Origin of the sequence: Enterobacter ludwigii (genome assembly GCF_001750725.1) — a bacterium.
Taxonomy (GTDB): domain Bacteria; phylum Pseudomonadota; class Gammaproteobacteria; order Enterobacterales; family Enterobacteriaceae; genus Enterobacter; species Enterobacter ludwigii.
In genome coordinates this window covers 2347643-2809015 of record NZ_CP017279.1, presented here as the reverse complement: position 1 = coordinate 2809015, position 461373 = coordinate 2347643, and the positions used below count along the sequence as shown (strand labels likewise).

Here is a 461373-nt window from a genome sequence, read left to right as displayed (position 1 = left end):
CGTCACCGCATCGTCGGTATCCACACGGAAGGCGCCTATCAGGCGATCTACGTTGATACCCCGGGCCTGCACATGGAAGAGAAGCGCGCCATCAACCGCCTGATGAACAAGGCGGCGAGCAGCTCGATTGGCGACGTAGAGCTGGTGATTTTCGTGGTGGAAGGCACCCGCTGGACGCCTGACGACGAAATGGTGTTGAACAAACTGCGCGACGGTAAAACGCCGGTGATCCTTGCGGTCAACAAAGTGGACAACGTGCAGGAAAAAGCCGATCTGCTGCCGCACCTGCAGTGGCTGGGAAGCCAGATGAACTTCCTTGATATCGTCCCGCTGTCTGCCGAGACCGGTCTGAACGTCGATACCATCGCAGGCATCGTGCGCAAACATCTGCCGGAAGCGATTCATCACTTCCCGGAAGATTACATCACCGATCGTTCTCAGCGCTTTATGGCCTCTGAGATCATCCGTGAAAAACTGATGCGTTTCCTTGGCGCGGAACTGCCGTACTCCGTAACGGTTGAGATTGAACGTTTTCAGACCAACGAACGCGGCGGCTATGACATCAACGGCCTGATCCTCGTTGAGCGCGAAGGGCAGAAGAAGATGGTGATCGGCAACAAAGGTGCCAAGATCAAAACCATCGGCATTGAAGCGCGCAGAGACATGCAGGACATGTTTGAAGCCCCGGTTCACCTTGAACTGTGGGTGAAGGTGAAATCAGGCTGGGCCGATGATGAGCGTGCATTGCGCAGCCTCGGTTACGGCGACGACGTCTAAGACTGAACATCGTGGATGGATGGCAGCGTGCCTTTGTCCTCCATAGCCGTCCGTGGAGCGAGACCAGCCTTATGCTGGACGTTTTCACGGAAGAGTCGGGCCGTGTGCGCCTTGTTGCTAAAGGCGCACGTTCCAAACGCTCCGGCCTGAAGGGCGCCTTACAGCCTTTCACTCCGCTGCTGGTACGCTTCGGCGGGCGTGGGGAAGTCAAAACCCTGCGCAGTGCCGAAGCCGTCTCTCTGGCGCTCCCCCTTTCTGGTATCACGCTGTACAGCGGTCTCTATGTCAACGAACTCATCTCACGTGTTCTGGAGCATGAGACTCGCTTCTCTGAACTTTTCTTTGATTACCTGCACTGTATCCAGACGCTGGCCGGCGCTACCGGTACGCCCGAACCTGCCCTGCGTCGTTTTGAACTGGCGCTGCTCGGACACCTGGGCTACGGGGTCGATTTTTTGCATTGTGCAGGGAGCGGAGACGAGGTAGAGGATGCGATGACCTATCGCTACCGTGAAGAAAAAGGCTTTATCGCCAGCGTCGTGATAGATAACAGCACCTTTACCGGGCGACAGCTTAGAGCGCTGTATGCGCGCGAGTTTCCCGATCAGGATACCCTTCGCGCAGCAAAACGCTTTACCCGAATTGCGCTCAAGCCGTATCTTGGCGGCAAGCCCTTAAAGAGCCGCGAATTGTTCAGGCAGTTTATGCCGAAACGTTAACGTATCAGACCCTCGCCCCAGCCCTCTCACTGAGGGAGAGGGAGGCAGGGACACGAACTAAAATACCGAGGATTGTCATGGCTGAATTACTGTTAGGCGTCAACATTGATCACATCGCCACGCTGCGTAATGCACGCGGCACGGCTTATCCCGATCCGGTTCAGGCGGCGTTCATCGCTGAGCAGGCTGGCGCCGATGGCATTACCGTTCACCTGCGTGAAGACCGCCGTCATATTACCGACCGCGATGTGCGCATTTTGCGTCAGACGCTGGATACCCGCATGAACCTGGAGATGGCGGTCACGGAAGAGATGCTGACGATTGCCTGCGAGACGAAGCCGCATTTCTGCTGCCTGGTACCGGAAAAACGTCAGGAAGTGACCACCGAAGGGGGCCTGGACGTGGCGGGTCAACGCGACAAAATGCGTGATGCCTGCAAGCGTCTGGCTGAGGCGGGTATCCTGGTCTCTCTGTTCATCGACGCCGATGTAGCACAGATCAAAGCGGCTGCCGAAGTGGGCGCGCCCTATATTGAAATTCATACCGGCTGTTACGCTGATGCGAAAGACGAAACTACGCAGGCCAAAGAGCTGGAGCGTATCGCCAATGCGGCCACCTATGCCGCGAGCCTGGGGCTGAAAGTTAACGCCGGGCATGGCCTGACCTACCATAACGTCAAGGCTATTGCAGCCCTGCCAGAAATGCATGAGCTGAATATCGGCCACGCTATTATTGGCCGTGCGGTAATGAGTGGCCTGAAAGAGGCGGTCTCAGAAATGAAACGCCTGATGCTGGAAGCGCGTCAGTAATGGCTATTCTGGGCTTAGGCACCGATATCGTTGAAATAGCCCGCATTGAAGCGGTGATCGCCCGTAGTGGCGATCGCCTGGCACGACGCATGCTGAGCGATAACGAATGGGCCATCTGGGAGACGCATCAGCAGCCGGTACGTTTTCTGGCCAAGCGCTTTGCCGTCAAAGAGGCGGCAGCCAAAGCCTTCGGCACCGGTATTCGTAACGGTCTGGCGTTTAACCAGTTTGAAGTGTTTAACGATGAGCTGGGTAAACCACGCCTGCGTTTATGGGGTGAGGCGCAAACGCTGGCAGAGAAACTCGGCGTAAATCACATGCATGTGACGCTCGCCGATGAACGCCACTACGCCTGCGCGACGGTGATTATCGAAAGTTAAAGTTTGTCCGCGTGATGCAGCAGGACAAACTTATCCCAAAGCTGCTCTTCGCTCTCAACGTGTGCCGGATCCTTCAGGATGGTATTGGGGATTGGGCACACTTTCTGACAGGTCGGCGTTTCGTAGTGGCCGATGCATTCAGTGCAGCGGTCGCTGTTAATCTCATAAATGCTCTCGCCCATCGAAATCGCCTGGTTCGGGCATTCCGGTTCGCACATATCGCAATTGATGCATTTTTTGGTGATTAACAGCGCCATCAGGAAATTCTCAGAAACAACACAAACAGGGCGGGCATTATACGCTCATTACCTGTTCAAACCAGTTTTTTTACCAGCTCTTCACTGTGCCGGATACGCTCTGGCGCGTGCTCCAGATCCTGTTGCACCAGGGCCATAAACAGCAGGTCGGTCAACATCATTTGCGCACTTGTCGAGGAGATCGCCGCGCTGCGCGTAGCCTGCTCTTCCGCGATAGTATATAAACAGCGCGTAGCCCGCTGCTGCAGCGCGTTGGGAGTAAACCCGGTGATGGCCAGAATCTTACCGCCTACGCGTAAGGCTTCATCGGTAGCCATATTGATCTCGCGGCGTTCGCCGGAATAGGAGATCGCCAGCAGCAGATCGTTAGCATCCATCGCCTGCACGGTCGCCAGCAGGGCGTGCATATCCTGCTCGACAATGGCGTTGTAACCTATTTTTGTCAGCTTCCAGCCAAAGTTACGTGCCACCAGTCCGGACGCGCCTATCCCGGTCAAAATAATACGTCGCGCTGCACGCAGCATCGCCACGCTTTCCAGTAATTTTTCTTCGGTATTCACATCAAGGGTGGCATGCATGGCCGCGACATTCTCTTTGATGAGCTTCTCTCCCACCAGACGCATCGGGTCATCGCCACGAATCTGATTATGCACCGGCATCGACTGCGGATTGGGGTTACTCACCAGCGCTTCGCTAATCGCCAGCTTGAGAGCCGGGAAGCCTTTAAAGCCAATCTTCTGGGCAAATTTCACCACGCTCGACTGACTCACTCCGGCCTCACTCGCCAGCTGCTGCGAGCTGAGATGGCGGGCATGGTCGGGCTGAGAGAGCAGAAAATCCGCCAGCTTTTTATCGCTTTGAGCAAAGCCTGCATAACGCTGGCGAATGCGAATTAAACAGTTCATAGGTTCTCCTGGCGAAATTGTGATTGTCTGCGCAAATACGAATTTTGCTCGCCTGAATGAATTTTATATTCCATTATAGTGAGATTATTATGAATTAAAAATTCTTGAGGTACAAAAGATGAATCTTGGCTCACTTGTTTCTGAAACGCGTAACCCACAAACCATGGATCTGGATGCGCTCAGCACCCTGGAGCTGGTTAACCGTTTTAATCAACAGGATACGCTGGTCGCGCAGGCAGTGAAAGAGACATTACCGGAGGTGGCGAAAGCCGTCGATGCGGCGGCGGAAGCATTGAAGGCCGGTGGTCGCATTATCTACATGGGCGCCGGAACCAGCGGGCGTCTTGGTGTGCTGGATGCCTCTGAATGCCCGCCAACGTTTGGTGTGCCGCACGGTCTGGTCGTCGGATTGATTGCTGGCGGCCCTGGCGCGCTGCTGAAAGCCGTGGAAGGGGCGGAAGACAACAAACAGCTCGGCGAGGATGACCTGAAGGGGCTAAATCTGACCGCTCAGGATCTGGTTGTTGGGCTGGCGGCCTCCGGGCGTACGCCGTACGTTATCGGCGGTCTGGAGTATGCCAACAAGACGGGCTGTACCACGGTGGCGATTTCCTGTAATCCTGGCTCGCCGATTGCGCAGGTTGCTGCTATCGCTATCTCTCCGGTTGTCGGCCCGGAAGCGTTAACCGGCTCTACGCGCCTGAAATCCGGCACCGCGCAAAAGCTGGTGCTCAACATGATCTCCACTGGCGCGATGGTGAAGTTTGGCAAGGTTTATCAGAACCTGATGGTGGATATGCAAGCGACCAACGTCAAGCTGGTGGACAGAGCCTGCCGTATGGTCATGGAGGCGACAGGAGCAAGCCGCGAAGAGGCGGAAGCGGTACTGAAACAAACCGATCACGATGTTAAACCGGCCATTCTGATGATCCTGAGCGGACTGGACGCTGCGGCCGCCAGAGCAAGGCTCAATGCCCATAACGGGTTCTTACGGGCGGCATTAGAAAACTAACAGAGGCGTGTATGGACAAAACAGCAGCGCTCGCCAGCGATATCCTGCAGGGGATCGGTGGGGAAAAAAATATTCAGCGTCTGGAAAACTGCATGACGCGCGTGCGCGTCGAGGTGCATAACGACGAGCAGCTTGATGTGCCGCGTCTGAAGCAGCTTTCCGGCGTGAGTGGTTACGTTAAACAGGGGCAACAGCACCAGCTGATTGTCGGGCCGGGAAAGGCGGCGCAGGTTGTGGATGCCATGCGTGCGCTAATGGTCGGCGGCGAGAGCGTGGCGATCGATGACGTCGAACGTACGAAGGCGCAGGCAAAGGCCCGATACAAAGCCCCCATGAGCGATGCGCTGCGACAACTGGCCAACGTCTTTATTCCGCTGATCCCGGCGTTTATTGCCTCTGGCTTAATCACCGGGATCATCAATATTCTTAAGCGTCCGGATATCGTAGGGGACTTCGCGACCCACTACCCTAATTTATTAGGCATTCTCGGGATTTTCGGCAGCGCCGTGTTTGCCATCATGAACATTCTGGTGGGTGTCAACACCGCGAAGGTCTTTGGCGGCTCGCTGGCCATGGGCGGGGTGATGGCAGGTATTCTGTCCAGCCCACAACTGGCGCAGATAACCCTGTTTGGTGAGGCGCTCCAGCCTGGCCGCGGCGGGGTGATTGCCGTGCTGCTGGTGGTCATCCTGATGTGCTGGATCGAGAAGAAACTGCGCACCCTCCTGCCTGGATCAATTGAGCTGATCCTCAATCCACTGTTAACGACGTTGATCACCGGCAGCGTGGCTATTGTGGCGTTGCAACCGCTGGGGGGCTGGATCTCTGAGGCCATCGCCCATGGCGCATCGCTGGCTATCGATCGCGGCGGTCTGTTAGTGGGTGCCGTGCTGTCAGGCACCTTCTTGCCGCTGGTACTGACCGGTCTGCATCAGGGGCTGGTGCCGATCCACGTCGAGCTGGTGCAGGCGCACGGTTACAACGCGCTGCTGCCCATCCTGTCGATGGCTGGCGTGGGGCAGGTCGGGGCGGCGATTGCCGTACTGATGAAAACCCGCAACGCGCGGCTGAAAAAAGTGATCAAAGGTGCGCTGCCGGTCGGATTACTCGGAATTGGCGAGCCGCTGATTTTCGGCGTCACGCTGCCGCTGGGGAAACCGTTCCTCGGTGCCTGCCTGGGAGGGGCGGTAGGCGGAGCGCTGATCAGCTACTGGAAAGTGGCAACGGTGATCACCTTCGGGATCTCCGGGCTGCCGCTGGCGCTCACCATCGTGACCGGAAAAGTTATGCTCTATCTGTTAGGCTATCTGGTAGCGGTGATCGCCGGGTTCCTGTTTACCTGGCTGTTAGGATTCAACGATCCAGAGGAGTAAGGTTTGGCAAATCACGAGCGTCGCGTTGTTTTTTTCGACCTGGACGGTACGCTGCATCAGCAGGATATGTTTGGTACGTTTATGCGCTACCTGCTGCGGCGTCAGCCTTTGAATGCGCTGCTCGTATTACCTCTCTTACCCGTAATTGGCATTGCGTTGCTGCTAAAAGGTCGGGCAGCGCGCTGGCCAATGAGCCTGTTGCTCTGGGGCTGTACCTTTGGACGCAGCGAAGCGCGGCTTAAACAGCTTCAGCAGGACTTTGTGCACTGGTTTCGCGGGCATGTGACCGCGTTTCCGGTTGTTCAGGCAAGGCTCACCAGCTATCTCGACGCGAACGATGCCGACATCTGGTTGATTACCGGATCCCCGCAAGCGCTGGTGGAACAGGTCTATTATGATACCCCGTGGCTGCCGCGGGTGAATCTTATCGCCACGCAAATTACCCGCGGGTACGGTGGATGGGTACTGACCATGCGCTGCCTGGGACATGAAAAGGTGGTGCAACTGGAGAAGCGAATCGGTACGCCACTGCGTCTTTACAGCGGCTACAGCGACAGCAAGCAGGACAACCCGCTGCTCTATTTTTGCCAGCATCGCTGGCGCGTCACGCCCGCAGGCGAACTTCAGCAACTCGAATAGTCTTATCTATAGCGGGTGTGTATAATGCCGCCCGCTTTTAGACTGGAGTATCAACCGTTGTGCAACCCTGAATGCGATCATGAATACTGGATGCGCCATGCGCTTACGCTTGCCCAGCGCGCCTGGGACGAGGGGGAAGTGCCCGTGGGTGCTGTGCTTGTCCACAATAACCAGGTGATAGGGGAAGGGTGGAACCGCCCGATTGGCCGTCACGATCCGACTGCGCACGCTGAAATCATGGCCCTTCGTCAGGGCGGAATGGTGCTGCAAAACTATCGTCTGCTTGATACCACGCTGTATGTCACGCTTGAGCCGTGCGTTATGTGTTCCGGCGCGATGGTGCATAGCCGTATCGGCACGCTGGTCTTTGGCGCGCGGGATGAAAAAACCGGAGCGGCCGGTTCGCTGATGGACGTACTGGGACACCCGGGAATGAACCACCAGGTGCAGACTATCGGTGGGGTACTTGCACCAGAGTGTGCGGGGCTATTAAGTGATTTCTTTCGAATGCGCCGTCAGCAGAAAAAGCAACAAAAGGCAGAATTGAAGTTGTCGGGCGAGTAAGTTCGTCCGGTGCCACCACCGGATAACTTTGAGCCAGCTGGTTTGCCTCTGCCGCCTCTTTTTCCTTCTCCAGCAGATAACCCACCAGGCTAATCTGATATTTACGGATATTTTCCACGTAGGCGTAGGCTTCATGCCCGCGGGCGTAACCGTAGGTCAGCTTGTTGTACCACGGCTTCTGGCTCAGCAGCGGCAGGCGCTGTTTTACGTCTGACCAGCTGTCCGGGTTACCTTTCGTTTTCGCCGTCAGCGCGCGCGCGTCAAGCATGTGCGCGTAACCCATGTTGTAGGCTGCCAGCGCAAACCAGATCCGTTCCTCTTCAGGCACCGTCTCCGGCACTTTGCCCATCATATCCTGCAGATACCGTGCGCCGCCGCTGATGCTCTGTTCTGCATCGGTACGGTCAGTCAGCCCAAGGCTCTGAGCGGTATTTTTAGTGAGCATCATTAAGCCGCGAACGCCAGTAGGCGAGGTGGCCTGAGTATCCCAGTGGGATTCCTGATAAGAGATCGCTGCCAGTAATCGCCAGTCGATCTCCTGGGCATACTTCTCAAATAACGGCTGCAGGTCTGGCAGCACACTATCGACTGCGCGCAAGAAGCTTCGGGTGTCGACGTAATCAAAATCGTCACCGTGGCCGAGGTATTTCTCTTCCAGACGCGCCAGCGTACCGTCTTCATTGATGGTGTTGAAGAAATCGAGCATCGCCGCAGAGAGGGTCTGATCGTCATCAAGCTGGCTAAACCAGGTCACCGGCTGTTCGTCTGTCACGTCCAGCGCCACCGCGATTTCGGGGTGCACGCGCTGGAAAAGGCTGATCGCGACCGAATCAGCGATGGTGTAGGGCAGTTTTTTATCTTTTACCTGGTCCAGTAGCTCAGTCGTACCGAGCTTAGGATCAACGGTCCAGCTCAGGTCCGGGAATTTCTTCTCCTTGAGCTCACGCAGATCGTCAATCACGACGTGACCCGGGGCGATGGTCAACTGTTGTGCATTAATCGCCGCCAGCGTTCGCGGGCGCAGGCTCCCGACCCGGTAGACCAGCTGTTGCGAAACGGAGTAGTAGGTTGGGCCTGGCTGATAGTTCTTGCTGCGCTCGCTGTTGTACACCAGCCCGGCCGCAAGGATATCGGCATCGTTGTTATCCAGGTCATCAAACAGCTGGCTGATATTCTGACGGACGGTAATTTTGAGCTTCACGCCAAGATAGTCGGCAAACTGCTGCGCCAGTTCATAATCCAGGCCAATCGTTTTGCCGTTAATGTCGCTGTAAATCAGCGGCGAGTTGAGGGTACTGACGCGCAATTCCCCCCGCTCCTGTATGGCGGCGATACGGTTTTCGGCTTTACCGAACCAGGGGATGGAAGGCCAGAGGGCCACTGCCAGCAGCAACGTTACAATGCCGATGAGCAGATAATTAATCTTTAATTTTTTCAATTAGTTAATTCTCTGCGACGCCGGGTGCCTCAGTATGCTGTAGCCATGTTAAGAATAAGGTTTGCCATTGAATGAGCGGCATTTTGCGTAAAGTTACGCCACTTGGCAACAAATTAGAGAGAGAGGTCACATCTATTGTTAAACGTAAACGTTGATTTTATTTCGACGCAAACGGTTTCGTCGACGCTCAGGATTCTCTATAATGACGCCCGTTTTCCCCCCTTGCGCACACTGTAAGCGCCCCGGCGCTTCGAAGACGAGAGACTTATGATGGAAATTCTGCGTGGTTCGCCTGCACTGTCTGCCTTCCGTATCAATAAACTGCTGGCACGTTTTCAGGCAGCCGACCTTCCGGTAAGCAATATTTACGCTGAGTATGTCCATTTTGCTGACCTGAATGCACCCCTGAATGCAGAGGAGCGAGTACAGCTGGAACGCCTGCTCAAATATGGTCCAAGCCTGAGCAGCCATACGCCAACCGGCAAACTGATCCTTGCGACGCCTCGTCCAGGCACCATCTCCCCCTGGTCTTCCAAAGCCACCGACATCGCCCACAACTGTGGTCTGAACCAGATTAACCGTCTGGAGCGCGGCGTGGCGTACTACGTTGAAGCCTCTACCCTGACCGATGCGCAGTGGCAAACCGTTGCCGCTGAGCTGCACGACCGCATGATGGAGAGTGTCTTTGCCTCTCTGGACGATGCGCAGAAACTCTTCTCCCACCATCAGCCTGCGCCGGTACAGAGCGTCGATTTGCTAGGGCAGGGCCGTCAGGCGCTGATTGACGCCAACCTGCGTCTCGGTCTGGCACTGGCAGAAGACGAAATTGACTACCTGCAGGATGCGTTTGTTAAGCTGAACCGCAACCCGAACGACATCGAACTTTACATGTTCGCTCAGGCAAACTCTGAGCACTGCCGTCACAAGATTTTCAACGCCGACTGGATTATCGACGGTGAAGAGCAGCCGAAGTCGCTGTTCAAAATGATCAAAAACACCATGGAAAAAACGCCTGACCACGTGCTGTCTGCCTACAAAGACAACGCCGCGGTGATGGAAGGTTCTGACGTGGGCCGCTTCTTCGCCGATCGCGAAGCAGGGCGCTATGATTTCCATCAGGAGCCGGCGCATATCCTGATGAAAGTCGAAACGCATAACCACCCGACGGCGATCTCGCCGTGGCCGGGTGCGGCGACCGGGTCTGGCGGGGAAATCCGCGACGAAGGCGCAACCGGACGGGGTGCTAAACCAAAAGCCGGTCTGGTCGGTTTCTCCGTCTCCAACCTGCGCATCCCGGGCTTTGAACAGCCGTGGGAAGAAGATTTCGGCAAGCCGGAACGTATTGTGACCGCGCTGGATATCATGACCGAAGGCCCACTGGGCGGGGCGGCGTTCAACAATGAATTTGGACGTCCTGCGCTAAACGGTTACTTCCGTACCTACGAAGAGAAAGTGGAGAGCCACAACGGCGAAGAGCTGCGCGGCTATCACAAACCGATCATGCTGGCTGGCGGGATCGGTAACATTCGCGCCGATCACGTGCAAAAAGGCGAGATCGTAGTCGGTGCGAAGCTGATCGTTCTGGGTGGCCCGGCAATGAACATCGGCCTGGGCGGCGGGGCTGCCTCCTCTATGACCTCCGGTCAGTCTGATGCAGATCTCGATTTTGCATCCGTACAGCGTGATAACCCGGAGATGGAACGCCGTTGCCAGGAGGTCATTGACCGCTGCTGGCAGTTGGGTGATGCCAACCCCATCCTCTTTATTCACGACGTAGGCGCGGGCGGTCTGTCCAACGCCATGCCGGAGCTGGTCAGTGACGGTGGTCGTGGCGGTCGTTTCAACCTGCGCGACATCCTGAGTGATGAGCCAGGCATGAGCCCGCTGGAAATCTGGTGTAACGAATCCCAGGAACGTTATGTTCTGGCCGTCGCTGCCGATCAGTTGCCGCTGTTTGACGAGCTGTGCCGCCGCGAGCGTGCCCCGTATGCCGTCATCGGTGAAGCGACCGAAGCGCTGCACCTGTCCCTGAGCGACACCCATTTCGACAACCAGCCGATCGATCTGCCGCTGGACGTGCTGCTCGGCAAAACGCCGAAGATGACCCGCGACGTTGAGACCCGTAAAGCGGCTGGCAAAGCGCTGGATCGTCAGGGCATTACCGTGGCTGACGCGGTCAATCGTGTTCTGCACCTGCCGGCCGTGGCGGAGAAAACCTTCCTGGTCACCATCGGCGACCGTACCGTGACCGGTATGGTGTCGCGCGATCAGATGGTTGGCCCGTGGCAGATCCCGGTGGCTAACTGTGCCGTCACCACCGCGAGTCTCGACAGCTACTACGGTGAAGCGATGGCGCTGGGCGAACGTACCCCGGTTGCTCTGCTGGACTTCGCCGCGTCTGCTCGCCTGGCCGTTGGTGAAGCGCTGACTAACATTGCCGCAACGCAGATTGGTGACATTAAACGTATCAAACTTTCCGCGAACTGGATGGCCGCAGCGGGCCACCCGGGCGAAGATGCGGGCCTGTATGAAGCCGTGAAGGCGGTGGGTGAAGAGCTCTGCCCGGCACTTGGCCTGACCATTCCGGTGGGTAAAGACTCCATGTCGATGAAGACCCGCTGGCAGGAGGGTAACGAGCAGCGCGAGATGACCTCTCCGCTGTCGCTGATCATCTCCGCGTTTGCCCGCGTAGAAGACGTGCGCCATACCGTGACGCCACAGCTGGTGACTGAAGATAACGCCCTGCTGCTGATTGACCTGGGTAAAGGCCATAACGCACTAGGAGCGACCGCGCTGGCGCAGGTTTATCGTCAGCTGGGTGATAAGCCGGCAGATGTGCGTGATGTGGCGCAGTTAAAAGGTTTCTACGACGCCATCCAGGCCCTGGTGGCACAGCGTAAACTGCTGGCCTACCACGACCGTTCCGACGGCGGCCTGCTGGTTACTCTGGCTGAGATGGCCTTCACCGGCCACTGCGGTGTCGAAGCGAACATCGCGACGCTGGGCGAGGATCGTCTGGCGGCGCTGTTTAACGAAGAACTGGGCGCGGTGATTCAGGTGCGTGCCGCAGATCGTGACGTGGTTGAAAGCGTACTGGCTCAGCACGGCCTGGCAGATTGCGTGCATTATCTGGGTAAAGCCGTGCAGGGCGACCGCTTTGTCATTGAAGCGGATGGCCACGCGGTGTTCAGCGAGAGCCGTTCTACCCTGCGTATGTGGTGGGCTGAAACCACCTGGCAGATGCAGCGCCTGCGTGACAACCCGGAGTGTGCCGATCAGGAACACAACGCGAAGGCTAACGACAACGATCCTGGCCTGAACGTGAAGCTCTCCTTCGACATCAACGAAGATATCGCCGCGCCGTACATTGCGACCGGCGCGCGTCCGAAAGTGGCCGTACTGCGTGAGCAGGGCGTCAACTCCCACGTTGAGATGGCTGCTGCCTTCTACCGTGCGGGCTTTGATGCCATCGACGTTCACATGAGCGACCTGCTGGCCGGGCGTACCGGTCTGGAAGATTTCCAGGCGCTGGTGGCCTGCGGTGGTTTCTCTTACGGCGATGTGCTGGGGGCAGGTGAGGGTTGGGCGAAGTCCATCCTCTTCAACAGCCGTGTCCGCGACGAGTTTGAAACCTTCTTCCACCGTCCGCAAACGCTGGCGCTGGGCGTATGTAATGGTTGCCAGATGATGTCCAACCTGCGCGAGCTGATCCCCGGTAGCGAAGCCTGGCCGCGCTTTGTGCGTAACCAGTCTGACCGCTTTGAAGCGCGTTTCAGCCTCGTGGAAGTGACCCAAAGCCCGTCTCTGCTGCTGCAGGGCATGGTAGGGTCGCAGATGCCAATCGCCGTTTCCCATGGCGAAGGCCAGGTTGAAGTGCGCGATGCAGCTCATCTGGCTCAGCTTGAAAGCAAAGGTCTGGTGGCGCTGCGCTTTGTCGATAACTTCGGCAAGGTGACAGAATCCTACCCGGCTAACCCGAACGGTTCGGTGAACGGTATCACTGCGGTGACCAGCGAAAGCGGTCGTGCGACCATTATGATGCCGCACCCGGAACGAGTGTTCCGTACCGTGAGCAACTCCTGGCACCCGGAAAACTGGGGCGAGGACAGCCCGTGGATGCGTATCTTCCGAAATGCGCGTAAACAGCTAGGTTAAGCGTACCGCTACTCCCACAGCAGGCCCGGTGCGCGAAAACGCCACCGGGTTTTTTTGTGCCTGTCGCAAAACCGCGACAATCCGCTATTCGTGGTGTCTCCAAAAGGAGACATTTAACTCATTGAATTATATAGGGTGTGGTGGGTTGTCGTTAAGGTGTTGCTTTTTAGCGACACTTAGCCTGGAAATCATTCAGCGGGCAATTAACGGCATAATTGCATAAAATACATAAATATCAACAAGATAATTTATTGTTTTGCATTATGGCACGAGTGTTGCATAATATTAATCAGTGGCTCATTCACCTTCTTATGTCAGCCCCTTCGGGACGTGCTACATAAACTTCGAATGACGCACAAAAAGGTGCCTGCCGTCCAACTACTGATCATAGCGTTGCTTTATCAGGCCAGGGCGAAACGTCGAGTTAGGCACCGCCTCATTCCATGACAAAGCCGGGTTTTTACCCGGCTTTGTTGTATCTGAAGGGCAGACTCAGTTACGCTCTCCTCAAAACCCTGATAAAGAGAGTAATGCGTTGAAACGCTGGCCCGTTTTTCCTCGTTCCCTGCGACAGCTTGTCATGATGGCCTTTCTGCTAATCCTGCTGCCTTTGCTGATCCTGGCATGGCAGGCGTGGCAGAGTCTCAACGCGCTGAGTGCGCAGGCGGCACTGACTAACCGCACGACGCTGATCGACGCCCGACGCAGTGAAGCGATGACTAACGCCGCGCTGGAGATGGAACGCAGCTATCGCCAGTACTGCGTGCTCGACGATCCTACTCTGGAAAAGGTCTATCAGAATCAACGTAAACGCTACAGTGAAATGCTGGATGCCCATGCAGGGGTGCTGCCGGACGATAAGCTTTATCAGGCGTTACGTCAGGATTTGAACGATCTGGCGCAACTGCAGTGTAAGAACAGCGGTCCGGATGCCGCAGCGGCTGCCCGTCTGGAAGCCTTTGCGAATGCCAATACCGAGATGGTGCAGTCTACCCGCACGGTTATCTTCTCTCGCGGGCAACAGCTGCAGCAGGAGATTGCGGAACGTGGCCAGTTCTTTGGCTGGCAGGCGCTGGTGCTGTTCCTCGTCAGCCTCGGTCTGGTTCTGCTCTTTACCCGCATGATCATCGGCCCGGTGAAGGGTATCCAGCGCATGATTAACCGCCTGGGCGAGGGGAAGTCTCTCGGGGATACGGTCGCCTTTAAAGGCCCGCGCGAGTTGCGCTCTGTTGGCCAGCGCATTATCTGGCTTTCTGAACGTCTGGCATGGCTGGAATCCCAGCGCCATCAGTTCTTGCGCCATATTTCCCATGAGCTTAAAACGCCGCTTGCCAGCATGCGCGAAGGAACGGAACTGCTGGCGGATGAAGTGGCGGGGCCGCTTACGCCCGAACAGAAAGAGATTGTCGACATCCTGGATGCCAGCAGCCGCAATCTGCAAAAGCTGATTGAGCAATTGCTGGACTATAACCGCAAGCTGGCGGATGGCGCGGTGGTGCTGGAAAACGTCGATATTGCGCCGCTGGTGGATATGGTGATCTCCGCCCATAGCTTGCCAGCAAGAGCTAAAATGATGCATACCGGGGTGGAGCTCAGTGAGCCAACCTGCCTCGCGGAACCGATGCTGTTGATGAGCGTTCTGGATAATCTTTACTCCAATGCGGTGCACTATGGTACTGAATCCGGTAACATTTATATCCGAAGTTATACGAATGGTTCACGGGTGTTTATTGACGTCGCTAACACCGGCACTCCAATCCCTGATGACGAAAAAACCATGATCTTTGAACCCTTTTTCCAGGGAAGTCATCAGCGGAAAGGGGCGGTAAAAGGAAGTGGGCTGGGCCTGAGTATTGCCCGGGACTGCATACGACGCATGCAGGGTGAGCTGAAAATTGCCACGGACGAACGGTCAGATGTTTGCTTCCGTATTGAACTGCCCCTGAGCCGGAAAAATCAATGAAATGAATCTATGCCTGGTGAGTATGTCACACGTCTTTTCCCGCGCCGTGCGCGCGGTGTTTTCCAGCAATATGTTTCGCCTGAGCCTGCCCTGTTTATTTCTGGCGGGCTGTGTTTCCCATGTGCCGCAAAGTGCGATTAGCGATAAACAACAAGATAAATGGCCAGATAATCAGCTGGCAGATTTTCTGTCGACCCGCTGTGACGACATCTGGAACCTGTCGGGGCATGACGTCGAGAGCAATCCGCTGTTCTGGCTACGTGGAATAGATTGCGCTCAGCGTCTGGCGCCGGTTGAGGCGCGCTCGCAAGCGGCGATGCTCAGTGACGATACCTGGCAGGACGCGTTCAAGCGTGGAATTTTACTCGCGGATGCGAAAATCACCCCCGTTGAGCGTCGCACCAACGTCACGCGGCTGGACACGTTTGTCGGAAATCTTCCGGCGCAGGTGCGCCCGGTGTATCAGCTCTGGCGTGATGGTCAGGCGTTGCAACTGCAGTTGTCTGAAGAGCGTTTTCGCTACAGCAAATTACAGCAATCCACCGACAGCGAGCTTGATACGCTGCGCCAGCAGGAGCAGCACTTGCGTGCTCAACTGGATACCACGACGCGCAAGCTTGAAAACCTGACCGACATCGAAAGACAGCTCTCGACGCGTAAACCGGCCGGAAATTATCTGCCTGATGCGCCAAAAGGGTCAGCCGCGACGCCAGACGGTGATGCGCAGAAACAAGAGGATGTGAAGCCATGACAAGCCGAAAACCTGCCCATCTCTTACTGGTGGATGACGATCCGGGGCTGTTAAAGCTGCTGGGGATGCGTCTGGTCAGTGAAGGCTACAGCGTGGTGACGGCTGAAAGCGGGCAGGAGGGGCTGAAAGTCCTGAGCCGCGAGAAGGTTGATCTGGTGATTAGCGACCTGCGAATGGATGAAATGGATGGCCTGCAGCTGTTCGCGGAGATCCAGAAGCAGCAGCCTGGCATGCCGGTGATCATCCTGACGGCGCATGGATCGATTCCGGATGCCGTTGCCGCGACGCAGCAGGGGGTATTCAGCTTCCTGACCAAGCCGGTAGATAAAGATGCCCTCTATAAGGCTATCGACAGCGCGCTTGAGCACGCGGCTCCGTCGAATGATGAAGCGTGGCGGGAGTCTATCGTCACCCGCAGCCCGATTATGCTGCGTCTGCTCGAACAGGCCCGTATGGTGGCGCAGTCAGACGTTAGCGTGCTGATTAACGGCCAGAGCGGTACCGGGAAAGAGATCCTTGCCCAGGCTATCCATAACGCCAGCCCGCGCAGCAAAAACGCCTTTATCGCGATTAACTGTGGTGCGCTTCCTGAACAACTGCTTGAGTCTGAACTGTTTGGTCATGCCCGCGGGGCGTTCACCGGGGCGGTGAGCAGCCGGGAAGGGCTTTTCCAGGCGGCAGAAGGCGGCACACTTTTCCTGGACGAGATTGGCGATATGCCGGCACCGCTGCAGGTCAAATTGCTGCGTGTTTTGCAGGAGCGAAAAGTGCGCCCCCTCGGCAGTAACCGCGATATCGATATTAACGTGCGTATCATTTCGGCCACGCACCGCGATTTACCAAAGGTCATGGCGCGCAACGAGTTTCGTGAAGATCTCTACTACCGTCTGAACGTGGTGAATCTGAAAATTCCGGCACTGGCCGAGCGGGCGGAAGATATTCCGCTGCTGGCAAACCATCTTTTGCGTCAGGCGGCCGATCGGCATAAGCCTTTTGTCCGGGCGTTTTCCACCGATGCGATGAAACGGCTGATGGCTGCAAGCTGGCCGGGCAACGTGCGCCAGCTGGTGAACGTTATTGAACAGTGCGTGGCGCTGACTTCGTCACCCGTCATTAGCGACGCGCTGGTGGAGCAGGCGCTGGAAGGGGAAAACACCGCGCTGCCGACGTTTGCAGAGGCGCGTAATCAGTTCGAGCTGAACTATCTGCGCAAGCTCCTGCAGATAACCAAAGGCAACGTAACCCATGCGGCGCGTATGGCCGGGCGCAACCGTACCGAGTTCTACAAGCTGCTTTCCCGCCATGAGCTGGAAGCAAACGATTTTAAAGAGTAGTACCGCAAAATCTGAATGAGTATGATACTGTGAGCAACCGATTACGAAGCAGCTTACAGGCAAGAGTTTAAGGACCCACCATGAAAAAGATTGATGCGATTATTAAACCTTTCAAACTGGATGATGTGCGTGAAGCGCTGGCGGAAGTGGGCATCACCGGGATGACAGTGACGGAAGTGAAAGGTTTTGGTCGCCAGAAGGGCCACACCGAACTTTACCGTGGCGCAGAGTACATGGTGGACTTTCTGCCAAAAGTGAAAATTGAAATCGTGGTGAGCGACGATATCGTGGATACCTGTGTGGATACCATTATCCGTACGGCGCAGACCGGCAAAATTGGCGACGGTAAAATCTTCGTCTTTGATGTGGCACGCGTGATCCGTATCCGTACCGGTGAAGAAGACGACGCCGCGATTTAATCGTCAGTACCTGATTCCTGATTCAGCCGGGTGGCGCTATGCTTACCCGGCCTGCAAAACCTCACCGGCCGGGAAAGTGTAGCGCCATCGGGCGATTACAGTACTTTATGCGGCCCGAAACATTCGTAATGAATGTTGTCTTTATTCACACCCAACTCCACCAACTGCTTCGCGGCATACTGCATAAACGCTACCGGTCCGCAGACGTAAAACTGCATCTCCGGCGCGCTGAATGCCCCCTCGTGCTGACTCAAATTCATCAGACCTTCGCTGTCAAAGCGTGCGGCTGCACGGTCGGCATCCGTCGGCAGACGATACCAGGTATGGGCGGTAAAGCGTGGCAGACTGGAAGCCAGCGCATTCACTTCATCGGCAAACGCGTGCACTTCACCGTTCTCGGCGGCGTGGAACCAGTTTACCTGCGCGCTGTGGTTTGATTTAGCGAGGGTGTCGAGCATCGCCAGCATTGGCGTCTGGCCCACCCCGGCTGAGATCAAGGTGACCGGCGTATTCGCCTCAACCGCCATAAAGAAATCGCCCGCAGGCGCGGCCAGATGAACCACATCACCCACGTTAGCCTCGTTATGCAGCCAGTTTGATACCTGGCCGCCATTTTCGCGTTTTACGGCAATGCGATAACGTTTACCGTCTGGTTTGCGGGTCAGGGAGTACTGCCGAATCTCCTGGTGCGGGAAACCTTCAGGCTTCAGCCACACGCCCAGATACTGCCCCGGCTGATAATCAGCGACCGGCTTGCCATCCACCGGCTCGAACTCAAAACTGGTGATGAGCTGGCTGCGCGGCGTTTTCTCGACGATGCGGAAAGCGCGGGTACCTTCCCAGCCGCCAGCCTTACTGGCGTTTTCGCTGTAGATCTGTGCTTCACGGTTAATGAACACGTTTGCCAGCACGCCGTAGGCTTTTCCCCACGCGTCCAGCACCTCCTGACCCGGGCTAAACATCTCATCCAGTGTGGCCAGCAGATGGCCGCCGACGATGTTGTACTGCTCGGGTTTGATCTGGAAGCTGGTGTGCTTCTGCGCAATTTTTTCCACGGCAGGCAGCAACGCCGCCAGATTTTCGATATTACTGGCGTAGGCTGCGATGGCGTTGAACAGAGCTTCGCGCTGATCGCCGTTACGCTGGTTGCTCATGTTGAAAATCTCTTTCAACTCCGGGTTATGCGTAAACATACGATCGTAGAAATGGGCGGTGAGTTTCGGGCCGGTTTCGACCAGCAGGGGAATAGTGGCTTTAACTGTGGCGATGGTTTGAGCGTCGAGCATAGCAGCGTCCTTCAGTGGTGTTTTTAATGATGTATTTTAAATGCATCTTATAAAAAATACCCCTGCGTTGTAAATGGTTCTTTGCAACGTGAAAAATATGCATCACAAACCTGAAAAGAAATCCGTTGAAAATGATGAGGGCTTTATTCCTCAAACCCTTGCGTGGCGGGTAGGAAAACGTTTGCGTAAAATCGTTTGTCAAGACCTGTTATCACAGAACTAATCAGTTATACTGTTGCCCGTCGTCCAACAGGACTGCCTTTTCAGGCCAAAATTTTATTGTTAGCTGAGTCAGGAGATGCGGATGTTAAAGCGTGAAATGAACATTGCCGATTATGATGCCGAACTGTGGCAGGCTATGGAGCAGGAAAAAGTACGTCAGGAAGAGCACATCGAACTGATCGCCTCCGAAAACTACACCAGCCCGCGCGTAATGCAGGCGCAGGGTTCTCAGCTGACCAACAAATACGCTGAAGGTTACCCGGGCAAACGCTACTACGGCGGTTGCGAGTACGTTGATATCGTTGAGCAACTGGCCATCGATCGCGCTAAAGAACTGTTTGGCGCCGACTACGCTAACGTACAGCCGCACTCTGGCTCTCAGGCTAACTTCGCGGTCTACACCGCGCTGCTGCAACCGGGCGATACCGTTCTGGGTATGAACCTGGCGCAAGGCGGCCACCTGACTCACGGCTCTCCGGTTAACTTCTCTGGCAAACTGTACAACATCATTCCTTACGGCATTGATGAGTCCGGTAAAATTGACTACGAAGACATGGCGAAGCAGGCGCAGACCCACAAACCGAAGATGATTATCGGCGGTTTCTCTGCTTACTCCGGTATCGTTGACTGGGCAAAAATGCGTGAAATCGCAGACAGCATCGGTGCTTACCTGTTCGTTGACATGGCGCACGTTGCCGGCCTGATTGCTGCAGGCGTTTATCCGAACCCGGTTCCGCATGCTCACGTTGTGACCACCACCACGCACAAAACCCTGGCGGGCCCACGCGGTGGCTTGATCCTGGCGAAAGGTGGCGACGAAGAGCTGTACAAAAAGCTGAACTCTGCCGTATTCCCAAGCGCGCAGGGCGGCCCACTGATGCACGTTATCGCGGCGAAAGCGGTGGCGCTGAAAGAAGCGATGGAGCCAGAGTTTAAAGTTTACCAGCAGCAGGTTGCTAAAAACGCCAAAGCGATGGTGGACGTCTTCCTGAACCGCGGTTACAAAGTGGTTTCCGGTGGTACTGAGAACCACCTGTTCCTGCTGGACCTGGTTGATAAAAACCTGACCGGTAAAGAAGCTGACGCTGCCCTTGGCCGTGCCAACATCACCGTGAACAAAAACAGCGTGCCAAACGATCCGAAGAGCCCGTTCGTGACCTCCGGTATCCGTATCGGTTCTCCGGCTGTTACTCGCCGCGGCTTTAAAGAAGCGGAAGTGAAAGAGCTGGCAGGCTGGATGTGTGACGTTCTGGACAATATCAATGACGAAGCGGTTATCGAGCGCGTTAAAGGTAAAGTTCTGGAAATCTGCGCACGTTTCCCTGTATACGCTTAATCTTTCTGTTTGCAGAAATAAAAAAGGCCGCGATTGCGGCCTTTTTTTATGGGTTAACGCCGGTCAAGGGAGAGGGCTCCCGGTCCCACTATCGCCAGTAAAATAAACGCTCCGGCAATACTGATATTCTTGTAGAAGTTAATCATATTCGGCATGACGGCATCACCGGTCATATCCCAGTAGTGGTGGCCGATAATCGCGGTACCCAGCGTGTAAAATACAAAGAGTACGGCAACAGGGCGGGTGAAAAAGCCCAGCACGATCAGGATGGCGGCAGGCACCTCCATTACCACCGCAATAATGGCCGCCAGCATGGGCATGGGTGTACCCAGCGACGTCATATATTGTACGGTCCCGCTAAACCCCGTCAGTTTTGGATAGCCGAAGATAATAAACAGTACGACAAGCGCGATACGACCTATTAACAGCAACAGGTGACGTGCCTGGCCGAAATCTAAATAGCGAAGTGAGTTCATGGCAGAAATACCTCTGCAAGTGGAGTAATTTAAACGTAATACACATTTTCATTCCCTGCCATAAGTCAGATGACTGCACAATATGTTAAATTTTCGTTAATTTATAGCAGGCTATCGACTTGCTTAATTTTTGTATTCTCGCCAGACTATGGCCTCCATTTCGGGAGGGATTCATGGTCTTGCATTCCACGCGCTGGCTGGCGCTCAGTTATTTCACCTATTTCTTTAGCTACGGTATTTTTCTGCCTTTCTGGAGCGTCTGGCTCAAGGGGATCGGCCTGACGCCCGAGACCATAGGTATCCTGCTTGGCGCTGGTCTGGTGGCACGTTTCCTGGGAAGCCTGCTGATCGCACCGCGCGTCAGCGATCCCTCCTTGCTGATTAAGGCGGTACGCATTCTGGCGCTGTTGACGCTGGTCTTTGTCGCCTGTTTCTGGGTGAGCCACCAGTTTGCATGGCTGATGGTGGTGATGGTCGGTTTTAACCTCTTTTTCTCGCCGCTGGTTCCGCTGACGGATGCACTGGCAAACACCTGGCAAAAACAGATAACGATGGATTATGGCCGCGTGCGGCTGTGGGGCTCAATTGCCTTTGTCATCGGCTCTGCACTGGTGGGTAAACTGGTTAGCCTTTACGATTACCGTGCGATCCTTGCGCTGCTGAGTATCGGTATTGCCTCCATGCTGCTGGGGATGCTGTTGCGTCCATCGGTAATGCCGCAAGGTGAGAGCCGTCATCAGGAAAGCGCCGGCTGGCCGGCCTGGCGAAGCCTGGTGGCACAAAGCTGGCGTTTCCTGGCCTGCGTCTGTCTGCTGCAGGGCGCGCACGCGGCGTACTATGGTTTCAGCGCCATCTACTGGCAGGGGGCAGGATACTCCGCATCTGCAGTGGGTTACCTGTGGTCGCTCGGTGTGGTCGCTGAAGTGATTATCTTCGCGCTGAGCAAAAAGCTGTTCCGGCGCTTCGGCGCGCGCGATCTGCTCCTGCTTTCTGCAGTCTGTGGCGTCGTACGGTGGGGCATTATGGGCTGGACGACGGAACTGCCGTGGCTGATCGTGGCGCAAATTCTGCACTGCGGCACCTTCACGGTATGTCACCTGGCGGCCATGCGCTATATCGCCGCGCGTGAAGGCGGGGATGTCATTCGGTTGCAGTCGGTTTATTCGGCAGTGGCGATGGGCGGCAGCATTGCGGTGATGACGGTCTTTGCGGGCTTCCTTTACCAGCATCTGGGACACGGGGTCTTCTGGGTCATGGCGCTTGTCGCCCTACCGGCGATGTTCGTTCGTCCTAAAGTCGCCGCGCGCGTCTAGCTACGATTCCAGCATGGCGCGAATATGTTCTTGCTGCTGCGTGTTCAGCGTCTCAACGGCGTGGATCAGCGGTGGTGAGAACAGGGGCAGGGCGGTCGGATAAGGGGTGATGACCAGCGCCGCTTCGCGCGGTGCCCCCTCTTTCTGATAGGCCTGCAGCGTCTGATATCGAATGTTGAGCGGCAGCAACGTCAATTCGCGCAGTTGCTGCTCTATCACGTCCTCACAGGATTTATCCTCTCCCGTCAATAACACCACCTGCTTCTCATGCAGATCGGTCTCCTGCATCAGCCAGGCGCCGAAAATGACCGCCACCAGGCTCATCTCTTCATCAGAAAAACGCAGCCCGAATTCCGCTTCCAGCTCAAACAACGCCTCTTTGGTGGTGCGTAACAGGCGGGGGTAGAGACGATGGATCTCTTCCGGCAGGCTATTGTCGATGCCTATCTCAAACAGCGAACGGTCCAGCGCCTGGGCCAGATGAATATAAAGCTGGTCGGTCAGCCCCTGTTCATCGCTGAAGTTCATCCCGGTTTGCGCCCGAAAACGGGCGACCATGCGCACAATCGCCCGACGCAGGCGCTGATCCTGCTGATGCTTATCAAGCACAGGGTCAGGGGTGCGCAGCATCATAAACAGCAGTGCAAGAAACAGTTGTTCATCGCTGTGGGTCCCTTGTGGCACACGGCGTTTCCAGTGACGAACAATCTCCTGAGCGGTGAAATATTCCCCTCTTGATTGCGTCCAGTTACGCTGCACCGATGAAAACTGCGGGGTATTCCCCAGATGATGCTGCATCAGGCAATACTGCAGATAGAGCTGCAAAAACTGTACGTCCCGGCAATCAAACGGGCGCTGAAGCTTACGCGAGCAGAAGCTGATCAACGCCCGCAGGTTGGTATCGTCATAGAGAGGCCGGGCAATACCCTGCTGTTTAAGCGCGGTTTTCAGCGCGGGGGTAAACTGATGCGAAACGAATTGCGGACACAGCCGCATAGCCCTGCGCAGCCAGTGCAGCAGGCATAAACGTTGATTCAGGGCTGAGCCTTCAATCCGGTAGCTGCCGTCATGGTACGTGACGATGTCGAGCCGGTGATAGCGCTGGATTTCATCGCGCGTCTCGGCTATATCTTGCCGTGCCATAGCGTCGTCCACGCCATTGGCAGCGATAATGCTCTGTGCGGTAACGGCAGCATCGGGCAGGTAAAGCATTAAAAGCACCTGGCAGCGGCGCTGCGAACTGGAAAGCACAGATGGAATTTCAAGCGTCGTCATCATCTGTCGGGTATCCAGTGGGAATGTTTGATAAGAATAGCTAAAGGATGGGCGCTGAAAAGCGCGCCGGCAGGCCTTTCACTCAGGATTGCTGGCGAACATCACAGAATTTATGACGTGAGGAATTGATGCAAACAGTTAAACAAAGCGCAATGGCGTTATTTTTGACGGTGATCCCCTTTGCTGTCGTCGCGCATCCTCACAGTTTTATCAGCCTGAAAACCGAGCTGGTAACGGACGGAACGCAGCTCAATGGCCTGAAAATGCGCTGGACGATGGATGAAATCACCTCGGCTGACCTGCTGTACGATGCCGGGAATGCAAAACCCGGGGATGAAATCTGGAAAAAGCTGGCGGCGGAAGTGATGGCCAACGTGCTTGGTCAGCACTATTTCACCGAGTTCTGGCACAACGGACAAAAAGTGAAATTTATGAATCGGCCGACGGAATATGGCATGACCCGCGACGGACATCAGGCGGTACTGACGTTTGTCCTGCCGCTGGCGCATCCGCAGCCGCTGGCTGGGCAGACCTATACGTTTTCCACCTTTGATCCCACTTACTATGTCGATATGCATTACGCAGAGGAGAGTGATGTGACGCTACCGGCAGCCCTGCAAAAAACCTGCACGATGGCAATGCACACGCCAAAACCGAGCGAAGAGACGCTCAATTTTGCGGTCTCTCTCGATAAAGAAGATGCACCACCCGAAGACATGGAGTTGGGTAAACAGTTCGCACAGCAGGTGACGTTGCAATGTCAGTGATCGCATCTCCGGCACGAAAATCACGCCGCTGGCTTCATCTCTGGCCGCTGGCGCTCTTTTTGCTGCTGGCCGTGTGCGGCGCGTTGTGGCTATGGCACGCCTGGCCGCAGGTGATGATGAAAAGCATTGTCTGGCAGCGCGAGGTCAACCAGCAGATGAGTGGCTTACTGAAGGCGGTGGCGGAGAACCCGACGAAAGCAGGCGGTTCTCTTCTGGCCTTCAGCTTTCTCTACGGTGTCCTGCATGCGCTGGGGCCGGGACACGGCAAAATTGTGATCGCGACCTGGCTTGCGACCCATCCGTCCAGGCTCAAATCAAGCATTGGGTTGACCCTCGCATCTTCGCTGCTTCAGGGCGGCGTGGCGATTGCGCTGGTGGTGGTCGTCCTGTCGTTATTACGCCTTCCTGCTCGTCAGCTGCATATCAGCAGTTTCTGGCTGGAGAAGGGGAGTTATGCGCTGGTCGGTGTGCTGGGTCTGCTCTTGTGCTGGCGGGCACTGAAAAAACTGCGGGCTTTGCTGCACAAATCCCAGTTCAGAGCTTTTACGCCGCACCATGAACACACTGCGAACTGCGGCTGTGGGCATCAGCATCTGCCGACGCAGGCGCAGCTGCAGAACGGTGATGACTGGCGAGCGCGGCTGATGGTTGTGCTCTCAATGGGTATGCGTCCGTGTTCAGGGGCAATCATGGTGCTGTTGTTCAGTAAGGTGATGGGTGTATTTGGCTGGGGAATGCTCTCGGCATTGGCCATGGCGGCCGGGACGTCACTCACGATTTCGTCACTGGCACTGCTGGTGCACAGTTTCCGTCAACTGGCGGTCAAACTCAGCGGCAATAAAACGCCGGTGCTGTGGCGGCAGGTCGGATGGACAACGCTCGCGCTGGCGGGCGGGATGATTCTGCTGGTGGCTGCGGTAACGATGTGGATGAGCGCGTTGCCGGTGGGAAGGGGATTAAGGCCGTTTTAGTCAGGTACAGCATGGTGCCCTTTCCCGGCGGGAGAGGGCACCGCAGGCTGGATTAACGCTTCAGCGCGTCGCTCAGCTCATCACGCATGTTTGCCAGCATGGCTTTAACAACACGTGGGTTACCTGCAACGATGTTGCCAGTCGTCAGATGGTTGTGGCCGCCGGTGAAATCGCAAACGATGGCGCCTGATTCACGCGCGATCAGCTCACCCGCTGCAAAATCCCACGGCTTCAGTGACAGCTCAAAGTAACCGTCAACGCGACCGGTAGCCACATAGGCCAGGTCCAGCGCGGCAGAACCGGTGCGACGGAAGTCCGCGCATTCGGTGAACAGTTTGCCCAGGATATTCATGTAAGTGGTTGCGTGCTGCTTCGCCTTGAACGGGAAGCCGGTTGCCAGAATGGTACCGTCGAGGTCGCGTGCATTGCTGCAGCGCAGACGGTAGCCGTTCAGCTGCGCGCCCTGACCGCGGGTTGCGGTGAACAGTTCGTTACGCATTGGATCGTAAACCACGGCGACTTCTGTACGGCCTTTAATGCGTACTGCGATAGACACGGAGAAGTGTGGCAGACGTTTGACGAAGTTGGTGGTGCCATCCAGTGGATCGATAACCCATTGAACATCCTGATCGGTACCTTCAAGTTCACCGCTTTCTTCGGTGATGATGGTGTGCTGCGGGTAAGATTTGCGGATGGTATCGATAATAATCGCTTCAGCGGCTTTATCGACGTTGGTTACGAAATCATTGCTGCCTTTCTGGCTGGTTTCAACAGAATCTGGCGTTTCGTAGTGTTTGGCAATTACATTACCCGCCTTGCGCGCTGCGCGCACGGCGATGGTCAGCATCGGATGCATCGGTCTCTCTCACTGGATGTTAAAGAACGGGAAAATCGGCGCAGAGTATAGCAGCGAGATCGGAATATGTCTCTCGTTTATGATAATATGGCCGAATATTCTTCAGACACAGAATCCAGACATTAAAACTATGCTGCAAAACATTCGAATCGTGCTGGTTGAAACATCGCACACTGGCAATATGGGCTCCGTAGCCCGCGCTATGAAAACCATGGGCTTAACGAACCTGTGGCTGGTTAACCCACTGGTGAAACCCGACTCACAGGCTATCGCTCTGGCTGCGGGCGCCAGCGATGTCATTGGTAACGCGCAGATCGTGGATACTCTGGACGAAGCCCTGGCAGGGTGCAGTCTGGTGGTCGGGACCAGCGCCCGCTCCCGTACACTGCCGTGGCCGATGTTGGATCCGCGTGAATGCGGTCTGAAAAGCGTCTCTGAAGCCGAACAGGCCCCTGTAGCGCTGGTGTTTGGCCGTGAACGCGTGGGCCTGACCAACGATGAACTGCAGAAGTGCCATTACCACGTGGCCATTGCCGCTAACCCGGAATACAGCTCCCTGAACCTGGCAATGGCCGTTCAGGTGATTGCCTATGAAGTGCGTATGGCGTGGCTGGCGACGCAGGAAAAAGCAACGGCAGAGCCGCAGGAAGAGGCCGTCTACCCGCTGGTGGACGATCTGGAGCGCTTCTATGGTCACCTGGAGCAGACCCTGCTCTCTACCGGTTTCATCCGTGAAGGTCACCCGGGGCAGGTAATGAACAAGCTGCGCCGCCTGTTTACCCGTGCGCGTCCGGAAAGCCAGGAATTGAACATTCTGCGCGGGATCCTGGCGTCGATTGAGCAAAAGAATAAAGAGTAGTGCCCATCCTGGTGATACGGCACGGAAGGTTAAATACCTGACTAAAACAGTCAAGTAAATAGTTGACCATTTTAGTCAGGAATGTCAGACTTGGCCCTGCTATGCAATACCCCCATTTTACTATAAAAAACCCCGGGCAGGGGCGAGTTTGAGGTTAAGTAAGACATGAGACTGACATCTAAAGGGCGTTATGCCGTGACCGCGATGCTGGACGTTGCGCTCAACTCCGAAGCGGGCCCGGTTCCGTTGGCTGATATTTCTGAACGACAAGGGATCTCCCTCTCCTATCTGGAGCAGCTGTTCTCCAGACTGCGTAAAAATGGACTGGTTTCCAGCGTTCGTGGCCCAGGCGGCGGTTATCTGCTGGGTAAAGACGCGGGCAGTATTGCAGTTGGCGAAGTGATCAGTGCCGTTGACGAATCCGTTGATGCGACCCGTTGCCAGGGTAAAGGCGGCTGCCAGGGCGGCGATAAGTGCCTGACCCACGCGCTGTGGCGCGACCTGAGCGATCGTCTGACCGGCTTCCTGAACAACATCACCTTAGGTGAACTGGTAAATAACCAGGAAGTTCTGGATGTCTCTGGCCGTCAGCACAGCCAGGACTCCCAACGCAGCACCCGCGGGCAGGACGCGATCGACGTCAAATTACGCGCGTAATAAAAAGATAAGTATTTCAGAATCAGGCCGGAGCGTTCGCTCGCTCCGTGTACTCGGTCGTACATCCAGCCGGTTGCCTGATTCCTTGCATTGAAGCGATGTACGGAGTTTATAGAGCAATGAAATTACCGATTTATCTCGACTACTCCGCAACCACGCCGGTGGACCCGCGTGTTGCCGAGAAAATGATGCAGTGTCTGACCCTGGACGGAAACTTTGGTAACCCAGCTTCCCGTTCACACCGTTTTGGCTGGCATGCTGAAGAGGCGGTAGATATCGCCCGTAATCAGATTGCTGACCTGGTGGGTGCCGACCCGCGTGAGATTGTATTCACCTCCGGTGCGACCGAATCCGATAACCTGGCGATCAAAGGTGCGGCCAACTTTTATCAGAAAAAAGGCAAGCACATCATCACCAGCAAAACCGAACACAAAGCCGTGCTGGACACCTGCCGTCAGCTCGAGCGTGAAGGTTTCGACGTGACTTACCTGGCACCACAGAGCAACGGTATCATCGACCTGAAAGAGCTCGAAGCGGCCATGCGTGATGACACCATCCTGGTCTCCATCATGCACGTAAACAACGAAATCGGCGTTGTGCAAGATATCGCGACCATCGGCGAAATGTGCCGTGCGCGCGGCATCATCTACCACGTAGACGCCACCCAGAGCGTGGGCAAACTGCCTATCGATCTGAGCCAGCTGAAAGTGGACCTGATGTCCTTCTCCGGCCACAAAATCTATGGCCCGAAAGGTATTGGTGCACTGTACGTTCGTCGTAAACCGCGTATCCGCATCGAAGCACAGATGCACGGTGGCGGTCACGAGCGCGGTATGCGTTCCGGTACGCTGCCTGTTCACCAGATCGTGGGTATGGGCGAAGCTTACCGTATTGCGAAAGAAGAGATGGAAACCGAGATGGCGCGCCTGCGCACGCTGCGTAACCGTCTGTGGGATGGCGTGAAAGATATGGAAGAAGTGTATCTGAACGGCGATCTCGAACAGGGCGCACCAAACATTCTCAACGTCAGCTTCAACTATGTTGAAGGTGAATCGCTGATTATGGCGCTGAAAGACCTGGCGGTTTCTTCCGGTTCTGCCTGTACGTCTGCAAGCCTGGAGCCATCCTATGTGCTGCGCGCACTGGGCATGACTGACGAGCTGGCACACAGCTCTATCCGTTTCTCTTTAGGTCGTTTCACTACCGAAGAAGAGATTGACTACACCATCAAGCTGGTTCGCAACTCCATCGGTCGTCTGCGTGACCTTTCTCCACTGTGGGAAATGTTCAAGCAGGGCGTGGATCTGAACAGCATTGAATGGTCACATCACTAATCGGTACATAAGGAGAATTCAACATGGCATACAGCGAAAAAGTTATTGATCATTATGAGAACCCGCGCAACGTTGGCTCTTTTGACAACAGCGACGAAAGCGTAGGTAGCGGTATGGTCGGTGCGCCAGCGTGTGGCGACGTGATGAAGCTGCAGATTAAAGTCAACAATGAAGGTATCATTGAAGATGCGCGCTTCAAGACCTACGGCTGCGGTTCTGCTATCGCCTCCAGCTCCCTGGTCACCGAATGGGTGAAGGGCAAGTCTCTGGACGAAGCACAGGCAATCAAGAACACGGATATTGCTGAAGAACTCGAACTGCCACCCGTGAAAATTCACTGTTCTATCCTGGCAGAAGACGCGATCAAAGCCGCCATTGCGGATTACAAAAGCAAACGTGAAGCAAAATAATTGAGGTTTGAGTATGTCGATTACCCTTAGCGACAGCGCTGCCGCGCGAGTAAGCTCTTTTCTGGCGAACCGTGGTAAAGGCTTTGGCCTGCGACTGGGCGTACGTACCTCCGGCTGTTCTGGTATGGCTTACGTACTGGAGTTTGTTGACGAACCGGCGTCTGATGACACCGTGTTTGAAGACAAGGGCGTGAAGGTGGTGGTCGATGGCAAAAGCCTGCAATTCCTCAATGGCACTCAGCTGGACTTTGTAAAAGAAGGCCTGAACGAAGGGTTCAAATTCACGAACCCGAACGTCAAAGACGAGTGTGGTTGCGGCGAAAGCTTCCACGTTTAACCGCGCGTCATCCGAAACCCCACCGCAGGACTCCTGTGCGTGGGGTTTGTTCTAACAGGCTACCCCTGAGATTGTTATGGATTACTTCACTCTCTTCGGACTACCCGCTCAATACCCGATTGATCTGCAGGCGCTGACGATCCGCTTCCAGGATCTGCAGCGTCAGTATCATCCGGATAAATTCGCCAGTGGTACTCAGTCAGAGCAATTGGCTGCGGTATCGCAATCTGCGACCATCAATCAGGCCTGGCAGACGCTGCGCCATCCACTGTCTCGCGCTGAGTATCTGCTCTCGCTTCATGGCTTTGATCTGGCGAGTGAACAGCACACCGTGCGTGATACGGCGTTTTTGATGGAACAGCTGGAACTGCGTGAAGAGCTGGATGAGATTGAACAGGCCAAAGATGAAGCGCGTCTGGAAAGCTTCATCAAGCGCGTAAAAGGCATGTTCGATACCCGCCATCAACTGATGGTGGAGCAACTGAACAACGAGACCTGGGATGTGGCGGCAGACACTGTGCGCAAACTCCGTTTTCTCGATAAACTGCGAAGCAGTGCTGAACAACTCGAAGAAAAGCTGCTCGATTTTTAATTTCGGAAGCAATTATGGCCTTATTACAAATTAGTGAGCCTGGCTTAAGTGCCGCACCGCACCAGCGTCGTCTGGCGGTAGGTATTGATCTGGGCACCACCAATTCTCTCGTGGCGACCGTGCGAAGCGGCCAGGCGGAAACGCTGGCTGACGAGCAGGGCCGTCATCTGCTGCCTTCCGTGGTCCACTACCAACAGCAGGGCCACGCGGTTGGCTACGACGCACGCGCGAACGCCGCGCGCGATCCGGCAAACACCATCAGTTCCGTAAAACGCATGATGGGCCGCTCCCTCGCCGATATTCAGACCCGTTATCCGCATCTGCCGTATCAGCTGCAGGCCAGTGAAAACGGCCTGCCAATGATTGCCACGACAGCGGGGCTGCTGAACCCTATCCGCGTTTCTGCTGATATCCTCAAAGCGCTGGCGGCGCGTGCTACGGCAACGCTCGGCGGCGATCTCGATGGCGTGGTCATTACCGTTCCGGCCTACTTTGATGATGCACAGCGTCAGGGCACCAAAGACGCGGCGCGTCTGGCGGGACTGCACGTTCTGCGACTGTTGAACGAACCGACGGCGGCCGCCATTGCCTACGGCCTGGACTCCGGTCAGGAAGGGGTGATTGCGGTTTACGATCTGGGTGGCGGGACCTTTGATATTTCTATCCTGCGCTTAAGCCGTGGGGTGTTTGAAGTGCTGGCTACCGGCGGTGATTCTGCGCTGGGTGGCGATGACTTCGACCATCTGCTGGCCGATTTCATTCGTGAACAGGCGGGTATTCCCGATCGCAGCGATGCACGCGTGCAGCGTGAACTGCTGGACGTGGCCATCGACGCGAAAATCGCGCTGAGCGATGCGCAGTCTGTCACCGTCAACGTGGCGGGCTGGCAGGGGGAAATCACCCGGGAACAGTTTAACGACCTGATCGCGCCTTTGGTGAAACGCACTCTGCTGGCCTGCCGTCGCGCACTGAAAGATGCGGGCGTTGAGGCTGACGAGGTGCTGGAAGTGGTCATGGTTGGCGGCTCCACGCGCGTACCGCTGGTGCGTGAACGGGTGGGTGAATTCTTTGGCCGCACGCCGCTGACGTCCATCGACCCGGATAAAGTGGTTGCCGTGGGCGCGGCTATCCAGGCGGATATTCTGGTCGGCAACAAGCCGGACAGCGAGATGTTGCTGCTGGATGTTATTCCGCTCTCCCTGGGTTTAGAAACCATGGGGGGACTGGTGGAGAAAGTCATTCCGCGTAACACCACCATTCCGGTGGCGCGCGCGCAGGAATTCACCACCTTCAAAGACGGCCAGACCGCGATGTCCATCCATGTGATGCAGGGCGAGCGCGAGCTGGTGCAGGACTGTCGTTCACTGGCGCGCTTTGCGCTGCGCGGTATTCCTGCGCTCCCTGCGGGCGGTGCGCATATTCGCGTTACCTTCCAGGTGGATGCGGACGGCCTGCTGAGCGTCACGGCGATGGAGAAATCCACCGGCGTTGAGTCGTCTATCCAGGTGAAGCCGTCCTACGGCCTGACCGATGGTGAGATCGCCTCCATGATTCAGGATTCAATGAGCTACGCCGAACAGGATGTGAAGGCGCGTATGCTGGCAGAACAGAAAGTTGAAGCCGCACGCGTGCTGGAAAGTCTGAACGGTGCGCTCGCTGCCGACGCCGCGCTGTTAAGCGCCGCTGAGCGTCAGGTGATTGACGAGGCTGCCGCGCGCTTAAGCGCAGTGGCCGAAGGCAATGATGCTGATGCAATAGAAGAAGCCATTAAAAACGTTGATAAACAAACCCAGGACTTTGCTGCTCGCCGCATGGACAAATCTGTCCGCGTCGCGCTGAAAGGCCAGTCCGTGGACGAGGTTTAATATGCCAAAGATTGTTATTTTGCCTCATGCGGACCTCTGTCCGGATGGTGCTGTTCTGGAAGCGAAGACCGGTGAGACCATTCTCGATGTTGCCCTGCGTAACGGTATCGAAGTGGAACACGCCTGTGAAAAATCCTGTGCCTGCACAACCTGCCACTGCATCGTGCGTGAAGGTTTTGACTCTCTGGCCGAGAGCACCGAAGATGAAGACGACATGCTGGATAAAGCATGGGGTCTGGAGCCAGACAGCCGTTTGAGCTGCCAGGCTCTGGTGACCGATGAAGATCTGGTCGTGGAATTCCCACGCTACACCATCAACCATGCACGCGAGCACTGATATGGGACTGAAGTGGACTGACAGCCGTGAAATCGGCGAAGCGCTCTACGACGCTAACCCGGATCTCGATCCTAAAACCGTACGCTTCACCGATATGCATCAGTGGATCTGCGATTTAGACGATTTTGACGACGATCCAAACGCATCCAATGAAAAAATTCTGGAGGCGATTCTGTTAGTCTGGTTAGATGAAGCAGAATAAATCACCTTACGGGCTGCCTTCAGGCGGCCCGTTTGCTAATAAGGATAAATAAAATGACCGAAGCGATGAAGATTACGATCTCGAATCAGCCTGCTGACGCGCGCTGGGGCGAGAAAGCCACCTACAGTATCAACAACGACGGTATTACCCTGCACCTGACTGGCAACGATGATTTGGGTCTGATCCAGCGCGCGGCGCGCAAAATTGATGGTCTGGGCATTAAACATGTCACCCTGGACGGCGAAGGCTGGGATATCGACCGCAGCTGGGCATTCTGGGCGGGTTACAAAGGACCGAAAGGCAGCCGTAAAATCGAGTGGGCGACGCTCGACGAAGCGGGTCAGAAAGAGCTGGAAAGCCGTCTGACCATTATCGACTGGGTGCGCGATACCATTAACGCCCCGGCAGAAGAGCTGGGTCCTGAACAACTTGCGCAGCGCGCCGTTGACCTGCTGTGCGGCGTGGCGGGCGACAAAATGTCTTACCGCATCACCAAAGGTGAAGACCTGCGCGAGCAGAACTATATGGGGATCCACACCGTGGGTCGCGGTTCCGAGCGTCCTCCGGTATTGCTGGCGCTGGATTACAACCCAACCGGTGATAAAGCAGCACCGGTATTTGCCTGCCTGGTCGGGAAAGGCATCACGTTCGATACCGGCGGTTACAGCCTGAAGCAGAGCGCGTTCATGGACTCCATGAAGTCCGATATGGGCGGTGCGGCAACCATCACCGGCGCGCTGGCGTTTGCCATTACGCGCGGTCTGAACAAGCGCGTGAAGCTTTACCTGTGCTGTGCGGACAACATGGTGAGCGGTAATGCCTTTAAGCTCGGCGACATTATTCGCTACCGTAACGGTAAAAACGTGGAAGTGATGAACACCGATGCAGAAGGTCGTCTGGTGCTGGCCGATGGTCTCATCGACGCGTCTGCGCAGAAGCCAGAGCTGATTATCGACATGGCGACCCTGACCGGTGCGGCGAAAACCGCGCTGGGCAACGACTACCATGCGCTGTTCAGCTTTGACGACAAACTGGCAGCTCGCCTGCTGGCAAGCGCGGCCGCGGAGAACGAACCGTTCTGGCGTCTGCCGCTGGCCGAATTCCACCGCAGCCAGCTGCCGTCTAACTTCGCCGAACTGAACAACACCGCGAGCGCAGCCTATCCGGCGGGTGCGAGCACGGCGGCCGGCTTCCTGTCTCACTTCGTTGAGAACTATCACGAAGGCTGGCTGCACATCGACTGCTCCGCAACCTACCGTAAAGCGGCCGTTGAGCAGTGGTCTGCAGGGGCAACGGGACTGGGCGTGCGTACTATCGCAAACCTGTTGACTGCCGAGTAATTGTCTTTGTCCGGTGGCGCTGTGTTTGTCCGGGCCTACGGTTTTGTAGGCCTGTTAGCCTTGCGCCAGCCGACATTATGTTGAAGTAGCCAAACTATGTCTGAAACGAAAAACGAATTAGAAACTCTGCTGGAACAGGCGGCGACCGAACCTGCCCACCGTCCGGCATTTTTCCGCACGTTGCTGGAGTCCACCGTCTGGGTTCCGGGTACCGCAGCGGAAGGCGAACAGGTTGTTGAAGACAGCGCGCTGGACCTGCTCCACTGGGAGAAAGACGACGGCACGTCGGTGATCCCGTTCTTCACCTCGCTGGAAGCGCTGCAGCAGGCCGTTGAAGACGAGCAGGCGTTCGTGGTGATGCCGGTGCGCACTCTGTTCGAAATGACGCTGGGCCAGACCTTGTTCCTCAACGCCAAACTGCCAACCGGGAAAGAGTTCACCCCGCGTGAAATCAACCATCTGATTGGCGAGGAGGGCAACCCGCTCAGTACGCAGGAAGTGCTGGAAGGGGGCGAAACGCTGCTGTTGTCTGAAGTAGCCGAACCCCCTGCGCAGATGATTGATTCGCTGACCACGCTGTTCAAAACCCTCAAACCCGTGAGGCGCGCGTTCCTCTGCTCTATTAAAGAGAGCACGGATGAACAGCCGGTACTGCTGATTGGCATTGAAGCAGACGGCGATATCGAGGAGATTATTCAGGCTGCGGGCAGTGTTGCCACCGATACGCTGCCGGGTGATGAGCCGATCGATATCTGTCAGGTGAAGAAGGATGAGAAGGGCATCAGCCACTTTATTACCGAGCACATCACGCCGTTTTACGAGCGTCGCTGGGGCGGATTCCTGCGCGATCTCAAAACCACCCGCATTATCTGATTACGCGGGGTGATTTTTCACCCCGTCGCTTCCAGCAGCAGTAAATCCATCAGCAGGACCAGATTCGACTCAAACGACGTCACGCCAGCGGCTTCTGCGGCGTAATGTACCGCCTCGTCATATAAGGCAAAGTGTAAATCTGCCATTCCCGCCAGCGTATTGGCCGAAGCGCGCGTAAAAGCCACGACCGTCATACCCACGTTTTTAGCGATCCGCGCTTTATCCAGCACCTGTTCGGTTTCACCGCTGCGTGAGACGGCGATAAACACCTGATACCGCGCAGCGTTGCTGAGGAAAATGTTCCGGCTATCCCCCGGCCCGGAAATAAACGCCGTTTTGCCCAACACCTGCAATTTCTTGGTGAGGTACTCGGCGAAGAGATAAGAGAAGCCGGCGCCATAAAGAAAGAAACTCTCTTTCTGGCGCAGTAACGTCGAAAATTGCGCGCGCTTCTCCTGCGTTACCCACTGAAAGGTTTGTTGATAGTTCGCGATAAATTGACTGAAAAGCGCCGGCAGTTCCGGGCGCTGTTGTGCCTGCGCGGCGATATACGGCGTCTCGGTTAACAGCTGTTTGCAGTGCCAGATAAATTCACTGAAACCGCTGAAGCCTAATTTCTGACACAAACGCATAATGGTAGCGGTTGAGACGAACGTCGCCTGCGCCAGTTCGCGCACCGTAATATTGCCCACCAGCAGAGGATGCTCTGTGAGGTGGGCCAGCACGCGATATTCCGCGCGGGTCAGTGACGCCCCGCGCGTTAACAGCGTGGCCAGACGGTTATCCATTATTTGGCCGGTTCAACGGGCAAATCGTCTCGTGCACCCCATTCACTCCAGGCGCCATCATAGAGCGTCACGTCATTTACACCGAGTGTGGCGAGCGCCAGAATCACCACGCAGGCCGTGACGCCGGACCCGCAGCTGGCAATAACGGGACGATGCAAATCCACGCCCTGACGATCAAAAATGGCGCGCAGCTCATCGGTCGTTTTTAATTCACCTTCAAACACCAGATCGCCCCACGGCACATTCAACGCGCCGGGAATATGGCCGCGCTTCAGCCCCGGACGCGGTTCATCCGCCTGGGCGTTAAAGCGCGCTGCAGGGCGGGCATCGACAATTTGCGCCGTTTTTTCATGGCTGACCACCAGCACGTCGGTCAGACGTTTTACCTGATGCGCATCAAACGTCGCGTCGAACTCGCCTTCCGGCAGCGTCACGTCGCCTTGCTGCAATGGCAGTTCATCACGCTTCCAGCCCGCGAGGCCGCCTGCAAGAATTGAGACTTTCTCCACGCCAAAGTTTTTCAGCATCCACCAGGCGCGCGGTGCGGAGAAGAGGTTACCTTCATCGTAAACCACGAGGTGCTTGTCACGATTGACGCCAAGTTCGCGCATCGCCACGGAGAATGCTTCCGGACGAGGCAGCATGTGCGGGAGAGGGGAGTTATGGTCGGACAGGGCTTCAATATCAAAAAATACCGCGCCCGGCAAATGCCCTGCGCGGTATTCTGCGACCATATCGCGAAGGTGTTCCTGCCCGGCAGGTGCCATACGCGCGTCAATAATCTGTACTTCCGGATCGTCACCGTGCTCAATCAGCCAGTCGGCGGCGACAAAATATGAGGTGGACATGGGTTGCCTCCATTCTTTTCCGTAAAAAAGGATTGTCGGTGTTTTTTCTGACACCGACAAGCAAACCACGTTCAACTCGCGAGCACGACCCTATTTTTTCACCGCTTCACCGTTCTGCCAGGCTTTTTGCAGCGCAGGCCAGTAGTCACGGTTGGCGTCAATCATGTCATCAAGAATCGCTTTTGCGTGCTCCATGGTGGGCACGGTGCGGTTCAGGGTGAACGCCTGCAGTGCTTTTTCGTAGCTGCCTTCAATGGTCGCTTCCACCAGCAGCTGTTCAGAGGCGAGCTGCTGCTGTAGCAGCGTCTGATGGAACAGCGGGACCCGACCCACGCGGATAGGCTCTGGCCCTTCAGAGGTGATGTAGGCCGGGACTTCCACCACCGCGTCGTACGGCAGATTGGTTATCGCCCCGCGGTTTTCCACCATTACCAGATGGCGCTGACGCAGGTTAAATGCCAGCGAGCAGGCGACATCGACAATAAACTCGCCGTGGACGCCCACGTGGAAGGCATCCGGTAAAATCCCGGTACGCTTATACTCTTCTGCGGCGGCAAACAGCTTTTTCTCACGCCCGTTCATCACTTCGTTCGCGCGGGTATAGTCCGGGTTCTGATGCTCCACAATCTGGTTTGGCATCAGGTAATACTGCAGATAGGGGTTTGGCAGATATTCCGGGAAGTTATCCATGATGGGCTTGATGTTGCGCCAGGTTTTCACCCACGACGGATCCGAGTGCTGCGGGTCGGTTTTGGCCGCATCTTCCGTCAGCAGGCCGAACCTCGCGATATGCCGACGCAGTTCCGGCAGCTTGTCCTCGCCGTCCACCCGCACGCGGGTAAACCAGCCGAAGTGGTTCAGACCAAAGTAGTCCACCTCCAGCTTGTGGCGGTCCACACCCAAAATGGCCCCCATGTTACGCATCGCCGCCACTGGCATATCGCAGATATTAAGCACGCGGGCGTCCGGTCGCAGGCGGCGCACCCCTTCCGCAACGATCGCTGCCGGGTTGGAATAGTTCACGATCCAGGCTTTTTCATGCGCGTAGCGATCCACCAGATCGATCAGCTCGACCATCGGCAGGATCGTGCGCAGGCCGTATGCCAGCCCGCCAGGACCGCAGGTTTCCTGGCCCACCACGCCGTGGCGCAGCGGGATCTTCTCATCCTGCTCACGCATCCTGTATTGGCCGACACGCATCTGGGCGAAGACAAAGTGCGCCCCGCTGAACGCGACTTCCGGGTCTGTGGTCACGGTGAAGGTAATGCTCTGGCTATGGTCGCGAATGACCTTCTCCACCACGGGTGCAATGGTGTTCTGGCGTGCTTCGTCGATATCGTAGAGGCGAATCTCGGCCAGCGGGAAGTCCTGCAGGCGTACCATCAGGCTTTTCACGATACCTGGCGTATAGGTGCTGCCGCCACCGGCAATCGACAGAATAAAAGGGGGTGTAAACATCTTTAGCTCCTCTCAGAGAAACGTCTCAACGGCTTCTCGCATTTTTTTGACATGCAGCCCGTAGACCACCTGAACGTTGTTACCTTGTTTGATAATCCCTTTCGCGCCGGTCGCTTTCAGGCGCGGCTCGTCGATGATGGAGACATCCTTCACCGTGACGCGTAAGCGGGTGTAGCAGTTATCCACTACCTCAATGTTTTCCCGGCCTCCCAGTCCCACCACGATGGATTCACCCAGCCCGTCATTGTTCCCCTTCGCCTGATACTCCTGTTTGCTGTACAGGCGCGTCTCCTGATCGTCATCCTCGCGTCCTGGCGTCTTCATGTTGAAGCGCAGGATCAGGAAGCGGAACACCACAAAATAGAGCGCGAACATGATGAGCCCGACCACGATGTACATCGGCCAGTTGGACTTCTCCGTGCCGAGCGGCAGGTTATAAAGAATAAAATCGATAATTCCGTTAGCGCCGATGGCATGAACACCGAACAGGGAGAAAAGCATCATGCCGATGCCGGTCAGCACCGCATGTACCACAAACAGCAGCGGAGCGACGAACAGGAATGAAAACTCAATCGGCTCGGTAACGCCCACCAGCAAAGAGGTTAACGCTGCCGGGATCAGGATGGCTTTGGCTGCCGCTTTGCGCTCCGGCCTGGCGGTCATGTACATCGCCAGCGCCGCCGCGGGCAGGCCAAACATTTTGCTGATGCCGCGCGCGTCCCACACTACCGTGCTGCTCAACTGCTTCACTTCCGGACAAGCCATTTCGGCGAAATAGATATTGCGTGCGCCCTGATAAACCGTGCCGCATACCTCTTGCGTCCCCCCAAGTTCGGTATACAGGAAGGGGGTATAGACCAGATGATGCAGGCCGGTCGGCACCAGAATGCGTTCCAGGAAGCCGTAAATGGCCACCCCAAAAGGCCCGGAACCTTTGATCGCCAGCGCCAGTGCGCTGATGCCATGCTGGGCAAATGGCCACAGTTCGCTCATCACGACGCCGAGCAGCATTGAGACAGGAAGCATGACGATGGCGACGAAACAGTGGCCGGAATAGATGGCCATCGCGCCGTTAAACTGTACGCCGGAGTATTTGTTGTACAAGTATCCGGACAGCGCCCCGGTCAGGATCCCGGCGAAAACGCCCATCTCCAGCACCTGCACGCCCAGCACCATACTTTGCCCGGCGGCTTTCATCTGGTCAGCGGGGGCCAGTTCGCCCTGGAGCTGCAGCGTAACGTTCATCGCGTTAATGAAAACAACAAAGGTCACCAGGCCGATCAGGGCCGCATAGCCTTTATCACGCGTGGCCAGGCCAATCGGTATCCCGACGGCAAACACCAGTGCCAGGTTAACCAGTACTGACACGGCCGATTTCGCGATAAGCTGACCAACATGCTGAATCAGCGGATGGCCGAGAAACGGCACATACTCTGCGAGGTTACCGTTCCCCAGGACGTTACCGAATGCGATAAACAGACCGACGATCGGTAAGATAAGTACCGGTCCGTACAACGATTTTCCGAAATTTTGTAGGGCGTTCACGGCTCGTTTCATGACTGTCTCTCTTAGTGAACCGCGCACTCGGGGTGCGTCTTGAGCTTAAAGCTAGCAGGCTAAAGGCGAGATAATCCAGCTATCTTCTTGTTTTAAAAACAAATGACGTAAAAGGTAACATGTGACGTTTGCGACTGTGATCGGCATAGCAGTGCCTGAGTAAAGGCGTCGTCGCTCTGCGAGGTGCTTTCCAGATTCTAAAATTAGACTTTTTGTATTAATGAAACTTGCGGATAATACTTATCCGGAAGACGACCAACAGGCTCCATGGGCCAGGGACAAAGGATGACACCGTTTCGCTTAGCCGCGATTTCTCTCGCGCTGCTTACCACATTTTCGCTTGTCGGCTGTGATAACAGCGACGATAACTCTCAGGCTGCGGCTCCCGCAGCATCCACAGCAACGACACCGAAAGCACCGGAAAAGCCGGACGCTGAAAAGCTGGCAACGCTGGCGGCACAGAGTCAGGGCAAAGCGCTCACCCTGCTGGATACTTCAGAGGTGCAGCTTGATGGCGCGGCCACGCTGGTGCTGACCTTCTCTGTTCCGCTTAATCCCGATCAGGATTTCGCCAAAACAGTGCATGTGGTGGATAAAAAAAGCGGCAAGGTTGACGGGGCGTGGGAACTCGCACCTAACCTGAAAGAGCTACGCCTGCGCCATCTGGAACCCAACCGCAATCTGGTTGTCACCGTTGAACGTGATCTGCAGGCGCTGAACAAAGCGACATTTGGTATCGATTACGAAAAAGCCCTGACCACCCGGGATGTTGAACCGACGGTCGGTTTTGCCAGCCGTGGCTCGCTGCTGCCGGGCAAGGTGGTGGAAGGTCTGCCGGTAATGGCGCTCAACGTCAACAATGTTGACGTGAATTTCTACCGCGTGAAGCCTGAATCCCTGGCCTCCTTTGTCAGCCAGTGGGAGTACCGTAACTCCCTGACCAACTGGGAGTCCGATAATCTGCTCAAAATGGCGGACCTGGTGTATACCGGCCGGTTTGACCTCAATCCGGCACGCAACACCCGTGAAAAACTGCTGTTGCCGCTGCGGGATATTAAGCCGCTCCAGCAGTCAGGCGTGTACATCGCGGTCATGAATCAGGCCGGGCACTATAACTACAGCAATGCCGCGACGCTCTTTACCTTAAGTGATATTGGGTTGTCCGCTCACCGTTATCATAACCGTCTGGATATTTTCACCCAGAGCCTGGAAGATGGCGCGGCGCAATCCGGCGTTACCGTCACCCTGTTGAATGATAAAGGGCAGACGCTTGCCGAAGCGAACAGCGATGCTGACGGCCACGCAAAACTTGAGACTGACAAAGAAGCCGCACTGATTCTGGCCAGTAAAGACGGGCAGACCACGCTGCTTGACCTCAAGCTTCCGGCCCTCGATCTGGCGGAGTTTGATATCGCAGGTAGCCCAGGCTACAGCAAGCAATTCTTTATGTTTGGCCCGCGCGATCTCTATCGCCCTGGCGAAACGGTGATCCTCAATGGTTTGCTGCGCGACAGCGACGGTAAACCGCTTCCTGCCCAGCCGGTTAAACTCGACGTACTGCGCCCGGACGGACAGGTGGCACGCACGGTTGTCGTCCAGCCTGAGAACGGCCTCTATCGCTTCAATTATTCCCTGGACGGCGGGGCGCAGACCGGTATGTGGCATATCCGCGCCAATACCGGCGATAACCAACAGCGCCTGTGGGATTTCCACGTTGAAGATTTTATGCCGGAGCGTATGGCGCTTAATCTGACGGGACAAAAAGCGCCGGTTTCCACCGAGGATAACGTCGACTTTAACATTGCGGGTTATTACCTGTATGGCGCACCTGCCAACGGAAATTCCCTGCAAGGCCAGCTATTCTTGCGACCGCTGCGCGAAGCCGTCGCTGCACTGCCGGGCTTCCAGTTCGGTGATATCGCCGAAGAGAACCTGAGCCGCAGCCTGGATGAAGTTCAGCTAACCCTTGATGAACAGGGGCGCGGACAGGTCTCGACCGAAAGCCAGTGGAAAGAGGCGCATTCACCGCTTCAGCTGATCCTGCAGGCCAGCCTTCTGGAATCGGGCGGCCGCCCGGTTACGCGCCGTGCTGAGCAGGCCATCTGGCCGGCGGCCGATCTGCCGGGTATCCGTCCTCAGTTTGCCAGTAAGGCCGTTTATGACTACCGCACTGACACTACCGTCAACCAGCCGATCGTGGATGAAAACGGCAATGCCAGCTTTGATATCGTCTATGCCGATGCCAGCGGGGCAAAAAAGGCGGTTTCCGGGTTACAGGTTCGCCTGATCCGTGAGCGCCGTGACTACTACTGGAACTGGTCAGAGAGCGATGGCTGGCAGTCACAGTTTGATCAGAAAGACCTGGTTGAGGGCGAGCAGGAGCTGACCCTTAAGGCCGATGAAACCGGTAAAGTGACCTTCCCGGTGGAGTGGGGCTCGTACCGTCTGGAGGTCAAAGCGCCGGACGATATGGTCAGCAGCGTGCGCTTCTGGGCCGGCTACAGCTGGCAGGATAATAGTGACGGCACCGGTGCTGCTCGCCCTGACCGTGTGACCATGAAACTGGACAAGCCTTCCTATCAGCCGGGAGATACCATCCAGCTGCATATCGCTGCTCCGGCGGCGGGTAAAGGCTATGCGATGATCGAGTCCAGCGAAGGGCCGCTGTGGTGGAAAGAGATCGACGTACCGGCCAACGGGCTCGATCTCTCAATCCCGGTGGATAAGGCCTGGAAACGTCACGATCTCTATCTCAGCACGCTGGTGGTACGCCCTGGCGATAAATCCAAATCAGCAACGCCGAAACGTGCCGTCGGGTTACTGCATCTGCCGATGGGCGATGAGAATCGCCGCCTGAATGTCGCGCTGGAAAATCCGCAGAAAATTCGGCCAAACCAGACGCTGTCCGTGAAGGTGAAGGCCAGCGTCAAAGAAGGCGCCGTTCCGCAGAAAGTGAATGTGCTGATCTCGGCAGTGGACAGCGGCGTGTTGAACATCACCGATTACGTTACCCCGGATCCGTGGGAAGCGTTCTTCGGTCAGAAGCGCTACGGCGCGGATATCTACGATATTTACGGTCAGGTTATTGAAGGGCAGGGCCGCATGGCTGCACTGCGCTTTGGTGGTGACGGCGATGAGCTTAAGCGCGGCGGTAAACCACCGGTGAACCACGTGACTATCATTGCCCAGCAGGCGCAGCCGGTCGAGCTCGATGCTAACGGTGAAGGGACCGTGACGCTGCCCATTGGAGACTTCAACGGCGAGCTGCGTCTGATGGCGCAGGCCTGGACGGAAGATGATTTCGGCAGCAGCGAAGGTAAAGTGATTGTCGCCGCCCCAATCATTACCGAACTGAACACGCCGCGCTTCCTGGCAAGTGGCGATACCTCACGCCTGACGCTGGATGTGACCAACCTGACGGACCAGCCGCAAACGCTGAACGTTGCCTTTACCGCTACCGGCAAGCTGTCGCTTGAGGGCGCACAGCCGCAGCCCGTGAAGTTACCTCCGGGCGCGCGCAGCACCCTGTTTATCCCGGTACGTGCGCTGGATGGCTACGGTGATGGTGAAGTGACCGCTCAGGTGACCGGCCTGCAGCTGCCGGGCGAGACTTTCGCTGCACAACAGAAGAGCTGGAAAATCGGCGTTCGTCCGGCATTCCCGGCGCAGACCGTTAACACCGGTGCCATGCTGAATCCTGGTGAGTCGTGGAGTGCACCGGCGCAGCACCTTAATGGCTTCTCTCCTGCCACGCTACAGGGACAATTGCTGCTGAGCGGGAAACCGCCTCTGAATCTGGCGCGCTATATTCGTGAGCTGCAGGCATACCCGTATGGCTGTCTGGAGCAAACCACCAGTGGTCTGTTCCCGTCGCTCTACACCAACGCGGCGCAGTTGACCGCGCTTGGCATCAAAGGGGATACGGATGACAAGCGCCGTGCGGCCATTGATATCGGAATCTCCCGTCTGCTGCAGATGCAGCGTGATGACGGAGGTTTCGCGCTTTGGGATAAAAACGGTCCGGAGGAGTACTGGCTCACCGCCTATGTCACTGACTTCCTGGTTCGTGCAGGCGAGCAGGGCTACAGCGTGCCTGCTGAGGCGGTTAACAACGCCAACAGCCGCTTGCTGCGTTACCTGCAGGACCCGGGCATGATGTCCATCCGCTACAGCGATGATACCCAGGCCAGTAAATTTGCGGTGCAGGCCTATGCCGCGCTGGTGCTGGCTCGCCAGCAAAAAGCCCCGCTTGGTGCGTTGCGTGAAATCTGGGAACGTCACGGACAGGCCGCTTCCGGGCTGCCGCTGATGCAGTTGGGGATGGCGCTTAAATTGATGGGTGACGCACCGCGCAGCCAGCAGGCGCTGGGTCTGGCCATCAAAACGCCGCGTAACGACAGCAAGAACTGGATGGCCGATTATGGCAGTGCGCTTCGTGATAATGCGCTGATGCTTTCTCTGCTTGAGGAGTACAAGCTTCTGCCGGATGCGCAAAATACGCTGCTGAACGCCTTGTCGGAACAAGCTTTCAGCCAGCGCTGGCTCTCGACACAGGAGAGTAACGCCCTGTTCCTGGCCGGACGCTCGCTGCAAACTTTGTCCGGCACATGGCAGGCCCAAACGTCTCTGGCGGATACCGCATCAGGCGGTGATAAAGCACTGGTACAGAACGTGAACGGCGACCAGCTTGGCGCGCTGCAGGTGACCAATACCGGTAGCACACCGCTGTGGGTACGCCTTGATAGCACCGGTTATCCGGCATCTGCACCTCAGCCATCGTCTAACGTGCTGCAGATTGAACGCCATATTCTGGCAACCGACGGCAGTACAAAGTCGCTCACATCACTGAAGAGCGGCGAGCTGGTGCTGGTATGGCTTGAAGTGAAGGCCAGCCAGAACGTGCCGGATGCGCTGGTTGTCGATCTCCTCCCGGCGGGGCTGGAACTGGAAAACCAGAACCTGGCGAGCAGCAGCGCCAGCCTGCAGGACAGCGGCAGCGAAGTGCAGAACCTGCTCAGTCAGATGCAGCAGGCGGATATTCAGCATATGGAATTCCGCGACGATCGCTTTGTGGCGGCGGTGCCGGTTAACGAAGGGCAGCCGGTCACGCTGGTTTATCTGGCGCGCGCCGTGACGCCGGGAACCTATGAGGTGCCGGTCCCGATGGTAGAGTCCATGTATGTTCCGCAGTGGCGGGCAACAGGTGCGGCCAGTGGCCCGCTGATTGTTGTACCGTAATATGCGGCTTGTACGTCTGATACGCTCCCGCTGGCTGTGGCTGGCGGGAGCGCTTCTCGTTTTATGGGGGCTGATTCTGGCCGCTGATCGCCTGTGGCCGTTGCCTCTGAAAGAGGTCAACCCCGCACGGGTGGTGGTGGACGAAAAGGGCACACCGCTCTGGCGTTTTGCCGACAGCGAAGGGATCTGGCGCTATCCGGTCACTCTCGAAGAGGTTTCTCCCCGCTATCTTGAAGCCTTGATCCAGTATGAAGATCGCTGGTTCTGGGACCATCCAGGCGTGAATCCGTTCTCTGTGCTGCGCGCCGCCTGGCAGGATCTTACCTCCGGGAGGGTTGTCTCAGGCGGCAGCACGCTCACTATGCAGGTGGCGCGCCTGCTGGATCCGCATCCGCGCACTTTTGGTGGCAAAATTCGTCAGCTCTGGCGAGCCATGCAGCTTGAGTGGCACCTCTCTAAGCGCGACATCCTCACGCTTTATCTTAACCGCGCCCCGTTTGGCGGTACGCTGCAGGGGATTGGTGCGGCAAGCTGGACCTACCTCGGCAAACCACCTTCGCAGCTCAGCTATTCCGAAGCGGCGCTGCTCGCCGTATTGCCGCAGGCGCCAAGCCGGTTGCGTCCTGACCGCTGGCCGGAACGTGCAGAAGCGGCACGCAACAAAGTGCTCGACCGGATGGTGACGCAGGGCGTCTGGTCGGCAAGCCAGGTTAAGGAGTCCCGTGAAGAAGCGGTATGGCTGGCGCCCCGGCAAATGCCGCAGCTGGCACCGCTCTTTTCGCGCATGATGCTCAGCAAAAGTCGCGATACTAAAATTGTGACTACCTTAGATGCGTCCCTGCAGCGGCAGCTTGAAGAACTGGCGATGAACTGGAAATCCCGCCTGCCAGCACGCAGTTCGCTGGCAATGATCGTCGTCGATCACACGGATATGAAAGTGCGTGGCTGGGTGGGATCGGTCGACATTAACGATGACACCCGGTTTAGCCATGTGGATATGGTGAATGCGATCCGATCGCCGGGATCGGTGCTCAAGCCCTTTATCTACGGTATGGCGCTGGACGACGGTTTGATCCACCCGGCATCGCTGCTCCAGGATGTTCCAAGAAAAACGGGGGATTATCGCCCGGGTAATTTCGACAGTGGATTCCATGGGCCGGTGAGTATGAGTGAAGCGCTGGTACGCTCTCTTAATCTGCCCGCCGTGCAGGTGCTCGAGGCATACGGACCAAAACGTTTTGCTGCGATGTTGAGTAATGCAGGTTTGCCGCTGATTTTACCTGCTGGCGCACAGCCGAATTTATCGCTGATCCTGGGCGGGGCAGGGGCGCGGTTGGCCGATATCACTGCGGCCTATAGCGCGTTCGCCCGACACGGTAAAGCGGGCCGGCTGCGCTTACAGCCAGGCGATCCCTTGTCAGAGCGGCCGTTGTTATCCCAGGGGGCGGCGTGGATCATTCGCCGTATTCTGGCCAATGAGGCGCAGCCGCTGCCGGACAATGCGCTGCCGCAGGTGGTACCTCTGGCATGGAAAACGGGAACCAGCTATGGCTACCGTGACGCATGGGCGGTAGGGCTGAATGCCCGTTACGTTATTGGGATCTGGACCGGACGACCGGACGGCACGCCTGTGGCGGGTCAGTTTGGGTTTGCGAGCGCGGTACCTCTGCTTAACCAGGTGAATAATGTACTGCAGTCTGGTTCAACGCTCGATCAGGCGCGTCTGCCACGCGACCCGCGTCCTGACGGTGTGGGACGCGGCGTCATCTGTTGGCCGGGCGGCCAGTCGCTGCCGGAAGGGAGCGAAAATTGCCGTCGTCGCCTGGCGACCTGGCTGCTGGACGGCAGCGAGCCGCCGACGTTGCTCTTACCGGAACAGGAAGGTATTCGCGGGATCCGCTTCCCGGTCTGGCTGGATAAAGAGAGCAAACGCGTGGCGGCAGACTGCCCGGATGCGACCGAGAAAGTTCTGGATGTCTGGCCGCTGCCGCTGGAACCCTGGCTGCCTGCAGCCGAGCGGCGCTCAGCACGGATCCCTTCGCCATCGGCTACCTGTCCGCCCTTGTCGCAGGACTCACCTGCACCGCTGATGTTGACTGGCGTGCGTGAAGGCGCGGTTATCAAGCGTCTGCCGGGGGAATCCCGCGTCTCGTTACCGCTACAGGCAACCGGCAATAGCGGTGAACGCTGGTGGTTTTTGAATGGCGAACCGCTGGCGGTGAAGAGCCGGGTTTACACCTTGCAGCTTGATAAATCAGGCGATTATCAGGTGCTGGTAATGGATGAAGCGGGGCAGGTGGCGACGGTGAATTTCACGCTGCAGTAGCGTTAAACGTCTCTTCTGCTATGAGCTGTTGCTAATCTTCGTCTCATTTTAAAAAAATGTTACCTGAATCCATAGGCAATGGCGCTATTGCTCATTATAATCCGCGCCACACCATACTCAGGTATGAAAAACAACAGAACATTTACAGAGGTTATCATGGCTATTGAACGTACTTTTTCCATCATCAAACCAAACGCGGTGGCAAAAAACGTTATTGGCAGCATCTTTGCTCGCTTTGAATCAGCAGGGTTCAAAATCGTTGGCACCAAAATGCTGCACCTGACCGTTGAGCAGGCTCGCGGTTTCTACGCTGAGCACGAAGGTCGTCCATTCTTCGACGGTCTGGTTGAGTTCATGACTTCTGGCCCGATCGTTGTATCCGTACTGGAAGGCGAAAACGCAGTACAGCGTCACCGTGACCTGCTGGGTGCGACCAACCCGGATAACGCACTGGCTGGTACCCTGCGCGCTGACTATGCAGACAGCTTCACCGAGAACGGCACCCACGGTTCCGATTCTGTTGAATCTGCCGCTCGTGAAATCGCGTTCTTCTTCGCTGAAGGCGAAGTGTGTCCACGTACCCGTTAATTTAACGGTTTCGTTTACACATTATTTTCGTAAATGCCGCGTGCAGACGTGGCATCCCTGCGCCAGACTTTGTACAATGCAACGCCCCGGACGAGCAGACTGCTTTCCGGGGCGTTTCTTTTCAACCCTCCATGGGCCATAACGTGTAACAACGAGGCCGGAAAAAATTATGTCTGAATTAGTGAATACCTCCGAAGTCGCCATTCCTGCGGTTCCAAATAAAAATGGAAAAATTAACCTGCTGGATCTGAACCGTCAGCAGATGCGCGAGTTCTTTAAAGAGATGGGCGAGAAGCCGTTTCGTGCCGATCAGGTCATGAAATGGATGTACCACTATTGCAGCGACAACTTTGATGACATGACTGACATCAACAAAGTGCTGCGCAATAAGCTCAAAGAAGTGGCTGAAATCCGTGCACCAGAAGTGGTGGAGGAGCAGCGCTCTGCCGATGGCACCATCAAATGGGCGATTGCCGTTGGCGATCAGCGCGTTGAAACCGTCTACATCCCGGAAGAAGACCGCGCCACGCTGTGCGTCTCCTCTCAGGTGGGCTGTGCGCTGGAGTGCAAGTTCTGCTCAACCGCTCAACAGGGATTCAACCGTAACCTGCGCGTGTCTGAAATTATCGGCCAGGTGTGGCGTGCGGCGAAAATCGTCGGTGCGGCGAAAGTGACCGGGACCCGTCCAATCACCAACGTAGTGATGATGGGCATGGGCGAGCCACTGCTGAACCTGACCAACGTCGTTCCGGCGATGGAAATCATGCTGGATGACTTCGGCTTTGGTCTGTCCAAGCGTCGCGTAACGCTGTCGACGTCAGGCGTAGTGCCTGCACTGGACAAGCTGGGCGACATGATTGACGTTGCGCTGGCGATCTCCCTGCATGCACCAAACGACGAAATCCGTGACGAAATTGTACCCATCAACAAAAAGTACAATATCGAAACTTTCCTCGCCGCCGTGCGTCGCTACCTGGAGAAATCCAACGCGAACCAGGGCCGCGTGACGATCGAGTATGTCATGCTCGATCACGTAAACGACGGTACCGAGCATGCGCATCAGCTGGCTGAACTGCTGAAAGATACGCCGTGCAAAATCAACCTGATCCCATGGAACCCGTTCCCGGGCGCGCCTTATGGCCGTAGCTCGAACAGCCGTATCGACCGTTTCTCCAAGGTGCTGATGGAGTATGGTTTCACCACTATCGTGCGTAAAACCCGTGGTGATGATATCGATGCTGCATGCGGACAGCTGGCAGGTGATGTGATTGACCGTACCAAACGTACCCTGCGTAAACGCATGCAGGGCGAGACGATTGCGGTCAAAGCTGTTTGATTCTTATGCACTCACGGCGCATTATTTGCGCCGTGAAGCATAATCTTACTGAATAATCAGTCAGATTCGTGATGACTGATCAATAATTACGGTGCGTTTCATCCGACTTTCGGGCAGTATGTAACGACGTAACAACAGTTTATCCTGACGGGCAGGGCTGTGCTGTCATCTCCGGGCTGACAGTCTTATACTGTCTGTTCAAGGTTAACTGATCAGAACTTTCGCGGTGCGGGTGGCATTGTGACTTACCGGCACCTGAACCCTTTTTTTTCACGTACCAGTAGTTGTAGCGAATGAATACTGAAGCCACTCACGACCAACATGAAGCACTCTCCACTGGCGTTCGTCTTCGCAACGCCCGTGAACAACTCGGACTCAGCCAGCAAGCCGTTGCAGAACGCTTATGTCTGAAGGTTTCCACGGTTCGCGATATTGAAGAAGATAAGGCTCCGGCCGATCTGGCTTCAACATTTCTGCGTGGTTACATCCGCTCTTATGCAAAACTGGTGCATATCCCTGAAGAAGAATTACTGCCAATGATGGAGAAGCAGGCACCGGTCCGCGCAGCAAAAGTTGCGCCGATGCAGACCTTCTCCCTGGGAAAACGTCGTAAAAAACGTGATGGCTGGCTGATGAGCTTTACCTGGCTGGTGCTGTTTGTGGTGATCGGCCTGACGGGCGCATGGTGGTGGCAAAACCACAAGGCGCAGCAGGAAGAGATCACCACCATGGCCGATCAATCCTCCGCCGAGCTCAATCAGTCCGGCAATGACAACGCTCAGAGCGTGCCGCTGAATACCGAAGGTGCTGCCACCTCCAGCGAGCCGCAGACTGCCGCGACCGATGCGCCTGCAACCGATGCCGGGCAGGCACCCGCCGCAACGGCTAATACCCCTGCGCCTCAGGCTCAGGATCCAAACGCGGTGGTTGCCCCTTCTCAGGCAAACGTGGATACCGCGACCAACGCGCCAGCGGCCACTCAGCCTGCGGACAACGGTGCTGCGTCACTGCCAACCAACCCGGCCGGAACGGCTGCGCCGGCGGCGGACCCAAATGCGCTGGTGATGAACTTCTCTGCTGACTGCTGGCTGGAAGTGACCGATGCAACAGGTAAAAAACTGTTCAGTGGTCTGCAGCGTAAAGATGGCACGTTAAACCTAACTGGCCAGGCACCGTATAAACTTAAAATCGGCGCTCCGGCAGCAGTACAGATCCAGTATCAAGGAAAACCTGTCGACCTGAGCCGCTTTATCAGAACTAACCAGGTTGCGCGTCTTACCGTTAATGCCGAACAATCAGCAGCACAGTAACAGACGGGCAACGCGGGAGATTTTTCATGCATAACCAGGCTCCGATTCAACGTAGAAAATCGAAACGGATTTACGTTGGTAATGTGCCAATCGGCGATGGGGCTCCTATCGCCGTCCAGTCGATGACCAACACGCGTACCACAGACGTGGAAGCGACGGTCAATCAGATCAAAGCGTTAGAACGTGTAGGCGCGGACATTGTTCGCGTCTCCGTGCCGACAATGGATGCCGCTGAGGCGTTCAAACTGATCAAACAGCAGGTCAGCGTTCCGCTGGTTGCTGATATCCACTTCGATTACCGCATTGCGCTGAAAGTTGCTGAATATGGCGTCGACTGCCTGCGTATTAACCCGGGCAACATCGGTAACGAAGAGCGTATCCGCATGGTGGTGGATTGCGCCCGCGATAAAAATATTCCTATCCGTATCGGCGTCAACGCCGGTTCCCTGGAAAAAGATCTGCAGGAAAAATACGGTGAGCCAACGCCGCAGGCGCTGCTTGAATCCGCGATGCGTCACGTCGATCATCTTGATCGTCTGAACTTCGATCAGTTCAAAGTCAGCGTAAAAGCCTCAGATGTGTTCCTGGCAGTAGAGTCTTATCGCCTGCTGGCAAAACAGATCGATCAGCCTTTGCACCTCGGGATTACGGAAGCCGGTGGCCTTCGTAGTGGTTCCGTTAAATCGGCGATCGGTCTGGGGCTACTGCTCTCGGAAGGGATCGGTGACACCCTGCGCGTTTCGCTGGCGGCCGATCCGGTAGAAGAGATCAAAGTCGGTTTCGATATCCTCAAATCACTGCGTATCCGCGCACGTGGGATCAACTTCATTGCCTGCCCAACCTGTTCACGTCAGGAATTTGACGTGATTGGCACGGTGAATGCGCTTGAGCAACGTCTGGAAGATATCATCACCCCGATGGACGTCTCCATCATCGGGTGCGTGGTGAACGGTCCGGGTGAAGCCCTGGTGTCAACGCTCGGCGTCACCGGCGGTAACAAGAAAAGTGGTCTCTATGAAGATGGCGTGCGTAAAGATCGTCTGGATAATAGTGATATGATCGACCAGCTTGAAGCCCGCATCCGTGCCAAAGCAACAATGATGGATGAAGCGCAGCGCATCAGCATTCAGCAGGTTGAAAAATAACGTGATGGGAAGCGTGGCGCTTCCCATGTATGATTGAACCCATTCTTTGGGTTCTTTTTTGTATATAGAAAGAGAATAAACGTGGCAAAAAACATTCAAGCCATCCGCGGCATGAACGATTATCTGCCTGGCGAAACCGCCATCTGGCAGCGCATTGAAGGCATACTCAAACAGGTGCTCGGCAGCTACGGTTACAGCGAAATCCGTTTGCCGATTGTAGAGCAGACCCCGTTATTCAAACGCGCGATCGGCGAAGTGACCGACGTGGTTGAAAAAGAGATGTACACCTTTGAGGACCGCAACGGCGACAGCCTGACACTGCGTCCGGAAGGTACGGCGGGCTGCGTACGCGCCGGCATCGAACATGGTCTCCTGTACAATCAGGAGCAGCGCCTGTGGTATATCGGCCCGATGTTCCGCCACGAACGTCCACAGAAAGGTCGTTATCGCCAGTTCAACCAGCTGGGTGTGGAAGTCTTTGGCCTGCAGGGCCCGGACATTGACGCCGAACTGATTATGTTGACTGCCCGCTGGTGGCGTGCGCTCGGCATTGCTGAGCATGTCTCACTGGAACTGAACTCCATCGGTTCTCTGGAAGCACGCGCGAACTACCGTGACGCACTGGTTGCGTTCCTGGAGCAGCACAAAGAGAAGCTGGACGAAGACTGCAAACGTCGTATGTACAGCAACCCACTGCGTGTGCTGGATTCCAAAAACCCTGACGTACAGGCGCTGTTGAACGATGCACCTGCATTGGGCGACTACCTGGACGAAGCGTCACGTGAGCACTTTGCGGGTCTGTGCAAACTGCTGGAAGCCGCGGGCATTGCTTATACCGTGAACCAGCGTCTGGTGCGCGGTCTGGACTACTACAACCGCACCGTGTTCGAGTGGGTGACATCCAGCCTCGGTTCCCAGGGCACCGTGTGTGCCGGCGGTCGTTATGACGGTCTGGTTGAGCAGCTTGGTGGTCGTCCAGCCCCTGGCGTTGGCTTCGCCATGGGTCTTGAGCGACTTGTTTTGCTGGTTCAGGCAGTTAATCCGGAATTTAAAGCAGATTCCGTTGTCGATATATACCTGGTAGCCTCAGGCGCGGAAACGCAGCCTGCGGCAATGCAGCTTGCGGAACGTGTGCGTGATGCACTGCCGGACGTGAAGCTGATGACCAACCATGGCGGCGGCAACTTCAAAAAACAGTTTGCTCGAGCCGATAAATGGGGCGCAAGTATTGCACTGGTGCTGGGCGAGTCCGAAGTGGCTAACGGCGAAGTGGTTGTGAAAGACCTGCGCTCTGGTGAGCAGACAACGGTAACGCAGGACGGCGTTGCGGCGCACTTGCGCACTCTATTGGGCTAAGGAGAAGGACTGCGTGGAAATTTACGAGAACGAACACGATCAGGTCGACGCGATTAAACGCTTCTTTGTCGAAAACGGCAAGGCGCTGGTTGTTGGGGTTATTTTAGGTGTCGGTGCGCTGGTAGGCTGGCGTTACTGGAACAGTCATCAGGCGGACTCCGCGCGTGACGCGTCGCTGTCATATGAAAATACCGTTAGCGCAATCCGTGCCGATCAGCCGCAAACGCTGACGGCGGCAGAGAAATTTGCCGCTGACAACAAAAACACCTACGGTGCGCTGGCCGCACTGGAAGTGGCGCAGCAGTACGTTGATAAGAACGAACTGGATAAAGCCGCTAGCCTGCTGTCACAAGGGCTAACCGCCGCCAGTGATGAAAATCTGAAAGCGGTAATCAATCTGCGCCTGGCTCGTATTCAGGTTCAGCAGAAAAAAGCTGACGATGCGCTGAAAACGCTCGATACCATCAAAGGCGAAGGTTTTGCTGCCATTGTTGCCGATCTGCGCGGTGAAGCACTGCTGAGTAAAGGTGACAAAGCGGGCGCGCGTAAAGCGTGGCAAGCTGGCGTAGAGAGCAAAGCTTCACCTGCGCTGAGCGAAATGATGCAGATGAAAATAAATAATTTGTCCGTCTGAGAGGGACCCGATGCAATTGCGTAAATTACTTCTGCCAGGACTGCTTTCTGTTACGTTATTGAGTGGCTGTTCACTGTTCAGTGGCGAAGAAGACGTTGTGAAAATGTCCCCACTGCCGACTGTTGAAAACCAGTTTACCCCGTCCACCGCGTGGAGCACCTCCGTGGGCGATGGTATTGGTGATTTTTATTCCAACCTGCACCCGGCTTTTGCCGACAGCGTTATCTATGCGGCTGACCGCAAAGGTACCGTGAAGGCGGTTAATGCCGATGACGGGAAAGAAGTGTGGTCGGTTAACCTGGCGGAAAAAGACGGCTGGTTCTCTCGTAAACCGGCACTGCTTTCTGGCGGTCTGACCGTTGCCGGTGGGCATGTGTACGTGGGTAGCGAAAAAGCCCAGGTCTATGCTCTCAGCACCAGCGATGGTTCTGTTGCATGGCAAACCTCCGTGGCCGGTGAGTCTCTATCTCGTCCGGTCGTGAGCGACGGCATGGTACTGATCCACACCAGCAACGGCCAGCTGCAGGCGCTGAACGAAGCCGATGGTCTGGTGAAATGGACCGTGAACCTGGATATGCCTTCCTTGTCCCTGCGCGGTGAATCTGCGCCGGCTACCGCCTTTGGTGCCGCCATTGTTGGCGGTGACAACGGTCGTGTAAGCGCGGTACTGATGCAGCAAGGCCAGATGATCTGGCAGCAGCGTATTTCTCAGGCGACAGGCTCAACGGAAATCGATCGTCTGAGCGATGTCGACACGACCCCGGTTATCGTTGACGGTGTGGTTTACGCACTGGCCTATAACGGTAACCTGACCGCGCTGGATCTGCGCAGCGGCCAGGTCATGTGGAAACGTGAACTGGGTTCGGTAAATGATTTCGTGGTTGATGGCAACCGTATCTATATGGTCGATCAGAACGACCGTCTGCTGGCGCTCAGCACCGAAGGTGGTGTTACGCTGTGGACGCAAAGCGATCTGCTGCACCGTCTGCTGACCGCACCAGCACTGTATAACGGTAGCCTGGTGGTGGGTGATAGCGAAGGGTATATGCACTGGATTGACCCGGACAACGGTCGTTTTGTTGCTCAGCAAAAAGTCGACAGCTCAGGTTTCCTGACGGAACCGGTCGTGGCTGACGGCAAACTGCTGATTCAGGCAAAAGACGGCACGCTGTACGCGATCACGCGTTAATTACCCAGCGGTTGTAGTATACTAAACGGCTCCTGTTCACTCAGGAGCCGTTTTGACATTTTTAAAAACGCCGCAAATGCGACGTTTATTTGAATTTTATGAGGCTTCAAACATGGTACCTGTGGTCGCGCTTGTCGGGCGCCCTAACGTTGGAAAATCCACTCTTTTTAACCGTTTAACACGCACCCGTGATGCGCTGGTTGCGGATTTCCCGGGGCTGACGCGTGACCGTAAGTACGGTCGTGCAGAAGTAGAAGGACGCGAGTTCATCTGTATTGATACCGGTGGTATTGACGGGACAGAAGATGGTGTTGAAACCCGCATGGCGGAACAGTCGCTGCTGGCGATTGAAGAAGCTGACGTGGTTCTGTTTATGGTGGACGCTCGCGCAGGCCTGATGCCGGCGGACTCCGCTATTGCGAAACATCTGCGCTCGCGTGAAAAACCCACTTTCCTGGTGGCGAACAAAACTGACGGTATTGATGCAGACCAGGCGGTTGCGGATTTCTGGTCCTTAGGTCTGGGCGAAATCTACCCGATTGCGGCATCTCATGGCCGTGGCGTGACCAGCCTGCTGGAAACCGTTCTGCTGCCGTGGGTTGATGAAGTTAACCCGCCGGAAGAGATCGATGAAGACGCCGAATATTGGGCGCAGTTCGAAGACGGCGAAGCGGGCGAGGAAGAGCCTGAAGACGACTTCAACCCGCAGGATCTGCCGATCAAACTGGCTATCGTGGGCCGTCCAAACGTAGGTAAGTCTACACTTACTAACCGTATCCTCGGCGAAGAGCGTGTGGTCGTTTACGACATGCCGGGCACCACCCGCGACAGTATTTATATCCCGATGCAGCGCGATGAGCGTGAGTATGTGCTCATTGATACCGCAGGCGTACGTAAGCGAGGGAAAATCACCGATGTGGTGGAAAAATTCTCCGTTATCAAAACCCTGCAGGCGATTGAAGATGCCAACGTGGTCATGCTGGTCATCGATGCACGCGAAGGTATCTCCGATCAGGACCTTTCTCTGCTCGGCTTCATTCTGAATAGTGGGCGCTCACTCGTTATCGTGGTCAACAAATGGGATGGCCTGAGTAATGAGGTGAGAGAGCAGGTGAAAGAGACGCTCGACTTCCGTCTGGGCTTTATCGACTTTGCTCGCGTGCACTTTATCTCTGCGTTACACGGCAGCGGTGTAGGTAATCTGTTTGAGTCCGTGCGTGAAGCGTACGACAGCTCCACCCGTCGTCAGAGCACCGCCATGCTGACCCGTATCATGAACATGGCAGCAGAAGACCATCAGCCGCCGCTGGTGCGTGGTCGTCGCGTGAAGCTGAAATATGCTCACGCCGGGGGTTATAACCCACCAATCGTGGTGATTCACGGCAACCAGGTTAAAGACCTGCCGGATTCCTACAAGCGCTATCTGATGAACTACTTCCGTAAATCACTGGACGTAATGGGCACGCCAATCCGTATCCAGTTCAAGGAAGGGGAGAACCCGTTCGCCAACAAGCGCAATACCCTGACGCCAAACCAGATGCGTAAGCGTAAGCGTTTAATTAAACACATTAAGAAAAGCAAATAAGCTTTGCCGTTCTTTCTGAAGCCCGCGTTGATCGCGGGCTTTTTTTCGCCCGCTCATACCGCCAGTCCTCTCTGTGTGATGTCAATCACTATTCACTTTTAACCAAGTTTAAATCTAAGAAAGTAGACAATCATCGAATTTTCATCTTAAAGTCCAGGGTCCGGTACTAGACAAAACTAGCGACTGGTTATCAAATGGTTAACTAACTTTTCGCCGCATGTAAAAAATCGGTCAGATACGTAACTGGCCGGCGTACATGCTGGTGTTTACAAGCACGACACATACCTTCCTGGGAGAATTATGCAATCCTCTGTTAATCAAAAAGAAAGCCGAACGTTCTTCGGCCACCCTTATCCGCTCGGTTCGCTGTTCTTTACCGAGATGTGGGAACGTTTCTCGTTTTACGGCATTCGCCCATTACTGATCCTGTTTATGGCCGCCACCGTGTATGACGGCGGGATGGGGCTGGCACGTGAAAACGCGTCGGCAATTGTGGGCATCTTTGCCGGCACCATGTACCTGGCCGCACTGCCGGGTGGCTGGCTGGCGGATAACTGGCTCGGCCAGCAGAAAGCCGTCTGGTACGGATCCATCCTGATTGCGCTCGGCCACCTGTCGATTGCGCTCTCGGCCATCATGGGCGATAACCTGTTCTTTATCGGCCTGATGTTCATCGTGCTCGGTTCTGGTCTGTTTAAGACCTGTATCTCGGTCATGGTGGGGACGCTGTACAAAAAAGGCGATGCGCGTCGTGACGGCGGTTTCTCGCTGTTCTACATGGGCATCAACATGGGCTCGTTTATCGCGCCGCTGATTTCCGGCTGGCTGATTAAATCTCACGGCTGGCACTGGGGCTTCGGCATTGGTGGCATCGGGATGCTGGTTGCCCTGATCATCTTCCGCGTGTTTGCCGTTCCGGCAATGAAACGCTATGACAGCGAAGTGGGGCTGGACTCGACCTGGAACAGCCCGGTGGTGAAAAGAAACGGCGTAGGCGCATGGTTGCTGGCGCTGGCTGTGGGTGTGGCGGTTATCGTTACGCTGATCGCGCAGGGTGTGATTGTGATTAACCCGGTTGCGGTAGCCAGCGTGCTGGTTTACGTGATTGCGGCGTCCGTTGCCCTCTACTTTATCTACCTGTTCCTTTTTGCGGGCCTGAATCGTAAAGAGCGTGCCAGACTTCTGGTCTGTTTTATTCTGCTGGTCTCCGCTGCGTTCTTCTGGTCCGCCTTCGAGCAGAAGCCAACGTCATTCAACCTCTTTGCCAACGACTACACTAACCGCATGATCGGTGGTTTCGAAATCCCGGCGGTATGGTTCCAGTCGATTAACGCCCTGTTCATCATCCTGCTGGCACCGGTATTCAGCTGGGCCTGGCCGAAACTTGCCAGCATGAACATTCGTCCGAGCAGTATCACCAAGTTTGTTATTGGTATTTTGTGTGCCGCCGCAGGCTTTGGTCTGATGATGCTGGCTGCGCAGAACGTACTGAATAACGGTGGCGCGGGCGTGTCGCCATTCTGGCTGGTGGGGAGCATTTTGATGCTGACGCTGGGGGAACTGTGCCTGAGCCCGATTGGTCTGGCGACCATGACGCTGCTGGCACCGGAAAGAATGCGTGGGCAGATGATGGGCCTGTGGTTCTGCGCAAGTGCGCTGGGCAACCTGGCGGCAGGTCTGATTGGCGGTCACGTGAAGGCCGACCAGCTAGATATGCTGCCGGATCTCTTCGCACGTTGCTCCATCGCGCTGCTGATTTGTGCCGCGGTGCTGATCGTCCTCATTGTTCCGGTACGTCGCATGCTGGAAAATGCGCAGACTAAACCGGCCGCTAACGCCTGATAACGCCTCGCTCGTCGATACCGGGGCAGGCGTTTGCCCCGGTAATTTACTCGACGAGGTAGAAGATGCTGTTAGGGTTTGTTGGGCTTGGCGCGGTGGTGGAAACCGCTTATTTACCCGCACTACACAATCTGTATGGCGATTCACTGCACTGCCTGGGTTTTGATGTTCAGCCTGGCAGGCACCCTGAAGGCGTAACGCGCTGCGCCTCTCTCACCGAACTTCTCTCGCATCCTCTTGATACCCTGTTTATTACCACGGTTTCTCTGCAGCATCTTGAGGTGCTGGAGTACGCCCTGGCGTCTCCTGTGGCGCGGATCGTGGTTGAAAAACCCATCGTCGCCACGCTCTCGCAGCTCGAAAAACTGAACAGACTGCTGGCGTTGCCCGGTGCGGCGTCCCGTGTGCTCGCACTTGACCACTGGATGGCGCGCCTCGCAACGGTTCAGCTTGGGCTGATCGGGACTTTTGCTGATATCGCCAGAATTGACGGTTTTTTGCAGGAACCGAGCGGGTTTAACGCAAAAGGAGAACCTGTCGCGCTTAACTTCGCGACGGGTGAAGTGGACACCCGCACGCTTCGCCATCCTGACGGCGTTATCCTGGACATCGGCACGCATGTGCTGGCGATGCTGCGTGAAACGGTGCGTTATCTGGGGGGCGGGGATGATATGACGCTGCAGGTGGTGGCCGCTACTGACCGGCTTGGGCGTGAGATCAAACAGGGCGATCTCACCACGGCAGAGGGCAGCGCTCATCTTCGCGGGCAGCTTAGTGGCATTCCGGTGGAGATTTGGCTCAACAAATATGCGGGACCGTCAGGCGGGCAAAAAGGGTTACGGCTGTATCTGCATGACGGGCGCGTCATAAGCCACGATCGTCACGGAGCAGAAGATGTGCTCGTGCTGACGGACGGCGATCGGGTTCAGCGCTGGCATATTCCAGGCACGATTTATACGCACTGCCTGGCAGAGCGCATTCTGGGGCAGAAAAGTCTGTTCGAATGTGACCCGGAAGAAGTGAGCCGGACGACACGCCGTCGAATGGCGGAAGTAGAACTGCTGCTGACCTTACAGCAACAGCTGCGTGGCCCGCACTGAGTGCTGCGTGTTAATATCAACGTATTACAGAATGCCCAGCAAAGGAGTCATCATGTCGATTACCTGCCCGGATTGCCACGCAGAGCTTGAAGTGCAAAATGGCGTCGCCCACTGTGAGCACTGCGATAAGGATATCGCGCTCGAAGCCCGCTGCCCGGAGTGTCATCAGCCACTCCAGGTCTTAAAAGCCTGCGGTGCGGTGGATTATTTCTGCCAGAACGGCCACGGCCTGATTTCGAAAAAGCGCGTGGAGTTTGTCCCGGCTGAGGCTTAATCACACACGCAGCCTTCGCCTTTCTGCCACAGCTCGACCAGCGACTCAGGGGCTTCCTGCTCAGGCACCAGCACAATCATATCGGTGTACTGGGCCTGATTGTGCTGAGTCCAGATTATCTGGATGCGAAAATAACGCTGATCGCCACTCCCTGGCGAGGTGGGTTCACCCGGCGGCTGGCCGCGTGGAAATGCCTGCTCCAGGATGTTTACCACGCGCTGACGCTGGGCCTCGTTGAGTGACGAAAGCGTAATGGTGCGTTGGCCGCTTAGCTTAGGAATAAAAGCGACGCCGCCTTCCCGGGCCAGCTCAACGACGGCGTCATCTGTGAGTTCCGGAACCTGCATTTACAGCACTCCCACCTGTTCCCAGGCTTGTTTTATCGCAGCCGCCACGTCGCCACCGGACCGTTTCTCGCCGTGGGCAACCGTCAGTTTTGCGAAGGCCTCAAAATCGGCATCTTGCGCCAGGTGACGGTCGCAAACTGTGTCGTACCAGGCATATCCCGCTTTTTCCCAGGCATGACCCCCAATCGCCTTCGCGGCCAGATAAAACGCCCGGTTGGGAATACCTGAATTCAGGTGTACGCCGCCGTTGTCTTCGCGCGTTTTGATAAAGTCTTTCATGTGCCCAGGCTGCGGGTCTTTACCGAGCAGAGGATCGTCATAGGCGGTGCCGGGCGCTGACATGGAGCGCAGCCCTTTGCCGTTAATACCGTCTGCCAGCAGCCCCTCACCAATCAGCCAGTCGGCTTCATCGGCGGTCTGTTTGAGGTGGTACTGTTTGACCAGCGAGCCAAATACATCTGACAATGATTCATTTAGCGCGCCAGACTGCTCAAAATAGATAAGCCCGGCTTCGGTCTCGGTGACACCGTGGCTTAGCTCGTGGGCCACGACGTCAATGGCAATAGTAAAGCGGTTAAATATTTCGCCGTCGCCATCACCAAAGACCATCTGCTGACCATTCCAGAAGGCGTTCTGATATTCCCGGCCATAGTGCACGGTACCGGTCAGGATCAGGCCTTTATTATCAAGCGAATCGCGCTGATACATTTTCCAGAAGAAATCATGGGTGACCCCCAAATAATTGTAGGCTTCATCAACGGCCACATCGCCATTTGACGGCTGGCCCTCATAACGCACCTGGGTACCCGGCAGCTCCTGCGTCTGTCTGGCATCGTAAATATCACGCTCCAGTTGACCGGCTTTATTGACGTGCGGCGCGGCGGGTTTGCCCGGCATATGCGCCATGAGCGTTTGCACATGCGTTAATGTCTGACGGGCGCAGCGCTGCTGCGGCTCAGAGCCACTTTCGATAATGCGACGAAGAATATAGGGGGGAATGACGCTGTGAAGATAAGACATGCTGCTCTCCTTAGTTCGGGCAAGGCCAGATAAAAGGGAATAGCAGCAGTATAGTTTGTAACCGACGAAGAATTATCCGGTTTTTCGCTGGCGCGTTTTTTTCACCGGTTTAATCTCTTTCACTTCGCTCTCCACCCAGCCGTCTGACAGACGGGTGGTGAGAACATCTCCGGCTTTCACCTGCTTCGTTTGCTTCAGCACTTTACCGTCGGTGGCGGTCGTTACGCTATAGCCTCGTGCCAGCGTCGAGAGCGGGCTGACCGCCTCGAGGTGGGTCACGGCGTTGCCAAAGCGTTCACGTGTGGTGCTAAGACGTGCGCGGATAGTGTCTGCCAGTCGATACTCAAGCTGTTGGATACGCGTTTGCGCGCGATAAATCTTTGGCTGTGGGTTCTGCTGGTTCAGGCGCTGAGTAATACGCTGCTGGCGCGAGACCGCGCGCTTGAGCTGAATATCCAGTGCGACGTTCATTCGCTGACGCAGACGCTCCAGCACGGTTTGCTGACGGGCCAGCCGCAATTGCGGGTGCTGCTGTTGCAGGCGATGATGAAGCTGGGTAAACCGGCGCGACCGGTTGGCCAGGAAATAGTCCATCGCCATTTCCAGACGTTGCCGACCATTCTGCAGCTGACGCAGCAGCTCCAGCTGATTGCGGCTCACCACTTCCGCGGCTGCGGAGGGCGTTGGCGCGCGTAAATCCGCCACAAAATCAGCTATCGTCACGTCCGTTTCGTGGCCGACGGCGCTGACGACCGGGATCTGGCTTGCGAAAATGGCCCGTGCCACGCGTTCGTCGTTAAAGCTCCACAGGTCTTCCAGCGAACCGCCGCCACGCCCGACAATCAGCACGTCGCATTCCTGACGTGCGTTTGCAAGTTCAATGGCGCGGACAATCTGACCCGGTGCGTCATCACCCTGAACAGCGGTCGGGTAGATGATAACGGGCAGGGACGGGTCGCGGCGTTTGAGGACATGAAGTATGTCGTGCAGTGCCGCCCCGGTTTTTGACGTAATCACCCCAACGCAGTGGGCAGGTGAAGGGAGCGGTTTTTTGAACTGCTGATCGAACAGACCCTCTTGCGAGAGTTTGTCTTTTAGCTGCTCGTACTTCTGCTGCAACACACCTTCGCCCGCAGGCTGCATACTTTCGACGATGATTTGGTAATCGCCGCGCGGCTCATACAGGGTGATATTGGCACGAACCAGAACCTGCTGACCATGCTGAGGGCGAAACGTCACGCGGCGGTTGCTGTTGCGGAACATTGCACAGCGCACCTGAGCGGTGTCGTCTTTTAACGTGAAGTACCAGTGACCAGATGAAGGCTGCGTGAAGTTAGAGATTTCACCGCTGATCCAGACCTGCCCCATTTCCTGCTCAAGCAGCAAACGAACCGTCTGATTAAGGCGGCTGACAGTAAAAATTGAGGGGGATTGAGTGGATAACATGTGAGCGGGATCAAATTCTAAATCAGCAAGTTATTCAGTCGATAGTAACCTGCTGAGAGGGGAGTGCAAGGTTTTTTTATAAAAAAGTGTGGATGCAATCGGTTACGCTCTGTATAATGCCACGGCAATATTTAACCACCCACCAGGTCAGAGATATTGCCCATGCTACGTATCGCTAAAGAAGCACTGACGTTTGACGACGTCCTCCTCGTTCCCGCTCATTCCACCGTTCTGCCGAATACTGCCGATCTCAGCACGCAGTTGACGAAAACGATTCGCCTGAACATTCCTATGCTCTCTGCGGCAATGGACACCGTGACTGAAGCGCGCCTGGCTATCGCCCTGGCACAGGAAGGTGGCATCGGCTTTATTCATAAAAACATGTCTATCGAGCGTCAGGCTGAAGAAGTTCGCCGCGTGAAGAAACATGAATCCGGCATCGTGTCTGACCCACAGACCGTTCTGCCAACCACCACCCTGCACGAAGTGAAAGCCCTGACCGAACGTAACGGTTTCGCCGGTTACCCGGTTGTCACCGAAGATAACGAACTGGTGGGCATCATCACCGGCCGTGACGTGCGTTTCGTGACTGACCTGAACCAGCCTGTCAGCGTATACATGACCCCGAAAGAGCGTCTGGTAACCGTCCGTGAAGGCGAAACCCGTGACGTCGTGCTGGCTAAAATGCACGAGAAGCGCGTTGAGAAAGCACTGGTTGTGGACGCGAACTTCCACCTGCTGGGCATGATCACCGTTAAAGATTTCCAGAAAGCAGAACGTAAGCCTAACGCCTGTAAAGACGAGCATGGCCGTCTGCGCGTAGGTGCTGCCGTTGGTGCAGGTGCAGGTAACGAAGAGCGTGTTGACGCGCTGGTGGCTGCGGGCGTTGACGTACTGCTGATTGACTCCTCTCACGGCCACTCCGAAGGCGTTCTGCAACGTATTCGTGAAACCCGTGCGAAATACCCAGACCTGCAGATCATCGGCGGTAACGTTGCAACGGGCGCAGGCGCTCGCGCACTGGCTGAAGCAGGCTGCAGCGCGGTGAAAGTCGGTATCGGTCCTGGCTCTATTTGTACCACCCGTATCGTGACTGGCGTAGGCGTTCCGCAGATCACCGCGGTATCCGACGCGGTTGAAGCGCTGGAAGGTACCGGTATTCCGGTTATCGCTGACGGCGGTATCCGCTTCTCTGGCGACATCGCGAAAGCGATCGCTGCAGGTGCTGCAGCCGTCATGGTTGGCTCCATGCTGGCCGGTACTGAAGAATCCCCGGGCGAAATCGAACTCTACCAGGGCCGTTCTTACAAATCATACCGTGGTATGGGCTCCCTGGGCGCGATGTCCAAAGGCTCTTCCGACCGTTACTTCCAGAGCGATAACGCCGCTGACAAACTGGTGCCGGAAGGTATCGAAGGCCGCGTTGCCTATAAAGGCCGCCTGAAAGAGATCATTCACCAGCAGATGGGCGGCCTGCGCTCCTGTATGGGTCTGACCGGCTGTGGTACCATCGACCTGCTGCGTACTAAAGCGGAATTCGTACGCATCAGCGGTGCGGGTATCCAGGAGAGCCACGTTCACGACGTGACGATCACCAAAGAGTCCCCGAACTACCGTCTGGGCTCCTGATAAATTTCCGTGCCCGGCTCATGCCGGGCGCTCTGTATTTGTTTCACTTGCCTCGGAATTAGCGTCAATGACGGAAAACATTCATAAACATCGCATTCTCATCCTGGACTTTGGTTCTCAGTACACTCAACTGGTGGCGCGTCGCGTACGTGAACTGGGCGTTTACTGTGAACTGTGGGCATGGGATGTCACGGAAGCACAGATTCGCGAATTCAATCCAAGCGGCATCATCCTGTCCGGCGGCCCGGAAAGCACCACCGAAGAGAACAGCCCACGCGCACCGCAGTACGTGTTTGAAGCGGGCGTGCCGGTATTCGGCGTTTGCTACGGTATGCAGACCATGGCCATGCAGCTGGGCGGCCACGTAGAAGGGTCTAACGAGCGTGAGTTTGGCTACGCGCAGGTTGAAGTCGTCACCGACAGCGCGCTGGTTCGCGGTATCGAAGACTCCCTGACCGCAGACGGCAAACCGCTGCTGGACGTGTGGATGAGCCACGGCGACAAAGTTACCGCCATCCCGTCTGACTTTGTGACCGTTGCCAGCACCGATAACTGCCCGTTTGCGATTATGGCGAACGAAGAAAAACGCTTCTACGGTGTGCAGTTCCACCCGGAAGTGACCCACACCCGTCAGGGTATGCGCATGCTGGAACGCTTCGTGCGTGATATCTGCCAGTGTGAAGCACTGTGGACGCCAGCAAAAATCATCGACGACGCCGTTGAGCGTATCCGCCAGCAGGTTGGCAATGACAAAGTGATCCTTGGCCTGTCCGGCGGTGTTGACTCCTCTGTCACCGCGATGCTGCTGCACCGCGCAATCGGCAAAAACCTGACCTGTGTATTCGTGGACAACGGTCTGCTGCGTCTGAACGAAGCGCAGCAGGTTATGGATATGTTCGGCGACCACTTCGGTCTGAACATCATTCACGTGGAAGGCGAGAAGCGCTTCCTCGACGCGCTGGCCGGCGAGAACGATCCGGAAGCGAAACGTAAAATCATCGGTCGCGTCTTCGTTGAAGTGTTCGATGAAGAAGCGCTGAAGCTGGAAGACGTTAAATGGCTGGCGCAGGGCACCATCTACCCTGACGTGATTGAATCTGCGGCTTCCGCAACCGGTAAAGCACACGTTATCAAATCTCACCACAACGTGGGCGGCCTGCCGAAAGAGATGAAGATGGGCCTGGTTGAACCGCTGCGTGAGCTGTTCAAAGATGAAGTACGTAAGATCGGCCTGGAACTGGGTCTGCCATACGACATGCTCTACCGTCACCCGTTCCCGGGTCCAGGTCTGGGCGTGCGTGTGCTGGGCGAAGTGAAGAAAGAGTACTGCGACCTGCTGCGTCGTGCGGACGCTATCTTCATTGAAGAGCTGCACAAAGCTGACCTGTACAATAAAGTGAGCCAGGCGTTCACCGTGTTCCTGCCGGTGCGCTCTGTCGGCGTGATGGGCGATGGCCGTAAGTACGACTGGGTTGTTTCCCTGCGTGCGGTAGAAACCATCGACTTCATGACCGCGCACTGGGCGCACCTGCCGTACGACTTCCTGGGCCGCGTCTCTAACCGCATTATCAACGAAGTGAACGGTATCTCCCGTGTGGTGTATGACATCAGCGGTAAGCCACCGGCTACGATTGAGTGGGAATGATTTCACGTCTGGCAACAGCCTGCACGTAAAAGCAGTAAACTACCTCTAAGCCCGCGTAACTGCGGGCTTTTTTGTTTTTGTGTCTGGCACTTTCTGGCAGCTGTTAGCAACGGGAAGCACGGTTTTTTCAATGGAATTTTTGATGGTACTCTCTGGTTTCGAATTCAGGTTTGAAAAAGTACCATGTGATAAATTTCGGTTGAGTTATGGTATTTGTTTTTTATAACTCAATTAAAAACAGAGAGTTAAACAACTTTTCTGAATTTTTTACAACATGGTATTTTTGATAAAGGAAAACAATAAACCATGTTGACTGACACCAGGCTGCGTCACCTTAAGCCGAAGGAGAAACTCTATAAAGTTAATGACCGTGATGGTCTGTATGTTGCGGTCACTCCGGCTGGAACTATTTCATTTCGTTATAACTATTCGATAAACGGAAGACAGGAGACCGTTACTTTTGGCCGCTATGGTGTTGGAGGGATCACGCTTGCAGAAGCGCGTGAACGGCTCAATGAAGCCAAAAAAATGGTTGCCAGTGGAATATCGCCTGCGAGGGAAAAAGCCAGAGATAAAGCGCGTATTAAAGATGCGGAGACTTTTGGTGCGTGGACTGAGAAATGGTTACGCGGTTATCAAATGGCTGAATCGACGCGTGATATGCGGCGTTCGGTATATCAAAGGGAGTTGAAGTCAAAATTTGCCCAGCAGAAACTTAGTGAGATTACACATGAAGACTTACGCGCATTAACCGATAACATTGTCGAGAGAGGGGCACCGGCGACAGCTGTACACGCCAGAGAGATTGTATTGCAAGTCTATCGCTGGGCTATTGAGCGCGGTCAGAAGGTGGAGAATCCAGCTGATCTGGTACGGCCTGCAAGCATAGCGAAATTTGAGCCTCGAGACAGGGCATTGACGCCAATTGAAATTGGTCTGATGTATCGGTACATGGAACGGGTAGGAACGACGCCATCAATCAGAGCAGCGGTTAAACTTTTGCTGTTAACGATGGTACGTAAAAGTGAGCTTACTAACGCAACCTGGAACGAGATCAATTTTAGTGAGGCATTATGGACGATACCAAAGGAAAGGATGAAACGACGTAATCCACATTTGGTTTTTCTTTCCAGACAGGCAATGGATATTATGATTGCTCTCAAAACCTTTGCCAGTAGCTCTGATTTTATCCTTCCTTCGCGGTACGATTCCGATGCGCCAATGAGTAGCGCTACTTTAAACCGGGTTTTGACACTGACGTATCGCCTGGCTCAGAAAGAAGGGGAGTTGTTGCCTAAGTTTGGTCCCCATGACTTACGGCGTACAGCCAGCACCTTGCTACATGAGGCCGGGTACAATACTGACTGGATTGAGAAGAGCCTTGCCCATGAACAAAAAGGGGTACGAGCTGTTTATAACAAGGCAGAATATCGTGAGCAGAGGGCTGAGATGCTACAAGATTGGGCGAATATGATTGATGAATGGACTAGTAAGTAGTTAATAATCAGTAAATTAAGTGGATATGCTTCTTTTATCTACGCTAGGAGAGCAATTTTAGCCGCTAAAATTTACTGAATCTTTACTGGTTTTATCTGGATTGCATAAAAAGGAAAAATAAAAGTGCCTGAGTTGTCTGTAATTATACAATGGATGAATCAATACCCTAAGACCGGCTGGCTATTGCTGTGTATCTATATTGCACTCGGTGTAGTTCGTCACAGAGTAATTAATGCTGAATCTGGAAGTGTATTTCGTGGACTACTCAATCTTAGGAAGCGCCGGCTAGAGCAAATGCTGACACAGCCATATTTGAATAAAAATGCGGTCCGTCTGGCAAAGCGTGAGCTTCGTCAGCGCAGCCTTTATCGGCTCACAGGATTGTATAATTATCGGCTGCAGGATTTGGCTGTAATAATGTGTGATCGTTATGGGTTGCGGGCTGGTTATCTCAAGCCGTGGCGTAACTGGCTCGAAGAACGGGATGGACGGATTGTGTTCAACAGGAAATGGCATTGTTTTCGCTGGCGTCTTTTTCTGGTAGGTCAGATTGTAAACACAGTTCTACTAATATTATTCATTTTGTATATAGTTTCTCATTCTTCGGCCGAAATGATCGCACCGCTTATGTTACTCTTCATGCTTGTATGGTGGTTTCCTTGGCTAATGATCACCTCGGTACCTACCCATAGGTGGACTCGCGAAATGGAAGTCTATCTTGAGAAATTTAACGCTGAACAGACCATGGTCTAAACTGTTCTTTGTTACCATGCATTCAGAGTGAATTGTCAGAGTTTTGGAAGATTCCATCCTACGAGTAATACTCACAAGGTAATTCACATAATCAATAGGTTAAGTCATAAGCTTCTTGACCCTACATGAGAAGACGAATTTCAGCTGCTAAAATTTTTGGCATATTTGGACCTAAATGCCACCGACATGATTCTAATAATTAAGCCAGTACCTAATGAGCCAAGATAAGACAACTGTAAACGCCCCTTGGCTTAGACTTGCTTTCAAGGAAAGCGAATGCTTTTTATGGTCAGGGACAAGTAAGGGGATGAGCCATTGCATAACCATAAAACCAATTCGTTCTATGTCATTACAGATCGGCTTCAGTGATTTACTGGTGAGGTAGTATCACTGTGATCCGTTTTGCATAACGCTTACAGTTGCGCTACAAAGAATAAACTATAATACTGTATTTTCAAAATCATCAATTTGAAGCAGGGTAATCGCGAAAAACCCTCGTAAGTGGCTGGTTATAATTCAATAAAGTGGATGATATTAAGACTTAAACTGCCACCATAATAGCTCGTGGATATACTATTTTAAATATAAAATTCTTTCCTCACAGACGCTAAGGCCTTGGACACAGCCTGCTTTGTCATAGTTGTGTAGTGATTTTTTTCTAAAACCTGTGCGGTTTCAAACTGGTTAAAACCTTGGTGTTTTAATATGATTATTTTTTTCTTAGTATCAGTGAATTTGGAGTCAACCATTCGTCTGGCGATATTCCTAAGTTTATCTAGATCTGCTGGGGTTAAAGTTTGACCCTGCATCCACTCATGAAAATATGTATCAATCAATATATCCCCTGTGTTTGCGTTAGCTTTATGCGGTTTAGCGCATTGCCGTCTAAGCCTTATTAATTCCTTATTGAACTGTTCGAGAGACCGCTTTCCTTGTCTGTATTTGGGATTCCATAGACCATTGGTGAGTTTGGGCCTATGGTCAGAACAATATCGATGACTAAGGACCTGTTTTTCATGAACGGGGAACTCATTATCGTTAGCAACAAATTCTGATATCTCACTGATCAACTTGGAAAATTCGGTTAGATTACCGCAGAACTCGCAATAACCGAGCTTACGCTGTGAATTTATAGTTACTCCTTTTGCAGGAGAGGACTTCTTCGGCCGCTTGGATGCGCACTCACTGACTAATTCAATAAGAGACTCAATCGTAGCGGTAAAGCATTTATCAAGAGAAGTTTGTTGATCTAAAGTCAGAACGAAATTACGCAAAAGAAGTCTTTGTGCCTGTACTACGACGTTTAAGCCCACTTTTTTAAGTTCATCACTAAATCCTAGATTTACTCCAGAAATGTAGTCTTTATGACTTGGTGGCAGGGAATTTACATAAGCAGCTACTGCTGGATCAATAACTTCCTGTATGAGACGCAGTATTGGATACCTCCGTGAAAATATGGAGTACGGAGAACTACGCTCTACAAATAATTTAATTGCAGCTGCAACTGTGAGGTCACAGCCTTCCCAGATAGTAATTTTCATGTCAACCATTTTAGCCAATGAATAGGTTTTAGCAAGTGGTAACGCTTGGCATTGTATAGGCCTGATTGGAAACAGGAGGAAGGCAGATGCAAACAAAGGCACATAGCACGCTCATTAACAGAAAAACACTTCTGGAAATGATCCCATTGTCAGCCCGCACTATTTATAACCTTGAACAGCGAGGCGAGTTTCCTCGCCGTATAGCACTTACTAGCCGAAATGTTGCATGGCAGTTATCCGAAGTAGAACAGTGGATTGCGGATCGTAAATCAGCAATGTTTAAAGCGGCCAGACCCGGTGTTGTTTTAGGTAGGTAACAGCAATGTCATTGAACATAATGGAAGCATTTGAAGCTAAGCCGCAACCAATTGATTACGTTTTGCCTAATTTGGCTATTGGTACTATCGGAGCGATTGTTTCTCCGGGAGGCGTTGGAAAGTCAATGCTGGCATTACAATTGGCTGTGCAGATTACTTGTGGTGTAGATCTTATAAACTTTGGTGAATATCCGACTGGGTTGGTGGCATATTTACCTGTGGAGGACTCTGAAACCATCGTTCACCATCGTTTATATGCTTTGGGAAAATATCTAACAGCACGTCAGCAGCAGATTGTAGCTGATAAGCTACTGGTCGAACCTTTGGTAGGGAAATGTCCAAATATTTTCTTGCCGGATTGGAGCAACTTGATCAATGAAATTTCAAAAGGTAGACGTTTAATAATTTTGGATACTCTTCGCCGTTTCCACCAGGAGGATGAGAATAATAGCGCAGCAATGTCCAAAGTCATTGGAAAACTAGAAGGTATTGCTGCTGATACTGGATGTTCGATTATATTACTACACCATTCAAACAAAGGTGCTGCCACGATGGGGGTTGGTGATATACAGCAAGCAAGCAGGGGTAGTAGCGTCCTGGTTGATAATATACGGTGGCAATCTTATCTGGCGGCCATGACCGCCTTAGAAGCGAAGACGTATGGTATTTCTGATGATGTTCGAGGTCAATTTGTTAAATTTGGAATAAATAAAGCAAATTATGGAGAACGTGCGCCAGATCGTTGGTTACAGAGACATGAGGGGGGGAGTATTAAGGATAACGCAACTCAAATCGAAGAATAAAAAACAAATAGCAAAAGAATGTATGTCTTCATGGAGTGGTGCAGAAAATGATAACTGGTAATAAAGTTACACCTACTAGTACAGCTCTGCAGGCTAGAGTCATTCTGTACCAACCAAGTCAACGTCCCTTGGCGCTGAAGGGGCAGTGGATGGAGACTAGTTTTGGTCGTTGTCGAGTTACCGGAAGACTAGGACAACGTCATGCGGATATTGTGGAAACAATGCTTTATGTGGCCGAGAAACGTCGAGAAATTTCTGATGGAGGAATCGAGTTATTAGTAGATCCAGCGAAAGTACGCCGAACTCTATCCGATGCACAATACAGTTATGATCGAATTAAAAAACTACTCGTTGATCTACGAGTGGCAACTGTTGAAATAGTAACACCAGATTTAGAAAAAAACGGTTATTGCATTCTAGGTGGTTTAATTGACCATGTCGTACCCTCACCAATGACCAGGCGTAATCCTCTAACTGGAGGTGAACGTAACCTATGGAGAGTGCGCTTAGGTGTTGCATTAGTAATGTTGTTGAAGCGAGATTTGCATTTTCATCATGATCCAGGACCCATTGCTCGTTTCCAGCATGGTATTAGCCAAGCAGTTGCACGCCATATATTAACACATAAACACGATCCTAAAGGCGGCTGGCATATTGATACATTAATTTTAGCTGTAAGTGGGGAAGGTACTAATAATATGACATTGCGTAACTATCGGAGGAGATTAAAAGAAGATAGCAAAAAATTTCTAACAATTGGTATTGAGATACAAAATTCTAGGATAAAACGAGCTACAACGGCCCGGTAGTGTGTCGTTACGGCCCGGCGATGTGCTGTAACGGCCCGCTAGTGTGCTACAGAGGCCTGATTTTTTAACTGGTGTGCAGGTTATTCAGGATCAATCAGTATATTCAGGCTTTGAAATCACCTGCCTGAGCAGGCGCTTTCAAATCTAGAATCGGCCAAAGGCCGATGGTTGTACGCCAGAAGAAGAGATTACTTACACCCTTGGTATATTGACACTTGAGGTAGATTTTATGACATATGAGGTACGCCCCTAGCTTTAGGCATAGGGAGGCAGATTTTAGCCGCTAAAATCTGCAATGCACATGCTCAGACAAGGTAATTAAAAATTCATGAGAAAATAAAAACTTCTTACATTATATCGAAACATAAAAACAGTTGGTGGACGTCCATATATAACTACTAAAGGTCATTTTCAAAATGGAGAAATATATTTTCCTTGCAAAAAACACATTTGCTGCAGATCTTTACTCGAGTAATCCTACATTAATACGCTAAGAAAACACACCCTGTACACTGAAATACACATTGTCGTGCACAGATATACAACGGAAATTGTAGGGCAGGACATGTAAAGTAGGCCCACCGCTACGGTGTTCCAACTTTACCACTCCCTATTCGCCGCATCGCGGCTCAAGGGCGTCCTGCTCTGCGAGGCTGCCAGGCTACCGCCTGTATGGAGAGCTATATGAAAGTTACTCAGACTAGAAAAAATAGTACGCCAATAAAAGTTTATTGTTTACCCGAAGAAAAAATTCTCATCCAAGAAAATGCAGAAGCATCTGGATTAAGTGTTGCCTGTTTTGTTCGTAGAGTTGCAATGGGTTATCAGGTTGATTCTATCGTAGATATAAAACAGGTTAATGAACTTAGCCGAGTAAACGCTGATCTTGGAAGACTTGGAGGATTACTTAAATTATGGCTCGCAAATGATCCTCGAACAGTTGATTTTTCACCCGCACTGATAAGAACCTTGCTTGCGAAAATAGAATCAACTCGGCAAGAACTAAGGAACATTATGGATAAAATCTTGGATAAATAAATGTGTGGTTTCCTATATACCTGCGTCTGTTAACAGACAGAGTGTTAAAGATTACTAATCTGTTGAATAAGAGGTGAGAAAATGAATTCAATGTTCCGATTGGTTTCATCACAAAGAGGGATTTTAGCCGCTAAAAAATCTTTAATAGTTCCTTTCGTGGCGTCCGTCATGGCATTACCGGTGAAGGCCGGAATTCCCGTTATTGATGGCACTAATGTGGTACAGACCACAATCAGCGCAGTTAACAACGTTCAGGCTGTGGCTAAACAAATCCAGCAGTACCAGACGCAGCTGCAGCAGTATGAAAACATGCTGCAGAACACCGTAGCTCCTGCGGCCTATATCTGGGACCAGGCAAATTCAACAATTAATAAATTGTTGCAGGTGCAGGATACCCTTAATTACTACAAGAATCAGGCCGGGAGTCTCGATGCGTACCTGAAACGATATCAGGATGTTAACTACTACAGGACATCACCTTGCTTTAACAGCAATGTTGAATGTACCGCGTCTGAAATTAGTGCACTGCGTGAAGCTGAACAGAACAGCTCAGGGGCGCGTAAAAAGGCCAATGACGCAGTATTTAAGGTAATTGACGAACAGCAGAACACCCTGCAGAGCGATGCTGATAATCTTGCCGAATTACAAACTCAGGCAAGCGGCGCACAAGGGCAAATGGAAGCTATTCAGGCGGCAAACCAGCTTGCCAGTGCACAGACAAATCAGTTACTGCAAATCCGCTCACTTCTGGTAGCCCAGCAAAGCGCTGCAGCAACACTGGCACAGGCTCAGGCAGATAAAGAATCACAACAGATAGCCGCTGATGAAAAAGCGTTAGCCGGAGAGAATACACCAAGCCCGAAGCGAATTTGGTGAGGAAATGCAGAATGAAAGATAATCTTTTGATTGTATTTATTCTGATCAGTTTATTGGCTATATGTTCTTGCGATAAAAATGATAAAGATTGTTTATCGACGCCAGATAATAAATTTGATGAACATAAATACGATAAATGTGCTCTACGGAGTAATAATAAACCAAGCCCTAAACGAGAATGGTAATCATGAAAATAGTAAGTAAGCTCACCTTTTTAGGTATCATCCTTTTCTTTTCTATAAATGCCTATGCTGGTCAATTAGATAGTAGCGGGCTACTTGATACTTTATTAGACAAGTTTCAACAAGTAGCCAGTACATGGACAACAGTAATTGCTGACTATGCAAATTGGCTCTTCTGGGGGCTGGTATTAATAAGTATGGTTTGGACATTTGGTATGATGGCGATGCAAGGGGAAGGGTTGACAGGGGTACTTGCTGAAATAGTTCGCTTTTTTGCCGTCATTGGTTTTTTTTATTATCTTTTAATCAACGGCCCATCCATATCGCAATCCATAATTAATTCAATGAGACAACTTGCAGCAAACGCTTTAGGAATAAGTACTGGTATTTCTCCATCAAGCATAGTTGATATGGCGTTTGCGATATTAACAAAGGTCAGTTCAGCCGCATCAATTTGGTCGCCAATGATATCCACCATTATGATAACAGTCGCGATAATCGTTTTGGTAGTGATGTCCCTTATAGCGATAAATATGCTAATCATGTTGGTTTCTGCATGGGTGTTATGTTATGCCGGAGTTATATTACTCGGGTTTGGTGGTTCGAAATGGACCTCTGATATAGCAATTAATTACTTACGAACTGTTTTATCGATTGGCATTCAATTATTCACGATGACATTAATTATTGGGGTTGGACAATCATTTATAGATCAATATTTTTCTCTTATTAAAGATGATGTTCCTGATCTTAATAGTCTTATCGTTTTGCTTCTGGCGTCAATTATCCTGTTAGTATTAACGAATAAGCTACCACTGTTGTTATCAGGTGTTGTAGGAGGGGCTTCTTTACAAGGGATTGGTGGATTTGGGGCGGGTATGATTACCGGCGCAGCCGCTACTGCCATCAGCGGTGCTGGAGCAATGGCAATGGGGGCATCAGCTCAAGTCAGCGGCGGAGCCTCTGCATTAAAGGCAGCGTTCGAGTCTGCGCAAGCTGCCATGGCCGAAGAATCTGGTTCAGGCGGTGGAGGTGGTTCCGGTGGCGGATTTGGCGGCGGGGAAGATACCGGTTCCGTAGATACTTCTGGCGGCCAACCCTCAGGCGGTTCCGGTGGTTCGTCTGCTGGGAGCAGTTCAGGTAGCGCCAGAGGAGGAAGTCAGGGGTTTGCTTCATTCTCACGAGCTGGCCGCATGGCAAGCCATATGGGAAGCAGTATGGCTAACGGAGCTGCTGAATACCAGACAATGAAGCGAAGTAGCGATTCTTCTCGTGTCCAACGGACAATTGGAGGGGAGCTGGCGACTCAGATACGTAAACAAACAGCTACTCGTCGGGATAACCTCGACCATGATGATTTTGCCGGAGATAGCTTATCCGGCAATAATAATTATTGAATCAAGCGCATCAGTTTACGGGGGAGCGCGAGCTGACGCTTCCACTGAGCGAACTTTACTTCTGCAACTCAAAGGAAAAACTATGTCCAGGACTTCCGATTCACGGTTACGCAATGAGGGCTTTCGTAAAGCAGAGGCTTCCCTGAGACTTGAAGGAATGGACCCCAGTGGTACGCCACTGTACGAGTCCATTAAGGCACGTATTATTTCAGGTGAACTGACGTATGAGCAGGGGCGTTCAGAGATTCTTGCATACTACACAAAAGCAGATACTGACGGGCCTGTGACAGTGGGAGAGATGCTGGTAGAGGAATTTTTAAAACCGCTGAACATGTCTCATGATGAACTGGCGGAAGCTATGGGTATCTGCAAGCAGTATATTGACGATATTATCTGCGGTTTGCGTCGTCTTACGGATGATGAGGCTCGCGTTCTTGCTGTCATATTTGGTACTGATGAGGATTTTTGGAGCAATCTGCAGATGTTGCAAGATCATAGGGAACAACGACGTAAGTAATTAATCTGCGTTCACCTCATGTTGCATTATGCATACCGCTCCTCAAGGGGCATAAAAGTAAGAATATTTGTTCAAAGTCATTTCTGGAACAAACTTCTCAGCAAGGGCTGAAAAAAATGTAAAAAATGTCCTCAAAATAAACGAAGCGAGTAGCATCAGTTTTCGGATTGCTATCTTGAAGTGTCAAGGAGGGATTAAATGAAAGTAAGTCGTGTAGCGATTCGGAACTTCCGTCGATTGGAAAATGTGCAGATTGACATTGAAGAGAAGGAGTCCATTTTTGTTGGTCCCAACAACAGTGGCAAAACTTCTGCCACTGCGGTTTTTCGTTGCTTTCTGGGGGGACGAGATTTCAAGATCTACGACTTTTCTGTCGCCCGGATAGCAGATTTAGACACATTTGGATTGACCGGAGATGAGACGCTCCTTCCCAAAATTAGTCTTGACCTTTGGTTCGCTATCGATCCCGAAAGCATCGGTTTTGGTAGAGTTTTCACATTATTGCCAAATCTTTCGGATTTCACGAATGTAGGGATTAGGCTGTCGTATGAGGTCTCTGAAGTAAGGAAGTTATACGAGAATTACAACGCTGCCTATCCTCCCAAGGAAGATGGAACGAGCTCTAAGTCGCTTTCGCAATATCTATCTATCGACGGAAATCTTGGCCGACATTTTACGGTTTGTTACTACTCACTAGACGAGAAGATTCAGGAGGGAGCACCGTCTGAGATCTTGTCGAGTTATCTTGATCCTGACGAAGGCAAGCGTCTTCTTAAGCAGCTCATACGTGTTGAGTTCGTGGACGCGCAGCGCAACATTAACGATGACAACAGCAGTCGCAGTAATAGGCTCTCTTCGGCATTTGCTACCTTCTACCAAAAGAACCTTGAGCAGGTTGACCATGCCGCTGATGCTCACAGCGTAATCGATGCGAATAACAAACAGCTGACTGATCACTATGCAAAGCAATTTGCCCCACTGATCAATCTCATCAAGCGCCTTGGTGTGCCGTCAATTAATGATCGCGAATTGCAGATTATATCATCGCTTAGCCCCGAGACTGCTCTTCGGGGGAATACCGAATTGCTTTATATTGACCCTAGCCGGAAGCATGAACTACCTGAGCTCTATAACGGGCTTGGATTCAAAAATCTAATTTATATGGCCATTCAGGCGCGTCACTTCCATTCTCAATGGGTAATGACCACCGAGAACAGACCTCTGTGCCTGATGATTTTCATTGAAGAACCTGAAGTTCATCTCCATGCTCAGGTACAACAAACTTTTATATCCAACATTTGGCAGGTAATTAATCAATCCGCTGAGGTGGCTGGAGAACCGAATCTCGTACCGCAACTTGTTATAACCACGCATTCCTCGCATATCATGGAGGCTGTGGATTTTGAGAAAGTTCGCTATTTCCAGCGCTGCCATTGTGAGGGTGAAACAGAAGCTGCTAGCATTCGCAATGCGTCAATGGTTCGAAGCCTCCGCGCTTTCCAGCCGAATGTGGAGACAATTGATGGTAAGGTTATCCCACCATCAGAATCGCTAGCCTTCCTTAAACGTTATTTACGTCTAACACACTGTGACCTATTTTTCGCCGATGCTGGCATCCTTGTTGAAGGCGCTGTTGAGAAGTTGTTAATGCCGACCATGATTGAGCGTGCTGCAGAGCGATTACGGACTGTGTATCTCACAGTTTTGGAGGTAGGGGGAGCGTATGCTCACCGTTTCGAGGGTTTGCTTAGCTTCCTTCATATTCCCTATCTTGTTATCACAGACATTGATTCAGTTTCACCTACCGGTTATCCCAAAGCCTGTCGAGCGGATGTTGCTGGAGCAAAAACGTCCAACGCGTCCCTAAAGAAACTTTGTGGGCTGACAACAATTGACCAACTGATCGCATTGACTTGCGCGCAGAAGCAACACAACGATAAGGATCGTTGCATCGCTTTTCAGACAGATGTTTTGGTCGAGGAAAATGATGCCAGCGAGATGTTACGTCCGCGCACGTTGGAAGAAGCAATTGTATATGAGAATTTTGGGCTCCTTCGATCTGGTGCTTTATCTATTGGCATTACTGTCCGAGCGTCTCTCAGCGACGCTTACCAAGATGTTTACGATATGGTTCGGTCGGATAATTTCAAAAAAACTGATTTTGCTATGGACATCTTGGCTTGCGCTGAGCAATGGATTGTCCCTGGATATATTGCCGAAGGGTTGAAATGGCTTGAGTCGCGCCTATTACCCCCGCTACCAGTTGTGGTGGATACAAAAGCCTCTATCGCGGCGGGAGAATAGCATGAGGACATGGATAGAAAGCGAAGCGGATATTCAAGTCCGTGCATGCATCGATGGCCATCGTAGTTTTGCGATGATAGCCGGCGCAGGCGCGGGCAAGACTAGTTCACTGGTAGATGCTCTTGGCAGGGTCCGGGATAATGAAGGGAATATCCTTAGAAAGCATGGTCAACGCATTGCTTGTATTACCTTTACCAAGCGTGCGGTTGAGGTCATCAAGAAAAGATTGGGGTTTGATGAGTTGTACCTAGTTTCGACTCTTCATGGATTTCTGTGGGGCTTAATTAGCCATTTCCACGAAAATATTCGTCAAGCGTTATATGAAAGCCGTATTCCAAATCTTATAGACAAGGCTATGGAAGATGATAACGGCGGTAACAGTAAAAAGGCACTTAAAGCCCGCGCAAAAATAGAACGACTGACAGAACAGCTTGCCCTTCTCGAAGCAGTCAATCATTTTGACTATTCTGACACTAGCTTCAGTGATTACGAAAAAGGACAGATTGGGCATGATGATGTCATAGAAATTGCAACCTACTTGCTTGGAAATAATCAAACACTTAGACGGATCATTGGCCTACGTTTTCCTTACATCTTCGTCGACGAAGCACAGGACACATTTGAGGGAATCGTCTCAGGACTCAATCTCGTCTGTGCGGGTGATGAACTTCCTATGATTGGCTATTTTGGTGACCCCTGGCAGCAGATTTATGACCGAAGTGCCGGTGATTTTGCGCCACCAGACAAAGGTAAAGTCATCAAGAAAGCTGAAAACTTTCGCTGTTCTAAAAGCGTTATCCGACTTCTCAATGCTTATCGTGGAGATGTTGAGCAGTATGCTGCTGGCGAAAATGCTGAATGTGAAGGTAGTGTTGAATTTTTGCTAATTAAAGCAGAAGAGCCAACAGAACCACGCAGGCGCTATTCAGAAGAACAGATTGAGCGGGCGCTAGCTCGTATGGATGCTGCTGTCGAAAACTGGGGTTGGGCAGGTCGCGACGATGTCATGAAGCTCTTCCTGGCACGTCAAATGATCGCGCGACGGCTTGGCTTCGCTGATCTCAATCGCCTCTTCACTGGAGACTATGCCTCATCACGGGCTCAAGATGCTTTTGAGGAAGGGACGCATTTCCTTCTTAAACCATTTCTTTCGACGATTTGCCCTCTCATAACAGCTCAAAGCCAAGGTGACGATCGAAAAATTATTAATCTACTTCGTAGAGATAGTCCTGCTTTCGCGAGCGATGGATTAAATGCGGAAAAGTCACTGAAAGTGATGATTGATACTTCGAGGTCTTTGGTTGAGCAGTTGCATGCTTTGTGGGATACCGAGACGATTGGAACGCTCCTTCACTTTTGCGTCGAGATGCAGATAATCCAGCCCTCAGAAAGGTTGAGTGAGCATCTTGATCGACCTCCACGTACTGAGCCTTTCAATGAGGAGCTTCACAGTTTCGACAAAGGAGACTGGCTCGCAGACTCATTTTTTAAAATGGCCACAGGGGGAGTCTCCCGCTATTTCGAATATCTTAACAACAATACCGCCTATAGCACTCAACATGGAGTGAAGGGCGAGGAATATCCAAAGGTATTGGTCGTTTATGATGATGTCGAAGCAGCATGGAACCAATACAGCTTTAGTAAAACCCTAACTCCTCTCACCGCTGGGGAGCCCTCTGATCGGCAACGCTCTGTAACTCAGAAGCTCGTGTATGTCTCGTTTTCCCGTGCTGAGGAGGATCTACGTATAGTACTTTTCACAGCTAATCCAGAGGGCGCTCAAGCTGAGCTAATTGGAAGTAAACTATTGTCGCCTGATCAAATACGAATTATGGCCTGAGGATTGTTATTGCCTTTTGATATTACTAAATAGGCTCTAAGGAACCGTAGCTCTCAAAAAGTGCGTGGAACTAAAATGGGTGTGACTACACAGCAGAATGAACGGCTCAGTCTTTCTATTAAGATAGATGTGGTTGGATTTCCCATCTGCCTAGCGTTGTTGAAATAAATATCGATTTTAGATACTGAGAGTTTACTTGTTTATATCTAAGTAAACTCTGCTCATATCATGGGGGGATAGGAACCAACACAAGTTGGTGTCAGTGGATATTAAATTTCGCTGTTATCCTCTAACTCGTCTGGTGAAAGTTCTACTTTAGGAGCGAGTTCTGGAGCTCTACCAGGATTATACCTCATGATTTTGAAATCGACTAGCCACTGGAGAACGGCCTCATCGCCATCGAGGTAAGCCCGTATTTTTGCAGCGACTTCATCGACTTGATTAATTGGAATCACGTAATCAAATATACGAGACATTATTTTGATGGTCACTTCTGTCCAAGGGCCATCAATAATTAATACCCCTAAACACTTAGGGTGCTTGCCTTTCCAATTGATTGCAGAAAACATTTTATCTTTGGCGTAGAGACTCGCATGCCGAGACGAGCTTTTACGCACCTCAAGAAAGGCCATTGGTTCCTGTTCATTGGGAACCACGAAGTCCGCACGAAAATCGTAAACCACGCCTTCAAGATTTCGATATTCATTCTCTCGCTTAAAGGGGACTTTGTGCCGACTCAATGCACTTGCAACGAATTGCTCGAGAAGTAATCTACCCACGAGGTCGCGAACTATCCCTTCTACCGTCGCTTTTATACGTTCCTTTACTCGATCTTGATCAATTACGCTTGCTCGAGCGGCCGCAGTGAGCATGGCTGCTATTTTTTCGGAGGCCGGCTTTGAAATGGAGTTATCGGACGCCGACCCAATACGTTTACGTAGTTCTTGTTTACTAAATGAACCCGCTACATGCATATAAACAGGTAAGAATTGCGGGTTTTCTTTAATCCACACCGGTTGGATATTCTGAAAATTGTTGGACTCCTGATATGCAGTCGAAATCAGGTCATCGGTAAACGACTCGATCCTCCTGTAAAGTGAGCCTGTTGCTGCTGTCTCAATACTAAAGGGGAAAGCCAAGCGTGCCACCCATGCGTTTTCAAAGGAAGGAAGCTCAGCTATGTCGTCGATATGGTAGCCCTTACCACACAGCAGCATCTCTGTGCTAACGTGGTCGCTCCATATCTCAGTGGGTGGATTAATGAAATTTCCGGTCCTCTCGGCAAGTTCCAGCATCGCATTGACAAGCAGATTCATCTCTGCTTGTGCGAACTCGTAGATCGTAACTTTCTTGGTCACGTTTTCAATTCCTTTTGGGGGACGGGGATAGTTTTACTCTTTCTTTTTTTTGGTTTGGCTGGAGTATAAGGAATACCTGCTATAAGCTCATCGGTACGATAACGAACCTCGGAAAATCGTGGGATAACTAAATTCTTCCAAAAAAAGCCAGAATCGCGTTCCTCAACATTCCTTTCATACCATTGTCGACATTCTGCCTGGCTGGCTCTACGTGATTTTGTCCAGAACCGGCAATAATTTGGGTAGCGAACGCAGTAATCTATCTCTAAGATAAATCCTTGCTCTGAAGCCTGCTGTGCAACCCAGCCATAGAAGAAAGCCGGAATTATTTCAAGATAATCACTATTTGAAAGTGTATCATTCCAAAAGCCATATCTTCGTGCGATGGCTTTACGATTGGTTCCTATAAAACTCCTTCGATATTCGCCTCCGAAGGTAATAAATAAAGCTGCATTATCCTCCAGTAACTTCCATGTCAAGTCCATTTGCTCTCGACAACTAACAAATGGGTCTAGGTCAATAAGATCGTATTTTGTATCGGCCTCATTTAGATGACGGAGGACGTTCATGTTGTCATCATGTATCCAGTTCACATTTTCCGGCCATAGGATATCGCCAGTTGCACGGGAAAAGGTCGCGCCATCTTTCTCGATACACTTCACATCAGCTGTGGGATGGAGCTCATTTACGATCTGACTAAAACGCCCCTCCCCTGCGAAAGCGTCAATAACTCTGGATAAGGGGGGCAATCTTCCTAAAATTGCACGATTGACTATTTGCTTATGATCAGTACAGATAGCAAATGGATTTTTCTTAACATGCCCGTAGTCGTCTCTCCCTTGGTAAAGCAGTTTTTCTGCAACTTCAAAGTCGATGCCAAAAAAAGCGGCTATTCGCCAAGCTGTGAGCCCAGCCTCGAATAGTTGTCGAGCAGCTGCAAGGTTCTTATCTTCCAACTTACGAACTGTTTTTACACTGATCTCTCGAAAGTTCTGCTTTTTATCGCTATAAACATCTAACAGCCGGAAGATAATGTCCTGTGGATTACGATTTAAGGCGGCTGACATCAATCCAATTGGAATACCTCTATCATGAGCTTCGATACATGCTTCGAGCTCTTCAGAGGACCATCGGCGCGACTTGCTATACCTGCCCACTAATGGTACTGGGCTTAATACGGGAATGCGATGTGCATGTAGGATTTCTACAAAAACATTCTCATGCGAGTCTAAAGGGACAGGCAGTAAATCTTCCCATCTGCTTGGGATTAAGACATCCATACCACTCGACGTAAGTTTCCGTGAGAATCGCTTTTTCCTTCCGTCTAGGGGCTTCAAAGGGGTCTGTTCAGATAGCACGAAAAAATCCAGTCAACGAAAATGAGCGGGTTCATCTCTCCGCGAGATAACCATTTTCCCCTATGGTACCTGATTCAGTCACACTGATCTATTGATGTTCGGCAAAGCGTAAAAAATGTACCGTGTGTATTGCGGACGAAACTCGTAGGAGCGCGCCTTATGAACCATGCTTACACGTACTTGGCTGATCTGCGTCTATCCCGAAGGATCACAACAGGTTCTACGAGACTTACCTCAAGCACCAGTCATGTCTCTTTAAAAGCTCAGAAACTCAGTCTGTCTCATTCTGTTCGTGTATTAAGCCACTCTTCTATGTCCCGACACAACTTTCAAGCATCACTTGATCCAAACCTTGGTTTTAGACGCCTCTTCGCGGGACGCTGAAATGCTCGGCTGTGACGCAATAAAACGCAGCTGATCTTGTAGCTTTGGCTCCATACGTGCAGAACTGTAAGAGATACGCAAAGATAGTCTTTACGACCCGTTATTTGAAGCTGCCTACAGATACCACAAAGACTTTGTGAAAAGACGAATTATGTAATGCAGTAGGTGGTGGCGAGATTCTACCGTTGCCGACGACTACAACGTATGAGTAATGCCGTGACCGCGCAAAGAATTTTCGTAAAATGGTATTTTTTGTGGTGCTAAGTGAATTGATAATCCTATCCCAATGATTTTTAATTTTTTTTTGTTATCGTTTATATTAGAGTGGGAATGATTTTCCCCTGATATCACCCCAAACCCTCTGCTTGCGCAGGGGGTTTTTTATTCTCCGTTACTTCCCACTGCCCAGCCGATATGCCAGCGCTACCACCAGCGACTGTACGAGGCACAGCGTCGCCGACTGCGAGCGAAACGCGTCAACCTGCGCCTCTTTCACCACAAAACAGAGATCGCTGAAGGTGGCCAGCGGGCTTATCTGGCTGTCGGTGATCACAATCTGCCGCGCGCCGACGCTGGCGGCGGTTTCGCTGACCATCACCGTCTCTTCCGCATACGGCGAGAAGCTGATCGATACCACGATGTCCTGCGCCTTGATGCGGTTGATCTGCTCACGCAGCATCCCCCCCATTCCGTCGAGCAGAATAGGGCGGCACTCCAGGTGGCTCAGGGCGTAGGTCAGATAGGCGGCGACGCTAAACGAGCGGCGTAACCCGGCGATATAGATTGTGTCGGCGTCGGCCAACAGTTGTACGGCGCGCTCCAGCATCTCCGGCTCGGCGCGGGCGGCCAGCTGCTGGAGGGCCTGCGCATTTGAACGGGCGAACTCCTGCAGAATATCGAGCGGGGTTTCCGGGACGGCCTGGCTTTCCATTTCGCGAAACAGCCGGGCGCGGTCACTGTAGCTGGCGGTCTCTTCCACCAGGTTCATGCGAAACAGCTGTTTCATCTCGTTGAAACCGGTGAAGTCAAAAGCATTGGCAAAACGGATCAGCGTTGACGGCGGCACATCGGCACGCTCGGCAATGACGGCGACCGTATCAAAGGCCACGCTGTTGGTATTATCCAGCACATAGCGGGAGACCTGCTGCAGCCTCTTGCTCAGGCTATCGTAGCGATCGCGGATTTGCTGCTGCAGCTCATTCAGGCTGGTTGCTGTGGTCATTTTACCCCCTATGCATAGTTTTATGATTCTAAACGCAAAACCGCGTCTTTTAAATGCCGGCCGTCCATCTGGCCTCAAAAATGAAACAGAAGCTTCACGCATTTCAACGCCTGAAATGCCTTAATAGCGCAGGCTGCACCGGTGATGGTGGCTGTTAACATAAAAATCCATCCTTGATCACAATAATCATCATTTATTTTATTTCAACTTAAAATGGAATATTTGTTTCATATATAGTGTTCAGGTAACAGTCACGTATCAACAGCGAGAGGTTAAGGATGGAGACGGTAGCGAATTTTATTCACGGCGAGTGTGTCACCGGTTCAGGCCAGCGCGTTCAGGCAATCTTCAACCCGGCCACCGGAGAGCAGATCCGCCAGGTGGTGATGAGTACGGCACAGGAAACCGAACAGGCGATTGCCGCAGCACAGCAGGCTTTTCCTGGCTGGGCGCGTCATTCTCCACTTAAACGCGCACGCGTGATGTTCCGCTTCAAAGCGCTGCTGGAAGAGAACATGGAGCGCCTGGCCCGCATCATCAGCGAAGAGCATGGCAAAGTCTTCTCCGACGCGGTGGGCGAGCTGACCCGCGGCCTGGAAGTGGTGGAGTTTGCCTGCGGCATCCCGCATCTGCAAAAAGGTGAGCACTCCGCTAACGTCGGCACCGGTGTCGACAGCCACTCGTTGATGCAGCCGCTCGGCGTATGTGCCGGGATCACGCCGTTTAATTTCCCGGCAATGGTACCGATGTGGATGTTCCCGATTGCGCTGGCCACCGGCAACACGTTCGTGCTGAAACCGTCGGAAAAAGATCCCTCTCTGGCGCTCGCGCTGGCAAAACTGCTGAAAGACGCCGGCCTGCCTGACGGCGTGTTTAACGTGGTGCAGGGTGATAAAGAGTCGGTTGACGTGCTGCTGACTGACCCACGCGTGCAGGCTGTGAGCTTTGTCGGTTCAACGCCGATCGCCCAATACATTTACGAGACCGCCTCCGCCCACGGTAAACGCTGTCAGGCAATGGGCGGGGCAAAAAACCACTGCATCTTAATGCCGGATGCCGATATGGATATGGCGACGAACGCGATTATGGGCGCTGCCTTCGGCGCGGCGGGAGAACGTTGCATGGCGCTGTCGGTGGTGCTGGCAGTGGGGGATAACACTGCTGATGAACTCTGTTCCCGGCTGGAAAAACAGATTGCCGCGCTGCGCGTCGGACCGGGTCTGGACCAGACGCCAGAGAACGAAATGGGGCCGCTTATCTCCTCGGCACACCGTAACAAAGTGCTGGGCTATATCGACAGCGGGGAAACTCAGGGAGCCCGCCTGCGCGTGGATGGCCGTGGGTTCAGCGTGAAAGGCCACGAGCAGGGCTATTTTGTTGGACCAACGCTGTTCGATGACGTCACGCCGGAGATGACCATTTATAAAGAAGAGATTTTCGGGCCGGTACTTTCTGTGGTGCGTGTTGCAGATTACAGCAGCGCGGTGGACCTGATTAACCGGCATGAATATGGTAATGGCTCGGCAATATTTACCCGTGACGGTGGCTGCGCGCGCCGCTTCTGCGAAGAGGTGCAGGCGGGGATGGTTGGGGTGAACGTGCCGATCCCGGTGCCGATGGCGTTCCACAGTTTTGGTGGCTGGAAGCGTTCGATCTTTGGTGCGCTGAATGTCCACGGCAACGACGGCGTGCGTTTCTACACCCGAATGAAAACCATCACCGCACGCTGGCCGGAAATGCAGCAGGAGACTGGCGCTGCGTTCTCCATGCCGACGCTGGGCTGACAGGAGGTTTTATGCAAACCGAACGTATGACCATGGCTCAGGCCCTGGTCAGATTCCTTAATCAACAGTATGTCTCCATTGATGGACACGAAACGCCCTTCGTGGAGGGCGTGGCGACCATTTTTGGTCACGGCAACGTGCTGGGTATCGGCCAGGCACTGGAGCAGGATCCTGGCCACCTGCAGGTGATGCAGGGGTGTAACGAACAGGGCATCGCCCATATGGCGACCGGATTCGCCAAACAGCATCGCCGTCGGCGCATTTTTGCCGTCACCTCATCCGTCGGGCCCGGCGCGGCTAATATGGTGACGGCCGCGGCGACCGCCACCGCGAACCGCATTCCGCTCCTGCTGTTACCAGGGGATATCTATGCCAGCCGCCAGCCCGATCCGGTTTTGCAGCAAATCGAGCAGTACCACGATCTCAGTATCAGCACCAACGACTGCTTCCGTCCCGTTTCACGCTACTGGGACCGCATTAACCGTCCGGAACAGTTAATGAGCGCGATGTTAAATGCGATGCGTACGCTTACTGACCCCGCAGCGACGGGGGCAGTGACCATTTGCCTGCCGCAGGACGTACAGGGCGAAGCCTGGGATTATCCCTTGAGCTTCTTTGCGCGTCGCGTGCATCACATTGAACGCCGTCCGCCTGACCCCCAGCGTCTGGCCCAGGCACAGGCGTTGATTGCCCGTAAACGCCGTCCGCTGGTGGTGTGTGGCGGGGGCGTGCGTTATTCCGGCGCGCATGAGGCATTTCGGGAATTTGTCGAGACGCTGCAGCTGCCGTTTGCCGAAACCCAGGCCGGAAAGGGGGCGCTGGTAAGCGATCACCCCCTTAATCTGGGGGGGATCGGTGTGACGGGCGGAATGGCCGCTAACCAGCTTGCACCCAGGGCGGATTTGGTGATTGGCATCGGCACGCGCCTGACGGACTTTACCACTGGCTCTAAAGCGCTCTTTTCCCATCCGGACGTCGAGTTCCTGCTTTTGAACGTCGCCGAGTTTGATGCTCTGAAACTGGATGCCACGGCGCTGATTGCCGATGCGCAAACCGGGCTGCACGCGTTAACGCAGGCGCTCCCGGCGTACCGAAGCCACTGGGGAGAGGAGATCGCTCAGGCGAAATCTGCCTGGCATGCGGAGTGCCAGCGCTTATGGGGCCGTCAGTGGCATCCCGACGATGCGCCTGAAGTGGCAGGGCACCTTGATGTGCAGCTGGCGGAATACGGTGAGGCGCTCAACACCCGCCTGACCCAGACGCGGGTGCTGGGGCTTATCAATCAACATATCGAAGATAACGCCATCGTCGTGGGCGCGGCCGGATCGCTGCCCGGGGATTTACAGCGCCTCTGGCAGGTGAAGACGCCGGACAGTTACCACCTGGAGTACGGCTACTCCTGCATGGGGTATGAGATTGCGGCGGCGATAGGCGCGAAGCTTGCCAGCCCGCATCAGCCGGTTTACGCCATGGTGGGGGATGGCTCCTACATGATGCTGCACTCCGAGCTACAAACCGCGGTGCAGGAGGGGATCAACGTCACCGTCCTGCTGTTTGATAATGCCAGCTTCGGCTGCATTAATAACCTGCAGATGGGGCACGGGATGGGGAGCTTCGGTACGGAAAACCGTCATCGAAATCCAGATTCAGGCCGGCTTGACGGGCCGCTGGTAAAAGTCGATTTCGCCCAGAACGCGGAAAGCTACGGCTGTCGCGCGTGGCGGGTCCATGACGAGCAGAGTCTGCTGGCGGCGCTGGAGGCGTCGCGGGCGCATCCTGGCCCAACGCTGCTGGATATCAAAGTGCTGCCAAAAACCATGACCCATGATTACGCGTCATGGTGGCGAACCGGTGATGCGCAGGTCGCGGGATCGTCTGCGGTGCGCAAAGCCGCCGAGCAAACCCAGGCGCAGGTGAAAAAAGCTCGCCAGTATTAAGTATTTCCCGCCATAACGAAATTTTCATTTCATTTTTCACTGCCTTCATTCTCACCCTCTCCCGCCACGGGAGAGGGCACACCTGTCGCCATTTTGTCTCCTGTGTTCCTGTGGCAAGTGCATCACGGAGCGGCTGCAATGTTGTGATATTGATAACAAAATTTATCTCAATCATCTCAAAAGTGTTAACCCGCACTCAAAAATATAATTTTCACTATTTATAAAAATGAAATAAATGTTTTATTTAAGGGGTCGTTAGTTCACAGCATTCACCAACACCGGGAGCCGTTATGTTTAACATTGCTTTACTGGGCGCTGGCCGAATTGGCCAGGTACATGCAGCTAACATCGCCAGCCACAGTGAGACCACGCTCTGGTCTGTGGTCGACCCGAATCAGGAATTTGCCACCCGCCTCGCCACGCAATATCAGGCTCGTCTGCAGAGCCTGGAGGACGCGATGAGCGACCCAAACGTTCATGCCGTGCTGATCGCGTCTGCGACGGACACCCACGCGGATCTGATTGAGATGGCCGCCCGCCACGGCAAAGCGATCTTCTGTGAAAAGCCGGTACACCTGGATCTTGCCCGCGTGCGCGACTGCCTGAAAGTGGTTAACGAGTACAACGTACCGCTGTTTATCGGTTTTAACCGCCGCTTTGACCCGCAGTTTCGCCGGGTCAAAACCGAGGTGCAGGCCGGGCGGATCGGTAAGCCCGAATCGCTGCTGATTATCTCCCGCGACCCGTCCCCGCCACCGGCGCAATATGTGCGCGTTTCCGGCGGTATGTTCCGCGACATGACCATTCACGATTTTGATATGGCGCGCTTCATCATGGGCGAAGAGCCGGTGTCGGTGTATGCCCAGGGCAGCAATCTGGTTGATCCGGCGATTGGCGAGGCGGGGGATATCGATACCGCGTTTATCGTACTGAAGTATGCCTCCGGCGCGATGGCGACCATCGTCAACAGCCGCCGCTCTTCTTACGGCTACGACCAGCGCCTGGAGCTGCACGGCTCAGAGGGCCTGCTGTGCGCGGGCAATATTCTTGAAAATCAGGTGCAGCACTACGGCAAACAGGGCTGCACCGGCGCGCTGCCGGAACACTTCTTCCTGCAGCGCTACAAATCCGCTTACGCCGCGGAATGGGAACACTTTGTTGCGGTGCTGCGCGGCGAAGCGACGCCTGACTGTAGCGGCGATGATGGTGAACGTGCGCTGTACCTGGCGGATAAAGCGCTGGAATCCCTGCGTAGCCAGCGTGAGATCGTCCTCTAAACACAACAACCCTACACAGAGAGACATAATAATGAAAAAATTGATCTTAGCCGCCCTCATCGCCATGACCGCCGGGGCAGCAATGGCCGAAAACGAGCAAATTGTTTTCAGTACACCAAACCTGGCGATGCCGTTTGAAGTTCACATGCAGCGTACTGCGGTAAAAGCCGCAAAAGAGATGGGCGTAAAGCTTCAGGTACTGGACGGGCAGGGCAGCTCGCCGAAACAGGTCGCTGACCTGGAAAACGCCATCACCCGTGGTGCGCAGGGGTTCATCGTCTCCCCGAATGACGTCAATGCCGTCTCCAGCGCGGTGGATGAAATTCAGGATGCGAATCTGCCCGTTGTGACGCTTGACCGCTCCGTCGACAGCCAGAAGAAGGTGCCGCATTTTGGTGCTAACAACTACAAAGGCGGCCAGGCGATTGGCGACTTCGTTAAAAGCAAATTCCCCAACGGGGCAGACATTATTCTGCTCACCGGCCAGCCAGGTTCCTCCTCCAACATTGAACGTACCAAAGGGATCCGCGACAGCCTGAAGGCGGGCGGGGACAAGTACAAGATCGTTGCCGATCAGACCGGCAACTGGATGCGTTCTGAAGGGATGCGCATTGTGGAAAGCGTTCTGCCGTCACTGCCGAAACGCCCACAGGTGATCCTCTCCGCCAATGACGACATGGCACTGGGCGCAATTGAAGCGCTGCAGGGCCAGGGCGTGAAGCCTGGCGAAATTCTGGTGACCGGCTTTGATGCGGTCCCTGAGGCGCTGGCGCGCGTGCGCGACGGCTGGCTGGCGGTCACGGCGGATCAGCGCCCGGGCTTCGCGGTACAAACGGCGATGAGCCAGCTGGTGGCCAACGTGCGTGAGAAGAAAGCCATCACCGGCGCGGACTACCCGCCAACGCTTATCACCAAAGAAAATCTGCAGCAGGCTGAGCGCATCAGTGAGGCCGGTAACTGATTTATCCGGAGCCGCCGCGCAGGTGGCGGCTCACTATTAAGGAGGAGCAGACCGATGTCGCAACCCTTACTGAAAGTGACCGACCTGGCAAAAAGCTTTTCTGGCGTCTGGGCGCTGAGCAGCGCACAGCTCACCGTCGGTGCCGGGGAGATCCACGCGCTGCTGGGTGAGAACGGAGCGGGGAAATCCACGCTGCTGAAAGCCCTGGCGGGCGCACAGCCGCAAACGCGCGGGGATATCTGGTTCAACGGCGACACGCTGCCGGTGGACGATTCACCGGTTGAGCGGCAGAACAAGGGCATTATCACTATCTATCAGGAATTTAACCTGCTGCCCAATATGACCGTCGCGGAAAACATGTTTCTCGGGCGCGAGCCGCGTAAACGTAACCTGATTGTCGACGAAAAAGCGGTGAACCAGGAGGCGCAGGTGATCCTCGATTATCTGCAGTTGAACGTTGCGCCAACCACGCCTGTCGCCCGTCTGAGCGTAGCCCAGCAGCAGATGGTCGAGATTGCCCGGGCGCTGACGCTGAACGCCAGGCTGATCATCATGGATGAACCCTCCGCGGCGCTGAGCGACAGCGAGGTGGAAAGCCTGCACCGCGTGGTGCGCGAGCTGAAAAACCGGGGGGTGAGCATTATTTACGTTACCCACCGACTGCACGAAGTTTTCCAGCTTTGCGATCGCTTTACCGTTTTCCAGGACGGCCGTTTCACCGGCAGTGGCGCCGTGGCGCAAACCAATGTCGAGCAGCTGATCCGTCTGATGGTAGGGCGTGACGTGGCCTTTAATCGTCGTCCCGCCAGCGAAACCCATCATGAAAACAAGCCGGTTCGTCTGGCAGTAAAAGGGCTGAGCCGCGAAAAACCGCCGCTGGATCCGCACGGCATTGCCCTGCATGACATTAGCTTCCATGTCCACGCCGGAGAAGTACTGGGCATTGCCGGCCTGGTGGGTGCAGGGCGCACCGAAGTGGCGCGCTGCCTGTTCGGGGCGGATGCCTTTACCTCGGGCAGCTTTGAACTGGACGGCGTCCCGTATCAACCGCGCGACCCGATGTACGCCCTTGAGCAGGGCATCGCGCTGGTCCCGGAAGATCGCAAGAAAGAGGGGGCGGTGCTGGGGTTATCGATTCGCGACAACCTTTCGCTCTCCAGTCTCTCTTCTCTGATGCAGTGGCGCTGGTTTGTGAATACCCGCAAAGAGGACGATCTGATTGAGTCCTACCGCAAGGCGCTGCAGATCAAAATGGTCAACAGCGCGCAGGAGGTGCGCAAGCTCTCCGGCGGTAACCAGCAGAAAGTTATCCTGGCGCGCTGCATGGCGCTGAACCCTCGGGTGCTGATTGTCGATGAGCCGACGCGCGGTATCGACGTGGGCACCAAGTCGGAAGTACACCAGGTGCTGTTTGATATGGCCAAACAGGGCGTGGCGGTGATCGTGATCTCCTCCGATCTGCCTGAAGTGATGGCGGTATCCGATCGGATCATCACGCTCAGTGAAGGCCGGGTGACCGGTGAGATCCACGGCGACGACGCTAACGAAGAGCGGCTGATGACGATGATGGCCATCAACCACAACGCCCTCAACGCGGCATAACGGAGTTTTCCATGACGCAGATGATTTCTAAAACGCAGGTTCCGGTGAAACGCAGCGGACGCCTCGATCCCATCGCCTTCTTCGAGCGCTTCGGGGTACTGATTTTCATGATCCTGCTGCTGATTTTCTTTCAGTCGCAGAACAGCAATTTTTTCTCTGAACGCAATATTTTCAACATCCTGACCGAGGTGTCCATCTACGGGATCATGGCCGTGGGGATGACCTTCGTCATTCTGACTGCCGGTATCGATCTTTCAGTCGGCTCCATCCTGGCGGTCTGCGCCATGACCGCTGCATACGTGATTAAGGGCGACAACTTCACCACCGTTGATCCGAACGCCTGGGGCGGCATGAGCTGGCTGATTGGGCTGGGGATTTGTCTGGCGATGGGCACGGCGATTGGCTTCCTGCACGGCCTGGGCGTAACCCGCCTGCGCCTGCCGCCGTTTATCGTCACGCTCGGCGGGATGACCATCTGGCGTGGCCTGACGCTGGTGATCAACGACGGCGCGCCCATTGCAGGTTTCGACCCGGGTTACCGCTGGTGGGGACGCGGGGAGCTGCTTGGCATCTCCATTCCAATCTGGATTTTCGCCATCGTGGCGCTTGGCGGGTATCTGGCGCTGCATAAAACCCGCTGGGGACGCTTCGTCTATGCCATCGGCGGTAACCCGGAGGCAGCGCGCCTGGCGGGGGTCAACGTGAAGCGCGTGCTGGTGAGTGTCTATGTGCTGATTGGTTGTCTGGCGGGACTGGCGGGCTTTATTCTCAGCGCTCGTCTTGGCAGTGCGGAAGCGGTCGCCGGGATCTCCTTTGAACTGCGCGTTATCGCCTCGGTGGTCATCGGCGGCACTTCGCTGATGGGCGGCTATGGACGCATCGGCGGCACCATCATTGGTTCCATCATTATGGGGATCCTGATTAACGGTCTGGTGCTGATGAACGTCTCGGCCTATTACCAGCAAATAATCACCGGATTAATTATCGTTCTGGCGGTGGCATTCGACACCTATGCCAAGAGCCGTCGCGGCGCATTGTGAGGATCAGGATGAAAGAGGTTCGTATTGGATTGATTGGCACCGGGTATATCGGCAAGGCACATGCCATCGCCTATGCCCAAGCGCCGACGGTATTTACCCTGCGCGGCAAACTGGTGCGCGAGATGGTGGCGGAAGTGACGCCCGCGCTGGCGGCAGAGCGGGCGCAGGCCTTTGGCTTCAACCGCTCAACCGGCGACTGGCGGGCACTGGTGGCTGACCCGGCGATTGATGTCGTGGATATATGCTCCCCCAACCATCTGCATAAAGAGATGGCGCTGGAGGCCATTCGCCACGGTAAGCATGTCTACTCGGAAAAGCCGCTGGCGCTGAATGCCCATGACGCACGTGAAATGGTGGACGCCGCGAAGCGGGCAGGGGTGAAAACGCTGGTGGGTTTTAACTACATGAAAAACCCGACGGCACAGCTGGCGAAAGAGATCATCGCCCGCGGCGAGATTGGCGAGGTGATCCACTTCTACGGTACCCACAACGAAGATTATATGGCCGACCCGCTTTCTCCCATTCACTGGCACTGTTTTAAAGAGACCGCCGGGCTGGGTGCACTGGGGGACCTGGCGGCGCATATCGTCAACATGGCGCAGTATCTGGTCGGGGACATTCAGCAGGTCTGCGGTGATTTAAAAATTGTTGTGCCTGAACGCCCGGCGCAGGCCGGTTCGTCGCAAAACGTTGCGGTTGAAAACGAAGATCAGGCGCACGCGATGGTCCGTTTCGCCGGCGGAGCACAAGGGGTGATTGAAACGTCCCGCGTCGCCTGCGGGCGCAAGATGGGACTGTCATATGTGATAACCGGCACCAAAGGGGCCATCAGTTTTACCCAGGAGCGGATGGCGGAACTGAAGCTCTATCTGCATGACGACCCGGTAAACCGCCAGGGATTCCGCACGCTGCTTGTGGGTCCGTCACATCCGGACTATGGCGCGTTTTGCATGGGAGCGGGCCATGGTATCGGTTTTAACGATCAAAAAACGGTGGAAGTACGCGACCTGGTCGACGGTATTGCCGCTGATGTGCCGATGTGGCCGGACTTTGAAGAGGGCTGGAAGGTTTCGCGGGTGCTGGACGCCATCGCACTCTCGCACCAGGAAGGCCGCTGGTTGAACGTGAACGACATTGTCTGATGAGGTATCAACGTGGAAAAGCAGTTTGATGTGATATGCATGGGCCGCGTGGCGGTAGACCTCTACAGTCAGCAAATTGGTGCCCGTCTTGAAGATGTGTCGAGCTTCGCGAAATATCTCGGCGGCTCGTCTGGCAACGTAGCCTACGGGACGGCGCGTCAGGGGCTGCGCTCATCGATGCTGGCACGCGTCGGTGATGAACATATGGGACGCTTCCTGCGAGAAGAATTACACCAGGTGGGCTGCGATACCAGCCATCTGATCACCGACAAAGAACGCCTGACGGCGCTGGTGCTCCTCGGCATTAAAGACCGGGACACCTTTCCACTGATTTTTTATCGCGATAACTGCGCGGATATGGCCATCACGGCCAGCGATGTGGATGAACGCTACATTGCCTCCGCACGGTGCCTTGCCATCACCGGGACCCATCTCTCGCACCCTCAGACCCGTGACGCGGTGTTGACGGCGCTTAACTATGCCCGCCGTCACGGTGTTCGCACGGTGCTGGATATCGACTACCGGCCGGTACTGTGGGGGCTGACCTCATTAGGGGACGGGGAGACGCGCTTTATTGCCGCAGAAAACGTGACCCGTGAACTGCAGGAGGTGCTGCACCTTTTCGACGTCATTGTCGGCACCGAAGAAGAGTTCCACATTGCAGGTGGCAGTACCGATACCCTGCAGGCGCTGGGTCGCGTGCGCGCCGTGAGTAACGCTACGCTGGTTTGCAAGCGTGGAGCGCTTGGCTGTTCGGTGTATACCGACGCTATACCGCCCCGGCTGGATGAGGGGCTGACGGTGACCGGCGTGCGCGTTGAGGTGCTAAACGTGCTCGGTGCGGGCGACGCGTTTATGTCCGGCCTGCTGCGCGGCTACCTTAACGACGAAGGCTGGGAGCAGGCCTGCCGCTATGCCAACGCGTGTGGTGCGCTGGTGGTGTCCCGCCACGGCTGTGCCCCGGCGATGCCGAGCAAGGCTGAGCTGGACGACTACCTGTCGCGTGCGGCGTCGGTGCCGCGTCCCGATCTTGATGCGCGCCTGAACCATCTGCACCGCGTCACCACCCGCCGCCGTGAGTGGCCGGAGCTGTGCGTGATGGCCTTCGATCATCGCAGCCAGCTGGAAGATATGGCGTTGCAGTGCGGGGCATCCCTGAAGCGCATCCCAGCGCTGAAGCAGCTTATTCTGCAGGCCAGCCGTGAGGCGGCCAGCAGCGCAGGGCTTGAGGGCAAAGCCGGTCTGCTGTGTGACGGCACTTTTGGTCAGGACGCCCTGAACGCGATTACCGGTGAAGGGTGGTGGATAGGCCGCCCTATTGAGCTGCCGGGCTCCCGGCCGCTGGAGATGGAGCACGGTAACATCGGCACGCAGCTCATCAGCTGGCCGCAGGAGCATGTGGTGAAATGCCTGGTCTTTTTCCATCCGGAAGATGCGCACGGCCTGCGTCTGGAGCAGGAGCAGAAAATCGCAGAGGTCTACCACGCCTGCTGCCAGTCCGGTCATGAACTGCTGCTGGAGGTGATCCTGCCAGCCAGCATGCCGCGCAGCGATGAGCTTTACCTGCGCGCCATCTCGCGTTTTTACAACCTGGGGATTTATCCCGACTGGTGGAAACTGCCGCCGCTCTCTGCCGAGGGCTGGACGGCGCTGAGCGAGATTATTGAACGTCGGGATCCACACTGTCGTGGCGTGGTGATCCTCGGGCTGGACGCCCCGGCTGAGCAGCTTCGTGCTGATTTTAAAGCCGCCTCGGGACACGCGCTGGTGAAGGGCTTTGCCGTAGGACGCACGCTGTTTGGCGATGCGTCCCGTGCATGGCTGAAACACGATATTGACGATGCGCAGCTGGTGGCACGCATCCGGGACAATTACCTGCAGCTTATCGCCTGGTGGCGCGAGCGCGGACACGCATAATTCAGGAGACGACAATGAGTGTGCAATTAGGCATTAACCCGCTGACATGGACGAACGACGATCTGCCTTCACTCGGCGCGGAGACGCCGCTGGATACCTGTCTGAGCGAAGGGAAAGAGGCCGGTTTTGCCGGTTTCGAACTGGGCAATAAATTCCCGCGTGAGGCGCGCCTGCTTGGCCCCATTTTGCAGCGCCACGATCTGCAGCTGGTCTCCGGCTGGTATTCAGGGCGTCTGCTGGAGCGTAGCGTGGAGGAGGAGATTGCCGCCGTGCAGTCCCACCTGACGCTGCTGCGCGAACTGGGGGCAAAGGTGCTGGTATTCGCCGAAGTGAGCGGCTGTATTCACGGCGAGCAACAGACGCCGGTTCATCTTCGCCCGCGCTTCCCGCACGGGCGCTGGAAAGAGTACGGTGAGAAGCTGACCGCTTTTGCCCGCTACACGCAGCAGCAGGGGGTGCAGATTGCCTACCATCACCATATGGGAACGGTCATTGAGTCCGCTGAAGATGTCGATAACCTGATGACCCATACCGGTGAAGAGGTGGGCCTGCTGCTGGACACGGGCCATCTGACCTTTGCCGGGGCTGATCCGCTGGCGGTGGCCCAGCGCTGGGCATCGCGCATTAACCATGTTCACTGTAAAGACGTGCGCGCCGACGTGCTGGCGGACGTCAAAAACCGCAAAACCAGCTTCCTTGATGCGGTGCTGAGTGGGGTCTTCACCGTACCGGGTGACGGCTGCGTGGACTATCCGCCCATCATGCGACTGCTGAAGGCGCAGGATTATCACGGCTGGCTGGTGGTGGAGGCGGAGCAGGATCCTGCTATCGCTCACCCGCTGACCTACGCCCGTCTGGGGTATAACAACCTGAGCCGTCTGGCGCGCGACGCCGGGCTTATCTGAGGAGGTGACATGTCACGTCTGTTATCACGCTGGCAACCGCCGAGTGCGGAGGGCCGTACCCAGTCCGTCACGCCGGAACGCGCGGGCTGGGGATACGTTGGCTTTGAAGCGTATGAACTGCAGGAAGGGCAGACGCTGACGCTGCCCGCCGTCAGCGAAGAGCGCTGTCTGGTGCTGGTGGCCGGACGGGCCTCTATCAGCACACCTACCGCGCAGTTTACTGACATCGGCGAGCGGATGAGCCCGTTTGAGCGCATAAAGCCCTGGGCGGTCTACGTCACGCCGCAGGAGACGGTGCAGATTAAGGCGCTGACGACGCTGGAGCTGGCGGTCTGTGCCGCACCCGGCAAAGGATCCTTCCCGACACGGCTTATCGCTCCGCAGGATATCGACGCGCAGGCGCGTGGCAAAGGCCATAACCAGCGCTACGTGCACAACATTCTGCCGGAAGATCAACCCGCCGACAGCCTGCTGGTGGTTGAGGTCTGGACCCACGAAGGCTGCACCAGTTCATACCCGAGCCATAAGCACGATACGGATAATCCACCGCAGGAAACCTACCTGGAGGAGACCTACTATCATCGCCTCAACCCCGGGCAGGGGTTCTGCATGCAGCGGGTCTATACCGACGACAGGTCGCTGGATGAGTGTATGGCCGTTTATAACCGCGACGTGGTGATGGTGCCGAAGGGGTACCATCCGGTGGCGACGCTGGCTGGTTATGACAGCTACTATCTCAACGTGATGGCCGGTCCGGTGCGAAAATGGATGTTCACCTGGGAAGACGATCACGCGTGGATCAACCGCGACTATCCACGTTGACGTTGCAGAAGCCCGCACCCCGCGGGCTTTTTTTATCACCCTTATCCTGTTTTGCGCGTTACCCACCAGAACACCAGCGCCACCAGGCTCACCGCTGCGCCAGTCAGGCAGACGCCCTGCCAGCCCGCGATGGCATACGTCATCGTGGTGCTCAGCGCGCCCAGACCGCTGCCGACGGCATAAAACAGCATATAAAGCCCGACCAGCCGGCTATGCGCCTCGGGGCGGGCGCGAAAGATCAGGCTCTGGTTGGTGACATGCAGCGCCTGCCCGCCCAAATCGAGCAGCACGATGCCAATGAGCAAAATGCCGAGCGAACGATCCATCAGTGAAATCGGCCACCACGCCAGGAGTAACAAGACTAGTGCAGCCGCGCTGGTGCGCCGGGCATATCCTCGATCGGCCCACTCTCCGGCCCGGGTTGCCGCTAACGCGCCTGCCATTCCGGCCAGGCCAAAAGCACCAATGGCGGTATGCGATAAGTTATAGGGTGGGGCACTTAACGGCAGCACCAGAGCGCTCCAGAAAATATTGAACGCAGCGAACATCAGTAAAGCCAGTACGCCGCGCACCTGCAGGACTTTTTCTTCCCGCAGCAGGGTCAGCATTGAGTGAATCAGGCGCGGGTAACTCATCGTTTCAGGCACCGCAGGCAAGCGGGGCAGCCTCCACCACAGCGGAAACGCAATAATGACCATCAGCCCGGCGGCAGAGAGATACACGCCACGCCAGCCCGCGATATCACTGATGCCTCCGGAGACGACGCGGGCCACTAACAGGCCCATAAATACCCCGCCTTGTGCCGCACCAATAACGCGGCCTTGCTCATGCGGCGACGCGGCGTTGGCGGCATAGGCGATAAGCCCTTGCGTCATGGCCGTTCCTGCCATGCCGGTGGCGAGCATACCCACCAGCAGCATCGTTGACGTCTGCGCCATGCCGACCGCGACCAGAGCGGCGACCAGTACGACAAGCTGTAGAGCCATCAGGCGCCGGCGATCCACTTTATCCCCCAGAGGAACCACGAACAGCAGAGCCAGAGCACAGCCAATCTGCGTGGCGGTGACCACGCCGCCAATGGCACCATGGCTGATGCCAAAGTCTCTGGACAACGCGTCAAGCAACGGCTGTGCGTAATAGACGTTGGCCACGCTTAAGCCGCTGGCGAGGGCGAACAGCCACACCAGGCTACGCGGCATGTCGCCTGAGCGGACGTGCCCGGTTTTTCGATCTGACGGTAGTGGTGACGCGTGTGACATGTTCAAATCCTCGCCCTGGGTAAAGTGGTTTTAAAAAGAAACCAGTTGAAGGCTAGGCTATGCAGTTTTAAAATGCAACCAGTTATTGTTGACTGACCTGCCGGGGTAACGCTGTGCCGTCTCGTAAACCGATTGAACAGGAATTCTGTCCCGTTGCCCGCAGCGTCGATCTGATTGGCGATCGCTGGTCGCTTCTGATTGTGCGTAATGCTTTTGACGGCATGCGCCGTTTCGGGGATTTTCAGCGGGATCTCGGGGTTGCGCGTAACATTCTGGCTGACCGGCTGCGCAAGCTGGTCGACGCGGGCATTCTCGCGATGCAGGGGGCGTCAGACGGTACGTCGTATCAGGAATACGTCCTGACGGACAAAGGCGAAAGCCTGTTTCCCATCGTCGTTGCGCTTCGCCAGTGGGGAGAGCAGCATCTGTTTGAACGCGGGGAGCGCCACTCGCTGTTGATCGACAGGCGTACCGGCAAGCCGGTTCCCCTGATGGCGCCAGCAGCGCAGGATGGAACGGCGCTGAAGGCGCAAGATACTGACGTGCAGAAAGTGACGTAACCCGACGCTCTGCAAGCCCGCGCTACGCGGGCTGTTGTGTCATTCTTAATGGTTTGTGATTGCCTGCTCAATCGTGCGGGCAATATCACCCGGCTGACTCACCATCGACACGTGGCTTGCTGCCACTTCCGTGGTTTTCGCGTGGATCGTTTTCGCCATCGCACGTTCAAGCTCCGGGTTAATCATCCGGTCATTTTTGCTGACCACAAACCAGCTTGGCTTTTCATGCCAGGCCGCATGGCTCACTTTTTCCGCAAACGCGTCGGCCTTGATCGGCCCCTGAGTGGCTGCAATCGTCTGCTGCTCAACGGCGTCTGCATCCGGTGCGAAGTCTTTCATCACGGCTTCTGGCGGGAGATACAAATACCCGTCTGCCGTTTTTGCGATATCCGCACTCCCCGCTGGCGGTGGGTAACTTCCCGCCAGGTCCGCCGTCGACTGGCCGGAATCAGGCGCAAAGGCCGCTACGTACACCAGGGATTTTACCCTTGCATCGTTGCCCGCTTCGCTGATCACCGTTCCGCCCCAGGAATGACCTACCAGCACCACATCGCCCTGCGCCCGTGCAATGGCGCGCCGGGTGGCGGCAACGTCATCTTTAAGCGACGTGAGCGGCAGCTGGACGGCAATCACCTCGGTATGCTGTTTTTGCAGCCGGGTAATGACCTTGTTCCAGCTGCTGCCATCGGCAAACGCGCCATGGACCAGCACCACGCTGGTTTTGCTCTCAGCAAAGGCGCTGGCGGAAAGCGCCAGCAGACCCGCCGTCAGTACAGAGCGTGCTTTCATTGTCTGGCTCCTTAAAAATGATGGACCGTTGCGTGAGGCGGTACGGTGAATTCAATGGTTTTATGGTCGATGGGTTTATGCGTGGGGTCGGCCAGAATTATGGTCACTTTATGCTTCCCGGCGGGTAACCCAACCAGAATGATTGGCTCTCCGCTGGTATCGGCCCAGTGCCAGGGGGCGTCATCCACCACGACATGGATATGGCCGATACGTGGCGTGACCTTCAGCGCATCGGGCCCGAATACCGGCTCGATGCGCAGGTTTTCAGCCCGGTATTGAATAAAGACCGCCCCCTTGCTCAGCGGGCCGGCAAGCGGTGGATCGACAATCAGCTTAGCGGCCGGCTGTGGACGTTCCAGCGGGGCAACAGCGGCAGGGCCGTTGACATCGGCAGCGCTGAGGTTATCCAGCGGTGCGGCCCAGGAGCAGGTTGCTGACGCCAGAACAAGTGCAGGGAGCAGTAAATAACGACGGATCATCTGAGTCTCTCCTCAATCGGTTTCAAATTCGGTTTCAAACAATGACAGACACAGAAAACCATTTTTATGTATCCGGGATGTTTGCGGGGAACGGCGTTTTGTACCGGCTTGTCAGCGTGGCGCTCCGGATACAGTGGGATACATTTCATCATTCCGCGCGGGGTCGGCACTGCGCACAATCGCTATCGCCAGCCCGGCAATCACCAGCGTCAGCGCGGTGGAAACCCACATTGCGCCGGCGATCCCCAGCGTTTTGTTTAGCCACGCATAGGCAAACGGCGATGCCGCGGCCATAAGCTGTGCGGGAATGAGCAGCATGCCGGTGCGGCGGGCATAGCTTTCGGCGCTGAAAAGCGTCAGTGGCAGGGTGGCTTTTACTATCGTCATCAGCCCGTTGATGGCGCCGTAGCCCAGCACAAAACCGGCGGCACACCCGACAAACAGCGAGCTGCTTAACCCGATAACAAAGCAGAGCGGCATGGCGAGGGCGGTCAGGAGCGTGAGGTTGAGTGGGGTTAAGCGTGCACCCGCCAGCACCTCCGTGGCGCGTGCGCCCGTCTGGCCAACGCCCCACAACATGCCGATGGCGACCGGCAGGCCAAAACTGGCAATAAACTCTGGCAGATGGGTGGACGTGCCGTTAGAGACAAAGGTCATGAGGGCAATAAACGTGGCATACCGCCAGCCGTTACGCCGTTCCTGGCGCACGGGCGGCGCGGTAACGTGCGGGGGGGCCGCCAGCCGCTGGTGGGGAAGCGTGCGAATCAGTACCGTACTCAGCAGGCCAAAGAGGGCGTAGATCTGCAATGCGTGTTGCCAGCTCATCACTTTCAGCAGCCCATCACCCAGCGGCCAAAAAACCGCTGAGGCCAGCCCGCCTGCGAGCGTGATGCGCGAGATCGTTCTGCGTGCCTGCTGGCCGTACAGGTTCACCAGCGCGGCGAACAGCGCATCATACAGCGACAGCCGCATCCCGATACCGGCAACCAGCCAGGCACCGTACCAGCCGAACAGCGTCTGCGTATATGCCATGCCCGCGCAGCTTGCGGCAATCAGTAACGTTCCGCTCATCACCACGTTCTGCCCGCCAGCGTACGCCAGCAGTCGGGCGACAAAAGGGGAGACCATCGCCATTACCAGCATCGCCAGCGTCAGGCCGAGGTAGAGCTGCGGTGATGACCACCCCCGGTCGGCCACAATCGCCTGGGCAAAGGTCCCGGGCATATAAAACGAGATCCCCCAGTTGATAAGCTGATGACAACCTGCCCGGAGGGCGAGGTGACGGGGAAGGGCAGGTGTTTTCATTGTTTTTCATTCCGTTATGCAGTTGTCCTGAGCATAGCGAGCGCGCTATTGTGCTGGCAGGTCAGTCACCTTATGCGCTGTATAAGAGAAACTTTGAATGACAACGCTCAACCTGGGCTATCTCGCGACGTTCCGTCTGGTTATCCAGCGCGGCAGTTTTTCCGCGGCGGCGGACCTGCTGGGCATTTCCCAGCCGGCCGTCAGCCTGCAAATCCGCCAGCTGGAGCAGTTTCTGCAAACCCGGCTGGTAGAGCGTACCGGGCGGGGTATCAAACCCACGGCTGCCGGGCAGGCGTTGCTGGTGCACGGGGAGCGTATTCAGCAGGCGGTGGATGAAGCCATTCGGTCCGTGAGTGAGTTCAGCCACGACGTGAGTGGCACCATTACGCTTGGTACGGGCGCAACGGCCTGCATTCATCTTCTGCCGCCGCTGTTACAGCAGCTCGGACGTGACTATCCGCTTCTCAGAGTGGGCGTGACGACCGGCAATACGCTCGACATCGTCCGGGCAATTGAAGAAAACCGTCTTGATATGGGGCTGGTGACGTTACCGGTGAGCGGAAGAGCGCTCGACGTTACGCCGGTGATGGACGAAGAGTTTGTTTTTATCGCGTCGCTGGACCAGCAGGACGGTTTTCAGCCGTTGACGCCCGCTGCGTTGCACGCGCAGCCATTCATTGCTTTTGAATCAGGCAGCGGCACCCGGGCGCTGATCGACGGCTGGTTTGCGGCCGAGGGGCGAATCCTCACGCCGGTGATGCAGCTGGGCAGCATCGAGGCGATCAAGCGGATGGTACGTGCGGGGCTTGGCTACAGTATCGTGCCGCGTATGGCCGTAGACCTGGCGGCTGACCGCGAAGGGCTATGCGTGATGTCGCTCACCCCCGTGCTGCAGCGACAGCTGGCTGTGGTGATGCGCCAGGATAAAATCCTGAGCAAAGGAATAGCAGGGATAATTCGGATATTACAAAATCCTTCGACGCGTTAGCGATCGGCTGAATCAACGGTCAGGCTGGATTGCTGTGACTGGGCCTTGTCCTGATGGTGATACCAGGCGCCAATAGAGGAGTAAACGAAGCGGCCGAAGAAAAACAGGAAGCTGATAAGCAGTATGATGCGGGTCATCCGGGTGTTGAACTGATGTCGTTTTCGCATACGCGTGGCCTGACTCACTGTGTTTTTCCTGGGCATGCCCTTTTGGGCGACAGGGATATTAAGGCACAGCGGGAAGAGAGGGTCAATTCGCAAATGTGTAAATAACCGTCAATAGTTACATTAATTAATGTTATTGAAATTAATAATTGCATTTACCATATTGATAATATGAAGAAAACTATTTCAAAAAAAATGTAAGAAAGGATCGTTTGAGTAAATTAGTTTGATTTAAGTCAACGGTTTCCCTGGCCTGGTATTTAAAATCCCACCTCCATACTGTTCGCCCCGCACGTTGTCGGGCGGCAGGTACGTCAGGTTGGATGCCTGTCTTCATTTCCCTCTGGAGCGAAAGGGGTTTAAACGGGCATCTATGAACATTATTTCTTTCCTGAAAAACAATAAAGACCGCTGGTGGGCTTTACCGCTTATTTTACCGGTGGGTTTACTGCCTGTATTAAGCGTTGCCAATACCTTTACCCGATTGGGCGATGGTCTGGTGGCACTCTATTATTTACCTCTCTCCTTTCTGCTTTCGGTGATGATGTTTTTTGGTCTGGAAGCGCTTCCCGGCATCGTATTGTCACTGTTCATCCGCTACTACCCGTCGGTTGGGTTGTTCGAAACCATCGCCGGCATTTTTCATTTTATTGTCCCTGTTGTGCTCAGCTGGGGAGGGTATCGGGTGTTTGCGCCCAGACGCAGCATGACGGCTTACGGGGATGTCAGACTGATGGCGCAGCGTATCTTCTGGCAGGCCTTTTGCCCCGCGACGCTGTTTCTGGTGCTGTTCCAGTTTGCCCTCTATCTGGGGGTGTATGAGAGCCGTCAGAGCCTGGAGGGGTTGACCCCGCTTAATATTCGCACGCTGATTAACTATCAGGCGCTGCTGGTCAGTGGGCTGACGGGCGTGCCGTTAAGCTATTTACTGATCCGTCTGATTCGCCATCCGCGGTATATCAGAAGTCTTGTCTCGCAGGTGCGAATGCAGATAGACAAAAAGGTGACGGTCATTGAATTTCTGCTGTGGGCCATTGCGCTTGGCGGACTGCTTACCCTCCTGCTGCTCCCGATGAATGAAAACAGCTCGATTTTCACCACCAACTACACCCTGTCGTTGCTGATGCCGGTGATGCTCTGGGGAGCGATGCGGTTTGGCTATAAGCTGATGTCGCTCATCTGGACCCCGGTGCTGCTGGTGTCTATTCACTATTTTTACCGCTATATCCCTCAACAGTCCGGGTATGACATTCAGCTGGCAATTACCTCTTCCAGCTATCTGGTCTTTTCGTTTGTGGTGATTTACATGTCGATGCTGGCCACCTGCCAGCGCGCCGCGAATAAACGTTCCCGCAGGCTGGCGCTACTCGACCCGGTTGTCCATATGCCGAACCTGCGGGCCTTGTCGCGCGATCTTGCTAAAAACCCGTGGTCGGCGCTCTGTTTGCTGCGCATTCCGGAGCTGGAGGTGCTGGGCCGAAATTACGGGGTGTTGTTGCGGATCCTGTATAAACAGCAGCTGGCGCAGTGGGTAAATGGCACCTTGCAGCCCAGTGAGCGGGTCTATCACCTCACCGGCTGTGACCTGGCGGTTCGCCTTAACGCGGAATCGCACCAGCAACGCATTGAGGCGCTGGACGAGCATATTAAACAGTTCCGCTTTGTCTGGGATGGGATGCCGCTGCAGCCTCAGGTGGGCGTGAGCTACTGCTATGTGCGCTCACCGGTGACCCATCTCTATCTGGTCCTCGGTGAACTGGGGGTAATTGCCGATCTGTCGATTTCTACCAACCATCCGGAAAATCTGCAGCAGCGCGGTGCTGTCCATCTCCAGCGTAGCCTGAAGGACAAGGTTGCGATGATGAGCCGTCTGCAAAGTGCGCTCGACAGTAACGCGTTTACTCTGCTGGTCCAGCCGGTTTGCGGCGTGCGGGGCGATTGCTACCACGAGGTGTTGCTGCGGATGTCGGATGCAAACGGGGCGTTGCTCTCTCCCTTGCAATTCCTGCCCGTCGCCCAGGAGTTTGGCCTGTCGTCGCGGGTTGATTTGTGGGTACTGGAGAACACGCTACGCTTCCTGGCAGAGCATCGGGTACATCTGCCCGGCCAGCGTTTTGCCATTAATCTGGGCCCTTCCACCGTGTGCCGTGCGCAGTTCCCGGCTGAGGTGAGTCGTCTGCTGGCGAAATACGCCGTGGAACCCTGGCAGCTGATATTTGAAGTGACCGAGTGCAGCACCTTCGGCAGTGGTGAGCAGGCGTTACATACCCTCAGGCAGTTGCAAAAAATGGGGGTACGCATTGCGATTGATGATTTCGGTACCGGCTATGCGAGCTACGCGCGGCTAAAAAGCGTGGACGCCGATATCCTTAAGATAGACGGAAGCTTTATCCGCAATATCGTCAACAACAGTCTGGACTATCAGATAGTGGCCTCGATTTGCCATCTGGCGCGAATGAAGAAAATGCTGGTGGTCGCGGAGTATGTCGAAACAGAAGAGATACGTAGCGCGGTTCACGCGCTAGGTATCGATTATGTGCAGGGTTATCTGATTGGCAGACCGGTGGCGCTTGAGTCACTGCTGGAAGCAGAGGCGTCGCCGGTCGAGACCTGAGCCGTTACGCCGCGACGTCTGAGCTCTCTTCTTCGATTTTGAGTAGCCAGCCGGTGACCGCTTCCCAGTACTGCTGCTCTTTTTCCAGATCCAGCAGCACCAGCGCATTCTGGCTAAACCAGTCTGGCGGGAAGCTCAGGGTCCAGTGGTTGTCATCCGTTTTGAGCTTCAGCGTGGGCGGGGTGGTGGTGGCCTGACGCTGGTTATTGAGCAGCACGCCGAGACGCAGCAGCTGGATAAGCGGCAGGAATTGCTTCTTCTTAAACAGCGTGAAGCGCGGCAGATCGTCAAGCTTGATGGCTTTACGATGGTAGCGCACCAGGGTCGCCATCATGGTTTGCTGCTCCTGGTTGAAGCCAGGCAGATCGCTGTTTTGCAGGATATAGGCTGAGTGGCGATGCATTCCGCTGTGGTTAATATTCAGTCCCACTTCGTGCAGCATCGCTGCCCATTTCAGCAGGGCGGCAAGCTGCGGATGCGCCAGCTTAGGGTTCTGCTCCTGCCACTGGTCGTATATCTGAACGGTTGTTTCCAGCACGCGCTTCGCCTGTTCACGGTCGATATTGTACTGGTTTGCCAGGCTTTGCGCGGTGCGGCTACGAATATCCTGGTGGCGGAAACGGCCTTCCATTTCATACAGCACACCTTCACGCAGCGCGCCGTCGGAAAGACGCAGCTCTTTAATTGCCAGCGCATCAAATACGCCGCACAGGATAGCCAGCCCCGGTACGAATACCGCTTTGCGCTCGTCGGAAAGACCCGGCAGGCTTAAGGCGTCAAAGCTTTTATGTTTCAGCACCTCTTCGGTCAGCAAGGTCAGGCGCTCAGGGGTGATAAACCCATCTTTTTCACCCATCGCCAACAGCACTTCATGTGCCGCTTTGATGGTGCCCGATGCGCCCAGCGCTACGTTCCAGCCCTGAATACGGTACTGCCAGGCCAGGTTCTCCAGTTTCTGGATAGCGGCCATGCGCGCGCGCTGGAAGTTTTCGCGGCTGATTGCGCCACCCGGGAAATACATCTGCGCAAAGCTGACGCAGCCCATACGACGGCTTTCGACCAGACGCGGCTCAAAATCTTCGCCGATCACCAGTTCCGTAGAGCCGCCACCGATGTCGATGACCAGCTTGCGTCCTTTTTCCGGTTGAGTGTGTTCAACACCCATGAAAATCAGACGGGCTTCCTCGTTACCGGAGATGATCTCAATGGGGTAGGGGATCACTTTTTCGGCCCGCTTGAGGAATTCAGGCGCGTTCAACGCCTGGCGCAACGTGTGGGTGCCCACAATGCATACGCTGGAAGGCGAGAAGCCCTGCAGGCGTTCAGCAAACAGCGACAGGCAATTTAAGCCTCGCTCCATTGCCTCTTCGCTGAGCATGCTGCGCTCATCAAGACCATCCGCCAGGTGTACACGCTGCTTCAGACGACCGATGATCTGCAACGCGCCATCCACCTCACGGGCGATGACCATGTGGAAACTGTTAGAACCAAGATCGACCGCGGCGAATTCCTGCGGGCGTGGGGTCTTATCATTTATCGGCATAGGTTAATCGGGTTGCTCGAGTGATTTGATATAGTCGTAAATCGCCAGTTGCGACCGCACTTTACGGCGATTGCCGCGCGGTACATAGCGGTTACTGAGTTCTTTGTCGATATAGCGTGCTTTCACCGTATCGCTGAACAGAATCTCGATGATATCGAGGATCTGCTGCTTCAGCCGCGGATCCAGGAGCGGTGTCGCGACTTCAATTCGGTAGTCAATATTGCGCGTCATCCAGTCTGCAGAAGAGAGATAGACCTGTTTATCACCCGCATTATCGAAAATATAGACCCGATCGTGTTCCAGGTAGCGGTCAACAATGCTGATCACGCGAATATTGTCGCTGATGCCGTCGAGTTCAGGGATCAGCGAGCACATACCGCGTATCAGCAGATTGACCGGAACGCCGGAGCTGGACGCCGCATACAGACGATCCACCAGCCCTTTGTCGACCAGGTTGTTGAGTTTCAGCGTAATGCCCGACGACAGCCCTTTCTGGGCATTGGCGATCTCTTTATCGATCATGTCGTACAGCAGGCGGCGTGAGTTCTGCGGCGAGACCAGCAGATAATCGAAGCTGACCGGGCGGTACGGGTTCTCAATAAAGTTGAACACCCGGCGAACCTCGTTAGTGATGCGTGCATCGGCAGTCAGCAGCGAGTAGTCGGTATAAATTCGCGCGGTTTTTTCGTTAAAGTTCCCGGTACCGATGTGGGCATAACGCACCACGTCCTCCCCCTCTTTACGGGAGATGAGGAACAGCTTGGCGTGAATTTTCAGCCCAGGTGCTGAGAAGATAACGTGGACACCGGCTTCCGTCAGACGGCGCGCCCAGTGAATGTTTGCCTCTTCGTCGAAGCGTGCCTGTAGCTCAACCACCACGGTCACTTTTTTGCCGTTGTGCGCCGCATGGATCATCGCGTCGATGATGCGGGAATCTTTTGCCACACGGTAGATATTGATTTTGATCGCCAGTACGTTCGGGTCGAACGAAGCCTGACGCAGCAGTTCCAGCACGTGTTCAAACGTATGATACGGATAGTAGAGCAGGACATCGCGCTCGCGAATGGCGTCGAAACCGTTACGGAATTTATCGAACCAGAGATGGCGCAGACGCGGCAGCGGTTTGTTCACCAGATTGGCCTTGCCGACGTTCGGGAAGCCAATAAAGTCTTTAAAGTTATGGTAACGACCGCCCGGCACGATGGAGTCATAGCGAGAAATGGTCAGCTTGTCGCGCAGCATTTCCACCATGGCATCTGGCATATCGCGCTGATAAACAAAGCGCACCGGCTCCGCCGTCAGGCGCTGTTTCAGGCTGGATGACATCAGCTCCATCAGGCTGGCTTCCATCTCGTGCACCAGATCGTATTCGGCGTCACGGGTCATCTTCATGGAGTAGGCGTTTAACGCGTCGTAATCGAAGAAGCCCTTAAAGATGTCGTCCAGGCAGTAACGCAGGATGTTATCGAGCAGGATCATTGGCTTGCGTCTGCGCGGAGTTTCCGGCGGCAGGTTCACAAAGCGCGGCACCTTATCGGACGGGATCTCAAGCAATGCGTAACGAATCGTGTCGCCACGAATAATTTCCACCGCGAGGTAGGTGTAGTCATCTTTCAGGAACTGCACCAGATCGGTTTCGCGGTTGATCAGAATAGGGGTAATGTGCTGGCGCAGGTAATGTTTGAAATAGTGACGCAGCCAGGTTTGTTGGTTAACAGAAAGCTGACGCTCGTTAATCAGGAAGATTTGATTGCGTGCCATTTCCAGCAGCAGTTCGTTATACAGGCCGTCAAACTCCTGATCGGCTTTCAATACGCGCGACTGAATTTTGCCCAGCAGATGGCGCGAGTGAGAGTTTAAGCCCTGTTCTTCGCTGATGATGATTCGCCGTTTCAGTTCGGCAAAGCGAACCTTGTAGAACTCATCCAGGTTGTTGGAATAAATCCCCAGAAAACGCATACGCTCGATAAGCGGGTTACTTTTGTCTGCCGCTTCCTGGAGTACACGTTCGTTGAATGCTAACCAGCTTAGCTCTTTCTCGATATATAACTTTTCCTGACCCATTACAGCTCACACTCCAGTTCAATCACAGGACGTGGTAAATCCGTCTCGTCCTTATTATGGCGAGCATTTCCACGATATGTCCAACAGTGCCAGAAAAGTATGACAGTTATTTTTTTTCTGGGGGATTTTAGAGGGTTGGGGGAAGGGCATGTCGGGAAGCGCGGTGCTCACCCGACAGTGAAGACCACAGGCCCGTGCAGGCGTCGCGCCGCCGGGCACATCAAACAAACTACTCGTCAGCGGCATAACCCTGTGCAGGGAGCCTGACGCCGTCCAGCCAGGCGGCACCGTCGCGCATCTGAAGACGCCCGTCAACAAACCAGCTTACCACCAGAGGATAAATGGCGTGTTCCTGCGTCTGCACGCGTTCGGTAACGTCGTCTTCGCTGTCACCTTCAAAGACCGGCACCTTTGCCTGCAGGATCACCGGCCCGCCATCCAGCTCGTCGGTAACGAAATGCACGGAGGTACCGTGCTCTTCATCGCCGTTTTCCAGAACCTGACGATGGGTGTGCAGGCCGGGATACTTCGGCAGGAGGGAAGGGTGGATATTCAGCAGACGACCAGCGTAGTGCCCGACAAAGGCCGGGCTCAGGATACGCATATACCCCGCCAGCACGACAACGTCAGGCGCGTAGGCATCAATCTCCTGAACCAGTTCCCGGTCAAACGCTTCACGTCCGGAAAACTGGCTGGCTTCCAGCGCGTGCGCGGGAATGTTCTCTTCCCGGGCACGTTCAAGGCCGAACGCGTCGGCCTTATTGCTGAATACTGCCCGAATGGTGCCGTTGATTTTCTTCTGTTTGCAGGCGTCAATTATCGCCTGCAAATTGCTTCCGTTACCGGAAATGAGCACCACAATGTTTTTCATTCAATGACCACACGCTGTTCGGAATCGGATGCTTTGATAATACCGATTTTCCACGCGTTTTCACCTTTGTCGGTCAGCAGTTTAATCGCCTTATCCGCTTCGCTTGCTGGCAGCGCGATAACCATGCCCACGCCACAGTTAAAGGTGCGGTACATCTCGTGTGAGCTCACGTTGCCCGCAGTCTGCAGCCAGTTAAAGACGGACGGCCACTGCCAGGAAGATTCGTCAATCACCGCCTGGGTGTTGTCCGGCAGTACGCGCGGAATGTTTTCCCAGAAGCCGCCACCGGTCAGGTGGGCAATGGCGTGAACGTCAACCTTCTCAATCAGCTCCAGCACGTTTTTCACGTAGATGCGGGTCGGCGCCAGCAGATGGTCAGCCAGTGGCTTGCCATCAAGCTCGGTGGTCAGTGGATCGCTGCCGCTCACGTCGAGGATTTTACGCACCAGAGAGTAGCCGTTCGAGTGCGGGCCGCTGGAGGCCAACGCGATCAGCACATCACCATCAGCCACTTTACTGCCGTCGATAATTTCTGATTTTTCTACTACGCCAACGCAGAAGCCTGCGACGTCATAATCTTCGCCGTGATACATACCGGGCATTTCGGCGGTTTCACCACCGACCAGCGCACAGCCAGACTGCAGACACCCTTCGGCAATGCCGTTAATGACGCTTGCTGCGGTATCCACGTCCAGTTTTCCGGTCGCGTAGTAATCCAGGAAGAACAGCGGCTCTGCGCCCTGAACCACCAGGTCGTTAACACACATCGCGACCAGATCGATACCGATCGTGTCGTGACGTTTTAAATCCATCGCCAGGCGCAGTTTCGTCCCTACACCATCAGTACCCGAGACCAGAACAGGTTCACGATATTTTTGCGGCAGTGCGCACAGTGCGCCGAATCCACCCAGACCACCCATCACTTCCGGGCGGCGGGTCTTTTTCACCACACCTTTGATTCGGTCAACCAGCGCATTACCTGCGTCAATATCAACACCGGCATCTTTGTAGCTGAGAGAAGTTTTGTTGGTCACGGCTCAAGTCCCCACGCGATTGCATAGCTAGTAAGAAAAATCGGCGCAATTCTAACAGTCCAGGCAAACGTTTGCGAGCCTATTCTCGGCGAGAGGATTTTTTTTTCAGCAGGCCCTGCGAATGCGCCTAAAGTTGAGTCTGTTCACGAAAATGAAACCGGTTTCGGTTTTCTCCTTGCAACAGAAAGCCCCTTTGCACATCATCAGAATGAAACCGGTTTCTGTAATTGTTTTTGCAGAAAATAACGCAGAATGAGGGAAAGTGTATGTCTGGATTCAAAGCAGATTTTCTGTGGGGCGGTGCGGTCGCAGCGCATCAGCTAGAAGGGGGCTGGAACGAGGGCGGTAAGGGGATCAGCGTTGCCGATGTGATGACCGCCGGCGCGCACGGCGTGCCGCGTGAAATCACCAACGGCGTGCTGCCAGGGAAAAATTACCCTAACCATGAAGCCATCGATTTCTACCATCGCTATAAAGAAGACATCAAACTCTTTGCCGAGATGGGCTTCAAATGCTTCCGTACCTCCATCGCCTGGACGCGTATCTTCCCGAAAGGGGACGAGCTGGAGCCTAACGAAGCTGGCCTGAAATTCTATGACGACCTGTTTGACGAGTGCCTGAAGTATGGCATCGAGCCGGTTATTACCCTTTCCCATTTCGAGATGCCGTTCCACCTTGTCACCGAATACGGTGGCTGGCGTAACCGTAAGCTGATCGACTTCTTTGTTCGCTTTGCGGAGGTTGTGTTCAGACGTTACCAGCATAAAGTGAAGTACTGGATGACCTTTAACGAGATCAATAACCAGGCCAACTTCCACGAAGACTTTGCACCGTTTACCAACTCCGGCCTGAAGTACGAGCCGGGCGAAGACCGCGAACCGGTAATGTTCCAGGCGGCACACTATGAGCTGGTGGCCAGCGCCCTGGCGGTGAAGGCCGGGCGCGACATTAACCCGTCGCTGCGGATCGGCTGCATGATTGCCATGTGTCCAATCTATCCGCTAACCTGTGCCCCGGACGATATGATGATGGCGATGAATGCCATGCACCGTCGCTACTGGTTCACCGATGTCCACGTGCGCGGCAAGTATCCACAGCATCTGCTTAACTACTTTGCTCGTCGCGGTTTCACGCTGGATATCACAGAAGAAGATAACGCGGCGCTGACGCAGGGGTGTGTCGATTACATTGGCTTTAGCTATTACATGTCTTTCGCCACCAAAGCGACGGCGGATAACCCGGAGCTGGATTACGACGAAAGCAAGAGCCTGGTCTCCAACCCGTACGTGCAGAAATCTGACTGGGGCTGGCAGATTGATCCGGTGGGCCTGCGTTACTCCCTGAACTGGTTCTGGGATCACTATCAGCTGCCCCTGTTCATCGTGGAGAACGGCTTTGGCGCCATCGACGTGCAGGAGAGCGACGGTTCGGTAAATGACCAGTACCGTATTGATTACCTTGCCGCGCACATCCGCGAAATGAAAAAAGCGGTGGTCGAAGATGGTGTTGATCTGATGGGGTATACCCCGTGGGGCTGTATCGACCTGGTGTCTGCCGGAACGGGTGAAATGAAAAAACGCTACGGCTTTATTTTTGTCGACAAAGACAATGAAGGTAACGGCACCCTGAACCGCAGTAAGAAGAAGTCGTTTGACTGGTATAAGCAGGTGATAGCCAGCAACGGCGACACTCTTTAATTCCAGCAGAGTAAAAACGCAAAAAGCCGGAGCTTGCCCTCCGGCTTTTTTGCCTCTAAAACACTTTGCTTGATGTACGTCAAGCAAGTTGGGTATGGTGCAATCCGAAAAAAGCGGTATAATCCCGCGATTTTTTTGCGGTTGCCCCCTCAGAGGAGAAAGAGAATGAAGATTGTGGAAGTGAAGCACCCACTCGTTAAACACAAGCTGGGCCTGATGCGTGAGCATGACATCAGCACGAAGCGTTTTCGCGAACTGGCTTCTGAAGTCGGCAGCCTGCTGACCTATGAAGCGACCTCTGACCTGGAAACGGAAAAAGTGACCATCGAGGGCTGGAACGGCCCGGTTCAGGTTGAGCAGATCAAAGGTAAGAAAATTACCGTTGTGCCCATCCTGCGTGCCGGCCTCGGCATGATGGAAGGCGTGCTGGAGCACGTGCCAAGCGCGCGCATCAGCGTGGTCGGGGTCTACCGCGACGAAGAGACCCTGGAGCCGGTACCGTACTTCCAGAAGCTGGTGTCTAACATCGACGAGCGTATGGCCCTGGTGGTTGACCCGATGCTGGCGACCGGCGGTTCAATGATTGCCACCATCGACCTGCTGAAAAAAGCCGGTTGCAGCAGCATCAAAGTGCTGGTGCTGGTTGCTGCACCAGAAGGTATCGCGGCGCTGGAAAAAGCGCACCCGGACATCGAACTCTATACCGCGTCTATCGACCAGGGGCTGAATGAGCACGGGTACATCATCCCGGGGCTTGGCGATGCCGGCGATAAGATTTTTGGTACTAAATAATCGAATAACGATAATGAAGCCGACTTTGATAGTCGGCTTTTTTTTGAATAAAACGCCAACAACAATACTACTCAGAGGAAAACACTATGACGCGCCGTGCTATCGGGGTGAGTGAAAGACCGCCGCTTTTACAGACAATCCCGCTTAGTCTGCAGCACCTGTTCGCCATGTTTGGCGCAACCGTGCTGGTGCCAATCCTGTTTCACATTAACCCGGCTACCGTGCTGTTGTTCAACGGTGTGGGTACGCTGCTTTACCTCTTTATCTGTAAAGGCAAAATCCCTGCCTATCTCGGCTCAAGCTTCGCCTTTATTTCACCGGTTCTGCTGTTGCTGCCGCTGGGGTATGAAGTGGCGCTGGGCGGCTTCATTATGTGTGGCGTCCTCTTCTGCCTGGTCTCTTTCATTGTGAAGAAGGCCGGTACCGGCTGGCTGGACGTTATGTTCCCGCCTGCTGCAATGGGGGCCATTGTCGCCGTCATCGGTCTGGAGCTGGCGGGCGTGGCGGCTAATATGGCCGGCCTGCTGCCTGCTGACGGGCAGTCACCGGATTCCAAAACCATCATCATCTCGATGGTGACACTGGGCGTAACGGTATTTGGTTCCGTGCTGTTCCGCGGTTTTATGGCGATTATCCCGATCCTGATCGGTGTGCTGGCGGGGTATGCGCTCTCCTTCGTGATGGGCGTTGTTGATACCACGCCCATTGCTGAAGCGCACTGGTTCGCACTGCCAACCTTCTATACCCCGCGCTTTGAATGGTTTGCCATTTTCACGATCCTGCCCGCGGCGCTGGTGGTTATTGCTGAGCACGTAGGTCACCTGGTGGTGACGGCAAACATCGTTAAACGTGACCTGATCCGCGACCCGGGTCTGCACCGCTCGATGTTCGCTAACGGCCTCTCTACCATTATCTCCGGTTTCTTTGGTTCTACGCCTAACACCACCTACGGTGAGAACATCGGCGTGATGGCGATTACCCGTGTCTACAGTACCTGGGTTATTGGCGGCGCGGCAATCATCGCCATCCTGCTCTCCTGCGTGGGCAAACTGGCGGCGGCTATCCAGATCATTCCGGTACCGGTAATGGGAGGCGTCTCTCTGCTGCTGTACGGTGTGATCGGCGCGTCCGGTATTCGCGTGCTGATTGAATCTAAAGTGGACTACAGCAAAGCGCAAAACCTGATCCTCACCTCCGTGATCCTGATCATCGGCGTGAGCGGCGCGAAGGTGCACATCGGTGCGGCTGAACTGAAAGGCATGGCACTGGCGACCATCGTGGGTGTGGGCCTGAGCCTGATCTTCAAACTGATCTCCGTCCTGCGCCCGGAAGAAGTGGTGCTGGATGCCGAAGACAGCGAAAAAGCGTCACATTGATCGTAAAACCGGGCGGACGATCCGCCCGGTTCTCTCCTTGCACGTTCCGTGCTAAACTCACCGCCGATTTTATGTAAGATCTGGTTGAGGTACTTCTGAACGGACCGGCACAGCTCTCTCTGCCACTCTATCTCCCTGACGACGAAACTTTTGCGAGTTTCTGGCCGGGTGATAACCCCTCTTTACTGGCTGCACTGCAAAACGTGCTGCGTCAGGAACACAGCGGATACATCTATATCTGGTCACGCGAAGGCGCGGGGCGCAGCCACCTGTTGCATGCCGCCTGTGCGGAGCTTTCCGCGCGGGGTGATGCGGTAGGCTATGTGCCGCTGGATAAACGTACCTGGTTTGTGCCTGAAGTCATGGAGGGAATGGAACATCTCTCACTGGTCTGCATCGATAATATCGAATGTGTGGCGGGGGATGAGCCATGGGAAATGGCGATCTTTAACCTCTATAACCGCATTCTGGAGTCGGGGAAAACCCGGCTGCTGATCACCGGCGATCGTCCGCCGCGCCAGTTGAATCTGGGGCTGCCGGATCTGGCTTCCCGTCTGGACTGGGGGCAAATCTACAAGCTGCAGCCGCTGTCGGATGAAGACAAACTTCAGGCGTTACAGCTGCGCGCAAGATTGCGCGGCTTTGAACTCCCGGAAGACGTGGGGCGTTTCCTGCTCAAGCGCCTGGACCGGGAAATGCGCACGCTCTTTGATACGCTCGATCAGCTCGATCGCGCTTCGATTACCGCGCAGCGCAAGCTGACCATTCCTTTTGTGAAAGATATTCTGAAGCTGTGATGCGCTTTTCTCCCTCTGCCTGGCGCAGAGGGAGAACCAGCGCCGCCGGCTAAAAATCACCTGTCTTCCAGCAAATGCTCAACCAGAAGTGGAATGGGTCTGCCCGAGGCCACGCTTTTTCCGTTCTCACGCCACAGCGCCGTGCCGCTAATATCCAGATGGGCCCATGGAATGGTCGGCGGGCAAAAATGGTGTAACAGCCAGGCCGCCGATGCGCTGATCGCCGCATTATTGGGTGGGGTATTGCACAGGTCGGCAATGGCGCTGTCGGTCTGTTTTTTTAACCGTGCATCCAGCGGCAGGGACCACACCTCATCACCGCTCCGTTTCCCCGCGCGGGTGAGCGCCTGACGCAGCGCTTCGTCCTGCGTCATTAACCCACTCAGCTCGTACCCCAGCGCTTTCACGACGGCACCGGTTAAGGTCGCCATATCAATAATATAGCGAGCCTGCGGATGACGCTGGCTGGCCCAGGCGATCGCATCCGCCAGTACCAGCCGGCCTTCGGCATCGGTATTGTTGATTTCAACCGTGATACCGTTGCAGGCGTTGGCCACCGTGCCCGGCTGCATTGCATCCGGTCCTATGGCGTTTTCCGCCAGCGCCAGTACGCCCATAATACGAACCGGCAGGCCGAGTTCTGCCACGCTCAGCATTAACCCGAGCACGTTCGCTGCCCCGCACATGTCATATTTCATGGTGTACATGCCCGCGCCTTCCTTCAGCCACAGGCCACCGGTATCAAACGTTATGCCTTTGCCCACGTAACAGCATACCGGGCCATCAGCGATGCCGTTATAGTGAATGGCCAGCAGCCGCGGTGGACAGGTCGCGCCTTTACCGACGGCATGCAGAAGCCCCAGTCCCTGTTCAATAATTTGCTTCTCATCAAGCACTTCACACCGCAGGGCGGGGAAGGCGGCGCACAGCTTTTGCGCTTCGTCGACGACATACTGCGGCGTACAGCGATCGGACGGCATATCCGCCAGACGTCGCGCGGCGACCATTCCTCGGGCAATGGCCTGCTGTTGCTGGAAGAGAGCGTCCAGCCTTTCACGCTGTTGCGGATGACACAGGGCGGTGACATGGCGAAGGCGAACGCTTTTGCCATCGGTTTTCTTAAGCTGCAGATCGCGAAGGTCATACGCCTGGTTAAAGAGAAAACGCAGAACCTGCGTCAGCACCACCTCGTCAATATCCGTGACATCCAGTACCACATCGGCGCTGACCGGGGCTGCCAGCAGTGGACGGAGGGCGGCGAGTAACCCTTCTGTCAGACTGTCCTGCCAGAGCGCATCCGGCAGCAGCGTGATTCTGGCAAACGGAGCACAGCCAAAGCGGGTATCCGCGACGGCGTTTTGTTCACGCATTTCAGCGATGAGTGCGGTGTCCGGCAGTAACGCGCAGGCAGCCCGGGCAATAAGATGACTCTGGGGCTTTGCGTCTGCAAGGGCGGTGATAAGCGTAAAGGTAATCATTGTGACTCCTCAACTGGCGCGCGGATCCGCGCGGCATAGGCCTGCATCCATTCCTCATCCACGGGCTGATAGTGCGTTTTTTCCCGCAGGCGCTCGGCGCGAAATACGGTGAGAGGCTGGCGGGCCGTTGCCACCACAAATGAGAAGGTTTTGATGTTGGTTGCGGCGCCGAATTCGCCTTTATTATTCATGCACACCACCGAGAGATCGCCCGCGCGGCCAAAGCGCGACATCAGTTTGTCTTCCAGTTCGAAGACCACCGAGTCCGCCGCCTGCTGCGGTGACATGCCCTGTGCCATGCGGCGAACAATTTCGTAGCTGGTGCAGCCTTTCATCAGGTCTTCCCCCACGCCGGTGGCGGTGGCGGCACCGGTTTCACTGTCGCAGTAAAAGCCGGAGCCGATAATCGGCGAGTCGCCAATACGGCCGCGCTTTTTCATAAACAGACCGCTGGTGGAGGTCGCCACGCTCATCGACCCCCTTTTGTCGAGGCCAATAATCCCGACGGTGTCATGCCCATCGTACGGGCTTAAGCCTTTGTCCAGCGTCTCCCGGCAGCGCTTACGATAATGCTGCATCGCGCGGTCGGTAAGCATGGTTTTGTCGGCAAACCCCTGACTCAGCGCCCATTCGCGCGCGCCCTGGCCGACCAGCAGGCTGTTATAGCGCTGGCGGCTTAGCGCATGGGCGACACGCACCGGGTTCGCAATATCAATCAGATCTCCCACGGCTCCAAACGCAAGCGTATCGCCATCCATATACGCCGCATCCAGTTCGACCTCGCCATTTTCGGTTGGCAGCCCGCCGTAGCCGACGGATTTATACAACGGGAAGTCCTCGACGGCAGCAACGGCATCGACCACCGCTTCTGCTACCGGTTTCCCCGCAGCCAGCGCAGACGCAGACTCCGTGACCCCTTCAAGCGCCATTCGCCAGGTTGCGATAATTCCCCACATGCTTTACTCCTGTTTTGCAAGGGTTGGGTCGGTTTGCGTCACGGTGGCAATCTCCGCGGCGCGGTATTGTTTATCCACGATACGCATGAAAGGCAGATACAGCATGGCGCCAATCAGCAGGTTGATAAGCTGCATCACGCTGCCGCTGAGATGCCCCGTGACGATAAACCCGCTGATCACCGGCGGTAACGTCCAGGGGATAAACACCCCGGTGGTCACAGCGACGGCACCCATTTTCATCGCGGCATATTGCACGGTAACCAGGACCAGCGGCACCAGATTGAACGGGATCAGCATGATGGGGTTCATGATAACCGGCAGGCCAAACAGAATCGGCTCGTTGATGTTAAACACCGAGGCCCCCGCGCCGAGACGCGCCACCTCGCGCATGTTTTTGCTGCGGGCAAAAATCAGCATCGCAATCACCAGCGAGAGCGTTGCCCCTGCGCCACCCATCCAGATCATGTCAAAAAACTGTTCGGTGATAATGTGCGGTGGCGTCGTACCCGCCTGAATGGCGGCGATGTTATCGGTCTGGTTCTCCATCCACAGCGGGCGAATGATGCCGTTGATCATTGAGCCGGAGTTAATGCCCACAGACCACAGAATGGTGATGCTGAACACCGTCATCAGCGCGCCGAAATAGGAGGTCCCGTAGTGGCGAACCGGCGTGGCGACCACCTCGTAAATAAACTGGTGAATGGTGTTGTAGTGGGTGTTTTCGAAAATGATGCGGATAATAAGCACCAGAATCATTACCAGCAGGGCCGGGATCAGCGCGGCGAACGACTCCTGCACCGCCGGCGGCACGCCATCAGGCATTCTGATGACCAGCTTTTTGCGCTTCAGCCAGCAGAACAGCTCCGTCCACAGCAGAGAGCCAATCATCGCCACGAACAACCCTTTGCTGCCAATCCACTCCACCGGCATGACCGTGATACCGCCGTTTTCGGCCACTTTGATAAAAGGTGTCAGGATTAAAAAGGCGACCAGAGCCAGAATGCCGCAGGAGATGCGATCTTCGCCGTAGTGTTCAGCCAGGCGAAACGCCACCAGGAAGCTGATAAACAGCGACATGGTTGAGAACACCGCGTTGAACGGAATTTCAATGATGGCACTCCAGCTTTCACCAAATGCCTGAGACATAAACTGCTGATAGGTTTGGTTCGGAAAAGAGGAGATGACCAGCAGAATCGAGCCGACGATGATAAACGGCATGAAGGAAACATAGGCCCCGCGTATGGCGCCCAGATGCCGCTGTTGCGCGGTTTTGGCCGCCAGCGGCATCAGTTTTGCTTCAAGAAATCCCAGAACATTGTTCATTGTGAACTCCGTACAAGATTGAGGGGTGTTGTTATGTTATGTCTGTGGATTATCAGTGAAGCGCGGTGGCTGAAAGGTGAAACAGGTCACAAAGCACTCGCTAAGATATTATGAATCTCATGAGATTGGTTATGGAGTTACAGCGATGGAAATCAAATTGCACGCCAATGCCACCACCACACCGCGGGTCCGTCGCTATCTGCAACAATCCGACAAAAGCGACAGAGAGCTGGCTGCGGAGCTGGGTATTTCCGTGACGACCGTGCGGCGATGGCGCAATCGCGATCGGGTTTCTGACAACCATACGACCCCAAAAGTGATACACAAAGCGATGAGACAAGAGCAGGTTGACCTTGTTAATGCGCTGCGTGATATCACGGGCGCACCGCTGGATGAACTGCTGCTGCTGGTTAACGGGGTGCTGGGGATTTCCGTTTCGCGGGCGACGCTGAACCGTTATCTCCGTCCCGCTTCTGCGAAACGCAAAGGCGTTGAACTTCAGGGGAAAAAAGCGCTAAAGGCAGGCGTTTTACCCACAAAACTGCTGGTGCATCACCAGCCTTTATCGCTGCATATGGATGATGGCGGGGAGCAGCATCTGCTGTGGGGGCGCGAACCGGTGAGCGGCTGGTGTTATGCCCGGCTCTATGCGGGAATTTCATCACAGCTGCTGAACAACTGGATGCGTGAGTTGCTGAACGCCTGTCCGGCTGATATCCAATCTGTTGAGACTTTCGGTTTTGAACCCGACTTACCCGCGGGTGAACCTGTCGTAAAAGTACAGCCGACCAGGCACAAGGCCGTGCAGGTTGCGGTACCGCTCGGCGACATCATTCCACGAGTGAATGCTGTTCCGTTAGGGCAGGTGTTGTTCGAGATGTGCGAGTTTTACAATCGGGGCAAAGCGCAGAAAAAGCTGGGAGAGAGCACGCCGCAGGCCTTTCTGGAAGCGCTGCGGCGTAAGGATTAGAGTATCTCGAGCACCTCTTCCGGCGGGCGTCCAATACGCGCCTGACCGTTTGCGACCACAATGGGGCGCTCAATCAGTTTCGGATTTTCAACCATCGCCTGAATCAGCTCAGCCTCGGTTAGACGACTGTCATTCAGATTGAGCGACGTATACAGGTCCTCTTTCTGGCGCATTAGCTCTCTGGCACTGCCCATTCCCAGCATGTGCAGCAGCTGACGAAGCGTCTGTGCATCTGGCGGTGTCTCCAGATACAACACCACTTCCGGGTCAATGCCGTTCGACTTCAGCAGGCTAAGGGTGTCGCGGCTCTTCGAGCAGCGTGGGTTGTGGTAGATTTTTACCGCGTCTGTCATGACCTGAATTCTCCTTTATTACATCTTCTCGTACGGCTTAAAGCGCTGCTGCAGACCGCGAAGCTGATCGATACGCGCATCGTAACGAGCCTGCTGCAGACTGCCGAGCTTAACCTGTGAACTGGCACTGCTCAGGAGGGAAATCGCCTGGTCAAGACGTCCCACCAGGGCAAAGCCTTCGGCGCGTGCCGCAAGCTCCTGATCGCGGTTGCCCAGCTGCGCTTCTGCCTGGGCAAGCAGATCCCAGCCGTTCTGATCGTCTTTATTGTTAAAGGTGTAGCGGTTCAGAATATTCGCCGCTTCAGCAGGCTGACCACCCTGTAAGTAAGCATTCGCCAGGTTAAGCTGCAGCACCGGGTTTGTCCGCACCTCTTTTGCCCCTTTCAGGCGATTAATCGCATCGGTGGCTTTTTTCTGCCCCAGATCGATATCCGTGGCGAGATCGAGATACCACGGGTTATTCGGGTCGGCGGCGAGAAGTGGCTGCAGCGTTTTACGCGCTTCGTCATATTTGCTCGCTTCCATCGCCTGTAACGCCTGGCCATACTGAGCCGCGTTTTTCTCACGCACGTTGCCTTTCGCCAGCGCATCCAGCAGGTCGCTGGTCAGCTGGTTACGCCCGGAATTGTACATTCCAAGCGTTCGCACTTTTGCCATGTAGAAATCCTGCGACGACTGAACTACGACCGGGCGCATCTGGTTGGCACGGTTACGCGCATCCGACAGACGGCTTTCCGGTAAGGGGTGCGTCAGCAAAATTTCCGGCGGACGGGAGGAGTAGCGCGCCTGGTCGAGCAGTTTTTCGAGGAAGCTCGGCATGGCCTGCGGGTCAAAGCCCGAACGTTGCAGCACCTGAATGCCAATACGATCCGCTTCCTGTTCGTTTTGCTGGGTGAAACTGATCATTCCCTGACGTGTTCCCGCCAGCGTACCGGTTAACGCCGCCATCCCGGCCTGCGGGCTGGCCATTGCCAGCAGAATGGAACCCAATGCGCCAACCCAGGTCAGCGGAGCGTTACGCTTCTGGTCTTCCATTGCCCGGGCAAGGTGGCGCTGGGTGACGTGAGAGATTTCGTGCGCCATGACCGAGGCCAGCTGACTTTCGTTATCAGAGTAGCGGAATAACGCCGAATGCAGCACCACGTTGCCGCCAAAGAAGGCGAAGGCGTTGATTTCGTCATTATTGATTAAATAGAAGTGGAAGGGGGTTTTTACCGAGTTGGCGTGCGCGACCAGGCGCATGCCCAGCCCGTTAATGTACTGAACCAGCAACGGGTCGTTAATCAGCGGCGCGCTGCCACGCAGCTGACGAACGTAATAATCCCCCATCTGCATTTCCTGCCCAATGGAGAGCGTGCTTCCTGCTGTAGTGCCCATGTCCGGCAATGAATCGGACGAGTCAGCGAAAGCTGGCAACACCTGACCGACCGTCAGTGCGGCAATCAGTGTCGCAACCAGTGTTTTTCTCAACTGCCTGAACATAACCACTGTCCTGTATTTGCGATGTGCTAATTTGACCGATGAACCGGCATATCGTTCATCTCCACTGCCCTGCGAGTGTAGCCGTGTTGAGGCATGAAGAAAATCCCATTCATCAGGGTTTTGCGGATCGTGGCAGGGAGACAAAAAGCGAAAGTCTTTTTTGTGACAGTTAGATACAATTCACGTTCTCACTCCCGCCATCCGATTCAGGGAAGGGTTGTATGCTCGAAATGTTAATGCAGTGGTACCGCCGTCGGTTTAGCGACCCGGAAGCCATTGCTTTGTTGGTTATTCTCGTCGCCGGATTCGGCATTCTGTTCTTCTTCAGCGGTCTTCTCGCCCCCCTGCTGGTCGCGATTGTGCTGGCGTACCTGCTGGAGTGGCCAACGGCGCGTCTGGAAAATATAGGCTGTTCCCGTCGCTGGGCGACCAGTATCGTCCTGGTGCTGTTTGTCGGCATTCTGCTGTTAATGTCGTTTGTCGTTATGCCTGTCGCCTGGCAACAGGGGATTTACCTTATCCGAGATATGCCCGGCATGCTGAATAAGCTTTCTGATTTTGCCGCCACGTTGCCGCGCCGATATCCCGCCCTGATGGATGCCGGGATCATTGATGCGATGGCCGAAAACATGCGCGCCCGCATCATGACAATGGGCGATTCCGTGGTGAAATATTCCCTGGCGTCGCTGGTAGGGTTGCTCACGCTGGCCGTCTACCTTGTCCTCGTTCCGTTAATGGTTTTCTTCCTCGTCAAAGATAAAGAGCAGATGCTGAACGCGGTGCGGCGCATTCTGCCGCGTAATCGCGGGCTGGCCGGGCAGGTGTGGGAAGAGATGAACCAGCAGATCACCAACTACATTCGCGGCAAAGTGCTGGAGATGATTGTGGTGGGTGTGGCTACCTGGATTGGTTTTTTAATTTTCGGGCTTAACTACTCGCTGCTGCTGGCGGTGCTGGTGGGGCTGTCGGTGCTCATTCCCTACATCGGTGCCTTTGTGGTGACCATTCCGGTTGTCGGCGTTGCGCTGTTCCAGTTTGGTCTGGGGACCGAGTTCTGGAGCTGCTTCGCGGTGTACCTGATCATTCAGGGACTGGATGGCAACCTGCTGGTGCCGGTGCTGTTCTCAGAAGCGGTGAACCTGCATCCGCTGGTGATTATCTTATCCGTGGTGATTTTCGGCGGGCTGTGGGGATTCTGGGGCGTGTTCTTTGCCATTCCGCTGGCAACGTTGATCAAAGCAGTGGTTCACGCGTGGCCGGATGTGCCTGCGGTTGAGGATAAGTAGATAGTTGTGCGGCCTGATACCCTCTCCCGTGGGGAGAGGGGCAAATATCAAAAACGGTAACCTGCGTTACCGTATTGCATTTACCGCGTAGGTCGGGTCAGGCGAAGCCGCGGCCCAACGATCAGGCGCTTTGTTTGAGCCAGTTCAGCACCACGTCGTGGTGGTTGCTGGTTTTGAAGTCATCAAACACATGTTCAACTTTACCGTCAGCGTCAATCAGGAAGCTGATACGGTGAATGCCGTCGTAGGTTTTGCCCATAAAGGTCTTCTCGCCCCAGACGCCAAACTGCTCGCATACCTGGTGGTCTTCGTCAGAAAGCAGCGTGAAGTTAAGCAGCTCCTTTTCAGCAAATCGTGACAGCTTTTCTGGCTTATCGGTGCTGATACCCAGCACTTCCACGCCGACTTTTTTCAACTCGTCCATGTTGTCGCGTAAGCCGCAGGCCTGTACGGTGCAGCCCGGGGTCATGGCTTTCGGGTAAAAATAGACCAGAACACGCTGTCCCTGGAAGTCGGTCAAATTTACTTGCTCACCATCCTGGTCAGGTAAGCTAAATTTCGGTGCGATGTCACCGGCTTTCAGTGGGTTCATTACTCAACTCCATCCTGTTCATGCTGCGAATAATTGACGACGCTTATACTGCCTTGCGCGTTTAATTCTGTACAGAGGGCTTTGAACGCTTGCTCGATATTTGACGCATCCTGCGAGGCAGGGCTGTGCGCGGTAATCTGAATAAAAAGGGTGGGAATGGCGCTGCCGTCACCCGGCTGCGTTCGGGAAACGAGTTCGGCAATATTCATCTGATGGCTGTCAAATAACGCGGTGAAGCGCTCAATCAGATGGGGTGAATCGGGGACTTCAACCTGCACCCAGACGGTCGCGGGCAGGGCCGGACGTGGGCGAGCAGTGGTGCGTTTCATCACGATCAGCAAATCCAGCTCCGCACCTTTGAGCGGCAGGGTCGATTCGATAAGGGTAATGGCATTCCATGTCCCGGACAGCAGCATAATAAACGTGAACTCTTCGCCCAGCATAGCCAGACGGCTGTCCTCGATATTACAGCCGCAGCTGCTCACATGGCGGGTGATGGTGTTCACAATACCCGGCCTGTCAGCACCCAGCGCAGTGATAACCAGGTAATGTTGTGATGAGGTTGTCAAACCTGTTCTTCCTTTGCATGGTTAAGTCTTCCTAAGGAAAGCATAAAAAAAACATGCATACAACCGCCTGAGGGCCTCAGGTCGCTTGCTTTTATTACAGTTCCAAACGTACCATTGAGGCTCTTGTTCGCACAGAGGATGGCTCATGTTCACGGGAAGTATTGTCGCGCTTGTTACGCCGATGGATGAAAAAGGTAATGTCTGCCGGTCAAGCATGAAGAAGCTGATTGATTACCATGTCGCCAATGGAACCTCGGCGATCGTTTCGGTAGGGACTACCGGTGAATCTGCAACGCTAAGCCACGAAGAGCACGGCGATGTGGTGATGCTGACCCTGGAACTGGCTGACGGGCGTATCCCGGTCATCGCAGGGACAGGCGCTAACGCCACGGCAGAAGCTATCAGTTTGACCAAACGTTTTAACGACAGCGGCATCGTGGGCTGTCTGACGGTGACCCCTTATTACAACCGTCCTACTCAGGAAGGTCTGTTCCAGCATTTCAAAGCCATCGCAGAACATACTGACTTGCCACAAATTCTGTATAATGTGCCGTCCCGTACTGGCTGCGATATGCTGCCGGAAACCGTTGGTCGTCTCTCGAAAGTAAAAAATATTATCGGGATTAAAGAGGCGACAGGGAACTTAAGCCGCGTTCATCAGATCAAAGAGCTGGTTTCAGACGACTTTATCCTGTTGAGCGGCGATGATGCGACCGCACTGGACTTTATGCAGCTCGGTGGCCATGGCGTGATCTCCGTAACGGCGAACGTTGCGGCCCGCGATATGGCTGAAATGTGCAAACTGGCGGCTGCCGGTCACTTTGATGAAGCTCGCGTGATTAATCAGCGTCTGATGCCGTTGCATAATAAATTATTTGTCGAACCCAATCCGATCCCCGTGAAATGGGCGTGTAAGGAGTTGGGACTTGTAGCAACCGATACGCTGCGTCTGCCAATGACACCGATTACCGACCACGGTCGTGAAATTGTCACAGCAGCGCTGAAGCATGCCGGTTTGCTGTAGAGTTTAGGGAGATTTGATGGCTTATTCAGTACAGAAGTCGCGCCTGGCGAAGGTTGCGAGTGTTTCGCTTGTTATGCTGCTCGCTGCCTGTAGTTCAGACTCGCGCTACAAGCGCCAGGTGAGCGGTGATGAATCCTATCTGGATGCGACCCCGCTTGCTGAACTTCACGCACCGGCTGGTATGATCCTGCCGATTCAGAACGGCGATTACAATATTCCCGTGACCAACGGCAGCGGCCTGGTCGGTAAAGCGCTCGATATTCGTCCGCCAGCACAGCCTCTGGCGCTGGTGAGCGGGGCGCGTACCCAGTTCACCGGTGATACGGCGTCGCTGCTGGTTGAAAGCGCCCGCGGTACCACCCTGTGGCCGCAGGTTGTGAGCGTCATTCAGGCGAAGAACTACACCATCGATAAACGCGATGATGCCAGCCAGACCTTAACCACCGACTGGATCGAGTGGAACCGTCTGGACGAAGATCAGCAGTACCGTGGGCGTTATCAAGTCTCCGTTAAACCTCAGGGTTATCAGCAGGCGGTTACCGTTAAGCTGTTGAACCTGGAGCAGGCGGGTAAACCGGTTGCGGATGCCGCATCAATGCAGCGTTACAGCACTGAAATGCTGAACGTGATTGCCGCGGGTCTGGATAAGAACGCCAGCGACGCCGCTAACGCAGCGCAGAGCCGCAACGGCGCGACGTTTGACGTTCAGAGCGGTGCGGATGACACCGGTCTGCCAATGCTGGTTGTGCGTGCACCGTTTAACCAGACCTGGCAGCGCCTGCCAGCGACGCTGGAAAAAGTGGGCATGAAAGTGACCGACAGCACCCGTTCAACCGGGAGCATGACGGCAACCTATAAGCCGCTGTCTGACAGTGCATGGCAGGAATTGGGCGCCACCGATCCACAGCTGGCTTCCGGCGACTACAAGATTCAGGTAGGTGACCTCGATAACCGCAGCAGTCTGCAGTTTATCGATCCGAAAGGCCACACGCTGACCCAGTCGCAGAACGATGCGCTGGTGGCCGTCTTCCAGGCAGCATTCAGCAAATAAATACGAGGGCTGGTTAATCCAGCCCTTTTTATTTTCGTGCTACGCAAACGTGTGCGTGGCATAATATCCCCAGTTTTGAACACCAATCATCACACCAGGAGTAATGAAGATGCAGAAGCAAGCTGAGTTGTATCGTGGCAAAGCGAAGACCGTATACAGCACGGAAAACCCGGATCTGTTGGTGCTCGAGTTCCGCAATGATACGTCAGCAGGGGATGGCGCACGCATTGAGCAGTTCGATCGTAAAGGCATGGTGAACAACAAGTTCAACCACTTCATTATGACCAAACTGGCCGAAGCGGGTATCCCGACCCAAATGGAAGCGCTGTTGTCCGATACGGAATGTCTGGTGAAAAAACTGGATATGGTTCCGGTTGAGTGCGTCATTCGTAACCGCGCAGCAGGCTCCCTGGTGAAGCGTCTTGGTATTGAAGAAGGTATTGAGCTGAATCCACCGCTTTTTGACCTGTTCCTGAAAAACGATGCCATGCACGATCCGATGGTCAATGACTCTTATTGCGAAACCTTCGGCTGGGTGAATAAAGAGAACCTGGCGCGCATGAAAGAACTGACCTACAAAGCCAACGACGTGCTGAAAAAACTGTTTGATGACGCGGGTCTGATCCTCGTCGACTTCAAACTGGAGTTCGGCCTGTTCAAAGGCGAAGTGGTTCTGGGTGATGAGTTCTCTCCGGACGGCAGCCGTCTGTGGGATAAAGAAACGCTGGATAAAATGGACAAAGACCGTTTCCGTCAGAGCCTGGGTGGCCTGATTGAAGCGTACGAAGCGGTTGCTCACCGTTTAGGCGTTAAGCTCGACTAACTCCCTCATCGCCAAAGGATATGTATATCCTTTGGCGTCTTACCCTTGTTTCCTATGGTAATCTTGCCGTTAACCGCCTACGATCATAGCTATTATTAATGGAATAGTTCGAGGTGGTTATGCGCTGGCAAGGGCGTCGTGAAAGTGACAATGTAGAAGACAGGCGCAGCGATAGCGGCGGCGGTCCTTCAATGGGTGGGCCTGGCTTCCGGTTACCCAGCGGAAAGGGCGGTATTATTCTGCTGATTGTGGTGCTGGTCGCGGGGTACTACGGTGTCGATCTGACCGGTTTAATGACCGGCCAGCCTCTGCAGCAACAGCAGCATTCTGAGCGCTCAATCAGCCCTAACGAGGATGAAGCGGCCAAATTTACCTCCGTTATTCTCGCCACCACAGAAGAAACCTGGGGTCAGCTGTTCGAGAAAATGGGGCGTACCTATCAGCAACCCAAGCTGGTGATGTACCGTGGTGCCACCCGTACCGGATGCGGCACCGGACAATCGGTTATGGGGCCGTTCTACTGTCCGGCAGACAGCACCGTCTATATCGATCTCTCTTTCTATGATGACATGAAACGCAAGCTTGGCGCTGACGGCGATTTTGCCCAGGGCTACGTCATTGCGCATGAAGTCGGGCACCATGTGCAAAAACTGCTGGGGATAGAACCCAAAGTACGTCAGCTTCAGCAAAACGCCTCTCAGGCTGAGGTAAACCGTCTTTCCGTACGCATGGAACTGCAGGCGGACTGCTTCGCGGGCGTCTGGGGGCACAACATGCAGCAGCAGGGCGTGCTGGAATCCGGCGACCTGGAAGAGGCGCTCAATGCCGCGCAGGCTATCGGTGACGATCGTCTTCAGCAGCAGAGCCAGGGCCGCGTCGTCCCCGACAGCTTTACTCACGGCACATCACAACAACGATACAGCTGGTTCAAACGCGGTTTCGACAGCGGTGACCCGGCGCAGTGTAATACCTTCGGCAAAGCCATGTAATGGTGGCGTTTGAACATCTGATTCGCGAGCTTGAGCACAAAGGTCATCGTCGGCTGGTGGTGCTCAGCGGCGATGAGCAGTGGACATTCACGCAGGCATCAGCCCTGCGTGATGCCTTGCCCGGAGACTGGCTGTGGCTGGCGGATAACGCGTCCAGAGCCATCAGCGGGCTGCTGGGACGCGAGTTCCGGCACGCAATTTTTGATGCCCGCGCCGGGTTTGACGTCTCAGCCTTTGCGGCCCTGAGCGGGACGCTGCGTGCCGGTAGCCTTCTGGTGCTGCTGGTACCGTCCCCTGACGTGTGGGCGGAACAACCTGACAGCGATTCCCTGCGCTGGAGTGACAGCGCCGAACCCATCGCCACGCCAAATTTTATTCACCACTTTTGCCGGACGATTGCCGAGGATCCTGAGGCGATAGTCTGGCTTCAGCACCAGCCTTTATCGCTTCCTGCACGATCCGACGCCCCTGACTGGCAGCCCGCCAGCGGTGCGCCGCAGCGCGAGCAGGCTGAGATACTGGCAGCACTCCTGGCCATGAAACGCGGCGTTGTGGCCGTTACGGCCCCGCGCGGACGCGGGAAGTCTGCGCTGGCGGGAATGCTGTTGAGCCGCACGCAGGGCAGTGCCATTGTCACCGCGCCATCAAAAGGGGCGACGGAGGTTATCGCCCGTTTTGCCGGCGAACGTTTTCACTTTATGGCCCCGGACGCGCTGCTGGCCTCTGAAGAGCAGGCCGACTGGCTGATTGTCGACGAAGCCGCTGCCATCCCCGGACCGCTGCTTGAAAAGCTGGTCGACCGTTTCCCGCGCGTCCTGCTGACCACAACGGTGCAGGGTTACGAAGGAACAGGAAGAGGCTTTCTGCTTAAGTTCTGTAGCCGGTTCAGCGGGTTGCAGCGGTATACCTTATCAACCCCGGTACGCTGGGCTGCAGGATGCCCTCTTGAGCGGGTCGTCGCCAGCGCACTGCTGTTTGACGATACGCTTATCGATCGCAGCCCAACAGGCGCCTTACAGTTGACCTCTCTGACCCCGGAAGCATGGGCGAGCAACCCGGCGCTGGCGGCGAGTGTGTATGAGCTGCTTTGTGCGGCACATTACCGCACCTCACCGCTGGATTTACGCCGCATGATGGACGCGCCCGGCCAGCACTTTTCCGTCGCCCAAACGGACTCTGTCATTGCCGGGGCGCTCTGGCTGGTGGAAGAGGGGGGATTAACGGCGCAGCTCAGCCGTGCCGTCTGGGCGGGGTTCCGCCGTCCTCGCGGGAACCTGGTGGCGCAGTCCCTTGCCGCGCATGGCGGCTCCCCGCTGGCGGCAATGCTCAAAGGCCGACGGGTGACCCGAATAGCGGTACATCCTCGTCGTCAACGGGAAGGCATCGGACAGGCACTGATCCGCAGCGCAAGCGGCGAGGATTACCTGTCGGTGAGCTTTGGCTATACCGATGAACTGTGGCGTTTCTGGCAGCGATGCGGCTTTGTGCTGGTGCGCATGGGCAGCCATCGCGAAGCCAGCAGCGGCTGTTATACCGCAATGGCCTTGCTGCCGCTCAGCGACGCGGGGCGACAGCTGTGTGAGCAGGCGCATCAGCGACTGCGCCGCGATGCGCGCGTGTTATCGGCCCTGAACGGTGAAAAGATCCCGGTGGACGATGGCTGGGAGGCTACCCTTAATAGTGACGACTGGCTGGAGCTGGCGGGGTTTGCCTTTGCCCATCGCGCATTTTCTACCTCCGTCGCGGCGTTAACGCGGTTGCTGCTAAGCGTGGACATGCCGCTGCCCGCCCTGCGCGGGAAAGTGGAGGCGAGAAGTGATGACGCCCGGCTCAGCGCTGAACTGCTTCTTTCGGGGCGAAAAGCGTTACTGGCCAGGCTTCGCAGTGAAACGGCGCAAGCGCTTGAAAGCCTTGAACCTGCACGCTGTCAGCAGCTGAAAGACGACATTTTGCAATGGCAATTTTTTCAATGACTTCTTCAGTAAAGTGGCATGGTCATTCCTCCTGAGAGGCGTAGAATCCAGGCCATCAAATAAGGAGACCGCCATGAAACACGATCATTTTGTTGTTCAAAGCCCTGATAAACCGGCTAAACAGTTACTGCTTCTGTTTCATGGTGTTGGCGATAACGCCGTCAATATGGGCCAGATTGGCAGCTGGTTTGCCCCGGTATTTCCGCAGGCGCTGATTGTCAGTATTGGCGGAGTGGAGCCGTGTGGTCCGAACGGACGGCAGTGGTTCTCCGTTCAGGGCGTAACGGAAGAGAACCGTCAGGCACGTATTGACGCCGTCATGCCTGTCTTTATCGACACCGTGCGTTACTGGCAGCAGCAGAGCGGCGTTGGTGCCGATGCGACCGCGCTGATTGGCTTTTCGCAGGGGTCTATCATGTCCCTGGAGAGCGTAAAAGCGCAGCCAGGCCTGGTGTCGCGTGTGATTGCTTTTAACGGGCGCTTTGCGACGTTACCGCAACGCGCGACGACGCAGACCACGATCCATCTGATCCACGGTGGTGAAGACCGCGTGATTGAACTTTCGCATGCGGTTGCCGCGCAGGAAGCGCTGATCCGCGAAGGCGGGGATGTGACGCTGGATATTGTAGACGATCTGGGGCACGCGATTGATGACCGCAGCATGCAGTTTGCGCTCGATCATCTGCGTTATACCGTACCGAAGCACTACTTTGATGAAGCGCTCAGCGGTGGCAAGCCAAATGACGATGATATCGTCGAGTTTATGTGATGTAGCCCCCTCTCCCACAGGAGAGGGGACAGAGAATCACTTCTTCTGGTCTTTCTTCGGCCAGTCGTCATCATCGTCCCACTTATCGTTAAAATCACGATGCGGTGGAAGATCCGGTTTGTTGGCGAGAAACTTTTTGTGATCAACGCGCTTAAGATCTTTAATGACGTTAAGTAACACGCCGACCAGAAACACTAACACCAGAATCCACCAGTACTTTGAAAGCCAGTCCATTCGCTATTCCTCTCAGAGCGTTCGTCAGGCGACGAGTTGCTCCATAATTCGTTGATACATACGGGCCAGCAGCTGCAAATCAGCAGCATTCACACATTCATTGATTTTATGAATGGTTGCGTTCACCGGCCCCAGTTCGACAACCTGGGCCCCCATCCGGGCAATAAAGCGTCCGTCTGAGGTGCCACCTGTCGTCAGCAGTTGTGGCTTAATTTCATTATAGTGCTCGATGGCGTTCACTACCGCATCCACCAGTTTGCCGCGCTGGGTCAGGAACGGCTGGCCAGAAAGCCACCAGTCCACGGTGTAACGCAGATTATATTTTTCCAGCAGCGCGATAACGCGCGCTTTGATCATCTCATCGGTCAGTTCAGTGCTGAAGCGGAAGTTAAACTGGACAAAGAAATCACCCGGGATCACGTTGTTGCTGCCGGTACCGGCCTTCAGGTTTGCAATCTGCATGCTGGTCGGCGGGAAGAACTCATTGCCTTTATCCCACTCGATGGTCACCAGTTCGTTCAGCATCGGTGCCGCGCGATGGACCGGGTTATCGGCCAGGTGTGGATAGGCAACGTGCCCCTGAACGCCATGAAGGGTCAAATTGCAGGTCAGCGAACCACGGCGACCATTTTTGACGACGTCTCCCACCACTTCCGTACTGGACGGCTCGCCGACCAGGCAGTAGTCGAGACGCTCATTGCGGGCCATCAGCGCCTCAACGACCTTCACGGTGCCGTTGTGGGCGCTGGCTTCTTCGTCAGAGGTGATCAGAAACGCGAGGCGGTTTCTGTGGTTCGGATGTTGGGCAACGAAACGCTCTGCCGCCACGACCATCGCCGCCAGCGAGCCTTTCATGTCTGCCGCACCGCGCCCGAACAACATGCCATCGCGGATGGTCGGTTCAAACGGCGGGTTGATCCAGCGATCCGCATCACCTGCGGGAACGACGTCGGTATGTCCGGCAAAGGCCAGCGTTTCGCCCTGACCGCGCCACGCCCAGAAGTTCTGGGTATCGCCAACGTCCATGCGTTCAACGGTGAAACCGATGGCACGCAGGCGCTCAATCATTAATGCCTGACAACCTGCGTCGTCCGGGCTAAGGGAGGGACGGCGAATAAGCTGCTGAGTCAGCTCAATGACCGGGCATGACATAAACTACACCTCAACGAAAAAAGTCGGAATAAAGGGTTTCACTGAAACCCAGCAGCATAGGCTGCCCGGGCGCGCAGAGCAATGGGCGTTTGATGATTGCCGGCATTTCGAGCATCAGTTTGGCGGCACTGTCGGCGTCGTAGATGCCAGCCCGGACGGCTTCATCCAGTTTACGCCAGGTGGTACCACGGGTATTCAGCAGCGCCTCCCAACCCAGTTCCGTGATAGCGGTATGCAGAAATTCTGCATCAAGCCCGTCAACGCGATAGTCATGGAAACGGTACTCCACGTTGTTCGCTTCCAGCCAGCGGCGTGCTTTTTTGATGGTGTCGCAATTTTTAATGCCGTACATCACAACCATGGTGAATCCTTTTGTTCTTATGATGATTAAATGTTCAGTAATTTCGAAGATATATCCTTAAGTGGAATATAACACATTCAGGAATTGTCTTGATTTACACTTCTTCTTAATTCAACTCACAACTGTACGCTGAATATTCTTTCATCATTTAAGCATAGATGTCCATAAGACCGAAAATGCTAATGAACTCAGGCGGTAATTTAAATCTCACCTGCCTGTATGGTTATTTCAAAATATTGCTGAGCGTCACACAAAATTTAAGGCCCTGCGTTCATATTTATCATAAATCCCTGACAGTAGCGGGGTACAATCACAGCGATAGGTTAGACGGTCTTCACAATGATGATACGTTTTCGTAGAATGCGCATAATAATAAGAGAGGTAGTTATGATTGAACGTGAACTGGGGAACTGGAAAGATTTTATCGAAGGCATGCTTCGTAAATGACATTCAGTAAGAATTGCAAGAGCACTTAAATAAGTAAAATAACCATAGTGTGAATTAATCACACACCCTAAAAGGCGGCCCTGAGAGCCGCCTTTTTTATTACGCACTGTTATTCAGGACGTTCCTTCAGCGGGAAGCGGCGACGCACCAGCACAAAGAACAGGGGCACAAAATAAATGGCCAGGACGGTTGCCGAAATCATGCCCCCCATCACCCCTGTACCTACCGCATGCTGGCTGCTGGAGCCCGCACCGGTGCTGGTTGCCATCGGTAATACCCCAAAGACAAATGCCAGCGACGTCATCAGGATCGGACGCAAGCGCTGACGGCAGGCGTGCAGTGTGGCCGCCATCAGCTCGTGGCCTTTGGCATTCATCTCGTTGGCAAACTCAACAATCAGGATCGCGTTTTTCGCCGACAGGCCGATCACGGTGAGCAGCCCTACCTGGAAGTACACATCATTCTCCAGACCGCGCATCCAGGTCGCCAGCAGCGCACCGATGACGCCAAGCGGCACCACCAGCATGACCGAGAACGGAACGGACCAGCTTTCATACAGCGCGGCAAGACAGAGGAAGACCACCAGCAGGGAAAGCGCGTAAAGCGCAGGCGCCTGTGCCCCGGAGAGCCGCTCCTGATAAGACATCGCCGTCCACTCCAGCCCAAACCCGGCAGGCAGCTGTTGCACCAGTTTCTCCATGGTGTCCATGGCGGTACCGGTACTGACGCCCGGCGCGGCTTCACCGACGATTTCTACCGCCGAATAGCCGTTATAGCGTTCCAGACGCGGCGAACCACTCTCCCAGTGCGACGAGGCGAACGCCGAGAACGGCACCATCCCGCCTGCGTTATTACGAACAAACCAGCGGTTAATATCATTCGGCAACATACGGAACGGCGCGGCGGACTGGACATACACTTTTTTCACACGCCCACGATCCATAAAGTCATTCACATAGCTTGAGCCCCAGGCCGTCTGCAGGGTGTCGTTAATGTCGTCGATGGAAACACCCAGAGCCTGCGCCTTACGCTGATCAATATCCACCTGCAGCTGCGGGCTGTCATCCAGGCCGTTATGACGAACGCGTGTCAGGTCAGCGTCTTTGCCCGCCAGCGCTAACAGCTTATCGCGCGCCGCCATCAGCGCCGTGTGACCTGCACCGGCGTGATCCTGCAGCTCCATGTCAAACCCGGCAGAACTGCCCAGCCCGCTAATGGCCGGTGGGCTGCTGGCAAAGACGCGCGCTTCGTTGATCTTCGTAAAAGCGTGGGTGGCGCGTTCAATGATGGCCGACGCGGTCCCCGTTTTTGTGTCGCGCTCGTCCCAGTCCTTCAGGCGTACAAACATACGGGCAACGTTCTGCCCGTTACCGCCCGGGCCAGAGCCCACGGTGGAGAAGACCGACACCACATTATCTTTCTCCTGGGTGAAGAAGTACTGTTCGACTTTTTCGACCACTTTCAGCGTCTGCTGCTGCGTCGCGCCGCTCGGAAGTTGCACGGAGGTGGTGAACATTCCCCGGTCCTCCATTGGCAGGAACGAGGTAGGCAGATGCAGGAACAACCAGACCATTCCACCCAGCAGCACTACGTAAATCAGCATCCAGCGCAGGCTGCGGTGCAGCACTTTACCGACGGCGGATTCATAACGCGCGGCATTGCGGTTAAACATGCGGTTAAACCAGCCGAAGAACCCTTTCTGACCATGCTGCTCGCCTTTGTGCAAAGGCTTAAGAAGGGTAGAGCAGAGCGCAGGGGTCAGGATCAGCGCCACCAGTACCGAAAGCACCATTGCCGAGACGATGGTTATCGAGAACTGGCGGTAAATGGCGCCGGTTGTGCCGCCAAAGAAGGCCATCGGGATAAAGACCGCCGAAAGCACCATGGCGATGCCGACTAACGCGCCCTGTATTTGCCCCATCGATTTACGCGTGGCCTGGCGCGGGGAAAGGCCTTCCTCGCTCATGATGCGCTCGACGTTTTCAACCACCACGATGGCGTCATCCACCAGAAGGCCAATTGCCAGCACCATTGCAAACATCGTCAGCGTGTTGATGCTGTAGCCAAACGCGTAAAGCACCGCGAAGGTGCCCAGCAGGACCACGGGGACGGCTATGGTCGGGATCAGCGTCGCCCGGAAGTTTTGCAGGAACAGGTACATGACCAGGAAGACCAGCGCGATGGCTTCCAGCAGGGTCTTCACCACATCCTCAATCGACGCTTTAACGAAGGAGGTGGTTTCGTAGGCGACTTTGTATTCAAGGCCGTGAGGGAAATAGTTCGACAGCTCGTCCAGGCGGTCTAACACCAGTTTCGCCGTCGCCATTTCATTTGCGCCGGAGGCCAGTTTAATCCCCAGGCCGGAGGCGGGATTACCGTTAAAGCGGCTCAGGTAGTCGTACTTTTCCGCGCCCATTTCCACCGTGGCGACATCGCCCAGCCGCACTTCTGAACCGTCCTGATTCACGCGCAGGGTGATGTTGCGGAACTGCTCCGGAGTCTGAAGCAGCGATTGCGAGTTAATGGTGGCATTCAGGGCTTGTTTTTCGACGGAAGGCGTTCCTCCCAACTGCCCTACGGCAATCTGGGCGTTCTGCGATTTAATGGCGTCCGTCACGTCAGTCGCCGTCATCTGGAAGCTGTTCAGCTTGTCAGGATCGAGCCAGATGCGCATTGAATATTGTGACCCGTAGGCGTCGATATCCCCTACGCCGTTAATACGGCTGAGCGGGTCCTGAATGTTACTGGCAACGTAGTCCGCAATATCCTGCTTATCCATGGAACCATCGGTGGAGACAAACGCGATGGTCAAAATATTGGTATCCCCCGTTTTACGTACGGTAACACCCTGATTTTGCACTGCCTGCGGCAGTTTTCGCATGGCTGACTGCAGCTGGTTTTGTACCTGCTGCACCGCTTCGTCCGGGTCAGTCCCGGCCGTAAAGCTCAGGGTCACCGTCGCCTGGCCCGTGGCGCTGCTTTGTGAGGACATGTACATCAGGTTATCCAGACCCGTCATGTTCTGCTCGATAACCTGCGTCACGGTATTTTCCAGCGTCTGTGCCGAGGCGCCGGGATAGTTTGCTGTGACACGCACGTTAGGGGGTGCCAGATCGGGGTATTGCTCAACGGGAAGTGAAGTAATGGCCAGGACACCTGTCAGACACAACAGAATGGCAAGTACCCAGGCAAAAATGGGGCGATCGATGAAAAAATTCGCCATGAAAAATTGACCTCGTTTTGCTGCACGTCATTATTGTTTATTGCCCGCACCACTTTAGCGGCAAGACGAAGACCAAACGTGGAGAAATAAAGGAGATAATGTAAATTATCATGCGCGTTTCTCTGCGCTGCCCCCTTTACGGTTATTTACCTGTTAACGCCAGCGACGAAGGGAATGTCACGCTCACCTGCGTTCCCCCATTTTGTGGCTGCGAAAAGTGCAGGATACCGCCGAGCCGTTCCGCGCGTTCACGCATAATATTCAGCCCGTAATGTCCCGGCGGCTCGCTGGCTTCGCCAATCCCGATGCCATTGTCGCGAATGCTCACGCTGTGCGTGCCGTCCACGGCGGTGATACAGCTTACGGTGATCTCGCTGGCCTGCGCGTGCTTGATTGCGTTCAACACCGCTTCACGCACGATCTGCAGCAGATGCACCTGCTTTTGTGCGTCAAGGGCCAGCGAGGAGAGGCGACAGTCAAGATGCAGCTTTGCCTGCGTCTGGCTCTGCAGACCGTCGAGTGACTCCTGAAGGGCCGCCGGCAGGTTAGCGTGGTTGAGCGTCAGGCGGAAGGTGGTGAGCAGCTCGCGAAGCTGATGCCAGGCATTGTTAAGCTCGCGGGAGAAGTCGGTGATGATGGTCTGCGCGGGGGCATTCTCTTGCGGTACGGCACGCTTAAGCAGCGCAAGCTGGATCCGCAGATACGACAACACCTGCGCGAGGGAATCATGCAGTTCGCGGGCAATCGTCGCGCGCTCTTCCATCAGCAGCAACTGCTGGTAATGCTTTTGCGCCTGGTTGAAGTAAAGCCCGCGCCCGAGCATTGTCGCCACGCTTCTCATCAGCGGAAGCGGGACGCTGTCCGTCTCGCTCTGCCAGCGCAGCTCGCCGTAGAGCGTGTCCTGCATCAGCACCGGCAGGTTTTGCAGCGGCATGTCGGCTGCCTCACTCCCTTCACACAGACGCCAGTCGTCGCTGGTCCGTAACTCCAGATAATTCATCCGGGTGTATTCATGGACGATTTGCAATATATGGCGGAAACAGTGGCTGTCTATCTGTCCGGTGTTGAGCGCCTGCGAACATTTGAACAGCATTTCGAGCTGCTGGTGCGCCTCGTTCAGGTGCCGGGTCTTTTCCGCAACCGAATCTTCAAGCGAGCGATAGAGGGTGTGTAACTCCGCCGACATATGGTTAAAGGCGCGGGACAGCTGACCGAGTTCATTCGGCAAAGCGGTATCCGGTGCCGGGGTATCAAATTGTCCCCGTTCAACGCGTTCGCTTGCGGCGACCAGATTGTTGAGCGGCAAGACCACCTGACGACGGATGCCTCGCAGGGTAAACACCGTCAGCAGCAGGATCCCCAGCGCACCGGCCAGAGAGAGCAGGGTCACCGTCTGAATTTTATGTTCGGTATAGTGCTGAAGGGCGAGCACAAAGGCATCAATGCGGCCAACAAAATCTTCGATATGGGTTTGATACCACACGAGATCGCCGTGGGCGATGTGCGTATCCATCTCCTGCCAGGCCAGATGCAGCTGCTGGTAGCGCTGTTTGACATCGTCCGGCACGTACCAGCGGTTCAGCTTTTGGAGTGCAGGTGCGCTCAGGGTGTGTTGCCAGTGTTGGCGATGCTGTGTCAGGGAAGGGCTGTTGCGCTGCATCTCATAGCCCAGCCGGTAACTCTGCATACGCAGTGAACCCGCAATATTGATGGCTTCGGCGTCACGCTGGCTGCTGGCAAGCGTGAGCAGCGCGACGGTGCTGGTCAGAACGGATAACACAATCATCGAAAAGAAAGCCCAGGCCAGGCTTGCGGAAACAGGGCGTTTAACGGTCACAGAACGGCTTCCTGAATAAAATTGATCTGCCACAGGTTCACTGGAAATAGTTTGGCATTCCGGGCAATTGAACATTGCCTGACGACGCTGTGATGAGTAAATACCATATTCATACAAAGAATAAGGTTATTGAACCAAAAACAGGTGTCGTTATGAATCGTTTTATTATGGCTAACAGCCAGCAATGTATTAGGTGCCACGCCTGCGAAGTTGCCTGCGTAATGGCGCATAATGATGAGCAACATGTCCTGAGCAAGCGCCATTTCCATCCCCGTATTACGGTCCTTAACTCTGGCGCGCATAACAGCCCCGTCACCTGTCACCACTGTGAAAATGCCCCGTGTGCACTCAGTTGCCCGAACGGCGCCATCAGCAAACGCGATGACAGCGTACAGGTGAATCAACAAAAATGCATCGGTTGTAAAGCCTGCGTGGTTGCCTGTCCCTTCGGCACGATGGAGATTATCGTTACGCCACTCGACAACGGCAGTGCAAAAGCCTCGGCGTATAAATGCGATCTCTGCCTGACCCGCCCGCAGGGCCCGGCCTGTATCGAAAATTGCCCGGCAGATGTGCTGACGCTGGCGACGCCAGACGTGCTGGATAACCTGGCAAAATCGCGCCGTCAGCGCACCGCCAGGCTGGAGGCGCAGCCCTGGCACAGTGAGGCAGTCAGCGAGGAGACGGCACCCACCAAACTGCAGCAGATGCACAACACACCACCACGCGGCGAGCCCGACAAACTGGCTGCCGAAGAGCGGGTTGGCCATTTCAATGAAATATACCTGCCGTTTCGGACCGAACAGGCCAGACGCGAGGCATCGCGCTGCCTGAAATGCGGGGAGCACAGCATATGTGAATGGACCTGCCCGCTGCACAACCACATTCCGCAGTGGATTGAACGGATTAACGCCGGTGACATCCTCGGCGCGGTCGAACTTTCTCATCAGACCAACTGTTTACCTGAAATTACCGGCCGGGTCTGCCCGCAGGACAGGTTATGTGAAGGTGCCTGCACCGCGCGCGATGCGTCAGGGTCGGTGACCATTGGCAACCTCGAGCGCTACATCTCTGACCAGGCGCTGGCGTTGGGCTGGCGACCGGATATGTCTGGCGTTTCTTCGGTGGGAAAACGCGTCGCGATTATCGGCGCGGGGCCTGCCGGGCTGGCATGCGCGGATGTGCTGGTGCGCAGCGGGGTGAGCGTGACGGTCTATGACAGGCATCCCGAAATCGGCGGCTTGCTGACATTCGGCATTCCGGCCTTTAAGCTGGATAAATCCCTGCTCGCACGACGCAGAGAGATTTTTACTGCGATGGGGGTTCACTTCGAGCTGAACTGCGACGTGGGCAGCGATGTGTCGTTGTCTCAGTTGCAAACAGATTACGACGCCCTGTTTATTGGCGTGGGAACCTATCGTTCGATGAAAGCGGGCATCCCCCATGAAGATGCGCCGGGTGTCTACGATGCGTTGCCGTTCCTGGTGGGGAACACGCGCCACGTCATGGGGCTGGACGCGACGGCCAACGAACCGTTTATCGACACCCGTGGGCTCAACGTGGTGGTGCTGGGCGGGGGGGATACCGCAATGGACTGCGTGCGCACCGCGTTACGTCACGGCGCGGCAAAAGTCACCTGCGCCTATCGCCGGGATGAAGCCAATATGCCGGGCTCGAAAAAAGAGGTGAAGAATGCGAAAGAAGAGGGAGCCGCATTTGAATTTAACGTCCAGCCCGTTGAATTGACCCTTGCTGCTGACGGCAAGGTTAACGGCATCCGGATGCTGCGCACCCGGATGGGAGAGCCGGATGCGCAGGGGCGTCGTCGACCCGTCCCGGTGGAGGGCAGCGAGTTTGTCATGCCGGCCGATGCGGTGATTATGGCTTTTGGCTTTAACCCACATGCCATGCCCTGGCTGGAGAGTCAGGGCGTCAACACCGATGACTGGGGGCGAATCATTGCCTCGGTGGAAAGCCGCTATCGTTACCAGACGTCTAACCCGCAAATTTTCGCCGGCGGTGATGCGGTGCGCGGCGCTGATCTGGTGGTGACGGCGATGGCGGAAGGGCGTCATGCGGCGCGGGGGATCCTCGACTGGCTTGAGGTCAGTGTGCCGAAAATGCACTAAACCAGGCGGGCGACAAAGCGGGTTTCACGGCGTACTATAGGAAGACTCATTGTGTCGTGGAGCCCGTATGACCCTGAAAATTGACGTTATCAAAGACAAAATCCTTTCTGAAAACTACTTTGTCCTGCGTAACATCACTTACGATTTAACCCGTAATAACGGTGAAGTGATCCGCCATAAACGCGAGGTCTATGACCGCGGCAATGGCGCCACCATTTTGCTCTATAACCGTGAAAAGCAGAGTGTGGTGCTGATCCGTCAGTTCAGGGTAGCAACATGGGTCAATGGCAACCCTGACGGCAGGTTGATTGAAACCTGTGCGGGCCTGCTTGATGACGACGAGCCGGAAGTGTGCATCCGCAAAGAGGCCGTCGAAGAGACTGGCTTTGAAGTGGGAGAGGTCAAAAAGGTCTTCGAGCTGTTTATGTCTCCTGGCGGCGTGACGGAAATCGTCCACTTCTTCATCGCGGAATACAGCGATGCGCAGCGTACTCACCGCGGCGGTGGCGTGGAAGATGAAGATATTGAAGTGCTGGAGTTGCCGTTTTCCCGGGCGCTGGAGATGATGCATGCCGGGGAAATCAGGGATGGTAAAGCTGTGATATTACTACAGTATCTTCAAACGACCGGGCTGATGAACGCCTCTCTCGAACGGTGATAGAATGTATTTCGGATAAATCTATCCGATAAATCCGATTGAGCAACCCGGGCGGGAACACGAAGATACAGCCCAGTTAAGCGTTTTCGTTCCGGGATTGTGCCATTCATGCGCTATTGCGTCTCTCTTCTCTGCCTGTTTTGCGTGCTCACCTCCTCGCAGGTGTGGGCTGCGCCTGCCCAGCAATTATTTTCTGACTGGCAGGTGACCTGCAATAACCAGAATTTTTGCCTCGCACGCAATACCGGTGAACACCGGGGGCTGGTCATGACGCTCAGCCGCAGTGCCGGCGCGAAAACCGACGCTACGCTGCGTATCGATCTCGGCGGCCTTGCTGACCCTGCCGTGAAAGAAGCGGATATTGCGCCGCGGTTGTTGCTGGATAAGGTTCCTCTCAAGCTGGATCGGCAGCACTGGCAGTTAACCCCGTGGCATCTGAAAAGTGATGATGCCGCCACCATCACGGCGTTTCTGAAAAATATCCAGGAAGGAAAAGCCCTGACCTTGCGCGGCGGTGACCAGGTTATCTCTCTGAACGGCCTGAAAGCCGCGCTGTTGTTTATTGACGCGCAGCAGAAACGTGTCGGGAGTGAAACGGCCTGGATTAAAAAAGGTGACGATCCGCCGTTAAGCGTGCCGCCTGCACCCGCCTTAAAAAAGGTGGCGGTAGTCAATCCGACGCCGACGCCGCTCTCCCACGCCGAATTGAACGACCTGCTGGATTATGGCACCTGGCGGATGAACAACAGCCAGTGCTCGCTCGATCCTAACCGCCGGGAAGTGCGTGTTACCGCGTTAACCGATGAAAAAGCATTGCTGATTATTAGCTGTGAGGCGGGGGCGTATAACACGGTCGATCTGGCCTGGCTGGTATCGCGCAAAAAGCCGTTTTCTTCCCGCAGAGTAAGGCTGCGTCTGCCTTTCACCCCTGCAGACGATAGCAGTGAAATCGAAGTGATGAATGCCCGCTTTGATGAGAAAACGCGCGAGCTGACTACGCTCGCGCTGGGGCGCGGTATTGGCGATTGTGGGGTCCAGACGCGCTGGCGTTTTGACGGCCAGCGTTTCCGCCTGGTGCGTTATGCAGAAGAGCCCAGCTGCGATAACTGGAATGGGCCAGATGCCTGGCCCACGTTGTGGATCACGCGCTAAATTACGCTCAGAGCCTTCTCAACCACATTCTCAACGGTAAAGCCAAAATACGGGAACAGCTTGTCGGCAGGCGCCGACTCGCCGTACCCACGCATCCCGACGATAGCGCCTTTCAGCCCGACATATTTGTACCAGTAGTCGGCGATACCCGCCTCGACGGCCACACGGGCTGCGACGTTAGAGGGCAGGACCGATTCACGGTAGGCCTCATCCTGTGCATCAAAAATGTCGGTGGACGGCAGGGATACCACGCGTACCGCATGACCTTCGGCGGTCAGTTTTTCCGCGGCCTTCACGGTAATTTCCACCTCAGAACCGGTAGCAATCAGGATGACATCCGGTTTGCCGCCGCTGTCTTTCAGGATGTACCCGCCGCGGGCGATATTTTTTACCTGCTCCGGCGTGCGTTCAATCTGGGCCAGGTTTTGCCGCGACAGAATTAATGCCGTTGGCCCCGTGTGGCGCTCAACCGCCAGCTTCCAGCCAACCGCCGCTTCGACCTGATCGCACGGACGCCAGGTGCTGAAGTTAGGCGTCAAACGCAGGCTCGCCAGCTGCTCAACGGCCTGGTGCGTGGGACCGTCTTCACCCAGACCAATCGAATCGTGGGTGTAGACCATGATCTGCCGCGCTTTCATTAATGCCGCCATACGCGCCGCGTTACGGGCGTACTCAACGAACATCAGGAAGGTGGCGGTGTAGGGCACAAACCCGCCGTGATGGGCGATGCCGTTGGCAATGGCGGTCATCCCGAACTCACGCACCCCATAGTGGATATAGTTCCCGGCAATATCCTCTTTCAGCGATTTTGAGCCAGACCAGATGGTCAGGTTACTTGGAGCCAGATCCGCGGAGCCGCCCAGCAGTTCGGGCAGGAGGGGGCCGATGGCGTTGAGGGTGTTTTGCGAGGCCTTACGGGTGGCAATTTTCGCCGGGTTAGACTGCAGATTTTCAATCAGCGCCTGGGTTTTCGCTTCCCAGTCCTCCGGCAGGCCACCGCTCATGCGGCGCGAGAATTCAGCGGCCAGTTCCGGGTGGGCTTTTTGATAGGCGGCAAATTTTTCATTCCACGCGTGCTGGGCTTTTTCACCCTCTTCGCGGGCGTCCCACTCGCGGTAGATCTCTTTCGGGATCTCAAACGGCGGGTATTTCCAGCCCAGTTTCTGCCGGGTCAGCGCCACTTCTTCTTCACCCAGCGCCGCGCCGTGGGCTTCCTCTTTACCCGCTTTGTTCGGTGAGCCGAAACCGATGGTGGTGCGACAGATGATCAGGGACGGTTTGTCCTTCACGCTTTGCGCTTCCTGAATCGCTTTTTTCACCGCTTCTGGGTCGTGGCCGTCAATTTCATGCACTACGTGCCAGTGGTAGGCCTCAAACCGTTTTGCCGTGTCGTCGGTAAACCAGCCTTTGGTCTCCCCGTCGATGGAGATACCGTTGTGATCGTAAAATCCGATCAGCTTGCCCAGCCCCAGCGTGCCCGCCAGCGAACAGACTTCGTGAGAAATCCCTTCCATCAGACAGCCGTCGCCCATAAACACATAAGTGTAGTGATCGACAATCTCGTGGTCTGGCTGGTTAAACTGCGCCGCCAGCGTGCGTTCGGCAATCGCCAGCCCGACCGCGTTGGCTAACCCCTGGCCGAGCGGCCCGGTGGTGGTCTCCACACCCGGCGTATAGCCTATCTCCGGGTGGCCCGGCGTTTTTGAGTGCAGCTGGCGGAAGTTTTTTAACTCGGATAGCGGCAGGTCGTAGCCGGAAAGGTGCAGCAGGCTGTAGAGCAGCATGGAGGCGTGGCCGTTAGAGAGAATAAAACGGTCACGATCGTACCAGCTGGGGTCGTTCGGGTTGTGCTTCAGGAAATCATTCCACAGCACTTCGGCAATGTCAGCCATGCCCATGGGGGCGCCAGGGTGGCCGGAATTGGCTTTCTGCACGGCATCCATGCTGAGGGCGCGAATGGCATTGGCTAGCTCTTTACGGGACATAATTCACTCCGTGGCAAGGTTAAAGTTTGGCGGCAAGAAGATCTTCAAGTTTGCGCTGGTCGACGGCGAACAGGCGGATGCCTTCCGCCAGTTTTTCGACGGCCATTGCGTCCTGATTGTGCTCCCAGCGGAATTCCGCTTCGGTCATGGCTTTAGGTTTGGGGAGAACGGTTGATGTGGGCACCAGTTTGCGGATAACCGTCTCCTCTTTGTCCTGCAGCTCTTTAAGCAGGTTAGGGGAGATGGTCAGGCGGTCACAGCCTGCCAGGGCGAGGATCTGCTCGGTACGGCGGAAGCTGGCGCCCATCACGATGGTTTCGTAGCGGTGCTGTTTGTAATAGTCGTAGATATTACGCACCGATTTCACGCCCGGGTCCTCATCCACCACGTACGGATCCATCGGCTGTTTAGCCTGATACCAGTCATAGATTCGCCCGACGAACGGAGACACCAGGAAGACGCCGGCTTCGGCACAGGCGCGCGCCTGCGCAAAGGAGAACAGCAACGTCAGGTTGCAATGGATCCCCTCTTTTTCCAGAACTTCCGCCGCGCGGATCCCTTCCCAGGTTGAGGCCAGCTTAATCAGAATGCGCGATTTATCGATGCCCTGCTCCTGGTAGAGCTCAACCAGGCGGCGGGCTTTCGTGATGCTCTTCTCCTGGTCGAAGGAGAGGCGGGCGTCCACTTCGGTAGAGACGCGTCCCGGGATGCTTTTCAGAATTTCCGCACCGAAATTAACGGCCAGCTTGTCGCTCGCTTCGGCGACCTGCTGCTCCTGTGTTTTACCGCGCTGTTTACCGTAGTCGATAGCGTCATCAATCAGATGACTAAAATGAGCAAGACCGGCCGCTTTGAGCAGCAGCGAAGGGTTAGTGGTCGCATCTTCGGGCTGATAGTGGCGAATCGACTCGATATCACCGCTGTCGGCGACCACGGTAGTGAATTGTTTGATGCCGTCTAGTTGGTTCATAAATAATTACTCCTTGGAAATAAAAGAGTTACTCGAGTGCGTTAGTTCACACTTCTGCGAAAATCATGATGGACTTAACAAAAAAGCATAGCAGACGGGGGAGGCATTGCTTTCTGAGACGGGTAACATGGCTGTTATAAATTGATAACAATTTTTATTCTGCAATGGTGAGAGTTTGGCAGCCTTCAAAGTTTATGTGGCTGCCTGCGGCGATACTAGGCGGCACACCAGGGTGTGCTTCAGGATCGCAAACGTCACCCTTTTGACCGATACGTGAAAGGAAAAATAAGATGGATGATCAGTTAAAACAGAGTGCTCTCGATTTCCATGAGTTCCCTGTCCCAGGTAAAATTCAGGTCTCCCCGACAAAACCGCTGGCGACTCAGCGCGATCTGGCGCTGGCCTATTCGCCCGGCGTCGCGGCGCCGTGCCTCGAAATCGAAAAAGATCCGCTGGCAGCCTATAAATACACCGCGCGTGGCAACCTGGTCGCCGTGATCTCTAACGGGACGGCGGTGCTGGGATTAGGCAATATTGGTGCGCTGGCCGGTAAGCCCGTGATGGAAGGCAAGGGTGTTCTGTTCAAGAAATTTGCCGGTATTGACGTGTTCGATATCGAAGTGGATGAGCTCGATCCTGATAAATTCATCAATGTGGTTGCCGCGCTGGAACCGACCTTCGGTGGGATCAACCTCGAAGACATCAAAGCGCCGGAATGTTTCTATATCGAGCAGAAACTGCGCGAGCGTATGAACATTCCCGTGTTCCATGATGACCAGCACGGTACTGCGATTATCAGCACCGCGGCCATTCTGAACGGTCTGCGTGTGGTTGAGAAAAATCTCTCTGACGTGCGTATGGTGGTTTCCGGCGCAGGCGCGGCGGCAATCGCCTGTATGAACCTGCTGGTGGCGCTGGGCATGCAGAAGCACAACATTGTGGTCTGCGACTCCAAAGGCGTTATCTACAAGGACCGTGAGCCGAACATGGCGGAAACCAAAGCGGCCTACGCGGTAGAAGACGACGGTAAACGCACGCTGGAGGACGTAATTGACGGCGCGGATATCTTCCTTGGCTGTTCAGGCCCGAAAGTGCTGACCCAGGAGATGGTGAAGAAAATGGCGCGTGCGCCAATGATTCTGGCGCTGGCAAACCCGGAACCGGAAATTCTGCCGCCGCTGGCAAAAGCCGTGCGTGAAGATGCCATTATCTGTACCGGTCGTTCCGATTACCCGAACCAGGTGAACAACGTTCTCTGCTTCCCGTTCATCTTCCGCGGGGCGCTGGACGTGGGCGCGACGGCGATCAACGAAGAGATGAAGCTCGCGGCCGTTCATGCCATTGCGGAACTGGCGCATGCCGAGCAGAGCGAAGTGGTCGCCTCGGCGTATGGTGACCAGGATCTGAGCTTTGGCCCGGACTACATCATTCCAAAACCATTCGACCCGCGTCTGATTGTCAAAATCGCCCCGGCGGTTGCTAAGGCGGCAATGGACTCCGGCGTGGCGACGCGCCCCATCAAAGATTTCGATGCTTACGTCGATAAGCTCACCGAGTTTGTCTACAAAACCAACCTGTTTATGAAGCCCATTTTCTCCCAGGCGCGTGCCGACGCGAAACGCGTGGTGCTGGCGGAAGGGGAAGAGGCGCGCGTTCTGCATGCCACGCAGGAGCTGATCACCTTAGGTCTGGCGAAGCCAATCCTGATCGGTCGTCCGAGCGTTATCGAGATGCGTATCCAGAAGCTGGGGCTGCAGATCAAAGCGGGTGTGGATTTTGAGATCGTTAATAACGAATCCGATCCGCGCTTTAAAGAGTACTGGAACGAATACTACGCGATCATGAAACGTCGCGGGATCACCCAGGAGCAGGCGCAAAAGGCCGTGATCAGCAACACGACGGTGATCGGGGCGATCATGGTCCACCGCGGTGAAGCGGATGCGTTGATCTGCGGCACGATCGGTGATTACCACGAGCACTTCAGCGTGGTGCAGGAGATCTTCGGCTATCGCGAAGGGGTCCACACCGCCGGGGCGATGAACGCGCTGCTGCTGCCAAGCGGCAACACCTTTATTGCCGACACCTACGTTAACGACGATCCGAGCCCGGAAGAGCTGGCGGAGATCACCGTGATGGCGGCAGAAACCGTGCGTCGCTTTGGGATTGAACCGAAGGTGGCGCTGCTGTCGCACTCCAACTTCGGTTCGTCGAAATCAGCGGCGGCGTGCAAAATGCGCCAGACGCTGGAGCTGGTTCGCCAGCGTGCGCCGGAACTGATGATTGACGGCGAGATGCACGGTGATGCTGCGCTGGTGGAGAGCATTCGTAACGAACGCATGCCGGACAGCCCGCTGAAAGGTTCTGCAAACGTGCTGATTATGCCGAACGTGGAAGCGGCCCGCATCAGTTACAACCTGCTGCGTGTCTCCAGCTCTGAAGGGGTCACCGTAGGACCGGTGCTGATGGGCGTGGCGAAGCCAGTGCACGTGTTGACGCCGATTGCTTCGGTGCGTCGTATCGTGAATATGGTAGCACTGGCGGTGGTTGAAGCGCAGACGCAGCCGCTGTAAGCGCTGCGCCTGCCGGTATTACACCCAGTCCCGAATCGTAATAAAGTCTTTCAGGGCAGCCTCCGGGCTGCCTTCTTTTGGTTCGTAGCTGTACTCCCAGCGAACCAGCGGCGGCATCGACATCAAAATGGACTCCGTGCGCCCGCCGGTCTGAAGGCCAAACAGCGTACCGCGATCCCATACCAGGTTGAACTCTACGTAGCGACCACGGCGGTAAAGCTGGAACTCGCGCTCGCGCACGCCGTAGTCGGTATCTTTACGCCGCGCCACGATCGGCAGATAGGCCCCGGTATACCCTTCACCTACCGCCCGCATAAAGCTGAACGCGGTATCAAAATCTGGCGTGTTGAGATCGTCAAAGAACAGCCCGCCAATGCCGCGCTGCTCATCGCGGTGCTTCAGATAAAAATAGTCATCGCACCATTTTTTAAATTTCGGGTAGATGTCGTCCCCAAACGGCTGACAGAGATCGCGTGCGGTGGTGTGCCAGTGCACGGCATCTTCTTCAAACCCGTAGTAGGGCGTTAAGTCAAAACCGCCGCCAAACCACCAGACCGGATCGGCCCCGGGTTTTTCAGCAATAAAAAAGCGCACGTTGGCATGGCTGGTCGGCACATACGGGTTGTGCGGATGAACCACCAGCGATACGCCCATTGCTTCGAAACTGCGGCCTGCCAGTTCTGGTCGATGGGCCGTGGCGGAAGCAGGCATCGCGTCTCCGTGGACGTGGGAAAAATTGACGCCAGCCTGCTCAAAGATGCCACCGTTACGCAGCACGCGGCTGCGTCCGCCGCCACCGGCTTCGCGCTGCCAGCTATCTTCCTGAAATTCACCGCCATCTGCGGCGGCCAGTTTCTGGCAAATCTCATCCTGCAGCTGCAGCAGGAATGTTTTTACCAGCTGTGCATTGGGTTTCATCAACGTTTCCTGGAGTGCGCTTTCTGGTTATCGAACCAGTTGAAGTAACTGATTATGCCTGAGGCGATGGCGTTGGCGATCTTCTGGCGAAACGCGGTGGTGCCGAGCAGGCGCTCTTCCTCCGGGTTGGTGATGAACGACGTCTCCACCAGCACGGACGGAATTGACGGCGACTTAAGCACCACGAACGCCGCCTGTTCGGTGCTCCTGCTGTGCAGGCGATGCACCGGTTTAATCTTCTTCAGAATATGCGAGCCGAGCGTCAGGCTGTTTTTAATAGTGTCCGTCTGAACGAGGTCAAACAGCACCTGCTGTAACAGATGATCTTTGTCGGTGGCTTTTTTCCCCGCAACCTCATCCGCCCGGTTTTCACGATCGGAGAGATATTTCGCCATGGCGCTACTCGCCCCACGGTTGGAGAGGGCGAACACCGAAGCTCCCGCCGCCGACGGGTTGGTAAAACCGTCCGCGTGAATCGACATAAACAGATCGGCACCGTGCTGGTGGGCGATCTCTACGCGGTCGTACAGCGGAATAAACGTGTCGCCAGAACGCGTCAGGCGGGCGTCAATGCCATTGCTGCGTAAAATTGCGCGCACATTTTTTGCAATCGCTAACACGACATGCTTTTCTTTCGCACCGTTTTTACCAATAGCGCCGGTATCAATTCCGCCGTGACCGGGGTCCAGCATGACCAGACGCTTCGCGCCCGGCTTTTTCGATTTCGGTTTACTGTGTCCGTTACTGGTTTTGAGCGTCCTCTCTTCTTTAGCCTGAGCCTGCTGTGCGATGCCCGTTAACGTTAAGGCCGCCAGCCCCGCTTTGAGAACCTGACGACGCGATGTGAGTGCTTTTAATGGTTTGAATGTGCTCATGCGGCCTGAATTGTAAAAATTGGGGTCCTGGTGTTATATCGTATCGTGATTAGCGTTACGACAGTCCTTATTGAGAATTGTTTTACTTTTCATTTCAATACGTGACAAAGTGACATTATGCCAAATTTTGGCGAGTTTTTCCCCGGTTATTGGCTAAACGCGATGTTCACGCCATAATCACTGTTTTTAAACCCGAAAAGGCGGTTAATACCATGGAGATACGCGTTTTTCGCCAGGAAGATTTCGAAGAGGTGATCACCCTTTGGGAGCGCTGCGATCTGCTGCGTCCGTGGAACGATCCGGAAATGGATATTGAACGTAAGCTGAATCACGACGTCAGTCTGTTTCTGGTTGCAGAAGTCAACGGCGAGGTGGTGGGAACAGTGATGGGCGGGTACGACGGCCATCGCGGCTCGGCCTATTATCTGGGCGTGCACCCGGAATTTCGTGCGCGCGGCATCGCCAATGCGCTGCTCAATCGGCTGGAAAAGAAACTCATTGCCCGCGGCTGCCCGAAGATTCAGATCATGGTGCGGGAAGATAACGACGTGGTGCTGGGCATGTATGAACGTCTGGGTTATGAACACGCGGACGTACTGAGCTTAGGTAAGCGCCTGATAGAAGATGAAGAGTACTGAGATCCATCCGGCAGATTATGATGCGCAAGGGCGTGTCAGGCTGCCCTTTTTGTTCTGGTGCGTTTTGCTGCTGCAGGCCCGTACCTGGGTGCTGTTTGTGATGGCCGCCGCGTCGCGCGGGCAGGGCGATACCCTTCTGACGCTCTTCTATCCCGATCACGATGCCTTCTGGCTCGGCTTGCTGCCGGGCGTGCCGGCGGTGGTGGCGTTTTTATGCAGCGGGCGACGGCATACGATCCCGCGCCTGTGGGGTGCGCTTCGCTGGCTGCTGATCCTCGCTCAGTTTGCGCTGCTCGTCTGGCAACCGGTGCTCTGGTGGAACGGTGAACCGCTTACGGGTATCGGTATTGCGCTGGTCGTAGCGGATATCGTGGCGCTGCTGTGGCTGCTGACGAATCCCCGCCTTCGCGCCTGTTTTACGCATCAGGAAGATTAACCTGGCACTTTTTGCCGATACCGCACTCCAACAAGCGTTGATTTAACACGTAAGGACGTTTCAATGAAATCGCTGCGTTTACTTTTATGCGCTCTCCCGCTGGCGTTAACCGGCTGTTCAACGCTCTCATCAATTAACTGGTCTGCGGCCTATCCGTGGAACTGGTTTGGCTCTTCAACGGAAGTGACCGAGCAGGGCGTGGGGAAAATTACCGCCGCGACGGCGCTGGATCAGGACGCCCTTCAGGATGCACTGGGTGGCGGTTATCGCCTGCGCAGCGGTATGAAAACAGAAAACGGCAATATCGTGCGTTATTTCGAAGCGCTGAAGGGTGACACGCTGGCGCTGGTGATTAACGGTGATAAAGGCACGGTAAACCGCATTGCTGTGATGGACGACGACATCCCAACCGAAAGCGGTGTGAAAGTGGGAACCCCGTTTAGCGAACTCTATAAACAGGCCTTCGGCAACTGCACCAGTGCCCCGTCTGACGACGGCGTGGCGGTGGAATGTAAAGCGCAGGGCAGCCAGCATATCAGCTATCTCTTCACCGGTACCTGGAGTGGTCCGGAAGGTTTAATGCCGTCTGACGACACGCTGAAAAGCTGGAAAGTGAGCAAAATTATCTGGAAGCAGTAATTTGCGCCTGAACAAACCGTCTCGCTGAAATACGGGTATAATAGCCGCCATCAATGCCACGCTGACGTGGCATCTTTATTTCAGGAGGAGCGATGTCTCAGGTTCAGAGTGGCATTTTGCCAGAACATTGCCGCGCGGCGATTTGGATTGAAGCCAATGTTAAAGGGGATGTGGATGCCCTGCGTGCGGCCAGTAAAGCGTTCGTTGATAAGCTGGCCACCTTCCAGGCCAAATTCCCGGATGCCCATCTGGGCGCGGTCGTTGCCTTTGGTCATAACGTCTGGCGTCAACTGAGCGGTGGCGAAGGTGCCGAAGAGCTGAAGGATTTTATCTCTTACGGTAAAGGCCTGGCACCCGCAACGCAGTTCGACGTGCTGATCCACATTCTCTCGCTGCGTCATGATGTGAACTTCTCCGTTGCCCAGGCGGCGGTTGCGGCTTTTGGTGACAGCATTGACGTTCAGGAAGAGATCCACGGTTTCCGTTGGGTGGAAGAACGCGACCTGAGCGGCTTCGTTGACGGAACTGAAAACCCGGCGGGTGAAGAGACGCGTCGTGAAGTGGCGGTGATCAAAGACGGTGTCGACGCGGGCGGCAGCTATGTGTTCGTCCAGCGCTGGGAGCACAACCTCAAGCAGCTGAACCGCATGAGCGTGCATGACCAGGAGATGATGATTGGCCGTACGAAAGAGGCCAACGAAGAGATCGACGGCGATGCCCGTCCTGTCACCTCTCACCTGAGCCGCGTTGACCTTAAGGAAGACGGGAAAGGTCTGAAGATTGTTCGCCAGAGCCTGCCATACGGCACAGCAAGCGGTACCCACGGTCTTTACTTCTGTGCGTACTGCGCGCGCCTGCATAACATCGAACAGCAGCTGCTGAGCATGTTTGGCGATACCGACGGCAAGCGTGACGCCATGCTGCGCTTCACCAAACCGGTGACCGGCGGCTACTACTTCGCCCCGTCCGTCGAGCGTCTGCTGGCGCTGTAAGTGCTTTCCACCCTCTCCCGCACGGAGAGGGCTGGGGTGCGGACCACGACGGGCTGCACCCTTATTCTCTTTTCTGCTTGTAAATCACCAAACGGTATATAAAACCGTTACTCCTTTCGTCCTCGTTATAAATATTATGACTATAAGATAGTCATCACATTTATAAGGGTGCGCAATGGCCGTTACTGTACTGAAAAAAGGATCGCTGGCACTGGCAGGTTTGCTGCTGGTGGCACAGGCGCAGGCTACTGAGCTGCTGAACAGTTCGTATGATGTTTCCCGCGAGCTGTTTGCCGCCCTTAACCCACCGTTTGAACAGCAGTGGGCGAAAGACAACAACGGCGACAAGCTGACCATTAAACAGTCACACGCAGGGTCGTCCAAGCAGGCGCTGGCCATTCTCCAGGGGCTGAAAGCGGATGTGGTGACCTATAACCAGGTCACTGACGTGCAGATCCTGCACGACAAAGGCAAGCTGATCGCCGCTGACTGGCAGAGTCGTTTGCCGAACAACAGCTCACCGTTCTACTCCACCATGGGTTTCCTGGTGCGTAAGGGCAACCCGAAAAATATCCACGACTGGAATGACCTGGTGCGTTCCGACGTGAAGCTGATTTTCCCGAATCCAAAAACCTCCGGTAACGCGCGTTATACCTATCTGGCAGCGTGGGGCGCGGCGGACAAAGCTGACGGTAACGATAAAGCGAAAACCGAGCAGTTCATGACCCAGTTTCTGAAAAACGTCGAGGTGTTTGATACCGGCGGTCGCGGTGCGACCACGACCTTTGCAGAGCGCGGCCTGGGCGATGTGCTGATCAGCTTTGAGTCGGAAGTGAATAATATCCGCAAACAGTACGAGGCGCAGGGTTTCGAGGTCGTTATCCCGAAAACCAATATCCTCGCCGAGTTCCCGGTAGCGTGGGTAGATAAAAACGTGCAATCCAACGGCACAGAGAAAGCGGCAAAAGCTTACCTCAACTACCTGTACAGCCCACAGGCGCAGACGATCATTACCGATTACTACTACCGCGTGAATAACCCGGATGTGATGAACAAACTGAAGGATAAATTCCCGCAGACCGAGCTGTTCCGCGTGGAAGACCATTTCGGCTCCTGGCCTGATGTCATGAAAACGCATTTTGCCAGCGGCGGTGAGTTAGACAAATTGCTGGCGGCGGGGCGTAAGTAATGTTTGCAGTCTCTACCAGACGCGTGCTGCCGGGCTTTACCTTAAGCCTCGGGACCAGCCTGCTGTTCGTCTGCCTGATCTTATTGTTACCGCTCAGCGCGCTGGTGATGCAGCTTGCGCAAATGAGCTGGGCGCAGTACTGGGAAGTGATAACCAACCCGCAGGTCGTCGCAGCCTATAAGGTGACGCTGCTGTCGGCGTTTGTGGCGTCCATTTTTAACGGGGCCTTTGGCCTGCTGATGGCGTGGATCTTAACCCGCTACCGTTTCCCGGGCCGTACGCTGCTCGACGCGTTAATGGACCTGCCGTTTGCGCTGCCGACGGCGGTGGCGGGCTTAACCCTTGCCTCGCTCTTTTCCGTGAACGGGTTTTACGGTGAGTGGCTGGCGAAGCTTGATATCAAAGTGACCTATACCTGGCTCGGTATCGCGGTCGCGATGGCGTTTACCAGCATTCCTTTTGTTGTACGCACCGTGCAGCCAGTGCTCGAAGAATTAGGCCCTGAATACGAAGAAGCGGCGGAAACGCTGGGTGCCACGCGCTGGCAGAGCTTCCGCAAGGTCGTCCTGCCTGAGCTTTCTCCGGCGCTGCTGGCCGGTATCGCGCTGTCGTTTACCCGTAGCCTCGGTGAGTTCGGCGCGGTTATTTTCATTGCCGGGAACATTGCGTGGAAAACCGAAGTCACCTCGCTGATGATTTTTATCCGCTTGCAGGAGTTTGATTACCCGGCGGCGAGCGCAATTGCCTCGGTCATTCTTGCCGCATCGCTGCTGCTGCTCTACTCAATTAACACTCTGCAAAGTCGCTTTGGTCGACGCGTGGTAGGTCACTGATGGCGGAAGTTACTCAATTGAAGCGATACGATGCTCCCCGTATCAACTGGGGAAAATGGTTTCTGATTGGTACGGGCGTGCTGGTGTCCGCTTTCATTCTCGTCGTGCCGACGATTTATATTTTTGTTCAGGCGTTCAGCAAGGGGGTGATGCCCGCGCTGGAAAACCTGGCGAACCCGGATATGCTGCACGCCATCTGGCTAACCGTACTGATTGCGCTTATCACGGTGCCGGTCAACCTGGTGTTCGGTACGCTGCTGGCCTGGCTGGTAACGCGCTTTAACTTCCCGGGACGTCAGCTGCTGCTGACCCTGCTGGATATCCCGTTTGCCGTGTCGCCGGTAGTGGCCGGTCTGGTTTATCTGCTCTTCTACGGCTCTAACGGCCCGCTGGGCGGCTGGCTGGATGAGCATAACCTGCAGGTCATGTTTGCCTGGCCGGGCATGGTGCTGGTCACGGTGTTTGTAACCTGTCCGTTTGTGGTGCGCGAACTGGTCCCGGTGATGTTAAGCCAGGGCAGCAATGAAGACGAAGCGGCAATTCTGCTGGGCGCATCCGGCTGGCAGATGTTCCGCCGCGTGACGCTGCCGAATATTCGCTGGGCGCTGCTCTACGGCGTCGTGCTGACCAATGCCCGCGCCATTGGCGAGTTCGGTGCAGTTTCGGTCGTCTCGGGCTCCATCCGCGGCGAAACGCTGTCGTTACCGTTACAAATTGAATTACTGGAACAGGACTACAACACCGTCGGTTCCTTTACTGCCGCAGCGTTACTGACGCTGATGGCGATTTTGACCCTGTTTTTGAAGAGTGTGGTGCAGTGGCGTTTAGAGAACCAGGAAAAACGTCAGCACCAGGAGGGAAATCATGAGCATTGAGATTGCCAATATTAAGAAGTCTTTTGGTCGCACCCAGGTGCTGAATGATATCTCGCTGGATATCCCTTCCGGACAAATGGTGGCACTGCTCGGGCCGTCTGGCTCGGGTAAAACCACGCTGCTGCGCATTATCGCCGGGCTTGAGCATCAGACCAGCGGACATATTCGTTTTCACGGTACCGACGTAAGCCGTTTGCACGCCCGCGACCGTAAAGTGGGCTTTGTGTTCCAGCATTACGCCCTGTTCCGCCATATGACCGTGTTCGATAACATCGCTTTCGGTCTGACCGTGCTGCCTCGCCGCGAGCGTCCGGATGCGGCCACCATCAAAGCGAAAGTGACCAAACTGCTGGAGATGGTACAGCTTGCGCATCTGGCTGACCGCTTCCCGGCGCAGCTTTCCGGCGGCCAGAAGCAGCGCGTTGCGCTGGCGCGGGCCCTGGCCGTTGAGCCGCAAATTCTGCTGCTGGATGAGCCGTTTGGCGCGCTGGATGCGCAGGTGCGTAAAGAGTTACGCCGCTGGCTGCGTCAGCTGCATGAAGAGCTGAAATTCACCAGCGTCTTCGTCACCCACGATCAGGAAGAGGCGATGGAAGTCGCAGACCGCGTGGTGGTGATGAGCCAGGGGAACATCGAGCAGGTTGATGAACCAGAGCAGCTCTGGCGTGAACCGGCGACCCGATTTGTCCTCGAGTTTATGGGCGAAGTTAACCGGCTGCAGGGCACCATCCGCGGTGGGCAATTCCACGTGGGCGCACACCGCTGGCCGCTGGGATACACCTCCGCACATCAGGGGCCGGTCGATCTGTTCCTGCGTCCCTGGGAAGTGGACGTGAGCCGCCGGACGAGTCTGGATTCACCGCTGCCGGTGCAGGTGCTGGAAGCTAGCCCTAAAGGGCACTACACCCAATTGGTGGTACAGCCGCTGGGCTGGTATACCGAGCCGCTGACGGTGGTGATGCGTGATGACGAGCCGCCGTACCGGGGCGAACGCCTGTTTGTTGGGCTGCAGCATGCCCGTATTTATCATGGCAATGAGCGCATAGAGACGCGCGAGGATATTGCTCTGGCGGAGTCAGCCTGATAGGTTAATGACACGTAGTTTGACCGGAGGCGCTGCGCTTAGCCGGTCTGGAATATGATCTCCGTATGCCCGGAGCGCTGCGCGCCACCGGGCTTTTTATTGGACAGCGATCTTGAACACATTAGAACACACCATCGGCAACACCCCTCTGGTCAAACTTCAGCGCATGGGGCCGGACAACGGCAGCGAAATCTGGGTCAAACTCGAAGGCAATAACCCTGCCGGTTCGGTGAAGGACCGGGCTGCGCTCTCCATGATTGTGCAGGCCGAAAAACGCGGTGAAATTCAGCCCGGCGACGTGCTGATTGAAGCCACCAGCGGTAACACCGGTATTGCGCTGGCGATGATTGCCGCGCTGAAAGGCTATCGCATGACGTTGCTGATGCCCGATAACATGAGCCAGGAGCGCCGTGCGGCGATGCGCGCCTATGGTGCCGAACTGATTCTGGTCTCTAAAGAAGAGGGGATGGAAGGGGCGCGCGACCTGGCGCTAGCCATGGCCGAACGCGGTGAAGGCAAACTGCTCGATCAGTTTAATAACCCGGATAACCCGTACGCTCACTACACCACTACCGGTCCGGAAATCTGGCAGCAGACCAACGGGCGCATCACTCACTTCGTCTCCAGCATGGGCACGACAGGCACCATTACCGGCGTATCCCGTTTTCTGCGCGAGCAGGAAAAGGCGGTAACGATTGTGGGTCTGCAGCCGGAAGAGGGGAGCAGCATACCGGGTATTCGCCGCTGGCCGGCGGAATACATGCCGGGCATTTATAACGCCCAGCTGGTGGATCAGGTGCTGGATATTCATCAACGCGAGGCGGAGAATACGATGCGTGAACTGGCCGTGCGTGAAGGTATCTTCTGCGGGGTCAGCTCGGGTGGCGCGGTAGCGGGAGCATTGCGTGTTGCGCAGGCACATCCCGGGGCTGTCGTGGTGGCGATTATCTGCGACCGCGGCGATCGCTATCTTTCTACCGGCGTCTTTGGTGAAGAGAGTTATACGCAGGGGGCGGGGATTTAAGCGTCATGGAGATGATTTTATTCCGGGATAACACCCGGGCGCAGCAAACCGATATTGTCGCGGTACAGTCGCAGGTGGTTTACGGCAGCGTGGGGAACAGCATTGCGGTGCCGAATATTCGTACCCACCGGCTGACCGTCACCGCCGTGCCGACCGTGCTGTTCAGCAACACGCCGCACTACGATACCTTTTACGGCGGCGTGATCCCCGATGAATGGTTCAGCGGGTATCTTAAGGCGCTGGAAGAGCGCGAGATCCTGCGCGAGCTTAAAGCCGTTACCACGGGCTACATGGGCAGCGCCAGCCAGATAAAATGCCTGGCGCAGTGGCTCACCGCGATCAAAGCGCAGCATCCTGACCTGCTGGTGTTGGTTGACCCCGTTATTGGCGATATTGACAGTGGGATGTATGTGAAACCTGATATCCCTGAAGCGTATCGGGAGTACCTGCTGCCACTGGCGCAGGGGATCACGCCTAACGTCTTTGAGCTGGAAGTGCTAAGCGGCAAACCGTGTCGTACGCCTGAAAGTGCTATAGCGGCAGCGCAGGGGTTACTTTCCGACACGCTGAAATGGGTGGCCATTACCAGTGCGCCGGTGGCGGACGATCCGGAGAATATTCACGTGGTGCTGGTTACCCGAGACGGTGTGACCGTCAGTGCGCATCCGCGTGTTGAAACGGACCTGAAAGGCACGGGCGACCTCTTCTGTTCAGAGCTGGTGAGCGGGATCGTTGAGGGCAAAACCGTTGCCGATGCGATTCGCATGGCAGGAGACCGCGTCACAGATGTGATGATTTATACGCAGTCGAAAGGCTACGACGAGCTTATCCTGCCCGCATAAACAAAAATGGCGCCCGAAGGCGCCATTTTTCTGTGCGGCAAGAATTACTTCTTGATGCGGATAACCGGGGTTTCACCCACGGTGACGCTGCCAGACAGTTTGATCAGTTCTTTGATTTCGTCCATGTTGGAGATAACAACCGGCGTCAGGGTAGACTTGGCTTTTTCTTCCAGCAGTGGCAGATCGAATTCAATGACCGGGTCGCCAACTTTAACACGCTGGCCTTCTTCCGCGATACGTTTGAAGCCTTCGCCTTTCAGTTCAACGGTGTCGATACCGAAGTGAACGAACAGTTCGATACCGCTATCAGATTCGATAGAGAACGCATGGTTGGTTTCAAAAATTTTACCGATGGTGCCGTCAACTGGAGCAACCATTTTGTTGCCAGTTGGTTTGATAGCAATGCCATCACCAACGATTTTCTCAGCAAACACTACATCCGGCACGTCTTCGATGTTGACGATCTCGCCGGAGAGCGGAGCAACAATCTCAATAGTTCCGGAGTCTTTCTTATCATCAGAAACCAGAGATTTCAGTTTATCGAACAAACCCATGATCTTCTCCTAAGCAGTAATTTGGGCCGCATCTCGTGGATTAGCAGATTGTTTTTTCTTCAATGAACTTGTTAACCAGCGTCATTAACTCGTCCGTTGTCGGTTGAGCAAGAGCCTGCTCTGCTAACACCTTCGCATCTTCGAAGTTCGTGTTACGGATAATCTTCTTAATGCGCGGGATGGAAATGGCGCTCATAGAGAATTCGTCCAGACCCATACCCAGCAACAGAAGTGTAGCACGTTCGTCGCCTGCAAGCTCACCACACATGCCAGTCCATTTACCTTCTGCATGAGAAGCATCAATAACTTGCTTGATCAAGTTCAGTACGGACGGTGACATTGGCTGGTAGAGATGTGAAATCATATCATTACCACGGTCAACTGCCAGGGTGTACTGCGTTAAATCATTGGTACCGATACTAAAGAAATCAACTTCTTTGGCTAAATGACGCGCAATGGTCGCTGCCGCAGGTGTTTCCACCATCACGCCGATCTCAATTGACTCGTCAAATGCTTTACCTTCGTCGCGCAGTTCCTGTTTGTAGATTTCGATCTCTTTCTTCAGTGCACGCACTTCTTCAACAGAGATGATCATCGGGAACATGATGCGCAGTTTACCGAAAGCAGACGCACGCAGGATAGCGCGAACCTGATCGCGCAGGATCTCTTTACGATCCATCGCGATACGAATCGCACGCCAGCCCAGGAACGGGTTCTCTTCTTTCGGGAAGTTCATGTACGGCAGCTCTTTGTCGCCACCGATATCCATGGTACGGACGATAACCGCCTGAGAGCCACACGCTTCAGCCACAGCTTTGTACGCAGCAAACTGTTCTTCTTCAGTTGGCAGCGCATCACGGTCCATGAACAGGAATTCAGTACGATAGAGACCCACACCTTCCGCGCCGTTGCGCTCAGCGCCATCGACGTCACGTACGGTACCGATGTTTGCGCACACTTCAACCTGATGACCGTCCAGAGTGATGGCAGGCAGGTCTTTCAGCTTAGCGAGTTCCGCTTTTTCAGTCGCAACCTGCTCCTGAACCGCGCGCAGTTTTTCGATCTCTTCGTTAGTTGGGTTGACGTAAACCACGTTGTTTACGGCATCCAGAATCAGATAATCGTCGTTTTTAACCTGAGAGGTGACGCTACCGGTACCCACAATGGCAGGCAGTTCCAGAGAACGCGCCATGATAGAGGTGTGGGAGGTACGGCCGCCCGCGTCAGTGATGAAACCGAGGACCTTTTTCAGGTTCAACTGTGCGGTTTCAGACGGGGTCAGATCGGCGGCAACCAGGATGACTTCATCCTGAATAGCGCTCAGGTCGATAATGGCCAGACCCAGGATGTTGCGCAGCAGGCGCTTACCGATGTCACGTACGTCAGCCGCACGCTCTTTCAGGTATTCATCATCCAGTTCTTCCAGGGCAGTTGCCTGACCTTCGATAACTTCATGCGCAGCAGCGTCTGCCGTCATGCTTTTATCTTTAATCAGGGCTATGATTTCCTGCTCCAGCTCCTCATCTTCGAGCAGCATGATGTGCCCTTCGAAGATGGCTTCTTTTTCTTCACCGAAAGTTTCGCCAGCTTTAGTCTTGATTGCTTCCAGTTGCGCAGATGCCTTGGCACGACCGCTCAGAAAACGTTCAACTTCCTGATCAACCTTGTCGGCAGAAATTTTTTTCCGGTCGATGACGATCTCGTCTTCTTTCAGCAGCAGTGCTTTGCCGAAAGCGATACCCGGGGATGCTAAAATGCCTGAAATCATAACCCTACCTTACTTGTGACTGATATTTAAAAGAACCCGGAAACTTACTCGAGCTCAGCCATCAGTTTTACCAGATGCTCAACTGCTTTCTGCTCGTCTTCACCTTCAGCAGAGATGGTGACAACGGTACCCTGAGTCAGACCCAGAGTCTGCAGTTTGAACAGGCTTTTTGCGCTGGCGCTTTTGCCGTTGGAAGTCACAGTGATTTCAGAAGTGAAGCCTTTCGCTTCTTTAACAAACTGAGCAGCAGGGCGGGTGTGCAGACCGTTCGGAGCGGTAATGGTAACTTCTTGCTGGAACATTGTATTTCCCCAACTTATAGGTTTAGTGTTGTGGAACTAAAGTCTAGCCTGGCGACTTAACTTTAGCCTGTATTGTTAGCGCTGACGTTTCGATCGTCATTAAACATTATGCAGTGAAAGCAAGACTTGAACCAAATCATAAAATCGATTCAGCAAGGCTATTTCGTTCACTGATTAATTTCACGCATCAAAATAATTGCTGGTTTAAATACCAGACCCAACGGGGTGAATCAATGCCAGGAGGGGTAAAACTTTGAAGCAGGCCACAAAAAAGCACCCAAAAAGGTGCTTTTTTACGCGTTATTAACATGCTGGCATTACTGTTGCAGTTCTTTTTCAGTGAACAGATCGGCAAACAGTGCGGTGCTCAAGTAACGCTCACCCGATGAAGGCAGGATAACCACAATATTCTTATTGGTAAAGGCCTCATCTTCCTGAAGTTTGAGCGCTGCCGCAACAGCAGCACCGGAAGAGATGCCCGCCAGAATACCTTCCTCGTCCATCAGACGACGTGCGGTAGAGATAGCTTCTTCGTTGGTGATGGTCACCACTTTATCAATAAGCTTCAGATCCAGGTTGCCCGGAATGAAGCCGGCACCGATACCCTGAATTTTATGTGGGCCGGGTTTGATCTCTTCGCCCGCCAGCGCCTGGGTGATCACCGGTGAGTCGGTTGGTTCCACGGCAACGGTAATCAGGTCTTTTTTACCTTTTGTGCCTTTTATATAGCGCGACACGCCAGTCAGGGTTCCGCCGGTGCCTACACCGGAGATAAATACATCAACCTGACCGTCGGTATCTTCCCAAATTTCCGGGCCGGTGGTCTTTTCGTGAATTTCCGGGTTCGCCGGGTTGCTGAACTGCTGCAGCAGCAGATATTTCGCCGGATCGCTGGCAACAATCTCTTCTGCTTTCTGAATCGCACCCTTCATGCCTTTGGCACCTTCGGTCAGCACCAGGTTCGCGCCCAGCGCTTTCAGCAGTTTGCGACGTTCGATGCTCATGGTTTCAGGCATGGTCAGCGTCAGTTTATAACCGCGCGCCGCCGCAACATAGGCCAGTGCGATACCGGTGTTACCGCTGGTCGGTTCAACCAGCTCAACGCCTGGCTTCAGCACGCCACGTTTTTCAGCATCCCAAATCATATTTGCACCGATACGGCACTTTACGCTGAAGCTCGGGTTACGTGATTCGACCTTCGCCAGAATGCGTCCATTACCGATACGGTTCAGTCGAACCAGGGGCGTATGACCGATAGTCAGCGAGTTGTCTTCATAAATCTTACTCATGGCCTGTCCTTAACTGTATGAAATTGGGATACCGTCCCAGCATACCTGTTGAACAGGTAGGGGGAAGTAAGGAATTCGCATATCTATATACTGCAAGGAAATAATGGGGATCAGTATGGAATAAGGGGCGGCATAAGCCACCCCCTTTTTACACATTTTTGCATTACTTCCATAACGCGTGCTTAGCACGGTAGCAGTCAACCCACATCGCCGTTGCGCCGCAAACGGCGACCGGCATGATGAACAGGTTGAGCACCGGGATCATGGTGAACAGACTGGTCAGCGCCCCGAATTGCATATTCGCGACTTTTTGCGTGCGCAGGGCGCTGCGCATCGTTTTGAACGGCACCTTGTGGTTATCGAACGGATAATCGCAGTACTGGATTGCCAGCATCCAGGCGCTGAACAGGAACCACAGCACCGGGGCCACCGTCTGACCGACGCCAGGGACAAAATAAAGGATAAGCAGCACAATGGCGCGGGGAAGATACCAGGCAAACTTCTGCCATTCGCGCTTCATGATGCGTGGGATATCTTTCATGATCCCCAGCATGCCCGTATCCGGCGGCGTTGCACCGGTAAGACGTGCTTCCAGCTGTTCTGCCAGCAGGCCGTTAAACGGCGCAGCGATCCAGTTTGCAATCGTCGAGAAGAAGTAGCCGAACACCAGCAGCACGGAGATGACCGCAACCGGCCAGAGCAGGTAGTTCAGCCACTGCAGCCAGTCCGGCACATGGCTCATCAGCGAAGGGATCCAGCTCTCCAGTCTGGTGAACAGCCACCAGAACGCGCCGCCCATCAGGATAATGTTAATCAGCAACGGCAGAATGACGTAGCGACGAATCCCCGGCAGTGAGACCAGTTTCCAGCCCTGAGAAAAATACCAGACGCCGCTGCGCGGGTGAGAAGATGATGTTGAAACCATAACCAGGCTGTACTCCTTTTTTCACAACCAGTGGAATTGCCCGCCTATATTATCCACTTACGGACCAATGACCAGTTCGGAAATGTTCGAAAAAACAGCAAAAAGCACGATTTAGTTCATCTTTATGCTGTGAATGCTCTGCACACACTTGCACTTGACGTAAACGGCAAATACTCTTAGTGAGTAAATGTTTGCCGTGGTGGCAAGGTGTTAGAACAACAGAGAATATAATGATGCAGGATTTGCGTCTGATATTAATCATTGTTGGCGCGATCGCCATAATCGCTTTACTGGTACATGGTTTCTGGACCAGCCGTAAAGAGCGTTCCTCTATGTTTCGCGATCGCCCACTGAAGCGCATGAAGTCCAGTCGTGATGACGATGACAGTGAAAATGACATCGACGGAAGCGACGACGACGGCGTGGGTGAAGTTCGTGTTCATCGGGTCAATACTGCGCCCGGCGCGGCTCATGGGGAGCATGAAGCCCCTCGTCAGCCTCCGCAGCACCAGTATCAACCGCCGTATGCTTCTGCACAGCCGCGCCAGCAGGCGCCGCAGCCTGGAGAAGAGCCGGTGCGTCAGCCGCCGCAACAGCCTGTCCATCAGCAGCCTGCTGCGCCACAGCCGGTTCAGCAACAGCCTGTGCAGCAACCCGCGCCACAACAGCCTGCACAGCCGGTACACCAACCGCAGCAGCCTGTTCACGTGCAGCCTGCACCTCAGCCTGCGCCGGCCCCGCTCGTTGAACCAGAGCCCGTGGTTGAGCCAGAACCGGTTGTTGAAAAACCGCAGCGTAAAGAAGCGGTCATCATCATGAACGTGGCTGCGCATCATGGCACCCACCTGAATGGCGATGTCCTGCTTAACAGCATTCAACAGGCAGGCTTCAAGTTTGGCGACATGAATATTTTCCATCGTCACCTGAGTCCTGACGGTAGCGGTCCGGCGCTGTTTAGCCTGGCCAATATGGTCAACCCTGGCACCTTTGACCCGGAAATGACCGGTGATTTCGTGACGCCGGGTGTCACTATCTTCATGCAGGTGCCGTCCTACGGTGATGAACTGCAAAACTTTAAGCTGATGCTGCAGTCCGCACAGCACATTGCTGACGAAGTCGGTGGTGTGGTGCTCGACGATCAGCGTCGTATGATGACGCCGCAGAAATTGCGCGAATATCAGGACCGCATCCGCGAAGTTAAGGAAGCCAACGCGTAATCATCGCGTTTACATCGACTCCTCCTCAACCCCCGCATGTCGGGGGTTTTTTCTCATTGATGGTGTGATATGGACTCAATCGAACAACAACTCACTGAACTGCGAACCACGCTTCGCCATCATGAATACCTCTATCATGTTATGGACGCGCCGGAAGTGCCGGATGCGGAGTATGACCGTCTGATGCGCGAGCTGCGCGAACTAGAGGCGCAGCACCCGGAATTGATTACGCCCGACTCACCCACGCAGCGCGTGGGCGCGGAGCCGCTGGGTGCTTTCAGTCAGGTACGTCATGAAGTGCCAATGTTGTCTCTGGACAACGTCTTTGATGAAGAGAGCTTCCTCGCGTTTAACAAGCGCGTGCAGGATCGCCTCAAAAGCAGCGACTCCCTGACCTGGTGCTGCGAGTTGAAGCTGGATGGTCTGGCGGTCAGCCTTCTCTATGAAAACGGTGTGCTGGTGCGTGCCGCGACGCGGGGTGATGGTACGACGGGTGAAGACATCACCACCAACGTACGCACCATCCGTGCGATCCCGCTGAAGCTGCAAGGGGATAATATTCCAGCCCGTCTGGAAGTGCGCGGTGAAGTATTCCTCCCGCAGGCGGGCTTCGAGAAAATCAACGAAGAGGCGCGCCGTACCGGCGGGAAAGTGTTTGCTAACCCGCGTAATGCGGCGGCAGGCTCCCTGCGCCAGCTTGATCCCCGTATCACCGCGAAGCGACCGCTTACTTTCTTCTGCTATGGCGTCGGGATTCTGGAAGGCGGTGAACTGCCGGATACCCATCTCGGACGTTTATTGCAGTTTAAAGCGTGGGGCCTGCCGGTGAGTAACCGTGTTCAGCTGTGCGACTCCCCGGAAGCCGTGCTGGCGTTCTACCACAAAGTGGAAGAAGACCGCCCGACGCTTGGTTTTGATATTGATGGCGTGGTTATCAAGGTTAACTCACTTGTGCTGCAGGAGCAGTTAGGCTTTGTGGCGCGCGCGCCACGCTGGGCAGTGGCGTTTAAATTCCCGGCGCAGGAGCAGATGACCTTTGTCCGTGACGTGGAGTTCCAGGTGGGCCGTACGGGCGCGATTACCCCGGTTGCCCGTCTGGAGCCGGTGCAGGTTGCCGGCGTGCTGGTGAGTAACGCCACGCTGCATAACGCCGATGAAATTGAACGTCTCGGCCTGCGCATTGGTGACAAAGTGGTGATTCGTCGCGCGGGCGATGTTATCCCGCAGGTGGTGAACGTGGTTGAGTCAGAGCGTCCTGACGATACGCGCGCCATCGTGTTCCCGACGCATTGCCCGGTATGCGGATCTGACGTTGAGCGCGTTGAAGGTGAAGCGGTGGCTCGCTGTACGGGTGGCTTAATCTGCGGGGCACAACGTAAAGAGTCACTGAAGCACTTCGTTTCCCGTCGGGCGATGGACGTCGACGGAATGGGCGACAAAATTATCGATCAGCTGGTAGAGAAAGAATATGTTCATACGCCTGCAGATCTCTTTAAACTGACCGCGGGTAAACTCACGGGTCTTGATCGCATGGGACCGAAGTCGGCCCAGAATGTGGTTAATGCCCTGGATGCTGCCAAAGAGACGACTTTTGCCCGATTCCTTTATGCGCTCGGTATTCGCGAAGTGGGTGAAGCCACGGCGGCGGGGCTGGCAGCGTATTTCGGTACGCTGGAAGCTCTGGAAAAAGCGAGTATTGACGAGCTGCAGAGAGTCCCGGACGTGGGGATTGTCGTCGCGACGCATGTCTTTAACTTCTTTGCCGAAGAGAGCAACCGCGAGGTGATCGGCAAGCTGCTGGAAGAGGGCATCAGATGGCCGGCTCCGGTCGTGGTCAACGCTGACGAGATCGACAGCCCGTTTGCCGGCAAAACGGTCGTGCTGACCGGCAGCCTGAGCCAGCTTTCACGTGATGATGCTAAAGCGCGACTGGTTGCGCTGGGCGCAAAAGTGGCAGGCAGCGTGTCGAAGAAAACCGACCTGGTTATTGCCGGGGAAGCCGCCGGTTCGAAGCTTGCTAAAGCTCAGGAGCTGGGCATTGAGGTTATCGACGAAGCGGAAATGATGCGCCTGTTAGGAGAGTAACGTGGAGAAAGAGCAGCTCGTTGAGATCGCCAACACGGAGATGCCATTCGGTAAATATAAGGGCCGCAGGCTGATTGATTTACCGGAAGATTATTTGCTGTGGTTTGCCCGCAAAGATGGGTTCCCGGCCGGACGACTGGGTGAGCTGATGGCTATCACGTTACTGATTAAAACCGAGGGGCTGACGCAGTTGGTTCAGCCCCTGAAACGTCCTTAAGCTTTCGCGGCGCGGGTCTCTTCCTGCGCCAGTTTTTCCGTCTGGCGTTTGTAACGACGTGCCAGCACCGCGCAGACCATCAGCTGGATCTGATGGAAAATCATCAGCGGCAGTACCATCATCCCTATCATTGAGGTCGGGAAGAGAATGTTTGCCATAGGAATGCCGTTCGCCAGGCTCTTCTTCGAGCCACAGAAGACAATGGTAATTTCATCGGCTTTGTTGAAGCCGCACTTGCGGGCCACAAAGACGTTTACGCCAATCACAATCGCCAGCAGAACAAGGCTGACCACCACGATAAACAGCAGCGAGCCTGCGCCCACCTTATGCCAGATGCCATTCACAACCGCTTCACTGAAGGCCGAATAGACCACCAGCAGAATCGACGACTGGTCGGTTTTTGAGATCCATTTTTTGTGCTTTGCAACAAACTCGCCTGTCCACGGACGAGAGAGATGACCCAGCACAAACGGCAGCAGCAGCTGCAGACAGATTTTACCTACCTGTTCCAGGTTACCTTCCGCACCGTGCATGTTCATCAGCAGACCTACCAGCAGCGGCGAAACGAAAATCCCTAACAGGCTGGATGCCGACGCTGAACAGACTGCGGCTGCGACGTTACCGCCCGCCAGAGAGGTAAACGCGATAGCGGACTGCACGGTGGCCGGCAAAATGCACAGATACAGGAAGCCGGTATAAAGGGCCGGGTCGACATTCACCGGCGCCCACCATGCGAATAGCACGCCGAGTACAGGGAAGAGGATGAACGTGCTGCACATCACCCACAGGTGCAGTCGCCAGTGGCTCCCCCCCGCAATAATGGCTTCGCGCGAGAGCTTTGCGCCGTGCATAAAGAACAACAGCGCGATGGCTGCGGTCGTCAGTCCTTCAAAAAAAGGAACGAACCCGCCCCGCGCAGGGAAGAAGGAGGCCAGTAATACCGTGACAACCAGAGTAAGCGTAAACGGATCAAGAATACGAAATAGTTTCATAATGACTCCTGAAAACAGATATAGCTATTGTGCTTTTTTCTGTTTGAGAAATAAAATTGATTTATTGCATCCATTCATGAATTAAACAGATGAATTATTCCTTACGCCAGCTTCGCATCTTCGTCACCGTAGCCCATGCCCGCAGCTTCAGTCGGGCAGGGGAGATCATCGGCCTGAGCCAGTCCGCGGTAAGCCACAGCGTGAAAGAGCTGGAGAGCCAGACGGGTGTCCGGTTGCTTGATCGCACCACGCGTGAAGTCGTGCTCACGGAAGCCGGACAGCAGCTCGCTCAGCGCCTTGAACGGCTGCTGGACGAACTCAACAGTACGCTCAGAGATGTAGGTCGACTGGGGCAGCAGCTGTCGGGTACCGTGCGGGTTGCGGCCAGCCAGACGATATCCGCGCACCTTATCCCGCAGTGTATTGCAGAGGGTAATCATTGCTATCCGGATATCGATTTTGTTTTGCATGACAGGCCGCAGCAGTGGGTGCTGGAGAGCATCCGTCAGGGTGATGTGGATTTTGGTATTGTTATCGATCCCGGTCAGGTGAGTGACCTGGAATGTGAAATTGTGCTTTCTGAGCCGTTTCTGTTGCTTTGCCGGGACGACGATCCGCTAGCCGCGCAGCCGTCTGTTCATTGGCAGGCGTTGCAGGGAGCGAACCTGGTATTACAGGATTATGCCTCGGGCAGCCGTCCGCTGATTGATTCTGCGCTGGTGACGCAGGGCGTTAAGGCGACCATTGTGCAGGAGATTGGACACCCGGCAACGCTTTTTCCCATGGTGGAGGCCGGCATAGGGATCAGTGTATTACCCGCCCTGGCGCTCCCTTTGCCGCAGGGAAGCCGTCTGGTCGTGAAGCGACTGACGCCTGCTATTGAGCGAAAACTGATGCTGGTACGGCGAAAAAACCGTTCACTCTCCGGGGCTGCGCAGGCTATCTGGGAAGTGGTGCGTATCCAGGCGCAACGATTAACCGAGGCCCGTATACGCGATCCACTGTTTAACTCAACAGAGCGTTAGACGTAGATGTCTATTTGATGATTGTCTGATGCGTTCTTCGGGCCTTCCACGTTGACCAGACTTTGCTCTTGTTTCTTCTGAGCTTCTTCCGCCTGCTGGCGCTGCAGCTGTGCGAGCTGTGCCTGCAGCACTTTGATTTGCACCTGGATTAGCTCCTGCTGTTTCTTCTTCTCTTCCGCACTGCCGGAACCGTTCGCAACCTCTTTTAACTGTTGAGTCAGCTTGGTTATCTTGTCAGTGATACGGCTGATCTGGGCAGCGATATCGTTGCCGCCGGAAGAACGACTCCCGCCACCGCTGGTTTGAATGGGCTGGGTTGTAGCCTGAATGGTCGTCATACTTTTTCCTCTCGCTGTAAAACAGAGGTATCGGCGCCAACGCAATTAGCTTGAGCAAAACTGCCATATCTGGCAGGGAAAGGTATTGATACCAAATCAGTATTGATGATGCAGAGAAAGTGTATTGGAGGTAACCCGCAGGCTCCAGATATAAGACTAAGGTCATGCGATCGGTGATATCGCGATCTTAATTCTCAAGGAGCTTTTATGACCCTCTCGAATAATCCCTGGTTCTCTGCAGACATCATTCGTGCCGCTAAACCTGATTTCACTCCGCGGGTTGCGTTTATTCTCGGCTCAGGTCTTGGCGCGCTCGCCGAGCAGATTGTTGACGCTGTGGTACTGAGCTATGAAAAACTGCCGGGCTTCCCGGTGAGCACCGTTCACGGTCACGCCGGTGAGCTGGTGTTGGGGCATCTTGCCGGTGTTCCGGTCGCCTGTATGAAAGGGCGCGGTCACTTCTATGAGGGCCGCGGCATCGCCGTCATGACCGATGCAATCCGCACCTTCAAACTGCTGGGCTGCGAACTGCTGTTCAGTACCAATGCCGCCGGTTCGTTACGTCCGGAGGTTGAACCGGGAAGCCTGGTTGCCCTCTGCGACCACATCAACACCCTGCCGGGTACTCCGATGGTCGGGCTGAACGATGACCGTTTTGGCGACCGTTTTTTCTCGCTGGCCAATGCTTATGACGCAGATTGCCGTGCCCTGCTGCAGACCGTGGCGAGCGAGAAGGGCTTTCCATTGCATGAGGGGGTGTTTGTCTCTTATCCAGGCCCTAACTTCGAAACTGCGGCTGAGATCCGCATGATGCAGATCATCGGCGGAGATGTGGTGGGAATGTCAGTGGTGCCGGAAGTGATCTCGGCGCGCCACTGTGGCCTGAAGGTGGTCGCCGTTTCGGCCATAACCAACCTTGCTGAAGGTCTGAGCGATGTAAAACTGTCGCATGAACAAACGCTTGCCGCCGCCGAACTCTCTCGCCAGAACTTCATCGATCTTATCTGCGGTTTTCTGCGCCAGCTTGCCTGAGCGAAACAACACCGTGGCCCGTGAGGGCCACTCTGCTATAAGGAATCGGGTATGAACATCACGACGCGCTTAAAGATGATGTCCTTTATGCAATATTTTATCTGGGGAAGCTGGCTCGTTACTCTCGGCGCTTACATGATTAACACCCTGGGTTTTTCCGGCTCGGACGTGGGTATGGTCTACAGCTCGAAGGGGCTTGCCGCGATCGTCATGCCCTCGCTGGTGGGCATTATTGCCGATAAGTGGCTGCGGGCAGATCGTGCATATGTGATTTGCCATCTCGTCTGTGCCGTTGCGCTTTGCTATGCCGCGCAGGTCAATGAACCGGGGCTGATGTTCTGGGTCATGCTGGTTAATGCCATGGCCTTTATGCCAACCATTGCGCTTTCGAATACCATTTCCTACTCCTGTCTTGAGCAGGCAGGGCTGGACACGGTGACCCATTTTCCAACGGTGCGGGTCTATGGCACGGTAGGCTTCATTGTGGCGATGTGGGCCATAAGCCTGATGGGTGCAGAGTTAACCAACATTCAACTCTACATTGCTGCTGCCGCGTCGCTGGTACTAGCGCTCTATTCACTGACGTTACCGGCCATTCCGGTGGCGAAGAATAAAACCTCATCGTCGCTGACAAGCAAACTTGGCCTGAATGCGTTCGTCCTGTTTAAACAGCCCCGAATGGCGGTGTTCTTTTTGTTTGCGATGCTGCTGGGCGCCGTGCTGCAAATCACCAATACTTTCGGTAGCCCCTTTCTGCATGATTTTGCGCGTAATCCGGCGTATGCGGAAAGCTTTATCGTGAAATATCCTTCTATTTTGCTCTCCGTCTCGCAGATGTCAGAGGTGCTGTTCATCCTGACCATTCCTTTCTTCCTCCGACGTTTTGGCATAAAAACCGTGATGCTGATGAGCATGGTGGCCTGGATGCTGCGTTTTGGACTCTTTGCGTATGGCGATCCTTCCGCGACAGGCGTCGGGCTGTTGATGCTGTCAATGCTGGTCTACGGTTGCGCGTTCGACTTCTTCAACATCTCCGGTTCGGTGTTTGTCGAACAGGAGGTAAGCGCTGATATCCGCGCCAGCGCGCAAGGGCTGTTTATGACGACCGTTAACGGTATCGGTGCTTATTTCGGATCGGTATTGAGCGGCGCGGCGGTAGATTATTTCTCCGTGGATGGGGTGAAAGACTGGCAGACCATCTGGCTGGTATTTGCGGCGTATGCGTTGGTGCTCGCCGTGGTGTTTTATTTCAGCTTTAACTATCGCCACACCAGTAAAAACAGCGAGTTGTGCACAGTTGCGCATTAAAGTTTTCCCGGCAGGCGGTGAAAGGCTTTAAGGTGGGAGCATAAGTGTTATCGCCAGGATATGTGTTGATGGAACGCGTCTACCGAACCGACCTTAAGCTGCTCCGCTATTTTCTGGCCGTCGCTGAGGAACTTCATTTTGGACGGGCTGCGGCCCGTCTCAATATGTCGCAGCCGCCGTTGAGCCTGCATATAAAAGAGCTGGAAAGTCAGCTCGGTACCTTACTGTTTATTCGCCACTCACGAAGCGTCGCCTTGACCCATGCGGGTAAAGTATTGATGGAAGAGTCCCGTCGACTGCTTGCCAGCGCAAACCAGGTACTGGCGCGGGTCGAACAAATTGGACGGGGTGAGGCGGGGCGGATTGCGCTGGGCATTGTCGGTACCGCCATGTGGAGCGAAGTGCGCACGGTCATGCGCACATTTTTGAAAGAGCATCCGAACGTTGATGTCGTCTTTCGCGAAAAGTCGCCGGTAATGCAAATGGCGCTGCTGGAGCGTCGGGAGCTGGATGTCGGGATCTGGCGAATGGCAACCGAGCCCACTGCAGGATTTACCAGTATCCGCTTACGGGATGCGGCATTTCTGGTTGCGCTGCCGGAGGATCACCGGCTGGTGGGGGAAAGCGCAATTGCGCTCACCGAACTGCAGAATGAGTACTTTGTCACTATGCCGTCTGCGCATTCTGACTGGTCGTTCTTACAGCGAGTGTGTCAGCAGGCCGGTTTTTCACCGATGATAGTGCGTGAAGCCGATGAACCACAGACGGTGCTGGCAATGATCAGCATGGGAATGGGGATTACGTTAGCTGCTGACAGCTATGCGCAAATGCAGTGGCCCGGTGTGGTATTTCGTCCATTACAGGTACGTATACCGGCAGATTTGTATGTGGTGTATGACGAGAAGCAGGCGACACCGGCGATTAAGTCGTTGATAGCAACGTTGACGGAAGAGTGATGTTATACCGCAGATAGCAAAAAAGCGCCTTTAGGGCGCTTTTTTACATTGGTGGGTCGTGCAGGATGACTCGCTTCGCTCGCCCTTCGGGCCGTCGCCGTAAACGACTCCGTTGCCTCACTGCGTTCGGCTCGGACCTGCTGCAGGTTCGAATCATCCATACCGTAGATAGCAAAAAAGCGCCTTTAGGGCGCTTTTTTACATTGGTGGGTCGTGCAGGATTCGAACCTGCGACCAATTGATTAAAAGTCAACTGCTCTACCAACTGAGCTAACGACCCGAAATGGTGGGCGATGACGGGCTCGAACCGCCGACCCCCTCCGTGTAAAGGAGATGCTCTACCAACTGAGCTAATCGCCCATTTCGGAACTGCTGCGATAAGGTGAGAATGGTGGGCGATGACGGGCTCGAACCGCCGACCCCCTCCGTGTAAAGGAGATGCTCTACCAACTGAGCTAATCGCCCAATCTCAATACTTATCTACACTGCGAGTCTACTTAAGTAGATGGTGGGTGATGACGGGCTCGAACCGCCGACCCCCTCCGTGTAAAGGAGATGCTCTACCAACTGAGCTAATCACCCCCGCTGTGTGGAGTCGCATTATAGGGAGAGTTGAAAATGAGTCAACGCATTTTCTAAAGTTTTTATTCGTTCGTCGTAAAATTAAACAAAACGATCGCGAAACGGGCGATGACGCATGATTTCTAAACAAAAATCGCAAACTCCCTCACGATAAAGGGATCAACATTGAGGAATCCCCCCACAGTGATAGAATATTGCCCATTGTTTTTTTCCCAGGATTTGCCGATTGCCGGCATCTTTATAACGTAAGGCCATTTCATGAAAATCAAAACTCGCTTCGCGCCGAGCCCGACAGGCTATCTGCACGTCGGTGGTGCACGTACCGCTCTCTATTCCTGGCTTTTTGCACGCCACAACAAAGGTGAGTTCGTACTGCGTATTGAAGACACCGATCTCGAGCGCTCCACGCCGGAAGCAATTGAAGCCATTATGGATGGTATGAACTGGCTGAATCTGGAGTGGGACGAAGGCCCGTATTTCCAGACCAAACGTTTTGACCGCTACAACGCCGTGATTGATGAGATGCTGGTCGCGGGTACAGCGTATAAATGCTATTGCTCCAAAGAACGCCTTGATGCGCTGCGTGAAGATCAGATGGCGAAGGGTGAAAAACCGCGTTATGACGGCCGCTGCCGCCATGACCATAGCGAGCATGCTGCTGATGAACCGTGCGTGGTGCGTTTTGCTAACCCGCAGGACGGCTCGGTAATTTTTGACGACCAGATCCGTGGCCCGATCGAATTCAGCAACCAGGAGCTGGACGATCTGATCATCCGCCGCACCGACGGTTCCCCAACCTATAACTTCTGCGTTGTGGTTGACGACTGGGATATGGAAATCACGCATGTTATCCGTGGCGAAGACCATATCAACAACACCCCACGTCAAATCAACATCCTGAAAGCGCTGAACGCCCCTGTTCCGGTCTATGCGCACGTGTCCATGATCAATGGCGACGACGGCAAAAAACTGTCTAAACGCCACGGTGCAGTCAGCGTCATGCAGTATCGCGACGACGGCTATCTGCCGGAAGCGCTTCTGAACTATCTGGTGCGTCTGGGCTGGTCGAGCGGCGATCAGGAGATCTTTAGCCGTGAAGAGATGATCAATCTGTTCTCTCTGGGCGCGGTAAGTAAATCTGCGAGCGCGTTTAACACTGATAAGCTGCTCTGGCTGAACCACCACTACATCAATACCATGCAGCCGGAATATGTGGCGACATACCTGCAGTGGCACATCGAGCAGGCAAATATTGATACTCGTACTGGCCCTGAACTGGCGGAACTGGTGAAACTGCTCGGCGAGCGTTGCAAAACGCTGAAAGAGATCGCTGAAAGCTGCCGCTACTTCTATGAAGAGTTTGACGAGTTCGACGCGGACGCGGCGAAGAAGCACCTGCGTCCGGTTGCGCGTCAGCCACTCGAACTGGTGCGTGACAAACTGGCGGCGATGACTGACTGGACTGCCGAGAATGTGCATCATGCCATTCAGGCGACGGCAGATGAGCTGGAAGTTGGTATGGGCAAAGTGGGTATGCCACTGCGTGTGGCAGTAACCGGTGCGGGTCAGTCTCCGGCACTCGATGTTACCGTTCATGCCATTGGTAAATCACGCAGCGTAGCGCGCATTAACAAGGCGCTGGATTTTATTACTGAGCGCGAAAACCAGCAGTAATAACGCCTGAACCATGAAAAACGGCAGGGAGACCTGCCGTTTTTTTATGCATTAAATTCAGCAATGCCGAGACGTGCAAGAAAGCCGCGTATCCCTTCACGCTTCAGTAAGGCATCCAGACGCTCCTGCTCAAGGTGCGTCATATTCTCCAGCGTCTCGATGATCCCAGGACGCAAAGTAGAGGAGGGGTCACTGTACAATGATGTCACCTCCGCCAGATGGTACACCGCCTGACGGTTACGGACAGCCGGGAGGCTCATGATGTGCTCCTTCACGCGGGCATCAATGTGAATCAGCCGTGCACGTCCGCCTTTCACCCCATTGACGCCCTCGGTTTTCCATCCCTGCTGGCGTATCCAGCGGTTCACCGTTTGCCGTGCAACACCCAAATTTTCTGCCAGCTCTTCGGTGGTCATTTTGCTACGGAATCTTTTCATATCAGTTCTGGTCGCGTATCCCTAAACGTTGCAACAATCCGGTAATCCCTTCCCGCAGTAACAGTGATGTCATCTGCCTTTGCTCTTCCGGCGTCATTTCATTTGCCAGCGTCAGGAGCAGGGAGTGAAGCGAGCCATCATGGCTGGCACTTTCTGGTATCTCAGACGTTTCACTTGCCCGGCGCGCGCTGCGGATAAACTCACGCACTTTTTCATTAACGTGCACCAGACGCGCTTTGCCGCCCTGGACTCCTGGTTTTGGCGATGTAATCCAACCCTCTTTGCGTACCCATTTATTGATGGTCTGGCGGCTATAGCCAGTGAGCAGGGCTAACTCTTCTGGCGTCATTCGTTCCTTGATCATGCAATTTCCTGAGTATTCGTGGGGTTAATTAACGGCTCATTTTATAGCACCGTTTTAGAGGAAAATGTGACAGGCTTAACTCATGACTGCGAGCAGACTCGCAAAGTGATTCATTTGCATGATTTTTCGGCGATTGAACCGCCGTCATTGATTTTGCCGTTGACACTCCGCAGCGGAATTCATATTATGCCGCCCGTCAACATGACAGCTTTACGATGGGGCTATAGCTCAGCTGGGAGAGCGCTTGCATGGCATGCAAGAGGTCAGCGGTTCGATCCCGCTTAGCTCCACCACACTCTGAACCCAACAGAGTGCGGTCAGTAAAGTCAACATGTGGGGCTATAGCTCAGCTGGGAGAGCGCTTGCATGGCATGCAAGAGGTCAGCGGTTCGATCCCGCTTAGCTCCACCAAAATTTGAACCCTCGTCGAAAGACGGGGGTTTTTTTTATGCTTTTGTAAAACTCTTCACCCTAATTTGTTGCTGAAATAGAGGTGTTTTTGTACCTCACCTCAATCAAAATCAATAAAGCGGTCTATAAATAGACTTCAACTTGATTCGCGCAATTAATAAACCTATTATCCATCCGGGCAATGATACGAATGGAAAATAGATTATCTAACTTAATGAATAGAAAAACTTACAATAATGTAAAGATATTTATAACTGCCCTGGCGCTTTGCCTGGTTGCGGTGCCATTCTCCCGTTATATCTCTCCGCGCGCTGTTATTAATGGTCATGACGTATATTTAGCATGGCTGCCTTTAAGCGTAATGCTGGCGGTTATTCTGGTATTTGGGCGTCGGGCGGTTATTCCTGTTCTGTTAAGTTTTACTATCACTAATATATTCAGCATTGATTTAGCACCGCTACAATATTCAGTTTTATTGTTCTGTCAGACGTTCTCGGTGTTTGCGGGGTGCGGCATCCTCAGGATCATACTGGGCAAGCGCTGGCGCTACTGCGTGCCGAACAAGCATATTGGGTTACGGATATTTTGGCTCGGCTTTATGGTACCGATAGGCATAAAAGTGTCGATGTACTTGGCAGGTTATTTGTTCCATTTCCCGGTTACTATCTCAACCTTCTTCGGTGAAGGTACCGCAATTTATAACGTAGTCGATATACAAAGTCTGATCTGCGCGGCGTTGATATTTACCATGATGTTCTATTACCCGTTAAGAATGATAATTAATCCACGTTATGCCATCACCTTCTGGCGACGCAGTGTGAAGCCCGTGTTTTTTCAAAAGAAATCGCTATATATATTAGTCTGGCTGATGCTTTTAATCGTCATCCTCGCAATTTTATGTGCTCCTTTTGAGTCACCTATTATTGCGGGCTATTTAATGCCAGTGATTTTTATTCTCTTTACGTTAGGGATCAGTCGCCTGAGCTACGCGCTCATTTCTCTTTTCTGGGCGGCATCCGCACTTCTGCTGTTGACCTATAACTATAATTTCCTCAATGGCGTGGAGTCAGGCCATTCGCTCTCCTTTATTTTGTCTGTCCTTATCTCTTTCGCCATCTGTTTGCTCTACATGTCGCGGATTTATCAGCGCAGCGAGTGGCTGAAGCAGGACTGGCAGGACAGGGCGCTAACCGATCCGCTGACCGGTTTACCGAACATTCGTGCACTGGAAGATTTTTTGCAGGACCACCCTGATGCCAAAGTGTGCTGTCTGCGAATGGACAACCTCGAGTTCTTGAGTCGTCACTACGGCATTCTTATGCGGGTACATTGCAAACGGATGGTGACCACCTCGCTGCAGCCATTTTTGCAAAAAGATGAGCGGCTTTTCCAGCTCCCGGGCAGCGAACTGGTGCTGGTATTGCTGGGGCCGGGAACCGCTGAGCGCCTGCAGCATATGGTCGATCAGCTGAACAGCCGTAAGATTGTCTGGAACAACACCGGGCTGGATATTGAATTTGGCGCTTCCTGGGGAATGGTTGAGAACGGTGAGAAGTTACACCATACGCTGGGGCAGCTCAGCTGGCTGGCTGAGCAATCTTGCGGAGCGCATAATGTACTGGCGCTCACCAATAGCCTCGAGGTGGCATCAGGACAAACAACCGAGCGGGTTTTGATGTTAGCGCGCATCAAACATGCTCTGGATGCCGGACAGTTTCATTTATACGCCCAGCCAATCCAGAAGGCAGATGGTAGCGGGTATTACGAAATACTGACGCGCATGGAAAGCGAGGGCGAGATCATCACCCCAGACCGCTTTATACCCCTGATAGCCCAGTTTAACCTGAGCCACCGCTTCGACATGTGCGTGATGGAAAAATTACTGGTGTGGCTGCGCGATCATCCAGCGACGCATGCCGGAGTGCGTTTTTCTGTCAATCTGATGCCCCTGACGTTGATGCAAAAAGAGGTGGCCATCGAGATTTGCTCGCTCTTTGAACGCTATGGGGTTGCACCACAGGCGGTGGTGATTGAGATCACCGAAGAGCAGGCTTTCTCTAATTCGGGCAGCAGTATCAAAAACATTCAGCAGTTGCGGGATTGCGGTTTCCGGATCGCGATTGATGATTTCGGCACCGGATATGCCAACTACGAACGTCTCAGACGTCTGCAGGCGGACATCATCAAAATTGACGGGTGCTTTGTTAAAGATATCTGTACCGACGATATGGATGCGATGATCGTGCAGTCGATTTGCAACCTGGCGAAGACGAAATCACTGAGTGTGGTGGCCGAATATGTTGAAACGCCGGAACAGCGGGAGAAGCTGCTTCACTTCGGGGTCGACTATCTGCAGGGTTACCTGATTGGCAAACCCAAACCGCTTAATGAATTACGGGCATAAAAAAACCGGGAGCTGAGCTCCCGGTTTTTATTTCTCTGCAGGTGTTACAGTACCAGTGCCGCAATAGAGGCAGACAGTACGCTCACCAGCGTAGAACCGTAAACCAGCTTCAGACCGAAGCGAGAAACCACGTTACCCTGTTCTTCATTCAGACCTTTAATCGCACCGGCGATAATACCGATGGAAGAGAAGTTAGCGAAGGAGACCAGGAACACGGACAGGATGCCTTCCGCGCGTGGAGAGAGCGTGCTGGCAATTTTCTGCAGATCCATCATTGCAACGAATTCGTTAGAGACCAGTTTAGTCGCCATGATACTGCCTACCTGCAGCGCTTCATGTGCAGGAACACCCATCACCCAGGCAACCGGGTAGAAGATGTAGCCCAGAATGCCCTGGAAGGAGATACCCAGAACCGCTGCGAACAGGGCGTTCAGAGCAGAAATCAGGGCAATAAAGCCGATCAGCATCGCCGCAACGATAATCGCCACTTTGAAACCAGCCAGAATGTACTCACCCAGCATTTCGAAGAAGCTCTGACCTTCATGCAGATTTGCCATCTGCAGGTTCTCTTCGCCTTCGTCAACACGGTACGGGTTGATCAGAGAGAGAACGATAAAGGTACTGAACATGTTCAAGACCAGCGCGGCAACCACGTATTTAGGTTCCAGCATCGTCATATACGCACCCACGATAGACATGGAGACGGTAGACATTGCGGTGGCTGCCATGGTGTACATGCGGTTGCGGGACATCTTACCGAGGATGTCTTTATAGGCGATGAAGTTCTCAGACTGACCCAGGATCAGGGAGCTGACGGCGTTGAACGATTCCAGTTTACCCATGCCGTTAACTTTAGAGAGTACGGTACCAATGGCGCGGATAACGACGGGCAGAACACGAATGTGTTGCAGAATACCGATCAGCGCAGAGATGAAGACGATAGGGCACAGTACCTTCAGGAAGAAGAACGCCAGACCTTCGTCGTTCATTTTACCGAAGACAAAGTTCGTCCCTTCGTTGGCGAATCCGAGCAGTTTTTCGAACATTTCGGAGAAGCCTTTTACGAAGCCAAGCCCCACGTTGGAGTTCAGGAAGAACCACGCGAGCAAAACTTCAATAACGAGAAGCTGAACAACAAAGCGGATGCGGATTTTTTTACGGTCATGGCTGACCAGTAACGCAAGCGCAGTAACGACAACGAGTGCCAGGACAAAATGAAGGACGCGGTCCATATTTGCTCCAAATATGAGGCAGGTTTAATTTTCGTGCACATTCTATGTAACAAGCGAAAAGAAAACGAGATCAAGGACACACTATAGTTACATCCTGTGACGAGTCTCAAAATTAGTGATCCACAATACATTTTTGTTATGTTAGGTAAATGCGTGAAAAGTTAAGTTTGTGTGCTAGTCTTCACAAAAGCGTGCGCGATTGCAGGTTTTGTTAGATCGCCCCACCTTACCCGCCCGTCTATTGTTCAAAGCTATCAGAGAAATCACTATAAACTCACTAAATGATCTTGATAATCATTCTCATTTTGATAGCATTAAACATAGCAAAGGCTATATTTCCAGAGGCAGAAATGACAAACAGTCGCGTAGAGGGTAGCAGTGGCAGAGCAGCGCGCAAGTTGCGGTTCGCGTTAATGGGACCTGCGTTCATAGCTGCCATCGGCTATATCGATCCAGGTAACTTTGCGACCAATATTCAGGCCGGGGCCAGCTTCGGCTATAAGCTGCTCTGGGTGGTCGTGTGGGCTAACCTGATGGCCATGTTGATCCAGATGCTGTCCGCGAAGCTGGGGATTGCCACGGGCAAAAACCTGGCTGAACAAATTCGCGATCATTATCCGCGTCCGGCGGTATGGCTTTACTGGGTTCAGGCGGAAATTATCGCCATGGCAACCGACCTCGCCGAATTCATCGGGGCCGCGATTGGTTTTAAATTGATCCTCGGCGTCTCGCTGCTTCAGGGCGCGGTGCTCACCGGGATTGCCACTTTCCTGATCCTGATGCTGCAGCGTCGCGGTCAAAAACCGCTGGAAAAAGTTATCGGTGGGCTGCTGCTGTTTGTGGCGGCGGCCTATATCGTCGAGCTGATTTTCTCTCAGCCGAATCTGGCACAGCTCAGCAAAGGGATGATTATCCCGAGCCTGCCAACCTCTGAAGCGGTATTCCTGGCCGCCGGTGTGCTGGGCGCAACCATCATGCCGCATGTCATTTACCTGCATTCCTCGCTGACTCAGCACCTGCACGGCGGGACGCGCAAAGAGCGTTACTCTGCGACGAAATGGGATGTGGCGATCGCCATGACCATTGCCGGTTTTGTGAACCTGGCGATGATGGCGACCGCTGCCGCCGCTTTCCATTTTAACGGTCACACCGGTATTGCCGATCTCGACCAGGCATACCTTACGCTGGAGCCGTTACTGAGCCACGCTGCTGCCACGATATTCGGGCTGAGCCTGGTGGCGGCCGGTCTCTCGTCAACGGTTGTGGGGACGCTGGCAGGGCAGGTGGTGATGCAGGGCTTTGTCCGTTTCCACATTCCGCTTTGGGTTCGTCGCTCCGTGACCATGCTGCCCTCCTTTGTTGTGATTCTGATGGGGCTGGATCCCACGAGAATTCTGGTCATGAGCCAGGTACTGCTGAGTTTTGGTATCGCGCTTGCACTGGTGCCGCTGCTGATCTTTACCAGTGACAAAAGCCTGATGGGCGAACTGGTGAACAGCACGCTGGTGAAACGAACCGGTTGGGTCATTGTGGCGGTAGTGGTGTCGTTGAACCTGTGGCTCCTGGTCGGCACTGCTCTGGGGTTATAGCGTCGCGTTGAACCAAAGAAAAAGGAGCCGGGAGGCTCCTTTTTGCATTATTGATGACGCATTAGTGATGATGGCCGTGACCACCGTGTCCTCTGCCACCGTGACCCCAGCCACCGCGGCGGTCGTCACGATCGTTCCAGCCTTCACGGTAACCACGCTCATAGGCGTTGTTTTTGTACCAGCCGCGATGCAGGCCATTATCATGTCTGCGCCAGCGGTCGCCGCGCCACTCATAGTGACGGTTCCAGTAATCACGGTCGCGCCAGTAGCCACCGTCCCAGTATCTGCCGTAGTCGTCACGATCGCCAATTTGTAATTTAACTGATGGCAACAGGGTGATTTCGCCCGCAGTGGCGATCAGCGGGGCCGAAGCCAGTAATACCGCTGCAAGAATCAGTGACCTGAACATACTCTTTCTCCTTCACGATCGGGGCCTTTGTGGGGCCTGTTAACGCAATATTACGAGTTGGTAAAGGCTCGTTTCATCGCCTCAACTCCTAATTCATGAATGAGAGCACTTTTTGCTAAAAGTGATTTTATTTTGAGCTGTTCAGGATCCCATCAATGATTGCCAGTTCTTCCGCCGAGAAATGGCGGTTTTCCAGCATTGCCACGGCATCGTCAATCTGGGCGGTTTTACTGGCCCCAATCAGCACTGACGTTACCGACTCGTGGCGTAAAATCCACGCCAGCGCCATCTGTGATAGTTTCTGGCCGCGGCTTTCCGCCAGCGCGTTCAGTTGACGAACCTTCTCCAGCTTCTCTTCGGTGATCTGATCGGGATTAAGGAACTTACTGCCGCTTGCCGCACGCGAGTCTGCAGGAATACCGTTCAGGTAGCGGTTAGTCAGCTGTCCCCCCGCCAGCGGCGAGAAGGGAATGCAGCCGACGCCTTTTTCCTGCAGCACGTCCAGCAGGCCTTCCTCTGGCGCACGTTCAAACATCGAATATTTCGGCTGGTGGATCAGACACGGCGTCCCAAGTTCATTCAGGATACCGATAGCCTTGCGGGCCTGTTCTGCAGGGTAATTTGATAACCCGACGTAAAGGGCTTTTCCCTGACGCACCACATGGTCAAGCGCTTTCATGGTTTCCAGCAGTGGCGTTTGTGGGTCAGGACGGTGATGATAAAAGATATCCACATATTCCAGCCCCATACGCTTCAGGCTTTGATCCAGGCTGGCAACCAGATATTTGCGTGACCCCCAGTCGCCGTAGGGGCCATCCCACATGGTATAACCCGCTTTGGTCGAGATGATCAGCTCGTCGCGCCATGGCAGGAAATCTTCCTGCAAAATGCGACCGAAGTTACGTTCGGCTGAGCCGGGAGGAGGACCGTAATTATTGGCAAGGTCGAAATGCGTAATACCCAGATCGAACGCGCGTTGTAAAAGTTGACGGCTGTTTTCGACAAGCGTGGCGTCGCCAAAATTGTGCCACAACCCGAGTGAGATAGCGGGCAACATGAGTCCGCTTTGCCCGCAGCGGCGATACTGCATTGTCTGATAACGATTTTTGTCCGGCTGGTAACCCATTCTGATGCCCTCTGGCGCTGAAAGGAAAAATCAGTGTATACGTTTACATTTACATGAAAAAAAAGAGCATAGCGCAGCCTTTTTTGTAAAGCATTCTTTCCATGCCCTTCTTACGACCAATTCTGGACAGCCATCACGCTTCTTTAATACTCAAAGTGAGGTCAACGTCAGAAGGACACCTGTTATGCGAACCCCATACTGCGTCGCCGATTACCTGCTGGACCGTCTTACAGATTGTGGTGCCGATCATCTGTTTGGCGTGCCGGGCGACTATAACCTGCAGTTTCTCGACCACGTAATAGACAGCCCGGATATTTGTTGGGTGGGCTGTGCCAATGAGCTGAACGCATCCTATGCCGCTGACGGATACGCCCGATGTAAGGGCTTTGCCGCGCTGCTGACCACATTCGGCGTTGGGGAGTTAAGTGCCATGAACGGTATTGCCGGCAGCTATGCCGAGCATGTCCCGGTTTTACATATTGTGGGGGCGCCGGGTACGGCGGCACAGCAAAGGGGAGAGTTGCTGCATCATACGTTGGGGGATGGGGAGTTCCGTCACTTTTATCATATGAGCGAGCCGATCACCGTCGCACAGGCGGTCCTTACCGAACAAAATGCCTGTTATGAAATCGACCGTGTGCTGACAACCATGCTTCGGGAACGTCGCCCCGGTTATCTGATGTTACCCGCCGATGTGGCAAAAAAAGCCGCCACTCCGCCTGTAAACGCTCTCACTCATAAGCAGGCTCATGCCGATAGCGCCTGCCTGAAAGCGTTCCGGGATGCTGCTGAGAACAAACTGGCGATGAGCAAACGTACCGCGCTGCTGGCCGACTTCCTTGTTCTGCGCCATGGCCTGAAGCATGCGCTACAGAAGTGGGTGAAAGAGGTACCGATGGCCCATGCCACCATGCTGATGGGGAAAGGGATATTCGACGAGCGTCAGGCGGGTTTTTACGGTACATACAGTGGTTCAGCCAGCACCGGTGCGGTAAAAGAGGCGATAGAAGGGGCTGACACGGTATTGTGTGTTGGCACGCGTTTTACCGATACCCTGACGGCCGGGTTCACGCACCAGCTTACCCCGGCGCAAACCATTGAAGTCCAGCCGCATGCCGCACGCGTCGGGGATGTCTGGTTTACCGGCATCCCAATGAACCAGGCGATTGAGACGCTGGTCGAACTCTGCAAACAGCACGTGCATGCTGGCCTTATGTCGTCATCATCCGGCGCAATACCGTTCCCGCAGCCGGACGGTTCGCTTACCCAGGAGAATTTCTGGAGAACGTTGCAAACCTTTATTCGCCCGGGGGACATTATCCTTGCCGACCAGGGAACATCCGCCTTCGGCGCGATTGATCTGCGTTTACCGGCTGATGTGAACTTTATCGTCCAGCCGCTGTGGGGCTCGATTGGTTACACGCTGGCGGCGGCGTTTGGTGCACAAACCGCATGCCCGAACCGGCGCGTGATTGTGCTGACGGGGGATGGCGCGGCCCAGCTCACCATTCAGGAACTAGGCTCGATGCTACGTGATAAACAGCACCCCATTATTCTGGTGCTCAACAACGAAGGCTACACGGTTGAGAGGGCTATCCACGGGGCGGAGCAGCGGTATAACGACATTGCTTTGTGGAACTGGACGCACATTCCGCAGGCGTTGAGCCTCGATCCTCAGTCTGAGTGCTGGCGGGTCAGTGAAGCGGAACAGCTGGCGGACGTACTTGAAAAAGTGGCGCACCACGAGCGGCTCTCGTTGATTGAGGTGATGCTCCCGAAAGCGGATATCCCGCCGCTGCTCGGGGCGCTTACCAAAGCTCTGGAAGCGCGTAATAACGCCTGATTACTTGTCGTTTCGCCAGGCCATCATCATCGGTTTGCCCGCCAGCAGGAGCCAGGCGGGCAACATCACGATACAGAGCAGGGGGAAGAGCGTTGAATCCGGCACCACTACCGCCGCCATAAACAGGCTCAGCCACGCATCGCGCGTCACCACCAGCACCAGCCCCAGAATTGAGCAAGAGACCGTTATCGCTGCCGGCACCGCATCCACATGTTCATGCAGCATCAGCCCCAACGCCACGCCGATAAACACCGCCGGGAAGATACGCCCACCGCGGAACCCACATGCTGCAGCTACCACCAGCGCCGCCAGTTTAACCAGCGCAAACAGCAGGTAATCAGACACGCTGAACACCTGGCTGAAAGCCAACTGCTGCATTTCATCAAGGCCTTTAAACAGCGTTACCGTTCCGCCGATAGCCCCTAATACGCCCAGCATCAGACCACCCGCCCCCAGAATCAGCACCGGGTGCTTCAGCCGGTGCATCAGACGGTGCAGGCGCGGAAGGCACCATACCGCAATCATCCCGAGTGCAATGGCGATCGCGACGACGATGGCACCGCTGAAAATATCGGCAATATGCATTTGACCGTAGTGGGGCAGAGAGAGTGAGAAATGAGGATGGAAAAAAAGACTGGTCGTGAGCGCGCCAGCCGCAGCGGCCATCAGCGGCGCAAAGAGTTTATCCCAGAGCGGGACGTCGTTATTGCTGGTAAGCGTCTGAGAAAAAATAAGGGCGGCGGCAACGGGCGTGCCGAAAAGCGCCCCGATGGTGCCTGCAGAGGCGAGGATGGTCCAGTCCAGCGCACCGACCCGGGGTAAAATGCGCGAACCGAGAAAGACCGCCATACCAATGTTTACCGCCATGATGGGATGTTCAGGACCAAGGCTGACACCGCCCGCCAGACCCAGGATCAACGCGATAATCAGCCCCGGCAGCGCCGAGGGGGGAACGGGCGCACCGATCAGTGGCTCAAGCGCCGGGTCCGGCCCGGCGTGCCCGGGGCTAAAGCGGATCACCAGACCCACCGCAACGCCGGTGAGCGTCAGCATCAACATGATCCATCCCGGCGAATCCACGCTGACGCCCAGTTGTGCAGGAAGCGCCGTCCATAACATCGCCTGCAACACCGACGCGACTTTCATCACGACAATGAGCACCAGACTTGAGGCAACGCCAATGATCAGCGCCGGTATTGCCAGTAAGAGCATGGTTCTGGCTCGCGGATGGAGCATGATGATTTCCTTGTACAAAACGCTATTACGTTACTTTGCACAATCAGCTTTATGGCAATAGTGCAAAAGGTGCTGAAACGGTAAAGTTATTCTGTGACGAAGATCGATAATCCACGGGCATTCACCTTCCGGTCGTTGTTGTTATCACGCCTTGAACTTACAGTGTCCCAAAGATTTATTCTGACTTTAGCGGAGCAGTAGAAGAATGACAAAGTATGCTTTGGTAGGCGATGTGGGCGGCACGAATGCTCGCCTTGCCCTATGCGATGTAAATAGCGGTGAAATTTCCCGGGCGAAAACCTATTCAGGGCTGGATTATCCAAGTCTTGAGGCCGTTGTTCGGGTCTATCTTGAAGAGCAACAGGTGAGCATCGAAGACGGATGTATCGCCATTGCCTGCCCGATTACCGGTGACTGGGTGGCGATGACCAACCATGTCTGGGCATTTTCCATCGCTGAGATGAAAAAAAACCTTGGTTTTGCGCACCTTGAAATCATCAATGACTTTACTGCCGTATCCATGGCGATCCCGATGCTGAAGCCAGAGCATCTGATTCAATTTGGCGGTACAGCGCCAGTAGAAGGTAAGCCGATTGCGGTCTACGGTGCCGGTACCGGTCTTGGCGTTTCACATCTGGTTCACGTCGACCAGCGCTGGGTAAGCCTGCCGGGTGAGGGCGGTCACGTGGACTTTGCGCCCAACAGCGAAGAAGAGGGCATTATCCTCGAAGAGCTGCGAGCTGAAATCGGCCACGTCTCCGCCGAGCGCGTGCTTTCCGGTCCGGGTCTGGTGAATCTGTACCGTGCGATTGTAAAATCAGACGGCCGTCTGCCGGAAAATCTGCAACCAAAAGATGTGACCGAGCGCGCGCTGGCTGACAGCTGCATCGACTGTCGCCGTGCGCTGTCGCTGTTCTGTGTGATCATGGGACGGTTTGGCGGCAACCTGGCGCTGACGCTGGGCACCTTCGGGGGAGTCTACATCGCGGGCGGGATCGTACCGCGTTTCCTCGACTTCTTTACAGCCTCAGGCTTCCGCGGTGCGTTTGAAGACAAAGGTCGCTTCAGAAGCTATGTGCAGGACATCCCTGTGTACCTGATTGTGCACGATAACCCTGGCCTGCTTGGCTCGGGCGCGCACCTGCGTCAGGTACTGGGTCAAATCCTCTGACGACTATCCCTCTCCTGCGGGAGAGGGGATTTTTACAGATGCATCAGCTGGCGGAACTCTTTCACCTTGCTGCGACTCACCGGGACCTGAAAATCAAGATCCTTCAGACGCAAAATATAGGTGTTGTTAAACCACGGTTCGATCTCGCGGATCTTGTTTAGATTGACGCAAAACGAACGGTGACAGCGGAAAAAGTGCGCCGCCGGCAGTTTGTTGCAAAACTCGGTGATGTTCATTGCCATCACGTATGATTCACGCCGTGTATAGACAAACGTCATCTTCTCGTGCGCTTCGGCATAGTAGATATCGTCGATAGGCGTCACGATGATGCGTTCATCCTTGACCAGATTTATGGTGTCGTTTTCACGTATCGCCGGGCTTGCGTTAGCAGGCGTGGCCTGTTGTTGCCATGCGGCTTCCAGCTTTCGCAGCATGCTGACAATACGCGATTCCTGGTAAGGCTTCAGAATATAGTCAAACGCTTCCAGTTCGAAGGCTTCTACGGCGTGCTCTTTCCAGGCGGTAACGAAAACAATAAACGGCTTATGGGCAAACTGATTAATATTTTGCGCCAGTAATACACCGTCCAGTGATGGAATGTTGATATCCAGAAAAATGGCGTCGACCCGGTTATGCTGCAAGAACTTGAGCACGTCCAGACCATCCTCAAAGGTACCCACAATCTCCATCTGGCTGTGCGTTTTGATAAGCCAGCTCAGCTCCTGTTGAGCCAGAATTTCATCTTCCACGATGATGACTTTCATTGATTACTCCGGCCTATGGCAACAGTGATGTCGCCGCATGAACGGGGGAGCGTTCATTCGGGACGTAAAAAGCAATTTCGGTGCCGGGTTCGAGACGGTGAATGTGCAGTCCGTCGCCGAACAACAGCTTGACCCGGTGGTGCACGTTCAGCAGTCCAATTTTATTGCCCGGCATTTCGTTAGACTCCACGCGCTCAATGACTTTTGGATCAATACCGTGGCCGGTATCGCGCACGGCAATGCGCACGCGGTTACCGCTTTCGGTTACGCTGATGGTGACCACGCCTTTACCTTTACACGGCTGAATGCCGTGAACAATCGCGTTTTCCACCAGCGGCTGGATCAGCAGGCTTGGGATCACACAGTTGACCTCTTCATCGATATCGTAAATCACCGTGAGCTTGTCACCAAAACGGGCCTGCTCAATCGCGATATAGTCCTTGATCTGATACAGCTCTTTTTTGATGTCGATCTGCTCGTCATCGTTCAGTTCAATGTTGTAGCGCAGGTAGCGCGACAGATTGAATATAAGCTGACGCGCGGTGTCCGGATTCATCCGGATGGAGGACGAGATGGCGTTCAGCGCGTTAAACAGAAAATGAGGATTGATTTTGCTCTGAAGCGCGCGCAGTTCTGCCTTATTTGCCATCTCGCGCAGCTGTTCTGCACGGGAAACTTCCAGCTGGGTAGAGATAATTTGCGACAGACCGATAGCCATCTCCTGAAGCGTGGAGGTGATCTGGTGCGCGTGGCAGTAGTAGATTTTTAGTGTGCCCGTTACCACGCCTTTTTCCCACAGCGGAATCACCAGCATGGAGTGGATTTCCGGCGTTCGGTGAGCTTCATCATTGTTCTTAATGATGATTTTACCGTAGTTGATCGCCTGTCGGGTAGTGGGGCTAATGGTATCGTCATTATCGCGGTAATTGTGTTCCCCGACGCCGACGTAAGCCAGTACGTGGTCGTTATTGGTAATGGCGACCGCATCGGCATGAATATCGCGGCGGATAATATCGCAGACCTGACGTAATGACTCCGCGTTCACATGGCGGAAGAGTGGCAGCGTTTTGTTGGCGATATCCAGCGCCAGCTTGGCCTGACGCGCGGCACTGGCCTCTTTTTCTCCCTCAACGCTTTGTACCAGCAGCACGATAAAACCGATGCAGACGCTGCCGAGGATCATGGGAATACCGATTTTCGAAACGATATCCAGCCCCAGTGCGATAGTGGGGGCCCACACCACCACCAGGATCATGGTCAGCGTTTCGCACACCATGCCGGCGATGATCCCGGCGCGCCAGCGCTGCTTTTTCGGGATCTTGCGGTTAATCCATCCTGACAGTACCCCGGCAATAATACTGGTAATAAAACAGGGAATTGCCGTCACGCCACCGATATCAATCAGGTAACGGTGCGTACCGGCAATCAGTCCGGTGATGACGCCGACCCACGGACCAAACAAAATCCCGCCGGACATGACGGCAATGATACGCACGTTAACCAGCGATCCCTCGACCGGCACGCCGGACCAGGTGCTGAACAACGCGAACAGCGAGAAGATCGCGGTGACGGCCAGCAGCTCTTTTGGCGAGTGCGCAGACTTGTGCAAAAGCTCGCGGAACAGGCGAATGCGGATGAGGAAAAACAGGCAAATCAGCATTAATGCCGCACGGTCAAAAACCGCCAGCAGCATATTGAATATTTCGTGCACGAGTAGACCAGGGAAAACGGGAAAGGACCATGATAAAAAACCTGGCGCGTATTGACCAGCTATCCGTCAGGTTTATCAAATGGGGAAAAACCCTGTTTTGCAAAGGGGATTATCAGGAGAGGGCTGAAGTCGCCCGATTTTTTTGTGATAACGCCTGAGCAGGTAACGGTTTTGATATCATCGTGTTACACAACAGATATCAGAAAGAGGCTGTCACTTCGGACGCTTCCGCTTTTCAATGCAGCAGGGTTCCGATTTTAGCGCGCACTCTTTTTTTTCATTTCCCTCTCGACAGCATGATTTTTTTCAGGTTATTTTCTAAACATGCCACATCGGTGGCAGCGTCGCTCGGACGGTCCGGGCGCTAACGTTAATCTGAGGAATCTATGGCTGAATTCAGTCCTGAACGCCGTTTTACGCGTATCGATCGTCTCCCCCCTTATGTATTCAACATCACTGCTGAACTGAAAATGGCTGCGCGTCGGCGCGGCGAAGACATTATCGATTTCAGCATGGGTAACCCTGACGGCCCAACACCGCCGCATATTGTTGAGAAATTATGTACGGTTGCTCAGCGTCCGGATACGCACGGCTACTCTACCTCTCGCGGTATTCCTCGATTACGTCGTGCAATTTCTCGCTGGTATCAGGATCGCTACCAGGTCGATATCGACCCTGAAAGCGAGGCGATTGTCACCATCGGCTCAAAAGAAGGTCTGGCGCACCTGATGCTGGCGACTCTGGATCATGGTGATACCGTACTGGTGCCCAATCCGAGCTACCCGATTCACATTTATGGCGCAGTGATTGCTGGAGCGCAGGTTCGCTCCGTACCACTGGTGGAAGGGGTCGATTTCTTTAACGAACTGGAACGTGCGATTCGTGAAAGCTATCCGAAACCTAAGATGATGATCCTCGGTTTTCCGTCGAACCCGACGGCGCAGTGCGTAGAGCTCGATTTCTTTGAAAAAGTGGTCGCCCTGGCTAAACGTTACGACGTGCTGGTGGTGCATGATTTAGCCTATGCCGATATTGTCTATGACGGCTGGAAAGCCCCTTCGATTATGCAGGTTCCTGGTGCACGCGATGTGGCGGTTGAGTTCTTTACGCTGTCGAAAAGCTACAACATGGCTGGCTGGCGCATCGGCTTTATGGTGGGCAACAAGACGCTGGTGAATGCCCTGGCGCGCATCAAGAGTTATCACGACTACGGTACCTTTACCCCGCTTCAGGTCGCGGCTATTGCAGCACTTGAAGGCGATCAGCAGTGTGTGCATGAGATTGCTGCGCAGTATAAGCGTCGCCGTGATGTGCTGGTCAAAGGGTTGCATGAAGCGGGCTGGATGGTGGACATGCCGAAAGCGTCCATGTACGTCTGGGCTAAAATTCCGGAGCCGTATGCGGCAATGGGATCGCTGGAGTTTGCCAAAAAGCTGCTGCAGGACGCGAAGGTATGTGTCTCGCCGGGCATTGGCTTTGGTGATTATGGCGACACCCATGTGCGATTCGCTCTGATTGAAAACAGTGACCGCATCCGCCAGGCGGTGAGGGGCATCAAGAGTATGTTCCGCGCCGACGGACTTCTCTCATCGAAAAGCGTCACCGAACATCACGCGTCATCATGACATAAAAAAACAGGAGCCATCGGCTCCTGTTTTTTTGACTGCATGTTCTTCACTAGATCATCAGGGCAAACGTTCCGGCCCAGACTAAAACAATCACCGAAATGCCCATAAAGAAATATTTCACGTTTCATCGCTCCGCGTATCTTGTGGTACGCATTTAAAAACAGAGTCCACCTGATTATAGAGAGCTGAAGTTGGCTTATAGCGGAAATAAGATTTTTCCCGTAATACCGCCGACTCCCGCTCAGAATTCTGTGCTTTCCTGTTGCCAGACGGCGCTAATGTACGCTTAAAAATGGGGGGTGACAAGAGGGATTTTTTTAAATAATTTCCGTCACTTACGGGTGTCGTGGAACGGCGACAGTTTGATTTCAGAACGCAATAAATTCACTTTAAGCGACGCAAAGAAAGACAGTACACAGCGTGATTACAGGTCATTGAAAAGGTTAGTTTCTTAACGAAACTAACCTTCTGGAATTTAGATATACAGCGAGGCTTCGCCAAGAGGGCGTGTTTTGAATCGGCGATGCATCCAGAGATATTGCTCGGGCGCACGCATGATTTCCATTTCGATAACTTTATTGATGAACGTAGCGGCTTCGCCTTCGTTTTCCGGATAGTTAGCCATCTCAGGGGAGATATGCAGGCGATAGCCTGATTTATCCGCTTTTCTGACCATCGTGACGGTCAACATGGAGGCACCGGAAAGACGTGAAATCACAAAGGTACCATTGGTCGTGGCGACATCTTTCACCGCAAAGAACGGAGCGAAGCTACTGCCTTTACGCCCATAATCCTGGTCCGGTGCGAACCAGACGGCCTCACCTTTTTTCAGTGCGCCAACCATGCCGCGCAGGTTGTTACGGCTGATCATCGCCTTATTCGAGCGCATACGACCACGTGTCTGCACCCATTCCATCACAGCGCTGTTGTGCGGACGGTAGGTTGCCATCATTGGCTGGCAAAGCCCCATGACGCGACCCCCCAGTTCCAGAGACATAAAATGAACGCCGACCACCATCACGCCGCGGTTTTGTAACTGGGCACGTTTCAGGTTATCCAGGCCTTCCACATCAAACCATTTACGAACACGTTCATCAGACCAGAACCATGCCATGCCGGTTTCAAGCAGAGCCATGCCGATAGATTTAAAGTTTTCAGCAATCAGTTTTTCGCGCTGTTCCGCATTGTACTGTGGAAAGCAAAGTTCGAGATTTTTACGCGCAATAGACTCACGACGTTTAAGGAAGTGGCGCGATGCGCTGCCAAGCCTGGAGCCCAGAATGCGGATTACGGGATAAGGAAGCTGAACCAGTAACCAGAGCACGCCAAGACCAAACCATGTGAACCAGTAACGCGGGTGCAGAAACGCGCGTTTGAATTTGGATTGTGACAAAATAATGGGAACCTATATAAAGTCGGTGAAAGTCACGCATTGCGTAACCACGTACCTGTTAGACCGTAGTACAAGGTCATGGTTGCAGGCTTTACCGATCTTTACGGCGTTGCCTGGCCATTGCTGACGTTGGGTGGGCGGTATAATGTAGCACCCTTTATACGGTATGTGCTATTACTCGTTCTTGATTAAAAAAGCGGCAATTCGAAAGGTCTTTGATTTTTCTGTTTTTATAAACCAGAACAGATGCGCGACGGCATCTGTTTGGATATTTTGAAAGCAGTCGCTATGCTTTCCAGGCCGCATCGCCAGGCTGTACCTGTTTATACCATGCCATCAGCGCGGCTGTACCGGGCTCTCCCTCGGCGGGGGCCCAGGTAACGAAATCCTCATCAGCCACCGGTTGATAGCCACCGTGTTTAACTTCAAAAATAACGCCGCCGTGATCCAGTGACAGCACGGCATGCCAGGTTCCCGCCTCCATCTCCAGCGCCATACACGCTTCACCTAATACGACGCGACGGGTGACGATGCCCTGGTCGTCAAAATTCAGCACGACAAAACGCCCGCGAAGGGGAAGTAACAGCTCAAAGGTATGCGGATGACGATGAGGGCGAACATAGGTGCCAGGTTCCATCGCGATGGCCAGCCGCTGAACCGGGTCGCTCAGTTCAGGATGAAAGTTACGATGTGCGCGTAAACGCGGGGCGTTAGCCGCCGCTTCACTTTGTTGCTTCAAATCGGAGAGCGTGATTTGTTTCATGGTGGTTGCCTAAAGAGAAGAGGGCCTGTGGAGTAAAGCAGTGGAATTGTAATAAGGAATAACATAACCCGTATAAATGAGGGTTCAATCACTGCACATCACCTCTGGAGCATAATAACCTCTGCTGCTAAATTCTCTTTAGCGGCTAAAACGTGACTGACAGGGAAAAGCGGGTGACAGAGCAAATCGATTATCAGATTGAAAAATACAGATTTACCGAGGCGAATGAACCTCCGCGTCTTACCCGTCAGTGGGCCGACGTTTTAAGCGAGTGCCAGGCGATCCAGGCCGGGGCCGAGGCGCGTCTGCGTATTGCCCTGACCAATGTCGATTACGTTACCAGCTTTGAGCTGCCTTTCCGCCTGCTGCTCGTGCGGACACCTCAGTTAATTGCCGGCTTGCGTGATGAACTGCAGCTCAGCCAGAAGAATGTCATTTTTAACGGGAAACGGTTTGGCTGTGTCTGGAGCGTGAAGTCCGATTTGAGCGATGTACCTGACGTTTTTCAATATCATCTGTCCACACGTATACGGCGAATGGAAGCGACACAATTGACCGCGGAATCTTTTCTGCAGATAGCCAAAGAAATTAAGCCCCCCACGGAACGTCTGAAGCGTGCTTTGTTAAGTGGTCTGGAGGTAACCGCGCTTGATGCGCTGTTTTGGTTTGGGATCCAGCGGATTGCTGCTGAGGTGTCGCGTCTGAGAAAGGCCGGAATGAGAATTACCACTGCGGAAAAACAGGTATTTGATAATCTTACCGGAACCACTCGCCTTGTGCCGGTGTATCGGCGCGCCGATGAGAGCATGGTGTCCCCTGCAGGAATGCAACGGCAGGAATGACCCTTTATTATGTAAAGTGAGAGCATGCTTTGGGTTGCAGAGGGGGCCCGGTTAAGGGCGTGATGATATCTTTCAGGAAAGTTAAATCAACAACGTTGCACCAGACGGTGTTATACAGATTTCAAAACCAACTTTAATGACGTTGTGTCAGCGTCCTCCCCTCTGTATCCCTGGAACCTTGATTTTAGCAACAAGATAGGGTTGTTGTTCAAGGTTGTGCCCACTCCTCGATTGATGCCTGAAATTTACCTATCACTGGCACTGGGATGTGGCATCCATAAAGTCCCCGTGATATTTACTTTTCTGATGAAAATAATAAAACTCATTTAAGTAAATAATAAAAAATGGTGAAGGCCTGTAAATGTCGCCAATTTTTTCACATAGGCAGGCATGTTCTGCCTTTCATTTTTGATAAAAGTACAAAATCAGATATTTCATGTGATTGATGAGATTTTATACAAAATAGCCCCTAAATTAAATTGATCACTTACTGTACACCCTTATTTCATAAGGGTTAAAGGGGTATGCAAGAAAATTCTTATAAATCAGAAAGATGATCTTTGGTTGTTAAGATTTTTAGCGGCAACGTTTTGTTACATTTTTTGGTTTCCGATCGGGCAGGGAACGTTCCTACACTCCGGCTATTGGGTCTTATCCGAAATTTTTTCATTTCAGACAAAAGCTCAAAAACACAATGTCGATATGCTGGTGAATGGAATGTGCCCGCTTTTAATTCCGGGGTTTTGATTTTCGTCCGATGACGTGAACCTGGAAGCTGTTCTGGCTGGGTTTGCCTTTCTTATTAATTTCTCACTGGCATTGACCGTTTTTATAACTCCATAAAACAGGGATAGCCATGTCTAACTCTTCTTTTCAGTCCGAAATACCCAAGGCACGTATTAATTTAAAGCTTGATTTGCATACGGGCGGAGCGAGCAAGAAAACTGAGCTCCCCCTGAAATTACTGGTGGCGGGAGACTTCAGTAATGGTCAGGAGACTGCACCACTATCGGAGCGCAAAAAAGTTAATCTGAATAAAAACAACTTTGACTCTGTACTTTCCGAATATTCCCCAATCGTAAATATTACCGTTAAAAACACGCTTGCTGGTGATGGCAGTGAGGACAACATCAATCTGGCATTCCAGAGTATTAATGATTTCTCTCCGGAGCAGGTTTCGCGGCAAATACCTCAGCTGAAGGCCATGCTTTCCATGCGCAATTTGCTTCGCGATTTAAAAGCAAACCTGCTTGATAACCAGGCTTTCCGAAAAGAGCTGGAAAAAATTCTTCTCGATCCTGCATTAAGTGCAGAACTCAGAGCCGAACTCTCAGCCCTGGCTCCGAAACAGCCATAACGGCCATGTGCTTTTAACGGATTAATAAGGAATATGTTGATGTCTGTAAAAAATGAGAATGCCGCGGGTAACGAGAGCGTAGTGCTTGAACGTCCTGCAGCAGGTGGGATATATGCGTCCCTGTTTGAAAAAATCAATCTTAACCCTGTCTCTGAGCTAAGTGCGCTTGATATCTGGCAGGATGCACAGGCGATGTCGGATGCAACAGCAGACGAACGTTTAACTGCCGGCATGAAGGTGTTCCTGGAATGTCTGACAAAAGCGGGCTCAAAAGTTGAGAAACTCGATAAAAACCTGATTGACCACCATATCGCGGAACTGGATTACCAGATCAGCCGTCAGCTTGATGCTGTTATGCATCATGAAGACTTTCAGGCGGTAGAAAGTCTGTGGCGCGGTGTGAAATCTCTTGTCGACAAAACCGATTTTCGCCAGAACGTGAAAGTTGAACTCCTGGATATGTCTAAAGAAGATTTGCGTCAGGACTTTGAAGACTGCCCGGAAATCGTCCAAAGCGGGCTGTATAAACATTCATATATTGATGAGTAGGATACCCCCGGTGGCGAGCCGATTGCTGCGCTGATTTCCGCTTACGAATTTGATGCGTCTGCGCAGGATGTAGCCCTGCTGCGCAACATCTCTAAAGTGTCTGCTGCTGCACATATGCCGTTTATCGGTTCTGCCGGCCCGAAATTCTTCCTGAAAGACAACATGGAGGACGTGGCGGCCATTAAAGATATCGGTAATTACTTTGACCGCGCTGAGTACATCAAGTGGAAATCCTTCCGCGAGACGGATGATTCCCGCTATATCGGTCTGGTCATGCCGCGTGTACTGGGGCGCCTGCCTTATGGTCCGGATACCGTACCTGTGCGTAGCTTCAACTACGTCGAAGAAGTGAAAGGTCCGGATCACAATAGATATTTGTGGACCAATGCTTCCTTTGCCTTTGCGACCAATATGGTACGCAGCTTTATCAACAACGGTTGGTGTGTACAGATACGTGGCCCGCAGGCTGGTGGTGCTGTACAGGATCTGCCTATCCATTTATACGATCTGGGCACTGGCAATCAGGTGAAGATCCCGTCTGAAGTGATGATCCCTGAGACGCGTGAATTTGAATTTGCCAACCTGGGTTTCATTCCATTGTCGTACTACAAAAATCGCGACTACGCGTGCTTTTTCTCTGCGAACTCCACGCAGAAACCGGCGCTTTACGATACCGCCGATGCGACGGCCAACAGCCGCATTAACGCTCGCCTGCCGTATATCTTCCTGTTGTCGCGTATCGCGCACTACCTGAAGCTCATTCAGCGCGAAAACATCGGCACCACTAAGGATCGTCGTCTTCTGGAGCTGGAGCTGAACACCTGGGTTCGCGGTCTGGTGACGGAAATGACCGATCCGGGTGATGAATTACAGGCGTCTCACCCGCTGCGTGATGCGAAAGTGGTGGTAGAAGATATTGAGGACAACCCGGGTTTCTTCCGCGTGAAGCTGTACGCCGTACCGCACTTCCAGGTGGAAGGGATGGACGTCAATCTGTCTCTGGTTTCTCAGATGCCGAAAGCCAAATCGTAAGGCGAGGGGAAATCAGGGATGAAAATTTATCGCCCGCTTTGGGAGGATGGGGCAGCTCTTGCCCCACAACAGTTCCAGCAGCAGGCACGCTGGAGTGAGCATGTTGCCGACATGGTCGCCCGAATGGGAATTTCGCATCCCTGGGGTGTGGTTGCGGCTGAATTTGATGATGCCGCACTGGTGCTCTCGCGCCTGAATGCCACCCGTCTGGTGGTTCGTTTTCAGGATGGCACGATTGTTGATACGGGCCTGGCGGATAATCTTCCGCCGGTCTGTGATTTATCCGCCGCCAACGGTTCTGAGGCTGTTGACGTGGTTGTCGCACTACCCCTGCTGAGCGCCAGTGGCGGCAACCTCGATAACGGGCAGGACAGTGAACGCCCGCGTCGCTGGAAAGCCGAACGTATAGTAGTGCAGGAACTGGCTGGCCATGAAAGCGGAGAACTCGCCATTCTGCGTAATGCGCTCACCCTGCGTCTGTCCAGTCAGGAAAACACGGCCTGGCTGACCTGCCCGGTGGCACGTCTGGTGCGTAATGCGCAGGGACAGTGGAGCAGGGACCCGGCTTTCATCCCGCCGATGCTTTCCGTTTCTGCAAGCCCACTGCTGACCACCGAACTGGGCGACCTGGTGGTCCGGCTGCAGGCCCGCCGCCGACGTCTGATGGCGATGCGTCGTGAGAGCAATGAGCGGATGGCCGACTTTGCGGTTGCGGATGTCTCCCTGTTCTGGCTGCTTAATGCCCTGAACAGCGCCGAGCCGGTGCTGACGGAACTCCTGCAGACACCTGCACGGCACCCGGAACTGCTGTATCGCGAACTGACCCGTCTGGCCGGCAGCCTGCTGACCTTCTCACTGGAGCACGATGCCGGAGACATTCCTGCTTATCAGCACGATGCACCGGAACGGGTATTTCCACCGTTGTTAGCACTGCTCGATAAGCTGCTGGAAGCGAGCCTGCCGTCGAGGGTAGTGAGTATCCACCTCGAACATCAGGACCAGATCTGGAAGGGTGTCCTGCACGATGCGCGTCTGCGCGAAGGGGCGGACTTCTACCTCTCCGTACGCTCCACCATGCCGAACCATGAACTTCAGACGAAGTTCCCGCAGTTGTGTAAAGCGGGCAGCTTTGATGATGTTTCGGATGTAGTGAATGTGGCCCTGAGCGGGATGATTATCAAGCCTCTGACGCATGTTCCGGCCGCTATCCCGTTACGTCTTGAGAACCAGTATTTCTCTCTTGATCTCAGTACTGAGGCAGCAAGAGCGATGCTTGAAATGGGTAACTGCACCTTCTATACCCCGCGTTCGCTGGGGGATGTGAACCTTGAACTCTTTGCGGTGCTGCGCACATGAATAAATCCGAACTCAGCCAGTTAGAACGTATCTTCTACCCTGGCTGGCTGATGGCCAGCCAGCTACGCGGTGGGCAGGAAGTCCGTGATGGAGCAGGGCTCTATCGCCGGGCCAGCCGTCTGGTGCAGGAGGCGAAGATTGCGCTCACGGAGGCAGGCTACAGCAATATCAGCCGCGACCATATGGTGTATGCCCTGTGTGCACTGCTTGATGAGAGCGTGATGAACAGGGGAACCACCGATGATGGATACCTGACCTGGCGGCGTGATCCGTTGCAGGCACATTTTTTTGGCACCCTTAATGCCGGGGAGGAACTGTGGGAACGGATCCGGAACCTGCTGAAAGAAACCGCCCCTGATGCCGCCGTCCTGACCTGCATGTACCGGACCCTGCAGTTGGGGTTCGTTGGTCAGTATCGCGCCCAGGACGACGAGCGTCGCGAGGATATTGTTCGCGCGCTCGCTGAACGGGTACCGGCCTTCACGTTGGCACAGGACGCCCCCATTGTTTCCCGCGCTTCACGCCTGCGCAGCGGCCGTCGGTGGTACTGGCTGTCCTGGATTGCGGCCACTGTTGCCCTGGCGGCTCTCTGGTTCTTCCTTTCGTCTTCGCTTGCCGTGCTGGTAAGCCAGACTGTCAGGCCGGGGTAAGCGATGCGGGATGTGTACCGAAGTCTGTTAACTGCCCTGGGTGCCGTGCTGGCGCTATGGCTCATCCTGGGATTCTGGCCACTGTCCACGGGCAGCCGTGTGGCACTCAGCCTGCTGGTTGTTCTGGTGTCCGGGGTAATGTTCTGGCGTCAGCATCAGGCTTCTCAGATCCGCGTCACCGCTGTCCGGGGGATTATGGATGAAAACCTGCCGCCGGAAGATTTTCAGGGGGCGGTGATCCTCGCCTGTGGTGATAACGTCCTGCTGTTTATGTCTGGATACCGTCACCGGGAAACCCGACAGGGCTGGTATTTATGGGTGAAGGATGCGGAACAGTTGCCTCTCTTTGCACGGTACCTGAGCCTGGTTCGCCCGGCCCTGGTATCGCAAATCTCCGTCATGCTGGCGGTGGTACCCGAGCTACACACATCCGGTGATGATTTTACACAGTCGCTGCGGGGCTGGCAGCGTGCTGTCGTCCAGTGCCGTGCGGCATTCGGCACGATCCCTCCACTGTGGACCGTGACCTGGGTATCGCCACCAGCGGCCTGCACGGATGCAGAGTCCGTCTGGTTTACCTCCGTAAGTCAACGGAGCGGTGTACAGGTATATCAACCCGGTCAGGGAAATATGTCACTGACGGAATGGACCCGCGAGACCGAAACAGACGGACGACTTTCCCGTCTGAGCCAGAGCCTGTGGCTGGACAGTCTGCTTGCCTGGCAGAGTTGTGCGGTCAATGACCTGCTGTCGGTACGACAGGGCGAGCTGCCGGTGATGACGCCCTGCGTGCAGGGCATATGTATGGCGCCAGTGAGCGGTATCGCGGGCAATCTCTGGCAACAGCACATCACCGCCGTGACGGCGCTGCCACCGGATACTGCCGTTACCCCAGAACCCCTGCCGCTGCCTGAATTACTGCTGGCGGCGTTACCGCGCCGACGTGGCGTCAGCCGCAGGATGGTGTTCTGGCGTTATGCCGGGCTGCTGGGGAGCATTTTCCTTGCGCTGGCTATGCTGGCGTCCTGGGTGAACAACCAGCGCTTGATCCGCAATGTCAGCGACCATCTTGCATTATACCAACATCTGACCGGCACACCGGTTGCGCCGAAATTGCGGGCGCAGCAGCGGTTGCGGGCTGATCGGGCATTGCTGGACGACTGGCAGCGCCGTGGGGAGCCGCTGCGTTATCGCCTGGGTCTGTATCAGGGACTGCGGCTGGTTCCGCCTGTTGAGGCTGCCGTCAGCGACTGGGCACCTCCGCCACCGCCTCCACCGGTCATTAAGAAAATCATTCAGGGTCCGAAAACCATTCGACTCGACAGTATGTCGTTGTTTGATTCCGGTAAATCGGCGCTGAAGGCCGGGTCAACCAAAATGCTGGTGCATTCTCTGGTCGGCGTTAAGGCGAAACCGGGCTGGCTGATTGTCGTGTCCGGACATACCGATAACACCGGCAATCCGCAACTGAACCAGACGCTGTCACTGAAACGTGCTGAAGCGGTGCGTAACTGGATGCGTGACACCGGCGATGTGCCGGAAAGCTGTTTTGCGGTGCAGGGCTATGGCGAAAGCCGTCCTGTCGCAACCAACGACACTGTGGAAGGGCGTGCGCTCAACCGTCGTGTCGAAATCAGTCTGGTACCGCAGGCCAATGCCTGTCAGATACCGGACAAACACCCGGCGCCATCGCAGGATGATGGCGCATCACAATTAAATGGAGAGTAATTCCATGGCAATTCCTGTTTATCTTTGGCTGAAAGACGACGGCGGTGCGGACATTAAAGGGTCTGTAGACGTCCAGGATCGCGAAGGCAGCATCGAAGTGGTCGCTCAGGAACATAATCTGTACATCCCGACCGATAACAACACCGGCAAGCTGACTGGCACCCGTATCCACACGCCGTTTCTGTTCACCAAAGAAATCGATTCGTCCAGTCCGTACCTGTACAAGGCTGTGACCACCGGTCAGACCCTGAAATCTGCAGAATTCAAGTGGTACAAAATCAACGATGCGGGCCAGGAAGTGGAGTACTTCAACACCAGACTGGAAAACGTGAAAGTGGTGAAAGTAAATCCTGAAATGTATGACATCAAGGATCCTGCAAAAGAGAAGCACAACCACCTTGAGCGTATAGAACTGCGTTACGAAAAAATCACCTGGACCTACAAGGACGGCAACATCATTCATTCCGATTCCTGGAACGAACGCGCCACCGCGTAAGTCACGAAGCGGACAGGGCTTTTCTGTCCGCTTTTTTGCTGAGCGTCTGTCATTACGGGCGCTGAGCAAAGAACCCCACAATCTGCCTGCCCGACTGTATGCGCTTTGGTCCCCTGAACGGGAAACAGCGAAGGGCGGTAGCGTGCCCGGAGCCATCAAGAGAGAGAAAAATGGAAAATCCAGCCATCCTGTTACGTCGTCTGAATCCGTACTGTGCCCGCGCGATGGAAGGGGCGGCTTCACTCTGCCAGACCCGTGCCCATGCAGAAATCCTGCCTGAGCACTGGCTGCTGAAATTGCTGGAGCAGGGGGAGGGAGACCTGACGGTACTGGCACGTCGCTACGAGTGGGATATGGACAGCATCTGGCAGGGTTTGCTCGGCTGGCTGGATAATCAATCGCGTTCGGTGCGCACCCGCCCGCAGTTATCCGCCGAGCTTCAGAAACTGATGCAGGAAGCCTGGATGCTGGCTTCGCTGGCAGGTGAAGAGCACATCCGTAGCATTCACCTTCTTATGGCGCTGACGGAAAATCAGCGACTTGCTCACTGTGACGGGCTGTGGCCTTTGCTGACGCTGGGCCAGCGTCAACTTGAACACCTTCGTCCTTTGCTGGATGCGCAGTCAGACGAACGCCCGGAGGTGCAACACGAAGAGCAACTGGCACAAGAACATGGTGGTGAAGTGGAGCTTGTCGGCCGTCCGGTCGGTGCAGAACTGAAAGAAGGCGAACTCAGCCCGGCGCTGCAGAACGCACTGGATAAATTCACCCTCGATGTCACCGCCAAAGCTAAAGAGGGCAAGATTGATCCGGTGTTCGGGCGTGATACGGAAATCCGTCAGATGGTCGACATTCTCTCGCGCCGTCGTAAGAACAACCCGATTCTGGTCGGTGAGCCGGGCGTGGGGAAAACCGCGCTGGTAGAAGGGCTTGCATTACGCATCGCCGGGGGCAACGTACCGGAAGCCCTCAAGCCGGTTGTTCTGCGCACGCTTGACCTCGGTCTGCTGCAGGCGGGCGCGGGCGTGAAAGGAGAATTTGAACAGCGTCTTAAAAATGTCATCGATGCTGTGCAGCAATCGCCAGTGCCGATTTTACTGTTTATCGATGAAGCTCACACTCTTATCGGTGCCGGTAACCAGGCGGGCGGGGCAGATGCGGCCAACCTGCTAAAACCTGCGCTGGCTCGCGGCGAACTCAGAACCATTGCTGCCACCACCTGGTCTGAATATAAACAATATTTTGAGCGCGATGCCGCGCTGGAGCGCCGCTTCCAGATGGTGAAAGTGGACGAACCGGACGACGATACCGCTTGCCTGATGCTACGTGGCCTGAAATCGCGCTATGCCGAACATCATAATGTGCATATCACTGATGACGCGGTCCGTGCCGCGGTCACGCTATCTCGTCGCTATCTAACCGGTCGTCAGCTGCCTGACAAGGCCATTGACCTGCTGGACACCGCCGCTGCCCGCGTGCGTATGAGCCTCGATACCGTACCCGAACAGTTGACCCGCATTCGCGCGCAGATGACCTCGCTTGAAATGGAGAAGCAGGCGCTGCTGGAAGATATCGCCGTCGGCAACAAGGGCCATGGTGGGCGACTGACCGCCATCGAGCGGGAAGAAAATACCCTTATCATTGCACTTGATGAACTCGAAACCCAGTACGGCCAGGAACTGAAACTCACCGAACAACTGCTGGAATGCCGTCAGGATATATCCCGCCAGAGTGAGGCCCATAAGCTGCAGCAAGCGCTGAATGGTATGCAACACGACAACCCGCTACTTTCCGTTGATGTGGATGTGCGTACCGTGGCCACCGTTATTGCCGACTGGACAGGCGTGCCGCTGTCTTCCTTGATGAAAGACGAGCAGACTGAACTGCTGAGTCTGGGAAACGAAATGGGCAAGCGCGTGGTCGGCCAGGATAGGGCGCTTGAAGCCATCGCCCATCGCCTGCGTGCCGCGAAAACCGGGCTTACGTCGGAGAACGGCCCTCAGGGGGTATTTCTGCTGGTTGGCCCGAGCGGTGTGGGGAAAACCGAAACAGCGCTGGCGCTAACCGATGTGCTGTACGGCGGCGAAAAGTCGCTGATTACCATCAACCTTTCTGAATACCAGGAGCCGCACACGGTTTCCCAGCTGAAGGGCTCGCCTCCGGGCTATGTCGGTTATGGCCAGGGCGGCATTCTGACCGAAGCGGTGCGCAAGCGTCCGTACAGCGTGGTGCTGCTGGATGAAGTGGAAAAGGCGCACCGCGACGTCATGAACCTGTTCTATCAGGTCTTCGACCGCGGCTTTATGCGCGACGGAGAAGGGCGAGAAATCGACTTCCGTAATACCGTAATTCTGATGACCTCCAACCTCGGCAGCGACCACATCATGCAACTGCTGGACGAACAGCCGAAGGCCAGCGAAAGCGATCTACAGGAACTGCTGCGCCCGATTTTACGTGACCACTTCCAGCCGGCGCTGCTGGCCCGTTTCCAGACGGTGATTTACCGCCCGCTACATGAGGCTGCCATGCGCACCATCGTGGAAATGAAACTCTCGCAGGTGAGCAGGCGCCTGCATCGTCATTACGGCCTGACCACGCAGATTGATGAGAGCCTGTATGACGCGCTGACTGCCGCCTGTCTGCTGCCGGATACCGGCGCGCGTAACGTTGACAGTCTGCTCAATCAACAAATTCTGCCTGTGCTGAGTCAACAACTGCTGACTCACATGGCCGCGAAACAGAAACCAACGTCTCTGATTATGGGTTGGAGTGAGGAAGAGGGTATCGGGCTGGAGTTTGATGTGCGCTCTGGTTCTGCAATTGATTGGTAGTGATATGGACAGCGCAAAAGAGATTGCCAGAGATATGCTTGAGGCCATTAATATCGATGGATCCGGTTTTGTCGGCGCCGTGGCTAAAGGCGTTATTTCCTTACCCGTTAGCTTTGCCTATCTTGGCTATGATTTTATAGACACTGAACACCGCAGAGAGAATCAGGATGATAAATTTCGGTTAGCAAGGCTGATCAAAACTATCACTTTTGATAAAGAAACTGTTTATAACATCATCAAGCCATTTATCGATGATTTCATCTCCCGGGTTGATATATCTGCTGTCGGTCTTCAAATTACTGGCAGTAGTGTGGGGAAAGCACTTTTTTCACAATTGACCGGCGTGCAGCTAGGATATGTGATTTCGGATCGAGCAACAACGGCACTGTTTGCGGGGACCGTCATTGGATCATTACTTTCGATTGGTGCAGAAGCATCACGTGCTATTTACACGTCACGATATTTACGAGGCAGGAATCCTAAAGTTTATTATAAATTAAAAGGTATGGGGGATGTGGACCTTTTATATTTTCTTGTTGAAGATACAGTAAAGCCATTTGAAATGGCATGCGCCATTGGTGAATGCAACTCAGAAGAGTTTAATGAGATTTGTAAATGTTTTTTTGGTGACTTATGAATTTTAAAAGCACTATTATTTTTGTCTTTTTTAAGGGTGTTTGTGCTGTTGGGGCAACTTTAGTCCTTGTGGGACTTATTATGTCTTGTTGGTTCTTTTTTGTATCAGAGCAAGAGAGCAAATTCTGCTTTGGAGGGCTGGCTTTTGTTGTTACATGCGTTGGATATGTAATCTATCTATATGCATTCCCAAAAATTCATAAAAAATGGGAGGATCATTATTAGTTTTATTAGGCACCTGGTTTAAATTGAACGTTATGAACATAAAAGATTTCATACTTATCATTGTTTCACGGATCATTGCCAGCATCGGGATGACACCAGGAACTATCAGTATAGTTTACTCTGTATACTGCTACTTCTTTTCTGCCAATCCTTACCGCTTTATTCCAGTCGGGGAAGGTGTAGTGGTCTTGCTCATAGGATATGGACTTTATAAACCCGCCCTGAAATATATTTATGTTGAGTGGGTGCATTATAGATAGTATTCATCATACTGTGGAGTTTGATTTTATTCAATATCATTCTGGCCGGGACAGGAGTTATAGAAATGGAAGATATATTTAAAATGACAGAGGGTATCCTTAATCGCTATAAACTCGATATTCCTTCCTGTCCTTATCCATTAGATGTGGAACATTTTGATGGTTTAGAACAAATGAGTGCTCTTTATCATTATACTATTCGTTTTACCAGTTCACATCCGGACATTACGGCTGAAATGATGTTGAGTAAAACCGTTACGCTGAGCATGGGGGTGGGGGAACTATTTAATTCTATGGTCGGTAAAATTGTTCATGGTGTAGTGACAAATTTCCGACGTCTGACCGGTTCACGCGATCAGGTTACATATGAAATTATTCTGGAACCTTTTATATCCTTACTGGACAAGCAGTTTCGTACTCACCGTTTCTTCGTCAACAAATCAGTGCCGGAAGTGGTAGAGCAAATTCTTGGCGAGCATGGTTTGAAGGGATGGGAGTATGAGTTCAAGCTTAAACAAACTTACCCAAAACGGGAACAGATAAACCAGTACCAGGAAAGTGACCTGGAGTTTATCGAACGCCTGCTGGCCGAGGTTGGGATTTTCTACTTCTTCACTCTGCAGCCGGACACGCAAACTGAAGTGGTGCACTTTGCTGACAAGCAGAGCGCCTGGACGTTTGGCAAATCGCTACCTCTCAGCAGCCCGTCAGGAATGAATGATAATGCTGCCGAATCGGTGTGGGGCGTTAACGTTCAACAGAACGTGGTGGAGCGTTCTGTCACGGCCAGTGACTATAACCACCGTGAAGCCCAGAACATCCTGACTTCAGTACCGGCTGACATGACCCGCGGCGACGGGGAGGGGAATACTTACGGTGATGTGTATCACTACCGGCCACGTCACCTTGAACGTGGCGATAAAATCACGCCAGCGGCAGAAACCGGTAACTTCTGGGCGCGCCTGGAGCATGAGCGCTTTCTGTCCACCCAGACCACGGTAACCGGCAGCAGCACCGACCACACCCTGGGGCCGGCGCAGGTGCTGACCATCACCGAAATGGCTATCCCACCAACACTGCCCCGCGAAACGGAGAACGGTATTGTTATTATCCGCACTGGCTACTCTGCCAGCCGTAAGAATGCCCTGAAGGTGGCATGGGTAGCGATGCCTTACTACGAGAACCGCTGCTGGCGTCCTGCTGCTAAAAAGCGCCCGGTGGTCAGCGGCACCCTGACGGCACGAGTGACCAGCGCCAAAGAGAACGATATCTACGCCTGGCAGGATGCATCAGGTATGTACCGGGTGAAATTCGACGCTGACCGCGACGACAAACGTCAGGGCATGGAAAGTATGCCGGTACGCTTTGCCAAACCTTATGGAGGCGACAAGTACGGTTTTCACTTTCCGCTGATACAGGGTACTGAAGTCGCCATTGCGTTCCATGAAGGTGACCCGGACCGTCCATACATCGCTCACGCCCTCCACGACTCCCGCCACGTTGACCACGTCACTGAAGCCAACAGCACGCGTAACGTTATCCGCACAGCTGGCCTGAACAAGCTGCGGATGGAGGACAAGCGCGGCGAAGAGCACGTTAAGCTCAGTACAGAATACGGAGGTAAGACCCAACTTAATTTAGGGCACAACGTTAACGCTTCCCGCGAACTTCGTGGCGAAGGCGCAGAGTTACGTACTGACCGACACGTTTCCATTCGCGGAGGGGCCGGGGTATTTATCACTGCAGATAAACAGCCGTTTGCCGGGGACAAGATGCTTTCCATGCAAGAGGCGATTGCCCAGCTGGAAAATGCTCTGACGATAGCAAAAAGTTTGTCATCTGCAGCTGAAGGGGCTGATGCCCTGCCAGCAGATACTGCAAGTCAGCAGACGCTTAACGCAGCTCTCAAAGAGCTTGCTAAACCAGGGATCATATTGAATGCGCCTGAAGGGGTGAGTATCACCAGTCCTCAGGCTGTACGTGTGGCTTCTGGTGCAGCCAGTGTAGGGATCATGTCCCAGCAAAATACTGATATCAGCGCACTTAAGCGTTTTACTGTGGCTGCGGGTGAAGCTGTGAGTATGCTGGCCCGAAAGGCCGGAATGAAACTTTTTGCCGCTAAGGGAAAAGTTGAAATTCAGGCACAGGATGATGCGCTTGAGGCTATTGCTAAAAAAGACGTCACGGTAACCAGTGTGGAAGGCAAAGTGGTTATCACGGGTGCAACAGAGCTGATTGTTAACTGTGACGGTGCATTTATGAAGCTGGCAGGTGGAAATATGGAGCTTGGGGCCCCGGGAAATATTTTGCTGAAGTGTACCAATGTCCAAAAAATGGGAAGTGCGGACTATGACGCACCTAAACCGGAACTTCCCCAGGGGTATAGCGAGAACTTTGTGGCGCAAGATAAGGAATCTGGCGATATCCTGGCTAACACGCGATATCGAATAACCACTGCTGATGGTTCCGTTTATGAAGGGCGTACTGACAGTGAAGGTAAGACGGCTGAAATATTCGGTGCGGCAAAAAGCAAAATCAATATTGAACTGCTCGGTGGTTAGTTCAGGGAGATAGAAAATGACTAAAGGTACACAGCAAAGTAGTCTGGATAACGTGAGTAAAAACACTGTTGTCAACGGAGAGCATGGCCCTCAGGTTTATTTTCATCCGGGCAGTGCAACGCTGCTTTGCGTTGATGCAAAAGATAACCGCTTACTCATACAAGAACAGCTGAAAATGACAGCGTTGCTGGAGGACCAGAAAAAAGCGCAGATTGCTCTGGATGAACTCAATTTCGAAATGTTGACTCAGGCAGGCAAGCAACCACAACGTGCTTATGAGAGCAAACTTCAGAGTACCTATCAACAACTCAATGACGCTAACGAAAAATTAAAAGCAGAGCTTACAACGTTGACTGCAAAGGTTCCTGAGGGGGAGTTGCTTGATGAAAACTCAAAAGAGTCAGCTATCGGCCTTATGGAGTTGATTCCTCTTCAAAAGACTGCCGGATTTAAGAGTGCTTATGTTCGCTCGAATAAAATTCGTAGTCACTGGCGAAAATATAAACTTAGTGAAGTTAATAAGAAAAGCGGTGAAGCCAGCTTCATTAAATATACAGATAAAGAAGTTACTGGTGTTGATGCTAATGGGAATGAAACGAAAAAAACAGTTCGCTCGGGAAAGATTGATACCGAAGAGTTAATAAAACAATTAAAAGAAGCGTCAGTCAGCCTTAAGTTTGAAGATGAACTATTAGAAGACAGCAATGTTGTTCTTACTGACTGGGCGAAAAGAATGAATAAAGGGCTTACCTGGCCCAATGAAAATGATAAGCCCGACGATGAGTCTACTTATCATCAATATGTCGACATCAGCGCACAAGCTCAACTGATGCGATACAGCCAGGGGGCAGGGCTGTCTGCTGAATTTAACCCTTTAGAAAAGAAAGCCTCCGCGAAAATGGAGGGTCATTCAAGTTTTGCACTGGGTGAGGCAAAAGCGTCCGCTGAACTTTTTATTCCCGATCGGCTTGGTACTGCATTGTTGTTTCCTGCCAAAGCAACTGCGGGTGTAGCAGGTGGTGTCTGTAATATGGGGGCTATTCGCTACACGATAAATGCGGTGTTGACCGGTAATGCCGGGGCAAGCCTTGGGATTGAATTGGGTGTAGAAGCTGATTTTAGTGGAGAAATGGCAAAGGGCTATGGGATTAAGGGAAGTCCGGCGAAGCTAACCCCTCCGCCACCTCCAGGTCAGAGAAAGATTAATTTGACCATTCCACAGCCGGATGTTCAGGCTGGTGGAGAAATTGGCGCTTTTGCTGGCGTACAGGCGGGTGGCAATGTTAGCGGTGCTATTGAATGGTTTGATCCGCACCCTGATGAAGATAAGCAAATTTCTCACGATAGCAACAAGCAAATTGTGAATAAAGAGGCAAAGTTTACTGCTATTGCCAAACTGTCTTTTGGAGCAACGGCACAGGCTGGTGCTGGCGGATCTGCAGTTTTTTACGTAACGTATGTTAGTAGCCGCTTCAGAATATATTGTAAGGCCGCACTATGTTGGGGTGTCGGTGCCAAAGGGTCTTTAGGTTTTGAAGTTGACGGTAATTCATTTGCGGCATTTATGAAAAGCTTTATGTATATGCTGAGAAATGTTGACTACCAGAAACTTGAGGACATGATGCAGCCAGGCTCATTTCAGGCCTTGTGCGCTATACCAATAATACTGGCTGCCAGAGGTATGCAGGCGGGAATAGATACGGTTTCATCGATGGGCGATAGGGTTACTGATGTTTTAAGTACCTTAAACGAGGCACTCAACAATGAAGATAAACGAGTAAAGCTAATGGAGAGCATTATCAACAATCCGGATCAGTTGAAGTATACCCCCCCTGAGACGAAAGGCTCTATTATAGCTCAGCTAATGGATGTTAATGTGCTTGATATTATTGATCTCAAAAATCAAAAAAAAGACACAAAAAAATGGGGTGTGATGCAATTAAGGAAAGAAGCGATAATGCGTTGTTTTACTTGGGTACAGAGTCAGGCTGATTATAACAATGTGATGCAGCATATGACGACCAGACCTGCAGAAGGAAAAGGGAGCGCAGAGGCCAATGAAAAAGCATTGTTAGAATTCCTGGGAATGACGGAGTTTGGTTTTATGGGAAGCTATTCCACCCAATATGAGCGCAATCTTCATACGCTTTATGAAAGACTCCCTCGCACAGTTGATCCTGATGAACCATTTAAGCGAATCCCAGAAGATGAGATGGTTGAATATGTTGCCTTCATTAATGAGTCTCACAACTCTAATTCACAAATGGCGTAGGGAGACTTGTAATGTTAAACAATGAAATAAAAAAAATAGTCCTATTGCTCGCTTTTTCCCTTGTCGCCTGTGACAACTCTTCAGAAAAATCAGAGTTAGCCAGTAAATTGGTTGACAAGTCACTCTCAAACATGATCGCTGTTAAAGGCGGGGAATTTTTGATGGGAGACTTCGGCCCTATGGTTGGAGAGGGTATACCCTTTAGCATTCAACAGGATGATAAAAAATTACATAAAGTGATACTTAGCGGTTTTATGATTTCAAAGTATAAGGTGACTAATAAAGACTATAATGCATATCTTGAAATAACAGATAAAAAACGACCACCTGTTAGCGCTTTTACCAAGGACTATCCACTGCTTCTTGGGGATGACTACTCTGCGATCGCAACCTGGCAGCAGGCAAAAGATTATTGCTTATGGCTTGGAGAACAATCAGGTAAAAAAGTTGATTTACCTACAGAGGCTCAATGGGAGTATGCGGCTCGTTCAGAAGGTAAGTATTTACCTTTTGCAACCGACAATGGAAAAATTGAGCATGGCAGAAATTACCCAACATATGATCAAATGCAAAAATTCACGGGAGGATTATATTTACCGTTTTATCCCATTGGTAAATACCCACCGAATCCTTTAGGCATTTATGATATGGGTTTAAGTGGTGAAGAATGGACAAACGACTGGTATGCACGAGATTACTATGAACATTCTCCAGTGAATAACCCTCAGGGTCCAGAAACTGGAGATAAAAAGGTTCTGCGAGGAGCTGTAGGTGGAGATGATCAGTATGCTTTAACAATGTTTAGACAATCATCTTTTCCAATTCCCAGACCTAATTTCAAAACGGACTCCGTTTTCAATTATGATAAAGATGGGATTCTACCTACCTATGTTTTCCGTTGTGTAGTTAACAACTAGATTACAATGGTCTTATGTATGCAATTAACTTTCCCTAAATTTCTTGTTGTTTTTTGTTCGTTGCTTCTTTCATTAAATGCTCTTGCGAGTAGCCAGTATTATTTTGTTGAGGATATTAAGAATCTCAATCTGTATTTATGGAATGGTCCAAATGTTAAAGATCGAATGCTCATTGGATACAATTTGTCAGGTGGTATGGATTTCAATGCGACCACTGGGGTTATCTGTGGTGGGGTTGGTAAAGCAAGTAGTTATTTATGGATTGCAAATGTTAAGTCTGGGGTTAAGAAAACGCTGTTTCCATCTAGAGATGTGTACTCAAGTGTTGCTCCCATGAGTAATGCTATTATTTCTTCAAGTAATGGCCAATGTATCTATACCGATGGACATACTATTTATTCTTACAGTATGAACACCCCTATATCTAGAATTATGTTTTCCGGGGCAGCAAGCAATGCCTCAGAGAGAGCTCGTCGAGTTTTCTTTGACGATAAAAATAATGTAACCATTGCTCTTTTTGATAAGCACTTTTCTCTTTTATCAAAAAGCATGAGTACTAATAATCTGAAAACGGTCAATTTTCCAAAAAACATAAATTATTCACTTAAAGCTCTTGGCGACTTTGCCTCATCTTTCTGATGATGGTGAGACTTTATACGCCACTGCATCTGTTGAGGATAATGATGGGTATGGGTTCTCTGCGATATTGTCAATTAATGTGCGGAGTGGAAATTTTAATAAAATTCTTTTGCCATATTTGGATGGGGTTAAATATAAAGTAAAACAATTTTATATTATTGATGGTGAACGTAAAATCGCAATGCTTCTTGAGGGGGAAGCAAAGCCAACATGGTATGTTTACACAGCGAATGCTGCATCAGGAAATGATTCTGAAAGCAGCAGTGATAACTACAAACTACTTTTTAATAAATATGATGCAGGGTTGGAAGTTGTACAATATCCTGCCGGTGATGACTACTTTTATTCAGTGACTACTGACAAAGGTGATTTAATAAAAATAAATCTCTCGGGTGATTTTAATGTCACTTCTTTTTATGTTAAAGGTGAAATGGATCGTGCTGTTACCGTATCGCATGGTGATGCTTCTTATCCGTTTGTAGAACCGAAACTATCCAGCCCAAAGAAAGGGTAGTACGGTGAAAGTGCTGGGTGATTTTATGGTTTGTAGGGATTTGAATAACTCTCCTGATGAAAAGATCTGTGGTTCGGCAAGAAGTGACGTTGATGCGGTTGTGCAGGCAATAAGAACTATTGAATCTCAGTAATTTGTGAAGATATCGCCAGAGAAAGATCCGAATCTGGTTTTCTGGACGGTTATTGAAAATGTACAGCAAGTCAATTAACTATTTTTTTTATAAAGTAAAAGGAAGATTGGCATGTCTAAAGGTTTCGTATTACTCGGTGATAAAACTACACATGGTGGTCAGGTGATTTCAGCATCTTCGACCATGATTGTTAATGGTAAAATGGTTGCACTAATTGGGGATAAAGTTAGCTGTCCGATAATTGGCCATGGCATAAACTCTATTATTGAAGGTTCGCCTGAATGGTCCTCAGACGGTAAAGCGATTGCTGTGGATGGCTGCCGCAGTGAATGTGGTTGTCAGCTGATATCCAGCGCACCGGATTGTGTAATAGGATAATTAATGAGCTGGGAGCGTCAGAAATCAACGGTATTTGAGAAGCCAGAAGAGCCTTCCTTTGTTCTGTGGCTAATGTTGGGAGTTGTTGCAGTTGTAGGGAGTGTGATGCTGTTTGTCCTGCATGCTAATAAGCTTTCAGGGCCTTTACAGGGATTTAATATTTGGGTCGTCACAGCAAGCCCCATAGTTATCTGGTTTTTCTTCCTTTGCCTGCGGGGTTGGCTCTTCAATAGTGCATTTAATAAGCACGAGTTCGAGGCTAATGAGGCTGATTACGCCCAGCAACAATGGACTGAATGGGCCGGGAGAAACATTGCTGTGCTTCATGGCAGTGTCATTTTTCCGGGTGCTCTGACGCCATATCTTTTTTTACAGGCCCCTGCTGAGCAAATGCAGCAAACAACATTGACGCGGCGTTTACATCACCCAACTCCAGAAAACTGCTTTTCACAACTACTTGAATGTGCCAGTGATGCCCTAGCCAAGGTTCCAGCAGATTTACCCCTCAATGCCTCTTTGCTGACGGATTCGCAGGTAGATCCTCTGATACTTCATGACGCATTTGCAAAGGTCTGGCAGGACAAAGTTCCTTTGCGACCTGTCCCTGTTTTGAATATACAGACCGCAAAGACCTTTATCTGGCTGGAAGAGCGGATCAAATCGCCAGCGCTGGATGTGGAGCTTATTCTGGTGCATCAGACTCAGGGGAAAGAGTGTTATAGCGACACTCTGGCCTCATTGTTGCTGACATCAGATGATGTTACCACTAAATATCAACTTATACATGATGCCTGCCTGCTACGGCCAATGTTGTTAAATATGGGTGATATCGATGAATCACTGGATACGTTTTTCTCGACCCAAACTCAGGCCTGCGCCACAGCCAGTATTGTTGGCGACAATGTGGAATGGGGAAATGCATTCTCCGGTCTGCTTGAAGCAGCACAAAGTTATGGCGGTGAATGGAAACCTGGCCAACTCCACTGGCTGGAAAAATATGCCGGGCTCAGCGGCCCCTTCTCTCCATGGATAATGGCCGCAGTAGCCAGCGATATCGTGAATATACAAAAAGCAGACTGCCTGATGCTTTCTACAGATGGCGAGCAGAAATTTATCAATACAGTGCAAACAGGGAACAGAGATAATGACAACAGGTAATTCGTCATGGCGTGGAGGGTGGGGGCGGCTGGGGTTCTCTGCCCTCATAGCAGGGGGGATTGCCTGGTTAATCTGGCATTTTGGCGACCAGATTGGGCTGCACACTACAGTCACGAAAAGCCTGGCGTTTGCCAGTGCTTTATTTCTGTTACTGATGCTTCGTCATGGCAAGACAATTAGCCTTGCCATCAAACAGGGCTGGCATCGTTTTCAGGCTAAGAGAAAGAATGTCCTGCCGGCTGATGAAGGTCGCGTCAAGCAGACTGCACCACGCAATGTCACCGTTGATACCATCCGTGACGCCATGCGTAACCTCTACGGTCGGCGCTGGGGACGTAAAACACGCATCCTGCTGGTCACTGGCACCGTCACTGAGGTGGATCAACTGACTCCGGGTCTTACGGACCAGCTCTGGCAGGAAGACCGTGGCACGCTGCTGTTGTGGGGCGGTGACCTCAACACGCCAGCAGACAGTGCCTGTCTGACCGCACTGCGCAAACTGCGCCGCCGTCCGGTGGATGGCATGGTGTGGGTCACCTCGGCCTTTGACCAGCTGTCAGCACCTGGGCTGGAGCTGCCGCTGACGGTACCGTCTGAAAGCACCATGGATTCCCTGTCTCACGCCATCAGCGCACGTATGGAAGCGCTTGGCTGGCAGATCCCGCTGTATGTCTGGTCCCTGCACCCGCGAGCAGGTAAGCCGGAAGGACGGGTTGTACAGGCAGCCGGCTGTCTGTTGCCTGCCGGTTGTCGCACCGAAGGACTAGCAGAGCAACTCTCCGCCCTGGCGCCGGAACTGACCTCACTGGGCCTGCAGCAGACCTGCGGTGAAGTGAAACATAACTTCTTACTGGCGCTTGCCGACCAGCTCATTCGTGAGCCACAGAGCGTGACCACACCGCTGTCGGTGATGCTCAATCCGTACCGACCGCTGCCGCTGGCCGGTGTGGTGTTCAGCCAGCCTTCTGCGGGGGCTGAGCGCGCAGTGGCGCATCACTGGGGCATGGATAATCGCTGGGAGGTTCTGCCGGAGTCAGTCCGGACACTTCCTGCCGGACTGCGTCCGCGCAAGCCAGGCATTCCATGGCGTAAGCTGTTGGCATCTGCTGTCGCCGTGGCAATGGTGGGCTGGGCGGCGTGGATGGGGACAGCGTACGTGACCAACCGCAGCCAGATTGACGGTGCGAATGCCCAGGCTGCACTTGCCGCACGACAAAACCAGCCGCTGGAACAGCGTCTGCACGCGCTGTCTGAGCTACAGAAAACGCTGGCCCGTCTGCAATACCGGTCTGAACACGGCGTGCCGTGGTACGAGCAGGCTGGGCTGAGCCAGAATAACGCCCTGCTGGCAGCCCTCTGGCCACGTTATCAGGACAGCGCTCTGCCGCTGTTGCGGGATGCGGCTGCTGACCATTTGCAGATGCAGGTCAGTGCCTTTAATGCGTTGCCGCCGGGTAGCCCGCTGCGTGAACAGATGGCAAAAAGCACGTATGACCAGCTCAAACTCTACCTGATGCTGGCGCGTCCGGAGCATATGGATGCCGCCTGGTTCAGCTCTGCTTTGCTGAATGACTGGCCGAAGCGTAACGGTGTGAAAGACGGTGTCTGGCTGGGGATGGCTCCGTCTCTGTTGTCGTTCTGGGGCGCGCAGCTGGTCGCGCACCCGGAGTGGAAACTCCGTGCCGATGAAAACATGGTCAGCCAGGCCCGCTCCCTGCTGGTTCGCCTGATGGGAGTACGTAACAGCGAATCGGCTCTGTACCAGAAGATGCTCTCCGGGGTGGCACACCTGTATGTCGATATGCGCCTCGAAGACATGACCGGCGATACCGATGCATCCCGTCTGTTCAGCACTCATGAAGTCGTGCCGGGGATGTTTATCCGCCAGGCCTGGGAGCAGGCGGTGCAGCCTGCCATCGAGAAGGTGGTGAAGGCCCGCCGGGACGAACTCGACTGGGTGCTCACTGACGGCAGGCGTCAGGCGAAAACGCAGGACGAAACCTCCCCGGAAGCACTGAAAAAGCGCCTGACGGAGCGGTACTTTGCTGACTTTGGCGGAGCCTGGCTGGCATTTCTGAACAGCCTGCGATGGAACCGGGCCACCACGCTGTCTGATTCAATTGACCAGCTCACCCTGATGGCCGATGTGCGTCAGTCACCTCTGGTTGCGCTGATGAACACCCTGAATGTGCAGGGGCGTACCGGGCAGACGGGCGAAGCCATTTCGGATTCCCTGGTGAAATCGGCCAAAAATCTGCTCGGCGGTGATAACAATGATGCCATTGACCAGAGTGCCGGCGTTCATGGTCCGCTGGATGCGACCTTTGGCCCGGTACTGGCGCTGATGGACAAGAACCGTTCAGGTGTACAGGGGCAAAGTCTGCAGTCCTTCCTGACCCGCGTGACGCAGGTGCGTCTGCGCCTGCAGCAGGTGACCAATGCCGCCGACCCGCAGGCAATGACCCAGACCATTGCCCAGACCGTATTCCAGGGTAAAGCCGTGGACCTCACCGAAACCCGTGACTACGGCAGCCTGATGGCCGCCGGTCTGGGCCAGGAATGGAGTGGCTTCGGTCGCTCGGTGTTTGTAAACCCGATGGAGCAGGCCTGGCAGCAGGTGCTGACCCCGGCAGCCGACAGCCTCAATACCCAATGGCAGCAGGCGGTGGTGGCGGAGTGGAACAGTGCATTTGGGGGCCGTTATCCGTTTAATAACTCCAGCAGTGATGTTTCTCTGCCGCTGCTGGCTAAATATCTGAATGCCGATTCCGGGCGTATCGCCCAATTCCTGCAGACCCGTCTTAAGGGCGTGCTGCATAAAGAGGGCAACCACTGGGTACCGGACAGCATCAATTCGCAGGGGCTGGTGTTTAATCCAGCATTCCTCAATGCCATCAACACCCTGAGCCACATCTCGGATGTGGCCTTCACGGAAGGCAATGCTGGCATGAACTTTGAGCTTCGTCCGGGCACCGCTGATGGCGTGATGCAGACCGACATGATTATTGACAGCCAGAAACTGACCTACGTGAATCAAATGCCGGTGTGGAAGCGCTTCACGTGGCCTGCAGATACGGAAGCCCCCGGCGCGAACCTGAGCTGGATTAGTACTCAGGCCGGGACCCGTCAGTACGCGGATATACCGGGGCGCTGGGGCCTAATCCGTCTGCTCGATGAAGCCAGCGTTAAAGCCTATCCGGGCGTGGGCAGCAGCTACAGCCTGAGCTGGAAAGCACAGGATGGTCGCTCGCTCAATTACACCCTGCGTACCGAAGCGGGAGAAGGCCCGCTGGCACTGCTGAAGCTGCGTAATTTCCGTCTGCCGGAAACCATCTTCAGTACCACCGGTGTCGCATCGTCAGACCCGGTGGCAGACGTGTCCAGTGACGACGGAGAGGTGTACTGATGAGCACGCTAAATGCCTTACTCAGTACCTGTCAGGCAGAGCAGGCACCACTGCTTGCCGCCACCCGTGAGCATGTGGCGCAGTGGGATAACTGGCTGCTGCCGCTGACCGGATCATCCCCCGTGGGCGAAGACCCGGGTTATGACGATGATTTCCAGCAGATGCGCGAGGAGGTTAACAAACTTTCCGGTGCGGATACTGAGCTCATCTGCCGGCTTGCAGAGAAACTGCTGACCACGACTGCCAAAGATATCCGTGTTGCCACCTACTACTGCTGGGCAAAGCTGCACCGCGAGGGTGAACAGGGGCTGGCAGAAGGACTCGAACTGCTGGGTGGTATGCTGGAGCGCTTTGGTACACATTTGCACCCGCAGCGTGATCGCAGCCGTAAGGCGGCGCTGGAGTGGCTGGCGGGTTCGCGCATGACTGACTCTCTTTTCCTGTACCCGGAAGTAGTCAGGGAACAGGCTGTGCGTACTACCGGGGCGTTGCTGCTGATAGCGCAGCTGACTGAAAATGAGCCGGATGAAACACGGCCGGAACTTAATGCGCTGTACGGTGCGCTGGAGAGTCGTCTGCAGAAAGCCGGCGGTGTGGATGCCGTGGTACCGCAGAATGCCAGCGCAGGAGAAAACCCTCCTCCGGTGAGTCACAGCGATGCGCCGTCAATCGGGCGAATCACTTCAGGCCAGGATTTGCTGGCCCAGGCCCGCACACTCACTGAATACCTCCGAGAGCAGCCTGATGGCTGGCTGTCAGCACACCATCTGATGAAAAGCCTGCGCCATGACACCCTGCGGGCCATTCCTGCCCCGGATGCGCAGGGTCGTACCCGCATCGAACCACCAAGAGCGGATCAGCGAGCACTGCTCAAACGCCTCTACTTGCAACAGAACTGGGCTGAGATGCTGGAAACAGCAGACAGCACGTTTTCCCGCGGTGCCAATCACCTGTGGCTGGATCTGCAATGGTATATCCATCAGGCGCTGACGAAGTCCGGCAAGGAGGCGTTGGCCGACATCATTGCCGCTGACCTGAAAGGACTGTTGGCCCGGTTATCCGGGCTCGAAACGCTTGCCTTCAGTGACGGTACCCCGTTTGCGGATGAAGTGACGCTGAACTGGATCCAGCAAAGCGTGCTGGATACCAGTGGCGGGTGGGGTAATGACACAGCTTCGGCACGGATGTCCGGCGGCAACGATGACATTCTGGCACTGGAGCCGGAAGCGATGGCCCTGGCGGACAGTGAAGGCCCGGATATGGCGCTGGCCTGGCTACAGAACCGCCCTGGCGTCACCACTGCCCGACAGCAGTGGCTGTTGCGCCTGCTGATGGGGCGTATCGCGGAGCAGTACGGAAAAAATGAACTGGCGGTGCATCTGTTTGCTGAGCTGGGCGTGCGCGCTGGCGAGGTCACTCTCACTGAGTGGGAGCCAGAACTGCTGTTTGAAGTCCACGCCCGCCATCTGAAACTCCTGCGCCTGAAAGCCGGTCGCAGTGAGGCTGATAAGGCCCGACTAATACCCGTAATGGACCAGTTACTTGCCGGGCTGATCGCTGTCGATCCTGCCCGCGCCGCCGTACTTTGCGGTTAAATCCACAGGAATTGAATAAATGGAAGATTTGACCCTGCGTTATTACGACGCGGAAATGCGCTACCTGCGTGAGGCCGCGAAAGAATTTGCCCAAACCCACCCCGATCGCGCCGCGATGCTGGACCTCGACAAGGCCGGTACACCAGATCCGTATGTTGAACGCCTGTTCGAAGGCTTTGCTTTTTCGATGGGGCGCCTGCGTGAAAAGATAGATGACGATCTGCCGGAACTGACAGAAGGGCTGGTCAGCATGCTCTGGCCACACTATCTACGCACTATTCCGTCGCTCTCGGTAGTGGCATTTACCCCTGCGCCGCATGCGATGAAAATGGCAGAAGTGGTGCCAGCGGGTCTTGAGATATATTCCCGTCCGGTAGGGCCAAAGAACACCGTCTGTCGTTACCGTACCACCCAGGATGTGAGGCTTAATCCCCTGGGGGTTTCGGGCATTACCATGACAACCGAACCCGACGGTCGGTCGCTGTTGCGGATACGCTTTGCCTGCAGCAGCCAGGCAGACTGGTCCAGTGCTGACCTAAGCCGTCTGAGCCTGTATCTCGGGGCGGATGCCCCCGTCAGCAACCAGTTACATCTGATGCTCACCAAACGGCAGGCGGCGCTGTACATGCGCCTGCCCGGGCAGACTGATCGTATCCGGCTTGACGGTTATTTCTCGCCGGGCGGGTTTGCTGAAGAGGACGGCCTGTGGCCGAAAGGTGACGCCGCTTTCAGTGGCTACCAGTTGCTGCTGGAGTACTTCACTTTCCGCGACAAGTTTATGTTTGTCCACCTCAATGGTCTGGACGGTATCACGCCACCTGCCGGGGCAGAGTACTTCGACATTGAGGTCGTGTTCAATACGCCGTGGCCATCAGACCTGCCGGTCACCGATGACGCGGTTCGTCTGCATTGTGTGCCAGTGATTAACCTTTTCACGCTGGAGGCGGATCCGCTCACCATTACGGGGCTGGAAAGTGAGTACCTGCTGCGCCCTAAACGGCTGCAGGATGGACACACCGAGATTTATGCCGTCGATTCTGTCACCGGCTCAAACAGGACTCGTGATGCCGAATACGTGCCGTTCAGCAGCTTCCGCCACAAGGGCGGAATGATGCGCCGTTATGCGCCGCCCCGGTATTACCACACCCGTGTAAAGCGTGGCATCACTGGGCTATATGACACCTGGCTTATCCTTGGCGGGCACCAGTGGGAAGATGACCGCCTGTTTGAGCGCGAAGCTGTCTCGCTGCAAATCACGGGTACCAACGGTCAGTTACCGCGCCGGGCACTGCAGAGCACGCTGCTGGACCGCTGCGAGCAGGTGGTGGATACGCAACTGACGGTTCACAACCTCTGTAAGCCCACGCTGCCGGTATACCCGCCTGCGGAAGACCGTTTCCACTGGAGGGTGTTGAGCCACCTGGGCTCCGGGTTCCTGAACATGATGAGCACCGCCGAAGTGCTACGCGGGACGCTTGCGCTCTATAACTGGCAGGAAGATGAGCTGAACACCCGGCGTCTGGAAGCGATACAGCATGTTGAGCACCACCGCCTTCAACGTTTTGAGCAGGGCTACCTGCTGCGGGGGCTGGATATCGAAGTGACCCTCGACAGCAACGGCTTCACCGGTGAGGGCGATATTCACCTGTTTGGTGAAATGCTTAACCGGTTCTTTTCGTTGTATGCCGATATGAATCAGTTCAACCAGCTCACACTCATCGTTCAGCCAGAAGGAAAATGCATCCGGTGGAAAGAGAATCACAGTCCGCGCCTGCCAGGCTGATAAAGCGGCTGGGCGATCGGCTGCCATATATCAACTTTTACCGCTTCTGCCAGTTACTGGAACAGAGCCAGCCTGACAAACCGGTTACGGGCAGCACCTGGCAGGTACGTCATGAACCGGTACGCTTCCGGCCCCATCCGGGCATGGGCTTCCCGGCATCTGAAATCAAAGGGATTGAACAGTCTGAGCATTCGCATCTTCCACCGACGGTGCGTATCACCTTTATGGGGCTCTACGGCGTGGAGTCTCCGCTGCCGACACACTACATTGATGACATCACCCAGCGGCGGGAAGGGTATGAAGCCACTGCGGATTTCCTCGATATCTTTAACCACCGACTGATTGCCCAGTACTACCGCATCTGGCGGAAATATTCGTATCCGGCAACCTTTGAGGAAGGGGGGAAAGACAAAACCTCGCAGTACCTTCTGGGGCTTGCCGGACTAGGAATTGATGGATGCACAGACAGCATAGCGACGCCAGCCTCACGCTTTCTGGCGCTGCTGCCGGTCATGCTATTGCCGGGGCGGACTGGGGAAGGTATGACCTCGCTGGTGCGTCTGCTGGCACCCAACACGCAGGCGAAAATCTGGCACCATGATAAACGCCGTGTGCCGCTGAAGAAGCCCCTGACCATGAGCGTTAGCCAGCCTGTCACCCTGACAAATCGTCCGGTGATGGGCAACTATGCCACCGAGGTGAACAGCCAGGTACTGATGCGTCTGGCCACTACCGACCCGGATGAAGTGCAGGGCTGGTTACCGGGCGGGGAGCTTCACACGGACCTGATGGCGCTGCTGCACGTGTATCTTGGGTCACGGCTTGATGTCCGCCTGCAGCTGTGTGTCGACCGTAGCCTGCTGCCGGACGCGACGATGAGTATTCATCCTAAAGCTGGCGCAGTACAGTTGGGCCGCACTGCCGTTATGCGACCGCTGAATGCGGTGAACATCACCGCGCACCCCAAAACCATAACCATCAATCTTGGCCGCTATGAGCGGGTACAAGAAAATATTCACCGCAGGGAGACCGATGAAGATGGCGATTACCGCTGGTAAATTTCCTCTGGCTGCGCTGGTCGCTGGTATCACAATGATACTCGCGGGCTGTGGGCTGACTCAAAAAGTGACAGACGGCACCGTTGCTGTGACCAGGTCGATTTTTTATAAGCAGGTAAAAACCCTGCATCTGGATATACGCGCCCGCGAAGGCGTGAACAGCAATGCCGGCGGAGTGGCATTGTCCACTGTTGTCAGAATTTATCAGTTGAAAGATCGAAAGACCTTCGACAGCACGGATTACCCGTCACTGTTTAAAACCGACAGTCAGGCTATCAGGGCTGACCAGGTGGCCGAAAAGGATATCCGCCTGCAGCCGGGCGGCGCGGTGACGGTCGATATGCCAATGGAGGAAGACGCTCAGTATGTGGCAGTAGCCGGGATGTTTATGTCACCGGATCAGGTGAACAATACCTGGCGCGTGGTACTGAGCCGCGATGACCTTGATCCGGATAAGGCCCGGGTGATTGAAGCGGGCAATAACCGGCTGACCCTGCAGGCGCTGAAAGATGAGTGAGTCAGCCCGTCCTTCGTTGTATGAAACGCTCTACGGTAACTTTACCGGCAGCCTCGACCTGCATCAGGTCAGTGAGCAGAACCAGGTCATTCTGTCCGTACTCGACAACATGCAGCGTATTCTCAGCAGCCGTGCGGGCTCGCTGGCGCATCTGCCGGACTATGGTTTGCCGGATATGGCAAAAATTCTGCAGGGCATGCCGGGCACTGCCCATGAGCTGATGGGCACCCTGTCGGCTGTTTTGCTCAAATATGAGCCTCGTCTGAAAAAAATAACGGTTGTCCTGCTGGAGCAGGACGTCCCGGGCGAAATGCGCTATGCCATTGATGCCGAACTCAAAGGTGTTGGTCTGGTGCGCTATGGCACCGAGTTTATGCCAGAAGGGCGGGTTCTCCTGCGACATCTTAAGCAACAGCATTATCTCGACACGACGACCCGCCTGTAAGATCAGACAGCCCGCGCAGGCTCCATCTGTCAGTAAAAGTCTGGCTGATATTGCAGAAACAATAACCTTCTATAGCTCCTTATATGTCAAATGGACAACTGGTCATGCATGACATCACTCCACGTAAACTAAAAACCGGTGGCGACCCGCGCACGTTAGCGGATTATGCCGCCCTGCGTGATGAACTGAGTAAGCTGACACATCCGGCCCGTCCGGATGTGAACTGGCGTTATGCCGAAAAACTCTGCCTTTCACTGTTTGAGCAAAACGGTGTGGAGCTACAGACGGCGGCCTGGTACACGCTGGCACGGACGCAGCTGGCCGGCTTATTCGGCCTCAATGAAGGCCTGGCGATACTGGATGCGCTGATAAGCCATCAGTGGGGGACACTGTGGCCGCAGCCGGTACATGCCCGCATGGAAATCCTCAGCAGTCTGAACCAGCGTCTTCAGCAGCGGATGCGCTCGCTCCCGCTCAATTACAGCGACCTCAGACAACTGTATCGGGCTGAGCAACTGCTTGGCAGTCTGGGGGAGGTGCTTCAACGTCTGGAGCTTAAGCATCTGAGCCAGCTCGATACGTTGCGTTCCCTGATGCACAACAGCGCTGTCCGGCTGGAAAACAGCAACGATACAACCGGTACCGGGTCGAATATTCAGTCTGGGATTGTCCTGCCTGCCACCGTAAAGAATGGTGCAGTCATATCAACAGGCTCTCATACCGGTAGTCTCTCTGAAGAGACCCCAGCGCCAGACAGCCCAGTGAAGTGGGTATTCGTTGCACAGCCAGAACACCACCCAAATGTGGAAGTACTGACGGCAATGCCCACTCAGGTAAAAAAGTGGAAATCCTTCGCTGCCGGAATGTGTACCATGCTGATAATAAGTACGAGCGCAGTGTGGAGCTGGCAATTTCTTCACCGGCCAGACCCGCTACAGACTCAGCTTGCTGCCTCACTGGCTCCGTTACCTGCACCTCTCGCGCCTGAAAAACTGGATATGTTGCGTCAGCAATCTCCGTCATCACAAACAATGATAGAACAAACACAGCAGCAGCTTGCCCGACTGGATAAATTACCTCCTGACTGGAGTATTACTTACAGCCGAAAACTTACAGAACAGGCTCAGGTGCTGTGGCCGGAGCAAGCAAAACCCCTGATACAACAGTGGCAGCAACATCTTAATGCTGCCGCATTACCGGTAGAACAGCTCAATGGCTGGTATAAGGGGATGTCAACGCTACAAAAATTGAGTGACCGGCTGAACGGGCTTGATGAGCAGAAAGGCAAGTACATGACGGTCAGTGAACTGAAGTCCGTTGTATTTTCCGTCCGGCAGTCTTTTAACCAGTCCATTCCGGCTGAAGAGCAACTGCGTATCTTGTCAGAAAATCCTCCTGGTGTACCTTTACCTGCAGCTGCGAGGTCTCAGCTGGAGATGCATCTGAAACAACTGGCAGCCCGATACGCTGAAATAAAACGGAATTCACCAGAGTAAAATGGTGCTAAAAATTTTATGCGATTCAGTCTGTTGCCGAGATGACTGAGTGACCAGAGCGGACTTCAGATGCGGTAGGGGTGATGGTGGAGACGTCTGGAGTGCAAAGTGGTCGTATCTGACGCGATGAGCAACTTGATATTCTTAAAGCGGACTATCCCTGAGTAGGCACAGCTGTAACCATCAGGACCAAAAGAGCGATTGAAAAAGCGCGAGGTCGGTTGAGATCGGGTAGCAAGAGGAGAGAGTGTATCACTGTTTATAAGGGAGTTTTCTTGAGTCTGGTAGACATCAGGAGAGGGGGTATATGGTGTCCCCTGCAGGAATCGAACCTGCAACTAGCCCTTAGGAGGGGCTCGTTATATCCATTTAACTAAGGGGACAAGGCGGCACGAGTATAGCCTCATTTACACTTTGCGTTAAGCTCATCGCCGCCTGACTGCTCAAAGAGTCACCATTCAGGCCGATTTTTTTGCAGATTTATCATCGTTTTCCCGCGCTTTCTGTTCGGCCTTGCGCTTATTAGACATGTCGTTACGGATTTGCGCATGGCTTAACAGTGCGAAGATAAACGTTCCGCCGCAGATATTGCCTGCCAGCGTCGGCAGGGCGAACGGCCAGAAAAAATCGCTCCAGTGAAGCGTACCATTAAAGACCAGATAGAGGATTTCAACGGTTCCGACCACGATGTGCGTGGTGTCAGCCAGTGCTATCAGCCAGGTCATTAATATGATCACGACAATTTTGGCACTGCCCGCGGAAGGAAACATCCACACCATGGTCGCGATTATCCAGCCGGAGATGATGGCATTCGAGAACATTTCGAACGGCGTGTTTTTCATTACGTCCATACCGATTTTCACGAAGGCATCCCGGGTGGGCTCATCGAATATCGGCATATATTCAAATGCCCATGCCGCCACGCCTGTACCGATGATATTCCCCAGCAGCACCACGCTCCATAAACGCATCAGTAAACCGAAATTACCGAGGGTAGGGTTTTGCATCACCGGGAGAACGGCGGTAACGGTGTTTTCAGTAAACAGCTGCTGGCGCGCCATAATGACAATCACAAAGCCAAAGGTGTAGCCGAGATTTTCAAGTAAAAACCCACCGGGTACCCCTTCCAGTTGCACATGGAATATGCCCTTGGCGAGGAGTGAGGCGCCCATCGACAAGCCTGCCGCGATGGCCGACCAAAACAGAGCCATGGCATCACGCTCCATCTCTTTTTCGCCATCCTGTCGGATATGTTCATGGATCGCCATCGCACGGGAAGGAAGGCGATCTTCATTGATTTCTATCTCCTCACCGCGCTCTTTTTCCTCGCTTTCAATTTCAATTTCCTCATTACTCTCGCCAATTTTTTCTTCGCCCACTTCTTTCATAGCCACTCCAACACGATGATCTTTCTATAAAGCGTAGCGGCTTTTAATGAAATGCCCGTGGGGATGCTCTTAAATTGGCGGCAATGGCAACAAAGGCGATACATCTCATTAAAAGACATTATAAAATTGCCAGCGAAACGAATTCTAAAAGCCAGGCTATGCTGAGATCAGAGTGACGGTGGTTACTGCCCGTAATTGTGCTCGTAGACATCGGTAAACGTGCTGTTACAATCACTTGCACGTTTACAGGCGGAGCAACCCATGCTCCGTTACGGATGGCAATCAACGATAGCCATACTGAACAGGGAGATATTTATGAAACTTCGGCTGTCGGCGCTTGCGCTGGGCGCGACGATGCTTGTGGGCTGCGCCAGCTCTGGAGAGCAAACGGGACGCTCCGATCCTCTCGAAGGATTTAACCGCTCAATGTACAGCTTCAACTACAACGTGCTGGACCCGTATGTGGTTCGCCCGGTGGCAGTTGCATGGCGTGATTATGTTCCACAACCTGCGCGTAACGGGTTGAGTAACTTCACCAGTAACCTGGAAGAACCTGCGGTGATGGTGAACTACTTCCTGCAGGGCGATCCGTATCAGGGTATGGTGCACTTTACCCGCTTCTTCCTGAACTCATTGCTGGGGATGGGGGGCTTCATCGATGTTGCCGGTATGGCGAACCCGAAACTTCAGCGTGAGCAACCGCACCGTTTCGGCAGTACGATGGGGCATTATGGCGTGGGTTATGGTCCGTATGTTCATCTGCCATTCTACGGCAGTTTCACGGTACGTGATGACGGCGGCGACATGGTGGATACGCTGTATCCGGTTCTGTCGTGGCTGACCTGGCCGCTGTCGGTAGGAAAATGGACGGTGGAAGGGATCGAGACACGTGCGCAACTGCTTGATTCGGACGGTCTGCTGCGTCAGTCTTCTGACCCGTATATTATGGTCCGCGAAGCTTACTTCCAGAATCACGACTTTATTGCCAATGGCGGCAAGCTGAAGCCGGAAGAGAATCCGAACGCGAAAGCAATCGAGAACGAATTAAAAGATATCGACTCGGAATAAAGATATCGACCCGGAATAAAGAAAAAAGGTGAGCCATGCTCACCTTTTTTAATCCCTGCGCGATTAGAACGCGTAGTTGAAGTTCATGCCATACAGCCAGGCTTTACCTTCAGAAGAGAACTCATACGGCCCCTCCTTAAAGTTAACTTTTTGACCGTGCATGTAAGAGATGCCCGCATCGATAGAAGCATCTTTATTGAAGGCATAGGTTGCACCTGCGCTCAGCCAGAAGCGGTCCTGGTCCGGAATGGAGATGGAACGCTTGTCAGCCGGTACCGGACTATCATCGAAGGCAATACCGGTACGGAATGTCCAGTTGTCATCCATATAGTAGGTGGTACCCAGCGCGATACGGTAGGCATCACGGAAGCTTTCATCTTTATAGAAGAGCGTGTCACCATTGCTGTTGGTCGCTTTCAGCTCCTGGAACTGGCTCCAGCTGGTGTAGGTCAGGCTATAGTGAACCGCCCACTGCGGCGCCACTTTGTTATAACCCGACAGTTCCCACATTTCTGGCAAGTGCAGGCTCAGAGAACCGCCAGTGGTACGGCCGTCGGTGCCCATTGGCAGGCCGAAGCTACCCAGAATCTGGTTATAGGCTGAAGGCAGGCTGCTCTTATAATCGCCATCGAAGTCAATTTTCACTTCGGAACGGTAGGTTAAACCATAGCGGTTATTTTTATCGATTTCATAAAGGATACCGGCGTTCCAGCCAAAGCCCCATTCGTCACCCTTAAGGTAAGCAATCTGGGTATCTGCCGGAATACCTGCAACCTGCTGTGCCAGACCCGGAATCGGTGGCAGAGCGCCTGAGCCAGCAACGACTTTACCCAGGTCACCCGCGTAGCGCTCGATCTTCGCTTTAGCATAAACCGCATCAAAGCCGACGCCGAAGCTCCAGTGGTTGTCCAGACGGTAAGCACCGCTCAGGTTCAGGTTCAGGGTTTCAAGGTCGGTTTTACCGCCATACGCCCCTGCGGCGTAGTTATTATTAAACTCGGTAGCCAGACCGTAGTTAGACGTCACGGAAGCGCCCCAGCCGAACTGGTCATTAATTGGCGCAACGAAGTGGAGGTTTGGCACCCAGGCTGTTGGCGCGATGTTGTCTGCCTTCAGGCTGGCGCCTGTTGGCGAGCGGCCCGAGATATCAACACCCGGATCAACAAAGATTGCACCAGCAGAGAAGGTCGGACGATCGAACATCATGATCAGTGCAGGGTTACGACTCGCGTTGCCCGCATCATCAGCAATTGCGCCTTCCCCGGAATACGCACGGCCAAGGCCAGAGGAAGAAAATTCGTTTAACTGAAAGCCCGCGGACCAGGCGGACGTAGAGACGATTGCCACTGCGACTGCCAGCGCAGTCTTTTTGAACAGGGTTTTCTGGCTCATGACCATAACCTCATTGAGTTATTTTTATTCAATAATTGTTACATACCGTAACAGGAGCGCGAAGTGTAGGGTCTGAGGTATGACATACAAATCAGACCAGTGGCGAGAGTATAGGTCTGACCAGCCAGAATGTTGCAAGTTTGTTTATTAATATTTTCAAACATGTTTCTTGAAACGAGATCTGGTTGGCAAAATTGTGACCATTGCGAATCGTCTGAAAGGGTGATTTTTGTTCTAGATCATTTTTTAGTGTGATATTGGTCACTTATCCGCTTTTGCGCCATTAACGGCTGGAGAGAGCCAGCCCCGGGGCGTAAAATAGCAGCATCGTGTTTATCTCGCGCCTTGCGCGAATACAGAGGAAATTGAGCTATGAGTAAATGCAGTGCTGATGAAACCCCGGTTTGCTGCTGTATGGATGTTGGTACCATCATGGACAACTCCGATTGCACCGCCTCTTACAGCCGTGTATTCAGCAACCGCGCCGAAGCGGAAGAAACCCTGGCCGCGCTGAGCAAACGTGCACGTGAGGTCGAATCCGATCCGTGCGAAATCAAATCCACCTTTACTGACGTGGACGGCGGTGTGAAGCTGGATATCGACTTTGTGTTCGCCTGCGAGGCGGAAACGCTGATTTTCCAGTTGGGTCTGCGCTAACCTCAACGGCGTAATGCCCTCATCCTGGCCCCTCTCTCACAGTAGAGGGTGCACACTAAAACGGTAACCTTCGGGTTACCGTTTTGATTTCATTTTCGCAGAGGCATTTTCTTTTTCTTCTCTGTGCCTTAGCTCGCACTTTTTCGTTTCCCTGATTGGCTGAATGTAAAAAAATGGTTAAGACTGTTATCAGGTCAGACCACTTTATGTTTGAGTAAAAAATTTTACAGGGGAAGGTTATGAGTCAGGCGTTACCGCTTATTACCCGTCAGGGCGATCGCATTGCCATTGTCAGTGGATTACGTACGCCATTTGCACGTCAGGCGACAGCGTTTCATGGCATACCGGCTGTCGATCTGGGGAAAATGGTGGTGGGGGAGATGCTGGCTCGCAGCGAAATTCCGCCTGAGGTCATCGAGCAGCTGGTTTTTGGCCAGGTTGTGCAGATGCCTGAAGCACCCAATATTGCGCGAGAAATCGTCCTCGGTACGGGGATGAACGTCCACACTGATGCTTACAGCGTCAGCCGGGCATGTGCTACCAGTTTCCAGGCGGTGGCTAACGTGGCTGAAAGCCTGATGGCAGGTACCATTCGCGCTGGGATCGCCGGCGGGGCGGACTCCTCTTCGGTTCTGCCGATTGGGGTCAGTAAAAAGCTGGCCCGGATCCTGGTTGACGCCAACAAAGCCCGTACCGTCGGTCAGAAACTCAAACTTTTCTCACGCTTACGCCTGCGTGACCTTATGCCTGTACCGCCCGCAGTGGCGGAGTATTCCACCGGTCTGAGAATGGGCGATACCGCCGAGCAGATGGCAAAAACTTACGGGATCACCCGTGAGCAGCAGGATGCGCTGGCTCATCGCTCACATCAGCTGGCGGCGAAAGCCTGGTCGGAAGGCAAACTGGCTGATGAAGTCATGACGGCGTACATCCCGCCATACCGTGAACCGCTGTCAGAAGATAACAATATTCGCGGCAGTTCGACGATGGCGGATTACGCCAGGCTCCGTCCGGCATTTGACCGCAAACACGGTACCGTCACGGCCGCCAACAGTACTCCGCTGACGGACGGTGCCGCCGCGGTGATCCTGATGACGGAATCCCGTGCCAAAGAGCTGGGCATAAAACCGCTGGGCTACCTGCGCAGCTACGCCTTCACGGCGATAGATGTGTGGCAGGACATGTTGTTAGGGCCGGCGTGGTCCACACCGCTGGCGCTGGAACGCGCGGGACTTACCCTCGCGGATTTAACCCTCATTGATATGCACGAAGCATTTGCCGCACAAACCCTGGCAAACATACAACTGCTGGCGAGTGAACGTTTCGCGCGCGATGTTCTTGGCCGGGCGCATGCCACTGGCGAAGTGGATCAGAGCAAATTTAACGTCCTGGGTGGCTCCATCGCCTACGGTCATCCATTTGCGGCGACGGGGGCGAGGATGATCACTCAGACATTACATGAGTTACGTCGCCGGGGCGGTGGTTTTGGTCTCGTAACCGCCTGCGCAGCGGGTGGTCTGGGCGCGGCAATGGTTCTGGAGGCTGAATAATGGATATGCCATCTGCATTTAATCTGACGGTACGCCTCGATAACGTCGCCGTTATTACTGTCGATGTTCCCAACGAGAAGATGAACACCCTGAAAGCCGAGTTCGGCGTTCAGGTGCGCGCGATGCTAAAGCAGATCCGCGAGAACAAAGCGATTCGCGGCCTGGTGTTTATCTCGGCGAAACCGGACAACTTTATTGCCGGAGCCGATATCAACATGATTGCCCGGGCGCAAAACGCACAGGAAGCCGAAGAGCTGGCGCGTCAGGGGCAACAGGTCATGGCGGAGATCCATGCGCTGTCTATCCCGGTCATCGCGGCGATCCACGGTGCCTGTCTGGGCGGTGGGCTGGAGCTGGCGTTGGCCTGTCACAGCCGCATTTGTACCGACGATGCGAAAACCGTTCTGGGCCTGCCTGAAGTGCAGTTAGGCCTCCTGCCAGGCTCCGGCGGGACGCAGCGTCTGCCGCGTCTGGTTGGGGTCAGCACTGCGCTGGAAATGATATTAACCGGCAAACAACTGCGTGCCCGTCAGGCGCTGAAAGCCGGCCTGGTTGACGAGGTAGTTCCTCACTCAATTTTGCTTGAGGCGGCGGTTGAACTGGCGCTCAAAGGACGGCAGGCAAAACGTCCTCTGCCGGTGCGTGAGCGCGTGCTGGCCGGGCCACTGGGCCGGACACTTCTGTTCAGCATGGCGGGCAAGAAAACCGAACAAAAAACCAAAGGCAACTACCCGGCGGCGAAACGTATCCTTGAGGTTATTGAAGTGGGGTTATCTCAGGGCAGCAGCAGCGGCTATGCCGCAGAAGCAAAAGCCTTTGGCGAGCTGGCGATGACGCCGCAGTCTCAGGCGCTGCGTAACATCTTTTTTGCCAGTACAGAGGTAAAAAAAGACCCCGGCAGCGAGGCGCAACCTGCACCGCTGCATGCCATTGGCGTACTGGGTGGCGGGCTGATGGGGGGCGGAATATCTTTTGTTACCGCCAGCAAAGGCAAATTGCCTGTACGTATCAAAGACATCAATGCGAAAGGAATCAATCACGCGCTGCAGTACAGCTGGCAGAACCTTGATCAAAAGGTTAAACGCCGCCATATCAAGGCCAATGAGCGTGATAAAACCCTGGCACTGATCTCCGGCACGACAGACTACAGCGGTTTTGCCCATCGCGATCTGGTGATTGAAGCGGTGTTTGAAGACCTGGCGCTTAAGCAGCAGATGGTGGCTGACGTTGAGCAACATTGCGCACCCCATACCATTTTTGCGTCGAACACCTCGTCATTGCCTATTGGCGATATTGCGGCCAGAGCCCAGCGTCCGGAGCAGGTGATTGGCCTGCACTATTTCAGTCCGGTTGAAAAAATGCCGCTGGTGGAGGTTATCCCGCACGCCAGCACCAGCCCGCAAACCGTTGCTACCGTGGTTAAACTGGCCAAAATGCAGGGTAAGACACCGATAGTGGTGGCGGACAAAGCCGGCTTTTACGTTAACCGCATTCTGGCGCCTTATATAAATGAAGCGATGCGGCTGCTGACGGAAGGGGAGAAGATCGAACACGTCGACGAGGCGCTGGTGAAGTTTGGGTTCCCCGTTGGCCCAATCCAACTTTTGGATGAGGTGGGAATCGACACCGGCACTAAAATTATACCTGTGCTGGAAGATGCTTATGGAGATCGTTTTAGCCCGCCTGCAAACATTGTTTCTGCAATTTTGAAGGACGATCGCAAAGGCAGAAAAAATGAACGCGGTTTCTATCTTTACGGCGCGAAAGGGCGTAAAAGCAAGAAACAGGTCGACCCTTCGGTTTATGGGCTTATTCCGACAACCGGTCAGGGGAAACTGTCACCCGTTCAGTGTGCTGAACGGTGTGTGATGATGATGCTTAATGAAGCGGCACGCTGCTTTGGTGAGCAGGTGATTAAAAGCGCGCGCGATGGTGACATCGGTGCGGTATTTGGCATTGGTTTCCCGCCGTTCCTCGGCGGCCCGTTCCGTTACATGGACACTCTCGGTGCGGGTGAAGTAGTTGCAATCCTGCAACGTCTGGCCTCGCAATACGGTCCGCGGTTTACACCGTGTGACGAATTATTGCAGATGGCGGAGCGGGGCCAGACATTTTGGCCTTCAAGGGAAACTGTCCTCGTAAGTTGAGGTCAAAAAAGGGTAAATCCTGAAGTGTATGAACCTGTTTTGGCGATTTTGTAAACAGAGATTGACTATACTTACGCCATTGAGGTAAAAAACAGCGTTTCATTCACCGAATGGATCAGGCACAATGCCCGACCATCGGGTTTTCTACCTCGGAGCGGTAATCGCGGGTAGTCAACGCCGGTGATTCTGGTTAACAAAAGCGGTGCAATATGCAAGTTTTTATCATGCGTCACGGCGACGCGGCACTCGATGCCGCCAGTGACTCAGTACGTCCTTTGACCGTCTGTGGCTGCGACGAATCTCGTCTGATGGCGACCTGGCTTAAAGGTCAAAAAGTGGACATCGAACGCGTTCTGGTGAGTCCGTTCCTGCGTGCAGAACAGACGCTGGAAGTGGTGGGGGAGTGTATGAACCTGCCAGCCAGTGTGGATGTTCTCCCGGAACTCACCCCGTGCGGTGATGTCGGCCTTGTCAGCGCTTATCTTCAGGCGCTGTGCAATGAAGGTGTCGCTTCCGCGCTGGTCATTTCCCACCTGCCACTGGTTGGCTATCTGGTATCTGAGCTGTGCCCGGGCGAGACGCCGCCGATGTTCACGACTTCCGCCATTGCCAACGTCGCTCTCGACGAAACGGGCAAAGGGGTCTTCAACTGGCAAATGAGTCCGTGCAATCTGAAGATGGCAAAAGCTATCTGATGTGACGTGCGATATGGCGGGGAGCAGAACATGCCTCCCGCCGTCCTGTCAGGGTAATTCTGGCGGCTGCCACTCTTCTACTTCAATCAACACCAGTAATGCGGCATCTCCGCCGTACTCTTTGGGTGCCTGATGAAACGCCATCACGTGGGGATGCTGAGCCAGCCACAGCGGTGTTTGCTGCTTCAGGATATGTTTGCCGTGGCCGTGCATCACGCAGGCGCAGAAAACATGTTCGCGACGACAGGCGGCAATCAACGCGCCCAGCTCCTGCTTCGCCTGCATCTGCGTCAAACCGTGCAGATCAAGAAACAGCTCGGGCGAGTAATCCCCCCGGCGTAATTTTTTCAGCTCAAAGTGGCTGACATCTTCCCGTACGTACTTCACCGCGCCCTGCGTATTGAGCAGCGGCTGAAATTCATCTGAAAAATAGTGGCTATTATCCGCCTGCTCCTGGAGCAATCGCTTGACCGGGACTTCCGTGATTTTTTTGCGCATCGGACGGTGGACAATGATGTCCTGCTTGATTTGACGCGTCCCGGTCATCAGCTGACGGAAGAGCGCCTGATCCTCCTCGCTAAGGGATGTTTTCTTTTTCATGGGTCATTCTCATCTCGTATTTCCGACAGTGTACCCGACTAAACGCATTTTTTAACCTCAAGCGCGACGCGTCATTGCTGATTTATCGCCGTCTTCATGGCAAACTAGCCGCCGAAAATTATGCGAGCATGCCCTGGAGGAAAGAGTGGATAAAATTTTTGTCGATGAAGCAGTAAACGAGCTGCATACCATACAGGACATGTTGCGCTGGTCGGTTAGCCGCTTCAGCGCCGCCAATATCTGGTACGGGCACGGTACCGATAACCCGTGGGATGAGGCCGTTCAACTGGTGCTGCCGTCCCTCTACCTGCCGCTCGATATTCCGGAAGACATGCGTACCGCACGCCTGACCTCCAGCGAAAAGCACCGTATCGTGGAGCGTGTTATCCGCCGCGTTAACGAGCGCATTCCGGTTGCCTATCTGACCAACAAAGCCTGGTTCTGTGGACACGAGTTCTATGTTGATGAACGCGTTCTGGTGCCGCGCTCGCCGATTGGCGAACTGATCAACAACCACTTTGAAGGCCTGATTAACCATCAGCCAGAGCATATCCTTGATATGTGTACCGGCAGCGGCTGTATCGCGATTGCCTGTGCGTACGCCTTCCCGGAAGCGGAAGTGGATGCCGTGGATATCTCCACCGATGCGCTGGCTGTTACCGAGCACAATATTGAAGAGCACGGTCTGATCCATCACGTTACGCCAATCCGCTCCGATCTGTTCCGCGATCTGCCAACGCTGCAGTACGATCTGATCGTCACCAACCCGCCGTATGTTGATGCGGAAGACATGTCCGATCTGCCAAACGAATATCGCCACGAGCCGGAGCTGGGTCTGGCGTCAGGCTCTGATGGCCTGAAGCTTACCCGTCGCATTCTGGCCTGCGCGCCGGATTATCTGACCGACGACGGTGTTCTGATTTGTGAAGTGGGCAACAGCATGGTACATCTGATAGAGCAGTACCCGGATGTGCCGTTCACCTGGCTCGAGTTCGATAACGGCGGTGACGGCGTCTTTATGCTGACCAAAGCGCAGCTGCTTGACGCGCGCGAATACTTCAGCATTTACAAAGATTAATCCAGCGGGCTTCGGCCCGTTTCACAACGCTCAAACACAAATAACGACATCGGAGCCGTGATGGCAGGAAACAGTATTGGACAATTATTCCGGGTGACCACCTTTGGTGAATCGCACGGGCTGGCACTGGGCTGTATCGTTGACGGCGTACCGCCAGGCATCGAACTGACCGAAGCCGATTTACAGCACGACCTCGACCGTCGTCGTCCGGGGACTTCTCGCTACACCACGCAGCGTCGCGAACCGGACCAGGTCAAAATTCTTTCCGGCGTTTTCGAAGGCCGCACCACCGGCACCAGCATCGGGCTGCTGATTGAAAATACCGATCAGCGTTCGCAGGATTACGGCGCCATCAAAGATGTGTTCCGTCCCGGACACGCCGATTACACCTACGAACAAAAGTATGGCTTCCGTGATTATCGCGGCGGCGGACGTTCGTCTGCCCGTGAAACCGCGATGCGCGTTGCGGCAGGGGCTATCGCCAAAAAATACCTGCAGCAGAAATTTGGCATTGTGATCCGCGGCTGTCTGACCCAGATGGGCGATATTCCACTGGCTATCAAAGACTGGGGGCTGGTCGAGCAAAATCCGTTCTTCTGTGCCGATGCAGATAAGCTGGAAGCGCTGGACGAACTGATGCGTGGCCTGAAAAAAGAGGGCGACTCCATTGGTGCCAAAGTCACCGTCGTGGCTGATGGCGTACCGCCAGGCTGGGGTGAACCGGTATTTGACCGTCTGGATGCGGACATCGCTCACGCGCTGATGAGCATCAACGCGGTGAAGGGCGTAGAAATTGGCGACGGTTTTGACGTCGTTGCGCTGCGGGGCAGCCAGAACCGCGACGAAATCACCAAAGACGGTTTCCAGAGCAACCACGCGGGCGGCATCCTCGGCGGTATCAGCAGCGGTCAGCAGATTATTGCCAATATTGCGCTGAAACCGACCTCCAGCATTACCGTGCCAGGCCACACGATTAACCGCTCTGGCGAAGAAGTTGAGATGATCACTAAAGGACGTCACGATCCCTGTGTGGGGATCCGTGCGGTGCCGATCGCAGAAGCGATGCTGGCGATCGTACTGATGGATCACTACCTGCGCCAGCGCGCGCAGAATGCGGATGTGACGACCACCATTCCACGCTGGTAAACATGAAAAAAACCGTCATTGCTCTGCTGGCACTGCTTGCCAGTGGAGCCAGTCTGGCCGCGACGCCATGGCAGAAAATTACCCATCCTGTGGCGGGCAGCGCGCAGTCTATTGGCGCGTTCTCGAACGGCTGTATCGTTGGGGCACAGGAACTTCCGCTGCAGTCCGATACCTATCAGGTGATGCGTACCGACCAGCGTCGTTATTTTGGCCACCCGGATCTGGTGCTGTTTATCCAGCGTCTGGGAAACCAGGTGCATAACCTGGGGCTGGGCACGATGCTGATTGGCGATATGGGGATGCCTGCCGGCGGTCGGTTCAACGGCGGACACGCCAGTCACCAGACCGGTCTCGATGTCGATATCTTCCTGCAACTGCCGAAAGCGCGCTGGAGTTCAGCCCAGTTGCTGAAACCGCAGGCGCTGGATCTGGTGGCGCGCGACGGTAAAAACGTCGTGCCATCGTTGTGGACGCAGGACGTCTTCAGCATGATTAAGCTGGCGGCGAAAGATAACGATGTCACGCGGATTTTCGTGAACCCGGCCATCAAGCAGCAGCTCTGCCTGGATGCCGGCACCGATCGCGACTGGCTGCGTAAAGTGCGCCCGTGGTTCCAGCATCGTGCACATATGCACGTTCGTCTGCGCTGCCCGGCAAACAGCCTGGAATGTGAAGATCAGCCGTTACCCCCGCCAGGCGATGGCTGTGGTGCGGAACTGCAGAGCTGGTTTGAGCCGGCAAAACCTGGAACCTCTAAGCCTGAGAAGAAGACACCGCCTCCGTTGCCGCCTTCCTGCCAGGCGCTACTGGATGAGCATGTACTTTAATGGATAATTTCGTCGAACTGTTTATGGTGTCGCCGCTTCTGCTGGTGGTGCTTTTCTTTGTGGCGATGCTGGCCGGGTTTATTGATGCTCTGGCGGGCGGCGGTGGTTTGTTAACCGTACCGGCGCTGCTGGCCGCGGGCATGAGCCCGGCACAGGCGCTCGCCACTAACAAGCTTCAGGCGTGCGGCGGCTCGCTCTCCGCGTCGCTCTATTTTATTCGCCGTAAGGTCGTCAGTCTGGCTGACCAGAAGCTCAATATTCTGATGACCTTTATTGGCTCGACCTCGGGTGCACTGCTGGTTCAGCATGTACAGTCCGATATTTTGCGCCAGATCCTCCCCATTCTGGTTATCTGCATCGGTCTCTACTTTTTGTTGATGCCAAAGCTCGGGGAAGAAGACCGGCAGCGTCGTCTGCATGGCCTGCCGTTCGCTCTTATCGCGGGTGGCTGCGTCGGGTTTTACGATGGCTTCTTTGGCCCCGGAGCAGGCTCTTTCTATGCCCTTGCGTTCGTGACGCTGGCCGGCTTTAATCTCGCTAAATCCACCGCCCACGCCAAAGTGCTCAATGCGACGTCAAACGTCGGCGGCCTGCTGCTGTTTATCATTGGTGGCAAAGTTATCTGGGCAACCGGGTTTGTGATGATGGCAGGGCAGTTTTTAGGCGCACGCGCGGGCTCGCGTCTGGTATTAAGCAAAGGACAGAAGCTCATTCGCCCGATGATTGTTGTCGTCTCAGCGGTCATGAGTGCCAAACTGCTTTATGACAGCCATGGACAAGAGATCCTCACCTGGCTGGGAATGAATTAATGAACACAACCCATAAATACGAACAGCTGATTGAGATTTTTGATGGCTGTTTTGCTGATGATTTTAATACCCGTCTGATTAAAGGCGACGACGAACCGATCTATCTTCCTGCTGATGCGGACGTGCCGTATAACCGTATCGTGTTCGCGCACGGCTTTTACGCCAGCGGGTTACACGAGATTTCGCACTGGTGTATAGCGGGGAAAGCGCGTCGTGAGCAGGTGGACTTCGGCTACTGGTATTGTCCGGACGGCCGTGACGCCGCCACGCAGAGCCAGTTTGAGGATGTGGAGGTGAAACCGCAGGCGCTGGAATGGTTATTCTGTGTGGCGGCAGGTTTCCCGTTCAACGTCAGCTGTGACAACCTCGAAGGAGAGGTCGAGCCAGACCGTATTGTCTTCCAGCGCCGCGTTCATGCGCAGGTGATGGAGTATCTTGAGAAAGGCATCCCGGAACGTCCGGCACGTCTGATCGAGGCCTTACAGAATTATTACCACACGCCGGAGATCACGGCGGAATGCTTCCCTTGGCCGGAAGATCTTTAACAGAGGAAAGAAGATGATCGCAGAATTTGAATCACGCATTCTGGCGTTAATTGATGACATGGTGGAACACGCCAGTGATGATGAGCTGTTCGCCAGCGGTTATCTGCGTGGTCACCTGACGCTGGCTGTCGCTGAGCTGGAAGCAGGGGACGATCACTCTGCCGAGGCCATTCATGATGAAGTGAGCCGCAGCCTGGAGAAAGCGATCCAGGCAGGGGAACTCTCTCCGCGTGACCAGTCATTAGTGCTGGGTATGTGGGACACCCTGTTCCAGCAGGCAAAAGCCAGGTAGTCATTTTCCTCCCTCTCCCGGTGGGAGAGGGAGGACATCGGCCCGCACGTTACTTCACCCTTTTTCCTTTCAGTAACTTCCGTACCCACAAACGGTTGGGATTGAGCCCCGCAAGCGTAACGCTGTCCAGCGGAACGGGCTCATCACTCATCTGTGCCGCCAGCACTTCGGCCAGCAACGGCGCTGAGCACAATCCCCGTGAACCGAGTCCCCCGAGCATAAACAGCTGCGGATAAACTGGCGCACTCACCGCGGTATCACGGTTTTCAGCAAGATCCTGATAGGCCTCAAGCGTTGCTTCATAGTCAGGCACATTTCCCGCCATCGGCAGATGGTCCCGGGTGGCGCAGCGTACGCCACAGCGCGCGTCACCGGCGCTGATATCAACCTCTTTTGCCCAGTCGGCCTGCGGGAAGCAGTTGAGCAGGCGCTGGCGATTTTGCTGCTGATCGTCTTCGCTGTAGCGCATGTCGGTCTCACCGCGATGGTAGCTGGCACCAATGCAGTGGTGGCCGTTGGACGGATTTTGTGGCGTCAGATAGCCGTCGTAGCAGAGTACCTGCTGCAGTTTTTCCAGCGCTGGCGAGGTGGGGATATGGCTGACCTGGCCGCCGACAGGGTAAAGCGGCAGCTTTTCCGTCTGGTTGAACTGGCTGATAGGGTGACCGTTGGCCAGCACTACGCAGGTATGCTGCGCCTCTTCGCCGGTGGTGAAATGCAGGTTCCAGTGCTCCGTGTGGTGAAGTGAGGCGACCTGGCGGGAATAGTGCACCGTCAACCCGCGCGACTGCGCCAGCGCAATGGCTGCCGTCGTCAGATCTGCCGGACACAGCCAGCCACCGAGCGGATAGTGGATACCGTCGCAGCCCGTATCGACGCCCGCGGTTTCGGTTATCTGCTGCGCATTCACCGCCCGGGCAATTTCGAGCGGCAGACCCAGCGACAACATGTGCGCGATTTTTTGCTGGCTCTTCTCATCCCAGCCCAGTTGCGTAACGCCACACCAGTCGTGGTCAAACGCCACAGGCAGGGCATCATACAGGCGCCGGGCAAAGGTAAAGGCTACCGGGAAAAACTGGCTCAGCGCCGGATCGTGAGCGCTTAACAGTGGGTAGAGCGCCCCCTGGCGGTTGCCGGAAGCGCCCTTTGCCGGCGCGTCGTCGGCGCAGTAGAGCGTTACCTGCCAGCCACGGTGTAAAAGCGCGAGCGAAAGCAGGGCGCTGGCAATCCCGCCGCCGACAATTGCTACCTCTCGTGATGTGCTGGCGCTGCGTGAAAACCAGGGCGTCTGAGCGGGGATCTCCAGCGTCTGATCCATTCTTCCGACCAGCATGTCGCGCTTGCGACCAAAACCTTTGGTCTTTTGCATGGTAAAGCCGGCCACCTGCAATCCGCGGCGGACAAAGCCTGCCGAGGTGAAGGTCGCGAGCGTTGCGCCAGGACGCGCCAGGCGTGCCATTGCGTTAAACAGATGCTGGCTCCACATGTCCGGATTCTTGGCGGGGGCAAAACCATCGAGGAACCATGCGTCCACTTTCTGGTTCATCGAATCATCAAGCTTATCGGTCAGATCATTGATGTCGCCGAGCCACAGATCCAGCGTGATGCGCCCGCCGTCCAGCAGCAGACGATGGCAGCCGCCAAGGTGCGGCGGCCACTGCGCCTGAAGCTGCTCCGCCCATGGCGCAAGTTCCGGCCAGTGTTGATGGGCGAGACGAAGGTCATGCGCGGTGAGCGGAAATTTTTCAAAACTGATGAAATGTAATCTTTGCAGTGTAGCGTCAGGGTGAGCTGCGTGAAACTGATCGAACATCTGCCAGAGGGTGAGAAAATTCAGACCGGTACCAAACCCGCTCTCGGCGACCACGAACAGACTGCTCGGATGCGTGGGGAAACGGGCGTTTAACTGGTTTCCATCGAGGAAAACATAGCGGGTTTCTTCCAGTCCGTTATCATTAGAAAAGTAGACGTCATCAAAATCTCGGGAAACAGGTGTACCCTCAGCGTTGAATTCGAGGTTGGCGGGTTGTATAGCGTTTTGTTTCACGTAAGTTACTCGTCTGACAGGCAGTGACACGATCTTAACGATGTGCGTCCATCGGTGCAAATTTCCGCAGAAAATGTCTGATCGGACTTGTTCGGCGTACAAGTGTACGCTATTGTGCGACTCGAAACTTAATATAGTGCGACTTACAGAGGTATTGAATGAAACGTGCAGTGATTACTGGCCTGGGCATCGTTTCCAGCATCGGTAATAACCAGCAGGAAGTCCTGGCATCTCTGCGTGAAGGACGCTCCGGGATCACTTTCTCTGAAGAGTTTAAAGATTCAGGTATGCGTAGCCACGTATGGGGTAACGTCAAACTGGACACCACCGGTTTGATTGACCGTAAAGTGGTTCGTTTCATGAACGATGCCTCTATTTATGCTTATCTCTCCATGCAGGAAGCGATTGCGGATGCGGGTCTGAGCGCGGAAGTTTACCAGAACAACCCACGCGTAGGTCTGATCGCCGGTTCCGGTGGCTCATCTAAAGCGCAGGTCTTTGGTGCCGACGCAATGCGTAGCCCACGTGGTCTGAAAGCGGTAGGTCCTTATGTTGTGACTAAAGCTATGGGTTCAGCGGTTTCCGCTTGCCTGGCGACCCCGTTCAAAATCCACGGCGTTAACTACTCCATCAGCTCTGCCTGTGCGACCTCCGCACACTGCATCGGTAATGCGGTTGAGCAGATCCAGCTGGGTAAACAGGATATCGTGTTTGCTGGCGGCGGCGAAGAACTGGGCTGGGAAATGGCCTGTGAATTCGACGCAATGGGGGCACTGTCCACCAAATATAACGAAACTCCGGATAAAGCATCCCGTACCTATGATGCGCACCGTGACGGTTTCGTTATCGCAGGCGGCGGCGGTATGGTTGTGGTTGAAGAGCTGGAGCACGCGCTGGCGCGTGGTGCGCACATCTACGCTGAGATCGTGGGCTACGGTGCAACGTCTGACGGCGCTGACATGGTGGCTCCATCCGGTGAAGGCGCAGTGCGCTGCATGAAGATGGCGATGCACGGCGTTGACACACCAATCGACTACCTGAACTCCCACGGTACCTCTACTCCGGTAGGCGACGTGAAAGAGTTGGGTGCGATCCGTGAAGTGTTCGGTGACAACAGCCCGGCTATCTCTGCGACCAAAGCCATGACCGGTCACTCTCTGGGTGCTGCTGGCGTTCAGGAAGCGATCTACTCTCTGCTGATGCTGGAAAATGGCTTTATCGCCCCAAGCATCAACATTGACGAGATGGACGAGCAGGCCGCAGGTCTGAACATCGTGACCCAGCCAAAAGAAGCGACACTGACTACCGTCATGTCCAACAGCTTCGGTTTCGGCGGTACTAACGCCACGCTGGTGATGCGTAAGTACAACGCATAAGTTCTGACTGATTCAAAAGGGGAGCCTGACGGCTCCTTTTTTTATGCATTGACAAGCGGCTGATCTCGCAGGCAAACTTCCTACCTCAACATTATCCTCACGATAATGCGTAAGCGTTCAACGTCAACCAACGCACCTAAATCCTGGTTATCAGGAAGAGGGGGCGTGGTTTTTCCCCGCCTTACTCTTCATTTCGGAGTAAAGCATGACTGCAGTCACTCAAACAGAAACAACCTCTTCAGCGAACGTCTCGCTGTTTCGCATCGCGTTTGCGGTGTTCCTGACCTATATGACCGTCGGCCTGCCGCTGCCGGTGATCCCGCTGTTTGTTCATCAGGAGCTGGGCTATGGCAACACCATGGTCGGCGTCGCTGTGGGTATTCAGTTCCTGGCTACGGTATTAACCCGCGGTTATGCCGGACGTCTGGCGGATCAGCACGGGGCAAAACGCTCGGCGTTACAGGGCATGTTTGCCTGTGGTCTGGCGGGAGGTGCATGGCTGCTGGCCGCTCTCCTGCCGGTTGACGCTGCGTATAAATTTGCGCTGCTGATCGTGGGGCGTTTAATCCTGGGCTTTGGTGAAAGCCAGCTCCTGACCGGTACGCTGACATGGGGTATGGGACTGGTGGGGCCTGCACGCTCCGGCAAAGTCATGTCCTGGAATGGCATGGCCATTTATGGCGCGCTTGCCGCAGGCGCCCCGCTCGGGTTGCTTATCCACAGCCACTTTGGCTTTGCCGCGCTGGCAGCGACCACCCTGATGCTGCCGCTGCTGGCATGGGCATTCAACGGTCCGGTGCGTAAAGTCCCTGCCCATAAAGGGGAGCGCCCGTCTTTGTGGAGCGTGGTGGGTCAAATCTGGCAGCCGGGCCTTGGCCTGGCCCTGCAGGGCGTCGGTTTTGCGGTAATTGGTACGTTCGTCTCGCTCTACTTTGTGAGCCGCGGCTGGGCGATGGCAGGTTTTACGCTGACCGCCTTTGGTGGCGCATTTGTCTTAATGCGCGTGCTGTTCGGCTGGATGCCGGATCGTTTTGGTGGCGTGAAGGTTGCAGTGGCATCACTGGTGATTGAAACCCTGGGTCTGCTGTTACTGTGGAGTGCACCCGTTGCGTCCGTAGCGTTGTTAGGCGCGGCATTGACCGGCTGCGGATGTTCGCTTATTTTCCCGGCGCTGGGCGTGGAGGTGGTAAAACGTGTCGCCCCACAGGTGCGTGGCACGGCGCTTGGCGGCTATGCGGCGTTTCAGGATATCTCATACGGGGTAACTGGGCCGCTGGCAGGTCTGTTAGCGACATCGTTCGGGTATCCGTCTGTTTTCCTGGCGGGCGCGGTTGCAGCGGTTGTGGGCATTGTGGTGACGCTGGTGGCGTTTCGTCAGTCTTAGCGGTTAAGTGCCGGGGCGGCAAGCCTTCCCCGGTATGCTGTCGGCCCGGCAGGCGTAGCGCCACCGGGCGAAACCGTTATGCGACCAGCCAGAAAATCGCCAGTGCAATCATTAACGCAATAAACATCAACCCTGGACGGGCAGAGAGGGTTCTGAACGTTTCCATCACCGGCGCAAACAGCGGATTGTAGATTGGCTGAATGTTTCGTGCTTCCGGCACGCCCCCTTCGCGTTCGGCGCGGCGAACGAAAATCTGATTGAGCACATCCTGCACCTGCGCGGTGGTCAGTACCGTTTGCGGTGTGGCCTGCCAGGTTTGCTGGGCGTAATCACGAATGGCGTCAAATTCGTTCGGCTCCAGCGGCTGCTTAAGTGCCGCCTGAACCGTGTGCAGGGTTGGAGCGGTCTGGGTGCTGAGCGTCTGACGCGCCTGTAGCCAGGTCACCAGATGCGTAAACTGTTTCGCCGGGATCAGCTCGCCCGCTTTTACGCCGGAGAGTTCCAGCATTGATTGCCAGATAAGCTTCGTCGGTTCGCCGGTGGCGGCGGCCAGCTTGGTCACCATCTGCTTGAGCGTATTGTGCTCGGCAGGCAGCAGCGGACGCTCGGTCGCAGGGCGTTGCTGAGGCTGTGGAATTGACAGCTGATTGGTTTGCAGCAGCGTCAGTACGGTTTTGAGCTGTTCCGGGGTCAGCTGGCTCAGGGCGGTCTGACCAAACTGCTGGCGAATAAAATCACTCACCGCCTGGCGGTTATTTCCATGGCCCAACAGCTCGGTCAGCTGCGAGACAATCTGGCGTGTGCTGTGATTCTGCTGTGCAGTATCAATCCGCTGGTTCAGGTTTTGCTCGGCAGCAGGGAAATGGCGCGACTGCAAAGGTGCGTCGTTCCTGACACCTAAATCGTGCTTTACCCCAGCCCAGACTTCCGCGTTTTGCTGCGACGTCAGCGCGATCAGACGCGTGATCAGTCGCTCCAGCACGGTGCGCTGTTGTGTGGATAGCGGTTGTTCGCCTGCAACGTTTGGCGTGACAGGGCCTTCACCCGGAGGGCGCGGCGGCGTACCTGAAATGGGCTGCATCGTCAAAAAATCCTTAAAGTCAAAACTCAGCGTAAACCTGGCAGACGTATATGCCTGGCGGCCAGATTATGGCACACTTGATGGGTTTTCTTCCTCTCAAACAGGTACTCAGACGTGAAAATCCTCGTTGATGAAAATATGCCTTATGCCCGCGAGCTCTTTAGCCGCCTCGGCAACGTTAAGGCTGTCCCGGGTCGGCCGATCCCGGTAAACGAGCTGGATGATGCAGACGCGCTGATGGTGCGCTCGGTAACCAAAGTAAATGAGGCGTTGCTCTCCGGCAAAGCGGTGAAATTTGTCGGGACCGCAACGGCAGGGACGGATCATGTGGATGATAAATGGCTTAAGCAGGCGGGGATCGGTTTTTCAGCCGCGCCGGGCTGCAACGCCATTGCGGTCGTGGAATATGTCTTCTCCTCCCTGCTGATGCTGGCAGAGCGCGACGGTTTTGCGTTGCAGGACCGTACCGTCGGGATTGTTGGTGTGGGCAACGTGGGCGGGCGCCTGCATAAACGTCTTGAGGCGTTAGGCATTCGTACTCTGCTGTGCGATCCGCCGCGTAAAGACAACGGTGATGAAGGCGACTTCCGTTCGCTGGATGAACTGGTTGCACAGTGCGATGTGATCACTTTCCATACGCCGCTGTTTAAAGAGGGGCCTTATAAGTCGCTGCACCTTGCTGACGAAGCCCTGATCCGTCGTCTGAAGCCTGGCACTATTCTGATAAATGCCTGCCGGGGCCCGGTGGTCGATAACCTTGCGCTGCTGAACTGCCTGGAAGAGGGGCAAGCGCTTAGCGTGGTGCTGGACGTCTGGGAGCCGGAGCCTGAGCTTAACGTTGCGCTGCTTAACAAGGTGGACGTCGCAACGGCGCATATTGCCGGTTATACCCTTGAAGGAAAAGCCCGCGGCACGACGCAGGTCTTTGAGGCCTATAGCGCCTTTATCGGCCATCCACAGCAGGTGGCGCTGGATACCTTACTGCCTGCCCCTGAGTTTGGCCGCATCACCCTGCACGGACCACTCGATCAGGCAACGCTGAAACGACTGGTCCATTTGGTGTATGATGTGCGCCGCGATGACGCGCTGCTGCGTAAAGTGGCGGGTATTCCGGGTGAGTTTGATAAGCTGCGCAAGAACTATGTTGAGCGCCGCGAGTGGTCTTCCCTGTATGTGATTTGCGACGACGCAACGGCTGCGACGCAGCTGCATAAACTGGGTTTTAACGCCGTTCATCACCCGGCACATTAATGTCTTCTTAATGCTCCCTGTTGGATACTCCGACAGGGACGCTTTTTTATTTCTGGAGTAAACCACCATGTCTGAAGGCTGGAACATTGCCATTTTAGGTGCCACGGGTGCCGTGGGTGAAGCCCTGCTCGAAACCCTTGCTGAGCGTCAGTTCCCGGTGGGTGATATCTATGCGCTGGCGCGTACAGATAGCGCGGGTGAACATCTGCGTTTTGGCGGTAAATCTGTCATGGTTCAGGATGCGGCCGGGTTCGACTGGACTCAGGCGCAGCTGGCGTTTTTTGCAGCCGGTGCTGAGGCTACGGCGTCTTACATTGAAGAGGCCACCAACTCGGGTTGTCTGGTGATTGATTTAAGCGGCCTGTTCGCGCTTGAGCCGGATGTGCCGCTGGTGGTGCCGGATGTGAACCCGTTTGTGCTGGCAGACTACCGTAACCGCAACGTTATCGCCGTACCGAACAGCCTGACCAGTCAGCTGCTTACCGCGCTGAAACCGCTGATCGACGAAGGCGGCCTGTCGCGTATCTTCGTTACCAGCCTGCTGTCTGCGTCTGCCAACGGCAAGCAAGCGGTTAACGCGCTGGCCGGGCAGAGCGCGAAATTGCTGAGCGGCGTTCCGATTGATGAAGACGACTATTTTGGTCGCCAGCTGGCGTTTAACATGCTGCCACTGCTGCCGGATCGCGAAGGCAGCGTGCGCGAAGAGCGCCGTATTGTCGATGAAGTCCGCAAAATCCTGCAGGATGACGGCCTGATGATCTCTGCCAGCTGCGTGCAGTCTCCTGTCTTCTACGGCCACGCGCAGATGGTCGGTTTTGAAGCGCTGCGCCCGCTCGCCGCCGAAGAAGCGCGTGACGCGTTTGGTCGCGGTGAGGATATCGCCCTCTCCGAAGAGAGTGAGTTCCCGACGCAGGTTGGTGATGCGACCGGTAGCGCACATCTGTCTGTTGGCTGCGTGCGTAACGATTACGGAATGCCTGAGCAGATCCAGTTCTGGTCAGTTGCCGATAACGTTCGCTTTGGCGGCGCGCTGATGGCGGTGAAAATTGCGGAGAAACTCGTGCAGGAGTACCTGTACTGATGTCAGAAGTGGATCACAAGCCCGTTCATAAAATTGCCCTCGGTATTGAGTACGATGGCAGTAAGTATTATGGCTGGCAGCGTCAAAATGAAGTGCGCAGCGTCCAGGAAAAACTGGAAAAAGCGCTCTCACAGGTGGCGAACGAACCGATAAGCGTTTTCTGTGCCGGGCGTACGGATGCCGGCGTTCACGGCACGGGGCAGGTGATTCATTTTGAAACCACCGCTGTGCGAAAGGACGCTGCATGGACGCTGGGGGTGAATGCGAATTTACCTGGAGACATTGCGGTTCGTTGGGTTAAAGATGTTCCCGATGATTTTCATGCGCGTTTCAGCGCCACCGCGCGCCGTTACCGCTATGTCATCTACAATCAGCGTCTACGTCCGGCGGTGTTAAGCCAGGGCGTGACGCATTTTTATGAACCGCTTGATGCTGAACGTATGCATCGTGCGGCGCAGTGTCTGATTGGTGAAAATGACTTTACCTCGTTCCGTGCGGTGCAGTGCCAGTCCCGTACTCCGTGGCGTAATGTCATGCACATAAACGTCAGCCGTTATGGCGCGTATGTGGTGGTGGATATCAAAGCCAATGCCTTTGTACATCATATGGTGCGGAATATTGTGGGCAGCCTGATGGAAGTGGGTGCCGGACACCAGCCGGAGAGCTGGATTGCAGAACTGCTGGCAGCGAAGGACAGAACGCTTGCGGCAGCCACGGCGAAAGCGGAAGGGCTGTATCTGGTCTCGGTAGACTATCCGGATCGGTTTGACCTGCCGAAACCGCCAATGGGCCCGCTGTTTTTAGCGGACTAATCAAAGGTGCAATTAAGGCTTAGACAAAATGGACGTAATACGTTTTTTGATTGATTTCATCCTGCATATTGATGTTCACCTGGCGGAGCTGGTCGCGCAGTACGGCGTCTGGGTTTACGCTATTCTGTTCCTCATTCTGTTCTGTGAAACCGGTCTGGTTGTCACCCCGTTCCTGCCGGGGGATTCACTGCTGTTCGTGGCCGGCGCGTTATCCGCGTTACCGACTAACGATTTGAATGTGCATCTGATGGTTGTGTTGATGGTTATCGCCGCGATTATTGGTGATGCGGTGAACTACACGATTGGACGGGTGTTTGGTGAGCGGCTTTTCAGCAATCCGGACTCGAAAATTTTCCGTCGCAGCTATCTCGATAAAACCCATGCGTTCTATGAACGCCATGGCGGCAAAACCATTATCCTTGCCCGTTTTGTGCCTATTGTGCGTACATTTGCACCGTTTGTGGCGGGAATGGGGCATATGTCCTATCGTCACTTTGCGGCATATAACGTTGTTGGCGCGCTGCTGTGGGTGTTGCTGTTTACCTATGCCGGCTACCTGTTTGGCGATCTCCCGGTGGTCCAGGAAAACCTTAAGTTACTGATTGTAGCGATTATTGTGCTTTCGGTACTGCCTGGGGTTATTGAGATTATTCGTCACCGACGTGCGGCAGCAAAGCAAGCGAAGTAAATGCATACTGGCGGTTCGACCACTTTTTTATCCAAAGTTTCGGGCTGTTATGTTTTAATGTGCAACATTCATGGTCTGTTGGAGGCAAAAATGGCATTATTCGCCTCTTATAGCAAAACTGGCATACGACCAGGTTCAGGCAGAAAGGTTATCAATGAGCTGGATTGAACGAATTAAAAGCAACATAACCCCGACTCGTAAAGCGAGCATTCCTGAAGGGGTATGGACGAAGTGTGATAGCTGCGGCCAGGTTCTGTACCGCGCAGAGCTGGAACGCAATCTTGAGGTGTGTCCGAAGTGTGACCACCACATGCGTATGACGGCGCGTAATCGCCTGCATAGCCTACTGGACGAAGGTTCTCTGGTAGAACTAGGTAGCGAGCTTGAGCCAAAAGACGTGCTGAAGTTCCGTGATTCCAAAAAATACAAAGACCGTCTGGCCTCTGCACAGAAAGAGACCGGCGAGAAAGACGCGCTGATCGTCATGAAAGGCACCCTGCACACGATGCCGGTGGTGGCTGCCGCGTTTGAGTTCTCCTTTATGGGTGGCTCAATGGGCTCTGTCGTGGGTGCGCGCTTTGTGCGTGCCGTTGAGCAGGCGCTGGAAGACAACTGCCCGCTGATCTGCTTCTCCGCCTCCGGTGGTGCACGTATGCAGGAAGCGCTGATGTCGCTGATGCAGATGGCGAAAACCTCTGCTGCGCTGGCGAAAATGCAGGAGCGCGGTTTGCCGTACATCTCCGTGCTGACCGACCCGACGATGGGTGGCGTTTCCGCAAGCTTTGCCATGCTGGGCGATCTGAACATCGCTGAGCCGAAAGCGCTGATCGGTTTTGCGGGTCCACGCGTCATCGAACAGACCGTACGTGAAAAACTGCCGCCGGGCTTCCAGCGCAGTGAGTTCCTCATCGAGAAAGGCGCTATCGACATGATCGTCCGCCGTCCGGAGATGCGCCTGAAACTGGCAAGCATCCTGGCGAAGCTGATGAATCTGCCAGCGCCGAACCCGGATGAGCCGCGCGAAGGCGTGGTGGTACCGGATCAGGAACCCGAGGCCTGATAACTGAAAAGGGCAGGGCCGAATGGCGCTGCCCTTTTGCTTTCTCAACTGTTAATGACCGGGCATCATGGAAAATAAAAGCATTCCCCAAGCCACGTCGCCCCTGGCCGCGTGGCTTTCTTATCTGGAAAACCTGCACAGTAAAACCATCGATATGGGGCTTGAGCGCGTAAGCCAGGTTGCCGCGCGTCTCGACGTACTGAAACCAGCGCCGTTTGTGTTCACCGTTGCCGGAACGAACGGTAAAGGCACGACGTGCCGCACGCTGGAATCAGTCCTGATGGCAGCAGGCTATAAGGTTGGCGTTTACAGCTCTCCACACCTCGTGCGGTATACCGAGCGGGTGCGTGTGCAAAACCGCGAGCTGCCGGAATCAGCGCATACTGCCTCTTTCGCGGAAATTGAAGCCGCGCGCGGTGAAATTTCATTAACCTATTTTGAATACGGCACCCTGTCGGCATTGTGGTTGTTTAAGCAGGCGCAGCTGGACGTGGTGATTCTGGAAGTCGGCCTCGGCGGGCGTCTTGATGCCACCAACATGGTGGATGCGGATGTGGCCGTCGTGACCAGCATTGCGCTGGATCATACCGACTGGCTGGGGCCGGATCGCGAAAGCATTGGTCGCGAGAAAGCCGGGATTTTCCGGGCGAATAAACCTGGCGTGGTCGGCGAGCCGGATATGCCGCACACCATTGCAGAGGTGGCGAATGAGACGGGTGCGCGTCTGTTGCGCCGTGGCGTAGACTGGCAGTATGAGGTTCAGGCAGACGGTTGGCGCTTTAGCGATGCGCAGGGCGCGCTGGACAACCTGCCATTGCCGCAGGTGCCGCAGCCTAACGCGGCAACCGCGCTGGCGGCACTGCGCGCAAGCGGTCTGGCGGTGAGCGAGCAGGCGATTCGCGAGGGCATTGAGCGGGCGATCCTGCCCGGGCGTTTCCAGATTGTCAGCGAGTCACCGCGCCTGATCCTCGATGTGGCGCACAACCCGCATGCCGCGGCGTATCTCGCGGGACGTCTCAAATCGTTACCAAAAACCGGGCGCGTGCTGGCGGTTATCGGTATGCTTCATGATAAAGATATTGGCGGTACGCTGGCCTGCATGGAGAGTGTGGTCGATAGCTGGTATTGTGCTCCTCTGGAGGGGCCACGCGGGGCGACCGCTGAGCAGTTGATGGAACATCTCGGCAAAGGCGCAATCTATAATAGCGTGGCTCAGGCCTGGCATGCCGCGATGGCGGATGCTAAACCAGAAGATACCGTGCTGGTGTGTGGTTCGTTCCACACGGTGGCACATGTCATGGAAGTGATGGACGCGGGGAGAACCGGTGGCGAGTAAGTTTCAGAACCGTTTAGCAGGAACAATAGTGCTGGTGGCGCTGGGAGTCATTATTCTCCCGGGCCTGCTCGACGGGCAGAAAAAGCACTATCAGGATGAGTTTGCAGCCATTCCTCTGGTACCGAAACCGGGCGATCGCGACGAGCCGGATATGCTGCCTGCGGCGACACAGGCCCTTCCTGCTCAGCCGCCGGAAGGCGCAGCGGAAGAGGTTCGCGCAGGCGATGCGGCTGCGCCGTCTCTTGATCCGTCTCGTCTGGCGGCGAGCAACACCAACGATATCGATCCGGTACCGGTTCCGGTCGTGCAGCCTAAACCGGCTGAGAAACCGAAGCCGGTCGAAAAAACGCAGCCGAAACCGCAGCGAGATAAAACGAGCGAACAGCTTGCCGCAGCGACTGAGACACCGCCTCCGGCGAAACCGGCTCAGCAGGAAGCCGCACCGACGGGCAAAGCCTACGTCGTGCAGCTGGGTGCGCTGAAAAATGCCGATAAGGTCAATGAGGTAGTGGGTAAACTGCGCAGTGCGGGATATCGTGTTTACACTTCACCTTCCACGCCGGTACAGGGTAAAATTACCCGTATTCTCGTGGGGCCAGAAGCGTCCAAAGATAAGCTTAAAGGATCGCTGGGTGAGCTGAAGCAGATCTCCGGCCTGAGCGGTGTGGTGATGAGCTACAGCGCGAACTAACCCCTCCCTCACCCTTATCCTTTCTGTGAGGAGAGGGTGGGGGGAAGAGTGACGGCAGACGTCCACAGAGACGTAAAAAGCCACGGCGTTGAACATTTTTTCAGCGCCTTTTTTATTTACGCGTGGGAAGGAAATCCCTACGCAAACGTTTTCTTTTTTGTTAGAATTCGCCCCGAACTGGATGACAGGGCGTTAAATCGTGGGACACATATGGTCTGGATTGATTACGCCATCATTGCGGTGATTGGTTTTTCCTGTCTGGTTAGCCTGATCCGTGGCTTTGTTCGTGAAGCGTTATCGCTGGTAACCTGGGGTTGTGCTTTCTTTGTTGCCAGTCATTACTACACTTACCTGTCTGTCTGGTTCACGGGCTTTGAAGATGAACTGGTCCGAAATGGAATCGCTATCGCGGTGCTGTTTATCGCGACGCTGATTGTCGGCGCTATCGTAAATTACGTGATAGGTCAGTTGGTCGAGAAAACCGGTCTGTCAGGAACAGACAGGGTACTCGGGATCTGTTTCGGCGCATTACGAGGCGTGCTGATTGTGGCCGCGATCCTGTTCTTCCTGGATACCTTTACCGGGTTCTCCAAAAGTGAAGACTGGCAAAAATCGCAGCTCATTCCAGAGTTCAGTTTCATCATCAGATGGTTCTTTGACTATCTGCAAAGCTCGTCGAGTTTCTTGCCCAGAGCGTAATGCGCTCTGAGATGTGGCTTAACGAGGAAAAGACGAATGTGCGGTATTGTCGGTATCGCCGGTTTCATGCCGGTAAACCAGTCGATTTATGACGCGTTAACGGTGCTTCAGCACCGTGGGCAGGATGCTGCGGGTATCATCACCATTGATGCAAACAACTGCTTCCGTTTACGTAAGGCGAATGGTCTGGTAAATGATGTGTTTGAAGCCCGCCATATGCAGCGTCTGCAAGGTAATATGGGGATCGGTCACGTTCGTTATCCTACTGCTGGCAGTTCCAGCGCCTCTGAGGCTCAGCCTTTCTACGTCAACTCACCGTATGGCATCACGCTTGCCCACAATGGCAACCTGACCAACGCGCACGAGCTGCGTAAGAAGTTGTTCGAAGAGAAACGTCGCCACATTAACACCACCTCTGATTCTGAAATTCTGCTCAATATCTTTGCCAGCGAGCTGGATAACTTCCGTCACTACCCGCTGGAAGCAGACAACATTTTTGCCGCCGTTGCCGCGACTAACCGCCAGATCCGTGGTGCGTATGCCTGCGTGGCGATGATTATCGGCCACGGGATGGTTGCCTTCCGCGATCCAAACGGCATCCGCCCGCTGGTGCTCGGTAAGCGCGATCTCGGTGATGGTCGTACCGAATACATGGTTGCCTCTGAAAGCGTGGCGCTGGATACCCTGGGCTTCGAGTTCCTGCGTGATGTTGCGCCTGGCGAAGCGGTCTATATCACTGAGAAGGGCCAGCTGTTCACCCGCCAGTGTGCTGACAACCCGGTGAGCAATCCGTGCCTGTTTGAATATGTTTACTTCGCCCGTCCGGACTCGTTTATCGACAAGATTTCCGTCTATAGCGCGCGCGTGAACATGGGGACTAAACTTGGCGAGAAGATTGCCCGCGAGTGGGACGATCTGGATATCGACGTCGTTATTCCTATTCCGGAAACGTCCTGCGATATCGCTCTGGAAATCGCCCGCATTCTGGACAAGCCATACCGTCAGGGGTTTGTGAAAAACCGCTACGTTGGTCGTACCTTTATCATGCCGGGTCAGCAGCTGCGCCGTAAGTCCGTGCGTCGTAAACTGAACGCAAACCGCGCTGAGTTCCGCGACAAAAACGTCCTGCTGGTGGATGACTCCATCGTTCGCGGCACCACCTCAGAACAGATTATTGAGATGGCGCGCGAAGCGGGTGCGAAGAAAGTGTATCTGGCCTCAGCCGCACCGGAAATTCGTTTCCCGAACGTGTACGGCATCGATATGCCAACCGCCAATGAGCTGATCGCTCACGGTCGTGAAGTGGACGAAATTCGTCAGATCATCGGTGCCGACGGCCTGATTTTCCAGGATCTGAACGATCTTATCGACGCAGTACGCGCTGAGAACCCGGATATTCAGCAGTTCGAATGCTCCGTGTTTAATGGCGTTTACGTGACGAAAGACGTTGACCAGCAGTACCTCGACTACCTTGATTCGCTGCGCAACGACGATGCGAAAGCCGTCCAGCTGCAAAACGATCTCGAAAGTTTAGAGATGCACAACGAAGGTTGATGTCTGTGCAAGTGAGGGCATTTGCCCTCACTTGCAACTCCCCGCAAAATCCTGCACAGTCTGCCCTGAAATCAGTTAGGGCGAAAATCATGAAACGACTCATTGTTGGGCTCAGTGGTGCCAGTGGCGCGATTTACGGCGTACGTCTGTTACAGGTACTGCGCGACGTGGCAGAAGTGGAAACGCATCTGGTCATGAGCCAGGCGGCACGTCAGACCCTCTCTCTTGAAACCGACCTCTCACTGCGTGATGTCCAGGCGCTGGCGGATGTGGTCCACGATGCCCGCGATATCGCCGCCAGCATCTCCTCAGGCTCGTATAAAACGGCCGGCATGGTTATCCTGCCTTGTTCCATTAAAACGCTCTCCGGCATTGTAAACAGCTATACCGACACGCTGGTCACCCGCGCCGCGGACGTGGTGCTGAAGGAGCGTCGTCCTCTGGTTCTCTGCGTGCGGGAAACGCCGCTGCACCTGGGACATCTGCGTTTAATGACTCAGGCTGCTGAACTCGGCGCGGTGATCATGCCACCGGTACCGGCGTTCTATCACCGGCCCGTTTCACTGGATGATGTGATTAATCAGACGGTTAACCGCGTTCTCGATCAGTTTGATATCGACCTGCCTGAAGACCTTTTCACCCGCTGGCAGGGTGCCTGAATCTGTGCACTCACAGCGTGCATGAAAAGATAACGTGCCCTGTTTCAGGGCAATTATGCAACGGCGATCATATCCTCGACATTTAATTCGCTTTTTCCCTTTTTCTCTTTCCGGTTCGTTCGGCAGACCTGCTATCTTTCACCATTAAGGCAATATCGCAACGTTTTATTAACATATTTAACGTCGAACTTTTCACCAGACGGCAATGTGGCATAAGACCTGCAAGAGAAGCCTGCAACACAACACACAACACAATACATAATAAAATCACGGTACTTGAGGGTAAATGTATGAAGAAGACGGTTCTGGCTCTGTCTTTGCTGGTGGGGTTAAGTGCGGCAGCAGGTAGCTACGCAGCGCTTCCACAGACAGTTCGTATCGGTACAGACGCAACCTACGCGCCATTCTCTTCCAAGGATGCGAAAGGCGATTTCGTTGGGTTTGATATCGATCTGGGAAATGAAATGTGCAAACGCATTGCGGTGAAATGCACATGGGTGGGCAGCGACTTTGATGCGTTAATCCCGTCGCTGAAAGCCAAGAAAATCGACGCCATTATCTCTTCTCTCTCTATCACCGAAAAACGTCAGCAGGAGATTGCCTTCTCTGACAAGCTTTACGCTGCAGATTCACGTCTGATTGCCGCTAAAGGCTCCCCGATTCAACCCACCATCGACTCGCTGAAAGGCAAGCATGTCGGCGTGCTTCAGGGCTCAACGCAGGAAGGGTTTGCCAATGCGAACTGGCGTGAGAAGGGCGTCGATGTGGTGGCGTACCAGAACCAGGATCTGATCTACTCTGACCTGGCGGCAGGCCGTCTGGATGCAGCATTCCAGGATGAAGTCGCCGCGAGTGAAGGCTTCCTGAAACAGCCAGCGGGCAAAGAGTACGCTTTTGCTGGCCCGTCCGTGAAAGACAAAAAGTACTTTGGTGACGGTACGGGTATCGGCCTGCGTAAGGACGATACCGAGCTGAAAGCCGCCTTCGACAAAGCGTTTGCTGAGCTGCGTAAAGACGGTACCTACGACAAACTGGCGAAGAAATACTTCGACTTCAACGTCTACGGTGACTAATACCTGACGACAATGCACTGCTGAGGTGCATTGTCAGGCGGGATGATCCAATATGGTGCAATTAATGCACTGTATTGGATCGCTGTGTGCATACTTACGCATTTATAATGCAAAAAATCCCGGCTCAAAGGCATTATTCTTTGCCTGACGGAGGGGATTGATGGCACATTAGCACCACCCCGTCGTCGTAAAAATCCCGTATGTAGACAGTTTGTTGAGGACAGATATGAAAAAACTAGTATTGTCACTTTCTCTGGTGCTGGCCTTTTCCAGCGCCACCGCGGCATTCGCAGCAATTCCGCAGAAAATTCGAATCGGTACCGATCCTACCTATGCACCGTTCGAATCGAAGAATTCTAAAGGTGAATTGGTTGGTTTTGACATCGATCTGGCCAACGAACTGTGCAAACGCATCAAAGCGCAGTGTACCTACGTTGAGAACCCACTGGATGCGCTGATCCCGTCGCTGAAAGCGAAAAAAATCGACGTGATTATGTCCTCGCTCTCCATCACTGAAAAACGCCAGCAGGAGATTGCTTTCACGGACAAACTCTACGCGGCAGATTCACGTCTGGTTGTCGCCAAATCTTCTGACATTCAGCCTACTCTCGAGTCGCTGAAAGGCAAACGCGTGGGCGTGCTGCAGGGGACCACTCAGGAAACCTACGGTAACGAACACTGGGCGCCGAAAGGGATTGAAATCGTCTCTTATCAGGGCCAGGAAAATATCTACGCTGACCTGACGGCAGGTCGCATTGACGCAGCGTTCCAGGATGAAGTTGCGGCGAGCGAAGGCTTCCTGAAACAGTCGGTCGGCAAAGACTATAAGTTTGGCGGTCCATCCATCAAGGATGTGAAGTTGTTTGGTGTAGGCACCGGTATGGGCCTGCGCAAGGAAGACAACGAACTGCGTGAAGCGCTGAACAAAGCCTTTGCCGAAATGCGCGCTGACGGCACGTACGAGAAAATTGCGAAAAAATACTTCGATTTCAATGTTTACGGCGGCTAATCGCCCCGTCAAATAACGTGCAGCCCCTCCCACTGTGGGAGGGGAAAAGACACGGTTCCACCACTCACGATACGACAGGGCTCGCGGTATGCTGTACGGATTTTCTGGCGTTATTTTACAGGGCGCGCTTGTCACCCTTGAGCTGGCTCTCAGCTCCGTGGTGCTGGCGGTGCTGATAGGTCTGGCGGGCGCAGGGGCGAAGCTTTCGGCTAACAAGCCGCTGGCGCTGATTTTTGAAGGCTATACGACGCTGATTCGCGGTGTTCCCGATCTGGTGCTGATGCTTCTGATCTTTTACGGTCTGCAGATTGCGCTTAACAGCGTGACGGACGCAATGGGTATGGGACAAATCGATATCGACCCGATGGTGGCCGGTATTATTACGCTCGGTTTTATCTACGGGGCCTACTTCACCGAAACCTTCCGCGGCGCGTATATGGCTGTGCCGAAAGGCCACATTGAAGCGGCAACCGCATTCGGTTTCACCTCCTCACAGACGTTTCGTCGAATCATGTTCCCGGCCATGATGCGCTATGCGCTTCCAGGTATCGGTAACAACTGGCAGGTTATTCTTAAGGCAACCGCGCTGGTCTCTCTGCTTGGCCTGGAAGATGTGGTGAAAGCGACCCAGCTTGCCGGCAAAAGCACCTGGGAACCGTTCTACTTTGCGGTGGTATGTGGCGTAATCTATCTGGTCTTTACGACCGCCTCCAATGGTGTGCTGCTTCTGCTCGAACGTCGCTACTCCGTGGGTGTGAAGAGGGCTGATCTGTGATTGAGATTATTCAGGAATACTGGAAATCGCTGCTGTGGACAGATGGCTATCGCTTCACCGGCGTCGCCATTACGCTCTGGCTTCTGATCTCCTCCGTGGTGATGGGCGGCATTCTGGCGGTATTTCTTGCCATTGGTCGTGTGTCGAACAATAAATTTATCCAGTTCCCAATCTGGTTGTTTACCTATGTGTTTCGCGGTACGCCGCTATACGTGCAGCTGCTGGTGTTCTATTCGGGGATGTACACGCTTGAGATCGTAAAAGGCACTGAAATGCTCAATGCGTTCTTCCGCAGCGGTCTGAACTGTACGGTGCTGGCATTGACGCTCAATACCTGCGCCTATACCACCGAGATTTTCGCAGGGGCGATTCGCTCTGTCCCGTACGGTGAAATTGAAGCGGCGCGTGCGTACGGCTTCTCCTCCGTGAAGCTTTACCGTTGCATCATTCTGCCGTCGGCGCTGCGTATTGCGTTACCGGCGTACAGTAACGAAGTGATTCTGATGCTGCACTCCACGGCGCTGGCCTTTACCGCCACGGTGCCGGACTTACTGAAGATTGCCCGGGATATTAACTCGGCAACCTATCAGCCGTTTACCGCATTCGGTATTGCGGCAGTGCTTTATTTGATAATTTCATACGTCCTGATTAGCCTGTTCCGTAAGGCAGAAAAACGCTGGTTGCAGCATATAAAACCTTCTTCGACGCACTGAGAATGATGATGGCTGAGAACAAATTAAACGTTATTGATCTGCACAAACGCTACGGCGAACATGAAGTGCTGAAAGGGGTGTCGCTGCAGGCAAACGCGGGCGATGTCATCAGTATTATCGGCTCATCCGGCTCCGGTAAAAGTACTTTCCTGCGCTGCATTAACTTCCTCGAAAAACCGAGCGAAGGCTCAATTGTGGTGAGCGGGCAGAACATCAATCTGGTGCGTGACAAAGACGGCCAGCTGAAGGTGGCGGATAAAAATCAGCTACGTCTGTTGCGTACGCGCCTGACGATGGTTTTCCAGCACTTTAATCTCTGGAGCCATATGACGGTGCTGGAGAACGTAATGGAAGCGCCAATCCAGGTGCTGGGTCTCAGCAAACAGGACGCCCGCGACCGTGCGGTGAAATACCTGGCGAAAGTGGGTATTGATGAGCGCCAGCAGATGAAGTATCCGGTACATCTGTCCGGCGGGCAGCAGCAGCGTGTATCCATTGCCCGCGCGCTGGCGATGGAGCCGGAAGTCTTGCTGTTCGACGAACCGACTTCCGCGCTGGACCCAGAACTCGTTGGCGAAGTGCTGCGCATCATGCAGAAGCTCGCCGAAGAGGGCAAAACGATGGTGGTGGTGACGCACGAGATGGGCTTTGCCCGGAACGTTTCTAACCACGTCATCTTCCTGCATCAGGGTAAAATCGAAGAGCAGGGGCATCCCGATGAGGTGTTAGCGAACCCGCAAAGCCCGCGTCTGCAGCAGTTCCTGAAGGGGTCTTTGAAGTAGGTTTAGCCTTTCCCCTCTCCCTGTGGGAGAGGGCCGGAGTGTGGGCATCAAACCGCACCACACTCCAGTCGATACACCCAGTCGTCATACCGCACACCGTTAATCTCATACGCTTTTTCCAGCACCTGCGTGCGCACAAAACCCGCTTTCTCCAGTACCCGGACTGACCCGCCGTTGTCTGCCAGCACATATGCGTTAATCGCCTTTACGCCCGTCTGGTTAAATGCGTAGTCACACACCGCGCGCAGTGCCTCACTGGCGATGCCCTGGCCCTGCGCGGCAGGCACGACCGTATAGCCGATATCCGCCTCTTCACGATTTTCAGCGCTAATTTGCAGGCCGATATCGCCCAGTGGGGTCTCTTCATCGCGTAAGCGGATAACGAACACATGCGCTGCCGTCAGACGTGCGGCAAACAGGCGTCGGGTCTCTTTTTCCGGGGCGATAGCGGCCATATACTGCATGATGGCGCGATCCTCGCGCAGGGCACGGAAAAAAGGCCAGTCAGTGGGTTCGAAGGGCGTGAGGTGGAGCCGGGGAGTGGTAATGGTTGCCATAGATATGCCATTTCGTCGGAACATGGCATATCACTGTAACATTATCTCACCACATCCCCCAGCGCCTCTTCTAAGTCATACCAGCGGAACGCAAACCCGGCCGCTTCCAGCCGTTTTGGCAGGGCCCGTTGCCCGCCTAACACCAGCACGGACGCTTCACCCATCATCAGGCGGATCACCGTAGCAGGCACGCGCAAAATCGCCGGGCGATGCAGGGCATGTCCGAGAGCATGGGCAAACTGTTCATTTCGCACCGGGTAGGGCGCAACCATATTAAACGGCCCGCGCAGATCGTTATCCAGCAGCCAGAGAATACCGTTGACCATATCGTCGATATGGATCCACGCCAGATACTGACGGCCATTGCCGATTGGCCCGCCAAGACCGAGCCTGAAAGGGGGGAGCATCTTCGCCAGAATGCCGCCTTTCGGGGCAAGGACCACACCGGTGCGTAGCAGGCAGACGCGGGTATGATCGCTTTGCGCAGCACAGGCGATACGCTCCCACTGGGCGCAAAGTTTATGGGTGAACTCGTTGTGGGGCGGCTCTTCTTCCGTTACCACCACCTCGCCGAGATCGCCGTAATACCCTACGGCGGAACCCGAAATGAGAACCGACGGCGGGGTATGACTGTTGCGGATAAGCTCAACCAGCTTCTCGGTAAGGGTCCACCGGCTGCTGCACAGGAGCTGTTTTTGCTCTTCCGTCCAGCGCTTATCGGCGATCGGTTCGCCTGCCAGGTTGATGACGGCGTCAAACCCGTCCAGATTCTGCTGCTCGGCCAGATTTCTCCAGATGTCGATACCTGCGCCCAGCACCTGGCGCGCTTTCTCTGGACTGCGCGTCACCACGGTGATGTCGTGATGCAACGCCTGCAGACGCGCAATGAGATGGCGACCAATCAGGCCGGTACCGCCGGTCAGCAAAATCTTCATACAACCTCCAGGGTTACGCCTGGCGTTGCCAGCTTAACGTCATCGAGACGGAATCGGCGTAACGCAGGGCGTGAAGTTTATCGATCTCTACTTCAGCATAAGTGACCCAGTGATGATCGCGTGCGATGTCGAGCACATCCTGAGTTAATTTTTCCAGTAAAGAGAAGCGGTTGTTTTCCACGTACTGGATGATTTTTTTGGTTATCGTGCGGTAGTTCAGCGCATCATTAATATCTTCGCTGGCCCGCGCTTTATCAGCCGGGTAGTGGATAACCACATTAATCACGATATCCTGACGGTTGGCGATCTCTTCCTCTTTGATACCGATGAAGGTGCGTAGGCGTAAATTTTTTATACGAATAATAGCGTCATGCTGTGACATTGCAGGTCTTCTCCGTGTCAGAATTTCCTTCACATAATACATGAGAGCCTCTCCGGCACACACCAGCCACCGGCTTAAATTTGCTGGATTTTTTGCATGGCGCGTTCGGTGGCCGGACGCGTGCGGATTCGTTCAAACCAGTTGTTCACCGCCGGGTAAGACGCCAGGTCAATGCGGTGCTTTTCATGGGTATTCACCCAGGGCCAGCAGGCAATGTCGGCGATGCTGTAATGATCCCCGCCGAGCCACGGTGCTTTCTCCAGCCGACGGTTCAGAACGCCGTATAACCGCTGGGTTTCCACCTGATAGCGTTCGATAGCATAAGGAATCGGCTGCGGCGCGTAGGCAGTAAAATGGTGGTTTTGTCCGAGCATCGGCCCCAGACCGCTCGTCTGCCAGAAAAGCCACTGCAGCGTGTGGTGACGCTCGCGCAGCTCTCCGCTCAGCAATTTGCCAGTCTTCTCTGCCAGATAGAGCAATATTTCTCCGGATTCAAACAGGCTCAACGGCTTGCCCCCATCGGCAGGATGGTTATCAATAATGGCCGGGATTTTATTGTTTGGCGATATAGCCAGAAAGAGAGGACTGAACTGATCGCCTTTGCTGATATCCACGCGAATGATCCTGTAATCCAGTTCGGCTTCCTCAAGAAAGAGGGTGATCTTATGGCCGTTCGGGGTGGGGGCATAATAAAGGTCGATCATTCTCAACTCCTGTCAGTGAAAATAGTGACGCCATGAAAAATGAGTATAGGTGGTTGTTGTAAATCGTGAGTTTTCATCAAGTGACAGCGAGGCAAAGAGATTATATGTTGAATGAAAACCGATCAGCCGATGAGGATGTTATGAACCAGCCCGTAATCACGTTATGGTCCGATGCAGATTTCTTTTCTCCCTATGTTCTGAGCGCGTATGTGGCGCTGGCCGAAAAAGGACTGTCATTTACGCTAAAGACGGTGGATCTGGACGGCGGTGAACATCTGAAACCACAGTGGCAGGGCTACGCCCTGACCCGTCGCGTGCCGGTGCTGGACATTGATGGCTTCGCGCTGAGTGAATCGTCGGCGATCGATGAGTATCTGGAAGATCGGTTCGCACCACCTGAGTGGGAGCGCATCTACCCTCACGATCTGCAAAAACGTGCCCGCGCACGTCAGATCCAGGCGTGGCTGCGCAGCGATCTGGTGCCGATTCGCGTGGAACGCTCCACGGATGTGGTGTTTGCCGGGGTGAAAAAACCGGCGCTGAGTAAAGACGGTGCGGACAGTGCCCAAAAACTGATCGATACCGCGTCTTCTCTGCTGGCTCATGGTAATCCGAATTTATTCGGCGAGTGGTGTATTGCCGATACCGATCTGGCGCTGATGCTGAACCGTCTGATCCTCAATGGAGATGAGGTGCCTCAGCTGCTGGTGGATTATGCCGCGTTTCAGTGGCAACGCGCCTCAGTGCAGCGCTATGTGGCACTCTCCGCTAAGCGGGCGGGCTGATATAGCCTGACGCTTCAGGTATGATAGGGCAGTCTGATTTCCAGGGAGTGACTGATGAAACTGATGTTTGCGTCTGATATCCATGGTTCGCTGCCCGCGACCGAGCGTGTTCTTTCTCTGTTTGCTCAAAGCGGGGCGCAATGGCTGGTGATTCTGGGGGATGTGTTAAATCATGGTCCACGCAATGCGCTGCCGGAAGGCTATGCACCGGCGCAGGTAGCGGAAAAACTCAACCAGTATGCTTCGCGCATTATCGCCGTTCGCGGTAACTGCGACAGTGAAGTGGACCAGATGCTGCTGGATTTTCCCATCACTGCCCCCTGGCAACAGGTGCTGATGGAAAATAGCCGTCTGTTCCTGACCCATGGTCATCTTTTTAGCCCGGAAAATCTCCCGGCACTGGCGGCTGGCGATGTCCTGGTTTACGGTCATACTCATATTCCGGTGGCAGAAAAACGCGGCGAGATGTATCACTTTAACCCCGGTTCGGTCAGCATACCGAAAGGTGGAAATCCAGCAAGCTATGGCATGCTCGATGAGAATACGTTAAGCGTAATCGCACTTAATGATCAGCAAGTTATTGCGCAAATAGCGATTAATCCGTAAGTTACACCTCAACTGCAAACGCGCCGAAAGAGCGCTTAGACGAGAAGGTTTCCCGATGGTGGAGCAGAGTCATTTGGCAAGTACAGAGTGGGTTGACATTGTCAACGAAGAGAATGAAGTGATCGCGCAGGCCAGCCGCGAACAAATGCGCGCGGAGCGTCTGCGTCACCGTGCGACATACATCGTTGTGCATGACGGGATGGGCAAAATTCTGGTTCAGCGCCGCACGGACACCAAAGATTTTCTCCCTGGTATGCTGGATGCAACTGCAGGCGGCGTTGTTCAGGCGGATGAAGTTCTGCTGGACTCCGCGCGTCGTGAAGCGGAAGAAGAGTTAGGGATTGCCGGCGTGCCGTTTGCCGAGCATGGTCAGTTCTATTTCGAGGACGAACATTGCCGCGTCTGGGGCGGGCTGTTTAGCTGCGTTTCCCATGGCCCGTTCGCCCTGCAGGAAGAAGAAGTGAGCGAAGTGAACTGGATGACGCCGGAAGAAATTACCGCGCGTTGCGACGAGTTCACCCCGGATTCGTTAAAAGCGCTGGCGCTGTGGATGACCCGCAACGCTAAAAACGAATCCACGAAAGCGGAAAAAGAGGAAGAGGCGGAGTAAGCCTCAACAGCTCTCCCGCAGACACAGGCTGGACGCGATGGGTTTATGATCGCGCCAGTCTCCATCATTCAGACGTTCCAGTAACGCGCGTCCCGCTTCAATCCCAATCTTACGATGTGGCACAGCCATGGTCGTCAGCGGTGGCTGACAGACCCGGCTGACGTCGCTATCGCCGAAACCCACCACGGCCAGATCGTCCGGTACTTTTATACGCCGACGCTGGCATTCATAAAGTGCCCCGCAGGCCAGTTCATCCGACACGCACACCAGTGCATCCAGCTCCGGCCATGCCAGCAGGAACTCCGGCAGTTGCGCCGCACCCGTGGAAAAACTCGGTGGCATGGCGGCGTTAATCACCCGGTTTGGTGACATATGGTGGCGAAGCATCGCTTTGTACCAGCCCTGTAAATGCTGCTGGAAAATCCACTGCTCCTGGTTAGCGCACAGCAGGCCAATATTCTGGTAGCCACGCTTAATAACCATCTCCGTCAGTTCGTACATCGCCGCGACGTTATCAATCCCGATATTCATATCGATAGGATCGGCGCGCATGGCCCCCATCTCCATGACCGGAATGGAGGCGTTTTTCAGCCAGTGGCGGACAGTATCGGAGTGTTCAACGCTGAGCAAAATCGCAGCGGCAATGTTCGAGGCCAGCAGCGTCTCCAGCAATTTTTCTTCCTGCTCGAGTCGATGCTGTGATTCGGCCAGCATGATCTGGTAGCCGGCAGGCTGCAGCACCTGCTGAAGCCCGGCGAACATCTCCGAGCAACCGGATTCGGAGAGATTAGGAACGACCATCGCAATCGTCCATGACGATGCCGAGGCCAGCGCGCTGGCAGCGAGATTAGGCATGTAACCCAATTCCTGTACAGCGGCTTCTATTTTTTCTCGCAGTTTATCGGAAACCTGTTCAGGCGTGCGGAGTGCACGGGACACGGTCATCGTGCCCACCCCAGCAAGCTGTGCGACATCGGCGAGTGTCACTTTACCGGTACTGCGCCGTTTTCGGGTTAGAGACATACACCTTCCTGCTGACCAGACGCGTTTTTATTATCATCCTTCGTTTCACGTGAAACGCATTATACGCCTTAAATCCCTTTTTTTGCTGTGAATTCACACCATGATTACAATTTGATAGCGCTATCACACTTCTGAATGTTAGCGATTGGTAGCGCTATCTTTGTGATCCCGATCGCAGTCAATAAGGGATGTGTTGAATAAAGTTTGCTCATCTTTTGCATTGTGGCGGGACGGAGAAATGCTGAAAAAGTGGATATATGATACAACCATCACGCTGCAGGAGAGCGTGGAAAGCTGGCCGCAGGCGCTGGAAATATGCGCGAAACCGTTGCTGAATCTGCAGGTGATTGGCCCGGAATACGTGACGGCCATCATTGAGCAGCATCATGCATTAGGACCTTATTATGTGCTGGCACCAGGGCTGGCCATGCCGCATGCGCGGCCGGAAGAGGGGGCCAAAGGATTAGGCCTCTCATTATTAAAACTGAAAAAGGGAGTCTCTTTTGGTGCCGGCGAGTTCGATCCCGTGGATGTTATTATTATGCTCGCGGCGCCGGATAAACACAGTCACATCGACATGATCTCTGCCCTCGCTGAATTATTTTCCAGCGACGACGATATGGCTGAATTGCATCAGGCGAATACCCTGGAGGACATTAAAACGATTATTGACCGCTTCTGATTTAATTCTCTCATCCGATTTATCACAACATTACGTTTAGCGTGATGGGGCGTGCTCTACTCAAAAAAAGGGGACAACAATGAAAATTATGGCTATTTGCGGTTCAGGCCTGGGCAGTAGTTTTATGGTCGAAATGAATATTAAAAAGGTGCTCAAGAAGCTGGCCATTGACGCCGACGTTGAACACTCCGATCTTTCCTCGGCAACGCCGGGTGCCGCCGATCTTTTCGTGATGGCGAAGGACATTGCCGCCAGTGCCAGCGTGCCGGAAAGCCAGCTGGTGGTGATCAACAACATCATTGATATCAACGAACTCGAAGCGCAGCTCCGCGCCTGGTTCGACAGACAATAATCCTGATAAGGCGAGGTGGATATGTTTATCCTTGAAACGCTGAATTTCGTTGTTGATATATTAAAAGTCCCGTCGGTTCTGGTGGGCTTAATAGCCTTAATTGGCCTGGTCGCTCAAAAGAAATCTTTTTCTGATGTGGTGAAAGGGACCATTAAAACCATACTCGGTTTTATTGTGCTTGGCGGCGGGGCTACGGTGCTGGTTGGGTCATTAAATCCGTTAGGCGGAATGTTTGAACACGCCTTTAATATTCAGGGCATTATTCCCAATAACGAGGCAATTGTTTCCATTGCGCTGGAGAAATACGGTGCCTCTACCGCGCTGATTATGGCATTCGGTATGGTGGCAAATATCATTGTCGCCCGCTTTACGCGTCTGAAGTATATCTTCCTGACCGGGCATCACACCTTCTACATGGCATGCATGATTGGGGTCATCCTCACCGTGGCGGGCTTTGAGGGCGTTGGTCTGGTCTTTACCGGGTCGCTGATCCTCGGTCTGGTAATGGCCTTCTTCCCGGCGCTGGCGCAGCGTTACATGAAGCGCATTACCGGCAACGATGACATCGCTTTTGGTCACTTCGGTACCCTGGGCTATGTTCTCTCCGGCTGGATTGGCAGCAAGTTCGGCAAAGGCTCTCGCTCGACTGAAGAGATGAACCTGCCGAAGAACCTGAGCTTCCTGCGCGACAGTTCTATCTCCATCTCGCTGACCATGATGATCATCTACCTGATCATGGCGGTGAGCGCCGGCCGTGACTACGTTGAGGCGACCTTTAGCGGCGGTCAGAACTATCTGGTCTATGCCATCATCATGGCCATCACGTTCGCCGCGGGGGTGTTCATCATCCTGCAGGGTGTGCGCCTGATTTTGGCGGAAATCGTCCCGGCCTTTACCGGCTTTTCTGAAAAACTGGTGCCGAATGCACGTCCGGCTCTGGACTGCCCGGTTGTCTATCCGTATGCGCCGAATGCGGTGCTGATTGGCTTCCTGTTTAGCTTCCTTGGCGGACTGGTGGGTCTGTTTATCTGTGGGCAATTCAGCTGGGTGCTGATTCTGCCTGGTGTGGTGCCGCACTTCTTCACCGGCGCCACCGCGGGCGTGTTTGGTAACGCCACCGGGGGACGTCGTGGAGCGATGATTGGTGCGTTTGCCAACGGCCTGCTGATCACCTTCCTGCCGGTTCTGCTGCTGCCGGTGCTGGGGGCAATTGGATTTGCCAATACCACGTTCTCGGACGCTGACTTTGGCGCTGTCGGGATCGTGCTGGGTAACCTGGCGCGCTTCCTGTCGCCGCTTGCCATCACCGGCCTTGTTGTGGCGTTGTTCGCACTGCTGGTGGCGTACAACGTGTTCGCTAAAAACAAATCTGCGGGCGATAACGCGCAGGAAAACACCGGAGCCAAATCATGAATGAGAATGAGATAACCCATCTGGCGCGTCAGATCCGCCTTGAAACGCTGAAAGCGCTGACCGAGCTGGGCTTTGGTCACTACGGCGGCAGTATGTCGGTTGTTGAAACCCTGGCCGTATTGTACGGCGCAGTGATGAAAATTGACCCGGCCGACCCGGACTGGCCAGAGCGTGACTACTTTGTCTTGTCAAAAGGACATGCTGGTCCGGCGCTGTACAGCACCCTGGCGATCAAAGGCTACTTCCCGATGGAAGAGCTGAGCACGCTGAACCAGAACGGTACGCGTCTGCCGAGCCATCCGGACCGGCTAAAAACGCGCGGCGTGGATGCCACCACCGGCTCGCTGGGGCAGGGGATTTCCATCGCCGGTGGAATGGCGCTGTCGCATAAGCTGGCGGGACGCCCCAACCGGGTTTTCTGTATCGTCGGCGACGGCGAGCTGAACGAAGGGCAGTGCTGGGAAGCGTTCCAGTTTATTGCACACCATCGCCTGAATAACCTGACGGTATTCGTTGACTGGAACAAACAACAGCTTGATGGCGAACTCGACGACATTATCTGTGCGTTCGATCTGGAGGGAAAATTCCGTGCCTTCGGGTTTGACGTGGTGACGGTGAAAGGAGATGACATTCCGGCACTGCTGGAGGTGACATCGCTGGTTCCGGCGGCGGATGCTCGCCCGCTGGTGGTGATCCTCGACAGCATCAAAGGGCAGGGCGTGCCGTATCTGGAGCAACTGAGTAACTCGCACCATCTGCGATTAACCGCCGAGAGCAAGGCGGCCCTCAACGAGACGATTCGCCAACTGGAGGCTTCACATGATTAAGGTTGCACCTGCAGGTCAGAAAGACGCCGTTGAGATGCGTAAAGTCTACGCGGGGTTTGTGGCACAGCAGATTGAAGCCGGGAGCGACATTATCGCCCTCGAGGCGGATCTGATGAGCTCAATGGCGATGGATGGCGTGGCACGTGATTATCCGCAGCATGTGATTAACTGCGGCATCATGGAAGCTAACGTTATGGGGACGGCGGCGGGGCTGTCGCTGACCGGACGCAAGCCGTTCGTGCATACCTTTACCGCCTTCGCCAGCCGTCGCTGTTTCGACCAGCTGTTTATGTCCCTGGACTACCAGCGTAACAATGTGAAGGTCATTGCTTCAGATGCCGGCGTGACGGCCTGTCATAACGGCGGCACGCATATGTCGTTTGAAGATATGGGCATCGTGCGGGGGCTGGCCCATTCGGTGGTGCTGGAGGTAACGGATGCGGTGATGTTTGAAGATGTACTGCGCCAGCTTATTGACCTCGACGGTTTCTACTGGGTGCGTACCATCCGTAAGCAGGCTCCGAGTGTGTATGCGCCGGGTTCGACATTTACGCTTGGCAAGGGCAACGTACTGCGCGAAGGCAGTGACATCACCCTGATTGCCAACGGCATTATGGTGGCGGAAGCGCTTGAAGCGGCGCGTCAGCTCGAACAGGAGGGCGTCAGCGCCGCGGTGATCGACATGTTTACCCTTAAGCCGATTGACCGGATGCTGGTGAAAAACTACGCCGAGAAAACCGGACGTATCGTGACCTGCGAAAACCACAGCATTCATAACGGGCTGGGATCGGCAGTGGCGGAAGTGCTGGTGGAAACCTGTCCGGTGCCGATGCGTCGGGTGGGCGTGAAGGAGCGTTACGGCCAGGTGGGGACACAGGACTTCCTGCAGAAGGAGTATGGCCTGACGGCACACGACATTGTGTCGGCGGCGAGGGAGTTGTTGTAAATAAAAAAGGCGACCCTCGGGTCGCCTTTTTAGTCAGTAACGTATTACTGCTGTTGTGAAGACTGGATCGCGGTCAGAGCGATGGTGTAGACGATATCGTCAACCAGCGCGCCACGGGACAGGTCGTTCACAGGTTTGCGCATACCCTGCAGCATTGGCCCGATGGAGATCAGGTCTGCAGAACGCTGTACCGCTTTGTAGGTGGTGTTACCGGTGTTCAGATCCGGGAAGATGAACACGGTAGCGCGACCCGCAACCGGTGAGTTCGGTGCTTTGGATTTCGCAACGTCAGCCATAACCGCGGCATCATACTGCAGTGGACCGTCGATCATCAGGTCAGGACGTTTTTCCTGCGCCAGACGCGTCGCTTCACGGACTTTCTCTACATCGCTACCTGCACCAGAAGTACCGGTGGAGTAGGAGAGCATTGCCACGCGAGGTTCAATACCGAAGGCAATCGCGGAATCGGCAGACTGAATAGCGATCTCAGCCAGCTGCTCTGCAGTTGGATCCGGGTTGATCGCACAGTCACCGTAAACGTAAACCTGTTCAGGCAGCAGCATGAAGAACACGGAAGACACCAGAGAACTGCCTGGCGCCGTTTTGATCAGCTGCAGCGGTGGACGAATGGTGTTCGCCGTGGTGTGAACCGCACCGGAAACCAGACCGTCAACTTCGTCCTGCTCCAGCATCAGCGTGCCCAGCACAACGTTGTCTTCAAGCTGCTCACGCGCTACGGCTTCGGTCATGCCCTTGCTCTTACGCAGCTCAACCAGACGTGCAACGTAGCTTTCGCGAACCACTTCCGGGTCGACGATTTCAATACCTGCACCCAGCTCAACGCCCTGAGAGGCAGCAACGCGGTTAATTTCATCCGGGTTACCCAGCAGCACACAGGTCGCGATGCCGCGCTCTGCACAGATGGCAGCCGCTTTAACGGTACGTGGTTCGTCGCCTTCTGGCAGAACAACACGTTTGCCCGCTTTACGCGCCAGCTCGGTCAGCTGGTAACGGAAGGCCGGAGGAGACAGACGACGGCTGCGCTCGGAGGTCGCCGTCAGGGATTCAATCCAGTCTGCGTTGATGTAGCCCGCAACGTATTCCTGCACTTTCTCGATACGCTCATGGTCATCAACCGGCACTTCCAGGTTGAAGCTCTGCAGGCTCAGAGAGGTCTGCCAGGTGTTGGTGTTCACCATAAAGACTGGCAGGCCAGTGGCGAACGCACGTTCGCACAGCTTGCTTACGCGTGGATCCATCTCGTAAGCACCGGTCAGCAGAATGGCACCGATTTCCACACCGTTCATCGCGGCCAGGCACGCAGCAACCAGCACGTCAGGACGGTCAGCGGAGGTCACGAGCAGGGAGCCTGCGCGGAAGTGTTCCAGCATGTGCGGAATGCTACGCGCACAGAAGGTCACAGACTTCACGCGGCGGGTGTTGATGTCGCCTTCGTTAATCACGGTAGCGTTCAGGTGACGCGCCATGTCGATTGCACGGGTAGCAATCAGGTCGAAGCTCCATGGCACCACGCCCAGTACTGGCAGCGGGCTGGAATCCTGCAGGGTAGCCGGATCAACTTTAACCACTTTCGCTTTAGAAGAGTCATCGAAGATTTCGGACAGGTCAGGACGGGTACGACCTTGTTCATCAACCGGTGCGTTCAGTTTGTTAACGATAACGCCGGTGATGTTGGTATTTTTCGCGCCGCCGAAGCTGCTGCGGGTCAGTTCGATACGCTCTTTCAGCTGTTCCTGGTTATCGGTACCCTGGGACATGACGAACACGATTTCCGCATTCAGCGTTTTCGCGATTTCGAAGTTCAGAGACTGAGCGAACTGGTGTTTGCGGGTCGGGACCAGGCCTTCAACCAGCACCACTTCCGCGTCTTGCGTGTTAGCGTGGTAGTTGGCGATGATCTCTTCCATCAGCACGTCTTTCTGATTGCTGGAGAGCAGAGATTCAACGTGGCTCATCTTCAGCGGTTCAGCCGCTGGCAGATTGGAGTTCTTACGCACGATGGTGGTGGTCTGGTCTGGCGCATCGCCACCGGCACGAGGCTGGGCGATAGGCTTAAAGACGCTCAGACGAACGCCTTTGCGTTCCATAGCACGGATAACGCCAAGGCTGACGCTGGTCAGACCGACGCTGGTTCCGGTAGGGATCAGCATAATAGTACGGGACACGGTTTATCCTCTTTCGTTACCGCCGACAGGGGGCGGGCTACAAAACAGCACCGCCAGCATTGCTGGCGGTGTGGAATCAGGCAGTCAGGCGGTGCGCGTCTTGCGCGATGACCAGCTCTTCGTTAGTTGGGATAACGATAGCCGGACGGGTGCCTTCTTTGTTGATGAAGCCAGACTTGCCGAAGCGGGCAGCCAGGTTACGCTCGTGGTCAACTTCGAAGCCCAGAACACCCAGTTTACCCAGGGACAGTTCACGAACCATTGCCGCGTTCTCACCGATACCACCGGTGAAGATAACCGCGTCCAGACGACCGTCCATCAGCGCAGTGTAAGAGCCGATGTACTTCGCCAGACGGTGGCAGTAAACGTCCATTGCACGTTTAGCGTCTGCTTTTTCTGCGTAGTTGTCTTCAACATAACGGCAGTCGCTGGTGACTTCGGTCAGACCCAGCAGGCCAGACTCTTTGGTCAGCATTTTGTTGATCTGATCAACGCTCATGCCCAGGGTGTCGTGCAGGTGGAAGATGATCGCCGGGTCGATGTCACCGGAACGGGTACCCATCACCAGACCTTCCAGCGGGGTCAGACCCATGGATGTATCAACACATTTACCGTTGCGGATGGCAGAAACAGAACCACCGTTGCCCAGGTGGCAGGTGATGATGTTAACTTCTTCAACCGGCTTGTTCAGCACTTTAGCGGCTTCCTGAGTCACATAGAAGTGGCTGGTGCCGTGCGCGCCGTAGCGACGAACGCCGTGCTCTTTGTAGAGGCTGTACGGCAGGGCATAGAGGTAAGATTCTTCCGGCATGGTCTGGTGGAACGCAGTGTCGAACACAGCCACGTTTTTGTCTTTCAGCTGCGGGAAGGATTTCAGCGCTTCAGCGATACCGATCAGGTGAGCTGGGTTGTGCAGCGGTGCGAAAGAGGCAGAGTCTTTAATGCCCTGGATAACCGTTTCGTCGATAACGACGGAACTGGTGTATTTTTCGCCGCCGTGGACGATACGGTGACCAATCGCAGTCAGCTGAGCAGACAGTTCTGGTTTTTGTGCCAGAATAGTGTTAACGATAAAGTTCAGCGCTTCACTGTGAGCGGCGCCTGCACCTAAAGCCGCTTCCTGTTTGCTGCCGTCCATCTTCCACTTGATACGTGCTTCAGGCAGATGGAAACATTCGGCCAAACCAGAGAGGTATTCGTCACCGTTGAGCGCATCGATGATGGCGAATTTCAGTGAGGAGCTACCGCAGTTCAGAACCAGTACTAACTTACTCGACATGGAAGTACCTATTATTGATACGTGGCTAAAAAAACGTCAGGGAGTCTAAAAGCGTAACGCATAATGACTCAGACATTTATGATTAACATCATGCCAAACGAACATTGTGGCATGATGGAAGAAATACATATGATTTTATGCCATTTTGAACATTTTTCAGCCAATGGCATAATATGCGATAATTTGACGAGTTAATGGTTCTCGTCTAAGGGCCTATCAGGCTGGCACAGAATACCCGATACGGGGTGCTGATGACAAAATATTTTGAACGTTGTCATAGCCTGTTGTGGTTTTGCACGAAAATTTTAATTTTTATATGTGAAGTTGAGGTACAGCCATGTCGACACCAGAGAACCCGTCCGTGAATTTTTTCAGTCTGTTTCGTCGGGGACAGCATTACGCAAAGACGTGGCCAATGGAAAAGCGCCTTGCGCCCATGTTTATTGAGAACCGCACGATCCGCGCCACGCGCTATGCGATTCGCTTTATGCCACCTGTCGCCATCTTTACGCTCTGCTGGCAAATCGCGCTGGGCGGGCAGCTTGGCCCGGCCGTTGCGACGGCACTTTTCGCGTTAAGTCTGCCGATGCAGGGTCTGTGGTGGTTAGGTAAACGTTCTATCACGCCACTCCCGCCTTCTATTTTACACTGGTTTTATGAAGTTCGCGGGAAACTGGAGGAAGCCGGGCAGGCGCTTGCCCCGGTCGAAGGCAAGCCCGATTACCAGGCGCTTGCTGACACGCTCAAGCGCGCTTTTAAGCAACTCGACAAAACATTCCTCGATGACTTGTGATTGATCATCGAAACGACGAATAAAAGAAGGCACAGTAACTCACCGTTACCGTGTCTTTTTTTACAGTGCAATGCGCTACAGGAGTCGAAAGATGGAAATGACCCATGCTCAACGTCTGATTTTGTCCAACCAGTACAAAATGATGACTATGCTTGATCCCGATAACGCTGAGCGCTACAGCCGCCTGCAGACAATCGTCGAACGTGGCTTTGGTTTGCAGATGCGTGAACTGGACCGCGAGTTTGGTGAGATGAAAGAGGAAACCTGCCGCACCGTGATCGACATTATGGAGATGTATCACGCCCTGCATGTTTCCTGGACCAATCTCAAAGATCAGCAGTCCATTGACGAACGTCGCGTCACCTTCCTGGGCTTTGATGCCGCAACGGAAGCGCGTTATCTGAGCTATGTGCGTTTTATGGTGAACACGGAAGGGCGCTATACCCATTTTGACGCGGGCACACACGGCTTCAATGCGCAGACCCCAATGTGGGAAAAATATCAGCGCATGCTGAGCGTCTGGCACGCCTGCCCGCGCCAGTACCATTTAAGTAACAATGAGATTCAACAAATTATTAATGCCTGACGGAGGTGCTTGTGCAGTGTAGAGGTTTTCTGTTTGATTTGGACGGTACGCTGGTGGATTCGCTGCCGGTTGTGGAGCGTTCATGGTGCCATTGGGCGGACAGACATGGCATTGACCATCAGGAAGTACTGAATTTTATCCATGGCAAACAGGCCATAACCTCATTGCGGCACTTCTTAGCAGGACGTTCTGAGGAAGAGATTCAGGCGGAGTTCAGCTATCTTGAGCACATTGAAGCCACCGACACGGATGGCATCACAGCGCTGCCGGGGGCGCATGAACTGCTTGAACATCTGAACGAAGCCCAAATCCCGTGGGCGATCGTCACCTCCGGCTCGGTGCCCGTTGCCCATGCCCGCCACAAGGCCGCAGGGTTACCGACGCCCGAAGTGTTTATCACGGCAGAGCGCGTGAAGCGCGGCAAGCCTGAACCGGATGCCTTTTTACTCGGTGCCGAACTGCTTGGCCTGGCACCAGCCGATTGCGTGGTGGTGGAGGATGCGGCAGCAGGCGTCCTGGCGGGGTTGAACGCCGGAAGCCACGTCATCGCCGTTAACGTTCCGGCGGGTTCACCCCGCCTGAACGAGGCGGATCTGGTGCTTAACACGCTGACGGCCATCAACGTTGCGAAGGCACCGGACGGAGTTGTAACCGTCTCGCTTAAAATGTAATCCCATGATATAGCCCCACATTGTTGGGGTTTTTTTATGGCAAAATTTTGTCTCCTCCACTGACAAGGATATGTTGTGAACGGTGAACTGATTTGGGTCCTGAGCCTGCTTTTAATCGCCATCCTTCTCTTTGCCTCAGGCAAGGTGCGCATGGATGCCATCGCCTTGTTTGTCATCGTTGCCTTTGTGCTGAGCGGTACGCTCACGCTGCCGGAGGCTTTCTCCGGATTTAGTGATCCCAACGTTATCCTGATTGCCGCCCTGTTTATTATTGGCGACGGGCTGGTGCGCACCGGCGTGGCGACCATTATGGGGTCGTGGCTGGTCAAGGTGGCCGGCAACAGCGAAACCAAAATGTTGATCTACCTGATGCTGACGGTTGCCGGGCTGGGGGCGTTTATGAGCTCCACGGGCGTCGTCGCCATCTTTATCCCGGTGGTGCTGAGCGTCTCCATGCGGATGCAAACCTCGCCGTCGCGCCTGATGATGCCTCTGAGCTTTGCCGGTCTTATCAGCGGGATGATGACGCTGGTGGCGACCCCGCCGAACCTGGTCGTCAACAGTGAGCTAATCCGCGAAGGGTTTGAAGGCTTTAGCTTTTTCAGCGTGACCCCACTTGGACTGGTGATTCTGGTGCTGGGCGTGGTCTACATGCTGTTAACCCGTTTTGCCCTGAAGGGGGAAAAACAGGATAAAAGCAAAGACGGCTGGAAACGACGGACCTTCCGCGATCTGATCAAAGAGTACCGTCTGACCGGGCGGGCGCGCCGTCTGGCTATCCGCCCCGGCTCGCCCCTCATTGGCCAGCGTCTTGACGACCTGAAGCTGCGTGAGCGCTATGGCGCGAACGTGATCGGCGTAGAGCGCTGGCGTCGTTTTCGGCGGGTGATTGTTAACGTCAACGGGGTGTCGGAATTCCGTGCACGCGACGTTTTGCTGATTGATATGTCCACCGCCGATGTCGATTTGCGCGAGTTTTGCAGTGAACAGTTGCTGGAACCCATGGTGCTACGTGGGGAGTATTTCTCAGACCAGGCGCTGGATGTCGGCATGGCCGAAGTGTCGCTGATCCCGGAATCAGAATTACTGGGTAAAACCGTGCGCGAAATCGGCTTCAGGACCCGCTATGGGCTAAACGTGGTGGGCTTAAAGCGTGATGGCGTGGCGATGGAAGGGGCGGTAGTGGATGAGCCTATCCTGCTCGGTGATATCTTCCTGGTCGTCGGCAACTGGAAACTGATCGGTCAGCTTGGGCAGAAAGGCCGCGACTTTGTTGTACTCAATATGCCGGTTGAAGAGAGCGATGCTTCTCCGGCGCACAGCCAGGCACCGCATGCGATTTTTTGCCTGGTGTTGATGGTCGCACTGATGCTGACTGACGAAATTCCAAACCCCATTGCGGCCATTATCGCCTGTCTTCTGATGGGTAAATTCCGCTGTATTGATGCCGAAAGCGCCTACAAAGCCATTCACTGGCCGAGCATCATTCTGATTGTCGGGATGATGCCCTTTGCCCTGGCGTTACAAAAAACCGGTGGGGTGGATTTGATCGTCAAGGGACTCATGGACGCAGGCGGTGGATACGGGCCTTACATGATGCTGGTCTGCCTGTTTATCATGTGCGCCACGATAGGCCTGTTTATCTCCAATACGGCCACGGCCGTCCTGATGGCACCCATTGCACTGGCGATGGCGAAATCAATGGGGGTTTCGCCGTACCCGTTTGCCATGATCGTCGCTATGGCGGCATCTGCAGCGTTTATGACTCCGGTCTCGTCACCGGTCAATACGCTGGTGCTTGGCCCGGGAAATTACAAATTCAGTGATTTTGTGAAGATAGGCGTGCCCTTCACCGTGCTGGTGATGGTGGTGTGCGTGATACTGATCCCCGTACTGTTCCCGTTTTAAACCCTGATGCCGGGTGGCGACGTCGCGACCCGGCATACCGTCAGAGAGGGGAGTCCTGACTGATCTCGTCCAGCGACAAATGGAAGCTCGGCACAAACACCTGCATGAAATAATCCATCTCTTCGCTGCGGCGTGATTCCAGCGTTTTTTCCAGACGCGTTTTCGCCAGCAGAAATTCGTTATTCCCCGCGGACAGCTCTTCCAGACATTTCAGGTAAGCGCATAGCGCATCCGCCTGCTTAACCAGTAATTTTTCCTCTTCCGTGTACTGATGCTCATCAATCAGCGGCTCAAAAATATCGCGCAGCTCGTCCGGCACCATGTCGATCAGTTTCTGCTGAGCAATCTTCTCAATGGCCTTATATTCCTGGGCTATCTGCGAGTTGAAATATTTCACGGGTGTCGGTAAATCCCCGGTCAGCACTTCCGAGGCATCGTGATACATCGCCAGCAGGGCAATACGTTCAGCGTTAACCTGCCCGTTGAATTTACGGTTTTTAATGGCAGCCAGAGCGTGAGCGACCATCGCAACCTGCAGACTGTGCTCCGACACATTCTCGGTGCGGACATTGCGCATCAGCGGCCAGCGGTTGATCAGTTTAAGGCGGGAGAGGTGGGCAAAGAAATGACTCTGACTCATAGGTTACCTTTTGTCTTCACTGCGACAGACTTCATTGTGCGGGGAGGGGAGGCAAGATGCAAATCAGGCTACCGAAGTAGCCTGATTTTAAGATTACTGGTGGTAACCTGAGAGGAAACGTCCAAAGCGGCTGATGGCCATCTCGAGGTCATCTTCACGCGGCAGGGTAACGATACGCACGTGATCCGGCCACGGCCAGTTAAAGGCGGTACCCTGAACCAGCAGCACTTTTTCCTGCAGCAGGAAATCGAGCACCATCTTCTGGTCGTCATGAATATTAAAGCGTTTCGCGTCGATTTTCGGGAACATGTAGAGCGCGCCGTTCGGCTTCACGCAGGAGACGCCTGGAATATCGTTGATAAGCTCCCACGCACGGTTACGCTGCTCATATAAACGCCCGCCTGGCACGATAAACTCGCTGATGCTCTGATAGCCGCCGAGTGCGGTCTGGATAGCATGCTGCGCCGGCACGTTGGCACATAAACGCATAGAGGCGAGCATTTCCAGCCCTTCAATATAGCCTTTCGCATGTTTTTTCGGGCCGTTTAAGACCATCCAGCCCTGACGGAAACCGGCCACACGGTAGGTTTTAGACAGGCCGTTAAAAGTCACGGTCAGCAGGTCCGGAGCCAGTGCGGCGATAGAGTGGTGCTGCGCCGCGTCATACAGGATCTTGTCGTAAATTTCGTCGGCAAAGATGATCAGGTTGTGCTGGCGGGCGATCTCCACGATCTCCATCAGCAGCTCTTTTGAGTAGACCGCGCCCGTTGGGTTGTTCGGGTTAATAATGACGATGCCGCGCGTGCGTGGGGTAATTTTCGCGCGAATATCATCGAGATCCGGGAACCAGTCAGAGGACTCATCGCAAAGATAGTGCACGGCTTTACCGCTGGACAGGGATACGGCCGCCGTCCACAGCGGATAATCCGGCGCGGGAACCAGCATTTCGTCGCCGCTGTTCAGCAGCGCCTGCATGGCCTGCACGATCAGCTCAGAGACGCCGTTGCCGATATAGATATCTTCAACGGTAACATCACGCATATCGCGCGCCTGGTAGTGCTGCATGATGGCTTTTCGTGCGGAGTAAAGTCCTTTTGAATCGCAATAGCCTTGCGCAGTAGGCAGGTTGCGGATCACATCAACCAGAATTTCATCCGGCGCTTCAAAACCAAATGGCGCAGGGTTACCAATGTTGAGTTTCAGAACCTTATTGCCTTCTTCTTCAAGGCGTTTAGCCTCTTTCAGAACCGGGCCACGGATGTCGTAACAGACGTTATCTAGCTTGCTGGATTTTTCGATAGGGGACATGAACCTTTAACCTTTTCGCGATTGTTGCCACTCCCTGCCGTGGAAGTCAGCACGGAATAATGTACTCCCCCCTCGCTTCGTTTTGAAGGGCGGGCAGGAGAAGATTTTGTGGAGTGAATGAAAATGGAGTGAATCTTTTTCGCTATCAGCGAACAATTTAACTGACGTAAAGTAAGGTTAATGGTGTGAAAATGGGTTTATTGTGCTGTTAAAGAATATAAAAGTTGTATATTGTGCTGATAAAAATAAATAATATCCGCAACCTGCGTGGCAGTTACGCTGAGTGACCTTTCGTAAAACCTGAATGCTTCGTTACGTGGGGTTGTAATAGTGTGCATTGGCTAAAAGTTACTCATGTGAAATTAATGTTAAGTGTTATTAATGAATGGCCTTAATCTAAATTAAAATTTATTTATTATTAACCAACAAAATGCAACTTTAGTTAATTTTAATAAAATTAGTTGAGAAGCTTAACAACCTTCATAAATCCTCAATATTGCAATAAGACTTATAAATAAAGTGGATTTGGGTTAAGATGTCTTTCAGGAAAGCTGGGTACAGATACATATGTATTGTATTTGTGGAACAGGTTTTCTGAATTAATTGATTGTTATTGTTAGAGTTATCTCTGGCCGGAATGGGTTAAACATCTCCTGCTACGTTGACAGCACTGCGAGAAAGATGGCAGAAAGGGTGTATCACCCTTAATGGAATTTACATAAACCTGCAAACATCTAAATATCCTGAACGTTTAAGAGAATAAAAATAACGTCATGAAACGTGCTTTCTGACTGTTGATATTAAAACAGCACAATAACTATCTGTCAGGCAGTCTGCCGGGCCGGGATGCGAGGGAAAACCTTCAGAGGGAATTGCTTAACTGTTACACACACAGCTTCAACCCGGGCAGCTCCGCACGAGCAACCTGAAAGTGAAAAGATATGATAAATGCAAATCGTCCGATAATGAATCTCGACCTCGATCTGCTGAGAACGTTTGTTGCGGTCGCCGATCTCAACACTTTTGCAGCTGCTGCTGCCGCCGTTTGCCGAACCCAGTCCGCCGTTAGCCAGCAAATGCAACGGCTGGAACAACTGGTTGGTAAAGAGCTCTTTGCCCGTCACGGGCGTAATAAGCTCTTAACGGAACACGGTATTCAGCTTCTGGGTTATGCCAGGAAAATACTTCGCTTTAATGACGAAGCATGTATGTCATTAATGTATAGCAACCTGCAAGGGGTGCTAACGTTAGGTGCGTCTGATGAGTCAGCAGACACAATATTGCCATTTCTTCTCAATCGAATTAGTTCGGTTTATCCGAAGCTTGCGCTGGACGTTAGCGTAAAACGAAATGCTTTTATGATTGAGATGTTAAATGAGAATAAGGTCGATCTGGTGGTGACCACGCACCGTCCAGGGCAATTTAATTGCCTGACGTTGCGCACGTCTCCGACGCATTGGTATTGCGCCGCTGAATATGTGCTGCAAAAAGGTGAGCCAATTCCATTGGTATTACTGGATGATCCGAGTCCGTTCCGCGATATGGTGTTGGCGGCGCTCAATGAGGCCAATATTCCATGGCGTCTGGCTTATGTGGCTTCCACATTGCCAGCGGTACGTGCTGCCGTGAAAGCGGGGCTTGGAGTAACGGCCCGTCCGGTAGAAATGATGAGCCCGGATCTGCGCGTACTGGGTAAATCAGATGGTCTTCCTGCTTTGCCTGATACGGAGTATCTGCTCTGCCACAATACGTCCAGCAATAACGAACTGGCGAAAGTCGTGTTCGAGGCGATGGAAAACTACCATAATCCATGGCAGTTCGAACATGTTACCTCCGAAGGGGGGGATGATTCCCTGATCGTTGAAGGGGACTTTGAGTGATCGACAGCTCAAAATTCTGGTAACAATTTGTAAATGTAAAAAAAAGCCACTCACGCGATTTTCGCCTGCAGTGGCTTTTTTTTGGCAGTAATACCCGCGATCACCGCGTGGATTTTTAGGATAGTGTCTATTTATCAGTGAGATAAATGCTTTTGTTCAAATGTTGTGCGTTTCCCGTTCAGTCTCCCTCCAGCTCGCCTCGATGTTAATAAAACAGGAAATATGTTGCTGGTTTTTTGGGTGAATTAACAAAAGCGTGTCTCAGATCAAGAAAATACTCCTCTTTGGGGGGAGGAATCGTTGGCAAATCCTGTCAAAATAGGAGGGTTATTTTTTTTACTTCCAAAACGGACACGATTCAACAACATGCATTTGACGTAAACTCAGGTACCCACCAGGGTTAAAGGGCATCAAATGTTAATGAGAATCGCTCGATGTAATTTAATGTGAAGAAACCTTTGTTAAAGTTGACAAAAGGTTATAGAAAGGAGTAAAAAACCCCATCATTTTGCTGTCTACGTCTCATTTCTGACAGTTAGTGTAAGGTTTTTCGTTCCTCCCCATGAATCGATGTGATGCCCATCTGCCAGCAAGAGCAGTGTCGTAGGTATCACTTTTGATGAGTAAGCAATGAGTATGTCAACATCCACAGAAGTCATCGCTCATCACTGGGCATTCGCAATCTTTCTTATTGTAGCCATTGGCCTGTGCTGCCTGATGTTAGTCGGCGGCTGGTTCCTGGGCGGTCGCGCCCGTGCAAGGCACAAGAACACACCTTTCGAATCAGGTATTGATTCAGTAGGTTCCGCTCGCTTACGCCTGTCTGCCAAGTTTTATCTGGTAGCCATGTTCTTCGTCATCTTTGACGTGGAAGCGCTTTACCTTTTCGCATGGTCAACTTCCATCCGCGAAAGTGGTTGGGTGGGCTTTGTCGAGGCCGCAATTTTCATTTTAGTGTTACTGGCCGGTCTGGTTTATCTGGTGCGTATTGGCGCGCTTGACTGGACGCCTGCGCGTTCACGTCGTGAACACATCAACCCGGAAAACAGTATCTCTAATCGTCAGCAGTAACAGCGAGGCAATAAGATGGATTATACGCTCACCCGCATAGATCCTAACGGTGAGAATGACCGTTACCCCCTGCAAAAACAGGAGATCGTAACCGACCCCCTGGAGCAAGAAGTCAATAAAAGCGTGTACATGGGCAAACTCGAGCATGCCATGCACGATATGGTCAACTGGGGTCGTAAGAACTCCATCTGGCCTTACAACTTTGGCCTTTCTTGCTGCTACGTTGAAATGGTGACGTCATTCACTGCGGTGCATGACGTTGCGCGTTTTGGGGCAGAGGTACTGCGTGCTTCCCCACGTCAGGCTGACCTGATGGTGGTGGCAGGTACATGCTTTACCAAGATGGCACCTGTTATTCAGCGTCTGTATGACCAGATGCTGGAGCCAAAATGGGTTATTTCCATGGGCGCATGTGCAAACTCTGGCGGTATGTACGACATTTATTCCGTCGTACAGGGCGTAGATAAGTTTATTCCAGTGGATGTTTACATCCCGGGTTGTCCGCCGCGTCCGGAAGCTTACATGCAGGCGCTGATGCTGCTGCAGGAGTCTATCGGTAAAGAACGTCGTCCGCTCTCCTGGGTGGTTGGCGATCAGGGTGTTTACCGCGCCAACATGCAGTCTGAGCGCGAGCGTAAACGCGGCGAACGTATTGCAGTAACCAATCTGCGTACGCCTGACGAAATTTAATTTGCGCCTGTGGGCATGGAGTAAACCTTCGCATATCACTACTCAAATAGCGCGAAGCCACGCCCTACAGTCACCACGGACCATTTGCAATGGTGAACAATATGACCGACTTAACCGCGCAAGAAGCCGCCTGGCAAACACGGGATCATCTGGATGACCCTGTCATTGGCGAACTGCGCAACCGTTTTGGGCCGGATGCCTTTACTGTTCAGGCGACCCGCACCGGGGTACCCGTTGTTTGGGTGAAGCGTGAGCAATTACTGGAAGTGGTCGATTTCCTCAAGAAATTGCCAAAACCTTACGTCATGCTGTTTGACTTACACGGCATGGATGAACGTCTGCGTACGCACCGCCAGGGTCTCCCTGCTGCGGATTTTTCCGTTTTCTACCACCTGATCTCAATAGACCGTAATACGGATATCATGCTCAAGGTGGCATTGTCTGAAAACGACATGCATCTGCCGACGATCACTAAACTTTTCCCGAACGCTAACTGGTATGAGCGTGAAACCTGGGAAATGTTCGGGATGACCTTCGACGGCCACCCGCATCTGACGCGCATCATGATGCCGCAGACGTGGACCGGCCACCCGCTGCGTAAAGACTATCCGGCACGTGCGACTGAATTCGACCCGTTTGAGCTGACGAAAGCCAAGCAGGATCTGGAGATGGAAGCGCTGACCTTCAAGCCGGAAGACTGGGGCATGAAACGCGGGACGGAAAACGAGGACTTCATGTTCCTCAACCTCGGTCCAAACCACCCCTCTGCGCACGGTGCTTTCCGTATTATTCTTCAGCTTGATGGCGAAGAGATTGTCGACTGCGTACCGGACATCGGTTACCACCACCGTGGTGCTGAGAAGATGGGCGAGCGTCAGTCCTGGCACAGCTACATTCCGTATACCGACCGTATCGAGTACCTCGGCGGTTGCGTAAACGAAATGCCTTACGTGCTGGCCGTTGAGAAACTGGCAGGTATCACCGTACCGGATCGCGTTAACGTCATCCGCGTGATGCTCTCCGAACTGTTCCGTATCAACAGCCACCTGCTGTATATCTCCACGTTCATTCAGGACGTTGGCGCGATGACCCCGGTCTTCTTTGCCTTTACCGATCGTCAGAAAATCTACGATCTGGTAGAAGCCATCACCGGTTTCCGTATGCACCCGGCCTGGTTCCGTATCGGCGGTGTGGCACACGATCTGCCGCGCGGCTGGGAGCGCCTGCTGCGTGAATTCCTCGACTGGATGCCAAAACGTCTGGCTTCTTACGAGAAAGCCGCACTGCGTAACACCATCCTGAAAGGCCGTTCCCAGGGCGTTGCAGCCTACGGTGCGAAAGAAGCGCTGGAGTGGGGTACGACAGGTGCGGGTCTGCGCGCAACCGGTATTGATTTCGACGTGCGTAAAGCCCGTCCTTACTCTGGCTATGAGAACTTCGACTTCGAAGTCCCGGTTGGCGGCGGTGTTTCCGACTGCTACACCCGCGTGATGCTGAAAGTTGAAGAGTTGCGCCAGAGTCTGCGCATCCTTGAGCAGTGCCTCAACAACATGCCGGAAGGCCCGTTCAAGGCGGATCACCCGCTGACGACGCCGCCGCCGAAAGAGCGCACGCTGCAACATATCGAAACCCTGATCACCCACTTCCTGCAGGTTTCCTGGGGTCCGGTCATGCCGGCGCAAGAATCCTTCCAGATGATTGAAGCGACCAAGGGTATTAACAGTTACTACCTGACCAGTGACGGCAGCACCATGAGCTACCGTACCCGCGTGCGTACACCAAGCTTTGCGCACCTGCAGCAGATCCCGTCCGCCATCCGCGGCAGTCTGGTCTCCGACCTGATTGTGTATCTGGGTAGTATCGATTTTGTTATGTCAGATGTGGACCGCTAATTATGCACGAGAATCAACAACCACAAACCGAGGCTTTTGAGCTGAGTGAAGCAGAACGTGCCGCCATTGAGCACGAGATGCACCACTACGAAGACCCGCGTGCGGCGTCCATTGAAGCGCTGAAAATCGTACAGAAACAGCGTGGTTGGGTGCCGGATGGGGCGATCTATGAGATCGCAAAAGTGCTGGGCATTCCGGCAAGTGACGTAGAAGGCGTAGCCACGTTCTACAGCCAGATCTTCCGTCAGCCGGTGGGTCGCCATGTGATCCGCTACTGTGACAGCGTGGTTTGTCACATTACCGGTTATCAGGGCATTCAGGCAGCGATTGAGAAAAAGCTCAATATCAAGCCAGGCCAGACCACGTTCGATGGCCGCTTTACGCTGCTGCCAACCTGCTGCCTGGGGAACTGCGACAAGGGGCCGACCATGATGATTGATGAGGATACTCACAGTTATCTGACGCCGGAAGCCATTCCTGACCTGCTGGAGCAGTACAAATGAAAACTGTAATTCGTACTGCTGAAACTCATCCACTGACCTGGCGTCTGCGTGATGACAAACAGCCGGTATGGCTCGACGAATACCAGAGCAAAAACGGCTATGCCGGTGCGCGTAAAGCCCTGGGCGGCATGGCACCGGACGACATCGTCAGTGCGGTTAAAGACGCTGGCCTGAAAGGGCGCGGCGGCGCAGGCTTTTCCACCGGTCTGAAGTGGAGCCTGATGCCAAAAGACGAATCCATGAACATCCGTTACCTGCTGTGTAACGCTGATGAAATGGAACCGGGCACCTATAAAGACCGCCTGCTGATGGAACAGCTGCCGCACCTGCTGGTGGAAGGCATGCTGATCTCCGCGTTCGCGCTGAAAGCGTACCGGGGTTACATCTTCCTGCGCGGTGAATACATCGAAGCGGCTGAAAACCTGCGTCGCGCGATTGCCGAAGCCACTGAAGCGGGCCTGCTGGGTAAAAACATCCTTGGCACCGGTTTTGACTTCGAGCTGTTCGTGCACACCGGGGCAGGGCGTTATATCTGTGGTGAAGAGACCGCACTGATTAACTCCCTGGAAGGCCGCCGTGCGAACCCACGTTCCAAGCCACCGTTCCCGGCAAGTTCTGGCGTCTGGGGTAAACCGACCTGTGTAAACAACGTCGAAACCCTGTGTAACGTCCCGGCAATCCTCGCCAATGGCGTGGAGTGGTATCAGGGCATCTCGAACAGTAAAGATGCCGGTACCAAGCTGATGGGCTTCTCCGGTCGCGTGAAGAACCCTGGCGTCTGGGAACTGCCGTTTGGCACCACCGCACGTGAAATTCTTGAAGACTACGCTGGCGGCATGCGTGATGGCCTGAAATTCAAAGCCTGGCAGCCAGGCGGTGCAGGGACCGACTTCCTGACCGAGGCCCATCTTGATCTGCCGATGGAATTCGAAAGCATTGGTAAAGCAGGCAGCCGTCTGGGTACGGCGCTGGCGATGGCCGTCGACCACGAGATCGGCATGGTATCGCTGGTGCGTAACCTCGAAGAGTTCTTTGCCCGCGAGTCCTGCGGCTGGTGTACACCGTGCCGTGATGGTCTGCCGTGGAGCGTGAAGATCCTGCGTGCTATCGAACGTGGTGAAGGCCAGCCTGGCGATATCGAGACACTTGAGCAACTGTGTCGATTCCTGGGCCCAGGGAAAACCTTCTGTGCCCACGCACCAGGCGCCGTTGAGCCACTGCAGAGCGCGATTAAATATTTCCGCGACGAATTCGAAGCAGGCATCAAGCAGCCGTTCAGCAATACCCATGCCATCAATGGGATTCAGCCGAACCTGCTGAAAGCGCGCTGGTAAAACAGAATTTTGATTAACGCTCAGTTACGACTGAGCCAACTGGAAGCATGCTAATGGCTACGATTCATGTAGACGGCAAAGAGTATGAGGTCAACGGGGCGGACAACCTGCTGGAAGCTTGTCTGTCGCTCGGCCTTGATATTCCGTATTTTTGCTGGCATCCGGCGCTGGGCAGCGTCGGTGCTTGCCGCCAGTGTGCGGTGAAGCAATATCAAAACGCGGAAGACACGCGTGGTCGCCTGGTGATGTCCTGTATGACGCCAGCCACCGAAGGCACTTTTATTTCGATTGATGACGAAGAAGCCAAACAGTTCCGTGAAAGCGTTGTGGAATGGTTGATGACCAACCACCCGCACGATTGCCCGGTCTGTGAAGAGGGCGGTAACTGCCACCTTCAGGATATGACCGTAATGACCGGTCACAGCTTCCGTCGCTATCGCTTTACCAAACGTACCCACCGCAATCAGGACCTGGGGCCGTTCATCTCTCACGAAATGAACCGCTGCATCGCCTGCTACCGCTGCGTGCGTTACTACAAAGATTACGCAGACGGACAAGATCTGGGCGTGTATGGCGCGCATGACAACGTCTACTTCGGTCGTCCGGAAGACGGTACGCTGGAAAGCGAATTCTCCGGTAACCTGGTCGAGATTTGTCCAACCGGCGTCTTCACCGATAAAACGCACTCCGAGCGTTACAACCGTAAGTGGGACATGCAGTTTGCACCAAGCATCTGCCAGCAGTGTTCGCTGGGCTGTAACACCAGCCCGGGTGAGCGCTATGGCGAACTGCGTCGTATTGAAAACCGTTATAACGGTACCGTTAACCATTACTTCCTGTGCGACCGCGGTCGTTTCGGCTACGGCTACGTGAACCTGAAAGACCGTCCACGTCAGCCCGTTCAACGCCGTGGTGATGACTTCATCACCCTGAACGCTGAACAGGCGATGCAGGGCGCGGCAGATATTCTGCGCCAGTCGAAGAAAGTGATCGGTATCGGCTCCCCGCGCGCCAGCATCGAAAGTAACTTTGCGCTGCGTGAGCTGGTTGGGGCGGAAAACTTCTACACCGGTATCGCTCAGGGCGAGCAGGAACGTCTGCAGCTGGTACTGAAAGTGCTGCGTGAAGGCGGTATTCATACCCCAGCGCTGCGTGAAATTGAATCTTATGATGCGGTTCTGGTGCTGGGTGAAGATTTGACGCAGACCGGCGCTCGCGCTGCCCTGGCGGTTCGTCAGGCGGTCAAAGGTAAAGCACGTGAAATGGCGGCGGCTCAGAAAGTGGCTGACTGGCAGATTGCGGCAATCCTCAACATCGGTCAGCGTGCGAAGCATCCTCTGTTTGTGACCAACGTCGACAACACGCGTCTGGACGATATCGCGGCGTGGACCTACTGCGCGCCGGTTGAAGACCAGGCCCGTCTTGGCTTTGCGATTGCTCATGCGCTGGACAGCAATTCTCCGGCCGTTGAAGGTCTCGATCGCGACCTGCAGAACAAGGTTGATGTGATTGTTCAGGCCCTGGCGGGTGCGAAGAAACCCCTGATTGTTTCCGGGACTAACGCCGGTAGCGCGGAGATCATTCAGGCTGCCGCGAACGTGGCTAAAGCGCTGAAAGGCCGTGGTGCAGACGTTGGCGTGACCATGATTGCCCGTGCGGTGAACAGCATCGGTCTGGGAATGATTGGCGGTGGCTCTCTGGAAGCTGCGTTAAGCGAACTGGAATCCGGTGCCGCTGACGCCGTTGTGGTGCTGGAAAACGACCTGCATCGCCATGCTTCTGCCGCACGCGTTGACGCAGCACTCTCCAAAGCGCCGCTGGTGATGGTTATTGACCATCAGCGCACCGCGATTATGGACAAAGCGCACCTGGTGCTCTCTGCGGCAAGCTTCGCGGAAAGCGACGGTACGGTTATCAACAACGAAGGCCGCGCACAGCGTTTCTTCCAGGTGTATGACCCGGCGTACTACGACAGCAACACCATAATGCTGGAAAGCTGGCGCTGGCTGCACTCTCTGCACAGCACCGTTCAGAGCCGTGAAGTGGACTGGACGCAACTCGACCATGTTATCGACGCGGTCGTGGAAAAACTGCCTCAGCTGGCTGGCATCAAAGATGCGGCTCCTGACGCAAGCTTCCGTATTCGTGGCCAGAAACTGGCGCGTGAACCGCACCGTTACAGCGGTCGTACCGCGATGCGTGCCAACATCAGCGTTCACGAACCTCGTCAGCCGCAGGATAAAGACACGATGTTTGCCTTCTCAATGGAAGGGAACAACCAGCCGTCTGCACCGCGCTCTCAGGTTCCGTTCGCATGGGCACCAGGCTGGAACTCCCCGCAGGCATGGAACAAATTCCAGGCTGAAGTGGGCGGCTCTCTGCGCCACGGTGACCCGGGCGTGCGTCTGATTGAAGCTTCCGACACCGGTCTGGACTTCTTCACCACCGTGCCGGCGAGCTTCCAGGCGCAGGAAGGGAACTGGCGTATTGCGCCGTACTACCATCTGTTCGGCAGTGATGAGCTGTCTCAGCGTTCTCCGGTATTCCAGAGCCGCATGCCGCAGCCGTACATCAAGCTTAACCCGGCAGATGCCGCGAAGCTTGGCGTTAACGCGGGTGCGAACATCGCCTTTAGTTACGATGGCCAGACAATCAGCTTGCCGCTGATTATCTCTGAAAGTCTGACAGCAGGGCAGGTGGGTCTGCCGATGGGTATGCCTGGCATCGCGCCGGTACTGGCGGGTGCGCGTCTTGATAATCTGCAGGAGGCAAAAGCATGAGTTGGTTAACGCCGGATCTTATCGACATCCTGCTGAGCATTCTGAAAGCGATAGTTATCCTGCTGGTGGTCGTCACCTGCGGCGCGTTCATGAGCTTTGGTGAACGTCGTCTGCTCGGTCTGTTCCAGAACCGTTACGGACCGAACCGCGTGGGCTGGGGTGGTTCACTCCAGCTGGTAGCGGACATGATCAAGATGTTCTTTAAAGAGGACTGGATCCCGCGCTTCTCTGACCGTGTGATCTTTACTCTGGCACCGATGATCGCCTTTACCTCGCTGCTGCTGGCGTTCGCGATTGTTCCTGTCAGCCCGACCTGGGTGGTGGCTGACCTGAACATCGGCATTCTGTTCTTCCTGATGATGGCAGGCCTCGCCGTGTATGCGGTGCTGTTCGCGGGCTGGTCCAGTAACAACAAATACTCCCTGCTGGGTGCGATGCGTGCTTCTGCGCAGACGCTGAGCTACGAAGTATTCCTGGGGCTTTCCCTGATGGGTGTGGTGGCGCAAGCCGGTTCATTCAACATGACCGACATCGTCAACAACCAGGCTGACATCTGGAACGTTATCCCGCAGTTCTTTGGTTTTATTACCTTTGCTATCGCGGGCGTGGCGGTGTGTCACCGTCACCCGTTTGACCAGCCAGAAGCCGAACAGGAACTGGCCGACGGTTACCACATCGAATATTCCGGTATGAAATTCGGTCTGTTCTTCGTGGGCGAGTACATCGGTATTGTCACCATTTCCGCGTTGATGGTAACGCTGTTCTTTGGTGGCTGGCATGGCCCGTTCTTACCGCCGTTCATCTGGTTCGCGCTGAAAACCGCGTTCTTCATGATGATGTTCATTTTGATTCGCGCAGCGTTACCGCGTCCGCGTTATGACCAGGTAATGTCCTTCGGCTGGAAAGTGTGCCTGCCGCTGACGCTCATCAACTTGCTGGTAACGGCGGCTGTCATTCTCTGGCAGCAGCCATAAGGGGCTATAGACCATGACCTTAAAAGAATTATTGGTAGGTTTCGGCACTCAGGTACGCAGTATCTGGATGATCGGCCTGCACGCGTTTGCCAAACGCGAAACCCGGATGTACCCGGAAGAGCCGGTATATCTGCCGCCGCGCTACCGTGGCCGTATCGTGCTGACGCGCGATCCGGACGGTTCAGAGCGCTGCGTTGCCTGTAACCTGTGTGCGGTAGCGTGTCCGGTGGGCTGTATCTCTCTGCAGAAAGCAGAGACGGTAGATGGCCGCTGGTATCCTGAGTTCTTCCGCATCAACTTCTCACGCTGCATTTTCTGCGGTCTGTGTGAAGAAGCGTGCCCAACCACGGCGATTCAGCTGACCCCGGACTTCGAACTGGGTGAGTATAAGCGTCAGGACCTGGTGTACGAGAAAGAGGATCTGCTGATTTCCGGTCCGGGCAAATACCCGGAATATAACTTCTACCGGATGGCGGGTATGGCAATCGACGGCAAAGATAAGGGCGAAGCAGAGAACGAAGCTAAGCCTATCGACGTCAAGAGCCTGTTACCGTAAGGAGAGGGCAATGGAATTCGCTTTTTATATCTGTGGCCTTATCGCCATCCTGGCTACGCTGCGAGTGATTACGCACACCAATCCGGTGCATGCGCTGCTGTACTTAATTATCTCGCTGCTGGCTATTTCCGGGGTGTTCTTTGCGCTGGGCGCGCACTTTGCTGGTGCGCTGGAGATCATCGTCTACGCCGGGGCCATCATGGTGCTGTTCGTCTTCGTGGTGATGATGCTGAACCTGGGCGGCTCTGAAATTGAGCAGGAACGTCAGTGGTTAAAACCGCAGGTCTGGATTGGCCCGGCGATCCTGTCGGCCATCATGCTGGTGGTCATTGTTTACGCCATTCTGGGCGTGAATGATCAGGGCATCGACGGCACGCCAATCGGCGCTAAAGAGGTGGGTATTACGCTGTTTGGCCCATACGTCCTGGCGGTTGAACTGGCCTCTATGCTGCTGCTGGCGGGCCTGGTTGTTGCCTTCCACGTTGGCCGCGAAGAGCGTGCTGGTGAGTTGCTGAGCAACCGCACTGACGACCGCGCGAAAAGAAAAACGGAGGAACGCGCATGATCCCCTTAACACATGGACTGATCCTCGCTGCGATTTTATTCGTTCTGGGCTTAACCGGTCTGGTTATCCGCCGCAATCTGCTGTTTATGCTGATCGGTCTGGAAATCATGATTAACGCCTCCGCGCTGGCCTTCGTGGTCGCCGGAAGCTACTGGGGCCAGACCGATGGTCAGGTGATGTACATTCTCGCCATCAGCCTCGCGGCTGCCGAAGCGAGTATTGGCCTGGCGCTGTTACTGCAGCTCCATCGTCGCCGCCAGAACCTGAACATCGATTCAGTAAGTGAGTTGCGTGGATGAACATGCTTGCCTTAACCATTATTTTTCCGCTGATTGGCTTCGTGCTGCTGGCGTTTTCTCGTGGCCGCTGGTCTGAGAATCTGTCCGCCACCGTCGGCATGGGCTCTGTGGGTCTGGCTGCGCTGGTGACAGCGTATGCGGGTATCGACTTCTTTAATAACGGGCGTCAGGCCTTCAGCGTACCGCTGTGGACCTGGATGTCGGTCGGTGATTTCAACATCGGTTTCAACCTGGTGCTGGATGGTCTCTCTCTGACCATGCTCTCCGTGGTGACCGGCGTGGGCTTCCTGATCCACATGTTTGCCTCCTGGTATATGCGCGGTGAAGAGGGTTACTCCCGCTTCTTCGCCTACACCAACCTGTTTATCGCGAGCATGGTTGTTCTGGTGCTGGCCGATAACCTGCTGTTGATGTATCTCGGCTGGGAAGGCGTGGGTCTCTGCTCTTATCTGCTGATCGGCTTCTACTATACCGATCCGAAGAATGGCGCAGCGGCCATGAAAGCGTTTGTCGTGACCCGTGTGGGTGACGTCTTCCTCGCCTTCGCGCTGTTCATTCTCTACAACGAACTGGGCACGCTGAATTTCCGCGAAATGGTGGAACTGGCGCCAGCGCACTTCGCTGCCGGCAATGACATGCTGTGGTGGGCAACGCTGATGCTGCTGGGTGGTGCCGTGGGTAAATCCGCGCAGCTGCCGTTGCAGACATGGCTGGCCGACGCGATGGCAGGTCCAACGCCTGTCTCCGCGCTGATCCACGCCGCAACCATGGTTACCGCTGGGGTCTACCTGATTGCGCGTACGCATGGTCTGTTCCTGATGACGCCGGAAATTCTGCATCTGGTGGGTATCGTTGGTGCGGTAACGCTGGTGCTGGCAGGCTTTGCCGCGCTGGTGCAAACCGACATCAAACGCGTTCTCGCGTACTCCACCATGAGCCAGATTGGTTATATGTTCCTGGCACTGGGTGTTCAGGCATGGGACGCAGCCATTTTCCACCTGATGACGCACGCGTTCTTTAAAGCGCTGCTGTTCCTCTCATCCGGTTCCGTGATTCTGGCCTGCCACCACGAGCAGAATATCTTCAAGATGGGCGGACTGCGTAAGTCCATTCCGCTGGTTTATGTCTGCTTCCTGGTGGGCGGCGCGGCGCTGGCGGCACTGCCGCTGATTACCGCGGGCTTCTTCAGTAAGGACGAAATCCTTGCCGGTGCCATGGCGAATGGTCATATCAATCTGATGGTTGCGGGTCTGGTCGGTGCGTTCATGACCTCCCTGTATACCTTCCGTATGATTTTCATCGTATTCCACGGTAAAGAACAAATTCACGCTCACGCAGGGAAGGGGATTACTCATCACCTGCCGCTGATTGTGCTGCTGGTACTCTCCACCTTCGTTGGCGCACTGATTGTGCCACCGCTGCAGGGCGTACTGCCGGACACCACCGAGCTTGAGCACGGTCGCGTTCTGACGCTTGAAATCACCTCGGGTGTGGTCGCTATCGCGGGCATCCTGATCGCAGCATGGCTGTGGCTGGGCAAACGTACGCTGGTGACTGCCGTTGCCAACAGTGCGCCAGGCCGCCTGCTGGGGACCTGGTGGTACAACGCGTGGGGCTTCGACTGGCTGTACGACATGATCTTCGTCAAGCCGTTCCTGGGCATTGCGTGGCTGCTGAAACGCGATCCGCTGAACTCCCTGATGAATATCCCGGCGATCCTTTCCCGCTTTGCAGGTAAAGGCCTGCTGTTCAGCGAGAACGGTTACCTGCGCTGGTATGTGGCGTCCATGAGCATCGGTGCGGTTGTCGTGCTGGCGCTGCTGATGGTGTTGCGTTGATCGTTAAGTGAATTTTATTCGAATTCGTTGAAAATCAGGCCCCTGCTGGGGGCCTTAAAAAGGAATGTAAATCGCCATGTTACTACCCTGGCTAATATTAATTCCCTTCATCGGCGGCTTCCTGTGCTGGCAGACTGAACGCTTTGGCGTGAAGATGCCGCGCTGGATCGCGCTGATCACCATGGGATTGACGCTCGCGCTTGGTCTGCAACTGTGGTTGCAGGGTGGCTACTCTCTGACGCAGTCTGCGGGGATTCCGCAGTGGCAGTCTGAATTTATTCTGCCGTGGATCCCGCGTTTTGGGATAACCATTCACCTGGCTATCGACGGTCTGTCGCTGCTGATGGTGGTGCTGACGGGTCTGCTCGGCGTTCTGGCGGTACTGTGCTCCTGGCGAGAAATTGAAAAATACCAGGGCTTCTTCCACCTGAACCTGATGTGGATCCTGGGCGGCGTTATCGGCGTGTTCCTTGCCATCGACATGTTCCTGTTCTTCTTCTTCTGGGAGATGATGCTGGTGCCGATGTACTTCCTGATCGCGCTGTGGGGCCATAAGGCGTCCGACGGTAAAACGCGTATCACGGCGGCAACCAAGTTCTTCATCTATACCCAGGCGAGCGGTCTGGTGATGTTGATTGCGATTCTGGCGCTGGTGTTTGTTCACCATACCGCGACCGGTATCTGGACCTTCAACTATGAAGACCTGCTGAAGACCCCGATGTCTCACGGTGTGGAATACCTGCTGATGCTGGGCTTCTTCATTGCCTTCGCGGTGAAAATGCCGGTGGTTCCCCTGCACGGCTGGCTGCCAGACGCGCACTCACAGGCGCCAACGGCGGGTTCCGTTGACCTGGCGGGGATCTTGCTGAAAACCGCGGCCTACGGTCTGCTGCGTTTCGCTCTGCCGCTGTTCCCGAATGCGTCCGCTGAGTTCGCGCCAATTGCGATGTGGCTCGGTGTGATCGGTATCTTCTACGGTGCCTGGATGGCCTTCACGCAGTACGACATTAAACGTCTGATTGCGTACACCTCCGTTTCCCACATGGGCTTTGTACTGATTGCCATCTACACCGGCAGCCAGCTGGCTTACCAGGGTGCGGTTATCCAGATGATTGCGCACGGTCTGTCCGCAGCCGGTCTCTTCATCCTGTGTGGTCAGCTGTACGAACGTCTTCACACCCGTGACATGCGTATGATGGGCGGTCTGTGGAGCAAAATTAAATGGCTGCCAGCGCTCTCTATGTTCTTCGCGGTGGCCACGCTGGGTATGCCAGGCACCGGTAACTTCGTCGGCGAATTTATGATTCTGTTCGGCAGCTTCAAAGTGGTGCCGGTCATTACCGTGATCTCCACCTTTGGTCTGGTGTTCGCTTCCGTTTACTCGCTGGCGATGCTGCACCGCGCTTACTTCGGTAAAGCGAAGAGCGAAATTGCTGCAAAAGAACTGCCGGGGATGTCGCTGCGTGAGCTGTTCATCATCCTGCTGCTGGTCGTACTGCTGGTGCTGTTGGGCTTCTTCCCGCAGCCAATTCTGGATACCTCGCACTCCGCGATGGGGAATATCCAGCAGTGGTTTGTTAATTCTGCTTCTACTACAAGGCCGTAATTCGCCATGACAATAACTCCACAACAACTGATCGCGCTGCTACCGCTGCTGATCGTCGGATTGACGGTGGTGGTTGTGATGCTCTCCATTGCGTGGCGACGCAATCACTTCCTGAATGCCACGCTGTCGGTCATCGGTCTGAACGCCGCATTGGTCTCTCTCTGGTTTGTTGGCCAGGGCGGGGCGATGGACGTCACTCCACTGATGCGCGTTGACGGCTATGCCATGCTGTACTCGGGTCTGGTTCTGCTGGCGAGCCTGGCAACCTGTACGTTTGCGTACCCATGGCTGGAAGGCTACAACGACAACAAAGAAGAGTTTTACCTGCTGGTACTGATTGCCGCGCTGGGCGGTATTCTGCTGGCGAATGCGAACCATCTGGCTGCGCTGTTCCTCGGTATTGAGCTTATCTCTCTGCCGCTGTTCGGTCTGATTGGTTACGCCTTCCGTCAGAAACGTTCTCTGGAAGCGAGCATCAAGTACACCATTCTGTCTGCTGCCGCGTCGTCTTTCCTGCTGTTTGGTATCGCGCTGCTGTACGCACAGTCCGGAAACCTCTCTTTCATGGCGCTCGGCAAGAGCCTCGGCGACGGTATGCTGCACGAACCGCTGCTGCTGGCGGGTCTGGGCATGATGATTGTTGGCCTTGGCTTTAAACTCTCTCTGGTTCCGTTCCACCTGTGGACGCCAGACGTCTACCAGGGCGCGCCTGCTCCAGTCTCAACCTTCCTGGCGACGGCGAGCAAAATCGCTATCTTCGGGGTGGTGATGCGTCTGTTCCTGTATGCGCCGGTGGGTGACAGTGAAGCGGTTCGTGTGGTGCTGGGTATCATCGCGTTTGCTTCCATCATCTTCGGTAACCTGATGGCGCTGAGCCAGACCAATATTAAACGTCTGCTGGGCTACTCATCTATCTCCCATCTGGGCTACCTGATGGTGGCACTGATTGCGCTGCAGAGCGGTGAGATGTCGATGGAGACCGTCGGTGTTTACCTGGCCGGTTACCTGTTCAGCAGCCTCGGCGCGTTCGGCGTGGTGAGCCTGATGTCCAGCCCGTACCGTGGTCCGGATGCAGATTCTCTGTTCTCCTACCGTGGTCTGTTCTGGCACCGTCCGATTCTGTCCGCCGTTATGACAGTAATGATGCTCTCTCTGGCGGGTATTCCGATGACGCTGGGCTTTATCGGTAAGTTCTACGTGCTGGCAGTGGGTGTGCAGGCACACCTGTGGTGGCTGACGGCGGGCGTGGTGATCGGCTCTGCAATCGGTCTCTACTACTACCTGCGTGTGGCCGTGAGTCTGTATCTGAGTGCACCTCAGCAGCTGAACCGCGATGCGCCGCGTAACTGGCAGTACAGCGCCGGTGGTATCGTGGTACTGATCTCCGCGCTGCTGGTACTGATCTTCGGTATCTATCCACAGCCGCTGATCACCATCGTGCAGCACGCGATGCCGCTGATGTAATCACGTTGCTGCTTGACCGCAGTGAATAAAAAAACCCGCCTCGGCGGGTTTTTTGTTGGCTTGCGGCCTTGCCCTGTCGGGAAGGCGTGAGCCTGCTGAAAGTTAAGCCAGTTGTTTACGGCTAATCAGCGGACCGTCAATCTTCTTCATTGACCGATCCAGAACTTCTTCAATGACTGACGAGAGTTCATTGAGTTCAAACTTTGCCACGTAACCGTCGGCTTTCACCTTACGAATATGATCTTCGTTAGCATTGCCGGAGAGGGAAGAGTGGATCACCACCGGAATATCTTTCAACAGCGGGTCGGTTTTGATTTTACGCGTCAGGGTAAAGCCGTCCATCTCCGGCATTTCCAGGTCGGTCAGCACCAGTGCAATCTTATCGGTAATCGGCACACCTTCAGCCTGAGCCTGTGCCGCCAGCACGCTAATTTTCTCCCACGCGTCTTTGCCGGTGATATGCAGCTGCGCCGGGATCTCCATCGCCTGCAGACCTTTTTCCAGCATCGAGCGTGCCACTTTAGAGTCTTCGGCGACAATCGCGACGGCACCGGGCTTGATGTGGAATTTCGTGGTCTTCAGATCCGTGGCATGCAGGTCGTGGTTGGCCGGGGTGATGTCATACAGGATCTGCTCAACGTCGAGCACCATCGCCAGCTCATTGGTATCGGTCTTCTCATCCAGACAGGCGATACTGGTGATATACCGCCCGCTGACGGCAGTTTCCGCCGCGTGCACCTGCTTCCAGTCAAGACGCATGATGTTCTCAACGGATTCCACCGCAAAAGCCTGCACGCTGCGGGCATATTCCGTGATCAGCAGGATGTTCAGCCCGGTGGTTGGCTTACAGCCCGCCACGGCAGCCAGGTCGATTACCGGGATAACCTGATCGCGAATATTCACCATGCCCATCAGCGGTGATTTCATCCCGGCGGGTTTCGTGAACTCTGGCATCGGCACAATTTCACGCAGCTTAAAGACGTTAATGCCAAACAGCTCGGATTTATTTGCGTTCAGAGAGGTGCCAAGACGGAACAGCAACAGTTCAAAACGGTTCGACAGGGTGAGATTCGCCCTGTCATCAATATCTTTCTGGAAATTATCCATTCTACCCTCGAGAGAAATGCTGACCTTTTAATCGTTATCGGCACTCTGAGAGAAAAATGAAGGACTAAACGCTGACCTTAGCGAAATCTTCGGCCAGCTCACATTCCTGGAACCGTTCACGGCACTCTGCCAGCAGGCGTTCACAGCCCCGGGCGTCGTAGCGCGAGCTGACATGGGTGACGATCAGTTTCCCGACGCCCGCGTCACGCGCAAGCTGCGCCGCCTGGTGCGTAGAGCTATGGCCCCGGCTGTTGGCTTTCTCTTCCATCGCCGCCTCGAGGGTGGCTTCATGCACCATGAGATCCACACCCTGCGCCAGCAGCAACGCCGCCGGGCACGGGGCCGTGTCGCCAAAAATCGCCAGTTTTTTCCCGGGCTGCGGGGCGGCGAGGTAATCCTGCCCGTTGATGACGCGCCCGTCTTCCAGCGTCACGGTTTCGCCCTGCTTCAGGCGCTGGAACAGCGGTCCGGGTTTTATTCCGTCGGCCAGTAACGCCGACGCATTGAGCGCGCCGGGTTTATCCTGCTCCTCAATGCGATAACCATAGCACTCCACCGGATGGCTAAGGGGTTGGGCTGTCACCCGATAAACACCGTCATCCAGGACCAGACCGGCGGTTATCTCCACCACCTCCAGGGGATAATCTGTCCATGAGCCGCTCAGACGCAGCGTGGTGTCGACAAATTCCCGGATACCCGCAGGCCCGTAAATCGTCAGCGGGTTGGCATTGCCCGCCATTGAGCGGCTGCACAGCAGGCCAGGCAGGCCAAACAGATGGTCGCCATGCAGATGAGTAATGAAAATGTTATCCAGTTTGCCGGGATGATACGGGGTATGTAACAGCTGATGCTGTGTCCCTTCACCGCAGTCAAAAAGCCATAATCCACCCCGCGTCGGGTGCTGCAAATCCAGCAGAATCGCGGTCACATTTCGTGATCGGGTTGGCACTCCAGCGGACGTACCGAGAAAAATCAGTTCCATAACGTAATCAGCCCTTTGCCGAACGGGGAGGGGTTTAGTATAACGTGATGAACCCAGGAAGGAGACTGACATGATCCAGTGGCAAGATTTACACCATAGTGAGCTCACGGTAACGTCACTTTACGCGCTGCTTAAACTGCGTTGCGAAGTGTTTGTTGTTGAACAAACCTGTCCGTATCAGGATATCGATGGCGATGATCTTATTGGCGAGAATCGCCATATTCTTGGCTGGCGGGACAACGCGCTGGTGGCGTATGCGAGGATTCTGAAAAGCGAAGATGATTTTGAGCCTGTCGTGATTGGCCGCGTGATTATCAGCGGCAACGCGCGTGGTGAAAAACTGGGCTATCAGCTGATGGAAAAAACGCTGGAAGCGTGCCAAAAACAGTGGCCGGACAAGGCGTTATATCTGGGCGCGCAGGCGCACCTGCAACCGTTCTATGGGCATTTTGGGTTTACCCCCGTGACGGACGTGTACGATGAGGACGGTATTCCACACATCGGCATGGCGCGGGAAGCGAAACAGGCGTAATGGCGAGTCGTTGGCTATAGTTAGCGGACTGGTGTACTAACATGGAGAAAAATATGTCATTTCAATCCTGGGATACCCGTATCGATGACGACCTGGCCTTGCTGAGCGAAACGCTGGAAGAGGTGTTACGTTCGTCGGGCGACCCTGCCGATCAGAAATATATTGAGTTGAAAGCCCGTGCCGAAAAAGCACTGGATGATGTTAAAAATCGCGTCAGCCATGCTTCGGACAATTACTACTACCGCGCGAAAAAGGCGGTATACCGTGCCGATGATTACGTCCATGAAAAACCATGGCAAGGCATCGGGGTAGGGGCAGCTGTCGGACTGGTGCTGGGGCTGCTTTTAGCCCGCCGTTAACGTTCCTTATACGGTTAACCACTCCCTATACGTGGGTACTGCTATTTATGGTCAGTACCCCGTATAATATGCGGTTTTAACAGGGAGAGGTTCGCGTGAATTCGATTTCCACCGCGCTGGAGCATCTGCGTAGCCAGCTTACGCAAGCGTTACCCACTGCACCCGGTTTACATCACTTCGACGTCTCTTTCCCGTTAAACGACGCCTTCGATCCCCTGGCCTGGCTGGGTGTTCAGCGTTGCTATCCTCAGTTTTACTGGCAACAGCGTAACGGTGATGAAGAACTTGCTGCGCTTGGTGCCGTCGCGCATTTCTCCTCTCTGGCATTTGCCTCACAGTTTTTGCAGGCGCATGATGCGGCCCGCGACACGCGTATCTGCGGCCTGAATGCGTTTAATCCCGAGCAGGGCAGTCTGTTTTTACCGCGTCTGGTGTGGCGACGTACCGCCGGACAGGCCACGTTACGCCTGCAGCTGTGGAGCGACAGTTCACTTCACGATGATGCCCGCGCCGCGCTGGATTTTCTCCAGCAACTCGGTGAGGCGAGACCCATTCGTCCACTGTCCGTTGAGGTTGTGCAGGAAAAGCATCATCCGGAACAACCCGAATGGCTGCGCCTTATCCGCAAGGCAACCCAGACCATCGCTCGCGGTGATTTTGAAAAGGTGGTGCTCGCCCGGGCAACCGACCTGCAGTTTAAGCACTCTGTTAACCCTGTCGCACTGATGGCTGCCAGCCGCGCCCTGAACCTGAACTGCTACCATTTCTGCATGGTGTTCGATGCCAGCAACGCGTTTCTCGGCTCGACCCCCGAGCGCCTGTGGCGCAGACGCGGCAAGCTGCTGCGCACGGAAGCGCTGGCAGGCACCGTCGCCAGCCATACCGATGATAAACAGGCCGAACGGCTGGGCGACTGGCTGATGAACGACGACAAAAATCAGCGTGAAAATATGCTGGTGGTGGAAGATATTTGCCAGCGGCTCCAGCACTATACCCAGACGCTGGAGGTGCTGCCCGCCCAGGTTGTTCGGCTGCGTAAAGTACAGCATCTGCGTCGCTGTATCTGGACCGAGCTCAAACACGCTGACGATGCACAATGCCTGCATGTTCTGCAGCCCACGGCGGCCGTCGCCGGTCTGCCGCGTCAGGCGGCGCGCGACTTTATCCACCACAACGAGCCGTTCGACCGCGAGTGGTACGCCGGTTCTGCCGGGTATTTATCCCCTGAACAAAGCGAGTTCTGCGTGGCGTTGCGTTCTGCCCGTGTTTACGAAGACGCCCTGCGGCTGTACGCCGGGGCGGGAATTGTCAGCGGCTCTGACCCGGAGCAGGAGTGGCAGGAGATAGAAAACAAAGCGGCCGGACTGCGCTCTCTGCTCCTAAGGGATTAAGACTGATTCGCGCAATCCCGATTCATATCAAAATTCCAATTTTTTCTATTATTTATACTGTGTCGCATTCTTGATACCGGACAATCTCATGTCAGTAAGTTCTTTTAACCGACGCTGGGCGGCGGTGATCCTTGAAGCCCTGACTCGCCATGGCGTCAGGCACGTGTGTATTGCACCGGGTTCTCGTTCAACGCCGCTGACGCTGGCGGCCGCTGAAAACCGGGCATTTATTCACCACACTCATTTTGATGAACGCGGGCTTGGCCATCTGGCGCTGGGGCTGGCGAAAGTCAGCAACGAGCCTGTGGCGGTGATTGTGACCTCCGGTACCGCGGTGGCAAACCTCTATCCGGCGTTGATCGAAGCCGGATTAACCGGGGAGAAACTGATCCTGCTGACCGCGGATCGTCCCCCCGAGCTTATCGACTGTGGCGCCAACCAGGCCATTCGTCAGCCGGGCATCTTTGCCTCGCACCCTTCACAGGCAATCGCGCTACCGCGTCCTACTCAGGATATTCCGGCAAGCTGGCTGGTCTCGACAATCGATCATGCCATCGGGACACTGCGCGGCGGGGCGCTGCATATTAACTGTCCGTTTGCCGAACCGCTGTATGGCGAAATGGATGACACCGGTCTTGAATGGCAGCGCACCCTGGGTGAGTGGTGGCAAAGTGAAAAGCCGTGGCTGCGTGCACAACCGCATCCTGAAAGCGCCAGACAACGTGACTGGTTCTTCTGGCGGCAGAAGCGTGGCGTGGTGGTTGCCGGGCGCATGAGCGCCGCGCAAGGCAAGCTGGTTGCGGAATGGGCGCAAACCCTTGGCTGGCCGCTGATTGGCGACGTGCTTTCCCAGACCGGTCAGCCGCTGCCGTGTGCCGATCTCTGGCTGGGGAATGCGAAGGCGGTCACCGAGCTTTCGCAGGCGCAGATTATTGTCCAGCTCGGCTCAAGCCTGACCGGTAAACGGTTACTGCAGTGGCAGGCAACCTGTGATCCAGAAGAGTACTGGCTGGTGGACTCGCTGGAAGGGCGGCTCGACCCGGCACACCATCGTGGTCGTCGTCTGGTCAGTGAGATTGACGCCTGGCTTGCGCTCCATCCGGCTGAAAAACGCAAGCCCTGGGCCGTTGCGATCCCGGCGCTTTCGGAACAGGCCTGGGCGTTAACCCAGGCGAGCTGCGAAGCGTTCAGTGAGGCCGGGCTGGCACACCGTATTCGTCAGTATCTGCCCGAGCAGGGGCAGCTGTTTGTCGGCAACAGCCTGGTGGTTCGCCTGATAGATGCCTTTTCAAAGCTGCCAGCCGGTTACCCGGTCTACAGTAACCGGGGGGCCAGCGGCATTGACGGGTTGATCTCCACGGCGGCGGGCGTACAGCGTGCCAGCGCGAAGTCTACGCTGGCGATTGTCGGCGATCTCTCCGCGCTGTACGACCTCAATGCCCTGGCGCTGCTGCGTCAGGTTTCGGCACCGTTTGTGCTGATTGTGGTTAACAACAACGGTGGACAGATTTTCTCCCTGCTGCCCACCCCGCAGAGCGAACGTGAGCGTTTCTATCTGATGCCGCAGAACGTGCAGTTTGAACACGCCGCGGCAATGTTCAGCCTGAAATACCATCGCCCGGAAAGCTGGGAAGCGCTTGATGCGGCCCTGAGCAGCGCCTGGCGACAGCCCGGTGCGACGCTGATCGAACTGGTGGTGAACGATGCTGACGGCGCGCAGAAACTGCAAAGCCTGCTGGCCCAGGTAAGCCACCTGTGATCCTCGCGGGCGTGCAGCAGGCTGGAAAGCCGGGTTATCCCTGGCTGGTCTTTTTGCACGGTTTTTCCGGGGATTGCCGCGAGTGGCAGACGGTCGGGGCGGCGCTAAGCGATTACCCGCAGCTGTATCTCGACCTGCCGGGGCACGGTGGTTCCGGCAATGCTGGCGTGACCGGGTTCGAGGAGATGAGCGATTTGCTGACCCGAACCCTCCTTAGTTACAACATACTGAATTTCTGGCTGGTGGGGTACTCCCTCGGCGGCCGCATTGCGATGTTCCATGCCTGCCAGCAGCCAGAGGGGCTGAAGGGCATTATTGTGGAAGGCGGCCATCCCGGGCTACAGGATGCCGGTGAGCGGAGTGCGCGGCTGGCATCCGATCGCCGCTGGGCGCGGCGCTTTCGTACCGAGGCGCTCGACGTGGTTTTCACCGACTGGTACCGACAACCCGTATTTGCTTCCCTGACGGACGTTCAGCGGCAGGCGCTTATTCGCCTGCGTAGCCAGAACAATGGCGCGACTCTGGCGATGATGCTCGAGGCCACCTCGCTGGCCGTGCAGCCTGATTTGCGTCCGGGACTGAGCGTCTGCAACGTCGCTTTTGATTATTTATATGGTGAACGTGATGAGAAGTTCAAAGCCCTTGCGGCTGAACTGCACGCCGTACGCCATGCGATCCCCCATGCTGGACACAACGCCCACCGGGAAAACCCCGCTGTGGTTGCTGCGAGTCTGGCTCAGATACTGCGTCTTCGAATAAAGGACTCTCTATGATCTATCCTGATGAACACATGCTCTATGCGCCGGTTGAATGGCAAGACTGCTCCGAAGGTTACTCCGACATTCGTTACCACAAATCCGCAGACGGCATTGCCAAAATCACCATCAACCGCCCGCAGGTGCGTAACGCGTTCCGTCCGCTGACCGTCAAAGAGATGATTCAGGCGCTGGCAGACGCGCGCTATGACGACAACATCGGTGTTATCGTCCTGACCGGCGAAGGTGAAAAAGCGTTCTGTGCCGGTGGCGATCAGAAAGTGCGCGGCGATTACGGCGGATACCAGGATGACTCTGGCGTTCACCACCTGAACGTGCTCGATTTCCAGCGCCAGATCCGCACCTGTCCAAAGCCGGTGGTGGCGATGGTGGCTGGCTACTCCATCGGCGGCGGCCATGTGCTTCACATGATGTGTGACCTGACCATTGCCGCAGAGAACGCCATCTTTGGCCAGACGGGCCCGAAAGTGGGTTCGTTCGATGGTGGCTGGGGGGCTTCCTACATGGCTCGCATTGTCGGTCAGAAAAAAGCCCGCGAAATCTGGTTCCTGTGCCGTCAGTACAGTGCTCAGGAAGCGCTGGATATGGGCCTGGTGAACACCGTGGTGCCAATTGCCGACCTCGAGAAAGAGACCGTGCGCTGGTGTCGTGAAATGCTGCAAAACAGCCCAATGGCGCTGCGCTGCCTGAAAGCGGCCCTGAATGCCGACTGTGACGGTCAGGCAGGTCTGCAGGAGCTGGCAGGTAACGCCACCATGCTGTTCTACATGACCGAAGAAGGGCAGGAAGGTCGCAACGCCTTTAACGAAAAACGCCAGCCTGACTTCAGCAAATATAAACGGAATCCGTAATGCGTCGCGCGCAGGTTTACCGCTGGCAGATACCGATGGACGCGGGCGTGGTGCTGCGTGAACGGCGGTTAAAAACCCGTGATGGCATGCTGGTGCATCTGCAGCAGGGCGAGCAGGAAGGCTGGGGCGAGATTTCGCCGCTGCCGGGTTTTAGCCTTGAATCGCTGGATGACGCGCAGGCGGTATTGCTGGCGTGGGCCAGTGAGTGGCGTGAGGGCGCGAACCCGGCGTTGCCGGAGGTGCCTTCCGCGGCTTTTGGTATTAGCTGCGCGCTGGCGGAGCTGGACGGTAGCTTGCCTGCAGAGGCTAATTACCGCGCGGCACCGCTCTGTACGGGCGATCCGGATGAACTGTTTGCGCTGCTCGCCGCCATGCCGGGCGAGAAAGTGGCGAAAATCAAAGTCGGTCTCTATGAAGCGGTGCGCGATGGGATGGTCGCTAACCTCTTACTGGAAGCATTGCCCGACCTGCATCTGCGTCTGGATGCTAACCGCGCCTGGACGCCGCTGAAGGCGCAGCAGTTCGCGAAGTACGTAAACCCGGCGTACCGCAGTCGTATCGCGTTTCTGGAAGAGCCGTGTAAAACTCGCGACGATTCCCGGGCGTTTGCCCGTGAAACCGGCATTGCCATCGCGTGGGATGAAAGCCTGCGTGAAGACGGCTTTGCGTTTGTCGCCGAACCGGGTGTCCGCGCGGTGGTCATTAAACCGACCTTGACCGGCAGCCTTGCTAAGGTACGCGAGCAGGTCGCGGCGGCCCATGCCGCCGGGCTGACGGCGGTCATTAGCTCTTCGATTGAGTCCAGCCTGGGGCTAACCCAACTGGCGCGCATTGCCGCCTGGTTAACGCCAGACACTGTCCCCGGTCTCGATACGCTGAACCTGATGCAAAATCAGCTTATCCGACCGTGGCCAGACAGCACGCTGCCGCTCCTTGACGTTGAGGGGCTGGAGCCGTTGCTATGAGTTTTACCGACTGGCCGTGGCGACACTGGTGCGCGCAGTATGCTGATAAACCGGCCCTGAGGCTGAACGATGAGACGCTCAGCTGGCAACAGCTGTGTGCGCGCATCGACAGACTGGCCGCGGGCTTTCAGCTGCAGGGTGTGCAGGAGGGCGACGGCGTACTGCTGCTGGCGCATAACCACCCGCAAACCCTGATGGCGTGGCTGGCATTGCTTCAGTGCGGGGCACGTATTCTTCCCGTTAACCCGCAGCTGCCGCACCCGTTGCTGGACGTGTTGCTCCCGCAGATGACGCTGCGCTTTGCCCTGGTGCTGGGCGGCGTCTACGACGGGCTGGTCGCGCTCAGTATGCGCGAGGCGCCGGGCGGGTGTCGCGTGGCGTGGCAACCGTCGCGGCTGGCTTCCATGACGCTGACATCCGGTTCAACCGGTTTACCCAAGGCGGCGGTCCATACCTGTGCCGCCCATCTTGCCAGTGCGCGCGGCGTGCTTTCGCTGATGCCCTACGGCGATGAAGACGACTGGCTGCTCTCCCTGCCGCTATTTCATGTCTCCGGGCAGGGGATTTTGTGGCGCTGGCTGCAGGCTGGCGCGCGCTTAACCGTCCGCGAGAAGCAGCCGCTGGCGCAGGCCCTGCAGGGCTGTACGCATGCCTCACTGGTACCGACGCAGCTCTGGCGTCTGCTTAATGCACACCAGCCTGTCGCGCTGAAAGCCGTACTGCTTGGCGGGGCCGCGATCCCCGTTGATCTGACTCAGCAGGCGAGCCAGCGGGGGATCCGCACTTTCTGTGGCTACGGTCTGACGGAGTTTGCCTCAACGGTTTGTGCCAAAGAGGCGGACGGTGAACCGGACGTCGGCGCTGCGTTGCCGGGCAGAGAGGTGCGGGTGGTTGACGGTGAAGTGTGGATCAACGCGCAAAGTATGGCCGCAGGTTACTGGCGGGACGGTGCATTGATTCCGCTGACCAATGCTCAGGGCTGGTTTGCCACCCGCGATCGCGGGGAATGGCATGACGGGCGCCTGACGATCCTTGGCCGAATGGACAACCTCTTTTTCAGCGGGGGCGAAGGGATCCAGCCGGAAAGCCTTGAGCGGGTTATTGCCCGCCATCCGCAGATAAACCAGGCGTTTATCGTCCCACTCGATGACGCCGAGTTCGGTCAGCGTCCGGTGGCGGTGGTGGAGTGTGAACCGGGAACCGATATCACCGGCTTCCCGGCGTGGGTACAGGGCAAACTGGCGCGCTTTGAGCAGCCGGTGCACTGGCTAATGCTGCCGGCAGAGCTCAAAAATGGCGGGATTAAGATCTCCCGCCAGGCATTAAAACAGTGGGTCACCCGTCTGTTGAAAGGATAATCAACCGATATCCGGTGCCGGTTTGCGCTGGCGGCGACGCAGCAGACGCAATACCGGCGGAACCACAATCACCAGGATGGCCATCGCTAACAGCACCTTCGTCACGCTGCTGTCCCACAGAATAGACATATTGCCGTTGCTGATGGACAAGGCGCGGCGCAGGTTCTGCTCCAGCATCTCTCCCAGCACAAAGCCTAAAATCAGCGGTGACATCGGGAAGTGCATCTTACGCAGGATGTAGCCCAGTACGCCAAGCAGCACCATCAGCACCAGATCGAAAGTGGTGCTGTGTACCGCATACACCCCCACCGCAGAGACGGCCGCGATAGCCGGCACCAGGAACCACAGGGGAATTGTCAGCATCCGGGTGAACAGACCAATCAGCGGAATGTTCATGACCAGCAGCATCGCGTTGGCGATCAGCAGCGCTGCAATCAGCCCCCAGACAATATCCGGCTGCTCGGTAAACATGGCCGGTCCAGGCGTAATGTTATAGAGCGTCAGCGCGCCCATCATCACCGCCGTGGTGCCCGAGCCCGGTACGCCAAGGGTCAGCATCGGGATAAACGAACCGCAGGCCGAGGCGTTATTCGCAGCCTCTGGGGCCGCTACCCCGCGAATGTCGCCCTTGCCGAAGCTGTCACTGTTGCCGCTGAGCTTTTTCTCGGTCATGTAAGTGATGGCGCTGGCGATGGTGGCCCCGGCCCCTGGCAGAATGCCGACGAAGAAGCCAATCACCGACGAACGCAGCGTCGCGCCGATACACTGTGCGCCCTCTTTGGCACTGAAAAGCATGCGGCCCGTTTTACGCACCAGCGTCTGTCCGCTGCTGGTATGTTCCAGCATCAATAAAATTTCAGAGACCGAGAACAGGCCAATCACGACTACGATAAACTGCACGCCGTCGGAAAGGTGCACGCTGTCAAAGGTAAAGCGATAAACCCCGGTGTTGGCATCCACGCCGACGGTGGCTAACCCTAAGCCAATCAGCGCGGACAAAAACGATTTCAGCGGATTCTGCGCCATCATGCTGCCGAGACAGGCGATGGCAAAGACCATCAGCGCAAAATACTCTGCCGGACCAAACGCCAGCGACCACTGGGCCAGCGCTGGGGCAAACAGAATGATACCGCCGATGGCAATCAGCGAACCACAAAACGAACTGACCGCGGAGATGGACAGCGCCACGCCACCGCGACCCTGCCGTGCCATCGGGTAGCCATCCAGCGCGGTCATAATGGCCGCCGCATCGCCGGGCACGTTCAGCAGGATGGAGGAAATTCGCCCGCCATATTCACAGCCGATATACACCGTCGCCAGCAGGATCAGCGCCGATTCCGCAGGCAGATGCAGGGCAAACGCCAGCGGGAGTAAAATGGCAACGCCGTTAATCGGCCCAAGGCCGGGCAGCAGACCCACAATGGTCCCGACAAAGCAGCCGATCAGGGCTATCACCAGGTTTTCCGGGGTCATCGCCACGGCGAACCCCTGCGAGAGATAAATCCAGGTATCCATAGCGTGCTCCGTTAATTAAACCATGCGCCGAGCGGTAAGGTCACATCCAGCAGGCGGTCAAAGGCAAACCACAGCAAGATCCCCATTACCGCGCCGGAAATCCCCGCCGCCGGGAGGGTGGCGTTAAACAGCATACCGATCACCATCGTCAGGATGGCGGTTGCCACCGGAAAGCCGAGCCACTCAAAACCCCAGGCGTACATCAGCAGAACGATGACCATCACCAGCAGACGCTGCAGAATACGGCGCGGTGGCCACTCTACGGTATCCGGATGACGGAGCAGCAGGGCCACCGAGCAGAGCAGCATCAGTCCAACAATGCCCATCGGGAAGGGGCGCGGCCCCACCGGTTCATAGCTGTATTCGCTGTGGATCTGCCAGGCGACGAACATCCCACCGACGCAGAGCAGCAGCCAAATCCCGGCAAAAATACGATCGCTCATACCGCCTCCGGTTATTTGGCAAGACCAAAGGCTTTCGCCTGTTCGCGATAGTCATTGACCTGTTTTTTGACGTACTCATCCAGCGGCTTGCCGCTCAGGTTGAACTCAAACAGCCCGCGCAGATCGCGCTGCTTTTTAAACGCTTCGGTCTGCTGGAGTTTATTGAAGGTTTCGACCCACCACTGATATTCGGCATCGGTCACTTTTGGCCCGACGAAGAAACCGCGGATAATCGGCCAGACCAGGTCATAACCCTGTTCTTTTGCGGTAGGGACGTTCGCCAGCTGGCCCGGCAGGCGGTTCTCAGAGAAGACCGCCAGCACGCGGATTTTATCGCCGTTCAGGTAGGGCACCATTTCACTGAGATCGCCAGATACCGCCTGAACGTGATTTCCCATCAGCGCCGTCACCGGTTCGCCGCCCCCTTCAAACGCCACGTAGCGCATCTTGTGAGGATCAACCTTCGCCTGCTGTGCCAGCAGGGCGGCTTTCATCCAGTCCTGGCTGCCGATGGAGGCACCGGCGCCAATCACCACGCTGTTCGGATCTTTTTCCATGGCGGTCAGCAGGTCTTTCAGGGATTTCCACGGTGAATCCGTGCGCACGGCAATCATGCCGTAGTCGGTACCGACGGTTGCCAGCCAGCGCACGTCATCCACGCCGTAGCGGCCAAACTTCCCCTGAGACAAGTTCAATAGCGAGCCACCGGAGAAAGCTACCACCGTGCCGGCTTCCGCAGGGCGTTGCGCGACAATCGCGTTGTACGCAACGGCACCCACGCCGCCGGGCATATAAGTCACACGCATGGGTTTTGTGATAGCGCCGGTCTCCAGCATGCTGACCTGAATGAGTTTGCAGGTGAGATCGAAACCGCCGCCGGGTTTCGCCGGCGCGATGCACTCGGTGCGGGACGGGGCATCCTGCGCCTGAACGACAGAGGCACTTATCATCAATACGCTTGCAGCAAGCGTCGAAAGTAGTTGTTTTTTCATCGTTTATCCTCACGCCGGAGTTCCGGGAGTACGGGTACGGGTCTTTTTTCTGATTATGTGAACCACCTTGTAGCGGTTCCGTTGCGTGATTGTTAAAACAATAACCTTTCATTTCCCTTTCAATGCGACACCAACTTTACAGGATGTGATATGCGTCTCTTACTCGCGGAAGATAATCGTGAGCTGGCTCACTGGCTGGAGAAAGCGCTGGTGCAGGAGGGCTTTGCCGTGGACTGCGTTTCTGACGGGCGCGCCGCCGACCATCTGCTGCAGGGAGAAAGCTATGCGGTTGCCATTCTGGACATCGGCATGCCCGGCTTTGACGGTCTGGAGGTCGTGCATCGTCTGCGTAAACGCGGTCAGACGCTGCCCGTCCTGTTTCTCACCGCGCGCAGCAACGTGGCGGACCGGGTGAAAGGGCTCAACGCCGGGGCGGATGACTATCTGCCGAAACCGTTTGAGCTGGAGGAGCTTGACGCGCGGCTGCGCGCCCTGTTGCGCAGAAGCGAAGGGCGAACGCAGGAGCGTCAGCGCCTTGGGGAGCTGGAATATGACGACGAAGGCTTTTTCCTGCTGCGCGACGAGCCTCTGTCGCTCACGCCGCGTGAACTGTCGCTGCTGAAGGTGTTGATGCATCGCCGGACCCGCCCCGTATCCCGGCAGCAGCTGTTCGATCAGGTGTTTAGCCTGAATGACGACGTTAGCCCGGAGAGTATCGATCTCTATATTCATCGTCTGCGCAAAAAGCTCAGCGGTAGCGGCGTGAGGGTCACCACCCTTCGCGGACTGGGTTATGTGCTGGAGTGCGGCGATGAGGTGGGTTAAGCCGCAGTCGCTTTACCTGCAGCTGCTGCTGTTTCTTGGGCTTCCGTTGCTGTTGCTGTGGGGGTTGTCGGCATTTAACAGCTATGTCAGCGCATTGCAGGCAGCCACGCAGGCTTACGACCGCACGCTGTTATCCTCTGCCCGAACAATATCGGAGCGGCTGGAGGTTCACGACGGCAGGCTGGGCGTGAATGTACCCTGGGTGGTGCTCGACAGCTTTGAACTCAATATGAACGACCGGCTCTATTATAAAGTGGTTGATCCCGACGGGCGGGTGATCTCCGGTTATGACGATCTGCCGCGGATGCCTCCGGCAACATCCCGCACCACGCTCTATCCGGCGCTGGCCTGGTTTTATCACACCGAATACCGCGGGCAGGCGATCCGTGTCGCGCGTCTGCTGCAGCCCGTCAATGAAGGGAATATCGTCGGCATGGCGGAGATTTATGTTGCGGAGACGCTCCAGTCCCGCCGCTATCTCGCCAGTCAGTTGCTCTTTTCATCATGGGTCTCTCAGGGATTGCTGGTGCTGCTGACCCTGGTGTTGACCGCGTGGTTGTTGCGTCGCGTACTGCGCCCAATGCGCCAGCTCTCTTCGCTGATGGTGCGCCGTGATCCTGGCCTGCTCGCGCCGCTGCCGGAGTTGTTGCCCTGGTCTGAGACCCGGCTGCTGATTGTGGCGTTCAACCGCTATATCGACAGGCTGCGCGGCGTGCTGTCGCGTCAGGAACGCTTCAACGCGGATGCCTCGCATCAGCTCAAAACTCCGCTGGCGGTGCTGAAAACCCAGGTCTCCGTTGCCCTGACGCGTCAGGATCCCGCCCTGTGGCAGGAGAGCCTGCGGGCAATGAATGCGACTCTGGATGACACCATTGTACTGACCGAACGGCTGCTGCAGCTTTCCGCGGTGAAGCGTAAGGAGCAGGGGGAGGGCCAGTTTGCGCGGGTGGATTTGGTTCAGGTGGTGCAAAACTGCTGCTTCTCCCGGCTGGCGCAGGCGCGCAGTAAAGCGATTGACCTGGGCTATGACGGTCGGCAGCAGCCGATCATGATCGAAGGCGATGACGTGCTGCTGGGGGAGTTGTGCGCCAACCTGCTGGAGAATGCGATCAAATATACCCCTGCAGAAGGGACAGTGACCGTGTTCCTGCGAACAGATCAGGGCGCCGTTGAGCTGAGCGTGGAGGACAGTGGTCCGGGCATTGAAGAGGACCAGATCCAGCAGGCGATGCTGCCTTTCCACCGGCTGGATAACGTCGGAGATGCCGCCGGATCAGGGATCGGGCTGGCGCTGGCCGCTGATATTGCCCGTCTGCACCGAAGCCCTTTGCAGCTGACGCGCAGCGAAACGCTGGGTGGCCTGAGCGTTAAAATGCGTTTTCTGCTGCTCACGTAAAAAAAACATCGGGTATCAAATCGTTACAAACTACTCGCCTGCCGCACGCAGAGTGCTTGATCCCCGGGCGACTCAGGTTAAAATCTCGCGGTTTTGGGACTTCTCTATAAAATTGTGCGGGATCACGACAATGAAAAAAGTGGCATTAGTGGGCTTAGGCCTGATGGTTGTTTCTTCGGCGGCGAACGCCATCAGCTTCAACGGCTCGGCGGGTCAGGATTATACTCACCTCGGTTTTGGCCTTGGGACCGAGACCTCCGGTCTGGCGATGACCGGCGGCTGGACACATAACGATGACGATGGCGATGCGGCAAGCCTCGGCCTGGGTCTGAACATTCCGCTTGGCCCGTTCCTGGCCACCGTGGGCGGTAAGGGGATTTACACTAACCCGAACGACGGTGATGAAGGTTACGCGGCGGCGGTAGGCGGCGGCCTGCAGTGGAAAATTGGCGATAGCTTCGGCCTGTTCGGCGAGTATTACTACTCACCGGATTCGCTCTCCAGCGGTATCGACAGCTATGAAGAAGCCAACGCGGGCGCGCGCTGGACCATCATGCGTCCGATTACGATTGAAGCAGGCTATCGCTATCTGAACCTGGCGGGTAAAGACGGCAACCGCGACAACGCACTGGCTGACGGCCCGTACGTGGGGGTCAGCGCAGGGTTCTAATCACGCCGGCGCGGCACTCTGTCGCGCCAGTTTCTCTCTTCTCCCGACATCCATTTGCGCTATAGTGTTTTGACCATATAAGCGGGAGAACACAATGATTAACGTGGAGATGTTATCCACCGGCGACGAAGTGCTGCATGGACAAATTATTGATACCAATGCTGCCTGGCTTGCCGATCTTTTCTTTGAGCAAGGATTACCGTTAACGCGCCGCAATACGGTGGGCGACAATCTTGAGTCACTGGTGAATGTGCTGCGCGAGCGTAGCGAACACGCCGACGTGTTGATTGTGAATGGCGGGCTCGGTCCCACCAGCGACGATCTCAGCGCCCTGGCCGCCGCGACCGCAAAAGGTGAAGGGCTGGTGCTGCATGAAGAGTGGCTGGCGCAGATGGAGCGTTTCTTCTCCGAACGTGGCCGTGTTATGGCACCCAGCAACCGCAAGCAGGCGGAAATTCCCGCCAGCGCCGAACTGGTCGATAACCCCGTGGGTACCGCGTGTGGGTTTGCCATTACGCTGAACCGCTGCCTGATGTTCTTCACGCCGGGCGTACCGTCAGAATTTAAAGTGATGGTCGAGCAGCAGATCCTGCCGCGCCTTCGCGAACGTTTTACCCTGCCTGAGCCTCCGCTCTGCCTGCGTCTGACCACGTTTGGCCGCTCCGAAAGCGATCTGGCCCAGAGTCTTGATCATCTCTCCCTGCCACCCGGTGTCTCAATGGGCTACCGCTCCTCCATGCCCATCATTGAACTCAAGCTGACAGGGCCGGCCTCAGAGAAGGCGGCGATGCTGGCGCTCTGGCCGGAGGTGCAGCGCGTGGCAGGTGAAAGCCTGATCTTTGAAGGCACCGAGGGGCTGCCGGCGCAGATTGCGTCACATCTGCAGTCTCGCCAACTGAGCGTGACCTTAAGCGAACAGTTCACCGGCGGCCTGCTGGCGCTGCAGCTGTCGCGCGCCAGTGCGCCGCTGTTAGCCAGTGAAGTGGTGCCGTTCCAGCAGGAAACGCTGGCGCAGACCGCGCGCTGGGCTTCGGAAAGAAGGGTGAAACATTTTGCTGGCCTGGCGCTGTTTGTGGGGGGGCTGGATGAGGAACATCTCAACTTTGCGCTGGCGACGCCGGAAGGCACGTATGCTTTGCGGGTTAAAATGAGCATTACCCGCCACAGTCTGGCGGTACGTCAGGAGGTCTGCGCTATGATGGCGCTGAACATGCTGCGCCGCTGGCTGATGGGTAAAGAGGTGGCCAGCGAGCACGGCTGGATTAATGTTGTCGAATCGCTGTTTGTTGAGTGATGTCTTTGCCGAGGCGTTTTGCCCCGGCACGGTTTAACCCAGCGCCTTCGCCAGCAGAGTGATCGGATGCTCGCAGCGCTTGCTGGTAGACATCTCTATCTGCCACTTGCAGGTTTCGCAGTCGGTGACCACGATATCTGCGCCGCTCTCTTCAATCTGGCGAAACAGCGGGGCGCCGATCGCCTGTGACGTTTCGTAGTTTTCTCGCTTAAAACCGTAAGTGCCCGCAATGCCGCAGCAGCGCGAGTCCAGCACCGTCAGCTCCAGCCCCGGAATGAGCCGCAACAGCTCAAGCGTATAGAGCGACCAGCCCATTTTCTCCATATGACACGGTGTGTGATACACCACTTTCAGCGGTAGTTCCCGCAGCGGCAGCGTCTGCCCGCTGTCCAGTTTGCGCCACAGGAAACGCGTCGCCAGCTCAATGTGCTCGCGCAGACCGGTGTTATCCACGTCCAGCAGGTGCGGATACTCATCACGCAGGGTGAAGGTACAGGTGGACGAGGTGGCCAGCACCGGAATTCCTTTATCAACGATGGCCTCGCGCAGGGACGTGACGTTGCTTTTGGCTTGTCTGCGCGCCTTATCGGTAAAACCGTTGGCAATCAACGGCACACCGCAGCACTTCTCTTTATTCAGGAGCTGCACGCCGGTCCCCATCGCGTTGAGTACCTTCAGCAGATCTTTTCCCAGTTGCGGGTGGTTATAGTTGACATAGCAGCCGTGGAAGAACGCGACCTGATCGGTGTACTGCGCCTGTTCCGCTGCCACGGATGTATACCAGCGCCGGAAGGTTCCGTGAGAGTATTTTGGCAGGCTGCGGTGGTGGTCTATCTTCAGCGTCGCATCCAGCAGTTTTCGCACCGGCTTGAGAGACGTTGCAGCATTCACCAGCGGGGCAAAAGGCGTGGAGACACTGCCCATCAGGTCGGTATGACTCAGGATCGCATCGCGCAGGGACGGCTTTTGCGTGCTGTAACGCGCGCGGGCTCGCTGGATGATATCGCCGATCTTCACGTCCGACGGACAGGCCACTTCGCAACGTTTACAGTTGATGCAGTATTTCAGCGCCTCATCGTACAGCGCACCGTCTTTCAGACGCAGGCGCTCGCCGTCAGGCCCGGCCTGTTTCGGGCCCGGGTAGCGCGGATTCACACCGCTGACCGGGCAGACGGTGGTACAAACTGTGCATTTGATGCAGCTTTCAAACCGGGTATCGTTCATTGCTCAGCCTCCATGCGCTGGCCAATTTGCTCTGCCACATACAGCGCCGTGATGGCGCAGACCCCGCCGCCGCAACCCTGAGCGATAGGATCGTATCCCCCCAGAAGAGAGCCAATGGCATAGAGATTACTGACCGGCTGACCAGAAAGTTGCGGGTGCAGTTGCTTATCGACAATCACGCCGAACTGCTGCCAGGGTTGCGGGGTGAAGAAATCACTCTGATACCAGTCCGCGCGGGAGGGCGTTTGCCGGACATCCAGTCCCATAATGGCCTCCTGGATGCCGTCCCGACGGCTCAGCAGCCCGTTGCTGAAGAAACTGCCGCTTGCCAGCACTGTATAACGCGCGCGAAGCGGAATATCAGCGTGATTACGCGTCCAGACTTCGCTCACCGAGCCATCCGTCAGGGTGATTTTTTTCACCTCGTCACCCGCCATCCACACGCCACCCTGAGCGATAAACCGCCGCTGAAGCTGGGTATGCAGGCGAATGCCGGGGACAGAAGGGGGAAGCGTCGGCAGCAGGCCAAGCGAGCAGGGCAGGCGATCCGAGAGCCAGCGCCAGAGCCGGTTGTCGCTTAAGCCAAAGCAGGCGGGCATAAACAGCGTGTCGCAACCTTCGGCAAGCGGCCGGAGCGCGGCATACAGCAGCGGCCATTTATCGTCGTTGTCGAGAAAACGGGCAATATTCACCGCGCGAAACTCGCTCGGGTTGTCGCGCAGGACGTCAAGCTCAGGAAGCTCTATCTCAGCCGTTTGTGCATTCACGCCCTGACGACAGAGCGATGCCGCAGCGAGGTGGGGCTGAAAATCAAGAAAACCGCTAATACCCACGACCAGGACCCGTCCTGCGTTAAAGGGGGCAACAGGCACCTCTTCCGGGCTGAGCCAGGCAGAGCGCAGGGTGCCGAGCGGGGTAACCCGATGATGATTTTTCCGGGCGTTACCCTGCAGCCGTGCGCCACACTCGGCCAGAAGGGTTTCGGCTTCATGGGCGAAGCGGTCGACGGTGTCTCTGCCCGTCAGGTTATAGGGATGCTCTGGCGGCAGGGCATCGCGATATGCCTCATCCAGCAGATCCAGCGAACCCGACGAGAAGTGCAGTGCGCTCTGGCCCCGGGTAATGATGGCGCAGCGCAGCCCCTGCTTCGTTAGCCTGATACCACAGAGCAGACCCGCCAGCCCACCACCGACAATCACGGTATCAAATTTCATCCTGTTGCTCCTTCTCAAGACCGCACAGCCCCTGGTAGACCCAGCGGGTAAACTCGCTTTCACGCAGGGCATCACCCCAGGCGACAGGCTGAATGCCTTTCCAGCGTTCGTTCAGGAAATCACTGAGTTGTGCCAGCGACTGGGTGGCAGTGGTGGTATGAAAACGTTGTAACAACCCGGCGGCACGGCAGGCGCACAGCTCACCCTGGCAGGTGCCCATGCCCACGCGGGTGCGCCGACGTAAATCAAGCAGGCTGTTGACGGTCAGATTCTCCACGGCGTATTGCACTTCACCCGCCGTGACGGCTTCGCATTCACACACCAGGCTACGGCTCAGCCGTCCTTCCCCCAGCCAGACCGGCGTGCGGTCTCCGTGGCGATAAATGGCTGAACCGCGCAGGGGGGCGGAAAGGGAGATGATTTTTTGCAGCGTTTTCTCGGTGGACTGACGCGAGCCGGGCAGAGGTTGCTCTGCGGTCACACACCGTTCGCTATTACCCAGCTTGCGGCAGACGGCATCGGTTGCCCATTCGGCCATCAGGCGGTAGGTCATCAGCTTGCCGCCGGTGATGGTGATAAACCCGTCCAGGCCATCGCGCGCGGCGTGGTCGAGCAGCACGATGCCACGGCTGACGTTGCGCCCGCTCGGGTCGTTATCGCTCGCCACCAGAGGGCGCACGCCGGCATAGGCGCGAAGAATTCGGGTCTGCGCCATCACAGGGGCCAGCTTTTCCCCTTCGCGCAGCAGGATATCCACCTCGTCGGCGGTCACGCGGTTGTAATCAATCTCGCTATAGTCCACGTGGGTTGAGGTGGTGCCGATAAGCGAAATGGTATCGCCCGGCACCAGGATGTCGGCATCAGAAGGTTTGCGGCAGCGGTTGATCACGTGGTTGTTAATGCGGTGGTCGAGGATCAGCAGCGAGCCTTTTGCCGGGAACATGCGCACAGACAGCTCGGCGTACTCCGCGATGCGTTGCCCCCAGATCCCCGCCGCGTTGACCACCACGGCGGCGTACAGTTCGCCATGCTCCTTATACTGCGTATCAAAAACACGTACGCCGCAGACGCGGTTCCCTTCCCGGATAAGCCCGGTCACTTCCTGCCCGGTCAGAACCTGTGCGCCGTGTTCACGGGCGTCCAGCATGTTCGCGGCGGTCAGGCGGAAAGGGTCAACCGTACCGTCCGGGACCTTCACCGCGCCGATAAGGGCCGGGTTGACAGACGGTTCCAGGCGACGCGCGAGTTCGGGGTCGATGACGTCAGCCTCAATCCCTGCAGCGCGGCAGGCGGTCACAAAGGTTGGCTGAAATGAGAGATCGTCTTCGGGAAGCGTAATGAACAGACCGTTGGTCGGTTCAATGCAGTGGCGGGCAATGCGTCTGAGGATCTGGTTTTCAGCAATGCATTCCCGCGCGGATTCGGGGTCGGTCACCGCGTAACGGGCACCACTGTGTAGCAGACCATGATTGCGCCCGGTTGCGCCCGTCGCAATGTCATGGCGCTCCAGAAGCGTGACGCTCAGCCCACGCAGGGCGCAGTCGCGTGCGATGCCGGCGCCGGTCGCGCCACCGCCAATGATAATCACATCGCTGTAGCGAGGATCGTGAATTGTCATTGTTATCCCTCTGTGTTCGTTTTTTACCATTTAGCCACATCAAAACTGTGGTTTGTTTGATTTCGAACATAAACGAACGAAATTCGAAAGTGAAACGTGATTCCATGCGCTTTTCTGCGCACATTGTCATATTTCTGTAACAATTTGTGCGTTGATTCACAGTAACAATCACCGTGATTTCTTAACATCGCCGCCTCTCTGGAGTGTGGGGCAGTTAAACCCCTGTAAATTCAATACCTGGCCACGGAGGCTGTCATGCTCAGTATCTTCAAACCTGCGCCGCATCGGGCGCGTCTGCCAGAGGCAGAAATTGATCCGCTATACCGTCGTCTGCGTTGGCAAATCTTCCTGGGGATCTTCTTCGGGTACGCGGCGTACTACCTGGTACGTAAAAACTTTGCGCTCGCCATGCCGTATCTGGTGGAGCAGGGCTTTTCTCGTGGCGATCTGGGGTTCGCGTTGTCGGGGATCTCTATCGCCTACGGTTTTTCCAAATTCATCATGGGTTCAGTGTCCGATCGCTCGAATCCACGCGTGTTCCTGCCTGCGGGTCTGATCCTGGCGGCAGCGGTGATGCTGTTCATGGGCTTTGTGCCATGGGCAACCTCCAGCATCGCCGTGATGTTCGTGCTGCTGTTCCTCTGTGGCTGGTTCCAGGGAATGGGGTGGCCGCCGTGCGGGCGCACCATGGTGCACTGGTGGTCGCAGAAAGAGCGTGGCGGCATCGTGTCGGTGTGGAACTGCGCGCATAACGTCGGTGGCGGTATTCCACCTCTGCTGTTCCTGCTGGGGATGGCGTGGTTTAACGACTGGAAAGCCGCGCTTTATATGCCTGCCTTTGGTGCCATTCTGGTGGCGGTTATCGCTTTCGCCCTGATGCGTGACACGCCGCAGTCCTGTGGCCTGCCGCCGATTGAAGAGTACAAAAACGACTATCCGGATGATTACAGCGAGCAGCATGAAGAAGAGCTGACGGCCAAACAGATCTTCATGAAGTACGTCCTGCCCAACAAACTGCTGTGGTATATCGCGGTGGCCAACGTCTTCGTGTACCTGCTGCGTTACGGCATCCTCGACTGGTCACCTACCTATCTGAAAGAGGTGAAGCATTTCGCGCTGGATAAATCCTCCTGGGCTTACTTCCTCTATGAGTACGCCGGGATCCCGGGGACGCTGATTTGCGGCTGGATGTCGGACAAAGTGTTCCGGGGTAACCGTGGTGCGACGGGCGTCTTCTTTATGACGCTGGTGACCATTGCCACCGTGGTTTACTGGCTCAACCCGCCGGGTAACCCGTCAATCGATATGGCCTGTATGATCGTCATCGGCTTCCTGATTTACGGCCCGGTGATGCTGATTGGTCTGCATGCCCTGGAGCTGGCGCCGAAGAAAGCGGCAGGTACGGCGGCCGGCTTTACCGGTCTGTTCGGTTACCTTGGCGGTTCGGTCGCGGCGAGCGCCATTGTGGGCTACACCGTTGACTTCTTCGGCTGGGACGGCGGCTTTATGGTGATGATTGGCGGTAGCGTGCTGGCGGTGCTGCTGTTGATTGTGGTGATGATTGGTGAAAAACGTCATCACGCCGAAATGCAGGCGCGTCGTCAATAAGGAGAAGGCTGATGAAATTAACTTACGTAGCAACGGGCCTGCTGCTGGCGGGCCTGATGACAGGCTCAGCGCTGGCTAACGAGAAAATGGTTATCGCCCATCGCGGCGCAAGCGGCTATCTGCCAGAGCACACGCTCCCGGCAAAAGCGATGGCCTATGCGCAGGGGGCAGATTATCTCGAGCAGGATCTGGTGATGACCCGTGACGACCAGCTGGTCGTCCTTCATGACCACTATCTTGACCGCGTGACGGACGTGGCTGAGCGTTTCCCGGCCCGCGCCCGCAAAGATGGTCGCTACTACGCCATTGACTTTACGCTGGATGAGATTCGTTCGCTGAAGTTTACCGAGGGTTTCGAGGTTGAAAACGGCAAGAAGGTGCAGGTCTATCCGGGACGTTTCCCGATGGGTAAATCTGATTTTCGCATTCATACCTTCGAAGAAGAGATTGAGTTTGTTCAGGGACTGAACCACTCAACCGGGAAAAACATCGGCATCTACCCGGAGATAAAAGCGCCGTGGTTCCACCATCAGGAAGGGAAGGACATTGCCGCGAAGACGCTGGACGTGCTGAAAAAGTACGGCTACACCAGCAAGCGCGACAAAGTCTATCTGCAGTGTTTTGACGCCGCTGAGCTGAAGCGCATCAAAACCGAGCTGGCGCCAAAGAGAGGGATGGATCTCAATCTGGTACAGCTGATTGCCTACACCGACTGGAATGAAACTCAGGAGAAACAGCCCGACGGCACGTGGGTGAATTACAACTACGACTGGATGTTTAAGCCGGGCGCAATGAAACAGATCGCGCAGTACGCCGACGGTATCGGACCGGATTACCATATGCTGGTGGCGGAAGGCTCAACGCCAGGCCACGTCAAGCTGACGGCAATGGTGAAAGAGGCGCACGCCAGTCATATGCAGGTTCATCCGTATACGGTGCGTGCGGACCAGCTACCGGCTTATGCGACGGACGTAAACCAGCTGTACGACGTGCTGTATAACCAGGCCGGGGTGGACGGGCTGTTCACCGATTTCCCCGATAAAGCCGTGCAGTTTTTGAAGTAAAAGAAAAAGGGCCGTAAGGCCCTTTTTTATGTCGCCCGGAGGGGCGGTTTACATCTCAATCTCTATATCGCCTTTTGCCCGGCAGCAGCAGGGCAAAATTTCACCTTCGTTGATGAAGGCCAGCGGTTCGGTCAGCCAGTCCACTTGTCCGGCGACTAAACGGCAGCGACATGATCCGCAATAGCCTGAGCGGCATTGATACTCCACTTCAACCTGATGCGCCTCAAGCGCAATCAACAGGGAAGGGTGTTCTTCCCGGCACAGCACTTCGGTACCGGAAAGGCTAAGCGTTACGCGGCTCATCAGAGCTGGAAGTCGCTCAGGTCGTCGGTATTAACTTCAGAGTCAATCTGCCCGACCAGATAAGAACTGACTTCCACTTCCTGTGGCGCAACCTGCACGTTATCGGATACCAGCCAGGTGTTGATCCACGGAATTGGGTTAGAGCGGGTCTTGAACGGCAGCTCAAGCCCGACCGCCTGCATACGGATGTTGGTGATGTACTCAACATACTGGCACAGGATATCTTTGTTCAGGCCAATCATGGAGCCGTCGCGGAACAGGTAGTCTGCCCACTCTTTCTCCTGCTGAGCGGCCAGCACGAACAGGTCATAGCACTCCTGTTTGCACTCTTCGGCAATCTCAGCCATCTCCGGATCGTCTGTACCGCTGCGCAGCAGGTTCAGCATATGCTGGGTGCCGGTCAGGTGCAGGGCCTCGTCACGGGCGATCAGACGGATGATTTTGGCATTACCTTCCATCAGCTTGCGTTCCGCAAAAGCGAAGGAGCAGGCGAAGCTCACGTAGAAGCGGATGGCTTCCAGTGCGTTAACGCTCATCAGGCACAGGTAAAGCTGTTTCTTCAGCGCGCGCAGGCTCACAGTGACGGTTTTGCCGTTCACGGTGTGGGTGCCTTCGCCCAGCAGATGCCAGTAGCTGGTCATCTCGATCAGTTCGTCGTAGTAGTGCGCAATACCTTCAGCACGTTTCTGGATCTGCTCGTTAGTGACGATATCGTCAAACACCACCGCCGGATCGTTAACGATGTTGCGGATAATGTGGGTGTAAGAGCGGGAGTGGATGGTCTCAGAAAACGCCCAGGTTTCCACCCAGGTTTCCAGCTCCGGAATGGAGATCAGCGGCAGCAGCGCCACGTTCGGGCTACGGCCCTGAATGGAGTCCAGCAGCGTCTGGTACTTCAGGTTGCTGATGAAGATATGCTTTTCGTGCTCCGGCAACGCCTGGAAATCGATACGATCGCGAGAGACGTCAACTTCTTCCGGGCGCCAGAAGAAGGAGAGTTGCTTTTCAATCAGCTTTTCGAAGATGTCATATTTTTGCTGATCGTAGCGTGCCACGTTGACCGGTTGCCCGAAGAACATCGGCTCTTTGAGCTGGTCGTTTTTCGTCTGTGAAAAGGTGGTGTATGCCATGAATTGGAGTCCTGTCTTACGAAATAAAGGCGGGGATATCCCCGCCCTTCATTAGATCTTACATGCGCCGCTTTCGCAGCCATCGTCCTGAATTGACGGTGCCATGTCATCCTGAGCGTCTTCCGCACCATCACGGGTGTTGTGATAGTACAGGGTTTTCACACCAAATTTGTAGGCGGTGAGCAGGTCTTTCAACAGTTGCTGCATCGGTACCTTGCCAGACGGGAAGCGCGTCGGGTCGTAGTTGGTGTTAGCAGAAATCGACTGGTCGATAAACTTCTGCATGATCCCCACCAGCTGCAGGTAACCGTCGTTGTTTGGCATTTCCCACAGCAGCTCGTAGTTGTCTTTCAGCAGCTCGTAGTCAGGCACAACCTGACGCAGGATACCGTCTTTCGACGCTTTAATGCTGACGTGACCGCGCGGTGGTTCAATACCGTTGGTGGCGTTAGAGATCTGTGAAGAGGTCTCAGACGGCATCAGGGCAGACAGCGTGGAGTTACGCAGGCCGTGAGTCTTGATGGATTCACGCAGCGCTTCCCAGTCCAGATGCAGCGGTTCGTTAGAAATCGCATCCAGGTCTTTCTTGTAGGTATCGATCGGCAGAATGCCTTTCGCATAGGTGGTTTCGTTGAACCACGGGCACGCGCCTTGCTCTTTCGCCAGCTCGTTGGAGGCTTTCAGCAGGTAGTACTGAATCGCTTCGAACGTTTCGTGAGTCAGGTTGTTCGCGCTGCCGTCGGAGTAACGCTTACCGTGTTTCGCCAGCCAGTAGGCAAAGTTGATAACGCCGATACCGAGGGTACGACGGCCCATTGCTCCACGTTTTGCCGCCGGGATTGGGTAGTCCTGGTAATCCAGCAGGGCATCCAGCGCACGCACGGCCAGCACCGCCAGCTCTTCCAGCTCTTCCAGGCTCTTGATAGCGCCCAGGTTGAAAGCAGAGAGGGTGCAGAGCGCGATTTCGCCGTTTTCGTCGTTAACATCTTCCAGCGGTTTGGTCGGCAGGGCGATTTCCAGGCACAGGTTAGACTGGCGCACTGGCGCAACCACCGGGTCAAACGGGCTATGGGTGTTGCAGTGGTCAACGTTCTGAATGTAGATACGGCCGGTAGAGGCACGTTCCTGCATCATCAGGGAGAACAGGTCAACCGCCTTAACGCGCTGTTTACGGATGCTGTCGTCTTTTTCGTATTTGGTGTACAGACGCTCAAACTCATCCTGATCGGCGAAGAACGCGTCATACAGGCCCGGGACGTCGGACGGGCTGAACAGGGTGATGTCTTCACCTTTCAGCAGACGGGTGTACATCAGCTTGTTGATCTGTACGCCGTAGTCCATGTGACGAACGCGGTTGCCTTCAACGCCACGGTTGTTTTTCAGTACCAGCAGGCTTTCCACTTCCAGGTGCCACATTGGGTAGAACAGGGTGGCTGCACCACCGCGTACGCCGCCCTGAGAGCAGGATTTTACCGCGGTCTGGAAGTGTTTGTAGAACGGGATACAGCCGGTGTGGAACGCTTCACCGCCGCGAATCGGGCTACCCAGTGCACGGATGCGACCGGCGTTGATGCCGATACCGGCACGCTGGGAGACATATTTCACGATGGCGCTGGAGGTCGCGTTGATGGAATCCAGGCTGTCACCACACTCGATCAGGACGCATGAGCTGAACTGACGGGTTGGGGTGCGCACGCCAGACATGATTGGCGTAGGCAGAGAAATCTTGAACGTGGAAACCGCATCGTAGAAACGCTTCACGTATTCCAGACGGGTGTCACGCGGGTAGTTAGAGAACAGGCAGGCGGCCACCAGAATATAGAGGAACTGGGCGCTTTCGTAGATCTCACCGGTCACACGGTTCTGAACCAGGTATTTGCCTTCGAGCTGCTTCACCGCCGCGTAAGAGAAGTTCATGTCGCGCCAGTGATCGATAAACCCGTTCATCTGCTCGAACTCTTCTTCCGTATAGTCTTCCAGCAGATGCGTGTCGTATTTGCCCAGCTCAACCATTTTCACCACGTGATCGTAAAGCTTTGGCGGCTCAAACTGGCCGTACGCTTTTTTACGCAGGTGGAAAATCGCCAGACGTGCAGCGAGGTACTGATAATCCGGGGCTTCACGGGAGATGAGATCCGCCGCAGCCTTGATGATGGTTTCGTGGATATCAGACGTCTTGATGCCATCGTAGAACTGAATGTGAGAGCGCAGTTCAACCTGGGAGATAGATACGTTATTCAGTCCTTCTGCTGCCCAGTCGAGAACACGATGGATTTTGTCCAGATTGATACGCTCGGTGGTACCGTCGCGCTTAGTCACCAGCAGACTCTGATTCATGTGGGTTTTACCTGTCCGTGAAATAAAAAATATCCCCCGCTTATCCACAGATTCGTCTTGTGACTAACTCTGTGGATAAATACTACATATAGGGGGTTTGCGATAAGAAAAACGCTATATGGTGAGTATTCTAGTATCGAATCTTTTCAGCACAAGGGTTGATTTTGACGTTAAATTGAGGTTGTCAAAGGGTAAAAAAGGCTAAGTCCTCGTACCGTAAGGCCTGGAAGAGATGTCAATAATTAAGAAAAAAAATTCAAAATTTGATCGAGTGCTGATTTCTTCAACGGGAGGTCAGAATTGCGCAACATGATGTCGCGCAATCTTTATAAGAATAATGGATGACGTCAGTCGTTTTTGGCGGTTGTATGCAACATATAGTTAACATCTACACCCGGTGCGAGTTTGAATTTATCGGTCAATGGATTGTAATGCAGACCGGTGATGTGCTGCTCCTTGAGCCACGTCTGATCAACCCAGCTCAGTAATTCAGCAGGCTTGATGAATTTCTTCACGTCGTGCGTGCCTTTTGGCACCATACGCAGCACATACTCCGCCCCGACGACCGCCATCAGCCAGGCTTTACCGTTTCGGTTGATCGTCGAGAAGAAGACCTGGCCGCCCGGTTTCACCAGTTTTGCACAGGCGTGAACCACGGACTGGGGGTCGGGAACGTGCTCCAGCATCTCCATACAGGTCACCACGTCGTACTGATGGGCATGCTTTGCCGCATGTTCTTCGACGGTTTCCTGCACATATTCCACCTGCACTCCGGATTCCAGCGCATGAAGACGGGCAACCTGCAGAGGTTCAAAGCCCATATCCAGACCGGTAACGGTGGCCCCTTCGCGCGCCATGCTTTCTGCCAGAATGCCGCCGCCGCAGCCGACGTCGAGCACTTTCTTACCGAACAGGCCGCCGGAACGCTCCGCGATATAGCCCAGACGCAGCGGGTTAATGCGGTGCAGAGGTTTAAACTCACCTTCGAGATCCCACCAGCGGGATGCCACCGCTTCGAATTTGGCAATCTCTTCATGGTCAACGTTGTGAGCCACCGGGGATTTTTCGGCATTCATGGGCGCTTTTACTCCTTATTTTGCAAGACTTCGGAGTATATCAGCCCGCGCGGTTGAATAAAGCTTATTGGTTTACCTCAATCACCGCGGCTGTGTTATAATTTGCGACCTTTGAATCCGGGATACAGTAGAGGGATAGCGGTTAGATGAGCGACCTTGCGAGAGAAATTACACCGGTTAACATCGAGGAAGAGCTGAAGAGCTCCTATCTGGACTATGCGATGTCGGTCATTGTTGGCCGTGCGCTGCCGGACGTCCGCGATGGCCTGAAGCCGGTACACCGTCGCGTACTATACGCCATGAACGTATTGGGCAATGACTGGAATAAAGCCTACAAAAAATCTGCCCGTGTCGTTGGTGACGTAATCGGTAAATACCATCCCCATGGTGATTCCGCGGTGTACGACACTATCGTCCGAATGGCGCAGCCATTCTCGCTGCGTTACATGCTGGTAGATGGTCAGGGTAACTTTGGTTCTATCGACGGCGACTCCGCCGCGGCAATGCGTTATACGGAAATCCGTCTGGCGAAAATTGCCCATGAGCTGATGGCTGACCTGGAAAAAGAGACGGTTGATTTCGTTGATAACTATGACGGCACGGAACGCATTCCGGACGTTATGCCAACGAAAATCCCTAACCTGCTGGTGAACGGTTCGTCCGGTATCGCCGTCGGTATGGCAACCAACATTCCACCGCATAACATCACGGAAGTGATCAACGGCTGCCTGGCCTATATTGAGGATGAAGACATCAGCATTGAAGGGCTGATGGAACACATCCCGGGTCCAGACTTCCCGACGGCGGCGATCATCAACGGTCGTCGTGGTATTGAAGAAGCGTACCGCACCGGACGTGGCAAGATTTATATCCGTGCCCGCGCCGAAGTGGAAGCGGACGCCAAAACCGGCCGTGAAACCATCATTGTTCACGAGATCCCGTATCAGGTGAACAAAGCGCGTCTGATTGAAAAAATCGCCGAGCTGGTAAAAGAAAAACGTGTTGAAGGCATCAGCGCGCTGCGTGACGAATCTGATAAAGACGGCATGCGCATCGTGATTGAAATCAAACGCGACGCGGTGGGCGAGGTTGTACTGAACAACCTGTATTCCCAGACTCAGCTCCAGGTCTCCTTCGGTATCAACATGGTTGCATTGCACCATGGTCAGCCGAAGATCATGAACCTGAAAGATATTCTGAGCGCGTTTGTGCGTCACCGCCGTGAAGTGGTGACTCGCCGTACTATTTTCGAACTGCGTAAAGCCCGCGACCGTGCGCATATCCTTGAAGCGCTGGCCGTTGCACTGGCAAACATCGACCCAATCATTGAGTTGATTCGCCGTGCACCAACCCCTGCGGAAGCGAAAGCGTCTCTGATTGCCCGTCCGTGGGATCTGGGCAACGTGGCCGCCATGCTGGAACGCGCTGGCGACGATGCTGCGCGTCCTGAATGGCTGGAGCCTGAGTTCGGCGTGCGTGACGGTCAGTACTACCTGACTGAACAGCAGGCCCAGGCGATTCTGGATCTGCGTCTGCAGAAACTGACTGGCCTTGAGCACGAAAAACTGCTCGACGAATACAAAGAACTGCTGGAACAGATTGCCGAGCTGCTGCATATCCTGGGTAGCGCAGAGCGCCTGATGGAAGTGATCCGTGAAGAGCTGGAACTGGTCCGCGATCAGTTCGGCGATGAGCGTCGCACCGAAATCACGGCGAACAGCTCTGATATCAACATTGAAGATCTGATCAACCGCGAAGATGTGGTGGTCACCCTGTCTCACCAGGGCTATGTGAAGTATCAGCCGCTGACCGACTACGAAGCACAGCGTCGTGGCGGTAAAGGCAAATCGGCAGCACGTATTAAAGAAGAAGACTTTATTGACCGTCTGCTGGTGGCAAACACCCATGACACGATCCTCTGCTTCTCAAGCCGTGGTCGTCTGTACTGGATGAAGGTCTATCAGCTGCCAGAAGCGAGCCGTGGTGCGCGTGGTCGTCCAATCGTGAACCTGCTGCCGCTGGAAGCGAACGAACGTATCACCGCGATTCTGCCTGTACGTGAGTACGAAGAAGGCGTGAACGTCTTTATGGCGACCGCCAGCGGTACCGTGAAGAAAACCGCGCTGACCGAATTCAGCCGTCCACGTTCTGCCGGTATCATCGCGGTGAACCTGAACGACGGTGACGAACTGATTGGCGTTGACCTCACCTCCGGTTCCGATGAAGTGATGCTGTTCTCCGCCGCCGGTAAAGTGGTGCGCTTCAAAGAGAACGCGGTTCGTGCAATGGGCCGTACTGCAACAGGTGTTCGTGGTATCAAACTGGCCGGTGAAGATACCGTCGTTTCCCTGATCGTTCCGCGCGGTGAAGGTGCTATCCTGACCGTCACGCAGAACGGCTACGGTAAACGTACTGCCGAAAGCGAATACCCGACCAAGTCTCGTGGCACGCAGGGCGTTATCTCTATCAAGGTTACCGAGCGCAACGGATCCGTTGTGGGTGCGGTACAGGTAGACGATGCCGACCAGATCATGATGATCACGGATGCCGGTACGCTGGTGCGTACACGCGTATCTGAGATCAGCGTGGTTGGCCGTAATACTCAGGGTGTGATCCTCATCCGTACCGCGGAAGATGAGAACGTCGTGGGTCTGCAGCGTGTAGCTGAGCCTGTGGATGACGAAGAACTCGACTCCATCGACGGTAGCGTCGCAGAAGGTGATGATGAAATCGCACCAGAAGCCGATACCGAAGATGATGCAGCGGATGACGCTGACGAGTAATGTCTCCTGATGCAAAAAGGGCCGGTTTCCGGCCCTTTTCTTTTGCACAAGCAGATAAGTGAACGTTGCGACAAGGCGCGTTTACCGCTACCTTAACCACATTCTTTTTGACCCCGACGGCGGAGCCTCGCCCCTTTGAAATACCTCGTCTCCTTTCGTACCACGCTGAAAGTCTCTCGCTATCTGTTTCGGGCGCTGGCGCTCTTGCTTTGGTTGCTGGTGGCATTATTGTCGGTGTTTTACATCGTTAACGCCCTTCATCAGAAAGAAGCGGAGATCCGCCAGGAGTTTAACTTAAGCTCCGATCAGGCCCAGCGCTATATTCAGCGAACGTCCGACGTGATGAAGGAGCTGAAGTACATTGCCGAGAATCGCCTGACCGCGGAAAACGGCATTCTTGCCATCCGTGGGCGTAATGACAAAACCGAAGTACCGAATTTCGAGCCGCTGTTTCCGGATTCCGATTGCTCTGCGATGGGCAGCACCTGGCGCGGTTCACTGGAGTCGCTCTCCTGGTTTATGCGCTACTGGCGTGACAACTTTTCCGCCGCCTATGATCTGAACCGCGTCTTCCTGATTGGCAGTGAAAATCTCTGTATGGCCGACTTTGGCCTGCGCGATGTGCCCGTTGAGCGCGATGATGCGCTGAAAAGCCTGCACGAACGGATTGTGAAATATCGCAATGCGCCGCAGGACGAGCGCGGGAATAACATCTTCTGGATAAGCCAGGGGCCACGCATGGGCGTGGGCTATTTCTACGCCCTCACGCCGGTCTATCTGGGTAATCGTCTGCAGGCGCTGCTGGGGATTGAACAGACCATTCGCATGGAAAACTTCTTCACGCCGGGCAGTCTGCCGATGGGCGTGACCATTCTGGATGAAAACGGACATACCCTGATCTCACTCGCCGGTCCGGATAATCGACTGAACGTCGATCCGCACTGGATGCAGGAGCGGTCGTGGTTTGGCTATACCTCAGGCTTCCGTGAGCTGGTGCTTAAAAAGAGCTTGCCGCCTTCGTCGCTGAGTATTGTCTATTCGCTGCCCGTGGATATGGTGCTTGAGCGGATCCGCATTCTTATCATGAACGCGATTTTGCTGAACCTGCTGGCCGGGGGGGCGCTGTTTACCCTGGCGCGAATGTATGAGCGCAAAATCTTTATACCCGCCGAAAGCGACGCCCAGCGGCTGGAAGAGCACGAGCAGTTTAACCGCAAGATTGTCGCCTCGGCGCCGGTGGGGATCTGCATCCTGCGCACGCAGGACGGGACCAATATCCTCAGTAACGAGCTGGCGCATAACTACCTGAACATGCTGACGCATGAGGACCGACAGAGGCTGACGCAGATTATCTGTGGCCAGCAGGTGAACTTCGTTGACGTGCTGACCAGCACGCACACGAACCTGCAAATCAGCTTTGTGCACTCCCGCTATCGTAATGAGAACGTGGCAATTTGCGTCCTGGTAGACGTCTCGGCGCGTGTGAAGATGGAAGAGTCCCTGCAGGAGATGGCGCAGGCCGCTGAGCAGGCCAGCCAGTCGAAATCCATGTTCCTTGCCACCGTCAGCCACGAGTTGCGTACCCCGCTGTACGGGATTATCGGTAACCTTGATCTTCTGCAGACCAAAGAGCTGCCGAAAGGGGTCGATCGCCTGGTGACGGCGATGAATAACTCCTCCAGCCTGCTGCTGAAAATCATCAGCGATATTCTCGATTTCTCCAAAATTGAGTCGGAGCAGCTGAAAATTGAGCCGCGGGAGTTCTCTCCGCGCGAGGTGATGAACCACATCAGCGCCAACTATCTGCCGCTGGTGGTGCGTAAACAGCTGGGCCTCTACTGCTTTATTGAGCCGGACGTGCCGCTGACGCTGCATGGCGATCCGATGCGTCTGCAGCAGGTCATTTCTAACCTGCTCAGTAACGCCATTAAATTTACCGATATCGGCTGCATTGTGTTGCACGTGTGTCGGGCAGGGGACTACCTGAGTATTCGTGTGCGTGATACCGGCGTGGGTATCCCGGCGAAGGAAGTGGTGCGTCTGTTTGACCCGTTCTTCCAGGTCGGTACCGGCGTACAGCGTAACTTCCAGGGGACCGGGCTGGGTCTGGCGATCTGTGAGAAGCTCGTGAGCATGATGGACGGCGATATCTCCGTTGATACCGAGCCAGGCATGGGCAGCCAGTTTACTATCCGCATTCCGCTCTATTCTGCCCAGTATCCGGCAAAAGCGGTGGTGGACGGCCTGAGCGATAAGCGCTGCTGGCTGGCAGTACACAATGCCTCACTGAATGATTACCTGACGGCGCTTCTTACCCACAGCGGCGTGCGCGTGTCCCGCTATGAAGGGCAAACGCCGGATGTCGACGATGTGCTGATCACCGACGAGGTGCTGGAGCAACCCTGGCAGGGCAGAGGGGTGGTTCATTTCTGCCGTCGCCATATCGGTATTCCGGTCGAACGAGCTCCGGGTGAATGGGTGCACAGCGTGGCGACGCCGCATGAGCTCATGAGCCTGCTGGCACGTATCTACAGCGTGCAGCTGGAAGATAGCGATGGGGCGACGGAGTTGCCGTCACCGGATGCGCTGGCATCGCTGAATGACGATATGATGATTCTGGTGGTGGATGACCATCCGATTAACCGTCGCCTGCTGGCAGACCAGTTGGGTTCGCTTGGCTATCAGTGCAAAACCGCCAATGACGGCGTGGATGCGCTGAACGTGCTGAGTAAAAACCACATTGATATCGTTCTTAGCGACGTCAACATGCCGAATATGGATGGCTACCGTCTGACGCAGCGTATACGCCAGCTTGGCCTGACGTTGCCGGTCGTGGGCGTGACGGCGAATGCGCTGGCGGAAGAGAAACAGCGCTGTCTGGAGTCAGGGATGGACAGTTGTCTGTCGAAACCGGTGACGCTGGACGTCCTGAAACAGACGATTTCCGTGTATGCGGAACGGGTCAGAAAAGCGAGAGTATAAAAAAAGGCCCGTCAGGGCCTTTTTTGTTGTTTCCCTCACACGCCGGGAGGGGGAGGTGAGGCCATCAGGCCGCACACCCGGTCAACATCAATCCTTATCCGACGCGCTCAGCGTAACGGAGGAGAGATAGTTCAGCAGCGCAATATCGTTATCCACACCCAGTTTCATCATTGCTGATTTCTTCTGGCTACTGATGGTTTTAATACTGCGGTTCAGCTTCTTGGCAATCTCGGTGACCAGGAAACCTTCGGCGAACAGGCGCAGAACTTCGCTCTCTTTCGGAGACAGGCGTTTGTCGCCATAGCCACCGGCGCTGATTTTTTCCAGCAGACGAGAGACGCTTTCAGGCGTGAACTTCTTGCCTTTCTGCAGCGCAGCGAGCGCTTTTGGCAGATCGGTCGGCGCACCCTGTTTCAGCACAATCCCTTCGATATCCAGATCCAGCACGGCGCTCAGAATGGCCGGGTTGTTGTTCATGGTCAGAACAATGATCGAAATGTCCGGGAAGTGACGTTTGATATATTTGATGAGTGTGATCCCATCACCGTATTTGTCCCCAGGCATGGAGAGATCGGTGATGAGCACATGCGCATCAAGCTTTGGGAGGTTATTGATCAGTGCTGTAGAGTCTTCAAATTCACCGACTACATTCACCCACTCGATCTGTTCAAGTGATTTGCGAATACCGAACAGTACAATCGGATGGTCATCGGCAATAATTACGTTCATATTGTTCATGTATAAGGCTACCTTGCTACAGCAAGCTTTTGACGTAGGCGTCAATGTCGCTGATGTATTTTTCAATGCCAGAGGCATCTTTCTCACGAATTAGATGTTCCAGCGTTTCACATAACTGCTTGCCGGGAACCAGATTAAGCATGGCAAACACCCCTTTAAGCCGGTGTGCTGTCTGTGCCAGCGCTGCAAAATCATTCGCAGCGGACTCAGTATACAACCGCTTAACATCATCTGGTACTGTATCAACAAAGAGTGAATAGTATCCGCTGGCGTGAAGCTCGGCATTTTCATTGCCGCCTAACGGTGATTCCGCTATCTCTTCCTGCGCCAGTTGCTCTTCTATTAGTTGTAGTACAGCTTCCTGCATCGCATTGCTTATATTAAAGTTGACGCGCAGTTGGCCTGGGCCGATTTTTCGCACGCCTGGCTCATCATCGCTTAAAAGCAAGCCGGAGGCAGTAAGATTAGACGGATTATCAGTTAAAAACAGATCAAATTCTTGACTTGAGAGTCTTTCATCCGGCGTTATGCAGGCCGCGCCCCAGTTTTCTAACTGACGAACCACAATATTGCGGATCTCGTTCGAGGTCACATCCACCATCACGACCACATCATCCAGCAGGCGTTCTTCGTCTTCTTCCTGTGGATTCGCCGCCATTTTAACGTGCAGTGAGTAACGCGTGCCAAGTGATTCGCGGGCCTTGATATTCAGATGGCCACCGAGCTTACGTGCCAGCTGATCGCACAGCCAGAAGGTCAGGGCATTGGCCTTGCCGTAATGATCGCTCTGGGTGTCATTCAGGAACGGGAAATGCAGATTATCAATTTCACTTGTCGTTACGCCTTCCCCGGTATCCAGGATGCGGAACGTCAGGCGATCTTCAGCCGACTCGTCGGTACTGACTTCCAGGGTGATCTTGCCGATCTGGGTGGTGGTGACGGCGTACTGAATAATCATCAGCAGAATGCGACGCAGCGCTTCGCGATCGCCGTGACGTTCATCATTCGCCGGTAAATGGTTATTGATCAGCAGTTGCAGCCCTTTGCGCTTAATTACGGGCAGGACCTCAGGCACCACTTCATCGATCAGATTCTGGATAGAGAAGAGGGTCGGCGTTCCTTTCCAGAAATCATTTTCGAGCATATTCGCCAGTTGGATCTCATCTACCATGCGCACCAGCGAGTCGGCCTGGCAGGCAAGCTGATGGCTTTCAGATGTATTCAGCGCCGCCGCCTGGGTAGCCAGCATTTTTAACGGCTTCTTGAAGGCATCACCAATATTCTGCATAAAGGCAGCGCGCCCCTGCTGGTTTTTCTCATACAGACGTTGTGCCTGCTTGAGCTTTTTATTCACCAGCACTTCACGATCCTGATCGCGGATGATGAAGATCTGCGTGCGGGAGGCGATCTGGCTGCGGAACTGTCGGATCTCATACAGCTCGTTATTAATGGTGGCCTGAATCACGCCCTGATGTTGATCCGCCATGGCGGTGATGTTCTGCAGATTGAGATGAGGCAGCAGGTGGTCAGCAATTTTATTGCTCATCACCGTACGGTTGGCTTCCTGATCGTGAACCAGCACCCCAAGCGGCAGCACGGAAATAATCTCTTCATTCAGCGCGCGCAACACGCGCAGTTCGTTACTGGTTCCTGCCGGGACCGGAGCGGCATCGCTTTGACGCCCTGACTGGAAGCGGAACGTGCTGTAGCCAAACAGCGCCAGCGCCAGCAGGCCGATATTCAGCAGCAGGGGCAGGAGGATATTTTGCAGCGTATCAAGCAGCAGGGTGCCGAACGGCACTTGCCACACCAGACGCATACCGGTTGAGTTCAGCGAAGAGGCAATTTCAATTTTCGAGCCGTTAAAGGAGATCGATACGCTCTCTGCGGCCTCTTTGTCCGATGCGGCACGCATATTCTGAGTGCTGCTGTCCGGCTCCAGACGGAAGCTGTCGAGCGGCATATCCGGTGGAATCAAGTCATTGATGGGCAAATCGAAGGCCACCACCGTCGCCAGATGGCCTGGCTGGTTAAAGGTGGTACGCAGCGTAAAGTAATGGCCATTCTGCCAGGCGAGGCGGCGCAGAGATGAGAAGCTCTCACGTTCATCAAGGGCGTTCGCCTGCTGCAGCATTTCTGCCCGGCGGGAATCGACAATGCTGCCCACGGTCGTCTCTTTGAAACCGGAAGAGAGATCTTTTAGCGGCAGGGTTGAGATCAGGATCATGCTGTTGTCCTGACCGTTCAGATAGTACATTGACCACGGCACCGTCTCGGCACCCCAAAGGGTATCAAGATAGGTTGAGATGCGCTGGGTCATCTCAAGCGTTGCGCTGTCATGAGAGCCGAAGATCAGCGCTTCGGTTTTGCGCTGTGGTTTTTCCAGATAATAGACGTCCTGCTTCAGGCGAGTCTCCTGGAGCCCGTCTCCGGAGGAGGTTGCCGGCGCGGCCGCGATATTGTCGTAAATCTGCCAGGTTGCATAGCGCCAGGTATCAATGCGCTTGTGGACGGCATGGGTGATATCAACAACCTGATAGCTCTTGTCCTTCAGCCAGGCGTTAACCGCGCTCTGAACCATAACCCCCATTGTGACTAGCAGCACAACGATCAAAAGAAGAAAGAAACGGGTGATGCTCCCGGGTAAGAGGGAGAATTTGCTCGGAGCGGTAGTTTCAGTCTGACTCATTGATATCTTTAACCCGTAATGGTCGTGCTCTATGGCGATAGGGCAGTATAAAGGGTAATACCTGAATTTCCAGCGTCACGCTCTTTGAACCCGCCACTTTTTCGACTGACAATATCGGAGAACGCCATTGCATGAAACATGTACAAAGCGAGTGAGAGTGTACAAATAAAAACCGATACATACCGGTAAATAGCACGAATTAACAAGAAATTGAGATTTGCAGTAATGACGCGGTTCTCGAGGAGAGAGGAAACGAATTTAGTTAATAGTCGTTACAATTTCAGTGCGGTAGCACAAAAAAACGCATGCTACGTAAAGAAAGGTAAAAAAAAACCGAATGCCAGGCATTCGGTAGAATTAGGGATAAACAGACATTCAAATCTGAATGACGGTAATAAATAAAGTTAATGATGATAGCGAGAGTTATTTTAGAGATAACGGCCGATCTTGTTTTGTCATTCAGTGCTGTAAATATTTTTAATGTAGTTTACTGAATTTAAATGTTTTTTCTTCTCGCTTGATGATAAGTGCTAAATTCTTAAGCTGTCTGTGCTTTGTAAAAGTTCCTTGATATTTACATTTTGAAACATGTTTATCGTGAAATGAAACATTTTCAAAGTTTTCGTATCATATTCCCGTTGGATTATTCTGTAATTTTGCGGAGAATGAAATTGCCGACTGGTTAATGAGGGTTAATCAGTAAGCAGTGGCAATTATAAGGCATATAACAGAGGGTTAATAAAATGAAAGTTAAAGTACTGTCCCTCCTGGTACCAGCTCTGCTGGTGGCAGGCGCAGCAAATGCGGCTGAAATTTATAACAAAGATGGCAACAAATTAGATCTGTACGGCAAAGTTGATGGTCTGCACTATTTCTCTGACGACAAGAGCAATGATGGCGACCAGACTTACATGCGTCTTGGCTTCAAAGGCGAAACCCAGGTTAACGATCAGCTGACCGGTTACGGCCAGTGGGAATACCAGATTCAGGGCAACACCTCTGAAAGCGACAACCAGTCCTGGACGCGTGTAGCGTTCGCGGGTCTGAAATTCGCTGACGCGGGTTCTTTCGATTATGGTCGTAACTACGGTGTGATCTACGACGTAACGTCCTGGACTGACGTTCTGCCAGAATTTGGCGGCGACACCTACGGTGCAGACAACTTCCTGCAATCCCGTGCTAACGGCGTAGCAACCTACCGTAACCAGGACTTCTTCGGTCTGGTTGATGGCCTGAACTTTGCTCTGCAGTATCAGGGTAAAAACGGCAGCGTAAGCGGTGAAAACGATTCCGGTCGTAGCACCCTGAAACAGAACGGTGACGGTTACGGCGCGTCCGTGACCTACAACCTGGGCGAAGGCTTCAGCATCGGTGGTGCGATGTCTTCTTCTAAACGTACTGCTGACCAGAACGACACCACTAACCTGGCGCTGAAAGGCGAAGGCGATCGTGCTGAAGTTTACTCTGGTGGCCTGAAATACGACGCCAACAACATCTACCTGGCGGCGCAGTACTCTCAGACCTATAACGCAACCCGTTTTGGTAACTCTCAGAGCAGCAGCGACATTTACGGCTTTGCTAACAAAGCACAGAACTTCGAAGTGGTTGCTCAGTACCAGTTCGACTTCGGTCTGCGTCCATCCGTGGCTTACCTGCAGTCCAAAGGTAAAGACATCGAAGGTTACGGCGATCAGGATCTGCTGAAATATGTTGATGTTGGTGCGACTTACTACTTCAACAAAAACATGTCCACCTACGTTGATTACAAAATCAACCTGGTTGATGAAAATGAATTCACCCGTCAGGCGGGTATCGGTACTGATGATATCGTAGCGCTGGGTCTGGTTTACCAGTTCTAATCGCTTCATCGTGTGACAAAGGGGGCCTTATGGCCCCTTTTTCGTGCCTTTTCGGTTCTTACAATTCACCCTTTTGGTGTACTCTTGCCGCCCTGGCATGAGGATAATAATGAATGGACATGACTTTTTTACGCGCCAGCTTCCTGGCTATACTTTTTTTCCTGACAGCATGTGACTCTTCCACGCCTGTGGCCAAAACGGATGCTCCCGCGGCGACGGTGCTGGAAGGCAAAACGATGGGCACATTCTGGCGTGTCAGCGTGATGAATCTCGATAAGACACGCGCTGAAGAGCTTCGCAGCAAAATTCAGTCGCAGCTGGACGCCGACGATCAGCTTCTTTCGACCTACAAAAATGACTCTGCGCTGATGCGCTTTAACCTCTCCACCAGCACTTCCCTGTGGCCGGTGAGCGAAGCAATGGCCGATATCGTGACCGAATCAATGCGCGTGGGCTACAAGACCAACGGCGCGATGGACGTGACCGTGGGGCCGCTGGTTAACCTGTGGGGGTTTGGCCCGAACAAGCAGCCTGTCACCACGCCTGACCAGGCGGCGATAGATGACGCCCGCGCCCGGACAGGGTTGCAGCACCTGACGGTGATCAACCAGTACGGACAACAGTACCTGCAAAAAGATATTCCCGATCTGTTTGTTGATCTGTCGACGGTAGGGGAAGGGTATGCGGCAGATCATCTGGCCGCGCTGATGGCCCAGGAAGGTATTTCGCGTTACCTGGTGTCCGTGGGCGGTGCGTTAGTCAGCCGCGGCATGAATGCCAGCGGTAATCCGTGGCGGGTGGCGATTCAAAAACCGACCGACCAGCAAAACGCCGTACAGGCGATTGTGGATATCAACGGTCACGGTATCAGCACCTCCGGGAGTTACCGTAACTATTATGAGCTCGACGGGAAGCGGATTTCGCATGTCATCGATCCGCAGACCGGCCGCCCTATCGCGCATAATCTGGTCTCGGTGACGGTCATTGCCCCCACCGCGCTGGAAGCCGATGCCTGGGATACCGGTTTAATGGTCCTCGGTCCGGAGAAAGCCAAAGAGGTGGTCCGCCAGGAAGGACTGGCTGTCTATATGATCACCAAAGAGGCTGATGGCTTCAAAACCTGGAGTTCGCCGCAGTTCGACAGCTTCCTGGTAAGTGATAAGAATTAAAAAGCAAGGTTGCGGGTTTTTAATCAGTGGCACTCGGGCACGCTGTATGTATGCTTGTAAGAGGAGCTGATGATGAAAAACCCGACCTTTATTACCGATGACGATCGCTGGCTGGCCGTGCTGGCTCGCGATCCGCGTGCTGACGATCAGTTTGTCTTTGCCGTGCAAACGACGGGGATCGTCTGTCGTCCGTCCTGCCGTGCCCGCCACGCGTTACGTAAAAATGTCCGCTTCTACCCCGATGTAGATCATGCCCTTCAGGCAGGGTTTCGCCCGTGTAAACGCTGTCAGCCGGACAAACGCGATCCGCAGGAACAGACGCTGGCAAAAGTTGAACATGCCTGCCGTCTGCTGGAGCGCGATCCCGCGTTAACGCTGGAAATGCTGGCGCAGCAGGTCGCCATGAGTCCTTTCCACTTCCACCGCTTGTTTAAGTCCGTTACCGGTATGACGCCTAAAGCCTGGCAACAGGCGGCGCGGGTACAACGCCTGCGTACCGCGCTTGCGCAGGGGGACAAAATTACCGATGCCGTGCTGGCCGCCGGGTTTCCTGACAGCAGCAGCTATTATCGTCAAGCCAACGCTGCGCTGGGCATGACGGCGAAGCAGTACCGGAAAGGGGATGTGGCGGTGCGTTATGCGATTGGTGAGTGTTCGTTAGGCCGTTGCCTGGTGGGTGAAAGCGAGCGCGGGATCTGCGCGATTCTGCTGGGTGACGACGATGCGACATTAACCGAGGAGCTTTTGACGCTGTTTCCAAAAGCAGAGCGAGAAACGCTGGAAGGAGAATTCGCCCGGCGTATTGAGCGGGTGATTAGCGCTATCGATGACCATACCGTGCCGCTGGCACTTCCGCTGGATATTCGGGGCACCGCTTTCCAGCAGCGTGTGTGGCAGGCGCTTCGTGACATACCCCGCGGTGAAACGGCAAGTTATCGCCAGGTGGCGCAGACGATCGGTAGCCCAGGCGCTGTGCGTGCGGTGGCGGGAGCCTGTGCCGCAAATAAACTGGCCGTTATCATCCCCTGCCACCGCGTTGTTCGTCACGACGGTGCGCTTTCGGGCTACCGCTGGGGGACAGAACGAAAGGCGTTGTTACTGAAACGTGAGGCAAAGAACCCGGAGGGATAATGCTCGATCTTTTTGCGGATGCGGAACCCTGGCAGGAACCCCTTGCGCCCGGCGCGGTGATCCTGCGCCGCTTTGCGCTTTCCCGCGCGGCGGCGCTGCTTGCCGGCATCGATGAGGTGGCGGCGCTCTCGCCGTTTCGACACATGGTGACGCCCGGGGGATACACCATGTCGGTGGCGATGACGAACTGCGGGGAACTGGGCTGGGCGACAAACGCGCAGGGCTATGTATATGCCCCGGGCGATCCTGTAACCGGCCAGCCATGGCCGCCGATGCCTGACGTTTTTCGGGCGCTCTGCCATGACGCCGCCGTTGAAGCGGGCTATGCCGACTTTCGCCCGGATGCCTGTCTGATTAACCGCTACGCCGTGGGGCAAAGCTCTCGCTGCATCAGGACAAGGATGAACCCGATCTGCGCGCGCCGATCGTCTCGGTATCCTTAGGCCTGCCCGCGGTCTTCCAGTTTGGCGGTTTACGCCGTAACGATCCGCTGAAACGGCTCATGCTGGAGCACGGTGATGTGGTGATTTGGGGCAGGGAATCGCGGCTTTTTTATCACGGCATTCAGCCCCTCAAACCGGGAGTACATCCTCAGACCGGCGAGTTCCGTCTTAACCTGACGTTCCGGCAGGCATCCCGTGGCCAATAAAAATAAGAATTATTCTTGATGTAACCGTCCGGCAGTTTAAACTGCTGGCTGATTTTTATTGCCCGGATTGCCTGCATGCAACTACTTCTCCTCGTCTGGCGTCAGTATCGCTGGCCCTTCATTGCCGTCATGGCGTTAAGCCTCGCCAGCGCCGCGTTAGGTATCGGCCTGATCGCGTTTATTAACATGCGCTTGATTGAAATGGTCGATACCTCACTCGCCGTCCTGCCGGAGTTTCTTGGCCTGCTACTGCTGTTGATGGCGGTGACGCTCGGCTCGCAGCTGGCGCTGACGGCGCTGGGACACCATTTCGTTTTCCGTCTGCGCAGTGAATTTATCAAGCGTATTCTGGACACGCAGGTAGAACGCGTTGAGCAGCTTGGAAGTGCCTCCCTGCTGGCAGGGCTGACCAGCGACGTGCGCGCCATTACCATTGCCTTCGTTCGTCTGCCGGAGCTGGTGCAGGGCATTATTTTGACCTTTGGTTCGGCGGCGTATCTCGCCTGGCTCTCCACAAAAATGCTGGCTGTCACTGCGCTGTGGATTGTTATCACCATCTGGGGCGGTTTTCTGCTGGTGTCGCGCGTCTATAAACACATGGCGGTGCTGCGTGAAACCGAGGATAAGCTCTATAACGATTACCAGACCGTGCTGGAAGGGCGTAAAGAGCTGACCCTGAATCGCGAGCGTGCCGAGCATATCTTTAACCATCTCTATATTCCCGATGCCCGCGAATACCGGCATCACATCATTCGCGCCGATACCTTCCACCTGAGCGCGGTGAACTGGTCGAACATTATGATGTTGGGCGCCATTGGCCTGGTCTTCTGGATGGCGAACAGTCTGGGATGGGCGGATACCAACGTCGCGGCGACCTATTCACTGACGCTGCTGTTTTTACGTACACCGCTCCTCTCCGCCGTGGGCGCATTGCCAACGTTGCTGAGCGCTCAGGTGGCGTTTAACAAGCTCAATAAATTCGATCTCGCACCGTTTAAAGCCGAATTCCCACGCCCGCAGGCCTTCCCGAACTGGCAAACCCTGGAGCTGCGTAACGTCATGTTCCGCTATCAGGACAACGCTTTTTCCGTCGGACCGGTAAACCTGACGATTCATCGCGGCGAGCTGCTGTTCCTGATTGGCGGTAACGGTAGCGGAAAATCCACGCTGGCGATGCTGCTCACCGGCTTATATCAGCCGCAATCGGGCGAGATTTTGCTGGATGGTAAAGCGCTGAGCGCGGAGAAACCTGAGGATTATCGCAAGCTCTTCTCGGCGGTCTTCACCGATGTCTGGCTCTTTGATCACCTGCTGGGGCCGGAAGGGCAGCAGGCTAACCCTGCGCTGGTGGAGAAATGGCTTGGGCAACTGCAGATGTCCCATAAGCTTGAGCTTCAGGACGGTAAAATCCTGAACCTGAAACTCTCGAAGGGGCAGAAAAAGCGCGTGGCGCTGCTGCTGGCACTGGCTGAAGAGCGCGACATCATCCTGCTTGATGAATGGGCGGCAGACCAGGACCCGCATTTCCGCCGCGAGTTTTATCAGGTGTTACTGCCGCTGATGAAGGCGATGGGCAAAACTATTTTCGCCATCAGCCATGACGATCACTACTTCATTCATGCCGACCGTCTGCTGGAGATGCGCGACGGCAAGCTCAGCGAGTTGACCGGCGAGGAGCGCGATGCGGCGTCTCGTGATGCGGTAGCGCGCACGGCCTGATGTCTCGTCTGACCCTCTCCAACCGGGAGAGGGGATAAAATCGCGGCGATGTGCCGCTTTTTTATGCATCCCGTCCCGTTGTTTATTCTTATTTACATATCCCCGCGCTATGCTTAATGCCATCTCATTTCATGGATTTATGATTGATGTCGGTATTAAAGAAAAACAGCGCCCGGCAGCGTGACCAGGAACGTGCGCGTCTCATCTGGCTTCTCACGACCGATAAAGCGGTCACGTCTGCGTTACTGGGCAAACTGACCCTGGCTGAGCAATATGATGTCGGCACTTTAGCCGACGATATTGCTGAGGTAGGTGCACTGGTTGCCCATTTGCCTCCGCCCGACCTGGCGGATACCCTCGAAGCACTTCCCTCGGAAGAGCGTCACGCCCTGTGGCGTCTGGTGCAGGATCACGAGCGCGGGCAGGTGCTGCTGGAGGCGTCGGAAAACGTCTGGGATGACCTTATCGATGAGATGAGCGACCGGGATATTCTTGATGCCCTGCAAACGCTGGATATCGACGAGCAGATTTACCTTGTTCAACACCTGCCGCGTAACCTGACCGGCCGACTGCTGGCCTCGCTGCCTGCCGATGAGCGGGCGCGCGTGCGCCAGGTGATGCACTACGATAAACACAGCGTTGGCGCAATTATGGAGTTTGGCGTCATCACGGTGCGCCCGGACGTCACGCTCGGCACGGTGCAGCGCTATTTACGCCGCCTGGGCAGTATGCCCGACAACACCGATAAACTGTTCGTGACCTCGCGGGATAAAACCTTGCTTGGTGAGCTGGAGCTGAAAACGATCCTGCTCAACAGCACTCAGCGGCGGGTGAGCGAGGTCATGGAAAACGAGCCGATGGTCTTCTCGCCGGAGGATGATGCGGAAAAAGCCGCGCGTACCTTCGAACGTGACGACCTCGTGAGTGCGGCGGTCGTGGACTCGGTCGGCAAGCTGATGGGACGTCTGACAATCGATGAGATCGTTGACGTGGTCTACGAAGAGACCGATAACGATCTGCGTGCGCTTGGTGGGATCAGCGCCGAAGATGACGTCCATGCCTCCGTGGGCAAGGCGGTCAAAACCCGCTGGGCCTGGCTTGCCATTAACCTCTGTACCGCGTTTATCGCCTCCCGCGTGATTGATGGCTTCGAACACACCATTTCGCAGCTGGTCGCGTTAGCCTCGCTGATGCCGATTGTGGCCGGGATAGGCGGCAACACCGGCAACCAGACCATCACCATGATTGTTCGCGCGCTGGCGCTGGAGAACATTCAGCCGGGTAACTTTGCCTTCCTGATCTTCAGAGAGATGGGCGTGGCGCTGATTAATGGCCTGGTGTGGGGCGGAATTATGGGCGGCATTACCTGGTGGCTGTACGACGATATGGCATTAGGCGGCGTGATGATGCTGGCGATGGTGCTGAACCTGCTGGTTGCGTCGATGATGGGCGTCATCATCCCGTTGACGATGACAAAGCTCGGGCGCGACCCCGCAGTGGGGTCGAGCGTCATGATCACTGCCATCACCGATACGGGCGGCTTCTTTATTTTTCTTGGGCTGGCAACGCTTTTTCTTCTTTAACCCGACGCTTAATTCGGGCGGGAAGGAGTGCCATCACGATAATCCCGCCCAGCACACCAATGGCCAGGTTGCCGGTTGAAACCGTGGTTGCAACGGTCACCAGCATCACGACCGTTTCCGCAATGGGGGCATTTTTCACCGTCGCGGGCTGCAGGCTATGCCAGCTGAAGGTTTTGACGGCGACAATCGCCATAATCCCGGCCAGCACGGCCATCGGGATGCGGGCCATCACTTCACTCAGCGCCGTCACCAGCACCAGAAGCACCAGACCAGCCGCAACAGTGGAAATGCGGCTGCGGCCTTTGCCCATCTCCACGTTGACGATGGTTTGACCAATCATGGCGCAGCCTGCGATACCGCCATACCAGCCTGCCAGAATGTTACCGATGCCCAGAGCAATGCTTTCGCGGCGCTTGCCGGACGGGGTTGCCGTCAGCTCATCCACCAGTTTTGCCGTCAGCAGCGACTCCAGCAGACCCACAAACGCAATGCTTAATGCGCATGGCCAGATAATGCTCAGCGTATCGGTGTTCAGCGGGGCAAGCAGCTGCGTCAGCCCGGGCAGGCCACCGCTCATGGTGCTTTCGTCACCCACGGTCGGCAGGATTTGCCCGGTGGTCACGGTAAACAGGGTTAACACCACAATGGCAATAAGCGGCGCGGGGATACTTTTGATATAGCGGGGCACCCAGAGGACGATCAGCAGCGTCAGCACGAACAGGCCCACAATCAGCGGGCTTCGGCTCCAGAAATGGGGAACCTGGGCGAAGAAGATCAAAATACCGAGCGCGTTAACAAACCCGGTCATCACCGACTGCGGAATAAAGCGCATCAGTCGCGCCATGCCGAGCACGCCGAAGAGGATCTGGATCGCCCCGGCCAGCAGAACGGCCGGCAAAATGTACTGCACGCCATGCTGATGCACCATCGGGCCAATCACCAGCGCCACGGAACCCGCTGCCGCCGTGACCATTGCCGGGCGGCCGCCGAGCACGGACAGGGCAAGACACAGCACCACGGAAGCAATCAGGCTGACTTTAGGATCAACCCCTGCGACGACAGAAAACGAAATCACTTCAGGAATAAGCGCCAGGGCAGTAATCACGCCCGCCAGCGTTTCACGCATCAGCAGCCGGGGAGAGCGTAATACCGAGGCGACATGGCCTTCATGGGGTAAAGAAGAATCGGGTAATGACATAACACTTCGCAGGTTAGGGCAGGCTTCCGTGCGCGCGATCACAAAACGCAACATACTAGCCAGAAAAGCCGCCTTTTGCCAGCCGCATAGGTAATCCCTCACAAACAATCCATCATTAAATTTCACAATTACAATAATTTCTTAACCTTTAAACACCATTTAAAAGTTGTTACCGTTCCCGCGCAGCTTTTTTCACCTGCAATTTCCACGCATCACGCACTTTTACACTAAGGCATAAATTATGAAAAAAATGACTGCCATGCTCTTGTCTCTGGCCGTGGGGCTGAATACCGTCTCAATGGCGGCAAAAGCTGACACGCCAAAAGAGCAGGAAACGGACGTCCTTTTAATTGGTGGCGGTATTATGAGCGCCACGCTGGGAACCTATCTGCAAGAACTGCAGCCGGACTGGTCTATGACCATGGTCGAGCGCCTCGATGGCGTGGCGCAGGAGAGCTCGAACGGCTGGAACAACGCCGGTACGGGCCATTCGGCACTCATGGAACTGAACTACACACCGCAGAAAAAGGACGGTTCCATTAGTATCGAGAAGGCGGTTGAGATCAACGAAGCATTCCAGATTTCTCGCCAGTTCTGGTCTCACCAGGTGAACAGCGGCGTAATGCACGATCCGCACTCCTTCATCAACACTGTGCCGCACATGAGCTTTGTGTGGGGCGAGCAGAACGTTAACTTCCTGCGTGCGCGCTATGCGGCTCTGCAGCAGAGCACGCTGTTCCGCGGCATGAAATACTCCGAAGATCACGCGCAGATTAAAGAGTGGGCTCCGCTGGTCATGGAAGGTCGTGACCCGAACCAGAAAGTTGCCGCGACCCGTACTGAAATTGGTACTGACGTGAACTACGGCGAAATTACCCGCCAGCTGGTAGGTTCCCTGCAGAAAAAAGAGAACTTTAATCTGCAGCTCAGCACCGAAGTGCGTGGCTTTAAGCGCAATGCGGATAACAGCTGGAGCGTGACCGTTGCCGATCTGAAACACAATGAAGAAGAGCACGTCATCAAGGCGAAGTTTGTCTTTATTGGTGCGGGCGGCGCGGCGCTGAAACTGCTGCAGGAAACCGGTATTCCGGAAGCTGACGATTACGCAGGCTTCCCGGTGGGCGGTCAGTTCCTGGTGTCTGAAAACCCGGAAGTGGTGAATCGTCACCTGGCAAAAGTCTACGGTCAGGCTTCCGTTGGTGCGCCACCCATGTCCGTTCCGCACATCGACACCCGCGTGCTTGACGGTAAACGTGTGGTGCTGTTCGGGCCATTCGCGACCTTCTCCACGAAGTTCCTGAAAAACGGTTCCCTGTGGGACCTGCTGAGTGCGACCACCACCTCTAATGTTAAGCCCATGATGGACGTCGGTCTGGATAACTTCGATCTGGTGAAATACCTGATTAGCCAGGTGATGCTCTCTGACGATGAACGCTTTGACGCGCTGAAAGAGTACTATCCGCAGGCGAAGAAAGAAGACTGGCGTTTGTGGCAGGCGGGTCAGCGTGTCCAGATCATCAAACGCGATCCGAAAGAGGGCGGTGTACTGCGTCTGGGTACCGAAGTGGTCAGTGACAAAGAAGGCACTGTTGCTGCGCTGCTGGGTGCGTCACCGGGGGCTTCTACCGCTGCGCCAATCATGCTGCATCTGATGGAAAAAGTGTTTAAAGACAAAGTTGCCAGCCCGGAATGGCAGGCAAAACTGAAAACCATTATTCCTTCTTACGGCACTAAGCTGAACGGTAACGTTGACGCGACGGAACAGGAACTGGAATACACCAGCCGCGTTCTGCAGCTGCAATATGTGAAGCCGCAAGCTGCTGCTGACGCAGCACCAAAGGCAGAGCTGAAGCCTCAGGCGGAAAACAAACCGGTCGCGGATATCGCACTCTGATGTGAAAAAGCCGGGTAGCGTTAGCGCTTACCCGGCTTATTAAACCGCACAGTATCATGGCCGGGTCAGGCGAAGTCGCCACCCGGCTTATCCTTAACGGACTTCTGCGGTGCCCGTCTCTTCTTCCGCCTTCCACACGCGATATTTCACTTCCACGTTTGCAGGCGTATAAACGACGATTGGCAGCTTGCTGTTATAGCGCAGCAGACTGTTGTCACCCAGATACGCGGTAACAAATTTCTTCTCTTTCTTGCCATCCGGGCAGGCCATCATGGTCGAAACCGGAGACGTCACTTTATCAAAGACGTAATAGTCGTAGCCCCAACCTTCCAGGGTTTTGCTTTCCAGCTGACCGCCCAGACGGTGCTGGTTGCAGTCCACTTCCAGCGTCTGGCCAATTAACAGTTCCACTTTGAAATTCGCTTCATCCTGCTGAGCGGGTAACTGAATGACCTGACGCTTCATCCCTTTTTCCGCTTGCGGATAAGGCGCTACTTTTTCCAGAGGCTGCGCTTTAGGGGTGTCGCTGGCGAAAGCGCTGGTGCTAACGCATGCGGCGGCAATCAGGGCAATGGCAAATTGAGGTGCTTTTTTCACAGTCATTCCTTTATGTCAAACTATCAGGCACAGGTTAACATAATGTTCGTGAATGATTAGTGTAATTTACTTACATTTTCAATATTGGCAGCGTATAAAACTCTATTCATGCGCAATGAGTGGTTGTTTGTACTGCATTGGAGTCTGGCGGCAGATCGTGTTATTTTAAGCGCCACAAAATGTTATTCATCTGTGAAGGGAAGAGAGAGATGGTACGTGCAAAACTGAAAACACCTGAAGGCCGCAAGTTCCTGTTGGCGCTACTGGTTGTGTTTATGATTGCTGCCGCGTGCGTTGGGCGGGCAACCATTGTTGGCGTTATTGAACAATACAACATTCCTCTCTCTGCCTGGACGACCAGCATGTATGTCCTGCAATCAGCGATGATCTTTGTTTATAGCCTGGTGTTCACCGTGCTGCTTGCCATTCCGCTGGGCATTTTCTTCCTGGGTGGGCGTGATAAACATTAAACGCCTTTCCTGCGATAAAAAAGCCAGCCTGAGCGCTGGCTTTTTTATTGGCTCGTTGTTCTTCCTCAGGTTTTTTAATCCGTCGTATCCTATTCTGTAAGCAGTCAGGCCACTGTTTTCAGAGCAGGAGTTACAGATGCTTTCCAGATTTACGGTACTCAGCCGGATCCCTCGTGGGGTCTGGGTAGTGGGTGGCGTCAGTATGTTGATGGACATCTCGTCAGAGAGTATTCACAGCCTGCTTCCACTGTTTATGGTGACTACGCTGGGAACGAGCGTGTTGGTTATCGGTCTGATTGAAGGACTCGCGGAGGCTACCGCTCTCTTTATCAAAGTCTTTTCGGGGGCGATTAGCGACTATCTTGGCAAGCGTAAAGGGCTGGCGCTACTCGGGTATGGCCTCGGTGCGCTGAGCAAACCCTTTTTCGCCCTCGCATCCTCTTCGGGGATGGTTTTAGGCGCGCGCCTGATGGATCGTGCGGGGAAGGGGATCCGCGGTGCTCCACGGGATGCACTGGTCGCAGATATCACCCCGCCGGAACTGCGTGGGGCGGCATATGGCCTGCGTCAGTCTATGGATACCACCGGCGCATTTCTGGGGCCACTACTGGCCGTGGGGTTAATGCTGCTGCTACATAATGATTTTCGCGCGGTTTTCTGGATAGCCCTGATCCCCGGCTTTCTTTCGGTTGCGCTGCTGTATTTCGGCCTGAAGGAGCCGAAAACCCCTGTCGAACATAAACGCACTAATCCCATCAAAAGAGAGAATTTAACGCGGCTGGGAAAATCGTGCTGGTGGGTCATTGGCCTGGGGGCGGTATTCACACTGGCACGTTTTAGCGAGGCTTTTCTTGTCCTCCGTGCGCAACAGTCTGGCGTTCCCCTGGCCTTAATCCCGCTGGTGATGGTGGTGATGAACGTGATCTATTCTTTCTCGGCCTATCCGTTTGGCAAACTCTCTGATGGTATGAGCCATACCCGGCTTCTGCAGTGGGGGCTAGTCGTATTGATTGCCGCTGATATCGTTCTGGCCCTGAGTACCCACTGGACCGGTATTATTATTGGCGTTGCGCTCTGGGGCATGCATATGGGGATGACTCAGGGGCTGCTGGCCGCTATGGTGGCCAAAACAGCACCTGCGGATTTGCGCGGTACGGCGTTTGGTCTTTTCAGTATGGTCAGCGGGGTCGGGTTACTGATGGCCAGCGTGGGTGCCGGCGCTATCTGGGAACTGTGGGGCGCAGAATATACCTTTTATGCCGGCGCGGTGATTTGTTTGCTGACGCTGCTTTATCTGCGTAAAACGCCTGCCGAAGTGCGGTAAGAATACGGTTATTAAAATGCTTTTCTTTTTTTAGTCGTACGAATCTGGGCTGGACAGCATTTATGCTGATTCAACCAGCCCTGTCATCCATTGCAATAAATTCCTGCCTCTGTAATTAGCCTCCCGCTATACCGCCACGTTGTTCAATTATCACACCTCTTATCGCGTGAAATCCGGGCATGTATTCCTCTCTGCATTGCTGACGGTGTCTGGCTTGGGGCCACACCAGCTATGCAGGGACAGGGCGCTTTATCCAGAGGAGGGATGCTTTCGTTACGTCAATGCACGTGCACTGAAACATTATTTCACTTTTTTTATGCGGGATAATGAACCGGAAAAATTCACCATATGAGTGTTATCCACTAAAAAATGATTTGTTGCGATAACAATAGAGATGTTTTGAAGCAAATTAACAGGGAAATATAGTGGCTGAGTTGATTGTTATTTCTACGATTTGAATTAGGGATATTGATAAATATCAAAAGTGTAATCGTTTACAGTCGTTATTATGCGCGGTTTGAAGTGCTTGTTTCGCTTATTGAAAAAAGTCCCCGACATGTGCCGGGGTAGTTAATTGTTGTTTCTGTTTTCCCTTAACGTAAATTAAAGGTAATTATTGTAATGAACCGCCATTCTATCATTTCTTTATCCGTAATAATTGCGCTTTCATGCGGAAGTGTGAACGCCTTCGCTTCTAATTTCATGACTATGGATGAAAAAGCCACGGCTATTCAGTCGATTCGCAATGAAGCCAATCAGGCCATGGAGGATAAGCAGGCTGCATTAAAGGCTTACAATGCCGACCGTTCACCTGAAAATATGGCCCGTTTAGGGGACATCGAAAACAGCTTACGCACTGCAGGCAATCGTATTAATGCAGTACAGGCAACGGAAATGGCTCCCGATGCGCCGCGACCTGTAACACAAAGAACGCCGCAACCCCTGCAGCAGAAAACGCCACACATTACGGGCACGACTTACCGGAACGCTGTGATTTCAATGCAGCAAGTCACTACAGGGCCAGCCTTACCTGCAGGAACTGCCGTTAACACCCCTGACGCCACCAAAACGTCTGCAGTGGCTGCGCCACAAATCACAGGCACAACTTACCGCGCCGCAGTGGTGTCTATGCAGCAAGCGACAACAGGTCCAGCCTTACCCGCTGGCAAGGCGGTTACTGCGCCCTCGCTTACTCATACTCCAGCCACCACGAAAGCACCTGATAACGTTACAAGTGTTGCCATAACAAAAGACACGGGCTCGATTAACGTTGCTGTGTCCAGTATGAAGCCGGGGACGCCTGTGAATATCACGGTTAATGGTGTCACCACTACCACCACCGCAGGGGAGATCGCCAAAGTCGATCCGAATGTGCAAATCGCAGTTCCGCATGTAGACGCGTTGATCGTCTCTCAGCGTCAGGGAAGCGATCATAGCCGTAATAACTCACGACATGAGCATGGAACGGGGAACGGCAGCAACAATGCAGCCAACAGCAACAGCGCCCACGGCTTAGGCGGTGGCAATCATATTGGTGGTGGTAGCGCTCAGTCTGGCTCCAGAAACGTGGGTCACTGGTGATAGTAAATCTCTTGATGGGTTGGTTTTTGGGGGTTGTCAGTGGCTGGTGTATGGCTGGAATAGTGGCAAACCTGAAAGAAATCAGGCGACAACATGTCGAATTTGGGAAGTATTTTAAGTGAAACCCTTAAAAAAAGTGTTACTGATGAAAAAGGCTCAGTGGATATTCTTCATTCTGGCAGCGGTGACTACAACAGGATGTAGCATTGCTTCTCAACCCGAAACGGATGCATTAAGCACCCGGCCTTTCATGGGGGGGAACGGTAAACGTGTTGCGGCAATGTCAGATTTTCAAATCTGCGAGGCGTTGGGCTATGCACAGGCCCACCACGAAACGAAAGTTTACAACACGCTTTCCGCATTGTTGGAGCAACGCCAACAGGCGGGTACGCTCAGGATCGCTCAGGGTGATTGCACCGCAGCAGCGCTAAACGTCATCAATGAGGAAAAGGCCAAAGTGAAACAGTAATGCATCAGGGGGCCAAAACGGGCCCCTTTTTTTCCAGTGAGTGACATGACACCCATTTCCCTTTGCAGAAATAAAAAAACAACCCGGAAGGGTTGGTTTTCAACAATATGTTGGTCGGAAAAACGCTTCTTGGGGATGTCCTCATGTGGCTTATGAAGACATTACAAACATCGCGGTGTGTTAATCAATGGGGAGCAGGGCAGGGTTAGATATGTATAAGCTCAGACTCGTTTTGGCAGTTTCAATACACCGAACCAAACCTAATAAGGCAGTAAAAGCTCAATCGCGACGTAACAGATTTGGACTTACACTCGGAGCCCATCCACACTTACTCGTGGCAGATCAATTACTGTCTTAATGCTTGTTTCGATGCAGTCAATGATGGACCTACGAGGCCCGCAGCGCCAGTCTGTACTCGCGTAGAAAGAATTAAGCACCGTATTCATATTTTCAATATTTTCAAAGGCTCGAATGAGATAGTAGCAATCAAGATCGTGCAGAGAGTTACCAAACGACACCACATCGATGCCGTGGCGTTGATGTAGGGGAACGCTAATTTCTGCCATGACGTTATGAAAAACTGCTCCGGTGCCTTTGTGTAAATTGTATTGCAGTATCTCGACTGTTTTTATCATCACTGCTCCAGACGTTGGTTTATCGCACTAAGTCGATTGTCCAATGTTATTGTCTTACACAAAGGAAAAATGTCAGCTAAAGTCCGCGCCAATACATTCGATATGAGGGCTTCAAAGAAATTTATTCATTTGTAAGCCACATATCAGACTCTTCAAACATATCCTCCAGCATGCGGTTCAACTTTTCACGATCGCTTTTGCTGGCATCGCTATTGAGTCCGTTAGCCTGCATAGGCTTAACCTTCACTTCAGCATCAGGGAAGATGTTATGCACTCGCTTCGTAAGCTCGGCCAATATAATTTCTCTGGCTCCATCCAGGCCCTGAACATTTCGCTTATCGTAAACCAACTCAACAAACATAAAACCTCCGTAATAACTTCAAGTGCGGGAGGTATTTTTACTGTAAAAATATACAGCGTCAAGCGTGGCGGAGTGTTTTAAGGGGGAGGTGTCGACCGTTGGTGCTGAAACTACAGGTAATGATTCCCATCAGAAATGATGCAATAAAAAAACCAGCCATAGCTGGCTGGTTTTAAAGAGTATTTTTGGTCGGCACGAGAGGATTTGAACCTCCGACCCCCGACACCCCATGACGGTGCGCTACCAGGCTGCGCTACGTGCCGACGCATAAAAAGAATACTACTCGATTCCGTTTTGAATGCAAGGGAATCTGTTGCTAACTGGTTTATAATTAATCAGTTAGCGATAAAGCGCTTCTCATCCGTCAGAACCTGCAGCAGCAGGCTCAGCTGCGGTTTTTGGTCTTTCAACCGCTCACCCTGCAGATTATACGTCTGATACTTCCCATTGTTGTTCAGCACCAGCGTCAGCGCTGGCGTAGTCACCACCAGCGTGCTCTCTCCGGCAGCCGTCACCCAGTTATGGCGGCGGGTGGCACTGAAGAGATCCTGCCCCTGTGAATACTCGTTTGCTGGCGTGCTGACGTGCAGCAGACGTTGCATCAGGGTCGTCATCACATCTTTATGTTCAGTCAGCATATTGATGCGCTGCGCCGGCGTTCCCGGCCAGTGGATCACCAGCGGAACATGCAGATTTGGACGCGACCACTCCATGCTCTTCGTCTCGTCACCCAACGGGATACCATGACCGGCCGTGACGATCACGACGGTGTTATCCAGCTTGCCAGACTCGCGCAACGCGTCGAGCACGCGGCCGATTTGTGCATCCACGTCACCGGCAGCGCGGCTGTAGCGGCGCGCAAAGCCTTTCTGATTCGTGTCCTCAAGGTTGGTGCCGTTTAAGGCAACCCACGAGAACCAGCGGTTATCTTCCTGGGCGTAGCGTTGCAGCCAGCTTATCCACTGACTGGCGGTCTGTTCATCTGTCTGGCTCTGTGCCGCCGGCAGTGAGAAGTCTGACAGCAGCGCCTGGCGATAGAGCGCGCTGTTAAAGCCATCCGATGAGAATAGCCCTAACTGATAACCCTGCTGATTAAGCCCGGTGATCAGTGCCGCAGGAATACGGGCGGACAGCACGCCGTCTATGTATCCGGCTGAAATACCGTAGAACAGACCAAAGATACCCGCATCGGTCGAGTTACCGGAACTCATATGCTGTGTAAACGTCACGTTCTTACTGGCGAAATCAGCCAGAGCAGGCATCTGCTTCTCGTAACGTGAATAATTCAGGCCATCGACGGTGATTAACAGGACGTTTTGCCCGCGGCCCATATCGCGATAGCGTAGTTCGCTCAGCGGATACTGAACGCTGACCGCTTCCGGATTACCCTGTTCGACCAGACGGCGCTGATACTCCTGCGCATCCAGCAGGCCGTGTTTTTCGAGGAAACGGCGGGCCGTCATCGGATAAGAGAGCGGCAGGTTAGCGCGCTGCATGGTAATAGGGCGATAGAAGTTCGCATCCGCCCAGATATACATGATGTGCGAGCTAATAAAGGAGACGAAAAAGAGCGTCGCAACGGGCTTCGCGTAATGGCGGCGCCGGGTCAGGCTGCGCAGTTTTTGCCAGCTCCAGGTGGCAAACAGCATCTCAATAAGCAGGATCACCGGAACGCTGATAAACATCAGCTGCCAGTCACGGGCCGTTTCGTTTTGATCCGGGTTGATCACCAGTTCCCAGACGATGGGGTTGAGATGCAGGTGAAAACGGGTAAAGACTTCGCTGTCGATAAGCAGCAGCGTTATCCCCGCCGTCGCGAGGATAGCGGACAAGAAACGCATGAGCCGCTGCGACATGACGATAAACGTCAGGGGGAACAGGATCAGCAGATAGGTGGCGAAAACCAAAAAGCTAAAGTGACCCACAACGCTCATCCAGGAGTAAATACGCCCGGTTAGCGTTGTCGGCCAGTCTGCGACAAACAGATAACGACAGCCAATGACCGTCGCTAACAGAATGTTGAACAGGGCAAACCAGTGTCCCCAGCTGACCATCTGGGAGACTTTTTCACGGTAGCGCTGACGATTCGTCACCATAAACTGTTGTTCGTTTCCCTTAATGGGCCTGGTCGTCGCTGACGGAGGACTGTAACGCCTGGGCGAAAGATTTGGCGATCGCCTGACGCTGAGCCGGAGCAACGCTGGTATTGATAAGGTTGGTGACCATATTTCCCAAAACCATCAGGGAGAGATCGGTCGGCGTTTTATGTTTTTCCAGTACGTTGACCAGCTCACTGAGCAGTTGTTCAACGTGTTCATCACTGTAGCGGGAATGTTGTGGCATAAATCAAAATCAGTTTGTTGATGAAAGGGCAACATATTACCGTAGCGACAGCTTTTTTTCCCCTTTTTTATCTGTTGTTGCACACATGACCTGGTGGTGGTTGAATACCGCCCGGTCTAAAAGGAGAGTTTATCATGAGTCTGGAAATCAACCAGATTGCCTTGCACCAGCTTATCAAGCGTGATGAGCAAACCCTTGAAGTGGTGCTTCGCGATTCGTTACTGGAACCCACGGCGACCGTTGTGGAAATGATGGCGGAGTTGCACCGCGTCTACAGTGCTAAAAATAAAGCCTATGGTCTGTTCAGCGAAGAGAGCGAACTGGCTGATAGTCTTCGTCTGCAGCGTCAGGGCGAAGAGGATTTCCTGGCGTTTAGCCGCGCCGCCACCGGACGTCTGCGTGACGAACTGGCAAAATACCCGTTCGCAGACGGCGGTATCGTCCTGTTCTGTCACTATCGTTACCTGGCAGTAGAGTATCTGCTGGTCACCGTGCTGAACAATTTAAGCAGCATGCGCGTGAATGAGCAGCTGGATATCAGCTCTACCCATTATCTTGATATCAACCATGCGGATATCGTGGCGCGTATCGATTTAACCGAGTGGGAAACGAACCCGGAATCGACCCGCTACCTGACCTTCCTGAAAGGCCGCGTCGGCCGTAAAGTGGCTGATTTCTTTATGGACTTCCTCGGCGCCAGCGAAGGTCTTAACGCCAAAGCGCAGAACAAAGGGCTGCTGCAGGCGGTTGACGACTTTACCGCCGAAGCGCAGCTCGATAAATCTGAGCGTCAGACCGTGCGCCAGCAGGTGTACAGTTACTGCAACGAACAGCTGCAGGCGGGAGAAGAGATTGAGCTGGAGTCGCTGTCAAAAGAGCTGGCGGGCGTCAGTGAAGTCAGCTTCCAGGAATTTACCGCTGATAAAGGCTATAAGCTCGAAGAGAGCTTCCCGGCGGATCGCAGCACGCTGCGACAGCTCACTAAATTTGCCGGTAGCGGCGGTGGGTTGACCATCAACTTTGATGCCATGCTGTTGGGTGAACGCATCTTCTGGGATCCGGCCACCGATACGCTGACCATCAAAGGCACGCCGCCGAACCTGCGCGATCAGCTTCAGCGCCGCACCTCTGGCGGGAAATAACAGGCATAAAAAAAGCCCCGCAGAAGCGGGGCTTTTTTTCGACGTGTTTGCGATTACGCGCGAACGAAGTCGATGTGAGTGACTTTTGGCTTGAACGCGTGACGCTGAACAGCCTGAACTTTCACTTTTTCTTCTTTACCGCCAACAACGATGGTCAGAACTTCGCTGTAGAATTCAGGTTTGTTCTGCAGGTTCCACACTTTGTCGTGATCCAGTTCGATTGCAACTGGAGCAGCTTCGCCACCGTAAACGATAGCCGGGAACTTGTTAGCGTTACGCAGGCGGCGGCTCGCACCCTTACCCTGCACGTTACGTACTTCTGCTTCGATAGTAAACATTGATTTCTCTCTGTATTTTAAACCCTACTACAGGCGACCCAGCAGCAGGTGAGTGTTCTGCTTCACGGATATGAAGCGGGCGGCATTTTATACTCAAATGCCCCTCACATCAATGAAAAGTCCCCTTAACCGCGCAATTCGTTGGCGCGACGAAAACGGCCTTCGTAATCAAACACCTTTTCCCGAACCTGCCAGAACTGTCCTTTCATACGAGCCACAACAAAATCCGGGTGGCGCAGTAACACCTGCTGGCGCACGATATCGGCCACGGTGATCCAGCGCAGCGGTACACCGGGCGTACGGGTGTGCGGGCGAATAAAGAGTTGTTCGAAGGCCATACGCTGGGCAGGCGTATGTACCCTGAAGCGCTCGCTGACGTCTGCGCCGTCTTCATCGTAATAGGTGATTTTCAGCCACTCGCCTTTGTCATCCGCGCCGGGTTGCAGTGCCATACCGGAACAGCGCAGCACCAGCGCATCTTTTAACTTCAGCGCTGCTTTTAGCATGTCATCAGGATCGACCAGAACCGTATCGCATTCGCGACAGCGACGGGCGGCAATATCGTTTTCCGCATTGCACTGCGGGCAGTTTTTAAAGCGGAAACGGAAATCGCACTGTTCGCGATGTCCTTCGTCATCTTCAAACCAGCCCTGACAGCGGCGGCCAAAATGTTCAATCAGCGTGCCGTCTGCGGTGGTTTTACCCCAGAAGGTGTTGGCAAAACCACAGGCAGGGCAAAAGACCTGAACGGGGACGTTGTCGCTTTTGCCTTTTGGCGTGCCGACTTCCGGAGAGTAGAGATCGTGCGGGTTACCGGCGTAATCCAGAATAAGACAGTCGGTTTTCCCGGGCGCCAGGCGCAGGCCGCGCCCCACAATCTGCTGATAAAGACTGACCGATTCGGTCGGACGTAAAATGGCAATCAGATCGACATGCGGGGCATCAAACCCGGTGGTTAACACTGACACGTTCACCAGATAGCGGAATTGTTGCGCTTTGAAGGCGTCGATCAGGCGGTCGCGCTCCTGCCCGGGCGTCTCGCCGGTGATTAAGGCCGCGTCCTCGGCGGGCAGCAGCCCGGTAATTTCTCGCGCATGCTCCACGGTGGCGGCAAAGATCATGACCCCTTTGCGCGTCGCGGCGAACTCTTCTATCTGGCTAATGATATGCGGGGTAATGCGCTTTTGCTTTTTCAGCTCCTGGTTCAACTCCGCTTCGCTGAATAACCCGTTGCTCTGCGCCTGTAACCGGCTGAAATCGTACTGCACCACCGGCATGTCCAGCCGCTCGGGCGGCGTCAGGTAGCCATGCTTGATCATGTAGCGCAAAGGAAGTTCATAGATACAGTCGCTGAACAGCGCTTTCTCATCGCCGCGCACCATGCCGTGATAATGGTAGCGATAGATCCAGCCTTTACCCAGGCGAAACGGGGTCGCCGTCAGGCCAAGCAGGCGAAGGTGCGGGTTCACCTCTTTCAGGTGAGTGAGGATTTGCTGATACTGGCTGTCGTCGTCATCGCTGATGCGGTGACACTCGTCGACAATCAGCAGCGAAAATTCACTGCGAAACAGATCAAGGTTGCGGGCCACCGACTGTACGCTGCCAAAGACCACTTTGCCGTGGCTCTCTTTGCGCTTTAGCCCGGCAGCGAAAATGTCAGCTTCCAGCCCGAGCGCGCAATACTTGGCATGGTTCTGCGCCACCAGCTCTTTGACGTGGGCCAGCACCAGCACGCGTCCGCGTGCCAGACGCGCCAGTTCGGCGATCACCAGGCTTTTGCCAGCACCGGTCGGAAGCACAATGGCCGCCGGTGCCTGGTGTTTACGAAACCAGGCGAGAGTGGCGTCAACGGCTTCCTGCTGATAAGGACGAAGTGTAAAAGTCATGGGGTCTCGGTTTAGTTATTTCGCATATAGTATGCCACGAAACTTTTTCCCTTGAGTGGCGCAACCAGACCATTATACTGAGCCATTCCAGACTGCTTCTTTTTCGGACCTGTTGTCCGACTTCCAGCACCATTAAGGCTAAAAAGATTTCATGCGACTTGATAAGTTTATCGCTCAGCAACTCGGCGTAAGCCGCGCTATTGCCGGGCGTGAAATTCGCGCCAGCCACGTTACCGTGGATGGCGACATTGTGAAAGACACTGCATTCAAACTCCAGCCTGACCATCAGGTTGAATATGACGGCAACCCGCTGACCCAACAGCACGGGCCGCGCTATTTCATGCTCAATAAGCCGGAAGGCTATGTCTGTTCTACGGACGATCCGGATCATCCAACGGTGCTTTATTTCCTCGACGAACCGGTCGCGCACAAGCTGCATGCCGCTGGCCGTCTCGATATCGACACCACCGGGCTGGTGCTGATGACCGACGACGGGCAGTGGTCGCACCGTATCACGTCTCCCCGTCATCACTGCGAGAAGACGTATCGGGTGACGCTGGAGTCTCCGGTCGCGGATGACACGGCAGAACAATTTGCCAACGGCGTTCAGTTGCATAATGAAAAAGATCTGACCCGGCCTGCCGTGCTTGAAGTGATCGCGCCTACCGAGGTTCGTCTGACCATCAGTGAAGGGCGCTACCATCAGGTGAAGCGTATGTTTGCCGCGGTGGGTAACCACGTTGTCGGTCTGCATCGTGAACGTATTGGCGCAATTGAACTCGATCCTGAGCTGGCGCCCGGCGAATATCGCCCGTTGACGGAAGAAGAGATCGCCAGCGTTGGTCTGCCTTCGCATTAATTTCAGGAGAACTCTGTGACCACCAGGCCACACTCGTCGTTCAAAATCGTCTTCATTCTTGGCCTGCTGGCCATGCTGATGCCGCTGTCTATTGATATGTATCTGCCTGCGCTGCCGGTTATTTCCGCGCAGTTTGGCGTACCGGCAGGCAGCGCGCAGATGACGCTCAGCACCTATATTCTCGGTTTTGCCCTCGGTCAGCTGTTTTATGGCCCGATGGCGGACAGCTTTGGCCGCAAGCCCGTTATTCTTGGCGGGACCCTGATTTTTGCAGGGGCAGCGGTGGCCTGTGCGCAGGCGCAAACCATCGATCAACTGATTGTCATGCGCTTTTTCCACGGTCTGGCGGCGGCAGCGGCAAGCGTGGTGATCAATGCCCTGATGCGCGATATCTACCCGAAAGAAGAGTTCTCCCGGATGATGTCGTTTGTGATGCTGGTGACGACGATTGCACCGCTGGTAGCCCCTATGGCCGGTGGTGCGGTACTGGTATGGTTCAGCTGGCATGTGATTTTCTGGATCCTGGCGCTTGCCGCGCTACTGGCCTCGGCAATGATCTTCTTCTTTATTGATGAAACGCTACCCGCGGAGCGCCGACAGAAGTTCCACATCCGAACCACAATGGGGAATTTCGCCTCACTGTTTCGCCATAAGCGCGTGCTGAGCTATATGCTGGCGAGCGGTTTCAGCTTCGCCGGGATGTTCTCATTCCTGAGTGCCGGGCCGTTTGTCTATATCGAACTGAACCATGTTTCTCCGCAGCACTTCGGTTATTACTTTGCGCTCAACATCGTCTTCCTGTTCATTATGACCATCATTAACAGCCGCTTTGTCCGCCGAGTCGGGGCGTTGAACATGTTCCGCGCCGGGCTTTGGATCCAGTTTGTGATGGCTATCTGGCTGGTGCTGAGTGCTTTTACAGGCGTGGGCTTCTGGGCGCTGGTGGTGGGGGTTGCGGCCTTCGTCGGCTGCGTGTCGATGGTTTCCTCCAATGCGATGGCGGTGATCCTCGACGAATTCCCGCATATGGCAGGCACCGCCTCGTCGCTGGCCGGAACATTCCGCTTTGGCATCGGCGCCATCGTCGGGGCGTTACTGTCGATGGCCACGTTTAATACGGCCTGGCCGATGCTGTGGGCGATGGCGTTTTGTGCAACCAGCTCCATTCTTTTCTACCTCTACGCCAGTCGGCCGCGAAAGGTGGCCAGCTAACGCGCAAATAAGGCCCAGTCAGGGCCTTTTTTGTTGACACACATCAACCAAAGCTGCGTTCGTTTACCCTGTGTTTGTTTCTTTTATGTAAAATCTATTTGTGTAAAAAGTCACATCATTGTATTTAAAAAGGTTGAGTTAGATCGCAGAAACGGGTACATATAGCGCCGACGCGAGCCTGAACACCTATAAAAAAGCGCCGAATAGTGCAGGCTGGCGATGATGTGTTACTATAAATGTAAATAAATTGTGAAGTAAATTTTGCTTCCGGGGAACGAACGTGAATACATTACAACTCTCCATAGTCCATCGCTTGCCCCAGAGCTATCGCTGGTCGGCGGGTTTTGCAGGTTCGAAAGTTGAACCGATTCCGCAAAGCGTCGCGGGTTGCGAGAATTGTCTGGTTGCACTTAAGTTGCTGAGCCCGAGCGACGAAAATGCATGGCGAGTCATGGAGCGTCTCAGCGAGGCCCTGACGGATATTGAAGTGGACAGCTCCGTACTGGAGTGTGAAGGTGAACCCTGCCTGTTCGTGAAAAGTCAGGATGAATTTGCCGCGACCTGCCGTCTGAAAAACTTTGGTGTTGCTATCGCTGAGCCTTTCTCGGGCCAGTATCCTTTCTGAGCGCTAGTCTGCGGACAACAGCTGGCGCGTGTAGCTCTGCGTTGGCGCAGCAAATACGCGCTGGCACTCTCCCTGCTCGACCACTTCTCCCTGTCGCAACACAATCACCTGATGGCATAACGCCCGCACAACCTGTAAATCATGGCTGATAAAGATATAGGCCAGCCTGTGCTTTTCCTGCAATCCTTTCAGTAATGCCAGGATCTGAGCCTGAACGGTTCTGTCCAGCGACGATGTCGGTTCATCCAGAATGATCAGCTCCGGTTTGAGGATCAGCGCGCGGGCAATGGCGATACGCTGGCGCTGACCGCCGGAAAATTCAGCCGGGTAGCGGTGCCGGGTATCCGGATCTAAGCCAACTTCCGCCATAACGCGTATCACTTCTTCTTCCCGCTGCCGGACGGTCAATGCCGGCTGATGAACGCGCAGACCCTCTTCGACAATCTGTAATACGTTCAGCCGTGGGTTAAGCGAGGAGTTTGGATCCTGAAACACAACCTGCATGCGGGGACGAACGGGCAGCATCTGGCGACGGTTCCAGTTGTGCAGCGGCATACCGTCAAAGAGGATCTCACCCTGCGAGGCGATTAAGCGCAGCAGTGCCAGGCCGGTGGTGCTTTTTCCCGAACCGGACTCGCCCACCAGCCCCAGCGATTCGCCCGGACGCAGGGAAAAATGGATATTTTTCAATACCGGATTCTGGTCGACGATGCGCCGCAGAATCCCTTTGCGAACAGGAAACGACACGCCCAGCCCCTCAACGCGCAGCAACGGCGCGCTGTCGGCCGGCAGGGGAACCGGGTCACCCGTGGGCTCGCTATCAAGCAGACGCTGCGTATAGGGGTGCTGAGGCGCTTTCAGCAGGGTGGCTGCGGTGTTCTGCTCGACGCAGCGTCCGTTTTGCATCACGGCGACGCTGTCGGCGAGCTTTCTCACAATGCTGAGATTATGGGTGATAAACAGCAGGCTCATGTTCAGTTCGTCACGCAACTCCCGCAGCAGCCGCAGAATTTGCGCCTGCACCGTCACGTCCAGCGCGGTGGTGGGCTCATCGGCAATCAACAGTTCGGGTCGCGTGAGCAGGGCCATCGCAATCATCACCCGCTGACGTTCGCCGCCGGAAAGCTGATGGGGAAAATCGTTCAGCCGTTTTGCGGCATTGCGAATGCCGGTTCGTTCAAGACAATCCAGAATCTCCCCCCGCGCCGCCTCTTTGCGCATGCCCCGGTGCAGAGACAGCACTTCATAGAGCTGTTTTTCCAGCGTGTGCAGTGGGTTAAGGGAGACCATCGGCTCCTGGAAAATCATGGCAATGTTATTGCCGCGAATTCCGCGCAGGGTTTTTTCGTCGGCATGCAGCAGCGAGCGACCGTGAAACAGAATGTCGCCTTGCGGATAGCTGACGGGCGGAGACGGAAGCAGGCGCAGGATCGACAGTGCCGATACGCTCTTGCCAGAGCCAGACTCGCCTACCAGCGCCAGCGTTTCGCCGCGCTGGATCTGCAGCGACAACTCCGTGACCACGGTACGCGCCTCACCCTGTTTCGAAAAGGCAATCGACAGGTTATCAATACTGAGAAGGGGCTGCGTCATCTTATACCGCCTTGTTGGGATCAAAAGCATCGCGCACGGCTTCGCCAATAAAAATCAGCAGTGAAAGCAGCACGGCAACGGCAAGAAAGGCGGTGATGCCTAACCACGGTGCCTGCAGGTTGTTCTTGCCCTGCAGCAGTAGCTCGCCGAGCGACGGGGAACCGAGAGGGAGCCCGAAGCCAAGGAAATCAAGCGAGGTGAGGGTAGTGATGGAACTGCACAGAATAAACGGCAGGAAGGTGAGGGTCGCTACCACGGCGTTAGGAAGCATATGGCGGAAAATGATCCCGCGGTCGCTCACCCCCAGCACCTGGGCAGCGCGAATGTAATCGTAATTACGGGTGCGCAGAAATTCCGCCCGCACCACGCCTACCAGCGCCATCCAGCCGAAGATGACGGTAATGCCTAACAGCCACCAGAAGTTTGGCTGTACCACGCTTGAAAGCAGAATGATCAGAAACAGCGTCGGCATGCCTGACCAGACTTCAATAAAACGTTGGCCCCAGAGGTCGATTTTCCCGCCGTAGTAGCCCTGAACGGCACCTGCTACCACACCCATCACGCTGGAAAAGACGGTCAGCATCAGCCCAAAGAGGATCGAGATCCGCGTGCCATAGAGGATGCGTGCCAGCACATCGCCACCGTTGGCATCCGTTCCCAGCCAGTTTTGCGCGGAAGGCGGGGAAGGGAAGGGGGTGGTGGTCGCAAAGTTAATGCTGTTTGCGCCAAAACGCACCGGCGCCCAGAGTGCCCAGCCGTGCTGTTCAATTTGCTGGCGAAGCCACGGATCCTGATATTCAGCGGGCGTCGCAAACGGGCCACCAAAATCGCTTTCGCTGTATTGGGTGAGAACGGGCACATACCAGCGGTCGTTAAAGTGCACCAGCAGCGGTTTATCGTTGGCAATCAATTCCGAACACATGCTTAAGACAAACAGGACGGCAAAGATCCACAGCGACCAGTAGCCGCGGCGGTTGTGGCGAAAACGGGCCCATCGGGCCTGGTTGACGGGGCTTAAACGCGGCATCAGCGGCCCTCAAAATCAATTCGGGGATCAACCAGCGTATAGCTGATATCGCTGATGATATTCAGCAGCAGGCCAATCAGGGTGAAGATATAAAGGGTGCCAAACATGACCGGATAATCGCGCGACACGGTGGCTTCATATCCCAGCAAGCCCAGTCCGTTGAGGGAGAACATCACCTCTATCAGCAGCGAGCCGGTAAAAAACATACTGATGAACGTGGCAGGAAATCCGGCAATCACCAGCAGCATGGCGTTGCGAAAGACATGTTTCCACATGATCTGCTTTTCGCCGACGCCCTTCGCACGGGCAGTCACAACGTACTGTTTACGGATTTCATCGAGAAAGGCGTTTTTGGTCAGCATGGTCAGGGCCGCAAAGCCGCCAATGACGGTCGCAAGCACCGGCAGCGTGATGTGCCAGAAATAATCGGTGATCTTCTTGTACCAGGGCAGGGTGCTGAAATCCGCTGACACCAGCCCCCGCAGCGGAAAGATATCGAAATAGCTGCCACCGGCAAAAAAGACAATCAACAGAACGGCAAACAGAAACGCCGGAATGGCATAGCCGATGATAATAAACGTGCTGCTCCAGACATCGAAGCGGCTGCCGTTGTGAACCGCTTTACGGATCCCCAGGGGGATAGAGACGAGATAAATAATCAACGTTCCCCACAGCCCCAGGGTAATCGACACCGGCAGACTTTGCTTAATCAATGTTAAAACTGACGCGCTGCGAAACAGGCTGTCGCCAAAATCAAAGCGGAGGTAGTTCCAGAGCATGTTGAAATACCGCTCGTGAAGCGGTTTGTCGAAGCCATAACGATGGGTGATCTCGGCGATGACTTCCGGATCCAGGCCACGTCCGCCGCGATAATGGCTTTCGCTGATATTTCCCAGGCCGGTGCGGGCATGGCTCGCGCCCATTCCTTCGCCACCGCCGCCAGGCATGCCGCCGCTGTTGCCAAATTCAATGGCTGCAATAGCCTGGTCGACCGGGCCGCCGGGCGCGATTTGCACAATAAAAAAGTTAATCGTGATGATTGCCCAGAGGGTCGGGATAATCAGCAGGAGACGGCGGATCAGATACGCACCCATGATGATTCCTTATCGCCGCTCAGCGGGAAGTCTGGCGGCTTTGTTAACGTCATACCACCAGGTGTCGAAGCCCAGTGAATAGACAGGGCGTAGGGCAGGCTCAGAGAACTTGTCCCAGCGCGCAAGCCGGTCTTCGCCCATATACCACATTGGCAGCATGTAGTAATTCCAGGTTAAGACCCTGTCGAGGGCGCGTCCCAGCGGCAGGAGTTTTTCTTTATCACCTTGCGCCGCCACAATTTTCGCAATCAAGGCATCAATCGCCGGGCTTTTCGCCCCCGGCGCATTGTAGGAGGAGTCGATATAGCTGGATGCCCAGGAGATTTGCAGATCCGAACTGGGCCACGGCTGCGCGGGCCACAGGGTTTGCATCATGTCGTAATCACGGCTGCGTTTGCGGTTGGTGAGCTGCGCGTTGTCGACCTGGCGAATGTTCATGGTAATCCCCAGCCGTTCAAGATTGTGCTTAAACGGCAGCACCCACTGATCGTTGCTTCCGGACGCAAGCAGCAGCTCAAAGCTTAACGGTTTGCCCGTTCTGGAATCGACGCGTTTTTGATTCTTGAGTGGCCAGCCTGCGTCATCCAGCAGCTTGCTGGCTTTAAGCAGGTTGTCGCGATCGTAGCCGTCACCCTTTGACGCCGGAGGCTGAAATACCGTCGTGAACACCTCCGGTGGCAGTTCTGCTTTCAGCGGTGCCAGCAGGACAAGTTCGTCCGCTTTTGGGTAATCGCGTGCGGCATATTCAGTGTTCTGGAAATAGCTATTTGCCCGGCTGTAAGCGCCGTAAAATAGCGCTTTGTTCATCCATTCAAAATCAAAGGCCAGGGTAATGGCTTCCCGCACCCGGCGGTCAGTAAATACCGGACGCTGGATATTAAACGCCAGCCAGCGCGTATCCTGAGCGGACGCGTTTTTATGCTCGTCTTTAACGATATACCCGTTAGCGAAGTTTTTGCCGATATACCGTGTCGCCCAGTTTTTAGCGCTGCTCTCCACGCGCATATCGAACGCACCGGCTTTGAATGCTTCAAATGCCACGTTATCGTCAAGGTAGTAATCGTAGCGAAGGGTATCGAAATTCCAGCGGCCCCGGTTTACCGGCAGGTTTGCCGCCCAGTAGTCTTTGACCCGGGAATAGACAACATACTGCCCCATGCGCCAGTCGGTGATGCGGTAAGGGCCACCCGCCAGCGGGGGCGTGGAGAGCGGGTCGCTAAGTTTGTGATCTTTCCAGAACGATTCAGGCATCACGGGCAGGGAGAACAGGCTGAGCATGTTCTCTTTATTCGGCTCACTCAGCTCAATACGCACCGTGAGCGGGGCAATGGCTTTGACCGTCACGCCTTTGTAGACAATGCGGAACTGGGGAACGCCCTCAGTCATAAATTTGTGAAATGTGAAGGCAATGTCGCTGGCTTTGACCGGCGTCCCATCGTGAAAACGCGCCCGTGGGTTAATCGAAATTTCCGCCCACGCAAAGTTATCCCCGTAACGCACGTTGTCGGCAATCAGCGGGTAGTAACTGCCGGGTTCATCATCAGACGTAACAAACAGCGTATCGTAGAGCGATTCTGTTCGCGCTGCCGCCACGCCGCGCAGGGCGAAACGGTTGAAGTTGTCGAACGTCCCCGTGGCGGAGAGGGTCACGTTTCCGCCTTTTGGCGCGGCAGGATTGACGTAATCAAAGTGCGTAAAATTGACCGCGTACTTTGGCTCACCAATCACGGAGAACGCGATGTTCTCTTTGATGGTTTGCGCCTGGCTGGACAGGCTCGTTAATGCCAACAGCAGCAACATAAAGCGCATAAGCATCTCGCGGCGGCTCCCTTTCGACTAACCGGCTCAGTTAAGCTGAATAATAAGTGACGTCACGGGCAATGTGAAATCATTCAACGTTCAGGCTGCCATTGGCGGAACTGCTCCAGCGGCATTGGGCGGCTAATCCAGTAACCCTGAAGGAAAACAACGCCATGTTCGCGCAGCCAGGCTGCCTGCTCCGGCGTTTCCACCCCTTCGGCGACGGTCGACATATTCAGTCGCCTTGCCAGGGTGAGTACGGCATCAAGCACCGGGGAGGTCACGGTTTCCGTCCCAATCGCGTTGACAAAACCCCGGTCAATTTTGATGTAATCCATGGTGAAACGCTCAAGGTAAATCAGCGCACTGTGGCCGGTACCAAAATCATCAATCGCAATTTCAAAGCCTTCATTGTGCAGCCATTCGAAAAGATTGTTGGCTTCCCGATGGTTAACCATGTCGCGCTCGGTGATTTCCAGCACGATCTGGAAATGATCCGGCGGCATTAAGTCCAGGAAAGTGCGCATATCCTCTTTGAAGCTTTCCGCATGCAGATGCCCCGGCGCAATGTTAATGCCCAGTTTTGCGCCCGGTGGCAGAAGGGTCTGTAATACCGGCGCGTCGCGGATGATGAGGTCAAAAAGATGCAGCGTCAGCGGCACAATCAGCTTCTGCGCTTCGGCGAAGTTGATAAAGGCATCAGGCGGAATTTCCCCCATCGTCGGGTGTTTCCAGCGCATCAGGACTTCGACACCACGCATTTGCAGCGTCTCGGCATCCACAACAGGCTGATACACCACATAAAACTGGCCGCGTTTAATGGCGCTCAGGATCTCTTTGCCTGGGTTAAGACGCGTGGTGAGGATGTAGAAATTAAGCGAGCCGGCCGCGATCCCGCAGACCAGTCCAAAGAACACCGCGAACAAGATTTCATCGCTCGTCCACTCTTCGGCGTACAGTTTGATCGTCAGCGGAACCTGTTTTAGGGTCGCGGTGCGTGCCGGCGTTTCATGTAAATCCTGTGCCTTCACCAGTGTGGCGGACCTGGTCGACAACGCATTGTCGCCAATAATGATGGCAATGCCCGCGAACTCGTTCTGGCGTGCGGTGTAAAGCATATACGGAGTCAGGTTGATGTTTACCGAAGTAAACACGCCGCCGTCCTTCACCAGCGGATTTCGATACCAGATGGCAATCGCGGGTCTGTGCGGCATCATCGGTGTACCCGGCAGTAACGCCATATCAATCTGTTTATCAATGTGCAGCTCGGGTATCAGTTCTTCCATCGGGACGTTCATCGGACCGGTGGCTGAAGAGCAGTACGCCAGTTTATCCCTGACCAGCAAAAAGGCGCGCACGTTAAGGCTAAAGGCCGCGCGAGAGGTCAGCTCAGCGTTGACGTCGTGGCAACTGTTCAGCGTGAGCGGCTGAAGGAGATCGATAGAGCTTTTCAACTCATCGAAGTAGCTTTCCATGTAGATGCTCACGTCGTCAATCAGGGTGTCGAATCTGACTTCCCGCTTGTGGTAGCTCCAGAAAAATTGCAATGAACCCAGGAGCAGGGCTGTGATCAGGCCGGTGATAAGGCTGAGGAAAAGTATCTTGCGATTACTGGAGAAGTAGCGGGTGAACATAGACGTCGTGGTTCCTGGATTGCCGCTGAATGTATTCAGTGTAACGGGCAAAAAAAAACACCGCCGAAGCAGTGCTTTTTTTATCATATCGCCGGCCAAGGGATAACCAACGATACAATGATTATTTTAACTGCGGGTCAGTACGCGGCGCGCTTCGTTATAGCGCTTCTTCCAGTAAGGTTCGTTCATGCTGGAAATGGTCACACCGCTGCTGGTGGAGGCATGTACAAACTGGTCATTGCCAATGTAGATGCCAACATGTCGACCTGTCGAACCCGCACGGAACAGGACTAAATCCCCGGTGCGCAGTTTAGTGCGTGAAATCGACTTGCCCATCTCCTGCTGTTCGTAAGTTGAACGCGGAAGATCTAACCCAAACTGCTCACGGAAAGTACGCTGTACGAAACCGGAACAATCAATGCCTTTTTTGGTGCTGCCGCCAAGACGATAACGCACGCCTTTCCAGTCAGCATACTGGTCCATAATACGGGACTTCACGTCCAGATTACGTACCATATTTTCAAATTCATCCTGAGAGGCTTGCAGTGACGAGGAATCTTCCATTCCCACAACACGCGTCTCAGGATGCATATTCTTTGCGGTGTTCGATGTACTACATGCAGATAACAGTACCGCCACTGCTATCGCCGGGATCCCCCGTAAGATATATCTCAAAATCGGTTGAGATTTGACCATTTCGTTTATTATCCCTTGAAGTCCTTAACGACAAATATCGTTATAAAAAATGCCAAACGTGACGAGACTAATTATCTGTTCACAATGAGACAATTCTTTCTGATCACATTTGTGGCGTAGCGCACAAATTTATTCACCAGCGAAATAATTATCTCTATGGGGCAAAACGAGTTCGAGATTAACCGATTGCCTGGGGTATTGCGAGCAAAAAAAGCCTTTTTTTTATAAGAAATTGTGATACAGAAAGTAAAAATTGATAATTGTTCAAAAAGTGCACGATCAAGGTTAAAAACCGTGCAACACATTCATTTTTATCACGAATATTGTGACGAAATGATGACGGGAGGGGGGGAAAGGGGAGAAAAGTGCATCAAGGATCAAAACGATCCCTGATGCATAGTGTTAATTAAGGTTAATTATTGGTTTCTGATTTGTTGCGTTTTGCCGGGGAGGTAGCGATCGAACACGGCTATTATCTTGTCGCTCAGCGGTGTCATCAGACACCACGGCAGCGCAACCAGCACAGAAGAGAGCGAACCGACTGCAATATCAGTAAACCAGTGAGCACCAATCATTACCCGTGGGAAGGCAAAAACCACAAAAATAATCAGGGCTATCGCAAAGGCTTTTCGGCCGAAATAGCGGAGCATCACGCCGGAAAAAATAAGCAGCATCATTCCGTGATCGCCCGGGAAACTGGCCTTCGACGCATCTTTCGTTGGAATATGCAGCAGCTCGCTGACGCGATAAATATCGGGGAAGAAGAGCGTTGGGCTGGAACGCTTAACCGGAATAATGGCCGTTGCCAGCTGGTTAATTACCACCGCAAGCAGCAACATCATCAAACCAATAATCAGAATACGGCGGCGTCCTGTTTTGTCCTCTTTCAGCCAGAAAGAGAGCATCAGGCCGCCCATCGCCAGCAGCGAGCAGCCGTCAAAGGCGCGGTTATTCGTGATAGCAACCAGCCACAGGAAGGCTTCGCTCTTCACCAGTTCTTGGTTGAAGAAGTGAAAAATGGCAGAATCCAGCGGAAACCAGACACCATGATTCGCCGGGATATACCAGGAGAAAAAGAGCGCCAGACCGGCGACATTAAGCAGTAATATCAGGGGAAGTCGAGTCGTCATAACATTCAGCATAGAGTGAAATCTGGGGCAACGTTAGCCGCCCAAACTTAAACGAAGCTTCAACAGGCTGGACTGCAGGGCATTCCAGTCGGCGTTAACCGCACTAATTAACTCTATTCGGCTATCAGGTGGCGCCACATTTTGCGTTTCGATAAAGAAATCTTCGCCCTGACGGTTGATCCGCACCAGCCCGTCCGGTGTGCGCATGATCCCTTTAACACGATCGACCGGAGCCAGTCTGGCCCATTCGAGTATGCCGATGGTGTCGAATACGGTATCCGCATCGAAAATCCATCCGCAGGCCTGATAGCCCTGGCCGCTGTTAAGGTTACGACGCCAGCGCTGGTGCTCCGGCAGACTCAGGGCAGCCAGACCCTGTTTTTGCGGATGGCTGTGGGCATGTTCCGCGCTTGCCGGGAGCGCCGCCAGGTTCAGGCGAGGCAGGTCAAGCAGGGCGTTATCAATTTTCCCCTGGGTGGTCTGCACCCGCTGACGGTTGCCACCGAAGTGCTGCCACCATGTCTCCAGTGCGGACTGGCTTTCCGCCGTTGCGCGATCCTCTTTATTGGCGACGATAATATCTGCCGAGGCGAGCTGGTCGCGGAAGTTCTCGTTGGTCACGGCTTTTTCATCCAGCAGCTGACGGGGGTCCAGCAGGCACAGCGTGGCACGCAGATCGATCCACGGCTCGTAGACCGGTGCGGTCAGTAAATCGAGAATTTGCTTCGGATGACCCAGCCCGGTCGGTTCAATCAGCAGACGGTCTGGTTTGCCCTGACGCAGCAGCGTATTCAGCCCGACCTGCATCGGCAGACCATTTACGCAGCACATGCAGCCACCGGGGATCTCTTTGATCATCGCGCCGCTGTCTGCCAGTAATGCGCCATCAATACCCACTTCGCCAAATTCATTGACCAGGACGGCCCATTTTTCTGCCGGATCCTTATTGGCCAGCAGGTGGAGAATTGAGGTGGTTTTACCGCTGCCGAGAAAACCGGTAATGAGGTTGGTTTTGGTCACGTGCGCTCCAGTCGATAATTGTGATGCTATAACAATTATCCATCATCCTGGCGAAAAACGGGCGCAATGAGAAGGGGGAGGGCGAACGGAGGCAATCGCCGTTCGCCTTAAGCGCAATAATCGCTAAATATTTAACGTTTCGATAACAGCCTGACGCGCGCCATGGCGGGCGATGCGCTGATAGGCCTGGCTGATGGCCTCCACGAAAATGCTATTTTGTGCGAGATCGTGACCAAAGATTTCACTCAGCCCCAGCAGGGCGTTGACGCGCTCAGCGTCGCTGCTGGCTGCAACAAGGGTGCGGATTTTATCACTCAGCGGATCGCGCACATCAATCGCGTCGCCACGCTCGTCGGTACCGCTGACGTAGCGGATCCAGCCTGCAACGCCCAGGGCCAGCAGCGGCCACGCGGTTTTACGTTCAAGATGGATGCGGATCCCATCCAGCATGCGTTGCGGCAATTTCTGGCTTCCGTCCATCGCAATTTGCCAGGTCCGGTGCTGCAGTGCCGGATTGGCAAAGCGTTCAAGCAGGCTATCGGCATAAGCCGTGAGGTCGACATCCTTAATACGCAGCGTAGGAGCCTGCTCATTTAGCATTAACCGACGTGCGGCTTCGCGAAAAGCGGTGTCTTCCATACATTCGTTGATGTGCGCATACCCGGCGAGGTAGCCCAGATACGCGAGGAAAGAGTGGCTGCCGTTGAGCATGCGCAATTTCATCTGTTCCCACGGCAGAACGTCCTGCACCATTTGTACACCAGCCACTTCCCATGCCGGGCGTCCGGCAACAAAGTTATCTTCCACTACCCACTGAATAAACGGTTCGCAGCTGATAGCACAAGGATCTTCTACTCCAAGCTCTTGCGTGATTTCTGCCAGCGACGCCTCGGTCGCGGCAGGGACAATTCGGTCGACCATGGTCCCCGGAAAGCTCACATGTGAATCAATCCACTCTGCCAGCGCCGGGTCGCGTTTCTGGGCCATCCCCAGTACCGCGTTTTTCACCACATGGCCGTTATCAGGGATGTTGTCGCAGGAGAGGACGGTAAAAGCGGACAAACCGCGTTCACGGCGACGGTGGAGCGCCTCGACCAGGATCCCGGGCGCGGAGTGCGGTTCAGACGGGTTCTCCAGATCGTGAACGATCCGGGAGTTGTGCAAATCCAGATTACCGGTGGCGGGATCGATGCAATAACCTTTCTCTGTGATGGTGAGCGACACAATGGCGACCTGAGGTTCACAAAATTTCTCAATGATGGCAGGCAGAGAATCCAGTTTTGCGTTCAGACATTCATGGACGGCACCGACGATAATCGGCTGGTTTCCCTCCGCCCCTTTTTCCAGCACGGTGAAGAGATGATCCTGTGCGCGCAACTGGCTCATCAGCACGTCGCCGCTGAAGAGGCTAATCTCACAAATACCCCAGTCGCCGCCTTTCTCATTCAGCACCCGGTTTGTTAACAAGGCCTGATGCGCGCGGTGAAATGCGCCGAAGCCAAAATGGACGATGCGAGAGCGTAACTGCTTACGATCGTAGCGAGGGAGCTGGACATGGGCAGGAAGCGAGGTGGAGGCAATTGTCTTCATGAAATACACACCTGATTAACCATTAATTAACAACGCCAGTGTAAAGTTATATGACAGCAAATTAAATTGGTGAGCCGTAAATATCCCCGAAGTGTGAGTTTGATCAATCAATGTGTGGCGGTGTGTTGACCCTTTACGGCAAACATGTATGGTAGTCGTCATCGTAGTCATCCATATTGGTATAACAACTTTAGAGGTGAGGCAATGGAACAGACCTGGCGTTGGTACGGGCCGAACGATCCGGTTTCTCTTGATGATGTGCGTCAGGCTGGCGCAACGGGTGTCGTGACGGCGCTGCATCACATTCCTAATGGTCAGGTATGGCCGATTGAAGAAATCAAAAAACGTCAGGCGCTGCTGGCGGAAAAAGGCCTGACCTGGTCTGTGGTGGAAAGCATCCCGGTTCACGAAGATATCAAAACCCATTCAGGTGATTATCAGACCTGGATTGCCAACTACCAGCAGAGCATTCGTCACCTGGCGGCCTGCGGTATCGATACTGTTTGCTATAACTTCATGCCCATTCTTGACTGGACGCGCACCGATCTTGAGTACACGTTGCCGGACGGTTCAAAAGCATTACGTTTCGATCAGATTGCCTTTGCCGCATTTGAGCTGCACATCCTGAAACGTCCTGGTGCAGAAGCCGATTACACGGTTGAAGAGCAGCAGCAGGCGCTCGCGTGGTTTAACGCAGCCAGTGACGCCGAGATTGAAAAGCTGACCCGCAATATTATTGCTGGCCTGCCGGGCGCTGAAGAGGGCTATACGCTGGATCAGTTCCGCGCGCGACTGGCGGAATATGGGAATATCGATAAAAACCAGCTGCGTGAAAACATGGCGTTTTTCCTGCGCGCTATCGTACCGGTAGCGGAAGAAACGGGCGTACGCCTGGCCGTGCACCCGGACGATCCTCCGCGTCCTATTCTCGGTTTACCGCGAATCGTGTCCACGATTGAAGATATGCAGTGGCTGAAAGAGACCGTGGACAGTATCTATAACGGATTCACCATGTGTACCGGCTCTTACGGCGTGCGTGCGGATAACGATCTGGTGCAGATGATTGAAACCTTCGGCGATCGTATTCACTTCACGCATCTGCGTGCGACCTGTCGTGAGGATAATCCAAAAACCTTCCATGAAGCAGCGCACCTGGGCGGCGATGTGAATATGGTCGCGGTAGTGGATGCGATTCTGGCGGAAGAGGTACGTCGTAAGCACGCGGGTGACGTTCGTCCTATCCCGTTCCGTCCCGATCATGGTCACCAGATGCTGGACGATCTGCGTAAGAAAACGAACCCAGGTTATTCGGCGATTGGTCGTCTGAAAGGCATGGCGGAAGTCCGGGGCGTTGAGCTGGCGCTGAAGATGACGAAATACCCGGAACTGCTGTAACGTCTGTTGCCCGGTGGCGTTGTGCCACCGGGCGAATATCGCATTAGTCTGCGCGACCCATATAGCGTTTTTCTTCGATATGGATGCGGATTTTCTCGCCCGCGGAGAGGTATTCTGGCACCTGCACCACCAGACCGGTCGTCAGGGTTGCTGGTTTGTTGCGGGCACTTGCGGATGCACCTTTGATGCCCGGAGCCGTTTCCACGATTTCCAGATCCACGGTCTGCGGCAACTCCAGCGCCAGCAGCACGCCATCCCAGGTCAGAACCTGCATGTCAGGCATCCCGCCTTCAGGAATGAAGAGGAGTTCTTCTTCAATCTGATCTTTGGTGAAGATATACGGGGTGTAATCTTCTTTATCCATGAACACGTATTCGTTGCCATCAATGTAGGAAAAATCAACATAGCGGCGGGTCAGGGTCACGGTATCAACGATATCGTCACCTTTAAAACGTTCTTCCACTTTCAGACCGGTACGCACATCGGCGAAACGCATTTTGTACAGCGTTGCTGCACCACGGGCGCTCGGGGCCTGAATATCGATATCTTTCACAATCAGCAGCTTGCCGTTGTAATTCAGTACCATACCTTTCTTAATTTCGTTCGCTCTTGGCATTGCAGTAATCCTGTTTACGGGTGGTAAAAAATATCGCGCCAAATTACTCGTGCTCGGCCTTTCAGGCAAGCGGAATTCGTGGCTTTTGCTATCAATACACAAAAGGTGTTACTGTGCGCGCAATGCCCGACTGCGCGGGCGTTCTTCAGCGAAAGAGAGCCTGTATGGATTGTCGTCCCGATTGTGGCGCGTGTTGTACCGCACCGTCCATTTCAAGCCCCATTCCTGGCATGCCGGACGGCAAACCTGCCAATACCCGCTGTGTGCAGCTTGCTGAAAATAACCTGTGCATGATCTTTGGTTCCCCGCTGCGCCCGAAAGTCTGTTCCGGCCTTCAGCCGTCCGCGGAGATGTGCGGCAGCACGCGCACGCAGGCGATCACCTACCTTCTTGAGCTGGAAGCGCTCACCGCCCCTTAAACGTCCTTAATTCGCACCAGACACGCTATCGTCAGCGTACACATCACCAGCGCAATCCAGAATACCGTGTGATAGCTCCAGATCTCGGCCACGATGCCGGCCATTGAACCTGCAATAATCCAGCCCACGCGAGTGGTATTGGTATAAAGGGTGGTGGCGGAGCCTGCCTGGCCTGGCATCAGGTCCTGGAAGTAGAGCATGCCAATCCCGGCGAGTATGCCGATATAAATGGCGTTGAGAAGCTGCAATGCCAGCAAGAGTCCTGGCGTGTGCACCGTCAGCATACCGATATAGAACAGCAGTCCTGCGACAGCCGCGATGCGCATTAAAAAACGCTTTCCGAAACGCTTCGCGTAATAGCCCGCGATCAGCATGGTCGGGATCTCAAGCCCGGCCGCGGTTCCCATCATAATGCCCGCCAGCTTCTCTGGCAGATGCAGCTCATCAATAATAAACAGCGGCATGTTGATAATATAAAGGCTGTTTGTTCCCCACATCAACGTACAGATAACAAACAGGAGCAGCGCATCACGACGGTTACGGCGCGGGGCTTCCAGTACGCCTGAAGCCACTTTGGGCTCTTTGCGCATCGACGGCAGGAAGAACCACACCATGGTGCCGCACACCACAAACGCGACAGCCGCACTCAGGTACATCATCGTAAAGCCAAATCCCATCGCCAGGGCATACGCCAGCGGCGGGCCAATGACCCATGCCAGCGACACCTGGGCACGCAGAATAGAGCTGAACATCACCGCTTCACGACCGGTATGGTCGGCGTGCTCGCGGGCGAGGGCGAACATCTGCGGGTTCGCCGTGGAACCGAAGCTGCTCAGGAACACCCCCACGAACAGCAGGATGAAATAGTTGCGGTTAAAAGCAAACAACACGCAGGCAAACACCCCGAGAAGGCAGCAAAAGACGATCAGACTTTTACGATCGCCTTTTCTGTCGGAACGCCCCGCCAGAAACTGACTCACCAGAATGCCGATGATGGCGCTGCCGGTAAAAAAGAAGCCAACCATTGCCGGACGGGCGTGGACTTCATTGGTCAGAAACAGGCTCAGCGTGGGCGTCTGTAACGCCCCGGCAATGCCGGTAAGGAAGGCAACAATCAAAAACGCCGTGGACGTCAAATCAAAGGGTTTTGGCGAGGCGGCGGCAGGGGTGTTATGCATACTTTCAGTATCAGCAAGTCATAAAGAGACGCGGAGTGTACGACGCTTGTCAGAAAATAAACAGGTACTGCGGTCAATTTCGCCACGAAAAATCAAAATGCCATTTCAATTAACAGGCTCGGGCTGAACTTAGCTGAAACTGACTTGCTGAACGTCAGCAAGATTCAGCTGAGCGAAGAAGAAATGTGCTGTATCTCTAAATTCTGCATCGCCATTTGTAACTTTTCTTGCAAGGTTAAGCAGAAAGCGCAAGACTTTTTGAAACGTTTCAGCGCTATCTTGTTTTAACAAACGGAGCAGGCTAGCGCATTTTTTCTCATTTAAGCTGAAACGATTCAAGTTCAGCAGGAGAGGAGAACCATGTTCCAGTTATCTGTTCAGGATATCCACCCGGGCGCTCAGGCCGGGAACAAAGAAGAGGCCATTCGCCAGGTTGCCGCTGCCCTTGTGCAGGCGGGTAATGTCGCGGACGGCTACGTTAACGGCATGCTGGCGCGCGAGCAGCAGACCTCCACTTTCCTCGGCAATGGCATCGCCATTCCGCACGGTACAACGGACACCCGCGATCAGGTGCTGAAAACCGGCGTTCAGGTTTATCAGTTCCCTCAGGGTGTGGTGTGGGGCGACGGTCAGGTTGCTTACGTGGCAATCGGTATCGCTGCCAGCAGCGACGAGCACCTGGGCCTGCTGCGTCAGCTGACGCATGTGCTGAGCGATGATTCGGTGGCTGAACAGCTGAAGTCCGCGACGACGGCGGAAGAGCTGCGCGCGTTGCTGATGGGCGAAAAACAGAGTGAAGCGCTGAAACTGGATAATGAAACATTGACCCTGGATGTCGTGGCGAGCGATCTGGTCACGCTGCAGGCGCTGAACGCAGGCCGTCTGAAAGAAGCCGGTGCGGTAGACGCGTCCTTTATCACGCGCGTTATCAATGAGAAGCCGCTGAACCTGGGACAAGGTATCTGGCTGAACGACAGTGCTGAAGGCAACCTGCGTAGCGCTATCGCGGTGAGCCGCGCGGCCAACGCGTTTGACGTTGAGGGCGCGCACGCTGTGATGCTGGTCACCGTCGCGATGACCGATGAACAGCCGGTTTCCGCGTTAAAACGTCTTGGCGATCTGCTGCTGAATGACAAGGCTGAAAAACTGCTGAACGCTGACGCAAGCACGCTGCTGGCGCTGCTGACCAGCGATGATGTGCTGACTGATGACGTGCTGACCGCTGAGTTTGTAGTGCGTAACGAGCACGGCCTGCATGCCCGTCCTGGCACCATGCTGGTGAATACCATTAAACAATTCGAAAGTGAGATTACCGTGACTAACCTTGATGGCACGGGCAAACCGGCCAACGGCCGTAGCCTGATGAAAGTTGTCGCGCTGGGCGTGAAGAAAGGTCACCGTCTGCGCTTTACCGCACAGGGTGCTGATGCTGAACAGGCGCTGAAAGCGATTGGCGACGCCATCGCGGCAGGTCTGGGGGAGGGCGCATAATGAGCAGACGTGTTGCGACTATTACGCTGAACCCGGCATACGACCTGGTGGGGTTTTGCCCGGAGATTGAGCGCGGCGAAGTAAACCTCGTGCGTACCACTGGCCTGCATGCTGCAGGTAAAGGGATTAACGTCGCGAAAGTGCTCAAGGATCTCGGTATCGATGTCACCGTGGGCGGATTCCTCGGTAAAGATAACCAGGATGGTTTCCAGCAGCTGTTCAGCGAGCTGGGGATTGCTAACCGTTTTCAGGTTGTTCAGGGCCGTACCCGTATCAACGTCAAGCTGACGGAGAAAGACGGCGAAGTGACCGATCTGAACTTCTCAGGCTTCGAGGTGACTCCGTCAGACTGGGAGCGCTTCGTAAACGACTCTCTGACCTGGCTTGGTCAGTTCGACATGGTCTGCGTCAGCGGCAGCCTGCCGTCCGGCGTGAGCCCGGAAGCGTTCACCGACTGGATGACGCGTCTGCGAAGCCAGTGCCCATGCATTATTTTTGACAGCAGCCGTGACGCGCTGGTCGCCGGCCTGAAAGCCTCGCCGTGGCTGGTGAAGCCGAATCGCCGCGAACTGGAGATCTGGGCTGGCCGTAAGCTGCCAGAATTAAAAGATGTAATTGACGCTGCCCATGCGCTGCGCGAGCAGGGTATCGCTCACGTGGTTATCTCTCTTGGTGCAGAAGGGGCGCTGTGGGTTAACGCTTCTGGCGAATGGATCGCCAAGCCGCCATCGGTTGACGTTGTCAGCACCGTTGGCGCAGGGGATTCAATGGTTGGCGGTCTGATTTATGGCCTGCTGATGCGTGAATCCAGTGAACATACTTTACGTCTTGCCACCGCCGTTGCTGCCCTGGCCGTTAGCCAGAGCAATGTCGGTATTACCGATCGTACCCAGTTAGCCGCGATGATGGCGCGCGTTGACTTAAAACCTTTTAACTAACAGCAGGAGAGGAATAATGAAAACGCTGCTGATCATTGACTCCGGTCTCGGACAGGCTCGCGCCTATATGGCGAAGACCTTGCTGGGAGCGGCGGCGAACAAAGCACATCTCGAGATGACGGATAACCCGGGCGACGCCGAAATGGTGATTGTTCTGGGTGATAAAATTCCCGCTGACAGTGCGCTGAATGGCAAAAAAGTGTGGCTGGGCGACATCAATCGCGCGGTGGCACACCCGGAACTGTTCCTGAGCGAAGCGAAAGGTCATGCGTCTGTTTACAGCGCACCGGTCGCGGCGCCGGTTGCCGCGTCCGGACCAAAACGTATTGTGGCGATCACGGCCTGCCCGACGGGCGTGGCTCATACCTTTATGGCGGCTGAAGCCATTGAAACCGAAGCGAAAAAACGCGGCTGGTGGGTAAAAGTTGAAACACGTGGATCCGTTGGTGCGGGCAACGCAATCACCCCAGAAGAGGTGGCTGAGGCCGATCTGGTGATGGTTGCGGCTGACATCGAAGTGGACCTGGCGAAATTTGCCGGTAAGCCGATGTACCGCACGTCAACGGGCCTGGCGCTGAAAAAGACCGCTCAGGAGTTTGATAAAGCGCTGGTGGAAGCGAAGCCGTATCAGGCAACGGGGTCCACGCAAACTGCGACGGAAGGTAAGAAAGAGTCAGCTGGCGCCTATCGCCATCTGCTGACCGGTGTGTCTTATATGCTGCCGATGGTGGTGGCGGGCGGTCTGTGTATTGCCCTCTCGTTCGCGTTTGGTATTACCGCGTTTAAAGAAGAAGGCACGCTGGCTGCTGCCCTGATGCAGATTGGTGGTGGTTCCGCGTTTGCCCTGATGGTGCCGGTGCTGGCAGGTTTTATCGCCTTCTCCATCGCTGACCGTCCGGGCCTGACGCCGGGTCTTATCGGCGGTATGCTGGCGGTGAGCACCGGTTCTGGCTTTATCGGCGGTATCATTGCCGGTTTCCTGGCGGGTTACGTTGCGAAGCTTATTAGCTCGAAGCTGAAACTGCCGCAGAGTATGGAAGCGCTGAAACCGATTCTGATCATCCCGTTGATTTCCAGCCTGGTGGTGGGTCTGGCGATGATTTACCTCATCGGTAAACCTGTAGCGGGTATCCTGGCGGGTCTGACCCACTGGCTGCAAACCATGGGTACTGCGAATGCGGTACTGCTGGGAGCTATTCTCGGTGGCATGATGTGTACCGACATGGGGGGCCCGGTGAACAAAGCAGCATACGCATTCGGTGTTGGCCTGCTGAGTACCCAGACCTACGCGCCAATGGCAGCGATTATGGCGGCCGGTATGGTGCCACCATTGGCTCTTGGCCTGGCAACCATCATTGCACGTCGTAAGTTCGACAAAGCGCAGCAGGAAGGGGGGAAAGCCGCCCTGGTACTTGGCCTGTGCTTTATCACCGAAGGGGCAATTCCGTTCGCGGCGCGTGACCCAATGCGCGTGCTGCCATGCTGTATCGTGGGGGGCGCGGTAACCGGTGCTATCTCCATGGCGGTTGGCGCGAAACTGATGGCACCACACGGCGGTCTGTTCGTGCTGCTGATCCCAGGTGCAATCACGCCAGTGCTGGGTTATCTGCTGGCGATTGTGGCCGGTACGCTGGTGGCAGGTCTCTCTTACGCGGTGCTGAAACGTCCGGAAGCGGAAGGGGTCGCGAAAGCGGCGTAAGCGGTAAAACAATAAAAAAGCCGGGTGCTTATGCGACCCGGCTTTTTTTATGCCGCCTGTTCAGCGGTTTGCTGTGCCTTCAGCCAGGCAATCTCTTCTGCCCAGATGTCCGGATTAATGGTTTCCAGCACCATCGGGATACCGTCGAAACGGGCATCCTGCATAATAAAGCGGAACGCATCGTGGCCGATATTGCCTTCACCGAGGCTGTGATGGCGGTCCACGCGGCTGCCAAACGCGCTTTTCGCATCGTTCAAGTGCATTCCGCGCAGATACTTGAAGCCCACAATGCGTTCAAACTCATCGAAGGTCTTTTTCGTCTCATCAAGCGTTCGCAGATCGTAACCCGCGGCAAAGGCATGGCAGGTATCAATACATACGCCCACGCGGGATTTATCCTCCACGCCGTCAATAATGGCCGCCAGGTGTTCGAACTTAAAGCCGAGGTTACTGCCCTGCCCGGCGGTGTTCTCGATGACCGCCGTCACGCCCTGGGTTTTATCCAGCGTGATGTTGATGGATTCGGCAATGCGCGCCAGACAGGCATCTTCGTCAATCTGCATCAGATGACTTCCCGGATGGAAGTTCAACAGCGTCAGCCCAAGCTGCTCGCAGCGCTGCACTTCATCAAGAAAAGCCTCGCGGGATTTCTCCAGCGCCTCCTGCACGGGATGGCCGAGGTTAATGAGATAGCTGTCGTGGGGAAGGATTTGACCCGGCCCGTAGTGGTATTTCTCACAGGCGGCTTTGAAATCATCAATCACTTCAGAGGTGAGCGGGGCGGCGCGCCACTGGCGCTGGTTCTTGGTGAACAGGGCGAAAGCGGTCGCCTCAATTTCGGCGGCGCGAATGGCGGCATTCGCAAGGCCACCTGCAGCGCTGACGTGCGCTCCAACATATTTCATAAAGGGACTCCTGTTAACCCGAAATACGTATGATAGCGGGTTAACAGGAGAAGGATGAAGTGGTTTATGCCATCAGGCTATGTACCGCGAGGTTAATCGCACCGCCGCCAACGATCAGCCAGATGAAGAGTACCAGCGCCATCAGCAGCGGTTTTGCACCTGCTTTTTTCAGCGCGCTCACGTGTGTCGTGACCCCGAGCGCCGCCATCGCCATCGCCAGCAGGACGGTATCAAGCGTGACCAGCATATCCACCACGGCTTTCGGCAGCAGGTGGAAGGAGTTAAATACCGCCACCACGATGAAAAGAATCGCAAACCACGGAATGGTGATTTTACTCTTCTGGCTGCTGCCTGCCGGCGCGAGTTGTTTTACGCGAGCGGCCAGGATAATCAGGAACGGAGCCAGCATCATGACGCGCAGCATTTTGGCAATGACCGCGGCATTTTCCGCATCCGGATTAATGGCGTGACCCGCCGCCACCACCTGAGCCACTTCATGCATGGTTGAACCAATATAAATGCCGTAGGTCTCCGGACTAAACCAGTGCGCAACCAGCGGGTACATGGCCGGGTAGAGGAAAATCGCCAGCGTACCGAAAATGACGACGGTCGCGACGGCAACCGTCACTTTGCTGGATTCTGCCTTAACGACAGGTTCGGTTGCCAGTACCGCGGCGGCCCCGCAGATGCTGCTGCCGGCACCAATCAGCCAGCTGGTTTGTTTATCCAGCCCAAACACTTTCTGGCCAATAAAGCAGGCCAGTAAAAAGGTGCTGGTCAGGGTCAGGACGTCAATAGCGATCCCGCTGACGCCGACATCCGCAATCTGTGAAAAGGTCAGGCGGAAGCCGTAAAGGATAATCCCGAGGCGCAGCAGATGCTGTTTGGCGAAAATAACCCCGCCATCACAGGACTTCCAGATATGGGGGTAAACGGTATTTCCCACCACCATGCCGAGCAATATTGCCAGCGTTAAGGCACTAAAACCTGCCCCGGCGACGGCCGGAATGCTGCCGCCCCATAACGCTACGCCAGTTATCACCGCGCTGAGCGCAAGACCCGGCACGAAGTGCCACAATGTACGTTGATGCTGTAAGGTGTGTTCTGACATAACCTTCTCCTTTATCTGGCTAAAAGGTTACGGCGTTGTGGCTTAAAAATAAAATTGATTATATACTTATAATCAATCTATATAAGTGGTAAGTGACCATGCACATTACGTTGCGTCAGCTGGAAGTTTTTGCCGAAGTGCTGAAAAGCGGGTCGACGACGCAGGCCTCGCAAATGCTGGCGTTGTCCCAGTCCGCGGTCAGCGCGGCCCTGACCGATCTGGAAGGGCAACTGGGGGTTCAGCTTTTCGACAGAGTGGGGAAACGGCTGGTCGTCAATGAACATGGCCGCCTGCTGTACCCGCGCGCGCTGGCACTGCTGGAGCAGGCGACTGAAATCGAACAATTGTTCCGCGAAGAGAACGGGGCCATCCGCGTTTACGCCAGCAGTACGATCGGCAATTACATTCTGCCGGAAGTGATTGCCCGCTATCGCCGGGATTTCCCGACCCTGCCGCTGGAGATGAGCGTTGGCAATAGCCAGGATGTCATCAATGCGGTGATCGATTTCCGCGTGGACATCGGTTTGATTGAAGGGCCGTGTCACAACGTCGATATCATTGCTGAACCCTGGCTGGAAGATGAGCTGGTGGTGTTCGCCTCCCCGGCCTCTTCTTTATTACAGGGTGAAGTGACGCTGGAACGGCTGGCTCAGGCGCAGTGGATCCTCCGGGAACAGGGCTCCGGTACCCGTGAAATTGTCGATTACCTGCTGCTCTCCCACCTGCCGCATTTCCGGCTGAGTATGGAGCTGGGCAACTCGGAAGCCATCAAACACGCGGTCCGTCATGGGCTGGGCATCAGCTGTCTCTCCCGGCGGGTGATTGCTGAACAGCTTGAGGCCGGCACGCTGGTCGAAATACCGCTCCCGTTGCCTAAACTGGTGCGCACGTTGTGGTGCATTCATCATCGTCAGAAACACCTTTCCAGCTCGCTGCAGCGTTTTCTGCGCTATTGCGACATGTAAACCCGCAATGCGGATCCTCTCTCCGTTGGGAGAGGGGAGATGCAGATGCGTGCTTTACTTATAATCCTGGCCGAGTCATGAAGCTCTCTTATAACTGAGCATTTCTGCCGGAAGGAACGCGTATCGTCTGCTACAATCGCGCCTCATTTGTTGAAGGGACAGCATTTTCACATGGTTTCAGAAATTAAAACCACAGAAGCGCCCGCGCTACGTCGCGAACTTAAGGCGCGTCACCTGACGATGATCGCTATCGGCGGTTCAATCGGTACAGGTCTTTTTGTTGCCTCTGGCGCAACAATTTCGGCAGCCGGCCCGGGTGGGGCACTTTTCTCTTATATCCTGATTGGCCTGATGGTGTACTTCCTGATGACCAGTCTGGGCGAACTGGCGGCGTACATGCCGGTATCCGGTTCGTTTTCGACCTACGGTCAAAAATACGTTGAAGAAGGCTTCGGCTTCGCGCTGGGCTGGAACTACTGGTACAACTGGGCCGTTACTATCGCCGTTGACCTGGTCGCCGCACAGCTGGTGATGAACTGGTGGTTCCCGGACACGCCAGGTTGGATCTGGAGTGCGCTGTTCCTGGCGGTGATCTTCCTGCTCAACTACATCTCCGTGCGTGGTTTTGGCGAAGCGGAATACTGGTTCTCTTTGATCAAAGTGGCAACCGTCATCATCTTTATCGTCGTCGGTGTGGCGATGATCGTTGGTATTTTCAAAGGCGCTCAACCTGCAGGATGGAGTAACTGGAGCATTGGCGATGCGCCATTTGCGGGTGGATTCTCGGCCATGATTGGCGTGGCGATGATTGTCGGTTTCTCCTTCCAGGGAACCGAGCTGATCGGGATTGCTGCCGGTGAATCCGAGAACCCGGAGAAGAACATTCCACGCGCGGTGCGTCAGGTATTCTGGCGTATCCTGCTGTTCTATGTGTTTGCGATTTTGATTATCAGTCTGATCATTCCTTACACCGATCCAAGCCTGCTGCGCAATGATGTGAAAGACATCAGCGTTAGCCCGTTCACGCTGGTCTTCCAGCATGCCGGTCTGCTCTCCGCCGCGGCGGTGATGAACGCCGTTATCCTGACCGCCGTGCTCTCAGCGGGTAACTCCGGCATGTATGCGTCTACCCGTATGCTCTATACCCTGGCATGCGACGGCAAAGCGCCACGCATCTTTTCTAAGCTGTCCCGTGGCGGCGTACCGCGTAACGCCCTGTATGCCACAACGGTGATTGCCGGTCTGTGCTTCCTGACCTCCATGTTTGGCAACCAGACGGTGTACCTGTGGCTGCTCAATACGTCCGGTATGACGGGCTTTATCGCCTGGCTCGGGATTGCTATCAGCCACTATCGCTTCCGTCGCGGTTACGTTATGCAAGGTCATGACATCAATGACCTGCCGTATCGCTCAGGGTTCTTCCCGCTGGGGCCTATTTTCGCCTTCATTCTGTGCCTGATTATTACGCTGGGACAGAACTATGAAGCGTTCCTTGCGGACCGTATCGACTGGGGTGGTGTAACGGCGACCTACATCGGTATTCCGCTGTTCCTGATAATCTGGTTTGGTTACAAACTGACGAAGGGGACGCGCTTTGTTCGCTACAGTGAAATGGAATTCCCGGGACGCGTAAAACAATAATCGCACTTCCTCTCTTTTAGCCCGCTCGGTTGAGCGGGCTTTTTTATTGGCGATCAGAAGCTGTAGGTCATGCCGACAGTGTAACGGCGGCCATCAAGTACGGTATCGTAAGTCTCGTAATCAATCTGTTTATCCAGCACGTTATACACGCCTGCGGTTACCAGCAGGTTCTTGTTGGCGTTATAACGCAGACCCACATCAACCTGCGTGTAAGACGGGGTGCCCTGTGACATTGAGGTTCGGCTGAGATACTCAGAAGATTTGCCGCGGAAGTTCAGGCGGCTCCAGAAGCCCACATCCTGCGTGGCCTGCCAGTCCAGCGTGGTGTTGAACATATGCTTAGGCATTTTATTCAGCGGCTTACCAGAGAACTGACCGCTCTTCTGCTCGGATTCGGTATAGGTGTAGTTAGCCGTCCAGTTAACATCACGGGTGATTTTCCAGCCGAAGGTGGATTCCACACCGCGCATGTTGGCTTTATCGACGTTGACCCGGTCGCTGACAAAATCGTAGGCATGGCCGCCAATCGTACAGGCAGAGTCGGCACTGCTGTTACAGCGGCGTACTTCAGTGATTTTGTTTTTGAAGTCGGTATTGAACAGCGTAACGCCGGCGTTAAGACTGTCATTGTTATCCCAGAGCAGGGCGATCTCTTCGCTCAGGCTCTTCTCCGGCTTGAGGTCCGGGTTACCCACGATCATGCCATCCAGCCGACCGCCGCCCGTTGCCTGACCCCAGTTGGCGGAGGACTGACGCAGATCCGGTGCACGGTAGCCGGCAGAAACGCCCCCTTTTAACGTCCACTGTTCTGCAAGGTGCCACACCCCATAACCGCGAGGCGTCCAGTTGGTGCCATAGTTCTGGTCTTTATCCATACGCAGACCACCGGTCACCGTGAAGCTATCGGTCATCGCCCACTCATCTTCAGCAAACAGCGCCCAGCTCCAGCGCGTCAGTTTGTTGAGCCCGTCCGCCGCCTCAAGCTGGTTACCGTTGTCACGCAGCTTCTCATAGCGATACTGACCGCCGAGGGTCAGGGTATGGTCGCCGAGGAAGATCTGGTTCTGGTTGTTGAAAGTGGTGTTATACGAACGCATTTTGCGAACCGGGTTATTGGTCTCTTCCTGCTGGATGTAGCTGGTGGTGTTGAAGTCGCTGTAGTAACCGCTGTGGGTAAGGGAATAGGTCGTATGTTCGTAGCGGGTTTCGCTTTTGCTGTTTGGCGTGCAGGTTGTCCCGCGGCAGGTTTCAGTCGCTTTCGACTTGCCCGGCGTGCTGTTTCGGTCCTGAAGTTCGCGGGTAAAATCGAGGTCAAAATCGTTCTGCTCGTCTGGGGTAAAGTTCAGCGTGACCCCGCCGTTACGCATTTTCTGCTCATTGAAACCGTTCAGGATCTGATCTTCCGCGCGACGTGAGAGCAGGCCTGTCACTTTTGCACCGAGCAGTCCGTCAATTAACGGGCCGGAAGCGTAGGCGTTGGTCTGGAAGATATCCCCGGAATCATGGTTCTCCTGGAACGTGGCATCGCCGTGTAACGATCCGGTCCAGGCTTTGGTATTCGAGACTTTTTTGGTAATGATGTTGATTACGCCGCCCATTGCATCTGAGCCATAGAGCGATGACATGGGTCCGCGGATCACTTCGATGCGCTCGATAGACTCCAGCGGTGGTAGCCAGCCTTGCTCAATGCCCGAGTTATCGCTGTTCGGGCGCGTGCTGCGCGTACTGACGCGCTTGCCATTGACCAGGAACAAGGTGTACTGGGACGCCATGCCGCGAATGCTGATATCGCTGCTGCTTCCGCCGCCCGTGACGACGACGCCCGGGACATCTTTTAGCGCATCGGTCACATCGCGGTAAGCCTTGTCTTCAATCTGCTGCTTTGAAATGACGGAGATAGAGGCCGGGGCATTCTGGATTTTTTGCTCAAAACCCGTGGCGGTCACCACCACGGTATCCGGGTCGGCTGCGTGAGCAAGAGGGGAGAGCATGGCGGCGCTGATGGCAACAGCCAGTAACGTAACGCGTGGTATTGTCATTTGAACATTCCATATCAAAAAGAAAAACACTCCATCGGGTAACCCTGAGAACTGTATGTATTTGTCTTGTAAGAACTCTTTGTGATGGAGAAGAGCCTGGAATTGTACAAAAGAATGTGAAATTGTAAACACAAATGATAATCGAAATCATTTGTGTTTTGATGTTGGTTAGTGAAACTGGCTTTTATTCAAAGGGATAGGGTTTTGAGGCCCGGCAGACGGAGCGCCACCGGGCAAGAAGGGAGGAACTTACTTAAACAGATGCGCCGCATGGAAGCGGAGATGATCCTCAATAAATGACGCCATAAAGTAATAGCTGTGGTCATACCCTGGCTGGATACGCAGCGTCAGCGGCCAGTCCTTCTGGCGTGCCGCTTCGGCCAGAACCGCAGGTTGTAGCTGACCGGCGAGGAACTGATCCGCATCGCCCTGATCGATCAGCGTCGGGATGGCGTCCCCCGTGTTGCTGGCCAGCATCAGCGCACAGCTGTCCCACGCCTGCCATTTATCCGTGTCACTGCCCAGGTAATGGGTGAAGGCTTTCTGACCCCATGGCACCTGAGTGGGGTTCACAATCGGGGCGAATGCCGACACGCTGGTGTATTTTCCCGGATTTTTCAGCGCCATTATCAACGCGCCGTGTCCACCCATGGAGTGTCCGCTAATGGCGCAGCGGTCGCTTACCTCAAATTCGGCCTGAACCAGCGCAGGCAGTTCGTCACGAATGTAATCATACATGCGGTAATGACGTGCCCAGGGCTGCTCTGTCGCGTTCAGGTAGAATCCGGCGCCTTTGCCCAGATCGTACCCGGCATCATCGGCAACATCATCGCCACGCGGGCTGGTGTCAGGCATGACCAGTGCGATCCCCAGTTCAGCCGCAATACGCTGCGCGCCCGCTTTGGTGGTGAAGTTTTCGTCGGTACAGGTTAAACCGGACAGCCAGAACAGCACGGGTGGCTTTACGCCCGTTTCAGTTGGCGGCAAAAAAATGCTGAACGTCATGGCACAGTTCAGTACGCTGGAGTCGTGCCGCCAGCGCTGCTGTCGACCTTCAAAACAACGATGCTCTTCGAGCAGTTCCATGCAGGGCTCCTTAATACGAATTGCTATTCACTCGGCCCATAATACAGAGTTTTCATTTACCTGTGAGTAACTTTCACTTTCGCAGGACGGTAAGATGCGGCATCATAAATTAACTTTTCTTTAACAATTGGAGCGGTCATGGCGCTGCGTATCGCGCTCAGTGGGTTTGTGGTTCTGGTGGTAGCGATGGGGATAGGGCGCTTTGCTTTTACCCCTCAGGTGCCGCTAATGATTGCTGCCGGGCAACTCACGCTCACCAGCGCGGGCCTGGTGGCGGCGATGAACTATCTGGGCTATCTGGTGGGAGCATGGGATGCAATGCGTGCGCACCGCTTCGTTGAAACACGCCTCTGGTTGGGTATTTTTGGTGCGGTTGCGCTGACGCTGCTTTCCGCTGCGGCCGATAACGCCGTGGTACATGGCCTGCTGCGCTTTGTGATTGGCTGCATGAGCGGCTGGTCGATGGTGCTGATTGCCGCCTGGACCAACGAGCGGCTGGGACAACTGGGGAAACCGGGTCTCAGCGCCGCGGTATTTGCCGGGCCAGGTGCAGGTATTGCGCTCAGCGGGCTGCTCGCCGTCTATATCCAGGCTAAGGCGCTCTCCGCCGGTGCAGCATGGCAAATCTACGGCGTACTGGCGCTGGTGCTTATCGCGCTGGTGGCCCGGTATCTGCCGCGTGCGGGTCAACTTCACCGGCCGGGCAGCGCACCGGAACCGCTCGTCCTGACGAAGAATTTAAAGCGCCTGGTCTGGAGCTACAGCCTGGCCGGGTTTGGCTATATCCTTCCGGCGACCTTTTTATCGCAAATGGCGGCCGTGCGTTTTCCCGGCAGTCTGTTTGCCCAGTTTGTCTGGCCGATATTTGGTATTGCCGCCGTGGCGGGCATTGCGCTCAGCATCGTTTTACGCCACAACTCAACCTCAAACCGCAGGCTGGCTATCGTATTGTGGTTGCAGGGGGCCGGCGTACTGGCAGCCTGGCTGTTGCCGGGGATTGGCGGGTTACTGACCGGCGGCTTGCTCGTTGGGGGCGGGTTCTTGTGTGCCGTTCAGCTCTCTTTACTTTATGGGCGCGAACTGGCACCAGATCACACGCGCTACATGGCGGGACTGCTTACTACCGGTTATGCCGTCGGTCAGTTGATTGGCCCGGTAACGTCGGCGTTGTCGACGTGGCTCACGCACCGACTGGAGCCTGCGCTGGGGCTGGCGGGCGTCGCGCTGTTCATCGGCGGCGCACTGGTCTGGGATCGTCAGGCCGAAAGGCAACAGCAATTGCAATAATTATCGTCGTGAATACTGGATTATGTGCGCCGCCTCACGCACAATGAGCGCACACTTTTGCCACAACGAGGGCAAAAGACGCCACACCTGCAGGAGAAAAGAATGCCATCACTCAGTAAAGAAGCAGCCCTGGTTCACGAAGCTCTGGTTGCGCGTGGTCTTGAAACGCCACTGCGTCCACCCGTTCAGGAACTGGACAATGAAACCCGTAAGCATCTGATTGCTGGGCATATGACCGAGATCATGCAACTGCTGAATCTCGATCTGAGCGACGACAGTCTGATGGAAACGCCGCACCGTATCGCAAAAATGTACGTTGACGAAATTTTCTCCGGCCTGGATTACGCCAATTTCCCGAAAATCACCGTCATTGAAAACAAGATGAAGGTGGATGAGATGGTAACGGTACGTGATATCACGTTAACCAGTACCTGCGAACACCACTTCGTGACCATCGACGGTAAAGCGACCGTGGCTTATATTCCTAAAGATACGGTGATTGGTCTGTCGAAGATCAACCGCATCGTGCAGTTCTTTGCTCAGCGTCCACAGGTGCAGGAGCGTCTGACGCAGCAGATCCTGACCGCGCTGCAAACGCTGCTGGGCACCAATAACGTGGCAGTATCTATCGACGCCGTTCACTACTGTGTGAAAGCGCGCGGCGTGCGTGATGCCACCAGTGCGACCACCACGACGTCGCTGGGCGGTCTGTTTAAATCCAGCCAGAACACCCGCCAGGAGTTTCTGCGCGCCGTGCGTCACCACAACTAATCTGACAGGGCAGGCTACATGGAGCGAAACGTCACGCTCGATTTTGTTCGAGGCGTCGCCATTCTCGGTATCCTGCTGCTTAACATCAGCGCCTTCGGCTTGCCGAAGGCAGCGTATCTCAATCCTGCGTGGTATGGCGACATCACCCGCAGCGATGCCTGGACGTGGGCCATCCTCGATCTCTTTGCCCAGGTCAAATTCCTCACTCTGTTTGCCCTGCTGTTTGGCGCGGGCCTGCAGCTACTGCTCAGGCGCGGCACGCGCTGGATCCAGTCGCGTCTGACGTTGCTGGTGATCCTCGGCTTTATTCACGGGCTGTTCTTCTGGGATGGCGACATTCTTCTCGCCTATGGCTTAGTCGGGCTGATTTGCTGGCGGCTCATTCGCGATGCGCACAGCGTAAAAAGCCTGTTTAACACGGGCGTGATGCTTTACGTCATGGGCCTTGGCGTGCTGTTACTGCTGGGGATAATCTCCGGTGATGCGGCAAACCGTTCATGGATCCCCGATGCCGCCAACCTTCAGTACGAGCAGTACTGGAAGCTGAAAGGAGGCACGGAAGCGATAAGCAACCGTGCGGATATGCTTGGCGATAACCTGCTGGCGCTGGGGGCGCAGTATGGCTGGCAGCTGGCAGGGATGATGCTGATGGGGGCATCACTGATGCGTACCGGCTGGCTGAAAGGGGAGTTTTCCCTTCGCCACTATCGCCTGACGGGAGCCGGGTTAATTCTTCTCGGCGTGCTGATTAATCTGCCGGCCGTGATCATGCAGTGGCATCTGCACTGGAACTACCGCTGGTGTGCGTTTCTGCTTCAGGTCCCGCGCGAGCTGAGCGCGCCCTTCCAGACGATTGGCTATGCGGCACTCATTTACGGCTTCTGGCCACAAATGTGTCGCGCATGGATTGTCAGTGCCATTGCCTGCGTAGGCCGTATGGCCCTCAGCAATTACATTCTGCAGACGCTGATATGCACCACGCTTTTCTATCGGTTTGGCCTGTTTATGAAATTCGACCGGCTTTCGCTGCTGGCGTTTGTTATCCCGGTCTGGATGGTTAACCTGGCGTTTTCTGTTCTCTGGCTACGTTATTTCCGCCAGGGGCCGCTGGAGTGGGTGTGGCGTCAGTTAACTGCACATGCTTCAGGGGTATCATTGAGAAATACATCCAGATAACGATCTGGATCACAATCATTAACAAAACGGATGTAAACGTTTTCATCTGTGTGAGCTTCTTCACGTAGTCCCCTTTCTCTCGCTGCCAAAATAGCCACCTTGCTAAACACAGGGGGTGTCTGTGAGTTGCTGCAATCCTTTGAAGGATGGTGAATATGATCACCATTCGTGACGTCGCCCGTCAGGCGGGTGTTTCTGTGGCTACCGTTTCACGCGTGCTGAACAACAGCGCGCTGGTCAGCCCTGACACCCGCGAAACCGTAATGAAAGCCGTGACCCAGTTGGGTTATCGCCCTAATGCCAATGCGCAGGCGCTTGCCACGCAGGTCAGCGATACCATTGGCGTGGTGGTGATGGATGTCTCTGATGCCTTTTTCGGTGCGCTGGTTAAAGCGGTAGACGTTGTCGCTCAGCAGCATCAGAAATACGTGCTGATTGGCAACAGCTATCACGAGGCTGAAAAAGAGCGTCATGCGATTGAAGTGCTGATCCGCCAGCGTTGTAACGCACTGATTGTGCACTCAAAAGCTTTAAGCGATGACGAGATTTCCGGGTTTATGGAGCAAATCCCGGGCATGGTGCTGATCAACCGTATTGTGCCAGGGTATGCCCACCGCTGCGTCGGGCTGGATAACGTCAGTGGGGCGATGATGGCCACCAAAATGCTCATCAACAACGGGCATCAGCGGATCGGTTTTCTGGCCTCCAGCCATCATATTGAAGATGATGAGCTGCGGCGCGAAGGCTGGCAAAACGCCCTTAAAGAACAGGGTATTACGCCGTCTGAAAGCTGGGTTGGAACCGGAACGCCGGATATGCAGGGCGGGGAGGCGGCGATGGTGGAGTTACTGGGCCGTAATCTGCAGCTGTCTGCCGTGTTTGCCTATAACGATAACATGGCGGCCGGGGCGCTGACTGCGCTGAAGGATAACGGCATTGCGGTGCCACAGCATTTATCGTTGATTGGTTTTGATGATATTCCCATTGCCCGTTACACCGACCCGCAGCTGACCACCGTGCGTTACCCCATTGCCTCTATGGCCAAACTGGCCACTGAGCTGGCGTTACAGGGGGCGGCAGGGCTGCTGGATCCGGGCGCAACACACTGTTTCATGCCGACTTTAGTGCGTCGACATTCTGTCGCTGCCCGGCAAATTGTGGTTCCGATCACTAACTGATTACATCAGCTGATGTAACCGTTTTCAATCTGTGAGTAAATTCACAGTATCTTAACAAGGCGCTGACTATGATGTCAGCGTTTTAGGGGCTGAAACGCTATGTAACAGTGATTAATCACTTTCACCATAGCCAATGTGCCGCAAACAACGAATAAAACGCATTTCTGGAGTGTTACCGAACACGGAAGATAGAAATTTTATAAGTGAACTTCGGCTGTCAGTAACGTTTCATTAACACCTGCCTGCCGATCGTTATTCACAAGAACTACCCTGCATAAAAAAAACCGGAGATACCATGAATAAGAAGGTGTTGACCCTGTCTGCTGTAATGGCAAGCATGCTTTTTGGTGCAGCAGCGCACGCTGCGGATACCCGTATTGGTGTGACCATCTATAAATACGACGACAACTTCATGTCTGTTGTCCGTAAAGCTATCGAGAAAGATGCTAAAGCAGCGCCAGATGTTCAGCTGCTGATGAATGACTCCCAGAACGACCAGTCCAAACAGAACGACCAGATCGACGTTCTGCTGGCAAAAGGCGTGAAGGCACTGGCCATCAACCTGGTTGACCCCGCTGCGGCAGGCACGGTCATTGAAAAAGCGCGCGGCCAGAATGTGCCGATTGTCTTCTTCAACAAAGAACCTTCCCGTAAAGCGCTGGACAGCTATGACAAAGCGTTTTACGTCGGTACTGACTCCAAAGAGTCCGGCATTATTCAGGGCGATCTGATCGCTAAACACTGGGCGGCGAACCCGAACTGGGACCTGAACAAAGACGGCCAGATCCAGTTCGTGCTGCTGAAAGGCGAACCAGGCCATCCGGATGCTGAAGCCCGTACCACTTACGTTATCAAAGAGCTGAATGATAAGGGCCTGAAAACCCAGCAGCTGGCATTAGATACCGCGATGTGGGATACCGCTCAGGCGAAAGATAAGATGGACGCATGGCTGTCCGGCCCGAACGCTAACAAAATCGAAGTGGTAATTGCCAACAACGATGCGATGGCTATGGGGGCGGTAGAAGCGCTGAAAGCGCACAACAAATCAGCCATTCCTGTGTTCGGTGTGGATGCACTGCCAGAAGCTCTGGCCCTGGTGAAATCCGGTGCAATGGCCGGTACCGTGCTGAACGATGCCAACAACCAGGCGAAAGCAACCTTCGATCTGGCGAAAAACCTGGCCGATGGCAAAGGTGCTGCAGACGGTACGACCTGGAAAATTGAAAACAAAATCGTTCGCGTACCTTACGTCGGCGTAGACCAGTCCAACCTGGCTGAGTTTATCGGTAAATAAGTTATTTGAATTGTCTTCACTGGGCGCAACTTGTTGCGCCCTTTTATAACGCGATATGCGAGGCCAACAAGGTATAATTATGGTCAGCACAAATACTCAGTCATCTGGTGAATACTTGTTGGAAATGAGCGCTATCAACAAGTCATTTCCCGGGGTTAAGGCACTCGATAATGTTAATTTAAAAGTTCGTCCTCACTCTATTCACGCATTAATGGGGGAGAACGGCGCAGGTAAATCAACATTATTAAAATGTCTTTTTGGGATCTATCAAAAAGATTCTGGCAGCATTCTTTTTCAGGGGAAAGAGATCGATTTCCATTCAGCAAAAGAAGCACTGGAAAACGGTATCTCAATGGTTCACCAGGAATTAAACCTGGTGCTGCAGCGTTCTGTTATGGATAACATGTGGCTGGGCCGTTATCCGACCAAAGGTGTCTTTGTCGATCAGGATAAAATGTATCGCGACACCAAAGCGATTTTCGATGAACTGGATATTGATATCGATCCGCGCGCCCGCGTGGGAACGTTATCCGTGTCCCAAATGCAGATGATCGAAATTGCCAAAGCGTTCTCCTATGATGCGAAAATCGTCATCATGGACGAACCGACATCGTCATTAACGGAAAAAGAGGTTAACCACCTTTTTACCATTATTCGTAAGCTCAAAGACCGCGGCTGCGGCATTGTTTATATCTCTCACAAAATGGAAGAGATCTTCCAGCTGTGTGATGAGATTACCATCCTGCGCGATGGCCAGTGGATTGCCACCCAGCCTCTCGAAGGGCTGGATATGGACAAGATCATCGCCATGATGGTGGGGCGCTCTCTGAACCAGCGCTTCCCGGACAAAGAGAACAAGCCGGGTGAAGTGATCCTTGAGGTTCGCAATCTCACCTCGCTGCGTCAGCCGTCTATTCGCGACGTCTCTTTTGACCTGCATAAGGGCGAAATTCTCGGTATCGCAGGTCTGGTTGGGGCAAAACGTACTGATATTGTCGAAACCCTGTTCGGTATTCGTGAGAAAGCCGCGGGCACCATCACGCTGCACGGTAAGAAAATCAATAACCACAGCGCTAACGAAGCCATTAATAATGGTTTTGCGCTGGTCACGGAAGAGCGTCGTTCGACCGGTATTTATGCGTATCTGGATATTAACTTTAACTCGTTAATTTCCAATATTCGCAACTATAAAAACAAAGTCGGGCTGCTGGATAACTCCCGCATGAAGAGCGATACCCAGTGGGTGATTGACTCCATGCGCGTCAAAACGCCAGGTCACCGCACGCAAATTGGTTCGCTGTCAGGCGGTAACCAGCAGAAGGTCATTATTGGCCGTTGGTTATTAACCCAGCCAGAAATCCTGATGCTGGATGAACCGACCCGCGGTATTGACGTCGGCGCGAAGTTTGAGATTTATCAGCTGATTGCCGAGCTGGCGAAAAAGAATAAAGGGATCATTATTATTTCTTCCGAAATGCCGGAATTGTTAGGGATCACAGATCGTATTCTGGTTATGAGCAATGGTCTCGTTGCCGGTATTGTTGACACCAAAACGACAACGCAAAACGAAATTTTGCGTCTTGCGTCTTTGCACCTTTAAGATCAGGGGCTCCTCATGAGTGCGTTAAATAAAAAAAGTTTTCTCACTTACCTGAAAGAAGGCGGTATTTACGTTGTTCTTTTAGTACTGCTGGCTATCATCATTTTCCAGGACCCTACGTTCTTAAGCCTGTTGAACCTCAGTAACATCCTGACCCAGTCCTCCGTGCGTATTATTATCGCGCTGGGCGTGGCGGGACTTATCGTGACGCAGGGGACTGACCTGTCAGCGGGACGTCAGGTTGGCCTCGCGGCGGTTATCGCGGCAACGCTGCTACAGTCGATGGAAAACGCCAACAAGGTGTTCCCGGAAATGGCGACCATGCCCATTTTCGTGGTGATCCTGATTGTCTGTGCGATCGGCGCAGTGATTGGTCTGATTAACGGCATCATTATCGCTTACCTGAACGTGACGCCATTTATCACCACCTTAGGTACGATGATCATCGTTTACGGTATCAACTCCCTGTACTACGACTTCGTGGGGGCGTCGCCAATCTCTGGCTTCGACAGCGGGTTCTCGACCTTTACGCAAGGGTTTATCGCGCTGGGCAGTTTCCGCCTGTCGTACATTACCTTCTACGCCCTGATTGCCGTCGCTTTTGTCTGGATCCTGTGGAACAAAACCCGCTTCGGTAAAAACATCTTCGCTATCGGCGGTAACCCGGAAGCGGCGAAAGTGTCCGGCGTCAACGTTGCCCTGAACCTGCTGATGATCTACGCCCTGTCAGGTGTGTTCTACGCCTTTGGTGGGATGCTGGAAGCGGGCCGTATCGGCTCTGCAACGAACAACCTGGGCTTCATGTACGAACTGGATGCAATCGCAGCCTGTGTGGTCGGCGGCGTCTCCTTTAGCGGCGGCGTGGGTACCGTGTTCGGCGTGGTAACCGGTGTCATCATCTTCACCGTAATCAACTACGGTCTGACCTACATCGGCGTGAACCCGTACTGGCAGTACATCATCAAAGGCGGCATCATCATCTTTGCGGTCGCCCTGGATTCACTCAAATACGCGCGTAAAAAATAATCGCCTCTGGCATTACCTGGCCCGCTCACCGAGCGGGCTTTTTTGTGCTTCATGCCAGACTCGACTCCTCCCGGGTGACGATGCTCTCGAACCAGTCGAGCTCAGAGAGCTTGCAGGCAACCCACTGTTGAGAAAAAGCCTCTCCCAGGCTGTCGGTGAGATACTGACAGCGTGCAAATGTCTCAATCGCCTCCTGCTGAAACAGCGGCAGATCCGGCCCGTCCTGCTGAGGTTCAGGTAAATCCTGCTCGTCAAAATTTTCCAGCCCGTACAGCATTCCGCTCAGAAGCGTTGCCGCCACCAGATACGGGTTAGCATCAGCCCCGGCCAGCCGGTACTCAATACGCCGGTTATGGTCATCGGAGCAGGGAATACGCAGCGCGGCGGAGCGGGTGTTATAGCCCCAGGAGTTAAATAGCGGTTCCGTGAGGTTTTTACGCAGGCGGCGGAATGCGTTAACGCCAGGGGCGAGAATGGCGATGGAGGCGGGCATCAGCGCCAGCTGGCCAGCGATGCAGAGGCGCATCATGCTGTTCAGCGCTTCCACCGGTGACGCGAATACGTTTTCGCCATGAATATCGTTCAGGCTGAAATGAAAGTGCAAACCGCTGCCGGACTGCTGGCTGAACGGTTTGGCCATAAAGCTGGCCTGCAGACCCTGTTTCTCCGCAACGTAGCGGGTCAGGCGTCGCAGGGCCAGTACGTTATCGCAGACTTCAACGACGCGATGGCTATGCTTCAGGTTTAACTCGAACTGGCCAGATTCGGCTTCGGCCACGATCCCGGTCAGGGGGATACGCTGCAGGTGCGCCAGCTGCTCCAGCTCGTCAAACAGTGCCGCGTGTGCCGTTGAGGTATCCATATGAAAGCAGCCCTGATTTTGTGGATCCTGCGTGCCGCGCCCGGTCAGGTAAAACTCAATTTCCGGGGCAATCACCGGGAAGAGCCCATGCTGATGGAAACGAGCCAGAACGTTTTGCAATATCACCCTTGGCTCAAGCGGGCACGGTTTGCCGTCGCTCTCTTTCATGGTCAGCAGGATCTGCGCGTTATGCTGAGGGTCTTGCGAACAGGGGCGCAGGGAACCGCCGACGGGAACGCAGAGCCGGTCGGGCTCATCATCAAGCGGGGCGGCTATTTTGCCTTTATGGTCCATGGAGTAGACGGAGAGGGGGAAGTAACAGCCTTTTTCCAGATTCAGCATGCTTTCCACCGAGAGCCGCTTGCCGCGCATAATGCCATTGATATCGTTCAGGTAAACGTCAATATGTTTTGTCTGCGGGTAACGTTCCAGGTAATCCGCCACTTCCAGCGAGACGTTGTGTTGCATGGCATCAAGTTTGTCATCAAGCCAGAGGCCAGCATTGAGTGCCGTCGGGAGTGATAAACCCGGGAAGTTAAAATAAGGGCGGATATTTTTCAGGAAAAACGCATTCATTATTGAGTTCATAGTCATTCTTCAATGAAGCCGTAGCGGCAGTGAACTCAGCTTAAAAGGGGCGGCGTAAAGGCGGGATAAAAAGCGTTACGCCCGGTATAAAGAAAGTATAAAGGCGAGGCTATTTTTTCTCTTTTTTCTGCATATCAAGCAGTTGTTCTGGCGTGACGGCCGGGTAGCCCTGCGCATCTTCCGGCACTTCATGCATCGCCGGAATGGGTACCAGCGGACCTAAAAAGCGCGGTTCACGTTTGAAGATGTACAGATCGGCCAGAGCGCCAAAACGCGCGCCAAACTCACGTACGCGGACGCTCAGCATATCTTTAGGCGACGGCACGGCGTAGCACTGCGCCTGGATACCCATATGCAGTGCGATAAACAGCGCCCGTTCGCAGTGGAAGCGTTGGGTGATGATGATGAAATCGTTGGTATCGAAAACCTTGCGCGTACGCACGATGGAATCCAGAGTGCGGAACCCGGCGTAGTCGAGCACGATATCGGCCGGATCGACGCCAGCGGCAATCAGGTCTTTGCGCATGGTGACCGGTTCGTTATAGCTTTGCAGCGCATTATCGCCGCTCAGCAGCAGGTAATTCACTTTGCCGCTGTTATACGCGTTCAGCGCGCCCTGAATGCGGTAACGGTAATACTGATTAATCACCCCGGTGCGGTAATACTTGGCGGTACCCAGCACAACGCCGACCTGACGATAGGGCAGGTCCTGCAGGTCGTCAAAGATATACGGAGCCGTTTTCCAGCTCATCCAGCGATCAAGACCCAGCACGATCAACAGCAGTATGCCGACCAGGACAGACAGGCTGTAAAAAGCGCGCTTTAACATGCAGATGGCTCGTACCGAAGGTGAAATTTAACTCAGGCTACTTTACCCGCCTGGTTAGCGCAAGAAACAGCGAATCAACTGAGGGGTTTTTCAGCAAAGCGGCGGGCATTTCTGCCCGCCGGAGGCATTACGCAAGCAAAACACGGTCAATAGTTGAGCAGCCGAGCGCTTTCAGCGTTGCGGCGGTGGCATCCCACTGGATCAACGGCGCGTCGGCTTTCTCTGCCAGAATAGCGCGCTGAATGTCCGGGTAGTCATAGCCATTGAGGCTCAGCAAATTCAGGGCGCCCTGAAGCGGTGGCAGCGTCGGGTTAAAGGCGGCGTTTTCGGCATAGCTGCCGGTGAAGATGCGACCATCACGACACTGCAGCGCCACACCGCTTGGGGAGTGACTGTATGGCGTGTGGCTCTTGTTCGCCGCACGAATCGCGGCTTCGCTCAGCGCATCGCCGGAAAGGGCAAAACCGTGATCCTGTTCATCCATCAGCAGCGTTTTGATGTCGAGATCTTTCGGACCAAACGCGTCAGGCAAGTAATCCCCGAGGGTATGCGGCGCACGGCCTGGCAGATTGATGCGTAACTCCAGCCCGCTGTTCAGCTCGTTCATGAACTGGCGGCAGTGGCCGCAAGGGGTGTAGTTAACGGTAATGGCGCTCAGCGCTTGTTCACCGCGCAGCCAGGCGTGGCTGATGGCGCTTTGTTCCGCGTGAACGGTCTGCTGCATGGTCGCGCCCAGGAACTCCATGTTGCCACCGAAGTACCAGGTTCCGCTTACGCCGCGTGCAATCGCACCGACGTTGAAATGAGAGAGGTCGGCGCGGGCGCAGGCTGCCGCCAGCGGCAGCAACGCGAAGGCCAGCGCGTCGTCGTCCAGCCCTGTGGCTTCTTTCAGTGCCGTGACGTGTTCAGCCGTCAGCAGGGCCGGGAAATGCTCATCCGCCAGAATCGGGGCCAGAGCTGATTGCACATTCTCTGCAAGCTGGGCGAAAGCAGCTTGAAAACGTGGATGCATGGCGTTTGCCTCATAAAGGTTAATGGATCGGTAGTTTACGGAGCCGCCGGGGCTTTATATGTGATCCACTTCTCATTATGTATGCAACTTATGAAAACAAAATGAAATTTGCGCGACGCATCGCAAATTTTAACCCATGACCGCCACAATCAGCGGGAAAATAAACGGTGCGAGCAGGGAGGTGATAATCCCGCAGATCACCAGTGCGAGTGAGCTAAACGCCCCTTCCTGATAATCCAGTTCAGCGCAGCGCGCGGTGCCCAGGGCGTGCGACGCGGTACCCATCGCCAGACCTCGTGCCGCTTTGGTGTGGATACGCATCGCATTCAGCAGGGTATGTCCAAAGACCGCGCCGAGGATCCCCACGAATATCACACACATGGCGCTGATGGCCGGAATCCCCCCCAGGCTGCCGCCCACGGCCATCGCAATAGGCGTGGTGACCGACTTAGGCAGAATAGAGGCCGCAATTTGCGGAGAAGCGCCCATCAACAGCGCCACCGAGGTGCCGGTGATCATCGCCACCAGGCTCCCGACAAAACAGATGGTAATGATGGATTTCCAGCGGGCGCGGATCTGGTGCAATTGCTCATATAAAGGAAAGGCCAGCGCCACCACGGCGGGCTGCAGAAGGTCATTCAAAATTTTGCTGCCGGCAAAGTAGCGTTCATAAGGAATGCCGGTGAGAAGCAGGAACGGGATAATCACCACCATCGCCACTAGCAGCGGATTAAGTAACGGCATTTTGAAACGTGCGGCGAGTTTGCGTGCGGCGAAGAATACTGCCAGCGTTAACGGCAGCGACCACCAGATATTGGCCATCATTGTTTTGTTCCTTTCTGCCCAACCACTTTACGTTCGCCATGCACCAGATGCGAACTCCAGCTTACTACCAGGAAAACCACCAACGTACTGACCGCGCAGGAGACCACAATGGGTCCGAACTGCGCCTGGAGCAAATCAAAATACTGCATAACCCCGACGCCGATAGGCACGAACAGCAGCGCCATATAGCGAATAAGGACAAAGCAGCCAGGGTTAACCCATCTGGCAGGCAGAATTTGCAATGCCAGCAAAACAAAGAGGATCAACATTCCGATGATGCTGCCGGGAATGGTGATGGGAAGCAGGGATGCGATAAAGATTCCGGCATACAGGCAGGCGTAAATCAGGACGAATGCGCGAAGATATTGCCAGATAATGTTCAATGATTTTCTCATGGTGAAAGTCCTTGATGAAACGAATTCATCATACAATTAAACCTAAAAATGTGCCACGGATCACATCATGAATTTTGAGCATACCAGACATTCCGAAATGGAACGTCTGGTATAACCTCACCGGGTTAACCGCCGGGCTTTCCTCATGCCGGGAGAGCGGCTACTATAGCGCGTCTTTTTTCACAGGTACTGCTATGCGTGTTTTACTGGCCCCAATGGAAGGCGTGCTCGACTCCCTCGTGCGCGAGCTTCTGACCGAGGTGAACGACTACGATCTCTGCGTAACGGAGTTTTTGCGCGTGGTCGATATGTTGTTGCCAGTAAAATCATTCTATCGCCTTTGCCCGGAACTGCATCATCAGAGCCGCACCTCTTCCGGCACGCTGGTGCGCATTCAGCTACTGGGTCAGTATCCCGAATGGCTGGCGGAGAACGCGGCCCGTGCCGTAGAGCTTGGTTCCTTTGGGGTTGACCTCAACTGCGGTTGCCCATCAAAACTGGTGAATGGTAGCGGCGGCGGCGCCACCTTGCTGAAAGATCCGGAGCTGATTTACCGTGGCGCAAAAGCCATGCGTGAGGCTGTACCGTCGCATCTGCCGGTGACGGTAAAGGTGCGTCTGGGATGGGACAGCGACGCGCGGCAATTTGAGATTGCCGATGCCGTGCAGCAGGCCGGGGCCACTGAGCTGGTGGTGCATGGCCGCACCAAAGAAGATGGCTATAAAGCCGAACGTATTAACTGGCAGGCGATTGGCGAGATCCGCAAAAGACTCACCATTCCCGTTATTGCCAACGGCGAAATCTGGGATTACGAAAGCGCGCAGGCGTGCCTGAAAGAGACTGGCTGCGATGCGGTGATGATTGGCCGCGGCGCGCTTAACGTACCAAACCTCAGCCGGGTGATTAAATATAACGAACCACGTATGCCGTGGGCTGATGTGGTCACGCTGCTGAAAAAATACAGCCGCCTCGAAAAACAGGGTGATACCGGGTTATATCACGTCGCGCGAATTAAGCAGTGGCTCAGTTATTTACGCAAAGAGTACAGTGAAGCGCTGGGGTTATTTCAGGAGATCCGCACGCTGCAGACTTCCGCTGATATTGCACGGGTGATTCAGTCCAAATAATAAGCGTTAATTTGCTCACACTTTTTTAAAATATAAAACAAAGCAGGTTTTCAACGTGACGCCACGATGTTAAGGTGCCACTGTATTCAACGCAGGATTGTTACTGGTTAACAGGCAAAACCTAAGCGTTTCACAGCACGTATCGCTGTGGAGCGCTTAGGTTTTTTTTTGCCTGTCATTTACGCAGGAGAGAAATTTGGCTTAACAATTTTTACTGACGTCTTTCACTGAAATGAATAATTAAATCGCGACAGGAAAAGAGAATTTTCCTGCGACGGCTTACGCACTCAATACTCACTCACAGGTTGTTATGATGGCATATAAAAATATACACACTACACTGTGCGCGCTCGCCTTAATAACATTCCCCTCTTTATCAGGGGCACAGGAATGGAATGGAACGGTGTTAGGTTTTGAAGCGCCACCGGACCCTCTCCTGGGCGATATGGGCGGCATCCGCAAGATCATTAACGATAACGGGTTTACTTATAATCTGGGCTATCTGAACGAAATCGCCTGGAACGGAGGTGGCGGCTATAACCATGATTCTCACGTGGCGTATATTGATCAGTTTGCGCTGACCTTTAATCAGGATCTGGAGCGCTGGACAGGCGTGCCGGATGCGCAGATCGAAGGAAATATCGTCAACCGTAATCACAATGACGATCTTACCACCAGGCGTGTCCAGGATCCGCGCGTTAACTTTAACGACCTGACCCAGGAAAGCTGGGGAGGGCAGTCGATTACCCGCCTGGGCTGGCTCACCTTTGCCCGCAGCTTTGACGAGCGGCGTCTGACCTGGCGCATCGGGATGATGAACAAAGTGCAAACCTTTGATCAAATCATTCCGTGTGACTTCCAGTTGCTCTCGCAGTGCGGCGGGAAATCTGCCAACTCACTGACCTGGAACAACTGGAACGTGCATACCTGGGGCTCCACGCTAGCGTATAAAGTAACGCCCACGCTGACCATAAAAGGCGGTGTGATGGAGCAAAACCCGGACGCGTCAAGCCGCAGCCATGCCTGGAGCTGGTCAACAAAGGGCAGCAAAGGAATATTACTCCCGGTTGAAATCGAAGCGCGTCCGCATATCAACGGTCTGCCGGGCGCGTACAATCTGGGCGTAGTGTTTACCAATGCGCCGCAAACCGATCTTTACCGGGGTAAATCCGGTGGGGCGGGTGCGAGCGACCCGGATGGATTTGATAAGCACAACCGCACCTGGTTTATGTATGCCGGGCTAAACCAGCAACTGACCCAACATCAAAATGATCCGAATCGTGGGTTGAGCGCCTCTTTCAGCATGAGTCTTGCCGATCAACGCACGAACTCTATGCACCAGGTATACGCAGCCTCTCTGCGATACCGTGGGTTGTTTGATGCGCGTCCACAAGACTGGATTGGCTTCGGTCTGACCTGGATTGATATGAGCAGCCAGTACGCACGCAACCAACGTTACCTGAACAGCCTGAACGGGACTTCCGATTATAACGATCCGGCATACCATCCTGTGCCGGACCATTCGCTGAACGGTGAGTTCTACTATCGCTTTCGTCCGCTGTCATGGCTGGAGCTACAGCCGGGCATTCAATACTGGCACCATCCTGGTGGGGTTTCCCGCACGCAGGATGCCTGGGTAACTGAGCTGAAAACGGTGGTGACCTTCTGAGATCACCGTCGCAAGTTCGATCTGCGTCACGTTTCTAACTCGTGACATATTGAGGCTACGAATGAAACTGATAGAGTGCCAGAACTGGATTGTTACTGCTTAGGCAGGCAAAACCTGATTTTCTGGCATCTGCCGGAGGTCAGGTTTTTTTGTTTCTGGGGTTCCGATGAAAATCGCCAAAATTCTTAATAATAATGTGGTGGTTGTTCAGGATGAACGCGGATGTGAACAGGTCGTGATGGGGCGTGGGCTGGGGTTCCAGAAACGCGTCGGTGATGAACTGGATACCGCGCTTATTGAAAAGGTGTTTGCATTACAAAGCGATGAGTTGATGCGTCGACTCGGAGAGCTGCTGAGCCAGATCCCGCTTGAGGTGATGACCACCTGTGACTGCATTATTGGGCAGGCAGCGCAGCGGCTGGGGAAACTGCAGGACAGTTTGTATATCACCTTAACGGACCACTGCTACTTTGCGATTGAACGCCAAAAGAAAGGGCTGGCAATCAAAAATGTGCTGCTGTGGGATATTAAACGTCTCTATCCGAAGGAGTTCGAATTAGGGCAGGAGGCGCGGGCCATTATCGCCAAACGCCTGAATGTTGAACTCGAGGAGGATGAAGCCGGGTTTATCGCGCTGCATCTGGTGACGGCGCAACTGAATAGCGAAATGCCGGAAGTGATGCACGTGACGCGGGTGATGCAGGAGATCCTGCAACTGGTGAAGTATCAGCTACAGCTTGAGTATGACGAAGAGTCGCTCAGTTATCAGCGTTTTGTCACCCATCTGAAATTTTTTGCTCAGCGGATGCTTACCCGCACCGTGGTAGAAGATGATGATGTTTCGTTGCATACGGCGGTAAAGGACAATTACGCGAAAGCCTGGAAATGCGCAGAGAAAATCGCGCAGCATCTGAATAAGAGCTATCAGCGTGAGCTGACAACCGAAGAAATTATGTTCCTCGCGATTCATATTGAGCGGGTAAGAAAAGAGGGGCGCTAAGCCTCAACAATGGGATTGTTACTGCATAATGCAGGCAAAACCCGGGTGCGGTCTTTGAAAAAAGACCGTTCTCGGGTTTTTTTATTTTGTACTCAGTCAACAGGTGCCTTCGGGCATCGGATGTAAGGAAATCGAGATGGAATACCAGGCTTTAGCACAGGATATTCTCGGGCACGTTGGCGGGAAAGCGAACATCGTCAGCCTTGTTCACTGCGCCACCCGGCTTCGCTTCAAACTGAAAGAGAATCAAAAAGCGGATGCGGAAGGGTTAAAGAAAAACCCGGGGGTGATCATGGTAGTCGAAAGCGGCGGTCAGTTTCAGGTCGTGATTGGTAACCATGTGCATGATGTGTGGCTGGCGGTACGCAAGGAAGCAGGGCTGACAGATGATACCCCTGTGGTGGACGATAAGATGGAAAAAGGCAACCTGCTGGGCCGTCTGATCGACATCGTTTCCGGGATCTTCACGCCGTTTATTGGCATCCTTGCTGCGTCCGGTATTTTAAAAGGGCTGCTTGCGCTGGCCGTGGTTTGCGGCTGGCTCACGACTGAAAGTGGCACCTATAAAATCTGGTTTGCCGCAAGCGACGCGCTGTTCTTCTTCTTCCCGCTGGTGCTGGGCTATACGGCCGGGAAAAAATTCGGCGGCAACCCGTTTATTACCATGGTGATCGGCGGGGCGCTTACCCATCCGATGATGATCGCCGCCTTTAATGCGAGCCAACAGCCGGGGGCGGTATCGGAAGCCTTTCTTGGTATTCCGGTTACCTGGTTCAACTACAGCACATCGGTGATCCCGATTATTCTCGCTTCGTGGGTAAGCTGCTGGCTGGAAAAGCAGAGCACCAGGTGGCTGCCATCATCGATGAAAAACTTCTTCGCTCCGCTGATCTGTTTAGGCGTTACTGTTCCACTGACGTTCCTGGTCATTGGTCCGCTGGCGACCTGGCTGAGTCAGATACTGGCGAACAGCTATCAGGGGATCTATGTGCTGGCACCGTGGCTGGCGGGGGCGGCAATGGGGGCACTGTGGCAGGTATGCGTAATTTTTGGCCTGCACTGGGGGCTGGTGCCGCTGATGATTAATAACCTGGCGGTACTGGGGCATGACTCGATGCTGCCCATGTTGCTGCCAGCAGTATTTGGTCAGGTGGGTGCGGCGCTGGGCATTTTCCTGCGTACCCACGATGCCCGCCAGAAAATGCTGGCAGGCTCATCCGTCACGGCCGGGATCTTTGGCATCACCGAGCCAGCCGTGTATGGCGTAAACCTGCCGCTGCGCCGTCCGTTTATCTTTGGTTGTGTCGCTGGTGCTATCGGCGGGGCGATTGTCGGCTTCAGCGATACCCACGTTTATTCCTTCGGCTTCGCGAATATCTTTACCATCGCACAAATGATCCCGCCGGGTGGGGTGAATGCCACGCTGTGGGGCGGCGTTATTGGTACGGTGGTTGCGCTGGTACTGAGCTGTGGCCTGACGCTGGTGGCCGGTATGCCGGGGCGCACAATGCCTGATTCTGCAGTGTCGGTCGGGGAAAACGACGTGTTATCCCCGATGACCGGTACCGTTCTGGCGCTCGATCACGTGCCGGATACCACCTTTGCCAGCGGCCTGCTGGGCAGCGGGGTTGCCATTATTCCTTCAGATAACAAAGTGGTTTCCCCTTTTGCTGGCGTTGTAGCTTCGCTTTTCCAGACCAAACACGCCATCGGCCTGCTCAGTGACAACGGTATTGAAGTGTTAATCCACGTAGGTATCGACACCGTGAAGCTCGACGGCAAGCCATTTACCGCTCATGTGAAGGTGGGGGACAAGGTACAGCCGGGGGATCTGCTGCTGGAGTTTGATCGTCAGGCGATTATCGATGCCGGATACGACCTGGCGACCCCGATTATTATCAGTAATAGCGACGAGTACCGCGAAGTGGTGACCGTGGCGGCAACCTCCGTGAATGCGGGAGCACCGTTACTCAGCGTAAACCATCAATAACAGGAGAATGGAATGAAGACTTTCCCGGATGATTTTTTATGGGGCGGTGCGGTTGCCGCGAATCAGGTAGAAGGCGCTTATCGGGAAGACGGTAAAGGGTTGTCCACCTCTGACGTCCAGCCGCAGGGAGTTTTTGGCCCGGTGGTTGAGCGCGTCGAGGGCGACAGCGGCATCAAGGATATCGCGATTGATTTCTATCATCGATACCCCGAGGACATCAAACTGTTCGCCGAGATGGGCTTTAGCTGCCTGCGCGTTTCCATTGCCTGGACACGCATTTTCCCGAACGGCGACGAGCAGCACCCTAACGAAGCGGGGCTGGCTTTTTACGACAAACTGTTTGACGAACTGGCCGCGCACAACATCACGCCGCTTGTCACACTGTCGCATTACGAAATGCCGTGGGGGTTGGTGAAGCAGTACGGAGGCTGGGCCAGTCGTCAGACCATTGGGTTCTTTGAGCGCTATGCCCGTACCGTATTTACGCGCTACAAAACGAAGGTAAAGCTGTGGCTGACGTTCAATGAGATCAATATGTCTCTGCATGCACCGATGACCGGCGTCGGCCTGCCGGAAATCAGCAGCAAAGGTGAGGTGTATCAGGCTATCCATCATCAACTGGTGGCTAGCGCGCTGGCAGTGAAAGCCTGCCATGAGATCATTGCAGACGCCCGGATTGGCAACATGTTGCTGGGCGGTCTGATGTATCCGCTGACCTGCAAGCCGGAAGATGTCCTGGAAACACTGCAGGAAAACCGCGCCTGGCAATTCTTTGGCGATGTGCAGTGCCGTGGTGTTTATCCGGGGTATATGCAGCGCTTCTTCCGCGATAACGATATCCAGATTGATATCACCGATGCCGATCGTGAGGCGCTGAAATCGACCGTCGATTTTATCTCGTTCAGTTACTACATGACGGGATGTGTCACCGCGGATGAGGCGCTTAATGAGCAGGCTCGGGGCAATATCCTTAGCATGGTACCTAACCCGCATCTGGCTAGTTCCGAGTGGGGCTGGCAGATTGACCCTGTCGGCCTGCGTACCCTGCTGAACGTGCTCTGGGATCGCTATCAAAAGCCGCTGTTTATCGTGGAAAACGGTCTGGGCGCGAAAGACACGCCGGATGCTGACGGCGTAGTGCAGGATGATTACCGCATTAGCTACCTTAACGACCACCTGGTACAGGTGCGTGAAGCCATTGAAGATGGTGTGGAGGTAATGGGTTACACCAGTTGGGGGCCGATCGATCTGGTCAGTGCGTCTAAAGCAGAACTCTCAAAACGCTATGGCTTTATTTATGTCGATCGTGATGACAGTGGAAAAGGGACGTTAGCGCGCAGTCGTAAGAAAAGCTTCTACTGGTATAAAGAGGTTATTGCCACAAAAGGCGCTTCCCTGAAAGCATAATGATGTGAATTTGCCCGGCGCTGAGCCGGGCAATGAAATCAGAAAATCATCTTGAATACACCGGTTACCACCAGCAGCCCTATCAGAAATATAATTAAAATAACCCACAGTAATATTTTCATTCGCTTCTCCCGCGTCTGTTTGTCGAAAGTAAGTGTAGCAGTGAATTTATAATGAAGATGAATTCACTCATTTAATTCATTCTTATGATGAATAATTTTCCGAATATGAAAATGTATGACAAATTGCGGGTTGCCACGCGTTACTAAAAAAAAGAGCGACGTCTGGCGTAAGTTGCGCCTTTATTTTTCGCGTGAATGGCGTAATGAAACCTTTATCTCTGAGTATTCCCCTGGTTTTTATTCTGGTGGCCTGCGCGCCGGAACATGCCTCGGTTTCCCCTGTAAATATGCAATCAACAACGGCTGCGGTGAATACTACGCTGAGCCATACCGCGTGGCCGAAAGATGCATGGTGGAAAACGTATAACGATCCTGAACTCAATTCGCTGATTGCGAAGGCGCTGAACGATGCGCCGGATATGCAAATTGCCCGTCAGCGCATCACGCTGGCGGAAGCGCAGGCAAAAGCCACCCTGGCCGCCGGGGGCCAGAAATTGATTTCGCAGCGGATGCTGAACGGCAAAAAATGTCGGCCGAGGGGCTGATGGGGCCCTTTGCGATAACCGATCCGGCGGCGGGAACCACCGGACCGTGGTACACCAACGGTACTTTTGGTCTGAGCGCGGGCTGGGATCTCGATTTGTGGGGGAAAAATCGTGCACGGGTTGAAGCCCGAATTGGCCGGGTAAACGCGCAAAAAGCGGAGCTTGAGCAAACCCGGCAACTGCTTGCCAGCAGCGTGGCGCGTCTTTACTGGGCGTGGCAAACCCAGGCCGCGGTGGGGGATGTTCTCACGGAGATTAAACACCAGCAGGACACGATTATTGCAGCCGACCGCGAACTGTATCAGCATGGGATCACCTCTTCCGTAGAGGGCGTCGAAACCGACATCAACGCCAGCAAAACTGACGAGCAGCTGGCAGAAGTGAACGGAAAAATGAAAGCCGTTGAGGCGCGTCTGAGCGCCCTGACGAACACCTCCTCAGTGACGCTTACACGCCACGCCTTACCCACAGTAGAAGCCTCGCTCCCGGCCACGCTGGGGTATGAACTGCTGGCACGTCGACCGGATTTGCAGGAGGCTCGCTGGTATATCGAGGCCTCCATGAGTGATGTTGAGGCCGCCAGAGCAGCCTTCTATCCCGATGTGAATCTGATGGCTTTCTTACAGCAGGATGCCCTGCACCTGAGCGATTTGTTCCGCTCTTCTGCGCAGCAGATGGGCGTCACCGCCGGTCTGACGCTGCCCATTTTCGACAGCGGCAGGCTAAACGCCGAGCTGGATATTGCCCAGGCGCAGAACAATCTCTCCGTCGTGCGTTATAACAAAGCGGTGGTGGATGCGGTGAATCAGGTGGCGCGCACGGCCAGCGAAGTCGAAACACTGACCGCCAAAAACCAGCACCAGCAGCGTGTCGAAAAAGAGGCTGCCCGCGTTGTTGCACTGGCTCAGGCCCGCTTTCGCGCCGGCATTATCGCCGGCTCCCGCGTGAGTGAGGCCAGAATACCGGCCCTCAGGGAGCAGCTCACCGGGGTGATGCTCAAAGGCCAGTACGTTGACGCCACGCTGCAGCTGACCTCGGCGCTGGGTGGCGGCTATCATCAGGGCTAAAAAGCGCGATTATCTATACTTACCTCTTTGCAGCTTTTCTGGAGGTGAGTATGACCAAAGTCGCGATTGTTACCGCATCGGATTCCGGGATTGGGAAAACCACGGCCCTGATGCTGGCTGAACGAGGGTTTGATATCGGCGTCACCTGGCATTCCGACGAAAAAGGTGCGCTGGAAACCTGCCGCGAAGTCGAGGCGAAGGGGCGGCGTGCAGAGGCGGTTCAACTTGATTTAAGCACTCTCCCGCAGGGCGCGCAGGCCATTGAAACGTTAATTACGCGCTTTGGTCGGCTGGATGTGCTGGTCAACAATGCCGGGGCGATGACCAAAGCGCCGTTTCTCGACATGCCGTTTGAGGAGTGGCGGGGGATTTTTACCGTTGACGTGGATGGCGCGTTTCTCTGTTCACAGATCGCTGCGCGTCAGATGGTCAAGCAGGGAGAAGGGGGGCGAATTGTGAACATTACCTCGGTGCATGAACACACGCCTTTACCGGATGCCAGTGCGTATACGGCGGCCAAGCATGCCCTGGGCGGATTAACCAAATCCATGGCGCTGGAGCTGGTCGAGCATAACATTCTGGTGAACGCCGTTGCGCCAGGAGCCATTGCCACGCCAATGAATGATATGGACGACAGTGAAGTGAAGGCCGGTTCGATGCCCGCGATCCCGCTCGCGCGGCCGGGGCATACCAAAGAGATTGCCAGCCTGGTGGCGTGGCTGTGTGACGGTGACGCCAGCTATGCTACCGGGCAATCATTTATTGTCGACGGCGGTTTTATGCTGGCAAATCCGCAATTTAAGCCCGCCGGGTAGAAACTTTTCGCCCTCTCTTTGTGCGAGAGGGCGCCATTGCACTTACTCTTCATCCCGCGTCTTTTCCCGATGCTTCAGCCACAGCCGGACCGCAATTACCACCACGACAATCAGGATAACCCATGCCCAGTGCTTCAGATGCTGGTCAACATTATGCAGCCACGGACCAATCACTTCTCCACCTACATAACCGAGCGTGGTAAAGATCAGGGCCCAGGCAATCGCGCCAAGAATGTTCAGCGGCAGGAAAATTTTCGGCGGTAAATGGCTGGCGCCAATCAGTATCGGGCCGATAATCCGAAAGCCGTACATAAAACGGGTGCCAATCACGAACAGGTAAGGGTGACGCTGGATAAGCCGTTGGGCGCGGTGAATTTTCTTGCGGTGCTTTGAAAAGCGCTTCAAAAGCGTAGGGCCAAAGCGCAGTCCCAGAAAGTAGAGCAGCTGATCGCCAATCATCCCGCCGAGTGCGACTGCGGCAACAACAAGTGGGAATTTGAGTAACCCCTGATGCGCGGCCACCCCGCCGAGCAGCGTGATGGTTTCTCCTTCCGCCACGCTGCCAACGACCAGTGCAGCGTATCCATATTGTTCAATAAGACTGTTGATATCCATTACGTCAATGTCATCTCCCTTATTATGCCTCGGTTAATCATATACCCCATGAATCAATAACGGGGCAATCAACGGAAATTTCCCACTGTACATAAAATAATCTCAGGCCTGCATTATACTTAAGATATCGCTGACGGGCCGACAACAAGGGGGCGTTATGAACCATGTCTGGGGACTTTTCTCCCATCCCGATCGTGAAATGCATGTCATCAAAACGGAGAACGAAACGGTCTCGCATCATTACACGCATCATGTGCTGCTGATGGCAGCGGTGCCTGTAATCTGCGCGTTTATTGGCACAACACAAATCGGCTGGAACTTTGGTGATGGCACCGTGGTTCAGCTTTCCTGGTTTACCGGTCTTTCACTGGCCATTCTCTTTTATGGCCTGATGCTGGCGGGTGTGGCTGTCATGGGGCGTGTCATTCACTGGATGGCGCGTAACTATCCGCAACGTCCATCGCTGGCACACTGTATGGTTTTCGCCGGGTATGTCGCGACACCGCTGTTCTTAAGCGGTATTGTGGCGCTGTACCCACTGGTCTGGTTGTGCGCGCTGATCGGTACTATTGCCCTCTTTTACACCGGTTATCTGCTGTATCTGGGGGTACCAACCTTCCTCAATATCAATAAAGAAGAGGGCCTGAGCTTCTCCAGTTCAACGCTCGCCATCGGCGTGCTGGTGCTGGAAGCGCTACTGGCTCTGACGGTTATTCTGTGGGGTTATGGATACCGTCTCTTCTAGGCTCACTGCATTGCTGGCGTAAATGCCAGCAATGCAGCATCTGTTCACGATTATCCTCTGGCGACAAAGCCCGGTGACCGCTATGATGCCGAAGCCAGCCTGCGTTTCTCCATCGACACAGGCGGTGTACGTCATAACGTGCGTGAATAATTATCAGAAGTCTCACCATGCTGAAATTCCGAGTCTCTTTACTTAGCCTGGCCCTGTTGCTGGGAGCGTCCGCTGCCGCGCCAGCGATCGCCAAAACGCCCGCCGTGACCACCGCTGCTGCCCAGCCGCAAATCGCTTCCGGCAGTGCGATGATTGTTGATCTCAACACCAATAAGGTGATTTACGCCAGCCATCCGGATCTGGTACGCCCGATCGCCTCGATTACCAAATTAATGACCGCGATGGTGGTGCTTGATGCACATCTGCCGCTGGACGAAAAACTGAAAGTGGATATCAGCCATACGCCGGAGATGAAAGGGATCTACTCCCGCGTACGACTGAACAGCGAAATCAGCCGTAAAAACATGCTGCTGCTGGCGCTGATGTCTTCTGAAAACCGCGCGGCGGCGAGCCTGGCCCACCACTATCCGGGTGGCTACGACGCATTTATTCGTGCGATGAACGCAAAAGCCAAATCGCTGGGGATGACCAATACCCGTTACGTCGAGCCGACTGGCCTGTCGATTCACAACGTCTCCACGGCCCGCGACCTGACAAAACTGCTGATTGCCAGCAAACAGTACCCGCTGATTGGTCAGCTCAGTACGACCCGTGAAGAGATGGCGACCTTTGCGAACCCGGCCTATTCGCTGCCGTTCCGTAATACTAACCATCTGGTGTACCGGGATAACTGGAATATTCAGTTAACGAAAACCGGGTTTACCAACGCGGCGGGCCACTGCCTGGTGATGCGTACCGTATTCAACGGTAAACCGGTGGCGCTGGTGGTGATGGATGCCTTTGGTAAATACACCCACTTCGCGGATGCAAGCCGACTGCGTACCTGGATTGAGACGGGGAAAGTGCAGCCGGTACCGGCCGCGGCGTTGACCTACAAAAAGCAGAAAGCAGAGCAGATGGCAACCGCCCAGAACGACTGAGCCGGATTGCTGATGACTGTGTTTTCGCCCTCTCCCGCGGGAGAGGGCAACAGACCTCGCTGCGCCTTACTCCGGCAGCGTCCAGTCTCCGTCATTGAGTGAGCGCTGCATGATCACCGTATCCCGCCAGTCACCTTTCTTATACCCAACGCTACGTAACTGACCGACGATTTCGAAGCCGTATTTCTTATGCAGCCGTAACGAGCCGGCATTGTTGTTGCCATCCCCCACAACGGCAATCATCTGCCGCCACGGACCTTGCTCGCAGCGGGCGATCAGCGCATCCATCAGGACGGAGCCAAAACCACGACCGGTAGTACTCGCATCCACGTAAATCGACTCTTCCAGAGTGTAGCGATAGGCATGGCGCGGACGGTAAGGCGTCGCGTAGCAGTAGCCTACGACGATGCCGCGATACAGTGCGACAAGCCACGGTAAGCCATTCTCGTCCACGCTTTTCATTCGCTGACGCATTTCATCAATGGTGGGGGGAACTTCTTCAAAGGATGCGCGCCCGTGAAGCACATGCCAGGCGTAGATAGCGGCGATAGCATGCACATCGTCGGGAAGGGCATCGCGCACTTCCACTTCGGTTTCGGATAAAATATCAACAGCCGACATGATGTGCCTGCTCCTCGTAACAGATGCCGGAGAAACGTTTCTCCGGCGACAGAACGCTACTCTAGTACGATTAAGGCGCGCTTAACAATCTCTCAAATTTGGCTGTGGGAATTAATCAGATGCTTGCGTCACGGGCTGCTCCGCGTCAGGACTCTCTTTCCAGTATTTATTCCGCGTTGTTTTACCAATGCCGGGGTTCATGCTGTTTGTGGGGTCATTCTCGCGATAAAACTGCTTAAGTGCGTCAGGAGCCTTATAAAGATGCCCCACGTTATGTTCCGCAGGATATTGTGCGCCTCGCGCGTGCAGCAGCGCGAGCATCTGCTCTTTAAGCGCGTGCGCATCGACCCCTTTCTTAACGATGTAATCCTGGTGGAAGACGTAGCACATAAAGTGGCCGTAATAGAGCTTGTGGACCAGCTTGCTGTCGATTTCCGGCGGCAGGTGTTCAAACCACTCGGTATCGTTGCGGCGAAGGGCGATATCCAGCGCCAGAATGTCTTCCACCTCGTCTGAATGCACCGCCTGATAACGAATGGCGGCACCCGCAGCGGCGAAACGGTGCAGGAAGGCTTTGCTGCCCTCTTCAGGGGTACAGGCAAAGAAATCGCCTTCGGCAGTTTTGAAGAATTCACTGAGCCAGGTTTGCGCTTCGGCAATTCCGTCCCCGGCCATTTTCAGCAGCAGGTGATGCTCGTACTTATCGCGCCAGGTTTTCATCCGCTCCGGCAGATGTGACGGGAAGACGTTGCCCAGTTTCTGCATAAAGCGGTCGGTAAAGTGGGGTTTAAACAGCGGCACTTTTTCCAGCATCGCGTCGGTACGGCCCTTCATGGTGAAGAAGAACGGCATTTTATCGGTGCCGAGCTTGTCGATCATCAGGAACGTATCTTTGCCGTAGCGTTCCGCGATGTCATAAATATCACGGTGCATGTACTCGCCCGCCACCGGCAGGTGAGCGAACTCGCCCAGAATATGACGACGGATCTCGGTCAGCACGTCCGGCTGATTGGTGCCGATGTAGAACACCTGCTGTTTTTTCTCGGCCGGGAAGGTGTCGAGGCGCACGGCAAAAACAGCCAGCTTGCCCGCACAGCCCGAAGATTCAAACAGGCGGTCAGGGTCGGCGTTGTAACGTGCCGGGGTATCCGCTTCGATATCCCGTACGCGGGTGATGTAATCGTGGTCGTGAGCATGACGACCGTCGTGCTGGACGTCTTCATCTTTCACCCGATCGTCGTCGAGCTTACTCAGGATCTGCTCCGGCGTAACGCCAAGATCAATGCCCAGATGGTTGACCAGGGTCAGCTTGCCGTTTTCATCGATACGGGCAAAAAGTGACATCTCGGTGTAAGCCGGGCCGCGCTGCACCAGCGAACCGCCGGAGTTATTGCAGATCCCGCCGATCACGGAGGCGCCAATACAGGATGAGCCAATGACCGAATGCGGCTCGCGTCCCAGCGGCTTAAGCGCTTTTTCAAGGGAGTAGAGCGTCGTGCCAGGGAACGCGAGCACCTGCTCGCCTTTATCCAGCAGATGCAGTTTGTCGAGACGCAGGGTGCTGATGATCACGATGTCACGATCGTAATCGTTGCCGTTCGGCGTTGAGCCTTCAGTCAGGCCGGTGTTAGCCGCCTGCATGAGAATAATTTTGTCGGCGGCCACGCAGGCGCTCAGGACGCGCCAGAGTTCAAGCAGCGTGCCGGGAAATACCACCGCCAGCGCCTCGCCCTGACCGGAACGAAAGCCCTTACGGTAGCGGGCGGTTTTTGCCGGGTCGGTAAGCAGGTGAGAGGAGCCAACCAGGCGCGACAGTTCGTTAATAAACGTCGTGTTATCGTGAGTTCGAACAGAAGACATCTTCCACTCCTTGTGGTGGGGCAAATTTCTCGCTGTAAAGCATAGCGCGATTAACTGTTAAGCGGTCGAGTATTCACGAGAAAAATCAGAGAATAACCCTGCAACGTTCTGAGGGTTTGTGGCACACTGCGCTTTTCGCACGGTCTGGCCGAGTTCTTCCGGCGGTTATTGATGAGAGAGTAAAACGACATGAAATGGCTATGTTCTGTAGGTGTCGCCGTCAGCCTGGCGCTGCAACCTGCGCTGGCAGAGGATTTGTTTGGCAATCACCCGCTCACGCCTGAAGCCCGGGACGCGTTTGTCACGGAATTGCTCAAGAAAATGACGGTCGATGAGAAAATTGGCCAGTTGCGTCTTATCAGCGTCGGCCCGGATAACCCGAAAGAGGCCATCCGCGAGATGATCAAAGACGGGCAGGTCGGGGCTATTTTTAACACCGTCACCCGCCCGGATATCCGCAAAATGCAGGATCAGGTGATGGAACTCAGCCGCCTGAAAATTCCGCTGTTCTTCGCCTATGACGTGGTGCACGGTCAGCGTACCGTCTTCCCGATTAGCCTTGGTCTGGCATCGTCCTTTAACCTTGATGCGGTGAAAACCGTGGGGCGCGTTTCCGCCTATGAAGCGGCGGATGATGGCCTGAATATGACCTGGGCACCGATGGTGGACGTCTCCCGCGATCCGCGCTGGGGCCGCGGCTCAGAAGGGTTCGGTGAAGATACCTATTTAACAGCCACGATGGGGAAAACCATGGTGGAAGCGATGCAGGGCAAGAGCCCGGCAGATCGCTACGCGGTGATGACCAGCGTCAAACACTTCGCGGCCTATGGCGCCGTGGAAGGGGGTAAAGAGTACAACACCGTGGATATGAGCCCGCAGCGGCTGTTCAACGACTACATGCCACCGTACAAAGCGGGGCTGGATGCCGGCAGCGGCGCGGTGATGGTGGCGCTGAACTCCCTCAACGGCACGCCGGCGACCTCCGATTCGTGGCTGCTGAAAGACGTTCTGCGTGACCAGTGGGGCTTTAAGGGCATCACCGTCTCTGACCACGGCGCCATTAAAGAGCTCATTAAGCACGGTACCGCCTCCGATCCGGAAGACGCGGTACGCGTGGCGCTCAAGTCCGGCATCAACATGAGCATGAGCGATGAGTACTACAGCAAATACCTGCCGGGGCTGGTGAAGAGCGGTAAGGTGACCATGGCGGAGCTGGATGACGCCACGCGCCACGTGCTGAACGTGAAATATGACATGGGGCTGTTTAACGACCCGTACAGCCACCTGGGGCCGAAAGATTCTGACCCGGCGAACACCAACGCGGAAAGCCGTTTGCACCGCAAAGAGGCCCGCGATGTGGCACGCGAAAGTCTGGTGCTGCTGAAAAACCGCCTCGACACGCTGCCGCTGAAGAAATCCGGCACCATTGCCGTGGTGGGCCCGCTGGCTGACAGCAAGCGCGACGTGATGGGGAGCTGGTCTGCAGCGGGGGTGGCCGATCAGTCCGTCACGGTGCTGACCGGTATCAAGAACGCCGTGGGTGAGAATGCGAAAGTGGTTTACGCCAAAGGGGCGAACGTCACCAACGATAAAGACATTGTCACCTTCCTCAATCAGTACGAAGAGGCGGTGAAGGTCGATCCGCGTTCGCCGAAAGAGATGATTGATGAAGCGGTGAACACCGCTAAGCAATCTGACGTGGTTGTTGCGGTAGTGGGGGAAGCGCAGGGAATGGCGCATGAAGCCTCCAGCCGTACCGACATCACCATTCCGCAAAGCCAGCGCGATCTGATTGCCGCCCTGAAGGCGACCGGCAAGCCGCTGGTGCTGGTGTTGATGAACGGTCGTCCGCTGGCGCTGGTCAAAGAAGACCAGCAGGCCGACGCGATCCTGGAAACCTGGTTCGCCGGTACCGAAGGCGGTAACGCGATTGCCGACGTGCTGTTTGGCGATTACAACCCGTCAGGCAAGCTGCCAATGTCCTTCCCGCGCTCGGTCGGGCAGATCCCGGTTTACTACAGCCACCTGAATACCGGCCGTCCGTACAACGCCGACAAACCGAATAAGTACACCTCCCGTTACTTCGATGAAGCGAACGGCCCGCTGTATCCGTTTGGTTACGGTCTGAGCTACACCACCTTCAAGGTTTCTGACGTCAAAATGTCTGCGCCGACCCTGAAGCGTGACGGCAAAGTTACCGCAAGCGTCGAGGTGAGCAACACCGGTAAACGCGAAGGGGCAACGGTCATTCAGATGTACGTCCAGGATGTGACCGCCTCCATGAGCCGTCCGGTGAAACAGCTGCGTGGCTTCGAGAAGGTCAACCTGAAGCCGGGCGAAACCAAAACCATCAGCTTCCCCATCGACGTGGATGCGCTGAAGTTCTGGAACCAGCAGATGAAATATGATGCGGAGCCAGGCAAGTTTAACGTCTTTATCGGGGTCGATTCCGCCCGCGTAAATAAAGGCGAGTTCGAGCTGCTCTGACATTTCCCTCCCTTGCATCCCCCGCTTTGCGGGGGATGCGTCTTACCTTATGTTAAAAAGGCATTTTGACGGTTAATTCCGCCGTTTTAAGCTACGCTTTTCTCTCAAGCCTCTGAAAAAGGCAGCAAAAAAATGAGGACAGTGGAATGACGATTGCAAAGGGGATGTTGGGTTCAGCGGTGTTACTGGCGGCGCTGAGTCTGCCATTACAGGCGGCAGAACCGGTAAAAGTGGGTTCCAAGATAGATACCGAAGGTGCGCTGCTCGGTAACATTATTCTGCAGGTACTGGAAAGCCACGGTGTTAAAACCGTCAATAAAGTCCAGCTGGGAACCACGCCTGTGGTACGCGGCGCGATTACCTCCGGCGAGCTGGATATCTACCCGGAATACACCGGCAACGGCGCGTTCTTCTTCAAAGATGAAAACGATCCGGCGTGGAAAAATGCCAAAGCCGGGTATGAAAAAGTCAAAAAACTCGACGCTGAGCAAAATAAGCTGGTCTGGCTGACGCCGGCGCCGGCCAACAATACCTGGACCATCGCGGTGCGCAAGGACGTGGCGGAGAAAGGAAAGCTGACCTCGCTTGCGGATTTGAGTCGCTACCTGAAAGAGAAGGGTGACTTTAAGCTTGCGGCTTCCGCTGAGTTTATTGAGCGTCCGGACGCGCTGCCGGCGTTTGAAAAAGCCTATGATTTCAAACTGGATCAGGCCCAGCTGCTCTCTCTGGCGGGCGGTGATACCGCGGTGACCATCAAAGCCGCTGCGCAGCAAACGTCGGGTGTTAATGCGGCGATGGCTTACGGCACCGACGGCCCGGTCGCGGCGCTTGGCCTGCAAACCTTAACCGATCCAAAAGGCGTACAGCCGATTTACGCCCCGGCACCTGTCGTGCGGGAAGCGGTACTTAAAGCGTACCCGGATATTGCTGAATGGCTCAAACCGGTCTTCGAAAAGCTGGATGCAAAAACGCTGCAACAGCTGAATGCCAGCATTGCCGTTGAGGGACTGGATGCCAAAAAAGTGGCCGCCGATTTCCTGAAACAACAAGGGCTTGTGAAGTAACAGGACAGGGCTGTGCCAATAAAATGTCATAACCGCGTACTGCTGCTGTTGGCCTGTGTGGCCATCGCGGCGGTCGCGCTACCGTTTGTGAATGTGGCCCCGAATCGCCTGATGTCGGGGGAGAGTCGCTCGCTCTGGCAGGTCTGGTCATTTACGCCGTGGTTACTGGTGACGGCACTGGGCGCGTGGGTTGCGTTGTCGCTCTGGCAAGGACGCACGGCTCAGTGGCTGACGTTGTTTCTTTGTGAAGGGCTGTTTATCGCCTTATTCTGGGGAGGCGGGCTTGCAGCAACGCACATGACCTCGGCGGAAAGTCCGCTGGCAAGAACCTCTGTGGGTAGCGGTTTGTGGCTCTGGCTGGCGCTGTGTCTGCTGGCCTGCAGCGATGCTATTCGCCGTCTTATCTCAACATCCGTCTGGCGCTGGATACTCAATGCCCAGATATGGTGTATTCCATTGCTGCTGCTGTTTAGCGGTGAGCTGAATAATCTCTCGCTGTTAAAAGAGTACGCCAACCGTCAGGAGGTGTTTAATGACGCCCTGGCGCAACACCTCACGATCCTCTTCGGTACCCTGATCCCGGCCTTACTGCTCGGCATACCGCTGGGTATGTGGTGCTATCGCCATCCTTCACGTCAGGGCGGGGTGTTTGCCGTACTGAATGTGATTCAGACCATCCCGTCCGTCGCTCTGTTTGGCCTGTTGATTGCTCCGCTGGCCGGGCTGGTGAAGTCGTTCCCGGTGCTGGGAACGATGGGGATCGCCGGAACCGGTTTAACGCCAGCCCTTATCGCGCTGGTGCTCTATGCGCTGCTGCCGTTGGTGCGCGGCGTGGTGGCCGGGCTGAGCCAGGTCGCGCCGGACGTGCTGGAAAGTGCCCATGCCATGGGGATGAGCGCGAGACAATGTTTCTGGAAGATCCAGCTGCCGCTGGCTTTGCCCCTGCTGCTGCGCAGCCTGCGGGTGGTGGCGGTGCAAACCGTTGGTATGGCGGTGATTGCGGCGCTGATTGGCGCGGGCGGCTTTGGCGCGCTGGTTTTCCAGGGGCTGTTGAGTAGCGCCCTGGACCTGGTGTTATTGGGCGTGGTGCCCACGATTGCGCTGGCGGTTGTCATCGACGCGCTGTTTGCCTTATGGCTCACGCTGCTCAGGAGAAGAGCCAATGATTGAATTTCACGATGTCAGTAAAACCTTTGCGGGTCGTCCGGCGGCAAGCCATCTCAACCTGAATTTTGCCGAGGGCGCATTTTCCGTGCTGATTGGCACATCGGGGTCGGGAAAATCCACCACCCTGAAGATGATTAACCGCCTGGTTGAGCATGACAGCGGTCTGATCCGCTTTGCCGGAGAAGAGATCCGCAGCCTGCCTGTGCTGGAGCTGCGTCGTCGTATGGGGTATGCCATCCAGTCCATCGGCCTGTTTCCGCACTGGACGGTCGCGCAGAACATCGCCACCGTGCTGCAGCTGGAGAAATGGTCGCGGGCAAAAACTGCCGACCGGGTTGATGAACTGATGTCTCTGCTCGGGTTAGAACCTGCGCTGCGTGACCGCTACCCGCACCAGCTTTCCGGAGGCCAGCAGCAGCGGGTGGGCGTGGCGCGTGCGCTGGCGGCCAATCCGCAGGTGTTACTGATGGATGAACCCTTCGGCGCGCTGGATCCGGTCACGCGCGCCGCACTGCAGGCGGAAATGACCCGCATTCATCGCATTCTGGGGCGAACAATCATTCTTGTGACGCACGATATTGATGAGGCGCTGCGTCTGGCCGACCATCTGGTGCTGATGGACCATGGCGAGGTGGTGCAGCAGGGGACGCCGCTTGAGCTGCTGACCTGGCCGAAGAACGATTTTGTGCGTGAGTTTTTTGGCCGCAGCGAGCTGGGCGTCAGGCTGCTCTCGCTGCGTACGGTCAGCGACTATATGCGTCGACAGGACGCGACGGTGCGTGGCGAGCCTCTGCAGGAACAGATGAGCTTGCGGGATGCGCTTTCGGCGTTTGTTGCCCGTCAGTGTGAAGTGTTGCCCGTTGCGGATGCCCGGGGCGCGCCAAGTGGCACCCTGCATTTTCGCGATCTGCTGGCAGGGGAGGTGACACGTGAAGGCACTTCGTGATCCGCTGCTCTGGCTGGTCGTGCTCTTTGTCGCTTTGCTGTTCCTGATGCCGCACAGCGCGGCGCTGTTTAGCACGCTTTTCCCCGACTTACCGCGCCCGGTGTATCAGCAGGAGAGTTTTATTAATCTCGCCCTGGCCCATCTCTGGCTGGTGGTGCTCTCAAGTGCCATCGCTATTGTACTGGGCGTGGGGGCGGGCATCGCGGTCACGCGGCCCGCGGGCCGGGAGTTTCGCCCGCTGGTGGAGACCATTGCGGCGATTGGCCAGACGTTTCCGCCGGTGGCGGTACTGGCGATTGCAGTGCCGGTGATGGGCTTTGGTCAGCAACCGGCCATCATTGCGCTGATTTTATACGGTGTGTTGCCCATTTTGCAGGGTACGCTGGCCGGTATTGTGGCGGTACCTGCGTCGGTACTGAGCGTTGCTGAAGGGATGGGGATGAGTCGCGCAGAGCGGCTGCGCAAAGTTGAACTCCCCCTGGCGGCACCGGTCATCCTTGCGGGGATCCGCACGTCGGTGATCATCAATATCGGGACGGCGACCATTGCGTCGACGGTGGGAGCCAATACCCTGGGAACGCCGATTATCATCGGCTTAAGCGGGTTCAATACGGCCTATATTGTGCAGGGGGCGTTGCTGGTCGCGCTGGCGGCAATCGTCGTCGATCGCATTTTTGAGCGTCTGGCGCAGTATCTCAGCCGACACCGCCACGAACAATAAACGAATACCCGGCCAGCATCACGCCGCCGATACCGCTTACGGCCATCAGAACAAAAAGGGTAATTACGGCCAGTTTGGTTGCCTTCATCATGTGCTCCTGTTGTTAACGGAACAATTATACGGTGAAGCGCAGCTGTTAATGAACCATTAAATGCCGTTACGGCTCTTCCGGGCCAAGCGAGTAAACCGGGTAACCATGTTCACGCCATTCCGTCATCAGCTGTTGCTGCGAGGCGGAAGGCACTTCTCCGCACCAGACCAGCAGGGTCTGGCCGTCGAACAATTCAGGGCGAAATTGCGCCAGCGAGTGCACAAGGACGTCAACGCGCCAGCCATTCTGGGTGGCAATCCAGGCCTCCAGCCACAGACGAGTAGTATCGTGCACGTTCCAGCCGACCACCAGCGCGTCTTTTCCGTGCTTGTTCTTCGCCGAGGCAAGGCAGACGGCAATATAGTTGATCAGGACGCCGTCGAGCATACTCAGCAGCGCCTGCAGGGTGGTCTGCTGGCACTGCAGGCGTCGACGGAGCGGGATGAAAAGATGCGTGATCAGCGTTTGCGCGGGATAATCGCGCCCTTGCTCTTTTATCCATGCGCGCAGGCGCTGCAGATTGCCCGCCTGCAGAAGGCGCAGCAACGTTTCCTGTTGTTCGCGCCAGAGAAGCTGCGTATCAGGATCGTCATGGCTGAGCAGGGATTTCACTTTGCCAACCTGCACACCGTTATCGATCCAGCTTTTGATCTCGCGGATCCGGTCGATATCGGCATCGTTGAAGAGACGATGGCCTCCGTCCGTTCTCTGCGGTTTGAGTAATCCATACCGTCGCTGCCATGCCCGTAGCGTGACGGGATTGATATCACAAAGGAGTGCCACTTCACCGATTGTGTAAAGCGCCATATTCGCCCCCTGGCTTACGCGTCCCCAGCTTAACTGTAGTCCCTGTTTACTGAACCAGGAAGAAATGGTTGTTTTTTGCACGAATAATGCGAAGCAGGCGTTAGGTTCGGCAAAAGGTGTGATGCCGGGCACGAATTGCAGCTTTTTTGCCGCGCTTCAAAGAAAGTTTACCGCCAGCAGTGTATGTTACGCGTTTTGAGGGTGTGCGGTTTTGAGTATGTACGAGTTTAATCTGGTGCTGCTGTTGCTTCAGCAGATGTGTGTGTTTCTTGTCATCGCCTGGTTGATGAGTAAAACGCGTCTGTTCATTCCGCTGATGCAAGTTACCGTACGCCTGCCGCACAAGCTGCTCTGCTACGTGACCTTCTCGATTTTCTGCATTATGGGAACCTATTTTGGTCTCCATATCGAAGACTCCATTGCCAATACGCGAGCCATCGGTGCCGTGATGGGCGGGCTTCTTGGCGGCCCAGTGGTCGGTGGGCTGGTCGGGTTAACCGGTGGCCTGCATCGGTATTCGATGGGTGGCATGACGGCGCTGAGCTGTATGATCTCAACGATCGTCGAAGGGCTGCTCGGCGGCCTGGTTCACAGCTATATGATTAAGCGCGGTCGTCCGGATAAAGTCTTTAGCCCGCTCACCGCCGGGGCGATCACCTTTGTCGCTGAAATGGCGCAAATGGCCATCATCTTGCTGATTGCCCGACCGTTTGAAGATGCGCTCCATCTGGTGAGCAATATCGCCGCCCCGATGATGGTGACGAATACCGTGGGTGCTGCGCTGTTTATGCGTATTTTGCTCGACAAGCGCGCCATGTTTGAGAAGTACACCTCGGCGTTTTCCGCGACGGCCCTGAAGGTCGCCGCCTCGACGGAGGGGATCCTGCGTCAGGGCTTTAACGAAGAGAACAGCATGAAGGTGGCGCAGGTGCTTTATAAGGAGCTGGATATCGGCGCGGTGGCGATAACCGACCGTGAACGGTTGCTGGCTTTTACCGGCACGGGCGACGACCACCATCTCCCCGGGAAACCGATCTCCTCCGCCTATACGCTGCGCGCCATTGAAACCGGCGAAGTGGTGTATGCCGACGGCAACGAAGTTCCTTACCGTTGTTCGCTGCACCCGCAGTGCAAACTGGGCTCCACGCTGGTCATTCCGCTGCGCGGGGAAAACCAGCGGGTAATGGGCACCATCAAGCTTTATGAAGCGAAAAACCGTCTGTTCAGCTCTATCAACCGTACGCTGGGAGAGGGCATCGCTCAGCTGCTCTCCGCGCAGATCCTCGCCGGGCAGTATGAGCGTCAGAAAGCGTTGCTGACGCAATCCGAAATTAAACTCCTGCACGCTCAGGTGAATCCGCATTTCCTGTTCAATGCGCTTAATACGCTCAAAGCGGTGATCCGCCGCGACAGCGATCAGGCTGCGCAGCTGGTTCAGTTCCTGTCGACGTTTTTCCGTAAGAACCTTAAGCGTCCGTCCGAGATTGTGACCCTGGCCGATGAAATAGAACATGTTAATGCCTACCTGCAGATTGAGCAGGCCCGCTTCCAGACTCGTCTGCAGGTGTCGTTATCCGTCCCGGATGAGCTGGCGTATCAGCATCTTCCGGCCTTTACCCTGCAGCCTATTGTGGAAAACGCCATTAAACACGGTACGTCACAGCTGTTGGGGATTGGGGAGATCACCATTTCCGCCAGCCGCTTTAACCATCATCTGGTGCTGGATATTGAAGATAACGCCGGGCTTTACGTGCCTTCCACCTCAGGCGGATTAGGGATGAGCCTGGTGGATAAACGCCTGCGCGCGCACTTTGGTGATGACTGTGGCATTACCGTTGCCTGTGAGCCCGACCGATTCACCCGTATTACGTTACGACTGCCGCTGGAGGAAAACGCATGCTAAGAGTGCTGATTGTGGATGATGAGCCGTTAGCACGGGAAAACCTGCGCGTTCTGTTGCAGGAGCAGCCTGACATTGAGATTGTGGGGGAGTGCGCAAACGCCATTGAGGCTATTGGCGCCGTGCACAAACTGCGCCCGGACGTGCTGTTCCTCGACATTCAGATGCCCCGAATTAGCGGACTGGAGATGGTCGGAATGCTCGACCCGGAGCATCGCCCCTACATTGTGTTTTTGACCGCCTTCGATGAGTACGCCGTCAAAGCCTTTGAGGAGCACGCATTCGATTATTTACTGAAACCGATTGAAGAGAAGCGTCTTGAAAAGACCCTCAGCCGTTTGCGCCAGGAGCGCACCGTGCAGGATGTCACGCTGTTGCCGGAAAACCAGCAGCCGCTGAAATTTATCCCCTGCACCGGCCACAGTCGGATTTACCTTCTGCAGATGGACGATGTGGCGTTTGTCAGCAGCCGTTTGAGCGGCGTATTTGTTACCAGCGCGGAGGGGAACGAAGGCTTTACCGAGCTGACGCTGCGGACGCTGGAGAGCCGAACGCCGCTCGTTCGTTGCCATCGCCAGTATCTGGTGAACATGGCGCACCTGAAAGAGATCCGGCTGGAAGACAACGGACAGGCAGAGCTGGTGCTGCGTGCCGGGCAAACCGTCCCCGTCAGTCGCCGCTACCTTAAGAGTTTGAAAGAGGCGATCGGCCTGTAAAACTGGTACACTGCGCCCCATTGCATCATCGACAGTTAAGTTAAAGGCACCCATGCTCAGTAATGATATTCTCCGTAGCCTGCGCTACACCCTGAAAGCAAACAATAATGATATGGTGCGCATTCTTGCGCTTGCTGGCATGGAGTCCACCTCTGCCGGTTTCGACACCTGGATGACAAAAGAGGATGAAGAGGGGTTTGTTCGCTGCCCTGACATTATCCTGTCTGGCTTCCTGAACGGCCTCATCTACGACAAGCGCGGGAAAGATGACTCAGCACCAGAACTGGCGCTTGAGCGTCGGGTGAATAACAACACGGTGCTGAAAAAGCTGCGTATCGCGTTTTCACTGAAAACAGACGACATTCTGGCGATTATGACAGAGCAGAAGCACCGCGTGTCGATGCCGGAGATCACCGCCATGATGCGTGCGCCGGACCATAAGAACTACCGCGAGTGCGGCGACCAGTTTTTGCGTTATTTTTTACGCGGACTGACTCACCGGGTGCATCACGCTAAGCCGTGAGTGGTACCAGGGCGTGAAGGATGAAGAGGCAAAAAAAAGCCGGAGATTATCTCCGGCTTTTTTATTATTTCACCTGCTGACCTGGTTTGGCGCCTTCATCAGGGCTTAACAGGAAGATATCTTTCCCGCCAGGACCTGCCGCCATCACCATGCCTTCCGAGATGCCGAAGCGCATTTTGCGCGGTGCCAGGTTGGCGACCATCACGGTCTGACGACCAATCAGCACCTGCGGATCAGGATAGGCAGAACGGATTCCGGAGAAGACGTTACGCTTCTCACCGCCCAGATCCAGCGTCAGGCGCAGCAGTTTGTCCGAGCCTTCGACAAATTCCGCGTTTTCAATCAGCGCGACACGCAGATCGACTTTGGCGAAATCATCAAAGGTAATGGTCTCCTGAATCGGATCGTCTGCCAGCGGGCCGGTCACCGGCGCAGCGGCAGCCTTCACCTCTTCTTTAGACGCTTCCACCAGGGATTCTACCTGCTTCATCTCGATGCGGTTGTACAGCGCCTTGAAGGTATTCACCTTGTGACCGAGCAGCGGCTGCTGGATAGCATCCCAGGTCAGCTCGGTGTTGAGGAACGCTTCAGCGCGGGAGGCCAGCTGTGGCAGTACCGGCTTCAGCCAGGTCATCAGCACGCGGAACATGTTCAGGCCCATGGTGCAGATCGCCTGCAGGTCGGCGTCGCGGCCTTCCTGTTTCGCGACAACCCACGGTGCCTGCTCGTCAACGTAGCGGTTAGCCACGTCAGCCAGCGCCATGATTTCACGAATCGCTTTACCGAACTCACGGCTTTCCCAGGCTTCGCCAACCGCCGCGGCGGCGTCGGTGAAGGTTTTGTACAGCTCAGGATCGGCCAGTTCGGCAGACAGCACGCCGTCGAAACGCTTGGCGATAAAGCCCGCGTTACGGGAAGCCAGGTTGACGACTTTGTTGACGATGTCGGCGTTCACGCGCTGCACGAAATCTTCCAGGTTCAGGTCGATATCGTCGATGCGGGAAGAGAGCTTCGCCGTGTAGTAATAACGCAGGCTGTCCGCGTCGAAGTGGTTCAGCCAGGTGCTGGCTTTGATGAACGTACCGCGAGATTTGGACATCTTCGCGCCGTTGACCGTCACATAGCCGTGCACAAACAGGTTGGTTGGTTTACGGAAGTTACTGCCTTCCAGCATCGCCGGCCAGAACAGGCTGTGGAAGTAAACAATGTCTTTGCCGATAAAGTGATACAGCTCGGCGTCGGAATCTTTCTTCCAGTATTCGTCAAAGCTGACGGTGTCGCCGCGCTTGTCGCACAGGTTCTTGAAGGAACCCATGTACCCGATTGGCGCATCCAGCCAGACGTAGAAGTATTTACCCGGTGCGTTCGGAATTTCGAAACCGAAGTACGGTGCATCGCGGGAGATATCCCACTGCTGCAGACCGGATTCGAACCACTCCTGCATTTTATTCGCGACCTGCTCCTGCAGCGCGCCGCTGCGGGTCCACGCCTGCAGCATTTCGCTGAAGGACGGCAGGTCGAAGAAGAAGTGCTCGGAATCACGCATTACCGGTGTGGCACCCGAAACAACAGATTTCGGATCGATAAGCTCGGTCGGGCTGTAGGTTGCGCCGCACACTTCGCAGTTATCGCCATACTGATCCGGTGATTTACATTTCGGGCAGGTACCTTTGACAAAGCGGTCCGGGAGGAACATGCCTTTTTCCGGATCGTACAGCTGAGAGATGGTGCGGTTTTTAATAAAACCGTTCTCTTTCAGGCGAGAGTAGATCAGCTCCGACAGCTCACGGTTTTCGTCGCTGTGCGTGGAGTGATAGTTGTCATAGCTGATGTCAAAGCCTGCAAAATCGGTCTGATGCTCCTGACTCATTTCGGCAATCATCTGCTCTGGGGAGATCCCCAACTGCTGCGCTTTCAGCATGATCGGCGTGCCGTGGGCATCGTCCGCGCAGATGAAGTTAACCTCGTGGCCGCGCATTCGCTGGTAACGGACCCAGACATCAGCCTGGATATGCTCCAGCATGTGGCCGAGGTGGATTGAGCCGTTGGCGTACGGCAGTGCGCACGTTACCAGAATTTTCTTCGCGACTTGAGTCATAGTAGGCATTACTTCTTTTAACTGTGAAAAGGGTTTTTGATATTACCAAAAGGGGCATTATTAAGTAAGCACAAACCACGGCCTTTCAGGTAAACTTGTTCATCTAAGGTCTTATTCACAAGAACAAAGGAGTCGGGATGAGTTCTCAATCCCAGGCCAAATCACCGGAAGCCTTAAGAGCAATGGTCGCCGGGACGCTGGCTAACTTTCAGCATCCAACCCTGAAGCACAATCTCACCACGCTGAAAGCGTTACACCATGTCGCATGGCTGGACGATACGCTGCATATTGAGCTGCAGATGCCCTTCGTCTGGACCAGCGCGTTCGACGCGCTGAAAGAGCAAACCAGCTCTGAGCTGCTGCGCATTACCGGCGCGAAAGCCATTGACTGGAAGCTGACCCACAGCATCGCCACCCTCAAGCGTGTGAAAAACCACCCGGGCGTGAACGGCGTGAAAAACATCATTGCCGTCAGTTCAGGCAAGGGTGGGGTGGGTAAATCCTCCACGGCGGTAAACCTGGCGCTCGCGCTGGCAGCCGAAGGGGCGAAAGTCGGTATTCTGGACGCCGATATTTACGGACCGTCTGTGCCTAACATGCTGGGCGCGGAAAACCAGCGCCCAACCTCGCCGGATGGCACGCACATGGCACCGATCATGGCCCATGGTCTGGCAACCAACTCCATTGGTTATCTGGTGACTGACGATAACGCCATGGTGTGGCGTGGCCCGATGGCCAGCAAAGCGCTGATGCAGATGCTGCAGGAGACAATGTGGCCCGATCTGGATTATCTGGTGCTGGATATGCCGCCGGGCACCGGTGACATTCAACTGACGCTGGCGCAAAACATTCCGGTCACGGGAGCGGTCGTGGTGACCACCCCGCAGGACATCGCGCTGATCGACGCCAAAAAAGGCATCGTGATGTTCGAGAAAGTGGACGTGCCGGTGCTGGGTATTGTCGAGAACATGAGCATGCATATCTGCAGCAACTGCGGACACCATGAGCCTATCTTTGGCACCGGTGGGGCAGAAAAACTGGCTGCGCAGTATCACACCCAACTGCTTGGGCAGATGCCGCTGCACATCTCGCTGCGTGAAGATCTGGACAGCGGGAAGCCGACGGTCGTCAGCCGTCCGGACAGCGAATTTGCAGAGATGTATCGACAGCTGGCGGGGCGCGTTGCGGCGCAGCTTTACTGGCAGGGCGAAGTCATCCCGAGTGAAATTGCGTTTCGCGCGGTGTGAGTGCTTTAGTCTGAATTGCCGGGCGGCGTTTGCGCCTGACCCGGCCTACGGAAATAACGTGTTGTAGGCCGGCTCAGCGAAGCGTCACCCGCGTTTAACGCTGTACGTAATGCATTAAAAAGTACTCACCTTCCGGCGAGTCACCCTTCGCTTCAATATGCCAGCCGTGGCGCTGGTAAAAGGCAACAGCCCGGTCATTCTTTACCAGACACTTCAGCGAACCCGTACTGGTGAACGCGTTTTGCACCTGTTCAAGGAGCAAATGACCGACGCCCAGACCTTGATACTGCGGATCGACAAACAGATTATGCAGGAAATTGTCGTTCGTCCACACCGAAGCAAAACCCAGTCGATGCCCGTCCTGAACGGCCACCCAAATCACTTCGTCGCGGGTTGCCGCGTCAAAGTCTTCAAGCTGCCACTCGGAACCGTCCAGCCATGGCCAGGCCTCGCGCCGCGCGTGGAGATAGAGTGTTCGCAAAAAGGGGCGATCGCTCTCCTGCCAGGGCCGAATTAAAATGTCATTAGCGGTGATAGAAGATATCTCCATTGTAGGCTTTGTAGATTTTGCCATCTGCATCGCCAATCAGGACGTAGTTCTCGCCCATATAGGTCCAGTGGGTACCCGCATCCGGGGCCGGCAGGTTACGCAGCTGGTACTGTTTAATGGTGTACTCAGGCGTTTGATACTGCGCCGGTGCGGTGTCGCCAATCTTGAATTTGGTGAAATCAGCGATGAACTCTTGTTCCTCATAGGCTTTAATGCCTGATGGCGCAGCGGCGGTTTGCGGGGCAGAAAACGCGGAACCCGCCAGAGACAGTAATACACCCAGAAGCAGCAATTTACGCTTAGCCATTTTTTCTCCAGTGATATCGTTACAGATACTTTTCGTCTGCGGGTTCATGGAACGCGAGGCAGACAGTCCATTTTAAGTACCAAAGCATGGTGTGTTTGAAAAAAAATGTAACAAAAGTGGACGGTTTTGTGTAGTCGTAATGACGCGCGCAGTATCACTACAGTCAATATCTCCCGAATTTGATATTTCCAATATTTATTATTTCATTAATCAATTCTGAAAATACCTTCTCACTTCGCAAATGGACTGTTCAACGCATGCTTTCCCACGTAAGAACATTTAATATCGCCTCCGTATGACATCAATCTCTTTCCATTTTTTTCAAAAGAATGGGAACGATTTTGCTTTTTTTATCGCCAGGAAGGGAAACGTTGTCTGTTTTTTGTAATACGTCCGCTAAAACAATAACCCGTTGAAAATTTTAATGTAAATGAATTTATTTTTTATCTGTTTAACAACAAACACAACAATAAAAGAACTTTTTATATAAATGAAAAATACAATGCTATTTTCACTTTTATTTCTTTCAGTCGGCCAGTTAACTGGTTGCGTATTTTCGCCAGGTCAGGATCTCAGCATTACCGGGAAAAAAGTCATGACTGACGGAGAAACAAATTATCAGCTCGATCAACACGTGGAAATTTATCCCCTGACCCCGGCGCTCATTGAAAGATTGCGACCGCCTGTCCTCAAATCTCAGGCAAATCCTACTCTGGATGAGCAGGTTAAAAACTGGGAATACCGCATAGGCACCGGCGACATCCTGACGGTCACCGTCTGGGATCATCCGGAATTAACCACGCCCGCAGGGCAGTATCGTACCGCGAGTGACGCGGGTAACTGGGTGAATGCGGATGGAACGCTCTTCTACCCCTACGTCGGAAAACTGCATGTTGCAGGCAAAACGGTCGCGCAGGTGCGTGAAGCAATCACCGCGCAACTGGAGAAGGTTATTGAGAGCCCGCAGGTGGATGTCAGCGTGGCGTCTTTCCGCTCACAAAAAGCCTATGTGACAGGAGAGGTGGCAAAATCAGGCCAGCAACCGATAACCAATATCCCGTTGACGGTAATGGACGCGGTCAACGCCGCAGGTGGGCTTTCAGCGGATGCCGACTGGCGTAACGTGGTCCTCACGCATAATGGCCAGGACGCGCGCCTTTCGCTCTATGCGCTGATGCAGCACGGTGATTTAAGCCAGAATAAGCTGCTGTATCCGGGCGATATCCTCTTTGTTCCGCGTAACGATGCCTTAAAAGTGTTCGTGATGGGCGAGGTGGTGAAGCAGAGCACGCTGAAGATGGATCGTAGCGGAATGACCCTGGCGGAAGCCCTGGGGAATGCAGGCGGGCTGGATCAGAATATGGCCGATGCAACCGGGATTTTTGTTATTCGTTCGGTAGCGAAAAAAGGGGCGACGGACAAAATTGCCAATATCTATCAGCTCAATGCGAAGGATGCCTCCGCGATGGTACTGGGGACGGAATTCCAGCTGGAACCGTATGACATTGTCTACGTCACCACCGCGCCGTTGTCACGCTGGAATCGCGTGATCACACAGCTGGTACCCACCATCAGCGGTGTCCATGACCTGACCGAAACCGTCCGCTTCATCCGTTCATGGCCGCAATAATGTTCAACTCAATCTTAGTGGTTTGCACCGGCAATATTTGCCGTTCGCCGATGGGGGAGCGGCTGTTGCGACAACAGCTGCCCGGCAGACTTGTGACATCGGCTGGGATTTACGGATTTGAAGGACGCCCGGCGGATGCAACTGCACGGGAGGTGGCCCGGTGTTACGGCGTTTCGCTGGAGGGGCACGTGGCACGCAAGATGACGCGCAGCATGTTGCAAACTTCCGATTTAATTCTGGTGATGGAGCCGGAGCACCTGCGTTTTATTGCCGCTGTGTCGCCCGAATGTCGCGGAAAATCGCTGCTGTTTGGCCAATGGCTGGAAAACAGGGACATTCCCGATCCTTACCGCAAAAGTCGTGAAGCGTTTGAATATGTTTTCGGGCAGCTGGTAAAAGCCAGTCAGGAATGGGCTCGTCGTGTGGGTCAAAAAGGAATGAAGCGTTAATGTCTTCTCATACATCAGACAAATACGGTGCTGCCGCACCGCACAGTAATGAAATCGATCTTATGCAGCTACTTGCTGAGATGATTGATCACCGCATGCTAATCGGGCTGGTCACGCTCCTGTTTACGGTGTGCGCGGGGCTCTACGCGTTTAGCGCCACGCCGGTCTACCAGGCGGATGCCCTGGTACAAATAGAAGCAAAGCAGGACAACTCGTTGCTTAAAAGCTTAAGCCAGTTTGGGTCTGACCTTTCACCCGACGCTGAACCTGAACTGTTGCTGCTTAAATCGCGCATGATCCTGGGGGGAACCGTTGATAATCTGGGGCTGACATATCAGGTAACACAGCGCGTTCTCCCGGTTGTGGGGCGCCTCTGGGAACGTCTACGCGGCAGCAAACCGGGCAACATGACGATAGGTGAGCTTACCCTGCCCCAGCAGGAGGGGAAACCGCAAGCGGTTGTCCTGACCGTGCTGGGGCAGGGCCGGTATCGTCTGGAAGGGGAGACGCTTAAGGCTGACGGTAGGGTTGGCAAACGGCTGGTGAAAGACGGGATCACGCTTCTGGTGACCTCGCTCAGCGCGGAGCCGGGGACCCAATTTACCCTTCAAGCCTTTACCAGGCTTGAGGCAATTAACGCGCTGCAGAAGAGACTTTTTGTCGCGGAATCCGGTAAACAGAGCGGTATGATCACCCTGACGCTGACGGGTGAAGACCCGGACAGGATAGCGGTGGTGCTCAATACGATTGCAGAAAATTATCTCAGCCAGAATATTGCGCGCCAGGAGGCACAGGATTCCCGAAGTCTGGCGTTTTTGCAGGAGCAGTTACCTAAGGTCCGTCACGAACTGGATGAGGCCGAAGCACGACTGAATGCCTATCGGGCGCAGCGCGATTCCGTCGACTTATCCCTTGAGGCGAAGTCCGTACTGGATCAGGTCGTTAACGTGGAAAATCAGCTCAACGAACTGACCTTTCGTGAGGCAGAGGTTTCTCAGCTTTTCAAAAAGGATCACCCGACCTATCGCGCATTACGGGAGAAGCGACAAACGCTCGAAGAGGGACGCGCGCGCCTGAACAGCCGGGTTTCATCTATGCCTTCTACCCAGCAGGAAGTGTTGCGCCTGAGCCGTGATGTTGAGTCCGGGCGTACCATTTACCTGCAGCTGCTGACACGCCAACAGGAACTGAACATTTCACGCTCCAGCGCCATCGGCAACGTGCGGATCATTGATACCGCGGTTACGCAACCTGAGCCAATAAAGCCCCGTAAAGCGCTTATTATTCTGCCTGGCGTGCTGCTAGGGCTGATGGTCTCCATGGGTTGGGTGTTGGTTCGTACTGCCTGTCGGCGAGGGATCACCTCGTCAGAGCAAATAGAAGAGCAGGGGATGCCGGTTCTGGCGACGCTGCCGCGCTCGGTCTGGCTGTGGAAAAAAACGCATTTGCGCCGAAAGCACTTTTTGGCGCCCCACGGGAAACACAAAACTTCGGATATCCCCTTCCTGCCCACAGACCGGCCAGCGGATATGTTTGTTGAAGCGATGCGCGGACTGCGTACCAGCCTGCACTTCACGATGATGGACGCCTCAAACCAGATCGTGGTGATTACGGGCCCCACGCAGAATTGCGGCAAAACGCTGGTCAGCACGTCACTGGCATCAATAGCGGCTCAGGCCGGAAAACGGGTGCTCTTTATCGATGCGGATATGCGTAAAGGCTATGTGCATAATCTCTTTAAGCTGAACAACCATCACGGATTATCCGCTGTCCTTGAGGGAAATGTGGCGTGGCAGGAGGCGATCCAGCGCGTTGATAAGGCGGGATTTGATGTTCTGACCTGCGGTCCTCAGCCGTTACGTCCCGCGGAGCTGCTCATGGGAGAACGCTTCCAGGAGGTGATGTCGGGGATGAACGCACACTATGACGTTGTTATCGTTGATACACCGCCGGTGCTGGCCGTGACCGATGCGGTGCTGATTGCCAGAGTGGCCGCAACCACGTTACTGGTTGCCCGCTTTGGTAAAACCAACGTGAAAGAGACGGAAAACTGTGTAAAGCGTCTGCAGCAGATGGGTGTGCAGGTGAACGGTGCCATTCTCAATGATATCGTGAAATCTGCGGCGCTGTATTACAGCGCGGGGTATAGCCATTTCGACTACGGCTATACCCCGAAGGAAAAGAGGCGTGAGGGTTAGTGCTTCACCAGCGTGGCGAAGTAATACACCAGGGGAATGGCGAGGATCCAAAGACCGACGGGGATATCGCGCCATTTCCCGGCAATCGCTTTGATAACGATATAAAACAGCAGCCCGCCCGCAATACCGGTCCCGAAACTGTTGGCAATCAGCGTAATCATCACCATCATCAACACCGGCAAGCCGTCGGTGAAGTTCGCCAGATCAACCTTACGTAAACCGCTAAACATATTCAGCCCGATGAGGATCAGGGCGGGCGCCGTGGCTTCTTTCGGGATCATCAGCGCCACAGGGGTAAACAGCAGCATCAGCAGGAACATTACCGCCGCGGCCAGCGCGGTCATGCCGGTTTTGCCGCCGGCTTCCGCGGCTGCGGACGATTCAATCAGCGCCGTGGCGGCAGGAATGCCTACCCACGGGCCAATCGCGGCGGCAATGGAGTCCACCATAAACGGGCGGTTAATGTTTGGCATATTGCCTTCTTCATCCAGCAGCCCTGCTTCCCCGCCCACCGCCAGCGTTGTTCCCATGGTGGAGAAAAACTCGGAGGCGAAGAAGACAAACAGGAATGGCAGAAAGGCAATATTCAGCGCGCCCAGCATATCGACATGCCCGAGGACGGGAGCGATGGAATGGGGCACATCGATAAAACTGGCGGGTAATTTCGTGACGCCCATCGGAATACCCACGAGGGTCGCGAGCAGGATAGCCCACAGGATCGCACCCGGAATACGACGAGCCTGCAGGCCGATAGCCAGGAACAGGCCGAGCAACGCCACCAGCGCACCGGGTGATAAAAAATCTCCCAGCATCAGTGCGTTCGTTTTGGCATTCGCCAGCACCAGCCCGGCGTTGCGGAAACCGAGTACGGCGACAAACAGCCCGATGGAGGCCGTCAGCCCCAGCTTGATGGACTGCGGCACCGAGCGGGTCACCACTTCACGCAGGCCAAACCGGGTCAGCAGGAAGAATAAAATCCCCGACCAGCAGGCGATACCCAGACCAATTTGCCAGCCAATGCCTTCACTGCCCGCAAGCGTCACCCCGACCAGCACCGAGCCACCAATTCCTGGCCCGACGATAAACGGCAGGTTGGCGTAAAACGCCATCAGCAGCGTCCCGGCAACGAAGACCAGAATGGTGCCCGTGGTCGCGGCGCCTTTGTCCATTCCTCCCACGGCCAGCAGCCCCGGGATCACCACCAGCAAATAGGCGGCGGCGAGAAAACCGGTGATACCCGCCAGGCACTCGGTGCGCACGGTGCTCCCGCGTGCACCGAGTGCAAAACGACGTTCAAGCCAGCGCCCTGGTGCTGGCGAATTCACGGTATTGTCGGCCATTATCCGGCTCTCCTTCGGTATTATTGTGTGTTGTCCGGGGTTTCCCGGTAAGAAATCAGCGGATCGACAATCTGGCGCGTGCTGCCATCGGTCAGTCCAAGATCGGTCAAATGTGGCCCGGCATTACAGGCAAGGCAGGTTCCTTCGATGGCCTTAAAGACACGATACGGCGGTTCCCAGTCGGCAATCAGACTGCTGCGATCGCGCAGCGTCCTGAACTGCAGCGCCAGCTCGGCAGGTGGCAGTTCCGACAGCATGCCCGCAATCGGCATGGCAACGTGGGCAATCACGTCACCCTGTTGCGCCAGCGCCATGCCACCACCGCTGTTGATAAGCGTATTGGCAGCCAGCGCCATATCGTTCGGATCGCGGCCCAGAACCACCAGGTTGTGAGAGTCGTGCGAGTAGCTGGTGGCAATCGCCCCACGCAGTTCCCCCCAGCCTTCAAGCAGGGCAATTTGCGGTTTTGCTGCATGACGGGCATGGCGATGCTGAACCCAGATCAGGCTAAAACCGTCCGGGATCTGCACGCACCCGTTGCGCACCTGCACATCTGTTTCACCCCAGCGGGTAAAGCGCGCGCCGCAGATGTGGCGCAAGCGAGCCACGCCATGGTTCGCGTTGCCAATACGCATGCAAAAATCATCAGCGGTCAGGGCAGACAACCGTACGGTATCACGCGGCAACGTAAGAGGCGTATCAGCAACGGGTTCGAGCGTTGCCCCGTCCCGGGCAATCAGCTTTCCGGCGACGTAGACCTGGCGCGCCGTCAGTTTATCCAGCGAGTCAAACACCACCAGATCCGCGCGACGCCCGGCGGCAATCAGCCCCAGGTCGTTACGCTGCAGGCGAATGGCCGCATTGAGCGTTGCAAAACGCAGTGCGTCGGTGGCCGCTAATCCATGTTCAATCAGCAGGTTCAGCAGCGCGATAATCCCGCCTTTTTCCATGAGGATGTCTGGCGGAACATCATCGGTGCAAACCGTGATGTGAGACGAAAGATGGGGGAGCGTTTTCAGGGCGCTGACAATATCGGGCAGCAGATAAGGGTGCGAACCGCGGATCTCCAGCGTCAGCCCGGCACGCAGTTTTTCCAGCGCATCGTCAGCCGACGTTAACTCATGGTCAGAAGTCACGCCTGCTGCCAGATAAGCCTGTAAATCCGCACCGCTGAGACCGCGGGCATGGCCTTCAATCAGCTTTCCGCTGTCGAGTCCGGCCTGCATAATTTCAAGCATACGCTGGCTGCCATTAAGCACCCCGTGCATGTCCATCACTTCAGCCACACCGCGCACTTCCGGCCAGCCGAGCAGGGTGTTCATCTCGTCTCCGGCAAAATCCGCCCCGGACATTTCCAGGCCGGGCGTTGAGGGCACGCTTGAAGGCGCGGCGACCATCACCTGCAGCGGCAGATTGCGGCTGGCCTCAATGGCAAAACGGACGCCGTCAATGCCCAGCACGTTGGCCAGTTCATGCGGATCCCAGAAGACCGCCGTGGTGCCCTGTGCAAGCACAATCTCCGCGTAGCGGGCGGGCATAAGATGGGAGCTTTCAAGGTGGACGTGGGTATCCATCAGCCCTGGCGACAGAAACTGGTTGTTCAGCGCGTGGGTCTCATGTGCGTCGTTGCGGCTGCCGCGCGGATGGACGCTGGCAATCAGTGATCCCACGATACCGACATCCGCTTCGCGGATCTCCCCGGTGACCATATCCACAATACGGGTATCGGTGAGCAGCAGGTCAAAGGGCATTTCGCCTCGTGCAGCCTGAACGGCGCGGCGTCGGGTTTCAGCAGTCATGCAATTAACAGTTCCAGCATCAAAATAATGACGCTACTCTATGCACACGGCAAACGTTTGCCCAGCTGATAAAATTTATCGCCCGATAACCCCGGGTTATTCTGTGACGCGTGTAATGGATAATCATGACGGAACCCTGGCAGCGCTTGCCCGCGCTCTCTCTTCGACAGCTACAGTATTTTGTCACTCTGGCGCAGCTGCGTCATTTTACTGATACCGCCAGCAAACTGGCTATCAGCCAGCCGGCGCTCAGCAGTGCGTTGCGGCAAATCGAGACGGTGCTTGGGGGCAAACTGGTTAACCGGACCGCCTCGGCCGTGACGTTGACGGAGCTTGGCAATGCCATCCTGCCGCACGCGCAGCGGGTGCTCAGCGTGGCGCAGCTTGCGTTTGACGACATGCAGCACATTGTTCAGGCGGGCGGAGAAGGTACGGTGCGTATCGGGCTGATCCCTTCCGTGAGTTCGCTGCTGTTCCCCTTGTTGCCCCGAACGCTCGCGCAGGCTTTTCCCCGCCTCAGGGTGGAATTTCACGATCAAACCAACGATGCGCTGGTGGCCCAGCTGCTGAAAGGGCAGATTGATTTCGGCATTGGTGCGCTCGATAACTCGGTTCCCGACCAGCTGAACGTGTTTCCCTTACAGGATGACCCGTTTGTCGCGGTCATTCACAGCGACGATCCGCTGGCCGCGTCGGCGCACCTGCCCTGGAAGCAACTGGCAGGGCGGGATATCGCCGTGTTCTCAAAAGGTAATATTCAGCGTCTGGTTGCGGCGCTCGCGGAAAGCCACCGTTTGTCGTTGCCGACACGCTATCAGGTGGACTACATCGAAACTTTGTATGGTCTGGTGCGCTCGAAACTCGCCGTGGCGATTTTACCGCAGCTCTATACCACGCACCTCCAGGACCCGCAGCTCAGGGTGGTACATCTTCAACAACCGGCCCTGGCCCGCACGGTGGCGTTAATGCGCGCCCCGCAGCCGCTTCCTCCGCTTATCGAATCCTGCTTTACGCTGATGGCCGACACGTTGCGAACGAAATGACCCGACACTTCTTTACAGCGTGATGGCGCATTGCTCGCTAAGATGACCGTCGATTCATCAAGAGGTCACAATGGAAAACCGCAAATTCAGTCGACTGCGCCGCTGGGCGCGGGAAGGAATCATCTTCTTTCTGCTCGCGCTGGCCGTAATGTGGGGCGTGGATCAATACCGCAAGCCCACACTCCCCGCCAGCTTTAGCGCTGCACCGATGCACAGCATCGACGGAAAGAGCCACGATATAACGGCACTCAGCCAGGAACGCCCGCTGCTGATATACGTATGGGCAACCTGGTGCAGCATCTGCCGGTTTACGACGCCCTCGGTCAATACGCTGGCAGAACAGGGTGGCAACGTCGTGAGTATCGCCATGCGTTCCGGCGACGATGCAAAGCTGGCGCGCTGGGTCGACAAGAAACACCTGGTCATGCCGGTGGTTAACGATGCCAACGGTGCGCTGTCGCAGGCGTGGCAGGTGAGCGTAACACCGACGCTGGTGATCGTGTCGAAGGGGAAAGTGGTCAGTACTACTACGGGGTGGACAAGTTACTGGGGAATGAAGCTCAGACTGTGGTGGGCAGGGCTGTAAAGAGAGCCCCTCTTCCGGCGGAAGAGGGGCTGGATATTACTTCGCCAGAACTTCCTGTGCGGTACGCTCAACCAGCGACAGCAGGACTTTAATGTCCTCCAGGGTCACGGTTGGGTTCAGCAGAGTCAGCTTCAGGCAGGTGACGCCGTTATGCTCGGTCACGCCGACGTTAGCACGGCCGGATTCCAGCAGCGCATCACCAATTTTCTGGTTCAGCAGGGCGATACCCGCGTTGTCCATCTGTACCTGTCCACGGAAGCGGAACAGTACGCTTGCCAGCTGCGGCTGCATAACCAGTTCCAGAGCAGGCTGCTCTTTCACGTAAGCCGCAACCTGCTGTGCCAGCGTAACACCGTGATCGATGATCGCCGCGTATTGTTCCTGACCCAGCGCTTCCAGGCTCATCCACAGCTTCAGCGCGTCGAAACGACGGGTCGTCTGCAGAGATTTGGACACCAGGTTAGGCACGCCAGCTTCTTCATCGAACTCAGAGTTCAGATAGGCCGCCTGATAGCGCATCAGCTCATAGTGGCGCGCTTCTTTGAGCAGGAACGCACCGCAGCTGATGGTCTGGAAGAACTGCTTGTGGAAGTCCAGAGTAACGGAATCCACCAGCTCGATACCGTCCAGATAGTGACGATACTGCTCGGACATCAGCAGCGCGCCGCCCCAGGCCGCATCAACGTGTACCCAGATATTCTGTTTCGCCGCCAGTTCAGCAATGGCACGCAGCGGATCGATTGCACCTGCATCGGTAGTACCGGCAGTAGCAACAATCGCCAGGATCTGCTCGCCATTAGCATTGCACTGCTCAATTTTCGCTGCCAGATCGTTGAGATCCATGCGCGAGAATTCATCCGTTTTCACCTGCACGACGGACTGGTAGCCCAGACCCATCAGCGCCATGTTCTTCTGCACGGAGAAGTGTGCGTTTTCAGAGCACAGCACGCGGATTTTACGCAGATCGCCAACCAGGCCGTCCTGCTGAACGGAATGACCCTGACGCGCGAAGAACGCATCACGGGCCAGCATCAGACCCATCAGGTTGCTCTGCGTGCCGCCGCTGGTGAACACACCGGCGTCGCCAGCCTGATAACCCACGCGGGTACGCAGCCATTCGATCAGCTTGATCTCAATGATGGTTGCGGACGGGCTTTGATCCCAGGAGTCCATGCTCTGGTTAGTGGCGTTAATCAGTACTTCCGCCGCCTGGCTAACCACCAGGCTTGGGCAGTGCAGGTGCGCCACACACTGCGGGTGATGAACGGACAGGCTGTCTTTCAGGAAGAACTCCACGGCGCGTTCAATCGCCGCTTCGTTGCCCAGCCCTTTCGGGTTGAAATCCAGCTTAATACGGTCGCGCAGTTCCGCGACCGTTTTGCCCTGATACATCTCAGGCTGTTTCAGCCACTGCATCACAGCCTGAGTGCTTTGTTCAATCGCCTGCTGGTAAGCTTCAATGCTCTGCGCAGAGGAGAACAAAATTGGGTTTGAATCTGACATCGTGTTCAACAACTCCGGTTACGCCGGGCGAACGCCCGCAGCAAGCAGCGCCTGCTCGAATTTATCCAGGAAGACTTTCAGCTCATCATCGCTGATCAGCAGGGAAGGCAGCAGACGCAGAACAATACCGTTGCGACCACCGCGCTCCAGAATCAGGCCGGCTTCGAAGCACTTCTTCTGAATCAGTGCAGACAGCTCGCCATCACCCGGGTAGCAACCCATGTGGTCTGCCGCTTCGTGTGGCTTAACGATCTCAATCCCGATCATCATGCCCAGGCCGCGAACGTGACCGATAACCGGATAGCGTTTCGCCATCTCGTTCAGCTGGCCTTTCAGCCATTCGCCCTGCGCGGCCACTTTGCCCGCGATATTCTGGTCTTTCAGGATTTTCAGCGTTGTCAGACCGGTTGCCATTGCCAGCTGGTTGCCGCGGAAGGTACCGGTGTGGTGGCCTGGTGCCCACGCATCGAACTGTTTTTTGATGCCGAGTACCGCCAGTGGCAGACCGCCGCCAACCGCTTTAGACATCACGATGATGTCTGGCTCAATGCCCGCGTGTTCGAAGGCGAAGAATTTACCGGTACGGGCAAAGCCAGCCTGAACTTCGTCGAGGATCAGCAGAATGCCGTGTTCCTGAGTCACTTTACGGATGCGCTGCAGCCACTCAACCGGAGCCGGGTTCACGCCGCCTTCACCCTGAACGGCTTCAAGGATCACTGCCGCAGGTTTACGCACGCCGCTTTCAACGTCGTTGATCAGGTTTTCGAAATAGTAGGTCAGCGCTTTCACACCCGCTTCACCGCCGATACCCAGTGGGCAACGGTACTGGTGTGGGTAAGGCATGAACTGCACTTCTGGCATCATACCGTTAACCGCTTCTTTCGGAGACAGGTTGCCGGTAACGGCCAGTGCGCCGTGAGTCATACCGTGGTAACCACCAGAGAAGCTGATGATACCGCTACGACCGGTCACTTTTTTCGCCAGTTTCAGCGCTGCTTCAACGGCATCAGCACCGGATGGACCGGTGAACTGCAGGCAGTACTCTTTGCCCTGACCAGGCAGCAGAGAGAGCAGATATTCTGAGAACGCGTCTTTCAGAGGCGTAGTCAGATCCAGAGTATGTAACGGCAAGCCGCTGGTAATGACATTTTGGATGCTTTTCAGCACATCAGGATGGTTATGTCCAAGCGCAAGGGTGCCTGCGCCTGCTAAACAGTCAAGGTATTCTTTATTGTCTGCATCGGTGATCCACACGCCTTCTGCTTTAGTGATTGCTAAAGGCAGTTTGCGCGGATAACTCCTGACGTTAGATTCAAACTCGGCCTGACGGGCCAGATAGGTTTCGTTGCTTTTGTGGGCATCTACGGTGTCAATACGGACTTTATCCGTCATCATATCACTCCTACAACCGCCGCTTCGTTATGAGCAACGATTGAATAAAAAGTTAAAAAACAGATGGGGGCCTGAAAAAAACGCCGCCAATATAGAGCCTTTTGTCACGAGGCTCAATGGTTAATTTGTTTACTGTTTTATGACATGCGGTACGGGGGAGGGAATATCCTCATTTTAAGAATAAAAATTGCGCTTTATGCCAAACAAAAACAGCCGGTTACGCGTATTTTGTCAGGACTGTAAAAAGAGAGAAAAGTGTGTGACAAATCGTGCCATTGAGGGACGTTAAGGGGGGCAGATAGGCCCTTTAAGCGCATTATCTCGACATTACCTGCAAAATACCGGGGTCACGACAGGTTGTTTTTATTCCCGGACATAGCGGTTACAGGCTTCTCATTACATCTGATTGGTATAACAAAATCGTGAAAGCGAGAAATCAACAGGTCTTGCATCACTGGTACTCTTCCCCTAATCTGCCAAATGTAAGTGAATTCTTACCAATGACTCGGGGTGCCCCATCACTGATGGGCTGAGAAATACCCGTATTACCTGATCTGGATAATGCCAGCGTAGGGAAGTCAGATGCCTTCCCGGTCATCGCTTCTTCACGCACGGCAGGAGCGATACCATGCAGCCTGACCTGCTCGATTTACACGTTTTACATCAGTTTCGAACCCGTTCCCCACTTACCCACTGTATGACCAACGATGTGGTACAGACCTTTACGGCCAATGTGTTACTGGCGCTTGGCGCTTCTCCGGCTATGGTGATTGAAGCCGAAGAGGCCGAGCAGTTTGCCGCGCTCGCAGATGCCCTGCTGATTAACGTCGGGACGCTGACGGCGCCGCGCGCCCAGTCGATGCGCCGGGCGATTGAGCGTGCAGTGGCCGCAGGGAAACCCTGGACGCTTGACCCGGTTGCCGTAGGGGCGCTGACGTTCCGCACCCGTTTTTGCCACCAAATCCTCGCCCTGAAACCGGCGGCCATTCGCGGCAATGCCTCGGAAATTCTCGCCCTTGCCGGGATGAGTGCGGGCGGGCGCGGCGTCGATACCACCGACACGGCGGCGGCTGCGTTGCCTGCCGCGCAGGCGCTGGCTCGCCAGACGAATGCCATTGTGGTGGTCACCGGTGAACGGGATTACGTCACCGACGGGCAGCGCACCCGCACGGTAGTGGGCGGTGACCCGATGATGACCCGCGTGGTGGGAACGGGATGCGCGCTCTCGGCAGTCGTGGCGGCGAGCTGCTCGCTTCCCGGTGACCGGCTGGATAACATTGCCGCCGCTTGCGGATGGATGAAACGTGCCGGAACGGCGGCCGTCGCCCGGTCTGTTGGTCCCGGCAGTTTTGCCAGCGCGTTCCTCGACGCGCTCTACACTCTGGAGGAACGGGCATGAATCGGATTAACGCCCTTACCATTGCCGGTACCGACCCAAGCGGCGGCGCGGGCATTCAGGCTGATTTGAAAACGTTCTCCGCACTCGGGGCGTACGGCTGCTCGGTGATTACCGCGCTGGTGGCGCAAAATACGCGTGGCGTGCAGTCGGTTTACCGCATTGAGCCGGACTTTGTCGCCGCACAGCTGGATTCGGTTTTCAGCGATGTACGAATCGACACCACCAAGATTGGGATGCTGGCCGAGACCGACATTGTTGAAGCGGTGGCAGAACGGCTTAAACGTTACCAGGTACAAAACGTGGTGCTGGATACCGTGATGCTGGCAAAAAGCGGTGACCCGCTGCTGTCCGCCTCCGCCGTCGAGACGCTGCGAAGTAAGCTGCTGCCGCAGGTGGCGCTTATCACGCCTAATCTGCCTGAAGCCGCTGCGCTGCTGGATGCGCCGCACGCGCAAAATGAGCGCGAAATGAAAGAGCAGGGGAATGCGCTCCTGGCGATGGGCTGCGGTGCCGTGCTGATGAAAGGCGGTCATCTTGATGATGAAGAAAGCCCTGACTGGTTGTTTACCCACGACGGTGCGCTGCGTTTCACGGCCCCGCGGGTACAGACCAAAAACACCCACGGGACCGGCTGCACGCTCTCTGCCGCGCTGGCGGCTTTGCGCCCCCGTCGTGACAACTGGGGGGATACGGTCCGCGACGCTAAAATCTGGCTCTCCGAAGCGCTGGCAAAAGCCGATACTCTCGAGGTTGGTCACGGTATTGGTCCGGTACACCATTTTCATGCCTGGTGGTAAGCCGTATACTGGCAACACACACCAGGCCTGAGAAAAACAGAGATGGAACAAGCGCATACCCGGTTAATCGACCAACTGAATGAACGCATTGCCGCCCCGGACAACACGCCGCTGTATCTGAAATTTGCCGAAACGGTAAAAAACGCGGTACGCAACGGGGTGCTGGAGCATGGGAATATACTGCCCGGCGAGCGCGATCTCAGTCAGTTAACCGGCGTGTCGCGCATTACCGTGCGCAAAGCGATGCAGGCTCTGGAAGCCGAGGGCGTAGTGACGCGCGCCCGCGGCTACGGGACGCAAATCAATAACATCTTTGAATACTCGCTCAAGGAAGCGCGCGGTTTTTCTCAGCAGGTGGTGCTGCGCGGCAAAAAGCCCAACACGCTGTGGGTGAATAAACGGGTGGTGAAATGCCCGGAAGAGGTGGCCAGCCAGCTGTCAGTGCCGCCGGAGAGCGAGGTCTTTTTGCTTAAGCGCATCCGCTATGTGGATGATGACGCCGTATCGATTGAGGAGTCCTGGGTGCCGGTAGGGTTGATTCACGATCCGGATGCAATTGGGATTTCCCTGTATGACTACTTCCGTAGCCAGAATATCTTCCCGCAACGCACCCGCTCACGCGTCAGTGCCCGCATGCCGGACAGCGAGTTTCAGACGCATATCCGCATGGATGACAAAATCCCGGTGCTGGTGATCAAGCAGGTTGCACTTGATCAGCAGAACCGGCCCATTGAGTTCAGCATCAGCTACTGCCGTAGCGATTTATACGTCTTTGTGTGCGAGGAGTAACGCCTCGCGCCCTGGCGCGCAGTCGCCGCCGCGGTGGCTAACGACCCAGGCCGCCACTGCATTGCCAAGCGTAACGGCATCAGCCAGCGACCATCCTGCCGCCAGCCCGGCAAGCGTGCCACCGGCGTGGCTGTCGCCCGCACCGATCGTGTCGACGACGGTTGCGGGAAACGCCGGAACGTAGCCCGATTTATCACCCTCAAACCAGGCGGCACCGTCTTTATCGTGGCGAATAATCAGCGCAGAACCAAAACGCTGTAGCCACTGCGGGCCGAGTGTTTCAGCTTCCATGCCAAATCGTCCCGCTGCCATCTCCGCTTCCTGGCGATTAAGCGATACCATCGGCTTACAGGCCATGATCCGCGCCATCAGCGCATCAGGGATATCGGCAATACGCGGCCCAAAGTCGATAAACGCGGTAACGTTTTCCAGGCCCTCCAGCCAGGCCGTCAGACGCTCTCCGCACGGTGACGCCAGCTGATAGCCTGAGAGGTAGACCAGGCTTTCAGGCGGCACGTTCAGCGCATCCAGCCAGCGCTGTTGCCACTGGTTCTCCACGCCGCTAAACGACATAAAGGTCCGCTCACCGTCCGGTTCGACCAGCGCCAGACACCAGCCGTTGTCGCCCGTTTCTACTTCGACGACGCTGTGCAGATCCTGTTTGGCCATGGCGTTACGGATGATGTCTGCCCACACTCCATGGCCGACGGGGAGCGCGTTTTGCGCGGCGATCCCGAGCCGTTTCAGCGCAATAGCAATATTCAGCGCACAGCCGCCGATATTGACACCCTGTTGTTTAAGTTCGATATCACACCCGCGCCAGGGCAGGGCATAGGCGTCAGCGATCACGTCGATGACCGCGGCACCCAGCACCGTGACCGGGCGAGTGGCGTGCAGTGTTTCAAGGCGTGCAGCAAAAGCACTCATACGCCCTCCCTTTGCTCCCGGAAGTGCAGCAGTTTTTCACAGTAGTGGTTAAAGTCGAGGCGGTTTACGGCGTCGAGTTCCTCCTTGTACGCCGGGTCAATCGCCTGTACGCCGTGAAGCGCACCGCAGATTGCCGTCGCCATCGCGCCGATGGTGTCCGTATCACCGCCGAGGTTGGCGCACAAAATGGCGCAGCGGTTCGGGTCGGTGCCTGCCAGTTCGACCATCGCAATCGCCGCTGGAACCGACTCAAGCGTGCTGGTGCCCGCGCCAATAAGCTGGTAAACCTGCTCGCTGGCGGAATCGATGCCGTTGGCTTCACGCACGGTCTTAAGGGCGAGCTCAATCCGTGCCGCCAGCGATGCGCTGAAGGTGGTTGTTTTCGCTTCCTGTGCGTAGCGGGCAATGCCTGGCAGGGCATCGACGATGTTCTGCCAGCGTTCACCGTCAATGGCACGCGACACTGCCCAGGCTATCACCACCGCGCCGGCAATCGCGAGGTCGGATTTATGGGTCGGGCTGGAGGCCAGCGCTACCTCTGCGACAAAGTGTTCCAGACGCGTGGCCGGCAGCAGGCAGCCCAGAGGAGAGGCGCGCATCGCCGCACCGTTGGTGACGCCGTTGTTTTCCAGTTCACTGACCGGCATGCCGTCACGAATGGCGTTAAGCGCAATCTTCGATGTCGGGCCTAACACATTCTTGTTAAACGCATCGAACGATTCCGCCCAGTGCAGAATATGTTTGCCGATAACATCTGCGTTGATCTGCCCGTCGCATTCGATAATCGCATCCGCCAGGCATAACGCCATTGACGTATCGTCGGTGAATTCTGCCTGCTTAAAATAGCAGGCGGCGTTATTTTCAGCCGGTCCGGGTAAAAAACGGTCGATCCAGCCGAAGTGTGCTTTGACGCGCTTTCTCGGCCAAAGCTCCGACGGCATGCCCATCGCATCCCCTAACGCTTGCCCGTAAAGGGCACCGAGAACACGTTCTTGTTTCATTTAACTTCCCCTCGTGTCAGCGCGGTATCGCCTTCAACCACCTCAATTGCGGTGATCTCTTTGTCCGATTCGCGGAAAAACAGCATAAACAGCACGGCGATCACGGCAATCATGATCCCTCCGAATGCCCACATTCCGGCCCAGTTGAAGGTCAACCCATTCACCGGCTCTTTGTATGCGAACATTTTTTCCATCATCACGCCGCCCAGGCGGTAACCTAACAGGCTACCAAACCCCTGACAGCACAGCGTAATCAGGCCTTGTGCGGCGGTGCGCATATGCACCGGCGCTTTTTTATCCACGTAGATATACGCGGTCACATAGTAGAAGTCGTAGCTCACGCCATGCAGCAGAATGCCGAGGAACAGCAGGGCATAGGTGAAGTACTGGTCGGCACCACCGTAAACAAAGAAGCCATAGCGGATGGCGGCGGTGAGCAGGCCCAGCAGCAAGACCTTCTTAATACCAAAGCGTTTGGTGAAGAACGGCAGCGCCAGCATAAAGAAGATTTCGGAGAACTGGCCGAGCGTCATCCAGCCGGTGGCGTTTTTCATCCCCACTTCGGTGAGATAGCCGTTGGCAAAGATGTAATAAAAGGCCAGCGGCATCGCGAACAGGAATGAGCAGAAGAAGAACACCAGGAAGTTTTTATCGCGCAGCAGGATCAGCGCATCCAGCCCCAGCATGACTTTGAAATCCATCTTGCCGGTACTCTTCGGCGGGGTGTTCGGCAGGAACAGCGCAAAGACACCGAGCAGGGCGGAGCTGCCCGCCGTCATCAGCAGCGGAATATTGGTATCGGAAATGTCGTTATAGCCCATCATCTGCGGCAGAAAACCGCACGCCAGTCCCGAGGCGATCCAGCCAAGGGTGCCCATCACGCGGATACGCGGGAAATCAGCCTCCACATCATCCACATTGGCGAAGGCAATACTGTTGGTCAGCGCAATGGTCGGCATATAGGTCAGGGAGTAAATCAGCAGCAGCGGGAAAAAGGTACTGAACTGGGTTTGCTGTGCGGCGAAGTACATCACAATGGCACCGGCGAACATCAGTACGGCCAGTACTTTCTGCGCAGCGAAAAAGCGGTCGGTCAGTGAACCCACCAGAATGGGGGAGAGGATCGCGGCAATCGCGGTACAGGCATAAGACCAGCCAATTTCCCCGGCGGTAAAACCGCTTTTGCTCAGCCACAGCCACAGCGGTACAAACCACGCGCCCCAGATAAACCATTCAACAAACATCATGAATGACAGTTGGACTTTCGTTTTCATTGTTTAATCCTGCATGTCAGAGAGGGTACGCCTTTAACATACCACTTAATAATACCTTTTAAATACCTTTGCGGTGATTGTTTGATCAATGTAACAGTTTTGTTGTACACGAATCGAGCCAGCAGATTGTGCTGAAAAAAAATGCAAATGGTGGAAAATCTGTTAAGTCGGTACCAGGCTTAGTCTGCCCATAACGCTATGGGTCTGGATAAACACTCACCGACATTACGTCGGGCTTACGGGAGCATCACATGACTGATATTGCGCAGTTGCTTGGCAAAGACGCCGACAGCCTTTTACAGCATCGTTGTATGACCATTCCAGCCGACCAGCTTTATCTGCCTGGCCACGATTACGTCGACCGCGTGATGGTTGATAACAACCGTCCGCCTGCGGTACTGCGAAATATGCAGACCCTCTATAATACCGGCCGACTGGGGGGAACCGGTTATCTTTCTATTCTGCCGGTTGACCAGGGCGTTGAGCACTCCGCGGGCGCCTCCTTTGCGGCGAACCCGCTGTATTTCGATCCGAAGAACATCGTCGAACTGGCGATAGAAGCGGGCTGTAACTGCGTGGCGTCCACCTATGGCGTACTGGCCTCCGTATCGCGTCGCTATGCCCACCGCATTCCATTCCTCGTCAAACTGAATCACAACGAAACCCTGAGCTACCCGACCGAATACGATCAGACGCTTTACGCCAGCGTAGAGCAGGCGTTCAATATGGGCGCGGTCGCGGTCGGGGCGACGATCTACTTTGGTTCTGAGCAGTCACGTCGCCAGATTGAAGAAATTTCTGCTGCCTTCGAACGCGCGCATGAGCTGGGTATGGTCACCGTTCTGTGGGCGTATCTGCGTAACTCCGCATTTAAGAAAGACGGAGTGGACTACCACGTTTCTGCCGACCTGACCGGCCAGGCGAACCATCTGGCGGCGACCATTGGCGCGGATATTGTGAAGCAGAAGATGGCGGAAAATAACGGCGGTTATAAAGCGGTAAACTTCGGTTACACCGATGACCGGGTCTACAGCAAACTGACCAGCGAAAACCCTATCGACCTGGTGCGTTATCAGCTGGCGAACTGCTATATGGGACGTGCCGGGTTAATTAACTCCGGTGGTGCGGCGGGTGGCGACACCGATCTCTCCGATGCGGTGCGCACGGCGGTTATCAATAAGCGCGCGGGCGGTATGGGGCTGATCCTGGGCCGTAAGGCGTTTAAAAAATCGATGGCTGACGGCGTGAAGCTGATCAATGCCGTGCAGGATGTGTACCTGGACAGCAAAGTGACTATCGCTTAAGACTTTTTGTAAAACGCTGGCCGGGTCAGGCGTTACCGCCGCCCGGCCACACTGTCAACGCAGAAGCTGGCAGTCCGGTGGCAGCCGGCACTGTAGCGCGCCCGGTAACACCTCAATGCGGAACTGCTTCCCGCTCAGCGGCTCTCCGTCAAGATTAAACGTCATGCCGTGTGGGGCATTCACTTCAAACCACGCGGATTTACCGGCAATAATATTCGGGCTCTCCTCTGGCTGGGTCAGGGTGGTAAACAGCGCAGGCAGCAGGCCATCACCCGTGAAAATACGCAGCTGTAACTGACCATCATTGATCAGCGCCTCCGGGCATAACTGCTGTCCGCCACCGGCCTGACGGCCATTGCCGATACCAATCACCAGCGCATCACCCTGCCACTGAAAGTTCTCGCCGTGAATCTCACAGCGGTCCGGCTTCAGGGTATCCATACGCATCAGGCCATGGATCAGATACGAGACGCCGCCCAGCGCTGCCTTCAGCTTTTCAGGGGTTTCGCTGGTAATGCGCGTCCCGAATCCACCGGTCGCCATATTAATAAAACAGGTTTTTTCATTCACCTGAGCAATATCCACGGCGGTGGCTTTGCCGAGGATAGCCAGCTGCAGGGCTTTTCCCAGTTCTTCGGGGATGCCGGCGCTGGTGGCGAAATCGTTGGCCGTACCGAGCGGCAAAATGCCCATCACCGGGCGGTCGGTTGCAGGAAGATCTATCAGAGCGCCAGCAATTTCATTAATGGTGCCATCGCCCCCGCCAGAAATAATGGTTTCGACCCCGAGCTTCAGGCCTTCGTCGATATAGCGTGCCGCATCACCTTTTTCCCACGTCACTCGTACGTGTATACGCGCACCGTCTTCACGCAAATCCATCACTGCCTGGCGCAACAAATCGTTGCCCGCACTTTTGCCATTGAGAATCAATAAACTGTCTGGATAGATTGCCATCCGCGCTGCTCCCTTTTTTAGCGTTAGTAAGAGTGTATAGCAGGGAGGAAGAAAGCGGGTAAGAACAGGATGAAAGGGAAAAAATAAGCCCGCGTAAGGGAGATTACGCAGGCTAAGGAGGTGGTTCCTGGTACAGCTAGCATTTATGGGTTATGTTTTTCAGCGGGGGGATAATACCCGTATTGAACGAAGCGGTATGTGATCCGATTCTAAGAATTATCCCAGCGCGAAAAAATTTCCCTGCTTGACTATTTACTGTGCGGGTTACGGGTACTTTCACCGTTGAAATTACGCATCAGCAGCGCAAACTCCAGCTCCACTTCTTCGGGTACCGGCAGCCAGACGGTATGGCCGTTGCCTGGCGCCACGTCAATTGCTTCGCCTTTACCGTTTTCCAGATGTTCCAGGGTGAAGTTCATGTTGCCCTGCGGGGTCATCAACTCCAGGCTGTCGCCTTTGGTGAATTTGTTCTTCACCGCCACGGCGGCCAGCGCACCTTTGCGCTCACCGGTAAAATCACCGACAAACTGCTGGCGCTCGGAAACGGAATAGCCATGTTCGTAGTTCTGGTAATCGTCATGGGTGTGACGACGCAGGAAGCCTTCGGTATAACCGCGATGCGCCAGGCCTTCCAGGGTTTCCAGCAGGCTGGTATCGAACGGCTTGCCGGCAGCGGCATCGTCGATGGCTTTACGGTACACCTGAGCAGTACGCGCGCAGTAGTAGTAGGACTTGGTACGGCCTTCAATTTTCAGGGAATGCACGCCCATCTGCGTCAGACGCTCAACGTGCGCAATCGCACGCAGGTCTTTGGAGTTCATGATGTAAGTGCCATGCTCGTCTTCAAAGGCGGTCATGTACTCACCCGGACGTTTGGCCTCTTCAATCATGAACACGCTGTCAGTTGGCGCGCCGATGCCTAAGGTTGGCTCCACGTTGGTCACCGGGATCGGCTCATGTTTGTGGACGATATTGCCGATGTCGTCTTCTTTGCCTTCCTGAACGTTATATTCCCAGCGGCAGGCGTTGGTGCAGGTACCCTGGTTCGGGTCACGCTTGTTGATGTATCCCGAGAGCAGGCAACGACCGGAGTAGGCCATGCACAGCGCGCCGTGAACGAAGATTTCGATTTCCATATCCGGCACCTGCGTGCGGATTTCTTCAATCTCTTCCAGCGAAAGTTCACGAGACAGAATGACGCGGGTCAACCCCATCTGTTTCCAGAATTTCACCGTTGCCCAGTTAACGGCGTTGGCCTGAACGGAGAGGTGAATATCCATCTCCGGGAAGTTCTCCCGAACCAGCATGATTAAACCCGGGTCCGACATGATCAGCGCGTCCGGTCCCATATCAACCACCGGCTTCAGATCGCGGATGAACGTTTTCAACTTGGCGTTATGCGGCGCAATGTTGACCACCACGTAGAATTTTTTGCCCAGGGCATGTGCTTCGTTAATGCCGAGCTGCAGGTTCTCGTGGTTGAATTCATTGTTACGCACGCGCAGCGAGTAGCGCGGCTGGCCAGCATAGACGGCGTCAGCGCCATAGGCGAAAGCGTAACGCATATTTTGCAGCGTTCCCGCCGGGGAAAGGAGTTCCGGTTTAAACATGTTTGTTCTCGTTCTGATGACAGGTCAGATCCGCATGCACCAGGTGCAGCGGTAAGGGGAGATCCCCCACTTTAAGGGCGGGCATTGTAGCGCTGAGGGACAGGGAGGTAAAGCGCCGGGTCGTACCATCGCTAACCCGGCCGGATGCGTGTCGTCAGGTATTGTCTTTTACCGTCTGGCTTGAACCGTTAGTTTTGACCGACGCGATGCCTTTATCTCGCGACTGTTCCGAGGCATACATCTGGCTGCTGCCAATAACCTGATGATTCCCAGCCTTCAGATTGAAGTGGAATTTACCGTTGGTGGCCACTTTCTTCTCATAACGTTCATCAGAAGGGCTATTGGTGCGAACGGAGGCGATACCGTTTTCGGCGGAATTTTTGGTGGTGTAAAGCTCACTGGTCAGGATCGTTTCTCCGTTTCCTGCTTTGAGAACAAACCTGAACTGCCCATCACTGCTTTTGTTTAACTCGAACCAACCAGACATAGGAACTCCTTGAACGAAGTGGAATTATCTGCACCAGTTATCAATAAGCGAACCGGTAATGTGAGTATGGTTGATTCTTCGTTGCTTTCCAGAATTGAAAAACCCGCCAGCAGGCGGGTTCGGTAAGCTAAATGCTCAGGCTATCCTGCAGGCATCGGCTTCCCATCGGTATCCCACGCCATACACCGCGCGGATAAATGACTGCTCCGCATCGAGCGCTTCCAGCTTGCGGCGCAGGTTCTTAATATGGCTGTCGATGGTACGGTCAGTCACGACGCGGTAATCATCATACAGACGGTTCAGCAGTTGCTCGCGGGAGAAGACCTTCCCCGGCTCGTGGGAGAGGGTTTTCAACAGGCGGAATTCGGCGGGGGTGAGATCCAGCAGCTTGCCGCGCCAGCTCGCCTGGAAGCGGCTTTCATCGACGATAAGTGGGCTTTCCGCGTCCAGTACCTGCAGTTCACGATGGGGCTTACAGCGGCGCAGAATGGTTTTTACGCGCGCGACCACTTCACGTGGGCTGTATGGCTTGCAGATGTAATCATCCGCGCCAATTTCGAGGCCCAGCAGGCGGTCGATCTCTTCGATTTTCGCCGTCACCATCACCACCGGCACGTCTGAGAAGCGACGAATTTCCCGGCACAGGGTCAGGCCATCGGTTCCGGGGAGCATCAGATCCAGCAGGATCAGGTCCGGCGGCGTCTGGCGCACATAAGGCAGCACCTGATCGCCATGGCTGATAAGCGTGGGGGCATAGCTTGCCGCGCGTAAATAGTCGATCAGTAACTGCCCGAGCTTCGGCTCGTCTTCGACAATCAAAATGCGTGGCGTGTTTTCGTCAATCGGTAACTCGGTCATGCTTCTCTCGATAAATCCCGTTCCAGAGGTAACTCTACTGTAATGCTTACCCCGCCAAAAGGCGAATGGGCGGCGCGGATCGTGCCATTATGGGCCTCGACGATGTTTACGCAAATCGCCAGTCCCAGACCGGACCCGCCGCTGGCGCGATTGCGGGAGCCTTCGGTGCGATAAAATCGCTCAAACAGTTTTTCCAGCTGTGCATCCTGCACGCCGGGAGCGGAATCCGCAAAGGTCAGGGCAAAATGTCCGTTTTCTTGTTTGCCGGAAATATGCAGGCCACCGCCGCTGTCGGTGTAGCGCAGGCTATTTTCCAGCAGATTGTTGAACAGCTGCATCAGGCGGTCTTTGTCGCCAAACACCACGGCGCTGTCAGGCAGTGAGAGATCGATTTTCAGGTTGCGGCTGGCGAAACGCTCGCGGAAGGCACCGCTTACCACCTCCAGCACGTTTATCACATCGACGGGCGCTTTCTGATAGGCCAGCGCGCCTTCGTCTGACATGGAGAGCTGGTGGAGATCATCGACCAGTTTGGTCAGCGTGCCCACTTCCGCCTGCAGCGAGGCCACCGATTCGGGAGTGAACTGACGCACGCCGTCCTGGATAGCTTCCAGTTCGCCGCGCAGCACCGCCAGCGGCGTGCGGAGTTCATGGGAAATATCGGCCATAAAATCGCGTCGCATCTGCTGGTTTTTTTCCAGGGTGCTGGCGAGCTGGTTAAAGTCCTGCGCCAGCTTGCCGAGTTCGTCCTGGCTACGGGTATCGACGCGGGTGGAGAAATCCCCGGCGGCCAGCTTATGCGTCCCTTCCACCAGCCGTTTAACCGGCGCGAGCAGGCCACGGGCCAGCGGGAAGGTCGCGAGCGCGGCCAGCAGGGTGGAGAGCGCGACAATCAACCAGCTGGTGCGGCGCTGCTGGCGATCAAAGTTGATATCGGTGTTACGCGTCAGGCGTTCAACCGGCGAGGCGATCACCCAGCCGACGGTGGCGTTATTCACTGTGATCGCCCGCTTTGTGCCATCTGGCGGAATGGGCGCGCGCGGGCCAACCAGTACGCGCATATCCTGGTCTATCACCCAGAACTGGGTGCGCCAGCCGTGCGGCGGCATCCCGGGGCCCGAGCGATCGTCACCGGTATCATGCTCAAGCGAGCGCAGGATCTGGAATACGAAGCGGTCGTTATTGCGCAGAAAACGCCAGTTACCGTGCAGGGCATACTGATCGCTCAGCGCATCGCTCAGCCCCTGTAAACGCTGTTCATTTCCATGCTTGATGTAATCAATAAAACCCCGTTCGAAACTGACCCGCACGGCCCAGTGCATGGTGACCAGCAGCACGATACAGGTGGCAAATATCGCCACAAAGAGTTTACCGGTAATGCCCGGACGCCAGAATTTCATGGTGCACTCCTTTTGCCGTGTCGGATAACGACGTTCTTACGGGTATCATCCGGCACTCTGGCGAAGATGAACGCGGGCAGGGCGATAATCACCGCCATGCTGAGATAGGTATACAAAAAGACCTGATGGGCGACCGGCGTGTCGACGCTGAGATGATGCTGTCCGTACATGCCGAGCAGTAAACCGGCAAGGGTCACCCCTACGCTCATGGAGAGCTGCATGATCATCGACAGCAGGCTGTTTCCGCTGCTCGCCAGGTCATCCGGGAGTGCTTTTAACGTCAGGGTATTCATTGACGAAAAGCGCACAGAGTTAATTATGCCCTGGCAGAACAGCACCAGCGGCAACGCGTAGTACCAGCCCAGCAGCGCCACGGCCATAAACAGCAGGCTCACCAGGGCTAACCCAAGCGTCGCGGCAACCAGGACGTGGCGATAACCAAAACGGTTAACCACCTGCACCACGATGCGTTTCATTCCCATGCTGCCAAGTACCATCGGGATCATCATCAACCCGGCGTGAAACGGTGAAAATCCCATTCCAATCTGCAAAAAGACCGGCGTCATAAAGGGCAACATGCCGCTGCCGACGCGCCCGGCAAAGCTCCCGAACAGGCCCAGACGATAGGTGGGGTTTTTAAACAGATCGAGCGTGAACAACGCGCTCTCGTTACCTCTGGCATGCCAGAGGTACCACAGGATAGCGGTAATGCCGAGCGCCACCAGAAGGCCAAGCGTCAGGGCGGAAATCCCGAGGCCTTTTTGGCCATCAAGCGCGAGGGTGAGCATCGCCATCCCCGCCGCCAGCAGGATAAAACCCAGGAAATCAAAGCGCCGGGTCTGCATGGTGTAGTTAGGCATCAGCATCAGGGTGGCAATCGCGCCGATGATGCCCACCGGCAGGTTGATTAAGAAGATCCAGTGCCAGGAGGCATACTCCACCAGCACTCCGCCCAGCGCCGGGCCAAGCAGCGGGCCGACCTGGCCTGGCAGGGTGACGAAGGTCATCGCGGCCATATACTGCTCGCGGGGCACAATCTTCATCACCGTCAGCCGCCCGACAGGCACCATCATCGCCCCGCCAATGCCCTGTAACGCGCGGGCCATCACCAGTTGATCCAGCGTATTCGCCTGGGCGCAAAACAGCGAGCCTGTGGTAAACAGCACGATGGCGGTGAAAAAGATATTCCGCACGCCCACTTTGTCCGCCAGCCAGCCGCTGGCCGGAAGCATAACGGCCACCGTTAATACATAGGAGACAATCACCATATGCATATGCAGCGGACTCTCCCCCAGGCTTTTTGCCATCGAGGGGAGGGCGGTATTGACGATGGTTGTATCCAGCGACTGCATAAAGAAGCCGAAGGCGACAATCCACAGCTGCCAGCGTACGTGACGTGGGAGGTCGGTCATTTATTCGGTTACCGTCGTTCTGTTTTTACGCGAAAAACGCACCCGCAGGCGGTCAAAGAACAGATAGACCACCGGCGTGGTGTAGAGCGTCAGCAGCTGGCTCATCACCAGCCCCCCGACAATGGTGATCCCCAGCGGCTGGCGCAATTCTGAACCGTCACCGCCGGAAATCACCAGCGGCAGCGCGCCAAACAGCGCCGCCAGCGTGGTCATCATGATCGGGCGAAAACGCAGCAGACAGGCCTGGAATATGGCCTCTTCTGGCGTCAGGTTGCCATTTCGCTGGGCGTCCAGCGCGAAGTCCACCATCATGATGGCGTTTTTCTTCACGATGCCAATTAACAGCATGATACCAATCAGCGCAATCAGGCTGAAGGGCGCGCCGAACAGCTCCAGCGCCAGCAGCGCCCCGACGCCCGCCGACGGCAGCGTGGAGAGAATGGTCAGCGGATGGACGTAGCTTTCATAAAGCACGCCCAGCACGATATAGACTGTCGCAATGGCCGCCAGAATCAAAATCACCTGCGAATTCATCGTCTCCTGGAACACCTGCGCGGTACCGGCAAAACTGCCGCGTACCGTGGACGGCACGCCAAGCTGGGTCATCGCACGGTTGATCGCATCGCTGGCCTCAGAGAGGGACGAACCGGCTGGCAGGTTAAAGGAGATGGTCGATGCCGCCGAAAGGCCCTGGTGGTTCACCGACAGCGGCGCGTTCGCCGGCTGCCAGCTGGCAAAGTAAGAGAGCGGGATCGCCTTACCGTCGTTATTAATCACAAACATGTTGTCCAGCGCGCTGATGTCCTGGGTGTAACGTGGGTCCACCTCCATCACCACCTTGTATTGGTTCATGGGCTGGTAGATGGTGGAAATCTCACGCTGGCCGAAGGCATTGTTCAGCAGGCTGTTGGCGGCATCGACGTTAATCCCCAGACGTGACATGGTTTCGCGATTGTAGGCCAGCGCCATTTCTGCGCCGTTGTCCTGCTGATCGGAGTTAACGTCCGCCAGCTGTGGCAGAGCGGCCAGCGCCTTGCGGATCTTAGGCTCCCACTCGCGCAGGGCGGCTAAATCGTCAGAGAGTAACGTGTACTGATAGCTGGCGTTAGCCTGACGCCCGCCGACGCGGATATCCTGAACGGCCATCAGAAACAGATTAGCGCCCGGCTCTTTGGCGAGCTTCACGCGCAGGCGATCGATAACCTGCTGGGCGGTTTCATTGCGCTCGTTACGCGGCTTCAGGGTGATAAACATCATCCCGCTGTTCACCCGCGAACCGCCGGTAAAGCCGGTTACGTTATCTACCGCTTTATCTTCGCGGATGATCTTCATAAAGTCCTGCAGCTTGCCGCGCATGGCCTGAAACGAAATACTCTGGTCTGCCTGGATCCCGCCCATCAGCATCCCGGTGTCCTGCTCCGGGAAGAAGGTTTTGGGGATAGTAATGTACATCCAGACGTTGAGCACGATGGTGCCAATCAGCACCAGTCCGACAATACGCGTATGCTTCAGCACCCACTTCAGGGACTTGCCATAGCTCTCCTGCATCGCCAGCAGGAAGCGACCAAATCCCTTACGGCGCGGCTGAGAGTGTGGCTTGCTGCGTTTTAACATCCAGCCGCACATCATCGGCGTGAGCGTGAGGGACACGATCAATGAAATACCGATGGCGACAGAAAGCGTGACGGCAAATTCCCGTAACAGCCGGCCAGGCAGGCCGCCCATCAGCAGTAACGGCAGGAACACCGCCACCAGCGACAGGCTCATCGACAGTACCGTAAAGCCCACTTCTCGCGTTCCCTGCAGCGCGGCCTGCAGCGGTTTCATCCCCGCCTCCAGATGGCGCGAGATGTTCTCCAGCACCACAATGGCGTCATCCACCACGAAGCCGGTGGCAATCGTCAGCGCCATCAGCGACAGGTTGTTAAGGCTAAATCCGCACAGGTACATCGCCGCGAAGGTCCCTATCAGCGAGACAGGCACAGCCACCGCAGGGATCAGCGTGGCCCGGCCTGAACGCAGAAACAGGAAGACCACCAGAATCACCAGCGCAACGGAGATCACAAGCGTCTGCTCCACCTCTTCGAGCGAGGCGCGAATGGTGGGGGAACGATCCTGGGCAATCTGCAGATCGATCGCCGCCGGGATGGTCTGCTGGAGTTCCGGCAATCTCGCGCGGATACCGTTCACCGTCTCAATAATGTTGGCTTCCGGCAGCTTGCGGATCATCAGCAAAATGGCCGGTTTGGCGTTGGTCATCCCCGCGTTGCGCACGTCCTGCACCGAGTCGGTGACGCTCGCGACATCGCTCAGGCGCACCGCCGCACCGTTGTTGTAGTGAATGATCAGCGGCTGGTATTCCACAGCGGTTTTCAGCTCATCGTTAGTCTGGATCTGCCAGCGGTGGCTACTGTTCTCGATGGCCCCCTGCGGTTTGCGCACGTTTGCATTGCTGATGGCGGAGCGCACATCGTCCAGTGAAACACCCTGGTTAAACAGCGCCTGCGGGTTTAAGCCCACGCGCACGGCGGGCAGAGAGCTTCCCCCAACGCTGACATCACCCACGCCGTTAATCTGGGCGAGGGTCTGCGCCAGTTGGGTGGAGGCGAAATCGTACAGCTGCCCCTGCGAATAGGTGTCCGAGGTAAGCGTCAGGATCATGATCGGCGCATCGGACGGGTTCGCTTTACGGTATGTCGGACGGCCCGGCATCCCGCTCGGTAGCAGGTTCTGCGCGGCGTTGATCGCCGCCTGCACATCGCGCGCGGCGCCGTTAATATCCCGGTCGAAGCTGAATTCCAGAATGATGCGCGTGCTGCCAAGCGAGCTGCTGGAGGTCATCTCGTTGACCCCGGCAATTCGCCCGAGTGAACGTTCCAGCGGTGTGGCAACCGACGAGGCCATGGTTTCAGGTGATGCACCGGGCAGCGAGGCGCTGACCATGATCACCGGGAAATCCACCTGCGGCAGCGGGGCCACCGGCAGCAGCCGGAAGCCCAGGACGCCGCACAGGGTGATGGCGAGTGAGAGTAAAATCGTCGCCACCGGGCGATAAATGAAGAGGGCGAAAAACTTCATTTACGCCTCCTCTTCACGTTTCGGGAAGCGGCTTTTCGTCCACAGCGCCAGACGGTCAAACAGCAGATAAATGACCGGCGTGGTAAACAGGGTCAGGACCTGGCTTACCAGCAGGCCACCGACCATACCAATCCCCAGCGGACGACGCAGCTCGGCCCCGACGCCGGTACTGAGCATCAGCGGCAGGGCACCTAACAGGGCGGCGAGCGTGGTCATCAGGATCGGGCGAAAACGCAGCAGGCAGGCCTGGAAAATTGCCTCGCGCGGCGACATCCCCTGCTCGCGCTCGGCGGCAAGGGCAAAGTCGATCATCATGATGGCGTTTTTCTTCACGATCCCGATAAGCAGGATGATCCCAATGATGGCAATCACGTCCAGCTCGCTCCCCGCCAGCATCAATGCCAGCAGCGCCCCCACGCCCGCCGTTGGCAGGGTGGAGAGGATGGTAATAGGGTGAATAAAGCTTTCATACAGCACACCGAGCACGATATACATCGCCACCACGGCCGCGACAATCAGCCAGATGGTGTTGCCCAGCGCGGCCTGGAACGCCAGCGTGCTGCCCTGGAACTGGGTCTGAATTTCAGACGGGAAGTTCAGCGTCTTCTCTGCGGCCAGAATGGACTCCACCGCTTCGCCCAGCGAATAACCGTCCGGTACGTTAAACGAGATGGTGGTGGACGGGAACTGATCCAGATGGTTAATCGACAGCGGTGTGTAGCGCTCTTCCACCGTCGCGATGGCGCTGAGGGGCACGATGCCCCCGTCTTTGCTGGTCAGACGCACCGAATCGAGCGCGGCCAGGCCGGGCGTGTTTTCCGTGTTGTGTTCCAGCACCACGCGATACTGATTCGCCTGGGTATAGATGGTGGAGATCAGACGCTGACCGAATGCGTTATACAGCGCGTTATCCACGTCGGCCATGGTGATCCCAAGCCGGCTGGCGGTATCGCGGTTAACGTTCACATATGCCGCCAGCCCTTTGTCCTGCCAGTCGCTGCTGACGTCAGAGAGCTGCGGCAGGGCGTTGAGTTTATCCACCAGTTGCGGTACCCAGGTGCTGAGCGCATCAAGGGTGGTGGCCTGCAGCGTGAACTGGTACTGGGTACGGCTCACCTGAGTATCGATGGTTAAATCCTGAATTGGCTGGAGGTACAGCTCAATACCCGGCACGCGCGCCACGGCAGTTTGCAGGCGGTCAATCACCGTTTGCACGCGGTCGTCGCGATCGTCAAGCGGTTTGAGGTTGATCTGCAGGCGGGCACTGTTCAGCGACGGGTTGGTGCCATCGACACCGACATACGAGGTCAGGCTCTCTACTGCCGGATCTTTCATGATGATCTCTGACACCTGCTGCTGACGCTGCGCCATATTAGCGAAGGAGACCGTCTGCGGTGCCTGAAGCGTGCCCTGGATAATGCCGTTGTCCTGAATCGGGAAGAAGCCTTTCGGGATGAAAATCCACAGCATAACGCTGAGCGCCAGCGTACCAAGCGCCACGCCAAGGGTTGCCCATGGATGGTTAAGCACTTTCGCCAGCACCCGTCCGTAAGCGGCAATAATGCGTTCGAACATCCGCTCAGAGGCGCGCGAGAAGCGGTTTTGCTTGCGCAGGGAGGCGTGGCTCAGCATACGGGCGCACATCATCGGCGTGAGGGTCAGTGACACCACGGCGGAAATCAGAATGGCGACGGCCAGCGTCACGGCAAATTCGCGGAACAAACGCCCGACGATATCGCCCATAAACAGCAGCGGGATCAGTACCGCAATCAGTGAGAAGGTGAGGGAGATAATGGTAAAGCCGATCTCGCCCGCCCCTTTCAGCGCCGCGGCTAACGGTTTTTCACCTTTTTCGATATAGCGCGAGATGTTCTCGATAACAACGATAGCGTCATCGACCACAAAGCCGGTGGCAATGGTAAGGGCCATCAGCGTCAGGTTGTTTATCGAAAAATCGAGGAACACCATGACGGCAAATGTTCCCACCAGTGAGAGCGGCACGGCGACGGCAGGAATGAGGGTCGCCGGCACGTTACGCAGGAACAGGTAGATGATCATCACCACCAGCGCAATCGCCAGCATCTGTTCAAACTGGGTGTCAGTCACGGACGCGCGAATATTGGTGGTCCGGTCAGACAGCACTTTCACGCTCACTGACCTGGGCAGGCTTTCAATCAGCTGCGGCAGCATGGTGCGAATGCTGTCTGCGGTTTCAATGATATTAGCACCCGGCTGGCGCTGGACGTTCATCACGATTGCCTGCTGTTTGTTGGCCCAGGCGCCGAGCCAGCTGTTTTCCGCACCTTGCTCAACGGTTGCCACATCGCCCAGACGCACCGGCGCACCGTTCTGGTACGCGACGATCAGCTGTCGATATTCATCCGCAGACTGCATTTGATCGTTCGCCGAGAGGGTCACGGCCCGGGTTGGGCCATCAAGCGAGCCTTTCGCCGAGTTGACGTTGGCGTTACTGATGGCGCTGCGGATGGTTTCGCTGGTAAGGCCCAGCGCGGCAATGGCCTGGGCGTTGAGCTTCACGCGCACCGCCGGACGTTGACCGCCGGCAAGCGTAACCAGCCCCACGCCAGAGACCTGTGAAATTTTCTGTGCCACGCGCGTTTCGACCATGTCTTCGACCTGAGTCATCGGCATGGCGGAGGAGGTGACGGCGAGCGTCATGATCGGCGGATCCGCCGGGTTTACTTTGCTGTAGACCGGTGGATTGGGCAGGTCCGATGGCAGCAGGTTGGTGGCTGCGTTAATCGCGGCCTGTACTTCCTGTTCGGCAACGTCGAGTGAGAGCGTAAGCTGGAACTGCAGCGTCACCACGGATGCTCCGCCGGAGCTTTGCGAGGACATTTGCTTCAGGCCAGACATCTGACCAAACTGGCGCTCCAGCGGCGCGGTGATGGCAGACGTCACCACATCCGGGCTCGCACCCGGATAAAGGGTGACCACCTGGATGGTGGGATAATCCACTTCCGGCAGCGCCGAGACGGGCAGGAAGCGATAGCCAATAATCCCGGCCAGCAGGATCGCCACCATTAACAGCGTGGTGGCAACAGGGCGCAGAATAAACAGGCGTGAAGGCCCACCTGTAGAGCTCGGGGGCATAACCTGCATCAGGACGTCGCTCCCTGCTTAGCAGGCTGTTGCTGGCCTTCAACCACTTCGACTTTCGCCCCCTCGGTGAGACGATCAATACCGTCGGTAACCACGCGGTCACCTGCGGAAAGGCCGGCGCTGATCACCACCGTCTGGCTGTCCTGAATGCCGGTTTTCACCAGATGCTTGCTGACGTTATTCTCACTGTTAAGCACCCAGACAAAGTTCCCTTCGTTGCCCATCTGCAGCGCCGCCGTCGGGATAACGACCGCATTTTCCTGTGTCGCGACCAGCATCCGCGCATTCACGAACTGATTCGGGAAAAGCGCATCATCCTGATTGTTAAAGCGGGCTTTTAACTTGATGGTGCCGGTGGTGGTATCAATCTGGTTATCCAGACTGAGCAGGGTGCCTTCGCTCAATTTTTGCTTGTTGGTGCGATCCCAGGCTTCCACAACCAGCCCTTTGCCGGCTTTCTGCGCCTGAACCACGGTTGCGATGTCGCTTTCCGGCAGGGTAAAGACTAAATCGACAGGATGCGTCTGGGTGATGACCACGATACCGGTGGTATCGCCGCTGGAAATCTGGTTGCCAATATCAACCTGCTTCAGACCGACGCGGCCGTCAATCGGGGCGGTGATGCGGCTCCAGTCGAGCTGTAACTGTGCGCTGGCCACGGCGGCTTCGTCGGCTTTAAGGGTGCCCAGCGCTTCGCTGACCAGAGACTGCTGCGTATCCAGTTCCTGACGCGATACCAGGTTGGTTTTCACCAGTTGCTGGTAGCGTGCCAAATCGCGTCGGGCGTTCGCGAGCGTGGCCTTGTCTTTCGCGAGCTGGCCCTGCGCTTGCGCGAGGGTGACTTTAAACTGGCTTGGGTCAATTTCTGCCAGTAAGTCCCCGGCTTTAACCTGTTGGCCTTCCTGGAAGTGAAGCGCCATCAACTGCCCGTCCACACGGCTGCGAACCGTAACGGTGTTGGCGGCGGTAATGGTTCCCAGCCCGGAGAGATAACGGGGCACCGCTTTATTTACCGCAGTAGCCGCCTGAACGGGAGCCAGCGCACCGCCGCGCATGCCGTGACGTCCGCCACTCGCGGGACGCTGTGATGGGCTGCTGGCACCTGCGGAAGTGTCAGAAGAGTGATTGTGCCAGAACCAGGCGGCGGCAAGAGCCACCACAATGATGCCAGCGGCGATTGCCCAGCGGGATTTGTTACTGCCTTTCATCGTTATACGTTCTCATCCTGAATACTTCGGGGAATGATACTAGTTTAGTCAGGCAACACGGCAGAAAAATGGAGGAAATATGGAAGACTGTCTGGATTTGTCTGATTGGCAGGGGGAGGGGCGCGGCGTGAGACGGCCTTCAAATCGGATCAATTGCCAGTGCATAATTTACCAGGAATATTCCCTGCCACCTGAAATATTCTTATTATTTATCTGCCGGGTGAGAAACGGAGAAAGATAACAATTGGTTTTATTATTTAATTTGTCTTTAGGAAAATTTCATTATTCATCATGTAAGGATCGGAATATTCTCTGTTATACCAATATTTTTCATCTTGTTATCAAATCATTAACAAACTAATGATTTTTTGCAATGTGACGTATTTATTTGATTTGAAATATGTTTTTGTTATTCCTTTCAATGCACCACTTTTGATTTGTATCAAAAAGCTAAAACAGTTTAAATTACCTAAAATTGCGATAATTATAGATTTTTATTTTAAAAATGTTATTTAAATGGTTTTATATTTTTATTTAAGCGATCTCGCCATGAATGATTATGAGAAAAATCCTAACGACGGAGGGTTTTTTCGTCATTCGATTGGTTGTCCTGAAACATAATTCAAATAATACTTTTTCGGCGCGGTAAATCCCGTTCGCATTTAAATGGAGCTTCCAGGTTATTTATTAAATGGCACCTGGCAGTACGTTTGTTCTCAGGAGATGAAAATGAAAAAATTATTACTGGTGGCCTCTCTGGTTTCTGTATTTGCTGCTGCAAATGCTATGGCTGATGTTACGGCATCTGCCACCGCATCATGGGATGCAACGGCAACGAAAGATACAACCAGCCTGCTGGTCGTGACCCCATTGAACTCGCTGACGTTCCAGTATGCAGAGGGCCTGAATGGGTTTAACACTCAGGATGGCGCTTTTGATGTGACGATTCAGGGACAGGAAAGTGCAACCGATTTTGAACTGACTGCTCAGGTCATCAGCAATACGCTGAC

General features: G+C 54.8%; 397 protein-coding genes, 8 tRNA genes, 1 other RNA gene, 3 pseudogenes and 1 riboswitch (2 of these 410 only partly in view). Of the genes and pseudogenes, 260 read left to right on the top strand and 149 right to left on the bottom strand.

What is annotated here, in order from left to right:
• The 4 genes from era to acpS form a co-directional block, all read left to right on the top strand.
• Positions 1-777, top strand: the 3' portion of a protein-coding gene (gene era / locus BH714_RS13100) for a GTPase Era (protein ID WP_014171212.1). Its footprint begins 129 nt before the window's first position; only the last 777 of its 906 coding nucleotides appear in the window; its start codon lies off the left edge, out of view; the stop codon is at positions 775-777.
• Between the two features lie 11 nt (positions 778-788).
• Positions 789-1496 (top strand): DNA repair protein RecO, encoded by a 708-nt coding sequence (gene recO / locus BH714_RS13095; RefSeq protein WP_040018161.1) that lies wholly within the window; start codon positions 789-791, stop codon positions 1494-1496.
• 77 nt (positions 1497-1573) lie between these two features.
• Entirely contained in the window at positions 1574-2305 is a 732-nt protein-coding gene (gene pdxJ, locus BH714_RS13090) for a pyridoxine 5'-phosphate synthase (RefSeq protein ID WP_014171210.1), read from the top strand.
• Positions 2305-2685, top strand: coding sequence for a holo-ACP synthase (acpS, locus tag BH714_RS13085; RefSeq protein ID WP_040018160.1), 381 nt, complete (start codon positions 2305-2307; stop codon positions 2683-2685). The genes pdxJ and acpS overlap by 1 nt, the downstream gene beginning before the upstream one ends.
• Here the strand turns inward: acpS and BH714_RS13080 are convergent.
• Together BH714_RS13080 and BH714_RS13075 are read right to left on the bottom strand one after the other, a co-directional pair.
• The gene (locus BH714_RS13080; RefSeq protein WP_020883006.1) at positions 2682-2942 is read right to left on the bottom strand and encodes a YfhL family 4Fe-4S dicluster ferredoxin; all 261 of its coding nucleotides are present in this window, start codon (positions 2940-2942) and stop codon (positions 2682-2684) included. The genes acpS and BH714_RS13080 overlap by 4 nt on opposite strands.
• A 56-nt stretch (positions 2943-2998) precedes the next feature.
• On the bottom strand, positions 2999-3847 hold the full coding sequence (locus BH714_RS13075; protein ID WP_014171207.1) for a MurR/RpiR family transcriptional regulator: 849 nt from the start codon (positions 3845-3847) through the stop codon (positions 2999-3001).
• Positions 3848-3965: 118 nt separating this feature from the next.
• Between BH714_RS13075 and murQ the strand changes: the two genes are divergently transcribed.
• The 4 genes from murQ to tadA are packed head-to-tail and all read left to right on the top strand — an operon-like array spanning position 3966 to position 7435.
• Entirely contained in the window at positions 3966-4859 is an 894-nt protein-coding gene (gene murQ, locus BH714_RS13070; RefSeq protein ID WP_014171205.1) for an N-acetylmuramic acid 6-phosphate etherase, read from the top strand.
• An 11-nt stretch (positions 4860-4870) separates the two neighbouring features.
• On the top strand, positions 4871-6232 hold the full coding sequence (locus tag BH714_RS13065) for a PTS transporter subunit EIIC (RefSeq protein ID WP_025203450.1): 1362 nt from the start codon (positions 4871-4873) through the stop codon (positions 6230-6232).
• 3 nt (positions 6233-6235) lie between these two features.
• The gene (yfhb, locus tag BH714_RS13060; RefSeq protein WP_020883009.1) at positions 6236-6871 is read left to right on the top strand and encodes a phosphatidylglycerophosphatase C; all 636 of its coding nucleotides are present in this window, start codon (positions 6236-6238) and stop codon (positions 6869-6871) included.
• Positions 6872-6895: 24 nt separating this feature from the next.
• Positions 6896-7435, top strand: coding sequence for a tRNA adenosine(34) deaminase TadA (gene tadA, locus BH714_RS13055; RefSeq protein ID WP_052445456.1), 540 nt, complete (start codon positions 6896-6898; stop codon positions 7433-7435).
• Here the strand turns inward: tadA and mltF are convergent.
• Positions 7323-8873: a membrane-bound lytic murein transglycosylase MltF gene (gene mltF, locus BH714_RS13050; protein WP_014171200.1), complete on the bottom strand. Its 1551-nt coding sequence runs from the start codon at positions 8871-8873 to the stop codon at positions 7323-7325. The two genes, tadA and mltF, sit on opposite strands and share 113 nt — an antisense overlap.
• 267 nt (positions 8874-9140) lie before the next feature.
• Here mltF and purL point away from each other — a divergent pair, with 267 nt between their 5' ends.
• The 5 genes from purL (at position 9141) to glnB (ending at position 17495) form a co-directional block, all read left to right on the top strand.
• Complete coding sequence (gene purL, locus BH714_RS13045) at positions 9141-13028, top strand: phosphoribosylformylglycinamidine synthase (RefSeq protein WP_040018157.1); 3888 nt, start codon at positions 9141-9143, stop codon at positions 13026-13028.
• Between the two features lie 535 nt (positions 13029-13563).
• The gene (gene qseE, locus BH714_RS13040; RefSeq protein WP_025203453.1) at positions 13564-14991 is read left to right on the top strand and encodes a two component system sensor histidine kinase QseE/GlrK; all 1428 of its coding nucleotides are present in this window, start codon (positions 13564-13566) and stop codon (positions 14989-14991) included.
• A 1-nt stretch (position 14992) separates the two neighbouring features.
• Entirely contained in the window at positions 14993-15742 is a 750-nt protein-coding gene (qseG, locus tag BH714_RS13035; protein WP_014171197.1) for a two-component system QseEF-associated lipoprotein QseG, read from the top strand.
• Positions 15739-17076 (top strand): two-component system response regulator GlrR, encoded by a 1338-nt coding sequence (glrR, locus tag BH714_RS13030; protein ID WP_014171196.1) that lies wholly within the window; start codon positions 15739-15741, stop codon positions 17074-17076. The genes qseG and glrR overlap by 4 nt, the downstream gene beginning before the upstream one ends.
• A gap of 80 nt (positions 17077-17156) precedes the next feature.
• A complete protein-coding gene (gene glnB / locus BH714_RS13025; RefSeq protein ID WP_003860685.1) occupies positions 17157-17495 on the top strand; it encodes a nitrogen regulatory protein P-II in 339 nt (112 codons plus the stop codon).
• A 95-nt stretch (positions 17496-17590) separates the two neighbouring features.
• Here the strand turns inward: glnB and hmpA are convergent, their stop codons facing one another.
• Positions 17591-18781, bottom strand: coding sequence for an NO-inducible flavohemoprotein (hmpA, locus tag BH714_RS13020; RefSeq protein ID WP_040018156.1), 1191 nt, complete (start codon positions 18779-18781; stop codon positions 17591-17593).
• A 304-nt stretch (positions 18782-19085) separates the two neighbouring features.
• On the opposite strand from hmpA, the gene glyA reads away from it, so the two are divergent.
• Entirely contained in the window at positions 19086-20339 is a 1254-nt protein-coding gene (gene glyA / locus BH714_RS13015; RefSeq protein ID WP_040018155.1) for a serine hydroxymethyltransferase, read from the top strand.
• 53 nt (positions 20340-20392) lie between these two features.
• Here the strand turns inward: glyA and BH714_RS13010 are convergent, their stop codons facing one another.
• Positions 20393-20815 (bottom strand): DoxX family protein, encoded by a 423-nt coding sequence (locus BH714_RS13010; protein WP_014171191.1) that lies wholly within the window; start codon positions 20813-20815, stop codon positions 20393-20395.
• Between the two features lie 173 nt (positions 20816-20988).
• On the opposite strand from BH714_RS13010, the gene BH714_RS13005 reads away from it, so the two are divergent.
• Complete coding sequence (locus BH714_RS13005) at positions 20989-22128, top strand: 3-phenylpropionate MFS transporter (RefSeq protein WP_040018154.1); 1140 nt, start codon at positions 20989-20991, stop codon at positions 22126-22128.
• Here the strand turns inward: BH714_RS13005 and csiE are convergent, their stop codons facing one another.
• Positions 22129-23406: a stationary phase inducible protein CsiE gene (gene csiE / locus BH714_RS13000; RefSeq protein ID WP_014171189.1), complete on the bottom strand. Its 1278-nt coding sequence runs from the start codon at positions 23404-23406 to the stop codon at positions 22129-22131.
• 125 nt (positions 23407-23531) lie between these two features.
• Between csiE and BH714_RS12995 the strand changes: the two genes are divergently transcribed.
• Together BH714_RS12995 and BH714_RS12990 are read left to right on the top strand one after the other, a co-directional pair.
• Positions 23532-24170: a DUF1007 family protein gene (locus tag BH714_RS12995; protein WP_040018153.1), complete on the top strand. Its 639-nt coding sequence runs from the start codon at positions 23532-23534 to the stop codon at positions 24168-24170.
• A complete protein-coding gene (locus BH714_RS12990) occupies positions 24161-25141 on the top strand; it encodes a nickel/cobalt transporter (protein ID WP_040018151.1) in 981 nt (326 codons plus the stop codon). Before BH714_RS12995 ends, BH714_RS12990 begins: the two co-directional genes overlap by 10 nt.
• Positions 25142-25193: 52 nt before the next feature.
• Here the strand turns inward: BH714_RS12990 and suhB are convergent, their stop codons facing one another.
• The gene (gene suhB / locus BH714_RS12985; RefSeq protein WP_020883019.1) at positions 25194-25997 is read right to left on the bottom strand and encodes an inositol-1-monophosphatase; all 804 of its coding nucleotides are present in this window, start codon (positions 25995-25997) and stop codon (positions 25194-25196) included.
• Between the two features lie 130 nt (positions 25998-26127).
• Between suhB and trmJ the strand changes: the two genes are divergently transcribed.
• The 11 genes from trmJ to sseB all read left to right on the top strand — a co-directional run bounded on the left by trmJ (position 26128) and on the right by sseB (position 34803).
• Positions 26128-26856, top strand: a complete 729-nt coding sequence (gene trmJ / locus BH714_RS12980; protein ID WP_032669904.1) for a tRNA (cytosine(32)/uridine(32)-2'-O)-methyltransferase TrmJ — start codon at positions 26128-26130, stop codon at positions 26854-26856.
• Positions 26857-27021: 165 nt separating this feature from the next.
• The gene (iscR, locus tag BH714_RS12975) at positions 27022-27513 is read left to right on the top strand and encodes a Fe-S cluster assembly transcriptional regulator IscR (protein ID WP_020883021.1); all 492 of its coding nucleotides are present in this window, start codon (positions 27022-27024) and stop codon (positions 27511-27513) included.
• A 119-nt stretch (positions 27514-27632) separates the two neighbouring features.
• The gene (gene iscS / locus BH714_RS12970) at positions 27633-28847 is read left to right on the top strand and encodes a cysteine desulfurase (protein ID WP_020883022.1); all 1215 of its coding nucleotides are present in this window, start codon (positions 27633-27635) and stop codon (positions 28845-28847) included.
• A 23-nt stretch (positions 28848-28870) separates the two neighbouring features.
• A complete protein-coding gene (gene iscU, locus BH714_RS12965) occupies positions 28871-29257 on the top strand; it encodes a Fe-S cluster assembly scaffold IscU (RefSeq protein WP_003860661.1) in 387 nt (128 codons plus the stop codon).
• A gap of 13 nt (positions 29258-29270) precedes the next feature.
• A complete protein-coding gene (gene iscA, locus BH714_RS12960) occupies positions 29271-29594 on the top strand; it encodes an iron-sulfur cluster assembly protein IscA (RefSeq protein ID WP_003860659.1) in 324 nt (107 codons plus the stop codon).
• Between the two features lie 76 nt (positions 29595-29670).
• Positions 29671-30186, top strand: coding sequence for a co-chaperone HscB (gene hscB, locus BH714_RS12955; RefSeq protein ID WP_014171181.1), 516 nt, complete (start codon positions 29671-29673; stop codon positions 30184-30186).
• 14 nt (positions 30187-30200) lie between these two features.
• On the top strand, positions 30201-32051 hold the full coding sequence (gene hscA, locus BH714_RS12950) for a Fe-S protein assembly chaperone HscA (RefSeq protein ID WP_025203461.1): 1851 nt from the start codon (positions 30201-30203) through the stop codon (positions 32049-32051).
• A 1-nt stretch (position 32052) separates the two neighbouring features.
• Positions 32053-32388 carry an ISC system 2Fe-2S type ferredoxin gene (gene fdx, locus BH714_RS12945; RefSeq protein WP_014171179.1) on the top strand — a complete coding sequence of 112 codons (336 nt, stop codon included), beginning with the start codon at positions 32053-32055 and terminating at the stop codon, positions 32386-32388.
• A 1-nt stretch (position 32389) separates the two neighbouring features.
• The gene (iscX, locus tag BH714_RS12940; protein WP_014171178.1) at positions 32390-32590 is read left to right on the top strand and encodes a Fe-S cluster assembly protein IscX; all 201 of its coding nucleotides are present in this window, start codon (positions 32390-32392) and stop codon (positions 32588-32590) included.
• A gap of 53 nt (positions 32591-32643) precedes the next feature.
• Positions 32644-33930: an aminopeptidase PepB gene (gene pepB, locus BH714_RS12935; protein WP_020883024.1), complete on the top strand. Its 1287-nt coding sequence runs from the start codon at positions 32644-32646 to the stop codon at positions 33928-33930.
• A 96-nt stretch (positions 33931-34026) separates the two neighbouring features.
• Positions 34027-34803, top strand: a complete 777-nt coding sequence (sseB, locus tag BH714_RS12930) for an enhanced serine sensitivity protein SseB (RefSeq protein ID WP_014171176.1) — start codon at positions 34027-34029, stop codon at positions 34801-34803.
• A 17-nt stretch (positions 34804-34820) separates the two neighbouring features.
• Here the strand turns inward: sseB and BH714_RS12925 are convergent, their stop codons facing one another.
• From BH714_RS12925 to BH714_RS12910, 4 genes are all read right to left on the bottom strand, one after another.
• A complete protein-coding gene (locus BH714_RS12925) occupies positions 34821-35591 on the bottom strand; it encodes a MurR/RpiR family transcriptional regulator (RefSeq protein WP_014171175.1) in 771 nt (256 codons plus the stop codon).
• A complete protein-coding gene (gene sseA, locus BH714_RS12920) occupies positions 35591-36439 on the bottom strand; it encodes a 3-mercaptopyruvate sulfurtransferase (RefSeq protein ID WP_032678689.1) in 849 nt (282 codons plus the stop codon). Before sseA ends, BH714_RS12925 begins: the two co-directional genes overlap by 1 nt.
• Positions 36440-36529: 90 nt before the next feature.
• Positions 36530-37897 carry a 6-phospho-alpha-glucosidase gene (locus BH714_RS12915; protein WP_014171173.1) on the bottom strand — a complete coding sequence of 456 codons (1368 nt, stop codon included), beginning with the start codon at positions 37895-37897 and terminating at the stop codon, positions 36530-36532.
• A 12-nt stretch (positions 37898-37909) separates the two neighbouring features.
• A complete protein-coding gene (locus tag BH714_RS12910; RefSeq protein WP_020883028.1) occupies positions 37910-39454 on the bottom strand; it encodes a PTS transporter subunit EIIC in 1545 nt (514 codons plus the stop codon).
• Positions 39455-39739: 285 nt separating this feature from the next.
• Between BH714_RS12910 and BH714_RS12905 the strand changes: the two genes are divergently transcribed.
• The 13 genes from BH714_RS12905 (at position 39740) to BH714_RS12845 (ending at position 59377) form a co-directional block, all read left to right on the top strand.
• Positions 39740-44692: an alpha-2-macroglobulin family protein gene (locus BH714_RS12905; protein WP_040018150.1), complete on the top strand. Its 4953-nt coding sequence runs from the start codon at positions 39740-39742 to the stop codon at positions 44690-44692.
• Between the two features lies 1 nt (position 44693).
• Positions 44694-47018 (top strand): peptidoglycan glycosyltransferase PbpC, encoded by a 2325-nt coding sequence (pbpC, locus tag BH714_RS12900; RefSeq protein WP_040018149.1) that lies wholly within the window; start codon positions 44694-44696, stop codon positions 47016-47018.
• 156 nt (positions 47019-47174) lie between these two features.
• Positions 47175-47606 carry a nucleoside-diphosphate kinase gene (gene ndk, locus BH714_RS12895; RefSeq protein WP_003860625.1) on the top strand — a complete coding sequence of 144 codons (432 nt, stop codon included), beginning with the start codon at positions 47175-47177 and terminating at the stop codon, positions 47604-47606.
• Between the two features lie 169 nt (positions 47607-47775).
• Positions 47776-48942, top strand: a complete 1167-nt coding sequence (gene rlmN, locus BH714_RS12890) for a dual-specificity RNA methyltransferase RlmN (protein ID WP_014171168.1) — start codon at positions 47776-47778, stop codon at positions 48940-48942.
• 293 nt (positions 48943-49235) lie between these two features.
• The gene (gene rodZ, locus BH714_RS12885) at positions 49236-50252 is read left to right on the top strand and encodes a cytoskeleton protein RodZ (protein WP_014171167.1); all 1017 of its coding nucleotides are present in this window, start codon (positions 49236-49238) and stop codon (positions 50250-50252) included.
• A 26-nt stretch (positions 50253-50278) separates the two neighbouring features.
• Positions 50279-51397 carry a flavodoxin-dependent (E)-4-hydroxy-3-methylbut-2-enyl-diphosphate synthase gene (ispG, locus tag BH714_RS12880; protein WP_014171166.1) on the top strand — a complete coding sequence of 373 codons (1119 nt, stop codon included), beginning with the start codon at positions 50279-50281 and terminating at the stop codon, positions 51395-51397.
• A gap of 81 nt (positions 51398-51478) precedes the next feature.
• Positions 51479-52753 carry a histidine--tRNA ligase gene (gene hisS / locus BH714_RS12875; RefSeq protein ID WP_040018148.1) on the top strand — a complete coding sequence of 425 codons (1275 nt, stop codon included), beginning with the start codon at positions 51479-51481 and terminating at the stop codon, positions 52751-52753.
• A gap of 13 nt (positions 52754-52766) precedes the next feature.
• Entirely contained in the window at positions 52767-53387 is a 621-nt protein-coding gene (locus BH714_RS12870; protein WP_020883032.1) for a YfgM family protein, read from the top strand.
• Between the two features lie 10 nt (positions 53388-53397).
• Positions 53398-54576, top strand: coding sequence for an outer membrane protein assembly factor BamB (gene bamB / locus BH714_RS12865; RefSeq protein WP_040018147.1), 1179 nt, complete (start codon positions 53398-53400; stop codon positions 54574-54576).
• 112 nt (positions 54577-54688) lie between these two features.
• Positions 54689-56161, top strand: a complete 1473-nt coding sequence (gene der / locus BH714_RS12860; RefSeq protein ID WP_020883033.1) for a ribosome biogenesis GTPase Der — start codon at positions 54689-54691, stop codon at positions 56159-56161.
• Between the two features lie 300 nt (positions 56162-56461).
• Positions 56462-58003 (top strand): peptide MFS transporter, encoded by a 1542-nt coding sequence (locus BH714_RS12855; protein WP_040018146.1) that lies wholly within the window; start codon positions 56462-56464, stop codon positions 58001-58003.
• 65 nt (positions 58004-58068) lie between these two features.
• Complete coding sequence (locus BH714_RS12850; protein WP_040018145.1) at positions 58069-59103, top strand: Gfo/Idh/MocA family oxidoreductase; 1035 nt, start codon at positions 58069-58071, stop codon at positions 59101-59103.
• Between the two features lie 52 nt (positions 59104-59155).
• A complete protein-coding gene (locus BH714_RS12845; protein ID WP_025203470.1) occupies positions 59156-59377 on the top strand; it encodes a zinc ribbon domain-containing protein in 222 nt (73 codons plus the stop codon).
• Here the strand turns inward: BH714_RS12845 and BH714_RS12840 are convergent.
• From BH714_RS12840 to xseA, 3 genes are all read right to left on the bottom strand, one after another.
• Entirely contained in the window at positions 59374-59724 is a 351-nt protein-coding gene (locus tag BH714_RS12840) for a protealysin inhibitor emfourin (RefSeq protein ID WP_032678683.1), read from the bottom strand. The genes BH714_RS12845 and BH714_RS12840 overlap by 4 nt on opposite strands.
• Positions 59725-60744: a M4 family metallopeptidase gene (locus BH714_RS12835; RefSeq protein ID WP_014171157.1), complete on the bottom strand. Its 1020-nt coding sequence runs from the start codon at positions 60742-60744 to the stop codon at positions 59725-59727.
• Positions 60745-60816: 72 nt separating this feature from the next.
• On the bottom strand, positions 60817-62190 hold the full coding sequence (gene xseA / locus BH714_RS12830) for an exodeoxyribonuclease VII large subunit (RefSeq protein ID WP_040018144.1): 1374 nt from the start codon (positions 62188-62190) through the stop codon (positions 60817-60819).
• A 162-nt stretch (positions 62191-62352) separates the two neighbouring features.
• On the opposite strand from xseA, the gene guaB reads away from it, so the two are divergent.
• The 4 genes from guaB to BH714_RS12810 all read left to right on the top strand — a co-directional run bounded on the left by guaB (position 62353) and on the right by BH714_RS12810 (position 67714).
• Positions 62353-63819 (top strand): IMP dehydrogenase, encoded by a 1467-nt coding sequence (guaB, locus tag BH714_RS12825; RefSeq protein WP_020883040.1) that lies wholly within the window; start codon positions 62353-62355, stop codon positions 63817-63819.
• A 67-nt stretch (positions 63820-63886) separates the two neighbouring features.
• Complete coding sequence (gene guaA / locus BH714_RS12820; RefSeq protein WP_014171154.1) at positions 63887-65464, top strand: glutamine-hydrolyzing GMP synthase; 1578 nt, start codon at positions 63887-63889, stop codon at positions 65462-65464.
• A 306-nt stretch (positions 65465-65770) separates the two neighbouring features.
• Complete coding sequence (locus BH714_RS12815) at positions 65771-66961, top strand: tyrosine-type recombinase/integrase (RefSeq protein WP_040018142.1); 1191 nt, start codon at positions 65771-65773, stop codon at positions 66959-66961.
• 123 nt (positions 66962-67084) lie between these two features.
• Complete coding sequence (locus tag BH714_RS12810; RefSeq protein ID WP_040018141.1) at positions 67085-67714, top strand: hypothetical protein; 630 nt, start codon at positions 67085-67087, stop codon at positions 67712-67714.
• A gap of 578 nt (positions 67715-68292) precedes the next feature.
• Here the strand turns inward: BH714_RS12810 and BH714_RS12805 are convergent.
• Positions 68293-69264: a hypothetical protein gene (locus BH714_RS12805; RefSeq protein WP_040018140.1), complete on the bottom strand. Its 972-nt coding sequence runs from the start codon at positions 69262-69264 to the stop codon at positions 68293-68295.
• Positions 69265-69341: 77 nt separating this feature from the next.
• Between BH714_RS12805 and BH714_RS12800 the strand changes: the two genes are divergently transcribed.
• From BH714_RS12800 to BH714_RS12765, 10 genes are all read left to right on the top strand, one after another.
• Complete coding sequence (locus BH714_RS12800; protein WP_023308174.1) at positions 69342-69572, top strand: helix-turn-helix transcriptional regulator; 231 nt, start codon at positions 69342-69344, stop codon at positions 69570-69572.
• A 20-nt stretch (positions 69573-69592) separates the two neighbouring features.
• Positions 69593-70375 (top strand): helicase RepA family protein, encoded by a 783-nt coding sequence (locus BH714_RS12795; RefSeq protein WP_428829412.1) that lies wholly within the window; start codon positions 69593-69595, stop codon positions 70373-70375.
• Positions 70376-70422: 47 nt separating this feature from the next.
• Positions 70423-71184 carry an ABC transporter ATPase gene (locus tag BH714_RS23660; RefSeq protein WP_072040322.1) on the top strand — a complete coding sequence of 254 codons (762 nt, stop codon included), beginning with the start codon at positions 70423-70425 and terminating at the stop codon, positions 71182-71184.
• Positions 71185-71868: 684 nt separating this feature from the next.
• Entirely contained in the window at positions 71869-72222 is a 354-nt protein-coding gene (gene traJ, locus BH714_RS12790; RefSeq protein ID WP_040018137.1) for a conjugal transfer transcriptional regulator TraJ, read from the top strand.
• Between the two features lie 81 nt (positions 72223-72303).
• Positions 72304-73098 (top strand): P-type conjugative transfer protein TrbJ, encoded by a 795-nt coding sequence (gene trbJ / locus BH714_RS12785; protein ID WP_040018136.1) that lies wholly within the window; start codon positions 72304-72306, stop codon positions 73096-73098.
• An 11-nt stretch (positions 73099-73109) separates the two neighbouring features.
• The gene (locus BH714_RS24205) at positions 73110-73283 is read left to right on the top strand and encodes a hypothetical protein (protein WP_000654339.1); all 174 of its coding nucleotides are present in this window, start codon (positions 73110-73112) and stop codon (positions 73281-73283) included.
• A gap of 2 nt (positions 73284-73285) precedes the next feature.
• A complete protein-coding gene (gene trbL / locus BH714_RS12780; RefSeq protein ID WP_040019061.1) occupies positions 73286-74677 on the top strand; it encodes a P-type conjugative transfer protein TrbL in 1392 nt (463 codons plus the stop codon).
• Positions 74631-75194 (top strand): HigA family addiction module antitoxin, encoded by a 564-nt coding sequence (locus BH714_RS12775; RefSeq protein ID WP_236918377.1) that lies wholly within the window; start codon positions 74631-74633, stop codon positions 75192-75194. Before trbL ends, BH714_RS12775 begins: the two co-directional genes overlap by 47 nt.
• Positions 75195-75392: 198 nt before the next feature.
• A complete protein-coding gene (locus BH714_RS12770) occupies positions 75393-77498 on the top strand; it encodes an ATP-dependent nuclease (protein WP_040018133.1) in 2106 nt (701 codons plus the stop codon).
• 1 nt (position 77499) lies between these two features.
• Positions 77500-79338, top strand: coding sequence for a UvrD-helicase domain-containing protein (locus tag BH714_RS12765; protein WP_040018132.1), 1839 nt, complete (start codon positions 77500-77502; stop codon positions 79336-79338).
• A 269-nt stretch (positions 79339-79607) separates the two neighbouring features.
• Here BH714_RS12765 and BH714_RS12760 read toward each other — a convergent pair whose 3' ends face one another.
• The 3 genes from BH714_RS12760 to BH714_RS12750 form a co-directional block, all read right to left on the bottom strand.
• Positions 79608-80696 (bottom strand): hypothetical protein, encoded by a 1089-nt coding sequence (locus tag BH714_RS12760; RefSeq protein WP_052445455.1) that lies wholly within the window; start codon positions 80694-80696, stop codon positions 79608-79610.
• Complete coding sequence (locus tag BH714_RS12755) at positions 80693-81976, bottom strand: hypothetical protein (protein ID WP_040018131.1); 1284 nt, start codon at positions 81974-81976, stop codon at positions 80693-80695. The genes BH714_RS12760 and BH714_RS12755 overlap by 4 nt, the downstream gene beginning before the upstream one ends.
• Before the next feature lie 853 nt (positions 81977-82829).
• On the bottom strand, positions 82830-83660 hold the full coding sequence (locus tag BH714_RS12750) for a MurR/RpiR family transcriptional regulator (RefSeq protein ID WP_020883041.1): 831 nt from the start codon (positions 83658-83660) through the stop codon (positions 82830-82832).
• A gap of 278 nt (positions 83661-83938) precedes the next feature.
• Between BH714_RS12750 and BH714_RS12745 the strand changes: the two genes are divergently transcribed.
• From BH714_RS12745 to iolB, 10 genes are all read left to right on the top strand, one after another.
• Complete coding sequence (locus BH714_RS12745) at positions 83939-85444, top strand: CoA-acylating methylmalonate-semialdehyde dehydrogenase (RefSeq protein ID WP_040018124.1); 1506 nt, start codon at positions 83939-83941, stop codon at positions 85442-85444.
• A gap of 11 nt (positions 85445-85455) precedes the next feature.
• Positions 85456-87381, top strand: coding sequence for a 3D-(3,5/4)-trihydroxycyclohexane-1,2-dione acylhydrolase (decyclizing) (gene iolD / locus BH714_RS12740; protein WP_040018123.1), 1926 nt, complete (start codon positions 85456-85458; stop codon positions 87379-87381).
• Positions 87382-87671: 290 nt separating this feature from the next.
• Positions 87672-88658, top strand: coding sequence for an inositol 2-dehydrogenase (gene iolG, locus BH714_RS12735; RefSeq protein WP_025203474.1), 987 nt, complete (start codon positions 87672-87674; stop codon positions 88656-88658).
• A 31-nt stretch (positions 88659-88689) separates the two neighbouring features.
• Positions 88690-89619, top strand: coding sequence for a sugar ABC transporter substrate-binding protein (locus tag BH714_RS12730; RefSeq protein WP_020883045.1), 930 nt, complete (start codon positions 88690-88692; stop codon positions 89617-89619).
• Between the two features lie 54 nt (positions 89620-89673).
• On the top strand, positions 89674-91221 hold the full coding sequence (locus BH714_RS12725) for a sugar ABC transporter ATP-binding protein (RefSeq protein ID WP_014171148.1): 1548 nt from the start codon (positions 89674-89676) through the stop codon (positions 91219-91221).
• A gap of 11 nt (positions 91222-91232) precedes the next feature.
• Positions 91233-92261 (top strand): ABC transporter permease, encoded by a 1029-nt coding sequence (locus BH714_RS12720; RefSeq protein ID WP_014171147.1) that lies wholly within the window; start codon positions 91233-91235, stop codon positions 92259-92261.
• An 8-nt stretch (positions 92262-92269) separates the two neighbouring features.
• Entirely contained in the window at positions 92270-93403 is a 1134-nt protein-coding gene (locus BH714_RS12715; RefSeq protein WP_020883047.1) for a Gfo/Idh/MocA family protein, read from the top strand.
• A 12-nt stretch (positions 93404-93415) separates the two neighbouring features.
• Positions 93416-95320: a bifunctional 5-dehydro-2-deoxygluconokinase/5-dehydro-2-deoxyphosphogluconate aldolase gene (locus BH714_RS12710; RefSeq protein WP_040018121.1), complete on the top strand. Its 1905-nt coding sequence runs from the start codon at positions 93416-93418 to the stop codon at positions 95318-95320.
• Positions 95321-95334: 14 nt separating this feature from the next.
• Complete coding sequence (iolE, locus tag BH714_RS12705) at positions 95335-96225, top strand: myo-inosose-2 dehydratase (RefSeq protein ID WP_040018120.1); 891 nt, start codon at positions 95335-95337, stop codon at positions 96223-96225.
• Positions 96226-96234: 9 nt separating this feature from the next.
• Positions 96235-97047 carry a 5-deoxy-glucuronate isomerase gene (gene iolB, locus BH714_RS12700; RefSeq protein WP_025203476.1) on the top strand — a complete coding sequence of 271 codons (813 nt, stop codon included), beginning with the start codon at positions 96235-96237 and terminating at the stop codon, positions 97045-97047.
• Between the two features lie 41 nt (positions 97048-97088).
• Here the strand turns inward: iolB and BH714_RS12695 are convergent, their stop codons facing one another.
• Positions 97089-98306, bottom strand: coding sequence for an MFS transporter (locus BH714_RS12695; protein ID WP_052445454.1), 1218 nt, complete (start codon positions 98304-98306; stop codon positions 97089-97091).
• A 113-nt stretch (positions 98307-98419) separates the two neighbouring features.
• Here BH714_RS12695 and BH714_RS12690 point away from each other — a divergent pair, with 113 nt between their 5' ends.
• The gene (locus tag BH714_RS12690) at positions 98420-98866 is read left to right on the top strand and encodes a winged helix-turn-helix transcriptional regulator (protein ID WP_040018117.1); all 447 of its coding nucleotides are present in this window, start codon (positions 98420-98422) and stop codon (positions 98864-98866) included.
• A 45-nt stretch (positions 98867-98911) separates the two neighbouring features.
• Here BH714_RS12690 and BH714_RS12685 read toward each other — a convergent pair whose 3' ends face one another.
• From BH714_RS12685 to BH714_RS12675, 3 genes are all read right to left on the bottom strand, one after another.
• On the bottom strand, positions 98912-99655 hold the full coding sequence (locus BH714_RS12685) for an alpha/beta fold hydrolase (protein WP_040018116.1): 744 nt from the start codon (positions 99653-99655) through the stop codon (positions 98912-98914).
• Between the two features lie 11 nt (positions 99656-99666).
• Positions 99667-100134: a DUF6130 family protein gene (locus BH714_RS12680; protein WP_020883054.1), complete on the bottom strand. Its 468-nt coding sequence runs from the start codon at positions 100132-100134 to the stop codon at positions 99667-99669.
• 111 nt (positions 100135-100245) lie between these two features.
• A complete protein-coding gene (locus tag BH714_RS12675; protein WP_040018115.1) occupies positions 100246-101439 on the bottom strand; it encodes an MFS transporter in 1194 nt (397 codons plus the stop codon).
• Positions 101440-101536: 97 nt separating this feature from the next.
• Between BH714_RS12675 and BH714_RS12670 the strand changes: the two genes are divergently transcribed.
• Positions 101537-102427 carry a LysR family transcriptional regulator gene (locus tag BH714_RS12670; RefSeq protein ID WP_040018114.1) on the top strand — a complete coding sequence of 297 codons (891 nt, stop codon included), beginning with the start codon at positions 101537-101539 and terminating at the stop codon, positions 102425-102427.
• Here the strand turns inward: BH714_RS12670 and BH714_RS12665 are convergent.
• Positions 102424-102594, bottom strand: a complete 171-nt coding sequence (locus BH714_RS12665) for a YfgG family protein (protein WP_020883056.1) — start codon at positions 102592-102594, stop codon at positions 102424-102426. The two genes, BH714_RS12670 and BH714_RS12665, sit on opposite strands and share 4 nt — an antisense overlap.
• A gap of 370 nt (positions 102595-102964) precedes the next feature.
• On the opposite strand from BH714_RS12665, the gene BH714_RS12660 reads away from it, so the two are divergent.
• A complete protein-coding gene (locus tag BH714_RS12660; RefSeq protein ID WP_040018113.1) occupies positions 102965-105205 on the top strand; it encodes an EAL domain-containing protein in 2241 nt (746 codons plus the stop codon).
• 4 nt (positions 105206-105209) lie between these two features.
• Here the strand turns inward: BH714_RS12660 and ppx are convergent, their stop codons facing one another.
• The 4 genes from ppx to purM form a co-directional block, all read right to left on the bottom strand.
• Positions 105210-106748, bottom strand: a complete 1539-nt coding sequence (ppx, locus tag BH714_RS12655) for an exopolyphosphatase (protein ID WP_020883058.1) — start codon at positions 106746-106748, stop codon at positions 105210-105212.
• Positions 106749-106751: 3 nt separating this feature from the next.
• Positions 106752-108812, bottom strand: coding sequence for a polyphosphate kinase 1 (ppk1, locus tag BH714_RS12650; RefSeq protein ID WP_040018112.1), 2061 nt, complete (start codon positions 108810-108812; stop codon positions 106752-106754).
• A 229-nt stretch (positions 108813-109041) separates the two neighbouring features.
• Entirely contained in the window at positions 109042-109683 is a 642-nt protein-coding gene (purN, locus tag BH714_RS12645; RefSeq protein WP_014171132.1) for a phosphoribosylglycinamide formyltransferase, read from the bottom strand.
• Positions 109680-110717 (bottom strand): phosphoribosylformylglycinamidine cyclo-ligase, encoded by a 1038-nt coding sequence (purM, locus tag BH714_RS12640; protein WP_020883059.1) that lies wholly within the window; start codon positions 110715-110717, stop codon positions 109680-109682. The genes purN and purM overlap by 4 nt, the downstream gene beginning before the upstream one ends.
• Positions 110718-110983: 266 nt before the next feature.
• On the opposite strand from purM, the gene BH714_RS12635 reads away from it, so the two are divergent.
• The 4 genes from BH714_RS12635 (at position 110984) to BH714_RS12620 (ending at position 115379) form a co-directional block, all read left to right on the top strand.
• Positions 110984-112414, top strand: a complete 1431-nt coding sequence (locus BH714_RS12635) for a 6-phospho-beta-glucosidase (RefSeq protein WP_020883060.1) — start codon at positions 110984-110986, stop codon at positions 112412-112414.
• Positions 112415-112579: 165 nt separating this feature from the next.
• Positions 112580-113206, top strand: coding sequence for a uracil phosphoribosyltransferase (gene upp / locus BH714_RS12630; protein WP_020883061.1), 627 nt, complete (start codon positions 112580-112582; stop codon positions 113204-113206).
• A gap of 86 nt (positions 113207-113292) precedes the next feature.
• On the top strand, positions 113293-114582 hold the full coding sequence (gene uraA / locus BH714_RS12625; protein ID WP_014171128.1) for a uracil permease: 1290 nt from the start codon (positions 113293-113295) through the stop codon (positions 114580-114582).
• A 95-nt stretch (positions 114583-114677) separates the two neighbouring features.
• Positions 114678-115379: a DnaA inactivator Hda gene (locus BH714_RS12620; RefSeq protein ID WP_212479862.1), complete on the top strand. Its 702-nt coding sequence runs from the start codon at positions 114678-114680 to the stop codon at positions 115377-115379.
• Positions 115380-115435: 56 nt separating this feature from the next.
• Here BH714_RS12620 and BH714_RS12615 read toward each other — a convergent pair whose 3' ends face one another.
• From BH714_RS12615 to celB, 3 genes are read right to left on the bottom strand one after another with little or no spacing between them, the layout of a single operon-like run.
• Positions 115436-116857: a leucyl aminopeptidase family protein gene (locus BH714_RS12615; RefSeq protein ID WP_040018111.1), complete on the bottom strand. Its 1422-nt coding sequence runs from the start codon at positions 116855-116857 to the stop codon at positions 115436-115438.
• A complete protein-coding gene (locus tag BH714_RS12610; protein ID WP_040018110.1) occupies positions 116854-117813 on the bottom strand; it encodes a glycosylasparaginase in 960 nt (319 codons plus the stop codon). The genes BH714_RS12615 and BH714_RS12610 overlap by 4 nt, the downstream gene beginning before the upstream one ends.
• Positions 117814-117816: 3 nt before the next feature.
• Complete coding sequence (celB, locus tag BH714_RS12605) at positions 117817-119136, bottom strand: PTS cellobiose transporter subunit IIC (RefSeq protein ID WP_014171124.1); 1320 nt, start codon at positions 119134-119136, stop codon at positions 117817-117819.
• A gap of 145 nt (positions 119137-119281) precedes the next feature.
• Between celB and BH714_RS12600 the strand changes: the two genes are divergently transcribed.
• Positions 119282-120106, top strand: a complete 825-nt coding sequence (locus tag BH714_RS12600) for a helix-turn-helix domain-containing protein (protein ID WP_040018109.1) — start codon at positions 119282-119284, stop codon at positions 120104-120106.
• Here BH714_RS12600 and arsC read toward each other — a convergent pair.
• The gene (gene arsC / locus BH714_RS12595; RefSeq protein ID WP_014171122.1) at positions 120103-120459 is read right to left on the bottom strand and encodes an arsenate reductase (glutaredoxin); all 357 of its coding nucleotides are present in this window, start codon (positions 120457-120459) and stop codon (positions 120103-120105) included. The genes BH714_RS12600 and arsC overlap by 4 nt on opposite strands.
• A gap of 18 nt (positions 120460-120477) precedes the next feature.
• Positions 120478-121941: a beta-barrel assembly-enhancing protease gene (gene bepA, locus BH714_RS12590; protein ID WP_020883065.1), complete on the bottom strand. Its 1464-nt coding sequence runs from the start codon at positions 121939-121941 to the stop codon at positions 120478-120480.
• A 221-nt stretch (positions 121942-122162) separates the two neighbouring features.
• Here bepA and BH714_RS12585 point away from each other — a divergent pair, with 221 nt between their 5' ends.
• Positions 122163-123227 (top strand): AI-2E family transporter, encoded by a 1065-nt coding sequence (locus tag BH714_RS12585; protein WP_014171120.1) that lies wholly within the window; start codon positions 122163-122165, stop codon positions 123225-123227.
• A 121-nt stretch (positions 123228-123348) separates the two neighbouring features.
• Here BH714_RS12585 and bcp read toward each other — a convergent pair whose 3' ends face one another.
• Together bcp and BH714_RS12575 are read right to left on the bottom strand one after the other, a co-directional pair.
• Positions 123349-123819 carry a thioredoxin-dependent thiol peroxidase gene (gene bcp / locus BH714_RS12580; RefSeq protein WP_014171119.1) on the bottom strand — a complete coding sequence of 157 codons (471 nt, stop codon included), beginning with the start codon at positions 123817-123819 and terminating at the stop codon, positions 123349-123351.
• Positions 123819-124388, bottom strand: coding sequence for a glycine cleavage system transcriptional repressor (locus tag BH714_RS12575; RefSeq protein WP_014171118.1), 570 nt, complete (start codon positions 124386-124388; stop codon positions 123819-123821). Before BH714_RS12575 ends, bcp begins: the two co-directional genes overlap by 1 nt.
• A 145-nt stretch (positions 124389-124533) precedes the next feature.
• Here BH714_RS12575 and dapA point away from each other — a divergent pair, with 145 nt between their 5' ends.
• The 6 genes from dapA (at position 124534) to ypfH (ending at position 131017) form a co-directional block, all read left to right on the top strand.
• Positions 124534-125412 (top strand): 4-hydroxy-tetrahydrodipicolinate synthase, encoded by an 879-nt coding sequence (dapA, locus tag BH714_RS12570; RefSeq protein WP_014171117.1) that lies wholly within the window; start codon positions 124534-124536, stop codon positions 125410-125412.
• A 16-nt stretch (positions 125413-125428) separates the two neighbouring features.
• On the top strand, positions 125429-126463 hold the full coding sequence (gene bamC, locus BH714_RS12565; RefSeq protein WP_020883067.1) for an outer membrane protein assembly factor BamC: 1035 nt from the start codon (positions 125429-125431) through the stop codon (positions 126461-126463).
• Positions 126464-126572: 109 nt separating this feature from the next.
• Complete coding sequence (gene purC, locus BH714_RS12560) at positions 126573-127286, top strand: phosphoribosylaminoimidazolesuccinocarboxamide synthase (RefSeq protein WP_008501631.1); 714 nt, start codon at positions 126573-126575, stop codon at positions 127284-127286.
• Positions 127287-127405: 119 nt separating this feature from the next.
• Entirely contained in the window at positions 127406-128275 is an 870-nt protein-coding gene (gene ypfJ, locus BH714_RS12555) for a KPN_02809 family neutral zinc metallopeptidase (RefSeq protein ID WP_020883068.1), read from the top strand.
• On the top strand, positions 128275-130248 hold the full coding sequence (locus BH714_RS12550; RefSeq protein ID WP_040018108.1) for a tRNA(Met) cytidine acetyltransferase TmcA: 1974 nt from the start codon (positions 128275-128277) through the stop codon (positions 130246-130248). Before ypfJ ends, BH714_RS12550 begins: the two co-directional genes overlap by 1 nt.
• A gap of 73 nt (positions 130249-130321) precedes the next feature.
• On the top strand, positions 130322-131017 hold the full coding sequence (gene ypfH / locus BH714_RS12545) for an esterase (protein ID WP_032680517.1): 696 nt from the start codon (positions 130322-130324) through the stop codon (positions 131015-131017).
• A gap of 36 nt (positions 131018-131053) precedes the next feature.
• Here ypfH and BH714_RS12540 read toward each other — a convergent pair whose 3' ends face one another.
• From BH714_RS12540 to BH714_RS12530, 3 genes are read right to left on the bottom strand one after another with little or no spacing between them, the layout of a single operon-like run.
• Positions 131054-131251, bottom strand: coding sequence for a YpfN family protein (locus BH714_RS12540; protein WP_014171111.1), 198 nt, complete (start codon positions 131249-131251; stop codon positions 131054-131056).
• Between the two features lie 24 nt (positions 131252-131275).
• Positions 131276-132403 carry a succinyl-diaminopimelate desuccinylase gene (dapE, locus tag BH714_RS12535; RefSeq protein WP_014171110.1) on the bottom strand — a complete coding sequence of 376 codons (1128 nt, stop codon included), beginning with the start codon at positions 132401-132403 and terminating at the stop codon, positions 131276-131278.
• 10 nt (positions 132404-132413) lie between these two features.
• The gene (locus tag BH714_RS12530; RefSeq protein WP_040018107.1) at positions 132414-132764 is read right to left on the bottom strand and encodes an ArsC family reductase; all 351 of its coding nucleotides are present in this window, start codon (positions 132762-132764) and stop codon (positions 132414-132416) included.
• Between the two features lie 387 nt (positions 132765-133151).
• Here BH714_RS12530 and ypfM point away from each other — a divergent pair, with 387 nt between their 5' ends.
• A complete protein-coding gene (gene ypfM, locus BH714_RS24090) occupies positions 133152-133211 on the top strand; it encodes a protein YpfM (RefSeq protein ID WP_015572204.1) in 60 nt (19 codons plus the stop codon).
• 109 nt (positions 133212-133320) lie between these two features.
• On the opposite strand, the gene acrD is transcribed toward ypfM, so the two are convergent.
• Positions 133321-136434, bottom strand: a complete 3114-nt coding sequence (gene acrD, locus BH714_RS12525; protein ID WP_014171108.1) for a multidrug efflux RND transporter permease AcrD — start codon at positions 136432-136434, stop codon at positions 133321-133323.
• A gap of 142 nt (positions 136435-136576) precedes the next feature.
• Entirely contained in the window at positions 136577-138271 is a 1695-nt protein-coding gene (narQ, locus tag BH714_RS12520) for a nitrate/nitrite two-component system sensor histidine kinase NarQ (protein ID WP_040018106.1), read from the bottom strand.
• Between the two features lie 152 nt (positions 138272-138423).
• On the opposite strand from narQ, the gene aegA reads away from it, so the two are divergent.
• From aegA to BH714_RS12500, 3 genes are all read left to right on the top strand, one after another.
• Entirely contained in the window at positions 138424-140400 is a 1977-nt protein-coding gene (gene aegA, locus BH714_RS12510) for a formate-dependent uric acid utilization protein AegA (protein ID WP_069973206.1), read from the top strand.
• A gap of 67 nt (positions 140401-140467) precedes the next feature.
• Complete coding sequence (gene nudK, locus BH714_RS12505; protein ID WP_040018102.1) at positions 140468-141058, top strand: GDP-mannose pyrophosphatase NudK; 591 nt, start codon at positions 140468-140470, stop codon at positions 141056-141058.
• A 108-nt stretch (positions 141059-141166) separates the two neighbouring features.
• Positions 141167-142210 carry a DUF1176 domain-containing protein gene (locus BH714_RS12500; protein ID WP_040018099.1) on the top strand — a complete coding sequence of 348 codons (1044 nt, stop codon included), beginning with the start codon at positions 141167-141169 and terminating at the stop codon, positions 142208-142210.
• Here the strand turns inward: BH714_RS12500 and tkt are convergent.
• Complete coding sequence (gene tkt / locus BH714_RS12495; RefSeq protein WP_020883077.1) at positions 142207-144195, bottom strand: transketolase; 1989 nt, start codon at positions 144193-144195, stop codon at positions 142207-142209. The genes BH714_RS12500 and tkt overlap by 4 nt on opposite strands.
• 19 nt (positions 144196-144214) lie before the next feature.
• A complete protein-coding gene (gene tal / locus BH714_RS12490) occupies positions 144215-145165 on the bottom strand; it encodes a transaldolase (protein ID WP_014171101.1) in 951 nt (316 codons plus the stop codon).
• Positions 145166-145455: 290 nt separating this feature from the next.
• On the opposite strand from tal, the gene maeB reads away from it, so the two are divergent.
• Positions 145456-147735, top strand: coding sequence for an NADP-dependent oxaloacetate-decarboxylating malate dehydrogenase (maeB, locus tag BH714_RS12485; protein ID WP_014171100.1), 2280 nt, complete (start codon positions 145456-145458; stop codon positions 147733-147735).
• Between the two features lie 18 nt (positions 147736-147753).
• Here maeB and hemF read toward each other — a convergent pair whose 3' ends face one another.
• Both hemF and amiA read right to left on the bottom strand, forming a co-directional pair.
• A complete protein-coding gene (hemF, locus tag BH714_RS12480) occupies positions 147754-148653 on the bottom strand; it encodes an oxygen-dependent coproporphyrinogen oxidase (protein ID WP_025203494.1) in 900 nt (299 codons plus the stop codon).
• Positions 148653-149528: an N-acetylmuramoyl-L-alanine amidase AmiA gene (gene amiA, locus BH714_RS12475; RefSeq protein ID WP_040018097.1), complete on the bottom strand. Its 876-nt coding sequence runs from the start codon at positions 149526-149528 to the stop codon at positions 148653-148655. The genes hemF and amiA overlap by 1 nt, the downstream gene beginning before the upstream one ends.
• A gap of 212 nt (positions 149529-149740) precedes the next feature.
• On the opposite strand from amiA, the gene BH714_RS12470 reads away from it, so the two are divergent.
• The 10 genes from BH714_RS12470 to pdxK all read left to right on the top strand — a co-directional run bounded on the left by BH714_RS12470 (position 149741) and on the right by pdxK (position 158080).
• Positions 149741-150166: a GNAT family acetyltransferase gene (locus BH714_RS12470; RefSeq protein ID WP_020883079.1), complete on the top strand. Its 426-nt coding sequence runs from the start codon at positions 149741-149743 to the stop codon at positions 150164-150166.
• Positions 150153-150602 (top strand): DUF2919 domain-containing protein, encoded by a 450-nt coding sequence (locus BH714_RS12465; protein WP_040018096.1) that lies wholly within the window; start codon positions 150153-150155, stop codon positions 150600-150602. The genes BH714_RS12470 and BH714_RS12465 overlap by 14 nt, the downstream gene beginning before the upstream one ends.
• A 63-nt stretch (positions 150603-150665) precedes the next feature.
• A complete protein-coding gene (locus tag BH714_RS12460) occupies positions 150666-151241 on the top strand; it encodes an RpoE-regulated lipoprotein (RefSeq protein WP_020883081.1) in 576 nt (191 codons plus the stop codon).
• 92 nt (positions 151242-151333) lie between these two features.
• On the top strand, positions 151334-152233 hold the full coding sequence (locus BH714_RS12455; protein WP_040018095.1) for a Dyp-type peroxidase: 900 nt from the start codon (positions 151334-151336) through the stop codon (positions 152231-152233).
• Positions 152234-152408: 175 nt separating this feature from the next.
• Positions 152409-153422 carry a thiosulfate/sulfate ABC transporter substrate-binding protein CysP gene (gene cysP, locus BH714_RS12450; RefSeq protein ID WP_014171093.1) on the top strand — a complete coding sequence of 338 codons (1014 nt, stop codon included), beginning with the start codon at positions 152409-152411 and terminating at the stop codon, positions 153420-153422.
• Positions 153422-154255: a sulfate/thiosulfate ABC transporter permease CysT gene (gene cysT, locus BH714_RS12445; protein ID WP_020883084.1), complete on the top strand. Its 834-nt coding sequence runs from the start codon at positions 153422-153424 to the stop codon at positions 154253-154255. Before cysP ends, cysT begins: the two co-directional genes overlap by 1 nt.
• Positions 154255-155130, top strand: coding sequence for a sulfate/thiosulfate ABC transporter permease CysW (cysW, locus tag BH714_RS12440; protein WP_040018094.1), 876 nt, complete (start codon positions 154255-154257; stop codon positions 155128-155130). The genes cysT and cysW overlap by 1 nt, the downstream gene beginning before the upstream one ends.
• Positions 155120-156214 carry a sulfate/thiosulfate ABC transporter ATP-binding protein CysA gene (gene cysA / locus BH714_RS12435; protein ID WP_014171090.1) on the top strand — a complete coding sequence of 365 codons (1095 nt, stop codon included), beginning with the start codon at positions 155120-155122 and terminating at the stop codon, positions 156212-156214. Before cysW ends, cysA begins: the two co-directional genes overlap by 11 nt.
• 112 nt (positions 156215-156326) lie before the next feature.
• Positions 156327-157238, top strand: a complete 912-nt coding sequence (gene cysM, locus BH714_RS12430) for a cysteine synthase CysM (protein WP_014171089.1) — start codon at positions 156327-156329, stop codon at positions 157236-157238.
• A 5-nt stretch (positions 157239-157243) separates the two neighbouring features.
• Complete coding sequence (gene pdxK, locus BH714_RS12425) at positions 157244-158080, top strand: pyridoxine/pyridoxal/pyridoxamine kinase (protein WP_014171088.1); 837 nt, start codon at positions 157244-157246, stop codon at positions 158078-158080.
• 44 nt (positions 158081-158124) lie between these two features.
• Here pdxK and crr read toward each other — a convergent pair whose 3' ends face one another.
• From crr to cysZ, 5 genes are all read right to left on the bottom strand, one after another.
• Entirely contained in the window at positions 158125-158634 is a 510-nt protein-coding gene (gene crr / locus BH714_RS12420; RefSeq protein WP_003861316.1) for a PTS glucose transporter subunit IIA, read from the bottom strand.
• Between the two features lie 40 nt (positions 158635-158674).
• Entirely contained in the window at positions 158675-160402 is a 1728-nt protein-coding gene (gene ptsI, locus BH714_RS12415) for a phosphoenolpyruvate-protein phosphotransferase PtsI (protein ID WP_014171087.1), read from the bottom strand.
• Positions 160403-160446: 44 nt separating this feature from the next.
• Positions 160447-160704, bottom strand: a complete 258-nt coding sequence (gene ptsH, locus BH714_RS12410) for a phosphocarrier protein Hpr (RefSeq protein WP_000487600.1) — start codon at positions 160702-160704, stop codon at positions 160447-160449.
• A 317-nt stretch (positions 160705-161021) separates the two neighbouring features.
• The gene (gene cysK / locus BH714_RS12405; RefSeq protein WP_020883087.1) at positions 161022-161993 is read right to left on the bottom strand and encodes a cysteine synthase A; all 972 of its coding nucleotides are present in this window, start codon (positions 161991-161993) and stop codon (positions 161022-161024) included.
• A gap of 163 nt (positions 161994-162156) precedes the next feature.
• The gene (gene cysZ / locus BH714_RS12400; protein WP_032678655.1) at positions 162157-162918 is read right to left on the bottom strand and encodes a sulfate transporter CysZ; all 762 of its coding nucleotides are present in this window, start codon (positions 162916-162918) and stop codon (positions 162157-162159) included.
• Between the two features lie 230 nt (positions 162919-163148).
• Between cysZ and zipA the strand changes: the two genes are divergently transcribed.
• The 3 genes from zipA to BH714_RS12385 all read left to right on the top strand — a co-directional run bounded on the left by zipA (position 163149) and on the right by BH714_RS12385 (position 166437).
• Positions 163149-164135, top strand: a complete 987-nt coding sequence (zipA, locus tag BH714_RS12395; protein ID WP_020883089.1) for a cell division protein ZipA — start codon at positions 163149-163151, stop codon at positions 164133-164135.
• A gap of 69 nt (positions 164136-164204) precedes the next feature.
• The gene (gene ligA / locus BH714_RS12390; RefSeq protein WP_032678654.1) at positions 164205-166220 is read left to right on the top strand and encodes an NAD-dependent DNA ligase LigA; all 2016 of its coding nucleotides are present in this window, start codon (positions 164205-164207) and stop codon (positions 166218-166220) included.
• A gap of 1 nt (position 166221) precedes the next feature.
• Positions 166222-166437 carry a DUF3820 family protein gene (locus BH714_RS12385; protein WP_014171082.1) on the top strand — a complete coding sequence of 72 codons (216 nt, stop codon included), beginning with the start codon at positions 166222-166224 and terminating at the stop codon, positions 166435-166437.
• Here the strand turns inward: BH714_RS12385 and BH714_RS12380 are convergent.
• The gene (locus tag BH714_RS12380; RefSeq protein WP_040018091.1) at positions 166434-167429 is read right to left on the bottom strand and encodes a bile acid:sodium symporter family protein; all 996 of its coding nucleotides are present in this window, start codon (positions 167427-167429) and stop codon (positions 166434-166436) included. The two genes, BH714_RS12385 and BH714_RS12380, sit on opposite strands and share 4 nt — an antisense overlap.
• 89 nt (positions 167430-167518) lie before the next feature.
• Between BH714_RS12380 and BH714_RS12375 the strand changes: the two genes are divergently transcribed.
• A complete protein-coding gene (locus BH714_RS12375; RefSeq protein WP_040018089.1) occupies positions 167519-168454 on the top strand; it encodes a LysR family transcriptional regulator in 936 nt (311 codons plus the stop codon).
• On the opposite strand, the gene BH714_RS12370 is transcribed toward BH714_RS12375, so the two are convergent.
• Positions 168451-168792, bottom strand: a complete 342-nt coding sequence (locus BH714_RS12370) for a FlxA-like family protein (protein ID WP_020883093.1) — start codon at positions 168790-168792, stop codon at positions 168451-168453. The two genes, BH714_RS12375 and BH714_RS12370, sit on opposite strands and share 4 nt — an antisense overlap.
• 207 nt (positions 168793-168999) lie before the next feature.
• Between BH714_RS12370 and xapA the strand changes: the two genes are divergently transcribed.
• From xapA to BH714_RS12355, 3 genes are all read left to right on the top strand, one after another.
• Positions 169000-169824 carry a xanthosine phosphorylase gene (gene xapA, locus BH714_RS12365; RefSeq protein ID WP_020883094.1) on the top strand — a complete coding sequence of 275 codons (825 nt, stop codon included), beginning with the start codon at positions 169000-169002 and terminating at the stop codon, positions 169822-169824.
• A gap of 51 nt (positions 169825-169875) precedes the next feature.
• Complete coding sequence (locus BH714_RS12360) at positions 169876-171132, top strand: nucleoside permease (protein ID WP_025203502.1); 1257 nt, start codon at positions 169876-169878, stop codon at positions 171130-171132.
• Between the two features lie 68 nt (positions 171133-171200).
• Positions 171201-172088, top strand: coding sequence for a LysR family transcriptional regulator (locus BH714_RS12355; RefSeq protein ID WP_040018087.1), 888 nt, complete (start codon positions 171201-171203; stop codon positions 172086-172088).
• Positions 172089-172137: 49 nt separating this feature from the next.
• On the opposite strand, the gene BH714_RS12350 is transcribed toward BH714_RS12355, so the two are convergent.
• The 5 genes from BH714_RS12350 to BH714_RS12330 form a co-directional block, all read right to left on the bottom strand.
• Positions 172138-172265: non-coding RNA, RtT sRNA (locus BH714_RS12350), on the bottom strand.
• 27 nt (positions 172266-172292) lie between these two features.
• Positions 172293-172368, bottom strand: a tRNA-Lys gene (locus BH714_RS12345).
• Between the two features lie 4 nt (positions 172369-172372).
• Positions 172373-172448, bottom strand: a tRNA-Val gene (locus BH714_RS12340).
• Between the two features lie 29 nt (positions 172449-172477).
• Positions 172478-172553, bottom strand: a tRNA-Val gene (locus BH714_RS12335).
• A 41-nt stretch (positions 172554-172594) separates the two neighbouring features.
• Positions 172595-172670: transfer RNA gene (locus BH714_RS12330), tRNA-Val, on the bottom strand.
• A gap of 258 nt (positions 172671-172928) precedes the next feature.
• Between BH714_RS12330 and gltX the strand changes: the two genes are divergently transcribed.
• Positions 172929-174344: a glutamate--tRNA ligase gene (gltX, locus tag BH714_RS12325; protein WP_040018086.1), complete on the top strand. Its 1416-nt coding sequence runs from the start codon at positions 172929-172931 to the stop codon at positions 174342-174344.
• A gap of 44 nt (positions 174345-174388) precedes the next feature.
• Here the strand turns inward: gltX and BH714_RS12320 are convergent, their stop codons facing one another.
• Positions 174389-174781 carry a YfeC-like transcriptional regulator gene (locus BH714_RS12320; RefSeq protein WP_014171073.1) on the bottom strand — a complete coding sequence of 131 codons (393 nt, stop codon included), beginning with the start codon at positions 174779-174781 and terminating at the stop codon, positions 174389-174391.
• A gap of 1 nt (position 174782) precedes the next feature.
• On the bottom strand, positions 174783-175145 hold the full coding sequence (locus tag BH714_RS12315) for a YfeC-like transcriptional regulator (RefSeq protein ID WP_014171072.1): 363 nt from the start codon (positions 175143-175145) through the stop codon (positions 174783-174785).
• Between the two features lie 217 nt (positions 175146-175362).
• On the opposite strand from BH714_RS12315, the gene BH714_RS12310 reads away from it, so the two are divergent.
• From BH714_RS12310 to BH714_RS12300, 3 genes are all read left to right on the top strand, one after another.
• Positions 175363-175438, top strand: a tRNA-Ala gene (locus BH714_RS12310).
• 42 nt (positions 175439-175480) lie between these two features.
• Positions 175481-175556, top strand: a tRNA-Ala gene (locus BH714_RS12305).
• Between the two features lie 214 nt (positions 175557-175770).
• Positions 175771-177960, top strand: coding sequence for a sensor domain-containing phosphodiesterase (locus BH714_RS12300; RefSeq protein WP_040018085.1), 2190 nt, complete (start codon positions 175771-175773; stop codon positions 177958-177960).
• Between the two features lie 44 nt (positions 177961-178004).
• Here the strand turns inward: BH714_RS12300 and BH714_RS12295 are convergent, their stop codons facing one another.
• Complete coding sequence (locus BH714_RS12295) at positions 178005-179192, bottom strand: NupC/NupG family nucleoside CNT transporter (RefSeq protein WP_014171069.1); 1188 nt, start codon at positions 179190-179192, stop codon at positions 178005-178007.
• Positions 179193-179542: 350 nt separating this feature from the next.
• On the opposite strand from BH714_RS12295, the gene BH714_RS12290 reads away from it, so the two are divergent.
• The gene (locus BH714_RS12290; RefSeq protein ID WP_020883097.1) at positions 179543-180781 is read left to right on the top strand and encodes an Nramp family divalent metal transporter; all 1239 of its coding nucleotides are present in this window, start codon (positions 179543-179545) and stop codon (positions 180779-180781) included.
• Positions 180782-180842: 61 nt separating this feature from the next.
• On the opposite strand, the gene BH714_RS12285 is transcribed toward BH714_RS12290, so the two are convergent.
• Positions 180843-181190, bottom strand: coding sequence for a DUF2502 domain-containing protein (locus BH714_RS12285; protein ID WP_014171067.1), 348 nt, complete (start codon positions 181188-181190; stop codon positions 180843-180845).
• A 127-nt stretch (positions 181191-181317) separates the two neighbouring features.
• Complete coding sequence (gene mgrA, locus BH714_RS12280) at positions 181318-182316, bottom strand: L-glyceraldehyde 3-phosphate reductase (RefSeq protein ID WP_040018084.1); 999 nt, start codon at positions 182314-182316, stop codon at positions 181318-181320.
• A gap of 184 nt (positions 182317-182500) precedes the next feature.
• Between mgrA and ipdC the strand changes: the two genes are divergently transcribed.
• Positions 182501-184159 carry an indolepyruvate decarboxylase gene (gene ipdC / locus BH714_RS12275; RefSeq protein ID WP_040018082.1) on the top strand — a complete coding sequence of 553 codons (1659 nt, stop codon included), beginning with the start codon at positions 182501-182503 and terminating at the stop codon, positions 184157-184159.
• Here the strand turns inward: ipdC and BH714_RS12270 are convergent, their stop codons facing one another.
• Entirely contained in the window at positions 184160-185395 is a 1236-nt protein-coding gene (locus tag BH714_RS12270; RefSeq protein ID WP_020883101.1) for an ion channel protein, read from the bottom strand.
• Between the two features lie 205 nt (positions 185396-185600).
• Here BH714_RS12270 and glk point away from each other — a divergent pair, with 205 nt between their 5' ends.
• Positions 185601-186566: a glucokinase gene (glk, locus tag BH714_RS12265; RefSeq protein ID WP_020883102.1), complete on the top strand. Its 966-nt coding sequence runs from the start codon at positions 185601-185603 to the stop codon at positions 186564-186566.
• Positions 186567-186598: 32 nt separating this feature from the next.
• Here glk and BH714_RS12260 read toward each other — a convergent pair whose 3' ends face one another.
• Positions 186599-187330 (bottom strand): LytR/AlgR family response regulator transcription factor, encoded by a 732-nt coding sequence (locus BH714_RS12260; protein WP_020883103.1) that lies wholly within the window; start codon positions 187328-187330, stop codon positions 186599-186601.
• Between the two features lie 13 nt (positions 187331-187343).
• Positions 187344-189041, bottom strand: a complete 1698-nt coding sequence (locus BH714_RS12255) for a sensor histidine kinase (RefSeq protein WP_025203510.1) — start codon at positions 189039-189041, stop codon at positions 187344-187346.
• Positions 189042-189427: 386 nt separating this feature from the next.
• Here BH714_RS12255 and alaC point away from each other — a divergent pair, with 386 nt between their 5' ends.
• A complete protein-coding gene (alaC, locus tag BH714_RS12250) occupies positions 189428-190666 on the top strand; it encodes an alanine transaminase (RefSeq protein ID WP_025203511.1) in 1239 nt (412 codons plus the stop codon).
• A 52-nt stretch (positions 190667-190718) separates the two neighbouring features.
• Here alaC and ypdK read toward each other — a convergent pair whose 3' ends face one another.
• From ypdK to BH714_RS12240, 3 genes are all read right to left on the bottom strand, one after another.
• Positions 190719-190790 (bottom strand): membrane protein YpdK, encoded by a 72-nt coding sequence (ypdK, locus tag BH714_RS24085; protein ID WP_099458937.1) that lies wholly within the window; start codon positions 190788-190790, stop codon positions 190719-190721.
• Positions 190791-191144: 354 nt separating this feature from the next.
• On the bottom strand, positions 191145-192065 hold the full coding sequence (gene lpxP / locus BH714_RS12245; RefSeq protein WP_025203512.1) for a kdo(2)-lipid IV(A) palmitoleoyltransferase: 921 nt from the start codon (positions 192063-192065) through the stop codon (positions 191145-191147).
• Positions 192066-192348: 283 nt separating this feature from the next.
• Entirely contained in the window at positions 192349-192825 is a 477-nt protein-coding gene (locus BH714_RS12240) for a WbuC family cupin fold metalloprotein (protein ID WP_040018079.1), read from the bottom strand.
• 173 nt (positions 192826-192998) lie between these two features.
• Between BH714_RS12240 and BH714_RS12235 the strand changes: the two genes are divergently transcribed.
• The 23 genes and pseudogenes from BH714_RS12235 (at position 192999) to BH714_RS12135 (ending at position 223659) form a co-directional block, all read left to right on the top strand.
• Positions 192999-193667, top strand: coding sequence for an ECs1377 family protein (locus BH714_RS12235; RefSeq protein WP_040018078.1), 669 nt, complete (start codon positions 192999-193001; stop codon positions 193665-193667).
• A gap of 856 nt (positions 193668-194523) precedes the next feature.
• Positions 194524-195024, top strand: a complete 501-nt coding sequence (tssB, locus tag BH714_RS12230; RefSeq protein ID WP_040018077.1) for a type VI secretion system contractile sheath small subunit — start codon at positions 194524-194526, stop codon at positions 195022-195024.
• Between the two features lie 33 nt (positions 195025-195057).
• A pseudogene (gene tssC, locus BH714_RS12225) lies at positions 195058-196605 on the top strand (type VI secretion system contractile sheath large subunit).
• 18 nt (positions 196606-196623) lie between these two features.
• Positions 196624-197961 carry a type VI secretion system baseplate subunit TssK gene (gene tssK / locus BH714_RS12220; protein WP_040018075.1) on the top strand — a complete coding sequence of 446 codons (1338 nt, stop codon included), beginning with the start codon at positions 196624-196626 and terminating at the stop codon, positions 197959-197961.
• Complete coding sequence (tssL, locus tag BH714_RS12215; RefSeq protein WP_040018073.1) at positions 197958-198611, top strand: type VI secretion system protein TssL, short form; 654 nt, start codon at positions 197958-197960, stop codon at positions 198609-198611. The genes tssK and tssL overlap by 4 nt, the downstream gene beginning before the upstream one ends.
• A gap of 3 nt (positions 198612-198614) precedes the next feature.
• Entirely contained in the window at positions 198615-200339 is a 1725-nt protein-coding gene (locus tag BH714_RS12210) for an OmpA family protein (protein WP_167353665.1), read from the top strand.
• A 4-nt stretch (positions 200340-200343) separates the two neighbouring features.
• Positions 200344-200835 carry a type VI secretion system effector Hcp gene (gene hcp, locus BH714_RS12205; RefSeq protein ID WP_032678638.1) on the top strand — a complete coding sequence of 164 codons (492 nt, stop codon included), beginning with the start codon at positions 200344-200346 and terminating at the stop codon, positions 200833-200835.
• 170 nt (positions 200836-201005) lie between these two features.
• On the top strand, positions 201006-203666 hold the full coding sequence (tssH, locus tag BH714_RS12200; RefSeq protein WP_040018072.1) for a type VI secretion system ATPase TssH: 2661 nt from the start codon (positions 201006-201008) through the stop codon (positions 203664-203666).
• Between the two features lie 4 nt (positions 203667-203670).
• Complete coding sequence (locus BH714_RS12195; protein ID WP_040019058.1) at positions 203671-204303, top strand: hypothetical protein; 633 nt, start codon at positions 203671-203673, stop codon at positions 204301-204303.
• A 549-nt stretch (positions 204304-204852) separates the two neighbouring features.
• The gene (locus BH714_RS12190; protein ID WP_040018071.1) at positions 204853-207348 is read left to right on the top strand and encodes a type VI secretion system Vgr family protein; all 2496 of its coding nucleotides are present in this window, start codon (positions 204853-204855) and stop codon (positions 207346-207348) included.
• A 16-nt stretch (positions 207349-207364) separates the two neighbouring features.
• A complete protein-coding gene (locus BH714_RS23645; RefSeq protein WP_080765212.1) occupies positions 207365-209620 on the top strand; it encodes a hypothetical protein in 2256 nt (751 codons plus the stop codon).
• Between the two features lie 11 nt (positions 209621-209631).
• A complete protein-coding gene (locus BH714_RS12180) occupies positions 209632-210537 on the top strand; it encodes a formylglycine-generating enzyme family protein (protein WP_040018070.1) in 906 nt (301 codons plus the stop codon).
• An 18-nt stretch (positions 210538-210555) separates the two neighbouring features.
• Positions 210556-211176: a hypothetical protein gene (locus tag BH714_RS24080; RefSeq protein ID WP_140418759.1), complete on the top strand. Its 621-nt coding sequence runs from the start codon at positions 210556-210558 to the stop codon at positions 211174-211176.
• Positions 211151-211690 carry a hypothetical protein gene (locus tag BH714_RS24075; protein WP_140418758.1) on the top strand — a complete coding sequence of 180 codons (540 nt, stop codon included), beginning with the start codon at positions 211151-211153 and terminating at the stop codon, positions 211688-211690. Before BH714_RS24080 ends, BH714_RS24075 begins: the two co-directional genes overlap by 26 nt.
• Before the next feature lie 244 nt (positions 211691-211934).
• Positions 211935-212201: a PAAR domain-containing protein gene (locus BH714_RS23640; protein ID WP_072040321.1), complete on the top strand. Its 267-nt coding sequence runs from the start codon at positions 211935-211937 to the stop codon at positions 212199-212201.
• A 3-nt stretch (positions 212202-212204) separates the two neighbouring features.
• Entirely contained in the window at positions 212205-213359 is a 1155-nt protein-coding gene (locus BH714_RS12170; RefSeq protein WP_040018067.1) for a hypothetical protein, read from the top strand.
• Entirely contained in the window at positions 213346-216765 is a 3420-nt protein-coding gene (locus tag BH714_RS12165; protein WP_040018066.1) for an ImcF-related family protein, read from the top strand. Before BH714_RS12170 ends, BH714_RS12165 begins: the two co-directional genes overlap by 14 nt.
• The gene (gene tssA, locus BH714_RS12160) at positions 216765-218360 is read left to right on the top strand and encodes a type VI secretion system protein TssA (RefSeq protein WP_040018065.1); all 1596 of its coding nucleotides are present in this window, start codon (positions 216765-216767) and stop codon (positions 218358-218360) included. Before BH714_RS12165 ends, tssA begins: the two co-directional genes overlap by 1 nt.
• 19 nt (positions 218361-218379) lie before the next feature.
• On the top strand, positions 218380-220143 hold the full coding sequence (gene tssF, locus BH714_RS12155) for a type VI secretion system baseplate subunit TssF (protein WP_040018063.1): 1764 nt from the start codon (positions 218380-218382) through the stop codon (positions 220141-220143).
• On the top strand, positions 220098-221201 hold the full coding sequence (gene tssG, locus BH714_RS12150) for a type VI secretion system baseplate subunit TssG (RefSeq protein ID WP_040018061.1): 1104 nt from the start codon (positions 220098-220100) through the stop codon (positions 221199-221201). Before tssF ends, tssG begins: the two co-directional genes overlap by 46 nt.
• Positions 221182-221718: a type VI secretion system lipoprotein TssJ gene (tssJ, locus tag BH714_RS12145; protein ID WP_074148086.1), complete on the top strand. Its 537-nt coding sequence runs from the start codon at positions 221182-221184 to the stop codon at positions 221716-221718. The genes tssG and tssJ overlap by 20 nt, the downstream gene beginning before the upstream one ends.
• On the top strand, positions 221711-222163 hold the full coding sequence (gene tssE, locus BH714_RS12140) for a type VI secretion system baseplate subunit TssE (RefSeq protein ID WP_040018058.1): 453 nt from the start codon (positions 221711-221713) through the stop codon (positions 222161-222163). The genes tssJ and tssE overlap by 8 nt, the downstream gene beginning before the upstream one ends.
• Positions 222164-222267: 104 nt before the next feature.
• Positions 222268-223659 carry a VasL domain-containing protein gene (locus BH714_RS12135; RefSeq protein WP_040018056.1) on the top strand — a complete coding sequence of 464 codons (1392 nt, stop codon included), beginning with the start codon at positions 222268-222270 and terminating at the stop codon, positions 223657-223659.
• 308 nt (positions 223660-223967) lie between these two features.
• On the opposite strand, the gene BH714_RS12130 is transcribed toward BH714_RS12135, so the two are convergent.
• Both BH714_RS12130 and BH714_RS12125 read right to left on the bottom strand, forming a co-directional pair.
• Positions 223968-224042, bottom strand: a tRNA-Arg gene (locus tag BH714_RS12130).
• Positions 224043-224117: 75 nt separating this feature from the next.
• On the bottom strand, positions 224118-225047 hold the full coding sequence (locus BH714_RS12125) for a formate/nitrite transporter family protein (RefSeq protein ID WP_032680539.1): 930 nt from the start codon (positions 225045-225047) through the stop codon (positions 224118-224120).
• A gap of 315 nt (positions 225048-225362) precedes the next feature.
• Here BH714_RS12125 and mlaA point away from each other — a divergent pair, with 315 nt between their 5' ends.
• Positions 225363-226115, top strand: a complete 753-nt coding sequence (gene mlaA, locus BH714_RS12120) for a phospholipid-binding lipoprotein MlaA (protein WP_020883108.1) — start codon at positions 225363-225365, stop codon at positions 226113-226115.
• A gap of 63 nt (positions 226116-226178) precedes the next feature.
• On the opposite strand, the gene fadL is transcribed toward mlaA, so the two are convergent.
• Positions 226179-227507: a long-chain fatty acid transporter FadL gene (fadL, locus tag BH714_RS12115; RefSeq protein ID WP_020883109.1), complete on the bottom strand. Its 1329-nt coding sequence runs from the start codon at positions 227505-227507 to the stop codon at positions 226179-226181.
• Between the two features lie 372 nt (positions 227508-227879).
• Here fadL and BH714_RS12110 point away from each other — a divergent pair, with 372 nt between their 5' ends.
• From BH714_RS12110 to sixA, 4 genes are all read left to right on the top strand, one after another.
• Positions 227880-228164: a YfcZ/YiiS family protein gene (locus BH714_RS12110; RefSeq protein ID WP_014171053.1), complete on the top strand. Its 285-nt coding sequence runs from the start codon at positions 227880-227882 to the stop codon at positions 228162-228164.
• Between the two features lie 239 nt (positions 228165-228403).
• Positions 228404-229714, top strand: coding sequence for an acetyl-CoA C-acyltransferase FadI (fadI, locus tag BH714_RS12105; RefSeq protein ID WP_032678623.1), 1311 nt, complete (start codon positions 228404-228406; stop codon positions 229712-229714).
• Complete coding sequence (fadJ, locus tag BH714_RS12100) at positions 229714-231861, top strand: fatty acid oxidation complex subunit alpha FadJ (protein WP_040018055.1); 2148 nt, start codon at positions 229714-229716, stop codon at positions 231859-231861. Before fadI ends, fadJ begins: the two co-directional genes overlap by 1 nt.
• A 209-nt stretch (positions 231862-232070) precedes the next feature.
• A complete protein-coding gene (gene sixA, locus BH714_RS12095; RefSeq protein ID WP_014171048.1) occupies positions 232071-232556 on the top strand; it encodes a phosphohistidine phosphatase SixA in 486 nt (161 codons plus the stop codon).
• A 48-nt stretch (positions 232557-232604) separates the two neighbouring features.
• Here sixA and smrB read toward each other — a convergent pair whose 3' ends face one another.
• Entirely contained in the window at positions 232605-233156 is a 552-nt protein-coding gene (gene smrB, locus BH714_RS12090; protein WP_014171047.1) for an endonuclease SmrB, read from the bottom strand.
• A gap of 145 nt (positions 233157-233301) precedes the next feature.
• Here smrB and prmB point away from each other — a divergent pair, with 145 nt between their 5' ends.
• Genes prmB through BH714_RS12060 form a run of 6 tightly spaced genes read left to right on the top strand, consistent with a single transcriptional unit; the run spans position 233302 to position 237853 of the window.
• Positions 233302-234234, top strand: coding sequence for a 50S ribosomal protein L3 N(5)-glutamine methyltransferase (gene prmB / locus BH714_RS12085; protein ID WP_014171046.1), 933 nt, complete (start codon positions 233302-233304; stop codon positions 234232-234234).
• Between the two features lie 60 nt (positions 234235-234294).
• Positions 234295-235380, top strand: a complete 1086-nt coding sequence (gene aroC / locus BH714_RS12080; RefSeq protein WP_040018053.1) for a chorismate synthase — start codon at positions 234295-234297, stop codon at positions 235378-235380.
• Between the two features lie 2 nt (positions 235381-235382).
• Complete coding sequence (gene mepA, locus BH714_RS12075) at positions 235383-236207, top strand: penicillin-insensitive murein endopeptidase (protein WP_014171044.1); 825 nt, start codon at positions 235383-235385, stop codon at positions 236205-236207.
• Positions 236207-237016, top strand: a complete 810-nt coding sequence (locus BH714_RS12070) for a sulfite exporter TauE/SafE family protein (protein WP_014171043.1) — start codon at positions 236207-236209, stop codon at positions 237014-237016. The genes mepA and BH714_RS12070 overlap by 1 nt, the downstream gene beginning before the upstream one ends.
• Positions 237016-237561 (top strand): elongation factor P hydroxylase, encoded by a 546-nt coding sequence (locus BH714_RS12065; protein ID WP_020883114.1) that lies wholly within the window; start codon positions 237016-237018, stop codon positions 237559-237561. The genes BH714_RS12070 and BH714_RS12065 overlap by 1 nt, the downstream gene beginning before the upstream one ends.
• A gap of 13 nt (positions 237562-237574) precedes the next feature.
• Entirely contained in the window at positions 237575-237853 is a 279-nt protein-coding gene (locus tag BH714_RS12060; RefSeq protein ID WP_020883115.1) for a YfcL family protein, read from the top strand.
• Between the two features lie 49 nt (positions 237854-237902).
• Here BH714_RS12060 and mnmC read toward each other — a convergent pair whose 3' ends face one another.
• Positions 237903-239900, bottom strand: coding sequence for a bifunctional tRNA (5-methylaminomethyl-2-thiouridine)(34)-methyltransferase MnmC2/FAD-dependent 5-carboxymethylaminomethyl-2-thiouridine(34) oxidoreductase MnmC1 (mnmC, locus tag BH714_RS12055; protein WP_040018051.1), 1998 nt, complete (start codon positions 239898-239900; stop codon positions 237903-237905).
• 158 nt (positions 239901-240058) lie between these two features.
• On the opposite strand from mnmC, the gene fabB reads away from it, so the two are divergent.
• A complete protein-coding gene (gene fabB / locus BH714_RS12050) occupies positions 240059-241276 on the top strand; it encodes a beta-ketoacyl-ACP synthase I (RefSeq protein ID WP_014171039.1) in 1218 nt (405 codons plus the stop codon).
• Positions 241277-241481: 205 nt separating this feature from the next.
• A complete protein-coding gene (locus BH714_RS12045) occupies positions 241482-242660 on the top strand; it encodes an MFS transporter (RefSeq protein WP_020883117.1) in 1179 nt (392 codons plus the stop codon).
• A 76-nt stretch (positions 242661-242736) separates the two neighbouring features.
• Here the strand turns inward: BH714_RS12045 and flk are convergent, their stop codons facing one another.
• Positions 242737-243741 carry a flagella biosynthesis regulator Flk gene (flk, locus tag BH714_RS12040; RefSeq protein WP_040018049.1) on the bottom strand — a complete coding sequence of 335 codons (1005 nt, stop codon included), beginning with the start codon at positions 243739-243741 and terminating at the stop codon, positions 242737-242739.
• 114 nt (positions 243742-243855) lie between these two features.
• Here flk and pdxB point away from each other — a divergent pair, with 114 nt between their 5' ends.
• From pdxB to hisP, 15 genes are all read left to right on the top strand, one after another.
• Positions 243856-244992, top strand: coding sequence for a 4-phosphoerythronate dehydrogenase PdxB (gene pdxB, locus BH714_RS12035; protein WP_040018048.1), 1137 nt, complete (start codon positions 243856-243858; stop codon positions 244990-244992).
• 67 nt (positions 244993-245059) lie between these two features.
• Complete coding sequence (locus BH714_RS12030) at positions 245060-246073, top strand: aspartate-semialdehyde dehydrogenase (protein ID WP_014171035.1); 1014 nt, start codon at positions 245060-245062, stop codon at positions 246071-246073.
• On the top strand, positions 246073-246885 hold the full coding sequence (truA, locus tag BH714_RS12025; RefSeq protein WP_040018047.1) for a tRNA pseudouridine(38-40) synthase TruA: 813 nt from the start codon (positions 246073-246075) through the stop codon (positions 246883-246885). The genes BH714_RS12030 and truA overlap by 1 nt, the downstream gene beginning before the upstream one ends.
• A gap of 28 nt (positions 246886-246913) precedes the next feature.
• Positions 246914-247573, top strand: coding sequence for a DedA family protein (locus BH714_RS12020; protein ID WP_020883122.1), 660 nt, complete (start codon positions 246914-246916; stop codon positions 247571-247573).
• A 154-nt stretch (positions 247574-247727) separates the two neighbouring features.
• Positions 247728-248633 carry an acetyl-CoA carboxylase, carboxyltransferase subunit beta gene (gene accD, locus BH714_RS12015; protein ID WP_020883123.1) on the top strand — a complete coding sequence of 302 codons (906 nt, stop codon included), beginning with the start codon at positions 247728-247730 and terminating at the stop codon, positions 248631-248633.
• A 67-nt stretch (positions 248634-248700) separates the two neighbouring features.
• Positions 248701-249969, top strand: coding sequence for a bifunctional tetrahydrofolate synthase/dihydrofolate synthase (gene folC / locus BH714_RS12010; RefSeq protein ID WP_040018046.1), 1269 nt, complete (start codon positions 248701-248703; stop codon positions 249967-249969).
• On the top strand, positions 249959-250660 hold the full coding sequence (dedD, locus tag BH714_RS12005; RefSeq protein WP_014171030.1) for a cell division protein DedD: 702 nt from the start codon (positions 249959-249961) through the stop codon (positions 250658-250660). Before folC ends, dedD begins: the two co-directional genes overlap by 11 nt.
• Positions 250661-250870: 210 nt before the next feature.
• Positions 250871-251359: a colicin V production protein gene (cvpA, locus tag BH714_RS12000; RefSeq protein ID WP_000262116.1), complete on the top strand. Its 489-nt coding sequence runs from the start codon at positions 250871-250873 to the stop codon at positions 251357-251359.
• Positions 251360-251395: 36 nt separating this feature from the next.
• Positions 251396-252913: an amidophosphoribosyltransferase gene (gene purF / locus BH714_RS11995; protein ID WP_014171028.1), complete on the top strand. Its 1518-nt coding sequence runs from the start codon at positions 251396-251398 to the stop codon at positions 252911-252913.
• Between the two features lie 89 nt (positions 252914-253002).
• The gene (locus tag BH714_RS11990) at positions 253003-253572 is read left to right on the top strand and encodes a UbiX family flavin prenyltransferase (protein WP_040018044.1); all 570 of its coding nucleotides are present in this window, start codon (positions 253003-253005) and stop codon (positions 253570-253572) included.
• A 290-nt stretch (positions 253573-253862) separates the two neighbouring features.
• Complete coding sequence (argT, locus tag BH714_RS11985; protein WP_014171026.1) at positions 253863-254645, top strand: lysine/arginine/ornithine ABC transporter substrate-binding protein ArgT; 783 nt, start codon at positions 253863-253865, stop codon at positions 254643-254645.
• 226 nt (positions 254646-254871) lie between these two features.
• Positions 254872-255654, top strand: coding sequence for a histidine ABC transporter substrate-binding protein HisJ (gene hisJ / locus BH714_RS11980; RefSeq protein WP_040018043.1), 783 nt, complete (start codon positions 254872-254874; stop codon positions 255652-255654).
• An 88-nt stretch (positions 255655-255742) separates the two neighbouring features.
• Positions 255743-256429, top strand: a complete 687-nt coding sequence (locus BH714_RS11975; protein WP_020883127.1) for a histidine ABC transporter permease HisQ — start codon at positions 255743-255745, stop codon at positions 256427-256429.
• A complete protein-coding gene (locus tag BH714_RS11970) occupies positions 256426-257142 on the top strand; it encodes an ABC transporter permease (RefSeq protein WP_008502590.1) in 717 nt (238 codons plus the stop codon). The genes BH714_RS11975 and BH714_RS11970 overlap by 4 nt, the downstream gene beginning before the upstream one ends.
• Before the next feature lie 8 nt (positions 257143-257150).
• Positions 257151-257924, top strand: a complete 774-nt coding sequence (gene hisP / locus BH714_RS11965) for a histidine ABC transporter ATP-binding protein HisP (RefSeq protein WP_020883129.1) — start codon at positions 257151-257153, stop codon at positions 257922-257924.
• Between the two features lie 47 nt (positions 257925-257971).
• On the opposite strand, the gene BH714_RS11960 is transcribed toward hisP, so the two are convergent.
• The 4 genes from BH714_RS11960 to yfcG all read right to left on the bottom strand — a co-directional run bounded on the left by BH714_RS11960 (position 257972) and on the right by yfcG (position 260502).
• Positions 257972-258481, bottom strand: a complete 510-nt coding sequence (locus BH714_RS11960; protein WP_032678617.1) for a GNAT family N-acetyltransferase — start codon at positions 258479-258481, stop codon at positions 257972-257974.
• A 41-nt stretch (positions 258482-258522) separates the two neighbouring features.
• On the bottom strand, positions 258523-259416 hold the full coding sequence (locus BH714_RS11955) for a TIGR01777 family oxidoreductase (RefSeq protein WP_014171021.1): 894 nt from the start codon (positions 259414-259416) through the stop codon (positions 258523-258525).
• 13 nt (positions 259417-259429) lie between these two features.
• Positions 259430-259798: a dihydroneopterin triphosphate 2'-epimerase gene (gene folX, locus BH714_RS11950; protein WP_032680550.1), complete on the bottom strand. Its 369-nt coding sequence runs from the start codon at positions 259796-259798 to the stop codon at positions 259430-259432.
• Positions 259799-259872: 74 nt separating this feature from the next.
• Complete coding sequence (yfcG, locus tag BH714_RS11945) at positions 259873-260502, bottom strand: GSH-dependent disulfide bond oxidoreductase (protein ID WP_020883132.1); 630 nt, start codon at positions 260500-260502, stop codon at positions 259873-259875.
• Positions 260503-260642: 140 nt separating this feature from the next.
• On the opposite strand from yfcG, the gene yfcF reads away from it, so the two are divergent.
• Genes yfcF through yfcD form a run of 3 tightly spaced genes read left to right on the top strand, consistent with a single transcriptional unit; the run spans position 260643 to position 262503 of the window.
• Positions 260643-261287 carry a glutathione transferase gene (yfcF, locus tag BH714_RS11940; protein ID WP_040019056.1) on the top strand — a complete coding sequence of 215 codons (645 nt, stop codon included), beginning with the start codon at positions 260643-260645 and terminating at the stop codon, positions 261285-261287.
• A 54-nt stretch (positions 261288-261341) separates the two neighbouring features.
• The gene (gene yfcE, locus BH714_RS11935; RefSeq protein ID WP_014171017.1) at positions 261342-261893 is read left to right on the top strand and encodes a phosphodiesterase; all 552 of its coding nucleotides are present in this window, start codon (positions 261342-261344) and stop codon (positions 261891-261893) included.
• A gap of 55 nt (positions 261894-261948) precedes the next feature.
• Positions 261949-262503, top strand: a complete 555-nt coding sequence (yfcD, locus tag BH714_RS11930; RefSeq protein ID WP_014171016.1) for an NUDIX hydrolase YfcD — start codon at positions 261949-261951, stop codon at positions 262501-262503.
• 3 nt (positions 262504-262506) lie between these two features.
• Here the strand turns inward: yfcD and BH714_RS11925 are convergent, their stop codons facing one another.
• Positions 262507-263526 (bottom strand): LacI family DNA-binding transcriptional regulator, encoded by a 1020-nt coding sequence (locus BH714_RS11925; RefSeq protein ID WP_014171015.1) that lies wholly within the window; start codon positions 263524-263526, stop codon positions 262507-262509.
• A gap of 238 nt (positions 263527-263764) precedes the next feature.
• Here BH714_RS11925 and BH714_RS11920 point away from each other — a divergent pair, with 238 nt between their 5' ends.
• The 5 genes from BH714_RS11920 (at position 263765) to BH714_RS11900 (ending at position 267746) form a co-directional block, all read left to right on the top strand.
• A complete protein-coding gene (locus tag BH714_RS11920; protein ID WP_032678615.1) occupies positions 263765-264208 on the top strand; it encodes a PTS sugar transporter subunit IIA in 444 nt (147 codons plus the stop codon).
• Positions 264209-264287: 79 nt separating this feature from the next.
• Positions 264288-264560, top strand: a complete 273-nt coding sequence (locus tag BH714_RS11915; protein ID WP_014171013.1) for a PTS sugar transporter subunit IIB — start codon at positions 264288-264290, stop codon at positions 264558-264560.
• A gap of 21 nt (positions 264561-264581) precedes the next feature.
• Positions 264582-265973 (top strand): PTS ascorbate transporter subunit IIC, encoded by a 1392-nt coding sequence (locus BH714_RS11910; RefSeq protein WP_020883137.1) that lies wholly within the window; start codon positions 264582-264584, stop codon positions 265971-265973.
• Entirely contained in the window at positions 265970-266800 is an 831-nt protein-coding gene (locus tag BH714_RS11905) for a transketolase (RefSeq protein WP_040018040.1), read from the top strand. Before BH714_RS11910 ends, BH714_RS11905 begins: the two co-directional genes overlap by 4 nt.
• Entirely contained in the window at positions 266793-267746 is a 954-nt protein-coding gene (locus BH714_RS11900; protein ID WP_040018039.1) for a transketolase family protein, read from the top strand. The genes BH714_RS11905 and BH714_RS11900 overlap by 8 nt, the downstream gene beginning before the upstream one ends.
• Positions 267747-267790: 44 nt before the next feature.
• Here the strand turns inward: BH714_RS11900 and pta are convergent, their stop codons facing one another.
• Complete coding sequence (gene pta / locus BH714_RS11895) at positions 267791-269932, bottom strand: phosphate acetyltransferase (RefSeq protein ID WP_014171009.1); 2142 nt, start codon at positions 269930-269932, stop codon at positions 267791-267793.
• Positions 269933-270008: 76 nt separating this feature from the next.
• A complete protein-coding gene (ackA, locus tag BH714_RS11890) occupies positions 270009-271211 on the bottom strand; it encodes an acetate kinase (protein WP_040018038.1) in 1203 nt (400 codons plus the stop codon).
• A gap of 337 nt (positions 271212-271548) precedes the next feature.
• Between ackA and yfbV the strand changes: the two genes are divergently transcribed.
• The 4 genes from yfbV to BH714_RS11870 all read left to right on the top strand — a co-directional run bounded on the left by yfbV (position 271549) and on the right by BH714_RS11870 (position 275169).
• Positions 271549-272004 carry a terminus macrodomain insulation protein YfbV gene (yfbV, locus tag BH714_RS11885; RefSeq protein WP_008502875.1) on the top strand — a complete coding sequence of 152 codons (456 nt, stop codon included), beginning with the start codon at positions 271549-271551 and terminating at the stop codon, positions 272002-272004.
• Between the two features lie 91 nt (positions 272005-272095).
• Positions 272096-272590 carry a YfbU family protein gene (locus tag BH714_RS11880; protein ID WP_020883140.1) on the top strand — a complete coding sequence of 165 codons (495 nt, stop codon included), beginning with the start codon at positions 272096-272098 and terminating at the stop codon, positions 272588-272590.
• A gap of 11 nt (positions 272591-272601) precedes the next feature.
• Positions 272602-273261: a sugar phosphatase gene (locus BH714_RS11875; protein ID WP_025203583.1), complete on the top strand. Its 660-nt coding sequence runs from the start codon at positions 272602-272604 to the stop codon at positions 273259-273261.
• 75 nt (positions 273262-273336) lie between these two features.
• Positions 273337-275169 (top strand): SLC13 family permease, encoded by a 1833-nt coding sequence (locus BH714_RS11870; RefSeq protein ID WP_014171004.1) that lies wholly within the window; start codon positions 273337-273339, stop codon positions 275167-275169.
• A gap of 40 nt (positions 275170-275209) precedes the next feature.
• Here BH714_RS11870 and yfbR read toward each other — a convergent pair whose 3' ends face one another.
• Both yfbR and alaA read right to left on the bottom strand, forming a co-directional pair.
• Positions 275210-275809, bottom strand: a complete 600-nt coding sequence (gene yfbR / locus BH714_RS11865) for a 5'-deoxynucleotidase (RefSeq protein ID WP_014171003.1) — start codon at positions 275807-275809, stop codon at positions 275210-275212.
• Between the two features lie 93 nt (positions 275810-275902).
• Positions 275903-277117, bottom strand: coding sequence for an alanine transaminase AlaA (gene alaA / locus BH714_RS11860; protein ID WP_014171002.1), 1215 nt, complete (start codon positions 277115-277117; stop codon positions 275903-275905).
• Between the two features lie 941 nt (positions 277118-278058).
• Between alaA and lrhA the strand changes: the two genes are divergently transcribed.
• From lrhA to nuoN, 14 genes are all read left to right on the top strand, one after another.
• Positions 278059-278997, top strand: a complete 939-nt coding sequence (lrhA, locus tag BH714_RS11855; protein ID WP_025203584.1) for a transcriptional regulator LrhA — start codon at positions 278059-278061, stop codon at positions 278995-278997.
• A 630-nt stretch (positions 278998-279627) separates the two neighbouring features.
• Complete coding sequence (gene nuoA, locus BH714_RS11850; protein ID WP_014171000.1) at positions 279628-280068, top strand: NADH-quinone oxidoreductase subunit NuoA; 441 nt, start codon at positions 279628-279630, stop codon at positions 280066-280068.
• A 15-nt stretch (positions 280069-280083) separates the two neighbouring features.
• Entirely contained in the window at positions 280084-280758 is a 675-nt protein-coding gene (nuoB, locus tag BH714_RS11845) for an NADH-quinone oxidoreductase subunit NuoB (protein WP_003861482.1), read from the top strand.
• Between the two features lie 89 nt (positions 280759-280847).
• Complete coding sequence (nuoC, locus tag BH714_RS11840) at positions 280848-282650, top strand: NADH-quinone oxidoreductase subunit C/D (protein ID WP_014170999.1); 1803 nt, start codon at positions 280848-280850, stop codon at positions 282648-282650.
• A 2-nt stretch (positions 282651-282652) separates the two neighbouring features.
• Positions 282653-283153, top strand: a complete 501-nt coding sequence (gene nuoE / locus BH714_RS11835) for an NADH-quinone oxidoreductase subunit NuoE (protein WP_014170998.1) — start codon at positions 282653-282655, stop codon at positions 283151-283153.
• Positions 283150-284487, top strand: coding sequence for an NADH-quinone oxidoreductase subunit NuoF (gene nuoF / locus BH714_RS11830; RefSeq protein ID WP_014170996.1), 1338 nt, complete (start codon positions 283150-283152; stop codon positions 284485-284487). The genes nuoE and nuoF overlap by 4 nt, the downstream gene beginning before the upstream one ends.
• A 53-nt stretch (positions 284488-284540) precedes the next feature.
• Entirely contained in the window at positions 284541-287267 is a 2727-nt protein-coding gene (nuoG, locus tag BH714_RS11825; protein ID WP_040018032.1) for an NADH-quinone oxidoreductase subunit NuoG, read from the top strand.
• Positions 287264-288241, top strand: coding sequence for an NADH-quinone oxidoreductase subunit NuoH (nuoH, locus tag BH714_RS11820; protein WP_014170994.1), 978 nt, complete (start codon positions 287264-287266; stop codon positions 288239-288241). The genes nuoG and nuoH overlap by 4 nt, the downstream gene beginning before the upstream one ends.
• A 13-nt stretch (positions 288242-288254) precedes the next feature.
• Positions 288255-288797, top strand: coding sequence for an NADH-quinone oxidoreductase subunit NuoI (nuoI, locus tag BH714_RS11815; RefSeq protein ID WP_003861491.1), 543 nt, complete (start codon positions 288255-288257; stop codon positions 288795-288797).
• 10 nt (positions 288798-288807) lie between these two features.
• Complete coding sequence (gene nuoJ / locus BH714_RS11810) at positions 288808-289362, top strand: NADH-quinone oxidoreductase subunit J (RefSeq protein ID WP_014170993.1); 555 nt, start codon at positions 288808-288810, stop codon at positions 289360-289362.
• A complete protein-coding gene (gene nuoK, locus BH714_RS11805; protein ID WP_003861496.1) occupies positions 289359-289661 on the top strand; it encodes an NADH-quinone oxidoreductase subunit NuoK in 303 nt (100 codons plus the stop codon). Before nuoJ ends, nuoK begins: the two co-directional genes overlap by 4 nt.
• The gene (gene nuoL, locus BH714_RS11800; RefSeq protein ID WP_014170992.1) at positions 289658-291499 is read left to right on the top strand and encodes an NADH-quinone oxidoreductase subunit L; all 1842 of its coding nucleotides are present in this window, start codon (positions 289658-289660) and stop codon (positions 291497-291499) included. The genes nuoK and nuoL overlap by 4 nt, the downstream gene beginning before the upstream one ends.
• 76 nt (positions 291500-291575) lie before the next feature.
• Positions 291576-293105 carry an NADH-quinone oxidoreductase subunit M gene (gene nuoM / locus BH714_RS11795; protein ID WP_014170991.1) on the top strand — a complete coding sequence of 510 codons (1530 nt, stop codon included), beginning with the start codon at positions 291576-291578 and terminating at the stop codon, positions 293103-293105.
• A 6-nt stretch (positions 293106-293111) separates the two neighbouring features.
• Positions 293112-294569 carry an NADH-quinone oxidoreductase subunit NuoN gene (gene nuoN / locus BH714_RS11790; protein WP_014170990.1) on the top strand — a complete coding sequence of 486 codons (1458 nt, stop codon included), beginning with the start codon at positions 293112-293114 and terminating at the stop codon, positions 294567-294569.
• 102 nt (positions 294570-294671) lie between these two features.
• Here the strand turns inward: nuoN and BH714_RS11785 are convergent, their stop codons facing one another.
• Both BH714_RS11785 and rbn read right to left on the bottom strand, forming a co-directional pair.
• Positions 294672-295676, bottom strand: coding sequence for a chemotaxis protein (locus BH714_RS11785; protein ID WP_014170989.1), 1005 nt, complete (start codon positions 295674-295676; stop codon positions 294672-294674).
• 64 nt (positions 295677-295740) lie between these two features.
• The gene (gene rbn, locus BH714_RS11780) at positions 295741-296658 is read right to left on the bottom strand and encodes a ribonuclease BN (protein WP_040018031.1); all 918 of its coding nucleotides are present in this window, start codon (positions 296656-296658) and stop codon (positions 295741-295743) included.
• Between the two features lie 70 nt (positions 296659-296728).
• Here rbn and BH714_RS11775 point away from each other — a divergent pair, with 70 nt between their 5' ends.
• The 8 genes from BH714_RS11775 (at position 296729) to menE (ending at position 304649) form a co-directional block, all read left to right on the top strand.
• The gene (locus tag BH714_RS11775) at positions 296729-297190 is read left to right on the top strand and encodes a GNAT family N-acetyltransferase (protein ID WP_014170987.1); all 462 of its coding nucleotides are present in this window, start codon (positions 296729-296731) and stop codon (positions 297188-297190) included.
• Between the two features lie 53 nt (positions 297191-297243).
• Positions 297244-297549 carry a stress response protein ElaB gene (elaB, locus tag BH714_RS11770; protein WP_020883147.1) on the top strand — a complete coding sequence of 102 codons (306 nt, stop codon included), beginning with the start codon at positions 297244-297246 and terminating at the stop codon, positions 297547-297549.
• A 95-nt stretch (positions 297550-297644) separates the two neighbouring features.
• On the top strand, positions 297645-298940 hold the full coding sequence (gene menF / locus BH714_RS11765; protein WP_040018030.1) for an isochorismate synthase MenF: 1296 nt from the start codon (positions 297645-297647) through the stop codon (positions 298938-298940).
• An 88-nt stretch (positions 298941-299028) separates the two neighbouring features.
• On the top strand, positions 299029-300699 hold the full coding sequence (gene menD / locus BH714_RS11760; RefSeq protein ID WP_025203591.1) for a 2-succinyl-5-enolpyruvyl-6-hydroxy-3-cyclohexene-1-carboxylic-acid synthase: 1671 nt from the start codon (positions 299029-299031) through the stop codon (positions 300697-300699).
• The gene (gene menH / locus BH714_RS11755; RefSeq protein ID WP_040018028.1) at positions 300696-301472 is read left to right on the top strand and encodes a 2-succinyl-6-hydroxy-2,4-cyclohexadiene-1-carboxylate synthase; all 777 of its coding nucleotides are present in this window, start codon (positions 300696-300698) and stop codon (positions 301470-301472) included. The genes menD and menH overlap by 4 nt, the downstream gene beginning before the upstream one ends.
• Entirely contained in the window at positions 301469-302326 is an 858-nt protein-coding gene (gene menB, locus BH714_RS11750) for a 1,4-dihydroxy-2-naphthoyl-CoA synthase (protein WP_040018026.1), read from the top strand. The genes menH and menB overlap by 4 nt, the downstream gene beginning before the upstream one ends.
• Complete coding sequence (gene menC / locus BH714_RS11745) at positions 302326-303291, top strand: o-succinylbenzoate synthase (protein ID WP_032678606.1); 966 nt, start codon at positions 302326-302328, stop codon at positions 303289-303291. The genes menB and menC overlap by 1 nt, the downstream gene beginning before the upstream one ends.
• Entirely contained in the window at positions 303288-304649 is a 1362-nt protein-coding gene (gene menE, locus BH714_RS11740; RefSeq protein WP_040018025.1) for an o-succinylbenzoate--CoA ligase, read from the top strand. Before menC ends, menE begins: the two co-directional genes overlap by 4 nt.
• Here menE and BH714_RS11735 read toward each other — a convergent pair whose 3' ends face one another.
• From BH714_RS11735 to BH714_RS11725, 3 genes are read right to left on the bottom strand one after another with little or no spacing between them, the layout of a single operon-like run.
• Positions 304650-306164, bottom strand: coding sequence for a tripartite tricarboxylate transporter permease (locus BH714_RS11735; protein WP_040018023.1), 1515 nt, complete (start codon positions 306162-306164; stop codon positions 304650-304652). It abuts the gene before it with no gap.
• 11 nt (positions 306165-306175) lie between these two features.
• A complete protein-coding gene (locus BH714_RS11730; RefSeq protein WP_020883153.1) occupies positions 306176-306607 on the bottom strand; it encodes a tripartite tricarboxylate transporter TctB family protein in 432 nt (143 codons plus the stop codon).
• Between the two features lie 11 nt (positions 306608-306618).
• Complete coding sequence (locus tag BH714_RS11725) at positions 306619-307599, bottom strand: Bug family tripartite tricarboxylate transporter substrate binding protein (RefSeq protein WP_040018022.1); 981 nt, start codon at positions 307597-307599, stop codon at positions 306619-306621.
• Between the two features lie 150 nt (positions 307600-307749).
• Between BH714_RS11725 and tctD the strand changes: the two genes are divergently transcribed.
• The 4 genes from tctD (at position 307750) to BH714_RS11705 (ending at position 311784) form a co-directional block, all read left to right on the top strand.
• Positions 307750-308424 (top strand): transcriptional regulator TctD, encoded by a 675-nt coding sequence (gene tctD, locus BH714_RS11720; RefSeq protein ID WP_014170976.1) that lies wholly within the window; start codon positions 307750-307752, stop codon positions 308422-308424.
• Entirely contained in the window at positions 308411-309820 is a 1410-nt protein-coding gene (locus tag BH714_RS11715) for a sensor histidine kinase (protein WP_040018021.1), read from the top strand. The genes tctD and BH714_RS11715 overlap by 14 nt, the downstream gene beginning before the upstream one ends.
• A gap of 130 nt (positions 309821-309950) precedes the next feature.
• Positions 309951-310490 carry a YfaZ family outer membrane protein gene (locus BH714_RS11710; protein ID WP_020883156.1) on the top strand — a complete coding sequence of 180 codons (540 nt, stop codon included), beginning with the start codon at positions 309951-309953 and terminating at the stop codon, positions 310488-310490.
• A gap of 94 nt (positions 310491-310584) precedes the next feature.
• Positions 310585-311784: a nicotinamide mononucleotide deamidase-related protein YfaY gene (locus BH714_RS11705; protein WP_025203597.1), complete on the top strand. Its 1200-nt coding sequence runs from the start codon at positions 310585-310587 to the stop codon at positions 311782-311784.
• A gap of 33 nt (positions 311785-311817) precedes the next feature.
• Here the strand turns inward: BH714_RS11705 and glpC are convergent, their stop codons facing one another.
• From glpC to glpA, 3 genes are read right to left on the bottom strand one after another with little or no spacing between them, the layout of a single operon-like run.
• Positions 311818-313008, bottom strand: coding sequence for an anaerobic glycerol-3-phosphate dehydrogenase subunit GlpC (glpC, locus tag BH714_RS11700; RefSeq protein ID WP_014170972.1), 1191 nt, complete (start codon positions 313006-313008; stop codon positions 311818-311820).
• Positions 313005-314222 carry a glycerol-3-phosphate dehydrogenase subunit GlpB gene (gene glpB / locus BH714_RS11695; RefSeq protein WP_025203599.1) on the bottom strand — a complete coding sequence of 406 codons (1218 nt, stop codon included), beginning with the start codon at positions 314220-314222 and terminating at the stop codon, positions 313005-313007. The genes glpC and glpB overlap by 4 nt, the downstream gene beginning before the upstream one ends.
• A complete protein-coding gene (gene glpA / locus BH714_RS11690; protein ID WP_032678599.1) occupies positions 314212-315840 on the bottom strand; it encodes an anaerobic glycerol-3-phosphate dehydrogenase subunit A in 1629 nt (542 codons plus the stop codon). The genes glpB and glpA overlap by 11 nt, the downstream gene beginning before the upstream one ends.
• Before the next feature lie 255 nt (positions 315841-316095).
• Here glpA and glpT point away from each other — a divergent pair, with 255 nt between their 5' ends.
• Complete coding sequence (gene glpT, locus BH714_RS11685) at positions 316096-317448, top strand: glycerol-3-phosphate transporter (RefSeq protein WP_025203601.1); 1353 nt, start codon at positions 316096-316098, stop codon at positions 317446-317448.
• 11 nt (positions 317449-317459) lie between these two features.
• Positions 317460-318512, top strand: coding sequence for a glycerophosphodiester phosphodiesterase (gene glpQ, locus BH714_RS11680; protein WP_032678598.1), 1053 nt, complete (start codon positions 317460-317462; stop codon positions 318510-318512).
• A gap of 48 nt (positions 318513-318560) precedes the next feature.
• Here glpQ and yfaE read toward each other — a convergent pair whose 3' ends face one another.
• The 4 genes from yfaE to ubiG form a co-directional block, all read right to left on the bottom strand.
• A complete protein-coding gene (gene yfaE, locus BH714_RS11675) occupies positions 318561-318815 on the bottom strand; it encodes a class I ribonucleotide reductase maintenance protein YfaE (protein WP_014170967.1) in 255 nt (84 codons plus the stop codon).
• On the bottom strand, positions 318815-319945 hold the full coding sequence (gene nrdB / locus BH714_RS11670) for a class Ia ribonucleoside-diphosphate reductase subunit beta (RefSeq protein ID WP_014170966.1): 1131 nt from the start codon (positions 319943-319945) through the stop codon (positions 318815-318817). The genes yfaE and nrdB overlap by 1 nt, the downstream gene beginning before the upstream one ends.
• Positions 319946-319996: 51 nt before the next feature.
• Positions 319997-322282, bottom strand: coding sequence for a class 1a ribonucleoside-diphosphate reductase subunit alpha (gene nrdA / locus BH714_RS11665; RefSeq protein ID WP_020883162.1), 2286 nt, complete (start codon positions 322280-322282; stop codon positions 319997-319999).
• 347 nt (positions 322283-322629) lie between these two features.
• On the bottom strand, positions 322630-323358 hold the full coding sequence (gene ubiG, locus BH714_RS11660; protein ID WP_014170964.1) for a bifunctional 2-polyprenyl-6-hydroxyphenol methylase/3-demethylubiquinol 3-O-methyltransferase UbiG: 729 nt from the start codon (positions 323356-323358) through the stop codon (positions 322630-322632).
• A gap of 146 nt (positions 323359-323504) precedes the next feature.
• On the opposite strand from ubiG, the gene gyrA reads away from it, so the two are divergent.
• Together gyrA and rcsC are read left to right on the top strand one after the other, a co-directional pair.
• Positions 323505-326141: a DNA topoisomerase (ATP-hydrolyzing) subunit A gene (gene gyrA, locus BH714_RS11655; protein WP_014170963.1), complete on the top strand. Its 2637-nt coding sequence runs from the start codon at positions 323505-323507 to the stop codon at positions 326139-326141.
• Positions 326142-326276: 135 nt separating this feature from the next.
• Positions 326277-329123, top strand: a complete 2847-nt coding sequence (rcsC, locus tag BH714_RS11650; protein ID WP_014170962.1) for a two-component system sensor histidine kinase RcsC — start codon at positions 326277-326279, stop codon at positions 329121-329123.
• 87 nt (positions 329124-329210) lie between these two features.
• Here rcsC and rcsB read toward each other — a convergent pair whose 3' ends face one another.
• Positions 329211-329861: a response regulator transcription factor RcsB gene (gene rcsB / locus BH714_RS11645; RefSeq protein ID WP_006176468.1), complete on the bottom strand. Its 651-nt coding sequence runs from the start codon at positions 329859-329861 to the stop codon at positions 329211-329213.
• 16 nt (positions 329862-329877) lie between these two features.
• Positions 329878-332550 carry a phosphotransferase RcsD gene (gene rcsD, locus BH714_RS11640; protein WP_020883163.1) on the bottom strand — a complete coding sequence of 891 codons (2673 nt, stop codon included), beginning with the start codon at positions 332548-332550 and terminating at the stop codon, positions 329878-329880.
• A gap of 743 nt (positions 332551-333293) precedes the next feature.
• Here rcsD and BH714_RS11635 point away from each other — a divergent pair.
• From BH714_RS11635 to mgtE, 6 genes and pseudogenes are all read left to right on the top strand, one after another.
• Positions 333294-334409, top strand: coding sequence for a porin OmpC (locus BH714_RS11635; protein WP_014170959.1), 1116 nt, complete (start codon positions 333294-333296; stop codon positions 334407-334409).
• Between the two features lie 113 nt (positions 334410-334522).
• Positions 334523-335578 carry an FAD:protein FMN transferase ApbE gene (gene apbE, locus BH714_RS11630; RefSeq protein WP_032678595.1) on the top strand — a complete coding sequence of 352 codons (1056 nt, stop codon included), beginning with the start codon at positions 334523-334525 and terminating at the stop codon, positions 335576-335578.
• Positions 335579-335650: 72 nt separating this feature from the next.
• A complete protein-coding gene (gene ada, locus BH714_RS11625; protein ID WP_040018018.1) occupies positions 335651-336709 on the top strand; it encodes a bifunctional DNA-binding transcriptional regulator/O6-methylguanine-DNA methyltransferase Ada in 1059 nt (352 codons plus the stop codon).
• A pseudogene (gene alkB, locus BH714_RS11620) lies at positions 336709-337358 on the top strand (DNA oxidative demethylase AlkB). Before ada ends, alkB begins: the two are co-directional and overlap by 1 nt.
• Before the next feature lie 75 nt (positions 337359-337433).
• Positions 337434-339077, top strand: a complete 1644-nt coding sequence (locus BH714_RS11615; RefSeq protein WP_040018017.1) for a multidrug ABC transporter permease/ATP-binding protein — start codon at positions 337434-337436, stop codon at positions 339075-339077.
• A gap of 146 nt (positions 339078-339223) precedes the next feature.
• Positions 339224-340660 carry a magnesium transporter gene (gene mgtE / locus BH714_RS11610; protein WP_020883169.1) on the top strand — a complete coding sequence of 479 codons (1437 nt, stop codon included), beginning with the start codon at positions 339224-339226 and terminating at the stop codon, positions 340658-340660.
• On the opposite strand, the gene BH714_RS11605 is transcribed toward mgtE, so the two are convergent.
• Positions 340623-341912, bottom strand: a complete 1290-nt coding sequence (locus tag BH714_RS11605; protein WP_040018016.1) for a SulP family inorganic anion transporter — start codon at positions 341910-341912, stop codon at positions 340623-340625. The genes mgtE and BH714_RS11605 overlap by 38 nt on opposite strands.
• A 187-nt stretch (positions 341913-342099) precedes the next feature.
• Between BH714_RS11605 and mqo the strand changes: the two genes are divergently transcribed.
• Positions 342100-343752, top strand: a complete 1653-nt coding sequence (gene mqo, locus BH714_RS11600; protein ID WP_014170951.1) for a malate dehydrogenase (quinone) — start codon at positions 342100-342102, stop codon at positions 343750-343752.
• 93 nt (positions 343753-343845) lie between these two features.
• Here mqo and eco read toward each other — a convergent pair whose 3' ends face one another.
• Complete coding sequence (eco, locus tag BH714_RS11595; protein WP_040018015.1) at positions 343846-344349, bottom strand: serine protease inhibitor ecotin; 504 nt, start codon at positions 344347-344349, stop codon at positions 343846-343848.
• 209 nt (positions 344350-344558) lie between these two features.
• Here eco and BH714_RS11590 point away from each other — a divergent pair, with 209 nt between their 5' ends.
• From BH714_RS11590 to BH714_RS24350, 4 genes are all read left to right on the top strand, one after another.
• The gene (locus BH714_RS11590) at positions 344559-344819 is read left to right on the top strand and encodes a DUF2534 family protein (RefSeq protein ID WP_010433451.1); all 261 of its coding nucleotides are present in this window, start codon (positions 344559-344561) and stop codon (positions 344817-344819) included.
• 136 nt (positions 344820-344955) lie between these two features.
• On the top strand, positions 344956-346143 hold the full coding sequence (locus BH714_RS11585) for an MFS transporter (protein WP_040018014.1): 1188 nt from the start codon (positions 344956-344958) through the stop codon (positions 346141-346143).
• Between the two features lie 621 nt (positions 346144-346764).
• Entirely contained in the window at positions 346765-347724 is a 960-nt protein-coding gene (locus BH714_RS11580; RefSeq protein WP_040018013.1) for a hypothetical protein, read from the top strand.
• A 118-nt stretch (positions 347725-347842) separates the two neighbouring features.
• The gene (locus BH714_RS24350) at positions 347843-348193 is read left to right on the top strand and encodes a hypothetical protein (RefSeq protein ID WP_236918376.1); all 351 of its coding nucleotides are present in this window, start codon (positions 347843-347845) and stop codon (positions 348191-348193) included.
• 305 nt (positions 348194-348498) lie between these two features.
• Here BH714_RS24350 and BH714_RS11570 read toward each other — a convergent pair whose 3' ends face one another.
• The 5 genes from BH714_RS11570 to BH714_RS11550 all read right to left on the bottom strand — a co-directional run bounded on the left by BH714_RS11570 (position 348499) and on the right by BH714_RS11550 (position 351532).
• Positions 348499-348825 (bottom strand): NIPSNAP family containing protein, encoded by a 327-nt coding sequence (locus tag BH714_RS11570; protein WP_040019055.1) that lies wholly within the window; start codon positions 348823-348825, stop codon positions 348499-348501.
• Between the two features lie 124 nt (positions 348826-348949).
• On the bottom strand, positions 348950-349189 hold the full coding sequence (locus BH714_RS11565) for a DinI family protein (RefSeq protein WP_014170944.1): 240 nt from the start codon (positions 349187-349189) through the stop codon (positions 348950-348952).
• Positions 349190-349375: 186 nt separating this feature from the next.
• A tRNA-Pro gene (locus tag BH714_RS11560) sits at positions 349376-349452 on the bottom strand.
• 72 nt (positions 349453-349524) lie between these two features.
• Positions 349525-351285, bottom strand: coding sequence for an LPS biosynthesis-modulating metalloenzyme YejM (yejM, locus tag BH714_RS11555; protein WP_040018012.1), 1761 nt, complete (start codon positions 351283-351285; stop codon positions 349525-349527).
• Positions 351286-351304: 19 nt separating this feature from the next.
• A complete protein-coding gene (locus BH714_RS11550) occupies positions 351305-351532 on the bottom strand; it encodes a YejL family protein (protein WP_001135586.1) in 228 nt (75 codons plus the stop codon).
• 134 nt (positions 351533-351666) lie between these two features.
• On the opposite strand from BH714_RS11550, the gene yejK reads away from it, so the two are divergent.
• Entirely contained in the window at positions 351667-352674 is a 1008-nt protein-coding gene (yejK, locus tag BH714_RS11545) for a nucleoid-associated protein YejK (protein ID WP_040018011.1), read from the top strand.
• 53 nt (positions 352675-352727) lie between these two features.
• Here yejK and rplY read toward each other — a convergent pair whose 3' ends face one another.
• The gene (rplY, locus tag BH714_RS11540; protein WP_014170941.1) at positions 352728-353012 is read right to left on the bottom strand and encodes a 50S ribosomal protein L25; all 285 of its coding nucleotides are present in this window, start codon (positions 353010-353012) and stop codon (positions 352728-352730) included.
• Positions 353013-353137: 125 nt separating this feature from the next.
• On the bottom strand, positions 353138-354898 hold the full coding sequence (locus tag BH714_RS11535) for a DNA repair helicase RadD (RefSeq protein WP_040018009.1): 1761 nt from the start codon (positions 354896-354898) through the stop codon (positions 353138-353140).
• A gap of 151 nt (positions 354899-355049) precedes the next feature.
• Between BH714_RS11535 and rsuA the strand changes: the two genes are divergently transcribed.
• The 3 genes from rsuA (at position 355050) to BH714_RS11520 (ending at position 357594) form a co-directional block, all read left to right on the top strand.
• Positions 355050-355757 (top strand): 16S rRNA pseudouridine(516) synthase RsuA, encoded by a 708-nt coding sequence (gene rsuA, locus BH714_RS11530; protein WP_040018008.1) that lies wholly within the window; start codon positions 355050-355052, stop codon positions 355755-355757.
• A gap of 15 nt (positions 355758-355772) precedes the next feature.
• A complete protein-coding gene (locus tag BH714_RS11525; RefSeq protein WP_014170937.1) occupies positions 355773-356969 on the top strand; it encodes a Bcr/CflA family multidrug efflux MFS transporter in 1197 nt (398 codons plus the stop codon).
• Between the two features lie 280 nt (positions 356970-357249).
• Positions 357250-357594, top strand: coding sequence for a YejG family protein (locus BH714_RS11520; RefSeq protein WP_014170936.1), 345 nt, complete (start codon positions 357250-357252; stop codon positions 357592-357594).
• 3 nt (positions 357595-357597) lie between these two features.
• On the opposite strand, the gene yejF is transcribed toward BH714_RS11520, so the two are convergent.
• The 9 genes from yejF to BH714_RS11475 all read right to left on the bottom strand — a co-directional run bounded on the left by yejF (position 357598) and on the right by BH714_RS11475 (position 369178).
• Positions 357598-359187: a microcin C ABC transporter ATP-binding protein YejF gene (gene yejF, locus BH714_RS11515; protein ID WP_040018007.1), complete on the bottom strand. Its 1590-nt coding sequence runs from the start codon at positions 359185-359187 to the stop codon at positions 357598-357600.
• Between the two features lies 1 nt (position 359188).
• Positions 359189-360214 (bottom strand): ABC transporter permease, encoded by a 1026-nt coding sequence (locus BH714_RS11510; RefSeq protein ID WP_014170934.1) that lies wholly within the window; start codon positions 360212-360214, stop codon positions 359189-359191.
• Complete coding sequence (locus BH714_RS11505) at positions 360214-361308, bottom strand: microcin C ABC transporter permease YejB (RefSeq protein ID WP_040018005.1); 1095 nt, start codon at positions 361306-361308, stop codon at positions 360214-360216. The genes BH714_RS11510 and BH714_RS11505 overlap by 1 nt, the downstream gene beginning before the upstream one ends.
• A gap of 9 nt (positions 361309-361317) precedes the next feature.
• The gene (locus BH714_RS11500) at positions 361318-363123 is read right to left on the bottom strand and encodes an extracellular solute-binding protein (protein ID WP_040018004.1); all 1806 of its coding nucleotides are present in this window, start codon (positions 363121-363123) and stop codon (positions 361318-361320) included.
• Between the two features lie 77 nt (positions 363124-363200).
• Positions 363201-364742 carry a cyclic di-GMP phosphodiesterase gene (locus tag BH714_RS11495; RefSeq protein ID WP_040018003.1) on the bottom strand — a complete coding sequence of 514 codons (1542 nt, stop codon included), beginning with the start codon at positions 364740-364742 and terminating at the stop codon, positions 363201-363203.
• A 126-nt stretch (positions 364743-364868) separates the two neighbouring features.
• Entirely contained in the window at positions 364869-365438 is a 570-nt protein-coding gene (mepS, locus tag BH714_RS11490; protein WP_014170930.1) for a bifunctional murein DD-endopeptidase/murein LD-carboxypeptidase, read from the bottom strand.
• Between the two features lie 416 nt (positions 365439-365854).
• A complete protein-coding gene (locus BH714_RS11485; protein ID WP_025203633.1) occupies positions 365855-366568 on the bottom strand; it encodes a phosphatase PAP2 family protein in 714 nt (237 codons plus the stop codon).
• Between the two features lie 33 nt (positions 366569-366601).
• Entirely contained in the window at positions 366602-367588 is a 987-nt protein-coding gene (locus tag BH714_RS11480; protein WP_014170928.1) for a CobW family GTP-binding protein, read from the bottom strand.
• A gap of 123 nt (positions 367589-367711) precedes the next feature.
• A complete protein-coding gene (locus BH714_RS11475; RefSeq protein WP_040018002.1) occupies positions 367712-369178 on the bottom strand; it encodes a mannitol dehydrogenase family protein in 1467 nt (488 codons plus the stop codon).
• A gap of 204 nt (positions 369179-369382) precedes the next feature.
• Here BH714_RS11475 and uxuA point away from each other — a divergent pair, with 204 nt between their 5' ends.
• The gene (uxuA, locus tag BH714_RS11470) at positions 369383-370573 is read left to right on the top strand and encodes a mannonate dehydratase (RefSeq protein ID WP_040018001.1); all 1191 of its coding nucleotides are present in this window, start codon (positions 369383-369385) and stop codon (positions 370571-370573) included.
• 43 nt (positions 370574-370616) lie between these two features.
• Here uxuA and yeiP read toward each other — a convergent pair whose 3' ends face one another.
• Positions 370617-371189 (bottom strand): elongation factor P-like protein YeiP, encoded by a 573-nt coding sequence (gene yeiP / locus BH714_RS11465; RefSeq protein WP_008500940.1) that lies wholly within the window; start codon positions 371187-371189, stop codon positions 370617-370619.
• Between the two features lie 164 nt (positions 371190-371353).
• Here yeiP and BH714_RS11460 point away from each other — a divergent pair, with 164 nt between their 5' ends.
• A complete protein-coding gene (locus BH714_RS11460; RefSeq protein WP_020883186.1) occupies positions 371354-371608 on the top strand; it encodes a zinc/iron-chelating domain-containing protein in 255 nt (84 codons plus the stop codon).
• Here the strand turns inward: BH714_RS11460 and setB are convergent.
• On the bottom strand, positions 371605-372786 hold the full coding sequence (gene setB / locus BH714_RS11455; RefSeq protein WP_040018000.1) for a sugar efflux transporter SetB: 1182 nt from the start codon (positions 372784-372786) through the stop codon (positions 371605-371607). The genes BH714_RS11460 and setB overlap by 4 nt on opposite strands.
• A 360-nt stretch (positions 372787-373146) precedes the next feature.
• Here setB and fruB point away from each other — a divergent pair, with 360 nt between their 5' ends.
• From fruB to fruA, 3 genes are read left to right on the top strand one after another with little or no spacing between them, the layout of a single operon-like run.
• Positions 373147-374277, top strand: a complete 1131-nt coding sequence (fruB, locus tag BH714_RS11445; protein ID WP_040017998.1) for a fused PTS fructose transporter subunit IIA/HPr protein — start codon at positions 373147-373149, stop codon at positions 374275-374277.
• A complete protein-coding gene (gene fruK, locus BH714_RS11440) occupies positions 374277-375215 on the top strand; it encodes a 1-phosphofructokinase (RefSeq protein ID WP_014170919.1) in 939 nt (312 codons plus the stop codon). Before fruB ends, fruK begins: the two co-directional genes overlap by 1 nt.
• A 16-nt stretch (positions 375216-375231) precedes the next feature.
• Positions 375232-376914: a PTS fructose transporter subunit IIBC gene (fruA, locus tag BH714_RS11435; RefSeq protein WP_025203638.1), complete on the top strand. Its 1683-nt coding sequence runs from the start codon at positions 375232-375234 to the stop codon at positions 376912-376914.
• Between the two features lie 47 nt (positions 376915-376961).
• On the opposite strand, the gene nfo is transcribed toward fruA, so the two are convergent.
• Both nfo and BH714_RS11425 read right to left on the bottom strand, forming a co-directional pair.
• Complete coding sequence (gene nfo / locus BH714_RS11430) at positions 376962-377819, bottom strand: deoxyribonuclease IV (protein ID WP_014170917.1); 858 nt, start codon at positions 377817-377819, stop codon at positions 376962-376964.
• Between the two features lie 64 nt (positions 377820-377883).
• Positions 377884-378930: a YeiH family protein gene (locus BH714_RS11425; RefSeq protein ID WP_040017996.1), complete on the bottom strand. Its 1047-nt coding sequence runs from the start codon at positions 378928-378930 to the stop codon at positions 377884-377886.
• Positions 378931-379028: 98 nt separating this feature from the next.
• Here BH714_RS11425 and yieE point away from each other — a divergent pair, with 98 nt between their 5' ends.
• The gene (yieE, locus tag BH714_RS11420; RefSeq protein WP_014170915.1) at positions 379029-379895 is read left to right on the top strand and encodes a DNA-binding transcriptional regulator YeiE; all 867 of its coding nucleotides are present in this window, start codon (positions 379029-379031) and stop codon (positions 379893-379895) included.
• Between the two features lie 171 nt (positions 379896-380066).
• Positions 380067-381536 (top strand): amino acid permease, encoded by a 1470-nt coding sequence (locus tag BH714_RS11415; RefSeq protein ID WP_020883191.1) that lies wholly within the window; start codon positions 380067-380069, stop codon positions 381534-381536.
• A gap of 53 nt (positions 381537-381589) precedes the next feature.
• Here BH714_RS11415 and BH714_RS11410 read toward each other — a convergent pair whose 3' ends face one another.
• Positions 381590-383575, bottom strand: a complete 1986-nt coding sequence (locus BH714_RS11410) for a ligand-gated channel protein (RefSeq protein ID WP_040017994.1) — start codon at positions 383573-383575, stop codon at positions 381590-381592.
• A 249-nt stretch (positions 383576-383824) separates the two neighbouring features.
• Positions 383825-384661 (bottom strand): S-formylglutathione hydrolase, encoded by an 837-nt coding sequence (gene fghA, locus BH714_RS11405; RefSeq protein WP_014170912.1) that lies wholly within the window; start codon positions 384659-384661, stop codon positions 383825-383827.
• Between the two features lie 138 nt (positions 384662-384799).
• Between fghA and BH714_RS11400 the strand changes: the two genes are divergently transcribed.
• The 7 genes from BH714_RS11400 to mglC all read left to right on the top strand — a co-directional run bounded on the left by BH714_RS11400 (position 384800) and on the right by mglC (position 392993).
• Positions 384800-385948: a YbfB/YjiJ family MFS transporter gene (locus BH714_RS11400; RefSeq protein WP_040017993.1), complete on the top strand. Its 1149-nt coding sequence runs from the start codon at positions 384800-384802 to the stop codon at positions 385946-385948.
• A gap of 102 nt (positions 385949-386050) precedes the next feature.
• Positions 386051-386719: a GTP cyclohydrolase I FolE gene (folE, locus tag BH714_RS11395; protein WP_020883194.1), complete on the top strand. Its 669-nt coding sequence runs from the start codon at positions 386051-386053 to the stop codon at positions 386717-386719.
• A gap of 18 nt (positions 386720-386737) precedes the next feature.
• A complete protein-coding gene (yeiB, locus tag BH714_RS11390; protein ID WP_014170909.1) occupies positions 386738-387895 on the top strand; it encodes a DUF418 domain-containing protein YeiB in 1158 nt (385 codons plus the stop codon).
• A gap of 155 nt (positions 387896-388050) precedes the next feature.
• The gene (galS, locus tag BH714_RS11385) at positions 388051-389073 is read left to right on the top strand and encodes an HTH-type transcriptional regulator GalS (protein WP_020883196.1); all 1023 of its coding nucleotides are present in this window, start codon (positions 388051-388053) and stop codon (positions 389071-389073) included.
• A 295-nt stretch (positions 389074-389368) separates the two neighbouring features.
• Positions 389369-390367, top strand: coding sequence for a galactose/glucose ABC transporter substrate-binding protein MglB (gene mglB, locus BH714_RS11380; protein WP_014170907.1), 999 nt, complete (start codon positions 389369-389371; stop codon positions 390365-390367).
• A 79-nt stretch (positions 390368-390446) separates the two neighbouring features.
• Positions 390447-391967, top strand: a complete 1521-nt coding sequence (mglA, locus tag BH714_RS11375) for a galactose/methyl galactoside ABC transporter ATP-binding protein MglA (RefSeq protein ID WP_020883197.1) — start codon at positions 390447-390449, stop codon at positions 391965-391967.
• Positions 391968-391982: 15 nt separating this feature from the next.
• Positions 391983-392993, top strand: coding sequence for a galactose/methyl galactoside ABC transporter permease MglC (mglC, locus tag BH714_RS11370; protein ID WP_014170905.1), 1011 nt, complete (start codon positions 391983-391985; stop codon positions 392991-392993).
• Between the two features lie 49 nt (positions 392994-393042).
• Here the strand turns inward: mglC and BH714_RS11365 are convergent, their stop codons facing one another.
• From BH714_RS11365 to BH714_RS11345, 5 genes are all read right to left on the bottom strand, one after another.
• A complete protein-coding gene (locus BH714_RS11365) occupies positions 393043-394431 on the bottom strand; it encodes a glutamine synthetase family protein (RefSeq protein WP_040017992.1) in 1389 nt (462 codons plus the stop codon).
• A gap of 121 nt (positions 394432-394552) precedes the next feature.
• Positions 394553-395272: an outer membrane permeability protein SanA gene (gene sanA / locus BH714_RS11360; RefSeq protein ID WP_014170903.1), complete on the bottom strand. Its 720-nt coding sequence runs from the start codon at positions 395270-395272 to the stop codon at positions 394553-394555.
• 127 nt (positions 395273-395399) lie between these two features.
• Positions 395400-396284 carry a cytidine deaminase gene (gene cdd / locus BH714_RS11355; protein ID WP_020883200.1) on the bottom strand — a complete coding sequence of 295 codons (885 nt, stop codon included), beginning with the start codon at positions 396282-396284 and terminating at the stop codon, positions 395400-395402.
• A gap of 129 nt (positions 396285-396413) precedes the next feature.
• Entirely contained in the window at positions 396414-397109 is a 696-nt protein-coding gene (locus BH714_RS11350) for a CidB/LrgB family autolysis modulator (protein WP_014170901.1), read from the bottom strand.
• Positions 397106-397504 carry a CidA/LrgA family protein gene (locus BH714_RS11345; RefSeq protein WP_020883202.1) on the bottom strand — a complete coding sequence of 133 codons (399 nt, stop codon included), beginning with the start codon at positions 397502-397504 and terminating at the stop codon, positions 397106-397108. Before BH714_RS11345 ends, BH714_RS11350 begins: the two co-directional genes overlap by 4 nt.
• A gap of 194 nt (positions 397505-397698) precedes the next feature.
• Between BH714_RS11345 and dusC the strand changes: the two genes are divergently transcribed.
• The 5 genes from dusC to BH714_RS11320 all read left to right on the top strand — a co-directional run bounded on the left by dusC (position 397699) and on the right by BH714_RS11320 (position 404697).
• Positions 397699-398631, top strand: coding sequence for a tRNA dihydrouridine(16) synthase DusC (gene dusC, locus BH714_RS11340; RefSeq protein ID WP_040017989.1), 933 nt, complete (start codon positions 397699-397701; stop codon positions 398629-398631).
• 313 nt (positions 398632-398944) lie between these two features.
• The gene (locus tag BH714_RS11335) at positions 398945-400300 is read left to right on the top strand and encodes a carbohydrate porin (RefSeq protein WP_040017988.1); all 1356 of its coding nucleotides are present in this window, start codon (positions 398945-398947) and stop codon (positions 400298-400300) included.
• 166 nt (positions 400301-400466) lie between these two features.
• Entirely contained in the window at positions 400467-401300 is an 834-nt protein-coding gene (licT, locus tag BH714_RS11330; protein WP_014170897.1) for a BglG family transcription antiterminator LicT, read from the top strand.
• Positions 401301-401436: 136 nt separating this feature from the next.
• Positions 401437-403290: a PTS beta-glucoside transporter subunit IIABC gene (bglF, locus tag BH714_RS11325; RefSeq protein WP_040017986.1), complete on the top strand. Its 1854-nt coding sequence runs from the start codon at positions 401437-401439 to the stop codon at positions 403288-403290.
• 12 nt (positions 403291-403302) lie between these two features.
• On the top strand, positions 403303-404697 hold the full coding sequence (locus BH714_RS11320; protein ID WP_040017985.1) for a glycoside hydrolase family 1 protein: 1395 nt from the start codon (positions 403303-403305) through the stop codon (positions 404695-404697).
• 38 nt (positions 404698-404735) lie between these two features.
• Here the strand turns inward: BH714_RS11320 and yohP are convergent, their stop codons facing one another.
• Positions 404736-404819: a small membrane protein YohP gene (yohP, locus tag BH714_RS24565; protein WP_015572324.1), complete on the bottom strand. Its 84-nt coding sequence runs from the start codon at positions 404817-404819 to the stop codon at positions 404736-404738.
• Between the two features lie 203 nt (positions 404820-405022).
• Here yohP and mdtQ point away from each other — a divergent pair.
• Positions 405023-406431: pseudogene (gene mdtQ / locus BH714_RS11315) on the top strand (multidrug resistance outer membrane protein MdtQ).
• A gap of 50 nt (positions 406432-406481) precedes the next feature.
• On the top strand, positions 406482-407246 hold the full coding sequence (locus BH714_RS11310; protein WP_020883205.1) for an SDR family oxidoreductase: 765 nt from the start codon (positions 406482-406484) through the stop codon (positions 407244-407246).
• 42 nt (positions 407247-407288) lie between these two features.
• Here BH714_RS11310 and BH714_RS11305 read toward each other — a convergent pair whose 3' ends face one another.
• On the bottom strand, positions 407289-407861 hold the full coding sequence (locus BH714_RS11305) for a DedA family protein (protein WP_032678567.1): 573 nt from the start codon (positions 407859-407861) through the stop codon (positions 407289-407291).
• A 157-nt stretch (positions 407862-408018) separates the two neighbouring features.
• Here BH714_RS11305 and BH714_RS11300 point away from each other — a divergent pair, with 157 nt between their 5' ends.
• The gene (locus BH714_RS11300; protein WP_014170891.1) at positions 408019-408606 is read left to right on the top strand and encodes a Yip1 family protein; all 588 of its coding nucleotides are present in this window, start codon (positions 408019-408021) and stop codon (positions 408604-408606) included.
• 167 nt (positions 408607-408773) lie between these two features.
• On the top strand, positions 408774-409697 hold the full coding sequence (gene pbpG / locus BH714_RS11295) for a D-alanyl-D-alanine endopeptidase (protein WP_014170890.1): 924 nt from the start codon (positions 408774-408776) through the stop codon (positions 409695-409697).
• A gap of 66 nt (positions 409698-409763) precedes the next feature.
• On the opposite strand, the gene BH714_RS11290 is transcribed toward pbpG, so the two are convergent.
• Positions 409764-410318 carry a GNAT family N-acetyltransferase gene (locus tag BH714_RS11290; protein ID WP_032680597.1) on the bottom strand — a complete coding sequence of 185 codons (555 nt, stop codon included), beginning with the start codon at positions 410316-410318 and terminating at the stop codon, positions 409764-409766.
• A 111-nt stretch (positions 410319-410429) separates the two neighbouring features.
• Positions 410430-412178 carry a D-lactate dehydrogenase gene (gene dld, locus BH714_RS11285; protein ID WP_020883209.1) on the bottom strand — a complete coding sequence of 583 codons (1749 nt, stop codon included), beginning with the start codon at positions 412176-412178 and terminating at the stop codon, positions 410430-410432.
• 189 nt (positions 412179-412367) lie between these two features.
• Between dld and bglX the strand changes: the two genes are divergently transcribed.
• From bglX to BH714_RS11260, 5 genes are all read left to right on the top strand, one after another.
• Complete coding sequence (gene bglX, locus BH714_RS11280) at positions 412368-414665, top strand: beta-glucosidase BglX (protein ID WP_040017982.1); 2298 nt, start codon at positions 412368-412370, stop codon at positions 414663-414665.
• A gap of 146 nt (positions 414666-414811) precedes the next feature.
• Complete coding sequence (gene osmF / locus BH714_RS11275) at positions 414812-415729, top strand: glycine betaine ABC transporter substrate-binding protein OsmF (RefSeq protein ID WP_014170886.1); 918 nt, start codon at positions 414812-414814, stop codon at positions 415727-415729.
• A gap of 12 nt (positions 415730-415741) precedes the next feature.
• The gene (locus tag BH714_RS11270) at positions 415742-416899 is read left to right on the top strand and encodes an ABC transporter permease (RefSeq protein ID WP_040017980.1); all 1158 of its coding nucleotides are present in this window, start codon (positions 415742-415744) and stop codon (positions 416897-416899) included.
• Positions 416892-417842, top strand: a complete 951-nt coding sequence (locus BH714_RS11265; protein WP_032680601.1) for an ABC transporter ATP-binding protein — start codon at positions 416892-416894, stop codon at positions 417840-417842. The genes BH714_RS11270 and BH714_RS11265 overlap by 8 nt, the downstream gene beginning before the upstream one ends.
• Positions 417826-418563: an ABC transporter permease gene (locus BH714_RS11260; RefSeq protein ID WP_040017979.1), complete on the top strand. Its 738-nt coding sequence runs from the start codon at positions 417826-417828 to the stop codon at positions 418561-418563. The genes BH714_RS11265 and BH714_RS11260 overlap by 17 nt, the downstream gene beginning before the upstream one ends.
• Here BH714_RS11260 and BH714_RS23610 read toward each other — a convergent pair.
• Both BH714_RS23610 and mlrA read right to left on the bottom strand, forming a co-directional pair.
• Positions 418538-418651, bottom strand: a complete 114-nt coding sequence (locus BH714_RS23610; RefSeq protein WP_010433613.1) for a protein YohO — start codon at positions 418649-418651, stop codon at positions 418538-418540. The two genes, BH714_RS11260 and BH714_RS23610, sit on opposite strands and share 26 nt — an antisense overlap.
• A gap of 69 nt (positions 418652-418720) precedes the next feature.
• A complete protein-coding gene (gene mlrA, locus BH714_RS11255) occupies positions 418721-419461 on the bottom strand; it encodes an HTH-type transcriptional regulator MlrA (RefSeq protein ID WP_020883214.1) in 741 nt (246 codons plus the stop codon).
• Between the two features lie 217 nt (positions 419462-419678).
• Here mlrA and BH714_RS11250 point away from each other — a divergent pair, with 217 nt between their 5' ends.
• From BH714_RS11250 to BH714_RS11240, 3 genes are read left to right on the top strand one after another with little or no spacing between them, the layout of a single operon-like run.
• The gene (locus tag BH714_RS11250; protein ID WP_040017978.1) at positions 419679-421364 is read left to right on the top strand and encodes a sensor histidine kinase; all 1686 of its coding nucleotides are present in this window, start codon (positions 419679-419681) and stop codon (positions 421362-421364) included.
• Positions 421358-422077, top strand: a complete 720-nt coding sequence (btsR, locus tag BH714_RS11245; RefSeq protein WP_020883216.1) for a two-component system response regulator BtsR — start codon at positions 421358-421360, stop codon at positions 422075-422077. The genes BH714_RS11250 and btsR overlap by 7 nt, the downstream gene beginning before the upstream one ends.
• Before the next feature lie 52 nt (positions 422078-422129).
• Positions 422130-422600, top strand: a complete 471-nt coding sequence (locus BH714_RS11240; RefSeq protein WP_014170878.1) for a YehS family protein — start codon at positions 422130-422132, stop codon at positions 422598-422600.
• 64 nt (positions 422601-422664) lie between these two features.
• Here the strand turns inward: BH714_RS11240 and metG are convergent, their stop codons facing one another.
• Positions 422665-424698: a methionine--tRNA ligase gene (gene metG / locus BH714_RS11235; protein WP_020883217.1), complete on the bottom strand. Its 2034-nt coding sequence runs from the start codon at positions 424696-424698 to the stop codon at positions 422665-422667.
• A gap of 137 nt (positions 424699-424835) precedes the next feature.
• On the opposite strand from metG, the gene apbC reads away from it, so the two are divergent.
• Positions 424836-425945 (top strand): iron-sulfur cluster carrier protein ApbC, encoded by a 1110-nt coding sequence (apbC, locus tag BH714_RS11230; protein WP_020883218.1) that lies wholly within the window; start codon positions 424836-424838, stop codon positions 425943-425945.
• A gap of 94 nt (positions 425946-426039) precedes the next feature.
• On the opposite strand, the gene BH714_RS11225 is transcribed toward apbC, so the two are convergent.
• Positions 426040-426495 carry a GNAT family N-acetyltransferase gene (locus BH714_RS11225; protein WP_014170875.1) on the bottom strand — a complete coding sequence of 152 codons (456 nt, stop codon included), beginning with the start codon at positions 426493-426495 and terminating at the stop codon, positions 426040-426042.
• Entirely contained in the window at positions 426470-426802 is a 333-nt protein-coding gene (locus tag BH714_RS11220) for an RcnB family protein (protein ID WP_008500887.1), read from the bottom strand. The genes BH714_RS11225 and BH714_RS11220 overlap by 26 nt, the downstream gene beginning before the upstream one ends.
• Before the next feature lie 490 nt (positions 426803-427292).
• Between BH714_RS11220 and BH714_RS11215 the strand changes: the two genes are divergently transcribed.
• Genes BH714_RS11215 through BH714_RS11205 form a run of 3 tightly spaced genes read left to right on the top strand, consistent with a single transcriptional unit; the run spans position 427293 to position 431079 of the window.
• Entirely contained in the window at positions 427293-428432 is a 1140-nt protein-coding gene (locus tag BH714_RS11215; RefSeq protein ID WP_040017977.1) for a polysaccharide export protein, read from the top strand.
• The gene (locus tag BH714_RS11210) at positions 428432-428881 is read left to right on the top strand and encodes an arsenate reductase/protein-tyrosine-phosphatase family protein (protein ID WP_020883220.1); all 450 of its coding nucleotides are present in this window, start codon (positions 428432-428434) and stop codon (positions 428879-428881) included. Before BH714_RS11215 ends, BH714_RS11210 begins: the two co-directional genes overlap by 1 nt.
• A complete protein-coding gene (locus tag BH714_RS11205) occupies positions 428881-431079 on the top strand; it encodes a polysaccharide biosynthesis tyrosine autokinase (RefSeq protein ID WP_040017976.1) in 2199 nt (732 codons plus the stop codon). The genes BH714_RS11210 and BH714_RS11205 overlap by 1 nt, the downstream gene beginning before the upstream one ends.
• On the opposite strand, the gene BH714_RS11200 is transcribed toward BH714_RS11205, so the two are convergent.
• The gene (locus BH714_RS11200) at positions 431076-432419 is read right to left on the bottom strand and encodes an NCS2 family permease (protein ID WP_040017975.1); all 1344 of its coding nucleotides are present in this window, start codon (positions 432417-432419) and stop codon (positions 431076-431078) included. The genes BH714_RS11205 and BH714_RS11200 overlap by 4 nt on opposite strands.
• A 20-nt stretch (positions 432420-432439) precedes the next feature.
• Entirely contained in the window at positions 432440-434218 is a 1779-nt protein-coding gene (locus BH714_RS11195; protein ID WP_040017973.1) for an adenine deaminase, read from the bottom strand.
• A 122-nt stretch (positions 434219-434340) separates the two neighbouring features.
• Here BH714_RS11195 and BH714_RS11190 point away from each other — a divergent pair, with 122 nt between their 5' ends.
• Both BH714_RS11190 and BH714_RS11185 read left to right on the top strand, forming a co-directional pair.
• The gene (locus BH714_RS11190) at positions 434341-435261 is read left to right on the top strand and encodes a LysR family transcriptional regulator (protein WP_160890458.1); all 921 of its coding nucleotides are present in this window, start codon (positions 434341-434343) and stop codon (positions 435259-435261) included.
• 70 nt (positions 435262-435331) lie between these two features.
• Complete coding sequence (locus BH714_RS11185) at positions 435332-435847, top strand: protein disulfide oxidoreductase (protein ID WP_040017971.1); 516 nt, start codon at positions 435332-435334, stop codon at positions 435845-435847.
• 36 nt (positions 435848-435883) lie between these two features.
• Here BH714_RS11185 and BH714_RS11180 read toward each other — a convergent pair whose 3' ends face one another.
• Together BH714_RS11180 and BH714_RS11175 are read right to left on the bottom strand one after the other, a co-directional pair.
• Positions 435884-437350, bottom strand: coding sequence for a pyridoxal phosphate-dependent decarboxylase family protein (locus BH714_RS11180; RefSeq protein ID WP_040017970.1), 1467 nt, complete (start codon positions 437348-437350; stop codon positions 435884-435886).
• A gap of 18 nt (positions 437351-437368) precedes the next feature.
• The gene (locus BH714_RS11175; protein WP_014170865.1) at positions 437369-438745 is read right to left on the bottom strand and encodes a diaminobutyrate--2-oxoglutarate transaminase; all 1377 of its coding nucleotides are present in this window, start codon (positions 438743-438745) and stop codon (positions 437369-437371) included.
• Positions 438746-439238: 493 nt separating this feature from the next.
• Positions 439239-439335: riboswitch (TPP riboswitch) on the top strand.
• Positions 439336-439370: 35 nt separating this feature from the next.
• Between BH714_RS11175 and thiM the strand changes: the two genes are divergently transcribed.
• The 3 genes from thiM to BH714_RS11160 are packed head-to-tail and all read left to right on the top strand — an operon-like array spanning position 439371 to position 441727.
• A complete protein-coding gene (gene thiM / locus BH714_RS11170; protein WP_040017969.1) occupies positions 439371-440141 on the top strand; it encodes a hydroxyethylthiazole kinase in 771 nt (256 codons plus the stop codon).
• The gene (gene thiD / locus BH714_RS11165) at positions 440138-440938 is read left to right on the top strand and encodes a bifunctional hydroxymethylpyrimidine kinase/phosphomethylpyrimidine kinase (protein WP_040017968.1); all 801 of its coding nucleotides are present in this window, start codon (positions 440138-440140) and stop codon (positions 440936-440938) included. The genes thiM and thiD overlap by 4 nt, the downstream gene beginning before the upstream one ends.
• A gap of 42 nt (positions 440939-440980) precedes the next feature.
• Positions 440981-441727 (top strand): GntR family transcriptional regulator, encoded by a 747-nt coding sequence (locus BH714_RS11160; protein ID WP_014170861.1) that lies wholly within the window; start codon positions 440981-440983, stop codon positions 441725-441727.
• Here BH714_RS11160 and BH714_RS11155 read toward each other — a convergent pair.
• The 3 genes from BH714_RS11155 to BH714_RS11145 are packed head-to-tail and all read right to left on the bottom strand — an operon-like array spanning position 441701 to position 444929.
• Positions 441701-442654, bottom strand: coding sequence for a PfkB family carbohydrate kinase (locus BH714_RS11155; protein ID WP_040017966.1), 954 nt, complete (start codon positions 442652-442654; stop codon positions 441701-441703). The two genes, BH714_RS11160 and BH714_RS11155, sit on opposite strands and share 27 nt — an antisense overlap.
• Positions 442651-443655 (bottom strand): ADP-ribosylglycohydrolase family protein, encoded by a 1005-nt coding sequence (locus BH714_RS11150; RefSeq protein WP_040017964.1) that lies wholly within the window; start codon positions 443653-443655, stop codon positions 442651-442653. The genes BH714_RS11155 and BH714_RS11150 overlap by 4 nt, the downstream gene beginning before the upstream one ends.
• Positions 443652-444929: a nucleoside permease gene (locus BH714_RS11145; RefSeq protein WP_020883238.1), complete on the bottom strand. Its 1278-nt coding sequence runs from the start codon at positions 444927-444929 to the stop codon at positions 443652-443654. Before BH714_RS11145 ends, BH714_RS11150 begins: the two co-directional genes overlap by 4 nt.
• Before the next feature lie 251 nt (positions 444930-445180).
• Between BH714_RS11145 and fbaB the strand changes: the two genes are divergently transcribed.
• Positions 445181-446233 carry a class I fructose-bisphosphate aldolase gene (gene fbaB, locus BH714_RS11140; RefSeq protein WP_014170857.1) on the top strand — a complete coding sequence of 351 codons (1053 nt, stop codon included), beginning with the start codon at positions 445181-445183 and terminating at the stop codon, positions 446231-446233.
• A gap of 54 nt (positions 446234-446287) precedes the next feature.
• Here fbaB and yegS read toward each other — a convergent pair whose 3' ends face one another.
• The 9 genes from yegS to BH714_RS11095 all read right to left on the bottom strand — a co-directional run bounded on the left by yegS (position 446288) and on the right by BH714_RS11095 (position 460363).
• Entirely contained in the window at positions 446288-447187 is a 900-nt protein-coding gene (gene yegS / locus BH714_RS11135; RefSeq protein ID WP_040017963.1) for a lipid kinase YegS, read from the bottom strand.
• Positions 447188-447435: 248 nt separating this feature from the next.
• Complete coding sequence (trhP, locus tag BH714_RS11130; RefSeq protein WP_014170855.1) at positions 447436-448797, bottom strand: prephenate-dependent tRNA uridine(34) hydroxylase TrhP; 1362 nt, start codon at positions 448795-448797, stop codon at positions 447436-447438.
• A 154-nt stretch (positions 448798-448951) separates the two neighbouring features.
• Positions 448952-449284: a YegP family protein gene (locus BH714_RS11125; protein ID WP_014170853.1), complete on the bottom strand. Its 333-nt coding sequence runs from the start codon at positions 449282-449284 to the stop codon at positions 448952-448954.
• Between the two features lie 135 nt (positions 449285-449419).
• Positions 449420-450142, bottom strand: coding sequence for an envelope stress response regulator BaeR (gene baeR, locus BH714_RS11120; RefSeq protein WP_014170852.1), 723 nt, complete (start codon positions 450140-450142; stop codon positions 449420-449422).
• Positions 450139-451542 carry an envelope stress sensor histidine kinase BaeS gene (gene baeS / locus BH714_RS11115; protein ID WP_040017962.1) on the bottom strand — a complete coding sequence of 468 codons (1404 nt, stop codon included), beginning with the start codon at positions 451540-451542 and terminating at the stop codon, positions 450139-450141. The genes baeR and baeS overlap by 4 nt, the downstream gene beginning before the upstream one ends.
• Positions 451539-452954: an MFS transporter gene (gene mdtD / locus BH714_RS11110; RefSeq protein WP_014170850.1), complete on the bottom strand. Its 1416-nt coding sequence runs from the start codon at positions 452952-452954 to the stop codon at positions 451539-451541. Before mdtD ends, baeS begins: the two co-directional genes overlap by 4 nt.
• Positions 452955-456032 (bottom strand): multidrug efflux RND transporter permease subunit MdtC, encoded by a 3078-nt coding sequence (gene mdtC, locus BH714_RS11105; protein ID WP_040017961.1) that lies wholly within the window; start codon positions 456030-456032, stop codon positions 452955-452957.
• A complete protein-coding gene (locus BH714_RS11100; protein ID WP_040017960.1) occupies positions 456033-459155 on the bottom strand; it encodes an MdtB/MuxB family multidrug efflux RND transporter permease subunit in 3123 nt (1040 codons plus the stop codon).
• Positions 459155-460363 (bottom strand): MdtA/MuxA family multidrug efflux RND transporter periplasmic adaptor subunit, encoded by a 1209-nt coding sequence (locus BH714_RS11095; protein ID WP_020883246.1) that lies wholly within the window; start codon positions 460361-460363, stop codon positions 459155-459157. Before BH714_RS11095 ends, BH714_RS11100 begins: the two co-directional genes overlap by 1 nt.
• Positions 460364-461092: 729 nt before the next feature.
• On the opposite strand from BH714_RS11095, the gene ecpA reads away from it, so the two are divergent.
• A protein-coding gene (ecpA, locus tag BH714_RS11090) for a common pilus major fimbrillin subunit EcpA (protein WP_020883247.1) crosses the window boundary here: on the top strand, positions 461093-461373 show its start. Its footprint extends 304 nt past the window's final position; 281 of the gene's 585 nt are visible here — the first part of the coding sequence; it begins with the start codon at positions 461093-461095; its stop codon lies off the right edge, out of view.

What these genes read in the sequence shown, in the direction of transcription:
- pdxJ (WP_014171210.1), top strand. Translation starts at nt 1,574, where the DNA reads ATGGCTGAATTACTGTTAGGCGTCAACATTGATCACATCGCCACGCTG.
- acpS (WP_040018160.1), top strand. Translation starts at nt 2,305, where the DNA reads ATGGCTATTCTGGGCTTAGGCACCGATATCGTTGAAATAGCCCGCATT.
- BH714_RS13080 (WP_020883006.1), bottom strand. Translation starts at nt 2,942, where the DNA reads ATGGCGCTGTTAATCACCAAAAAATGCATCAATTGCGATATGTGCGAA.
- BH714_RS13075 (WP_014171207.1), bottom strand. Translation starts at nt 3,847, where the DNA reads ATGAACTGTTTAATTCGCATTCGCCAGCGTTATGCAGGCTTTGCTCAA.
- murQ (WP_014171205.1), top strand. Translation starts at nt 3,966, where the DNA reads ATGAATCTTGGCTCACTTGTTTCTGAAACGCGTAACCCACAAACCATG.
- BH714_RS13065 (WP_025203450.1), top strand. Translation starts at nt 4,871, where the DNA reads ATGGACAAAACAGCAGCGCTCGCCAGCGATATCCTGCAGGGGATCGGT.
- tadA (WP_052445456.1), top strand. Translation starts at nt 6,896, where the DNA reads ATGCCGCCCGCTTTTAGACTGGAGTATCAACCGTTGTGCAACCCTGAA.
- purL (WP_040018157.1), top strand. Translation starts at nt 9,141, where the DNA reads ATGATGGAAATTCTGCGTGGTTCGCCTGCACTGTCTGCCTTCCGTATC.
- qseG (WP_014171197.1), top strand. Translation starts at nt 14,993, where the DNA reads ATGAATCTATGCCTGGTGAGTATGTCACACGTCTTTTCCCGCGCCGTG.
- glrR (WP_014171196.1), top strand. Translation starts at nt 15,739, where the DNA reads ATGACAAGCCGAAAACCTGCCCATCTCTTACTGGTGGATGACGATCCG.
- glnB (WP_003860685.1), top strand. Translation starts at nt 17,157, where the DNA reads ATGAAAAAGATTGATGCGATTATTAAACCTTTCAAACTGGATGATGTG.
- hmpA (WP_040018156.1), bottom strand. Translation starts at nt 18,781, where the DNA reads ATGCTCGACGCTCAAACCATCGCCACAGTTAAAGCCACTATTCCCCTG.
- glyA (WP_040018155.1), top strand. Translation starts at nt 19,086, where the DNA reads ATGTTAAAGCGTGAAATGAACATTGCCGATTATGATGCCGAACTGTGG.
- BH714_RS13010 (WP_014171191.1), bottom strand. Translation starts at nt 20,815, where the DNA reads ATGAACTCACTTCGCTATTTAGATTTCGGCCAGGCACGTCACCTGTTG.
- BH714_RS13005 (WP_040018154.1), top strand. Translation starts at nt 20,989, where the DNA reads ATGGTCTTGCATTCCACGCGCTGGCTGGCGCTCAGTTATTTCACCTAT.
- csiE (WP_014171189.1), bottom strand. Translation starts at nt 23,406, where the DNA reads ATGATGACGACGCTTGAAATTCCATCTGTGCTTTCCAGTTCGCAGCGC.
- BH714_RS12995 (WP_040018153.1), top strand. Translation starts at nt 23,532, where the DNA reads ATGCAAACAGTTAAACAAAGCGCAATGGCGTTATTTTTGACGGTGATC.
- BH714_RS12990 (WP_040018151.1), top strand. Translation starts at nt 24,161, where the DNA reads ATGTCAGTGATCGCATCTCCGGCACGAAAATCACGCCGCTGGCTTCAT.
- suhB (WP_020883019.1), bottom strand. Translation starts at nt 25,997, where the DNA reads ATGCATCCGATGCTGACCATCGCCGTGCGCGCAGCGCGCAAGGCGGGT.
- trmJ (WP_032669904.1), top strand. Translation starts at nt 26,128, where the DNA reads ATGCTGCAAAACATTCGAATCGTGCTGGTTGAAACATCGCACACTGGC.
- iscR (WP_020883021.1), top strand. Translation starts at nt 27,022, where the DNA reads ATGAGACTGACATCTAAAGGGCGTTATGCCGTGACCGCGATGCTGGAC.
- iscS (WP_020883022.1), top strand. Translation starts at nt 27,633, where the DNA reads ATGAAATTACCGATTTATCTCGACTACTCCGCAACCACGCCGGTGGAC.
- iscU (WP_003860661.1), top strand. Translation starts at nt 28,871, where the DNA reads ATGGCATACAGCGAAAAAGTTATTGATCATTATGAGAACCCGCGCAAC.
- iscA (WP_003860659.1), top strand. Translation starts at nt 29,271, where the DNA reads ATGTCGATTACCCTTAGCGACAGCGCTGCCGCGCGAGTAAGCTCTTTT.
- hscB (WP_014171181.1), top strand. Translation starts at nt 29,671, where the DNA reads ATGGATTACTTCACTCTCTTCGGACTACCCGCTCAATACCCGATTGAT.
- hscA (WP_025203461.1), top strand. Translation starts at nt 30,201, where the DNA reads ATGGCCTTATTACAAATTAGTGAGCCTGGCTTAAGTGCCGCACCGCAC.
- fdx (WP_014171179.1), top strand. Translation starts at nt 32,053, where the DNA reads ATGCCAAAGATTGTTATTTTGCCTCATGCGGACCTCTGTCCGGATGGT.
- iscX (WP_014171178.1), top strand. Translation starts at nt 32,390, where the DNA reads ATGGGACTGAAGTGGACTGACAGCCGTGAAATCGGCGAAGCGCTCTAC.
- pepB (WP_020883024.1), top strand. Translation starts at nt 32,644, where the DNA reads ATGACCGAAGCGATGAAGATTACGATCTCGAATCAGCCTGCTGACGCG.
- sseB (WP_014171176.1), top strand. Translation starts at nt 34,027, where the DNA reads ATGTCTGAAACGAAAAACGAATTAGAAACTCTGCTGGAACAGGCGGCG.
- BH714_RS12925 (WP_014171175.1), bottom strand. Translation starts at nt 35,591, where the DNA reads ATGGATAACCGTCTGGCCACGCTGTTAACGCGCGGGGCGTCACTGACC.
- sseA (WP_032678689.1), bottom strand. Translation starts at nt 36,439, where the DNA reads ATGTCCACCTCATATTTTGTCGCCGCCGACTGGCTGATTGAGCACGGT.
- BH714_RS12915 (WP_014171173.1), bottom strand. Translation starts at nt 37,897, where the DNA reads ATGTTTACACCCCCTTTTATTCTGTCGATTGCCGGTGGCGGCAGCACC.
- BH714_RS12910 (WP_020883028.1), bottom strand. Translation starts at nt 39,454, where the DNA reads ATGAAACGAGCCGTGAACGCCCTACAAAATTTCGGAAAATCGTTGTAC.
- BH714_RS12905 (WP_040018150.1), top strand. Translation starts at nt 39,740, where the DNA reads ATGACACCGTTTCGCTTAGCCGCGATTTCTCTCGCGCTGCTTACCACA.
- pbpC (WP_040018149.1), top strand. Translation starts at nt 44,694, where the DNA reads ATGCGGCTTGTACGTCTGATACGCTCCCGCTGGCTGTGGCTGGCGGGA.
- ndk (WP_003860625.1), top strand. Translation starts at nt 47,175, where the DNA reads ATGGCTATTGAACGTACTTTTTCCATCATCAAACCAAACGCGGTGGCA.
- rlmN (WP_014171168.1), top strand. Translation starts at nt 47,776, where the DNA reads ATGTCTGAATTAGTGAATACCTCCGAAGTCGCCATTCCTGCGGTTCCA.
- rodZ (WP_014171167.1), top strand. Translation starts at nt 49,236, where the DNA reads ATGAATACTGAAGCCACTCACGACCAACATGAAGCACTCTCCACTGGC.
- ispG (WP_014171166.1), top strand. Translation starts at nt 50,279, where the DNA reads ATGCATAACCAGGCTCCGATTCAACGTAGAAAATCGAAACGGATTTAC.
- bamB (WP_040018147.1), top strand. Translation starts at nt 53,398, where the DNA reads ATGCAATTGCGTAAATTACTTCTGCCAGGACTGCTTTCTGTTACGTTA.
- der (WP_020883033.1), top strand. Translation starts at nt 54,689, where the DNA reads ATGGTACCTGTGGTCGCGCTTGTCGGGCGCCCTAACGTTGGAAAATCC.
- BH714_RS12855 (WP_040018146.1), top strand. Translation starts at nt 56,462, where the DNA reads ATGCAATCCTCTGTTAATCAAAAAGAAAGCCGAACGTTCTTCGGCCAC.
- BH714_RS12850 (WP_040018145.1), top strand. Translation starts at nt 58,069, where the DNA reads ATGCTGTTAGGGTTTGTTGGGCTTGGCGCGGTGGTGGAAACCGCTTAT.
- BH714_RS12845 (WP_025203470.1), top strand. Translation starts at nt 59,156, where the DNA reads ATGTCGATTACCTGCCCGGATTGCCACGCAGAGCTTGAAGTGCAAAAT.
- BH714_RS12840 (WP_032678683.1), bottom strand. Translation starts at nt 59,724, where the DNA reads ATGCAGGTTCCGGAACTCACAGATGACGCCGTCGTTGAGCTGGCCCGG.
- BH714_RS12835 (WP_014171157.1), bottom strand. Translation starts at nt 60,744, where the DNA reads ATGTCTTATCTTCACAGCGTCATTCCCCCCTATATTCTTCGTCGCATT.
- xseA (WP_040018144.1), bottom strand. Translation starts at nt 62,190, where the DNA reads ATGTTATCCACTCAATCCCCCTCAATTTTTACTGTCAGCCGCCTTAAT.
- guaB (WP_020883040.1), top strand. Translation starts at nt 62,353, where the DNA reads ATGCTACGTATCGCTAAAGAAGCACTGACGTTTGACGACGTCCTCCTC.
- guaA (WP_014171154.1), top strand. Translation starts at nt 63,887, where the DNA reads ATGACGGAAAACATTCATAAACATCGCATTCTCATCCTGGACTTTGGT.
- BH714_RS12815 (WP_040018142.1), top strand. Translation starts at nt 65,771, where the DNA reads ATGTTGACTGACACCAGGCTGCGTCACCTTAAGCCGAAGGAGAAACTC.
- BH714_RS12805 (WP_040018140.1), bottom strand. Translation starts at nt 69,264, where the DNA reads ATGGTTGACATGAAAATTACTATCTGGGAAGGCTGTGACCTCACAGTT.
- BH714_RS12800 (WP_023308174.1), top strand. Translation starts at nt 69,342, where the DNA reads ATGCAAACAAAGGCACATAGCACGCTCATTAACAGAAAAACACTTCTG.
- BH714_RS12795 (WP_428829412.1), top strand. Translation starts at nt 69,593, where the DNA reads ATGGAAGCATTTGAAGCTAAGCCGCAACCAATTGATTACGTTTTGCCT.
- BH714_RS23660 (WP_072040322.1), top strand. Translation starts at nt 70,423, where the DNA reads ATGATAACTGGTAATAAAGTTACACCTACTAGTACAGCTCTGCAGGCT.
- traJ (WP_040018137.1), top strand. Translation starts at nt 71,869, where the DNA reads ATGAAAGTTACTCAGACTAGAAAAAATAGTACGCCAATAAAAGTTTAT.
- trbJ (WP_040018136.1), top strand. Translation starts at nt 72,304, where the DNA reads ATGAATTCAATGTTCCGATTGGTTTCATCACAAAGAGGGATTTTAGCC.
- BH714_RS24205 (WP_000654339.1), top strand. Translation starts at nt 73,110, where the DNA reads ATGAAAGATAATCTTTTGATTGTATTTATTCTGATCAGTTTATTGGCT.
- trbL (WP_040019061.1), top strand. Translation starts at nt 73,286, where the DNA reads ATGAAAATAGTAAGTAAGCTCACCTTTTTAGGTATCATCCTTTTCTTT.
- BH714_RS12775 (WP_236918377.1), top strand. Translation starts at nt 74,631, where the DNA reads ATGATGATTTTGCCGGAGATAGCTTATCCGGCAATAATAATTATTGAA.
- BH714_RS12770 (WP_040018133.1), top strand. Translation starts at nt 75,393, where the DNA reads ATGAAAGTAAGTCGTGTAGCGATTCGGAACTTCCGTCGATTGGAAAAT.
- BH714_RS12765 (WP_040018132.1), top strand. Translation starts at nt 77,500, where the DNA reads ATGAGGACATGGATAGAAAGCGAAGCGGATATTCAAGTCCGTGCATGC.
- BH714_RS12755 (WP_040018131.1), bottom strand. Translation starts at nt 81,976, where the DNA reads ATGGATGTCTTAATCCCAAGCAGATGGGAAGATTTACTGCCTGTCCCT.
- BH714_RS12750 (WP_020883041.1), bottom strand. Translation starts at nt 83,660, where the DNA reads ATGACCACAGCAACCAGCCTGAATGAGCTGCAGCAGCAAATCCGCGAT.
- BH714_RS12745 (WP_040018124.1), top strand. Translation starts at nt 83,939, where the DNA reads ATGGAGACGGTAGCGAATTTTATTCACGGCGAGTGTGTCACCGGTTCA.
- iolD (WP_040018123.1), top strand. Translation starts at nt 85,456, where the DNA reads ATGCAAACCGAACGTATGACCATGGCTCAGGCCCTGGTCAGATTCCTT.
- iolG (WP_025203474.1), top strand. Translation starts at nt 87,672, where the DNA reads ATGTTTAACATTGCTTTACTGGGCGCTGGCCGAATTGGCCAGGTACAT.
- BH714_RS12730 (WP_020883045.1), top strand. Translation starts at nt 88,690, where the DNA reads ATGAAAAAATTGATCTTAGCCGCCCTCATCGCCATGACCGCCGGGGCA.
- BH714_RS12725 (WP_014171148.1), top strand. Translation starts at nt 89,674, where the DNA reads ATGTCGCAACCCTTACTGAAAGTGACCGACCTGGCAAAAAGCTTTTCT.
- BH714_RS12720 (WP_014171147.1), top strand. Translation starts at nt 91,233, where the DNA reads ATGACGCAGATGATTTCTAAAACGCAGGTTCCGGTGAAACGCAGCGGA.
- BH714_RS12715 (WP_020883047.1), top strand. Translation starts at nt 92,270, where the DNA reads ATGAAAGAGGTTCGTATTGGATTGATTGGCACCGGGTATATCGGCAAG.
- iolE (WP_040018120.1), top strand. Translation starts at nt 95,335, where the DNA reads ATGAGTGTGCAATTAGGCATTAACCCGCTGACATGGACGAACGACGAT.
- iolB (WP_025203476.1), top strand. Translation starts at nt 96,235, where the DNA reads ATGTCACGTCTGTTATCACGCTGGCAACCGCCGAGTGCGGAGGGCCGT.
- BH714_RS12695 (WP_052445454.1), bottom strand. Translation starts at nt 98,306, where the DNA reads ATGTCACACGCGTCACCACTACCGTCAGATCGAAAAACCGGGCACGTC.
- BH714_RS12685 (WP_040018116.1), bottom strand. Translation starts at nt 99,655, where the DNA reads ATGAAAGCACGCTCTGTACTGACGGCGGGTCTGCTGGCGCTTTCCGCC.
- BH714_RS12680 (WP_020883054.1), bottom strand. Translation starts at nt 100,134, where the DNA reads ATGATCCGTCGTTATTTACTGCTCCCTGCACTTGTTCTGGCGTCAGCA.
- BH714_RS12675 (WP_040018115.1), bottom strand. Translation starts at nt 101,439, where the DNA reads ATGAAAACACCTGCCCTTCCCCGTCACCTCGCCCTCCGGGCAGGTTGT.
- BH714_RS12670 (WP_040018114.1), top strand. Translation starts at nt 101,537, where the DNA reads ATGACAACGCTCAACCTGGGCTATCTCGCGACGTTCCGTCTGGTTATC.
- BH714_RS12665 (WP_020883056.1), bottom strand. Translation starts at nt 102,594, where the DNA reads ATGCGAAAACGACATCAGTTCAACACCCGGATGACCCGCATCATACTG.
- BH714_RS12660 (WP_040018113.1), top strand. Translation starts at nt 102,965, where the DNA reads ATGAACATTATTTCTTTCCTGAAAAACAATAAAGACCGCTGGTGGGCT.
- ppx (WP_020883058.1), bottom strand. Translation starts at nt 106,748, where the DNA reads ATGCCGATAAATGATAAGACCCCACGCCCGCAGGAATTCGCCGCGGTC.
- ppk1 (WP_040018112.1), bottom strand. Translation starts at nt 108,812, where the DNA reads ATGGGTCAGGAAAAGTTATATATCGAGAAAGAGCTAAGCTGGTTAGCA.
- purN (WP_014171132.1), bottom strand. Translation starts at nt 109,683, where the DNA reads ATGAAAAACATTGTGGTGCTCATTTCCGGTAACGGAAGCAATTTGCAG.
- BH714_RS12635 (WP_020883060.1), top strand. Translation starts at nt 110,984, where the DNA reads ATGTCTGGATTCAAAGCAGATTTTCTGTGGGGCGGTGCGGTCGCAGCG.
- upp (WP_020883061.1), top strand. Translation starts at nt 112,580, where the DNA reads ATGAAGATTGTGGAAGTGAAGCACCCACTCGTTAAACACAAGCTGGGC.
- uraA (WP_014171128.1), top strand. Translation starts at nt 113,293, where the DNA reads ATGACGCGCCGTGCTATCGGGGTGAGTGAAAGACCGCCGCTTTTACAG.
- BH714_RS12615 (WP_040018111.1), bottom strand. Translation starts at nt 116,857, where the DNA reads ATGATTACCTTTACGCTTATCACCGCCCTTGCAGACGCAAAGCCCCAG.
- BH714_RS12610 (WP_040018110.1), bottom strand. Translation starts at nt 117,813, where the DNA reads ATGTGGGGAATTATCGCAACCTGGCGAATGGCGCTTGAAGGGGTCACG.
- celB (WP_014171124.1), bottom strand. Translation starts at nt 119,136, where the DNA reads ATGAACAATGTTCTGGGATTTCTTGAAGCAAAACTGATGCCGCTGGCG.
- BH714_RS12600 (WP_040018109.1), top strand. Translation starts at nt 119,282, where the DNA reads ATGGAAATCAAATTGCACGCCAATGCCACCACCACACCGCGGGTCCGT.
- arsC (WP_014171122.1), bottom strand. Translation starts at nt 120,459, where the DNA reads ATGACAGACGCGGTAAAAATCTACCACAACCCACGCTGCTCGAAGAGC.
- bepA (WP_020883065.1), bottom strand. Translation starts at nt 121,941, where the DNA reads ATGTTCAGGCAGTTGAGAAAAACACTGGTTGCGACACTGATTGCCGCA.
- BH714_RS12585 (WP_014171120.1), top strand. Translation starts at nt 122,163, where the DNA reads ATGCTCGAAATGTTAATGCAGTGGTACCGCCGTCGGTTTAGCGACCCG.
- bcp (WP_014171119.1), bottom strand. Translation starts at nt 123,819, where the DNA reads ATGAACCCACTGAAAGCCGGTGACATCGCACCGAAATTTAGCTTACCT.
- dapA (WP_014171117.1), top strand. Translation starts at nt 124,534, where the DNA reads ATGTTCACGGGAAGTATTGTCGCGCTTGTTACGCCGATGGATGAAAAA.
- bamC (WP_020883067.1), top strand. Translation starts at nt 125,429, where the DNA reads ATGGCTTATTCAGTACAGAAGTCGCGCCTGGCGAAGGTTGCGAGTGTT.
- purC (WP_008501631.1), top strand. Translation starts at nt 126,573, where the DNA reads ATGCAGAAGCAAGCTGAGTTGTATCGTGGCAAAGCGAAGACCGTATAC.
- ypfJ (WP_020883068.1), top strand. Translation starts at nt 127,406, where the DNA reads ATGCGCTGGCAAGGGCGTCGTGAAAGTGACAATGTAGAAGACAGGCGC.
- BH714_RS12550 (WP_040018108.1), top strand. Translation starts at nt 128,275, where the DNA reads ATGGTGGCGTTTGAACATCTGATTCGCGAGCTTGAGCACAAAGGTCAT.
- ypfH (WP_032680517.1), top strand. Translation starts at nt 130,322, where the DNA reads ATGAAACACGATCATTTTGTTGTTCAAAGCCCTGATAAACCGGCTAAA.
- BH714_RS12540 (WP_014171111.1), bottom strand. Translation starts at nt 131,251, where the DNA reads ATGGACTGGCTTTCAAAGTACTGGTGGATTCTGGTGTTAGTGTTTCTG.
- dapE (WP_014171110.1), bottom strand. Translation starts at nt 132,403, where the DNA reads ATGTCATGCCCGGTCATTGAGCTGACTCAGCAGCTTATTCGCCGTCCC.
- BH714_RS12530 (WP_040018107.1), bottom strand. Translation starts at nt 132,764, where the DNA reads ATGGTTGTGATGTACGGCATTAAAAATTGCGACACCATCAAAAAAGCA.
- acrD (WP_014171108.1), bottom strand. Translation starts at nt 136,434, where the DNA reads ATGGCGAATTTTTTCATCGATCGCCCCATTTTTGCCTGGGTACTTGCC.
- aegA (WP_069973206.1), top strand. Translation starts at nt 138,424, where the DNA reads ATGAATCGTTTTATTATGGCTAACAGCCAGCAATGTATTAGGTGCCAC.
- nudK (WP_040018102.1), top strand. Translation starts at nt 140,468, where the DNA reads ATGACCCTGAAAATTGACGTTATCAAAGACAAAATCCTTTCTGAAAAC.
- BH714_RS12500 (WP_040018099.1), top strand. Translation starts at nt 141,167, where the DNA reads ATGCGCTATTGCGTCTCTCTTCTCTGCCTGTTTTGCGTGCTCACCTCC.
- tkt (WP_020883077.1), bottom strand. Translation starts at nt 144,195, where the DNA reads ATGTCCCGTAAAGAGCTAGCCAATGCCATTCGCGCCCTCAGCATGGAT.
- tal (WP_014171101.1), bottom strand. Translation starts at nt 145,165, where the DNA reads ATGAACCAACTAGACGGCATCAAACAATTCACTACCGTGGTCGCCGAC.
- maeB (WP_014171100.1), top strand. Translation starts at nt 145,456, where the DNA reads ATGGATGATCAGTTAAAACAGAGTGCTCTCGATTTCCATGAGTTCCCT.
- hemF (WP_025203494.1), bottom strand. Translation starts at nt 148,653, where the DNA reads ATGAAACCCAATGCACAGCTGGTAAAAACATTCCTGCTGCAGCTGCAG.
- amiA (WP_040018097.1), bottom strand. Translation starts at nt 149,528, where the DNA reads ATGAGCACATTCAAACCATTAAAAGCACTCACATCGCGTCGTCAGGTT.
- BH714_RS12470 (WP_020883079.1), top strand. Translation starts at nt 149,741, where the DNA reads ATGGAGATACGCGTTTTTCGCCAGGAAGATTTCGAAGAGGTGATCACC.
- BH714_RS12465 (WP_040018096.1), top strand. Translation starts at nt 150,153, where the DNA reads ATGAAGAGTACTGAGATCCATCCGGCAGATTATGATGCGCAAGGGCGT.
- BH714_RS12460 (WP_020883081.1), top strand. Translation starts at nt 150,666, where the DNA reads ATGAAATCGCTGCGTTTACTTTTATGCGCTCTCCCGCTGGCGTTAACC.
- BH714_RS12455 (WP_040018095.1), top strand. Translation starts at nt 151,334, where the DNA reads ATGTCTCAGGTTCAGAGTGGCATTTTGCCAGAACATTGCCGCGCGGCG.
- cysP (WP_014171093.1), top strand. Translation starts at nt 152,409, where the DNA reads ATGGCCGTTACTGTACTGAAAAAAGGATCGCTGGCACTGGCAGGTTTG.
- cysT (WP_020883084.1), top strand. Translation starts at nt 153,422, where the DNA reads ATGTTTGCAGTCTCTACCAGACGCGTGCTGCCGGGCTTTACCTTAAGC.
- cysW (WP_040018094.1), top strand. Translation starts at nt 154,255, where the DNA reads ATGGCGGAAGTTACTCAATTGAAGCGATACGATGCTCCCCGTATCAAC.
- cysA (WP_014171090.1), top strand. Translation starts at nt 155,120, where the DNA reads ATGAGCATTGAGATTGCCAATATTAAGAAGTCTTTTGGTCGCACCCAG.
- pdxK (WP_014171088.1), top strand. Translation starts at nt 157,244, where the DNA reads ATGGAGATGATTTTATTCCGGGATAACACCCGGGCGCAGCAAACCGAT.
- crr (WP_003861316.1), bottom strand. Translation starts at nt 158,634, where the DNA reads ATGGGTTTGTTCGATAAACTGAAATCTCTGGTTTCTGATGATAAGAAA.
- ptsI (WP_014171087.1), bottom strand. Translation starts at nt 160,402, where the DNA reads ATGATTTCAGGCATTTTAGCATCCCCGGGTATCGCTTTCGGCAAAGCA.
- ptsH (WP_000487600.1), bottom strand. Translation starts at nt 160,704, where the DNA reads ATGTTCCAGCAAGAAGTTACCATTACCGCTCCGAACGGTCTGCACACC.
- cysK (WP_020883087.1), bottom strand. Translation starts at nt 161,993, where the DNA reads ATGAGTAAGATTTATGAAGACAACTCGCTGACTATCGGTCATACGCCC.
- cysZ (WP_032678655.1), bottom strand. Translation starts at nt 162,918, where the DNA reads ATGGTTTCAACATCATCTTCTCACCCGCGCAGCGGCGTCTGGTATTTT.
- zipA (WP_020883089.1), top strand. Translation starts at nt 163,149, where the DNA reads ATGATGCAGGATTTGCGTCTGATATTAATCATTGTTGGCGCGATCGCC.
- ligA (WP_032678654.1), top strand. Translation starts at nt 164,205, where the DNA reads ATGGACTCAATCGAACAACAACTCACTGAACTGCGAACCACGCTTCGC.
- BH714_RS12380 (WP_040018091.1), bottom strand. Translation starts at nt 167,429, where the DNA reads ATGAAACTATTTCGTATTCTTGATCCGTTTACGCTTACTCTGGTTGTC.
- BH714_RS12375 (WP_040018089.1), top strand. Translation starts at nt 167,519, where the DNA reads ATGAATTATTCCTTACGCCAGCTTCGCATCTTCGTCACCGTAGCCCAT.
- BH714_RS12370 (WP_020883093.1), bottom strand. Translation starts at nt 168,792, where the DNA reads ATGACGACCATTCAGGCTACAACCCAGCCCATTCAAACCAGCGGTGGC.
- xapA (WP_020883094.1), top strand. Translation starts at nt 169,000, where the DNA reads ATGACCCTCTCGAATAATCCCTGGTTCTCTGCAGACATCATTCGTGCC.
- BH714_RS12360 (WP_025203502.1), top strand. Translation starts at nt 169,876, where the DNA reads ATGAACATCACGACGCGCTTAAAGATGATGTCCTTTATGCAATATTTT.
- BH714_RS12355 (WP_040018087.1), top strand. Translation starts at nt 171,201, where the DNA reads ATGGAACGCGTCTACCGAACCGACCTTAAGCTGCTCCGCTATTTTCTG.
- gltX (WP_040018086.1), top strand. Translation starts at nt 172,929, where the DNA reads ATGAAAATCAAAACTCGCTTCGCGCCGAGCCCGACAGGCTATCTGCAC.
- BH714_RS12320 (WP_014171073.1), bottom strand. Translation starts at nt 174,781, where the DNA reads ATGAAAAGATTCCGTAGCAAAATGACCACCGAAGAGCTGGCAGAAAAT.
- BH714_RS12315 (WP_014171072.1), bottom strand. Translation starts at nt 175,145, where the DNA reads ATGATCAAGGAACGAATGACGCCAGAAGAGTTAGCCCTGCTCACTGGC.
- BH714_RS12300 (WP_040018085.1), top strand. Translation starts at nt 175,771, where the DNA reads ATGAATAGAAAAACTTACAATAATGTAAAGATATTTATAACTGCCCTG.
- BH714_RS12295 (WP_014171069.1), bottom strand. Translation starts at nt 179,192, where the DNA reads ATGGACCGCGTCCTTCATTTTGTCCTGGCACTCGTTGTCGTTACTGCG.
- BH714_RS12290 (WP_020883097.1), top strand. Translation starts at nt 179,543, where the DNA reads ATGACAAACAGTCGCGTAGAGGGTAGCAGTGGCAGAGCAGCGCGCAAG.
- BH714_RS12285 (WP_014171067.1), bottom strand. Translation starts at nt 181,190, where the DNA reads ATGTTCAGGTCACTGATTCTTGCAGCGGTATTACTGGCTTCGGCCCCG.
- mgrA (WP_040018084.1), bottom strand. Translation starts at nt 182,316, where the DNA reads ATGGGTTACCAGCCGGACAAAAATCGTTATCAGACAATGCAGTATCGC.
- ipdC (WP_040018082.1), top strand. Translation starts at nt 182,501, where the DNA reads ATGCGAACCCCATACTGCGTCGCCGATTACCTGCTGGACCGTCTTACA.
- BH714_RS12270 (WP_020883101.1), bottom strand. Translation starts at nt 185,395, where the DNA reads ATGCTCCATCCGCGAGCCAGAACCATGCTCTTACTGGCAATACCGGCG.
- glk (WP_020883102.1), top strand. Translation starts at nt 185,601, where the DNA reads ATGACAAAGTATGCTTTGGTAGGCGATGTGGGCGGCACGAATGCTCGC.
- BH714_RS12260 (WP_020883103.1), bottom strand. Translation starts at nt 187,330, where the DNA reads ATGAAAGTCATCATCGTGGAAGATGAAATTCTGGCTCAACAGGAGCTG.
- alaC (WP_025203511.1), top strand. Translation starts at nt 189,428, where the DNA reads ATGGCTGAATTCAGTCCTGAACGCCGTTTTACGCGTATCGATCGTCTC.
- BH714_RS12240 (WP_040018079.1), bottom strand. Translation starts at nt 192,825, where the DNA reads ATGAAACAAATCACGCTCTCCGATTTGAAGCAACAAAGTGAAGCGGCG.
- tssB (WP_040018077.1), top strand. Translation starts at nt 194,524, where the DNA reads ATGTCTAACTCTTCTTTTCAGTCCGAAATACCCAAGGCACGTATTAAT.
- tssK (WP_040018075.1), top strand. Translation starts at nt 196,624, where the DNA reads ATGAAAATTTATCGCCCGCTTTGGGAGGATGGGGCAGCTCTTGCCCCA.
- tssL (WP_040018073.1), top strand. Translation starts at nt 197,958, where the DNA reads ATGAATAAATCCGAACTCAGCCAGTTAGAACGTATCTTCTACCCTGGC.
- BH714_RS12210 (WP_167353665.1), top strand. Translation starts at nt 198,615, where the DNA reads ATGCGGGATGTGTACCGAAGTCTGTTAACTGCCCTGGGTGCCGTGCTG.
- hcp (WP_032678638.1), top strand. Translation starts at nt 200,344, where the DNA reads ATGGCAATTCCTGTTTATCTTTGGCTGAAAGACGACGGCGGTGCGGAC.
- tssH (WP_040018072.1), top strand. Translation starts at nt 201,006, where the DNA reads ATGGAAAATCCAGCCATCCTGTTACGTCGTCTGAATCCGTACTGTGCC.
- BH714_RS12195 (WP_040019058.1), top strand. Translation starts at nt 203,671, where the DNA reads ATGGACAGCGCAAAAGAGATTGCCAGAGATATGCTTGAGGCCATTAAT.
- BH714_RS12190 (WP_040018071.1), top strand. Translation starts at nt 204,853, where the DNA reads ATGGAAGATATATTTAAAATGACAGAGGGTATCCTTAATCGCTATAAA.
- BH714_RS23645 (WP_080765212.1), top strand. Translation starts at nt 207,365, where the DNA reads ATGACTAAAGGTACACAGCAAAGTAGTCTGGATAACGTGAGTAAAAAC.
- BH714_RS12180 (WP_040018070.1), top strand. Translation starts at nt 209,632, where the DNA reads ATGTTAAACAATGAAATAAAAAAAATAGTCCTATTGCTCGCTTTTTCC.
- BH714_RS24080 (WP_140418759.1), top strand. Translation starts at nt 210,556, where the DNA reads ATGCAATTAACTTTCCCTAAATTTCTTGTTGTTTTTTGTTCGTTGCTT.
- BH714_RS23640 (WP_072040321.1), top strand. Translation starts at nt 211,935, where the DNA reads ATGTCTAAAGGTTTCGTATTACTCGGTGATAAAACTACACATGGTGGT.
- BH714_RS12170 (WP_040018067.1), top strand. Translation starts at nt 212,205, where the DNA reads ATGAGCTGGGAGCGTCAGAAATCAACGGTATTTGAGAAGCCAGAAGAG.
- BH714_RS12165 (WP_040018066.1), top strand. Translation starts at nt 213,346, where the DNA reads ATGACAACAGGTAATTCGTCATGGCGTGGAGGGTGGGGGCGGCTGGGG.
- tssA (WP_040018065.1), top strand. Translation starts at nt 216,765, where the DNA reads ATGAGCACGCTAAATGCCTTACTCAGTACCTGTCAGGCAGAGCAGGCA.
- tssF (WP_040018063.1), top strand. Translation starts at nt 218,380, where the DNA reads ATGGAAGATTTGACCCTGCGTTATTACGACGCGGAAATGCGCTACCTG.
- tssG (WP_040018061.1), top strand. Translation starts at nt 220,098, where the DNA reads ATGCATCCGGTGGAAAGAGAATCACAGTCCGCGCCTGCCAGGCTGATA.
- tssJ (WP_074148086.1), top strand. Translation starts at nt 221,182, where the DNA reads ATGGCGATTACCGCTGGTAAATTTCCTCTGGCTGCGCTGGTCGCTGGT.
- tssE (WP_040018058.1), top strand. Translation starts at nt 221,711, where the DNA reads ATGAGTGAGTCAGCCCGTCCTTCGTTGTATGAAACGCTCTACGGTAAC.
- BH714_RS12135 (WP_040018056.1), top strand. Translation starts at nt 222,268, where the DNA reads ATGCATGACATCACTCCACGTAAACTAAAAACCGGTGGCGACCCGCGC.
- BH714_RS12125 (WP_032680539.1), bottom strand. Translation starts at nt 225,047, where the DNA reads ATGAAAGAAGTGGGCGAAGAAAAAATTGGCGAGAGTAATGAGGAAATT.
- mlaA (WP_020883108.1), top strand. Translation starts at nt 225,363, where the DNA reads ATGAAACTTCGGCTGTCGGCGCTTGCGCTGGGCGCGACGATGCTTGTG.
- fadL (WP_020883109.1), bottom strand. Translation starts at nt 227,507, where the DNA reads ATGAGCCAGAAAACCCTGTTCAAAAAGACTGCGCTGGCAGTCGCAGTG.
- BH714_RS12110 (WP_014171053.1), top strand. Translation starts at nt 227,880, where the DNA reads ATGAGTAAATGCAGTGCTGATGAAACCCCGGTTTGCTGCTGTATGGAT.
- fadI (WP_032678623.1), top strand. Translation starts at nt 228,404, where the DNA reads ATGAGTCAGGCGTTACCGCTTATTACCCGTCAGGGCGATCGCATTGCC.
- fadJ (WP_040018055.1), top strand. Translation starts at nt 229,714, where the DNA reads ATGGATATGCCATCTGCATTTAATCTGACGGTACGCCTCGATAACGTC.
- sixA (WP_014171048.1), top strand. Translation starts at nt 232,071, where the DNA reads ATGCAAGTTTTTATCATGCGTCACGGCGACGCGGCACTCGATGCCGCC.
- smrB (WP_014171047.1), bottom strand. Translation starts at nt 233,156, where the DNA reads ATGAAAAAGAAAACATCCCTTAGCGAGGAGGATCAGGCGCTCTTCCGT.
- aroC (WP_040018053.1), top strand. Translation starts at nt 234,295, where the DNA reads ATGGCAGGAAACAGTATTGGACAATTATTCCGGGTGACCACCTTTGGT.
- mepA (WP_014171044.1), top strand. Translation starts at nt 235,383, where the DNA reads ATGAAAAAAACCGTCATTGCTCTGCTGGCACTGCTTGCCAGTGGAGCC.
- BH714_RS12070 (WP_014171043.1), top strand. Translation starts at nt 236,207, where the DNA reads ATGGATAATTTCGTCGAACTGTTTATGGTGTCGCCGCTTCTGCTGGTG.
- BH714_RS12065 (WP_020883114.1), top strand. Translation starts at nt 237,016, where the DNA reads ATGAACACAACCCATAAATACGAACAGCTGATTGAGATTTTTGATGGC.
- BH714_RS12060 (WP_020883115.1), top strand. Translation starts at nt 237,575, where the DNA reads ATGATCGCAGAATTTGAATCACGCATTCTGGCGTTAATTGATGACATG.
- fabB (WP_014171039.1), top strand. Translation starts at nt 240,059, where the DNA reads ATGAAACGTGCAGTGATTACTGGCCTGGGCATCGTTTCCAGCATCGGT.
- BH714_RS12045 (WP_020883117.1), top strand. Translation starts at nt 241,482, where the DNA reads ATGACTGCAGTCACTCAAACAGAAACAACCTCTTCAGCGAACGTCTCG.
- flk (WP_040018049.1), bottom strand. Translation starts at nt 243,741, where the DNA reads ATGCAGCCCATTTCAGGTACGCCGCCGCGCCCTCCGGGTGAAGGCCCT.
- BH714_RS12030 (WP_014171035.1), top strand. Translation starts at nt 245,060, where the DNA reads ATGTCTGAAGGCTGGAACATTGCCATTTTAGGTGCCACGGGTGCCGTG.
- truA (WP_040018047.1), top strand. Translation starts at nt 246,073, where the DNA reads ATGTCAGAAGTGGATCACAAGCCCGTTCATAAAATTGCCCTCGGTATT.
- BH714_RS12020 (WP_020883122.1), top strand. Translation starts at nt 246,914, where the DNA reads ATGGACGTAATACGTTTTTTGATTGATTTCATCCTGCATATTGATGTT.
- accD (WP_020883123.1), top strand. Translation starts at nt 247,728, where the DNA reads ATGAGCTGGATTGAACGAATTAAAAGCAACATAACCCCGACTCGTAAA.
- folC (WP_040018046.1), top strand. Translation starts at nt 248,701, where the DNA reads ATGGAAAATAAAAGCATTCCCCAAGCCACGTCGCCCCTGGCCGCGTGG.
- cvpA (WP_000262116.1), top strand. Translation starts at nt 250,871, where the DNA reads ATGGTCTGGATTGATTACGCCATCATTGCGGTGATTGGTTTTTCCTGT.
- purF (WP_014171028.1), top strand. Translation starts at nt 251,396, where the DNA reads ATGTGCGGTATTGTCGGTATCGCCGGTTTCATGCCGGTAAACCAGTCG.
- BH714_RS11990 (WP_040018044.1), top strand. Translation starts at nt 253,003, where the DNA reads ATGAAACGACTCATTGTTGGGCTCAGTGGTGCCAGTGGCGCGATTTAC.
- argT (WP_014171026.1), top strand. Translation starts at nt 253,863, where the DNA reads ATGAAGAAGACGGTTCTGGCTCTGTCTTTGCTGGTGGGGTTAAGTGCG.
- hisJ (WP_040018043.1), top strand. Translation starts at nt 254,872, where the DNA reads ATGAAAAAACTAGTATTGTCACTTTCTCTGGTGCTGGCCTTTTCCAGC.
- BH714_RS11975 (WP_020883127.1), top strand. Translation starts at nt 255,743, where the DNA reads ATGCTGTACGGATTTTCTGGCGTTATTTTACAGGGCGCGCTTGTCACC.
- hisP (WP_020883129.1), top strand. Translation starts at nt 257,151, where the DNA reads ATGGCTGAGAACAAATTAAACGTTATTGATCTGCACAAACGCTACGGC.
- BH714_RS11960 (WP_032678617.1), bottom strand. Translation starts at nt 258,481, where the DNA reads ATGGCAACCATTACCACTCCCCGGCTCCACCTCACGCCCTTCGAACCC.
- BH714_RS11955 (WP_014171021.1), bottom strand. Translation starts at nt 259,416, where the DNA reads ATGAAGATTTTGCTGACCGGCGGTACCGGCCTGATTGGTCGCCATCTC.
- folX (WP_032680550.1), bottom strand. Translation starts at nt 259,798, where the DNA reads ATGTCACAGCATGACGCTATTATTCGTATAAAAAATTTACGCCTACGC.
- yfcG (WP_020883132.1), bottom strand. Translation starts at nt 260,502, where the DNA reads ATGATCGACCTTTATTATGCCCCCACCCCGAACGGCCATAAGATCACC.
- yfcF (WP_040019056.1), top strand. Translation starts at nt 260,643, where the DNA reads ATGAACCAGCCCGTAATCACGTTATGGTCCGATGCAGATTTCTTTTCT.
- yfcE (WP_014171017.1), top strand. Translation starts at nt 261,342, where the DNA reads ATGAAACTGATGTTTGCGTCTGATATCCATGGTTCGCTGCCCGCGACC.
- yfcD (WP_014171016.1), top strand. Translation starts at nt 261,949, where the DNA reads ATGGTGGAGCAGAGTCATTTGGCAAGTACAGAGTGGGTTGACATTGTC.
- BH714_RS11925 (WP_014171015.1), bottom strand. Translation starts at nt 263,526, where the DNA reads ATGTCTCTAACCCGAAAACGGCGCAGTACCGGTAAAGTGACACTCGCC.
- BH714_RS11920 (WP_032678615.1), top strand. Translation starts at nt 263,765, where the DNA reads ATGCTGAAAAAGTGGATATATGATACAACCATCACGCTGCAGGAGAGC.
- BH714_RS11915 (WP_014171013.1), top strand. Translation starts at nt 264,288, where the DNA reads ATGAAAATTATGGCTATTTGCGGTTCAGGCCTGGGCAGTAGTTTTATG.
- BH714_RS11910 (WP_020883137.1), top strand. Translation starts at nt 264,582, where the DNA reads ATGTTTATCCTTGAAACGCTGAATTTCGTTGTTGATATATTAAAAGTC.
- BH714_RS11905 (WP_040018040.1), top strand. Translation starts at nt 265,970, where the DNA reads ATGAATGAGAATGAGATAACCCATCTGGCGCGTCAGATCCGCCTTGAA.
- BH714_RS11900 (WP_040018039.1), top strand. Translation starts at nt 266,793, where the DNA reads ATGATTAAGGTTGCACCTGCAGGTCAGAAAGACGCCGTTGAGATGCGT.
- ackA (WP_040018038.1), bottom strand. Translation starts at nt 271,211, where the DNA reads ATGTCGAGTAAGTTAGTACTGGTTCTGAACTGCGGTAGCTCCTCACTG.
- yfbV (WP_008502875.1), top strand. Translation starts at nt 271,549, where the DNA reads ATGTCGACACCAGAGAACCCGTCCGTGAATTTTTTCAGTCTGTTTCGT.
- BH714_RS11880 (WP_020883140.1), top strand. Translation starts at nt 272,096, where the DNA reads ATGGAAATGACCCATGCTCAACGTCTGATTTTGTCCAACCAGTACAAA.
- yfbR (WP_014171003.1), bottom strand. Translation starts at nt 275,809, where the DNA reads ATGAGTCAGAGTCATTTCTTTGCCCACCTCTCCCGCCTTAAACTGATC.
- alaA (WP_014171002.1), bottom strand. Translation starts at nt 277,117, where the DNA reads ATGTCCCCTATCGAAAAATCCAGCAAGCTAGATAACGTCTGTTACGAC.
- lrhA (WP_025203584.1), top strand. Translation starts at nt 278,059, where the DNA reads ATGATAAATGCAAATCGTCCGATAATGAATCTCGACCTCGATCTGCTG.
- nuoA (WP_014171000.1), top strand. Translation starts at nt 279,628, where the DNA reads ATGAGTATGTCAACATCCACAGAAGTCATCGCTCATCACTGGGCATTC.
- nuoB (WP_003861482.1), top strand. Translation starts at nt 280,084, where the DNA reads ATGGATTATACGCTCACCCGCATAGATCCTAACGGTGAGAATGACCGT.
- nuoC (WP_014170999.1), top strand. Translation starts at nt 280,848, where the DNA reads ATGGTGAACAATATGACCGACTTAACCGCGCAAGAAGCCGCCTGGCAA.
- nuoE (WP_014170998.1), top strand. Translation starts at nt 282,653, where the DNA reads ATGCACGAGAATCAACAACCACAAACCGAGGCTTTTGAGCTGAGTGAA.
- nuoF (WP_014170996.1), top strand. Translation starts at nt 283,150, where the DNA reads ATGAAAACTGTAATTCGTACTGCTGAAACTCATCCACTGACCTGGCGT.
- nuoG (WP_040018032.1), top strand. Translation starts at nt 284,541, where the DNA reads ATGGCTACGATTCATGTAGACGGCAAAGAGTATGAGGTCAACGGGGCG.
- nuoH (WP_014170994.1), top strand. Translation starts at nt 287,264, where the DNA reads ATGAGTTGGTTAACGCCGGATCTTATCGACATCCTGCTGAGCATTCTG.
- nuoI (WP_003861491.1), top strand. Translation starts at nt 288,255, where the DNA reads ATGACCTTAAAAGAATTATTGGTAGGTTTCGGCACTCAGGTACGCAGT.
- nuoJ (WP_014170993.1), top strand. Translation starts at nt 288,808, where the DNA reads ATGGAATTCGCTTTTTATATCTGTGGCCTTATCGCCATCCTGGCTACG.
- nuoK (WP_003861496.1), top strand. Translation starts at nt 289,359, where the DNA reads ATGATCCCCTTAACACATGGACTGATCCTCGCTGCGATTTTATTCGTT.
- nuoL (WP_014170992.1), top strand. Translation starts at nt 289,658, where the DNA reads ATGAACATGCTTGCCTTAACCATTATTTTTCCGCTGATTGGCTTCGTG.
- nuoM (WP_014170991.1), top strand. Translation starts at nt 291,576, where the DNA reads ATGTTACTACCCTGGCTAATATTAATTCCCTTCATCGGCGGCTTCCTG.
- nuoN (WP_014170990.1), top strand. Translation starts at nt 293,112, where the DNA reads ATGACAATAACTCCACAACAACTGATCGCGCTGCTACCGCTGCTGATC.
- BH714_RS11785 (WP_014170989.1), bottom strand. Translation starts at nt 295,676, where the DNA reads ATGGATAATTTCCAGAAAGATATTGATGACAGGGCGAATCTCACCCTG.
- rbn (WP_040018031.1), bottom strand. Translation starts at nt 296,658, where the DNA reads ATGGAACTGATTTTTCTCGGTACGTCCGCTGGAGTGCCAACCCGATCA.
- BH714_RS11775 (WP_014170987.1), top strand. Translation starts at nt 296,729, where the DNA reads ATGATCCAGTGGCAAGATTTACACCATAGTGAGCTCACGGTAACGTCA.
- elaB (WP_020883147.1), top strand. Translation starts at nt 297,244, where the DNA reads ATGTCATTTCAATCCTGGGATACCCGTATCGATGACGACCTGGCCTTG.
- menD (WP_025203591.1), top strand. Translation starts at nt 299,029, where the DNA reads ATGTCAGTAAGTTCTTTTAACCGACGCTGGGCGGCGGTGATCCTTGAA.
- menB (WP_040018026.1), top strand. Translation starts at nt 301,469, where the DNA reads ATGATCTATCCTGATGAACACATGCTCTATGCGCCGGTTGAATGGCAA.
- menC (WP_032678606.1), top strand. Translation starts at nt 302,326, where the DNA reads ATGCGTCGCGCGCAGGTTTACCGCTGGCAGATACCGATGGACGCGGGC.
- menE (WP_040018025.1), top strand. Translation starts at nt 303,288, where the DNA reads ATGAGTTTTACCGACTGGCCGTGGCGACACTGGTGCGCGCAGTATGCT.
- BH714_RS11735 (WP_040018023.1), bottom strand. Translation starts at nt 306,164, where the DNA reads ATGGATACCTGGATTTATCTCTCGCAGGGGTTCGCCGTGGCGATGACC.
- BH714_RS11730 (WP_020883153.1), bottom strand. Translation starts at nt 306,607, where the DNA reads ATGAGCGATCGTATTTTTGCCGGGATTTGGCTGCTGCTCTGCGTCGGT.
- BH714_RS11725 (WP_040018022.1), bottom strand. Translation starts at nt 307,599, where the DNA reads ATGAAAAAACAACTACTTTCGACGCTTGCTGCAAGCGTATTGATGATA.
- tctD (WP_014170976.1), top strand. Translation starts at nt 307,750, where the DNA reads ATGCGTCTCTTACTCGCGGAAGATAATCGTGAGCTGGCTCACTGGCTG.
- BH714_RS11715 (WP_040018021.1), top strand. Translation starts at nt 308,411, where the DNA reads ATGAGGTGGGTTAAGCCGCAGTCGCTTTACCTGCAGCTGCTGCTGTTT.
- BH714_RS11710 (WP_020883156.1), top strand. Translation starts at nt 309,951, where the DNA reads ATGAAAAAAGTGGCATTAGTGGGCTTAGGCCTGATGGTTGTTTCTTCG.
- BH714_RS11705 (WP_025203597.1), top strand. Translation starts at nt 310,585, where the DNA reads ATGATTAACGTGGAGATGTTATCCACCGGCGACGAAGTGCTGCATGGA.
- glpC (WP_014170972.1), bottom strand. Translation starts at nt 313,008, where the DNA reads ATGAACGATACCCGGTTTGAAAGCTGCATCAAATGCACAGTTTGTACC.
- glpB (WP_025203599.1), bottom strand. Translation starts at nt 314,222, where the DNA reads ATGAAATTTGATACCGTGATTGTCGGTGGTGGGCTGGCGGGTCTGCTC.
- glpA (WP_032678599.1), bottom strand. Translation starts at nt 315,840, where the DNA reads ATGACAATTCACGATCCTCGCTACAGCGATGTGATTATCATTGGCGGT.
- glpT (WP_025203601.1), top strand. Translation starts at nt 316,096, where the DNA reads ATGCTCAGTATCTTCAAACCTGCGCCGCATCGGGCGCGTCTGCCAGAG.
- glpQ (WP_032678598.1), top strand. Translation starts at nt 317,460, where the DNA reads ATGAAATTAACTTACGTAGCAACGGGCCTGCTGCTGGCGGGCCTGATG.
- yfaE (WP_014170967.1), bottom strand. Translation starts at nt 318,815, where the DNA reads ATGAGCCGCGTAACGCTTAGCCTTTCCGGTACCGAAGTGCTGTGCCGG.
- nrdB (WP_014170966.1), bottom strand. Translation starts at nt 319,945, where the DNA reads ATGGCATACACCACCTTTTCACAGACGAAAAACGACCAGCTCAAAGAG.
- nrdA (WP_020883162.1), bottom strand. Translation starts at nt 322,282, where the DNA reads ATGAATCAGAGTCTGCTGGTGACTAAGCGCGACGGTACCACCGAGCGT.
- ubiG (WP_014170964.1), bottom strand. Translation starts at nt 323,358, where the DNA reads ATGAATGCCGAAAAATCCCCGGTGGCTCACAACGTTGACCATGAAGAG.
- gyrA (WP_014170963.1), top strand. Translation starts at nt 323,505, where the DNA reads ATGAGCGACCTTGCGAGAGAAATTACACCGGTTAACATCGAGGAAGAG.
- rcsB (WP_006176468.1), bottom strand. Translation starts at nt 329,861, where the DNA reads ATGAACAATATGAACGTAATTATTGCCGATGACCATCCGATTGTACTG.
- rcsD (WP_020883163.1), bottom strand. Translation starts at nt 332,550, where the DNA reads ATGAGTCAGACTGAAACTACCGCTCCGAGCAAATTCTCCCTCTTACCC.
- BH714_RS11635 (WP_014170959.1), top strand. Translation starts at nt 333,294, where the DNA reads ATGAAAGTTAAAGTACTGTCCCTCCTGGTACCAGCTCTGCTGGTGGCA.
- apbE (WP_032678595.1), top strand. Translation starts at nt 334,523, where the DNA reads ATGGACATGACTTTTTTACGCGCCAGCTTCCTGGCTATACTTTTTTTC.
- ada (WP_040018018.1), top strand. Translation starts at nt 335,651, where the DNA reads ATGAAAAACCCGACCTTTATTACCGATGACGATCGCTGGCTGGCCGTG.
- BH714_RS11615 (WP_040018017.1), top strand. Translation starts at nt 337,434, where the DNA reads ATGCAACTACTTCTCCTCGTCTGGCGTCAGTATCGCTGGCCCTTCATT.
- mgtE (WP_020883169.1), top strand. Translation starts at nt 339,224, where the DNA reads ATGTCGGTATTAAAGAAAAACAGCGCCCGGCAGCGTGACCAGGAACGT.
- BH714_RS11605 (WP_040018016.1), bottom strand. Translation starts at nt 341,912, where the DNA reads ATGTTGCGTTTTGTGATCGCGCGCACGGAAGCCTGCCCTAACCTGCGA.
- mqo (WP_014170951.1), top strand. Translation starts at nt 342,100, where the DNA reads ATGAAAAAAATGACTGCCATGCTCTTGTCTCTGGCCGTGGGGCTGAAT.
- BH714_RS11590 (WP_010433451.1), top strand. Translation starts at nt 344,559, where the DNA reads ATGGTACGTGCAAAACTGAAAACACCTGAAGGCCGCAAGTTCCTGTTG.
- BH714_RS11585 (WP_040018014.1), top strand. Translation starts at nt 344,956, where the DNA reads ATGCTTTCCAGATTTACGGTACTCAGCCGGATCCCTCGTGGGGTCTGG.
- BH714_RS11580 (WP_040018013.1), top strand. Translation starts at nt 346,765, where the DNA reads ATGAACCGCCATTCTATCATTTCTTTATCCGTAATAATTGCGCTTTCA.
- BH714_RS11565 (WP_014170944.1), bottom strand. Translation starts at nt 349,189, where the DNA reads ATGTTTGTTGAGTTGGTTTACGATAAGCGAAATGTTCAGGGCCTGGAT.
- yejM (WP_040018012.1), bottom strand. Translation starts at nt 351,285, where the DNA reads ATGGTGACGAATCGTCAGCGCTACCGTGAAAAAGTCTCCCAGATGGTC.
- BH714_RS11550 (WP_001135586.1), bottom strand. Translation starts at nt 351,532, where the DNA reads ATGCCACAACATTCCCGCTACAGTGATGAACACGTTGAACAACTGCTC.
- yejK (WP_040018011.1), top strand. Translation starts at nt 351,667, where the DNA reads ATGAGTCTGGAAATCAACCAGATTGCCTTGCACCAGCTTATCAAGCGT.
- rplY (WP_014170941.1), bottom strand. Translation starts at nt 353,012, where the DNA reads ATGTTTACTATCGAAGCAGAAGTACGTAACGTGCAGGGTAAGGGTGCG.
- BH714_RS11535 (WP_040018009.1), bottom strand. Translation starts at nt 354,898, where the DNA reads ATGACTTTTACACTTCGTCCTTATCAGCAGGAAGCCGTTGACGCCACT.
- rsuA (WP_040018008.1), top strand. Translation starts at nt 355,050, where the DNA reads ATGCGACTTGATAAGTTTATCGCTCAGCAACTCGGCGTAAGCCGCGCT.
- yejF (WP_040018007.1), bottom strand. Translation starts at nt 359,187, where the DNA reads ATGACGCAGCCCCTTCTCAGTATTGATAACCTGTCGATTGCCTTTTCG.
- BH714_RS11510 (WP_014170934.1), bottom strand. Translation starts at nt 360,214, where the DNA reads ATGCCGCGTTTAAGCCCCGTCAACCAGGCCCGATGGGCCCGTTTTCGC.
- BH714_RS11505 (WP_040018005.1), bottom strand. Translation starts at nt 361,308, where the DNA reads ATGGGTGCGTATCTGATCCGCCGTCTCCTGCTGATTATCCCGACCCTC.
- BH714_RS11500 (WP_040018004.1), bottom strand. Translation starts at nt 363,123, where the DNA reads ATGCTTATGCGCTTTATGTTGCTGCTGTTGGCATTAACGAGCCTGTCC.
- BH714_RS11495 (WP_040018003.1), bottom strand. Translation starts at nt 364,742, where the DNA reads ATGTTCACCCGCTACTTCTCCAGTAATCGCAAGATACTTTTCCTCAGC.
- mepS (WP_014170930.1), bottom strand. Translation starts at nt 365,438, where the DNA reads ATGGTCAAATCTCAACCGATTTTGAGATATATCTTACGGGGGATCCCG.
- BH714_RS11485 (WP_025203633.1), bottom strand. Translation starts at nt 366,568, where the DNA reads ATGACGACTCGACTTCCCCTGATATTACTGCTTAATGTCGCCGGTCTG.
- BH714_RS11475 (WP_040018002.1), bottom strand. Translation starts at nt 369,178, where the DNA reads ATGAAGACAATTGCCTCCACCTCGCTTCCTGCCCATGTCCAGCTCCCT.
- uxuA (WP_040018001.1), top strand. Translation starts at nt 369,383, where the DNA reads ATGGAACAGACCTGGCGTTGGTACGGGCCGAACGATCCGGTTTCTCTT.
- yeiP (WP_008500940.1), bottom strand. Translation starts at nt 371,189, where the DNA reads ATGCCAAGAGCGAACGAAATTAAGAAAGGTATGGTACTGAATTACAAC.
- BH714_RS11460 (WP_020883186.1), top strand. Translation starts at nt 371,354, where the DNA reads ATGGATTGTCGTCCCGATTGTGGCGCGTGTTGTACCGCACCGTCCATT.
- setB (WP_040018000.1), bottom strand. Translation starts at nt 372,786, where the DNA reads ATGCATAACACCCCTGCCGCCGCCTCGCCAAAACCCTTTGATTTGACG.
- fruB (WP_040017998.1), top strand. Translation starts at nt 373,147, where the DNA reads ATGTTCCAGTTATCTGTTCAGGATATCCACCCGGGCGCTCAGGCCGGG.
- fruK (WP_014170919.1), top strand. Translation starts at nt 374,277, where the DNA reads ATGAGCAGACGTGTTGCGACTATTACGCTGAACCCGGCATACGACCTG.
- fruA (WP_025203638.1), top strand. Translation starts at nt 375,232, where the DNA reads ATGAAAACGCTGCTGATCATTGACTCCGGTCTCGGACAGGCTCGCGCC.
- nfo (WP_014170917.1), bottom strand. Translation starts at nt 377,819, where the DNA reads ATGAAATATGTTGGAGCGCACGTCAGCGCTGCAGGTGGCCTTGCGAAT.
- BH714_RS11425 (WP_040017996.1), bottom strand. Translation starts at nt 378,930, where the DNA reads ATGTCAGAACACACCTTACAGCATCAACGTACATTGTGGCACTTCGTG.
- yieE (WP_014170915.1), top strand. Translation starts at nt 379,029, where the DNA reads ATGCACATTACGTTGCGTCAGCTGGAAGTTTTTGCCGAAGTGCTGAAA.
- BH714_RS11415 (WP_020883191.1), top strand. Translation starts at nt 380,067, where the DNA reads ATGGTTTCAGAAATTAAAACCACAGAAGCGCCCGCGCTACGTCGCGAA.
- BH714_RS11410 (WP_040017994.1), bottom strand. Translation starts at nt 383,575, where the DNA reads ATGACAATACCACGCGTTACGTTACTGGCTGTTGCCATCAGCGCCGCC.
- fghA (WP_014170912.1), bottom strand. Translation starts at nt 384,661, where the DNA reads ATGGAACTGCTCGAAGAGCATCGTTGTTTTGAAGGTCGACAGCAGCGC.
- BH714_RS11400 (WP_040017993.1), top strand. Translation starts at nt 384,800, where the DNA reads ATGGCGCTGCGTATCGCGCTCAGTGGGTTTGTGGTTCTGGTGGTAGCG.
- folE (WP_020883194.1), top strand. Translation starts at nt 386,051, where the DNA reads ATGCCATCACTCAGTAAAGAAGCAGCCCTGGTTCACGAAGCTCTGGTT.
- yeiB (WP_014170909.1), top strand. Translation starts at nt 386,738, where the DNA reads ATGGAGCGAAACGTCACGCTCGATTTTGTTCGAGGCGTCGCCATTCTC.
- galS (WP_020883196.1), top strand. Translation starts at nt 388,051, where the DNA reads ATGATCACCATTCGTGACGTCGCCCGTCAGGCGGGTGTTTCTGTGGCT.
- mglB (WP_014170907.1), top strand. Translation starts at nt 389,369, where the DNA reads ATGAATAAGAAGGTGTTGACCCTGTCTGCTGTAATGGCAAGCATGCTT.
- mglA (WP_020883197.1), top strand. Translation starts at nt 390,447, where the DNA reads ATGGTCAGCACAAATACTCAGTCATCTGGTGAATACTTGTTGGAAATG.
- mglC (WP_014170905.1), top strand. Translation starts at nt 391,983, where the DNA reads ATGAGTGCGTTAAATAAAAAAAGTTTTCTCACTTACCTGAAAGAAGGC.
- BH714_RS11365 (WP_040017992.1), bottom strand. Translation starts at nt 394,431, where the DNA reads ATGAATGCGTTTTTCCTGAAAAATATCCGCCCTTATTTTAACTTCCCG.
- sanA (WP_014170903.1), bottom strand. Translation starts at nt 395,272, where the DNA reads ATGTTAAAGCGCGCTTTTTACAGCCTGTCTGTCCTGGTCGGCATACTG.
- cdd (WP_020883200.1), bottom strand. Translation starts at nt 396,284, where the DNA reads ATGCATCCACGTTTTCAAGCTGCTTTCGCCCAGCTTGCAGAGAATGTG.
- BH714_RS11350 (WP_014170901.1), bottom strand. Translation starts at nt 397,109, where the DNA reads ATGATGGCCAATATCTGGTGGTCGCTGCCGTTAACGCTGGCAGTATTC.
- BH714_RS11345 (WP_020883202.1), bottom strand. Translation starts at nt 397,504, where the DNA reads ATGAGAAAATCATTGAACATTATCTGGCAATATCTTCGCGCATTCGTC.
- dusC (WP_040017989.1), top strand. Translation starts at nt 397,699, where the DNA reads ATGCGTGTTTTACTGGCCCCAATGGAAGGCGTGCTCGACTCCCTCGTG.
- BH714_RS11335 (WP_040017988.1), top strand. Translation starts at nt 398,945, where the DNA reads ATGGCATATAAAAATATACACACTACACTGTGCGCGCTCGCCTTAATA.
- licT (WP_014170897.1), top strand. Translation starts at nt 400,467, where the DNA reads ATGAAAATCGCCAAAATTCTTAATAATAATGTGGTGGTTGTTCAGGAT.
- bglF (WP_040017986.1), top strand. Translation starts at nt 401,437, where the DNA reads ATGGAATACCAGGCTTTAGCACAGGATATTCTCGGGCACGTTGGCGGG.
- BH714_RS11320 (WP_040017985.1), top strand. Translation starts at nt 403,303, where the DNA reads ATGAAGACTTTCCCGGATGATTTTTTATGGGGCGGTGCGGTTGCCGCG.
- yohP (WP_015572324.1), bottom strand. Translation starts at nt 404,819, where the DNA reads ATGAAAATATTACTGTGGGTTATTTTAATTATATTTCTGATAGGGCTG.
- BH714_RS11310 (WP_020883205.1), top strand. Translation starts at nt 406,482, where the DNA reads ATGACCAAAGTCGCGATTGTTACCGCATCGGATTCCGGGATTGGGAAA.
- BH714_RS11305 (WP_032678567.1), bottom strand. Translation starts at nt 407,861, where the DNA reads ATGGATATCAACAGTCTTATTGAACAATATGGATACGCTGCACTGGTC.
- BH714_RS11300 (WP_014170891.1), top strand. Translation starts at nt 408,019, where the DNA reads ATGAACCATGTCTGGGGACTTTTCTCCCATCCCGATCGTGAAATGCAT.
- pbpG (WP_014170890.1), top strand. Translation starts at nt 408,774, where the DNA reads ATGCTGAAATTCCGAGTCTCTTTACTTAGCCTGGCCCTGTTGCTGGGA.
- BH714_RS11290 (WP_032680597.1), bottom strand. Translation starts at nt 410,318, where the DNA reads ATGTCGGCTGTTGATATTTTATCCGAAACCGAAGTGGAAGTGCGCGAT.
- dld (WP_020883209.1), bottom strand. Translation starts at nt 412,178, where the DNA reads ATGTCTTCTGTTCGAACTCACGATAACACGACGTTTATTAACGAACTG.
- bglX (WP_040017982.1), top strand. Translation starts at nt 412,368, where the DNA reads ATGAAATGGCTATGTTCTGTAGGTGTCGCCGTCAGCCTGGCGCTGCAA.
- osmF (WP_014170886.1), top strand. Translation starts at nt 414,812, where the DNA reads ATGACGATTGCAAAGGGGATGTTGGGTTCAGCGGTGTTACTGGCGGCG.
- BH714_RS11265 (WP_032680601.1), top strand. Translation starts at nt 416,892, where the DNA reads ATGATTGAATTTCACGATGTCAGTAAAACCTTTGCGGGTCGTCCGGCG.
- BH714_RS23610 (WP_010433613.1), bottom strand. Translation starts at nt 418,651, where the DNA reads ATGAAGGCAACCAAACTGGCCGTAATTACCCTTTTTGTTCTGATGGCC.
- mlrA (WP_020883214.1), bottom strand. Translation starts at nt 419,461, where the DNA reads ATGGCGCTTTACACAATCGGTGAAGTGGCACTCCTTTGTGATATCAAT.
- BH714_RS11250 (WP_040017978.1), top strand. Translation starts at nt 419,679, where the DNA reads ATGTACGAGTTTAATCTGGTGCTGCTGTTGCTTCAGCAGATGTGTGTG.
- btsR (WP_020883216.1), top strand. Translation starts at nt 421,358, where the DNA reads ATGCTAAGAGTGCTGATTGTGGATGATGAGCCGTTAGCACGGGAAAAC.
- BH714_RS11240 (WP_014170878.1), top strand. Translation starts at nt 422,130, where the DNA reads ATGCTCAGTAATGATATTCTCCGTAGCCTGCGCTACACCCTGAAAGCA.
- metG (WP_020883217.1), bottom strand. Translation starts at nt 424,698, where the DNA reads ATGACTCAAGTCGCGAAGAAAATTCTGGTAACGTGCGCACTGCCGTAC.
- apbC (WP_020883218.1), top strand. Translation starts at nt 424,836, where the DNA reads ATGAGTTCTCAATCCCAGGCCAAATCACCGGAAGCCTTAAGAGCAATG.
- BH714_RS11225 (WP_014170875.1), bottom strand. Translation starts at nt 426,495, where the DNA reads ATGGAGATATCTTCTATCACCGCTAATGACATTTTAATTCGGCCCTGG.
- BH714_RS11220 (WP_008500887.1), bottom strand. Translation starts at nt 426,802, where the DNA reads ATGGCTAAGCGTAAATTGCTGCTTCTGGGTGTATTACTGTCTCTGGCG.
- BH714_RS11215 (WP_040017977.1), top strand. Translation starts at nt 427,293, where the DNA reads ATGAAAAATACAATGCTATTTTCACTTTTATTTCTTTCAGTCGGCCAG.
- BH714_RS11210 (WP_020883220.1), top strand. Translation starts at nt 428,432, where the DNA reads ATGTTCAACTCAATCTTAGTGGTTTGCACCGGCAATATTTGCCGTTCG.
- BH714_RS11205 (WP_040017976.1), top strand. Translation starts at nt 428,881, where the DNA reads ATGTCTTCTCATACATCAGACAAATACGGTGCTGCCGCACCGCACAGT.
- BH714_RS11200 (WP_040017975.1), bottom strand. Translation starts at nt 432,419, where the DNA reads ATGGCCGACAATACCGTGAATTCGCCAGCACCAGGGCGCTGGCTTGAA.
- BH714_RS11195 (WP_040017973.1), bottom strand. Translation starts at nt 434,218, where the DNA reads ATGACTGCTGAAACCCGACGCCGCGCCGTTCAGGCTGCACGAGGCGAA.
- BH714_RS11185 (WP_040017971.1), top strand. Translation starts at nt 435,332, where the DNA reads ATGGAAAACCGCAAATTCAGTCGACTGCGCCGCTGGGCGCGGGAAGGA.
- BH714_RS11180 (WP_040017970.1), bottom strand. Translation starts at nt 437,350, where the DNA reads ATGTCAGATTCAAACCCAATTTTGTTCTCCTCTGCGCAGAGCATTGAA.
- BH714_RS11175 (WP_014170865.1), bottom strand. Translation starts at nt 438,745, where the DNA reads ATGATGACGGATAAAGTCCGTATTGACACCGTAGATGCCCACAAAAGC.
- thiM (WP_040017969.1), top strand. Translation starts at nt 439,371, where the DNA reads ATGCAGCCTGACCTGCTCGATTTACACGTTTTACATCAGTTTCGAACC.
- thiD (WP_040017968.1), top strand. Translation starts at nt 440,138, where the DNA reads ATGAATCGGATTAACGCCCTTACCATTGCCGGTACCGACCCAAGCGGC.
- BH714_RS11160 (WP_014170861.1), top strand. Translation starts at nt 440,981, where the DNA reads ATGGAACAAGCGCATACCCGGTTAATCGACCAACTGAATGAACGCATT.
- BH714_RS11155 (WP_040017966.1), bottom strand. Translation starts at nt 442,654, where the DNA reads ATGAGTGCTTTTGCTGCACGCCTTGAAACACTGCACGCCACTCGCCCG.
- BH714_RS11150 (WP_040017964.1), bottom strand. Translation starts at nt 443,655, where the DNA reads ATGAAACAAGAACGTGTTCTCGGTGCCCTTTACGGGCAAGCGTTAGGG.
- BH714_RS11145 (WP_020883238.1), bottom strand. Translation starts at nt 444,929, where the DNA reads ATGAAAACGAAAGTCCAACTGTCATTCATGATGTTTGTTGAATGGTTT.
- fbaB (WP_014170857.1), top strand. Translation starts at nt 445,181, where the DNA reads ATGACTGATATTGCGCAGTTGCTTGGCAAAGACGCCGACAGCCTTTTA.
- yegS (WP_040017963.1), bottom strand. Translation starts at nt 447,187, where the DNA reads ATGGCAATCTATCCAGACAGTTTATTGATTCTCAATGGCAAAAGTGCG.
- trhP (WP_014170855.1), bottom strand. Translation starts at nt 448,797, where the DNA reads ATGTTTAAACCGGAACTCCTTTCCCCGGCGGGAACGCTGCAAAATATG.
- BH714_RS11125 (WP_014170853.1), bottom strand. Translation starts at nt 449,284, where the DNA reads ATGTCTGGTTGGTTCGAGTTAAACAAAAGCAGTGATGGGCAGTTCAGG.
- baeR (WP_014170852.1), bottom strand. Translation starts at nt 450,142, where the DNA reads ATGACCGAGTTACCGATTGACGAAAACACGCCACGCATTTTGATTGTC.
- baeS (WP_040017962.1), bottom strand. Translation starts at nt 451,542, where the DNA reads ATGAAATTCTGGCGTCCGGGCATTACCGGTAAACTCTTTGTGGCGATA.
- mdtD (WP_014170850.1), bottom strand. Translation starts at nt 452,954, where the DNA reads ATGACCGACCTCCCACGTCACGTACGCTGGCAGCTGTGGATTGTCGCC.
- mdtC (WP_040017961.1), bottom strand. Translation starts at nt 456,032, where the DNA reads ATGAAGTTTTTCGCCCTCTTCATTTATCGCCCGGTGGCGACGATTTTA.
- BH714_RS11100 (WP_040017960.1), bottom strand. Translation starts at nt 459,155, where the DNA reads ATGCAGGTTATGCCCCCGAGCTCTACAGGTGGGCCTTCACGCCTGTTT.
- BH714_RS11095 (WP_020883246.1), bottom strand. Translation starts at nt 460,363, where the DNA reads ATGAAAGGCAGTAACAAATCCCGCTGGGCAATCGCCGCTGGCATCATT.